At 58.3% G+C, this 461,373-nt stretch carries 381 protein-coding genes, 4 tRNA genes and 15 pseudogenes (2 of these 400 only partly in view); 185 read left to right on the forward strand and 215 right to left on the reverse strand.

Annotated elements, in window-relative coordinates; translation table 11 throughout:
• From cobN to B723_RS19265, 4 genes are all read left to right on the forward strand, one after another.
• Positions 1–3,837, forward strand: partial view of a cobaltochelatase subunit CobN gene (cobN, locus tag B723_RS19250; protein WP_017339163.1) — the 3' portion only. 57 nt of this gene lie to the left of the window's left edge; 3,837 of the gene's 3,894 nt are visible here — the last part of the coding sequence; its start codon lies beyond the left edge, outside the window; the stop codon is at positions 3,835–3,837.
• 180 nt (positions 3,838–4,017) lie between these two features.
• Positions 4,018–5,019: an ATP-binding protein gene (locus B723_RS19255; RefSeq protein WP_017339162.1), complete on the forward strand. Its 1,002-nt coding sequence runs from the start codon at positions 4,018–4,020 to the stop codon at positions 5,017–5,019.
• Positions 4,944–5,684: a vWA domain-containing protein gene (locus tag B723_RS19260; protein ID WP_017339161.1), complete on the forward strand. Its 741-nt coding sequence runs from the start codon at positions 4,944–4,946 to the stop codon at positions 5,682–5,684. Before B723_RS19255 ends, B723_RS19260 begins: the two co-directional genes overlap by 76 nt.
• Positions 5,685–5,836: 152 nt before the next feature.
• Entirely contained in the window at positions 5,837–7,483 is a 1,647-nt protein-coding gene (locus B723_RS19265) for a phospholipase D-like domain-containing protein (RefSeq protein WP_017339160.1), read from the forward strand.
• 81 nt (positions 7,484–7,564) lie between these two features.
• Here B723_RS19265 and B723_RS19270 read toward each other — a convergent pair whose 3' ends face one another.
• Positions 7,565–8,788 (reverse strand): NADH:flavin oxidoreductase/NADH oxidase family protein, encoded by a 1,224-nt coding sequence (locus tag B723_RS19270; protein WP_017339159.1) that lies wholly within the window; start codon positions 8,786–8,788, stop codon positions 7,565–7,567.
• Between the two features lie 77 nt (positions 8,789–8,865).
• On the opposite strand from B723_RS19270, the gene B723_RS19275 reads away from it, so the two are divergent.
• Positions 8,866–9,276, forward strand: coding sequence for a MerR family transcriptional regulator (locus B723_RS19275; protein WP_017339158.1), 411 nt, complete (start codon positions 8,866–8,868; stop codon positions 9,274–9,276).
• Here the strand turns inward: B723_RS19275 and B723_RS19280 are convergent.
• The gene (locus B723_RS19280) at positions 9,260–10,801 is read right to left on the reverse strand and encodes an MFS transporter (protein ID WP_017339157.1); all 1,542 of its coding nucleotides are present in this window, start codon (positions 10,799–10,801) and stop codon (positions 9,260–9,262) included. The two genes, B723_RS19275 and B723_RS19280, sit on opposite strands and share 17 nt — an antisense overlap.
• A gap of 165 nt (positions 10,802–10,966) precedes the next feature.
• On the opposite strand from B723_RS19280, the gene B723_RS19285 reads away from it, so the two are divergent.
• The 10 genes from B723_RS19285 to B723_RS19330 all read left to right on the forward strand — a co-directional run bounded on the left by B723_RS19285 (position 10,967) and on the right by B723_RS19330 (position 20,842).
• A complete protein-coding gene (locus B723_RS19285) occupies positions 10,967–11,833 on the forward strand; it encodes a LysR family transcriptional regulator (protein ID WP_017339156.1) in 867 nt (288 codons plus the stop codon).
• Positions 11,834–12,148: 315 nt separating this feature from the next.
• Positions 12,149–13,708 carry a TerC family protein gene (locus tag B723_RS19290; protein ID WP_017339155.1) on the forward strand — a complete coding sequence of 520 codons (1,560 nt, stop codon included), beginning with the start codon at positions 12,149–12,151 and terminating at the stop codon, positions 13,706–13,708.
• Between the two features lie 433 nt (positions 13,709–14,141).
• Positions 14,142–14,990, forward strand: coding sequence for a transporter substrate-binding domain-containing protein (locus B723_RS19295; protein WP_017339154.1), 849 nt, complete (start codon positions 14,142–14,144; stop codon positions 14,988–14,990).
• A 52-nt stretch (positions 14,991–15,042) separates the two neighbouring features.
• Positions 15,043–15,705: an amino acid ABC transporter permease gene (locus B723_RS19300; protein WP_017339153.1), complete on the forward strand. Its 663-nt coding sequence runs from the start codon at positions 15,043–15,045 to the stop codon at positions 15,703–15,705.
• 8 nt (positions 15,706–15,713) lie between these two features.
• Positions 15,714–16,376: an amino acid ABC transporter permease gene (locus B723_RS19305; protein ID WP_017339152.1), complete on the forward strand. Its 663-nt coding sequence runs from the start codon at positions 15,714–15,716 to the stop codon at positions 16,374–16,376.
• On the forward strand, positions 16,373–17,170 hold the full coding sequence (locus B723_RS19310) for an amino acid ABC transporter ATP-binding protein (protein WP_017339151.1): 798 nt from the start codon (positions 16,373–16,375) through the stop codon (positions 17,168–17,170). The genes B723_RS19305 and B723_RS19310 overlap by 4 nt, the downstream gene beginning before the upstream one ends.
• A gap of 26 nt (positions 17,171–17,196) precedes the next feature.
• Entirely contained in the window at positions 17,197–17,586 is a 390-nt protein-coding gene (locus tag B723_RS19315; RefSeq protein WP_017339150.1) for a RidA family protein, read from the forward strand.
• Between the two features lie 170 nt (positions 17,587–17,756).
• On the forward strand, positions 17,757–18,521 hold the full coding sequence (locus B723_RS19320) for an IclR family transcriptional regulator (protein WP_017339149.1): 765 nt from the start codon (positions 17,757–17,759) through the stop codon (positions 18,519–18,521).
• Positions 18,522–18,560: 39 nt separating this feature from the next.
• Positions 18,561–19,778 carry an amino acid deaminase gene (locus tag B723_RS19325; RefSeq protein WP_017339148.1) on the forward strand — a complete coding sequence of 406 codons (1,218 nt, stop codon included), beginning with the start codon at positions 18,561–18,563 and terminating at the stop codon, positions 19,776–19,778.
• 128 nt (positions 19,779–19,906) lie between these two features.
• Positions 19,907–20,842: a sugar kinase gene (locus tag B723_RS19330; RefSeq protein ID WP_017339147.1), complete on the forward strand. Its 936-nt coding sequence runs from the start codon at positions 19,907–19,909 to the stop codon at positions 20,840–20,842.
• Positions 20,843–21,005: 163 nt separating this feature from the next.
• Here the strand turns inward: B723_RS19330 and B723_RS19335 are convergent, their stop codons facing one another.
• Together B723_RS19335 and B723_RS19340 are read right to left on the reverse strand one after the other, a co-directional pair.
• Positions 21,006–21,281 (reverse strand): peptidylprolyl isomerase, encoded by a 276-nt coding sequence (locus B723_RS19335; RefSeq protein ID WP_007898282.1) that lies wholly within the window; start codon positions 21,279–21,281, stop codon positions 21,006–21,008.
• Positions 21,282–21,381: 100 nt separating this feature from the next.
• The gene (locus B723_RS19340) at positions 21,382–23,916 is read right to left on the reverse strand and encodes a PAS domain-containing hybrid sensor histidine kinase/response regulator (protein ID WP_017339146.1); all 2,535 of its coding nucleotides are present in this window, start codon (positions 23,914–23,916) and stop codon (positions 21,382–21,384) included.
• A 118-nt stretch (positions 23,917–24,034) separates the two neighbouring features.
• Here B723_RS19340 and B723_RS19345 point away from each other — a divergent pair, with 118 nt between their 5' ends.
• Positions 24,035–25,144, forward strand: coding sequence for a PilT/PilU family type 4a pilus ATPase (locus B723_RS19345; protein ID WP_031318970.1), 1,110 nt, complete (start codon positions 24,035–24,037; stop codon positions 25,142–25,144).
• Positions 25,145–25,172: 28 nt separating this feature from the next.
• Here the strand turns inward: B723_RS19345 and B723_RS19350 are convergent, their stop codons facing one another.
• From B723_RS19350 to B723_RS19400, 11 genes are all read right to left on the reverse strand, one after another.
• The gene (locus B723_RS19350; RefSeq protein ID WP_017339144.1) at positions 25,173–27,128 is read right to left on the reverse strand and encodes an acetoacetate--CoA ligase; all 1,956 of its coding nucleotides are present in this window, start codon (positions 27,126–27,128) and stop codon (positions 25,173–25,175) included.
• Positions 27,129–27,289: 161 nt separating this feature from the next.
• Positions 27,290–28,063 carry a 3-hydroxybutyrate dehydrogenase gene (gene hbdH, locus B723_RS19355; protein ID WP_017339143.1) on the reverse strand — a complete coding sequence of 258 codons (774 nt, stop codon included), beginning with the start codon at positions 28,061–28,063 and terminating at the stop codon, positions 27,290–27,292.
• Between the two features lie 7 nt (positions 28,064–28,070).
• Positions 28,071–29,462 carry a GntP family permease gene (locus B723_RS19360; RefSeq protein ID WP_017339142.1) on the reverse strand — a complete coding sequence of 464 codons (1,392 nt, stop codon included), beginning with the start codon at positions 29,460–29,462 and terminating at the stop codon, positions 28,071–28,073.
• 285 nt (positions 29,463–29,747) lie between these two features.
• Positions 29,748–31,163, reverse strand: a complete 1,416-nt coding sequence (locus B723_RS19365) for a sigma-54 interaction domain-containing protein (RefSeq protein WP_017339141.1) — start codon at positions 31,161–31,163, stop codon at positions 29,748–29,750.
• 45 nt (positions 31,164–31,208) lie between these two features.
• Positions 31,209–32,780 (reverse strand): ABC transporter ATP-binding protein, encoded by a 1,572-nt coding sequence (locus B723_RS19370; protein ID WP_017339140.1) that lies wholly within the window; start codon positions 32,778–32,780, stop codon positions 31,209–31,211.
• A gap of 16 nt (positions 32,781–32,796) precedes the next feature.
• The gene (locus B723_RS19375; protein ID WP_017339139.1) at positions 32,797–33,819 is read right to left on the reverse strand and encodes an ABC transporter permease; all 1,023 of its coding nucleotides are present in this window, start codon (positions 33,817–33,819) and stop codon (positions 32,797–32,799) included.
• Positions 33,819–34,880 carry a microcin C ABC transporter permease YejB gene (locus B723_RS19380; protein ID WP_017339138.1) on the reverse strand — a complete coding sequence of 354 codons (1,062 nt, stop codon included), beginning with the start codon at positions 34,878–34,880 and terminating at the stop codon, positions 33,819–33,821. Before B723_RS19380 ends, B723_RS19375 begins: the two co-directional genes overlap by 1 nt.
• Entirely contained in the window at positions 34,880–36,748 is a 1,869-nt protein-coding gene (locus B723_RS19385; RefSeq protein WP_017339137.1) for an extracellular solute-binding protein, read from the reverse strand. The genes B723_RS19380 and B723_RS19385 overlap by 1 nt, the downstream gene beginning before the upstream one ends.
• A 137-nt stretch (positions 36,749–36,885) precedes the next feature.
• Positions 36,886–37,167, reverse strand: coding sequence for a peptidylprolyl isomerase (locus tag B723_RS19390; RefSeq protein WP_017339136.1), 282 nt, complete (start codon positions 37,165–37,167; stop codon positions 36,886–36,888).
• 84 nt (positions 37,168–37,251) lie between these two features.
• Positions 37,252–38,133 (reverse strand): esterase/lipase family protein, encoded by an 882-nt coding sequence (locus tag B723_RS19395; protein WP_017339135.1) that lies wholly within the window; start codon positions 38,131–38,133, stop codon positions 37,252–37,254.
• Positions 38,134–38,360: 227 nt separating this feature from the next.
• Complete coding sequence (locus tag B723_RS19400) at positions 38,361–39,428, reverse strand: 3-deoxy-7-phosphoheptulonate synthase (RefSeq protein ID WP_017339134.1); 1,068 nt, start codon at positions 39,426–39,428, stop codon at positions 38,361–38,363.
• 627 nt (positions 39,429–40,055) lie between these two features.
• On the opposite strand from B723_RS19400, the gene B723_RS19405 reads away from it, so the two are divergent.
• From B723_RS19405 to B723_RS33995, 7 genes are all read left to right on the forward strand, one after another.
• Complete coding sequence (locus B723_RS19405) at positions 40,056–40,814, forward strand: carbon-nitrogen hydrolase family protein (protein WP_017339133.1); 759 nt, start codon at positions 40,056–40,058, stop codon at positions 40,812–40,814.
• Complete coding sequence (locus tag B723_RS19410; RefSeq protein WP_017339132.1) at positions 40,814–41,257, forward strand: GNAT family N-acetyltransferase; 444 nt, start codon at positions 40,814–40,816, stop codon at positions 41,255–41,257. The genes B723_RS19405 and B723_RS19410 overlap by 1 nt, the downstream gene beginning before the upstream one ends.
• A 126-nt stretch (positions 41,258–41,383) precedes the next feature.
• A complete protein-coding gene (gene gacA, locus B723_RS19415) occupies positions 41,384–42,025 on the forward strand; it encodes a response regulator transcription factor GacA (RefSeq protein ID WP_008015884.1) in 642 nt (213 codons plus the stop codon).
• Between the two features lie 2 nt (positions 42,026–42,027).
• Entirely contained in the window at positions 42,028–43,851 is a 1,824-nt protein-coding gene (gene uvrC, locus B723_RS19420) for an excinuclease ABC subunit UvrC (RefSeq protein WP_017339131.1), read from the forward strand.
• Positions 43,852–43,883: 32 nt separating this feature from the next.
• Positions 43,884–44,444 (forward strand): CDP-diacylglycerol--glycerol-3-phosphate 3-phosphatidyltransferase, encoded by a 561-nt coding sequence (pgsA, locus tag B723_RS19425; RefSeq protein ID WP_017339130.1) that lies wholly within the window; start codon positions 43,884–43,886, stop codon positions 44,442–44,444.
• Positions 44,445–44,506: 62 nt separating this feature from the next.
• A tRNA-Gly gene (locus tag B723_RS19430) sits at positions 44,507–44,582 on the forward strand.
• Positions 44,583–44,877: 295 nt separating this feature from the next.
• Positions 44,878–45,123: an Arm DNA-binding domain-containing protein gene (locus B723_RS33995; protein WP_338012304.1), complete on the forward strand. Its 246-nt coding sequence runs from the start codon at positions 44,878–44,880 to the stop codon at positions 45,121–45,123.
• 131 nt (positions 45,124–45,254) lie between these two features.
• Here B723_RS33995 and pstB read toward each other — a convergent pair whose 3' ends face one another.
• From pstB to B723_RS19475, 10 genes and pseudogenes are all read right to left on the reverse strand, one after another.
• Positions 45,255–46,034 (reverse strand): phosphate ABC transporter ATP-binding protein PstB, encoded by a 780-nt coding sequence (gene pstB / locus B723_RS19435; RefSeq protein WP_017339129.1) that lies wholly within the window; start codon positions 46,032–46,034, stop codon positions 45,255–45,257.
• Positions 46,034–46,906, reverse strand: coding sequence for a phosphate ABC transporter permease PstA (gene pstA / locus B723_RS19440; protein ID WP_017339128.1), 873 nt, complete (start codon positions 46,904–46,906; stop codon positions 46,034–46,036). The genes pstB and pstA overlap by 1 nt, the downstream gene beginning before the upstream one ends.
• A complete protein-coding gene (gene pstC, locus B723_RS19445; RefSeq protein WP_414883952.1) occupies positions 46,903–47,871 on the reverse strand; it encodes a phosphate ABC transporter permease subunit PstC in 969 nt (322 codons plus the stop codon). Before pstC ends, pstA begins: the two co-directional genes overlap by 4 nt.
• A 103-nt stretch (positions 47,872–47,974) precedes the next feature.
• On the reverse strand, positions 47,975–48,991 hold the full coding sequence (gene pstS / locus B723_RS19450; protein WP_017339126.1) for a phosphate ABC transporter substrate-binding protein PstS: 1,017 nt from the start codon (positions 48,989–48,991) through the stop codon (positions 47,975–47,977).
• A gap of 269 nt (positions 48,992–49,260) precedes the next feature.
• Positions 49,261–49,887 (reverse strand): annotated as a pseudogene (locus B723_RS34160) (DUF202 domain-containing protein); the annotation flags it as partial.
• A 23-nt stretch (positions 49,888–49,910) separates the two neighbouring features.
• Positions 49,911–50,012, reverse strand: a pseudogene (locus tag B723_RS32385) (YgaP family membrane protein); the annotation flags it as partial.
• Positions 49,999–50,118 (reverse strand): annotated as a pseudogene (locus B723_RS33700) (YeeE/YedE family protein); the annotation flags it as partial. The pseudogenes B723_RS33700 and B723_RS32385, both read right to left, overlap by 14 nt.
• 113 nt (positions 50,119–50,231) lie before the next feature.
• The gene (locus tag B723_RS19465; protein ID WP_017339124.1) at positions 50,232–51,032 is read right to left on the reverse strand and encodes a sulfite exporter TauE/SafE family protein; all 801 of its coding nucleotides are present in this window, start codon (positions 51,030–51,032) and stop codon (positions 50,232–50,234) included.
• A 28-nt stretch (positions 51,033–51,060) separates the two neighbouring features.
• Positions 51,061–52,731, reverse strand: a complete 1,671-nt coding sequence (locus B723_RS19470) for a bifunctional protein tyrosine phosphatase family protein/NAD(P)/FAD-dependent oxidoreductase (protein WP_017339123.1) — start codon at positions 52,729–52,731, stop codon at positions 51,061–51,063.
• 54 nt (positions 52,732–52,785) lie between these two features.
• Positions 52,786–53,664: an MBL fold metallo-hydrolase gene (locus B723_RS19475; RefSeq protein ID WP_017339122.1), complete on the reverse strand. Its 879-nt coding sequence runs from the start codon at positions 53,662–53,664 to the stop codon at positions 52,786–52,788.
• Between the two features lie 237 nt (positions 53,665–53,901).
• Here B723_RS19475 and B723_RS19480 point away from each other — a divergent pair, with 237 nt between their 5' ends.
• The 6 genes from B723_RS19480 (at position 53,902) to B723_RS33705 (ending at position 58,701) form a co-directional block, all read left to right on the forward strand.
• Positions 53,902–55,227: a sigma-54 interaction domain-containing protein gene (locus B723_RS19480; protein ID WP_017339121.1), complete on the forward strand. Its 1,326-nt coding sequence runs from the start codon at positions 53,902–53,904 to the stop codon at positions 55,225–55,227.
• 171 nt (positions 55,228–55,398) lie between these two features.
• Positions 55,399–55,575 carry a cytochrome oxidase putative small subunit CydP gene (gene cydP / locus B723_RS34000; protein ID WP_338012305.1) on the forward strand — a complete coding sequence of 59 codons (177 nt, stop codon included), beginning with the start codon at positions 55,399–55,401 and terminating at the stop codon, positions 55,573–55,575.
• A complete protein-coding gene (locus B723_RS19485; protein ID WP_017339120.1) occupies positions 55,572–57,143 on the forward strand; it encodes a cytochrome ubiquinol oxidase subunit I in 1,572 nt (523 codons plus the stop codon). Before cydP ends, B723_RS19485 begins: the two co-directional genes overlap by 4 nt.
• The gene (cydB, locus tag B723_RS19490; RefSeq protein ID WP_017339119.1) at positions 57,136–58,272 is read left to right on the forward strand and encodes a cytochrome d ubiquinol oxidase subunit II; all 1,137 of its coding nucleotides are present in this window, start codon (positions 57,136–57,138) and stop codon (positions 58,270–58,272) included. The genes B723_RS19485 and cydB overlap by 8 nt, the downstream gene beginning before the upstream one ends.
• 22 nt (positions 58,273–58,294) lie before the next feature.
• The gene (gene cydX, locus B723_RS32390; RefSeq protein ID WP_017339118.1) at positions 58,295–58,417 is read left to right on the forward strand and encodes a cytochrome bd-I oxidase subunit CydX; all 123 of its coding nucleotides are present in this window, start codon (positions 58,295–58,297) and stop codon (positions 58,415–58,417) included.
• On the forward strand, positions 58,414–58,701 hold the full coding sequence (locus B723_RS33705) for a cyd operon YbgE family protein (RefSeq protein WP_017339117.1): 288 nt from the start codon (positions 58,414–58,416) through the stop codon (positions 58,699–58,701). Before cydX ends, B723_RS33705 begins: the two co-directional genes overlap by 4 nt.
• Positions 58,702–58,792: 91 nt before the next feature.
• On the opposite strand, the gene B723_RS19500 is transcribed toward B723_RS33705, so the two are convergent.
• From B723_RS19500 to B723_RS19520, 4 genes are all read right to left on the reverse strand, one after another.
• Positions 58,793–59,710, reverse strand: a complete 918-nt coding sequence (locus B723_RS19500) for a c-type cytochrome (RefSeq protein WP_017339116.1) — start codon at positions 59,708–59,710, stop codon at positions 58,793–58,795.
• A 9-nt stretch (positions 59,711–59,719) separates the two neighbouring features.
• Positions 59,720–60,355, reverse strand: coding sequence for a c-type cytochrome (locus B723_RS19505; protein WP_017339115.1), 636 nt, complete (start codon positions 60,353–60,355; stop codon positions 59,720–59,722).
• Positions 60,356–60,756: 401 nt separating this feature from the next.
• Complete coding sequence (locus B723_RS19515; protein ID WP_144425252.1) at positions 60,757–62,064, reverse strand: SGNH/GDSL hydrolase family protein; 1,308 nt, start codon at positions 62,062–62,064, stop codon at positions 60,757–60,759.
• A gap of 425 nt (positions 62,065–62,489) precedes the next feature.
• Complete coding sequence (locus tag B723_RS19520; protein WP_017339112.1) at positions 62,490–63,428, reverse strand: LysR family transcriptional regulator; 939 nt, start codon at positions 63,426–63,428, stop codon at positions 62,490–62,492.
• 135 nt (positions 63,429–63,563) lie between these two features.
• On the opposite strand from B723_RS19520, the gene B723_RS19525 reads away from it, so the two are divergent.
• The 3 genes from B723_RS19525 to B723_RS19535 all read left to right on the forward strand — a co-directional run bounded on the left by B723_RS19525 (position 63,564) and on the right by B723_RS19535 (position 66,232).
• Positions 63,564–64,877 carry an MFS transporter gene (locus B723_RS19525; protein ID WP_017339111.1) on the forward strand — a complete coding sequence of 438 codons (1,314 nt, stop codon included), beginning with the start codon at positions 63,564–63,566 and terminating at the stop codon, positions 64,875–64,877.
• 62 nt (positions 64,878–64,939) lie between these two features.
• Entirely contained in the window at positions 64,940–65,689 is a 750-nt protein-coding gene (locus tag B723_RS19530) for a creatininase family protein (protein ID WP_017339110.1), read from the forward strand.
• Positions 65,690–65,767: 78 nt separating this feature from the next.
• Positions 65,768–66,232 (forward strand): RidA family protein, encoded by a 465-nt coding sequence (locus B723_RS19535; protein WP_017339109.1) that lies wholly within the window; start codon positions 65,768–65,770, stop codon positions 66,230–66,232.
• Between the two features lie 68 nt (positions 66,233–66,300).
• Here B723_RS19535 and B723_RS19540 read toward each other — a convergent pair whose 3' ends face one another.
• A complete protein-coding gene (locus tag B723_RS19540) occupies positions 66,301–67,557 on the reverse strand; it encodes an OprD family porin (protein WP_017339108.1) in 1,257 nt (418 codons plus the stop codon).
• A 282-nt stretch (positions 67,558–67,839) separates the two neighbouring features.
• A complete protein-coding gene (locus B723_RS19545; protein ID WP_017339107.1) occupies positions 67,840–69,579 on the reverse strand; it encodes a dipeptidase in 1,740 nt (579 codons plus the stop codon).
• Positions 69,580–69,873: 294 nt separating this feature from the next.
• Between B723_RS19545 and B723_RS19550 the strand changes: the two genes are divergently transcribed.
• From B723_RS19550 to B723_RS19570, 5 genes are all read left to right on the forward strand, one after another.
• Positions 69,874–71,043, forward strand: coding sequence for a DUF1624 domain-containing protein (locus B723_RS19550; protein ID WP_031318967.1), 1,170 nt, complete (start codon positions 69,874–69,876; stop codon positions 71,041–71,043).
• A 351-nt stretch (positions 71,044–71,394) separates the two neighbouring features.
• Positions 71,395–73,956, forward strand: a complete 2,562-nt coding sequence (gene nirB / locus B723_RS19555; protein WP_017339104.1) for a nitrite reductase large subunit NirB — start codon at positions 71,395–71,397, stop codon at positions 73,954–73,956.
• Complete coding sequence (gene nirD, locus B723_RS19560; RefSeq protein WP_017339103.1) at positions 73,956–74,333, forward strand: nitrite reductase small subunit NirD; 378 nt, start codon at positions 73,956–73,958, stop codon at positions 74,331–74,333. Before nirB ends, nirD begins: the two co-directional genes overlap by 1 nt.
• 40 nt (positions 74,334–74,373) lie before the next feature.
• Complete coding sequence (locus B723_RS19565; protein ID WP_017339102.1) at positions 74,374–74,814, forward strand: CBS domain-containing protein; 441 nt, start codon at positions 74,374–74,376, stop codon at positions 74,812–74,814.
• A 243-nt stretch (positions 74,815–75,057) separates the two neighbouring features.
• Positions 75,058–75,131: transfer RNA gene (locus B723_RS19570), tRNA-Cys, on the forward strand.
• A 349-nt stretch (positions 75,132–75,480) separates the two neighbouring features.
• Here B723_RS19570 and B723_RS19575 read toward each other — a convergent pair.
• The 4 genes from B723_RS19575 to B723_RS19590 form a co-directional block, all read right to left on the reverse strand.
• Positions 75,481–76,260, reverse strand: a complete 780-nt coding sequence (locus B723_RS19575) for an Abi-alpha family protein (RefSeq protein WP_017339101.1) — start codon at positions 76,258–76,260, stop codon at positions 75,481–75,483.
• Positions 76,261–76,314: 54 nt separating this feature from the next.
• Positions 76,315–77,301: a DUF3644 domain-containing protein gene (locus B723_RS19580; RefSeq protein ID WP_031318966.1), complete on the reverse strand. Its 987-nt coding sequence runs from the start codon at positions 77,299–77,301 to the stop codon at positions 76,315–76,317.
• 292 nt (positions 77,302–77,593) lie between these two features.
• Positions 77,594–78,661 carry a tyrosine-type recombinase/integrase gene (locus B723_RS19585; RefSeq protein ID WP_017339099.1) on the reverse strand — a complete coding sequence of 356 codons (1,068 nt, stop codon included), beginning with the start codon at positions 78,659–78,661 and terminating at the stop codon, positions 77,594–77,596.
• 2 nt (positions 78,662–78,663) lie between these two features.
• On the reverse strand, positions 78,664–78,918 hold the full coding sequence (locus B723_RS19590; RefSeq protein ID WP_017339098.1) for a DUF4224 domain-containing protein: 255 nt from the start codon (positions 78,916–78,918) through the stop codon (positions 78,664–78,666).
• 237 nt (positions 78,919–79,155) lie between these two features.
• Here B723_RS19590 and B723_RS33050 point away from each other — a divergent pair, with 237 nt between their 5' ends.
• From B723_RS33050 to B723_RS19610, 5 genes and pseudogenes are all read left to right on the forward strand, one after another.
• Complete coding sequence (locus B723_RS33050) at positions 79,156–79,335, forward strand: hypothetical protein (protein WP_144425254.1); 180 nt, start codon at positions 79,156–79,158, stop codon at positions 79,333–79,335.
• Between the two features lie 35 nt (positions 79,336–79,370).
• Positions 79,371–79,811 (forward strand): annotated as a pseudogene (locus B723_RS19595) (phage late control D family protein); the annotation flags it as partial.
• 55 nt (positions 79,812–79,866) lie between these two features.
• Entirely contained in the window at positions 79,867–80,430 is a 564-nt protein-coding gene (locus tag B723_RS19600; protein WP_017339096.1) for a glycoside hydrolase family 19 protein, read from the forward strand.
• A gap of 482 nt (positions 80,431–80,912) precedes the next feature.
• Positions 80,913–82,004 carry a S8 family peptidase gene (locus tag B723_RS19605; RefSeq protein ID WP_080995136.1) on the forward strand — a complete coding sequence of 364 codons (1,092 nt, stop codon included), beginning with the start codon at positions 80,913–80,915 and terminating at the stop codon, positions 82,002–82,004.
• A 296-nt stretch (positions 82,005–82,300) separates the two neighbouring features.
• Positions 82,301–83,272 (forward strand): hypothetical protein, encoded by a 972-nt coding sequence (locus B723_RS19610; protein ID WP_017339093.1) that lies wholly within the window; start codon positions 82,301–82,303, stop codon positions 83,270–83,272.
• A gap of 280 nt (positions 83,273–83,552) precedes the next feature.
• On the opposite strand, the gene B723_RS19615 is transcribed toward B723_RS19610, so the two are convergent.
• The 6 genes and pseudogenes from B723_RS19615 to B723_RS33710 form a co-directional block, all read right to left on the reverse strand.
• Positions 83,553–83,747 (reverse strand): hypothetical protein, encoded by a 195-nt coding sequence (locus B723_RS19615; RefSeq protein WP_017339092.1) that lies wholly within the window; start codon positions 83,745–83,747, stop codon positions 83,553–83,555.
• Positions 83,748–84,133: 386 nt separating this feature from the next.
• The gene (locus B723_RS19620) at positions 84,134–84,943 is read right to left on the reverse strand and encodes a hypothetical protein (RefSeq protein WP_017339091.1); all 810 of its coding nucleotides are present in this window, start codon (positions 84,941–84,943) and stop codon (positions 84,134–84,136) included.
• A gap of 361 nt (positions 84,944–85,304) precedes the next feature.
• The gene (locus B723_RS32395; RefSeq protein WP_158488435.1) at positions 85,305–85,898 is read right to left on the reverse strand and encodes a flavin reductase family protein; all 594 of its coding nucleotides are present in this window, start codon (positions 85,896–85,898) and stop codon (positions 85,305–85,307) included.
• Positions 85,876–86,841, reverse strand: coding sequence for a dCTP deaminase domain-containing protein (locus B723_RS32400; protein ID WP_080995138.1), 966 nt, complete (start codon positions 86,839–86,841; stop codon positions 85,876–85,878). Before B723_RS32400 ends, B723_RS32395 begins: the two co-directional genes overlap by 23 nt.
• A 240-nt stretch (positions 86,842–87,081) precedes the next feature.
• Positions 87,082–87,289 (reverse strand): annotated as a pseudogene (locus tag B723_RS19625) (hypothetical protein).
• 317 nt (positions 87,290–87,606) lie between these two features.
• Positions 87,607–87,816, reverse strand: a pseudogene (locus tag B723_RS33710) (hypothetical protein).
• Positions 87,817–88,312: 496 nt separating this feature from the next.
• On the opposite strand from B723_RS33710, the gene B723_RS19635 reads away from it, so the two are divergent.
• Positions 88,313–88,399, forward strand: a tRNA-Leu gene (locus tag B723_RS19635).
• 304 nt (positions 88,400–88,703) lie between these two features.
• Here the strand turns inward: B723_RS19635 and B723_RS19640 are convergent.
• The 11 genes and pseudogenes from B723_RS19640 to B723_RS34165 all read right to left on the reverse strand — a co-directional run.
• Entirely contained in the window at positions 88,704–89,876 is a 1,173-nt protein-coding gene (locus B723_RS19640; protein WP_338012321.1) for a DUF2252 domain-containing protein, read from the reverse strand.
• Between the two features lie 348 nt (positions 89,877–90,224).
• Positions 90,225–91,130: an amino acid ABC transporter substrate-binding protein gene (locus tag B723_RS19645; RefSeq protein ID WP_017339088.1), complete on the reverse strand. Its 906-nt coding sequence runs from the start codon at positions 91,128–91,130 to the stop codon at positions 90,225–90,227.
• Positions 91,131–91,178: 48 nt separating this feature from the next.
• Positions 91,179–92,519 carry a putrescine-ornithine antiporter gene (gene potE, locus B723_RS19650; protein WP_017339087.1) on the reverse strand — a complete coding sequence of 447 codons (1,341 nt, stop codon included), beginning with the start codon at positions 92,517–92,519 and terminating at the stop codon, positions 91,179–91,181.
• Positions 92,520–92,583: 64 nt separating this feature from the next.
• Positions 92,584–94,899: an Orn/Lys/Arg decarboxylase N-terminal domain-containing protein gene (locus B723_RS19655; protein ID WP_052909698.1), complete on the reverse strand. Its 2,316-nt coding sequence runs from the start codon at positions 94,897–94,899 to the stop codon at positions 92,584–92,586.
• A 347-nt stretch (positions 94,900–95,246) separates the two neighbouring features.
• Positions 95,247–95,495: a hypothetical protein gene (locus B723_RS32410; protein WP_017338500.1), complete on the reverse strand. Its 249-nt coding sequence runs from the start codon at positions 95,493–95,495 to the stop codon at positions 95,247–95,249.
• Between the two features lie 246 nt (positions 95,496–95,741).
• The gene (locus B723_RS19660) at positions 95,742–97,175 is read right to left on the reverse strand and encodes an efflux transporter outer membrane subunit (RefSeq protein WP_017338501.1); all 1,434 of its coding nucleotides are present in this window, start codon (positions 97,173–97,175) and stop codon (positions 95,742–95,744) included.
• Position 97,176: 1 nt separating this feature from the next.
• The gene (locus tag B723_RS19665) at positions 97,177–100,386 is read right to left on the reverse strand and encodes an efflux RND transporter permease subunit (RefSeq protein WP_017338502.1); all 3,210 of its coding nucleotides are present in this window, start codon (positions 100,384–100,386) and stop codon (positions 97,177–97,179) included.
• Positions 100,383–101,471, reverse strand: coding sequence for an efflux RND transporter periplasmic adaptor subunit (locus tag B723_RS19670; protein ID WP_425311824.1), 1,089 nt, complete (start codon positions 101,469–101,471; stop codon positions 100,383–100,385). Before B723_RS19670 ends, B723_RS19665 begins: the two co-directional genes overlap by 4 nt.
• Before the next feature lie 224 nt (positions 101,472–101,695).
• Positions 101,696–102,886 (reverse strand): cation:proton antiporter, encoded by a 1,191-nt coding sequence (locus tag B723_RS19675; RefSeq protein ID WP_017338504.1) that lies wholly within the window; start codon positions 102,884–102,886, stop codon positions 101,696–101,698.
• Positions 102,887–103,422: 536 nt separating this feature from the next.
• Entirely contained in the window at positions 103,423–104,514 is a 1,092-nt protein-coding gene (locus B723_RS19680) for a methyl-accepting chemotaxis protein (RefSeq protein ID WP_425311825.1), read from the reverse strand.
• 207 nt (positions 104,515–104,721) lie between these two features.
• Positions 104,722–104,988, reverse strand: a pseudogene (locus B723_RS34165) (PAS domain-containing protein); the annotation flags it as partial.
• Between the two features lie 255 nt (positions 104,989–105,243).
• On the opposite strand from B723_RS34165, the gene B723_RS19685 reads away from it, so the two are divergent.
• From B723_RS19685 to B723_RS19715, 7 genes are all read left to right on the forward strand, one after another.
• Positions 105,244–107,454, forward strand: a complete 2,211-nt coding sequence (locus B723_RS19685) for a putative bifunctional diguanylate cyclase/phosphodiesterase (protein WP_017338506.1) — start codon at positions 105,244–105,246, stop codon at positions 107,452–107,454.
• A gap of 163 nt (positions 107,455–107,617) precedes the next feature.
• Complete coding sequence (locus B723_RS19690; RefSeq protein ID WP_017338507.1) at positions 107,618–110,617, forward strand: xanthine dehydrogenase family protein molybdopterin-binding subunit; 3,000 nt, start codon at positions 107,618–107,620, stop codon at positions 110,615–110,617.
• The gene (locus tag B723_RS19695; RefSeq protein ID WP_017338508.1) at positions 110,614–111,420 is read left to right on the forward strand and encodes an FAD binding domain-containing protein; all 807 of its coding nucleotides are present in this window, start codon (positions 110,614–110,616) and stop codon (positions 111,418–111,420) included. The genes B723_RS19690 and B723_RS19695 overlap by 4 nt, the downstream gene beginning before the upstream one ends.
• A 2-nt stretch (positions 111,421–111,422) precedes the next feature.
• Positions 111,423–111,923: a (2Fe-2S)-binding protein gene (locus B723_RS19700; protein WP_017338509.1), complete on the forward strand. Its 501-nt coding sequence runs from the start codon at positions 111,423–111,425 to the stop codon at positions 111,921–111,923.
• Positions 111,924–111,928: 5 nt separating this feature from the next.
• A complete protein-coding gene (locus tag B723_RS19705; protein ID WP_017338510.1) occupies positions 111,929–113,467 on the forward strand; it encodes an AMP-binding protein in 1,539 nt (512 codons plus the stop codon).
• A gap of 19 nt (positions 113,468–113,486) precedes the next feature.
• On the forward strand, positions 113,487–114,290 hold the full coding sequence (locus B723_RS19710) for an enoyl-CoA hydratase/isomerase family protein (RefSeq protein WP_017338511.1): 804 nt from the start codon (positions 113,487–113,489) through the stop codon (positions 114,288–114,290).
• Positions 114,291–114,471: 181 nt separating this feature from the next.
• A complete protein-coding gene (locus B723_RS19715; RefSeq protein WP_031318852.1) occupies positions 114,472–115,824 on the forward strand; it encodes an MFS transporter in 1,353 nt (450 codons plus the stop codon).
• Here B723_RS19715 and B723_RS19720 read toward each other — a convergent pair.
• Entirely contained in the window at positions 115,817–116,602 is a 786-nt protein-coding gene (locus B723_RS19720) for an alpha/beta fold hydrolase (protein WP_017338513.1), read from the reverse strand. The genes B723_RS19715 and B723_RS19720 overlap by 8 nt on opposite strands.
• A gap of 90 nt (positions 116,603–116,692) precedes the next feature.
• Between B723_RS19720 and B723_RS19725 the strand changes: the two genes are divergently transcribed.
• A complete protein-coding gene (locus tag B723_RS19725; protein ID WP_017338514.1) occupies positions 116,693–117,664 on the forward strand; it encodes an XdhC family protein in 972 nt (323 codons plus the stop codon).
• Positions 117,665–117,852: 188 nt separating this feature from the next.
• Entirely contained in the window at positions 117,853–118,707 is an 855-nt protein-coding gene (locus tag B723_RS19730; RefSeq protein ID WP_017338515.1) for a helix-turn-helix transcriptional regulator, read from the forward strand.
• Positions 118,708–118,810: 103 nt separating this feature from the next.
• On the opposite strand, the gene B723_RS19735 is transcribed toward B723_RS19730, so the two are convergent.
• Both B723_RS19735 and B723_RS19740 read right to left on the reverse strand, forming a co-directional pair.
• Complete coding sequence (locus B723_RS19735) at positions 118,811–119,101, reverse strand: DUF6388 family protein (RefSeq protein ID WP_017338516.1); 291 nt, start codon at positions 119,099–119,101, stop codon at positions 118,811–118,813.
• Between the two features lie 70 nt (positions 119,102–119,171).
• Complete coding sequence (locus B723_RS19740; RefSeq protein WP_017338517.1) at positions 119,172–119,915, reverse strand: SPOR domain-containing protein; 744 nt, start codon at positions 119,913–119,915, stop codon at positions 119,172–119,174.
• Between the two features lie 587 nt (positions 119,916–120,502).
• Here B723_RS19740 and B723_RS34005 point away from each other — a divergent pair.
• A pseudogene (locus tag B723_RS34005) lies at positions 120,503–120,724 on the forward strand (cation:proton antiporter); the annotation flags it as partial.
• A gap of 45 nt (positions 120,725–120,769) precedes the next feature.
• Positions 120,770–121,039, forward strand: coding sequence for a zinc-binding dehydrogenase (locus B723_RS34170; RefSeq protein ID WP_425311826.1), 270 nt, complete (start codon positions 120,770–120,772; stop codon positions 121,037–121,039).
• A 109-nt stretch (positions 121,040–121,148) separates the two neighbouring features.
• Here B723_RS34170 and B723_RS19750 read toward each other — a convergent pair whose 3' ends face one another.
• Positions 121,149–122,132 carry an LLM class oxidoreductase gene (locus B723_RS19750; protein WP_017338519.1) on the reverse strand — a complete coding sequence of 328 codons (984 nt, stop codon included), beginning with the start codon at positions 122,130–122,132 and terminating at the stop codon, positions 121,149–121,151.
• A 400-nt stretch (positions 122,133–122,532) separates the two neighbouring features.
• Between B723_RS19750 and B723_RS34175 the strand changes: the two are divergent.
• The 3 genes and pseudogenes from B723_RS34175 to B723_RS19765 form a co-directional block, all read left to right on the forward strand.
• Positions 122,533–122,728: pseudogene (locus tag B723_RS34175) on the forward strand (hypothetical protein); the annotation flags it as partial.
• Between the two features lie 346 nt (positions 122,729–123,074).
• Positions 123,075–124,382, forward strand: coding sequence for an OprD family porin (locus B723_RS19755; RefSeq protein WP_017338520.1), 1,308 nt, complete (start codon positions 123,075–123,077; stop codon positions 124,380–124,382).
• A gap of 319 nt (positions 124,383–124,701) precedes the next feature.
• Complete coding sequence (locus B723_RS19765; RefSeq protein ID WP_017338522.1) at positions 124,702–125,517, forward strand: CmcJ/NvfI family oxidoreductase; 816 nt, start codon at positions 124,702–124,704, stop codon at positions 125,515–125,517.
• A gap of 231 nt (positions 125,518–125,748) precedes the next feature.
• Here B723_RS19765 and B723_RS19770 read toward each other — a convergent pair whose 3' ends face one another.
• The 4 genes and pseudogenes from B723_RS19770 to B723_RS32415 form a co-directional block, all read right to left on the reverse strand.
• A complete protein-coding gene (locus tag B723_RS19770; protein WP_017338523.1) occupies positions 125,749–126,849 on the reverse strand; it encodes a low temperature requirement protein A in 1,101 nt (366 codons plus the stop codon).
• A gap of 519 nt (positions 126,850–127,368) precedes the next feature.
• Positions 127,369–127,896, reverse strand: coding sequence for a DsbA family protein (locus B723_RS19780; protein ID WP_017338524.1), 528 nt, complete (start codon positions 127,894–127,896; stop codon positions 127,369–127,371).
• Between the two features lie 17 nt (positions 127,897–127,913).
• Positions 127,914–128,450, reverse strand: a complete 537-nt coding sequence (locus B723_RS19785) for a redoxin domain-containing protein (protein ID WP_017338525.1) — start codon at positions 128,448–128,450, stop codon at positions 127,914–127,916.
• A gap of 36 nt (positions 128,451–128,486) precedes the next feature.
• Positions 128,487–128,792, reverse strand: a pseudogene (locus B723_RS32415) (TolC family protein); the annotation flags it as partial.
• 428 nt (positions 128,793–129,220) lie between these two features.
• Between B723_RS32415 and B723_RS19790 the strand changes: the two are divergent.
• From B723_RS19790 to B723_RS19800, 3 genes are all read left to right on the forward strand, one after another.
• Complete coding sequence (locus B723_RS19790) at positions 129,221–131,986, forward strand: AAA family ATPase (protein WP_425311827.1); 2,766 nt, start codon at positions 129,221–129,223, stop codon at positions 131,984–131,986.
• 192 nt (positions 131,987–132,178) lie between these two features.
• On the forward strand, positions 132,179–132,613 hold the full coding sequence (locus B723_RS19795) for a phosphate-starvation-inducible PsiE family protein (RefSeq protein WP_050558275.1): 435 nt from the start codon (positions 132,179–132,181) through the stop codon (positions 132,611–132,613).
• Positions 132,614–132,754: 141 nt separating this feature from the next.
• Positions 132,755–134,539 carry a monovalent cation:proton antiporter-2 (CPA2) family protein gene (locus B723_RS19800; protein WP_017338528.1) on the forward strand — a complete coding sequence of 595 codons (1,785 nt, stop codon included), beginning with the start codon at positions 132,755–132,757 and terminating at the stop codon, positions 134,537–134,539.
• 22 nt (positions 134,540–134,561) lie between these two features.
• Here B723_RS19800 and B723_RS19805 read toward each other — a convergent pair whose 3' ends face one another.
• Positions 134,562–135,452, reverse strand: a complete 891-nt coding sequence (locus B723_RS19805; RefSeq protein WP_017338529.1) for a LysR family transcriptional regulator — start codon at positions 135,450–135,452, stop codon at positions 134,562–134,564.
• Positions 135,453–135,562: 110 nt separating this feature from the next.
• Here B723_RS19805 and B723_RS19810 point away from each other — a divergent pair, with 110 nt between their 5' ends.
• Positions 135,563–136,570 (forward strand): zinc-binding alcohol dehydrogenase family protein, encoded by a 1,008-nt coding sequence (locus tag B723_RS19810; RefSeq protein ID WP_017338530.1) that lies wholly within the window; start codon positions 135,563–135,565, stop codon positions 136,568–136,570.
• Positions 136,571–136,743: 173 nt separating this feature from the next.
• Here the strand turns inward: B723_RS19810 and B723_RS19815 are convergent, their stop codons facing one another.
• The 3 genes and pseudogenes from B723_RS19815 to B723_RS19820 form a co-directional block, all read right to left on the reverse strand.
• Complete coding sequence (locus B723_RS19815; RefSeq protein ID WP_052909699.1) at positions 136,744–137,727, reverse strand: LLM class oxidoreductase; 984 nt, start codon at positions 137,725–137,727, stop codon at positions 136,744–136,746.
• 65 nt (positions 137,728–137,792) lie between these two features.
• Positions 137,793–137,956, reverse strand: a pseudogene (locus B723_RS33735) (alkene reductase); the annotation flags it as partial.
• A 172-nt stretch (positions 137,957–138,128) separates the two neighbouring features.
• Positions 138,129–139,808, reverse strand: coding sequence for an HAD-IIB family hydrolase (locus B723_RS19820; RefSeq protein WP_017338533.1), 1,680 nt, complete (start codon positions 139,806–139,808; stop codon positions 138,129–138,131).
• 199 nt (positions 139,809–140,007) lie between these two features.
• On the opposite strand from B723_RS19820, the gene mgtA reads away from it, so the two are divergent.
• On the forward strand, positions 140,008–143,598 hold the full coding sequence (gene mgtA, locus B723_RS19825) for a magnesium-translocating P-type ATPase (RefSeq protein WP_017338534.1): 3,591 nt from the start codon (positions 140,008–140,010) through the stop codon (positions 143,596–143,598).
• Between the two features lie 74 nt (positions 143,599–143,672).
• Here mgtA and B723_RS19830 read toward each other — a convergent pair whose 3' ends face one another.
• Entirely contained in the window at positions 143,673–144,170 is a 498-nt protein-coding gene (locus tag B723_RS19830; protein ID WP_031318860.1) for a BCAM0308 family protein, read from the reverse strand.
• Positions 144,171–144,471: 301 nt separating this feature from the next.
• Between B723_RS19830 and groL the strand changes: the two genes are divergently transcribed.
• Positions 144,472–146,088 (forward strand): chaperonin GroEL, encoded by a 1,617-nt coding sequence (gene groL / locus B723_RS19835; RefSeq protein WP_017338536.1) that lies wholly within the window; start codon positions 144,472–144,474, stop codon positions 146,086–146,088.
• 21 nt (positions 146,089–146,109) lie between these two features.
• On the opposite strand, the gene B723_RS19840 is transcribed toward groL, so the two are convergent.
• Positions 146,110–147,162 (reverse strand): phosphotransferase, encoded by a 1,053-nt coding sequence (locus B723_RS19840; protein ID WP_017338537.1) that lies wholly within the window; start codon positions 147,160–147,162, stop codon positions 146,110–146,112.
• Positions 147,163–147,423: 261 nt separating this feature from the next.
• Here B723_RS19840 and B723_RS19845 point away from each other — a divergent pair, with 261 nt between their 5' ends.
• The 8 genes from B723_RS19845 (at position 147,424) to B723_RS19880 (ending at position 154,971) form a co-directional block, all read left to right on the forward strand.
• Entirely contained in the window at positions 147,424–148,311 is an 888-nt protein-coding gene (locus B723_RS19845) for a universal stress protein (protein WP_017338538.1), read from the forward strand.
• 31 nt (positions 148,312–148,342) lie between these two features.
• Positions 148,343–150,106 (forward strand): acetate--CoA ligase, encoded by a 1,764-nt coding sequence (acsA, locus tag B723_RS19850; RefSeq protein WP_017338539.1) that lies wholly within the window; start codon positions 148,343–148,345, stop codon positions 150,104–150,106.
• Positions 150,103–151,086 carry a pyruvate dehydrogenase (acetyl-transferring) E1 component subunit alpha gene (pdhA, locus tag B723_RS19855; protein WP_017338540.1) on the forward strand — a complete coding sequence of 328 codons (984 nt, stop codon included), beginning with the start codon at positions 150,103–150,105 and terminating at the stop codon, positions 151,084–151,086. Before acsA ends, pdhA begins: the two co-directional genes overlap by 4 nt.
• Complete coding sequence (locus B723_RS19860) at positions 151,083–152,069, forward strand: alpha-ketoacid dehydrogenase subunit beta (RefSeq protein WP_017338541.1); 987 nt, start codon at positions 151,083–151,085, stop codon at positions 152,067–152,069. The genes pdhA and B723_RS19860 overlap by 4 nt, the downstream gene beginning before the upstream one ends.
• 46 nt (positions 152,070–152,115) lie before the next feature.
• Positions 152,116–153,234: a dihydrolipoamide acetyltransferase family protein gene (locus tag B723_RS19865; protein ID WP_017338542.1), complete on the forward strand. Its 1,119-nt coding sequence runs from the start codon at positions 152,116–152,118 to the stop codon at positions 153,232–153,234.
• 11 nt (positions 153,235–153,245) lie between these two features.
• The gene (locus B723_RS19870) at positions 153,246–153,488 is read left to right on the forward strand and encodes an acyl carrier protein (RefSeq protein ID WP_017338543.1); all 243 of its coding nucleotides are present in this window, start codon (positions 153,246–153,248) and stop codon (positions 153,486–153,488) included.
• Positions 153,489–153,628: 140 nt separating this feature from the next.
• Positions 153,629–154,189, forward strand: a complete 561-nt coding sequence (locus B723_RS19875) for a nitroreductase family protein (RefSeq protein WP_017338544.1) — start codon at positions 153,629–153,631, stop codon at positions 154,187–154,189.
• A 176-nt stretch (positions 154,190–154,365) separates the two neighbouring features.
• Positions 154,366–154,971 (forward strand): Spy/CpxP family protein refolding chaperone, encoded by a 606-nt coding sequence (locus B723_RS19880; protein ID WP_017338545.1) that lies wholly within the window; start codon positions 154,366–154,368, stop codon positions 154,969–154,971.
• Positions 154,972–155,173: 202 nt separating this feature from the next.
• Here B723_RS19880 and B723_RS19885 read toward each other — a convergent pair whose 3' ends face one another.
• Positions 155,174–156,385: an acetate/propionate family kinase gene (locus B723_RS19885; RefSeq protein WP_017338546.1), complete on the reverse strand. Its 1,212-nt coding sequence runs from the start codon at positions 156,383–156,385 to the stop codon at positions 155,174–155,176.
• Positions 156,386–156,736: 351 nt separating this feature from the next.
• Between B723_RS19885 and ppsA the strand changes: the two genes are divergently transcribed.
• Entirely contained in the window at positions 156,737–159,163 is a 2,427-nt protein-coding gene (ppsA, locus tag B723_RS19895) for a phosphoenolpyruvate synthase (RefSeq protein ID WP_017338548.1), read from the forward strand.
• Between the two features lie 65 nt (positions 159,164–159,228).
• On the forward strand, positions 159,229–161,730 hold the full coding sequence (glgP, locus tag B723_RS19900) for an alpha-glucan family phosphorylase (RefSeq protein WP_017338549.1): 2,502 nt from the start codon (positions 159,229–159,231) through the stop codon (positions 161,728–161,730).
• Between the two features lie 15 nt (positions 161,731–161,745).
• Here glgP and B723_RS19905 read toward each other — a convergent pair whose 3' ends face one another.
• The 3 genes from B723_RS19905 to B723_RS19915 all read right to left on the reverse strand — a co-directional run bounded on the left by B723_RS19905 (position 161,746) and on the right by B723_RS19915 (position 163,946).
• Positions 161,746–162,279 carry a flavin reductase family protein gene (locus B723_RS19905; protein WP_017338550.1) on the reverse strand — a complete coding sequence of 178 codons (534 nt, stop codon included), beginning with the start codon at positions 162,277–162,279 and terminating at the stop codon, positions 161,746–161,748.
• Between the two features lie 51 nt (positions 162,280–162,330).
• On the reverse strand, positions 162,331–163,296 hold the full coding sequence (locus B723_RS19910; protein ID WP_017338551.1) for a ribose-phosphate diphosphokinase: 966 nt from the start codon (positions 163,294–163,296) through the stop codon (positions 162,331–162,333).
• An 83-nt stretch (positions 163,297–163,379) separates the two neighbouring features.
• Positions 163,380–163,946 (reverse strand): phosphoribosyltransferase family protein, encoded by a 567-nt coding sequence (locus tag B723_RS19915; RefSeq protein WP_031318863.1) that lies wholly within the window; start codon positions 163,944–163,946, stop codon positions 163,380–163,382.
• 255 nt (positions 163,947–164,201) lie between these two features.
• Between B723_RS19915 and B723_RS19920 the strand changes: the two genes are divergently transcribed.
• The 3 genes from B723_RS19920 to B723_RS19930 are packed head-to-tail and all read left to right on the forward strand — an operon-like array spanning position 164,202 to position 166,500.
• A complete protein-coding gene (locus B723_RS19920; protein ID WP_017338553.1) occupies positions 164,202–165,086 on the forward strand; it encodes a universal stress protein in 885 nt (294 codons plus the stop codon).
• 57 nt (positions 165,087–165,143) lie between these two features.
• Positions 165,144–165,851, forward strand: a complete 708-nt coding sequence (locus tag B723_RS19925; protein WP_017338554.1) for a phosphoribosyltransferase — start codon at positions 165,144–165,146, stop codon at positions 165,849–165,851.
• Entirely contained in the window at positions 165,844–166,500 is a 657-nt protein-coding gene (locus B723_RS19930) for a dienelactone hydrolase family protein (RefSeq protein WP_017338555.1), read from the forward strand. The genes B723_RS19925 and B723_RS19930 overlap by 8 nt, the downstream gene beginning before the upstream one ends.
• A 16-nt stretch (positions 166,501–166,516) precedes the next feature.
• On the opposite strand, the gene B723_RS19935 is transcribed toward B723_RS19930, so the two are convergent.
• Positions 166,517–167,884, reverse strand: coding sequence for an erythromycin esterase family protein (locus tag B723_RS19935; protein ID WP_017338556.1), 1,368 nt, complete (start codon positions 167,882–167,884; stop codon positions 166,517–166,519).
• A 409-nt stretch (positions 167,885–168,293) separates the two neighbouring features.
• On the opposite strand from B723_RS19935, the gene B723_RS19940 reads away from it, so the two are divergent.
• Positions 168,294–168,950 carry a c-type cytochrome gene (locus B723_RS19940; RefSeq protein WP_017338557.1) on the forward strand — a complete coding sequence of 219 codons (657 nt, stop codon included), beginning with the start codon at positions 168,294–168,296 and terminating at the stop codon, positions 168,948–168,950.
• A gap of 30 nt (positions 168,951–168,980) precedes the next feature.
• Here B723_RS19940 and B723_RS19945 read toward each other — a convergent pair whose 3' ends face one another.
• Positions 168,981–169,511, reverse strand: coding sequence for a GNAT family N-acetyltransferase (locus tag B723_RS19945; RefSeq protein WP_017338558.1), 531 nt, complete (start codon positions 169,509–169,511; stop codon positions 168,981–168,983).
• A 224-nt stretch (positions 169,512–169,735) separates the two neighbouring features.
• Here B723_RS19945 and B723_RS19950 point away from each other — a divergent pair, with 224 nt between their 5' ends.
• Positions 169,736–170,662: a universal stress protein gene (locus B723_RS19950; RefSeq protein WP_017338559.1), complete on the forward strand. Its 927-nt coding sequence runs from the start codon at positions 169,736–169,738 to the stop codon at positions 170,660–170,662.
• A gap of 91 nt (positions 170,663–170,753) precedes the next feature.
• Here B723_RS19950 and B723_RS19955 read toward each other — a convergent pair whose 3' ends face one another.
• Together B723_RS19955 and arcD are read right to left on the reverse strand one after the other, a co-directional pair.
• Positions 170,754–171,296, reverse strand: a complete 543-nt coding sequence (locus B723_RS19955; protein ID WP_017338560.1) for an Hsp20/alpha crystallin family protein — start codon at positions 171,294–171,296, stop codon at positions 170,754–170,756.
• 86 nt (positions 171,297–171,382) lie between these two features.
• Positions 171,383–172,876 carry an arginine-ornithine antiporter gene (gene arcD, locus B723_RS19960; RefSeq protein ID WP_017338561.1) on the reverse strand — a complete coding sequence of 498 codons (1,494 nt, stop codon included), beginning with the start codon at positions 172,874–172,876 and terminating at the stop codon, positions 171,383–171,385.
• 275 nt (positions 172,877–173,151) lie between these two features.
• Here arcD and B723_RS19965 point away from each other — a divergent pair, with 275 nt between their 5' ends.
• Positions 173,152–175,434 carry a heavy metal translocating P-type ATPase gene (locus B723_RS19965; protein WP_017338562.1) on the forward strand — a complete coding sequence of 761 codons (2,283 nt, stop codon included), beginning with the start codon at positions 173,152–173,154 and terminating at the stop codon, positions 175,432–175,434.
• Positions 175,435–175,497: 63 nt separating this feature from the next.
• On the opposite strand, the gene B723_RS19970 is transcribed toward B723_RS19965, so the two are convergent.
• On the reverse strand, positions 175,498–176,427 hold the full coding sequence (locus B723_RS19970; protein WP_017338563.1) for a universal stress protein: 930 nt from the start codon (positions 176,425–176,427) through the stop codon (positions 175,498–175,500).
• Between the two features lie 270 nt (positions 176,428–176,697).
• Between B723_RS19970 and B723_RS19975 the strand changes: the two genes are divergently transcribed.
• The 3 genes from B723_RS19975 (at position 176,698) to B723_RS19985 (ending at position 180,085) form a co-directional block, all read left to right on the forward strand.
• Positions 176,698–177,771 carry an NAD(P)-dependent alcohol dehydrogenase gene (locus B723_RS19975; RefSeq protein WP_017338564.1) on the forward strand — a complete coding sequence of 358 codons (1,074 nt, stop codon included), beginning with the start codon at positions 176,698–176,700 and terminating at the stop codon, positions 177,769–177,771.
• 49 nt (positions 177,772–177,820) lie between these two features.
• Positions 177,821–179,059 (forward strand): MgtC/SapB family protein, encoded by a 1,239-nt coding sequence (locus tag B723_RS19980; RefSeq protein ID WP_017338565.1) that lies wholly within the window; start codon positions 177,821–177,823, stop codon positions 179,057–179,059.
• Positions 179,060–179,161: 102 nt separating this feature from the next.
• The gene (locus B723_RS19985; protein WP_017338566.1) at positions 179,162–180,085 is read left to right on the forward strand and encodes a universal stress protein; all 924 of its coding nucleotides are present in this window, start codon (positions 179,162–179,164) and stop codon (positions 180,083–180,085) included.
• A gap of 52 nt (positions 180,086–180,137) precedes the next feature.
• Here B723_RS19985 and B723_RS19990 read toward each other — a convergent pair whose 3' ends face one another.
• Positions 180,138–180,701 (reverse strand): GNAT family N-acetyltransferase, encoded by a 564-nt coding sequence (locus B723_RS19990; RefSeq protein ID WP_031318866.1) that lies wholly within the window; start codon positions 180,699–180,701, stop codon positions 180,138–180,140.
• A 226-nt stretch (positions 180,702–180,927) separates the two neighbouring features.
• On the opposite strand from B723_RS19990, the gene B723_RS19995 reads away from it, so the two are divergent.
• Positions 180,928–181,839: a universal stress protein gene (locus B723_RS19995; RefSeq protein WP_017338568.1), complete on the forward strand. Its 912-nt coding sequence runs from the start codon at positions 180,928–180,930 to the stop codon at positions 181,837–181,839.
• On the opposite strand, the gene B723_RS20000 is transcribed toward B723_RS19995, so the two are convergent.
• Positions 181,829–182,812: a zinc-dependent alcohol dehydrogenase family protein gene (locus tag B723_RS20000; RefSeq protein WP_017338569.1), complete on the reverse strand. Its 984-nt coding sequence runs from the start codon at positions 182,810–182,812 to the stop codon at positions 181,829–181,831. The genes B723_RS19995 and B723_RS20000 overlap by 11 nt on opposite strands.
• A gap of 24 nt (positions 182,813–182,836) precedes the next feature.
• On the reverse strand, positions 182,837–183,580 hold the full coding sequence (fnr, locus tag B723_RS20005) for a fumarate/nitrate reduction transcriptional regulator Fnr (RefSeq protein WP_017338570.1): 744 nt from the start codon (positions 183,578–183,580) through the stop codon (positions 182,837–182,839).
• Between the two features lie 254 nt (positions 183,581–183,834).
• Here fnr and B723_RS20010 point away from each other — a divergent pair, with 254 nt between their 5' ends.
• The gene (locus tag B723_RS20010; RefSeq protein WP_017338571.1) at positions 183,835–186,210 is read left to right on the forward strand and encodes a phosphoketolase family protein; all 2,376 of its coding nucleotides are present in this window, start codon (positions 183,835–183,837) and stop codon (positions 186,208–186,210) included.
• Positions 186,211–186,266: 56 nt separating this feature from the next.
• Entirely contained in the window at positions 186,267–187,151 is an 885-nt protein-coding gene (locus tag B723_RS20015) for a universal stress protein (protein ID WP_017338572.1), read from the forward strand.
• Positions 187,152–187,180: 29 nt separating this feature from the next.
• Here the strand turns inward: B723_RS20015 and B723_RS20020 are convergent, their stop codons facing one another.
• The 3 genes from B723_RS20020 to B723_RS20030 all read right to left on the reverse strand — a co-directional run bounded on the left by B723_RS20020 (position 187,181) and on the right by B723_RS20030 (position 190,219).
• The gene (locus B723_RS20020; RefSeq protein ID WP_017338573.1) at positions 187,181–187,606 is read right to left on the reverse strand and encodes a potassium channel family protein; all 426 of its coding nucleotides are present in this window, start codon (positions 187,604–187,606) and stop codon (positions 187,181–187,183) included.
• Between the two features lie 66 nt (positions 187,607–187,672).
• Complete coding sequence (gene ftsH / locus B723_RS20025; protein ID WP_017338574.1) at positions 187,673–189,514, reverse strand: ATP-dependent zinc metalloprotease FtsH; 1,842 nt, start codon at positions 189,512–189,514, stop codon at positions 187,673–187,675.
• A 57-nt stretch (positions 189,515–189,571) separates the two neighbouring features.
• Entirely contained in the window at positions 189,572–190,219 is a 648-nt protein-coding gene (locus tag B723_RS20030; protein WP_017338575.1) for a BON domain-containing protein, read from the reverse strand.
• Positions 190,220–190,447: 228 nt separating this feature from the next.
• Here B723_RS20030 and B723_RS20035 point away from each other — a divergent pair, with 228 nt between their 5' ends.
• The 3 genes from B723_RS20035 to B723_RS20045 all read left to right on the forward strand — a co-directional run bounded on the left by B723_RS20035 (position 190,448) and on the right by B723_RS20045 (position 193,117).
• On the forward strand, positions 190,448–190,702 hold the full coding sequence (locus tag B723_RS20035) for an Lpp/OprI family alanine-zipper lipoprotein (RefSeq protein ID WP_017338576.1): 255 nt from the start codon (positions 190,448–190,450) through the stop codon (positions 190,700–190,702).
• Positions 190,703–190,736: 34 nt separating this feature from the next.
• On the forward strand, positions 190,737–191,672 hold the full coding sequence (locus B723_RS20040; RefSeq protein WP_017338577.1) for a universal stress protein: 936 nt from the start codon (positions 190,737–190,739) through the stop codon (positions 191,670–191,672).
• 83 nt (positions 191,673–191,755) lie between these two features.
• Entirely contained in the window at positions 191,756–193,117 is a 1,362-nt protein-coding gene (locus B723_RS20045) for an MBL fold metallo-hydrolase RNA specificity domain-containing protein (protein ID WP_017338578.1), read from the forward strand.
• A gap of 108 nt (positions 193,118–193,225) precedes the next feature.
• On the opposite strand, the gene B723_RS20050 is transcribed toward B723_RS20045, so the two are convergent.
• The gene (locus B723_RS20050) at positions 193,226–193,777 is read right to left on the reverse strand and encodes a cytochrome b (protein WP_017338579.1); all 552 of its coding nucleotides are present in this window, start codon (positions 193,775–193,777) and stop codon (positions 193,226–193,228) included.
• Between the two features lie 209 nt (positions 193,778–193,986).
• On the opposite strand from B723_RS20050, the gene B723_RS20055 reads away from it, so the two are divergent.
• The 7 genes from B723_RS20055 to B723_RS20085 are packed head-to-tail and all read left to right on the forward strand — an operon-like array spanning position 193,987 to position 200,281.
• Entirely contained in the window at positions 193,987–194,664 is a 678-nt protein-coding gene (locus tag B723_RS20055; protein ID WP_017338580.1) for a thermostable hemolysin, read from the forward strand.
• Positions 194,654–196,135 (forward strand): AMP-binding protein, encoded by a 1,482-nt coding sequence (locus B723_RS20060; protein ID WP_017338581.1) that lies wholly within the window; start codon positions 194,654–194,656, stop codon positions 196,133–196,135. The genes B723_RS20055 and B723_RS20060 overlap by 11 nt, the downstream gene beginning before the upstream one ends.
• A complete protein-coding gene (locus B723_RS20065; protein WP_017338582.1) occupies positions 196,132–196,806 on the forward strand; it encodes a TenA family transcriptional regulator in 675 nt (224 codons plus the stop codon). Before B723_RS20060 ends, B723_RS20065 begins: the two co-directional genes overlap by 4 nt.
• A complete protein-coding gene (locus B723_RS20070) occupies positions 196,793–197,602 on the forward strand; it encodes an SDR family oxidoreductase (RefSeq protein ID WP_017338583.1) in 810 nt (269 codons plus the stop codon). Before B723_RS20065 ends, B723_RS20070 begins: the two co-directional genes overlap by 14 nt.
• Positions 197,599–198,243 (forward strand): tetratricopeptide repeat protein, encoded by a 645-nt coding sequence (locus B723_RS20075; RefSeq protein ID WP_017338584.1) that lies wholly within the window; start codon positions 197,599–197,601, stop codon positions 198,241–198,243. The genes B723_RS20070 and B723_RS20075 overlap by 4 nt, the downstream gene beginning before the upstream one ends.
• 11 nt (positions 198,244–198,254) lie before the next feature.
• Positions 198,255–198,917, forward strand: coding sequence for a response regulator (locus B723_RS20080; protein ID WP_017338585.1), 663 nt, complete (start codon positions 198,255–198,257; stop codon positions 198,915–198,917).
• Positions 198,914–200,281: a sensor histidine kinase gene (locus tag B723_RS20085; protein WP_017338586.1), complete on the forward strand. Its 1,368-nt coding sequence runs from the start codon at positions 198,914–198,916 to the stop codon at positions 200,279–200,281. Before B723_RS20080 ends, B723_RS20085 begins: the two co-directional genes overlap by 4 nt.
• A 59-nt stretch (positions 200,282–200,340) precedes the next feature.
• Here B723_RS20085 and B723_RS20090 read toward each other — a convergent pair whose 3' ends face one another.
• Together B723_RS20090 and B723_RS20095 are read right to left on the reverse strand one after the other, a co-directional pair.
• Entirely contained in the window at positions 200,341–200,544 is a 204-nt protein-coding gene (locus B723_RS20090; protein WP_017338587.1) for a hypothetical protein, read from the reverse strand.
• A gap of 370 nt (positions 200,545–200,914) precedes the next feature.
• Positions 200,915–201,751, reverse strand: coding sequence for an NAD(P)H-binding protein (locus tag B723_RS20095; protein ID WP_017338588.1), 837 nt, complete (start codon positions 201,749–201,751; stop codon positions 200,915–200,917).
• 153 nt (positions 201,752–201,904) lie between these two features.
• On the opposite strand from B723_RS20095, the gene B723_RS20100 reads away from it, so the two are divergent.
• Entirely contained in the window at positions 201,905–202,588 is a 684-nt protein-coding gene (locus B723_RS20100) for a TetR/AcrR family transcriptional regulator (RefSeq protein ID WP_033037582.1), read from the forward strand.
• Here the strand turns inward: B723_RS20100 and B723_RS20105 are convergent.
• The 8 genes from B723_RS20105 to B723_RS20140 form a co-directional block, all read right to left on the reverse strand.
• Positions 202,585–202,869, reverse strand: a complete 285-nt coding sequence (locus B723_RS20105; RefSeq protein WP_017338590.1) for a hypothetical protein — start codon at positions 202,867–202,869, stop codon at positions 202,585–202,587. The two genes, B723_RS20100 and B723_RS20105, sit on opposite strands and share 4 nt — an antisense overlap.
• A 293-nt stretch (positions 202,870–203,162) precedes the next feature.
• Positions 203,163–203,393, reverse strand: a complete 231-nt coding sequence (locus tag B723_RS20110; RefSeq protein ID WP_017338591.1) for a hypothetical protein — start codon at positions 203,391–203,393, stop codon at positions 203,163–203,165.
• Between the two features lie 114 nt (positions 203,394–203,507).
• Positions 203,508–203,729 (reverse strand): hypothetical protein, encoded by a 222-nt coding sequence (locus B723_RS20115; RefSeq protein WP_017338592.1) that lies wholly within the window; start codon positions 203,727–203,729, stop codon positions 203,508–203,510.
• Between the two features lie 71 nt (positions 203,730–203,800).
• Positions 203,801–204,841: a DNA topoisomerase IB gene (locus tag B723_RS20120; RefSeq protein ID WP_017338593.1), complete on the reverse strand. Its 1,041-nt coding sequence runs from the start codon at positions 204,839–204,841 to the stop codon at positions 203,801–203,803.
• Positions 204,842–204,916: 75 nt separating this feature from the next.
• Positions 204,917–205,996: a molybdenum ABC transporter ATP-binding protein gene (modC, locus tag B723_RS20125; RefSeq protein WP_017338594.1), complete on the reverse strand. Its 1,080-nt coding sequence runs from the start codon at positions 205,994–205,996 to the stop codon at positions 204,917–204,919.
• A 3-nt stretch (positions 205,997–205,999) separates the two neighbouring features.
• Positions 206,000–206,680, reverse strand: a complete 681-nt coding sequence (modB, locus tag B723_RS20130; RefSeq protein ID WP_017338595.1) for a molybdate ABC transporter permease subunit — start codon at positions 206,678–206,680, stop codon at positions 206,000–206,002.
• A complete protein-coding gene (gene modA, locus B723_RS20135) occupies positions 206,681–207,448 on the reverse strand; it encodes a molybdate ABC transporter substrate-binding protein (RefSeq protein ID WP_017338596.1) in 768 nt (255 codons plus the stop codon).
• Positions 207,449–207,713: 265 nt separating this feature from the next.
• On the reverse strand, positions 207,714–208,778 hold the full coding sequence (locus B723_RS20140) for an NAD(P)H-dependent flavin oxidoreductase (RefSeq protein WP_017338597.1): 1,065 nt from the start codon (positions 208,776–208,778) through the stop codon (positions 207,714–207,716).
• Positions 208,779–208,975: 197 nt separating this feature from the next.
• Here B723_RS20140 and B723_RS20145 point away from each other — a divergent pair, with 197 nt between their 5' ends.
• Entirely contained in the window at positions 208,976–209,959 is a 984-nt protein-coding gene (locus tag B723_RS20145) for an MDR family oxidoreductase (protein ID WP_017338598.1), read from the forward strand.
• Between the two features lie 13 nt (positions 209,960–209,972).
• On the opposite strand, the gene ada is transcribed toward B723_RS20145, so the two are convergent.
• From ada to B723_RS20170, 6 genes are all read right to left on the reverse strand, one after another.
• Positions 209,973–211,016 (reverse strand): bifunctional DNA-binding transcriptional regulator/O6-methylguanine-DNA methyltransferase Ada, encoded by a 1,044-nt coding sequence (gene ada / locus B723_RS20150; protein ID WP_017338599.1) that lies wholly within the window; start codon positions 211,014–211,016, stop codon positions 209,973–209,975.
• Positions 211,017–211,102: 86 nt separating this feature from the next.
• On the reverse strand, positions 211,103–211,768 hold the full coding sequence (gene alkB / locus B723_RS20155; RefSeq protein ID WP_017338600.1) for a DNA oxidative demethylase AlkB: 666 nt from the start codon (positions 211,766–211,768) through the stop codon (positions 211,103–211,105).
• A 4-nt stretch (positions 211,769–211,772) separates the two neighbouring features.
• Positions 211,773–212,477, reverse strand: coding sequence for a 2OG-Fe(II) oxygenase (locus B723_RS20160; RefSeq protein WP_017338601.1), 705 nt, complete (start codon positions 212,475–212,477; stop codon positions 211,773–211,775).
• Positions 212,474–212,974, reverse strand: a complete 501-nt coding sequence (locus B723_RS20165; RefSeq protein WP_017338602.1) for a methylated-DNA--[protein]-cysteine S-methyltransferase — start codon at positions 212,972–212,974, stop codon at positions 212,474–212,476. Before B723_RS20165 ends, B723_RS20160 begins: the two co-directional genes overlap by 4 nt.
• Positions 212,975–213,099: 125 nt before the next feature.
• Complete coding sequence (locus tag B723_RS33390; RefSeq protein ID WP_162491062.1) at positions 213,100–213,270, reverse strand: hypothetical protein; 171 nt, start codon at positions 213,268–213,270, stop codon at positions 213,100–213,102.
• 35 nt (positions 213,271–213,305) lie between these two features.
• The gene (locus tag B723_RS20170) at positions 213,306–213,608 is read right to left on the reverse strand and encodes a DUF1883 domain-containing protein (RefSeq protein ID WP_017338604.1); all 303 of its coding nucleotides are present in this window, start codon (positions 213,606–213,608) and stop codon (positions 213,306–213,308) included.
• A gap of 212 nt (positions 213,609–213,820) precedes the next feature.
• Between B723_RS20170 and B723_RS20175 the strand changes: the two genes are divergently transcribed.
• Both B723_RS20175 and B723_RS20180 read left to right on the forward strand, forming a co-directional pair.
• Positions 213,821–214,180 carry a hypothetical protein gene (locus B723_RS20175; protein ID WP_017338606.1) on the forward strand — a complete coding sequence of 120 codons (360 nt, stop codon included), beginning with the start codon at positions 213,821–213,823 and terminating at the stop codon, positions 214,178–214,180.
• Between the two features lie 71 nt (positions 214,181–214,251).
• Entirely contained in the window at positions 214,252–214,482 is a 231-nt protein-coding gene (locus B723_RS20180) for a hypothetical protein (RefSeq protein ID WP_017338607.1), read from the forward strand.
• Between the two features lie 12 nt (positions 214,483–214,494).
• On the opposite strand, the gene B723_RS20185 is transcribed toward B723_RS20180, so the two are convergent.
• Positions 214,495–214,776, reverse strand: a complete 282-nt coding sequence (locus tag B723_RS20185; protein ID WP_017338608.1) for a hypothetical protein — start codon at positions 214,774–214,776, stop codon at positions 214,495–214,497.
• A gap of 140 nt (positions 214,777–214,916) precedes the next feature.
• A complete protein-coding gene (locus B723_RS20190; RefSeq protein WP_017338609.1) occupies positions 214,917–215,105 on the reverse strand; it encodes a hypothetical protein in 189 nt (62 codons plus the stop codon).
• A 280-nt stretch (positions 215,106–215,385) separates the two neighbouring features.
• Between B723_RS20190 and galU the strand changes: the two genes are divergently transcribed.
• Both galU and gorA read left to right on the forward strand, forming a co-directional pair.
• Complete coding sequence (galU, locus tag B723_RS20195) at positions 215,386–216,225, forward strand: UTP--glucose-1-phosphate uridylyltransferase GalU (protein ID WP_017338610.1); 840 nt, start codon at positions 215,386–215,388, stop codon at positions 216,223–216,225.
• Positions 216,226–216,355: 130 nt separating this feature from the next.
• Entirely contained in the window at positions 216,356–217,714 is a 1,359-nt protein-coding gene (gene gorA, locus B723_RS20200; RefSeq protein WP_017338611.1) for a glutathione-disulfide reductase, read from the forward strand.
• On the opposite strand, the gene B723_RS20205 is transcribed toward gorA, so the two are convergent.
• Positions 217,711–218,721, reverse strand: a complete 1,011-nt coding sequence (locus B723_RS20205; protein WP_017338612.1) for a DNA-binding protein — start codon at positions 218,719–218,721, stop codon at positions 217,711–217,713. The two genes, gorA and B723_RS20205, sit on opposite strands and share 4 nt — an antisense overlap.
• A 177-nt stretch (positions 218,722–218,898) precedes the next feature.
• Between B723_RS20205 and B723_RS20210 the strand changes: the two genes are divergently transcribed.
• The 3 genes from B723_RS20210 to ahpF all read left to right on the forward strand — a co-directional run bounded on the left by B723_RS20210 (position 218,899) and on the right by ahpF (position 222,228).
• Positions 218,899–219,837 carry a site-specific integrase gene (locus tag B723_RS20210; protein ID WP_017338613.1) on the forward strand — a complete coding sequence of 313 codons (939 nt, stop codon included), beginning with the start codon at positions 218,899–218,901 and terminating at the stop codon, positions 219,835–219,837.
• 138 nt (positions 219,838–219,975) lie between these two features.
• The gene (gene ahpC / locus B723_RS20215) at positions 219,976–220,539 is read left to right on the forward strand and encodes an alkyl hydroperoxide reductase subunit C (protein ID WP_017338614.1); all 564 of its coding nucleotides are present in this window, start codon (positions 219,976–219,978) and stop codon (positions 220,537–220,539) included.
• Positions 220,540–220,662: 123 nt separating this feature from the next.
• Entirely contained in the window at positions 220,663–222,228 is a 1,566-nt protein-coding gene (ahpF, locus tag B723_RS20220; RefSeq protein WP_017338615.1) for an alkyl hydroperoxide reductase subunit F, read from the forward strand.
• Positions 222,229–222,377: 149 nt separating this feature from the next.
• On the opposite strand, the gene gloA is transcribed toward ahpF, so the two are convergent.
• The gene (gloA, locus tag B723_RS20225) at positions 222,378–222,899 is read right to left on the reverse strand and encodes a lactoylglutathione lyase (protein WP_017338616.1); all 522 of its coding nucleotides are present in this window, start codon (positions 222,897–222,899) and stop codon (positions 222,378–222,380) included.
• 144 nt (positions 222,900–223,043) lie between these two features.
• On the opposite strand from gloA, the gene B723_RS20230 reads away from it, so the two are divergent.
• Positions 223,044–223,568 carry a DUF4946 domain-containing protein gene (locus tag B723_RS20230; protein WP_017338617.1) on the forward strand — a complete coding sequence of 175 codons (525 nt, stop codon included), beginning with the start codon at positions 223,044–223,046 and terminating at the stop codon, positions 223,566–223,568.
• A gap of 165 nt (positions 223,569–223,733) precedes the next feature.
• Here B723_RS20230 and B723_RS20235 read toward each other — a convergent pair whose 3' ends face one another.
• The 3 genes from B723_RS20235 to B723_RS20245 all read right to left on the reverse strand — a co-directional run bounded on the left by B723_RS20235 (position 223,734) and on the right by B723_RS20245 (position 226,857).
• Positions 223,734–224,099, reverse strand: coding sequence for a histone-like nucleoid-structuring protein, MvaT/MvaU family (locus B723_RS20235; protein ID WP_008075430.1), 366 nt, complete (start codon positions 224,097–224,099; stop codon positions 223,734–223,736).
• A gap of 234 nt (positions 224,100–224,333) precedes the next feature.
• Positions 224,334–225,869, reverse strand: coding sequence for an EAL domain-containing protein (locus B723_RS20240; RefSeq protein WP_017338618.1), 1,536 nt, complete (start codon positions 225,867–225,869; stop codon positions 224,334–224,336).
• A gap of 115 nt (positions 225,870–225,984) precedes the next feature.
• Positions 225,985–226,857, reverse strand: a complete 873-nt coding sequence (locus B723_RS20245; protein ID WP_017338619.1) for a LysR family transcriptional regulator — start codon at positions 226,855–226,857, stop codon at positions 225,985–225,987.
• 78 nt (positions 226,858–226,935) lie between these two features.
• On the opposite strand from B723_RS20245, the gene B723_RS20250 reads away from it, so the two are divergent.
• Complete coding sequence (locus B723_RS20250; RefSeq protein WP_017338620.1) at positions 226,936–227,880, forward strand: DMT family transporter; 945 nt, start codon at positions 226,936–226,938, stop codon at positions 227,878–227,880.
• Positions 227,881–228,129: 249 nt separating this feature from the next.
• A complete protein-coding gene (gene hppD, locus B723_RS20255; RefSeq protein ID WP_017338621.1) occupies positions 228,130–229,206 on the forward strand; it encodes a 4-hydroxyphenylpyruvate dioxygenase in 1,077 nt (358 codons plus the stop codon).
• A 125-nt stretch (positions 229,207–229,331) separates the two neighbouring features.
• Here hppD and rarD read toward each other — a convergent pair whose 3' ends face one another.
• The 3 genes from rarD to B723_RS20270 all read right to left on the reverse strand — a co-directional run bounded on the left by rarD (position 229,332) and on the right by B723_RS20270 (position 232,929).
• Positions 229,332–230,213, reverse strand: coding sequence for an EamA family transporter RarD (gene rarD / locus B723_RS20260; RefSeq protein WP_017338622.1), 882 nt, complete (start codon positions 230,211–230,213; stop codon positions 229,332–229,334).
• A gap of 194 nt (positions 230,214–230,407) precedes the next feature.
• A complete protein-coding gene (locus tag B723_RS20265) occupies positions 230,408–231,421 on the reverse strand; it encodes an aldo/keto reductase (RefSeq protein WP_017338623.1) in 1,014 nt (337 codons plus the stop codon).
• A 197-nt stretch (positions 231,422–231,618) separates the two neighbouring features.
• Entirely contained in the window at positions 231,619–232,929 is a 1,311-nt protein-coding gene (locus tag B723_RS20270) for an MFS transporter (RefSeq protein WP_017338624.1), read from the reverse strand.
• Positions 232,930–233,100: 171 nt separating this feature from the next.
• On the opposite strand from B723_RS20270, the gene B723_RS20275 reads away from it, so the two are divergent.
• From B723_RS20275 to B723_RS20290, 4 genes are all read left to right on the forward strand, one after another.
• Positions 233,101–234,228, forward strand: a complete 1,128-nt coding sequence (locus B723_RS20275; RefSeq protein ID WP_017338625.1) for a sugar diacid recognition domain-containing protein — start codon at positions 233,101–233,103, stop codon at positions 234,226–234,228.
• Positions 234,229–234,399: 171 nt separating this feature from the next.
• The gene (locus B723_RS20280; protein ID WP_017338626.1) at positions 234,400–235,542 is read left to right on the forward strand and encodes a glycerate kinase; all 1,143 of its coding nucleotides are present in this window, start codon (positions 234,400–234,402) and stop codon (positions 235,540–235,542) included.
• A 339-nt stretch (positions 235,543–235,881) separates the two neighbouring features.
• Positions 235,882–237,507 carry a methyl-accepting chemotaxis protein gene (locus tag B723_RS20285; protein ID WP_017338627.1) on the forward strand — a complete coding sequence of 542 codons (1,626 nt, stop codon included), beginning with the start codon at positions 235,882–235,884 and terminating at the stop codon, positions 237,505–237,507.
• Between the two features lie 41 nt (positions 237,508–237,548).
• Entirely contained in the window at positions 237,549–238,736 is a 1,188-nt protein-coding gene (locus B723_RS20290; protein WP_017338628.1) for a pyridoxal phosphate-dependent aminotransferase, read from the forward strand.
• A 121-nt stretch (positions 238,737–238,857) separates the two neighbouring features.
• Here the strand turns inward: B723_RS20290 and B723_RS20295 are convergent, their stop codons facing one another.
• The 10 genes from B723_RS20295 to B723_RS20340 form a co-directional block, all read right to left on the reverse strand.
• Complete coding sequence (locus B723_RS20295; RefSeq protein WP_031318873.1) at positions 238,858–239,835, reverse strand: 2-hydroxyacid dehydrogenase; 978 nt, start codon at positions 239,833–239,835, stop codon at positions 238,858–238,860.
• A gap of 21 nt (positions 239,836–239,856) precedes the next feature.
• Positions 239,857–241,155 carry an MFS transporter gene (locus tag B723_RS20300; RefSeq protein ID WP_017338630.1) on the reverse strand — a complete coding sequence of 433 codons (1,299 nt, stop codon included), beginning with the start codon at positions 241,153–241,155 and terminating at the stop codon, positions 239,857–239,859.
• An 86-nt stretch (positions 241,156–241,241) separates the two neighbouring features.
• Positions 241,242–242,246 carry a sugar kinase gene (locus B723_RS20305; protein ID WP_017338631.1) on the reverse strand — a complete coding sequence of 335 codons (1,005 nt, stop codon included), beginning with the start codon at positions 242,244–242,246 and terminating at the stop codon, positions 241,242–241,244.
• The gene (locus B723_RS20310) at positions 242,239–243,021 is read right to left on the reverse strand and encodes a sugar phosphate isomerase/epimerase family protein (RefSeq protein WP_017338632.1); all 783 of its coding nucleotides are present in this window, start codon (positions 243,019–243,021) and stop codon (positions 242,239–242,241) included. Before B723_RS20310 ends, B723_RS20305 begins: the two co-directional genes overlap by 8 nt.
• A gap of 160 nt (positions 243,022–243,181) precedes the next feature.
• Positions 243,182–244,207, reverse strand: a complete 1,026-nt coding sequence (locus tag B723_RS20315; RefSeq protein WP_017338633.1) for a LacI family DNA-binding transcriptional regulator — start codon at positions 244,205–244,207, stop codon at positions 243,182–243,184.
• 138 nt (positions 244,208–244,345) lie between these two features.
• Entirely contained in the window at positions 244,346–244,954 is a 609-nt protein-coding gene (locus B723_RS20320) for a LysE family translocator (RefSeq protein WP_031318875.1), read from the reverse strand.
• A gap of 52 nt (positions 244,955–245,006) precedes the next feature.
• Positions 245,007–245,846: an AraC family transcriptional regulator gene (locus tag B723_RS20325; protein ID WP_017338635.1), complete on the reverse strand. Its 840-nt coding sequence runs from the start codon at positions 245,844–245,846 to the stop codon at positions 245,007–245,009.
• Between the two features lie 76 nt (positions 245,847–245,922).
• Positions 245,923–246,564, reverse strand: coding sequence for a DUF1345 domain-containing protein (locus B723_RS20330; protein ID WP_017338636.1), 642 nt, complete (start codon positions 246,562–246,564; stop codon positions 245,923–245,925).
• A 162-nt stretch (positions 246,565–246,726) separates the two neighbouring features.
• The gene (locus tag B723_RS20335) at positions 246,727–249,825 is read right to left on the reverse strand and encodes an efflux RND transporter permease subunit (protein WP_017338637.1); all 3,099 of its coding nucleotides are present in this window, start codon (positions 249,823–249,825) and stop codon (positions 246,727–246,729) included.
• Positions 249,826–249,840: 15 nt separating this feature from the next.
• Entirely contained in the window at positions 249,841–250,998 is a 1,158-nt protein-coding gene (locus tag B723_RS20340; protein WP_017338638.1) for an efflux RND transporter periplasmic adaptor subunit, read from the reverse strand.
• Positions 250,999–251,289: 291 nt separating this feature from the next.
• On the opposite strand from B723_RS20340, the gene B723_RS20345 reads away from it, so the two are divergent.
• Both B723_RS20345 and B723_RS20350 read left to right on the forward strand, forming a co-directional pair.
• On the forward strand, positions 251,290–251,991 hold the full coding sequence (locus B723_RS20345) for a response regulator transcription factor (protein ID WP_017338639.1): 702 nt from the start codon (positions 251,290–251,292) through the stop codon (positions 251,989–251,991).
• 4 nt (positions 251,992–251,995) lie between these two features.
• Positions 251,996–253,297, forward strand: a complete 1,302-nt coding sequence (locus tag B723_RS20350; RefSeq protein ID WP_017338640.1) for an ATP-binding protein — start codon at positions 251,996–251,998, stop codon at positions 253,295–253,297.
• A gap of 38 nt (positions 253,298–253,335) precedes the next feature.
• Here the strand turns inward: B723_RS20350 and B723_RS20355 are convergent, their stop codons facing one another.
• From B723_RS20355 to B723_RS20370, 4 genes are read right to left on the reverse strand one after another with little or no spacing between them, the layout of a single operon-like run.
• Positions 253,336–254,103 carry an anti-sigma factor family protein gene (locus tag B723_RS20355; RefSeq protein WP_017338641.1) on the reverse strand — a complete coding sequence of 256 codons (768 nt, stop codon included), beginning with the start codon at positions 254,101–254,103 and terminating at the stop codon, positions 253,336–253,338.
• On the reverse strand, positions 254,100–254,597 hold the full coding sequence (locus tag B723_RS20360) for an RNA polymerase sigma factor (protein WP_202967131.1): 498 nt from the start codon (positions 254,595–254,597) through the stop codon (positions 254,100–254,102). Before B723_RS20360 ends, B723_RS20355 begins: the two co-directional genes overlap by 4 nt.
• Positions 254,598–254,643: 46 nt before the next feature.
• Entirely contained in the window at positions 254,644–255,174 is a 531-nt protein-coding gene (locus B723_RS20365) for a tetratricopeptide repeat protein (RefSeq protein WP_017338643.1), read from the reverse strand.
• A 25-nt stretch (positions 255,175–255,199) separates the two neighbouring features.
• Positions 255,200–255,760, reverse strand: coding sequence for a cytochrome b (locus B723_RS20370; protein WP_017338644.1), 561 nt, complete (start codon positions 255,758–255,760; stop codon positions 255,200–255,202).
• A gap of 137 nt (positions 255,761–255,897) precedes the next feature.
• Between B723_RS20370 and B723_RS20375 the strand changes: the two genes are divergently transcribed.
• Positions 255,898–256,668: a class I SAM-dependent methyltransferase gene (locus B723_RS20375; RefSeq protein WP_017338645.1), complete on the forward strand. Its 771-nt coding sequence runs from the start codon at positions 255,898–255,900 to the stop codon at positions 256,666–256,668.
• Between the two features lie 103 nt (positions 256,669–256,771).
• On the opposite strand, the gene B723_RS20380 is transcribed toward B723_RS20375, so the two are convergent.
• The 6 genes from B723_RS20380 to B723_RS20405 form a co-directional block, all read right to left on the reverse strand.
• Positions 256,772–257,725 carry a D-2-hydroxyacid dehydrogenase family protein gene (locus tag B723_RS20380; RefSeq protein ID WP_017338646.1) on the reverse strand — a complete coding sequence of 318 codons (954 nt, stop codon included), beginning with the start codon at positions 257,723–257,725 and terminating at the stop codon, positions 256,772–256,774.
• 13 nt (positions 257,726–257,738) lie between these two features.
• Entirely contained in the window at positions 257,739–258,761 is a 1,023-nt protein-coding gene (locus B723_RS20385; RefSeq protein WP_017338647.1) for an alpha/beta fold hydrolase, read from the reverse strand.
• An 85-nt stretch (positions 258,762–258,846) separates the two neighbouring features.
• The gene (locus tag B723_RS20390) at positions 258,847–259,281 is read right to left on the reverse strand and encodes a YqaA family protein (protein ID WP_017338648.1); all 435 of its coding nucleotides are present in this window, start codon (positions 259,279–259,281) and stop codon (positions 258,847–258,849) included.
• On the reverse strand, positions 259,281–259,727 hold the full coding sequence (locus B723_RS20395) for a DUF411 domain-containing protein (RefSeq protein WP_017338649.1): 447 nt from the start codon (positions 259,725–259,727) through the stop codon (positions 259,281–259,283). The genes B723_RS20390 and B723_RS20395 overlap by 1 nt, the downstream gene beginning before the upstream one ends.
• A 257-nt stretch (positions 259,728–259,984) precedes the next feature.
• The gene (locus tag B723_RS20400; RefSeq protein WP_017338650.1) at positions 259,985–261,976 is read right to left on the reverse strand and encodes a methyl-accepting chemotaxis protein; all 1,992 of its coding nucleotides are present in this window, start codon (positions 261,974–261,976) and stop codon (positions 259,985–259,987) included.
• Positions 261,977–262,142: 166 nt separating this feature from the next.
• Positions 262,143–263,138 (reverse strand): aldo/keto reductase, encoded by a 996-nt coding sequence (locus B723_RS20405; RefSeq protein WP_017338651.1) that lies wholly within the window; start codon positions 263,136–263,138, stop codon positions 262,143–262,145.
• A gap of 117 nt (positions 263,139–263,255) precedes the next feature.
• Between B723_RS20405 and B723_RS20410 the strand changes: the two genes are divergently transcribed.
• A complete protein-coding gene (locus B723_RS20410) occupies positions 263,256–264,179 on the forward strand; it encodes a LysR family transcriptional regulator (protein ID WP_017338652.1) in 924 nt (307 codons plus the stop codon).
• 6 nt (positions 264,180–264,185) lie between these two features.
• Here the strand turns inward: B723_RS20410 and B723_RS33070 are convergent, their stop codons facing one another.
• Positions 264,186–264,473, reverse strand: coding sequence for a hypothetical protein (locus tag B723_RS33070; protein WP_144425255.1), 288 nt, complete (start codon positions 264,471–264,473; stop codon positions 264,186–264,188).
• 42 nt (positions 264,474–264,515) lie between these two features.
• On the opposite strand from B723_RS33070, the gene B723_RS20420 reads away from it, so the two are divergent.
• Complete coding sequence (locus B723_RS20420) at positions 264,516–264,704, forward strand: hypothetical protein (protein ID WP_008024801.1); 189 nt, start codon at positions 264,516–264,518, stop codon at positions 264,702–264,704.
• A 19-nt stretch (positions 264,705–264,723) separates the two neighbouring features.
• On the opposite strand, the gene B723_RS20425 is transcribed toward B723_RS20420, so the two are convergent.
• The gene (locus B723_RS20425) at positions 264,724–265,095 is read right to left on the reverse strand and encodes a fe2+ zn2+ uptake regulation protein (RefSeq protein WP_017338654.1); all 372 of its coding nucleotides are present in this window, start codon (positions 265,093–265,095) and stop codon (positions 264,724–264,726) included.
• A gap of 251 nt (positions 265,096–265,346) precedes the next feature.
• Between B723_RS20425 and B723_RS20430 the strand changes: the two genes are divergently transcribed.
• The gene (locus tag B723_RS20430; RefSeq protein ID WP_031318881.1) at positions 265,347–267,692 is read left to right on the forward strand and encodes an acylase; all 2,346 of its coding nucleotides are present in this window, start codon (positions 265,347–265,349) and stop codon (positions 267,690–267,692) included.
• A gap of 53 nt (positions 267,693–267,745) precedes the next feature.
• Here B723_RS20430 and B723_RS20435 read toward each other — a convergent pair whose 3' ends face one another.
• Positions 267,746–268,747, reverse strand: coding sequence for a FecR family protein (locus B723_RS20435; RefSeq protein ID WP_017338656.1), 1,002 nt, complete (start codon positions 268,745–268,747; stop codon positions 267,746–267,748).
• A 97-nt stretch (positions 268,748–268,844) separates the two neighbouring features.
• Positions 268,845–273,701 (reverse strand): dermonecrotic toxin domain-containing protein, encoded by a 4,857-nt coding sequence (locus B723_RS20440; protein ID WP_017338657.1) that lies wholly within the window; start codon positions 273,699–273,701, stop codon positions 268,845–268,847.
• Positions 273,702–273,884: 183 nt separating this feature from the next.
• On the opposite strand from B723_RS20440, the gene B723_RS20445 reads away from it, so the two are divergent.
• Positions 273,885–274,925 carry an Ldh family oxidoreductase gene (locus tag B723_RS20445; RefSeq protein WP_017338658.1) on the forward strand — a complete coding sequence of 347 codons (1,041 nt, stop codon included), beginning with the start codon at positions 273,885–273,887 and terminating at the stop codon, positions 274,923–274,925.
• 82 nt (positions 274,926–275,007) lie between these two features.
• Here B723_RS20445 and B723_RS20450 read toward each other — a convergent pair whose 3' ends face one another.
• Complete coding sequence (locus tag B723_RS20450; RefSeq protein ID WP_017338659.1) at positions 275,008–275,325, reverse strand: DUF883 family protein; 318 nt, start codon at positions 275,323–275,325, stop codon at positions 275,008–275,010.
• A 165-nt stretch (positions 275,326–275,490) separates the two neighbouring features.
• Here B723_RS20450 and B723_RS20455 point away from each other — a divergent pair, with 165 nt between their 5' ends.
• Positions 275,491–275,742 carry a hypothetical protein gene (locus B723_RS20455; protein WP_017338660.1) on the forward strand — a complete coding sequence of 84 codons (252 nt, stop codon included), beginning with the start codon at positions 275,491–275,493 and terminating at the stop codon, positions 275,740–275,742.
• A 45-nt stretch (positions 275,743–275,787) separates the two neighbouring features.
• Here B723_RS20455 and B723_RS20460 read toward each other — a convergent pair whose 3' ends face one another.
• On the reverse strand, positions 275,788–276,702 hold the full coding sequence (locus B723_RS20460; RefSeq protein ID WP_017338661.1) for a LysR substrate-binding domain-containing protein: 915 nt from the start codon (positions 276,700–276,702) through the stop codon (positions 275,788–275,790).
• An 84-nt stretch (positions 276,703–276,786) separates the two neighbouring features.
• On the opposite strand from B723_RS20460, the gene B723_RS20465 reads away from it, so the two are divergent.
• Positions 276,787–277,710, forward strand: a complete 924-nt coding sequence (locus tag B723_RS20465) for a carbon-nitrogen hydrolase family protein (protein WP_017338662.1) — start codon at positions 276,787–276,789, stop codon at positions 277,708–277,710.
• Between the two features lie 155 nt (positions 277,711–277,865).
• Here B723_RS20465 and B723_RS20470 read toward each other — a convergent pair whose 3' ends face one another.
• The 3 genes from B723_RS20470 to B723_RS20480 all read right to left on the reverse strand — a co-directional run bounded on the left by B723_RS20470 (position 277,866) and on the right by B723_RS20480 (position 280,865).
• The gene (locus B723_RS20470; protein WP_017338663.1) at positions 277,866–278,339 is read right to left on the reverse strand and encodes an LEA type 2 family protein; all 474 of its coding nucleotides are present in this window, start codon (positions 278,337–278,339) and stop codon (positions 277,866–277,868) included.
• Between the two features lie 56 nt (positions 278,340–278,395).
• Positions 278,396–279,868 (reverse strand): nucleobase:cation symporter-2 family protein, encoded by a 1,473-nt coding sequence (locus B723_RS20475; protein ID WP_017338664.1) that lies wholly within the window; start codon positions 279,866–279,868, stop codon positions 278,396–278,398.
• 103 nt (positions 279,869–279,971) lie between these two features.
• Positions 279,972–280,865, reverse strand: a complete 894-nt coding sequence (locus tag B723_RS20480) for a LysR family transcriptional regulator (RefSeq protein WP_017338665.1) — start codon at positions 280,863–280,865, stop codon at positions 279,972–279,974.
• Between the two features lie 101 nt (positions 280,866–280,966).
• On the opposite strand from B723_RS20480, the gene B723_RS20485 reads away from it, so the two are divergent.
• Complete coding sequence (locus tag B723_RS20485) at positions 280,967–282,058, forward strand: polyamine ABC transporter substrate-binding protein (protein ID WP_017338666.1); 1,092 nt, start codon at positions 280,967–280,969, stop codon at positions 282,056–282,058.
• 19 nt (positions 282,059–282,077) lie between these two features.
• A complete protein-coding gene (gene speB, locus B723_RS20490; RefSeq protein ID WP_017338667.1) occupies positions 282,078–283,037 on the forward strand; it encodes an agmatinase in 960 nt (319 codons plus the stop codon).
• A gap of 152 nt (positions 283,038–283,189) precedes the next feature.
• On the opposite strand, the gene B723_RS20495 is transcribed toward speB, so the two are convergent.
• Positions 283,190–284,242 (reverse strand): aldo/keto reductase, encoded by a 1,053-nt coding sequence (locus B723_RS20495; RefSeq protein WP_017338668.1) that lies wholly within the window; start codon positions 284,240–284,242, stop codon positions 283,190–283,192.
• 203 nt (positions 284,243–284,445) lie between these two features.
• Here B723_RS20495 and B723_RS20500 point away from each other — a divergent pair, with 203 nt between their 5' ends.
• From B723_RS20500 to B723_RS20520, 5 genes and pseudogenes are all read left to right on the forward strand, one after another.
• The gene (locus B723_RS20500; RefSeq protein WP_017338669.1) at positions 284,446–285,162 is read left to right on the forward strand and encodes a helix-turn-helix transcriptional regulator; all 717 of its coding nucleotides are present in this window, start codon (positions 284,446–284,448) and stop codon (positions 285,160–285,162) included.
• A 52-nt stretch (positions 285,163–285,214) separates the two neighbouring features.
• Positions 285,215–285,556, forward strand: a pseudogene (locus B723_RS20505) (nuclear transport factor 2 family protein).
• Between the two features lie 30 nt (positions 285,557–285,586).
• Positions 285,587–286,705: a cell division protein ZapE gene (gene zapE, locus B723_RS20510; RefSeq protein WP_017338671.1), complete on the forward strand. Its 1,119-nt coding sequence runs from the start codon at positions 285,587–285,589 to the stop codon at positions 286,703–286,705.
• A gap of 18 nt (positions 286,706–286,723) precedes the next feature.
• On the forward strand, positions 286,724–287,311 hold the full coding sequence (locus tag B723_RS20515; protein WP_017338672.1) for a DinB family protein: 588 nt from the start codon (positions 286,724–286,726) through the stop codon (positions 287,309–287,311).
• A 93-nt stretch (positions 287,312–287,404) separates the two neighbouring features.
• A complete protein-coding gene (locus B723_RS20520; protein ID WP_017338673.1) occupies positions 287,405–287,896 on the forward strand; it encodes a GNAT family N-acetyltransferase in 492 nt (163 codons plus the stop codon).
• A 107-nt stretch (positions 287,897–288,003) separates the two neighbouring features.
• On the opposite strand, the gene B723_RS20525 is transcribed toward B723_RS20520, so the two are convergent.
• From B723_RS20525 to B723_RS20535, 3 genes are all read right to left on the reverse strand, one after another.
• On the reverse strand, positions 288,004–288,204 hold the full coding sequence (locus tag B723_RS20525) for a hypothetical protein (protein ID WP_017338674.1): 201 nt from the start codon (positions 288,202–288,204) through the stop codon (positions 288,004–288,006).
• 163 nt (positions 288,205–288,367) lie between these two features.
• Entirely contained in the window at positions 288,368–290,116 is a 1,749-nt protein-coding gene (locus tag B723_RS20530) for a phosphoethanolamine transferase CptA (protein ID WP_017338675.1), read from the reverse strand.
• Between the two features lie 198 nt (positions 290,117–290,314).
• The gene (locus B723_RS20535; RefSeq protein WP_017338676.1) at positions 290,315–290,497 is read right to left on the reverse strand and encodes a DUF6026 family protein; all 183 of its coding nucleotides are present in this window, start codon (positions 290,495–290,497) and stop codon (positions 290,315–290,317) included.
• Positions 290,498–290,768: 271 nt separating this feature from the next.
• Here B723_RS20535 and gnd point away from each other — a divergent pair, with 271 nt between their 5' ends.
• The 3 genes from gnd to B723_RS20550 are packed head-to-tail and all read left to right on the forward strand — an operon-like array spanning position 290,769 to position 294,087.
• A complete protein-coding gene (gene gnd / locus B723_RS20540; RefSeq protein ID WP_017338677.1) occupies positions 290,769–291,749 on the forward strand; it encodes a phosphogluconate dehydrogenase (NAD(+)-dependent, decarboxylating) in 981 nt (326 codons plus the stop codon).
• On the forward strand, positions 291,746–293,269 hold the full coding sequence (gene zwf / locus B723_RS20545; RefSeq protein ID WP_052909700.1) for a glucose-6-phosphate dehydrogenase: 1,524 nt from the start codon (positions 291,746–291,748) through the stop codon (positions 293,267–293,269). The genes gnd and zwf overlap by 4 nt, the downstream gene beginning before the upstream one ends.
• Positions 293,266–294,087, forward strand: coding sequence for a Cof-type HAD-IIB family hydrolase (locus tag B723_RS20550; RefSeq protein ID WP_017338679.1), 822 nt, complete (start codon positions 293,266–293,268; stop codon positions 294,085–294,087). The genes zwf and B723_RS20550 overlap by 4 nt, the downstream gene beginning before the upstream one ends.
• A 58-nt stretch (positions 294,088–294,145) precedes the next feature.
• On the opposite strand, the gene nhaB is transcribed toward B723_RS20550, so the two are convergent.
• The 3 genes from nhaB to B723_RS20565 all read right to left on the reverse strand — a co-directional run bounded on the left by nhaB (position 294,146) and on the right by B723_RS20565 (position 297,563).
• Positions 294,146–295,648 carry a sodium/proton antiporter NhaB gene (nhaB, locus tag B723_RS20555; RefSeq protein ID WP_017338680.1) on the reverse strand — a complete coding sequence of 501 codons (1,503 nt, stop codon included), beginning with the start codon at positions 295,646–295,648 and terminating at the stop codon, positions 294,146–294,148.
• A gap of 78 nt (positions 295,649–295,726) precedes the next feature.
• Positions 295,727–297,016: a delta-60 repeat domain-containing protein gene (locus B723_RS20560; RefSeq protein ID WP_017338681.1), complete on the reverse strand. Its 1,290-nt coding sequence runs from the start codon at positions 297,014–297,016 to the stop codon at positions 295,727–295,729.
• Positions 297,017–297,296: 280 nt separating this feature from the next.
• Positions 297,297–297,563 (reverse strand): hypothetical protein, encoded by a 267-nt coding sequence (locus B723_RS20565; protein WP_017338682.1) that lies wholly within the window; start codon positions 297,561–297,563, stop codon positions 297,297–297,299.
• 343 nt (positions 297,564–297,906) lie between these two features.
• Between B723_RS20565 and B723_RS20570 the strand changes: the two genes are divergently transcribed.
• Complete coding sequence (locus B723_RS20570) at positions 297,907–299,232, forward strand: sigma-54 dependent transcriptional regulator (RefSeq protein WP_017338683.1); 1,326 nt, start codon at positions 297,907–297,909, stop codon at positions 299,230–299,232.
• A 68-nt stretch (positions 299,233–299,300) separates the two neighbouring features.
• Here the strand turns inward: B723_RS20570 and B723_RS20575 are convergent, their stop codons facing one another.
• The 9 genes from B723_RS20575 to B723_RS20615 form a co-directional block, all read right to left on the reverse strand.
• Positions 299,301–300,581 (reverse strand): hypothetical protein, encoded by a 1,281-nt coding sequence (locus B723_RS20575; RefSeq protein ID WP_017338684.1) that lies wholly within the window; start codon positions 300,579–300,581, stop codon positions 299,301–299,303.
• A gap of 45 nt (positions 300,582–300,626) precedes the next feature.
• Positions 300,627–301,367 carry a hypothetical protein gene (locus B723_RS20580; RefSeq protein WP_017338685.1) on the reverse strand — a complete coding sequence of 247 codons (741 nt, stop codon included), beginning with the start codon at positions 301,365–301,367 and terminating at the stop codon, positions 300,627–300,629.
• A gap of 33 nt (positions 301,368–301,400) precedes the next feature.
• Entirely contained in the window at positions 301,401–302,081 is a 681-nt protein-coding gene (locus B723_RS20585) for a C39 family peptidase (RefSeq protein WP_017338686.1), read from the reverse strand.
• A 63-nt stretch (positions 302,082–302,144) separates the two neighbouring features.
• Positions 302,145–303,449 carry a hypothetical protein gene (locus B723_RS20590; RefSeq protein ID WP_017338687.1) on the reverse strand — a complete coding sequence of 435 codons (1,305 nt, stop codon included), beginning with the start codon at positions 303,447–303,449 and terminating at the stop codon, positions 302,145–302,147.
• 52 nt (positions 303,450–303,501) lie between these two features.
• A complete protein-coding gene (locus B723_RS20595) occupies positions 303,502–304,074 on the reverse strand; it encodes a hypothetical protein (RefSeq protein WP_017338688.1) in 573 nt (190 codons plus the stop codon).
• Between the two features lies 1 nt (position 304,075).
• Positions 304,076–304,501: a hypothetical protein gene (locus B723_RS20600; RefSeq protein WP_017338689.1), complete on the reverse strand. Its 426-nt coding sequence runs from the start codon at positions 304,499–304,501 to the stop codon at positions 304,076–304,078.
• A 318-nt stretch (positions 304,502–304,819) separates the two neighbouring features.
• Positions 304,820–305,344, reverse strand: coding sequence for an AAA family ATPase (locus B723_RS20605; protein WP_017338690.1), 525 nt, complete (start codon positions 305,342–305,344; stop codon positions 304,820–304,822).
• On the reverse strand, positions 305,341–305,904 hold the full coding sequence (gene pnuC, locus B723_RS20610) for a nicotinamide riboside transporter PnuC (RefSeq protein WP_017338691.1): 564 nt from the start codon (positions 305,902–305,904) through the stop codon (positions 305,341–305,343). Before pnuC ends, B723_RS20605 begins: the two co-directional genes overlap by 4 nt.
• A gap of 192 nt (positions 305,905–306,096) precedes the next feature.
• Entirely contained in the window at positions 306,097–307,731 is a 1,635-nt protein-coding gene (locus B723_RS20615) for a methyl-accepting chemotaxis protein (RefSeq protein ID WP_017338692.1), read from the reverse strand.
• A 287-nt stretch (positions 307,732–308,018) separates the two neighbouring features.
• Between B723_RS20615 and B723_RS20620 the strand changes: the two genes are divergently transcribed.
• Together B723_RS20620 and B723_RS20625 are read left to right on the forward strand one after the other, a co-directional pair.
• Positions 308,019–308,849, forward strand: coding sequence for an undecaprenyl-diphosphate phosphatase (locus B723_RS20620; protein ID WP_017338693.1), 831 nt, complete (start codon positions 308,019–308,021; stop codon positions 308,847–308,849).
• Positions 308,846–309,274, forward strand: coding sequence for a DUF1294 domain-containing protein (locus B723_RS20625; protein WP_017338694.1), 429 nt, complete (start codon positions 308,846–308,848; stop codon positions 309,272–309,274). Before B723_RS20620 ends, B723_RS20625 begins: the two co-directional genes overlap by 4 nt.
• Here the strand turns inward: B723_RS20625 and B723_RS20630 are convergent.
• Positions 309,271–309,630 carry an MmcQ/YjbR family DNA-binding protein gene (locus B723_RS20630; RefSeq protein WP_017338695.1) on the reverse strand — a complete coding sequence of 120 codons (360 nt, stop codon included), beginning with the start codon at positions 309,628–309,630 and terminating at the stop codon, positions 309,271–309,273. The two genes, B723_RS20625 and B723_RS20630, sit on opposite strands and share 4 nt — an antisense overlap.
• On the reverse strand, positions 309,627–310,535 hold the full coding sequence (locus tag B723_RS20635) for a LysR substrate-binding domain-containing protein (RefSeq protein WP_017338696.1): 909 nt from the start codon (positions 310,533–310,535) through the stop codon (positions 309,627–309,629). Before B723_RS20635 ends, B723_RS20630 begins: the two co-directional genes overlap by 4 nt.
• A gap of 129 nt (positions 310,536–310,664) precedes the next feature.
• On the opposite strand from B723_RS20635, the gene B723_RS20640 reads away from it, so the two are divergent.
• Positions 310,665–311,276 carry an FMN-dependent NADH-azoreductase gene (locus tag B723_RS20640; protein ID WP_017338697.1) on the forward strand — a complete coding sequence of 204 codons (612 nt, stop codon included), beginning with the start codon at positions 310,665–310,667 and terminating at the stop codon, positions 311,274–311,276.
• Between the two features lie 282 nt (positions 311,277–311,558).
• A complete protein-coding gene (locus B723_RS20645) occupies positions 311,559–312,596 on the forward strand; it encodes an alpha/beta hydrolase family protein (protein ID WP_017338698.1) in 1,038 nt (345 codons plus the stop codon).
• A gap of 145 nt (positions 312,597–312,741) precedes the next feature.
• Here B723_RS20645 and B723_RS20650 read toward each other — a convergent pair whose 3' ends face one another.
• Positions 312,742–313,929 carry an MFS transporter gene (locus B723_RS20650; RefSeq protein WP_017338699.1) on the reverse strand — a complete coding sequence of 396 codons (1,188 nt, stop codon included), beginning with the start codon at positions 313,927–313,929 and terminating at the stop codon, positions 312,742–312,744.
• Positions 313,930–314,146: 217 nt separating this feature from the next.
• Positions 314,147–315,736 (reverse strand): ABC-F family ATPase, encoded by a 1,590-nt coding sequence (locus tag B723_RS20655; RefSeq protein WP_007949368.1) that lies wholly within the window; start codon positions 315,734–315,736, stop codon positions 314,147–314,149.
• A gap of 414 nt (positions 315,737–316,150) precedes the next feature.
• Between B723_RS20655 and lpxO the strand changes: the two genes are divergently transcribed.
• Positions 316,151–317,050: a lipid A hydroxylase LpxO gene (gene lpxO, locus B723_RS20665; protein WP_031318886.1), complete on the forward strand. Its 900-nt coding sequence runs from the start codon at positions 316,151–316,153 to the stop codon at positions 317,048–317,050.
• 136 nt (positions 317,051–317,186) lie between these two features.
• On the opposite strand, the gene B723_RS20670 is transcribed toward lpxO, so the two are convergent.
• Positions 317,187–318,059: a Ku protein gene (locus B723_RS20670; RefSeq protein WP_017338703.1), complete on the reverse strand. Its 873-nt coding sequence runs from the start codon at positions 318,057–318,059 to the stop codon at positions 317,187–317,189.
• A 186-nt stretch (positions 318,060–318,245) separates the two neighbouring features.
• Here B723_RS20670 and B723_RS20675 point away from each other — a divergent pair, with 186 nt between their 5' ends.
• Both B723_RS20675 and B723_RS20680 read left to right on the forward strand, forming a co-directional pair.
• Positions 318,246–318,602: a hypothetical protein gene (locus B723_RS20675; RefSeq protein WP_017338704.1), complete on the forward strand. Its 357-nt coding sequence runs from the start codon at positions 318,246–318,248 to the stop codon at positions 318,600–318,602.
• A 51-nt stretch (positions 318,603–318,653) separates the two neighbouring features.
• Positions 318,654–319,805, forward strand: a complete 1,152-nt coding sequence (locus B723_RS20680) for a PQQ-dependent sugar dehydrogenase (protein WP_017338705.1) — start codon at positions 318,654–318,656, stop codon at positions 319,803–319,805.
• A gap of 113 nt (positions 319,806–319,918) precedes the next feature.
• Here the strand turns inward: B723_RS20680 and rimI are convergent, their stop codons facing one another.
• A complete protein-coding gene (rimI, locus tag B723_RS20685) occupies positions 319,919–321,016 on the reverse strand; it encodes a ribosomal protein S18-alanine N-acetyltransferase (protein WP_017338706.1) in 1,098 nt (365 codons plus the stop codon).
• Between the two features lie 92 nt (positions 321,017–321,108).
• Here rimI and B723_RS20690 point away from each other — a divergent pair, with 92 nt between their 5' ends.
• The gene (locus tag B723_RS20690) at positions 321,109–322,683 is read left to right on the forward strand and encodes a RimK family protein (RefSeq protein ID WP_017338707.1); all 1,575 of its coding nucleotides are present in this window, start codon (positions 321,109–321,111) and stop codon (positions 322,681–322,683) included.
• Between the two features lie 7 nt (positions 322,684–322,690).
• A complete protein-coding gene (locus tag B723_RS20695; RefSeq protein ID WP_017338708.1) occupies positions 322,691–323,614 on the forward strand; it encodes a magnesium transporter CorA family protein in 924 nt (307 codons plus the stop codon).
• Between the two features lie 129 nt (positions 323,615–323,743).
• On the opposite strand, the gene B723_RS20700 is transcribed toward B723_RS20695, so the two are convergent.
• Entirely contained in the window at positions 323,744–324,079 is a 336-nt protein-coding gene (locus B723_RS20700; protein ID WP_017338709.1) for a DUF2834 domain-containing protein, read from the reverse strand.
• Between the two features lie 273 nt (positions 324,080–324,352).
• Between B723_RS20700 and ilvA the strand changes: the two are divergent.
• Positions 324,353–325,348, forward strand: a pseudogene (gene ilvA, locus B723_RS20705) (threonine ammonia-lyase, biosynthetic); the annotation flags it as partial.
• A 74-nt stretch (positions 325,349–325,422) separates the two neighbouring features.
• On the opposite strand, the gene eco reads toward ilvA, so the two are convergent.
• Positions 325,423–325,905, reverse strand: coding sequence for a serine protease inhibitor ecotin (gene eco / locus B723_RS20710; protein ID WP_017338711.1), 483 nt, complete (start codon positions 325,903–325,905; stop codon positions 325,423–325,425).
• A 309-nt stretch (positions 325,906–326,214) separates the two neighbouring features.
• Here eco and B723_RS20715 point away from each other — a divergent pair, with 309 nt between their 5' ends.
• Positions 326,215–326,484 (forward strand): DUF1652 domain-containing protein, encoded by a 270-nt coding sequence (locus B723_RS20715; protein ID WP_017338712.1) that lies wholly within the window; start codon positions 326,215–326,217, stop codon positions 326,482–326,484.
• A gap of 60 nt (positions 326,485–326,544) precedes the next feature.
• On the opposite strand, the gene B723_RS20720 is transcribed toward B723_RS20715, so the two are convergent.
• The gene (locus tag B723_RS20720; RefSeq protein WP_017338713.1) at positions 326,545–326,811 is read right to left on the reverse strand and encodes a DUF2790 domain-containing protein; all 267 of its coding nucleotides are present in this window, start codon (positions 326,809–326,811) and stop codon (positions 326,545–326,547) included.
• A gap of 718 nt (positions 326,812–327,529) precedes the next feature.
• On the opposite strand from B723_RS20720, the gene B723_RS20725 reads away from it, so the two are divergent.
• On the forward strand, positions 327,530–327,826 hold the full coding sequence (locus B723_RS20725) for a hypothetical protein (RefSeq protein ID WP_017338714.1): 297 nt from the start codon (positions 327,530–327,532) through the stop codon (positions 327,824–327,826).
• A gap of 47 nt (positions 327,827–327,873) precedes the next feature.
• Here B723_RS20725 and B723_RS20730 read toward each other — a convergent pair whose 3' ends face one another.
• The 24 genes and pseudogenes from B723_RS20730 to B723_RS20840 form a co-directional block, all read right to left on the reverse strand.
• Entirely contained in the window at positions 327,874–328,665 is a 792-nt protein-coding gene (locus tag B723_RS20730; protein WP_050558277.1) for a PoNe immunity protein domain-containing protein, read from the reverse strand.
• Positions 328,666–328,781: 116 nt separating this feature from the next.
• Positions 328,782–329,663 (reverse strand): PoNe immunity protein domain-containing protein, encoded by an 882-nt coding sequence (locus B723_RS20735; protein WP_338012306.1) that lies wholly within the window; start codon positions 329,661–329,663, stop codon positions 328,782–328,784.
• Between the two features lie 73 nt (positions 329,664–329,736).
• A complete protein-coding gene (locus B723_RS20740; protein ID WP_017338717.1) occupies positions 329,737–330,942 on the reverse strand; it encodes a hypothetical protein in 1,206 nt (401 codons plus the stop codon).
• 264 nt (positions 330,943–331,206) lie between these two features.
• Positions 331,207–332,148, reverse strand: coding sequence for a PoNe immunity protein domain-containing protein (locus tag B723_RS20745; RefSeq protein WP_017338718.1), 942 nt, complete (start codon positions 332,146–332,148; stop codon positions 331,207–331,209).
• A gap of 128 nt (positions 332,149–332,276) precedes the next feature.
• Positions 332,277–332,930: a DUF2931 family protein gene (locus B723_RS20750; protein ID WP_017338719.1), complete on the reverse strand. Its 654-nt coding sequence runs from the start codon at positions 332,928–332,930 to the stop codon at positions 332,277–332,279.
• The gene (tssI, locus tag B723_RS20755; protein ID WP_017338720.1) at positions 332,923–335,517 is read right to left on the reverse strand and encodes a type VI secretion system tip protein TssI/VgrG; all 2,595 of its coding nucleotides are present in this window, start codon (positions 335,515–335,517) and stop codon (positions 332,923–332,925) included. The genes B723_RS20750 and tssI overlap by 8 nt, the downstream gene beginning before the upstream one ends.
• A 169-nt stretch (positions 335,518–335,686) precedes the next feature.
• Positions 335,687–335,764 (reverse strand): annotated as a pseudogene (locus B723_RS33740) (DUF2790 domain-containing protein); the annotation flags it as partial.
• An 89-nt stretch (positions 335,765–335,853) separates the two neighbouring features.
• Complete coding sequence (locus tag B723_RS20760; RefSeq protein WP_010460484.1) at positions 335,854–336,831, reverse strand: tetratricopeptide repeat protein; 978 nt, start codon at positions 336,829–336,831, stop codon at positions 335,854–335,856.
• Positions 336,832–336,846: 15 nt separating this feature from the next.
• Positions 336,847–340,404, reverse strand: coding sequence for a LysM peptidoglycan-binding domain-containing protein (locus B723_RS20765; protein ID WP_010460481.1), 3,558 nt, complete (start codon positions 340,402–340,404; stop codon positions 336,847–336,849).
• Between the two features lie 29 nt (positions 340,405–340,433).
• Positions 340,434–341,300 (reverse strand): DUF4123 domain-containing protein, encoded by an 867-nt coding sequence (locus tag B723_RS20770; RefSeq protein WP_010460479.1) that lies wholly within the window; start codon positions 341,298–341,300, stop codon positions 340,434–340,436.
• On the reverse strand, positions 341,291–343,339 hold the full coding sequence (locus tag B723_RS20775) for a type VI secretion system tip protein VgrG (protein ID WP_017338721.1): 2,049 nt from the start codon (positions 343,337–343,339) through the stop codon (positions 341,291–341,293). Before B723_RS20775 ends, B723_RS20770 begins: the two co-directional genes overlap by 10 nt.
• Before the next feature lie 326 nt (positions 343,340–343,665).
• Positions 343,666–344,610 carry a carbohydrate kinase family protein gene (locus B723_RS20780; protein WP_017338723.1) on the reverse strand — a complete coding sequence of 315 codons (945 nt, stop codon included), beginning with the start codon at positions 344,608–344,610 and terminating at the stop codon, positions 343,666–343,668.
• 13 nt (positions 344,611–344,623) lie between these two features.
• A complete protein-coding gene (gene xylB / locus B723_RS20785) occupies positions 344,624–346,120 on the reverse strand; it encodes a xylulokinase (RefSeq protein ID WP_017338724.1) in 1,497 nt (498 codons plus the stop codon).
• 88 nt (positions 346,121–346,208) lie between these two features.
• Positions 346,209–347,681, reverse strand: a complete 1,473-nt coding sequence (locus tag B723_RS20790) for a mannitol dehydrogenase family protein (protein WP_017338725.1) — start codon at positions 347,679–347,681, stop codon at positions 346,209–346,211.
• A 16-nt stretch (positions 347,682–347,697) separates the two neighbouring features.
• On the reverse strand, positions 347,698–348,801 hold the full coding sequence (locus B723_RS20795) for an ABC transporter ATP-binding protein (protein WP_017338726.1): 1,104 nt from the start codon (positions 348,799–348,801) through the stop codon (positions 347,698–347,700).
• 131 nt (positions 348,802–348,932) lie between these two features.
• Positions 348,933–349,763 carry a carbohydrate ABC transporter permease gene (locus B723_RS20800; protein WP_007936731.1) on the reverse strand — a complete coding sequence of 277 codons (831 nt, stop codon included), beginning with the start codon at positions 349,761–349,763 and terminating at the stop codon, positions 348,933–348,935.
• A gap of 10 nt (positions 349,764–349,773) precedes the next feature.
• On the reverse strand, positions 349,774–350,700 hold the full coding sequence (locus B723_RS20805) for a carbohydrate ABC transporter permease (protein ID WP_017338727.1): 927 nt from the start codon (positions 350,698–350,700) through the stop codon (positions 349,774–349,776).
• Between the two features lie 143 nt (positions 350,701–350,843).
• Positions 350,844–352,154, reverse strand: coding sequence for an ABC transporter substrate-binding protein (locus tag B723_RS20810; protein WP_017338728.1), 1,311 nt, complete (start codon positions 352,152–352,154; stop codon positions 350,844–350,846).
• 252 nt (positions 352,155–352,406) lie between these two features.
• On the reverse strand, positions 352,407–353,312 hold the full coding sequence (locus tag B723_RS20815; protein WP_017338729.1) for an AraC family transcriptional regulator: 906 nt from the start codon (positions 353,310–353,312) through the stop codon (positions 352,407–352,409).
• A gap of 83 nt (positions 353,313–353,395) precedes the next feature.
• On the reverse strand, positions 353,396–354,283 hold the full coding sequence (locus B723_RS20820; protein WP_017338730.1) for a phospholipase: 888 nt from the start codon (positions 354,281–354,283) through the stop codon (positions 353,396–353,398).
• A 110-nt stretch (positions 354,284–354,393) separates the two neighbouring features.
• Positions 354,394–355,296, reverse strand: coding sequence for a phospholipase (locus B723_RS20825; protein WP_017338731.1), 903 nt, complete (start codon positions 355,294–355,296; stop codon positions 354,394–354,396).
• Between the two features lie 50 nt (positions 355,297–355,346).
• The gene (locus B723_RS20830) at positions 355,347–356,648 is read right to left on the reverse strand and encodes a glycosyltransferase (protein ID WP_017338732.1); all 1,302 of its coding nucleotides are present in this window, start codon (positions 356,646–356,648) and stop codon (positions 355,347–355,349) included.
• Positions 356,649–356,815: 167 nt separating this feature from the next.
• A complete protein-coding gene (locus B723_RS20835) occupies positions 356,816–363,994 on the reverse strand; it encodes a hypothetical protein (RefSeq protein WP_144425257.1) in 7,179 nt (2,392 codons plus the stop codon).
• 185 nt (positions 363,995–364,179) lie between these two features.
• Positions 364,180–364,542 carry a response regulator gene (locus B723_RS20840; protein WP_017338734.1) on the reverse strand — a complete coding sequence of 121 codons (363 nt, stop codon included), beginning with the start codon at positions 364,540–364,542 and terminating at the stop codon, positions 364,180–364,182.
• Between the two features lie 261 nt (positions 364,543–364,803).
• On the opposite strand from B723_RS20840, the gene B723_RS20845 reads away from it, so the two are divergent.
• From B723_RS20845 to B723_RS20870, 6 genes are all read left to right on the forward strand, one after another.
• Entirely contained in the window at positions 364,804–368,295 is a 3,492-nt protein-coding gene (locus tag B723_RS20845) for a response regulator (protein ID WP_017338735.1), read from the forward strand.
• Positions 368,295–369,128 carry a CheR family methyltransferase gene (locus tag B723_RS20850; protein WP_017338736.1) on the forward strand — a complete coding sequence of 278 codons (834 nt, stop codon included), beginning with the start codon at positions 368,295–368,297 and terminating at the stop codon, positions 369,126–369,128. The genes B723_RS20845 and B723_RS20850 overlap by 1 nt, the downstream gene beginning before the upstream one ends.
• Positions 369,125–369,718, forward strand: coding sequence for a chemotaxis protein CheB (locus B723_RS20855; protein ID WP_017338737.1), 594 nt, complete (start codon positions 369,125–369,127; stop codon positions 369,716–369,718). The genes B723_RS20850 and B723_RS20855 overlap by 4 nt, the downstream gene beginning before the upstream one ends.
• Positions 369,712–370,893: a hybrid sensor histidine kinase/response regulator gene (locus B723_RS20860; RefSeq protein ID WP_017338738.1), complete on the forward strand. Its 1,182-nt coding sequence runs from the start codon at positions 369,712–369,714 to the stop codon at positions 370,891–370,893. The genes B723_RS20855 and B723_RS20860 overlap by 7 nt, the downstream gene beginning before the upstream one ends.
• A 77-nt stretch (positions 370,894–370,970) precedes the next feature.
• Positions 370,971–371,348, forward strand: coding sequence for a response regulator (locus B723_RS20865; RefSeq protein WP_017338739.1), 378 nt, complete (start codon positions 370,971–370,973; stop codon positions 371,346–371,348).
• Positions 371,349–371,465: 117 nt separating this feature from the next.
• A complete protein-coding gene (locus B723_RS20870) occupies positions 371,466–374,378 on the forward strand; it encodes an RHS repeat-associated core domain-containing protein (RefSeq protein ID WP_031318900.1) in 2,913 nt (970 codons plus the stop codon).
• Positions 374,379–374,411: 33 nt separating this feature from the next.
• On the opposite strand, the gene B723_RS20875 is transcribed toward B723_RS20870, so the two are convergent.
• The 3 genes from B723_RS20875 to B723_RS20885 form a co-directional block, all read right to left on the reverse strand.
• Complete coding sequence (locus B723_RS20875; protein ID WP_017338742.1) at positions 374,412–376,088, reverse strand: response regulator; 1,677 nt, start codon at positions 376,086–376,088, stop codon at positions 374,412–374,414.
• Positions 376,088–377,590: an ATPase domain-containing protein gene (locus B723_RS20880; RefSeq protein WP_031318901.1), complete on the reverse strand. Its 1,503-nt coding sequence runs from the start codon at positions 377,588–377,590 to the stop codon at positions 376,088–376,090. Before B723_RS20880 ends, B723_RS20875 begins: the two co-directional genes overlap by 1 nt.
• Positions 377,591–377,767: 177 nt before the next feature.
• Positions 377,768–378,823, reverse strand: a complete 1,056-nt coding sequence (locus tag B723_RS20885; RefSeq protein WP_017338744.1) for a HEAT repeat domain-containing protein — start codon at positions 378,821–378,823, stop codon at positions 377,768–377,770.
• 191 nt (positions 378,824–379,014) lie between these two features.
• Between B723_RS20885 and B723_RS20890 the strand changes: the two genes are divergently transcribed.
• From B723_RS20890 to B723_RS20905, 4 genes are all read left to right on the forward strand, one after another.
• Positions 379,015–383,355, forward strand: coding sequence for a hypothetical protein (locus B723_RS20890; RefSeq protein ID WP_144425258.1), 4,341 nt, complete (start codon positions 379,015–379,017; stop codon positions 383,353–383,355).
• A gap of 96 nt (positions 383,356–383,451) precedes the next feature.
• Positions 383,452–385,602, forward strand: coding sequence for an FUSC family protein (locus B723_RS20895; protein ID WP_017338746.1), 2,151 nt, complete (start codon positions 383,452–383,454; stop codon positions 385,600–385,602).
• The gene (locus B723_RS20900) at positions 385,592–385,792 is read left to right on the forward strand and encodes a DUF1656 domain-containing protein (RefSeq protein WP_031318903.1); all 201 of its coding nucleotides are present in this window, start codon (positions 385,592–385,594) and stop codon (positions 385,790–385,792) included. The genes B723_RS20895 and B723_RS20900 overlap by 11 nt, the downstream gene beginning before the upstream one ends.
• A 4-nt stretch (positions 385,793–385,796) precedes the next feature.
• The gene (locus tag B723_RS20905; protein ID WP_017338748.1) at positions 385,797–386,762 is read left to right on the forward strand and encodes a biotin/lipoyl-binding protein; all 966 of its coding nucleotides are present in this window, start codon (positions 385,797–385,799) and stop codon (positions 386,760–386,762) included.
• Positions 386,763–386,902: 140 nt separating this feature from the next.
• On the opposite strand, the gene B723_RS20910 is transcribed toward B723_RS20905, so the two are convergent.
• The 4 genes from B723_RS20910 to B723_RS20925 form a co-directional block, all read right to left on the reverse strand.
• Positions 386,903–388,324 (reverse strand): efflux transporter outer membrane subunit, encoded by a 1,422-nt coding sequence (locus B723_RS20910; RefSeq protein ID WP_017338749.1) that lies wholly within the window; start codon positions 388,322–388,324, stop codon positions 386,903–386,905.
• A complete protein-coding gene (locus B723_RS20915) occupies positions 388,321–391,503 on the reverse strand; it encodes an efflux RND transporter permease subunit (protein WP_017338750.1) in 3,183 nt (1,060 codons plus the stop codon). The genes B723_RS20910 and B723_RS20915 overlap by 4 nt, the downstream gene beginning before the upstream one ends.
• 15 nt (positions 391,504–391,518) lie before the next feature.
• On the reverse strand, positions 391,519–392,772 hold the full coding sequence (mexE, locus tag B723_RS20920) for a multidrug efflux RND transporter periplasmic adaptor subunit MexE (RefSeq protein WP_017338751.1): 1,254 nt from the start codon (positions 392,770–392,772) through the stop codon (positions 391,519–391,521).
• A gap of 311 nt (positions 392,773–393,083) precedes the next feature.
• Entirely contained in the window at positions 393,084–394,001 is a 918-nt protein-coding gene (locus B723_RS20925) for a LysR family transcriptional regulator (protein WP_017338753.1), read from the reverse strand.
• Positions 394,002–394,270: 269 nt separating this feature from the next.
• On the opposite strand from B723_RS20925, the gene B723_RS20930 reads away from it, so the two are divergent.
• The 4 genes from B723_RS20930 (at position 394,271) to pgm (ending at position 400,494) form a co-directional block, all read left to right on the forward strand.
• Positions 394,271–395,293 carry a zinc-dependent alcohol dehydrogenase family protein gene (locus B723_RS20930; RefSeq protein ID WP_017338754.1) on the forward strand — a complete coding sequence of 341 codons (1,023 nt, stop codon included), beginning with the start codon at positions 394,271–394,273 and terminating at the stop codon, positions 395,291–395,293.
• Positions 395,294–395,849: 556 nt separating this feature from the next.
• Positions 395,850–397,340, forward strand: a complete 1,491-nt coding sequence (locus tag B723_RS20935; RefSeq protein WP_017338755.1) for a hypothetical protein — start codon at positions 395,850–395,852, stop codon at positions 397,338–397,340.
• Positions 397,337–398,737, forward strand: a complete 1,401-nt coding sequence (locus B723_RS20940; protein WP_031318904.1) for a PLP-dependent aminotransferase family protein — start codon at positions 397,337–397,339, stop codon at positions 398,735–398,737. The genes B723_RS20935 and B723_RS20940 overlap by 4 nt, the downstream gene beginning before the upstream one ends.
• Positions 398,738–398,847: 110 nt before the next feature.
• On the forward strand, positions 398,848–400,494 hold the full coding sequence (pgm, locus tag B723_RS20945; protein ID WP_017338757.1) for a phosphoglucomutase (alpha-D-glucose-1,6-bisphosphate-dependent): 1,647 nt from the start codon (positions 398,848–398,850) through the stop codon (positions 400,492–400,494).
• 104 nt (positions 400,495–400,598) lie between these two features.
• Here the strand turns inward: pgm and B723_RS20950 are convergent, their stop codons facing one another.
• Positions 400,599–401,294, reverse strand: a complete 696-nt coding sequence (locus B723_RS20950) for a pirin family protein (RefSeq protein WP_031318906.1) — start codon at positions 401,292–401,294, stop codon at positions 400,599–400,601.
• A gap of 238 nt (positions 401,295–401,532) precedes the next feature.
• On the opposite strand from B723_RS20950, the gene B723_RS20955 reads away from it, so the two are divergent.
• Positions 401,533–404,004, forward strand: coding sequence for a UvrD-helicase domain-containing protein (locus B723_RS20955; protein ID WP_017338759.1), 2,472 nt, complete (start codon positions 401,533–401,535; stop codon positions 404,002–404,004).
• Between the two features lie 56 nt (positions 404,005–404,060).
• On the opposite strand, the gene B723_RS20960 is transcribed toward B723_RS20955, so the two are convergent.
• Positions 404,061–404,333 (reverse strand): DUF1652 domain-containing protein, encoded by a 273-nt coding sequence (locus tag B723_RS20960; RefSeq protein WP_031318908.1) that lies wholly within the window; start codon positions 404,331–404,333, stop codon positions 404,061–404,063.
• Positions 404,334–404,595: 262 nt separating this feature from the next.
• Here B723_RS20960 and B723_RS20965 point away from each other — a divergent pair, with 262 nt between their 5' ends.
• The 4 genes from B723_RS20965 to B723_RS20980 are packed head-to-tail and all read left to right on the forward strand — an operon-like array spanning position 404,596 to position 408,371.
• Entirely contained in the window at positions 404,596–405,411 is an 816-nt protein-coding gene (locus B723_RS20965) for an AraC family transcriptional regulator (RefSeq protein WP_017338761.1), read from the forward strand.
• Positions 405,412–405,461: 50 nt separating this feature from the next.
• Complete coding sequence (locus B723_RS20970; RefSeq protein ID WP_017338762.1) at positions 405,462–406,868, forward strand: NAD(P)/FAD-dependent oxidoreductase; 1,407 nt, start codon at positions 405,462–405,464, stop codon at positions 406,866–406,868.
• A 28-nt stretch (positions 406,869–406,896) separates the two neighbouring features.
• Positions 406,897–407,238, forward strand: a complete 342-nt coding sequence (locus tag B723_RS20975) for a cupin domain-containing protein (RefSeq protein WP_017338763.1) — start codon at positions 406,897–406,899, stop codon at positions 407,236–407,238.
• Positions 407,239–407,285: 47 nt separating this feature from the next.
• Entirely contained in the window at positions 407,286–408,371 is a 1,086-nt protein-coding gene (locus tag B723_RS20980) for a polyamine ABC transporter substrate-binding protein (protein WP_017338764.1), read from the forward strand.
• 44 nt (positions 408,372–408,415) lie between these two features.
• Here B723_RS20980 and B723_RS20985 read toward each other — a convergent pair whose 3' ends face one another.
• The gene (locus B723_RS20985) at positions 408,416–409,072 is read right to left on the reverse strand and encodes an MliC family protein (RefSeq protein ID WP_017338765.1); all 657 of its coding nucleotides are present in this window, start codon (positions 409,070–409,072) and stop codon (positions 408,416–408,418) included.
• A 413-nt stretch (positions 409,073–409,485) separates the two neighbouring features.
• On the opposite strand from B723_RS20985, the gene B723_RS20990 reads away from it, so the two are divergent.
• From B723_RS20990 to B723_RS21015, 6 genes are all read left to right on the forward strand, one after another.
• Positions 409,486–410,943, forward strand: coding sequence for a serralysin family metalloprotease (locus tag B723_RS20990; RefSeq protein ID WP_017338766.1), 1,458 nt, complete (start codon positions 409,486–409,488; stop codon positions 410,941–410,943).
• 75 nt (positions 410,944–411,018) lie between these two features.
• Entirely contained in the window at positions 411,019–411,405 is a 387-nt protein-coding gene (locus B723_RS20995) for an AprI/Inh family metalloprotease inhibitor (RefSeq protein WP_017338767.1), read from the forward strand.
• Between the two features lie 80 nt (positions 411,406–411,485).
• Entirely contained in the window at positions 411,486–413,252 is a 1,767-nt protein-coding gene (locus B723_RS21000) for a type I secretion system permease/ATPase (RefSeq protein ID WP_017338768.1), read from the forward strand.
• Complete coding sequence (locus tag B723_RS21005; protein ID WP_017338769.1) at positions 413,249–414,583, forward strand: HlyD family type I secretion periplasmic adaptor subunit; 1,335 nt, start codon at positions 413,249–413,251, stop codon at positions 414,581–414,583. The genes B723_RS21000 and B723_RS21005 overlap by 4 nt, the downstream gene beginning before the upstream one ends.
• 2 nt (positions 414,584–414,585) lie before the next feature.
• Entirely contained in the window at positions 414,586–415,962 is a 1,377-nt protein-coding gene (locus B723_RS21010; protein ID WP_031318911.1) for a TolC family outer membrane protein, read from the forward strand.
• An 81-nt stretch (positions 415,963–416,043) separates the two neighbouring features.
• On the forward strand, positions 416,044–417,891 hold the full coding sequence (locus B723_RS21015) for a polyurethane esterase (RefSeq protein ID WP_017338771.1): 1,848 nt from the start codon (positions 416,044–416,046) through the stop codon (positions 417,889–417,891).
• A 64-nt stretch (positions 417,892–417,955) separates the two neighbouring features.
• On the opposite strand, the gene B723_RS21020 is transcribed toward B723_RS21015, so the two are convergent.
• Complete coding sequence (locus B723_RS21020; protein WP_017338772.1) at positions 417,956–418,180, reverse strand: YgdI/YgdR family lipoprotein; 225 nt, start codon at positions 418,178–418,180, stop codon at positions 417,956–417,958.
• Between the two features lie 221 nt (positions 418,181–418,401).
• On the opposite strand from B723_RS21020, the gene B723_RS21025 reads away from it, so the two are divergent.
• The 4 genes from B723_RS21025 (at position 418,402) to B723_RS21040 (ending at position 425,374) form a co-directional block, all read left to right on the forward strand.
• Positions 418,402–420,054: a VRR-NUC domain-containing protein gene (locus tag B723_RS21025; protein WP_017338773.1), complete on the forward strand. Its 1,653-nt coding sequence runs from the start codon at positions 418,402–418,404 to the stop codon at positions 420,052–420,054.
• Complete coding sequence (locus B723_RS21030; protein WP_031318913.1) at positions 420,051–422,330, forward strand: ATP-dependent DNA helicase; 2,280 nt, start codon at positions 420,051–420,053, stop codon at positions 422,328–422,330. The genes B723_RS21025 and B723_RS21030 overlap by 4 nt, the downstream gene beginning before the upstream one ends.
• Positions 422,331–422,458: 128 nt before the next feature.
• Positions 422,459–423,367 (forward strand): zeta toxin family protein, encoded by a 909-nt coding sequence (locus B723_RS21035; protein WP_017338775.1) that lies wholly within the window; start codon positions 422,459–422,461, stop codon positions 423,365–423,367.
• Between the two features lie 87 nt (positions 423,368–423,454).
• Entirely contained in the window at positions 423,455–425,374 is a 1,920-nt protein-coding gene (locus B723_RS21040; RefSeq protein ID WP_017338776.1) for a hybrid sensor histidine kinase/response regulator, read from the forward strand.
• Position 425,375: 1 nt separating this feature from the next.
• Here the strand turns inward: B723_RS21040 and B723_RS21045 are convergent, their stop codons facing one another.
• Positions 425,376–425,621: a hypothetical protein gene (locus tag B723_RS21045; RefSeq protein WP_017338777.1), complete on the reverse strand. Its 246-nt coding sequence runs from the start codon at positions 425,619–425,621 to the stop codon at positions 425,376–425,378.
• Positions 425,622–425,704: 83 nt separating this feature from the next.
• Between B723_RS21045 and B723_RS21050 the strand changes: the two genes are divergently transcribed.
• Positions 425,705–426,241, forward strand: a complete 537-nt coding sequence (locus B723_RS21050) for a hypothetical protein (protein ID WP_017338778.1) — start codon at positions 425,705–425,707, stop codon at positions 426,239–426,241.
• A 57-nt stretch (positions 426,242–426,298) separates the two neighbouring features.
• On the opposite strand, the gene B723_RS21055 is transcribed toward B723_RS21050, so the two are convergent.
• The gene (locus B723_RS21055) at positions 426,299–426,775 is read right to left on the reverse strand and encodes a hemerythrin domain-containing protein (RefSeq protein WP_017338779.1); all 477 of its coding nucleotides are present in this window, start codon (positions 426,773–426,775) and stop codon (positions 426,299–426,301) included.
• A gap of 351 nt (positions 426,776–427,126) precedes the next feature.
• Between B723_RS21055 and B723_RS34180 the strand changes: the two are divergent.
• Positions 427,127–427,201, forward strand: a pseudogene (locus B723_RS34180) (hypothetical protein); the annotation flags it as partial.
• A gap of 148 nt (positions 427,202–427,349) precedes the next feature.
• Here the strand turns inward: B723_RS34180 and B723_RS21060 are convergent.
• Positions 427,350–428,693 carry a cation:proton antiporter gene (locus B723_RS21060; RefSeq protein ID WP_017338781.1) on the reverse strand — a complete coding sequence of 448 codons (1,344 nt, stop codon included), beginning with the start codon at positions 428,691–428,693 and terminating at the stop codon, positions 427,350–427,352.
• A gap of 46 nt (positions 428,694–428,739) precedes the next feature.
• Positions 428,740–429,351: a Yip1 family protein gene (locus B723_RS21065; RefSeq protein WP_017338782.1), complete on the reverse strand. Its 612-nt coding sequence runs from the start codon at positions 429,349–429,351 to the stop codon at positions 428,740–428,742.
• A gap of 170 nt (positions 429,352–429,521) precedes the next feature.
• Between B723_RS21065 and B723_RS21070 the strand changes: the two genes are divergently transcribed.
• Positions 429,522–430,043 (forward strand): CinA family protein, encoded by a 522-nt coding sequence (locus B723_RS21070; RefSeq protein ID WP_017338783.1) that lies wholly within the window; start codon positions 429,522–429,524, stop codon positions 430,041–430,043.
• A gap of 194 nt (positions 430,044–430,237) precedes the next feature.
• Here the strand turns inward: B723_RS21070 and B723_RS21075 are convergent, their stop codons facing one another.
• Both B723_RS21075 and B723_RS21080 read right to left on the reverse strand, forming a co-directional pair.
• Positions 430,238–431,095, reverse strand: a complete 858-nt coding sequence (locus tag B723_RS21075; protein WP_017338784.1) for an SDR family oxidoreductase — start codon at positions 431,093–431,095, stop codon at positions 430,238–430,240.
• A gap of 231 nt (positions 431,096–431,326) precedes the next feature.
• Positions 431,327–432,481 (reverse strand): MalY/PatB family protein, encoded by a 1,155-nt coding sequence (locus B723_RS21080; protein WP_017338785.1) that lies wholly within the window; start codon positions 432,479–432,481, stop codon positions 431,327–431,329.
• Positions 432,482–432,865: 384 nt separating this feature from the next.
• On the opposite strand from B723_RS21080, the gene fdnG reads away from it, so the two are divergent.
• From fdnG to B723_RS21120, 7 genes are all read left to right on the forward strand, one after another.
• Positions 432,866–435,931 carry a formate dehydrogenase-N subunit alpha gene (fdnG, locus tag B723_RS21090; RefSeq protein WP_144425259.1) on the forward strand — a complete coding sequence of 1,022 codons (3,066 nt, stop codon included), beginning with the start codon at positions 432,866–432,868 and terminating at the stop codon, positions 435,929–435,931.
• A complete protein-coding gene (gene fdxH, locus B723_RS21095) occupies positions 435,932–436,867 on the forward strand; it encodes a formate dehydrogenase subunit beta (RefSeq protein WP_017338788.1) in 936 nt (311 codons plus the stop codon). It abuts the gene before it with no gap.
• Positions 436,864–437,517, forward strand: coding sequence for a formate dehydrogenase subunit gamma (locus B723_RS21100; protein ID WP_017338789.1), 654 nt, complete (start codon positions 436,864–436,866; stop codon positions 437,515–437,517). The genes fdxH and B723_RS21100 overlap by 4 nt, the downstream gene beginning before the upstream one ends.
• Before the next feature lie 5 nt (positions 437,518–437,522).
• Entirely contained in the window at positions 437,523–438,449 is a 927-nt protein-coding gene (gene fdhE / locus B723_RS21105; RefSeq protein WP_017338790.1) for a formate dehydrogenase accessory protein FdhE, read from the forward strand.
• A gap of 502 nt (positions 438,450–438,951) precedes the next feature.
• Positions 438,952–440,373, forward strand: coding sequence for an L-seryl-tRNA(Sec) selenium transferase (selA, locus tag B723_RS21110; protein ID WP_017338791.1), 1,422 nt, complete (start codon positions 438,952–438,954; stop codon positions 440,371–440,373).
• A complete protein-coding gene (gene selB, locus B723_RS21115) occupies positions 440,370–442,277 on the forward strand; it encodes a selenocysteine-specific translation elongation factor (RefSeq protein ID WP_017338792.1) in 1,908 nt (635 codons plus the stop codon). The genes selA and selB overlap by 4 nt, the downstream gene beginning before the upstream one ends.
• Positions 442,278–442,283: 6 nt before the next feature.
• Positions 442,284–442,379, forward strand: a tRNA-Sec gene (locus B723_RS21120).
• An 8-nt stretch (positions 442,380–442,387) separates the two neighbouring features.
• Here B723_RS21120 and B723_RS21125 read toward each other — a convergent pair.
• From B723_RS21125 to phbB, 5 genes are all read right to left on the reverse strand, one after another.
• Complete coding sequence (locus tag B723_RS21125) at positions 442,388–443,710, reverse strand: OprD family porin (protein WP_017338793.1); 1,323 nt, start codon at positions 443,708–443,710, stop codon at positions 442,388–442,390.
• Between the two features lie 65 nt (positions 443,711–443,775).
• Positions 443,776–444,429: a hydrolase gene (locus B723_RS21130; RefSeq protein WP_017338794.1), complete on the reverse strand. Its 654-nt coding sequence runs from the start codon at positions 444,427–444,429 to the stop codon at positions 443,776–443,778.
• A 147-nt stretch (positions 444,430–444,576) separates the two neighbouring features.
• Positions 444,577–446,280, reverse strand: coding sequence for a class I poly(R)-hydroxyalkanoic acid synthase (gene phaC, locus B723_RS21135; protein ID WP_017338795.1), 1,704 nt, complete (start codon positions 446,278–446,280; stop codon positions 444,577–444,579).
• 99 nt (positions 446,281–446,379) lie between these two features.
• Positions 446,380–447,558: an acetyl-CoA C-acetyltransferase gene (locus tag B723_RS21140; RefSeq protein WP_017338796.1), complete on the reverse strand. Its 1,179-nt coding sequence runs from the start codon at positions 447,556–447,558 to the stop codon at positions 446,380–446,382.
• A 57-nt stretch (positions 447,559–447,615) separates the two neighbouring features.
• Complete coding sequence (phbB, locus tag B723_RS21145; protein WP_017338797.1) at positions 447,616–448,362, reverse strand: acetoacetyl-CoA reductase; 747 nt, start codon at positions 448,360–448,362, stop codon at positions 447,616–447,618.
• 281 nt (positions 448,363–448,643) lie between these two features.
• On the opposite strand from phbB, the gene B723_RS21150 reads away from it, so the two are divergent.
• Positions 448,644–449,681 carry an AraC family transcriptional regulator gene (locus B723_RS21150; RefSeq protein WP_017338798.1) on the forward strand — a complete coding sequence of 346 codons (1,038 nt, stop codon included), beginning with the start codon at positions 448,644–448,646 and terminating at the stop codon, positions 449,679–449,681.
• A gap of 145 nt (positions 449,682–449,826) precedes the next feature.
• On the opposite strand, the gene B723_RS21155 is transcribed toward B723_RS21150, so the two are convergent.
• Positions 449,827–452,211 carry a DUF3141 domain-containing protein gene (locus tag B723_RS21155; protein WP_017338799.1) on the reverse strand — a complete coding sequence of 795 codons (2,385 nt, stop codon included), beginning with the start codon at positions 452,209–452,211 and terminating at the stop codon, positions 449,827–449,829.
• 242 nt (positions 452,212–452,453) lie between these two features.
• Here B723_RS21155 and phaP point away from each other — a divergent pair, with 242 nt between their 5' ends.
• Complete coding sequence (gene phaP / locus B723_RS21160) at positions 452,454–453,023, forward strand: TIGR01841 family phasin (RefSeq protein WP_017338800.1); 570 nt, start codon at positions 452,454–452,456, stop codon at positions 453,021–453,023.
• A 38-nt stretch (positions 453,024–453,061) separates the two neighbouring features.
• Here the strand turns inward: phaP and phaR are convergent, their stop codons facing one another.
• The 6 genes from phaR to B723_RS21190 all read right to left on the reverse strand — a co-directional run bounded on the left by phaR (position 453,062) and on the right by B723_RS21190 (position 460,824).
• The gene (gene phaR, locus B723_RS21165) at positions 453,062–453,583 is read right to left on the reverse strand and encodes a polyhydroxyalkanoate synthesis repressor PhaR (protein ID WP_017338801.1); all 522 of its coding nucleotides are present in this window, start codon (positions 453,581–453,583) and stop codon (positions 453,062–453,064) included.
• 275 nt (positions 453,584–453,858) lie between these two features.
• Positions 453,859–455,127, reverse strand: a complete 1,269-nt coding sequence (locus B723_RS21170; protein ID WP_017338802.1) for an OprD family porin — start codon at positions 455,125–455,127, stop codon at positions 453,859–453,861.
• A gap of 127 nt (positions 455,128–455,254) precedes the next feature.
• A complete protein-coding gene (locus B723_RS21175; protein ID WP_017338803.1) occupies positions 455,255–457,027 on the reverse strand; it encodes an acyl-CoA dehydrogenase C-terminal domain-containing protein in 1,773 nt (590 codons plus the stop codon).
• 60 nt (positions 457,028–457,087) lie between these two features.
• Complete coding sequence (locus B723_RS21180; RefSeq protein WP_017338804.1) at positions 457,088–458,749, reverse strand: cation acetate symporter; 1,662 nt, start codon at positions 458,747–458,749, stop codon at positions 457,088–457,090.
• The gene (locus B723_RS21185) at positions 458,749–459,075 is read right to left on the reverse strand and encodes a DUF485 domain-containing protein (protein ID WP_031318916.1); all 327 of its coding nucleotides are present in this window, start codon (positions 459,073–459,075) and stop codon (positions 458,749–458,751) included. Before B723_RS21185 ends, B723_RS21180 begins: the two co-directional genes overlap by 1 nt.
• Positions 459,076–459,201: 126 nt before the next feature.
• Entirely contained in the window at positions 459,202–460,824 is a 1,623-nt protein-coding gene (locus B723_RS21190) for an acyl-CoA synthetase (RefSeq protein WP_017338806.1), read from the reverse strand.
• Between the two features lie 230 nt (positions 460,825–461,054).
• On the opposite strand from B723_RS21190, the gene B723_RS21195 reads away from it, so the two are divergent.
• Positions 461,055–461,373 carry the 5' portion of a PAS domain-containing sensor histidine kinase gene (locus tag B723_RS21195; RefSeq protein ID WP_017338807.1) on the forward strand. It continues 1,958 nt past the right edge of the window, so the window shows 319 of its 2,277 coding nt (coding positions 1–319); it begins with the start codon at positions 461,055–461,057; its stop codon lies off the right edge, out of view.

A 461,373-nucleotide genomic window follows, 5' to 3' on the forward strand; every position in this document is an offset into this window, starting at 1 on the left:
CTTGGACAAACCCCCGCCGAGCTGGTGATCCTGTGCAGCGGCGATTCCAGCCTGGCGTTGCTCGCCGAAGCGGCGCAGCAGTTACCGGACGATTACCCGAGTGTGCGTCTGGCCAACCCGATGCAGGTGCAGAACCACGCCTCGGTCGACTTGTATGTCGATGAAGTACTGCGCCACGCCAAGGTGATTCTGATTTCGTTGCACGGCGGCATTGCCTATTGGCGTTACGGCGTCGAGCGTCTGGTCGAGCTTTCGCAGCGCGGCGTGCAGCTGATTCTGGTGCCCGGCGATGATCGCCCGGACCCGGAACTCAGCGACCTGAGCACGGTGAAACCTGAGGACCGTGATCGACTCTGGCATTACCTGCGCCAGGGCGGCATGGCCAACGCCCTCGATCTGTTTCGCTGCCTGGCCAATCGCTGGCTGGACCGCGACTATGCGTGGGCCGAGCCACAAACCCTGCCGCGTACGGCGATCTACCACCCGCAAAAAAGCCCCGCCACATTGAGTGATTGGCAGACTGACTGGCAAACCGGTCAGCCGGTGGCAGCGGTGCTGTTTTACCGCTCGCATTTGCAGGCGGCGAACACTGCGTTCATTGATATTTTCTGCCAGCGTTTGCAAGCGGCGGGGTTAAACCCCTTGCCGATTGCCGTGGCCAGTTTGAAGGAGTCCGGCTGCCTGACGGTGGTCGAGGACTGGCTGGATGAAGTCGAAGCAGGGGTGATTCTCAACACCACCGGTTTCGCCCAGTCCAGCCCCGAAGCCCCGCACTTGCGACCGTTTCGCCGCAACATCCCGGTGATCCAGGCGATCTGCGCCCAGGACAACGAACCCGGTTGGCGGGCCAGCGAACAGGGCCTCGGCCCGCGGGATCTGGCGATGCACATCGCGCTGCCGGAACTGGACGGACGGATCATCAGCCGCCCGATCAGCTTCAAGGACCTGGCGTGGCGCAGCGAGCGCAGTCAGTCCGATGTGGTGTGCTACCGGCCACAACCGGAGCGCATGGATTTTGTCGCCGAACTGGCGCGGCGCTGGATCGATCTGGCGCGGGTGCCGAACAGCGAAAAACGCATCGCCCTGATCCTCGCCAATTACCCGACCCGTGACGGGCGCATTGGCAATGGCGTCGGCCTCGATACACCTGCTGCCGCATTGAATATCCTCCGTGCGTTGCACGCACAAGGTTATCCGCTGCCTGTTGAATTGCCGGACAGCGGCACCGCGTTGATCCAGCAATTGCTCGGCGGTGTCAGCAACGATCTCGATACCCTCGACCAGCGTCCGTGTCATCAAAGCCTGGCGCTGGACGACTACAACTCGATGTTCGACGCCTTGCCCGAGGCCAATCGCCAGGCCGTGCTGGAACGCTGGGGCACGCCCGAAAGCGATCCGATGTTCCGCGGCGGACGGATGATGATCGCCGGGCTGCGTTTAGGCCTGACCTTCATCGGCATTCAACCGGCGCGCGGTTATCAGGTCGATCCGAGCGCGGTCTATCACGACCCGGACCTGGTGCCGCCCCACGGCTACCTGGCGTTCTATTTCTGGTTGCGCAACACCTATGGCGCTCACGGCGTGATCCACGTCGGCAAGCACGGCAACCTCGAATGGCTGCCGGGCAAAGGCGTGGGGCTGTCGGAGAACTGCTGGCCGGACGCGTTGCTCGGGCCGCTGCCGAACATCTACCCGTTTATCGTCAACGATCCGGGCGAGGGCGCCCAGGCCAAGCGTCGCACACAAGCGGTGATCATCGATCACCTGATGCCACCGCTGACCCGTGCCGAGACCTACGGCCCGCTGCGCAACCTTGAGTTGCTGGCCGACGAATATTACGAAGCGCAATTGCTGGATCCGCGTCGCGCCCGCGAATTGCAGCGCGACATCCTGCAACTGGTGCGCGACACGCACATCGACCGCGAGCTGCAGCTGGACGAGAAGCTCGACAGCGATGCTGACGCGGCAATCTGGTTGCCGCGCCTCGACACCTACCTGTGCGATTTGAAGGAGTCGCAGATCCGTGACGGCCTGCACATCTTTGGCGAATCGCCTTCCGGGCGTTTGCGCATTGATACGTTGTTGGCGTTGTTGCGCATTCCTCGTGGCGATGGTCGTGGGGCGCAATCAAGTCTGTTGCGGGCGTTGGCCAAGGCTTTCGAGTTGGGTTTCGATCCGCTGGATTGTGCATTGGCAGAGCCGTGGGCCGGGCCTCGGCCGGATGCCTTGTCAGCGATCAGCGATGAACTTTGGCGTACGGCAGGCGATACCCGCGAACGCCTGGAACTGTTCGCCGCGCAACTGATCGAGCACACCCTGAATACCGACCCCGAACCCCGCGAGAACGAGCCTCTGTGGCGAGGGAGCTTGCTCCCGTTGGTTCGCGAAGCGGACCCAAAAAATGAGACTGCTGCGCAGTCCAGCGGGAGCAAGCTTCCTCGCCACACAAGCCCGTTCACCAAGAAGGCGGGTTGGGATGAGGTCAACGCCATCCTCGACAACCTGCACGAAGTGGTCGCACCTCGACTCGACGCCTGCGGCCCGGCTGAAATGCGCGGTCTGCTCGACGCCCTCGGCGGTCGTTTTGTTCCGGCCGGCCCTAGCGGTGCGCCGAGTCGCGGTCGCCTGGATGTGCTGCCGACCGGGCGCAATTTCTATTCAGTGGACGTGCGCAACCTGCCGACCACCACGGCGTGGCGCATCGGTTTCCAGTCGGCGAACCTGATTCTTGAGCGGCACTTGCAGGATCACGGTGATCACCTGCGTCAGCTCGGCCTGTCGGTCTGGGGCACTGCGACCATGCGCACCGGCGGCGATGACATCGCCCAAGCCATGGCGCTGATGGGCGTGCGCCCGGTCTGGGCGACGGGCAGTCAGCGCGTCGATGATTTCGAGATTCTGCCGCTGAGCTTGCTGGACCGTCCGCGGGTCGACGTGACCTTGCGTGTGTCCGGTTTCTTCCGTGATGCGTTTGCCAATCTGATCCGTCTGTTCGACGCCGCTGTGCAAGCGGTCGCCGCGCTGAATGAGCCGGAGGATCTTAATCCATTGGCTGCCAAGGTCCGCGCCGAGCGTGAAACGCTGCTGCAATCAGGGCTCGATGAGGAGGCGGCCAGGCGTCAGGCCAGTTGGCGCATCTTCGGCGCGAAACCCGGTGCCTACGGCGCGGGTGTGCAAGGCGCCATCGACGGTCGGTTGTGGCAAAGCCGCGATGACCTGGCCGAGGTGTACCTGAACTGGGGCGGTTATGCTTACGGCGGTTCCGACGAAGGCACTGCCGCCCGCGACCAGTTCGCTCAACGCCTGAGCCAGGTTCAGGCCGTGCTGCAAAACCAGGACAACCGTGAGCATGACTTGCTCGATTCCAACGACTATTACCAGTTCCAGGGCGGCATGCTCGCCGCCGTGGAAAGCCTGAGCGGCGAAGCGGCGGCCAGTTACCATGGCGATCACAGCCAGCCGGACTTGCCGAAGATTCGCACGTTGAAGGAAGAACTGAATCGGGTGATCCGCTCGCGGGCGGCCAACCCGAAGTGGATCGACGGCGTGAAGCGTCACGGCTACAAAGGCGCGTTTGAATTGGCGGCGACGGTCGATAACCTGTTTGCCTTCGACGCGACGACGCAGCTGATTGACGATCACCAGTACGCGTTGCTGGCCGATGCTTATTTGCTGGACCCGGCGACGCGGGATTTTGTCCGTGAGCATAATCCGCATGCCTTGCGTGACATGACCGAACGCATGCTGGAAGCACAGCAGCGCGGGATGTGGAAAGAGCCGGGCACATACCGCGAGGCGCTGGAGAATGTGTTGCTGGACATAGAAGAAGACACTTGATGCAAACCGTGAACCCTGTGGCGAGGGAGCTTGCTCCCGGCGGGCTGCGCAGCAGTCCCAACACCTGAAAGCACAGTCTGTCAGGCACAGCGCATTCTCAGGTTTTACGACTGCTTTGCAGCCGAGCGGGAGCAAGCGCCCTCGCCACAAAACATAGCCGACCATGACCGAGTATTGAAGATGACCGACACCCCGCATTTCCCGCTCTCCGCCGTGGTCGGCGCCGACGACTTGAAACTTGCCCTGTACCTCACCGCCATCGACCCGAAAATCGGCGGCGTGCTGATCGAAGGTCCGCGTGGCATGGCTAAATCCACCCTGGCCCGCGGTCTCGCGGACCTGCTCGCCAGCGGCCAATTCGTCACCTTGCCGCTCGGTGCCACGGAAGAACGCCTGGTCGGCACCCTCGACCTCGACGCAGCCCTGAGCGAAGGTCGCGCACAGTTCTCTCCCGGCGTGTTGGCCAAGGCTGACGGCGGAGTGCTGTACGTCGATGAAGTCAATCTGCTGCCCGATCACCTTGTGGACCTGCTGCTTGACGTCGCCGCCAGCGGCACCAACCTGATCGAGCGCGATGGCATTTCCCATCGGCATTCAGCGAAGTTCGTGCTGATTGGCACGATGAACCCGGAAGAGGGTGAGCTGCGGCCGCAATTGCTCGACCGCTTTGGCTTGAACGTGGCGCTCGGTGGCCATACCGCACCGGCCCAACGGGGCCAGATCATCCGCCGGCGTCTGGATTTCGACAGCGATCCGCAACGGTTCTGCGCCGAATGGGAGAGCCAGCAGCAGTCGCTGCGTGAACGTTGTGAGCGCGCGCGCCGCACGCTGGCGAGCATCCCCCTCGACGATGAAGCGCTGGCACAGATTACCGAGCGTTGTTTCGCCGCCGGTGTCGATGGCCTGCGCGCCGATCTGGTCTGGCTGCGCGCCGCCCGCGCCCATTCGGCGTGGCGGGGGGCGAGCGCCATTGCCGAAGACGATATCGACGCGGTGGCCGAATTTGCCTTGCGTCACCGTCGTCGCGAACAATCGCAGCCACCAGCGCCGCAGCAGGCCCAGCAACCCTCACCACAACATTCCAGCCCGAGTGAAGGCCAGGGCCAGTGGGGCGAAATGCCTGCCCAGGCGCTGCCGATCGGTGCCCGACGCGACGTGCCGAGCTGGCCAAAAAAGCCCTAGGCATTCGCCCTCGATCTGATGCGGGGGCGAATGCCAGACCCCGCGCCGGACCGCTGGCCAACGGCAAACAGGGCAAGCGTCAGGCTGCGCACAGCGGCTCGATCAACTGGCCCGGCACCTTGCTCAATGGCCGCCCTCGACAACGCCAGGATGTGCTGTTTCATGTGCGCACCCGTTCGCCCCACGAGTTGTGGCTGGTGATCGTCGACGCCTCGGCCTCGACACGCCGCCACCAGGCATTGAGCGATGCCAAGGGTTTGCTGGCACAACTGTTCGACGACGCTTACCGCCAGCGCGCGCGACTGGCGTTGTTGACGGCCAGCGGTCATGCACCCACGTGGCAAGTGCAGGGGTTAAGAGCTTCCAGCGGTTTACACGGTTGGCTCGATGGCCTCGGCGCGGGCGGTGGCACGCCGTTGCTGGCGGCGCTCGGCGAGGCGGGGCGATGGCTCGCGGCACGGCAAAAACGCTTTCCGGCGGAACAGCAGCGGTGGTTGCTGGTGACGGATGGGCGGTTGAAGGATTGGTCGGGGTTGCCGGCGCTAGAGTGCCCAGGGCTTTTGATCGACATTGAGCGCGGGCCGATTCGGTTGGGGCGGGCGCAGCAGTTGGCGGCAGAGTTGCAGGCAGATTATCGGCATATCGACGATTTGCTTTCAGGCTGAGTATTGTGTTGCCGCCACAGGGGATCGGTGAACACCGCAGATCTCTGGGGGAGCGAGCCTGCTCGCGATAGGGTCGCCTCGGTATCGGATAATCCCGACCAATGCGCAGCGCTGTCCTATGCTCTGAACGCCGCCATTCACAGGAGTGAAGCATGCGTGTTCTCGCCACAAACAGTCAGGACGATTTTCGCGTCAAGGCCTACGCCGGCACCAACGGCGTGCTGCTGGCCATGGACCTGGCCGAATCCCGTCGCACAGGCTTGCTGGGTTTTGCCATCGAAAAACAGCAGGGCAGCAAGCCCTGGTTGTTCCTGTTCAACAGCCTGACGTTTCCCGGCAAGACTCATACGTTCCCGCAGTTTCACGCCACCCCGAGCGATCTCGCGCCGTTGCAGAAATTTCGCTGGGCCGATTACGCGGTCAATCCGGGCATGACGATCCATTACCGGATTCACCTGGCGTACGGCAGCGCTGACGCACCGCAGCTGGGCGAGTTCCTGGAAGTGACCGTCACGTCCGACAATGGCCTGCCGCAGCATCAAAGTGTCATCTTCAACCGCGCGGTGGCCGCCAGTCAGGCGTTCCAGCGCAAGTTTCCCGACCTTGACGCACTGATCAGTGCCAACAAAAACCTGCCCATCGAGGCCTGGCCCGACGCCCCTCGGCAATGGCTGGAAAATGGTCTGCTCGGGCGCTTGCTGGGATTCATCGAGCGGGCGGTGGATGATCGGTGGGCGCTGGACATCGCCATTTACGAGTACGAGTTGCAGGTGATCGTCGATGCCGTCAACGCGGCGTTCGAGCGAGGCGTGCGGGTTCGTGTTCTGTATCACGCGCAACCCGACGATGACGACACCGCCATCAACGAAGCCAGCCTGGAAAAAATCCCGGCGGCCAACAAGCGCGGGCGAATCACCCACAACATCTTCCACAACAAATTCATGGTGCTGAGCCGGGTCGATGCAGCCGGGCAGCTTCAGCCCGAAGCGGTGCTCTGTGGCAGCACCAATTTCACACCCAATGGCGTTTATCGCCAGGCGAACGTGGTGCATGTGCTGGACGATGCCAGCGTCAGCGCCAGTTATCTGCGGACCTTCGAGCAGGTCTGGGCGACACCGGCCGACGTCGGCGCCACCCGGCAATGGATCACGCAACACAACCCGATGGGCCCACAGCAGCCGTTGTTCGCCGGCTTCTCCCCACGCTCGGGTCAAGGCGATTTGCGTGAGTTCGTCGAGATCATCACCGCCGCGAAAAAGGACGTGTTGTTCGTCACTGCGTTCGCGTTGCCCGACGACATCCTCAACGCCTTGCTCGGCCAGCCCCACGACGACATTTTGCGTTACGGCCTGCAAAACACCGCCAGCCGCATTACCGGTTTCCACGCCGACCGCAGCGCCGAGTTCGCCGCTACCGCGCTGCTCAACACCGGGCTGGAAGGCTGGCTTCGCGAGAACATGAAAGGCCAGAAGGGTAACCTGCTGGTGCACACCAAAGCCGTGGTCACCGACTTCACCAGCGACGCGCCGACGATCATCAGCGGCAGCCACAACCTCAGTGCTGCGGCCAGCAATGGCAACGACGAAAACTACCTGATCGTTCGTGGCGATACCGACCTGGCTGATCGTTACGGTTTGGAGTTGCTGCGGTTCTACGAGCATTACCGCTTTCGCTATTTCGCCAGGAAGCTTGCGCTGAAGCAGGTCCATCCGCTGACGGCGGATGACAGCTGGACCCATGACTATTACGTCGCGGGGGATTTGCGGCAGCTCTCGCGACTGCGTTTCTCCGGCCGATAGGGTCGGCGCGATCTCCCAGCGTCAGCGAGACCAGGCAGTCCCTATCAACTCGATCACTTCATCCTTTGAACCCACCTTCGATTATTTGCCCATCGCCTGCCGGTACTGCCGCGTACGGCGGCTGATGTACAAGCGGTCGAGGATCAGCGCCCAGACCGCCGACACTGCAGGTCGCGGCGTGCGTCCGCGGCTCAATCGATGGAGCTGGAATTTCACCACTGCCATGCTCGCCAGCGCCGCTAACGGCTTGCGTTTCCAGCGGATCGGCGGCAGTTGCGGATGGCTGTCCTGGCCTTCGCGCCAGTGTTTGACCAACTGCGGTTCGAGGGCCAGCGCCGTGCCGATGCCGGCCATGGCGATGCCGCTGTCGAGCACCTGTTCGACGATCGCCAGGCGTCGAATGCCGCCCGTCACCATCACTGGCATGCGCGCCACGCTGGCCAGTTCGCCGGCCATCTCCAGAAAGTACGCTTCCCGCGCCAGGGTCCGGCCATCGCGCGCCTCGCCTTGCATGGCCGGGGCTTCGTAGCTGCCGCCCGACAACTCCAACAAATCGATCTGCAAATCGTTGAGCCACTGAATCACTTGTCGGGCGTCTTCGGCATCGAATCCGCCGCGCTGGAAGTCGGCGGAGTTGAGCTTCACCGCGACACAAAACTGCGGCGACACGGATTGGCGAACGGCGCGGACAACGTCCAGCAGCAGACGCGCGCGATTTTTCAGGGCGCCGCCCCAACAGTCAGTTCGACGGTTAGTCAGCGGCGACAGGAACTGACTGAGCAGGTAACCGTGTGCCGCATGAATCTGCACGCCGGTGAACCCGGCTTTTTCAGCAAGTGCAGCGCTGGTGGCGAAGCGTGTGATCACCTCGGCGATATCGTCTTCGGACATCGGTTTGGGTTCGGCAAACATCCTGGAAAATGAACCAAGATCCAGCGCTACCGCCGAGGGCGCCCACGCTTGCTGGCCGAGGTTGGCCATGGTCTGGCGCCCCGGATGGTTGAGCTGCATCCAGAAGTGCGCACCACCGAAACGGCCAATCGTTGCCCATTGGCGAAAGCGTTCCATGTCGCGACCATCTTCCAGCACCACGCCACCGGGGCCGGTCATCGCACGACGATCGATCATCACGTTACCGGTCAGCAACAATCCGGCTTCGCCCCCGGCCCAGGCCTGATACAACCGAAACAGCGCATCGGACGGCGCCTGTCCGGTATCGGCAAGGTTCTCTTCCATTGCCGCTTTGGCAATGCGATTGCCGATGGTCTGGCCGTTGGGCAAATTCAACGCTTGGAAGGGCGACATGCTTGACTCCTCATCAGTGAAGAGCAGAGGCTAAGCTTAAAGTTAACTTTAATGTCAAGCAGGCAAATGAGGCTGAGATGAAGATTGGTGAATTGGCGCAGTTAAGCGGGTTTAACCCGTCGCGCATTCGGTTTTACGAAGCCCAGGGCCTGATCCAGAAAGTGGAACGCCGGGCGAACGGCTACCGGCATTATCCCGAGCAGGTCTTGCAAACGCTGTATCTCATCCAGTGCGCGCAGCAGGCCGGGTTCAGTCTGGAAGAGTTGAAACAGTTGATGCCAGACACCGCGACCGGGGAATTCAAGCACGACGAACTGATGGCGGGTCTCCAGCGCAAAGTCGAGCAGATTGAAGAAATGCAGCGGCACCTGGCGCAGAGCAAGTCAAAGCTGTTGGCGGTGATCGACGATATTCAGGCGAAACCCGACGGCATGGGCTGCGACGCCAATGCCGTACGGGTGCTGGCTTCATTCAAGCATTCGCGTTAATGGCGGCGGCCGATGGCGCGAGGATCGGATTGCGCATCAGCGTGCCCACCACCAGCGCTCCCAGCAATGCCAGTAAGCCGGCGATCAACAGCAAGAGACTGAAGCCGCCGACGAACGCCTGCCGGGCCAGCGGTTCGACGAGGCTGCGCGCGGTTTCCGGCAGCAGGCCCAGCGCCGCCGTCATGTCGCCGGCCACCACCCGCGAGGCGATGCCCTGGGTCTGGTCTTGCCATTGCGTCCCCTGTGCCGACAGACTGGCGCGCAGCAATTGCTCGGTATGACTGGACAGCAACGCTCCGTACACGCCGATAGCCAGCACGATTGCGCTGAAGCGCATGGTGGTGCTCATGCCCGACGCCATGCCGGTGCGCTCCCGCGGCACGCAGGCCATGATGTTTTTCTGTGTATCGCCATTGAGCAGCCCGGCACCGGCGCCCGTCACGGCAATGGCCAGGGCGAAGGGCAGGTATCCGCCGCTGCTGACCGCCCAGGCGCTCAGCAGGTTGCCACTGCCGACCAGGGTCAAACCGGTGGCCATCAACGTCGCCGGGGCAAAACGGCTGGCCAGGCGCACGCCGATACGCGGGCAAACCAGCATGGTCAGTGCAAACGGCAACATCCCCAGCCCTGAAGCGATGGCCGAGAAACCCAGGCCGTTCTGCAGATAAAACGGCAGCAACGTCATCATCACCTGGGCGCAGCCGGCATAGGCAAACATGCCCAGCAGCGCACCGATGAAGCGTGGGTGCTTGAACAATTGCAGGTCAACCATCGGCCGCTGCTGCATCCGCTCGATCACGACAAACAATCCCAACAACAGCGCGCCGCCGATCATTCGGGTGTAGGTGGTCGGGTTGTTCCAACCGATCCGGTTGGCCTCGATCAGGCCCCAGATCAGGCACAGCAGACTGGCACTGAACGCCAGGCTGCCCCAGGGATCGAGGCGTGCGGATTGGGGATCGCGAGATTCCGGCACCGCGCGCCAGACCATCAGCATCAGGAACAGGCCCACTGGCAAATTGAGGTAGAAAATCCAGCGCCAGCCGATGTATTCGGTAATCAGCCCGCCAATGGTCGGCGCAGCGGTCATTGCCACGCCCATGCACGCGCCCCAGAACGCCCAGGCTTTCGCCCGCTCAACCTCATCGTGAAAGGTGTGGCCGATGGAGGCGAGCGCCGAGGTCAGCAACAACGCCGCACCGACGCCTTTGATTGCCCGGGCGATGTCGAGGAACAACGCCGTGGGTGCCGCGCCGCAACCGATGGACGCGAGAATGAACAAGCCCAGGCCACAGAGCAGGGTTTTCTGCCGACCGAAGCGGTCGGCGATGCTGCCTGCCGGTAACAGCAGGGCGGCGAAAGCGAGCATGTAGGCGCTGACCACCCATTCGATATCGGCAAAGTTCGCACCCAGGTCCCGGGCAATGGTGGGCAGGGTGACGGCGACGATGTTGGTGTCGAGGACGATCAGCGAGCAGACGCCGGAAGCCGTCAACAACGTCAGACGCGGACTGACGCGGCTCATGATGTGATTGCCTTTTGAGCAAGGCCATTGATCGCGGAAGTGCTAAGGGGTTTGACGTACATGGCATGGGCTCTCTACTGTGATTGCACCACGAGCTTATCGCGACCGTTTGCTGTCATTGTTAGCCGGAAAACGGGACTTCATTACCTTTGAGCTAATGCACCGATGGATATACGGCATTTCCGCTATTTTCTGGCCGTTGCCCGGCAAGGTAACTTCACGCGCGCCGCCGAACAGCTCGGTATCGCACCGCCGACCCTGACTCGGCAGATCCAGGACATGGAGAACGAACTCGGCACGCGCCTGTTCGTGCGCCAGACACGGGAAGTCAGCCTGACCGAAGCCGGCGCTGCGCTGGTGATCGAAGCTGAAGCGACGGTGCGGCAATTCGAATACGCCCAGCAAAATGCCCAGCGCGCCGGACGCGGGGATATAGGCCATATCGAACTGGGTTACGTGGCCTCGGCGGTGTACTCGGGATTGCTGCAAAAGCAGGTGCAGGCTTTCAGTCGCGAGTGTCCGGACGTCAGCCTGAATGTGCGCGAAAGCCCCATGGTGTCGTTGCCGACGATGGTGCTCGAAGGGCGATTCGACATCGGTTATGTCCGCTCACCCATGACCTTGCCCGAGGGCCTGGACGCCATCCGCCTCGACGCGGAAGGCTTTGTGCTGGCGCTGTCGAGCGAATCCTGGTTGTGCCGTTTGACCGAGATCGGCCCGGAGCATCTGCAGGCCGAGACGTTCATCCTGCCGGAACAGATCAGCGGCACCTTGCAAGTCGCTGCCGAGGGCGGGTTTGCACCGAAACTGGGCGCGCAACCCGGCGGGCTGGTGGCAGTGCTGGCGCTGGTGTCGCTGGGGCAGGGCGTGGCGGTGGTGCCGGAGTCGGTGGTCGGGCATGTCGGTTTGCCTGGCGTGCTGTACCGGTCGATCAAAGGGTGTGAGGCGAGCTCGTGGTTGTCGTTGATTCATCGACGGTTCGAGAAATCAGCGGCGGTGGTGCGGTACATCGAGCGGGTGAAAAACCGCTGAAAGCAACAGCTTCGCGAGCAATCTGTCGGACATTGGAAATCCAGAGGTGTACAGATTTTGTAATGATTTCCGGCTGTAGGAAAAGTCGCTTTCACATGTACGCTCGAATGCCTTTTTCCTTTCAGGATTTGCATGAACACCCTTTTGGAGCCTCCCGGTTATCCTTCTTCTTCGCGCCACCGTGCGCGTTTGACACGCGTGAAACACCCGGTCTTTCGATTTCAGAACACCCTTGCCATTGCAACTCCACGGCCTCTGCGCCGCGCTTTGCCGTGTCCGGCATTCTGAATTCACTGAAGAGATCGAGACGTTTTTATGGAATGGATAGCTGATCCCACCGCGTGGCTGGGCCTGCTGACGTTGATCGTGCTGGAGCTGGTGCTCGGCATCGACAACCTGGTGTTTATCGCGATCCTCGCGGACAAACTGCCCCCCGAGCAACGCGACCGTGCGCGAATCATCGGTTTGTCACTGGCGCTGCTGATGCGCCTGGGCCTGCTGGCAAGTATTTCCTGGCTGGTGACCCTGACCCAGCCGCTGTTCGAAGTGTTCGACAAGAGCTTCTCCGGTCGTGACCTGATCATGTTGTTCGGTGGTGTGTTCCTGTTGTTCAAAGCGACCATGGAATTGCACGAGCGACTCGAAGGTCATGTTGGCGAACGCTCATCCAGTACGGCTTACGCGCAGTTCTGGCCGATCGTCGCGCAGATCGTGGTGCTCGACGCGGTGTTCTCCCTCGACGCGGTGATTACCGCGGTGGGCATGGTCGATGAACTGGCGGTAATGATGATCGCGGTGATCATCTCCATCGGCCTGATGATCGTCGCCAGCAAGCCGCTGACGCGTTTCGTCAACGCACACCCGACGGTCATCATGCTGTGTCTGGGCTTCCTGATGATGATCGGTTTCGCGCTGACCGCTGAAGGCCTGGGCTTCCACATTCCGAAGGGCTACTTGTACGCGGCCATTGGTTTCTCGATCCTGATCGAAATTTTCAACCAGATCGCCCGGGCCCGGCGCAAGAAGTCCATGCAGGGCCTGCGACCCATGCGTGAGCGTACGGCCCACGCTGTGCTGCGTTTGTTGGGCGGTCGCAAGTTGGCGGCGGAAGAGGTGGGCGAGGAGATCTCCGATCTGCTGGACAACGGCGAAGCACCGAGCGAGGAGCTGTTCGATCGCCGCGAGCGCGTGATGATCAGCGGTGTCTTGCAACTGGCCGAGCGTCCGATCCGCACGCTGATGACCGTGCGCGCCGATGTCGATCACATCGACCTGTCCGACGACGCGGAAGCCATCCGTGCACGGCTGATGCATTCGTCCTACTCGCGCCTGCCGCTGATTCGCGATGGTGCGGTGGATGAGCCGCTGGGCTTCGTGCACAAGAAGGAATTGCTCAAGGAATACCTGTCCGGCAACGAGCCAAACCTCGAGCACCTGGCGCGCAAGACCCTCAATTTGCTCGACAGTTATTCGATCCTCAACGCTCTGGAACAGATGCGCAAAGCCTCGACTCACATTGCCTTTGTGGTCAATGAATTCGGTGACTTCGTCGGCGTGCTGACCATGACCGACATTCTCGAATCGATTGCCGGTGAGTTGCCCGATGCCAGCGAAATCGAAGGTCCGGATGTGGTCGAGGAGAAAGGCGGATTCGTGGTCAGCGGCGCGCTGAACCTGGCGCGGGTGCGTCAGCGGACCGGGTTTGCTGCCGAACCTACCGACGACTATCAGACCCTCGCCGGACTGGTGGTGAGTCTGTTGGATCGGCTGCCGATGATTGGCGACAGCCATGAGTGGGAAGGCTGGCATTTGACAGTGGTGGCGGTTGAAGAGCGGCGGGTGACACGGGTTCGGCTGTTGCGGATCGGCCAGTAGTTTTTCTTTGGGTTTAAGGGCCTCATCGTCGGAACGCCGCCCGGAACAGACTCGCTCCCACAGGTATTGTATTACCCCTGTGGGAGGGGGCTTGGTCCGGGCGGCGTTCTGACGATGACAGTCTGATACCCGACCTGAAGTTCGCGGATATACAGATTCTGACAAAGCCTGCTCAATGAGCTTTGCTTTATTTTGATTCGCTGAACGTCAACTGTGGTGCAAATACCCGTCTTCTGTAGCCAACGGTAGCGCTACGCCATCGTCTCGATTCGTAACGCATTTTCCCCGAAAAATCCCATCCCACTGATTCAAAACACTTTTCAATCTCCCCTACATTCCTGTCACAACCTGTGGCACACTTTCTGCTGTCTATTCCGTTGTTACATACCTAGTTCCGGTATAGCGGAATAAACATCATCCTGGAGTGCTTGCCATGCATCGCCGACCTTCCTTGTTTAAAGCGTGTGTTTTTCTCTTTGCGGCTTCGGCTGCTGCCGTGGGCGTTGCCCAGGCGGCGGACAGCAAGCTCGACAGTGTGCTGGCCCGCGGGAAACTGATCGTGGGTACGGGCAGTACCAACGCGCCGTGGCATTTCCAGGGAGCGGATGGCAAGTTGCAGGGTTTTGATATCGATATCGGGCGGATGGTCGCCAAAGGGTTGTTCAACGACCCGAGCAAGGTCGAGTTTGTGGTGCAGTCATCCGATGCGCGGATTCCCAACCTGTTGACCGACAAGGTCGACATGAGCTGCCAGTTCATCACCGTGACCGCCAGCCGTGCGCAACAGGTCGCCTTCACGTTGCCGTACTACCGCGAAGGTGTCGGCCTGCTGTTGCCGGCGAACAGCAAGTACAAGGAAATCGAAGACCTCAAGGCGGCCAATGACAGCGTGACCGTAGCAGTGCTGCAGAACGTGTACGCCGAAGAGCTGGTGCATCAGGCGCTGCCCAAAGCCAAGGTCGATCAGTACGACAGCGTGGACCTGATGTATCAGGCGGTGAACTCCGGCCGTGCCGACGCCGCCGCCACCGATCAGTCGTCGGTGAAATACCTGATGGTGCAGAACCCCGGCCGCTATCGCAGCCCGTCCTACGCCTGGAGCCCGCAAACCTACGCCTGTGCCGTAAAGCGTGGCGATCAGGACTGGCTGAACTTCGTCAACACCACCCTGCATGAAGCCATGACCGGCGTTGAGTTCCCGACTTACGCGGCGTCCTTCAAACAGTGGTTCGGTGTCGATCTGCCTACTCCAGCCATCGGTTTCCCTGTCGAATTCAAATGATCCCGTGAGAGCGGGGCGGTGATGAATCGCCCCGTTCAAGGTACTGCTGACCATGAACTATCAGTTGAACTTTGCCGCCGTGTGGCGCGATTTCGACACCTTGCTGGCGGGGCTCGGTCTGGGCCTTGAGCTGGCGCTGGTGTCGATCGCCATCGGCTGCGTGATCGGCCTGCTGATGGCGTTTGCCTTGCTGTCAAAGCATCGCGCGTTGCGGGTGCTGGCATCGGTGTATGTGACGGTGATCCGCAATACGCCGATTCTGGTGTTGATTCTGTTGATTTACTTCGCCTTGCCGAGTCTCGGCATTCGTCTGGACAAGATCCCGTCGTTCATCATCACCCTGTCGCTGTACGCCGGGGCTTACCTGACCGAAGTGTTCCGTGGCGGCTTGTTGAGCATTCCCAAGGGGCAGCGCGAAGCCGGGTTGGCGATCGGTCTGGGCGAGTGGCAGGTCAAGGCCTACGTCACCGTCCCGGTGATGCTGCGCAATGTGTTGCCGGCGCTGTCGAACAACTTCATTTCGCTGTTCAAGGACACCTCGCTGGCGGCGGCGATTGCCGTGCCGGAGCTGACCTATTACGCGCGCAAGATCAATGTCGAGAGCTACCGGGTGATTGAAACCTGGATGGTCACTACAGCGCTCTATGTTGCGGCCTGTTACCTCATTGCCATGATGCTGCGTTACCTCGAGCAGCGTCTGGCGATCCGCCGATAGGAGGCCCCATGTACGAATCACCCAGTTGGTTGCATGAATTGTGGGTTGCCCGCGAAGTGTTGTGGCAAGGCTTTCTCACCAGTGTGCAGGTGTCGGCCCTGGCGATTTTGCTGGGCACGATGGTCGGCATTGTCACGGGGCTGGTGCTGACCTACGGCAAGTTCTGGATGCGCGCACCGTTCCGTTTCTACGTGGACATCATTCGCGGCACGCCGGTGTTTGTGCTGGTGCTGGCCTGCTTCTACATGGCGCCGGCGCTGGGCTGGCAGATCAGCGCGTTTCAGGCCGGTGCCTTGGGGTTGACGCTGTTCTGCGGTTCCCACGTCGCCGAGATTGTGCGCGGTGCGCTGCAAGCGTTGCCGAGCGGACAGATGGAAGCGAGCAAGGCGATTGGCCTGACGTTTTTCCAATCCCTCGGCTATGTGCTGTTGCCCCAGGCGTTGCGGCAGATCCTGCCGACCTGGGTCAACTCGTCCACCGAGATCGTCAAGGCCTCGACGCTGTTGTCGGTGATCGGCGTCGCCGAGTTGCTGCTCAGCACCCAGCAGATTATCGCCCGGACGTTCATGACCCTCGAGTTTTACCTGTTCGCCGGATTTCTGTTTTTCGTCATCAACTACGCCATCGAATTACTCGGCCGGCACATTGAAAAGCGGGTGGCCTTGCCATGACTCAACCTCAAGTTTCGAACGCTCAAAACGGGCAGCCCCTGCTGGACATTCGCGGGCTGCACAAAAAGTATGGCCAGCTGGAAGTGCTCAAGGGCGTAGACCTGACCCTGCAGCGCGGCAACGTGGTCACGCTGATCGGTTCCAGCGGTTCGGGCAAGACCACGCTGCTGCGCTGCGTGAACATGCTCGAAGAGTTTCAGGGTGGGCAGATCGTGCTCGATGGCGAGTCCATCGGTTATGACGAGGTCAACGGCAAGCGCGTACGGCACCCGGAAAAAGTCATTGCCCGGCATCGCGCCATGACCGGCATGGCGTTCCAGCAATTCAATCTGTTCCCGCACCTGACAGCCTTGCAGAACGTCACCCTCGGTCTGCTCAAGGTCAAGAAACTGCACAAGGACGAGGCCGTGGCCCTGGCGGAAAAGTGGCTGGAGCGGGTCGGCCTGCTGGAGCGACGTGATCATTATCCCGGTCAGTTGTCTGGCGGTCAGCAACAGCGTGTGGCGATTGCCCGGGCGATCGCGATGAACCCGAGCCTGATGCTGTTCGACGAAGTCACCTCGGCCCTCGACCCGGAGCTGGTGGGCGAAGTGTTGAGCGTGATCAAGGGGCTCGCCGAAGACGGCATGACCATGCTGTTGGTAACCCACGAAATGCGTTTCGCCTTCGAGGTCTCGGACAAGATCGTTTTCATGAATCAGGGGCGGATCGAAGAGCAGGGGCCACCCAAGGAGCTGTTCGAACGCCCGCAATCGCCGCGTCTTGCCGAGTTTCTGAAAAACACTCGGTTCTAAACCCCTTTCAATCAGGAGAAACACACATGAGCATTACTCGTTACGGCACCGGCAGCACCGCCGCTGGCGGCCAGCCTCGCCCTTTCGCCCGTGCCGTTGAAGCCGATGGTTGGCTGCACGTGTCCGGGCAAGTGCCGGCGCTGGATGGCGAGATCATTGTGGGCGGCATCGTCGAGCAGACTCACCAGGCCATGAAGAACCTGATCGCGATTCTGGAAGAGGCCGGTTATGGCCTGGAAGATGTGGTGCGTGCGGGCGTGTGGCTGGAGGATCCGCGGGATTTCACCAGTTTCAACAAGGTCTTCTCCGAGTACTTCAAACCCGAACACGCTCCGGCCCGTGCCTGTGTGCAGGCGAACATGATGGTGGATTGCAAAGTCGAGATCGACTGCATCGCGTACAAGAAAAAGGCCTGAACCGAGTCGCGCCCATCGCTGGCAGGCCAGCTCCCACAGGATTCTATGGGCTGCCACAGATTGCAGACACACTCTCCATCCCTGTGGGAGCTGGCCTGCCAGCGATGGCGTCCTAACAGTCGCCACCGCACTCTGGTTAAACTCCCGGCACTTTAATGGGGACTACTGAAATGACCGAAGACACCATCAAGCGCCGGGCTCGCGGTCTGGACCGGGCGTTCGATATCCTCGATTTCCTCAAGGAAATCGGCCAGCCCCTGCGTCCGAATGAAATCGCCAGCGGCATCGGCAGCCCGAAATCCACGGTCTACGAACTGGTGGCCTCGCTGCTGGAACGGCGGATTCTCGAGCCTGTGGGCAAGGACGGTCACGTCTACCTCGGCCGTCAGCTGTATTTTCTCGGCCAGGCGCATTTGCGCCACTTCGACCTGACCCGCGAGGCCGACCACGCCTTGCAGGAGATCGTCAGCCAGACCCATGAGACCGCGCAGATGTGCCTGCTCAACGGGCGCAAGTACACGGTGGCATTGATGAAAGAGGGCGAGCGGCATTTCCGCATTTCCTCGGACATCGGCGAGAACGCCCCAATCCCGTGGACCGCATCCGGACGCCTGTTGCTGGCGCACCTGAGCGACGAGGAAATCATCGACCTGATCGATCACGACGACTTCATCCTGCCCAACGGCGAGCGCCTGCCGCTGGAGCAGTTTCTCGGTGAAATCCGTCAGGCCGGTATCGACGGGTTTTTCTCGTTCGACAGCGTCGCCGACACCTTTACCCATTGCTTCGCCGCCCCGGTCAAAGACCCGAACGGCGTGGCCATTGCTACCTTGTGCATCGTCGCCCCGCGGGCCGATGCCAAGACACATTACAACGACTATCGCCGGGTGTTGATCGACAACGCCAACCGCCTGGCCCGTCGCATTAACGAATAACAGCGGCTGCCTGCGGCCGCGAATGTGAGGAGTTCGACCATGTCTACTGCCCAAAATACTGCCGCCGTGGAAAAGGGTTTCGCCCAGACCGGTGCCCACCTGGTGCGCGACGTCAGCCTGCCAGCGCTGGTGCTGCATCGCGAGGCGCTGGAACACAACATTCGCTGGATGCAGGCGTTCGTCAGCAATAGCGGCGCCGAACTCGCGCCCCACGGCAAGACCAGCATGACCCCGGCACTGTTTCGCCGCCAACTGGACGCCGGCGCCTGGGGCATCACCCTGGCCAGCGCCACGCAAACCCGTGCGGCGTATGCCCATGGCGTCCGTCGGGTGCTGATGGCGAACCAACTGGTCGGTACGCCGAACATGGCGCTGATCGCTGATTTGCTGGCGGACCCGACGTTCGATTTCCATTGCATGGTCGATCACCCGGACAACGTCGCGGACCTCGGCGCGTATTTCGCTTCGCGCGGCGTACGCCTCAACGTGATGATCGAGTACGGCGTGGTCGGCGGTCGTTGTGGCTGCCGTACGGAAGAGGAAGTGCTCGCGCTGGCCAAAGCCATCAACGCCCAACCGGCATTGGCGTTGACCGGCATTGAAGGCTATGAAGGCGTGATCCATGGTGATCATGCCGTCACCGGCATCCGTGAGTTTGCGGCGTCGTTGGTGCGTCTGGCGGTGCAGTTGCAGGACAGTGGCGCGTTCGCCATTGCCAAGCCGATCATCACCGCGTCGGGTTCAGCCTGGTACGACCTGATTGCCGAATCCTTCGAAGCGCAAAACGCCGCCGGCCGTTTCCTCAGCGTATTGCGCCCCGGCAGCTACGTGGCGCACGACCATGGCATCTATAAAGAAGCGCAATGCTGCGTGCTCGACCGCCGCAGCGATTTGCACGAAGGCCTGCGTCCGGCGCTGGAAGTCTGGGCTCACGTGCAGTCGTTGCCGGAGCCGGGTTTTGCGGTGATCGCTCTGGGCAAGCGCGATGTGGCCTACGACGCCGGTCTGCCGGTGCCGTTGCTGCGTTACAAGGCCGGTGCGGTGCCGGCGAAGGGCGACGATGTCAGCGCCTGCAAGGTGACGGCGGTAATGGACCAGCATGCGTTCATGACGGTGGCGCCAGGTGTTGAGTTGCGGGTGGGCGATATCATTTCGTTCGGGACTTCGCACCCGTGCCTGACGTTCGACAAGTGGCGGACCGGGTGTCTGGTGGATGAGCAGTTGAATGTCATCGAAACCATGGAAACCTGTTTCTAAGGTTCGGAACCGAGGAGCGGCTATCGCGAGCAGGCGCTCCCACAATGGAATGCGTTCCCCCTGTGGGAGCGAGCCTGCTCGCGATAGGGCCATCCCAGACAACATAGAAACACCAGAGATTCGAAAACATGAACACCATCAACACCCTCGGCCCCAACGCCCCGCGTATCGCCCTGATCGGCGAATGCATGATCGAGCTGCAGCAACGTGCCGACGGCAGTCTGCAACAGAGCTTCGGCGGCGATACCTTGAACACCGCGGTCTACCTGTCCCGCGAACTGGGCGATGGTGGTGCGGTGGATTACGTCACTGCCCTGGGCGATGACAGTTTCAGCGACGCCATGTGCCAGAGCTGGGCCGACGAAAACATCGGTCTGGGCAGGGTCCAGCGCTTGCCCGGCCGCTTGCCCGGGCTGTATTGCATCCAGACCGACGCCGCCGGCGAGCGCCGTTTTCTCTATTGGCGCAACGAAGCCGCGGTCCGTGACTGCTTCACCACCCCGGCGGCGGCCCCCATTCTCGCGGCGTTGCCGGACTACGACGTGCTGTATTTCAGCGGCATCACCCTGGCGGTGCTTGGCGTGCAAGGTCGGGCGAAACTGCTGGAAACCCTGATCGAAGCCCGGCAGCGCGATGCGCGCATTGTGTTCGATAACAATTACCGGCCACGTTTGTGGGCGTCGATCGAGGAGGCTCGGGCGGCTTATCGCAGCGTGTTGCCGTATGTCGACCTCGCGTTGCTGACGGTGGATGACGAGCAGGCGCTGTTCCATTTTTCCGGTTGCGAGGCGGTGTTTGCCGCTTACGCGCAAATGGGCACGCCGGAAGTGGTGCTCAAGCGCGGCGCCGAGGCGTGTCTGATTCGTTGTGACGGCGAGTCGTTCGAGGTGCCGGCGCACAAGGTTGAACGCGTGGTCGATACCACGGCGGCGGGGGATTCGTTCAGTGCGGCGTACCTTGCCAGTCGGCTCAAGGGCGGCAGCCCGGTAGAAGCGGCCGAGGCCGGGCATCGGTTGGCGAGTCGAGTGATTCAGGTGCCGGGGGCGTTGATCCCCAAAGACTGAGACGAATGATTTGTGGTGAGGGCGCTTGCTCCCGTTGGGCTGCGAAGCAGCCCCAATACCTGAAAGCACCTACTGTCAGGCACACCGCATTCTCAGGTTTTACGACTGCTTCGCAGCCGAGCGGGAGCAAGCTCCCTCGTCGCAGGAGGTCTCGGCCAACCGATCAATCCCGGTAAAACACCTGTACCAGGTGATACCCGAACTTGCTCTTGATCGGTCCGTGCACCACCCGCAGCGGTTTCTTGAAGATCACCGCGTCAATCACACCCACCATCTGCCCCGGCCGCACTTCACCCAGATCACCGCCGCGCTTGCCGGACGGGCAGGTGGAGTATTTCTTGGCCAGCACATCGAAGGCTTCGCCCTTGGCGATGCGTTGTTTGAGCTGCTCGGCTTCTTCCGAGGTTTTCACCAGAATATGGCGGGCTTGAGCTTTCATTGGGGCAGATACCTTGAAACGGTGGTGGCTATGCTGGTGCCAGCGTGGGGCGCGCGATTATGCCCTAACTCGCTGAAAAGATCGCAGCCTGCGGCAGCTCCTACGGTTGGCCGATCATCGCGCGAATCTTGTTGGCCAGCAGATCAATGGAAAACGGTTTGGCCACCATGTCCATGCCTTCCTCGAGGAAACCCTGGCGTTCGGCGGCTTTCTCCGCGTAGCCGGTCATGAACAGCACCTTGAGTTCCGGCCGGTGCTGGCGCGCGATTTCTGCCAGTTGCCGACCGTTCATGCCCGGCAGCCCGACATCGGTCACGAGTAGATCCACGCGCACGTCGGACTCCAGCAAGGGCAGGGCAGACTTCGCGTCTTCGGCTTCATGGGCGTGATAACCCAGCTCATTCAGCAAGTCGAGGACCAGCATGCGCACGGCTGGATCATCCTCCACCAACATCACGGTTTCACCGGCAATCGCCGCTGGCGCCTCGCCGCTGAAGGGCATTAGCGTGTTCTCCGGTTCCGGGAAATACAGCCGCGGCAGGTAAAGGCGAACGCAGGTGCCCTGGCCTGGAACGCTGTGGAGTTTGACGTGGCCGCCAGACTGCTGGGCAAAACCATAAATCATCGACAAACCAAGCCCTGTGCCCTGGCCGATGGGTTTGGTGGTGAAGAAAGGATCGAACGCCTTGGCCAGCACCGACGGGGTCATGCCGGTGCCGTTGTCGCTGACGGCAATCATCACGTAATCCCCGGGCTTGACTGTTTCCAGGGTGGTGATATCGCTGCTGTCGAGGTAAACATTGGCCGTTTCAATCAGCAACTCGCCGCCATCGGGCATGGCGTCGCGGGCGTTGATCACCAGGTTGAGCAACGCGTTTTCCAGTTGGCTGACGTCAGTGCTGACCGGCCAGGCTTCATCGGCGAGTCGCAGCTTCAGTGCGATGTGATCGCCTTTGGTGCGGCTGAGCAGGTCTTCCAGGGAATGAATCAGCGCGTTGGCATTCAGCGTCTTGCGATCCAGCGACTGGCGTCTGGAGAATGCCAGCAGGCGATGGGTCAGGGCGGCCGCGCGGTTGGCTGACGACACGGCCGCCTCGGTGAAACGGCCGATCTCGGCGGCGCGACCGTCAGCGATGTAGCGCTGCATCAGGTCGAGGCTGCCGATAATCCCGGTGAGCATGTTGTTGAAGTCATGGGCAATGCCGCCAGTGAGCTGACCGACCGCTTCCATTTTCTGAGCATGGCGCAAGGCGTCTTCAGCACGTTCGCGCTCGAACATCTCGTTTTGCAGGCGCTGGTTCGCTTCGGCCAATTGCTGGGTGCGGGCGGCAACGCGTTCTTCAAGGGTTTCGTTGAGATTGCGCAAGGCTTCTTCGGTCTGTTTGCGTTCGGTTTCATCGATCACGAAAATGTAGAAACCGTTCACCGCGCCATCCGGCCCGTGGCGGGGCAGGTAGTTCATCAAGGCCTGACGGGTGCTGCCATCACGATGCGGCGTGCTGATGCTGAAGCAACAGGTTCTGCCTGCCAGTGCTTCGGCGATGTATTCGGCGCGCAAGGCGTAGGCTTCGTCACCCAGCACCTCACGAATGGTCCGACCGTAGAGTTCCTGGGGCGTCAGGCCGTACCAATCCAGATACGCGGCGTTGTTCAGGCGAAAGCGTTCCTCGCTGTCGACGTAACTGATCAGGATCGGTATGGCGTGGATGATCAGTTGCAGCTCGGTCTGGCTCTGGCGCAACGCCTGTTCGGTGTGTTTGCGTTCGGTCAGGTCCAGGGCAGCGCCGAGGAAACGGATGGGCCGGCCATGGTGATCCTTGTAGCAGCGGCCCCGGGCAAACACCCAGCGCAGCTGACCGTCGGGTTGCAGCAGGCGATACTCCTCGGCGTATTCGGTGCCGTGGGTGATGCAATGCTTGATGCTGCGGGTGACCATCGCACGGTCTTCCGGATGCACTGCTCCCAGGTAGTCGCTGATTGGCAATTGGCTGGCGAGTAGCGGATCGATACCGTGCAACTGGGCAAAGTGGGCATCGGCAATGAAGCGGTCTTCGCTGATGTCCCAGTCCCAGGTGCCGACGGCGTCGGTGGCGGCCAGCGCCAATTGCAGGCGTTCCTCGGTTTCGCGCTGAGCCTTCAGGCTGGCGGCCGAGCGTTGTTCAAGTTCGAGGGCAATGCGTCGGCGTTCGTTGGTTTCGATGGCAGTGACCAGAATCCCGGCGACCTCGGCGCTTTCATCGCGGATCGGACTGTAGGTCAAATCCAGCCAGAAGTCGGACTCGTCATTGTCACGTTGCAGGGTAAAGCGCTGTTCGCTGTAGGTTCGCACCTGGCCCTGTAGGACGGCGCTGTAAATCGGGTCGGTAAAGTCTTTGAGTTCTGGCCAGATCTGGTGTGTCGGTTGTCCGAAAGCGAGCGGATGCTTGCTGCCGGCCAACAGGGCGAAGCCGTCGTTGTAGATCTGCGTGAGTTCCGGCCCCCACAGCAACAGCATCGGCATCGGTGAGTGAATCACGATGTCCACCGCCGTACGCAGGCTCTGCGGCCAGGCACTGGCGCTGCCGAGCGGGGTGCGCGACCAGTCCAGTCTGGCAATCAGGGCCTGGGCATCGCTGCCGGTGGGTGTTGCGTTCATCAAAGTGTTCCTGCACGTCAGTCAGTTTGGCGGCGTACTATCCTAGAGCGTTAGTCGCGGTATGACCCGTTTTTGGGGTCATTTCTGTTCATTCAATGCTTCGCGGGTGTTTTTTGCCATGGAAATCGATGGGCTTTTGAAGATTCTGGCCAGCCAGGAGGGTTCCGATCTGTACCTGTCCACCGGCGCGCCACCCTGCGCACGGTTTGATGGTGTGCTTAAACCCGTGACCGACCAGCCATTCAAACCGGGGGAAATCACGGCGATTGCCATGTCCATCATGGACGCCGAGCAGCGGCTGGAGTTCGATCGGGAACTGGAGATGAACCTGGCGATCTCTTTGCCGGGTGTCGGGCGTTTTCGGGTCAACATTTTCAAGCAGCGCAACGACATGTCGATTGTGGTGCGTAATGTCAAACTCGACATTCCACGTTTCGAAGACCTCCGGTTGCCAGCGGTCCTGCTGGAAACGGTCATGCTCAAACAGGGGCTGATGCTGTTCGTCGGCGCCACCGACTCAGGCAAGTCTACCTCACTGGCGGCGTTGATCGATTATCGCAACCGCCACAGCAGCGGCCATATCATCACCATCGAAGACCCGGTCGAATACATTCATCGGCACAAGAAGTCGATCATCAATCAGCGCGAGGTCGGCGTGGATACCCGCAGTTTTCATGCGGCGTTGAAGAATACCCTGCGCCAGGCACCGGATGTGGTGCTGATCGGCGAGATCCGCGACCGCGAAACCATGGAGCATGCGTTGGCGTTTGCCGACACCGGGCACCTGGTGATTTCCACCTTGCATGCCCACAACGCCCATCAGGCGCTGGACCGTATCATCAACTTCTTCCCGGAGGAGCGGCGGACGCAACTGCTGCATGACCTGGGCAACAATCTCAAAGCGTTCGTTTCCCAACGGCTTGTGCGTACCCGTGATGGGCAACGGAGGGCAGCGGTGGAAGTGATGCTCGGTTCGCCGACCATTGGTGACTTGATCCGCCGTAACGAATTCGATGAGCTCAAGGGGATCATGGAGAAGTCCGTCGAGCAGGGCATGCAGACGTTCGATAGCGCGCTGTTCGCGTTGGTTGAAGAGGGTGCGATCGATGAGGAGGAGGCGCTGAAGCACGCGGACTCGGTGAACAATTTGCGCCTGCGACTGAAGCTGCATGCGGAAACATCACCGGGCCCCCATGCACCACCCGGCGAATGGGGACTGATGGACTGACACCGGCAGCTCCCGCCAGAGAAGTTGTTCAGTCCTTGAGCTCGGGGCGGTCGCGGAACTGTTCCAGGGCCTCTGGATTGGCCAGCGCATCGGTGTTTTTCACCGGCTGGCCATGCACCACATTCCGCACCGCCAGCTCGACCACTTTACCGCTGATGGTGCGTGGAATGTCCGTTACCGCGACGATTTTCGCCGGCACATGCCGTGGCGTGGTGTTGGCGCGAATGACCTGGCGAATCTGCTGTTGCAGGGGCTCGTCGAGTTCGACGCCATCGCGCAAACGCACGAACAGCACCACCCGCACGTCATCCTGCCACTGCTGACCGATGGCCACGCTGTCGATCACCTGCGGGACTTTCTCAACCTGACGGTAGATTTCCGCTGTGCCGATGCGCACGCCGCCGGGGTTGAGTACGGCGTCCGAGCGGCCGTGAATCATCATTGCGCCGTGAGTCAATTGTTCGGCGTAATCGCCCTGGGCCCAGACGCCCGGAAACTGGCTGAAGTAGGACGCGCGGAGCTTTTCGCCGGTCGGGTCGTTCCACAGGCCGATGGGCATCGCCGGAAAGTGCCGGGTGCAGACCAGCTCACCTTTTTCACCCATTACGGGAGCGCCGGCGTCATTCCAGACCTCGACGGCCATGCCCAGGCTCTTGCCCTGGATTTCACCGCGACGCACCGGCAGCCACGGATTGCCGTTCACGAAGCACGAAACGATGTCGGTGCCGCCGGACATCGACGCCAGGCACAGGTCAGCCTTGAAGTCGCGGTAAACATAGTCGTAACTCTGCGGCGATAGCGCAGAGCCGGTGCACAGCAGGGTTTTCAGGCTACCAAGATCATGGCTTTGCCGAGGCTTCACCCCCGTGCTTTCCAGTGTCGCGAGGTATTTGGGGCTGGTGCCGAACACACTGATTCGCTCGTCGTCGATCAGGTCGATCAAACGCTCGGGGCCGGGATGAAACGGTGAGCCGTCGTACAGCACCACGGCGCTGTCCACGGCCAGGGCCGAGACCAGCCAGTTCCACATCATCCAGCCGCACGTCGTGTAGTAAAACAAACGGTCGCCGGGGCCGAGATCGCAATGCAGGCCGTGTTCCTTGACGTGTTGCAGCAGTACGCCGCCGGTGCTGTGAATGATGCATTTGGGCACGCCGGTGGTGCCGCTGGAATAGAGGATGTACAGCGGGTGTGCGAATGGCACGGCGACAAAATCCGGCTCGCCACCGGGTTCGTAGAATTCATCCCAGAGTGCCACGTCGGCGTGGGTGCAGAAGTCTGCGGTACGTGCCTGTGGTCGAGCGTAAGGCACGACGATCAATTGTTGCAGCGACGGCAGGCGTTCGAGGATTTCGTTGACCTTGGTGCGCTGGTCGATGTCTTTGCCGGCATAACGGTAACCGGCGCAGGTGATCAGCACCTTCGGTTCGATCTGGCCGAAGCGGTCGATCACGCCTTGGGTGCCGAAGTCCGGTGAGGAACAGGACCAGATCGCCCCGAGGCTCGTGGTCGCGAGCATGGCCACCAGGGTTTGCCAGGTATTGGGCATGCACGCGGCGACGCGATCGCCGAGGCCGACACCGGCGGCGATCAGACTGTTTTGAAAGCCGGCGACATGCTCGGCCAGTTCGGCCCAAGTCAGCTGTTCACGCTGGCCGTTTTCGGCGATGGCGATAACGGCCACGGCATCGTCGCGACGGCGCAGCAGGTGTTCGGCGAAATTCAGGGTGGCGCCTGGGAACCATTGGGCGCTGGGCATATGATCGCCTTCGATCAACACCGCGTCGGGTTGATCGTGGAAGCGGATATCAAAGAAATCGACGATGGCTTGCCAGAAGTCGACCCGCTGCTCGATGGACCATTGATGCAGATCGGCGTAGTCGGCGATGTCGAGGTGGTGACGTTGATTGATGAAGCGCCGGAAGGCCTCCATGCGGGTTTTGGCGACGCGCTTGGCGTCGGGTTGCCAGAGAATGTCGGACATGGTTTGCCTCTTCTTCTATGTGTGCACACAGTCTTCTGTGGCGAGGGAGCTTGCTCCCGCTGGGTGGCGAAGCCGCCGCAAAAATGGTCGGATCAGCCAATTTGCGACTGCTGCGCAGCCGAGCGGGAGCAGGCTCCCTCGCCACAGGGGTTAGCGGTCCATCACTGCGCCAACCACCCACCATCAATATTCCACGCCGCGCCCCGCACCTGGCTACCGGCCTCGCTGCACAGGAACAACACCAGCTCACCCAGTTGCGGCGGCGTGACGAACTCCAGCGAAGGCTGTTTCTCGGCCAGCAAATCATGCTGCGCCTGCTGCGGATCAATCCCGGTCGCGATGCGGTCATCGATCTGCTTCTGCACCAGCGGCGTCAACACCCAGCCTGGGCAAATCGCGTTGCAGGTGACATTGGTCGTGGCGGTTTCCAGGCCGACCACCTTGGTCAAGCCGATTACCCCGTGCTTGGCCGCGACGTAAGCGGCCTTGCCCACCGACCCGACCTGGCCATGCACCGAGGCGATGTTGATGACCCGGCCCCAGCCTTTCTGGCGCATGCCCGGCAGGCTCAAACGGGTGCTGTGGAACACCGACGACAGGTTGATCGCAATGATCGAATCCCAGCGCTCCACGGGAAAGTCTTCCACTGGTGCCACATGCTGGATGCCGGCATTGTTCACCAGAATGTCCACGCCACCGAACTCGCGCTCGGCGTAGGCGATCATGTCGGCAATCTGCGCCGGGTCGCTGACATCGGCGGGGTGATGGCCGACCTTGCCACCGAACTGTCCAACCTCGGCAATCACCTTGGAGGCATCGCCGAAACCGTTGAGGATCAGGTTGGCGCCAGCCTTGGCCAGGCTGAGGGCGATGCCCAGGCCGATGCCGCTGGTGGAGCCGGTGACCAGTGCAGTCTTGCCCGTAAGAGTCGTCATGAATACCTCACACAATGCCAGTGGCGTAGAAAGTACCGATCACCACAAAGACCGCCAGGGTCTTGATCAGCGTAATACAGAAAATGTCTTTGTAGGCTTCGCGGTGGGTCAGGCCCGTCACCGCCAGCAAGGTGATCACCGCGCCGTTGTGCGGCAGGGTGTCCATGCCGCCGCTCGCCATCGCGGCAACCCGGTGCATCACTTCCAGCGGAATGTTGGCCGCATGGGCGGCGGCGATGAAGTCATTGGCCATGGCTGCCAGCGCAATGCTCATGCCGCCCGACGCCGAACCGGTGATGCCGGCCAGCAGGGTTACGGTAACCGCTTCGTTGACCAGCGGGTTGGGAATGCTCTTGAGCCAGTCGGCCAGTACCAGGAAGCCTGGCAAGGAAGCGATCACCGCACCGAAGCCGTATTCCGAGGCAGTGTTCATCGCCGCCAGCAACGAACCCCCGACCGCACTTCGACTGCCTTCGGCCAACTTGCCGCGAATCGCCTGGAAGCCGAACACCAGCACCATGATGATGCCGACCAGCAACGCGGCCTGAACCGCCCAGATCGCCGTGAGCTTGGCGATTTCAGTGGTCACCGGCGCCGCCATGCCCGGCAGTGCGAGGCTGTGGGTCTTGCCGTACCACTGGGGAATCCACTGGGTGAACAACAGGTTCATGATGCCGACGGCCAGCAACGGCGACAGTGCGATCCACGGATTGGGCAGTTTGATGTCGGCAGCGGTTTCCGGCTCGTTACGCAGTTCAGTGCCATAGCCCTCACCGGCGGCCTGAGCCTTGTTGCGCTGGCGCTGCAGAAACAGCATGCCGGCGCAGACCACGAAGATCGAGCCGATCAAACCCAGCCACGGCGCGGCCCAGGCGGTGGTGTTGAAGAAGGTGCTGGGAATGATGTTCTGGATCTGCGGGGTGCCGGGCAGGGCGTCCATGGTGAACGAAAACGCGCCGAGGGCGATGGTCGCCGGAATCAGGCGTTTAGGGATATTGCTCTGGCGGAACATTTCGGCCGCGAACGGGTAGACCGCAAAGACCACCACGAACAGCGACACGCCACCGTAAGTCAGCAGGGCGCAGACCAGGACGATCACCAGCATCGCCTGGCGGGTGCCGAGCAGACGAATCGCCGCCGCGACAATGGAACGCGAGAAACCCGACAACTCAATCAGCTTGCCGAACACCGCGCCGAGCAGGAACACCGGGAAATACAGTTTGATGAAGCCGACCATTTTTTCCATGAACACCCCGGTGAAGGCGGGGGCGACGGCGGAAGGGTCGGTGAGCAGAACGGCGCCGAGGGCGGCAAGCGGGGCAAAAAGGATAACGCTGTAGCCACGGTAGGCCGCGAGCATCAGCAGCGCGAGGGCTGCCAAGGCAATGATCACACTCATGGTGTGTCTCCTGGATTGTTATTTTTGTGTGGTGAAGCTGTGTGCGGGAGGGGCTATAGCGAGTTTCGTGCCACAGGAGCAACGTATTGAAATATAAGGATATTTTATCTGTGGAAGAGCGAAATTCAGTTTTTTGTCTCTGATTTGAGACTTTTTTGATGCTGCAGGCCTGATCGCTGGCAAGCCCGCTGCCACAGGTTGAGCAGGTTTTTCTCGAAGGATGCGATCCCTGGGGGATCGGGCTTATCCGCGATGGTCTGTCTACTAATGGAGATTTACGTCTCGTTATAGAGACTCGGCAATCCCCAGCGCCACCATCTTCTTGTACAACGTCGACCGCCCAAGCCCTAACCGAGCCGCCGCCTCAATCACCTTCCCCCCGCATTGCGCCAGGGTAGATTCAATCAATTGCCGGTCAAACCGCTCCCGAGCCTCGCTGAAGGTCTCATGGGCAACCGATTCAATCATTAAGGGCGCGGTGCGTTCGACTGGCGTAAACGTACCAATCGCTGCACGAATATCCTGCACATTCAGCAACAGGTCGTCACTGAGCAACGCCGCCCGTTCCAGTACGTTGCGCAGTTCGCGAATATTCCCCGGCCAGGCGTGTTGTCCCAGTAGCTCCAGCGCTTCGCGGTTCAGTTCATGCTGACTGCGCAGCTCCTCGAGAATCGCTTCACTCAGGGCCGGTAAATCATCGAGACGATCTCGCAACGGTGGCACCTGGATCGGCAGCACGTTGAGGCGGTAATACAGATCGGCACGAAACTCGCCGCGTTTGATCGCCGCTTCAAGGTCGGTCGAGGTCGCCGCGATCACCCGCACATCGCTCTGAATCACTTCGTTGGAGCCCACCGGTTCGAATTCTTTTTCCTGCAACACCCGCAGCAGTTTGCTTTGCAGGGGCAGCGGCATGTCGCCGATCTCATCGAGGAACAGCGTCCCGCCCTGGGCAATCTGCAGCTTGCCGGCACGGCCCTTGCGGTCTGCACCGGTGAACGCGCCGGGGGCGGTGCCGAAGAATTCGGCTTCCAGCAACGACTCGGGAATCGCTGCGCTGTTGATGCTGACGAAGGCTTTATGGGAACGTGGCGACGCCCCGTGAATAGCCTGCGCCAACAGCTCTTTGCCGGTGCCGGTTTCGCCGAGCAGCAGCACCGGCGAATCGGCGCTGGCACTGCGCCGGGCGCGGCGTTTGACTTCGAGGCTGGCCGCGCTGGTACCGATGAAATGGGCGAAGTTGTACTTGGTCTGCCGTGCCCGCAGCAGCGAACGGGTGGAGGCCAGTTCTTCCTGCATGCTCATGTAGCGCTTGAGCATTGGCGAGAGGCTGCGCAACTCGTCGAACAGCGCAAAACCAATCGCACCGATCACCACGCCGGCATCGTCGTGAATCGGCAGGCGCATGACCACCAGCGGTTCCTTGGAGGTGTCCTGCATGTCGAGCAGAATCGGCCGACCAGTGCGCACTACCTCGCGCAGCAGGCTGCCGGGGATCACGCTTTCGCAAGCCTTGCCGATGGCCACTTCAGCCGACGCCAGACCGAAGCGCCTGGCATAGCGTTCGTTCATCCAGACGATGTTGGCGTCGCGATCGACGATCACCGTGCCTTCACTCGACTGCTCGATGATCTCGAACAACGAACGGATCGCCAACAGGCGAACGCGCTGGTAGTCCTTCAGGCTTTCGGTGGTGTTCATGTGGGCTGATCCTGATTGTGTACAAAGCCAGGCACTGGATTATGCCTACCGCGGATGCGCCGCCGCCAACAGCTCTTTGGTGTACGGATGCTGCGGTGATTCGAACACGTCGTGGCTGGCGCCGCTTTCCACCACCTTGCCGTCCTTGATCACGATCATGTCATGGGCGAGGGCGCGGACGACCGCCAGGTCATGGCTGATGAACAGATAGGTCAGCCCGTGTTTTTCCTGAAGCTGGCGAAGCAGGGCAACCACCTGTTTTTGCACCGTGCGGTCCAGCGCCGAGGTCGGTTCGTCGAGCAGGATCAGCGCCGGCTTCAGCACCAGCGCCCGGGCAATGGCGATGCGCTGGCGCTGGCCGCCGGAAAATTCGTGAGGGTAGCGATGGCGACTTTGCGGGTCGAGGCCCACTTCCTGCAGTGCACGAATCACCTCGGCCTTGCATTCGTCCGCCGTCAACTGGCTGTGAACCTCAAGGCCTTCGCTGATGATCTGCGCCACGGACATCCGTGGGCTGAGGCTGCCGAAAGGGTCCTGGAACACCACCTGCATTTTCTTGCGCCACGGCCGCAGCTGCTTTTGCGTCAGACCATCCAGCGCTTCACCCTGAAAGCGAATGCTGCCTTCGGAGTCGAGCAGGCGCAGGATCGCCTGCCCCAGGGTGGACTTGCCGGAACCGGATTCACCGACAATGCCCAGTGTCTTGCCACGCTGTACATTCAGGCTGATGCCATCCACCGCATGCAAATACGTTTTGCGCTGGAACAGTCCGCCACTGAGGGCGAAGCGCACGGAAAGATTGTCCACTTCCAGTACGTTCTCGCGAGTGTCCCTGGCCAGCGCTTCACCTTCCGGTTCGGCATTCAGCAAGACGCAGCTGTACGGATGCTTCGGCTCGGTGAACAGCGTCTCGCACGGCGCCTGCTCGACGATTTCCCCAGCCTTCATCACGCACACGCGCTGGGCGATGCTACGCACCAGATTGAGGTCGTGGCTGATCAGCAGCAGCGACATGCCGAGTCGCTGTTGCAGGGATTTGAGCAGCAGCAGGATCTTGCGCTGCACCGTTACGTCCAGCGCCGTGGTGGGCTCGTCGGCGATCAGCAACTCCGGTTCGCAGGCCAGGGCCATGGCAATCATCACCCGTTGCCGCTGGCCGCCGGACAGTTGATGCGGGTACGCCTTGAGACGTTCCTTGGGTTTCTGGATGCCCACCAGGTGCAGCAACTCAAGAATCCGTGCCTGCGCGGGTTTGCCAGTCATGCCTTTGTGCAACAGCAACGTTTCGCCGATCTGCTTCTCAATGCTGTGCAGCGGGTTGAGCGAGGTCATCGGCTCCTGGAAAATCATCGCGATGCGGTTGCCGCGCAACTCCCGCAGCACTTTGGAGGAGGCGCCGAGCAATTCCTTGCCGCGATAGCGGATGCTGCCGCTGGATTCGGTGCCGGTCTCGGGCAGCAATTGCAGGATCGAGTGCGCGGTCACCGATTTGCCGGACCCCGACTCACCGACCAGTGCCAGGCATTCGCCGGGGCGGATGTCCAGGCACAGATTGCGCACCACGGTCTGGCCGCTGAAGGCCACGCTGAGGTTGCGGATTTCGATCAGGTTACTCATATCAACATCCGCTTGTTCAAGACCGAGGATCAAAGGCGTCTCGCAACGCCTCGCCGATAAACACCAGTAACGAAAGAATCAACGCCAGGGTGAAAAACGCCGTCAACCCCAGCCACGGCGCTTGCAGATTCTGTTTGCCCTGACCGATCAGTTCGCCCAGCGATGCACTGCCGGCCGGCATGCCGAAACCGAGGAAATCCAGCGCGGTGAGCGTCGAAATCGCTCCGGTCAGAATGAACGGCAGGTAACTCAGGGTTGCGTTCATCGCATTGGGCAGAATGTGCCGCACGATGACTTTGCGGTCGGTCAGGCCCAGTGCGCGGGCGGCTTTGACATATTCCAGGTTGCGCCCGCGCAGGAACTCGGCGCGCACCACGTCCACCAGCGCCAGCCAGGAAAACAGCGCCATGATCCCCAGCAGCCAGCAGAAATTCGGCTCGACGAACCCTGACAAGATGATCAGCAGGTACAGCACCGGCAACCCCGACCAGACTTCCTGCAAGCGCTGACCGATCAGGTCGACCCAGCCGCCGTAATAACCCTGCCACGCGCCGGCGGCGATGCCGATCAGCGCGCTGACAAACGTCAGCATCAACGCAAACAGAATCGACACCCGCGCGCCGAAAATCACTCGGGCCAGCACGTCGCGCGCCTGGTCGTCGGTGCCCAGCCAATTGACGCTCGAGGGCGGGCTCGGCGCCGGTTTGTTCAAGTCATAGTTGGGTGTGTCGTCGCTGAACGGGATCGGCGGAAACAACAGCCAGCCGCCATCCTTTTTGATCAGCTTCTGCACATAGTCGCTGCGATAGTCCGCCTGGAACGGCAGTTGCCCGCCGAATTCCTGCTCGGTGTAGCGCTTGAAAACCGGGAAGTACAACGAACCCTGATAACTGACCACCAGTGGTTTGTCATTGGCGATCAGCTCGCCGCCCAGGCTCAAGAGGAACAGGCCGATGAACAGCCACAACGACCACCAGCCACGACGGTTTTTCTTGAAACGTTCGAAACGGCGACGCGCCAGCGGCGAAAGCTTGAACATCAGGCATTCCTCGCGGCGAAGTCGATACGCGGGTCGACCAGGGTGTAGCAGAGGTCACCGACCAGTTTTATCAGCAGGCCGAACAGTGTGAAGATGAACAGCGAACCGAATACCACCGGATAATCCCGGGACACCGCGGCTTCGTAACTCATGCGGCCCAGGCCATCGAGGGAAAAGATCACTTCGATCAGCAGCGAACCGGCGAAGAACACACTGATGAACGCCTGGGGAATGCCCGACACCACCAACAGCATCGCGTTGCGGAACACATGGCCATACAGCACGCGCCGTTCGCTCATGCCTTTGGCGCGGGCGGTAACGACGTATTGGCGGGTGATTTCATTGAGGAAGGAGTTTTTGGTCAGTATCGTCAGCGTGGCGAACCCGCCGATCACGAGCGCCGTCACCGGCAACACCAGGTGCCAGAAATAGTCGGCGATCTTGCCCACCGTGGACAGCGATTCGAAGTTGTCCGAGACCAGGCCGCGCACCGGAAACCAGTTCAGCGACGTGCCGCCGGCGAACACCACGATCAAGAACATCGCAAACAGGAACGCCGGCATCGCATAGCCGATGATGATCGCGGTGCTGCTCCAGATATCGAAGTGGCTGCCGTGATGCACGGCTTTGCGGATGCCCAGCGGAATCGACACCAGGTAAGTGATCAGCGTGGCCCACAGCCCGAGGGAAATGGTCACCGGCATTTTTTCCAGGATCAGGTCGGTGACCGTGGCGCCGCGGAAGAAGCTTTTGCCGAAATCCAGTTGCGCATAGCTTTTGAGCATCAGCCACAGGCGTTCCGGGGCCGGTTTGTCGAAGCCGTACTGTTTTTCTATTTCCTTGATCAGTTGCGGATCCAGGCCGCGGCTGGCCCGCGAACTGCCGCTCATGACTTCGCTGGAACCACCGCCGACACTGGCGCCGCCGATGCCTTGCAGGTGTGCGATCGCCTGTTCCACCGGACCGCCCGGCGCAGCCTGAACGATGACGAAGTTGACCAGCAGGATGATCACCAGCGTCGGAATGATCAGCAGCAAACGCCGCAGAATGTAAGCCCACATCAGTGCGGCCCTCCGGGTTTGCCGCGCTTGATCAGCTCGGCGGTCATCTGTTGGTTGGTCAGCGGCGTGGTGCTCACTTCCCACCAACTCTCGATGGCTTCGTCATTGGCGGCCTGCACGCTGGGAATCCCGAAGCGGTTCCACCACACGGTCGAACTGCCCGGCGGATAGTAGTTGGGAATCCAGTAGTAGTTCCATTGCAGCACCCGGTCGAGTGCATGGGCGTAGCGCAACATGTCGGCCTGGGTGGTGGCACGAACCAGGCCGTTGACCAGCGTATCGACCGCCGGGTTTTTCAACACCATGTAATTGTTGGAGCCCGGATCATTGGCCGCCGCGGAGCCAAAATAGTTGTTCAGTTCGTTGCCCGGCGAGGTGGTGACCGGATAGCCGGTGACGATCATGTCGTAGTCCCGGGACATCAGCCGATTGACGTACTGGGACGAGTCGATGCGGCGGATGTTCAGGTCGATACCGATCTGCTTCAGCGTGCGCTTGTACGGCAGCAGCAAACGGTCCAAGCCGTTCTGGCTGACCAGGAAAGTAAAGCTCAGCGGTTTGCCTTCGGCATTCACCAGTTGGTCGCCATCGGGTTTCCACCCGGCCTGCTCCAGCAAGTCCAGCGCTTGCAGTTGTTTGTCGCGGATCACGCCGCTGCCGTCGGTTTTCGGTGCTTCGAAGACTTTGGTGAACACTTCGTCGGGAATCTGTCCGCGCAAGGGTTCAAGAATCGCCAGCTCCGCGGCATCCGGCAGGCTGCGGGCGGCGAGTTCGGTATTGGAGAAAAAGCTCTGCTGGCGGATATAGAGGTCGCGCATCATCTGCCGGTTGCTCCATTCAAAATCCCAGAGCATCGCCAGTGCCTGACGTACACGGCGATCCTGAAACAGCGGATTTTGCAGGTTGAACACGAAGCCTTGCGCCGATTGCGGTGCGTTTTGCGCCAGATGCGCCTTTTGCAGGCGCCCGTCACTGAGCGCCGGGCTGTCGTAGCCGATGGAGTAACCGGTGGCGGAGAATTCACGGTTGTAGTCATAGGCGCCGCCGCGCAACACTTGGCGCGCCACGTCGGTATCGCCGAAGTACTCGATGCTGAAACGGTCGAAATTGTAGAGGCCGCGGCTGACCGGCAGGTCCTTGCCCCACCAGTCGGGATTGCGCTCGAAGGTGATACTGCGCCCGGAGTCGACCTTGCTCACCTTGTACGGACCGCTGCCCAGTGGTGGCTCGTAACCACCGCCGCTGGCGAAATCACGGGTTTTCCACCAATGCTCGGGAAACACCGGCAAGGTCGCGATGTCGAGGGGCAGGGTGCGGTTCTCGTTGCTCTTGAAGTCGAACCGAACGGTGCTCGGCGATTCCACTTCGACGCCTTTGACGTCGGCGAATTGCGTGCGATACCGCAGGCTGCCCTGGGTCATCAGCAGGTCGAAGGTGTAGCGCACGTCCTCGGCGGTGATTGACTTGCCATCGGCGAAGCGGGCCTTGGGGTTGAGGTAGAAGCGCAGGGACAACCCGTCATCCGAACGCTCCATCTTCTGCGCCACCAGGCCATAAACGGTGTAAGGCTCGTCCAGCGAGCGCTGGGCCAGAGGCGAATAGATCAAGCCGTCGATCTGCGTCACGCCGATGCCTTTGTCTATATAAGGCAGGACATGATCGAAATGCCCGATCTCGATCGCCGAGCGCCGCATCGTCCCCCCCTTGGGGGCCTGCGGGTTGGTGTAGGCAAAATGACTGAAGCCGGCAGGGTACTTCGCCGGTTCGCCGTAGACGGTCAGCGCATGTTGGGGGGCGGCGTTCACACCGGCGGCGCCCAACAGCAGGGCCACGGCAGTGAACAGCAAAGTAGGGAAAGCCAGTCGCATTGTCAGCCTTAGAGCCGGGTGGTCGATAACCGCAATTTGTACGCTAGCGGCGCGTCCCTCGCCAGCCGTATCACGCATACGAAACACGACGGCCCACCAAAAAGGCGGGCCGTTGTGCGTAGAACTTGGCGATTGGATCAGTCCTGGCGGCTGGTCACTTCCAGCAAGTGGTAACCAAACTGAGTCTTGACCGGACCTTGCACCACGTTGATCGGTGCACTGAAGACCACGGTGTCGAATTCCTTGACCATCTGGCCTGGACCGAACGAGCCCAGGTCACCGCCTTGGCGGCTGGACGGGCAGGTGGAATTGGCTTTGGCAATTTCGGCGAAATCGGCACCCGCTTCGATTTGGGCTTTGAGTTCGTTGCACTTGTCTTCGCTGGAAACCAGGATGTGACGGGCAGTGGCTTTAGCCATGGGAAATACTCCTTTCAATGTTCAATAAACTGCGGAGCCTACCGGATTCAGTGGCCCATTTCTTCTCAAAGTTCCTTCCAATGCCTAAAGGCCAGCCTTTCGCAGGCGTTCGGCGTGCTGCACATACAAATCAATGGGGTTGATGCCCTTGCGTACCCGACCGGCTGTCTGGTTGATGCTGTCCAGATGGTCGAGCGGGTAGTCGGAACGGATCACTTTGCCCAAATGAGAGCTGAAGCGTCCGACCATGCCGTCGTTCTGGTCGGCTTCGGTGGTGAAATAGCGAGAAAACGCCCTTGCGAACCCGTTCAGCGGATCGAGTGCATCGAGCCCTTCATCAAGAGCGGTCCCTTGCAACGTGCCGCTCCAGGAATAGTAGCGAACCCCGTTGACCTGTTCCCGACCCTTGCCGCCCCAGTTTTTGGGCAAACCTTGGGGGTATTTTTCATTAAATTCGTAGACACCTTCAGTGGTCAGCGCATTCAACGCGGCGATAGCGTTCTGCGGCAGCTGCGGGTTGCCACTCAGCAACGACAGGAAATCGGCGAACAAGGTGGCGACCGCTTCGGCAGCGCGTTCCGGGAGGCGTCCGGGCGTCAGTGCCTTGCGCAGGAAGTCCGCCAGTTCCGAGCCGTGGTTCGGTCCGCTGACCGACGTCACCGACGCTACGATTTGCGGCGCTATCGCTGCGGCATAACGTGCGGCCAGTGCCCCCTGGCTGTGCCCGATCAGGTTGACCTTTTCTGCACCGGTACCCTCCAGCACGCGTTCGATCTGTGCCAAAAGCTGTTCACCGCGTGCTTCGTTGGTATGGGTAGCCGACAGGTGAGGTATGAACACCCTGGCGCCGTCGCTGCGCAGTGCTTGCTTGATGTCCTGGAAGAGTTCGAACGGGCCGATCCGGTCGAAACCGAACAGGCCGTGAACCAGCAGGATGGGATAGAGAGTGCTTGCATTCCGTTGCATGTTCGTACCTTTTCGCGGGAGTTCGAGGAAGTGTTCGGGCCTCACTCTAAAGCACTCGGGCGTTCGCGCGATGTCTGAAAATGCCGCGGTGAAGGGGTGAAAAACGGAATAGGTAAGGTAGGAATACTCGAATCAGCAGGAGGCTTTTTTCGGAATGCCCGGACGTCCTTTAACCGGAGGTAGCGCAGAGTTCTGCAATGCCCTACCTCCGACATGTCATTTGCCTGTCATACCGCTCGCAACCGTTCCGCCGCCGACCGCAACAACGCTTCCGTCCCGTCCCATCCCAGACAACCATCCGTTACCGAAACGCCATACCGCAGCGTCGGGCTCAACGGCTGGCACCCCTCGAACAAGTGACTCTCGATCATCATCCCGATCAGCGAGCGATCACCTTGCAGACGCTGCTCAAGCACATCGTTGAACACCGCCGGTTGACGCAGCGGGTCTTTGCCGCTGTTGGCGTGGCTGCAGTCGACCATGATCCGTGCCGGGATCTTCAGTTTGGCCAAGTCGCTGTTCACTTGGGCGACGCTGTCGCGGTCGTAGTTCGGGCCGCGATGGCCGCCGCGCAGTACCAGGTGCGTATCAGGATTGCCCGGGGTCTGAATGATCGCCGGATGCCCCTGACTGTCGACACCGAAATGCCGATGCGGATGGGCTGCCGAGCGCATGGCGTCGCTGGCAACGCCGACGCCGCCATCGGTGCCGTTCTTGAAGCCGACCGGCATGCTCAGGCCACTGGCCATTTCCCGGTGGATCTGCGACTCGGTGGTGCGAGCGCCAATGGCCACCCAGCTGAGCAGGTCGTCGAAGTAACCGGCGGCCATCGGCTGCAACAGTTCGGTGGCGACCGGTAAACCCAGCTGGAGTATTTCGCGCATCAGCTCGCGGGACAGGGTCAGGCCACCGGCCATGTCATCGCTGCCATCCAGGTGCGGGTCGTAGGCCAGGCCTTTCCAGCCAACCGTGGTTCGGGGTTTTTCGACGTAGGCGCGCATCACCAGCAGCATCTCGTCGCTGACTTCGGTGGCGAGGCGGGCGAGGTTGCTCGCGTATTCGAGGGCGGAGCGGGGATCGTGAATCGAGCAAGGGCCGACGATGACCAGCAAACGGGAATCTTCACCGTTGAGGATCGCGCGGACCGCGTCGCGGTGGGCGGCGACTTGGCGAGTCAGGGCGTTGCTGAGGGGCAGTTGCTGTTTGAGTTGCAATGAGCTTGGCAGACGCAGGGTCAGCGCTTCATTGGCAGGGCTCAGGGTAGACAGCGGCAGAGCAGAGACGGACGAGTTCATATTCAGGCTTCCTGGGCGGGCGGCGGGTTTGTTCCCGCACGCTCGGCCCTACTGGGGTGTTCGACAATTGGCCGGATTGGCTGCGTGTGTGTGCTTGCCACCTGTGGGTGACCGATCGGAGGCGGCAGGCTGTCCCGAGCGGAGGCTGCTAAATCGCCAGGCGGTAAAACTGTCGTAACGGTAATAAGTGGCGTAGTTCATGTCGTGAATCCTCGAGTTGTCTGGTTATTGCTGAAAAGTGTCTGGGGCTGAAAAAACAAAACCCCCGGTCGGGAGGCCGACCGGGGGTTGAGAATTCTCTGGTGGCGACCCGTTTAAAATGGGCGCCGTGTGGGTATCAGGCGCGCCAGTGGCTAAACCAATACCCAAAATAAAAGCTGACCGGAGCGCAAACGACGTTCACCCGGGCAGCCGCAACCGAGCGCGGGGCGCTGGCGGAACGAAGCTGTGAGAGGGTGTTGAACATGGTCTGTCTCCGATGGATGCGCCGAGCTTACTAGAGGCCGGTACACGGATTCAATCACAAATTGCTATCGATCAGTCGCGGCGTTTTCTATTGCTTGAGTGCGTCGGGGGTTGTGACACACTCGCCGTTTAAACAAATGCACCACGCCGTAAGGACGAACCATGACGACGCTGACCATCGCCGCCGCTCAATCGATCTCTATCGCGGGAAATCTGGCCGCCAATATCGCCCGGCATCAACGTTTCATGCAGGTGGCGGCGGAGCAGGGTGTGCAGTTGCTGGTGTTTCCGGAACTGTCGCTGACCGGGTACGAGCGCGGGCTGGCCGCTGAGCTGGCCATTGCGCCGGAGGACGCTGTGCTGCAACCGCTGCGGGATTTTGCGCTGGAAACTGGCGTAACGACCGTGGTCGGGATGCCTATTCGTCTGTCGGAGAATTCGCCAGTGTTGATCGGCGCGCTGATCTTCGGCGCCGATGGCTCGCTCGGGGTCTACAGCAAGCAGCATCTGCATCCCGGCGAGGAAGTAGCGTTTGCACCGGGCTACGGCGGTTCGACCCTGACCATCGGTGACGCCACGGTCGCCCTGGCGGTGTGCGCCGATTTTTCCCACGCCAGCCATGCGGCCGCAGCGGCGCAACAGGGCGCCAGCCTGTATGCCGCGGGCGTGCTGATTACCGAAAACGGTTACGCCCCCGATACTGCGTTGCTGCAGGGTTATGCCGTCACGCACTCGATGGTAGTGCTGATGGCCAACCATGGCGGTGCGACGGGGGGCTGGGAGTCTGCAGGACGCAGCGCCATCTGGGCGTCGGACGGTTCGCTGATTGCCGCCGCACCTGGCACCGGCGATCTGCTGGTCGTTGCTCAACGCAAGGCTGACGGCTGGGCGGGGCGCGTCGTCGCCGTCGCGGAGGCCTGATGGGGTTCGATTTACGTCCGGCGACGGCGCAGGATCTCGACTTTGCTCGTGAGCTGACCTGTACAACCATGCTCCGCTACTACATTCAGCACGATCTGCTGTGGCAGGACGAGGCCTTTGATGTGGCCTGGGCGGGACGGGAAAACTGGCTGATCGTGCGCGATGATGTGCGGCTGGGGTATGTGAGCCTGAGCCGAGACGCAAGGGCCTTGTACATCCGCGAATTGCACGTGCTCGAAGGCTACCGGGGGCAGGGTGCCGGTTCCTGGGCGATCGATCAGGTATTGGCAATGGCGTGCAAGGAGCGGCGACCGGCATTGCGCTTGACGGTTTTTGAAAATAATCCGGCAAAAGTGTTGTACGAGCGAAAGGGCCTGACAGTGGTCGGTAAAGACGAGTGTTTCCTGAGAATGCAGCGCGATGTCGATGCCTCGTATCGCTGAAACACGCATAAGACAAGCCTTTCAAGATGAATTGAAACTTTTTATATGACGCTTGCCGCTAGGTCTGCCAGTCGCTTTTTGCTAAGGTGTCGGCAACTCAATAAGACCATATCGCGAGGTGTCTGCTTGATTAGGGTGCTAGTAGTCGATGACCATGATCTCGTTCGTACAGGCATTACACGAATGCTGGCTGACATCGATGGCCTGCAAGTGGTCGGCCAGGCCGAGTCAGGCGAAGAATCCCTGCTCAAGGCGCGTGAGTTGAAACCCGATGTGGTGCTGATGGACGTCAAGATGCCCGGTATCGGCGGTCTTGAGGCCACCCGCAAATTGTTGCGCAGTCATCCGGATATCAAGGTGGTTGCGGTCACCGTGTGTGAGGAAGATCCGTTTCCTACACGGTTGTTGCAGGCGGGAGCCGCAGGTTACCTGACCAAAGGTGCCGGGTTGCCGGAAATGGTCCAGGCCATCCGCCTGGTGTTTGCGGGGCAACGCTACATCAGCCCGCAAATTGCCCAGCAACTGGCGATCAAATCCTTTCAGCCGACCAACGATTCGCCGTTCGACGCCTTGTCGGAACGGGAAATCCAGATCGCACTGATGATTGTCGGCTGCCAGAAGGTGCAGATCATTTCCGACAAGTTGTGCCTGTCGCCCAAAACCGTGAACACCTACCGTTACCGAATTTTCGAAAAGCTTTCGATCAGCAGCGATGTCGAGTTGACGCTGTTGGCGGTTCGTCACGGCATGGTTGATGCCAGCCTCTGATAATGACTGACACCTTTGATCCAAGTGCTTTCCTGTCGACGGTCAGTGGACGCCCCGGCGTCTACCGCATGTTCGACAGCGACGCGCGCCTGCTCTATGTCGGCAAGGCCAAGAACCTCAAGAGTCGCCTGTCGAGTTACTTCCGCAAGTCCGGGCTCGCTCCGAAGACCGCTGCACTCGTGGCACGTATTGCCCAGGTCGAAACGACGATCACGGCCAACGAAACCGAAGCCTTGCTGCTCGAGCAGACGCTGATCAAGGAATGGCGCCCGCCCTACAACATCCTGCTGCGCGATGACAAATCCTACCCGTACGTGTTTCTCTCTGATGGCCAGTTTCCACGCCTGAGTATTCATCGCGGTGCGAAGAAGGCCAAGGGCAAGTATTTCGGTCCCTATCCCAGCGCCGGTGCGATTCGCGAAAGCCTGAGCCTGCTGCAAAAGACCTTTTTCGTGCGCCAGTGCGAAGACAGCTATTACAAGAACCGCACGCGGCCGTGCCTGCAATATCAGATCAAACGCTGCAAGGCGCCCTGTGTCGGCCTGGTGGAGCCCGAGGTGTATGCCGAAGATGTGCGGCACTCGGTGATGTTCCTCGAGGGGCGCAGCAACGCGCTGACCGACGAGTTATCCGCCGGCATGGAAGAGGCAGCGATCAACCTCGAGTTCGAGCGTGCCGCCGAATTGCGCGACCAGATCTCGTTACTGCGCCGGGTCCAGGATCAACAGAGCATGGAAGGCGGGACGGGTGACGTCGACGTGATCGCCGCATTCGTCAACCCGGGCGGTGCCTGTGTTCATCTGATCAGCGTGCGCGGTGGCCGGGTGCTGGGGAGCAAGAACTTTTTCCCGCAGGTGGGTATTGAAGAAGACGTTTCCGAAGTCATGGCCGCGTTTCTCGGTCAGTACTTCGTCAGCAGCCCTGAACGGGATTTGCCGAGCGAGCTGATCGTCAACGTGGTTCACGAAGATTTTCCTACGCTGATCGCGGCCATTGAGGAGTTGCGTGGTCGCGAACTGACCATCAGCCACAGGGTTCGCGGGACGCGGGCCCGCTGGCAGCAATTGGCCGTGACCAACGCCGAGCAGGCACTGGGCGCGCGCCTGGCCAACCGCCAACACGTCGCCGCGCGTTTCGATGCCCTCGCCGACGTGCTGAAACTGGATGAGCCACCGCAGCGCCTGGAGTGTTATGACATCAGTCACTCCAGCGGCGAAGCGACCGTGGCGTCCTGTGTGGTGTTCGGTCCCGAAGGCCCGATCAAGTCCGACTACCGGCGCTACAACATCGAAGGCGTCACGCCGGGCGATGACTATGCCGCGATGCACCAGGCCCTGACCCGACGTTTCAGCAAGCTGAAGGACGGGGAGGGCAAGCTGCCGGACATCCTGCTGGTGGACGGCGGCAAGGGGCAGTTGTCCATGGCGCGCGATGTGCTCAATGAGCTGGCGGTGCCCGACCTGATTTTGCTGGGCGTGGCCAAGGGCGCGACGCGCAAGGCCGGTTTCGAAACCCTGTACCTTAACGACGCCGCCCACGAATTTACCTTGCGTGGTGATTCCCCGGCGTTGCATTTGATCCAGCAGATCCGTGACGAAGCCCACCGATTCGCAATCACCGGGCACCGTGCCCGTCGTGGCAAAACGCGTCGCACGTCTACACTGGAGGGCGTTGCAGGCGTTGGACCAACACGCCGGCGCGATTTGTTGAAACATTTTGGTGGATTGCAGGAGCTGTCTCGTGCCAGCATCGACGAGATCGCCAAAGCCCCCGGGATCAGTAAAAAGCTCGCAGAGTTGATTTATGCAAATCTGCACAGCGAGTAGAATGCCACCTCACCTCGTAGCCAGTTGTGCCGATGAATATCCCTAATCTGATTACCGTTCTACGCGTCCTGCTTATCCCGATCTTCATTTTACTGTTTTACCTGCCTTACCAATGGAGCTACCTGGCGTCCGCTTCGGTCTTTGCGTTTGCCGCCGCCACGGACTGGCTGGACGGTTATCTGGCTCGACGTCTGGAGCAAAGCACGCCGTTCGGGGCTTTCCTCGATCCGGTGGCCGACAAACTGATGGTCGCCGTGGCGCTGGTGTTGCTGGTGCAGGAACACGGTAACCTGTGGCTTACGCTGCCGGCCGCCGTGATCATCGGTCGAGAAATTGTCGTCTCGGCGCTGCGGGAGTGGATGGCCGAGCTCGGTGCTCGTGCTCACGTCGCGGTGTCGAACCTGGGCAAATGGAAAACCGCTGCGCAAATGCTGGCGCTGGTGATCCTGTTGGCCAATCCGTCGGATTTCACGTTCTGGGTTCTGGTGGGTTACGCCTTGCTGCTGATCTCTGCGGGCCTGACGCTGTGGTCCATGGTTCAATATTTGCGGGCTGCCTGGCCGCATCTGAAGACCGACGTGGAAAAGAAATAAACTTTTTTGAATCAAAGGGTTGACGGGGCATCTGGATTCTATAGAATGCGCCTCACCAAGACGCGGGAATAGCTCAGTTGGTAGAGCACGACCTTGCCAAGGTCGGGGTCGCGAGTTCGAGTCTCGTTTCCCGCTCCAGATGTTGTTTTGCAGAGCTCCATTGGGCGCTGCAAAGCTAGAAAAATAGAGGCTTCGGCCTCTTTTTTCGTTCCTGCGATTTCTATCGAAATCTACCAGCAGCCACGGATTTTAAGTACATCAATAAGTACCTCGAAATCCGGGTTTTGCTCGTAGCAGTTTCCAGATAGATGATGCATCGCCGGACCCGTACAACTCTCCTCAATCGAACGAGACGAGGGGATGTACCCATGCCGTTGACCGATACGGCAGTTCGTAACGCCAAACACTACGGAAAAACTACACCCTCAAGGATATGGATGGGGTGTACCTGTTCATCGGCGCCAAAGGCGGAAAAAGCTGGCATTTCCGTTTCTATTGGCCAGGCCGGCAGGTTCGTATCTCACCAGGCAGTTATCCGGACATCAGCCTCAAGAGTGCGCGAGGCACGAGACCAGGCCCCACCTTGGTGGCACAGGGAGTTGTTTTCCGTGCAAGCAGGAAGGAGGAGCATCTGGCAGCTTGTGCTGCGGGCCCCCTTCATCTCGTGGAATCGGGATGAGTTATGAATTTTGGTGGCTATGGTGTCTGGAGAGTCCGGGGCGATTCACACTAATGTTCTCACCAAGCTACCGAACTCCTCGCAGCTCCAGGAGCTGAGCGCTTACGAATGTAATGAATGAAGTAGGGGAGTTATCCAAAGCGACCGGTAATGTAGTCTTCTGTCTGCTTCACTTTTGGTGAGGTGAAGATCTTATCGGTCACATCATGCTCAATCAATTCGCCCATGAACATAAAGGCGGTGTAGTCCGACACGCGTGCGGCTTGCTGCATGTTATGGGTCACGATGATAACGGTGTATTGCTCTTTCAACTCAGTAATCAACTGCTCTATACGCCCGGTGGAAATCGGGTCAAGAGCAGAGGTCGGTTCATCTAGAAGCAATACTTGGGGGCGCAAAGCGATGGTGCGCGCTATACACAGGCGCTGTTGCTGGCCACCCGACAGGCTCTGTGCGCTTTGTTTGAGCTTGTCCTTTACCTCGTTCCAAAGCGCTGCACCGTGGAGTGCTTGCTCTACGCGTGCATCCATTTCATGACGGGAGAGCTGTTCGTGGTGGCGCACGGCATAGGCAATGTTGTCGTAAATGGACATCGGAAACGGCACCGGTTTCTGAAATACCATGCCGATATGGCTACGTAGCCGGTTCATCGAGTAATCAGGGGCGAGAATATTCTCACCGTTAAGCAGCACCTCGCCGCGCGCCTCCTGCTTCGGGTACATGGCGTAGATGCGGTTGAATACCCGCAATAATGTCGACTTCCCGCAACCTGAAGGGCCAATGATCGCAGTGATGCGTTTCTCTGGAATATCCATATCGATGGATTTCAGAGAGCGCTGGCTGTTGTAAAAAAAATCCAGGCCGCGAACGCGAATTTTGGTTTTTTCGTTAGCAGGATCATGGCTCTTCATCAGGTCGACCTATTGCGTAAAAGGATCAAGCGGGACAGTAAGCTGAGTATCAGTACAAACAAGGTCAGTACCAATGCGCCAGCCCAGGCTAAGGAGTGCCAGTCATCGAACGGGCTCATGGCGTACTGGAAAACCACCACGGGCACGCTGGCAATCGGTTTCAGAAGATTGCTGCTCCAGAACTGGTTGCCGAACGCTGTAAACAGCAGCGGTGCTGTTTCACCGGTAATTCTGGCCAGTGCGAGAAGCACACCGGTCACCACACCCGCTTTTGCAGCCCGCAATACGATTTGCAGAGTCAGTTTCCATTGTGGGACGCCTAATGCCAGCGCGGCTTCCCGCATGGTTGAGGGTTGTAACTGAAGCATCTCGTCAGTGGTTCTCACGACCACTGGAATCACCAATAGCGCCAATGCCAGGGCGCCGGCGATAGCGGAGAAACCGACTTGGTGGTTAGTCAGTATGTTCAACGGCAGGATAACGCCGGTGTAAATGAATAGGCCCAGCACAATGGACGGTGCCGACAGCAGAATGTCGTTAATGAATCGGACTGTGGTGCCCAGGCGCGAGTGGCGTGCGAATTCCGCTAGCCAGATTCCCGCCATCAAGCCAATCGGCGTACCGATCAGCAAGGCGATAGCGGACATCAAGGCACTGCCATAGAAGGCGTTTGCCAGACCACCTTCGGTACCAGGTGGCGGTGTCATCTGTGTGAAGAGACGAAGATTGAGCGCCTGAAATCCGTTGATTACCGTAGTCAACAGAATCCAGACCAACCAAATGAGGCCGAATGCCGTGGCGCCACAACTGAGCACCATTGCAAGCCGGTTCTTGACGGCGCGGATTTGGTAGAGACGTTCGTTACCAGTCATAGACCCTCCTTGCGTGAAAGCCGCATAAGCAGGAGTCGTGCTAACGCCAGCACAATAAAGGTGACGACAAACAGCAGGAAACCCAGCGCGATGAGTGCCGAGCGATGCAGGTCGGTATAGGCCTCGCTGAACTCGTTGGCGATTACTGACGCGATGGAGCTGCTTGGCATCAGCAATGAGGCGGAGAACTGTTGGGCATTACCCAGCACGAAAGTCACCGCCATGGTCTCGCCCAATGCCCGTCCGAGGCCCAGAAAAACTCCCCCGACAACCGCAGATCGGGTGTAAGGCAGAACAATGTCCCAGACCACTTCCCAAGTAGTGCTACCAAGTGCGTATGCAGACTCCTTGAGGGTTGTGGGAACACTACGGAACACCTCATGCATGACAGAGGTGATGAAGGGCATGATCATGATTGCCAGCACAATGCCCGCTGTCAGCATGCCAATTCCTAATGGCGGCCCCTGAAACAGCGAACCGACCAAAGGAAGTTCACCCAGATAGTCATTGATCCAGGGCGACAGGTTTTCTGCCATGAACGGGCCGAAAACGAACAGCCCCCACATTCCATAGATAATCGATGGAATCCCCGCAAGCAATTCAACCGCCGAGGCGACGGGCATCCGCAGCCAAGGCGGTGCTACTTCAGTAAGAAAAATCGCAATGCCAAAGCTGACCGGAACGGCAATCAGTAACGCCAGAAAAGAGGTCACTAAGGTGCCGTAAATTGGCACCAGCGCACCGAAGTGGTTATTGACGGCATCCCATTCAGTGCTTGTAAGAAAGTCGAGACCAAAGGTCTTGAGCGCAAGACTACCGCCCCAAAGTGTCGAGGCTGCGATGCTCGCCAGTAGCAACAGCACCAGCATTGCGGCGCCCAGCATTGAACGCTTGAACCAGAGATCATGACGCTGATCGCGAGCCGCACGCCTATCACTCGTTACGTCGCCAGTGTGAAGGGGCATGGTCAAAGGTTGGACTGTGTCGTTCATCATACGTCTGCTCACAAACAAACCCCTTCGCCAGGCAAAACGGGCTTGAGGAAGGGGGCTTTTGAATGTTGCTGGATCAATGGGCGAAGTCAGACTTCCAGTAACCTTCAATCCGCTTTACCAGGGAGTCAGGCAACGCGACATAGTCCAGCGCCGAGGCCTGTTGCTGACCGTTCTCCAACGACCATTTGAAGAAGTTGAAGGCGGCTTGGCTTTGCTCGGCATTCTTTGGCTGTTTGTACATGATGATCCAAGTGGTCGCCGTGATCGGCCATGCGCTATCACCAGGCGCGTTGGTCATGATCAGGTTGAAATCCTTGGCGTTAGCCCAGTCCGCAGTGTCGGCAGCCGCTTGGAACGCTTTGGAGTTGGGCTGAATGAATTTCCCGGCGGCGTTTTTCAACTGCGCGTGCGTCATCTTGTTTTGCAGGGCGTAGGCGTACTCAACATAACCGATTGAGTTTTTGATCTGTTTTACGTAGGCGGAAACACCTTCGTTACCTTTGCCACCTACACCGACGGGCCAAGGCACCGCGGTGCCAAAACCGATTTTCGATTTCCAGCCATCACTCACTTTGGAGAGGTAGTTGGTGAAGTTATACGAGGTACCGGAGCCGTCAGAGCGGTGAACGACGGTGATTGTGCTGCCGGGCAATTTCATGCCCGGGTTCAATGCGACGATAGCCGGGTCGTTCCAGACGGTAATTTCACCAAGGAAGATTTTCGCCAGGGTCTCACCGTCGAGCTTCAACTGGCCCGGCGCGACCCCTTCAATGTTCATCACCGGCACGATGCCGCCAATGACACTGGGAAACTGGCCCAAGCCACCAGCCTTGAGATCATCGGCAGACAACGGTGCGTCAGACGCACCAAAATCCACTGTTGCAGCCTTGATCTGAGCGATACCGCCACCCGACCCGATCGACTGGTAATTGATACGGTTGCTGGAGCTTTTGCTGTAGTCCTGCGACCACTTGGACAAAACCGGATAGACAAAACTGGAGCCCGCGCCAGTAACATCGGTTGCATGAGCAAGGCTGCTCATGCAGAGGGAAGCCAACAAGACAGACAGGCTTTTTTTAGTCAGCAACATCACGACAACACCTCAATGGAAGGGGTCAAGTGGAGGTACCCACCTAGTCAGAGAAGTGACGATTTAATTCTTTATTTATTTCTGTCTGATGACCGTTTCGGCGCTTTCAGTAATATTTTGAAATAATTGTGAGCCGATCTTATTTTGCGCGTTTGCACGTCGAAAAATGCTCGACTGCACCAGCCCCCAGCCCATGGGGCTGCCGTTTTTTTCCTCGTATGCGGTATCGATGGCGGGAAGCCGAGTGAGTTCAGGCCGGCCAGCCTTGCTCACATAATGGACAAATAGGCCATGAGCAAAACGCCCAGGATTGCAGTAATGACATTAATGCCAGGGCCTGCATTGACGCTGTAGCCAAGGGGGATCTCAACGGGCTTGAGGGTCTTGATCACCTTTTTGTATTGCCAGGATGACCAGCAGGCAACCCATGAGCCCAGCATGAGAAAAGCCAGTCCGATCCAGAACGAAAAATGTTTTCCAGGCGGCCCCCAAACGCCCGGCTTTAGCATCTGTAGCAGTAGCCCGGATCGTTCAATCAAAAAGCCAAAGGCCATCAGCGAAAGACTGGTTCGGTTCCACGCCAGCAAGGTTCTCTCAGCAGCAAAGAACACGCGTGGATCGTTCAGGTCGGACATTAAAATCTCCTTGTGCAAACAAGTTTTGAAACTGCTCCGCTCAGGGTAGCCATCTCGACCCGGGGCCTTGTAGTCGTGGCACATAAATAAACGGGTATCGTCGGGCCACTCGAACAACTTTTGAATGGACTGGAAGAGTTTTCGCGCATCGCCACCGGGAAAATCGCATCGGGCAGTGCCGTAATCAGGCATGAACAGCGCATCGCCGACAAAACCGGCATCACCGATTAGATCGGTCATGCAGGACGGTGTATGTCCTGCGGCCAGTGTGCAACGGCTGTCGTTCAGCGACGGTTACAGGTTTTGATGCCCAGCAAGGTGTAGAGAGGGCAGAAACGGAAAATGCCAGTGGCCAGGGGCAACAAACCGATCCAGCCCGCTGATCCCTGCGATACGCCGGTTGGCGACGACGAATAGACTGGCCCCCAGCTCAATCAATGCGCCACCGGCAAGGGATGACCAGGGAGTGAAGTTGAGCCAGTCGACATTAATGAAATTTCTCCGGCGCAAAAAATGTTGATACAGGGGTTGGATGACTGCCAATGCTGCGGGACTGCTGATGGGATAGGACACCTGCTTTCCGTGACTGCAGCGTATGCACATGACTAGATCGCTTTCACCAGCAAGGCCACCGCAACTACCATGGAAACTGCGGCGAAGCCTTTTTGTAAGTGTGGACCCGCTAGCCGTGCCGCGATCAGACGCCCGCCGACCATTCCGACCAATGCTCCAGTGGAAAACGGAATGGCGACTGCCCACTGCAAGTGCCCGGCTGCCGAGCTTGCAGCAACGCCGGAAATTGAAACCAGCGCGATAACGGCCAGTGACGTTGCGAGCACTGATTGCGCGGTCAAATTGGTGTATCGCTGGAGCGCCGGCACCATCACAAAGCCACCGCCCACGCCGAGCAAGCCAGAGAGCCCTCCCGCGACAATGCCAGAGACGGTGAGTGCCCACGCACACGGACCAGTCCAGTTAAGCTTTCCTCGGTTGACGTCCAATAGACAAGGTGGTGGTTTGGATGTGACGGGGGGCTTCGACTCCGTGGAGGGCGCGAGCGATCGTTGATAGACCCGAAACGCAACGTACATCAGCACGAAGGCAAACAGGATCGTCAACGGGCGATTGGGTGTGCGCTGCGCCAGCCAAAGACCAAGGGGAGAACAGACGATCCCCGCGCCTGCAATTAGAAGCGCCGCTTTATAGCGGACGGTGCCGTTTTTGAGTCCCATTACGGCACCCAGGGTCGCGGCTAAACCGACAGCCAGTAAACCAATTGGCCCTGCCTCGGCCATGCTCAAGCCGACTCCGAACACCAGTAATGGAACAGCCAGTATTCCTCCGCCGGCGCCGGTCAGCGCCAGAATGACTCCTACAGTAAGACCGAGCAGTAAGACCACGATCATCCCAGTCTCCTTGCCTTCAGGTCTGATTTCATACGTCAGCCATCTCGGGTTTCGCCATCCACTCATGGCCCTTGAGCATTCCCTTCCAATACAGCGGTGGAAGAATCCGCTCTTTGAGCAGCCATGCCAGCCTCGATGGCCGGGTACCGTCAATCAGCCAGGATGGAAAACTGGGGGCAACCTTGCCGCCATAGGTGAATTCAGCCAGTACGATCTTGCCGCGCTCAACCGTCAGCGGGCAGGAGCCGTAACCGTCGTAATGGGCGCTGCCTTTGGCTTTACCCATTGCGGCCAACACATTATGGGCAACGACGGGCGCCTGCTTGCGTGCTGCAGCTGCGGTCTTGGCGTTGCTGGTGTTGGTGGCGTCTCCCAGTGCGTGAATATTTGCCCAGGTTTTATGGCGCAGAGTGGCAGGGTCTACATCAATCCAGCCAGCCGCGTCAGCGAGAGGGCTGACCCGAACGAAATCCGGCGCAATTTGCGGCGGCACCACATGAAGTAGATCGAAGTCGCGCGTAACAATATGGGAGCTGCCATCCGGATTGACGCAGTTGAACGTTGCAGTCCGTGCGGGTCCATTCACGCTGGTGAGTGTGTTGCCGAAGTTCAGGTCGATACCATAGGCCGTGACGTATTTCATCAGCGCTGGCACATAATCGGGAACTCCGAACAGCACCGCGCCGGCGCTGCAAAACTCGATCTCGACTTTGTCCAATACACCGGTACGTTTCCAATGATCGGCAGATAGGTACATTGCTTTTTGCGGCGCCCCGGCACATTTGATTGGCATGGGCGGTTGCGTGAAAATGGCCCGGCCACCACGCAGTTGCTGCACCAGTTCCCACGTATAAGGCGCAAGGTGATACAGGTAGTTTGAAGTCACGCCGTTGCGCCCCAGGGTGTCCGACAACCCCTCGATTGCATGCCAATTGAGCTTCAGGCCGGGGCACACGATCAGTTGCTCGTATTTGACGACTCTGCATCCATCAAGAATGACGGCATTTCTCTCGGGTTCGAAAGCGGCGACCGCCGACTTGATCCAATGCACACCGCGGGGGATGGTCGAACCCATCGTGCGGGCAGTTTGGGGTGCATCGAAAACTCCACAGCCGACAAGTGTCCAGCCAGGCTGATAGTAGTGCACATCTGCCGGGTCGATGATGGCAACGTCGAGTCCAGGGTCTCGTGCCAGCAAGCTGGATGCCGTCGCGATACCTGCCGCACCGCCCCCGATGATGACCACTGTATGTTGCGCCTCAGCCACTTCGACCGGCGTGCGCCCTTGATTCACAATCCGGCGAATGACGCCTTTCATATCGAACCCGGCTTTTTTGGCGGACTCGACGATGTGTGGCAGGGATTGTTGGCCCGCTTGTGACAGCGCCCACATCGTTGTCGAGCGCATACCGGAACGGCAATAGGCCAACACCGGTTTTGGCAGTGTTTCAAGGAGCTTGCCGAAGGCAATACCTTGCTCGTCGGTGACTTTGCCTGATTCCGCGGGAAGGTAGTGCGCCTCGATGCCGAGCGCTTGGGCGGCTCGTTTGATTTCGGCAAACAAGGGTTGATCGCCGCCTTCACCATCGGGACGGTTACACACAATGGCGCGAAAACCGGCGTCTTTCAGTTCTGCCAATTGATTGGGAAAAATCTGTTCTGATACCGACAGTCCAGGCGCAAGGCAACGAATGTCCATAAGGGTCTCCGTTAAGGGTATTTTTCTTCTGAGTTTTTTGGGGGGAGGGCAACGTCAGGCGACGTTGAGCGGGATTTTCAGGTAGCGGGTCCCGTTCGCTTCAGGCTCAGGCAAGTGCCCGGCGCGCATGTTGACCTGAACGGATGGCAGGATCAGCGTCGGCATGTCCATCGATGCATCACGCTTGGTGCGCATCGCCACGAACTCCTCCTCACTGATGCCATTACGCACATGAACGTTGTGCGCGCGCTGGTCGGCAACGGTACTGACGTACTGCACCTCGCGGCCACCAGGCTGGTAGTCGTGGCACATGTACAGCAGGGTATTGGCCGGCAGACCCAACACCTTGTTGATTGACTGGAACAACGTCCGCGCATTGCCGCCGGGAAAGTCACAGCGTGCAGTACCGTAGTCCGGCATAAACAAGGTATCGCCGACGAATGCAGCCGTTTCGGTCCCATCGCTGATCACATAAGTCATACAGGCCGGTGTGTGGCCCGGTGTATGAAGTGCGTGGCATTGCAGCGTGCCAATGGCAAACGGCTCGTCATTAACGAACAGGTGATCGAACTGGCTTCCGTCGCGGGGCATCTCGCCACCAGTATTGAACAGCGTGCCAAACACCTCTTGCACCGTCGAAATCTGACTACCGATCCCTATTTTTCCACCGAGTTTTTCCTTCAGGTATGGCGCGGCCGTCAGGTGGTCCGCGTGGACGTGGGTCTCAAGAATCCAGTCGACCGTAGCATTGAGTTCGTTCACCCTCGCAATCAATTTGTCGGCAGACGTTGTGGCGGTGTGGCCGGATTTAGGGTCGTAATCAAGTACGCTGTCGATTAAAGCGCAGTGGTGGGTGGCTTCATCCAACACAAGATAGCTGACGGTATTGGTGGCAGAATCGAAGAATCCTTCGACGTGAAGTTTTACGCTCATGACCTGTCTCCTTAGGGGGCTTTTACCAAGCCGCTCACACTAAGGACTGACATAGCAATAAGTCTGCCAGACTCGGTCTGCACAAAAATATGCTGTTATCTATTTGATTTTATTCAGTTTAATTTTCTAAATGTGGTTTGAGCTTTTCTGCATCTGCCTCGATTCACTGCCATTGGCAGTGCTTGTTGACAGGGGTGGCAGTGCCACGACAGGATGGATGGATTCTTAGGAGCCGAGATGAAGACTATCCTGCCTACCCCAACCCATTCACTCCCGCACCCGGATCAAGTGCAGTCACTGGTTTCGTTTCTTGAGCACGAACCCCAGCCGATGATCGTGCTTGATCCGGACTACAACATCCTGGCAGCCAACACTGCCTATCAGCGGCAGTTTGGCAGCACTGACAAACCCTTTATCGGACATAAGTGTTATCAAATCTCACACCATTACGATGTGCCTTGTGATCAGGCGGGTGAGAATTGTCCGATGAAAAAGGCGCAGGAAATGCGCGGACCGGATCGTGTTTTGCACATTCACCACACGCCTCGCGGTCCAGAGCATGTCGACGTCGAATTGCGCCCGATTCTAGACGAACACGGTGTTATTACTGCCTACGTGGAGCGTCTCACCCTGGTCCGCAGTGCATCAGCACGACCCAGCAACGAAGGGTTGGTCGGCCGTTCACCAGCCTTTAATCGGGCGCTGTCAGAGCTGCAGCGGGTGGCACCATCAATGCTGCCAGTGCTGCTGCTAGGCGAGTCCGGTACGGGCAAAGAGCTGTTCGCCCGTGCCGTACATGAGACCAGCGAGCGGGCCACTGGACCCTTTGTCGTCGTTGATTGCTCTGGATTGACCGAAACGTTATTTGAGAGCGAACTGTTCGGCCATGAAAAAGGAGCATTCACCGGTGCCACCACGCGTAAGCCTGGCTTGGTTGAAACAGCCCAAGGTGGCACGTTGTTTCTCGATGAAATTGGCGATGTTCCACTGGCAATGCAAGTGAAGTTGTTGCGCCTGATCGAATCGGGCACTTATCGCCGTGTCGGGAGTGTCGAGACCCTTCACGCTAACTTCAGGTTAATTGCTGCGACCCACAAACCACTGGAAAAAATGATGGAGAAAGGCGAGTTCAGGCAGGACCTGTACTACCGCATCAGCGCCTTCCCCATTCAGTTACCGCCCTTGCGCAATCGGGTTGAGGACATTGGTTTGCTTGTGAATTCATTTCTGCAACGTGCCGGTACAGGCAAACGCCGACTGACGATAGATGCAGATGCTCTGATGCAATTGCAGCGGTTTTCCTGGCCCGGCAATATCCGTGAATTACGCAATGTTCTGGAAAGAGCCAGTCTGTTCGCTGACGATGGGGTGATCCGCTCCATACATTTGCCCCAGGTATCCGTGGTGGCGTCTGCTCAGGCCTCTACTTCAACTGCTTTCGACGGCAGCTCGCTGGCACAGGAACTGGCGACTTTCAAAGGTACCCGCAGTGAGCTAGCCAGGCACCTGGGTATTAGCGAACGGACTTTGTATCGACGATTGAAAGAACAAGGTCTGGCCTAGTAGTAGTGCTCAAGTCACAAGACTGCCAATGACTGCCAGCCCTGGCAGATTGGCAGCGCACTGGCCTGTCGACGCCTCTCGCGCATCACCGGCTTGCTGATTAAGTGACTGTTTTAAAACGATAAAATAAAACTTCTTGCCCTTGGCATGCCATGTGCTAACTGCATAGCCATGACCATTTCCGACAAACGACTTCGACGCCATCTGCTCACGGCAGTAGTGATCAAACTACTGGTGCTGACAGTGTTGTGGTGGCTGTTCATCCGGGATTCGCGCGTTAGCGTCGACTCGAACACCATCGGCGACAGGTTCGGTGTACCCACCTCGACTCAAGGGGCAAGCAAGTGATTTCAGAACACCTGGTGGATTTGTCTCGGCTGCAGTTTGCAGCCACTGCGCTTTACCACTTTCTATTTGTACCGCTCACGGTTGGCATGGTTTGGCTGCTGGTCATCATGGAAAGTGTCTATGTGATGACCGGTCATGTCATTTGGAAAGACATGACGCGTTTCTGGGGCAAGCTGTTCGGCATCAACTTCGCCTTGGGGGTGACTACGGGCATCACCCTGGAGTTTCAGTTCGGTACCAACTGGGCGTATTACTCGCACTACGTCGGCGATATCTTCGGAGCCCCACTGGCAATCGAAGGCATGATGGCGTTCTTTCTTGAATCGACCATGATCGGACTGTTCTTCTTTGGTTGGGATCGTCTGAAGAAAGAGCACCATTTGCTGGTCACGCTGCTGATGGCGATTGGTACAAACCTTTCGGCGTTGTGGATTTTGATCGCCAATGGATGGATGCAGAACCCGGTGGGTTCAGAGTTCAGTTACATCACCATGCGTATGGAGATGGTTGATTTTTGGGCGGTGGTTTTCAATCCAGTGGCGCAGGCCAAGTTTGTCCACACCGTCTCAGCCGGTTACGTCACCGGCTCGATGTTTGTGCTGTCGATTTCCAGTTGGTATTTGCTCAAGAATCGTGATGTCGAGTTTGCCAAACGTAGCTTCCGGGTGGCGGCAGCCTTTGGCCTGGCATCGGTGCTGAGTGTGATCGTATTGGGTGATGAGTCTGGTTACACGGTGGGTGAGGCACAGCAAACCAAAATGGCAGCCATGGAGGCCATGTGGGAAACGAAGCCTGCACCGGCAGGCCTGACGTTGGTGGCCAGTATTAATGAAGCCGAGTCCAAGAATAACTGGGAGGTTGAAGTGCCTTGGCTGATGGGCTTGATTGGCACACGATCTGTCAGCAAGCAAATTCCAGGCATTCATGAGATTAAAGAAAAGAACCGCGCTCGAATTCTCCGAGGCATTACCGCCGTCAATGCTCTTGAAGCCGTCAGGGCCAATCGCACCGATTCAGCAGCGCTCAAGACATTCGAAGAATACAAAGCCGATCTGGGCTTTGGCTTGCTGCTCAAGAAGTATGTCGAGGACGTCAACCAGGCAACGCCGGCCATTATCGAAATGGCTGTAAACGATACTGTCCCGCGGGTGACGCCTATGTTCTGGGCGTTCCGGATCATGGTAGGTCTTGGTTTTGCCATGCTAATGCTCTTCGGCCTTGCCTTCTGGAGCACCCTGAAGTCGACCTGCACGCGCCGCCGCTGGTTACTGCGTTGGGCGCTCTGCATGCTGCCTGCGCCATGGATTGCCTGTGAGCTGGGCTGGTTCGTCGCTGAGTACGGCCGCCAGCCCTGGACCATATACGGCGTGCTGCCGACCCACATGAGCGTATCCACGCTTAGCGTCAACAACCTCTATGGCTCGCTGGCAGGATTCATCGTTTTCTACACCGTGCTGCTGGTGGTTGAAATGTTCCTGATGATCAAGTTTGCCCGTCAAGGTCCAGGCAGCCTCGGTACCGGCCGTTATGTTCACGATGCCCATTTGAAGGAACTCCTCCATGCTTGATTACTTCACCCTGAAAATTATCTGGTGGGCGCTGGTCGGTGTACTGCTGATCGGCTTCGCCATCATGGACGGCCACGATATGGGGGTTGGCACGCTGCTGCCTTTTGTTGGCCGCAATGACATGGAGCGTCGCGTCGTTATCAATACCGTCGGTCCGCATTGGGATGGAAATCAGGTCTGGTTCATCACTGCGGGCGGCGCGTTGTTCGCGGCATGGCCAGTGGTGTATGCCACGGCATTCAGCGGGTTCTATTGGGCGATGATTCTGGTCCTCTGGGCGTTGTTCTTCCGCCCCGTGGGTTTTGACTATCGCAGCAAGATCCACAACTCCACCTGGCGCAGCACCTGGGACTGGGGACTCTTTGTGGGTGGGGCAGTGCCGCCCCTGGTGTTCGGGATCGCGTTTGGCAACCTGCTGCAAGGTGTACCGTTCCACTTCAACGACCTTCTGGTATCGACTTATACCGGCAGCTTCTGGCAACTGCTGAATCCCTTTGCACTTCTGACCGGCGTTGTGAGTAGTGCAATGATCACCTTACAGGGCGGTGCTTATCTGGCGCATCGCACGGAAGGTGTTATCCAGGCGAGGGCAATCAAAGGCGCTGTTGGCGCGGCGATTGTGCTGGTGTGCTCATTCACCTTTGCCGGTATCTGGTTGCAATCCATCGATGGTTATCGCATCACGTCAATCGTTGATACCGCCGGACTACCCGATATTCTCAACAAGTCCGTAGTGCGCGAAGCGGGCGCGTGGATGGCCAACTATGGTCACTTTCCTTTGTTGTGGCTGTTGCCCGTACTGGGATTGGTAGGCGCTGCAGGTGCCGCCATGTTGCTGATGATGCGTCGCACACTTTCGGCGTTTGTTGCCTCATCGCTTGCGGTGATCGCTGTCATCAGCACGGCGGGCGTGTCGATGTTTCCATTCATCATGCCGTCATCAACAGTGCCTGCGGCAAGCCTTACTGTGTGGGACAGCGTCTCCAGTCATTTAAGTCTGGCCATCATGTTCTGGGCCACGTTGATCTTCATGCCACTGATCGTGATTTACACCTCGTGGGCGTATCGCGTTATGCGGGGCAAGGTCACCGTCGCACAGATCAAAGCCAACGAACATTCAGCCTACTAGTGCCGGCAAAGGAGTAATAAACATGTGGTATTTCGCCTGGATGCTGGGAGTCGGTTTTGCATTGCTACTGGCTATATTGAATGCGATGTGGGGCGAGAACGAAGCTGGCCGAGCCTTGAACGACAACGACGAGAGACTGTCATGATGCCGCGTGTCGCTAACGCTCAGCCAACCTCACACATTCATGTACTGAGTTTGGTTATCGCTTTAGCGATCATGCTCGCTTGTACGCTCTATCCCCCCATGATGGCCGCCCCCGATGGGAAAGCTGACCATGGTCTGGCTACTGCATTATTCGCAGCTATGAGTGTGGCCTTTGTGAGAGGTGTGGGTTTTGTCCCGAGGATGCTCGTCTGGCGGTGGCTTTTCTCCGGCTGGACCTGCTTTGCGTTACTTGCAGTGGCTGGTTGGGTAAAGTTTCTACATTGAGAACTGGCGACAAGAAATGACGCAGCATTACCAAGCTATGACGTGACGGCATTCGCGCAGTCAGTGATAGCTTGGTTTCGTCTGAACTGACTCATTCAGTACCTTGGCCGATTGTCACTCCGTTCACCTTTTGCCCATAGAGATTGACCCCATCATTTGCGTGAAATTTTAATCGGGTCTGCTCGACAGAGCCGGCAATCATCCTTGGGTCTTTTGGTCGTTCGTGGCTGTTCATATAGGCTGCAACGTGCCACGCCTCATCGGAAGAGAGCGTTCCCCCCTGACCTAACGGCATATTCGATTTTATGAAGCCGGCAGCGGTATTGATTCGATGCATTCCCGCACCCCAGTTGAATGAGTCTTTACCCCAAAGTGGTGGAAACACATAGTCGCTTCCTGCTTTCTGACCTTCGCCTTCAGCTCCGTGGCATACAGAACACTGCTTGGCGTAGATAGCCTTTCCCTTGGCGAGATCAAAACCTCCGGCAGGTTCAGGAATCTCGGGATAAGAACGTCCGGGCAGTTCCTGTCCTGTAGGTGCACCCGTTGCGAGCCAGTATGAGTATGCGGTTAGAGCAGCGATGACTTGACTGTCCGCTGGAGGCGGTTTTCCGTTCATGCTGAACTGAAAACATCCTTGTAGACGCTCAGCGTAGGTGTTGACCTTGTCGTTCTTTTTTCGATAAGCGGGGTACATTGTGTAAGCTCCCCAAAGAGGAGCAGAGTCAGCTTTTCTTCCCTGTTCCAAATGGCAGTTGGTGCAATTTAATCCGTTTCCTACGAACTCGGATGCATTGGCTTTCGTATCTACAAAGATCGCGTGGCCTTGCTGGACTAATCGACCAAAAGCATTGTCGGGTAGCGTCTCCTCTGCGGGAGGGAGAAATGTGGGAGGCTTCTTCTGAGTTGGATTCGTGCTTTTGGGTGATGCGGTTGATTCTGCAATTTCAGTAGCACAAGCCATCGATATAATATTGAAAGTGATAAGTGCAGCGATGATGGATTTCATGGCTAGCCTCTATTTACTGAGCTCAGCAAAATATTGGGAAACAGCCTCGACCTCGGTATCAGTGAGCGAGCGTGCAATATGTCCCATGAGATCGTCTGGATCATTTTTTCGAGTTTTCTGCCGCCAAGCATTCAGTTGTGATGCGAGGTATTGAGCCGACTGGCCTGAGATCGGGGGAAAGGAGGCGCCGACTCCGATACCACTTGGACCATGGCACGCCACGCACTCGGGAATGTTCCGATCCCATGCGCCTCTCAAGGCCAGGATTTCCCCTGGTCCTTTCGCCACGTGCGCGCGGCTCACTGGTTTTACTGCCGGACTTGGCATCTTGGCGAGCATCACTGCGAGGGCATTCGACTCGTCTTCACTCAATGCCTGAGCGATTGGTTGCATTATTGGATTAGCTCTAGAGCCAGAGCGAAAATCAGTGATCTGTTTCGTCAGATATTCAGCAGGTAGGCCTGCAAGCCTTGGAAAACCAGCCGCAGTCATACCCAGGCCGTCTGCACCATGACAGGTTGAGCAGGCTATGACCCCTGGATTAGAGCCTCCTTGGGTGAATATTTTTTGTGCGTCCGCTGCAAAAGAGGGTGTCGTAAATGCACCGGATAAAATAAAAACTAATACCCATCGTGAGATTTCCATCGGGTAGCCTCATTGTTATTTTTTTATAACACGGGTTTCGATTAATTAGGTTAGTCGTAATGTAGGCGGATGTTATGACTTCTTTTTTGGCCGTGACGCGTTGACGCCAACACCGCATTAATCACTTGCTGATACACGACCGATCCACCGCTGCAGGGCTTCTTGACTCGTGTAATCAGGTGCAGAAGCGAATGGTAAAAATTGACCACTTTGCAATCTTGAAAAAAAGCGTACATCACCCCGTACATGTTTCCTGCTCCAAATTAAAAAAAAGCGCCACTCAATGAGTGGCGCTTTTTTTTGCGCGTGTTTTATGGAATCGGAAAACGCGATGCCGCTGTCTGGCGTTTTCTTGCGGCGCTGGTCTGCGCGATTTGACGTAAATGGTGATACACGCAACATCACTCAATAAGCGGCGGCCGATAAGCCCGCAACTCCAAAATCGCGGGAGCATCAGAAGTGACGGTTAGCTCAACGACATGATGTGTATTGGGAAGGCCGGTTGCCAGTACATGACGCTGCTGCACCGAGCCATTTGGCAAGACAGTTTCCAGTTCGTCTCCGCAGGCGAATCGACGCTCCCATTGAAAGCTTTGTTCCTCCGCGAGACCTTTACCCGATACCGTCTTGGCATGGGAAAGATTCCAGGCATCCGGCTGTATGGTTACGTTTCCCGAGAGCGAGTTGAAAACATCCTTGCTCGAGCCGCTTCCGTCTGCTCCTGTACGAGCGCTCTCGATTTCAAAGTCGAAGACATCTTGCGAGATGTCGAGATGGCGTACCCGAAGCGTCCAGACATCCGCTTCGTGGTAAGTGGGACGTACATTGACTTTTTTCAGGGCCGGCCAATCCGGAACGTTAGGCAAACGTGTCACTCGGCTGGTCTGCCAACAGCCGTCGAGTTCGCCAGGGTCCTTTCCGTCGATTTTGATATTTACTTTTCCGTCCAGGGGGCCCGCGGCAATGAGTTCGGCGCGATTGCCGTCAAATTCATATCGAGTCTTTTCGCCCGGCACCGGCGGAGTAAAACTCCGAACCTGGCCGGCAGTGTTCGGCCCATTATTTTGAGGAAGATCCGCAAGCTCCTCCAGCCATGAGGTAAACAGGTGAGCCATAACGGTCCACCCCTTGGCGTTAGGATGCGGTGGATCGGCGAGAAGATCAGTTGATTGAAGATTATTTTCCTGCAAATAGGTATTCCAGCGCTGGCGGCGCGGTTCCAGTGCAAGGTCATATTTCGCCGCCATGGCAGGCTCCCAGACGCCGGACATGAACTCTTCCCAGTTTTTTTGCTTGAACCAGAAATGGCCCTCACAGCCCTCGAGCGGCGCCCATCGAAGGTGAAGGCCTGGGTCACACAGGGGTTCAAGCGGAATGACGACGTGGTCGCTTTGAATGATGATGTCGGAAGCCGTTTTTGAACGAAGGATCCGTATAATTCGTTCGTAGGCACGGTGATCGCCATAAACGTGAAAAACAATCAGGTCGGGATAGGTTTCCTCCACGTCGCGGGCGACCGCCTGTTCCAACAGAACGGCGTTCCACCCGCCCAAAGCGAGGTTGCGGTATTCGAACGCCACGTTTGGATATTTGGCTCGCAGCGCCGCAATAGCCAGGTCGGTCCATTTCGGCGAACTGATTGACTGTCCATAGAAAAGAATTTTCAGGACCTGCGGCTTCTCTGCAGTTGCTGAACGAATAATTGACAATGAACGGCCGATCGCCTGACCGGGATCGGGAGGAGCGGGCTCTGCGGATACCTGCAGACAGCAACATGTAAGCATTAGGCTGAAGATGAGGACACGATTGACTTTCCGCCACATCAAAACACCACATGTTAGAAAGTTAATCGGTCACATCACCTGCGAGAGTGCTGCAAGACATCCCGTCACAGGAGTGTATCGGACAGCACTGCTAGCGCCAGGAGGCGTTGGAACGTGGGATCTCTGCCGGGCTCGGTGGAATCCGGGCACCGCCCAGCAGGGCGGCATCGAGTTCGGACAGGGGCGCGGAACTCACGGAAATCCCCTCGGGAGAATCGGGATCAATCGCAAGAGCTTAGCCGCTGTCGATGCGTTGCGGCAGGTCACGATTGAGTGGACCGCATCGAGCACATCAGAAAGCAACGCTGAGGTCACCGTGAAGCCAATGTAGTTTTGTCTTCAGGCATAAACATCGGCAAGCGCTGCAACATCCAGTTCAGCAACTCCTGAGCCGGCGCGGCCAGAGGTCGGCCGGACTTCACCAGCAGTTTCGCCTCAACCCCCAGAAACAGCGGATGGTCGATCGATACCGCCGCCAGGCTGCCCTTGGCGATTTCCCGATAGGCCGCGAATTCGCCGAGCAATGAAGCGAAGTCTCCGGAGGCCACCATGCGCTTGAGCGCAGCGAGAGAGTTGCTGACCAGTGCCGGTCGGATGTCGATCTTTTCGGCGTACTCGAGCATTTTTATCGCGTGACCGATTCCGAATGAGGTGGGCGTCAACACCAGTTGGCAGGTGAGTATCTCCTCGATGGATACCGGTCCGCCTCTCAATGCCAACGGATGATCGGGTCGGACCAGCAGCATCACCGGCTGCGATGACGTCGCGCGATAATCGATGTGCGAATGCAGAGGGGGGTTGTAGGCAAGGCCGATATGCGCACGGTTTTCGGCGACTTCATTCAGCACGTCGTCCACGGGCAGGATGTCCAGCCTGACATCAAGCTTGGGGTACTGTTTGCAAAACGGTGCGAGCACGTTGTCCACCAGTGCATCGACATACCCCTCGCTGATCACCACTCGAACATGGCCCTGCTGTAGGCCTTTGATCGCCTGGAGCTGGTCTTCGAGCTTCTCCTGATGTGAGCGATAACCTCGCCAGAACTCCAGCAAGTGCGCCGCGGCCTCGGTGGGCTGGACACCACGGGCCTGACGCTCGAACAGCTTCGCCCCCAATTCCTCTTCCAGCAGCTTGATCTGGCGCGTGATCACCGAGGGCGACGTATTGATGCTGTCCGCTGCACCGCGAATCGAGCCGTGGACCAGCACCTCGTGAAAATACCGCAACCGTTGTTGGTTGATCTCGCGCATGCAGGGCTCCGTAAATGGGTGTGTGTTGCCTGTAGAGCAACGATACACGAACTTAGTTGCTCTTGCTGGGGCTGAGGTGTCGGTGCAACATTCTTTGGCAAGAACGCAGACCCACAAGAATAATCGGAGAGTCGCATGTCAACCTTTTCAGCACCGGCAGGCAGTGATGCCACTTCCGCCCTTTACCGCAAGCTCAATTGGCGGCTGCTGCCGCTCCTGTTCATTTGCTACGTCTTTGCGTATCTGGATCGGATCAACGTCGGCTTTGCCAAGCTGCAGATGCAACATGATCTCGGACTTTCCGATGCGGCCTACGGTGCGGGCGCAGGGATTTTCTTTCTGGGGTATGTGCTGTTCGAGTTGCCGAGCAACTTGATGTTGCCGAAGGTGGGCGCGCGAAAAACCTTCAGCCGCATTCTGGTGTGTTGGGGCATCACTTCGGCTTGCATGCTGTTCGTGCGTAACGTGCCGATGTTTTATGCGATGCGTTTTCTGCTGGGGGTATTCGAAGCCGGTTTCGCGCCGGGCATGATCTATTACCTGTCCTGCTGGTATGGCCCGAAGCGTATGGCGCGGGCCATTGCGATCGTGTTCATCGCCGGCCCCGTTGGCGGGATTGTGGGCGGTCCACTGTCAGCCTGGTTGATCACCACGTTTGAGGGCGTTGGCGGCATGGCCGGGTGGCAGTGGATGTTCTTGATTGAAGGCCTGCCTTGCGTGTTTCTTGGCATCCTGACCTATTTCATTCTGTCGAATCGGCCCTCGGAAGCCCGTTGGCTGAGTGGCGAAGAAAGAAAACTGCTGGAGAGTGAACTCGGTGCATCGACGGGACACGTCCATTCATTCCGGGCGGTGTTGCGCGACCCGAAAATCTACGTCCTGGCGTCAGCCTATTTCTGCATCATCTTTTCGATCTACGCGATGAGTTTCTGGCTGCCAGCCATCCTCAAGGCCCAGGGCGTCAACGACACCATGCAGCTGGGTTGGTATGCCGCGATTCCCTACGTCGCAGCGGCATGCGGCATGTACTGGATAGGGCGCCGGTCCGACCGGGTCGGTGAAAGACGCTATCACTGCGCAATCCCTGCGGGCATTGGCGCAATCCTGCTGCTCATGTACCCCTTTGCCGACGGTCACCTGATGGCGTCGCTGGTCCTGCTGACCCTGGCAACCGCCATGATGTTCATGGCCTACACCGTGCTATGGGCAATGCCGTCCGAGCACATCAAGGGCGATGCGGCGGCGGGCGGTATCGCCTTGATTAACACCATCGGTCTGTCCGGCGGCTTCTGGGGACCGGCGGTGATTGGCTGGGCAAAAACGGCAACCGGCAGTGCCAATCTCGGCATCGTCATTGTGGGCTGCGTGTTCCTGTGCGCAGCATTCGTGATTCTTTCCACCAAACCGCGCCCTCGTGATAGCTCGGTTTCTGAATTCAGTGCGGGTTGATCAACCGCCTTCCCCTTGATCAATCGAGTTCCGAAAGGAACCCTTTTAAAGAGAGAACCCACATGCTTTTACACCTATCGACCTGGGCCGAGATCGGGCAATTCCTTGAACGCAGCCGCACCATCGTGATCCCGATCGGCTCCAACGAACAACACGGTCCGACCGGTCTTCTTGGGACCGACTGGATGTGTCCCGAAATCATTGCACGCGAAGCGCAGAATTCAGCAGACATCCTGATCGCTCCGACCTTCAACATCGGCATGGCGCAACACCATCTTGGTTTCCCCGGGACCATTTCACTTCGCCCGTCGACGTTCATCGCGGCGATTGGCGACTGGGTACGTTCGCTGGCCGCTCACGGGTTCGAGAAAATCCTTTTCCTCAATGGCCACGGCGGCAACGTTGCCTCCATTGAAGCGGCGTTCTCGGAGCTCTACGCCGAAGCCAGCTTCGCACGACGCCCTGCAGGGTTCGCGCTGAAGTTGTGCAACTGGTGGGATCTGGAAGGGGTAGGTGATCTGGCGCGAGATCAATTCCCTACGGGCCACGGCATTCATGCCACACCTTCGGAAATTGCCGTCACCCAATGGGCTTACCCGGACGCCATCAAGTCCGCCCAGTACTCGCCGCAGATCGCGCCGTGGGGGCCTATCCGCGAAGCGCTCGATTTCCGCGCACGTCATCCGGATGGCCGCATGGGGTCGGATCCGTCCCTGGCCAGTCCGGATAAAGGCCGCGAACTGGTGATGCTGGCAGCACAGAGCCTGGTGCAGGAACTCGATGCCTTCAGCCGCGAATCGATTCCCGGTTAACCCATCGGATTCAGACTTTTCAACTTGACCAGCGCCCGGAAGTTCCGGGCGTTGGCACATCCTGTTCGAGGAAATCCCATGATTGAACGCGACGTTTATACCCGCCTGAAAGACCTCGGTATCGAGTTACCTACCACCGGCGCTCCCGCCGCTGCCTATGTGATGAGTGCGCAGAGTGGCAATGTCGTTTACCTGTCCGGCCATATTGCGAAAAAGGAAGGCAACGTCTGGGCTGGAAAACTGGGCGAAACGCTGACGACAGAGGAGGGCTATGCGGCCGCGCGTTCGACGGCCATCGACTTGCTGGCGACGCTGCAGGCTCACGTTGGTGATCTGAATCGGGTCGTGCGGATTGTCAAAGTGCTGAGTCTGGTGAATTCAACTTCCCGTTTCACCGAGCAGCACCTGGTCACTAACGGCGCCTCGGAGCTGTTTGCCGAGGTGTTCGGCGATCAGGGAAAACACGCACGCTCGGCATTCGGTGTGGCTCAGATTCCGTTGGGGGCTTGTGTCGAAATAGAGATGACCGTCGAAGTCCGTTGAAGATCGGCTAACGGTGAAAGGTGATGCGTGGGGGCGAGGCCATTCGCCCCCACAGTCCGTAATAGAGCTTAGAACAGCGTCCAGGTGTAACTGATGATCAACCGGTTCTCGTTGATATCCGTGCGGTAGTTGGAGCGCGCCATCGCGTTGCGCACTCGCACGCCAAGGCCTTTCAGCGGGGCGGACTGAAAGGTGTAGCTGAGGTCCAGGTCACGCTCCCAATCTTTGCCCTCATAACCCATCCCGGTCTTCACATTGTCGCCGGTGACATAGCGCGTGCTCGCTAGCAGCCCAGGCACACCGAGGGCCGCGAAGTCATAGTCGTAACGCAGTTGAAAGGAGCGCTCATGGGTGGAGACGAACTCGTAGGTCGGCAGTTCGTTGCCAAGTGCACTGACATTGAGAAACACGCGAGGAAAGGGGCTGTCGCCGTACATCCCTTGGTAACCGGCATAGAACGTGTGACCACCAAGTTTGGCCGATAGCAGCGAGAAGAAGGCCTGGTTGTCGACCTTGCCCACCCGTTTGCGACCTGTTTCCTTGGCGTCGTAATAACCCAGATTGGCCCCCAGCACCCAACTTCCCACCGGCACACTGTGTTTTAAACCAAAGAAGTCCTGCTCATAGATATCCTCCAGTCGGGAGTGCCAGGCACTCACGGTGGTGCGATTACTGTTGAACGCGTAGTCGCCGCCCACGTAGTTGAAGGCATCGCTCGACACCTGGCGTTGCGGCTTGTTACCCAGCAAGGCCTGCAGTTTGCTCTCGCCGGCCTCGTTGCGCAGGGTCGTAGAAGTCAGGTGCCCGGCTTGCAGTGTCAGGCCGGGGATTTCACTGCTGGTAATGCTCGCGCCTTGATAGGCAGGGGGGAGCAGGCGGATATCGCTGAAAACCAGCGAAGGAATATTGGGTTGCAGTTCACCGACCTTCAGTTCCGTTTTGGAAACGCGCATCTTGGCCGCCAACCCGAGGCGGCCATAGTTGTCAGCGGCACGGCCGTCGTCCTTCACCGGTAATAACCCCGAGTTGACCCGGTCCGGACTGCTGTCGAGCTTGATGCCGAACTTGGCGGTGGCATCCAGGCCAAATCCCACGAGCCCGGGCGTGTAACCGGACTTGAAGTTGAGGATGAAGCCTTGCGCCCACTCCTGGGCCATCGATTTTTCCGAACCTCGGATGTCGGAGAAGTCTCTGCTGAAAAAATAGTTTCGGGTTGTCAGCGTTGCAGTGGACTGCTCAACGAACCCGCTGTCGGCGGCGTGGGCGAGGTTGGCGCCAGCTCCTGTGAAGAACAGCACACACAGTTTGCCTCGATCTTTTGTCATATTTTGACTCTTGTTTTTATTAGACATGACTCCGCCGTAGACGCTCTTTCGAGGGCCTTGCGAGTAGGACGGGGGAGGTAGGGACAGCCGTCAGCTGTGCGGTATTTGACGTTGCTGCGGTGTCGAGAGCGATGCTCGCTCCATTGGCCAATGGCAGCAAGAGCAACTTTATTCAGACATCGTTGCTCTGGAGGCAACGATGGTGCGAAGGCATGAAAAGGCTGCTTTCAGAAAAGGCGGGACAAAAGATGGACCCGCCAGAACGGCGGGTCCGACAGTGGATCAGAGTTTCGGCAATTGCCCGATGCGCCCCATCATTTCGGTCACGATCTGCAGGTCCAGCAGGAACTGGTCGACGGTCTTGAACTCGTTGTCGGTGTGGCCGGTGTATTTGACCTCGGGCCGGGCCAGGCCGAACTGCACGCCATTGGGCAATTCATGAACCGAGGTGGCGCCGGCGGAGGTGCCGTACTCGTGTTTCATGCCAAGGTTTTCGCTGGCCACGGCCAGTAGGGCCTTTACCCATTCACCCTCAGGGTTGCGGTACATCGGCTCGGCAATCGAATAATCGAAAGTCGCTGCAACGCGGGACTTCTTGCTCCAGGCGCCAATTTTGTCGGCGATTTCGGCCTTGAGCGCTTCCGGGGACTTGCCCTTTGGCACGCGCAGGTTGACCGCAAGCTTGAAGGCTTTTTCATCCATCCCGACAAACGTCAGGGACGTGGTCAGCGGGCCCATGAAGGCATCGGAGAAACCGACTCCCAGTTTGCCTCCGAGGTAATCCAGGCCCCAGTTGTCAGCGGCGTAGCGGGCGGCGTCGGTGATGTGGTTGTGCTTGAGCGCGACCTTGCCGTCGAGGCCATTGATAAAGACCAGCATCCTGGAAACCGGGTTGACGCCTGACTCCGGCTCGGAGGAGTGGGCGGAAACGCCGGTGACCGTCAGCTTGACGTCCTTGCCGTCAACCTTGGCGTTCACGCTGAAATTGCCGCCATTGCGCTTGGCAAACTCAGCACCGGCCTTCTGCAGGCTTTTGGCCAATTCGGCAGGCTTGTCACTCAGCAGCGTGACGACCGAAGCCGACGGGATCTGGTTAGTGGCCAGGCCGCCAGTCATCGAGACGATTTCAGCGCCTTTGCCGTCCGCCTTGCGCTTGGGGAAATTGGCCATGACGGTGCCGTAGCCTTTTTCGGCAATCACCACCGGGTAGCCGCCATCGAGCGCCAGGTTGTAGTTGGGTGTCGGGTTGTGTTCGAAGTAGTACGGGATGGCGTCGCCGGAGGTTTCCTCGGTGGTGTCGACCAACAGCTTGAAATTCCTCGCCAGCGGCAGCTTCTCTTCCTTGATCACTTTCATGGCGTAGAGCGCTACCACGATGCCGTTCTTGTCATCCTCGGTGCCCCGGCCATACATGCGGTCGCCGATCAGGGTGACCTTGAACGGATCGAGTTTGGTCCCGTCTTCCAGAACCCAGTTCTCCGGTGTCACGGGCACCACGTCGGCGTGGGCGTGAATGCCGACCACTTCATCGCCGGTGCCATCGAGGGAGATCTCATAGACGCGGTTGTCGATGTTGCGGAAGTTAAGGTTGAAGGCCTGGGCAAGGCTCTTGATCTTGTCGGCGATCTTGATGAATTCAGGGTTGTCGTGCTGGGCAACGCCGTCGACGTTGAAGGTCGGGATGGCCACCAGCTCACGCAGCGTCTCGGTGGCGGCGCTGCCGTACTTCACCCGCGCATAGAGCCCCAGCAGGCGATGAATTTCGTTCTGCTGGTCGGCAGAAAGGGACTTGTTGTCCAGGAAGGCGCTGATTGCTGCGCCCAGGCCATCGGTTTTGGCCAGGTCGGTCTTGGCCAGGCCTGTCAGGAACTGCCTGAAATCGGTGGCCGATGCGTCACTGAACGTCTTGAGGATGGTCGCGCTCTGTTCCGGGGTGATGTTGGCGTGCGCGGCCGTGGTGAACGATGAAAGGCTGGCCAACATCAGGGTTGTTGCGGCCAGGTGCTTGAGTGAGAAGTCCATTGCTATGGGCATTCCTTTGCAGGGAGTGAGTTAGAAGTGTCTGATTAATGAAACAAAACGTTTCCAACCTACCACCACGGCGGCGCAACAGGGGAGCCCTGAAGCGGGATCTGTCGCACAGCCATGCAAAAGCGGCGCAGATATGAAAAAGAAACTCGGGGCCGTTTTCGTGACGAGTTTTACAAGATGTGTGCAAATTAAAAATTGGTTTGAGATGTTATAGGGTAACAATATAAGGTGCGCGGCAATCTGTTCTGCGGGACATGTTTATCCAACCCTTGTTGCGAAACCTCCATGACCATTGCGCCTCCTCGTTCTACCGGCACGGCCGTCGGCCGGCTCCTTTCCATTGATGCATTGAGAGGCATGGTGATTCTGTTCATGCTGCTCGACCACGTCCGCGAAACCTTTTTCCTGCATCGACAGGTGTCCGATCCCATGGACATTGCCTCGACCGAACCCTCGCTGTTTTTCAGCCGCACACTCGCCCATCTGTGTGCGCCGGTCTTCGTGCTGCTCACCGGTCTGTCGGCCTGGCTCTACGGTGAGAAATACGCCGGCAAGGCTGACGTTTGCAGTTTTCTGTTCACGCGCGGTCTGTTTCTGGTGGTGCTTGAGTTCACTCTGGTGAACTTTGCCTGGACGTTCCAGTTTCCGCCGACGGTGATCTACCTGCAGGTGATTTGGGCCATTGGCCTGAGCATGATTGCGCTGTCGTTATTGGTCTGGCTACCGCGTCCGGTGTTGCTGTTCCTGAGCCTGGCGATCATCGCCGGCCACAACCTGCTGGACGCTCTGCACTTTCCTGTCGAGTCGGCAATGCACGTGCCTTGGGCGATTCTCCATGATCGCGGCTGGATCGAACTGGCCGAAGGATTTCGGTTGCGCACGTCCTATCCGGTGCTGCCGTGGATTGGCGTGATCGGCCTGGGATATGCCATGGGACCGTGGTTCGGGCGTACGGCGGACGCCAGGGTGCGTCAACGCCTGCTGCTGGTCGGTGGTGTCACCGGGCTGGCGGGATTCGTTGCGTTGCGGCTATTCAACGGTTATGGCGAAAAGGCCTGGAGCGTGGGCGAGACGTCCCTGCAAACGCTGATGAGTTTTTTCAACATCACCAAATACCCACCGTCGCTGCTGTTTGTTGCACTGACTGTCAGCGCTGGGTGTTTGCTGCTTCTATGGTTTGAGCGTGTGCAGAAGCGCCAGTGGCTGCGTCCGTTGACGGTGTTCGGGTCGGCACCGATGTTCTTCTATCTGTTGCACCTGTACGCGCTGAAGGTTTTGTATGTCATCGCTGTCGCGCTGTTCGGCTTGAACCAGGGGGCGTGGTTTGGTTTCACGTCGATAGGTGCGGTCTGGCTGGTGGCGATGTTGCTGGCGATTGCGCTTTATCGCCCGGTCAGTTGGTTCTCGTTATTGAAGGCTCGACGTCGAGACATCGCCTGGCTCAAGTATCTCTGATGACGGCATTTGTGCACTTTTATAAAGCCGTGCTGCATCTCGCTGCACTATGCGAAGGCAAGAGCGGCCTGTTTTTCCGGTGAATTCAATACCAAAACGTCAGAGAGACCGCCCCCAAGCGCGACTTTTGCGATCTGGCACAAACACTGCAACACACCGAACAGGCCCACCCTGAAAGCAGTCGAGTGGGCAGCCCCCTCGGTCAACGACGATCGATTCGTGGGCAACATCGGTGGATCAGGCATAGACGTCTGGTGCTAACACCGCAAAAGAACAGGCAAAGACGCCTGGAACCGCAAGGTTTCAGGCGTTTTTTTTTGCTTTTTGAACCGTTTTAGCCGGGTGCTTCTTATGAATTCCAATGTTGCCGCGTTGAACAAAGTGCAAACGCTGATCGTGATCGGCAATGGCATGGTCGGACATCATTGCGTCGAGCAGTTGATCGAGCGGGGCGCTCTTGACCAGTATCGGCTGCACGTCTTCAGCGAGGAGCCGATGCGTGCCTACGACCGTGTGCATCTGTCCGAGTACTTCTCGGGGCGCGACGCCGAATCGTTGGCGCTGTCCGATGCATCGCTTTACCAGACGCCGGGCGTCACCCTGCATTTGGGTGTGCCGGTGATGGAAATCGACCGCGCTCGGCGCCAGGTGATTACCGCGCAAGGCTGCATCCCTTACGACAAATTGGTGTTGGCCACCGGTTCCTATCCGTTTGTGCCGCCCGTCGAAGGTGCCGAAGGCGATTCGCGTCTGGTGTATCGAACCCTTGAAGACCTCGACGCCATCCGTGCCGCCGCTGCCAACGCCCGCCGCGGTGTGGTGGTCGGCGGTGGCCTGCTGGGCCTTGAAGCCGCCAATGCGCTGAAAAGTCTCGGTCTGGAAGCGCATGTCGTGGAGTTCGCCCCGCGCCTGATGCCGGTGCAGCTGGACGAAATGGGGGGGCTTGCGCTCAAGTCGCAGATCGAAAGACTGGGCGTCGGTGTGCATCTGTCGCGCGCCACTCAATCAATCAGTGCGGGCGAGGAGTATCGCTACCGCATGAATTTCGCCAACGGCGAGTTTCTTGAAACCGACCTGATCGTGTTCTCGGCCGGCATCCGCGCACAAGATGCGCTGGCCCGCCACTGTGCCTTGGAGATCGGCCCGCGCGGCGGCGTGGTGATCAACGACGAATGCCTGACCAGCGACCCGGACATTTACGCCATTGGCGAGTGTGCCTCGTGGAATGGCGGCCTGTTCGGCCTGGTCGCGCCGGGCTACCAGATGGCGCGCGGTGTGGCGGCAAGACTGTGCAACGACGTGGCCGAACCGTTTCTGGGTGCCGACATGTCGACCAAACTCAAGCTGCTGGGCGTCGACGTCGGCTCCATCGGCGACGCGCATGGCCACACGCCGGGTGCGCGCAGTTATCAGTTCATCGACGAAACCACGGCCAGCTATCGGCGGCTGGTGGTGGATGCCTCCGGCAAGCACGTCATCGGCGCGGTGCTGGTCGGCGACAACAGCTATTACGACACGCTGCTGCAGTACATGCAGAACGCCATAGCCTTGCCGTCGGAACCGGCCAGCCTGATTCTGCCGTCCTCCGAAGGCGCACCGACCCTGGGCCCGGGTGCATTGCCCGAGTCGGCCACGGTCTGCTCGTGCCACAACGTCACCAAGGGTTCCATCTGCTCGGCCATCGACGGTGGCTGCACCGACCTCGGTCTGCTCAAGGCGCAGACCAAGGCCTGCACCGGCTGCGGTGGTTGTGCCGGTTTGCTCAAGCAAGTCTTCGAGCATGAACTGATTGCCCGGGGTGTGAGTGTCGACAAAAGCCTCTGCGAACACTTCGCCTACACCCGTCAGGAGCTCTATGCGCTGGTGCGAGTAGAAGGGGTGATCACCTTTGAAGAACTGCTGGCCAAACATGGCCGTGGCCACACCGGTTGCGATGTCTGCAAACCAGCGGTGGGTTCGATCCTGGCCTCGTGCTGGAACCAGCCGATCATGGACGCCTCGCTGGTGCCGTTGCAGGACACCAACGACACCTTCATGGCCAATATGCAGAAAAACGGCACTTATTCGGTGGTGCCGCGCATTCCCGGCGGCGAAATCACCGCCGACAAACTGATCGCGATCGGTGTGGTGGCGAAGAAATACGACCTCTACACCAAAATCACCGGCGGCCAGCGAATCGATCTGTTCGGCGCACAGCTGCATGAATTGCCGGACATCTGGGCCGAGTTGATTGAAGCCGGTTTTGAAACCGGGCATGCCTACGGCAAATCGACCCGGACGGTGAAGTCTTGCGTCGGCAGCACCTGGTGCCGTTACGGCGTGCAGGACAGCGTACAAATGGCCCTGACCATCGAGGATCGCTACAAGGGGTTGCGCTCACCGCACAAGCTCAAATTCGCGGTGTCCGGATGCACCCGCGAATGCGCGGAAGCCCAAAGCAAAGACGTCGGCGTGATCGCCACCGAGAAAGGCTGGAACCTTTACATCGCCGGTAATGGCGGCATGCGCCCGCGCCACGCCGAACTGTTCGCCACCGACCTCGACGACGCCACCCTGATCCGCTACATCGACCGCTTCCTGATGTTCTACATCCGCACCGCCGACAAACTGCAGCGCACTTCGGTGTGGCGAGAAAGCCTGGAGGGCGGCCTGGATTACCTCAAGGACGTCATCATCCACGACAGCCTCGGGCTCGGCGCCGAGCTCGAATCGCAGATGCAGTTGGTGGTCGACCGCTATGAATGCGAATGGGCCAACGCGCTCAAGGATCCGGAAAAACTCAAGCGCTTCCGCACCTTCGTCAACGATAAACGCCCGGACCCGGACATCCACTTTGTCCAGGAACGTGGTCAGCGGCGCCCGATCATGGCAGCCGAACTCAACCTTATCCCTGTCACCGAGGAGATTGCCTGATGAGCCAGTTCAATACCCAACGCATCAATGCCCTGGCCAACACTGAGGTGTGGCAATCGGTGTGCGCGCAACAGGATCTGGTCAGCAACTCCGGCGTTGTCGTCTGGCTCGATGGCGCCCAAGTGGCGCTGTTCTACCTGCCGGGCGCCGAGGGTCGGAGCCTCTATGCCATCGACAACCATGATCCGCAATCCGGGGCGAACGTCATTGGTCGTGGATTGGTGGGCAGCATCAAGGGTGATCTCGTTGTCGCTTCACCAATCTACAAACAGCATTTCCGGCTGGAGGACGGCAGTTGCCTGGAGTATCCGCAACAGCGTCTGCGGGTCTGGCCGGTACGGCTGAACGGCGGCGTAGTGGAAGTCGGCGTGGCTTGAGTTCAAGCATCGGCAATGAGCAACGATAGCGGGGGCATCCATGAAAACAGCCGCACAGCTGCTGAAACTGAAAGTCGTGCAAAACCAGCACGTGCATAGCATTGCGCCGGACCAGATGGTGCTTGAAGCGCTGAAAATGATGGCCGAGAAGAATGTGGGCGCGCTGCCGGTCATCGAAGCGGGGCAGGTGGTCGGCGTCATCAGCGAGCGCGACTATGCGCGCAAGGTCGTTCTGCAGGGACGCTCCTCGGTCGGCACACCCGTGCGCGACATCATGAGCGCGCCGGTGGTGACAGCCGACAGCCAGCAGAGCATTGAACGTTGTATGGCGGTCATGACCGACAGCCACCTGCGCCATTTGCCGGTCGTCGATAGCGGCGAGTTGATCGGTTTGTTGTCGATTGGCGATCTGGTCAAAGAAGCGATTGTCGAGCAGGCCGATTTGATTCGGCAGTTGGAGTACTACATTCGTGGGCACTAAGCGGGCCGGCGGTCCGTTGTGGCGCGCGTAAGAGATCGTTGGGCCTTTGTCGAAACCTGCAAAGCGCCCGACAAATTTTTTTTGAAATCAAGGGGTTGCCAGCCTTCGGAAATCAGTACATAATTCACGCCATCGAAAGCACTGACGGCTGAAAAAGCTCAATGTTTTCAAGGGGTTAGATCTAGTGTCTAATTCCAAGTTTGTACGCGTCGGGTGTTGTGCTACATGACATCAGATGTTTGAGGCCGAGTAGCAAAATGGTTATGCAGTGGATTGCAAATCCACCTACGCCGGTTCGATTCCGACCTCGGCCTCCACTCTTAAAAACCCCGTAGATCAGTGATTTACGGGGTTTTTTATTGCCTTCAGAAAAGTGAAGTGTTCCGCAATTTTTAGGCGGCGTTCCGCAACTGCGGACGATAGGTCTATCAGTGATAAAAATTGGGCTCTGATCATCCACGCTCTTCATTAACTGTAAAATGGAGCGCCCGCCAACGCTCCCAAAAAGTTACCCAGCTATTCGGCATTGAAAAGATGTGCTACGAGACCGTATGAGATCCGGTTTCAGGACGCTTATCACTTGGAGCAAAGGCTGACTGTCTGACTCACCCCAGACCGTTGATTTGTTTTTACGTTTTTTATTCGCATTACAGATCTGTTCTTAAATTAATCATATGCACTACCGAAGCTAGGGTCTTCCATGCATGCGGTGTGAAATAATATTCCGAACTTCGACAATCTGACTACGAAACTATCAATTTGCATTCCAAGCCGTGACACGCCAGCTGAAACATATACTTTGTCTTCGTTTGTGTATTGAACAATACCTAACGCGACCAGATGCTCAACGTACGTTAAAAAGAGGTCGGGAGACGCTAGCCTCTCTGGTTTGGCCATATGTGGCTCGACGCGCGCCTCGATCGACTCATCGTAAATCATATTCGCGTATAGCGTCTGGCGCTCTTTCTCAAGAGGAGCGTAGTGGTATCCGCTCTGGTCAGCGCAACGAATGTAAATTTTTCCTTCATTGCCGGACAGTTGCTCTAGAAGTAGGGCTTCGTCCGGTGCCATTTGGGAAATTATATTGATAAAGCCCGGGTGAGCGTAAGAAACACGCTCTCGATCCATGGTGCAACTTAATAGGTTGATGTAGAGATCTGCCAAGATACCGTCTTCATGAAACTTTAGCTGCTCAAGTATCGGTAACGCCAAGGATCGTACAGGCGGGATCAAATTTTCTTCTGACACTTTTCGTAGAGATTTCTTAAGGTGCACCTTAAGTGTGTCTTGCAGAAAAGCGGTGTACTGGATGGGGGCAAATATAAGTCGGAAGGTCTTCACGACATCAGTCAGAAGACCTCCTACCTCTTTGGCAGCCTCGCTTCCAACGTCTTCGTAAACTTTGTCTGCCGAAGGCAGTAACTTTGCAATCAGTTCTTCATCCATGGTTCATTTCCAATGATGTAAAAGGTCGACAGCGTATTGAGTTTTAATGTCGTACTAAAACTTCTCATAGTGTGCATCGAATTCTTTTAGGATATTCGGATTGTAAAACACCTTTGGAATTCCGGTAGTGCTTCCTGGCGTAAGGTAGCGCTTATGTGCAAATTTCTCGTCTGTCTCTAATGCTTTGCGAATAGTGTGGTAACTATTATTTTGTTTGAAATCTTTGAATCGACGACTCAGGCGAGTAGTAAGGTTTTGATAGTCCCATGGATATTTTTCAGATATGTCTAGTTCTGTGATGATTATTTTTGTTGCGTTGCTATCTGTAGAGTATTGGATCGGTAAAGCGGCGTCACTTTTTACTTTCTGGAATTTTATGTCAACTCTTAATGTCAGATTGTAAGAGCTGATATCATCGTCATCATAAGTTTTTTCGATTTGATTGATATAGTCTAGTACTTTCTTTTCTTTTGGGTTAAGCATGATTCCTGGTGCTTCGTCGAATCCTCTAAAAAATGAAATGGGCATCAAGTAAAAGTTGTATTTTGAAAGAATGTCGCCGTGCCAGCTTTTAACAATATTTGCGTAGTTTTGCAGTGATGCGCTGCCAAGTTCTTGTATTTTTAAACTTAGCAGAAGGTCGTCATTAATAAAGTGAATTGAGTTATCTCTGATTTCGCTCAGTGCGGTTATGTTGTCAATAACAGCTTTCTCTATCTTGCTCCCAAACTCTTCTGTTATTATTCGAAATGCTTCAAACATGCTAATAGACATTGGGTTGCCAGATCGATTGGTTCTCGGTCTAGGAAGCTTAGATTTATCGCCATTTTTAAGTGTTCGATATTCCATTGAGTAAAGCGAGGCCGTTTTGTTGCTCGAAAGGCTGAGTATTTTTGCTTTGAATAGTAATTCCCAAGCATTGATACATAGTACTGAGAAACTTTCTTCCCGGTATTTAAAGTCCGGCTTATTGTAAATTTCCATAGCTGAGAGCATTGCAGATATAGATTTGTCTAACATGCTTCGCGAACGTGATTTCATGCTCGTACTTCCTTGACAGAGTGCATCGAAAGCGTGCTGGCGCCAGTTTCTGTTAGGCGTTCAATAAATTCAAGGCGAGTCATGTCACCCCACTAATTATTGCAAAAATACAGCCCTTTTCGTCCTTTTGAATGAGCGAATGAATGAAGGCTCAGTAGTCACCGCTGTGTAAATTTTGCCGTATTTGAGAGAAAGATCGCCGAAAATAAATGAGAATCGCAACATGTCACAGTCATTCATAGGCGGAATCTGCCTTTCAGGGACGCTGGTAGCGACACGTTACGTCCCATAGTTATTTTGTGGGTCCGACGATCTCACCAACACGGCGATAAACTTTTTTCGTCATTTCCTGCGACGAGTGGCCAAGCAGCCGGCTAGCATGATCAATGTCATCAATTTCGCTGGCAGCCTTTGGGCGAATGTCGCGGAATTGGAACTGGCGTATAGCAGCCGCAAGCGTTGCATCACCTTTGGTCGCCGCTTTCGCTGCTGCATTTTCTCGGGCTTCATCCCACCGATTTCTCAGCATGGCGTAACTCATTCTCAGGCCTGCTTGGTTGGTGATTAGGCTCGAGCTTCTGATGCCGGCGATTGCTTTTCGCTCAAGCAAAGCATCAAGGAAGGTGCTTAGATTTGATGCGACATTCCCGTCGTGTAGGCGTATGCGTAAGCGTTTCTGAGTCTTGCCCTGGCTTACCATCAGGAATCCGTTGTTGAGGTCGGCTTTAGAGGTTTTGAGCACGTCGGCTGGGCGCTGGCCGGTCAGATAGGCCAGGTCCATCGCGTCCTTGAGTTCGGGCGGAGCCTCGGCGTAAACCGCATCCCAAACAACTTGGCCAGCGTAGAAGTCGCGGGGTGTCTCTTTGTTTCTGCGAAGGCGGGCGCAGGGGTTTGCCTTTTCCGTAAGTCCCCATTCGCGGGCGAAGGTGAAGATAGTCGAGAGGAGGGCGATCTCGCGGTTAGCACGTACCTTCGCTGTCCTGGCGTCACGATACTGGGCAATCACTTGTGGAGTGACAGCGTCGATAGGGGCTGAGTCGAACGCGTTGCGTAGTTGCTTGAGACCTTTCAAGTAGTCCTTTTGGGTGCCGAGCTTCAGCCTAGGGATGACCCTTTTTTCGTAATCATCGAATAACCTGCCCATTAGATGAGCAGGTTTGGGTGTGGCTTTGCGATCCAGACGTGCCCATTCGACTTTAGCTTCATCGAGATCGCTGCCGAGCGGGATCTCCACTCTATTACCGTCGGCGTTCCGGCCGTTGTAGTAGTAGCCCACCCAGATGCTACCGTTCTTTCGCGCGCGGGTTCGTCGGATCATCCGAGGCGGCAGATCTCGGTTTGCTGTTTTCTTCTGGCGCATCGTTAACTCACACGGGATAGATCAAGAGACCACGTTTCAGCCACAGCATTGGTTTCTGATGGCGTTACCCCGGCTAGCTTCAGGCGGGCGTACACGCGTCCTACGACGGGGCGTTGTGCGGCGGTGAGCACGTGGTTCCAAGCATTGCGTTGCAGCCACTGACGCTGGCAGGACGGAGCCTTGTAGCCCGTAATGACGGTCAGCTCATCTTCTGTCAGCGTCTCGCTTGAGAGCTGGAATTTGTTTGCTGTATTCATGCTGCCTCCTTGTCAGCTAGCGGAGAGCAATTCGAATGCTCTCGCAGCCACGACTGGAACCTGTCCGTTGCCAAGGGCCTTAAGTCGGTCCACCCGATAGGCCATCCCATTAGCCACTCGACCCATTCCGGGTTCAGATGACCACCATCCAATGCCATCACCGCGTGATCGAGTCGATCCTTCGACCGGTCGGCTCCCGATTTGCGAGTCAGCGCGGCAGGGGACGATCCCTTTGCCATGCTGGCCACGGGAGTTGGCCACCGACTGGCGGGTATCTTCTGCGATGAGCCAGATCCGGTTTCGCTGGTGGGGCGCTCCAAAGTCAGCCGCTCCGATAACACCCCATCGCGCGTCATTCCCCATTTCGGCAAGGTCACCGAGCACCACGGCAAGTCCTCTTCCCACAAGCAATGGTGAGTTCGGTGTAGCGCACAACTTTTTCACCGCGTGCGATGGGCGATCGCAACACGCACGGAAAGGTCGCCACCAAACACCAAGACAAGAAAAGCGGAAAGCTCGCCGTGGTGTCCCTGGACAATGACGATATTCCGGACGGTCTCCCCTCGGTGCACACCGACCGGCACATTCACCCGAACAAGACCGCCGCTGAGTCTGCTGCGAAGGCGCGCTTGGCGGCGTTCAACCGCTCCGGCGCAGGGGTGCGTTTCGAAATGCCGGGCCGCACGGATCTGTTTGCCGAGCGGCCGATCAATGCCCTGGGGTTCAAGGTCGGGCTTGATGGCGAATATCTGGCGGATTCCGTTGAGCAGGTTTACACCCAAGCCGGCTGGTCGACCACAGTCGAGTGCAACGGCGGCAACAAGGGTAAAGCCAAAGCCGAAGGCAAGAAAAAGAAGGAGGTGAAGCCGGTCAAAGTTGTCAGTCTCGCATAGCTTCACAGCGCTTCCACAATCCGCCGCGTGCGGTTTTTTTATGCCTGGAGTTTGTATGTCCATTACCGAACAACAGCTACAACGCATCATGCCCAACGCCCGCCGCCAAGCGGGCGTTTTTGTTTCCGCTCTAAATGCCGCCATGGCCCACCGGCAAATCAACACGCCGAAACGCCAGGCCGTGTTCCTCGCCCAGGTGGGGCACGAATCCGGTCAGCTGCAGTACGTCCGCGAGTTGGGAGGCGATCAATACCTGAGCAAATACGACACCGGCACCCTGGCCGCGCGCTTAGGTAATACCCCTGAAGCCGACGGCGATGGCCAGCGTTATCGCGGTCGTGGCCTGATCCAGATAACTGGCCATAGCAACTACCTACGCTGCAGTTTGGCGCTATTCGGTGATGAGCGTTTGCTTCGTACGCCTGAGCTGCTCGAGCTGCCGCAATGGGCTGCCGAGTCGGCCGCGTGGTTCTGGTGCGTACGGGAGCTGAATGCTCTGGCAGATCGGGATGAGTTCGAGGCGATCACCCGCAAGATCAACGGCGGTCTCAATGGTTTGGCGGATCGGTTGCAGCTGTGGGAGCGTGCGAGGGCAGTGTTATGCATCTCGTCGATCTGATCCCTACACCGTATCGGTTGAGCGGAGGGTGAAAGTTGGCGGCTTTGGGCGGATTGTTGCATCGCTTGCCCAGAGAGCGCTAAGACGTGGTTTCGTGCGGTTTGGCGTATTGACCATGACTTCGACTCTGTCAGAGCTACAAAAAGAGAAGTGGAGGTAATTTTGCGGTGTTCGTCGGCGGCGTAACCCTCTAAGGCTTAATAGAATTGCAGAAATAAAAATAATTTGGCGCTCAGTTGCATTTCTAGAAGACTCAGCTAGCTTTTCATGAGAGGAAAAATAATAAATTAGGAAGAGGCGTAGTGTAAGGTTTGAGTGATGTTTTAGTTCAAAGCTTATTGATGATTTGTTTTGTTAGTCTATATGGTTTTGTCAGAAGATATTTTTTCTATTGGAAACTTATTTTCTGGGTCGGAATAAAGGGACCTGTTGCTAAGCAAGGTAAGGATTTATCATAATTCAAATGATGTTAGGAGCACCAGATGAATTTTTTTATTCCCGCGCCAGCAATTCCTCGTACAGTCAAACCATCTCTTTTTACACCGTTCGATATTGGGATTGATGCATTGTTAGGCGTGCCCCTAGCACGAAAAAGTTTTCAGGTTGACGGAAGTGGTTTGGCCGTGGCTGTCTTGGATACAGGCCTTCGAGTGACACATGAGTGCTTTGCTGGTCGTGTTGTCGAGGGGCGTAATTTTACTGGGGATGATGATTCTGATCCGTCGAAGGTTACAGATTACAATGGGCATGGAACCAATGTCACTGGGCTTATCGCAGCAGGTACAAACGATGAACGTCGAGGCATTGCCCCTATGGTCTCGATAATACCCCTCAAGGTTTTTCCGGCGATGACAATTGATCCACTCTTGGATGCCTTTAAATGGATTGATGATAACGCTGAGCGACTTAGTATATCTGTTGTCAACTTATCGTTAGGTGTCCCTGGTATCAACCTTGAGAGCGATGAGGCAGCAAGAATCCAATTTCCTGAACTACATAAATTGCTAAAGTCCCTTCATGCCAAACGTATCGCGGTTGTCTTCGCAGCAGGTAACAGCTTCAAAGAGTTTGAAAGTGAGGGTATGAGCATTCCAGCTATTTTTCGAGAGGCAATATCGGTTGGAGCTGTATATGACTCGTCGGTTGGCGAGCGATCTTATGAGGGCGGTGCTGTCGCTTTTACGACTCATGCTGATCAAATTACTCCATATACCCAGAGGCTATCTAAAGAAACGAGCCCTGAGTGCTATACCGACGTTTTTTCCGCGGGGGGGGCAGCTACATCGGCTGGCGCCGAAGATGATCACGCCACTTCCATTCAAGACGGCACCAGCCAGGCCGCTCCAACTGTGGCTGGGATCATCCTCTTGCTGCAGCAACACTACCAAAGGCTGGTTGGTGAACTCCCACCTGTAACTCTGCTACAGGAAGTATTGCGATCCACCTCGACATGGATAGTTGATGGCGACGATGAGGCCGATAATGTGAAGCATACGCAGCGTAAGTATCCACGGGTCAATGCATTCGAGTCGCTTGTTGCTCTAGATCGATATGTGAAACTTGGGGCGGCATAAGTCTGTAGTGAAGTTGTTGCTGTTGATAGGGCGTTGTCTCATTGGGGCGGTTGAGTTTGCTTTCATGCCTTGTTTAGGTGTAAAGAATTGTAGAAGTAGTTAGGTCGTTTAGAGGCTATTTGATGTTTTTAGTGCTTTGGCAATATTTGATAGGGATGTGCACTGGATAGTGCGCTTTCCGCTTTGCGATTCCTAGGCGGAGCGCGGAAGTTTACAGCAGTACATCTCATTGGTTGCGAGCGACTGCTTTAACTAGTGTTAAAGTATTGAATGGAAAACAATCAGAGAGGTATGCAATGAAAAATGGAATAGCTGTGATTATATTTATACCACTACTTCTCCAGCTTTCGTGCTCTAGTATTAAGTCAATAAAGCATCCAGAAGAAAAAGATACGGATGGCTTGATATATTATATGCCTGAAAAGAAAATTTTGGTGGTGGTTAATATAGCTGAGAAAGGTGAGGGCAAAGTTAGAGAGGTCGATAGAATAGATATTTCGGAAACTGCCGCATATCCGGACCTGTCAGAAAAATTTGTACTTAAGCATCAAAATAACTTGCTTGGGAAAAATGAGTTGAATGTTGGAGTTGGGTTGAACGGATTGCTTCAGTCTACTAAGTCCACAACAACAAGTGGTGTGAATCAGGCTTTTATTAATTTAGCGGAAACATTGGGCTACCTTGCACCTCTGGGAGCTGCTCCGCAATGCAGTATTGGTGAGCATAGTTTTATCATTCATCCTGGTGGTGCAAACCCTCCAGATGCCTGCGGAGTGTCTTTTAAAATAACGCCTTTGAGTAAGACCGACGGCCTTGGGACTGTTAAGAAAGGGGGTGAAAAAGTTTCTGGTATCTTTTACAGACAAAATATCCCATATCAGGTTACGGTAACTGGTAGCGCTATAAGTAAATCGACGATTGTGTTTTCTCCCTCCGGTTCTCCGACATATTTTATGCCGGTATCGGGAACGTTTTTTTCGGATAATAAGGCGGATTTCGGATTTGTCGACGGAGTTCCAAATAAATATGATCAAACCACAGATGGAGAATTGGTGGCGCTCTTTAAACTTCCAGCTGATATTATTGGGGCGTACTTCGGAGCTGTTGGGAGGATTTTCGAAAGCTTTAAAACTGCTGATGAGAACAAGGCGGAAGCGCTAACTCAAGAGGTACAATTAGCGCTCCGGGAGCAAAAGGTGAAAAATTGTATGGTCGCCATTAAAACGGGGAACCAATCAGATATCGACTCCCTAGGTTGCGAAGAGTAACAAGGAATAGAGGGCGGATTTATTTTTCTACGTAATACGTACAAAAATAAATCTGTTCCCGCTGTCTTCATTTTTTTCTTGATGCGGTGGTATGCCATAAGTGGTCGATGCGCGACGTATAACGCTCCCACTCGTCCTGTAAGCCCTTTTTCCTAGTTTAGAAGCAGCGGTGGAAAACGCGACATTGCTCAGGAAGGATCGTAATATGGGTGACGGCAGGCCTTAACGCCTTCTGGATTCGAAAGCTGCATCGTCCGGTTGAATTCACAGCCGATAGCAGTCACTCCGGCGTCATCAGCACCGCGAACGTCATCTTGATGAACTCCTCGTTGCGAGCAATCGCGACCAGGGCGCCTCGGATGTTCTCCGCGACCTCGGCTGCACCGCGTTGTTCGACCCAATTAGTGAGCTCCATGATGGCGGCTTCCAAGGCGAGTTGGTTTTCGTTGATCTTGAAAAGCAGGGAAGGGAGCAAGTCTCAGTTCGACATTGTGTTTCCTCTGTGGAGAGGAAAGCGTAGCAGCTCGTTTGTCGACACCGGTTGAATCTACACGCGGAAGAAACCTAACGAAGAATTTTATATTGGCAATCATAGGGTTGCCTAGCGCGATCGTGCATTCGAAGGATAGATGGAGGCATTGGTCATTGGAGGATGGGGCAAAGGATGGGGCAAACCGTACGCCTAATCATGCCATCCAATGCCAAGTACGCATTTATACAAACTATTGTGAATCACCTTTAAAGCCAATGCCCAGGGGCATTTCGGGCCGAAATCCCAACATGCCCCAGCACAATTGGCGTTTGATATAGTCAGACCACAAGATTGGAATCGAAAAAGGCAGAGACCTTCTTAAATGTGCTTCAAAAAATTGTCTTTATGACCTTGTCTACGCCGTTTATGAGGTCGGTTACCTCTTCCGCTGTAGGATCACTGGAGCTCTTATGACCGCATTTGTTACGTATATCCCCTAGGAACTGGATCTGGCGATGCTGGGGCAGTTCAATAATATTGGCTGCCTTCAGCGCATCAATGATGGGGGTAATCGTGTTCAGCTTTTTTGGTAGATCGTGCTTGTCTCTAACTTCTTTGAGATGGCCTTCCAGTACCACGCCTGCAATCGCACCAGCAGCGCGAGCGAAGCCAGACTTCAGTAGCCCGCGCGCGGTATCGAGCTCTGAATCGTAGAGGTCGGCCTGTACCAACTGCTTAATTTCGAAAAGTGAGCTTTCGAATCGGCGCTTAATTGACTCTACAATGGCGATCTGTTGATCAAGTAGGGGAATAGCTGTTCTGATGCTTGCTTGCACTTCGCCGTACCTGCTTGTCTGCAGGCCCTGACAAGCGTCTTCGATACGATAGGTTTCAGCGTCAAGAGTCTTTCGCGTTTTGGGGCGCTCGTATAGCCGAATGAAGTCATTGAGGCGGTCTGGCAAGAGCTGTTTCACCAGTGTGACGGCTTCGGAGTACCAGTGATGGTAGGCCTTTTTGAATGATGGTAAGCCATTCAAGTATTTATCGGCTTTCTCCTGATCACCTTTGGACGAGCTAAGGACGGCTTTCCGGATTTGGTCAGGGGAAGCCTCGTATAGCAAACACAACGATAGGTTGTCGGCTTCCTTCAAAAGAGCATCTAAATCTTTCCGATATTTCTCTAGATTTGATATGTCCATATTATCTAGCCTGGCAAAAGGCTTGCTCCGCTTTTAGATGATCGATCATCGAGAATAATTGCATTTTGCCTTACATGCCAAGCGATGCGCTTTGAGGCTCGCTTGACTCTGCTGCTTAGGGCATATTTAGGGCATGGCATGGGCCGCAGTAGGCCGCCAAAGGCTGCTAAGGTTCGCTCGTTTTCCCAATATTTCTGGCCTATACCGGTATGCGCGAAAACGAGAAGGGGTTCGAATCCCTGTCCATGTCTTGCCCATTAGAACTGTCCATCGACTACATTCTTTCCACTCCAACCATGGGTTGGTGTGACAGTCTATCAAGAAGTAGTTATAAGGATAAGTAAAATGGAAATCTGTTTAACTATGAAAGTATTCGATCTAGCTTAAAGCCGTCTATGAAATCATCACTATGGCCTTGGATTACCGCGATACGATGAAGTCCCTTGCGTACTAATAGTTTATAACCTCGAATATTGGGGCCGATAGCTAATAAGTTTTTCTCTACGTTTTTGGGGTTTACATGGTAGCCGACAACTCGACCTATTACAGTTAGATGGTCTCCCGTGATGAGTCGAGACTCTACAGATAACTCTATATTAGCTATTGCCTCAGATATTCCAGGCACGTTAGTGTGGGGGAGTTGTTGCTTGGTAAAGCTACACTCATGAAATTTATTTGCCGTCCTTCCGCTGAGTAAGCCACACTTCATGGCCTGCTCGGCCAGTGACTCTCCTGGAACCGCTAATACAAAATTTGAAGCGGATTTCATTAATTCGTATGAAAAATTTTTCTTTTCGAATGATACGGCAATCATGGGTGGCTTATAAGAGCAAGTCATGGTGAAGCATAGCGCTATTATATTGAATTCACTTGGAGAATCCGTGGGTATAATTCCAAGAAGTAATTTGCTGGGTTGGTACAGCGCTCTAAATTTATTTCTTTTTAGTTCTTGCATTTTGGTAGCGCCCCAGAAGAAAGGAGAATATTGGCGTGGCCGCCACTGAGCAAGTAATGTTGACGACGACATTGAGCCAGTAGGTTGGTTTTGTGTTATCGCTACCTATGGTTGTAATGGATTGCACAACCCACTGGGTAAATCCTAATTTATCTAGCCAAAGAGCTACGGCAGTAGCGAGTGCGAAGGCAGCAAGGCGCTGACTGCGTTTTAATAATTTATCTTGAAGGTTGAATGTTTCATCATGAACACGAATTTGCTCGCGACTTGTGCCAACTTCCTCGGCAAGCTTTATATAAGCTCGAGTTAATGCAATATCCGTTCGTATCGATTTTTTCTGAATGGCTTCAACGCTGATTGATGTTTCAATTTGTTTTAATAAAACAAGCAGGTCTAATGCCTTGTAAGTATCTGCTGAGCTTGAATCAATCGAAGGAACTACCTTGGACTCACGCACACCTTTTCGACCCGAATGAGTTCTCTCTGGTTTTTTAGATAGCTTGATAAATTCAACTCTAGCTAAGGGCGCCCCCTGCTCCATCGAAAGTACGCGACTTGAGTTATTTATAAGTGTAATTGAAATTTGGCCCTGAAAGCCAGGATCAACGTAGGTATTTTCAGCCGAAAATCCAGCTAAAAAAATCTGACCAACTGTATTCACTCGAGCATATACATTATGTGGTAATGAAAAATACTCCTTTGAAAAAACAAGCACTGTTTCACCCGGGGCCACTGCAATGATACCATTTTCAGGGGATCGATCTAGTCTTTCAACTTCTCCTGCGTTTGAATATTGTATTACTTGAAATCCTTTGTCTAGGACGATTTCATAAGTTGAATATTTAGCGCGTACTGCATCGGCGTGTTCGGAAAATAAAACATGCAGTGCTTTCTTGATATCTGTGTCAGTTAACATGCCAACTGGGTATGATTCGTCGAGCATATATAGATTCTTTATGGTTGTGTGTGTTTATGGGGCCTGTGCGCAAGTTTGGCATAAATTTGTTAATTTGCGGGGTTCAGGGAGAATTTAGAGCAGATTCAGAGCAGCCACTACCACAGCAAACCATGCATTGTTATTACAGGCCTGTGTTCATCGCCTGGAGCGGCCATCACGCGTATGTACAGCCTTGTGTATTTTCTCCACGGCCACGATCCCAATTGAATCCAACGTCGATAGCGGTCACTCCGGCGTCATCAGAACCGCGAGCGTCATCTTGATGAACTCCTCGTTACGATCAATCGCGGCCAGGGCGCCTTTGACGTTCTCCGCAACCTCGGCCGCCCCGAGTTGATCAACCCAATTCGTGATCTCCAATGGCAGCTTCCAGAGCGAGTTGATTTTGGTTTAGCTTGAAAAGTAGGGAAGGGAGCAGGTCTGTATTGGGCATTAATTTTTCCTCCATGAAAAGGCAAGCGTAGCAGCTTGAATTGGAGATCGGGAGGCAAGTTGTTACGCATCTGACAGCATCGACAGTGATCGTGATTGGAGCCGAAAACGGCTGCTTAAAATTTGCTACAGCGGACATGAGTGGAGGAGGTATTTGATGGTCCGCAGATTTTGCTGGTACGAAAATGGTACGGGGATTTTAGAGCAGGCCTATTGGCCCGTATTTTCAAGGGAGGGGTGATTAATCGGTCCAATCCATCATCGGCCTGCTTCTTCGGGTTGAAGCCGCTGCTTCAGGCCGTTAGCTACCGGCACTATTTATTCTGGCGACTTGAGAACGGCTAGAGTCAGCTTGATGAACTCCTCATTCTTGTCGATCGTATCCAGAGCCCCACGCACGTTATCTGCTACGTCGCCTGCTCCTCGTTGTTCAGCCTAGTTAGAGATTTCCATGATGGCGGCCTCAAGAGCGAGTTGGTTTTCATTGATCTTGAACAGCAGGGAAGGGAGTAGGTCTGAGTTCGGCATCGCGATTTCTCCAAAAAATTTAGCGTAGCAGGTGGGAAAACAGTAGCGATGCTTAGGGAGGAGCAGATTGAACAGCTAAGGCCAAGCCTCGGACGCATCCACGACGTGGCGCTCTGGAGCGGTAGAGCAGGGGAGAAATTCCGTTCCGCAACCCAAAACGGACTCCTTGAAAGCTGTGGGATGCAGACCGTTAAAAATCAGTAGCTTGCGGAACGGTAAAGCTGCTAACCTATTGAAATAGCTTGTATTGTGGATGGATTGCAAATCCACCTACGCCGGTTCGATTCCGACCTCGGCCTCCACTTTAAACAAGCTCCGTAGATCAATGATTTACGGAGCTTTTTTATTTGCAGTGTCTTGCAAGATTTAGTCTTGAAATGGGCATTTGCTAACTTGCTTCACCGGGACGGGATGTATATATTTCGTCCTCTGCTGCACAGGCGTCAGAACTGACAGATCTTCATTTGCCAGGCTTCAGACGGCTTACCGCGCTACCGCCCGAATGGCGAAACTGGTAGACGCATGGGACTTAAAATCCCCCGCTCGTAAGGGCGTGCCGGTTCGATTCCGGCTTCGGGCACCATGAATATCAAGGGCTTGCATGAGGTTTCTCATGCAAGCCCTTAGTTTTTTTCCGCAATCAAAAAATTATTTCCGCAATTCGCGACCGTCAGTCACGTCGTCGGGGTTCGGATGTACTGCTTCGTCATCCCGACGATTGTATGACCTGACTGGTGCCGAGCTTCGCGGATGCTCCCTGTTGACGCCTCTTTGTCCGAAGCCGCTTTTGCACTTGAGTCGCGTATCTGAAATTCTGCTTTTGCAATGCCCGCTGCCTCCCAGCCGAACGCGCACATATCCTCGATACCGATAATCTATATAGCGGGCTAGTCATCCTCTCTCAGCGCTTTGACCTTCCCTGACTTTTCTGCAGCCACCAGCGCCGCATGGTCTTTCTCATTTTGATCTGCATAGCTCAATGCAAATTTGCCGATGGCCTGATCGAAGGTGTCCGATTGTCCCAAATAGCCACTGATGAGTGCAGCGTCTCCGGATTTGGCGTGGGCGCGGGCCAGTGTGAGTCCGCACAACTCGGCGTACATCTTCATTTGCGCAGCCGATGCGCCTTCAATCGGTGCTGACATTTTCATGTCCCGCAACTGGCGTACAAAGAAATGGCGACCTTTTTTGCCTTGCGTCCAGCCCAAGAAAATGTCGCTGGACGACTGCATCAACCGTTGTCCGGTGACCACGCGTTGACCTTGATTTTCATAGATGCTTTTGCCGGCATAAGGCGCCAGCACGGAAGGGCCGGCTTCCTTGAACTGCAGGAGCAATGGGTGATTTTCCGCAGAGAAAAACAGACCGACGAAACAATACGTACCGACGCTGCCGATGCCCACGGCTTTCACGGCGAAGTCTTCCAGGCGATAGCGATCAAAGAGCACGCGCCGCTCATCAGGTAGCGTCTCTCGGTAAGCCTGTAATGCCAGCTGAACTCGGTGCTCGAAGTCCTTTTCGTAAATGTGGAAAAGTACCGGCGGTTGATCGATCAGGCGCCGTCGCCCCGCGACCTCGCTGCTGATCGTGGGATAAAGGTAGTCACCGATACGAATCCTTGCCTTCGCGATGACTTGCTCACGGTTTTTTTTGACCTTGGCATTGGGGGCCATGTCGACAATTGTTTGAGCATCAAGACGGTCATACCAGACGTCCAGAGGACTTTGTTTGGATAGTTGGCGCAATCGCTCACGATAAGCACGAACACATTCGACGGTGATTGCCAGGGCCTGCTTATCGCTGAGTCCGTTGTCGCGCGCGGCCACGGTAAAGCTGACCGCCAGACGTTTAACGTCCCATTCCCACGGAGCCGGAAGCGTTTCGTCGAAATCATTGATGTCAAAAATCAGATTGCGCTCGGGAGTCGCAAACAGTCCGAAATTCAACAGATGGCAGTCCCCGCAAGCCTGTACCTGAATGCCGGTGTTCGGGGTAGTCGCCAAGTCGTGGGCCATCAACCCTGCAGAGCCGCGCAAAAAGGTGAAAGGGCTGCGTAACATGCGACCGTAGCGCACCGGGATCAGATTGGGCAGTCGATACCGGTTCGACTCTTCAAGGAGGTCGATCGGGTCTCGGTGTTTACGCGGTGGTTTCCATACAGCGTGAGACGAATGTGGCACGCTTTCGCGTAATTGCTCACCTTCAGTCAAACGTTCTTTGCGGGAACGAAAGATGGGTTCGTCCACGATGACTTTCGCCGTTTTTGACGAACCTTCGGCACGCGGTTTTTTGTTGGGCGACATCTTCACTCCTTTGCTCGACAGAGCTGAATCGCCATTGCGAACAAGCCTTGCAAGAGCATCAATGTCCGTCGACAAAGACTACTCACGGTATGTCCGGTTTTTTACCTAAGGTATCGCATAGACCTTGAACAGCTTTTTGGCCGTGGCGCTGGCTCCACCCAGGTATTTGTCGAATGCCTGCTCGATCTCCCCGGAGCGGTACATTTCACTCAGCGTGGTGTCGACCAGCAAACGGAAGTTTTCATCGTCTCGATCCACCGCCATTGCAGTCGGTGCGTACTCAAAAATTCGGTCCAGCAGAACCAGATTTCCTGCGGAGTAATCGGTACTGATGAGGTTCTGGAGCATCATGCGTTCAGCGAAGAAAGCATCGGCTTTGCCTTCGGAGACCAGCTTGAGGCCTGCCGCGGTGTTTTCCACGGTGACCAGTGTGGCCACCACTCCGAGTAATCGCATCTGCTGACGGATCCATGCCTCGGTGATTCCGCCAGCGGTCGCGGCATAGGTCTGGTTCGACAGCCCGCTGTTGACCGTCGCTCGCCAGGTTGGCCCGGTACGCGCCACCTTGCCATTAAGCACGTTGAGCAACGCCTCTGATGCATCCTTGCGCACCACGGCCGAGAGGCCTGCCGTGTAGATCGGCACCGAGTAGCTCACAGCCTTGCGCCGCTCCAGTGTGGGAGAGGTCGGTGTACAAAGAATGTCGATCTTCCCCAATCTCACGGCGCTCATCTCGTCGGTGGCTGTGACGGGCAGGTAACGTATTTGCAACCCGGGCAAACCCAACTCGGTCTTGACCTTGTCGGCGATTTTCAGACAGAGGTCGATGGCATAACCGCTGGCTTTATCGTCTGCCTGGACGCTAAAAGGTGCGAAGTCCGGCAGGTAGCCGAGGGTAAAGGTATTGCTCGCCCGCACACGTTCAAGCGTATTGGCATCAGCCAGTACGGGTACCAGCGCGAGCAGGCAAACGAGCAGCAGGTTGTTGGCTTTGGTCAGTTTCACGTTCATATCCTGGTTCCCCGAATTCAGAGGTTAGTGCAGTCCTGAAAACAATGGTCAAGGGTTGTCGGCCCGGGCCTGAGCGGTTGGAGATGGGTCGACAAAACGTTTGGCGAGGAAACCGTAGAGCAGGTAGCCGACCACCAGGACGAGGGTGCCGCCGAACACGGCGTCTTTGCCGCAGGCATACAGGGCGTACAAGGAATAGGAGACGGCAACCAGTAACAATATGGTGTTGCGGGTGTATACGCCGGCACTGACTTTCGCTTTGTACATCATGACCAGCAGGCCGGTGGCCGCCGTCACATAGGGAATCAGGTTGGTCACTGCTGCCAGGCTGACGAGTTTTCCGAATTGGGCACTGGCGTTGGGCGAAATGGTCGATAGCGCCAACAAGGTCTGCAACACACCACAGACCAGCATTCCGACTATAGGGGCATCCCTTGAGCTGACCTTGGCGAACAGTTTCAGGAACATGCCTTGGTCAGCCGTCATCTTGGCGGTTTGCGCCAGGGTGAACTGCCAGCCCAGCAGCGAACCGACACAGGCCATCACTGCCAGCGCCATGATGATGTTGCCGACCATGGGATTGAACATGTGTGCATAGACGAGCGCGAAAGGGGCCGATGAGTTGGCCAGTTCGGCATTGGGAATGATCCCCTGAATAACCGTGGTCGACAGCACATAAACCACTGCCGCACCCAGCGTGCCAAACAGACAGGCCAGCGGTACGGTGCGCTTGGGATCTTCCACGGCATCGGAGGCCTGGGCCGCCGACTCCATGCCGAGGAAGGCCCACAGGGTCAGGGGAATCGCCTTGCCGATGGCTTCGGAGATTGGCAGGTTGTTCGGGTTCCAGGCGGCAGCCAGCACATCGGGCTTGAACCAGAACCAGCCGATGATGCTCAAGCCGGCCACCGGGATGATCACACCCCATACCGTTATCGCACCGATCTTGCCAGTGATGCCGGGGCCGCCAAAGTTGGCCACGGTGGTCAGCCAGAGCAAGCCGACCGTTCCGATGAACAGCGGAATGGCGCCACTGCCCAGCCAGGGCACGAACGATGTCATGTACCCCACTGCGGAGATGGCGACCGCTACGTTGGCAATGGCCAGCGAAAGGAAGTACAGATACGAGCACAGGAAGAACCCTGATTTGGCGTGCGCCTCTTCGGTGTAGGCGGACAGCCCGCCTGAGCGCGGACAGTAGATGCCACACTGGGAAAAGCAGTAAGCGATGGCCATGGAACCGACGGCAGTGACGATCCATGACAACAATGAAACGGCCCCGAGTTGGGCCATGCTCGTCGGCAACATGATGATGCCTGAGCCCATCATGTTCACCGTCACCAGTGTGGTAAGCCCCATGAGGCTCATTTTCTTGCTTGAGTCGGCCATCGGAAACTCCTTGATCTGCTCAACGCATTGACCCTGAATCCGGCGCTTGACCACTTGTCGTCGGCTAAGGGGCTAAACCCTGGTTTTTGACCACATAGACCTTGTAGGTTGGCCGACCCTGGCTATCACGCTCGATTTCCACGCCATGATTGTCATGCTCGAAACCCGGGAAGTGGCCATCGAACAGTTCCATCGCCAACAGGTAGTCGACGATGGCCTTTTTATCGGCGCCGGCTTTTTCTCCGGGCATCATCAATGGAATGCCCGGCGGATAAGGAACGATCTGCACGGCCACGGTGCGGTCGATCATGTCTCGCACGGCGATTTGCTCTATGTCGCCTTTCACCAGCCTGGCGTAGGTGGCCCGAGGCGAAGCGACCGGGTCCGGCAGCAAGGTGTAGGCCGCATCCATGTTGCGTAGCATCTGCGAGCTGATCATGTCCTGGTGCATGGCTTCGGCGAGGTCCTTGAGCCCCATGCCGCTATAGCGCTCGGCATGGTTGTCGACCAGATCGGGCAGGACTTGCTCCAGCGGTGAATTGCACTCGTAATGTTTCTTGAATTCCATCAGGCCGGCGATCAGAGAGCCCCATTTGCCTTTGGTCACGCCGAGGCTGAACAGCACGAGAATGGAATACGGCTCAGTCTTCTCAACCACGATGCCGCGACTGGAGAGGAAGGACGACACCAGCGGCGCGGGGATGCCACTGTCCTCCATTTGACCGTCGAGCCTCTGGCCAGGCGTCAGCACCGTGACCTTGATCGGGTCCAGCATGCAGTAGTCGGCGCCCAGGTCACCGAAGCCATGCCAGCTGGCCGCCGGTTTGAGCACCCAGGCATCGCCATGGCGTAAAACTTCAGGGTCGAGTTCGGCAAAAGGTACCCCGTTGACTTCATCGGGTTGCCAGACCCCAAACCACCAATCCTTGCCATCGCGCGCACGAATTTCATTGCTCAGGCGAGCCATGGCCTGGCGAAAGGCAATGGCCTCGTCGATGGACTCATCAGTAAGGTAGCCCCCCGCGTCATCCATCATTTTCGACGAAACATCGATCGAGGCGATGATGCTGTACTGCGGTGACGTGGAGGTGTGCATCATGAAGGCTTCGTTGAACAGAGCCGGCTTGACCTCAACCTTGCCCGAGCGGACATGGATCATCGAGGCTTGTGAAAGCGCAGCCAGTAACTTGTGGGTGGAGTGGGTAACGGTGACGGTGGCGTCGTCGGGATGGCGTTCGCCACGGTGCATGCCATAGCGGCCTTCGTAGAGCGGGTTGAAGCGCGCATAGGCATACCAGGCTTCGTCATAGTGGATGCGGTCGACGCTCTGGCTCAGCTCGCGGGTGGTGGTCTGCACGTTGTAGCAAAGGCCATCGTAGGTCGAGTTCGTCAGCACCGCGAGTACCGGGCGGGCCTGCTTATTGGCCGCCAACGGGCTGTCAGCGAGTTTGCCGGCAACGGCAGCCGGCGTCAGTTCCGAAAGGGGCACCGGCCCGATCAGGCCCCGCGCGTTGCGCCTTGGGCGTAAGTACAACGGCACCGCACCCGACATATTCAACGCATAGTTCAACGACTTGTGGCAGTTGCGATCGACCAACACGGCATCGCCGTCGGTCACCGCTGAATGCAGGACGATCTGATTGCTCGCCGAACTGCCGCCGACCGAAAAAAAGGTGAAGTCGGCACCGAACACCCGAGCCGCGAATTTTTCCGCGTCATTCACCGGGCCCGAGTGGTCATTCAACGAACCCAATTCGCCGACGGAAACACTGAGGTCGGAGCGCAGCATCTGCTCGCCATAGAAATCGAGGAACGTACGCCCGACAGCGGTCTTCATAAATGCCGTGCCGCCGGTATGGCCAGGGGTGTGCCAGGAATACTCGTATGTGTCGGCAAAGTTGACCAGTGCACCGAAGAACGGCGGCAGGATGGTATCCAGATAGCGGCGGGCGGCTGCTTCTATGCGCCCGGCAATGAATTCGGCGCTGTCTTCGGGCTGCCAGATAAACCCGTCAATGCGCTCGACGAATGCCAATGGGACTCGGCTCTGATGAGCATGGCTCATGCCGAGCATGATCGGTAGCTGGGCCGTTCGCCGGCGCATCAGCCGGATAAGTTGCAGGGCCTGATCAGGCGCTTCCTCACACAGGCCCCATCCAATGAGCGCGCAGCAGTAGGTCGAGTTGGCTTTGATGGCGATTTCGGCATCATCAAGGGACCGCACCCATTTAACTTCCACGTCATGCTCATGCAGCGCGCTGGCGATGGACTGGACACTGCGCACCAGGATGTTGTCGTCGCTTTCCGGGGCATTGGCCACGATCAACACGGGATAGCGCTGCGCCAGATCGGGGGGTAACTGCGTTTGTGAGCGACTCATGGGAGTTTCCTTTAGCGCGTGGCGGGAGATACCTCAGTTTTTGAGGCGTCATTGACCTTCAACAAAGCGCCTCGCAGTTGCTGCGCAGGCCAGCAACTCGTCAATGGAAAACACGGCACCAGCAACCTCTGGAAGTGCTAAAGCAATCACGAACCGAGTTGCTCACGGCAATCTTTAAGTCGTTCACAACATCACCTCCCGGGTGACGCACAGGCACCTGATTTTTAGGGCGGTAAACAGGCCGGTCACTTAAAAAAAACGGAATTCAAATAACTGGCAATGTTGGGTATAGACCCTCTGGATCAGTCGGTATTTTTTTTCTCCGGTGCCCTGATAACCCTTGTGTATCAAGCGTGAGAAAGAGTCTTTACCGAGTCAGATACCGCCTGCTGATCGAGCGGCTGACTATTGGAAGCCGTTGTTGGCGACAGAGAATTATTCCCAATCGCTCCCAGGGAATGAGGTGCGTTAATTCTCGAACTCAATCGCTCAACAAATGATTCAGCTTCAGCAAGGCTATGGAAATTAGCCGCCCACTGATTCATGCGAACCCACCAGAGATTCTGTACAGGATCTTTTTCGATATAAATGTTCATTTACGGCGCTCGGCGATACAGGGTTTCAATCATCCTGACCTGTGCAGAGTCATCCTTTGTACTCTAAGCAAGATGACCGTAGTCATTCATGCTGTTGATCTTGCTGACTGTTAGCCTGTACTCGAATAGCCGGCAAACTGTTGATAAAGATCAATCCTTGCAACCTGTTTCCCAATCGCCCAATGCCGCGTGTCGGATTCCTGCGCTTATATCGCGTCAATTGCAGAGTGGCGCGCGGCAATCTGATCAGGGTTTTTTTTCGCTGACGGTTGCCGTCAACTTGTCCGCTTCGGTCACCCAACCGCCACCTGTTGCCTTGTATACATCGACCATGGCGGTGAACACCGAAGCCCGGGTGCGGGTGTAATTCAACTCGGCATCGAACAAGCTGCGTTCGGCATCCAGAACTTCAATGTAGCTGGTGTACCCATTGTCATAGCGCAGTCGCGCAAACCTGGTGTAAGTACGCAACGCCTCGACCTGACTGGCCTGGGAAGCCATTTGCTCCCGGGATTTGCTCGCCGCGACCAACGCGTTTTCAACATCCCGGAAGGCAGATTGGATCGACTGTTGGTACACCAGCAAGGTTTGTTGTTGAAAGGCCTCGGTCTGTTTGACCTGACCGGCGATGCCGCCAGCGGTGAAAATGGGCATGCTCGCGGCGACGCCATAGGACCAGGTGGCGGCCGGCCCGGTGAACAAATTCGAGAGTTGATTACTGACTGAGCCCAACAGCCCGGTGAGGGATATCGTCGGGAAGTACAACGCCTTGGCGGCACCGATTTGGGCATTGGCGGAGATCAGGTTCAGTTCGGCCTGACGTAGATCGGGGCGCCGCTCCAGCAGGTCCGAAGGCAACCCGGCGGGGACCGATGGCAGCGTCAGTTGCGTCAGATCGCGGCCTCTGATGATCGGTCCTGGATTGCGCCCAAGCAGCACCGCCAAATTGTTTTCCTGTTGCGCCACCTGGGACTCGAATTGCGATACAGAAGCTTGGGTGCGCTGGAACTCGGAGAGGTTTTGCGCCAGTTCCATTTCGGAAATGGTGCCGGCGCCAAAGCGCAGCTTGAAAATGTCGTAGGAGTCGCCACGGGCCTTGGCGGTGGTGCGGGCGATTTCCAGTTGCCGGTCAAGATCGCGTAGCGCGATGTAGCTGGATGCCACCGACGATACCAGGCTCAGAATGACCGTGCGCCGGCCTTCCTCTGAGGCCAGCAAGTCAGCACGCGCCGACTCATTGAGCCGCCGTAAACGACCCCAGACGTCCAATTCCCAGCTCACATTGAGGATGGCCTGGTAGTTTTTGTAAATCGGATCGACACTGGATTCCAATGGTACCGGACCGTTGTCGCGCGGCGCTCTGGAGCGACTGCCTTGCGCCCCGGCGCCGATTTGCGGATACATCTGCGAGCGCACCACGCCGTAACGCCCCTGGAACTCCTCGACCCGGGCGGCGGCAATCTTGATGTCCTTATTCTCGGCCAGCGCGCTGCGGATCAAGTCGTTCAGCACCGGATCCTTGAACTGTTCCCACCACAGGCTGTTGGACAGATTGTTGGCCTCCTTGTCCGCATACCGATAGGCCGCCGGGGCGTCGGTGCCAGGGCGCTGGTAATCCGGGCCGAGCATACAGCCCGTCAGGGCCAGACAGATCAACAATGGGAGATGGCGTGTGTGCATCTCAATCCCCCTCATATTTGTGCAGGGGGGCGCCGCCGGGAATCTCACCGGGCGACGATAGCGCAGGCGGCGGGGATGTCTGTTTGACCGCACCTTTCTTCTCAGTCATGCGTTCAACGAGGTAGTAGAACAGGGGGATAAAGAAGATGGCGATGACGGTCGCCGCCAGCATCCCGCCGATCACACCGGTACCGATGGAGTGTCGGCTGTTCTCGGATGCCCCGACGGCAATGGCCAGCGGAACGCAACCCAAAATGAACGCCAGGGACGTCATCACGATTGGCCGCAAACGCTCCCGGGCGGCCGTCATTGCCGCATCATAGGCAGACATGCCGTTTTCCCGGTTCAGTACCGCAAACTCGAAAATGAGGATGGCGTTCTTGGCGGCCAGGGCTACCAGCATGGTCAAGCCGATCTGGAAGTAGACGTCATTGCTTAACCCGCGGATCAGAACGGCAAGCAGTGCACCGAACAATGCAAAGGGCACCGCCAGCAACACACCGACGGGCAGGGACCATTTCTCGTACTGAGCCGCCAGGATCAGGAACACCATGATCAGGCCGAAGATGAATACTTGAGAGGAGGCACCGCCGCTTTTTTTCTCCTCGAAGGCTTCGCCACTCAAGGCCAGGGCGTAGTCGTTGGTCATGATCTCAGCGCTGATTTCTTCCAGGGCCTTGAGCGCTTGGCCGGAACTGTAGCCCGGTGCCGCGTTGGCGGTGAGTTTGACCGCCGGGAAGTTATTGAAACGGGTCAGCAGATCGGGACCGGTGACGTAGCGGGTGGTCAGCAGGGCTTTGAGCGGCACCATCCCGAGGGTTTTGCTGCGCACATAAATTTGCTGCAAGTCTTCGGCCTTGAGTCGATAGCTCGGTTCGGCCTGCAGAATCACCTGCCACAGGCGGCTGAATTTGTTGAATTGAGACACATAGAGAGAGCCGAACATGGTTTGCATGGTGCTGTAGACGTCTTCCACCGGCACCCCCAGCGTCTCTGCCTTTTCCCGGTCTACGTCGACCAGCAATTGCCGGGAAAACACGTTGAAGGTGGAGGTAATGGCGCCGAGTTCCGGGCGCTGCCTGGCTTTTGCGACAAGGTTGCCGACCATTTCAGCCAGTTGCTCGACGCTGGCATCGCCCTTGCTCTGCACCCATACCTCCATGCCGCCTGTGGTGCCCAGGCCGGGAATCGACGGCGGATTGACCGGAAGAATGATCCCGCCCTGTACCGTGGAAAAAGCGCGAGCGGCTTTCTGAATCACCGCCGGGGCACTTTGCTCCTTGATCGTTTCCGAGTCCTTGTAGCGCTCCTCGAAATCCTTGAAACCGACGAAGAAGGCGCCGGCATTGTTCTTGTTCTGGCCGTCGAGCAGGCTGTAGCCGTTAACGATGGCGACGCCCTCGACGGCCTCATCGTTCATGAAGAAGTCACTGGCGATTTTGCCCACCTCGCCAGTGCGATCCAGGCTGGCGGCGTCGGGCATGATCACGGCCCCCAGCAGATAACCCTGGTCTTCCGGTGGCAGGAAGGCACTGGGAATGCGCTGCGCCATCAGCAGAATCAGAACGATCATGCCGGCAAAGAGTAACAACGCCAGGACAAAGCGCTTGATCATAAACGCCACCGAGCGCGAGTAGCCCTCGGTCATGCGTTCGAAGCTGCGCTCGAACCAGCGGAAAAAAGCGTTCTTTTCGCCGTGTTGGGGCTTGAGCAGCAGAGCCGCCAGGGCTGGCGAAAGTGTCAAGGCCACGAGGCCGGAGATCACCACGGAAATGGCGATGGTGATCGCGAACTGTTTGTAGAGTTGGCCAGTGATACCTCCCATGAATGCCACCGGGACGAACACCGCGCACAGCACCAGCACGATAGCGACCACGGGGCCGGCCACTTCATCCATGGCGCGTTTCGCCGCGTCCTTGGGGTTCATCTTGTGCACGTGCATATTGCGTTCGACGTTTTCAATCACCACGATGGCGTCGTCCACCACGATGCCGATGGCCAGCACCATGCCAAACAGCGTCAGCATGTTCACCGAAAACCCGAGGGCCGACATGCCGATAAAGGTGCCCACAATGGACACCGGCACGGCGAGCACCGGGATCAGCGTGGCGCGCAAGCTCTGCAGAAAGATGAAAACCACCACGACCACCAACACCAGCGCTTCGAAAAAGGTGTTTATCACTTCGGAAATCGACGCGCGGGTAAACGCAGTGGTGTCCATCACGATTTTGTATTCGATCCCTTCGGGAAAGGTCGTCTTCATTTGCGCCAGGGTTGACGTCACGGCTGCCGAGACGTCGAGTGCGTTTGCCCCCGGTTGTTGATACACCGCAATCAATGTGGCGGGACGCCCCTGATAGGTGCTGCGCAAGGAGTAGTCTTTTTGCCCCAGCTCGGCTCGACCGATGTCCTTCAGACGAACAATGGCCGCTCCGTCGTTGCTGGCGCGCAAGATGATGTTCTCGAACTCCGCAGGTTCAGTCAGGCGGCCCTTGGTGGTCACGGCAAAGGACTGTTCCACGGCCTGGCCCGTCGGGGATTGACCAACGCGGCCTACGGCGAATTGCTGGTTCTGGTTGGTGACCGCTTTCTGTACGTCGGCGGCAGTAATTCCCAACTGAGCCATTCGGTCGGGTTTGAGCCAGATCCGCATGGCGTAGTCCGGCGTGCCAAAGATACTGGCCTGGTTGGCGCCCGGAATACGCTTGATCGCATCCAGAATGTAGAGGTTGGCGTAGTTGGCGACATAGGTGCTGTCATAGCGGTCGCCGGCAGAATACACGGCAAGAACCATCATGAACGCCGAGGATTTCTTCTGCACCTGGATACCCTGGCTCTGAACCGCCGAAGGCAATTGCGGCAGGGCCAGGTTGACCCGGTTTTGCACGTCGACTTGGGCAAGAGAAGGGTCGGTGCCAATCTCGAAGAAGACGTTGAGGGTCATGTTGCCCGTCGCGGAGCTCGACGAGTTCATGTAGATCATGTTGTCGGCGCCATTGACCTGCTGCTCGATGGGCGCTGCCACATTATTGGCCACGACCTGTGCATCGGCGCCCGGGTAGGTCGCTGAAACCGTAATTTGCGGTGGCGTAATATCCGGATACTGGGCGACCGGCAAATTTACCATCGCCACTGCGCCAGCCAAGGTGATGATGATCGAGATCACTGAAGCGAAGATGGGGCGATCAATGCAGTAGTGTGAAATGCTCATGGGCTACGCCCACTGTCTTTCGCCGATTTGGCCTCTGTCGGTTTCGCTGTTGTCTCGCCTGCCTGCGTGGTGGGAGGAGGGGAGATGATATTCAGCGGCCCTCCGGGCGTCACTCGGATCGCACCGTCGACCACTATGCGTTCACCCGCTTGCAAGCCTTGAGTGATGAACCAGTCATCGCCATGCCAGTCACCCACTTCGACAACGCGTTGCTCTGGCTTGCCCTCAGCATTGATCACCCAGACGAAGTGGCTCTTGGCCCCCTCCAGAACTGCCTTCTGCGGCACCACAATGGCGTTCGGCCTGGAAGCTCCGATTGCCCGCGCCCTTACGAATTGGCCGGGACGCAGTTGACCGTTCGGGTTGGCCACCACGGCGCGGACCAGAAAGGTGCCCGTGTCCTGGCTATAAGAGGGCGCGGCAAAATTCAGGCGACCACGGTCAGGTACCACTGAGCCGTCGGCCAGCACCACTTCTACGATAAAATCACTGCGCAGCGGGAATAGGAGGTGGCCGTTAGCAATCTCGTCGCGGAACTTGAGTGTCTCGTTTTCCGAAAGACTGAAGTTGACGTAGATTGGGTCCATCTGTGAGACGGTGGTCAGCAGCCCGGACTCACCTGGTGTGACGTAACTGCCTTCCTGCTTTTTGGCAAAGCTTGAAAGACCGGTGAGGGGAGAGGCGATGGTGGTGTAACTGAGGTTCAATTGCTCGGTTCGAACCGTACCCTCGGCGGCAAGCACGGCGGCCCGGGTCTGACGTTCATCGCCGACGGCATTGTCCAGATCCATCTTGCTGACCGCATTCTGTGCCGCCAGGGGACGGACACGGGCCAATGTGGCCTTGGCCACTTCCCAGCGTGCCTGTTGTTGAGCCAATTGACCCTGCGCCGACAGCAACGAGGCTTCAAAAGGTTTACGGTCCATCTGGAACAGCGTTTGCCCGCTTTTCACCAAATCGCCTTCGGTGTACAGCCGCTTTTCCAGGAAGCCGGCAACCCGGGCGCGGATCTCTACCTCGCGGGAACTCTGTGTTTGGGCAACGAATTCGAACGTCACCGGGGTGTCGCGCGTGGTAACCGTCATGACCGTGACATCGGGTGCCTGGCGGGCCAGGGTAGCGGGCTCTTTGCCGCAACCGGCAACCAGGCTCAAGACCCCTGCCATAATGGCGATGGGCAAGCCAACAAGCCGTCTGACAGCCTTCATGTTCTCGCCCATACCCTGCTCCGTGTGATGGCTACTTGAACAGAAGCGTAGCCAATCATCCCAACGCTAGCACCCGTAGAAGGTGGCATTTCTGACAAAAATCAATGATCGCGATTCGCCAACCGTGAGACCCATGGATTGGCACTCAAGCCATGTAGTAGAACACTGAGTAAAACGGTACAGGCCGCAACGGCCACCAAGGTACGGCTGGCTTGCAGAGGGTAGTCCAGGATCATTATGGCGAAGACGATACTTGCCAAGCCTCGCGGGCCGAACCATCCGATGAACAGGCGGGTTTCGAAATCGAAGCCGGTGCCTGCCAGGCTGATGAGCACAGGCAGTATGCGAATCACGGTGAGACTGAGCACTGCATACAGCCAGATGTTCCAGGTGAAACTGCTCCAGGCCCAAGGGATCACCAGTGCGCCGAATACGACCCAGGTTATGACTGACAGCAGACTGGCGAACTCTTCGCTGGCCTTGAGCAACTGATGCTTCTGCTCTGTAAATAAATAGCTGGCGAGCAACCCTCCGACGAACGAAGCGATAAACCCGCTGCCGCCTGATGCTTGCGCTGTGGCAAAGCAAAGAATGGCTAACCCGGGCAGGGTCAATTGTGACCACATGGGTGTTTGCCAACGGTGTTTTCCAGAGTAACGCTGCAACAGCCACGCGCCAAACGTAAGGGCGACACCCGTGATTGCACCGATGCCCAGTTCCTCGATAACCAACTCCAACGCCAGCGAGAGGGGAGATTGAGTCTGCTCTTCGACCAACAGGGCCAGGAACATCAGTAGCACCGGAACGCAGATGCCATCATTCAACCCGCTCTCCACGTTTAAACCTTCACGCACAGACGCAGGGACCTTGGGGTTGCTCACAACAGCCTTGCCCAGCGCAGCATCGGTTGGCGCCAGAAGAGTTGCCAGTATTGCCAGTTCAACCAGGGGGATCTGCGGGAACAGCCAGATACCGACCAGCCAACCGCTTAGCATGGTCAGTGGCAGTCCTATCATTAACAAGCGCAGCGGCAATCCTTCATGCGCTCTTAGAACTTTGAGGTCGGCGTTGGCTGCATCGCTGAAGAGAACAATCGCCAATGTCAGTTCCGCCAGGATTTTGAGGCCGTCCTTGTTAATCCGGGGCTCGAGAATACCCAGATACGCCGGACCGAGAATCAGGCCGGCGAGCATGAACATGAGAGGTCCATTGAGCAGGCGTGACTCGAAACGCCCAGCAAATATGCTGTAGATCAGAAGGAAAGCGGCGAGCAGGGCTAAGTTCTGATACATGGTGACTTGCCTGTCCAGGTTGATGCGGCAGCAATGGCAGCATGGCGATGCTGACGCGGTGTCTAAAGCGCAGAAAGACAGATCATTTCAGATGTTCGGGTTTGACCGAGTCTCCCGATGTCATTCCTGGCTGGACCCTGACATCTTCGAAAATCACCGGTCATTGAACCGACTCCAATGCAACCCGTGCACCTGGCCGTAGTTTTCCGGGAGCTTCAGACATGAGTGACTCGAATGCAGGAGAAGACGTAAAGCAGGTTGAGTTCACTGGTTGTTGTGTCATCTGATTTAAATCAATCTATGACCAGATTCCATTCCTGAACTATTACCAACATCGTGTCTGCCTGGATCTTTAGGCGATACCCGTCGCCATTACCCAGGAACTCCTGACAAAGAATCAGGCCTGCAGGATGATTGAACGGGTCATGAAACAGGCTTAACTCGAAAGCCCTGAAAGGGGGCGGCTCGTCACACCGCCCAAGAAAGTCTGGCGACAGAGCACATTGATCTATGCGCTTGAGTGCCCGACGCGATGGTTATCGGTTAAATCGCTCGACCAACGAGTACTGAGTGTTAGCGGTCTGGGTTAATTCCTTGCTCAGCTCTGCCGAATGCCTGGCTTGTTCCGATGTCTGATCCGCCAAATTGGCAATGGTCGTGATATTGCGGCTGATTTCCTCGGCCACGGCGGTTTGTTCCTCGGTCGCAGCGGCGATCTGGGTGGTCATATCCGTGATGTTCGCGACGGCCTCACTGATACCGACTAATGCCTTATCGGCCTCAAGCACCCACGCCACGCCTTCTTCGGCCTGGCGTTGACCGCTTTCCATGGTTTTCACCGCGTTGTTGGACGAGACCTGCAGCTTGGAAATCAGCCCATGGATTTGCGTCGTGGACTCCGTCGTGCGCTGCGCCAACTGGCGCACTTCATCGGCGACCACCGCAAAGCCTCGGCCCATGTCGCCGGCTCGCGCGGCTTCGATGGCGGCGTTCAGCGCCAGCAGGTTGGTCTGGTCGGCAATGCCCTTGATGACATCGACCACTGTGCCGATGTCATTGCTGTCCTTGGCCAGTTGCGCGACTGTCAGCCCGGTTTCACCCACCACCACCGAGAGGCGCTGAATGGCTTCGCGGGTGTCCCGGGCCACGTCGCGTCCGCGTCCGGTCAACACATTGGCTTCCTGGGTAGCGTCGGCGGTGCGCTGGACGTGGCTGGCGACTTCCTGTGTGGTGGCCGCCATCTGATTGACCGCTGCCGACACCTGCTCGGTCTCGACCCGTTGGCGGTCAAGCCCACGGGAACTGTCGGCGGCGAGGCCGTCGGATCGGCCGGCCAGGCCGGTCAGTTGCTCTGCCGTATCCTGCAGCCGGGTGAGGCACGTCTTGAGCCGGGAGGCCTGACTGACAAACGCCGTTTCAAGGCGTGCCTGGGGGCCACGTTCGTCGCTGTACATTTTGGCCAGCAACGCGTCGCAGGTGGAGGCTTCAGCCATTTCCAGCAGTTGCAGCGCGCCGCGGTTTTGGCGACTCGACACCCACAGCCCGAGCGGCACCGATACGCCGACAGCCAGGATGATCGCCTCTGACATGCCGAGGAACACGCCGCCCAATGCACCCACCAGGCCCATGGTCAACACCGGCAGCCAGGCGAACAGGGCGGGTTGCCATTGATCACTGGCCGGGACGGCCGACTTGCCCAGGCTGATGCGTTTATAGAGGGTTTCGGCGCGACGGATCTGCTCGGCCGTCGGCTTGACCCTGACCGATTCATAGCCCACAACCTCACGCCCCTCGAAAATCGGCGTGACGTAGGCGTTCACCCAGTAGTGGTCGCCGTTTTTCGAGCGGTTCTTGACGATGCCCATCCACGGCTTGCCAAGCTTGAGCGCGCCCCACATATGGGCAAAGACGGCCGAAGGAACGTCGGGGTGACGAACGATGTTTTGAGGCGCGCCGATCAGGTCGGCCTTGTTGAAACCGCTGATTTCGACGAAGGCGTCATTGCAGTACGTGATGACGCCCCGCGCATCCGTTGCCGAGATGAGTTTTTGTTGAGGCCCAAGGGTGACCTCGCGCTGTGTAACTGGTTGGTTGTTTCTCATCTGTATTGCTCCTATGCCCTAACGTAGGGGCATCGGCTGCAATATGAGAAAGGTTAATGAGTCATTCCAAAAGGGGCGGTCATTCGTCCGAACGCCTGCAATCTGATACTGTTTTTTTTGTTGGATCTGAGCCTTTTTTTAGTGAGTCGGTGCTCTATAGAGTGCGCGTCCGACGCACTAGAGGACAGTGATCGGCCGCCCACTATTTCTGGCTCTCTGAAGACCGGACGACCTCGAGAGTCTTCAGGAGCCACCATGAATACTCGTCCGAGCTTGCACAGCAAGACATTCCCAGAGTCGCAACGTGACATTCTCGGCATGATCGCGACCGATCATCATCTCAGCGACATACTCTGCGCTATCTGCCAGATGCTCGACGCACAGGCCCCCGAAACCGTCTGCTCGATCCTGCTCACTGATGCCGAGGGCAGACACTTGCTGAGCGGCGCGGCGCCCGGACTGCCAGCCGAGTACAACGAGGCGATTCATGGAATGGCCATTGGTCCACAGGAAGGAACCTGCGGCACCGCAGCGTTCCGGCGCGAGCTTGTGGTCACCGAAGACATCGCCCGGGACCCGAACTGGGAGCGTTTCCGCAGCCTGGCGCTGGGGCATAACCTGCGTTCCTGCTGGTCGGTGCCGTTGCTCTCCCATCAAGGAAACGTGTTGGGTACATTTGCCCTGTACCAGAACCGCGCCCATGCGCCGGACGAGGCGCAGATTCAACGATTGGCCTTTGCAGCCCAACTGGCAGTCATTGCGATCCGCCGCGAACGTGACGGCCAACGTCTGGAGGAAAGCGAACAACGTTTTCGATCATTGTTCACCTACAACCCCAACCCGGTGTTCGCCCTCGATCTGGCCGGCAACATCCAGAGTGTGAATCCGGCAGGCCTGAAGCTGAAACCGCACACCGCAACCGATTTCCTCGGTCATCACTTTTCCCGCCTGTTGCTCGAAGAAGACCTGGAACGGGTCAGTCAGCATTTTTCCGCAGCCCGCGCTGGAGAGCCTCAACGCTTCGAGGCACGGCTTCTCGACGAGAGTGATAAATTGCTGACCATGGACATTTCCAACCTGCCGATCATGGTCAACGGAGAGATCGTCGGGGTATTTGGCATAGCCCGAGACATCAGCGAGCAGAAGCATTTCGAGCGCCAATTGAGCTTCAACGCCAGCCATGACCGCCTGACCGGTTTGCTTAACCGTGTTTCGCTTGAAGACCGGCTTATGCTGGATTGTCACATCAGTCGTCGGCGCAAGCGTCGTCTGGCGGTGATGTGCATTGATCTGGATGGATTCAAATCCATCAACGATTCGATCGGGCATTACTTCGGCGATCAGGTGCTGATTGAGGTGGCGCAGCGTATGACCCAGCAGGTTCGCCCCGGCGATACCATCGTGCGCATGGGCGGTGATGAATTTATCGTTCTATTGCCGGACCTGCTTCGTGATGAGGATGTTGTACCGGTGGCTGAGCGATTGATGGCCAGCATTGCCAGACCCTACTGCGTTCAGGGCATGGACCTGCACGTGAGTGCAAGTGTCGGTATCACACTGAGCGATGGCTACCTCGAACAGCCGATGCAGCTGATCCAGCAGGCTGACATGGCCATGTACAAAGCCAAGCAGCAGGGACGCAACAACTTTCAATGGTACACCAGCGATCTTAATCAGCGCGTTTGCGAGCACGCGAGCCTGCGTAATGACCTGCAAAAGGCTATCGAAACACAGTCGTTGAAGTTGCATTATCAACCGCAGATAGAAGCGCGCACGGGTCGGGTGGTCGGGATCGAAGCGTTGCTGCGCTGGGAGCATTCGGAAAAAGGGTTTATCTCCCCAGCGGTGTTTGTGCCGGTGGCCGAGGAAAGTGGTCAGATCATCCCGCTGAGCCTTTGGGTACTCGATACGGCTTGCGCGCAGTTGCGTCAGTTGGGCGAGCAGGGCATCAAGGGCATCTCGATGGCCGTGAATATTTCGCCGATGCATTTTCAGCGTGGCGATTTCGTCCAGTGTGTCCAAGCCATCCTGGAAAAACAGGGTCTCAGTGGTGAACAGTTGGAACTGGAGATCACCGAGTCGCTTCTGTTACATAACGCTGAACAGGCGGTCGACGCGTTGCACCGGCTCAAGGCCCTGGGTGTACGCATCGCGCTCGATGATTTCGGCACCGGTTTTTCCAGCCTCAGCTACCTCAAGCGTTTGCCCATCGACAAGATCAAGATTGACCGCTCGTTCATCCAGGAAATCGCCACCGACCATCACGATGCTGCGATCACCCAAGGCATAATTTCCATGGCCCATCACCTCAGCCTGACGGTGGTCGCCGAAGGTGTGGAAACGGCGTCTCAGGTGGATTTCCTGAAGGGCAGTCGCTGCGATGTTTTCCAGGGGTATTACTTTGCCAAACCGATGCCCTATGCAGAAATCGAAGCGTTCCTGAGCCATCCCGCGTCCCATACCTGACCGCCAATCCTGTCGGGTCCCAGACCTGAAAATCAGACGCTAAGGCAAATTTTCAGACTCCAGCGCAGAACTCCCTCTCCCCAGGCAAGGCGCTCCCTGCGCCTTTCTCACACACTCGGCTCTAACGCTATCGCGCTGCACAACAACAAGAGCCGCGAAAAATATGACCAGTTTCCAGCCTGCTACAAAAAGCCAGACCGGCCACATCGGCGCCCGTCAGACCCGTGTCGAGGACGCCGCATTGTTGCGCGGTCTCGGCTGCTATGCCGATGACGCTGCGATCCCTCCGGGAACGCTGCACGCGGCGATCATCCGTTCACCCCACGCTCATGCGCGGATCACCTCGGTGGACTTTTCCAAAGCGCTGCTGATGAAAGGCGTGCACGGCGTGCTGGTCGGCGAAGACGTCAAACGCTGGGCGCTGCCGTTTCCGGTGGGTGTGCGTCAGCCGATGGAGCACTGGTGCGTCGCCGTGGACAAGGTGCGCTATGTCGGAGAGCCGGTGGCCGTGGTGATCGCCGAGAGCCGCTATCTGGCCGAGGACGCCATCGAAGGTGTGCGCGTTGAATACGAGCCGCTGCCCCCAATCATCGACCCGGAACTGGCCACCGCCGAACAGGCGCCGATCCTGCACGAAGCAGTCGGCAGCAACGTGGTCAACGAACGGCACTTTCGTTATGGCGAGCCCGAGCAAGCGTTCGAGCAGGCGCCGCACAAAGTCTCGCTCAAAGTGAAGTTTCCGCGCAGTTCCTGCACACCCATTGAATGTTATGTGGTGCTGGCTCAGTACGAGCGCGCCACCGGCATTTATGACGTGCTGGCCAATTTTCAGGGCCCTTATGCGTTGCACACGGTCATGGCCAGGGCACTGAATGTGCCCGGTAACCGCTTGCGTTTACGCACACCGAAAGATTCCGGCGGCAGCTTTGGCATCAAGCAAGGGGTTTTCCCTTACGTGGTGATGATGGGCCTGGCGTCACGCAAGGTCGGTGCACCGGTGAAGTGGGTCGAGGACCGTCTGGAACATCTTCAGGGGGCTTCTTCGGCGACCAATCGGGTGACCGAAATTGAAGCGGCGGTAGAAGCCGATGGCCGCATCACCGCATTGCGTTATGACCAGATCGACGATTGTGGCGCCTACCTCCGAGCGCCCGAACCGGCGACGTTCTACCGCATGCACGGCAACCTGACGGGCGCCTACGCGATCCGCCATTTACAAGTGCGCAACCGAGTGGTGCTGACCAATAAAACCCCTTCCGGCCTGAACCGCGGTTTCGGTGGCCCGCAGGTATATTTCGCGCTGGAGCGGCTGCTGCAACACATCGCCGTGCAGCTGAAGCTTGATCCGTTGGACGTGATCCGCCGCAACCTGGTGCCGGCCGATGCCTTCCCTTATCGCGCGGCCGCCGGTGCGTTGCTCGATTCCGGCAATTACCAGGCAGGCATTGCCTTGGCGGCGGCTGACGGTGGACTCGACGAGTTGCTCGAACGTCGTGATCAGGCGCGTGCCGAAGGCCGGATCTACGGCATCGGTTATGCCGCCGTCATCGAGCCTTCGATTTCCAACATGGGATACATCACCACCGCGATGACACCCGAAGAGCGGCGCAAGGCCGGTCCGAAAAACGGCGCTGTCGCCACCGCCACCATCAACGTCGGCCCATTGGGTGACGTCAGTGTGCACGTGTCCTCGGCACCGCAAGGGCAGGGCCATCAAACCACCGTGGCGCAGGTCGTCGCCGAAGTGCTTGGGGTTGCGCTAGAATCCATCGTGGTCAACGTCGAGCTGGACACTCAGAAGGACGCTTGGTCGATTGCCTCTGGCAACTATTCCAGCCGTTTCGCCGGAGCGGTGGCCGGTGCCGTCTACAAGGCAGCGCTGAAGATACGTGATCGCCTCGCCGCGATTGCCGCCGAGCAATTGCAGGCCAGTCCCGAAGATATTCGTTTCGCGGGCGGCAAGATTTTTGTGGTCAATGGTGGGGCGGTAGCGCCATTCCATCGGATTGCCGGTGCGACCCATTGGTCGCCGGGCCTGCTGCCGGAAGGTGAAAGCGGCGGTCTGCGCGAAACCGCGTTCTGGAGCCCTCCGCAATTGGAGGCACCGGACGATCAGGATCAGGTCAATAGCTCGCTGTGCTACGGCTTTGTCTTCGACATCTGTGGTCTGGAAATCGACCGCATGACCGGCGAGATCCACATCGATCGCTACGTCACCTGCCATGACGCCGGCCGCCTGCTCAACCCGGCGCTGGTCGATGGCCAGATTCGGGGTGGCTTCACCCAGGGCCTCGGCGCGGCGCTGATGGAAGAATTCGCCTATGGCGAGGACGGAAGCTTCCTCTCCGGGACCTTCGCCGATTATCTGGTGCCGACCGCACCGGAAGTGATCGAACCGATGATCCTGCACATGGAAACGCCATCGCCATTCACCCCGCTGGGCGCCAAGGGTGTGGGCGAGGGTAACAATATGAGCACGCCGGTATGCATCGCCAACGCGGTGGCCGACGCCCTCGGTCGCTCGGACATCCGTCTGCCACTGACGCCATCGAAAGTACGTACGCTCATCGGCATCGACGAGCCGCCACGGCCCGCCGGTATGGAGGCCGATGACAACCTCGACGCAGCACCTGCCGGTGGACCGGCATTGCGGGCCAACGACTCGGTGGTGATTCCTGCTTCGCCGCAACAGGTCTTCGATACCTTGCTCGACCCGCAGACGCTGGCGGCGATCATTCCCGGTTGTCACGACCTCGTGCTTGAAGGCGAAAACCGTTACCGCGCAGACGTCACCGTCGGCGTCGGCATGATCCGTGCGCGCTTCGAGGCCAAGGTCGCCCTGAGTGATCTGGACCCACCGCATTCATTGCGTCTGTCCGGTTCCGGCAGCAGCTCGATGGGGTCGGCCCAGGGTCAGGCCAAGGTGCGTTTCGTCGAACTGGAAAATGGCCACACACGTCTGGAATACCAATACCAGGTGGCGGTCAGCGGCAAAGTCGCCGCGGTCGGCGGCCGAATGTTGCAAGGGGCCTCGAAAGTGATCATCGGACAAATCTTTACTCGACTGTCGCAACGGGTCAGCGGCCAAGCCATCTCCACCGGCTGGTGGGCGCGACTGCGGGCCTCGCTTGGCGCGCTGTTTGGCAAGGGAGGTGCGCAATGAAACCGGCTGCTTTCGATTACGTTCGGGCTGACACCCGTCGTCAGGTGGTTGAGTTGCTCGCCGAGTACGGCCAGGAAGCTCGCATCATCGCCGGCGGTCAATCGCTGATGGCGGTGCTGAACATGCGCCTGGCTCAACCCAAGTTGCTGATCGACATCAATCATGTGACTGAGCTGGCCTATATCGAACTGCGCAAGGATTGTCTGGCGGTAGGCGCCGGGGTACGACAGGCGCAACTGCTGGCGCGTTCGACCCTGATGGACGAGGTGCCTTTATTGGCACTGGCGATGCCCTGGATCGGTCACTTCCAGACGCGTAATCGCGGCACAGTCTGCGGTTCGGTGGCTCATGCCGACCCGAGCGCCGAGTTGCCGCTGTGCCTGGTGACGCTGGGCGGCGAGATCGTTCTCGAGTCGAAAAAAGGCAAGCGCATCGTCAAGGCTGCCGATTTCTTCCAAGGCATTCTCACCACCGACAAGCGTGCGGATGAACTGGTCGTCGAGGTGCGTTTTCCGCTCAAGCGCGAAGGCATCACCTATCGCTTCCGCGAAATCGCCATGCGCCACGGCGACTTCGCGATTGTCTCCCTGGCCGCGGCCATCGGCGCGGATCAGGTCGAGCTTGGCATCGGCGGGGTCGCCGACCGTCCACAACGTCGCAGCCTGCCTCGTGGTGCCGCGCTGCCGGACGCGCTCAATCAAACCGCCTGGTCGCTCGATGCACAAGACGACGTGCAGGCCAGCGCTGCCTATCGCCGCCAACTTATTCGCGAGCTGGGCCATCAGCTGATTGAAGGAGTCTGAACATGCGTGTAACTGCCGACCAAACCTTTCCGATTCGCCTGGAACTCAATGGCCGCTCCCGCGAAGCCCTGGCTGAACCGCGGACCCAACTTTGCGACTTTCTGCGCCACGACCTCGGTGCCACCGGTGTCCATGTCGGATGCGAACACGGTGTCTGCGGTGCCTGCACGGTGCTGGTGGACGGAGTCGCCATGCGTTCCTGCCTGATGCTCGCGGTACAGGGGCACGAGCGACGTATCGAGACCGTCGAGTCCCTGGCCGACGACGACACACTAAGCGACCTGCAACAAGCCTTTCGCCGTCATCACGCCTTGCAGTGCGGCTTTTGCACTGCGGGCATTCTCATGTCCTGCGTGGATTTCCTCGAACGGGTACCCAGCCCGGACGAGACCCAGGTACGCGACATGCTTTCGGGGCATCTATGTCGCTGCACGGGTTACACCGGCATCGTTCAGGCCGTGCTCGAAGTCGCTGCCCAGCGCCAAACGAACAAAGGGGTATAACAAAAATGTTCGATCTCGGACGCAGTTTCCTCGCTGCCGTTGAACGCCGCCCGCACGCCGTGGCGGTCAGTGACGGTGCGTTGAAGAAAACCTATGAAGAATGGTTCGTCGATATCCAGAGTGCCGCCTGGGGCTTGCAATGCCTTGGGCTGCAACGCGGTGATCGACTGCTGGTAGTGATGCAAAACCGCTGGCAGATGGCAACCCTGCATTGGGCGTGTCAGTTTGCGGGCATCGTCATGACCCCGTTGAACTGGCGTTCGACTGCCGAGGAACTGGGCTACTGCATCGAAGACGCGCAAATCCGTGCAGTGGCTTACGACGACGCGACCGTGACCGCCGTGGCCGGTTGCAGCGCCGCCACAAGGCTGCCACGGATCGCCACCGGTCTGCGTGCTGCCAACACCGACCTGAGTTTCGAGGAACTGTGTTCGCAGACCCCCTCCGGCATCATTTTGCAGGCCGACGCCGAAGATTTTTCACTGTTGCTGTACACCTCCGGAACCACCAGCAAGCCCAAAGGCGTACCGCGTCGGCACCGTAGTGAACGCGCCGCGGCGGTTGCCCACGTAGCGCAAAACCTCTACCGCCAGGGCGAGTGCACGCTGGGTGTCATGCCGCTTTACCACACCATGGGCGTGCGTTCGTTGCTGTCCATGGCGCTGATCGACGGACATTTTGTCTGTGTGCCGAAGTTCGATGTGGAGGCCACGCTGCAGGCCATCGAGCGGGAAAAGGTCAGCAACTTGTACCTGGTGCCGACGCTCTACCACATGCTCATCGAACACCCGGCCTTTGCCCGCGAGCGAGTCGCCAGTGTGGAGAAAATCGGCTTTGCCGGTGCACCGATGAGCGACGGTTTGATGCGTCGCGTCGAGCAGGCGTTCCAGCCGCAATTGTTCGTCAATCATTACGGCAGCTCGGAGATCTACACCTTCACCATCGACCAGCAAGCCAGCCGCAAACCCGGTTCGTCAGGGCGCAGTGCAATGAACCAGCGCGTGCGCGTGGTGCCGATCGATGCTGAAACGGTGGATGTGCAGGTCAACCCAATGGAGGAGGGCCAGATCATCGCCGACCTGGCGAGTGACGAGGCGTTCGAAGGCTACCTCAATCGCCCCGAAGCGAACGCCAAGGCATTGCGTGACGGGTGGTATTTCACCGGGGACATCGGCTACTTCGATCTGGAAGGCGATCTGTTCGTCACGGGTCGTGTCGATGACTTGATCATCACCGGCGGCGAAAACGTCAGCCCGGCGGAAATTGAAAACATGCTGTCGCTGCACCCGGCAGTGGAAGAAGTGGTGGTGGTCGGTCTGCCCGACGAGCAGTGGGGCAAGATCATTGCCGCGTTTATCAAGCTGCGCGCCGAAGTCTCGGAATGCGACCTCGATGCCCATTGCATCGCTTCGGGCCTGGCGAAATTCAAGCGGCCACGGCGTTACCACTTCATCGATCAGATTCCCAAATCTCCAGTGGGCAAGGTGCTGCGGCGCGTGCTGCTGGCCGAATTTCAGGAACAGGCCTTGAAGGCCATCAGCTAATCATCCAGAGGACACTCCCATGCAACAACAAGCGATCCAGCAATTTCTCGACACGCAGTTCGATGGCTTCCAGGTTGAAGTCGATGCGTCCCGCGAGCGCGCTGACATCATCCTCAACCGGGCGCCGTTGAACGTTATTTCCATGGGCCAGCGCGATCAACTGCGCCTGGTCTTCGAAGCCCTCGATGCACACAAAGACGTGCGCGTCATCGTGCTGCGCTCGGTGGGTGAACACTTCTCCAGCGGCGGTGACATCAAGGGCTTCCTCGAAGCGTCGCCGGAGCACGTTTCGAAGCTGGCCTGGAACGTTGCGGCACCGGCACGTTGCGAAAAACCGGTGATCGTTGCCAACCGTGGTTACACCTTCGGCGTCGGTTTCGAGCTGTCCCTGGCCTGCGATTTCCGCATTGCTTCGCAAACCACTCGCTACGCCTTGCCTGAGCAGAACCTCGGTCAGATCCCGGGCTCGGGTGGCTCTGCGCGCCTGCAGAAAATCATCGGCATCACCCGCACCAAACACATGGTAATGCGCGCCAAACGCATCACCGGCGACCAGGCCTACGCCTGGGGTATCGCAACCGAGGTCGTGCCGGATACCGAACTGGAAAGCACCGTCGACGCGTTGGTCGATGAACTGCGGCGCTTCTCGCCGTTGGCTCAGCGCACGGCGAAAAAACTGATCAACGACAACGAAGATGCGCCGCTGACCGTCGCGATCGAAATGGAAGGTCACTGCTATAGCCGTTTGCGTAGCTCCAAGGACTTCAAGGAAGGCGTTGAAGCGTTTCACAGCAAGCGTACGGCCGTGTTTATCGGCGAGTAAATCGTACTGGCGAGCGGGCCCGGGAGTATGTTGGTAACAGCGTACGCCTTACGGAGCAGGGCCTGCCGCCCCTTCAATGCAACTGAAAGGGCACATCAAGGTTTCACCGCTGACCTGCTGATTACTCGCAACCCGTGCACCGGGATGCAGAACGTTCGATCACCGTTTGTGTGAGGCAACCATGACTACGACAACAACAATAACTGCATCACCCTCCAGCGCCGCTAGCGATACACCACAGATTCCACCGGGCAAGGCCTTGCTCGCGGCATTTGCCTCGACATTCGGCTGGGCGCTGGATTTGTTTGACCTGTTCATTCTGCTCTATGTGGCGCCGATCATCGGCCGCCTGTTCTTCCCCTCGGACACCCCGACACTGTCGTTGGCCGCCGTCTATGCGTCGTTCGCCGTGGCCTTGCTGGTGCGTCCGCTGGGCTCGGCGATCTTCGGTGCGTATGCCGACAAACACGGTCGCAAGCGTGCGTTGATGGTGTCGATGGTCGGCGTCGGTATTTCAACGGCACTGTTTGGCGCGTTGCCGACCATTCATCAGGTCGGCATATTGGCCCCGATACTGTTTTTGGTCTTGCGGGTGATTCAGGGCATTTTCGTGGGCGGCATCGTTGCCTCCACTCACACCATCGGCACCGAATCCATCTCGCCGCGCTATCGCGGCTTGATGTCCGGGTTGATCGGTGGTGCCGGCGCCGGCATGGGCGCGCTGTTGGCGTCATTCACTTATCTGGTGTTGTCGGAGATCTTTCCCGGGGAAGAATTTGACGTCTGGGGCTGGCGCTTCATGTTCTTCTGCGGCCTGCTCAGCACGGTTTTCGGCCTGGTGATGTTCCGTTACCTGGAAGAAACCCCGGTCTGGCAGCAACTGCAACAAGCCCGCAAAACCAAGGGGCCGGCGGTGGTGGTCGTGTCGCCACTCAAGCGTCTGTTCGGTCGTGAGTACCGCGCCGTGATGCTGGTCAATCTGCTGATTACGTTTGGCGGCGGTGCCACGTATTACCTGGCCTGCGGTTATCTGCCGACATTGCTCAACGTGGTCGCCAAAGTGCCCCATACGCAGACTTCGCAGATGCTCATGTACGGGTCGGTGGCGACCATTGTCGGAGCACTGGCCTTCGGTTACCTGAGTGACCTGATCGGTCGCAAGAAGACCTTCATGCTGCTGGGTGTGATCAACCTGGTGGGCCTGCCCATGATGTTCCTTGGGGTCGCCGAGCCGGGTTCGCTGACCCGCACTGCGCTGTATTGCATGGGCATAGGCTTCATGGGCGGGGCGATCATCGCGCCTATTCTGATCTTCCTCAACGAACGCTTTGCCACCGAGCTGCGAGCCAGCGGCACCGGATTGTCCTGGAACATCGGTTTCGCCCTCGGCGGAACCATGCCGACCTTTGTGTCTCTGGTCAGCAGCAGCCCCGCGCAGATCCCCATGGTACTGGCGTTTTTCGCCGTCGGTCTGTCTGTGATCTACCTGATTGGCAGTGTGGTGATTCCAGAAACCCAAGGCAATTTCAAATAAAGGCGGGGAGGTGCTCCAGGAATTCGCAGATCAGCTGCAAGGTCTGCTCGGGCGCTTCGGTCTGGGGAAAGTGCCGACAGTTATCCAGCAACACACAGCGGCACGGCCCAGGCACCTGCCGCTGGATGACCACCAGTTGTTCGGGCGTGGCGTAGTGGTCTTCGCGACCCTGAATGACCAGCAGCGGCTTTTCGATATAGGCCAACTGCGCTTCAAGATCGTCCAGGGAAAAATCCGGGTGCAACCAGCTGTCGCTCCAGCCGTGAAAAGCGCCGTCGACATTGACCCCATGGTGGCGTGCCAGGCGTTCGCGCAATTCGCCCTGATGCCAAACATCAGTGGTATGGCGAATGCCATCGAGGCTCTCGGTCTCGACAATCACGTGAGGCGCCAATGCAATGCTGCCCAACACGCGCGGATCGTTGGCGGCGGCATAGGCGAGGACGATGGATGCGCCGTCACTGTGACCGAGCAAGACCACTTGCGGCAGTTGCAAGGCATCGAGCAGCTGCCGCAGTTCACGAGGGCCGTCGCTGCTCAGGTAGTTCAGCGGACGCGGCAGGGTTACCGGGCTCGATTGCCCATAACCCTGACGGCTGTAAGTGACTACACCGTAACCGCTAGCCTGGGCCAGGCGCTGGGGGAAGTCTTTCCATTGATCGGCGCTGCCGAGGCCTTCGTGCAACAGCACAAGCGTCGGTCGCGATGGGTCAGCCGCAGGAATTTGGCGATATTCCAGGCGCAGCGGCCCAAGTTGCAGAAATTGTTGTGGCGACATGTTGAATCAACGATTGAACAAGGTTGCTCGCAGGTTACCGTAAACGTAACCCTGCATGCAGCACCACGCTTTGCTTGAGGTACAGAAAACATGCGTCATCTCGATGTTCAGGTGATCGACCAGGCACTGCAATGGGCTCGCGAAGGGCAGGCCCAGTGGCTGTGCACGGTGCTCTCCACCTATGGCTCGGCGCCGCGTGCGCCGGGTGCGATGCTGGTTACCAATGGCACGGGCGAACACGTCGGCTCGCTGTCGGGTGGCTGCGTCGAAGAGGAGTTTCTCGAAAGCCTGGCGCGCGGTGAGTTACGCGACCCGGCGCAGATCGTCAGTTATGGCGACAGCATCGAGCAGCGCCACCGTCTACGATTGCCCTGTGGCGGCGTGCTGATCGTGCTGGTCGAGCATCGCGCCGCCAGCCTCGAATGGATCGCACACTTGGAGAGTCTGCAAGCAGCGTTGTTGGGGCAGCGCCGTCTGCAGCGTCATGTCGAGCTGAGCAGCGGTGCGTTGCGTCTGGACCCAGACACTGGACACGGCAGCGAGCGGGTGCAAGTCGACGGCGAAAGAGTGCGCATCAGCGTTGGCCCGGCGTTACGCCTGATTCTGGCAGGACTCTCGCCTGTGGCTGAAGTCTGTGCCAGTTTTGCCCGCGCCATCGGCTGCGAAGTCATCGCCTGCGACCCTCGGGAAGAGATGATGCATGTACATCTCGAGGGCGTGGAGATGCAGCGTGTGCTGCCCTCAATGTTCATTGCCGCCGGAGGTTGCCACGCGGCGACGGCGGTGGTGGCGCTGACTCACGATCCGCGAATCGATGACCTGGCGCTGATGGAAGCGGTGCACACTCCGGCGTTTTACATCGGCGCCATGGGATCTCAGGCAACGTCGGCCAAGCGCGCCGAGCGGCTGAAACGCATCGGTGGTCTGACGGATGAACAGATCGCCCGTTTACACATGCCCATCGGCCTCGATCTGGGCAGCAAGGCCCCGGCGGAGATCGCTCTGGCGGTGGTGGCCGATATCCTGCGCGTTTATCACGGGAAAGAGCGCCATGCCTTGTAAGGCGGTTTTTCCGACGAGTGTGGGGGCTGCGAAAGTCGAGGTAGACGCTCGGTCATTCGCGCGCGATAGTGGCCAGCCAAGTGTTGCTGAACCATGGACCGATCGGCGGGCTTGTGAAATAGATAAGCGCCCCGATGATATGCATTGAGGCCGATAACAATATCGCTTCAAGCGAGCGGAGGAATCTGATGTCGATTGCCCAACGGGTTTTCCACGGCAGGTTTGGACGGGTCGCCTTGCTGAATATGGATCGTTCGCTGGTCACCCACACCCATTCCGAATGCCACGTGCTGGTCAAAGTGTCTGGCGAAGACACTTACTTCAATGTCAACGGTCGGCGGGTTCCGCTCAGCGATCGCACGGCGGTGCTGGTCAATGCCTGGGAGCCGCATTTCTACGATCCGCAGCCGGGTGCCGGTGCCACCCTGATCCTGGCGCTCTACATCGAGCCCGCCTGGCTGGCCACGGCCCAGCAGTCGCTGGCGCTCAGCGGTCGCCCGGACTTTTTCGCCCGGTCGTGCATCGAGCTGTCGAGTCGTAATCGCACCCTGGCCGACATCCTGGTCGCCGAAGCGCATGGTTGCGGGATCGTGCCGAAAGAGCGCATGGAATTCATGCTGTTCGACTTCCTGATCGAACTGATCGAGGACTTTTCCAGCTGGCGGCATTTGTCGCTACTGGGAGCGCCGAACTCAAATGAGTTCCGGGACGCGCGTGTGCGCCGTGGCACCGCCTGGTTGCTTGAGCACCTCGATGATCCGAACCCGATCGACAACGCCGCGCGGGCTTGTGGTCTATCGCGCGCACACTTCTTTGCGCTGTTCAAGAAAGATACCGGCATGACGCCGACCCTGCTGCTGAACGACGCGCGCATGCGCCGGGCTTTTGCCTGGCTTGAGCGTGAGCGCAGTGGAACGTTGGGCCTGTTGTCGGAGAACCTAGGGTTCTCCGAGCAAGGTCATTTCACACGGTTCTTCCGTCAGCATATCGGCGCTTCCCCCAGCCAGTATCGGCGTGTGGTTGATAGTTATACGGCGGTTTGAACCGAGAGGAGGGCGGGAGTATTGGGTAATGCTCCCGCCGATGAAGTTAGTCTTTCATCTTGAAACTCTGAGCTTTTAAAGGTTACGAAATTTGTAGCGTCTATTAATTGTCCATAAAGTCATAAATCTCTTTCATGCGTTCTTCGCGCATCAATTCAAGCTCTTCCATGGTTTCAGCTACCCACTGCAGGATAAAGTCCCAGTAATCGCAGTCGTGAGCGTCCGCTTCTGCTTCAAATGCTTCTTTCAGAAACTTAAAGCGATATTCTTCTGGCGAGAGCCCGCAGTTTTCAGCGAGACTGTAGTTCAGTTCGCTGAGCTCAAGTTGGATCCATAAGTTGGCGTCCAGGAATTTCTTCAGGGCGAGTTCGGCTCTAAGTTCTTTTGCGATCATGAATACTCTCTAGTGCCATGAAATAGGTAGATACTTGGTGGAGATGAGTGCAGCGCCAAACAGGATTTAGTCAATTCCCAGCCATCACCCATCCTCTAACACCATGAATTTCACTCAACTGTTTCACGACCCGGGCCGCGTCCTGCTTTTGTTGATACGGGCCGATGACGACAAAGTTGTTTTCTTTACGCGCTACCGGTAACTCCAGCTGCTTAATGGCTTTTACTGCGCGATGGCGGCTGGGTGTGTTCAATGCAATTTCGACCACCCATAGGCCGGATGAAGGCGTCGTTGAAGCTACTTTTTTAGCGTGTAAAATATAGCCGCCGCACGTCAGGCACGGGCGTTCCAGCGTGATTAGCGAACCTGGTTCGGTGCGAAAGGCATGCCATTGCGGCTCAATGGTTTTTTTGCGGGCGAAGAGTGCCAAGAGCAGGCCGGTAAAAGCAATCAGACCGCTGAGAATAATTGTCCATTTGTGTACCTGTGTGGGCAATGAAGACAGCGTAAGTACCGGTGTTTCGTCTGTCTTTTCGATCAAGAACTGTACGGCGTCAGCCTCCATTGAATCGGGTAAAGGGGGCTCGTTTTCTGCAAGGTGCGTGAGCCCGTCGGAATCTTTTGCACTGAGCTCTGTCGCAACTTTATTAGCGGTGTCATCAAGTAGTTTTTCAAATGTTGTCACTTTTTGCTGGATGTATGAATTGTCGACGTTATTTTGACAAGTTGGTCCTGTGGACGTGTAGGTCCATAGTAGTGCTGAAAGTTGCCCAAAAACGCCAGTTACCAGGAAACCCAAGCCAAGCTTTCGCACGGCACCCTCTCCAAATCAAATGAAAAGTTATTTGTCCCATTTTTTTCTGATAAAAAATGGGTCTATTGTTGATCCTGGGATGGTCTACGTTCTTGAGCGCGTCAGTGTGCCCAAGAGCCAAAACTAGTTGGCTGCTTTTTGTTGTTTTAAAGAACATCGGCCATGCACTTTATAGACTGTAGGTTGACGAAAAAGGCTCAGGTAATCGAAAAAAAACCGTATCAGATGGATTTGATGAGGGCCAATTAAAACACTTGTATTTAAGGTTAATATCGTGGCCAAAGTACCTGGCCAAAGATTCAAGCCAAGCCTGCGCGCTCGGTATAAATGAAAGGATTGTTAGCCGGCCCTTTACGGTACGGAAGGGGAGAAGCAACTGAATTTTTTGTCACCCTTTCAAACGATGCCGATGTGCTGCACTACACTTCAGGTGCCATTCCTACCGCAGAGAGTTCTTGGAGAACGCTCCAGATACTGTGCTTAGTCCTGAAGAGTTCGCGGAAATGAGCGCTCAGATTGAAAGCTCTGCTCAACACGCCTGGCCGTGGACGCATTACCGGTCCTGATGTGGGATGAGGGTCAATGCTATGGCCGCTGAAGGCAACGTCGGACAATTATTTGCTGTCGTCACTTTGCTTGCCGCCGCCGTGGTGGCAGTGCCGCTGCTCAAACGCATCGGGCTCGGCTCAGTGGTCGGTTATCTGGCGGCAGGGCTGATAATTGGCCCCTTCGGACTGCAACTGATCAATAACCCCCACACCATCATTGAGGTGGCCGAGCTGGGTGTGGCGATGTTTCTTTTTGTGATTGGACTGGAGATGGTGGTCTGTGCTGTTCTGCTCACTTTTGTCGGCATGGCTTTTGGATTCCCTTGGCAGGTGTCATTTGTCTGCGCAGCGAGTTTTGTACTCACCTCCACGGCCCTGGTTATGCAAGTTCTCTCGGAACGCGGTGACATTACCGAGCCGAGAGGGCAGCACGTCAGCGCTCTGATTGACCAAGGTGTTCTGCAGACCACTGTGGGCGAGCACTTCGGTGCGATTAATGCGGCCAACATGCGTCGTGCCCATGCGCTGGTCGAGAGCGGCAAGGCCCGGGGCAAGATCGTTCTAGAAGGTTTCTGACTTCACTCCTCGGGCGGGCTCGCTTGCGGGCCTCTGAACCGCCTGCGGCATCACTGCCATTTTTTATGTCGCAGAGTGGACGATGAATCCGTCCAGTAACGTATTGGTTTCAGTTCGCTTCAGAACGAGGCTGTACTCCGAATTGCGCAACGATGTGAGTCCCCAGCTCCTCAATGACTTGCGCAGCAGGGCGCTTTCCGTATTTGAGATTCAGGATAACGTGGTCCACTCCGATTTCCTCAAGCGACTCCAGCAAAAAACGGAGATGGTAGTGTCCAAGTTTGAACCCCAAATGAATGCGAGTGGGCGGCGTGGACGGGTTCTCATCGAGGTCGATGTAAAGCGACTGAGTGAAGGGCTTATAGACGGAACCACATTGCTTCATGACCTCCAGCCGCCAATCTTCCACGATCAGTCGCTGCATGTTCGGTGGGCGTGGATAGTTGATCCATCCGACGCTTTCGCGCGCGATCCAATCCAGTGACTGGCGGCTATTGCCGGTCACGAACATTGGAATGACTTGGGTTGTGGGTTTCGGAATGAGGTCTGCACCCTGCATCTCACCACCGCTCCAGCGAATGGGCTCAAAGCTGGTGCTGTGGGCTTGGCGAATCACCTCGTAGTGCTCTCGAAAGATGTCTCCGCGCCTTTCGGGATCGACGCCAAAAGCCGAAAACTCCACTGGGCGATCGCCGGAAGCTACACCCAGAATCAAGCGACCTGCGCTCAACTGATCGACGCTGGCTGATGCCTTGGCCGTGTGCAGAGGATGGTGTAACGGGATGGCAATGGATGCGGTACCAAGCGCTATCTCCGACGTATGAGCGGCCATATAGCCCAGGTAAACCCAGGGGTCGAAGACTTGGCCGACATCACCGAAATTAGGGTCCCGAAGAGGCACATCGCGAAACCAGAGCGCGCAGAAGCCCAGCGCCTCTGCTCGTTTGGCCAATGCGACCTGGTTGAGCATGTTCGGCGTGTCCCCATCGAAGGCCTCCAAAGGAAAGAACAATCCCAGGCTCAAATGACCCGGAGTGAAGGTTCGGCTGAACCCTCGATGCTCCTGATAAGGAATCGTGCTCGGCCGATACATACTCATCTTCCTCAATGGGAGAACGTGAACAGCGCCCCTGTTTCCAGAGGCGCTGCGGCATCGGTCGCTTGGGAACGACAGGTGGGGTAGTGGGTGCAATCTTTGCCCGTAGCGCCGTACATGCTGGTCGGGTCGACCGGAGTGAGGGGCCAGTTGCAGGCAGTACTCGCGGGCAGTTCCGGATTGGCGATGAGCGGACGGTCAAAATAAATCAGGTCTCTTCAGCCCGATACATCGCCTGAGCAAAAGCAGGGGATCATCCAACAAGCGTAGGCGGCTTTGCGCGGAACCGCCATGTCCGTCGTCCGTCTCGGTACCAGTCGCAGATGGTTACACCGCAGTCTGGGCCTTGGGCGTCGTGATCGGCGCGCCTCGGGTTGCTATTTTTGCTGCATGCTGGAGCGATGGTCACATCGAGCAGCCGTTGCAACTGATCCAGCAGGCTGAGTGGCTATGTACAAAGCTAAGCAGCAAGGGCGCAACATCTTTTCAGTGTGCGCTGGGAGCATCCGGATAAAGGATTATCTCACCCGGTATTTGTACCCGCGGCAGAGGACAGTCGTCAGGTCAGCCCGCTGAGCCTTTGGGTACTCGACCGGCAATTGTGTCCGGCCCCAGTCCTGAAATTCAGACGATAAGATAAATTTTCAGACCCCAACGCAGAACTCCATCTCCCCAGGCAAGGCACTCTCTGCGCCTTTCTCACACACTCGGCACTAATGCTATCGCGCTGCATAACAACAAGAGCCGCGAAAAAATGAGTAGCGCTGAGACTCCGCTTCGAGGCATGACTTCAATGCAATAACTAACCGCTCAGGCCGCTAGCTTATTTATCTAAATATACCTGAACACTATCTACCGTTCCTTCGTGTGCATTGCGTTGGCCTGGAAGATTTTGCGTTGCTTCTATTACTTCAAAATAACAAATGGAGCGCCATATAAATGAGTGGAAAAACAATAACTGCAAGTTCGGTGTTTCTTAGTATCACCCTGAGTGTCCAGGCGCATGCTGACTTCCTGAGTGATAGCAAAGCCACCTTGGGAATGAGAAACTTCTACTTCAATAACGACAACCGCGATGGCGTTGCCGCCCCTACCAAAACCGAAGAATGGGCGCAGGGTTTCATGCTGGACTTCAAATCGGGCTATACCGACGGCATGGTTGGCTTTGGTGTCGATGGCCTGGGGTTGCTGGGGGTTAACCTGGACAGCGGCAAAGGACGGCATGTCGGCAGCAGCATGATGCCTTCTGACAGTGACAACCGTGCCGTCGACGAGTGGAGCAGGCTGGGGCTGACCGGAAAAGTCAAAATGTCGAAAACTGAACTTCGCTACGGCACCTTGATTCCGAAACTCCCAATTCTGGTCGCCAACGATGGGCGCGTGCTTCCGCAAACCTTCGAGGGCGTTCAAATCACCTCGAGCGAGCTCAATAGCCTGACCTTGACTGGAGGTCGGATCGAACATGCAATAGGACGTGGTTCGAGCGATCAGACGGGGCTGGCCGTTACTGGTGGTACGCGCGAAAGCAATCAGTTTGACTTCGCCGGGGGCGATTGGAAAGTCACCAAGGATCTGACAGCTCAGTACTACTACGCCGGCCTCGATAACTACTATACGCAGCATTTTTTGGGATTGATTCACACCCTTGCCATCTCGGACAATCAGTCCCTAAAAACCGACCTGCGCTACTTCAAAACTGACTCGTCAGGTGCAAATAGCTCCGGTACGTCAGGCTACAGAGTTAGTGGCTACACCAAAAACGGTGATGGAGAAATCGACAACCGTACCTGGAGTGCCGCGTTGATTTATACACTGGGTGGCCACGCGATTACTGCGGGGTACCAAAGTGTGTCGGATGGCAGCAACTTCACTCAACTCAGTCAGGGTAGCCTGACAGACAAGGGCGCCGGTGGAGCAAGCCTGTACCTGTATACAGACCGCCTGATCCAAACTTTCACCCGCGCAGGCGAGCGCACAGCTTTCGGTCAGTATGCTTACGACTTCGCCGCTCTGGGTGTCCCTGGCCTGAAAGGCTCGGTCATGTACCTCTCCGGTGATAATATTAAAACTACGTTCGGCAACAACCAAAAGGAATGGGAAAGAGACATTAGTCTGGACTACGTCTTTCAATCCGGAGCGCTCAAAGGCGTCGGGTTCGGCTGGCGTAACGGCAAGTCCAACAGCGAAGCATCTCGAAACGTAGATCAGAATCGAGTTTTTGTGAGTTATAGCATTCCGCTTCTCTAGACCGTGGTGCGGGAAGTTTGATTCAACCAACGTCCGAACCCGTTATGGCAGACAAACGATTGTAAAGGGCGGGCCGGGATATCGGATGCTCATGATCGGCGCAGACCCGGAGTGCGACACGCCAGTCATGGTCAAGCTGGTCGTCGATGCCGAGGTAAGAGTGGTCCTTTTCTACCGGTCGGGTGCCATGCACCTCGGGCTACATTTGATAGTGTCCATTCGAAGGCATACGATTGAGCGGGAAGGTGTCTACGTACAAGTTACAGATCCGCCACGGTGACACCACGCCGGAAGCGGTCAGCAGACCGGGAGGTGTTACTTGAAGCACACAACTGATACGCCCGCTAGCGTCATCACGACACTTACCTACCTGGTCAAGCACGATGCGAAGCCCTATGTGCATACCGAGGCTCTGACCGGTGACAGTGAACCGCACTACTTTGCCGAACAGGAGGAGCGCGAGGTCACGATACACAACGGTCGTCCGTTGGCAGGCAGCCTGTCTCTGGACAAGCAGGGGTTTGAACTCCATCGGCGGGATACGGTGGTCGACGACCTCTACGACGATGCCTTGGTGGAAAGCATCTACTATGACGAGGTCAAGGCCTTGATCAAGGAGTTGACGGGCGCGAGCCGGGTCGTCATCTTCGACCACACCAGGCGCAGCGACGCCGAACGGCGGGATATTCGCGGTCCAGCCAGCCGTGTGCATAATGACTACACCGACCGCTCGGGGCCTGAGCGTATTCGCGACGTGCTGGGTCAGGATCAAGCCGCCGCACTGGTGTCGGTGGCCCAGATTAACCTCTGGCGCCCGATGAGCGGGCCCGTCAAGCGCTCACCGCTGGCCGTGTTGGACGCCTCGACGCTCAACTCCAATGACCTGCTGGCCACCGACTTGGTCTATCCGGATCGTATCGGTGAGATCTACCACCTGGCCTACAATCCGCAACAGCGCTGGTACTATTTTCCGGACATGCGCCGTGACGAAGTCTTGCTGATCAAGGGGTATGACTCACGTCACGACGGCCGTGCCCGCTTCACGCCCCATACCGCCTTCAAAGACCCCAATACGCCGCCGGGAGCCCCGCCGCGCGAGAGTATCGAAGTTCGCACCCTGGCCTTCTTTGATTAGGTTTTTGCCGCTTGGCGCGGGCCTCCCGCCGCGCGGTGTTCCCCCCCCCGTGCTTTACCAGGCGACCACCCGCTTCTCGTTGGTAGGGATGTATAGCGACTGGGTGAAGGGCTTGAACAGCTAACCACATTCGGCACGATCCGCAGTGCGCCAGTCCTCGACAATCAGCTGCTGAGTCTTTGGTGCGCGCGGATAGCTGATCCACCCGTGATATGGCTTAATTATAAAGATTCAACGATACCTGAAATTTAGGAAAACATAGCAGATCATGGTTGCTGTCAGGCCGACCAATATGTACTCGACGCGGGGTAGGAATATAACCAACCCACCTAGAGAAAACACGATCAAGGTGTTTTGTAGTATGTATTTCCTTATTTTAGGTACCGCTATGAAGTAGCCATATTGCTTGCCTAAGAAAAATAAGGCCATGCCGATGATTGACGTAATCTGGAAATCGCGCATCGCAATGTCATTCAGGATCGCATGCCTGATCAAATTTGCGAGAAGTGCTAGCCCCATAAATAGAAAAAGGTGCGAGTAGATTAAGGAGTGTCCACTCATACTACTTTCATTTTTGCTCAGTAGGTAAAAGCTATCAAAATAGATCCACCAGATACTGCAAATCATGATAAATCCGGTGATAGCTGCCATCACATTATAACGATCCCATTGAATGTCAGATAACCCTCCAGAAAGGCTAATTACCGACTCGCCCAATAAGATGAGGGTGAGTAAACCTAGTCGTTCAACCAAGTGTTCTGTATGTGCAGGCAATGGCTTTAGCTTACCCCAAGAAAACAAAGGGAGCAGAATGTCAAGTAAAATCCCAATGTAAGCGACAAGGTAACGCATAGGTGGGTCAAAAAGAATGGATGAAAGACTAACAACTGCGCTAACTAACAGGGCGAAGCCAAGCCTGGAGGAGAATTCGCTACGGTGATCGAATTTATTTATGGACGAAATGTACATAATACTGATGATGGCACGTATACCAAAATAGCAGGCAATAACAAGCGCATAGTTTACTTCCAATTCTTCCCCAATCCGTGCAGACAGCACAATGAGCAGCAACATTAAAAATAATGTTGCCAAGCGGTGAAGGTTACTGTCTGTATCAAACCTGTTTGAGTAAATCGTGTGGCTGGACCAGATCCACCATAATGGAACAAAAAGCAGTAAAAATGTCCATAATTGCTCCTGTTCAAAGTGGCCATGATGAAGATGTCCAAGAGTATGCGTAACCTTGCCAATTGCAACAACAAAAATCAGGTCAAAAAACAACTCTAACCATGTGGCGTGTCGATTTTTTTCATAATACTTCAAAGATTTCATTCGCTGCTGGCTCCGTGTGAACCTCTTTAATGTAGAAGGAAACTAACGGATAAGCGAACGGGTGGACGGGTATAGGCGTCAACCTTGGGGGCGATCGCAAAAACTGAGTGCAACACCTGACCTAGTCCACCACCACGTCTGTTAGTACGGTCAATACAGAATCCAGCGTGCCATCGGGCCGATAGCAACATTGCGCACGGGCGGACCTTAGCGGGCAACTGGGCTGCTGTTCCGCCAACCATTCATTCAGCGCCTCGACCAGGACACGGGCCTCGACTATGGAATCTTCCGAACTGTCAAAAATTAACATCGCCATTTTTTATGTCCTCGGTTCGCTGGGCTGATATTTTCGTGCCGCTGCTTTATGAGCGATGCTTATCGTTGGCAGCACCGTGGATTCTTCAATCTCCCGTATTGAAATATTATCGAACGCACACCTGGTGCGCTGCGCAATGGGGCACGTTCACCCTCGGCTACGGTGTGGGTGATGCCAAGCGATTTCACTATCTAGCGATTTCGTCAACTCACTAACGAAAGCTCAATCATCTGACTCATCTCGGTGAACTCCGGAGCCCCGTCATAGCGAAGCCCGTCAATGTAAAACGCTGGGGTGCCATTCACGCCGCTGCGTACGCCGCCATTAAAATCGGATTTTATTTTGGGTACGTAGGTACCGTCTTGCATGGCAAGATAGAGTTCTTCGTCGGAGAGGCCATGTTTTAAAGCGATGGCCCGAAACAGCGGCAGGCCCAATCGATCCTGATTTTCATACAATTCGTCGTGAGCCTCCCAGAAGAGTCCTCGACTCCCGGCATACTCAGCGGTGACGGCTGCACCCATCGCATGCGGGTGAGCAGTGGTCAGTGGAAAGTTACGGAACACAAACTGCAGATCATCGCGAAAATGCTGCTGTAGCTTTTTGACGACCCAATACGCTAAACCGCAGTAGGGACATTCATAGTCGCCAAATTCCACCAGTGTGACCTTAGCATGCGCACTTCCCTGGCGATGGTCGCTGGCACTTACCGGGACTTTGAGAGTGGCCATGGGATCACCTGTTAATTTTAGGTTGGCGTGCTTTGTGATGAATTCGCCAGAGCATCCAGCGCATCCAGAATGCCGTCCGCCCCCGGATTGATTGCCATTGGTGAGATGTAGCTCCAGGCGATCACTCCCTCCTTGTCAATCACGAACAACGCCCGCTTACAAACTCCCAGGTGGGAGTCGTACGCTCCATACTGTCGCGCCACAGCCCCTTTGGGCTCGAAATCGGCGAGCAGGCTGAAGTGAAAATTCCGATCTTTGGAAAAGGCCTGATGACACCAAGCGCTGTCAACCGAGATACCCAGTAGCGTCGCACCGTATTCTCTGAATGTGGGTAGCAACTGGTTGTACAAGGTCAGTTGGTCGCCACAAACCGAAGTCCAGTCTGCGGGATAAAACGCCAGTATCACGGGATTTCCCTTTAGCTCGCGTAGCGACAACTGCTGATCAGGGGTTGCGTACAGAGTGAAGTCGGGCGCGACAGTGCCGGCCGGCAGCGGCCCCTGAACCAGGTCGCCATTCGTTTCTTTCGCATCATCCAATTCTGAAGTGTGCATGGCTTGAGCCCTTATAGATGGGCGGTTGGGGTCTGCTCAGCGGGATACGACTTGCCCGGGGGGATAACTCCATCCACCGCCAAGTGATTTATAAATGGCGACGATGCCTCGATACACCTCGTTCGAGGCCTGAGCCTGAGTGTCTTCGGTTGCGAGACGTTCACGATCCGCATCAAGAAGCACGAGGAGATCCGCCGTGCCTTCGCGGTATTGGATTGAGGCCAGGTTGGTAGCGGAAAGGCTGGATTCGCTCTGACGCACCACTGACTATAGTCGTTGTTGGCGCTTGCCGTAATCGCTGAACGCGTTCTCCGTTTCCTCCAATGCCGGCAAGACCTCGCGCGCTCGTTCTTTTGCTGTCATTTTCGACGGCTTTTTTATCCGATGGTTTTGGTGCGAACCGCAATCATGTCCTTGCTGATCGATTCGCCCCTGCGAATTCCGACATCGAAGCGTTGCTCGATCACGCTGGTGATTCCATAGCCTCATTTGCTGATGAGTTGGTGCTTTACGACTGGCGGTATTTTTGAGCACAAATTTATCAGACGTCGTTCGTCGGTATCCTGGATCGCCCATAGCGTGTTTTGATGAGATCCGACTATCGTTATTGGATGGCGTCGTCTGCCGAGACTGCCATTCCCTCCAACGTAATCGTCTTCCTGAGCAATCTCAGCGTATTGCGGATCTCATGCCCCTATGTCTTGAGCATCGTTTACGGGGACGTAGATCCATCCGAATGAGTCCGTGTTATCCATCTTTGGAGACAACTCATCATGGCTACTCTCTGTGAAATATGTAATGCGAGACCCGCTGTAGCGCGAGTGACCGTATCGCAAAATGGCCAAGCCAGGACAATGTCCATTTGCGACCACGATTACCGTCAACTCTTACGCCATCAAAGCATGTTGAATCCATTCGACTCTCTACTGGGCGGGGGTGTGTCCCGCTTTTTCGACAGCATGGGCGGAGCAAAGGATCAAGCGGGTGATGACTTCAGGCTCTCTGCGCAAGTGCCTCGAGAATCTGTCGATGCAACCGATGCATTCAGTTCCCAGACGCTGGAAATCCTGCAACGCGCGGGTGAGAAAGCCCATGAGTTTAACCGCAGCGAGCTCGATACTGAGCATTTGTTGTATGTGCTTGCGGATACCGATGTTGGTACGGCGTTGCTTAAGGAGCTGAAGCTTTCTCCGGACGAGATCAAAGGCTACGTTGATCAACATGCTCAGAGGGGCACAGCGGAGGCCCAGGCCCCGGTGGATCAGATGAGCATTTCGCCACGTTTAAAGAAAGTTTTCAATTTTGCATTCCAGGCATCTCGTGATTTAGGACATTCGTACGTTGGCCCAGAGCATTTGTTGATCGGGCTTGCCTCTGTACCAGAAAGTATTGCCGGGACATTGTTAAAAAAATACGGCGTAACGCCTGAAGCCTTGCGGCAGAAGGTGGTCAAGGTGGTAGGTAAGGGGGCTGAGGACGGGCGAGTCGACACCCCGACGGGAACACCGACACTCGACAAGTTCGGTCGCGACCTGACGTCACTGGCTCGTGAGGGCAAACTCGATCCCGTACTGGGGCGCGCGCAGGAAATCGAAAATACCATCGAGGTGCTGGCGCGGCGCAGAAAGAACAATCCGGTTCTTATCGGCGAACCTGGCGTTGGTAAGACAGCCATCGTTGAAGGGCTTGCACAACGAATAGTAAAGGGCGATGTGCCCGAGATCCTGCGCGGCAGACGGCTTGTTGAAGTCAATCTGAACTCAATGGTTGCGGGCTCTAAATATCGTGGTGAATTTGAGGAGCGAGCCAAGCAACTGCTTGATGAAGTCGCCGCAAAAAGCTCGGAGCTTATTCTGTTCATCGACGAGTTACATACGATCGTTGGCGCGGGGCAGGGTGGTGAGGAGGGCGGCCTCGATATTGCCAACGTACTCAAACCCGCATTGGCACGCGGAGAGCTTAGCTTGATCGGTGCGACGACACTCAATGAGTATCAAAAGCACATCGAAAAAGACGCAGCGCTTGAACGACGTTTTCAGCCTGTGCTGATATCCGAACCCACCGTAGAACAGACCATCATTATCCTGCGTGGGCTGCGCGACAAGCTTGAGGCTCACCATCAAGTCACATTCGCCGATGAAGCATTTGTGGCGGCAGCAGAGCTGTCGGATCGTTACATCACCTCGCGCTATTTGCCGGATAAAGCCATAGACCTAATCGATCAGGCCGCGGCCCGCGTTCGAATCAGTTCCTCGTCAAGGCCGGCCAGCATCCAGGAGCTGGAAGCCGAAATCACGCAACTTAAACGTGAACAGGATTATGCATCCTCTCGTAAACGTTTTGATGAATCCAAAGGCTTCGAAGAACGCATTGGTCAAAAACAAGCGCAACTGGGAGAGGAAACAGAAGCCTGGCAGCGCAAGACAGGTTCCGAAACCCTTGAGGTGACCCTGGAATCAATTGCCGAGGTGCTGTCCCGTCTCACCGGTATTCCTGTGACCGAGCTTACGCAGGAAGAGCGTCAAAAACTGTTGAATATGGAAGACACGTTGCGTGAGCGGCTGGTTGGACAGGAAGACGCTGTTCTCGCGGTCAGCGATGCCGTTCGTTTGTCTCGAGCCGGCCTTGGTCAGGCGAACAGACCTATTGCCACGTTTCTCTTTCTTGGCCCTACGGGCGTCGGCAAAACTGAACTTGCCAAAGCGTTGGCGGAAACGGTGTTTGGTGACGAGCAATCGATCATTCGTATTGATATGTCGGAGTACATGGAGCGTCATGCAGTTGCTCGGTTGATCGGTGCGCCACCCGGTTATGTGGGATACGACGAGGGCGGTCAGTTGACAGAGCGTGTCCGCCGCAAGCCCTACAGTGTGATTCTGCTCGACGAGATCGAGAAGGCGCATCCCGATGTGAGCAACGTATTGCTGCAGGTATTCGACGATGGGCGTCTCACGGACGGCAAGGGACGTGTTGTGGACTTCAGCAATACGATCATCATTGCCACCAGTAACCTGGGCTCTCCCATCATCATGGAGAATCTCGAGCGCCCTGAAGATGAACGCCTTACGGAAAAAGCGTTACGTAATGAATTGATGGGAGTCTTGAAAGGGCATTTTCGTCCCGAATTCCTGAACCGTATTGATGACATCATCGTGTTTCATGCCCTTACCCGTGACAACATCCGATCGATTGTGAACATTCAGCTTGATCGGGTCATTCGAACCGCAGCTGCACAGAACATCACAGTGAAAGTTGATGGCTCACTCATTGATCATCTGGCGGACGTTGGTTATCAGCCAGAGTTTGGCGCGCGCGAGTTGAAACGTCAGATTCGCCAGACCGTCGAAACGCGGCTTGCGAAGGAAATGCTCGCTGGCAAGCTGCAAGCCGGCGACAGTGTTGAGTTGGGTTACGACACGGAACGTAGGGAAGTGGTCTTCAATAAGGTGGAGGTGGATGCGCCAAAGACCTCCGGAAAGAGTAGTCCGCCAGACCAGCCAGATGATCTAGCACCTACTGCGGAGACTGGGACTTAGCCCCAGCACACTCACGGAACCTGGGAGCAGGCCTGTTGATCACGACGTGCAGTGGTGTACTGGATCCTCAAATGCCTGGACGAGCCCGGCAGACTGAAGACGCAAGTGTGGAGGGTTATCGTGTCAAAGCCTGATTCTGAAAGGCGTGAGCGCAACTCGACGCTGAAAAATTTCAGACTTCAGTGGGCGCTGATGAATGCTTACGAACGTTTCGAACAATTGGTTGTTATAGCGCTCAGTCTCATCATCGCGTCTGTGATTTTGATGGCGCTACTGCAGCTCTGTCGCAGGGTTGTGCCGTTGGTGATCGGTGGTGCGATTGACCCTCTGGATCACGATGTTTTCCAGGCCCTCTTTGGCTCAATCTTCACCGTGCTGATAGCCCTGGAGTTCAAGCATTCGATTGTGCGCCCCGCCTTAAGACGCAACAGCATCGTTCAGGTTCGCACAGTGCTGTTGATCGCCTTGCTGGCGCTCAGCCGGAAGTTCGTTATTCTCGATTCTGCCGCTACTCCTGCGCTCACCATTGCCGCACTAGGATTTGCCACCCTGGTACTCGGCATCGTCTGCTGGCTCTTACGAGAGCGTGATAAGGATGACTTACGAGAAAGTGATAAGGATGAATAGCTACAATTCTTGGTGAACGCTCCGGATCTGGTGCTTAGTCCTGAAGAATTTGCGGAAATGAGCGCTCAGATTGAAAGCTCTGCTCAACACGCCTGGCCGTGGACGCATTACCGGTCCTGATGTGGGATGAGGGTCAATGCCATGACCGCTGAAGGCAATGCAGGACAATTGTTATTTACTGTCGTCACTTTGCTTGCCGCCGCCGTGGTTGCAGTGCCGCTGCTCAAACGCCTCGGGCTCGGCTCAGTGGTCGGTTACCTGGCGGCGGGGCTGATAATTGGCCCCTTCGGACTGCAACTGATCAATGACCCCCACACCATCATTGATGTGGCCGAGTTGGGTGTGGTGATGTTTCTTTTTGTGATTGGGCTGGAGATGGAGCCCTCGCACCTATGGGATCTGCGTAGGCAGATCTTTGGGCTGGGCAGCCTGCAGGTGGTGGTCTGTGCTTTTTTGCTCACTTTTGTCGGCATGGCCTTTGGTTTCCCTTGGCAGGTGTCATTTGTGAGCGCGGCGGGTTTTGTCCTCACATCCACGGCCATCGTTATGCAAGCCCTCTCGGAACGCGGTGACATCACCGAGCCGAGGGGGCAGCACATAGTGTCCATTTTGCTGTTTGAAGACCTGTTGATAGCGCCTTTACTGGCGGTGGTGGCATTTCTGGCGCCCACTGAATGGGTCCATGAACCCACGTCACCCCTTTGGCAACGCCTGGGTACCGCAGCCCTGTCCTTGGGCGCGTTGGTGGCCATAGGATTGTGGCTGCTCAACCCCCTGTTTCGGGTATTGGCCCAAGCCAAGGCGCGCGAGGTCATGACTGCCGCTGCGCTGCTGGTTGTGTTGGGAGCAGCACTGCTGATGGAACTCGGCGGCCTTTCAATGGCGATGGGGGCTTTCGTTGCCGGTGTGCTGCTGTCGCAATCCTCATTCCGCCACCAGTTGGAGGCCGAAGTAGAGCCGTTTCGCGGCCTGCTGCTGGGGCTGTTTTTCCTTGGCGTCGGCATGTCGTTGGATCTGCAGGTGGTGGCCGGGAACTGGATGCTCATCACCTCTGGTGTGCTGGCGCTGATGGTGGTCAAGGCGCTCTGTATTTACGGGGTCGCGCGTCTCGCAAAAAGCAGCCATGACGACGCGCTGGATCGCGCCGTGCTTTTGGCGCAGGGTGGCGAATTCGCTTTTGTGCTGTTTGCCGAAGCGCTCAAACTCAGGGTCATCAGTCCTGAAGTCAACGCCAATATGACGGCTATCGTGGTGCTCTCCATGGCCATTACGCCGGTGACTTTATTGCTGTACAAACGGTTTGCTCGCGTGCAGCCCGTTTCCATGGACGGTGTGGAACCCGCACACAATCTGCGAGGCAATGTCCTCATCATCGGATTTGGCCGTGTAGGGCAGATTGCCTGCCAGGCGCCGCTCGCTCAGGGCGCGAAACTTTCCATAATTGATATAGATCCCGAGGTCATTCGCGCCGCGTCGCCCTATGGTTTCAAGGTCTATTACGGCGATGGCGCCCGCCATGAAATATTGCACGCAGCTGGCGCCCATCACGCCCGCGCCATCATTATTTGTGTGGATGATAAAAAAGCCGCGACACGCATTGTCGAAAGTACGCGGCGCTACTGCCCGCAGGTGAAAGTGGTGGTGCGCGCCTTTGACCGCGAACATGCGCTGGAATTGGTCAAACACGACGCCGACTACATCGTGCGGGAAACCTTTGAGGCGGCCCTGCTGCTCGGCCGTCAGGCCGTGCTGACGCTGGGTGCGTCGGAGCACGAAGCCGACGCGGTGATCGACGAAGTGCGCAAACGCGATGCCGAACGTTTTGCCTTGGAAACATCGGGCGGCCTGTTTGCCGGGCGAGCGTTGGTACTGGGGAATATTGAGCGCATTGATCCGCCGAACCATGAAGCGCGGGATGCTCAGTGAGCATCAATCGCAGTCATTCGGTTCAACGGGGCTCCAGAGCAGAAAATTGGCCCCTCAACCACGTGTAAAGCTGAGAAACCGCAGGGCTGATCTGCTTACGATGTGGGCACACCAGGCTCAACGGTGAAGCTTCGCCAGGATAATCCGGCAGCAGCACAAGCAGACGCTCTGCAGCGATATCGGCACTGACATCCAGCCAGGATTTGTAGGCGATACCTTCACCCTCCAATGACCAGCGCCGCACGACATCGGCGTCATCGCTGAACAACGGCCCCGAAACCTGCACGGTTTGCCCGCCCAGGTTCCACTTGTCATAGACCCGGCCATTTTGCAGATAGAGCAGGCAGGAATGCTTGCTCAAGTCATCCGGCGTTTGGGGAGAACCGCAGCGTTGCACATACTCCGGCGAGGCCACCAGCACTCGCTGGTTCCACGGTGCAAGCGGCAGTGCCACATAGTTGGCGTCTTCATTCGGGCCGTATCGAATCGCCACGTCCACCGGGTCGCGAAACAGATTGGCCATCTGGTCCGACAGGAAAAAACGCAACGTCAATTGCGGATGCTGACGGCGGAACTGCGTCAACCACGGCAGCAGAATGTTGCGCCCCAGATCGGACGGCGCTGTCACTTGCAGTACGCCCCGCAGCGTGGCGTTTTCACCACGCAGGTTTTCCTTGCCTTGCTTCAGGGTCTCAAGCACTGAGTGGGCGGTGGGCAGATATTGCTCGCCCTCTGCAGTCAATCGCAGGCTGCGAGTGGTGCGGGCGAACAGGCGCACGTCGAGCTCGCGCTCCAGACGTTTGATAGCGGCGGCGACCTGACCAGGCAGTAGATCCGCCTCCAGCGCCGCTGCGGTAAAACTGCCCAACGCGGCGCTGCGGATGAATAAAGCAAGATCATCGATGCGGATCATTTTCACTCCAGCAGTGAAAGTGTTGGCGCATTCTGCTTGTTTTTCTCTGTACATGGGAAGTCGAAGATGGTGGCAAGTGAGTGCATCAACCCTTCAGACAGCGAGTGTCCATGAAAGCCATCACCTTTACCGAACACGCCTTGCCCATCGACAATCCACAAGCATTGATTGACATCAGTCTCCCGGCGCCCACACCTGGCCCACGGGATCTGCTGGTCGAAGTTCGCGCGGTATCCGTGAATCCGGTCGATACCAAGGTGCGCGCCGGAACTTTCACAAAAGAGCCGAAAATCCTTGGCTGGGATGCCACAGGCATTGTCCGCGAGGTCGGCTCTGAAGTGACGCTGTTTCAGCCGGGCGATGAAGTGTTTTATGCCGGCTCGATTGCCCGCACCGGCAGCTACAGCGAATTCCATTTGGTCGATGAGCGGATCGTCGGGCACAAGCCTCGCTCATTGAGTGCAGCCGATGCGGCAGCGTTGCCGTTGACCTCGATCACGGCCTGGGAATTGTTGTTTGACCGGCTTGGTGTCATCGAGGGGTCGGGGGAGGGCCAGTGCCTGTTGATCACTGGAGCGGCTGGCGGCGTCGGTTCGATGCTGGTGCAACTGGCCCGACAGTTGACTCGCCTTACCGTCATCGGTACCGCCTCACGTCAGGAAACCGTTGATTGGGTGCGACAGTTGGGCGCGCATCACGTGATTGATCACCGCCAGCCACTGCTCGCGCAGTTGCAAGCGCTCGGCGTGCCGGAGATCGACTATGTCGCCAGCCTGACCCACACCGAACAGCATTTTGCACAACTGATCGACGTGCTCAAGCCACAGGGGCGTCTGGGGGTGATTGACGATCCCGAAAGCCTCGACGTGATGCCGCTCAAGCACAAGTCGCTGTCGTTGCATTGGGAGCTGATGTTCACCCGCTCGCTGTACGAAACCCCGGACATGATCAAACAGCATCACCTGCTCAATCGGATCAGCGATCTGATTGATCAAGGTGTCTTGAAAACCACTGTGGGGGAACACTTCGGTGCGATCAATGCGGCCAACATGCGTCGTGCCCATGCGCTGGTCGAAAGCGGCAAGGCCCGGGGCAAGATCGTTCTCGAAGGTTTCTGATTTCACTCATTGGGCGGGTGCGCTTGCGGCCCGCTGCACCGCTTGCGGCATCACTAGCCATGTTTTCACTGCTGGAGCGTTGACGATGAATCCGTCCGGTAACGTGTGAGTATCGATTGCCTTGCTTAAGGCCAGGGCAGGCAAAGAAGCCGGGCGTGAAAGCGGCCGGCGTATCAATTCGCTCCGGGACTCGGCTGTACTCCGAATTGCGGAACGATGTGAGTACCCAACTCCTCAATGACTTCCGCAGCAGGGCGCTTTCCGTATTTGAGATTGAGGATAACGTGGTCCACTCCGATTTCCTCAAGCGACTCCAGCAAGTACCGGAGATGGTAGCGTCCAAGTCTGAACCCCAAATGAATGCGAGTAGGCTGCGTGGAGGGGTTTTCATCGAGGTCGATATACAGCGACTGAGTGAAGGGCTTGTAGACGGAACCACATTGCTTCATGACCTCCAGCCGCCAATCTTCCACGACCAGTCGCTGCATGTTCGGTATGCGTGGGTAGTTGATCCATCCGATGCTTTCGCGCGCGATCCAGTCCAGTGACTGGCGACTGTTCCCGGTCACGAGCATTGGAATGACTTGGGTTGTGGGCTTCGGAATGAGGTCTGCACCCTGCATCTCACCACCGCTCCAGTGGATGGGTTCAAAGCTGGTGCTGTGGGCTCGACGAATCACCTCGTAGTGCTCTCGAAAGATTTCTCCGCGCCTTTCGGGGTCGACGCCAAAAGCCGAAAACTCCACTGGGCGATCGCCGGAGGCTACCCCAAGAATCAAGCGACCTGCGCTCAACTGATCGACGCTGGCTGATGCCTTGGCCGTGTGCAGAGGATGATGTAAAGGGATGGCGATGGATGCGGTGCCAAGCGCTATTTCTGACGTATGAGCGGCCATATAGCCCAGGTAAACCCAAGGGTCGAAGACTTGGCCGACATCGCCGAAACCAGGGTCCCGAAGAGGCACGTCGCGAAACCAGAGCGCGCAGAAGCCTAGCGCCTCTGCTCGTTTGGCCAGTTCGACCTGGTTGAGCATGCTCGGAGTGTCCCCAGCGAAGGCCTCCAAAGGAAAGAACAATCCGAGGCTCAAATGATCCGGCGTGAAGGTCCGCCTGAATCCCCGATGTTCCTGATAAGCAAGCGTGCTTGGCCGATACATACTCATCTTCCTCAGTGGGAGAACGTGAAGAGTGCCCCCATTTCTGGAGGTGCGGCATCGGTCGTTCAGGAACGACAGGTGGGGTAGTCCGTGTAGCCTTTATCGGTTACGCCTTACAGGCTGGTCGGTCGACCGGATTGAGGGGCCAGTTGCTGGCGATACGCGCGTGCAGGTCCGGGTTGGCAATGAATGGGCGATCAAAGGCAATCAGATCGCTCCAGCCCGATACTGGTACCTCGGCAACGGCCTGGGGATTCATACAAGAAGCGTAGGCGGTTTGGCAGTGAACTGCCATGTTCGTCGTCAGGACGATCGGCGGCAACCGCCTGACTGGCGCTGACTACGATGCCGGCGATTCATTCAGCTTGAGCTTGAACTCCGGGCAGTTCAGCCGTGATTTCCTAGAGGTGATAGCGCGATTGCACAAGTCGCGTGATCTGTTCCAGCGCATTCTTGGGGGCCAGGGTCCTGTCTGTTTCAATAAGGTGTGTCTTGTTGGCAAGCACATCGTCCCGGATCACCTTGCGGAACCAATTGGAAAAATCCCCGGCATCCATGTGTTCGCGAAGGGTGAGGTCCGCAAGTTGCGATGACGAGGACAAAAACTCCGTCAGGTTCGAGGCACTTTGGCCAAGCGTAGGAAAGTGGAATGAATGCCATGCGCCGACATCCCCGGCGACGTACTTGCCGCTGTGCCGATGGTGCTTTTGATTGGGCTGCACCTGATCGAGCAGGAACACCTCATCGCCTTCGCGAAGTTTCCAGATACAGGCATGTTCGAGGCCTGGCAAACGTTCTGGAAACTCGGGGCTGCTGCGCTGCATGCGTTTGGCGAACTGTTCGGCCAGTTCCCTGGCCGTACTGCCGAGTGTCACCAGCACGTCTACCCCCTCAAGCAGGGCCGGGCAGACTTGATCGAAGTCGGGGGCGACGATGATTGCACCGATGTTTCCGAGAAAACCGGGCGGCCAATCGGCACAGTGGGGGAGCATGTAATGAGCTTCGTCCACGATCAACCAGTAGGGCCGACCCGAAGCACTGCGAAGATGCTGGATAAAGGGCAGTAGCTCGCCGAACAGTTGCACACGTGCTGCCGGATCCAGAGCAAGGGCGCTCACCACCACATTGAGCTGCGCCTGTAAAAGGTGATGGACCGACTCCTCTGTCGTCGGTGGGACGGTCAGGCCACCCACCGTTACCGCATCGTCCAGGGTCAGATAATCCCCCTCGGGATCAATGATGCAAAATCCCTGGTGAGCCTCGACCATCCGTTCTGTCAGCCAGGTGATGTAGCTGGATTTGCCAGAACCCGAATTTCCAACGACCAGCATCACCGATTCTGGAGGAAGCCATACCTCCCGCGCATTGGTGGTCCGGCCCAGCTGGATCCCGGTGCGCTCGACGGGAACCAGCCTGGCGTCTTTTTCCAGCAGCAAGCCCACCAATTCACAGACCCCTCGACCATGATCTTGGCTGAGGCACAGGTCAGCGCTGGACTTTATAGACTCGATGGCATTGCTCACAGCGGCGGCGCAGCCACAGATCGATAGAAAGGAATGGTCGTTTTCTGCATCGCCTACGCCCACCACGTTCAGCTCGCAAATGCCGAGTCTTCGCAAGGCGGCACTCAGGCCCGATGCCTTGTTCACACACGAGGGCAAGACCATGATCGCATCCTTGTTGAAGGTCATCTGCAGTTCAAGGCCGAGCTCGCGAATGCTGTTGCTCACCGTGTTCTCGAACGGGTGCCATGTGGCGATGACCGACCGGCCGATCGACAACGGCGCGACGCCATGGTCGCGCAGGCGGCTAACCAACTCCGTCGAAGCAGGATCTGCGATGAGCTCCTCGGTGTCTGTGAGCGGGTCGTACAAGAGCGCGCCGTTTTCTGCGACCACCATGTCAAACAGTTCCAGGTGTGGAAAGTGATGCTTGAGCGCTTGCAATTCCCGGCCTGTAATCAGCAATAACTTGCGACCGCTGTTTTTAAGGGTTGCGAGCGAGGCACAGACCTCTGGTGGAACGCTACCGTTTTCGGCAATGGTTCCGTCAAAGTCCACCGCTAGGGCTAAGAAGTGCATGCTCGCTCCTATACAGGCCTGGTTGGGTCGGTCCTCGTCCAGCCTGAATTTGATGAGGGCAACGTGGCAGGCAGAGGAGGGTCAAAGCGGTTTTCATCATCGTGCTCGTGGGAAAGCGGGTGTGCTTGACTTGAATCAAACAAAACCACCACTGCCGGACCAGAATCCAGTTATCTGCTGAACAGCTCAGGGGTATGGCATGCCCGTTAAACCGCCCATCCCGGATTTCACTCCCCCGCCAGTTGTTGAAGGCCAGTATTACAATCGCACTGCACTGTGGGGGGCGTGGCTGCTGGGTGCGGCGATCTGTGCGATGGTCGTTGGCGTCGCGCTGCATTTCACTGATCTCGAATCGTTCACGCAATTGCTGATGGAGGCAGAGCCGCTGTGGCTCGTGGGAGCCCTTGGGCTGCAAGCGCTCACATATCTGGCACAGGGACAGGTTTTTCGCGTGGTGCTCAAAGCAAGAGCGCAACACCTTTCGCTTTGGGACGCGGGCAAACTCAGCGTGATGAAGCTGTTTGTCGATCAAGCACTGCCGTCCTCCGGCATCAGTGGGGCCTTCGCGGTCGTCGCATCCTTCGCAAGACTCGGGTTCGAAAAGCCGGTTGTCCTGGCGTGTCTGGTGCTGGATTTGTCCGGGTACTTCCTGGCCTATGGATTGTCAGTCGGCGTGGCGTTGCCGGTGGTGATGTTTCAGGGACATGCAACTGCCGCCGTCATGACCCTGTGTTCAGTATTTGTGGCGGCAAGCCTGATGTTGGCGGTCATCACGCCAAAACTGGCGGGCAATACGAACCTGGCGTCCCATGTGCCGGGACAGCGTTTTTCGATTGTCGCCAAAGGCGTTTCGTTTCTCACCGGGGCTGATCGGCAGTTAGTACGCAGCCGCGCTTTGCTCTGGCGCATCACGCTGCTGGAGTTGGCGATTATCATCCTGGATAGCGCGACATTGTGGGTGCTGGTCCGCGCACTGGGTGTTTCGGCGCCGCCATTGGGGCTGTTTGCCGGTTTCATGCTCGCCAGCGTATTGCGCAGTATCGGCATTGTGCCGGGAGGCCTGGGGGCTTTTGAAGCCGCGGCCGTCGTGACGTTGCACTGGGTCGGGGTGAACATTGCGGTGGCGCTGTCCGCCACGTTGCTGTTTCGCGGCCTGACGTTCTGGTTACCGATGTTGCCAGGCCTTTGGCTGGCGCATCGCGAATGGCATCCGCCGGCAAAAAAAAACGCGGAGTATGCTGATGCCGATTATTGGAGCCTTGCGGTCAGCCAGTTGCTCGGCACGTTGCACAGCGCCGAAACAGGGTTAAGCAGTGCACAAGCCAAATCCCGAATGCGCAGTGCACGAACGCAGGCCAAGGATCGGCCTCAGGGATTGGCCAGGTTGGTGCTTGAGCAAATGCGCACGCCGCTGGTTCTGATTCTGGTTGCGGGCGCATTGGTCGCTTTGGCGGTAGGAGACTGGCTAGATGCAGCGATCGTCTGGTGCATTGTCCTGATCAGCGCGGTACTCAGTGCCTGGTATGAAAATCGCGCCAGCACGGCAGTGGAACAGTTACGCAATAAAATCGCTTTGCGGGCTACGGTACGCCGGGACGGCCGGATCGTTGAGGTGGCGGCCGCTGAAGTGGTGCCCGGTGACGTCATGCTGCTCAGCGCGGGCAGCCTCATCGCCGCTGACGGCCGCTTGCTGCAGGCCCTCGATTGCTTTGTCAGTGAAAGCCTCCTGACCGGTGAAACCTTTCCGGTGGAGAAACTGCCCGGGGAATGCGCAGCCGACGCTGCCCTGGGACAGCGCCATAACTGCGTGTTCATGGGCACCTCGGTGCGCAGCGGCACGGCCGAAGTGCTCGTCACGCGCTATGCCGATGAAAGCGAAATCGGCCACATCGCCAGGACCTTGTCGCTACGGCCTCCCGAAACCGAATTTGAGCGCGGTTTGCGGCATTTCGGTGGCTTGCTGCTGCGGGTGATGCTGGTGATCACGATCGTGGTGTTCGGCATCAATATTCTGCTGCACCGTCCGACCCTCGATACCCTGTTGTTCGCCATTGCATTGTCCATCGGGATGTCACCCGAATTACTGCCCGCGATCCTCAGTATCACGCTGGCAAAAGGTGCTCAGCGCATGGCGGCCAAAGGGGTCATCGTTCGGCACCTCAACGCCATCGAGAACCTGGGCGCGATGGACATTCTGTGCACTGACAAGACGGGCACGCTGACCCGGGGTGTCGTGGTGCTGGACGGTGCAATGGACGTCGATGGCACCGCCGACTCGCAGATACTGCAGTTGGCGGTGCTCAATGCGAGCTTGCAGACCGGTATGCGCAACGCGATGGACGACGCCATTACCCTGGCGGGCAAAAGCCTGAGCCCTTGTCCGCAGGTCATCAAGCGCGATGAAGTCCCGTATGACTTTGTGCGCAAGCGCCTGAGCGTGGTGGTGGGCAATGCGCCTGAGGCCGACACGCTGATGGTCACCAAAGGGGCGCTGGATAATGTGCTGGAGGTCTGCACTCAACTGCGACGAGGCGACCAGGTATTCGCACTCAATGACACGGAGCGAGCGGCAATTGTCCAGCGTTTCGCAGACTGGAGCGAGCAGGGGTTTCGAGTCCTGGGCCTTGCCAGTCGCGTGCTGCCGGATCAACCGCACTATGGCTGCAGTGAAGAAAGGGACATGATCTTTCGTGGTTTTCTGTTGTTCTTCGATCCACCGGAACCCGGGGTCAAGGACACTATCGCCACTCTCGACAAGCTCGGGGTGCAAGTGAAAATCATCAGCGGCGACAGCCATCTGGTCGCGCGCCATGTAGGCCAGGCGGTGGGCCTGCCTGTGGAGCGAATCATCACCGGCGCCGAACTCTCGGCGATGAAAGACGAAGCGCTGATGCACCTGGCCCCACTGACGACCCTGTTCGCCGAGGTCGACCCCAACCAGAAAGAGCGCATCATCCGGGCGTTGCAGAAGACCGGGCATGTGGTCGGGTACATGGGGGATGGCATCAACGATGCCCCGGCCCTGCAAGTGGCCGATATCGGGATCTCGGTAGACAACGCCGCCGACGTGGCAAAGCAGGCGGCAGACTTCGTGTTGCTGGAGCACAATTTGGACGTCTTGCGCGAAGGCATCGAAGAGGGCCGGCATACCTTTGCCAATACCCTCAAATACATTTCAATCGTGTCCAGTGCCAACTTCGGCAATATGATCAGCATGGCCCTGGCTTCTCTGGCGTTACCCTTCCTGCCACTGCTGGCCAAGCAAATATTGCTCAACAATCTATTGTCTGACATTCCTTCCATGGGGATTGCCAACGACAACGTTGATCGCGAATGGGAAAGCACCCCTCATCGCTGGAATATCACCGAAATCCGCAACTTCATGGTGGTTTTCGGGCTGGTGAGCTCGCTGTTCGACATGCTGACGTTCGTAGCCCTTTACCTGCTCGCAGAGAGGGTTCCCGAAGTGTTCCGCAGCGGTTGGTTCGTTGAGTCACTGTTGACTCAACTGCTGACGATCTTCATCGTGCGGACGTACAGACCGTTTTACCAAAGCCGACCGGCGAAACTGCTGATGATCAGTGCGCTGTGCATCGGCCTGCTCGCAATCGGGCTACCGTACAGTCCGGTAGCCCCTTGGTTCGGCTTGGTGCCTTTGCCATTCCACATCATCGCTGTGGTGTTGGCAATCAGCGTGGTGTACCTGGTTTCAGCTGAATGTGTGAAGCGCATTTTCTACCGTCGTCAGCGCTCCAAACGCCATCACACATCCCATCGTCGTCATGCTTGAGCCAGGTGCTTGCCGACCTTTTCGTCACGATGGGGAAGGCATGGGCCCACGGGCTCGTTCCACTGCGCCCGGCTCTATTCGTCACGTCTCCACTTGACGCTCAGGCCATACTCATCATCGCCATACTGGTAATCAGCGTTCCCTTTGTACGCGGCTTCCAGAGCATGGCCCAGGCGATTCGCGAGATGGATGCCGGTCGTGGTCACGATCAGGTCATCCCCAGAATCGGCCAGGTTGATGATGCGCTCAAGGGCATGATCGACCTTTTCCTTTTTTTCAGTGTTTTCGATCAGGTGGATGATTTCATTTCGATGCTTGAGCAAGAAGCTGCCCGATAGCGTAACCGTACCCGCTGGCATGTTGTCATCGATGCGTCGGCACGCCGGGCAGGTCACTGCTTGCGCCCCAGGAATGATCGTGTTTTCGGGGTGTTTCCAGGTCCAGTTACCGGCTTGATAGACCGCGTCGCATTGCGTGCAGATGGCTGAACCTTCAACCCGCGGCAACTTGTAGGGATCGTGGGTGGATGTTTTGAACAGCTTGCTTTTCTGACTTTGCTGAAACTTGTCCATGGTTTCCTCCTCGCACATGAGATGGAAAAACTCCATCTATAACCGTGACTGAAAAACCGTTCCTTCCTCTTCAGCCCGCTGAACACACCTTGGTTCTCACACCTCCATTTGGTCCCGGTTTCTTGCTGCGCGAATTGATCTTTGTCAATTCAGGGGCGGCAGCTGACAGCCGGTCACCTTTGAAACACAGGGAGGGTTCGATGGCGTTGGGATTTTGTTGATAAAAGTCAACGTCACACGAGCCAGTTCATAGACGCTGCAAAAACGCACTTGTTGTAAAACCGGCCGGGAGAGCATCCTGATGGCTCACACTAAAATCATGTTTCGTGCTGCAGCTCGCGAGAAAATCCTGAGTGGCGCCACACAGTTGGCGGACGCCGTACGGGTGACGCTGGGCCCGAAATCAAAATCGGTACTGATCCAGAATAAATGGGGCAATCCCACGGTCTGCAATGATGGCGTGACGATCGCCAAACGCATTGATCTGCTCGACCCCGAGGAAAACCTGGGCGCGCAAATGCTGCGTCAGGCGGCCGAACGCACAGGCGATGCGGTCGGGGACGGGACCAGTACGTCAACGGTGCTCGCCCATGCAATCCTGGCCGATGGCATCCGCAACGTCGTCGCGGGTGCCAGTGCGATCGACCTCAAGCGTGGCCTGGATCGCGGACTGTTGTTGGTCGTCGAATCCCTCGCCGCTCAATCGCGACCGGTCAGCACGCTCAAGGAAAAGGCCCAGGTCGCCACGCTGTCGGCGCATAACGATGCCGTCATCGGTCAGTTGGTGGCAGACGCCCTGGAAAAGGTCGGCGTTGAAGGCGTTGTCAGTGTCGAGGAGTCCAAGACCACCGAAACCGTGGTCGAGGTCATGGAAGGAATGCGGTTTGACCGAGGCTTTGTTTCACCCTATTTCGTCACTGATGCCGAGAAGATGCAGGTCGAACTCGATGACGCCTGCCTGCTGCTCTGTGACCATAAGATCGGTGCACTCAAAGACTTGCTGCCCTTGCTTGAACTCGTGGCCAAAAGCGGGCAACCACTGGTTTTGATCGCGGACGATATCGAGGGTGAGGCGTTGACCACGCTGGTCGTCAACCAGATACGGGGCGTTCTTCGAGCGGTGGCGATCAAAGCTCCTGGCTTTGGTGATCGGCGCAAGGAAATGCTGCAGGACATGGCCGTTCTGACGGGGGCAACGGTGGTTTCCAACGAACTGGGTGTCACCCTGGAACAGGTGGAACTGAACCAGTTGGGACGTGCACATCGAGTCGTGGTGCAAAAAGACAGCACGGCGCTGATAGGGGGCGCCGGCACACGCGAGGCCATCGAGGCACGTTTGCAGCAGATTCGAACGCAAATAGACAGTACCACCAGCGATTACGACCGTGAAAAGCTTCAGGAACGACTGGCGAGGCTGTCTGGCGGTGTTGCGGTGATCCGGGTCGGGGCGCCTTCCGAAGCCGAAATGAAGGCGCGCAAGGATGCGCTGGATGATGCCATCTCAGCGACCCGGGCAGCGATCGCCGAAGGCATTGTGCCGGGGGGTGGTCTTGCGTTGCTCAAGGCCGTCCCGATTCTCGCGGCCGAAGAGGCCCGTTATGAAGGCGATGCCAGGACCGGCTTGCAGATTCTTCGCCGGGCGCTGGAAGCTCCGGCCAGACTCATCGCTGAGAATTCGGCAGTGGATGCCGGCGTCGTGATTGCGCGCATGCTCGCCGAACCTGGGAACATTGGCTTCGATGCGTCCGCCAATTGCTATGTCGACATGTACGAAGCCGGCATCATCGACCCGACCAAGGTGGTGCGTATTGCCCTCGAAAATGCCGTTTCAGTCGCCAGTATCTTGCTGCTGACCGAGGCGACCATGACTGATATTCCGGAAAAGGAATCACCTGCCCAGCCGTCTTTCCCTGAATGAAAATCCCGTAGCGGACAAAGCTCATGTGTAGGAGGCTGCCTCGGTCATCGTCAGGTGATTGAGGATCGGGTTTTCGCCGTGCAAATAACTCAGTGCCTGGTGCATCAATTGGACAGCTTGTTGTTTTTTTTCGTATCGCTTGGCCGGATCGGCATGACGTAGCGCTGCCCCCGCGAGGGAGAAGGAGCGCGTGGCAGCCCGCAAAGAAAGGAAAAACGCCAAGGGTTTGCAGTCTTCCTGCGCATCGCTGTGGTTGAGGTAGCTGGACAACAGCCGTGCTCCCAGCCTGTTCAGGCCATGGTGTTGCAGGTCCATCAGCACAAAAGCCAGGTCGTAGAGCACATCGATGCAGGCAAGCCGCTCACTGAACTCGATACCATCGAAGAGTGTGGGCTGGCCGTCGAGCAGGCAGATATTGGCCAAGCGCATATCACCATGGCAGCGTCGAACGCGGCCCTCACGGCGGCGACCTTCGAGGCAGCCGGTCAACGACTCCAGCTGGGTCCGGGAGGTGTGAGCAATCGCGGTGACTGTCGCGAAATCGAGGAGAGGCGAGTAGCGAGACATTTCCCGATGATTTTTCTCGATTTCTTCATACAGGTCCAAAATGCGACCGAAAGAAGGGGTGATTTGTGCACTGGCATGAAAGCGGGCGATCTCCGCCCCCAACTGTTCCAGCATCGGTTCAGTCAGGCGTCCTTCAACGGCCATGCGGTCAAACAGCCGATCCTGAGCGAAACGACGCATCACCACGAGCCAGTCAACCACGGGTCCGCAACCATTGAGTGCCAGCTGGCCATTCGTCTGGCGATTGATCGGACACAGGCTCAAATACAGCGTCGGCGCTGTCCGTCGATTCAACAGTAGCTCTGCCTCACAGGCGTTTTTGCGGCTTTCCAGGCTTAAGAAATCCAGCTCGGCAAACGCCACGGCGCGTTTGAGTTTGTAGGCGCGGTCGGCGTGCAGAAAAATCACCGAACCATGGGTCTCGATACGCTCCACTGGCTGGTTTGACGTGCCGTAGCTGGACGGCCTGGAGAGAAAGGCAATGACCTCGTCTTGCAGGGTGTTCATTCTCGCCACCACGCCGTCTGCGGACTTTTCGGCAGTGTGAAGAAGCGAAGGCCCGCTCCGATTGATATTGATCAAGTACGGTGGAATGAAAGGCTGCGTGTCTCACGGGCCTCACGCCGGTATTTGATATTTATCAACGTCAGGCACATTGCAGCGGAGCAACCTGAATCAACGTTGGGTGCTTGGTCCTGCGTGGACGCAACGGCTGAGCCCTACGAGGATCAGCGGCAAGCGTTGAAGCGCTCTGCCTGGAGTCAGCTCATGAGCCAGTATCAACATTTGTTACTCATCATCCACCTGGCCCTGCGCCATTCTCCGGCAATCGACCATGCCGCAGCGCTCGCCGGGGCCAGCGGTGCACGTTTGCATATTGCGGCGTTGATCCCGGCGTTGAAACTGTTGTCGCTGCTCGAAGAAGGCGACCGGGAAAAGGCGCGGGAACGCTACCTGCAGGACCATCGTGATTGGCTGAGCGATCAGGCCAGACATCTGCGTGGCAGCGGGGTCGTGGTGACCACCGAGGTGGCGTGGGCTGATGACATGGAGCAAGACATCCTGGATCACGTCAAGGAATTGCAGCCCGACCTTTTGATCAAGGAAATCCAGCAAGAATCAGCGCTCAAGCGCACGTTTTTCACCCCGCTGGACTGGCACTTGCTGCGCCACTGTCCGGTACCGGTTTATCTGGTAGGCGGGACTCACCATGCCCTGCCGCGCAAGATCGTGGCGGCGGTTGATGCGGCGGCGGGTGGGCCTGAGAACAGCGAACTCAATGACCGCATTATCCAACAGGCCTCCAGCCTCGCCATACAGTGTGATGCCGAGTTGCACCTGCTGTTTGCCTGTGACATTAGGGAAGATTGCCTGGAGGAATTGGGCGGGAGCTTAAAACTGTCGGAGCTGACCCAGGGGCTGCGTAAAGAGCTGGAAAAATCGTTCCTGAAATTCGCCGGTCGGTACGGTGTGCCTGCTAACCGGCGGCATTTCATTCTGGGACATCCTGTCTCGGCGCTGAGCGAGTTTGCCAACAAGCACGACGTGGATGTGATTGTGTTGGGCAGAGTCCAGTACCACGGGATGGAGAAACTACTGGGCAGCACGACAGAACATATTCTGTATCAGGTGCCCTGCAGCGTCCTGGCGGTCTAGGGACGGACCGACGACTCAAGGGGGGGCAATCATGCATCCAGCGATCATTAAGAAAACCCTGGCCAACTTGCCGCTAGCGCCAAATTGGCTCGATAGTGTGAAAGCTCGCGAGGCCTTTTCCTGGCAGGTGGAAGCCAGTGCTCTGGCCGGTTTGCCGGGCGGCGGTTTGAACCTTGCGTATGAGGCCGTGGATCGGCATGCGCAGGGTGCGCATCGACGGCATACGGCACTGCGCATTCTTGACCGCAATGGAGGTAGTCGCGACATCAGCTACGCCCAACTGAGCCTCCTGACCAACCGATTTGCCAATGTATTGAAAAAACTGGGCGTGATGCCCGGCGAACGATTATTTGTACTCTGTGGCCGGGGGCTGGAACTTTATCTGGGCATGCTCGGTGGCCTGAAACTCGGTTGCGTGGTGTCTCCCTTGTTCTGTGCGTTCGGTCCCGAACCCATCGAAACCCGTATGCGTCTTGGCGAAGCCAGTGTGTTGCTGACCAGCGAAACCCTCTACCGGCGCAAGGTCGCGGCCATACGCGAGCGTTTGCCGGCACTCAAACAGGTGCTGCTGTATGACGAAAACGGCGGCGATACGGCGCAGATCGAGGGGACGCTCAATCTGCATCAACTGCTGGCGCAGGCAGATGAAGCCTTCGCCGTTGCCAATACGACCGCCGACAGCCCGGCACTTTTACACTTCACCAGCGGCACGACGGGCACCCCAAAAGGCGTGTTGCATGTCCATGGCGCGGCGCTGACCCACCGCGTCACCGGAAAATACGCCTTGGACTTGCACCCCGATGATGTCTATTGGTGCAGCGCCGATCCGGGTTGGGTGACCGGCACTTCCTATGGGATCTTTGCCCCGTTGTTGCTGGGCGTCACCAGTGTGGTCGAGGGCAATGAATTCGATGCCGAGCGTTGGTACCGGATACTTGAGAAGCAACAGGTGACAGTCTGGTATACCGCCCCGACGGCCATTCGCCTGTTGATGAAAGCAGGCGAAGCCTTGGCGCGCGGCCATCATTTTCCGAGTCTGCGGTTTATTGCCAGTGTCGGTGAGCCGCTCAATCCCGAGGCGGTCTGGTGGGGCAAAGAGGTGCTTGGGCTGCCGATCCACGACAATTGGTGGCAGACCGAAACCGGCGGCATCATGATTGCCAACACGCTCGCCATGCCCATCAAGCCAGGCTCCATGGGTAAGCCTTTGCCGGGTGTCGAGGCGGCCATCGTCGTTCGAGGAGAAGAGGGCGGTCTGGTGTTTCTGGGTGACAACGAGGTCGGTGACCTTGCCTTGAAACAGCCATGGCCTGCCATGTTCCGTGCCTACCTGGGGCAGGAGGAGCGTTACCGTCACTGCTTTGTCGGTGAGTGGTACCTGAGCGGCGATCTCGTGCGTCGCGATGCCGACGGTTACTACTGGTTCATTGGTCGCAGTGACGATGTCATCAAGTCGGCGGGTCACCTGATCGGTCCGTTCGAGGTTGAAAGCTCTCTCATGGAACACCCGGCCGTGGCCGAGGCCGCAGTGATTGGCAAGCCCGATCCGCTGTTGGGCGAAACCGTGAAGGCCTTTGTTTCACTCAAGCGTGGTTTCACTGCCAGCCAGGCCTTGCACGACGAGTTGCTCGGTCACGGACGCAAGCGCCTCGGGGCGGTCGTTGCGCCCAAGGAACTGGAATTTGTGGAAGTGCTTCCGCACACCCGTAGCGGAAAACTCATGCGGCGTCTGCTCAAGGCCCGGGAACTGGGTTTGCCTGAAGGCGATACGTCCAGCATGGAGAGCCCGTCATGAGCCTCCCATCGCGGTCCCAGGACATTGCTCTCGACCTGCTGCGGGACATGGTGCGCATCCGTCGTCTTGAGGAGCGGGCTGGCGAGTTGTACGGAGAGGGCAAGATTCGTGGCTTCCTGCACCTGTACATCGGCGAAGAAGCGGTAGCTGTCGGCGTTTTGCATGCACTGGCAGCCAACGATGCCGTGGTTGCGACGTATCGCGAACATGGCCACGCCCTGATCAAGGGCGTCCCCATGAAGGCGATCATGGCCGAGATGTATGGGCGCCAGGAAGGATGCTCGCGAGGGCGCGGCGGCTCAATGCACCTGTTTGATGCCACGGCACGATTCTTCGGCGGCAATGCCATCGTGGCGGGAGGCTTGCCCCTGACGGTCGGCCTGGCGCTCGCTGAACGCATGCAAGGTGGATCGCGTCTCTCAGCCTGTTTCTTTGGTGAAGGCGCGATGGCGGAAGGGGCCTTCCATGAGTCCATCAACCTGGCCGCATTGTGGCAGCTGCCGATGCTGTTTTGCTGCGAAAACAACCTCTATGCGATGGGGACTGCCCTGGACCGTTCGCAGTCGCAAACGGACCTGTGTGCGAAAGCCTCGGCCTACAAAGTCGATAGCCGGTCCGTCGATGGCATGGACGTGATCGCGGTCTACGAAGCCGCTCGTGATGCGGTTGAACACATCCGTGCGGGGCGTGGGCCTTTTTTTCTGGAGTTCCGCACCTATCGGTTTCGTGCCCACTCGATGTTCGACCCACAGCTGTATCGTGACAAGGACGAGGTGGAGCAATGGAAGACCCATGGGCCGATCCATACGTTCAGTGCACAGCTCAAGGCCGAGGGCCTATTAGACGAGCCCGGATTTCTGGCGATCCTGGCCCAGGTGGACGCTGAAGTAGAAGCCGCCGTTACCTATGCCGAAAGCGGTAGCCTGGAGCCGCTCGAGGATCTGTCCCGCGATGTCTACACCCCAAGGGCGGCGCCATGAGCATTCGTATGAGCTATCGCGAAGCGCTGCGCGAGGCAATACGTGAGGCGCTGCAGCGGGACCCGCGGGTATTTCTGATGGGCGAAGACGTCGGTCGCTACGGTGGCAGTTATGCCGTGTCCCTGGGGTTGCTTGAGGCGTTCGGCCCCGAGCGCATTCGAGACGCGCCATTGTCCGAGCTGGGTTTCGTGGGAGCCGGTATAGGGGCGGCTTTGGGGGGCATGCGACCGATTGTCGAAATCATGACCGTGAACTTCAGTCTGCTCGCCCTCGATCCGTTGATGAATACGGCTGCTGCCTTGAGGCACATGTCCGGTGGACAGTTCTCCGTGCCCTTGGTTGTGCGCATGGCGACAGGCGCCGGACGCCAGCTTGCAGCGCAACACTCGCACAGCCTGGAAGGCTGGTACGCCCATATTCCCGGGCTGAAAATCCTGGCGCCGGCGACCATCGAAGATGCGCGCGGCATGCTCTGGCCAGCGCTGCTGGATCCGGACCCGGTGCTGATATTCGAACACGCCCAGCTCTACAACCTGGAGGGTGATGCGGGCGAGTGGGAGACGGTGGACATCAGCTCCGCCAAGGTACGCCGAACCGGCAATGACCTGACCCTGATCACTTATGGCGGCACACTCGGCAAGGCCCTGGAGGCTGCGCAAGTATTGGCCGGGGAGGGCATTGATTGCGAAGTCATCGACCTGCGGGTCCTGCGCCCTCTGGATGACAAGACTTTGATGGCTTCTGTCTGCAAGACCCGTCGGGCCCTGGTGGTTGATGAGGGGTGGCGCAGCGGCAGTCTATCCGCCGAGATCATTACGCGGATCATAGAACAAGGCTTTTTCGAGCTGGATGCACCGCCGGCACGGGTGTGCAGCGCCGAAGTGCCGATACCTTATCCCCGGCATCTGGAAGAGGCGGCCCTGCCACAAGTGTCGACGATCATCGCGGCTGCTCATGAGCTGTGCCAGGGGACATCAGGGTGAGTGCAATGACGTGGCCTATTCGAGTATCGAGCCACGAGGGTAAACAATGATCGAATTCAAATTGCCCTCTCTGGGGGCTGATATGGATGAAGGCACGTTGCTGGAATGGAAAGTCCATCCGGGCGATGTGGTCAAGCCGGGCCAGGTGATTGCCGTCGTCGATACCGCCAAGGCCGCCATCGATGTCGAGTGCTGGCATGAGGGCACAGTGTCGCAACTGCTGATCGATATCGGCGCCAAAGTCCCGGTCGGTACCACCATCGCCTGGTTGTTGGAACCGGGCGAAGATCCGCACAGTGCGCGACGAACAACGACCGCGGCGCCGCTGCTGATCGAAGAGCAGGCATCGTCCGGCAGACGCCCGCGGATATCTCCCGCGGCGCGCAAGCGTGCTGCCGAGCTAGGCGTCAGCACCGCTGATATGAAAGGCCATGGTCCACATGGAGTCGTTACCCTGGAGGACATCGAGGCTGCCGCTCATGTGGCGCATCCGCCGGACCCCGACCAGGCCATGCGGCACGCCATTGCGGCGGCCATGACTCGTTCAAAACGCGAGATTCCCCATTACTACCTCAGCGAAACCATCGCCCTGGATAACGCCATGGCCTGGCTGCAGGCACACAATGCGCAAAGCACAATTCAAGAGCGCCTGCTGCCCGGTGTCTTGCTGCTCAAAGCGGTGGCGCTGGCCTTGCACGACTATCCGCAGCTCAATGGTTTCTGGCTGGATAACGCCTTCAAACCCGCACTCGATACCGACCTTGGTGTGGCAATCACCCTGCGCCAGGGTGGCCTGGTCGCCCCGGTGCTGCATCATGTGGCAGACGCCTCCCTGACTCATTTAATGAGTGAACTGGCCAGCCTGGTCGAGCGCGCCCGAAGCGGTTCCCTGCGCAGCTCCGAGCTGGGAGGCGCCGGGATGACGGTCACGCAACTCGGCGACCAGGGTGTAGACAGCGTATTCGGGGTGATCTACCCACCCCAGGTGGCCTTGGTCGGTTTCGGTCGTATCAGTGAGCGACCCTGGGTTAAAGAGGGCCAGTTGTGTGTCATGCCGACCGTCATTTGCAGTTTGTCCGCCGATCATCGAGTCAGCGACGGTCATTACGGCGCACGTTTTCTCGGCGAAGTCCGTCGCTTGCTGCAGACGCCAGAGTCGCTTTGAGGAGAGGACATATGAACCCGCAAATGATCCGCGAAGAAGTATTGAAAGCCTTGAAAGGCATTGCCCCGGAACTTGAAATCGAGCAGTTGCGATCTGATCGGTCGCTGCGCGAAGAGGTTGATCTGGATTCCATGGATTGGCTTCGTTTCATTGAGGCTCTGAATCGGAGTCTGGGAATTGCAATTCCTGAAAGCGATTACCAAACCGTGGACACCCTGGACAAACTCATCACCTACCTGGGGCAAAAGGGATGAGGGTGCCGAGCAGTGGCTGCGGGGCGTTGAATGCTTGCGCTGCCTCCGGTGTAGCGGTTCCGCCTTGATTTGATCTAAATCAACAGCAGGTCGTTGCGGGTGGATGACCTAATCAGTGGCCCTTTATCAGGTATGCACTCATGAACATCGACAAGGCAATCTCCGGCCGGCGCTCTGCGCGTGAATACACGACGCAAGCCGTTGATGAGAACGTCCTGCGGCGCTTGATCAGTGCAGCTGCCCAGGCGCCCAGCGCAATGAACCAACAACCGTGGGCCTTCACGGTGATTCGCGACCAGGCACTGCTGGATCGGATCTCCCGTGAAGCGAAAGCGTACATGCTCAAGACGATGCCGGCAGGCTTCCATTCCGAGCACCTCCATACGTTGCTCAATGATGAAAACTTTCAGATCTTCTATCACGCGCCTGCACTCATCCTGATTTCGGGAAATGCGCCGAGTCCCTGGATCGTCGAAGACTGTGCACTGGCTGCCGAGAACCTGATGCTCGCCGCCTATGCAGAAGGCCTTGCCACCTGCTGGATCGGTTTTGCGCAGAGCTATCTCAATACGCCGGATGGCAAGCATGCCCTGGGCCTGCCGGCCGAGTGGACGCCAGTGGCACCCATTATCGTTGGCCACCCGAAATCTGCGCCTGGACCCATCTTGCACAGGACGGCGGAGATTCGCTGGATTGGCTGATCGCAAAACACTCTATCGCCATGTCGGCGGCGTCGTCATTGTGCACGGCGGCTGCCACTATCGACCGTCTAGCCGCAGCCTCGTTTGTCTGGCTGTTTTCTGATGTGGATCAGATTGTCCACCTGTCCGGCTCCTAATCTCGAACCATTCCCACCATGGTGTTGAGAAGAACTGAAATGAACAAATCAAGCTTGATCGGCCAATACATGTTGATAGCAGCGAGCGTTTTCCTGTTGCCATCCACCGGCGTCTTCGCCAACCCACCCATGTCGCCGCAAGGTGGTATGTCCCATCATTCCCAGGACGTCGATTGGGTCAAACATACGCAGCAGACCCTGGATGATCTGAAAGCCAAGCTCAATCTCAAGCCAGAGCAAATGCCTGCCTGGGAGACATGGGCTAACGGGGTCATCACGGATGCCAATCAGCAACTGGAAATGCACAAGACCCGACACGACGAGATGGCGAAATCGAAGCAAGCGCTGATTGATGCAACGACGCCGGAAAGAATGGCAAAAAGGATAGAGCGGCTGCGCGCACACACCAACTGGATGCAGGCGAAATTGGTGCGTCTGGATGCTGCTCAGGCGCGGACCAAAACGTTTTATGACACTCTGGAAACTGAACAGAAAACCATATTCGACCTGTTCTGGGCAGTGATGCATCGCAGGCATGCTGGCTATGGCGGCGCGCAGATGCCAATGCAAATGCCGATGCACATGCCAATGCACATGCCAAAACCGCAAATGGACGGCGACCAGGACCCAACAGACCCGCAGTAGGCGCTGACTGACTGTTCGATTGGGTGAACATCATGAAAATCGACACGGTAAAACGTTGCGCGTAGACAGGGCTAGTCCTATCCCCGGACAAAAAAACCTTCCCGGTTTCCCGGCCAGGGGCAGGGCAGTCAGGGGATTCACTCGCCTTGGATTGGCCCGACCGTTTGCATGGCTTCAGGCTTTTCGGCAGCGAGATGCTCGGTTACCGTTGCCGGTTGACTGGCTCGGTCAGGCGGAGGGCGTCGAGCGCCGTGACCCATTCTTCGTTGGTGGGCTCGACCACCACCTTGACTCGGCTGGCCGGGGTCGAGATCACTGGGGCATTGGCCTGGTTAGCCGTTTCGTCCAGTTCGACGCCCAGATACTGCAGGCCAGCGCACATACGAGAGCGAATCGCCGCGTTGTGTTCGCCAATACCAGCCGTGAACACCAGCATGTCCAGACCACCCAGTGCCGCGACCAAGGCACCGGCTTCGTGGATGAAGCGGCGCAGGTACAGCGCAAGGGCCATGGCCGCGCGAGGCTCAGTGGCTTCGACTTTGAGCAATTCGCGAGGGTCGCTGGAAATCCCGGAAACGCCCAGAAGGCCAGACTCGTGATACAGAATATGGCTGACACGTTCGAGGCTCAGCTTCCAGGTTTCCATCAGGAAAATCACGGCGCCAGGGTCCAGCGCCCCGCAGCGCGAGCCCATCATCAAACCGTCCAGCGCTGAGAAACCCATGGTGGTGGCGACGCTTTTCAAGTCCCGCATGCCACACAGGCTGGCACCGCTGCCCAGGTGCGCGACCAGTGTCCGGCCACGCGCCTGATCGCCGTAGCGCTCGGCCAGCGCAATGGATTGGTAGCGATAGGAAAGCCCGTGAAACCCGTAACGACGCAAGCCGCTTTCCCAGGCCGACCAAGGCAGCGGCAGGATTTTCTCCACGTCTGGCAGGGTCTGGTGGAAGGCGGTATCGAAACACACCACGTGTGGCAGGTCGGGGCGGGTTTGTAGCAGTGTTTCGATGGCCTCCAGCGCAAAGGGCTGATGCAGAGGGGCTAGCGGGATGTAGCTTTTAAGGTCGGCCAGTACCTGCGTGTCGATCAATACCGGCTTGGAGTATTTAATCCCTCCATGCACGACGCGGTGGGCGATGGCCCTGATCGAACGGCCTACCAGTCGAGTGTGCAGCCGCTCACGAATATACCCAAGGGCATCGTGATAAGGATGCTTTTCATCAAGGGGCAGTGGCTGATCGTCGCCGTCGTTTTCGCTGACCACCGAGTTTGGCCCCGTGATGCCGTCGACCTTTGCGCGCCACAGTGGTGTGCGAGCCAAAGGGCTGCAGGTCGCGTCGAACAGGGCAAACTTGATGCTCGACGACCCCGCATTGAGGACCAGGATCACTTCACCGGTATCTGTGTCGTTCATGGCAGGTTTACCCGTGTTACAGGCCTTCGCGGGCGGCGAGGCCTTTGTGCTGGCGATACTGCTTGTCGATCCAACGCCTCGCGGCGTGGAGCAAGTCGACGGCGGTCCTGGGGTTGGTAACGGCAAGGAAACTGTAGCGCGTTTCCCTTTGAGGGGGATGGTCGGACGTGGCGATCCGGACGGGTGTTGCTGCTCAAAGGGCGCTCATTGATCTAGATCAACACCCGCAGACAGCATCAAGCCATAAAGCCTGTATCAAGTTCTATTTGGCGTTGTTGAGCGCTGGCGCGGGGGAAGCGCAGCCCTCAAACGAAAGAGGGCCGCCCCCCAATCAAATGGAGAAACATCGTGATGTATTCACATATCCGCTGGTTCAAAGAGCTGGGTATCAACGATGTATCGCTGGTCGGGGGCAAGAACGCCTCGCTGGGCGAGATGTACCAGAACCTCACGACTGAGGGGGTACGCGTCCCCAACGGTTTTGCCATCACTGTTGAGGCGTATCGTTATGTGCTTGATCACAATAGCGCCTGGCAGCCTCTGCATGCGGCACTGGACGGACTCGACCCCGACAACATCAAGGATTTGCAGGCGCGTGGTGAAAAGGCGAGGGCGATCGTATATGGCTGTTCATTGCCGGAAGATCTGAAGACGGCGATTTTGCAAAGTTTTGCCCAACTCAAACAGGAATACGGCGAAAACATTTCATTGGCGGTCCGTTCCTCGGCGACCGCTGAGGATTCGCCACAAGCCTCATTTGCCGGGCAGAACGACACCTATCTCAATATCGCCCGTGACGATGATCTGCTCGATGCCTACAAACGTTGCCTGGCGTCCAACTTTACCGACCGCTCCATCCATTACAAATACGACAATGGCTTTGATTACTACAAGGTCTATCTCGCCGTCGTGGTCATGAAGATGGTGCGTAGCGATATCGGGGCCAGTGGCGTGATGTTTTCGCTGGACACGGAAACAGGCTTCAGGGATGTCGTCTTCATCAATGCCGCGCTGGGGCTCGGCGAGAATGTCGTGCAGGGCACGATAGACCCGGACAGCTTCTATGTGCACAAACCCAGCTTTCTCCAGGGTTATCGTGCTGTCTTGAAGCGCAGCCTGGGTAGCAAAGCAAAGAAGATGATTTTTGCCGGCGAGCTCAATACCGGCAATATCGCGGTGGAATACACCAAGAATATTGACACGCCCCTCGAAGAACGAACCCGCTTCTGCATCTCCGATGCGGATGTGATGGTGCTGGCCGACTATGCCATCAAGGTTGAAAACCACTATTCGGGCAAAGCCGGTTTTTACAAGCCCATGGATATGGAATGGGCCAAAGACGGGATCGATGGCCGCTTATACATGGTGCAGGCGCGACCGGAAACGGTGGAGTCGCAAAAGAACGGTAGCGTGCTTGAGATTTACCATCTCAAGCAAAGATCGACAGTGCTGCTCAAGGGCCGGGCGGTCGGTACCCGAATTGGCGCCGGCAAGGCGCGTGTCATCAACGATGCCAAGCATCTGAGTGAGTTTCAACCGGGCGAGGTGCTGGTCTCAGAGAACACGGCACCCGACTGGGAACCTGTCATGAAGACCGCCGCGGCTATCGTGACGAGCAGGGGTGGCCGTACTTGTCACGCCGCCATCGTGTCGCGTGAACTGGGCATTCCCGCCATCGTGGGAACCGCAAACGCGGCAGAGAAAATAGAAACCGGCACACCGATCACCATTAGCTGCGCCGAAGGCGAAACCGGACATGTCTATGAAGGCATTCTGGATTTTGACATTCAGCACACCGATCTCAGCCAGCTGGGACATCCAGAAACGAAGATTATGATGAACCTGGGCAATCCTGATCAGGCCTTTAGTCTTGCCTCGCTACCGGTGGATGGCATTGGTCTGGCGCGTATGGAATTCATTATCAATGAATACATCAAGGTGCATCCGATGGCGCTTGTGCACCCTGAAAAAGTGGATGAAGCAACACGTGAAAAGATCGCTGCCCTGAGTGTTGCTTACAATGATCCTGCGGATTTTTTCGTCAAGACCTTGGCCGAAGGCGTCGCCACTATAGCTGCGGCGGTGTATCCAAAACCCTGCGTAGTGCGCATGAGCGACTTCAAAAGCAATGAATACGCGACCCTGCTGGGCGGAAAGTATTTCGAGCCGGAAGAAGACAACCCGATGATCGGTTTTCGTGGCGCGTCCCGTTATACCCATAGTGCCTATGCCGAAGGTTTTGCGCTGGAATGCGCGGCAATGAAGCGGGTTCGCGACGAGATTGGCCTGACTAACGTCAAATTGATGATTCCTTTTTGCCGCAGAGTGGAGGAGGGCGAAAAGGTGTTGGCAGCGATGGCCAGCCATGGCCTCAAGCGCGGAGAAAACGGACTGGAGGTCTACGTCATGTGCGAGATCCCCAACAACGTCATCCTGATTGACGCCTTCGCCAAACTGTTCGACGGATTCTCCATCGGCTCCAATGACCTGACCCAGTTGACCCTCGGCGTGGATCGCGATTCGGAAATCGTCGCCTTCGATTTCGATGAACGCGATCCGGGAGTGAAACAGATGATTCGCCTGGCGGTGGAGGGAGCAAAACGTAACGGCCGCCACTCCGGTATTTGCGGACAGGCGCCGTCTGACTATCCGGAGATGGCTGAGTTTCTGGTGGAAATCGGCATTGACTCGATAAGCCTCAATCCGGATGCCGTGCTCGCCACGACTCGGCATGTTCTGGCGGTGGAAAAGCGCCTGTCACTCAATCGCAAACCGTAAAACCGTTGCCTCATGGCTCGCATGATCAAGATCCGCAAAACTGCCGATTACAACGAGGTGTCGACGTGTATGCCTTCTTGCCACGTGAGTTGCCGGAGCAACTCTCCCCACTGACCGAGCTCGCACTTAACCTGCGCTGGACCTGGAACCATGCACTTGACGACCTGTGGAAGTCGATTGACCCAGAACTTTGGGAGCGTACCCATAATCCGTGGATGATTCTGCAGAATGCTTCGCAGCAGCGTCTTGACGAACTCTGCCGAGATGCCCATTTCTCGCAGAAACTGGCGCACGCCATCGCAGAGCATCGGCGTTATCTCGACGACTCAGGCTGGTATGCACAGCGGCAAGCGGCAAGCGATTCGGCGCGGATCGCTTATTTCAGCATGGAATATGGTCTGAGTGAGGCCTTTCCGCTCTACGCCGGCGGACTCGGTGTGCTTGCAGGAGATTACCTCAAGACGGCGAGCGACATGGGCGCTCCGATACTTGGGGTGGGTTTGCTCTATCAGGAAGGCTATTTTCGGCAATACATCGACGCGCAAGGCAGGCAGCATGAGGCCTATCCTTACAACGACGCCACCAGCCTGCCGATTCAGCCAACTATCGGCAATGAAGGCGCATGGCTGAAAATCGTGCTGCAACTTCCCGGTCGCACTTTGTATGTGCGTATATGGCAGGCCATTGTCGGACGTACGCGCCTGTATCTGCTGGACAGTAACGATCTGCGCAATGGTGCCGCCGATCGCGGTATCACCTCTAAGTTGTACGGCGGCGGCTCGGAAATGCGTTTGCTCCAGGAAGTGGTGCTCGGCATCGGTGGCTGGGCGGTACTGGACGCACTGGGTATCGACGTTGACGTGTGCCACCTTAACGAAGGTCATGCCGCACTGCTTGTGCTGGAACGTGCCCGTCGCTTTATGCACAAGACGGGAACATCGTTCTGGGAGGCATGGTGGGCAACGCGTGCAGGTAATGTATTCACAACGCATACGCCAGTGGCTGCGGGTTTCGACTCATTTCCGCCCGCACTCGTTTACAAGTATGCGCGTGAGTATCTCGAGGACTGTCGCATTTCATTGCGCGAACTTCTGGCGTTGGGCCGGCGTGATCCGGCGGACGACGATGAGCCGTTCAACATGGCTTTCCTGGCATTGCGTGGGTGCGCTCAGTGCAATGCAGTGAGTCGTTTGCATGGTGAGGTCAGCCGTCGATTGTTCAGTGATCTTTATCCACGCTGGCCGCTTCATGAGATACCTGTAGGGCATATTACCAACGGCGTCCATGTGCCATCCTGGGATTCAGTGTGGTCCGATCACCTGTGGACTAGCACCTGTGGCAAGGAGCGTTGGCTCGGCACGGTGGAGTCTCTCTCCGGGACGGTCTCCAACAGTGATGATATGGCCTTGTGGACGATGGCCGCCGAGCAACGCCGCGATCTGGTGCATTACACGCGTAACCGTTTGGCATGGCATCTTGGACAGCGTGGCGAGTCACCGCAGCAGGTCGAAGACGCCGCGCAGGTGCTCGATCCCAACTGCCTTACGCTCGGCTTCGCGCGGCGATTCACCGACTATAAGCGACCGAATCTGTTGCTACATGACCCGGAGCGCCTGAGTCGCCTGCTAACCGATGAGCATCGACCGGTCCAGCTGATCATCGCCGGCAAAGCCCATCCCGGTGACGAGCAGGGCAAGCAACTGATCCAGGCATGGATGGAGTTTGTTCATCGTCCAAATCTGCGAAGGCATGTCGTGTTCCTGGAGGATTACGACATTGAACTGGCCCAGCATTTGGTGCAAGGCGTCGATGTCTGGATCAATACACCGCGCCGACCATGGGAAGCCTGCGGCACCAGTGGTATGAAGGTTCTGGTGAATGGCGGACTGAACCTGTCCCAACTGGACGGCTGGTGGGCGGAGGCTTACCAGTCCAGCTGCGGTTGGGCGATAGGCGATGATGCCCCAAGCGACGATGTAGCCGACGCCGAGTGCTTGTACCGCCTGCTCGAAGAAGAAGTAGTACCCAGCTTTTACACGCGCGACACGCAGGGAATTCCACGAGGATGGGTGCAGCGTATGCGCGCCAGCATGTCGCAATTGGGGCCGCAATTCAGCAGCAATCGCATGCTGCTCCAATACCTGGATGGTTGTTACCAGCCGGCAATCCAGGCTTTCCGATGCCGTAGCAAGGATAAGGCCGGGCTCGCACGTGCGCTTCATGCCTGGCAGAAGGCGGTTGCCTTGGGATGGGACAAAATACATTTCGGCACGCTCGATGCGAAACACGACGGCGAGCGGCTGTACATCAGCGTGCCGGTCTATCTGGGGGAGATCGCCCCGGAGTGGGTAAGGGTCGAACTCTATGCCGCCTTGTGCGATGAACACCCGGCAGAATGCCTGCCGATGAACGCCGTCGGGCCCATTTTCGGCGCTATCCAGGGCTATATCTTTTCCATCTCGCTCGCTGCAACGCGGCCCGTGGATTGCTACACCCCACGGGTGCGCGCCTGGCACTCAGAAGCCTTTCTGCCGGCGGAAAATGCTCTTATTGCGTGGCAACGATGACGCCGACCTGCACTCCTAGACACCCTCTGGAAGCTTCGATTGCATCATTTCTCTTCTATCCAGTTTGCGTCCGTCCACGACGAAGGAACCATCCCCCACCGAATGAAGGGTTCGTGTCTCTTTGCGTGCGTCGTCGAGGTAGGCGGCGAGGCCTTCGAGGATAACGATATTGTGTTTCTCGATGATATCGACAACCTTGCATTCGATATTGGCCAGGCATTCCTTAATCAAGGGTGCCCTGACATGTTTGCCTTTCACGGGCGTGAATCCGAATGTTGCGAACTTGTCAGTGTCGGCACCGGAACAGGTTCCCACGGCGATAACGCGATCGAGCAGATCGACGGTCGGGATTGAAATGACACACGCCTTGGTGTTCAGAAGCGCAGCGTATGAATAGTTCCAGGGGCCGGTGGTCATGGCGAAAATCGGTGTGAAACCCATCACCATGGTCCAGGAGATGGTCATGATGTTGTTCTTCTCGCCATCATTTGTGGTGACGAAGACAACCGGGCCTGGTTCCATCAGTGTGAATGCTTTGTTGATGTTCATCTTTTTCAACGGCCGGCACTCCCCATTGTCTTTGATCGGCGCTTCATCTGCTCAGACGGAACCCAATGCGCCATTTTCGGCCAGCAAGCTGGCTATCAGGGCGCTGGTGTCGAGTACGTGCAAGCGCTGCGTCACGCACTCGGGGGGCAAACGAAAGGGAGGTACGGAGTCAGAGATCGCAACGTGCTCGAATAGCGGCGGGTCGAACAGGTTGCTGCCCGCAGTGAACAAGCCATGGGTCGCCGCTGCGAACAGCCGGGTGGCTCCAGCCTTTTGACAGGCAAGGCCGGCATGCCTCAGCGTTTCGCCGGTACTGATCAGGTCGTCGAAAACAATGGCGGCCTTACCCGAGACTTCGCCAACCAGGAGAGTGCCTGTCAGAGTCGTGTGAGCACGGTGCTTTTCCATCAGCGCACTGCCCACTGAACGTCCCAGTTGTCGTTCGAGGGCCTGACGAAATTGCTCGGCACGCTTGGCACCACCGGAATCCGGAGACACCGCCACCACCTCGGCGTCGCCGACGAACCTGGCGAAATGCTCGGCGAATAATTCTGTGCACTGCACGTTCCACGCAGGAATGCGAAAGGCATTGTCGAACGCCGCCGGATTATGCACTTCCAGGGCAACCAGGCGATCCACGTGGCAGGCTTCAATCATGGTCGCCAGGTAGCGAGTGATCGTCGGGTCTTGAGGCTGGCTGCGGCGATCTTTGCGTCCGTAGCAGAGGTAGGGCGTTACCGCCTGCACATGGCGAGCGCCGGCATCCTTGAGGGCTGCGCAAAAGAACAACAGGCGACACAACTTATCGTTAGCGCTCTGTCGATCATCTCCATACAACGAATGGAACACCACGACCTCGCGACCGTTAACCGGCTCCAGCGGTCGGCATTTATGTTCGCCATCTTCATAATTGCGCTCTTCATGAAGGGCCAGTTGGCAGCCAAGCCGCTGCGCGACGAAGGCTGCATAGTGCTCACTGCCTTGCAGGGCAAAAAGAAGCGGGCGATCTGAGAGCATGCATCGGCTCCTTTGAGGCTTATCGAACAGGCCTCAACTGGATGGCTAACGTGGACATCAAGTACCTGGCAATCCTTGTGCCTTCATCGGGCAGCACCATGACGTAACACCTCAATGCAGAACTCCATTTCGTAGGGCGGAACGTTGCATTCGACGATGTCATGGGCGGCAACTTGCAGGTGCACGCCGATAATGTCGGCATGGATCGGCTGCTGGCAGACATGCCGGTCAACCAGTACCGCAGTGTAGACCCGACGAGCGCCCAGTTGCGCCAGATAGGCACACGTGCGCAGGAGTGAATGGCCCTCAAACAGCACATCATCGACAACGAGCAGGGTAGTGTTGGCAAGGTCCAGTTCACCCAGAAGTGGGTTCTCGGTCAATTCTGTGTGTGCATGCAGCACCTTGAGGTCATCGGCATAACGCTTGACCTTCAGGGGGTAAAGCGGCAGCTCTGGCTGGCCGGTCTGACGTGAAAGATGCTGCTGTAATCGCTGTGCCAGCGGCTCGCCACGGCGCTGGATGCCAATCAGTGCCGCTTGAACGGGCGGTAACAATATCGACGCTTGGCGCGCCATGCCCTGCAGTACACCATCGAGTTCATCGCTGTCGTACAAGCGCAACCGCTGACTCGCCAGTAGGGTTGACATAGCCGTCTCCAGTCGAAAACCGATGGACAGCAAAAAATGCTGTCCCATTGCCAACGTAATCCCGCCCGGTTCGGCCCTATTGATATTGATCAAGTCGGGTGAAATGAAATCCCATTCCATGAGCGTTCGTCCAGTGATCGGTCTTGCGCAGGGACTTGATATAAATCAACGCCAGGGCGACATCAACGGAGGACTCTGAATCAAACGCTGGTGCTTGATCCGGCGCGTCGAGTCCCACCTGTCTGGAGTCAGATCATGAGCCAATATCAACGCTTGTTACTCATCGTCAACCCGGTCCTGCGCCATTCCCCTGCGATAAACCATGCGGCCGCCCTCGCCAAGGCCAGCGGCGCGAGCTTGCATATCGCTGCGTTTGTAATGCCCTTGGAGGTTCTGTCTCTGCTTGAAGAAGGCGTGCAGGAAAAGGCTCGGGAGAGCTATCTTCAGGACCATCGCGACTGGTTGACGAACCAGGCCACCAAACTCCGCGCGCTCGGGCTCGAAATAACGACGGAGGTGACGTGGGCCGATGACTTGGAACAAGACATTCTTGATCACGTCACGGAAATGCAGCCCGACCTGCTGATCAAGGAAGTGCAGCACGAATCAGCGCTCAAACGCGCGTTCTTCACCCCGCTGGACTGGCATTTGTTGCGCGACAGCCCGATACCGGTCTATCTGGTGGGCGGCAGTGGCCATGCCTTGCCGCGCAAGGTCGTGGCGGCGGTTGACGCTTCAGATGCCGAGTCTCGAAACACCGAGCTGAACGAGCGGATCATTCAGCAAGCCACCAACCTTGCGTTGCAGTGCGATGCCGAGTTGCACCTGCTGTATGCCTGTGATCTTTCGGGGATCTATCTGTCGGACATGGGAGGGCTGGCGCTTCCAGACATCACCAAAGAGTTGCGCACAACCGAGGAACAATCGTTCATCAAATTGGCCAATCGGTACGGCGTACCCTCTGATCGCCGGCATTTTATTCTCGGTCACCCGGTCTCGGCGCTGAGCGATTTTGCCAGCGAGCACCAGGTGGATGTGATCGTGATGGGCAGAGTCCAGTACCACGGCCTGGAGAAGCTGCTGGGCAGCACTACCGAACATATTCTGTACCAGGTGCCCTGCAGCGTTCTGGCGGTCTAGATCGGGCAAGGCCAGTTGTAACGAAACGACAGGCGTCATCGCCTGAGGAGGTTTTTCATGAGTCAAAGCCCCTCATTGCAAACCACGTTGAAGGACCGGGTAGAAGCCGGCCAGCGTCTGGTGGAACCGTTGCTCAAATATGCACATCGACCCGATGTCATCATCCTCGCCTTGCCCCGTGGCGGCGTTCCCGTCGCTTATGAAGTGGCCAAGGCCCTGGACGTGCGCCTGGACCTGATGCTGGTCCGCAAGCTGGGCGTTCCATCCCACCCGGAGTTCGCCATGGGCGCCATTGCCAGTGGCGGTATCCAAATCATCAATAACGACGCATTGCAGGCAAACCCGATTACTCCGGCCGCGTTCGATGCCGTGCTCGCGCGCGAAACACAGGAACTGTTGCGTCGTGAGCAGGTGTACCGCGGAACCCGCCCACCCGTGCGATTGAAGGATCAGGTGGTGATCCTGATCGACGACGGCCTGGCAACCGGGGCCTCGATGATGGCGGCAATCCACGCGGCGCGAAAGCAAGCACCGGCTCGCATCGTCGTCGCCGTGCCGGTGGCGCCGCTGGAAACCGTGGAGGCGCTGCGCAGTGAAGTCAATGAAGTCATCTGCCCACTCATTCCCGAATGGATGATGTCGATCGGATATTGGTACCTGAGCTTCCCCCAGACTTCAGACGAAGAGGTTATTGATTTGTTGACGCGGTCCTGGCGGCGGGAGTCTGCTGCCAGTGCCTCGGCTCAGGAGAGCGTCGATGATTGAGGTGCACTATCGGCAGCTGGACCTGAAGGACGTTGAGTTATCAGCCGATTTGCGCCTGCCGGTCAACGCCAGCGCGTTGGTGGTCTTCGTCCATGGCAGCGGCAGCGGTCGTACAAGTCCGCGTAATCAATATGTCGCAGAGTCGCTGGCCAGACGGGGGCTGGCGTCGCTGCTGTTCGACCTGCTCACGGAACCGGAGCAACGCCTGGACAACCTCACCGGTGAACTTCGTTTCGATATCGCCTTGCTTGCCAGGCGGCTGGTGGAGGTCATCGACTGGGTCAGTCGGGACGCGGAATTGCACGCGCTACGAATCGGTCTGTTTGGCGCGAGCACCGGTGCTGCGGCGGCCTTGTTGGCCGCGGCCTTGCGGCCGGAGGTGGTGCATGCGGTGGTCAGCCGGGGCGGGCGCACCGACCTGGCGGGTGCGGCATTGACCCAGGTGAGGGCACCCACTTTGCAGATCGTTGGCGCCCGGGACCCGATGGTGCTTGAGCTGAATGAGCAAAGCAGTCGTGCCTTGCGGTGTGAACAACAGCTGGAAATCGTGGCGGGCGCTACCCATCTTTTCGAGGAGCCCGGGGCCCTTGAGGACGTCGCCAGACTTGCTGGCGACTGGTTCGAGCACCATCTGCACGGCCCCGACTGACAACTCTGGATCGGTGTCACACGCCAAACGGATAGGTTTCATCTTCCGGTTCGAGTTCCTGGCTTTTTGGCAGTGCCAGTGCTGTCACGGGTTGGGTCTGTTCAATCCAGATCATGGCGTCGAACTGTTCGGCCAACATCGCTTCGAAGTAATGACTGCCACGCTCGGTTTCGGGGCGGTAAATCACCCCGATGGCCCGTTCCAGCAACGGTTTGGACAACACCCGGCGCAGCTCTTTGCGCGTTGGGTCTCGCCAGTCGGTCAATGACGCCGGCACACCCGCCTTGAGGAACTGATGCTCCCAACTGTCCGGGCGAGAGGGCAGGACGTCCTTGATGAGCATGTCGCCGTCCCAGTCATCGGCCGCGGTCACCTTGCCACGGTCGGTGCTCATACCGATCAGCACGGCATCGCGCCCATAGGCACTGCGGCACAGCTGACCGATGTTGAACTGACCCTTCCAGCCCATCTCCGTCGCGGCCGCGTTGCCGATATGAGAATTGTGCGCCCAGACCACGGCTTTGGCTTGCGGGCCCCGGTGCTCAAGCAGTGCACGAAGTGTGTCGAACATGTGCCGGTCACGCAGGTTCCACGAGGCGGTCGACCCTCGATAAATCGCACGGTAATACTGTTCCGCTGCCTGCACCACCCGAGCGTTCTGCGCCGCATTGAAGAACGCCTCGTCGTTCTGGATGAGCCCGGCCAGTTGTTCGGCCAGCATGGCATTGAGCTGGTCGACCACCGGCTGCTCACAGGGCATCAAGCCGCCACGTTCGACGAAGTGGCCATACAACGCGGGATCATCCTGCCATGGGGTCAGACAGCCATAGCGCCGCCGGGCTTCGTGGGCCAGCTTTGGGTCGACCCGGTCCAGATAACTCAGCACTTCATGAATGGAGTTGCGCAGGCTGTAAACGTCCAGCCCGCGGAACTCGACACGATGTTCAGAGGCGAGGGTGTGGTTGTATTGATGCAGCCAGTGGGCGAATGCTCTCACGTCGGTGTTGCGCCACATCCAGGTCGGGAATCGGCTGAAGATGTGACGTTTCCACGCCGAAGGCGCCAATCCCCGGACATACTGGTCGACATGACCCGCGTCCGGCCAGTCCGCTTCAACGGCCACGATGTTGAACCCATGCTGCTCAATCAGCCTTTGGGTGATCGCTGCCCGGGTTCGATAAAAATCGCTGGTGCCATGACTGGCTTCGCCGATCATCACCACCCGCGCATCCGCATAGCGATCGAACATTTCACCAAAGGCGGAGGAATCCAGTGCCGGCAGAGGCTCGGCGTATTGGCGCAGAAGAGGTGCGATGGCGGCCTGGTCAATGCGCCGATGTGAGCCATACAGGTTATCCAGCATGTCTTGGGAGGGTGTGTTCATGACTGTCGTTCCCGCAAAGGTGGGTTACTGCCAGCGGTATTGCGCTTGCGCTCAACCGCCCGAAATCAGTCCGCAGGTCCTCGACACATTGTGTTTAAACGCAAGCTTTTGTGTCGCTTCATCACCTGTTTGATTATTCCTACACCTTGATCCAGATGAACAATTGAGTTTCGTCAATAAAGGCTGCAAAGCCTTGAGAGAAGCTGTCTGCATCAAGTATTCGTTGGCTGCCGACTATGATCTGACGCGATGGGTGTTATTCCGAAAGCAGGAATGGAAGGCTCATTTCCCTCTGACCTTGTAAATGGTCGGCGTCTGGCTAGGCTCCAGCCTAGGGCTGTCTTCGGGAGAGGGAATTGAACGGTAGGTGAAGGATGGTATTCATCCGCTAAAAGCAGGGGCGTAGATCATGGAAGCATTGGGTACGAAGAGTATTTTCAACCGCTCACATCTGACGCTTGCCCTCTGCGTAGGTGCGCTCATGGGCTGCACCAGCACGAGTGAAGAGACATCGCAAACCACGTCGGCCATGTCCGGTATCGCCATGGCGGACCAGGTTTGCGCCCAATGCCATGGACTGACGGGAGAGTCCTTCTCGCCAACATTCCCCAAGCTGGCCGGGCAGCAAAAAGAGTACCTGAAGTTGCAGCTGGCTGACTTCAAGGACCATGCACGCAGTGATAAAGCCGGGACTCAGTACATGTGGGGCTTTAACCATCTGACGCAGACCCAGATAGCCGAACTGGCCGACTATTTTTCGAGTCAGAGCCCCATGAAGGCGGATGCAGACACGCCCGATGCCCGCGGTGAATTGATCTTTCGCCAGGGCTTGCCTGAGGCGGGCGTCGCGCAGTGCAGTTCGTGCCACGGTGCCGGCGGTCAGGGAGGTGGCCAGATTCCCCGCGTGGCGGGTCAACATGCCGCTTATGTGAGTCGCCAGATCAAGGTGCTTCAACAGACCGAACTGCGGCCCCGGGACGCCCTGATGAAGAAAAATCACTCACTGTCTGAGGCGGATGCCGAATCTGTCGCCCATTACATGGCAACGCTGGGGGCAAAAAAATAATGGCTTTTCGCCGACAGCGCTCAAGTCGTTTTACAGGTACAGGCAGTGAATCACTTGGCGGGTATCGAAGGGATCGTCGCGCGTTTCGAAGCCAAGGGATCTGGCCAGGTCGCGCATCGGCGCATTGCTGGAGGCGTCGACCGCATATATCTGGTGAAAACCGTTCTTGCGCGCGGCCGTGATCAAATGTTCCATCAGTAACGTGCCCAGCCCCAGATGCTTCCATTGATCGGCAACTGTCACCATACACTCACACTTATATTCGCCCGCGGTGGCATAACGGCTGACGCCGATCTCGATCAATTGGCCATTTTCGTGGACCAGCGCGATGTATGCCAGGCACTGCTTGTTGCCGGGTTCGTTGACCTGCGCGAGAAAGCGCATGTGCCGGGACTCAGGGCATAGGTGTTTGATGAAGCTGTACTCACGCTCGCGGTCTTTTTCCGTCAGTTGCCGGATCAACACGTGACGACCATCCTTGAGCGCTTCGATCCAGTATTTTCCGGTGACTTTGGCATAGGCTTCGGAAGATCGATCATTATGGTCTTTGACAGTGAGCATGATGCGATCCCTCCCGCCGTCTTCAAAGGTCGGCGCGCAGTGACAAACCACGCGATTCACTTCTTTCTACACCCCTGGCTGCGCCTGAATATGATCTGGATCAGACTCTTATGACAGTGCGCTCAATTGCCTGGATTTGATGTAAATCAAACAGGCAGAGGGCGCAACGAGCGCAGTCTCTGAACATGGCCACGCAATGGGCCGGTGTATAGACGAGGTGTGTCATGGCCCACTATCAACGATTGCTGCTGATCGCCAACCCGAACCTGAAAGAGGCCCCGGCCTTGCTGCGTGCCATCGCCCTGGTCAGGGCCAGTGGAGCCAGGCTGGATGTGCGAGCCTTTATCGAACCGGCGCCCATGGAGCATCCGTGGGAAGAGAACAGAGACGAGGAGGGTGATCAGCGATATCAGCGTCATTATCTCCACTGGAAGGACCAAACACTTCAGCGCCTCAATGCCCAGGGATTGGAGGTGAACGTGCAAGTTGTCTTCACCTGCGATCCACTGCTCGACATCTTGAAATGTGTCGAGGCGCTCAAGCCCGACCTGGTCATCAAGGATGTCACACTGGACCCGGTACTTGGACGGGCGTTCGTCACACCTCTGGATTACCATTTGCTGCGCGGATGTCCCGTTGCGTTACACCTGGTCAACCAGGTCCGTCATGAGTTGCCTCGTCGGATCGTCGCCGCTGTGGACCCGTTCGATACGGTCACACAAATCCATGATGTGAACGATGCCATTATTCAGGCGGCTCATACGCTGGCCGCGCAATGCCACGCATCGCTGCACCTGCTTTACGCCTATGACTTATCGCCTGCATTCAATGGCGATACGCCGCTGATCAGCGGCTGTTGGAACATGGCCTTCATGGATGAGTTGCGAGAGTCCCTTCATCAGGCGTTCAACACCCTGGCTGAGCGCTATGGAATTGCTCCAGAGCACCGGCATTTTTTCATGGGTCTGCCGACGCCGGTGATCAGTGCATTTGTCGATGAATACCAGGCAGACGTCGTGGTGATGGGCACCGTGCATCGTGTGGGCACTCATCGATTCATCGGCAGCACTATGGAGCGCGCGCTGTATTCGTTGCAGGGCAGCATTCTGGCGGTCAGACAATCAGACTCGCACGTCGAAGAGAACAGGTGATCGCGGCGTTGACCCGCGCCTTGCTTCAGCCTTTTTAAATGAACAAAAAAAACCCCGCCGGTTTCCCGGCAGGGGCTGGGCAGCCAGGGATTCACTCGCCTTTGATTGGCACGACTTTATCCGCTTTCATGGCTTCGGGCTTTTTCGGCAGCGAGATGCTCAGCACGCCTTTGCTGAAACTCGCGTCGATCTTCTCGGCATCGACACCTTTGGGCAAGTTGAACACCCGCTCGAAGGAGCCATAGTGACGCTCGCTGAGGTGATAGCCCTTCCTTTTTTCTTCCTTGTCCTCTTTCTTTTCGCCTTTGATGATCAGGCTGCCGTTGGACAGTTTGATCTCAATGTTTTTCTGATCCATACCGGGAAGCTCAGCTGTGATTTCGTAGCTTTTGTCTTTCTCGGAGATGTCCACGGCAGGCAGACCGTGACCGATCAGTTCGCGCCGCCAGAGCGGCTCGACATCGAATAACCCGCGACCGAATGGCGACAGCCCCGAGCCGCGATTGAAGTCTTCGAACAGGTGATCAACCTGCTGCCGGAGCTTTTCCAGAGGGCGCCAGAGGTCTGTTGTCACGGGATGCTGACTGGCTTTGTCGTCGCTATGAACCGGCACTTTTTTTTCACTGTTGCTCATTTTGAATTCCTCCTCTTGGGTAATAGAGATGGATCGCAAACCGTTTGGCGGTCCACCACGACAGAACAAGCACGCAACACCGGGCCCTACAAGGTCAGTGTCCCGGACCACAGCATCCAGCCGGCAAAGGCTGCCGCCGTCCAGATAATGATTAACAGCCCCGTCTCGGGACCGCTGAGCGGTTGTCCCTGGCGAGCCTTCATGGTGGCCAGGTAAATCAACGAACCGGGGGCGTAGAGCAAAGCGCTGAGCAACATGTATTTAGGCCCGGCGGCATACAGCAGCCACACGCAATACAGCGTCGCGACCAAGGCAATGGCCATGTCGCGCAGTTGCTGGCCTCGGTGGCCGGCGTAGGTCTCGCCCTGCCAGGTCAGTTTCAGCGCGTACAGACCGCTGAACAGGTACGGCAGCAGAATCATCGAGGTGGCCAGGGAAATCAGCGCGAGGTAACTGGCGCTCGAGTACAGCGTCAGCAACAGGAACAGTTGAATGCAGCCGTTGGTGATCCACAGCGCATTGGCTGGCACACCCTGGGTGTTTTCCACGGCGAATGGCCCCGGCATGACCTTTTCCTTGGCCGGTGTGAACACCGATTCCGCTGCCAGCAATGTCCAGGCGAGCAGGGCGCCACCCACCGAAATGATCAAGCCGATGCTGATCAGCACCGCGCCCCACGGTCCGGCGACCGCCTGAAGCACGCCCGCCATCGAGGGGTTTTTCAAGGCGGCCAGTTCCGGTTGTTTGAGAATGCCCAGCGACAGCAGTGACACCGCAATCAGCAGCAACAGGGTGATGACAAAACCGATGACCGTGGCGCGACCGACATTGGCCCGTTCTGCCGCACGGGCGGAGAACACGTTGGCGCCTTCGATCCCGATGAACACCCAGACGGTCACCAGCATGGTGCTTTTGACTTGATCGAGGGTGCTGCCCAGTGCGGGCGAACCCCAGAAATCGACGTTGAAGGTTTCACGCTGGAAAGCGGCGATCACCAGGCCGATAAACAGCAGCAACGGAACGATCTTGGCTACCGTGGTCAACGCGTTGGCCCGGGCCGCGGTGCGCATCCCTCTGAGGATCATCCAGTGCAACGACCACAGCACCACGGACGCGCCGGCAATCGCCGCTTTGTTGTTGCCTTCACCGAACAGCGGGAAGAAGTAACTCAGCGCCGCGAACAAAATCACCAGGTAGCTGACGTTGCCGATCCAGGCGCTGATCCAGTAGCCCCAGGCGGAGTTGAAGCCAAGGAACTCGCCGCCTAATGCGCGGGCGTAGGCGAATACACCGTTGTCCAGGGCAGGTTGGCGGTTGGACAGGGTTTGGTAGACCAAAGCGAGCGACAGCATGCCGACGCCCGTGATCAGCCAGCCAATCAGGATCGCCCCGGCCCCCGCACTGGCCGCCATGTTCTGCGGCAGGCTGAAAATGCCGCTGCCAATCATCGAACCGACCACCAGGGCAATCAGCAGGCTCAAAGACAGGCGCTTGGGTTCCACCTTTCGCAAACTGCCTGCAAGGGGTTGTGTGGCAGTCGGCGGAATGACCGGTTGGGTGCCTTGCAGATGCGTAGCCATGGGAGCCTCCACGAAACGAAAGTTTCTGCACACATCGAATGCGATGGTGCGAATGCTGACTCTAATTTCTACGTGTCCGTCCAAGGCGTGTTTGATTTAGATCAGTAAGACGGCATACGCCTGGTTTGTGCGGGCACAACCAGCACTTAGGGTGTGTCCGCCGCCGAAATTCAGGCGCCCCGGGGACACGAAAGACATTCGCGTCCTAAGCTCTACCTCGATGCCAGATATTTTTACAGCGAGGCCTGCAAATCGCTTTCGAGGAACTCACTTCGATGCTCAGTAAGTGGCTGGACCCCGTTCTGTTGCTGCTCACCGCACTGACGCTGCTGGCCGGCGGCATTGCGTATGTTGCGCAAGAACCTGATTGGGCATCGAGGTGCTGGGCCGCAGGAAGCCTGGTGATGGCTGCGGTACTGCTCGTTGAAATCGCCAGGCGCCTGGCCCGGCGCGAGGCCGGTGTCGACCTGATCGCGCTGCTGTCGATCACTGCCGCCCTGGTCTTTGAGCAGACACTGGTGGCGGCGGTGATTGCCTTGATGCTGGCGACCGGACGGACCCTGGAGTTTTTCACCAGGCAACGCGCTGACCGTGAGCTGCGTGCGCTCATCGACCGGGCGCCACGCTTTGCCTGGCTGCAGGAGGAGGGCGGCTTGCGTGAGGTCCCCGTTGAGCAGGTCCAGCCGCATCAAACATTGCTGGTGCGGCTGGGGGAGGTGATACCGGTCGACGGTCGGCTGCTAAGTCCTGCGGCGATTCTGGACGAATCGGCGCTCAGTGGTGAGTCGCTGCCCGTCACCCGTCGAGAAGGTGAGCAACTGCCCAGCGGCGTTTCCAATGTCGGTGCGCCCATCCTGCTGATCGCCACCCGAACAGCCGCACAGAGTACCTACGCCGGCATCGTGCGGCTGGCCGAGGAGGCACGTCGTTCGCGCGCACCTTTCGTGCGACTGGCCGACCGCTATGCCTTGTTCTTCATCCCGCTGACATTGCTGATTGCCGGATTGGCCTGGCAATTGAGCGGCGATCCTTTGCGAGCGTTGGCGGTTCTGGTGGTGGCCACGCCTTGCCCTTTGATTCTGGCGGTGCCGATTGCCTTCATGTCAGGTATTTCGAGGGCGGCGCGGCGCGGGATCCTGATCAAGGACGGCGCGACCCTGGAAGCGCTGGCCGGGGTCAAGCAGGTGTTTCTCGACAAGACCGGCACGCTGACCAGCGGCCATGCCCGCCTGCAGTCGATAGAGGTCAACGGGTTGGGCGATCCGCAACGCCTGCTCGGCCTGGCCGCTTCGCTGGCGCAAGCCTCGACGCATCCTGTTTGCCAGGCAATTGTTGAAGCGGCGCATCAGCGTCAATTGTCGCTCAGTGTCCCGCAGGCGGTAGAAGAAAGCCCAGGCTCCGGGCTTTGTGGGCGCGTCGATGGCGTGCAGGTGCGTTTCGGCACCTTGCCTTTTGCTCACAAAGACGCCGCTGCAACCGACTGGGTCGCCGCGATGCTGCGCCACATGGATTACCTGGCATGCAGCGGAAGCTTCATCGACGTGGACGGGGAACTCGCGGGCCTGCTGGTTTTCTCGGACAAGGTTCGGCGCGAAACGCCGCAGACGCTGCGTCGACTGCGCAATAGAGGCATCGAAAAGATCGTCATGCTCACCGGGGATCGCCTGGAAACTGCGGAGATGATTGCGCTGTCTGCCGGGATTGACGAGTTGCGTGCCGGGTTGACCCCTGAGGAAAAAGTGCGAGCTGTACAGCAAGGTTGCCTGCACACCAGCACACTGATGGTCGGCGATGGCATCAACGATGCTCCCGCGCTGGCGGCGGCCAACGTCGGCGTGGCCATGGGGGCGGGCGGTGCCACGGCTTCTGCGCAAGCCGCTGGCGTTGTGCTGTTGGTGGATCGCCTGGATCGCTTGGTCGAGGCGTTGGACATTGCCCGACGAACCCTCTATATCGCACGCCAAGGCGTGCTGGTCGGTATGGGGATGTCATTGCTGGCCATGGCAGCGGCAGCCCTCGGCTATCTGCCGCCGCTGATTGGCGCCGTGGTGCAGGAGGGCATTGACGTGGTGATCATCATTAACGCCTTGCGGGCATTGGGGCCGTCGTGGGAGCTGAGGAAACGAAAGCTTGCCGCAGAGCATATCGATCGCCTGCAAGATGAACACCAGCAACTCGCCGCCGTACTGAGCGATCTGCACCAACTGGCCAATGACTTTGCCCAGCGCCCACTTGCGCAAGCACAGACCGACCTGATGCAACTGGTCGACAAGTTGCAAACATCACTGGCGGAGCATGAACGCGAAGATGAAAACACACTGTACCCGCTGTTGACGCGAAGCATGCCGGGCGAGGATCCGATGTCGGCGATGAGCCACGCACACCGGGAGATTTTTCGCCTTATCCACTTACTGGCGCGCATGAGCAGCGACTTCAGTTCCGCCCCCGCAACGGCATCAGCTGATGAGATTCAGCATCAGCTGATTCGCCTGGATACCCTCGTGCGACTGCACTTTGATCAGGAGGAGGAACTGTTTCGTTATCTGGACTGGCGCTAGACAGGCGAGTCAGGCACAAAACACCCGACTCGTCCCCTGACGTTTCGAACGTCCAGATCGGGTTTATTCCTCAATCAATTCCTGTGGCGAAACCACCCAGACGCTACACGGCATCTTGTACAGCAGATGTTCCACTGTACTGCCGACCAACCTGTCCATGACACGACGCCCGGCCCGGCCCATGACAATCATGTCGATGTCATAAGCGGTTGCGTAGCTGCCAAGCACCTTGGCCGGGTTGCCCATGATCATGTGCTGGCGCTCCGGCGGGATGCCGTTGCGCTCCGACAGTTCGCGGAAGGCATCAGCCTGTGCATCGAACAGGGTTTTGGCTTTGCTGGAAGAGAAAAACGTCGAGCCATCGCGGAAACCGAATTCATCCGCACTCATGGATGAAAGATCATGGGCATAGATGACGTCGAGTTCTGCATGACAGGTGCTCGCCAGTTTTGCGGCATCTTGCAGAATCCTGTCATTGAAACCCTCGTACTGCCCATCGCGATGGAAAGGGTCGACGGCTGCGACGATCTTGCGCGGCAAGGCGTGGCGCATATTGCTGACAAAATGCAAAGGCACCGGGCATTCGCGCAGCAGATGAATATCCAGCGGAGTAAACATCAGGCGTGACAGGAGCGATTCGTGTTCCAGCCCCTTGATCAGCGCCGCCATGGGCTGTTCTTTGAGATGGATGAGGATTTCCTGCAAGGGTCTTTCCACCCAGACCACTTCAGTGGTGACGTGTACGCCGATTTTGCGCAACGGACGAGCCTGGTCCTCCAGCCATTGGCGATGGCGTTCAACGTAGCCCAGTCGCATCTGTTCCAGCGCTTGTTCATTGACCATTCCGGCGGTCGCCAGCCCTTCGAGATAGTCGAACGCCACGATGTGCAATGACGCGTCCGACGCTTTGGCCAGCGCGGCGGCCCGGTCGAAAGCGGGGCTGTTTTCCATCAAGGGCGAGGCGACCAACATGAAACGCGTTTGATCAGGCATGACCATTCTCCCGTGGATAATCGTGCAAGTGCTTGCCAATGCAGCGATGCAATTGGGAAGTGAAGCTTTGCGATGATCATGCGGCCGGTCGGGGAAGGGGGATTGATCTTTGTCAAACGCGAGGGGCAATGACCCTGTCGCCCGACGTACGGTTATCCGCTGCGTTCAGAGACCAAATTGTTGACCATTGTCAACCTGTCGTCTGGCATCCCGGCGCAGTCTTGGCGGCGTGCTGAACGCTTGCGCACGCAGAACGAAAGAGGGATCACCATGGCGACCATGAAAGCGGCAGTTTTCGTTGAAAAAAACCGGATCGTGCTGCAGGACAAGCCCGTCCCCGAGGTCGGGCCGCTGGATGCACTGGTCCGTATCACCACCACGACCCTTTGCGGTACCGACGTGCACATCTTGCGCGGCGAATACCCGGTGGCCAAAGGGCTGACCGTGGGTCATGAGCCGGTGGGTGTCATCGAACGGCTGGGCTCCCAGGTGCGCGGCTTCGTCGAGGGGCAGCGAGTCATTGCCGGCGCCATCACGCCCAGCGGGCAGAGTTACGCGTGCCTGTGCGGCTGTGCCTCGCAGGATGGCCCTGACACCCGTCATGGCTTTCGCGCCACGGGTGGCTGGAAATTCGGCAACATCATTGATGGCTGCCAGGCCGAGTACGTGCTGGTGCCGGACGCAATTGCCAATTTATGCCCGATTCCCGACGGCCTCAGCGATGAGCAGGTGCTGATGTGCCCGGACATCATGTCCACCGGTTTTTCCGGGGCGGAGCGCGGCGAGGTGAGCATCGGCGATACCGTTGCCGTTTTTGCCCTCGGGCCGATTGGCCTCTGCGCAGTGGCCGGCGCGCGTCTGAAGGGCGCGACGACCATCATTGGCGTCGATGCCGTGGCCGAGCGCATGAGCGTTGCGCGGCAGTTGGGCGCGACCCATGTGGTCAATTTCAAGGACGGCAACGTCGTCGAGCAAATCATGGCCCTGACCGATGGCCGTGGCGTCGATGTGTCCATTGAGGCGCTGGGCACCCAAGGGACGTTCGAGTCTGCACTGCGGGTGTTGCGTCCGGGTGGCCGGCTGTCGAGCCTCGGGGTTTATTCCACTGACCTGCGCATTCCGCTCGATGCCTTCGCCGCAGGACTGGGGGACTTGAGCATCGTCACCACCCTGTGTCCCGGCGGCAAAGAACGCATGCGTCGCTTGATGGCGGTGGTGAACAGCGGCGGTGTCGACCTGTCTCCCCTGGTGACTCACCGTTTCAAACTCGACGACATTGAAGCGGCTTATGAGTTGTTCGCTCACCAGCGGGACGGTGTGATGAAGGTGGCGATTACGCCGTGAGGAAGGTGATTCCGGCCAGGAAGGCAACGCCTGCGCAGATGACCAACCCATGAATGAAACCCTCGGCATGACGGGAGCAGCGGCGGCGCTGGGAATCGGCATGCTCGTTGGTCTTGAGCGCGAGCGGCACAAAGGACAAGGAGAGAGCCGTGCCTGTGCCGGGTTGCGCACCTTCGCGATTACCGCGCTGTTGGGCTATGTGGCGATGCAGGTCGGCGGCGGTCTGCTGGTAGGCATCGTGGCGGTCACGCTGGGCTTGCTGGTCACCGTGGCGTACTGGCGCAGCCTGAGCGATGACCCGGGCGTGACCAGCGAAGTCGCATTGCTCACCGTGTTGGTCCTGGGGGCACTGTGTAGCACCAGGCTCGAACTGGCCATTGCCATTGCCGTGGTGGTGACGGGGTTGTTGACGTATCGACAGAAGCTGCACCACTTTGCCCGTAGCCAGTTGACTGATGCGGAGATGCGCGACGGTCTGGTCCTGCTGACTGCCGCACTGGTGGTGCTGCCACTGGTGCCTGATCGCTTCATTGGCCCCTATGCCGCCATCAATCTGCGCACCATTTGCACCCTGACGGTGTTGCTCATGGTGGTGGGCGCGGTGGGGCATGTTGCTGTTCGTACGTTGGGTACCCGTTATGGCTATGCGATCAGCGCCATTGCCTCCGGATTTGCCTCGAGCACCGTGACCATCGCCGCTATGGGCCACATTGCCGCCAAGGAGCCGGACAACATCAAGGTCTTGAGCGCAGCGGCGATATTCTCCAACCTCGCGACCTTCATCCAGGTCGGCCTGATCCTGGGCACGGTCGACACCGATCTGTTACGTCATATCTGGGCCCCGTTAATGTGCGGTGCTGCCGCCACGGCGCTGTATGGCCTGTGCTTGATGTTTCCCCGGCCTGCGACCGGCGTGAGCCAACCGATCAAGGTCGGCGGTGCGTTTAATCTCAAGCTGGCCCTGCTCGTCACATTGACCATGACCGGCATCGCTTTCCTGTCGTCGGTGATGCTCAGCCTCTACGGCGAAGTGGGCGTGATGCTGACGGCGACCTTGACCGGCTTTGCCGATGCCCACTCCTCGACAGCGTCGATTGCCACATTAGCCAAGTCGGGCCAGATGCCGTTCGACGCCATTGCCGTCCCGACGTTAATCGCCGTCAGCAGTAACTCCCTGAGCAAATGCCTGGTGGCGTGGGTCAGTGGCGGTCGACCGTTCGCCGCTTATCTCATCCCGGGGCAGGTATTGCTGACGCTGGCGATGTGGGCCGGAATCTTGCTGCTCTGAAGGTACATCTCGCGTTGGGCTGATAAAGATCAAGTTGACTGAATCGGGACCGCTCAATCTGTATGCCTACGCAATCCAGAAGGCCGTATGCCGAGGTGTCCAATGTCGCAGACTCAGCGTTTATTGTTAATAGCTCCCTCAGCCATGACCCGTACACCGGCGTTCGACCGGGCCGCGGCGTTGGCGCGGGCGATGCAAATGCCGTTGCACATCGTGGCATTTGACTACTCGCAGGCACTGGCGGTGGCTGGCCTGTTTGCGCCCGAACAAATGAACCGTGCACGTGACGGCTATCTGCAGACCCACCGGCAGTGGCTCACGGAACAGGCCGGGTTGATGAGCAGGCACGGTGTGGAAGTCACCAGCGAAGTGGTGTGGGTGCAGCACCCGTATGAGGAAATCATGCAATTCGTCAACGAGATGCCGTTGGCACTGATCATCAAGGATGCGCAGGAAGAGTCGGCGCTCAAGCGTGTGTTTTTCACGCCGCTGGATTGGCAACTGTTGCGCGATTGCCCGGTACCTGTGCATCTGGTGACCAACGCCCTCAATCCGCGCCCGCACAGCGTATTGGCCATCGTCGATGTGCTGCGCAGCGAAGACCAGGACCTGGTGTTCAACGACCAGATCATTGATGCCGCCACCAAACTGGCCGAGGTGTGTGATGCCCGCCTGGAGCTGTTGCACGCCTACGACTGGACCGCCGTGTATGCCCAGGACATTGGTTTTGGGGCGCTGCCATTGGCCGTCGGCATCTATGAAACCCTGGGCTCGGCGCAGCACGAAGCGTTTGCGGCATTGGCCGAACGCCATGGCGTACCACCGGAATGTCGGCACTTCATCGAGGGAATCCCGGTGAACAGTATTTGTGAGTTCGCCGCCGACCATCACACCGATGTCATCGTGATGGGGACGGTGCAACACAAGGGACTTAACAAACTATTGGGAACCACGGCCGAGCAACTGTTACAGCGGGCGCCGTGCAGTGTGTTGGCGATCAAGCCGGGCCGGATGCTGCAGTCCTGAGAATGGATCGCCCCGCGATGAAACGTTGGCCGTAACATCGCGGGGCGAGGGTTTACAGGGAAAGACGATGAATGACCTGGCGGCTGTCATCGGGGTCATTGTGTGTTTCGAAGCCCAGGGCTTTGGCCAGGTCGCGCATCGGCGTATTGCTGGAGGCGTCCACTGAATACATCTGGCGAAAACCGTTCTGGCGCGCGGCTTTGATCAAATGCTCCATCAGGAGTGTACCCAGGCCCAGGTGCATCCATTCATCTGCGACCGTCACGGCGCATTCACATTCAAGTCCGCCGGTGGCGGCATACCGGCTGACGCCGATCTCGACCAGTTTGCCGTTGTCATGGACCAGGGCGATAAAGGCCAGGCGTTTGTCGTTGTCGGTATCCATCAACTGATCGAGCAAAGCGCCGGTGGGCTCGTTGATCTGCGCCAGAAAACGCATGTGGCGAGACTCGGGAGAGAGCCGTTTGATAAAGTCGTATTCGCGCTCGCGGTCTTTTTCCGCCAGCGGCCGGATCAATACGTGGCGGCCATCCTTGAGTTCTTCGATCCAGTACCTTCCGGTGACTGCAGCATAGGCAGCCGCCGCCCGGTCATTGTGGTCTTTGACGGTGAGCATGGGGTCGTCCTCCAACGGGTTTGAAAAGGGGCGCGCGGTGATGAACCGCACCGTTCGTTCCTTTCTACGCCGCTGTCGGCGCTTGAATCTGATCTGGATCAGAGACTCGTGATCAAGCGCATTCATTTGTACCTGGTTGACGTAAATCAACCTGGGGCAGGGGGCAGCGGGTGCAGTCTGGGATACCTGCCGGCCCTTGCGAGCCGGTGTCGAATCGAGGTGTGTGATGGGTCAATATCAACGATTGTTGCTGATCGCCGACCAAACCTTGCATCAATCCCCGGCGCTGTTACGTGCTGTCGCCCTGGCCAAGGAAAGCGGGGCGGCCTTGGCCGTGCGAGCCTATGTCGAACCGGCGCCGGTGGTGCATTTGTGGGAAGAGAAAGTCGATGACGCGAGGTATCAGGGCTATTTGCGCCGCTATCGTCGCTGGGCGGCCGACGAGATGGACCGGCTCAATGACGCGGGGCTGGAGGTGACCGTCGAAGTGGTGTTCACCACCCATCCGCTGCTGGACATCCTCAAGACCGTCGAAGACCTCAAACCCGACTTGCTGATCAAGGACGTGACCCTTGAACCGCTGCTCAAGCGGGTGTTCATTACCCCGCTCGATTGCCACTTGCTGCGCGAATGCCCGGTTCCGGTTCATCTGGTCAACCAGGCACGCTACAGCTTGCCGCACCGCATCGTGGCGGCGGTGGACCCGTTCGATCCCTCAACCCAGATCAGCGGCCTCAATGACAGCATCATCCAGGCCGCCAACGCGTTAGCCCTGCAATGTGACGCGCCGCTGCACCTGCTTTACGCCTATGACTTGTCGTCAGCCTTCAATGGCGACACGCCGCTGGCGGGCGGTGGCTGGGGCGTGGACTATATCGAAGAGCTGCGTGAGTCGTTGCACCGGGCCTTTGTCACCCTGGCGGATCGCTACGGTGTGCCACCCGAGCGTCGGCATTTCGTCATGGGGTTGCCGGTGCCGGTGATCAGCGAATTCGTCGAGCAATTCCTGGTGGATGTGGTGGTGATGGGGACTGTGCACCGGGTGGGCATCGACCGAATGATCGGCAGTAACACCGAGCGGGCGCTGTACTCGGTGCCAGGGAGCATTCTGGCCGTGGGGCAGGGCGTCAAGGCGTGAGGACGATGGCACCGTTGAACTGACCCGCTCTTAAACAGGCCAGGGCCTCATTGGCGTCGTCGAGGGCGAACCGGGTGACGTCGCATTGCACGGGCGTGTGTTGCAGCTCCGCGAAAAACGCGGTGCCGTCTTCTCGCGTCAGGTTGGCCACCGAGCGGACGTTGCGCTCGCCCCACAGCAGCCGATAGGGAAACGCCGGAATGTCACTCATGTGAATACCGGCGCATACCACACAGCCGCCCTTGGCAGTCACCGCCAGCGCCGCCGGTACCAGCGCGCCGACGGGGGCGAAAATCAGGCTGGCGTCGAGCAGATGCGGCGGCGATTGATCCGAAGGACCGGCCCATGTGGCGCCCAGTGTGCGTGCATAGGTCTGGCTTGCCAGGTCGTCCGGTCGGGTGAAGGCGTACACCTGCTGGCCCCGGCCCTGCGCCACCTGAATGGCCAAATGAGCGGCAGCGCCGAAACCATAGAGCCCGAGGTGGCGTGCATCCTTGACCATTTGCAAGGCCCTGAAGCCGATCAGCCCGGCACACAACAGCGGCGCCGCTTGTAGGTCCGACAGTGCCGGCGGAATGTGAAAACAGAAACGTGGGTCGGCTACGGTGTATTCCGCATAGCCACCGTCCAGGTGACAACCGGTGAACTGCGCCTGATCGCAAAGATTCTCCCGGCCCGAGCGGCAAAACCCGCATTCACCGCACGTCCAGCCCAGCCAGGGAACGCCCACTCGCTGGCCAATCCAGGCGGGGTCGACGTCAGCGCCTACCGCCGTGACTTCGCCGACGATTTCATGCCCCGGCACTCGCGGCAGCACCGCTTGTGGCAACTCGCCGTCCACCAGGTGCAGGTCGGTGCGGCATACGCCACAAGCCAGGACTTCGATTAATAGTTGGTGTGCGCCAGGTGTCGGGACAGGGCGCTCTTCCCGTTGCAGCGGCTGGCCGGGAACATGCAGAACCATGGCACGCATGACGATTCTCCAGACGTGCAGGTGTTAGCGAGGGGAACGATGACAGCCTGCGACCAGCTGCTTGAGCCCTTCCATGTTCTGGATTTTGACGTCGCGGCCTGATATTTCTACCAGCCCCTGATCCCGCAGGTGCGCAATGCCCCGGCAGATGGTTTCCAGCCGCAGCCCCAGGTAGGAGCCGATTTCTTCGCGTCGCATTTTCAGCACGAAGTCCCTGGAGGAATAGCCACGGATACTGAAACGTTGCGACAGGTTCAGCAGAAAAGCCGCCAGCCGCTCATCCGAGTTCATATTGCCCATCAGCATCAACATGCTGTGATCACGCACGATTTCACGGCTCAGGAGCCGGTTGAGGTTGTGCTGCAGCGACGGCAGGTTGTGGGCGAGCTTCTCCAGTTGCGCGAAGTGGATGGGGCAGACTTCGCTGTCCTCGAGGGCAAACGCATTGCAGGCGTGCTCATCGGCGCTGATGGCGTCCAGACCGAGCATCTCGCCGGGTATGTGAAACCCCGTGACCTGTTCACGACCATCGACGGATAACACGCTGGTCTTGAACGAGCCGATACGAACTGCGTAAAGCGAACGCAGTGGATCACCCGTGCGGTACAACGCGGCACCCTTTTTAACCTTGAAGCGCTGCACGATCAGCGTATCCAGTCGCTCGACTTCCGCGCCGCTCAAGCCAATCGGCAGGCACAACTCCAATACGCTGCAGTTGGAACAGGCGGCTTTTAGGTAATGAACTTGAAGTGGGCGAGTTTCAGGCATGAGGGGAGACGCCATCTAGGAGTTTTCTAAGCATAGATGGTGAGTCTTCGAGCGCGAACCTCATTGGGGTGATCGCCGAGGTAATCGACGAACGGGGAGGAATCCACGTCCTGCGTGCCAATGTTCAGAGCGTTCCCACGCCATTGAGCTTGATCGTCGGCGATGAGAATTGATGTAAATCAAGTCTTGGGCGTTTCAGGCACCCAGAATTCATGAATGGCGATGGGTAGGCCGGGCCGTTGGCGGAGGACTTCATGAGCGATTTTCTGAGTGACGAGCAACTGGAAGGGCTGGATGCCTATTGGCGGGCCTCCAATTATCTGGCTGTCGGGCAGATCTACCTCAAAGACAACCCTTTGCTGAAGGTGCCCCTGACCCTGGCACATGTCAAACCCCGGCTGCTGGGCCATTGGGGCACGACGCCGGGGCTGAACCTGATCTACACCCACCTCAATCGGTTGATCAAGCAGTACGACCTGAACATGCTCTTCGTTGCCGGCCCCGGTCATGGTGGGCCAGCGGTTGTGGCACAGACTTATCTGGAAGGGACGTATACCGAGTTTTATCCTTCGGTGGAGTGCAATGCCAACGGTCTGGTTCGCTTGTTTCGGCAGTTTTCATGGCCTTACGGCATATCCAGCCATGTCTCGGCGCAGATTCCGGGGTCGATCCATGAAGGCGGCGAACTGGGCTATAGCCTGGCCCATGCCTATGGTGCCGCGTTTGATAACCCTGACTTGATCGTCGCTTGCGTGATTGGTGATGGTGAGGCCGAAACCGGTACGCTGGCGGCCAGTTGGCACTCCAACAAGTTCCTCAACCCCGCGCGTGACGGGGCGGTGTTGCCGATCCTGCACCTCAACGGCTACAAAATTGCCAATCCCACGGTGCTGGCCAGAATCAGTGAGGATGAGCTGTCGGCCTTGATGTATGGCTATGGCTACGATCCGTATTTCGTTGAAGGCGATGATCCGGCGCACGTGCATCAGGCCCTGGCCCGGACACTGGATACGATCGTGCTGAAAATCCGCGAGATTCAGCGCGAAGCGCGTCAGCCTCGGCAGACCGAAGCGTCGGAACGGCCGCTGTGGCCCATGCTGGTGTTGCGCACACCCAAAGGCTGGACCGGCCCGAAATTCGTCGATGGCCACCGCGTTGAAGGCACCTGGCGCGCGCATCAGGTGCCCCTGGCCGATTTTCAGCAGGCGATTCATCTGCGCCAACTGGAGGAGTGGCTCAACAGTTATCGTCCCGATGAGCTGTTTGATGCCAATGGTGCCTTGCTGCCCGAAATCGCTGCACTGGCACCGACCGGGCACCGGCGCATGAGTGCCAATCCCCATGCCAACGGTGGCGAGCTGTTGCGGGCGCTGGACCTGCCCCCGTTCATCGACTATGCGGTGAAACTCGAGGTTCCTGGCAGCCTGCGCGCAGAGGCCACGCGGGTGCTGGGCACGTTTTTGCGCGATGTAATGAAAAACAGTCTGCTATCGAAAAACTTCCGTCTGTTCGGCCCCGATGAAACGGCGTCGAATCGACTGGATGCGGTCTACGAGGTCAGCGCCAAAGCATGGATGGAGCCGCTGGAGCCAGACGATGTGAACCTGGCGGCCGACGGTCGGGTCATGGAAATCCTCAGTGAACAGGTGTGCGAAGGCTGGCTGGAAGGCTATTTGCTGACCGGACGCCATGGTTTGCTGTCCTGTTATGAGGCGTTCATCCATATCGTCGACTCCATGGTCAATCAACACGCCAAATGGCTGAAAACCGCTGCCGAGGTACCGTGGCGTAAACCCGTTGCTTCGCTCAATTACTTGCTGACATCCCACGTCTGGCGCCAGGACCACAACGGTTTCTCCCACCAGGACCCGGGGTTCATCGACTTGGTGGCCAACAAAAAGTCGGACGTGGTGCGGATTTATCTACCCCCCGATGCCAATTGCCTGCTGTCGGTGGCCGACCACTGCCTGAGAAGCCGCGATTACATCAACGTCATCGTCGCCGGCAAGCAACCGGAATGGCAGTGGCTGGATATCGATGCAGCCATCCGGCATTGCCAGGCGGGTATCAGTCGATGGGACTGGGCGTGTTGCGAGGAGGGTGATCCGGATGTGGTGATGGCCTGCGCCGGTGACGTGCCAACCCTGGAAACCCTGGCGGCGGTGACTTTGTTACGCGAGTACGTACCGGATGTGCGGGTGAGGGTGATCAACGTCGTGGATTTGATGGTATTGCAGCCGTCGTATCAGCACCCCCACGGTTTATCGGACAGCGCGTTCGATGAGTTGTTTACCGTGGACAAACCGGTGATTTTTGCCTTTCACGGCTACCCGGCGCTCATCCACCGGCTGCTGTACAAGCGCACCAGTCATGAGAATTTCCACGTGCGCGGTTTCAAGGAGGAGGGCGCGACCACGACACCGTTCGACATGGCGGTGATCAACAATCTGGATCGTTATCGGTTGGCGCTGGACGTCATCGAGCGGGTGCCCCGGCTGCACGATCACGTGCAAATCGCGCAATCGCGCTACTGGTCCACCATGGAAAAACACAAGCTCTATCTCATCGAGCACGGGCTGGACATGCCCGAGGTGCTGAACTGGCAATGGACGCCCATGGCAGGTCACTGAATCCGGCGCCCCAGGCAGCCGCTGCAACCGAACACTCACCTGAGTAGAGGTAGATCATGAGCCAGTATCAAAAGTTATTACTCATCATCAACCCGGCCTTGCGCCAGTCCCCCGCGATCAATCATGCGGCTGCGCTGGCCAAGGCCAGCGGCGCAAGTTTGCATATCGCGGCGCTCCTGAAATCGCTGGATCGCCTGTCGTTTCTTGAACAGGGAAATCGGGAACAGGCGCGGGAGAGCTACCTGCAGGAACACCGCGACTGGCTCAAGGCTCAGGCAAGCAATCTGCGTGGCCGTGGGCTCGAAGTCACCACCGAAGTGGCCTGGGCCGATGACATGGAGCAGGACATCCTCGCTCATGTCATGGAAATGCAGCCCGACCTGCTGATCAAGGAAGTCCAGCATGAATCAGTGCTTAAACGTGCCTTTTTCACCCCGCTTGACTGGTACCTGCTGCGGCACTGCCCGATACCGGTATATCTCGTGGGCGGCAGTGGCTTCGGCTTGCCGCGCAAGATTGTGGCGGCGGTCGAAGTGTCGGAGACCGAGTCTCCCGACAACGAACTCAACGAGCGGATTATTCAGCAAGCGACGGGTCTGGCCATGCAGTGTGGAGCTGAATTGCATTTGCTGTACGCCTGCGATATCTCGGCCGGTTTTCTGGCGGACATGGACGGCCTGACCTTGGCTGACCTCACCAAGGCCTTACGCAAAGACCTGGAAAAAAACTTCCTCAAGCTGGCGAGCCGGTATGGCGTATCCGCCGATCATCGACATTTCATTATGGGACACCCCGTTTCGGCCCTGAGCGAGTTCGCCAATGAGCAGAATGTCGATGTCATCGTGATGGGAAAAGTCCAGTCACGCGGAGTGAACAAGCTGTTGGGCAGTACGACTGAACACATTCTGTATCAGGTACCTTGCTGCATTCTGGCGGTATAGCGGGCTGCGAGCAGTGGTAAAGGAAGGGCTCATTTACGCTTCCAGTATTTCTGCATTTCCAGAAACAGAAAGGACGCGGTCCAGGTAATGAGTACCAGGCCGGTCAGTGCCTGCAGGCCGGTCAGGTACTTGAGATTGCCCACCGGTGAAATGTCGCCGAAGCCGATGGTCGTGTAGGTGGTAAAGGAAAAGTACACACAGTCCATCAGCGAACCATCGAAATTACCGGTCAGGCTGCCCCAATCGCCGGAGCGCACCATCAGGTAATAGACCAGTGCGAAGCACCAGACTTCAAGCGCATGGGCTACCAGCGCTCCGAATACCCCGACGACAATCCTGAAACGGCTCCACAGCTTCAGCCGCGGCAGCCAATCGTTCAGGCGCAGCAGGCATTCGTAGTGGATCACCACGACGACGATGACCACCAGTGTATTGATCAACGTGACGGCCAGCATGGTGAACCTCCGGCGATAGCGGATGCATGGCGGTCCGCAATAAGCGGTGTCGACAAGACCGGGGCCTCAGGGTGATGTCACGTTCAGACGGGCGAGTTGCGGGGCGGGTTTGACCGGCATCAGCGCTGGAAACTCTTCGGGCGTCAGTGTCTCCTTTTCCAGCAGCAGATGCGCGCCGGCGTCCAGATCGGCTCGACGACTGTTGAGCAAGGCTTTGGCCCGCCCATAGGCTTCATCCAGCAGGGCACGAATGCCCAGGTCGATTTCCCTGGCCGTTTGTTCCGAATAGTCTTTCTCGCCAACACCTCGCAACTGTTCACCCAGGTAGGTCGCGTTTTGTCGCTCCAGTACCGATTGGCCGAGCTCGCTACTCATGCCAAAGCGTGTGATCAATTGTCGGGCGATATCCGTGGCGCGGGCCAGGTCATCGGCGGCCCCGGTGGAAATTTGGCCATAGGCGAGGTATTCGGCAGCGCGCCCGGCCATCAGCACGACAATCCGGTCCTTGAGCATCTGGCAACTGATGAGGAAGTGATCTTCGGTCGGTCGCTGCAGCGTATAGCCCAGCGAGCCAATGGCGCGGGGCACAATCGAGACTTTGTGGACGGGGTCCATGGCAGGCAGGCTGCTGGCGGCCAGGGCATGCCCCATCTCGTGATAGGCCACCACCTGACGCTCGTCAGGGCGCAGCAGGCTGCTCTTGCGTTCAACCCCCGCAACGATGCGCTCCACGGCGGCCGTGAAATCGTTGAGGCTGACGGCTTCGGCACCACGACGAGTGGCCACGATGGCGGCTTCGTTGACCAGGTTGGCCAGGTCTGCACCGGTGAAGCCGGTGGTGATGTCGGCGATACGCTCGCCATCGAGGTCGGGCTCAATTTTGATTTTCTGGAGATGGACCTTGAGGATCGCCTGCCGGCCTTTGCGGTCGGGACGATCGACCAGAATCTGCCGGTCGATTCGCCCGGCTCTCAGTAGCGCCGGGTCGAGCACCTCCGGACGGTTGGTTGCGGCCAGCAATACCACGCCTTCACGGGGATCGAATCCGTCCAGTTCTGCCAATAACTGGTTGAGGGTCTGTTCTTTTTCATCATTGCCGCCAAACGCGCCGACGCCGCGCATTTTGCCCAGTGCATCCAGTTCATCGATGAAGATGATGCAGGGCGCCGCCTGCCGCGCTTGCTCGAACAAATCGTGCACGCGGGCGGCACCGACCCCGACGAACATTTCGACAAATTCCGACCCCGAGATCGAGAAAAACGGCACACCGGCTTCACCGGCGATGGCCTTGGCTACCAGGGTCTTGCCTGTGCCCGGCGGGCCGACCAGCAATGTTCCCTTGGGAATGTGCGCGCCCAGACGCCCGTATTTGGCTTTGTCCTTGAGGAACGAAACGATTTCCACCAGTTCGGCTTTGGCTTCATCGATGCCCGCCACATCGGCAAAGGTCACCCCGGTATCGCGCTGGACGAATACCTTGGCCCGGGATTTACCGATACTCATCAGCCCACCGATGCCTTGTTTTTCCGCCATGCTGCGAAACAGGAAATGCCAGATCACCATGATCAGGACAAAGGGCAGCAACCAGCCCAGCAGACCGCTCAGGAAGGTGTTTTCATTGACCCCGGTAAACCCGACTCCTGAGTGAGCAAGGTCGGTTGCCAATGCCGGATCCACGCGCACCGTCGTAAACAGGTTGTGCCCGTCGATAGGATCCTGCAGTTTGCCGCTGATCTGATCCTTCTCGATCCGCAAATCGCTGACTTTTTGCTCGTTCAGCAATTGCAGGAATTGACTGTATGGAATGCTCTGCACAATACGACGTTCGACAAACAGAAATTGCACGAGGGTGAGCACGACAAACGCAATCGCGAAGTAAGACAAGTTCCATTGGTGGTTCTTTTTCATGGCCTTCGCTCAGAAAGGAGGCAAACGGGCAGATCGCAGGTTCCCGGGGTGACCGGCTCAGGCAAGACGCAAATGATCGTTCACCTCCCTCACGCCTGGCACGGACCAGGCCGCCCGTTCGGCTATTCGACGCTGGCGCCACAAATGAACGTTGCCTTCCAGACTCACAACATCCCCATCGACCTTGACGTGAATCTCCTTGGCGTCGACTTCGGCGTTGCGCTTGAGCGCTTCTTCAATGCGGTGCTGGATATCGACCACATCCACCCGGGGGACGAGGGTGAGACGATTGTCCACGCCAACCACGCCGGACAACTTGCGCACGGCTCGCTCGACGATTTCTTTCTGGTACTGCCAGTCCACTTCACCCTCAAGGGTGATCCAGCCATTCTGCACGATGACTTTAATGTCACCGTCGGGTAGGTCGGCACTCCAGCTGATGATGTTCAAGGCACGGTTCGCGATGGTGTCGTCCGCTGTACCGGCGCCTTTGTCCAGCCTGACCTGGATTTCTTCGGCAACAGCGCGTACCCCTTTGATGCCTTTTACCGCACGTTCTGCACTGACTTTCTGAGCATAGCTGTTGACGTGACCGGAGAGCGTGACGATGCCATTGTCCACGGCAACGCCAATGCTCGCGGCGTCTATTTCCGGCTTGAATTCAAGTTCTTCCAAAATGGTTTTACGCAGGCTCAGGTCGTTCATGACGGTGTCCTCTGTTGATGAGGTTTGACGGGGCGCACGTGCCCGGTTGGTTTTTTTTACGCCTGAGCGGTGCAAAGACATTGAGCTAAATCAACAAGGCTTCAGTGAGTGCCTCACTCATCGCCAGCGAGCCATTAGTTGACAAAAATCAGAGTGCGCAGGCGATGGCGTCTGATACTTGGGGCAGTTATCTGAAGGTTTCCAGTCGCGATAAACCGAGGCAAAGTCATGAACAAGCGCGTGTCTTTTGTATTGCTGAGCATTCTGTTGGCAACGGCGGCCGGTTGTAGTAGTCAGCACACCCAGGAAATCGACGCACGATTGGAGTCCGCGGAAAATAACGCCGCGACTGCACGGCTGCGGGCCGATGAGGCGTACCTGAAGGCACAGTTGGCTATCGAGATAGCCAGTCAGGCGCAACGCACGGCCGATGAGGCGAATGTGCGTGCCAGCCGGATGGCCGGCAAGGTGCCACGCCAGTGAGTAGCGATGACACGACGCGCCGACGAGGTATGTGATGTTGAAGCTCAAACGTATCCTGTTGATTGCCCCCGCCGAAATGACCCGCACCCCGGCGTTTGAGCGGGCGCAGGCACTGGCCTGCGCAACCGGTGCGTTGTTGCACATCGTTGCGTTCGACTATGTCCAGGCGCTGGCGGTAGCCGGGCTGTTTGACCATGATGCGATGGCCCAGGCACGGGAGGGCTATTTGCAGGTGCATCGACACTGGCTGGAGCAGCAAGCCAGGTTTCAACGGTGCGGGGGGATGCAGGTGACCACGGAGGTGGTCTGGGCGAAATCGAGCCCGGCGCACCTGCTTGAGTACGTAAATGACTTCCATGCGGACCTGGTGATCAAGGACACCCATTATGTGCCAGCACTCGACCGGGCTTTTCACCAACCCCTCGACTGGCGGTTGCTGCGTGATTGTCCGGCTCACTTGCATCTGGTGACTGAGGCCAGGAATCCCAAACCGCTCAAAATACTTTGCACAGTCGATCTGTCTCATCTGGAGGATATGACTCAAGGGCTGAACGACCGGGTGCTCGATCTGGGCTCGACGCTGGCAGCATCCTGCGGTGCCGCCTTGTCTCTGCTGAGCGTTAACAGTTGGTCCGTGGTGGGCGATTCAGCGATAAGCGTGCCGACCGTGACGCTGGCTCACAGTTTGAGAGACGCGGTCAACGATGCGCAGCAGGAGGCTTTTGAGGCGCTTGCCGATCGTTACGGTATTCAAACAACACACCGACATCTCCTGACGGGTATCCCGCACACAGTCATTACACAGTTCGCCCGGCAGAATGCCTTTGACATGGTGGTGCTTGGCGCGGTCTATCAACACGGCATCGACAGGTTCGTCGGCAGTACCGCCGAGAGCGTGCTGAACCGGGCGCCCTGCAGTTTGACCATCGTCAAACCCTTGCCCAGGCTCGACGGATTCAGCGACCGGTAACGCTCGCCGTTGATAAAAATCAACTGCACCTGACCCCTGAAGAGCGATCAATGGTGCTCCCCTGAATGTTCATGGAGACGGCCATGCGAATGACATTTCTCGGTGCGGCAGGCACGGTCACCGGCAGCAAATACCTGCTGGAACATCGCGACCAACATGTACTGATCGATTGCGGCCTGTTCCAGGGCTATAAACAGCTTCGGTTGCATAACTGGGACCCATTCCAGCTCCCGGTTGGCGACCTCGGCGCCATCGTGCTGACCCATGCCCACCTGGATCACAGCGGCTACCTGCCCGTATTGGTGCGCAATGGTTATCGCGGGCCGGTGTATGCCACACCCGCCACCTGTGAACTGGTGAGAATCCTGCTATTGGACAGTGGCCGCCTGCAGGAAGAGGCCGCCGAGTTCGCCAATCGGCATGGTTTCTCCCGGCACAACCCGGCATTGCCGCTGTATACCGAGCAAGATGCCGAGCGGGCACTGAAACTGTTACACCCCGTGGAGTTACATCACCGGGTCAACATTGTCCCGGGCATGAGCATTCAGTTTCGTTGTGCCGGGCATATATTGGGCGCGGCAACGGTGGAGGTGATCGCCGACGGCATCACGCTGGTGTGCTCAGGCGATCTGGGGCGGCCAGATGATCCATTGATGTTCGCGCCTGAAACGGTCGAGCAGGCTGATTACTTGCTGGTGGAGTCGACCTACGGCGATCGCAAGCATCCGGTCGAGCCGCCGGAGGCGCAATTGGCCGAAGTCATCACCCGCACCGCGCTGCGCCATGGCATCACCTTGGTACCATCGTTCGCCGTGGGCCGCGCCCAGTTGCTGATGTACCACCTGTATCGGCTGAAACAGCGACATGCGATTCCCGATGTGCCGATCTATCTAAACAGCCCGATGGCCACGGACGTCACCAGTTTGTACCAGCGTTTTCGCAGCGAGCACCGGTTATCCCTCGAGGAATGCGAAGGCATGTGTCATATCGCCAAGTTCGTACGCACCACCAAGGACTCGATCGAGCTGGATCGCCAGCGCACGCCGGCGGTGATTATCGCTGCCAGTGGCATGGCCACGGGGGGACGGGTGATCCACCACCTCAAGGCGCTGGCCCCCAACCCGATCAACACGCTGCTGATGCCGGGTTTCCAGGCCGGCGGTACCCGTGGCGCGCAAATTGTCGCGGGCGCTCCTTCGGTGCGCATCCATGGCAAGGATGTGCCGATCAGGGCCGAGGTGGTGCCGATACAAACCCTGTCCGCGCATGCTGACGCCGATGAAATCATGCAGTGGCTGCGCGGGTTCAAGCGACCGCCCAGACACACCTATGTCGTGCACGGAGAACCCAATGCCTCGGATGTACTGCGCCGACGTATCAGCCTGGAACTGGGGTGGTCGGTTTCGGTGCCGGAATATCGCGACAGTGTTGAACTGGCTCCCTGAGCCGGCTCGGGTAAAGGGTGTGACGAAAATAGAAAAACCCCGGCCGCTTTCACGGCCGGGGTGTTGTAAAACGATGCCTTGCGAAGGTCAATTGACCAGGCATTGGCGCTAGGGCAGGAAGCGTTTGGGCAGCATGCGTGTAAGGGTGTTGTCACGCACCCAGTAGTGATGGAAAACGCCTGCGCAAGCATGCAAGCCAATCAGCCAGTACCCGGCGGTACCTACCCACTCATGCCAGTGTTTCAACTGCTTCGCCATATCGGGGTCGACTGCGATGGGCGAGGGCAGTGTGAAATCAAAATACGGTATCGGTTTTCCGGCAGCACTGAGCATCAGCCAGCCGAGCAGGGGTGTCGCGATCATCAGTGCATAAAGCGCAAGATGGGTCAGGTGCGCCATCGCGGTCTGCCAGGCCGGAGGGCGGGGCGAGATGGGCGGGCGTTTTTGCAAACGAGCGAGTAACCGGACCCATACCAAGGAGAAGATTGCCAGTCCAAACAATGCATGGGTGCCCAGCAATGGGCTCCTCAATGGATGCTGGCGGGGGAGCAAGCCTTTGAGCTCGATACAGGCATAGACGCCGACAAACAGCCCGAGCATCAGCCAGTGCAAGGTGATTGAAAGTGCTGCATACCGCTGTGGTTCTGAGTGTCTTGTCATATAGGGCCTCTTGCGGGTTTGTCCTGGCTGCCGAGTCATTCACGCAGCCAGCAACGGGTTTGGCTGCTGAATCGAGTGGCGAGAACTCTGCCTGCCCAGTCTTAAGGCAATCTGAAGACAGCTTTTGCACTGACATGAGTCCACCTTCAGATTCCGTTAAGAAATGCCTTGGATACTTCTCCCACACTTAACCCGGGAGGCGTCTTCCAATGCCCGATTTTGAATGGAATATTCCTCTACCCCTGCGCTTCGGCCACGCCGAAACGCCGACGATGAGTCTGGCCAGAGCGTTGCCTGACACCCTCGAGCGCCCAGTCTTCGAAGCCTTCATTCAGCAACGCTTTCGTAAGGCACACGGCGCCGATATACGTCACTTCATGCCCGAGCTGTTCGGCATGAGCGATGCAACAGGCACGCTCTGCGCGGTTGCCGGTGTGCGCCGGGCCAACGACGAATCGTTGTTTCTGGAACGTTATCTGGACGAGTCGATCGAGCCGCTGATCAGTGCCACTGCCGACCGCCCTGTGGATCGCAGCGGCATCGTCGAGGTCGGCAACCTGGCTGCCAGCGACACCGGCAGTGCGCGAATGAGCATCATCGCCATCACGTACCTGCTGGCTTTGGGCGGCCTGGAATGGGTGGCGTTCACCGGCAATATCGGCCTGGTGAACAGCTTTCATCGCCTGGGCCTGAAGCCCGTAACCCTCTGCGCTGCCGATCCCTCGCGGCTGGGCGATGACCGCCACAGCTGGGGCAGTTACTACGAGAGCAAACCCTGGGTGCACGTCGGCAACATACGCGCCGGCTTCATCCATTTGCGCAACATTGGCATGTTCAATCGCCTGGGGTTGCCATTGTCCATCGAGGAATCCAGCCATGTCGCCTGAACTGCAGCGGTTCAAGCAAACCCTGCGCAGCCATGCCGAGCGCAAGTCCAACGCCATCGCCTTGTGGGGCGATCACCTGAAAGTGGATTACGCCACGTTGTATGCCGAAGTGGTGTACCGCCAGCAGCGCTTGCGCGATGAAAACTTCAAGGTGGTTGCCCTGGCGCTGGACAATGGCGTCGACGCCATGCTCTGGGACCTGGCCGCGCTGTTCGAAGGCCTGACCTGCCTGACGTTGCCCCCTTTTTTCAGCCCGGCTCAACGCATCCATTGCCTGGAACAGAGTCAGGCCGGGCTGGTGATTGCCGAGCCGGAACTGGCGGACGAACTGCAAAGCGCCGGGTACGAAAAAAACGGCGAGTTCTGGCGCCGCACCTTCAACGGCCCGAACCGGATGCCGGAAGGGACCGCCAAACTGACGTTCACCTCCGGTACCACCGGTACACCCAAAGGCGTGTGCCTCAGCGCCGAGAGCCTGTTAACGGTCGCACGCGAACTGGATCAAGCGAGCAAACCCGCTGACCCGCAACATCACCTGGCCCTGTTGCCCTTGGCGATCCTGCTGGAAAACCTCGGCTGCTATGCCGCGCTGTATGCCGGCGCCACCTTGAGCGTGCCGAGCCAGAAAACCCTGGGCATTCAGGGCGCCAGCGGTGTGGATGTGCCACGCCTGCTCGGTTGCCTGGCCACACGTGCCCCCGAAAGCCTGATCCTGGTGCCGCAACTGCTGTTGATGCTGGTCAGCGCCGCCGAACAAAAAGCCTTCAATCCTTATCCATTGCGTTTTGCCGCGGTGGGTGGGGCACGGGTCAGCGAAGAATTACTGCACCGTGCGCAACGGATCGGTCTGCCGGTGTACGAAGGCTACGGGCTGTCGGAGTGTGCCTCGGTGGTCTGCCTCAATCGGCCCGAGGCCCGACGTCCCGGCAGTGTCGGCCAGCCACTTCCCCACGTAGAGATTCGCCTGGCACAGGATGGCGAAGTGCTGGTCAAGGGCGCGACGCTGCTCGGTTACCTGGGTGAGGCGCCGCACACCGATGAGTGGTGGCCGACCGGGGATCTTGGTGAATTCGACCCTGACGGTTTTCTCTACCTGAAAGGGCGCAAGAAACATCAATTCGTCACCAGTTTCGGACGCAACGTCAATCCGGAATGGGTTGAGGCCGAATTGACCCAGCGCCGCCATATCGCCCAGGCCTTCGTGTACGGCGAAGCCATGCCGCGAAACCATGCGTTGCTCTGGCCCCATCGACCGGATTGCACGGACGAAGAACTGGCCGCTGCCGTCGCACAGGCCAACGAAGCCTTGCCCGATTACGCCCAGGTCCATCACTGGACCCGTCTTGATCAACCCTTCACTCCCGCCAATGGCCTGCTCACCGCCAATGGCCGCCCACGCCGTGACGCCATCGTCGAGCGTTACCGGGCGCAACTGACTGAATCAGCACTTTCCGAGGTATCCGCATCATGAGTTTTTTCGACACGCTGCAAGAAGCCACGCAACAAGAACGCCATACATTGTTCAATCTGCCGATCATCCGCGACGCGCTTGAGGGCAAGGTCAGCCTGGAAAGCTATCGCGCGTTCCTGGCGCAAGCCTATTACCACGTGCGCCACACCGTGCCGTTGATGATGGCCTGCGGCGCCCGTCTGCCGACACGCCTGGAATGGTTGCGTAAAGCGGTGTGCGAGTACATCGAGGACGAATACGGTCACGAACAATGGATATTGGACGATATCGAAGCCTGCGGCGGCGACAGGAACGCGGTGCGCGACGGTCGTCCATCCATGCCGATTGAGTTGATGGTCAGCTTTCTCTACGACCTGATTGCTCGCGACAACCCGGTCGGCCTGTTCGGCATGGTCAACGTGCTGGAAGGCACCAGCATCGCCCTGGCCACCCACGCTGCCGGCAGCATTCGCGAGCGACTGGGCTTGCCGGAGAGCGCCTTCAGCTACCTCAGCTCCCATGGCTCCCTGGACATCGAACACATGCAGACCTATCGCCGGCTGATGAACACCCTCGACGATCCGGCGGATCAGGCGGCCGTGATCCACGCCTCCAAAGTGGTGTACACGCTCTACACCGATATGTTCCGTGGTTTGCCGCGCGACGGGGAGAACCTGCATGCGCCTGTCTGAAGCTCGCGTGGTGCTGACCGGCGCCAGCGGTGGCATTGGCCTGGCGATCGCGTCTGCCTTGTGTGCCAGCGGTGCACACGTATTGGCGGTGACCCGGCATCGCGAATCCCTGGAACCGTTGCTGGCTCGCTATCCGCAGCACTTGTGCTGGATCGGCGCGGACCTGACCGTTCTGTCCGACCGGCGCAAGGTGTTGACCGCGGCGGAGTCTATTGGCGGAATCAATCTGCTGATCAACGCCGCCGGGGTCAACCACTTCGCCATGCTTGAGCAACTGGAGGACAGCGACATCCACGCCATGCTGGCGGTGAACATCAGCGCGCCGATCTGCCTGACCAAGTTGCTGTTGCCGCTGCTCAAGAAAGCCGAGAGCGCGATGGTGGTGAACGTCGGTTCGACCTATGGATCGATCGGTTACCCCGGCTACGCCAGCTATTGCGCCACCAAGTTCGCCTTGCGCGGCTTTTCCGAAGCCCTGCGCCGTGAACTGGCGGACACCCGGGTCGGCGTTCTCTACGTCGCGCCACGCGCCACCCGCACGAGCATGAACAGCCCGGCGGCGCAGGCCTTGAATGACGCTCTGAAATCCAATGTCGATGCTCCCCAGACAGTCGCCTCGGCGGTGATCCACGCGATTGCCGGCGACCGTCGCGATTTGTACCTGGGCTGGCCGGAGCGCTTTTTCGTGCGCCTGAACAGCCTGCTGCCCAATTTGGTGGACCGAGGCTTGCGCAAGCAATTGCCGCTGATCCGTCGCCTGAGTCAGAAGCCCGATAACGAGAACCTCAAACCATGAAAAAATTCACCGTTTGCCTGCTGCTCACCGCCCTGAGCCAAAGCGTCTGGGCGCTGGACACCGCTGACCAGCAACGCCTGACCGGCATCCAGCAAAGTTGGGCGCACATTCAATACGAAATGCCGGCCGACCAACGCACCGCAGCGTTTGAAAAGCTCGCGGGCCAGGCGGCTGCGTTTACCCGGGAGCGCCAATCGGTGGCCGAAGCCTGGATCTGGTCCGGTATAGTCAGCAGCAGTTGGGCCGGAGCCCAAGGCGGATTGGGTGCGTTGAGCAAGGTCAAGGACGCGAAGGTCGATCTGGAGAAAGCGCTGGCGCTGGACCCCAAAGCGCTGCAAGGCTCGGCCTATACCAGCCTTGGCGCCCTGTATGACCGCGTTCCTGGCTGGCCCATCGGTTTTGGTGATTCGGACAAGGCCGAGCAGCTACTCAAACAGGCCTTGCAACTTAACCCGAACGGCATCGATAGTCTGTACTTCTGGGGGGATCACCTCTACCGTCAAAAACGCTACGGCGAAGCCAGAAGCGCGCTGCAAAAAGCCCTGCAAGCGGAGCCAAGGCCGGGCCGGGAAACCGCCGATGCCGGACGCCGCAAGGAAATCGAAGCGTTGCTGGTGGACGTGAACAAGAAACTCGACTGACAGGAGTTCGTGTGCGCTTATTACTGATCGAGGATGACGTAGCGTTGGGCGAAGGCATCCATCAGGCTCTGGGGCGAGAAGGTTACACCGTTGACTGGGTGCAGGACGGCAGCAGTGCCTTGCACTCGCTGCTCAGTGAAACCTTCGATCTTGCGGTGCTCGACCTTGGCTTGCCGCGTATGGACGGCCTTGAGGTACTGCGGCGTTTGCGTGACAGCGGCTCGAATTTGCCGGTGCTGATCCTTACCGCGCGCGATGCCACCGAAGACCGTATCGCCGGACTGGATGCCGGCGCTGACGATTACCTGATCAAACCCTTCGACCTGGCCGAGCTGAAGGCGCGCCTGCGAGCGTTGCTGCGGCGCAGCGCCGGTCGCGCCCAGGTGTTGATCGAACACGCCGGCATCAGCCTTAATCCTGGCACCCAGCAAGTCAGCTACCAGGGAGAACCGGTGGCACTGACGCCAAAGGAATATCAACTGCTCCACGAATTGCTCTCGCCACCGGGCCGAGTCATGACCCGCGATCATCTGATGCAGCTACTGTATGGCTGGAACGAAGAAGCCGAGAGCAACACCCTGGAAGTGCATATCCATCACTTGCGAAAGAAATTCTCAACCGACCTGATTCGCACCATCCGCGGTGTCGGATATCTGGTGGAGGAGCGCCGATGACCTCGATCAGGCGTCGCACCCTGACGCTGATCATCGGTCTGTTGCTCGCAGGTATTACGATGATGAGCGTGCTCAACCTGCACGACAGCAATCACGAAATCGCCGAAGTCTATGATGCTCAGCTGGCTCAGAATGCGCGACTGCTGCAAGGGGTCATGCGTATGCCCATGGCCAGCAGGGAACACTCCGATCTGTATCAGGCCTTCAACAAGGCCTTGAGTGAAGCGGAACCGAGAGTCGACGGTCATCCCTATGAAACCAAGATTGCCTTCCAGGTCTGGAATCCCAAGGGCGAAGTGCTGGTGCATACCGCCAGCGCGCCGTCTTTCGGCACACCCCCGGGGACGCCAGGATTCAGTGATGTGGTGGATCTGAACCACCGTCACTGGCGTGCGTTCATGCTCGAAGACAAACAGAACGGCCTGCGCATCTGGGTTGGCGAGCGAGACGATGTGCGTTCGGACCTGGTGGACCGGATCGTACGCCATACGCTGGGGCCCAATATCCTGGGCAGTTTGCTGTTGGCGTCGATGATCTGGCTGGCGATCGGCTGGGGTTTGAAACCGTTGGTCGATATGGCCGCGACATTGCGTGCGCGGCATCCAGGCTCACTGGAACCCTTGCAACTGATGCCGTTACCTACCGAGCTTGAGCCCATGCAGGCGGCCCTCAACCGCATGCTCGCGCAGATTCAGGAAGTCATGGGGCGGGAGCGGCGCTTTATCGCTGACGCCGCCCATGAAATGCGCACGCCATTAGCGGTGCTCAGGGTCCATGCACAGAACCTGATGGAGGCGGGCAGTGAGGAGGAACGTTGCGAGTCCCTCGAACATTTGATCGCCGGCGTCGACCGTGCCAGCCGACTGGTCAACCAATTACTGACCATGGCTCGACTTGAACCGCAATCAGCGATTCGTATACCCCCCACCATTGATCTGGTCGCCACCGTGCGCGCTAGCCTGGTTCAGATGACCCCCTGGTTGTTGAACAAGGGGCTCGAGCTGGCTTTCGATGTCAGCGACGAAATCGGCCCGGTCAGAGTTGATTCCGCAGCCATCGATATCGCCTTGAACAATTTGGTGACCAACGCTGCAAACTTTTCCCCGGAGCACGGCTTGATCACGGTAAGGCTGAATAAAAAGGCAGATCACTATGAACTGTCTGTCGAGGACGAGGGACCGGGGATTAACGAGGAAGATCGTGATCGGCTTTTCGAGCGTTTCTACAGCCGTGGCAATGATCAGGGGGCGGGCTTGGGTTTGAATATCGTTCAGGCGATCGCCGATCGCCTGGGAGGACAGATTCGGTTAGAAAATCGCGCCTCGAAAGGGTTGTGCGCCACGTTGGAATTCCACTGTTTTTGACGCCGCTGCTTTAGCGCGCGTCTGCGAGTCAGCCCTTGGGACTGGAGCGTCAGAGCCTGTCACTCAGGACCTTCGATGTCCTGTTTCCCGCGCCGCTCGATGCCGGTAGGGCTTCCGGAGTCAACGAGCCTTCTCTCCAGCAGAATATTCTGCAGTGCCTGGCGATCTGCCGGCTCCAGCTGATGCGCTCTTTCCTTAAGCTCCAGCAAGATCGGGCTGGAATAGGTGCGGTAGGTTTTCTCCGCCGTACGAATCGGTGTCATTTAATCCCTCCTTGATCACCTGCACACTCAGGTTGGCGCGTTGCGATGCGTTAGAAATCCTAGTTGAGGAAACGGATTATCGCCAAAAAAGGATCGCACCAAAAAGGGGGGGATTCTGGCAAACCTTGAGCCCTGGCTGAGCGGTGGTCGTTAAAATCGCGGATTACCCGGAAGCAAAGGGGATTTGGAAGGTGGCTGGAGACGTGATCTGCGTGACGTATAAAAAGTTTGGGAAAGAATGAAACACCGTACGCAGCGACGGTGTTTCAGTTTGGTTGATCGATGAACAAAAGGACCACTGATAATAAATCCAGTGTGCATTAACCGATGCACACCGATTCACCTCATGGTCGCGCGGAGCGCTTCAATATCACTCTTCGCTTGCCCAGACACCTGTGGCGGCAGTGCGTCGAACATAGTCGCTGAAGTCCCGTGCCGGGCGACCCAGCGCACGCTGTACGCCATCGGTCACAGGTGTATTGCGGCCATCGAGTATGGTCGTGAAGAGATAAAGCACCAGATCGATCAGTTCGGCGGGTACCTGCGCCTGTTCCAACGCCTGCCGATAGGCGTCCGGCGGTACCGCAACGTACGCAATGCCCCGTTCCGTCTCACGGGCAATTTCAGCGACAGCCTCCGTGAAGGTCAATGCTCGCGGACCCGTCAGTTCATACAGTTGGCCTGCGTGTCCCGGCTTGGTCAGTGCTACGACCGCGATCTCGGCGATGTCTTCCACGTCGACAAAGGGCTCGGCGATGTTGCCGACGGGGAGGGCCAGTTCTCCTTGCAAAATCGGCTCGAGAAAATGGGCTTCGCTGAAGTTCTGAAAAAACCAGCTGGCCCGCAGGATGGTCCAGTCGGCCCCGCTGTTTTGAACGACGCGTTCGGCTTGTTCCGCTTCAATTTCGCCACGCCCCGACAGCAGCACCAGTTTACGCACGCCGCTCTTGACCGCTTGATCGGTGAATGCCTGCACCGTCTCAACGGCACCGGGGACTGCGAGGTCCGGTTGGAACGAGAGGTAGACGGCGCGAACGCCATCGATCGCGGCGGCCCACGTGCTTCGATCCTCCCAGTCGAAAGCGGGACTGGCCCTTCGGGAGCCCAAGCGGACAGACACTCCCTGCGCTTGCAATCGCTGAACAATTCGCCGCCCTGTCTTGCCCGTAGCACCGGTAATCAGGATGGTTTCCTGGGAGGTTTTCATCGCGCTCATCTCCATTGATTTAATGTGAGTGTTACTCATGTTTTAAAGATGATAAACCCTCACGTTTTATCGTCAACCGGCAGAATCGCTGAAACCGACGTACGGGCAGTGCTAAGGTGAGGCTATGTCATGTTATTGATCGGGAGCGCACCAGTGCCCAAGAAAGCCACCGAAATCGTCGAACAGCCTGCCTCCGAGCCGGCCCGGCGTAATCCCACGCAACAACGCAGTCGCGAGCGCCAGGAGCGAATCCTCGCGGCGGCGACACAATTGACTGCGAGCAAGGGCAGCGATCAACTCAAAATGAGTGAGATAGCTGAATGCTGCGGGATTTCCATCGGCTCGCTTTATCAGTACTTTCCGGACAAAAGTTCGGTCATACAGACCCTGGCAGAGCGCTACAACGCCGAAAGCCGTCGCTGTATCGAAGCGGCGCTGGCGGCGGTTGAAGATGCGCAAGGGCTGAGCGCAGCCTTTTCAGCGCTGCTCGACGAGTATTACGAGATCGTCCTGGCAACACCGGCGATGCGCGACATCTGGTCGGGCATGCAGGCAGACAAACACCTCATGGCGCTGGAGTTGCAGGAAAGCCGGATTGCCGGTGGGCTGTTGGCTGAGGTGATGATGCGGGTGTATCCAGGCAGTGACGCGGGGCAGGTCCAGGCCTCGGCATTTCTGATCTGGCACCTGGGCGAAGCGACCATGCGTCTGGCCATCTCATGTGCGCCCGAAGAGGGGCGCGGACTGGTCGAGGCGTTCAAGCGAATGGCTTTGCGTGAGATCATCGGGTTGACGGCTGGGACGAAGGGCGTCGCAACCGCCAGACCTGCCTGTTAAACGAAAGGTTGACCAGTAAAGCCCCGAGGCAATCGTTGCCGCCCGTCCATCGCGGTAAGCCGCTCGACCCATTCCACGCGCCAGTCATTGGCGGTGTGAGTGACTTTGGCTTTGCGTGCGGCGCGGCGAGCAGCGTTACGCTGGTCTTTGCGCGCATCCTTGAACGCATCGGTGCTTCGGCAGCTTCTGCATTTCACCCGGGTCAGTTCAGTCGTTGAGGTGAGTTTGCTTCCTTTGTGACCGCAGGCCAGATGCCCGCCAACTTTGAAGTGAGTAACCATCAGACGCCTCCTTGGTGACGTGTAACTGTTGGACCTCCAGCAAGTAATGTCGTTCGGCACGCAAAAAAATGGCCCGCATGCGGGCGGGCCAAGGGGTTCATCAGAAGGAGTAGGTTCACTGTACGGCTTGTTTTGTGAACACTTTGTGAAATGGCCGGGCAAAAAAAATCCCGGCGCCAGGCCGGGTGGGTTCAGCAGTAATGATCAGCCAAGCGCGAGCACGGTGACGAAAATGTCGCCGTTCATGGGCTCTGAATCAGGTCGTGTACGCGTTGTCCGGTGTCCAGATCGAATCATCTGAACCTTGGCAGCGGCGGTTCGACAGGCTTGAGCGAGGACAACGTGCTGCGGATCAGTGGCGCATCCTTCTCGATGTCGTTCAGGCGATCACGAATTCTGAGGGCGGTCGGGTGCCCGCCTTGATTATCGACCCAGTCGGCGATTTCCTTGCACGCCGCGGCCAGGCGAGCCTGGCGGGAATCAAGCAGGGTGAGCAGGGTGGTGATGGACTCTTTTTCGGACATGGCAAACACCTCCGTTCAAGAAACCTGGCAATTGGCAACAAAAAGCCCGCTGGGAGCGAGCTTTCTGCCGATGGGGTCGCTGGTCCCTCAGCCATTTCAGTATAGACCCGGACTTCAGCCTTGTCGGGCCGTCACCTGCGATCGGGCGTTGTATAGACGGCAGGCGCGACGGGCATCTTCTTCAGTATCAAAGCCGTCGCCAATGAAGCCACGGGTGCGGGTATCAATGATGCGATACCAGACTTTAGCGTCGGGTGGTGGATGACCGACTTCCCCGGCGCGGCGACCATGAATGATGATCTTGTTGCAGCGCTGCACAACGAAAATGTCTTCCATGGCGTCACCGGAGCTAATTTCTGTCACATCTACTATAGAAGCCATTCGCGATCGTGCAAAAAATGGACAGGTCAGTTCGTCGGTTGAGACGCCTCGATCATCCGTTCCAGGTACATCGCCAGCCCGACTTCTTCGGCCCTGAGGCCTTTACGGGTTCTGGGTCGCGGTAACTCGGCCAATGCCCCCAGCAGAAAGCCGTCGAGCACCGCCGGGTGGATATAGCACTTGCGACAGACCGCCGGGGTGTTGCCGAGTTGCCTGGCGACGTTCTTGACCATTTCCACTACATGGCGCTTGGCATCAGACTCCGGCTCCCACTGCAACTCGCGCAGCACGGCCAATGCCAGGGCGCTGCCGGCCCAGGTGCGGTAATCCTTGGCGGTGAAGTCAGCGCCGGTCAGCGTTTGCAGATAGGCATTTACGTCGGAGGAACTGACGGTGTGCCGTTCACCGTTTTCATCCAGATACTGAAACAGGTTTTGCCCGGGAATTTCCTGGCAGCGTTTGATGATTCGCGCCAGACGCCGGTCTTTCACGGTGATCTGGTGTTCGACACCGCTCTTGCCACGGAACTGGAACCGGATCGCACTGCCGTTGACCTCGACGTGACGGTTGCGCAGGGTGGTCAACCCATAGGAGCGATTGTCCCGCGCGTACTGCGTATTGCCGACCCGGATCAGGGTCGCATCCAGCAAGGTAATGACCGTGGCCATGACTTTGTCGCGGCTGAAACCCGGCGCCTCCAACAGTGTTTCAAGCTGTTTGCGCAGCTTCGGCAGGGCCAGCCCGAAGTCCCGCAACCGCGAGTATTTATCGGCATCGCGTACTTCCCGCCAGCGCGGGTGGTAACGGTATTGTTTGCGCCCCCGGGCATCGCGGCCGGTGGCTTGCAGGTGCCCGCGCGGGTCGGCGCAAATCCATACGTCGGTGTAGGCCGGAGGGACGGCGAGGGCGTTGATGCGCTTGATCTCGTCCGGATCAGTGATGCGCTGACCCGTGGGTTCGAAGTAGCAAAACTTGCCGCGCAGTTTCTTGCGAGTGATGCCGGGCTGGGTGTCGTCGACGTAGTGCAGGTCGGGCGGCAGCACGTCGGGCAATGCGGAATCGGGCATGGCGGTAATCCTTGGCAACGAATCAGGGGCCGTTACAGCCATTGACCGCACGCCTTTACAGACGTGCCAGCGGATTTACGCCAGCACCGCCACCGCCTTGATCTGCGCCCAGAGTTGCTGGCCGGGGTGCACGTTCAATTGATCCCGGGAGTAGCGGGTGATCCGTGCCAGCAGCGGCGTGCCGGCCGCGTCCAGCCGAATCAGCACGTGGGCGGCGTTGTCCGCGCCCATTTCACTGACCACCGTCACCGGCAGACGATTGAGAATGCTGCTGTGCTCGACGCTTTGCAGGCTGAGACTGACATCGCGCGCCTGAACCTTGCAGCGAAGTGCCTGGCCGGCGTCCATCGGTGTGTGTGTCACGCGAATGTTCAGCGCGGCGCCCGGTAATTGCAGGGTCAGCAATTGATAGTCCGCGTCATACGTACTGACATGGCCCTCGATCACGACGCCAGCGTCATCGCCCAACGCCAATGGCAGGTCGAGACGGGCCAGGGTTTCACCGATAGGGCCGCTGGCCAGTGCCTTGCCGTGGCTGAGCAGGACGATGTGGTCAGCCAGCCGAGCCACCTCATCCTGGGAATGACTGACGTACAGCACCGGGATGTCCAGTTCATCGTGCAACCGTTGCAGGTACGGCAGGATTTCGCTTTTGCGTTGCGAATCCAGTGCCGCCAGCGGTTCGTCCATCAGCAACAGCTTCGGGCTGGTCAGCAGGGCGCGGGCGATGCCAATGCGCTGCCGTTCACCGCCGGAGAGGTTTTGTGGGTGACGATCCAGCAGATGGCCGATGCCCAGCAGTTCAGTCGCGTGAGCCATGTCGACCCGGCGCAGTTGTTGCGGGATTCGCCTGAGACCGAATTGCAGGTTCGCCAGCACCGACAGATGCGGAAACAGGCTGGCTTCCTGAAAGACATAACCGAGCGCGCGCTTGTGCGGCGCGACGAAAATCTTCCTGTCGCTGTCCTGCCAGACTTCATCGTTGACCTGGATAAAACCCTGTTCTGCCCGTTCAAGGCCTGCAATGCAGCGCAGGCAGGTGGTTTTGCCTGAGCCGGAGTGACCGTACAGCGCGGTGACGCCACGGCCCGGCAGGTGCAAATCCACATCCAGGGCGAACCCCGAGTAGTTCAGTTTCAGACGCGTTTTGATCATCAATCAGCTCCAGCCTGCTCTGGTTTTGCGACTGGAGTAGAGCGCCAGCAACACTGCGAAAGAGAACACTAACATCGCCCCGGCCAACCAGTGGGCCTGGGCATATTCCATGGCCTCGACGTGATCGTAGATTTGCACCGAGACCACTCGGGTCTTGTCGGGAATGTTGCCGCCGATCATCAGCACCACACCAAATTCGCCAACGGTATGGGCGAAACCGAGAATCGCCGCCGTGATGAAACCCGGTCGGGCCAGCGGCAGGATCACACTGAAAAAGGTGTCCCAGGGATTGGCGCGCAAGGTCGCGGCCACTTCCAGCGGACGGCTGCCGATGGCAGAGAAAGCATTCTGCAGCGGCTGCACCACGAACGGCATCGAGTAGAGCACCGAACCGATCACCAACCCGGCAAAACTGAAGGTCAGGGTGCCGAGCCCCAGTGACTGGGTGAAGTGGCCGACAAAACCGTTAGGACCCAACGCCAGCAAAAGATAAAAGCCAATCACCGTGGGTGGCAACACCAGGGGCAGGGCGACGATCGCCCCGATCGGGCCGCGCAACCAGGACTGGGTGCGCGACAGCCACAACGCAATCGGAGTGCCGATGATCAGCAGGATAACCGTCGTCAGGGAGGCGAGCTTCAGGGTCAGCCAGATCGCGGAAAAGTCGGCGCTCGATAGAGTCATTTAGAGTTGGTAACCGTAGGACTTGATGACAGCGGCGGCTTTCGGCCCCTTGAGGTAGTCAACCAGTGCCTTGGCAGCCGGGTTGCCCTTGCCTTTGTTGAGGATCACCGCATCTTGTTTGATCGGTTCGTGCAGGCTGGCTGGAACGATCCACGCCGAACCGCTGGTCACTTTGCCGTCTTTGTAGATCTGCGACAAGGCGACGAAGCCCAGTTCTGCGTTGCCGGTGGAAACGAACTGGTAAGCCTGGGTGATGTTCTGGCCTTCAACGATTTTGTCTTTGACCTTGTCGGTCAGGCCCAGCCTGGCCAGTACCTGGGTGGCGGCGAGGCCGTAAGGCGCGGTTTTCGGGTTGGCGATCGACAGATGCTGGTATTGATTGTCGCTCAACGTTTTGCCCTTGGCATCGACGTAACCTTCCTTGGCCGACCAAAGCGCGAGGGTGCCGACGGCGTAGGTGAAGCGCGACCCCTTGACCGTCTCACCTTCGGCTTCGAGTTTTAGCGCGGTGGTGTCGTCCGCTGAGAGGAACACTTCGAACGGCGCGCCATTCTTGATCTGGGTGTAGAACTGGCCGGTTGCACCAAAGGAGGTGACCAGTTTATGCCCGGTGTCTTTTTCGAAGTCGGCAGCGATGGCCTGGATCGGCGCGGTGAAGTTGGCCGCGACAGCGACCTGGACTTCATCGGCCTGGGCAGCGCCGATGGCGAACACTGCGAGCAGGCTCGCCAGGCAGATGGGGGCAAAACGTGAGGCACGAATGGTCATGAAACGGCTCCGTGGCAGGCAAGTACGGCGAGGAGGTACAGCGCTATATAGCTAAATATATAGCGAATTGCCTGCAAACGGAATGTGCTGGAACTGGATTACATGGGTGACGAATAAATCTCTGTGGCGAGGGAGCTTGTCTGTGGTGAGGGGATTCATCCCCGTTGGGTCGCGCAGCGGCCCCGCTTTTGCGGCCGACATCCAAATATTTTGCGTCTGCTGCGCAGCCGAACGGGGATGAATCCCCTCGCCACAGGTTTTGTGTCTACACGCGCAGCAGTTTCGCCAACCCTTCCTCTGCCAAGCGCCGCGTCAGCTCCGCCGTCGTCATCTCTACCCCCAACGTAAATGCCTGCCCGGCCCAAAGGTTGCTGAAATCCGCTTCCCCCTTCGCCCGCAATGGCATCAACGCTCCACCCGCCAATGGAAAGGCCGGTGCCTTGTCGCTCATCGGCCCGAGTTCACGCATGACCCGGTTCAGAATTCCCCGCGCCGGGCGGCCGGTGAAAATATTAGTGACAGCAGTCTCGCTTTCCTTTGCCGTGCGCAATGCCTTGTGATGGGAGGCGCTGACTTTGGCTTCCGGTGTGAACAGATACGCCGTACCCACCTGCACCGCTGAAGCGCCCAACATAAATGCCGCCGCGACGCCTCGTGCATCGGCAATACCGCCGGCAGCAATCACCGGCACTTTCACCGCGTCGACGATTTGCGGCACCAGCGCGAAGACACCCACCTGGCTGCTCAGATCCTCGCTGAGGAACATGCCCCGATGGCCTCCGGCTTCATAACCCATGGCGATGATTGCGTCACAACCGTTTTGCTCAAGCCAGATCGCTTCTTCGACGGTCGTTGCTGACGACAGCACCTTTGCGCCGGTGGCCTTGACGCGATCCAGCAGGGATTTTTCGGGCAGGCCGAAGTGAAAGCTCACCACGTCGGGGCGACATTCTTCGATCACTTCGCAAGTCGCGTGATCGAAGGGGGCGCGATTGGACACCGGCGTCGGCGCGTCGAAGTCCACCCCCAGTTCCCGGTAATAAGGTTCCAGCAGATTCTTCCAGTCTCGAGCGCGTTGCTCGTCGGCTGCCGGTGGTTGGTGACAGAAGAAATTGACATTGAAAGGGCGTTGAGTGTGTTGGCGGATCGTCTTCAATTCTTCGCGCAACTGCTCGGTGCTGAGCATCGCCGCAGGCATCGAGCCCAGGCCACCGGCGTTGCTCGCCGCGATCACCATGGCCGACCCGGTGGCGCCAGCCATCGGCGCCTGGATGATGGGCAGTTCGATCCCCAGCAGATCAAGAATTCGGGTGTCTGGCCATTGGCTCATTTGCAAGGTTCTCCGGTGTCACAACAGGAACGGGTTTTGTACCAGCAATGCCGGGCTCACGACCAATCGATTTTTGCATGGGGGTCAATCGCACGGTGATGGGAACACTCGGATTGGCATAAAGTCGGGTACGACAAAATGGTGCAGTGTGATATTTCAACTGCACCACAATGGTGTGATTCGATTAGGAGACGACAATGTTCCAAGGCATTTTGATCGACAAAGACGACAGCGGTTACCGGGCCACACTGCAAGAGATCAATGACGATCAACTGCCCGAGGGCGATGTGACCGTGCGAGTGGCGTACAGCACGCTGAATTTCAAGGACGGTCTGGCGATCACCGGCAGCAGCCCGGTGGTGCGAAAATTCCCGATGGTGCCGGGCATCGATCTGGCGGGGACTGTCGAAGTCAGTGGGCATCCGGACTACAAGGTCGGTGATCAGGTCGTACTCAATGGCTGGGGTGTAGGCGAAGGGCATTGGGGCGGATTGGCGCAGAAGGCGCGCTTGAATGGCGACTGGCTGATTCCATTGCCCCCGGAATTCACCCCTGCCCAGGCAATGGCCATCGGCACGGCCGGCTACACGGCGATGCTGAGCATTCTGGCGCTGGAGCATAACGGCGTGACGCCGGAGCAGGGCGATGTCCTGGTCACGGGCGCCAACGGCGGTGTAGGCAGTTTCGCCATCGCGTTGCTGAGCAAGCTCGGTTACCGGGTGGTTGCGTCCACTGGTCGTACCTCCGAGCACGACTACCTCAAGCAGTTGGGGGCCAGCGAAATCATCGACCGCGCTACGCTGTCGGAACCGGGCAAGCCGCTGGCCAAGGAGCGTTGGGCGGCCGTGATCGACTCGGTCGGCAGTCACACCCTGGCCAACGCCTGTGCCAGCACGAAGGCCAACGGCACTGTCGCTGCATGTGGCCTGGCGCAAGGCATGGATTTTCCAGCCTCCGTTGCCCCGTTTATTTTGCGTGGCGTGACACTGGCCGGGATCAACAGCGTGACCCAGCCCAAAGCCAAACGAGTGCTCGCCTGGAATCGCCTGGCCAAGGATCTGGACTTCGCTTTGCTGCCGCTGATCAGTCACGAAATCGGTTTGAGTGAAGCAATAGAAGCCGCGCCACGATTACTTGCGGGTCAGCTGCGCGGTCGAGTGGTGGTGGATGTGAATCGCTAAAAGATTTGATCTTTCAGCTTTCGCGTTCCAGCAACTGCCGCTTGCGCTCCACCCCCCAGCGATAGCCCGACAGGTTGCCATCGCTGCGCACCACGCGGTGGCACGGGATCGCCACCGCCAGACTGTTCGCGCCGCAGGCCTGGGCCACGGCGCGCACCGCTTTCGGTGCACCGATGCGCTGGGCAATATCCGCGTAACTGGCAGTGCTGCCTGCAGGAATCTCCCGCAACGCCTGCCAGACGCGCTCCTGAAATGCCGTGCCTTGAACGTCCAGCGGTAAATCCAGGCCAATGGCCGGGGCTTCGATAAAACCGACGACCTTGGCGATCAGTTGCTCGAACTCATGATCGGCGCCAATCAGGTTGGCTCGCCGAAACTTGTCTTGCAGGTCGCACACCAGTTGGTGCGGGTCATCACCCAGTAGAATCGCGCAAACACCGCGTACGCTCTGCGCCACCAGAATCGCCCCCAGTGAACACTGGCCAACGGCGAATCGAATGTCATTGTTCTGGCCTTCCGCGCGGTAGTCACCGGGTTTCATGCCCAGCAGCTGATCCGCCGCCTCATAAAAACGGCTGTTGGAGTTGAAACCGGCGTCATACAAAGCCTCGGTCACCGAACCTCCACCGCTTAGCCGTTGACGAACCTTGCGTGAACGGTGGGCTGTGGCGTAGCCCTTGGGTGTCAGTCCGGTAACGGCTTTAAACACACGGTGAAAGTGAAAACTGCTCAGGCCCGCGACGTCGGCCAGTTCACTCAGCGCCGGCAGATGCTCGGCTGTTTCGATCTGACGACAAGCAGCGGCGACGGTCGCGGCATGTTGCGCGGCGACATCACTTTGATCCTTCGCCGCTCGTTTGCTTGGGCGGTAACCCGCTGCCTGGGCCTGTTCGGCCGTGTCAAAGAACTCGACATTCTGCGGCTTCGGCAAACGCGCCAGGCTGCTGGGGCGGCAGTAGATGCCGGTGGTTTTCACCGCGTACACAAACTGCCCGTCAGCGCGGGGATCCCGGGCGACGACGGCGGCCCAGCGGGGATCGTTCTCGGTGGTTGTCATGGCTTCATGTCCGTTGACCCGTTTGATTCAGAGTAATCAGCCGGCAGGGTCGTTGCACTCCGGGTCTTGCGGTCAAATTCGCGGGCTCACTGTGCGGTACGAAACGTAAAGTTGATCCGTTGCTCGCCCATGCGCCGATGCTGGCCCTCCTTGATCGGCAAGACCCCGTGATAACGCAGGCGATCGACGCCACCCCAGACCACGATATCGCCATGGAACACCGGTACCCGCTGACTTTTGTCGCTGCGTTCAAAACCACCGAACAGGAACATCGCCGGCAGGCCCAGCGACACCGAAACGATCGGCGCTGCGTAGGACGCTTCGTCCTTGTCCTGGTGCAATGACATCTTCGCGCCAGGGATATAGCGGTTGATCAGGCAAGAATCCGGCATGAAATCGGCAAAACCGGCTTCGAGCGCCGCGGCCTGTGCGAGCTCAAGAAAGACCGGCGGCATTTCCGGCCAGGGGGCGTCGGTCCGTGGATCATGACGGGAATAGCGATAACCGCTGCGGTCGGTGGTCCACCCCCATGTGCCGCAACTGCTCATGGCCGCTGACATGGTAAAGCCGCCGGGCGTGATCATGTGCCGGAACGGCGATGCTGCCAGAACCGTCTCGAGCGCAGACAGTAATTGCTCCAGCCAAGGCAGGGCAAAGCCTCTCAAGACGTAGGACTTTTCGCCAATTTGCTCGCGCCGAGGTTGCTGTTCGGGCTCTGGGTCGGCAAACAGATCGAGAGTGATCGGGTTCATAAGGTCATAACGCGTCGTGAAAGATGATGCCAAGGGTATGCCGTTTTCCACTGTGCAGGCGACTCACTCCGTGGCGCAGGGTGACCCGGTAATAGCCGCGAACGCCTTTGACCGGTCGCTGGTTGACGGCAAAGATCACCGCGTCACCTTTTTTCAATCCAATGACCTGGGGGCGCGACTGCATCCGTGGGCGTTGTTCGGTCAGGACAAACTCGCCGCCGGTGAAATCTTCGCCCGGCTCTGACAGAAGAATCGCCACTTGCAGCGGAAAAACGTGTTCGCCGTACAGATCCTGATGCAGGCAGTTGTAGTCCTGTGGCCCATATTGCAGCAACAGCGGCGTTGGACGCACCTGATCGGCGGCGTGGCAGCGTTCAAGGAACGCCGCCTGCGTATCAGGGAAACGGACCGGCAAGTCCATTTGCTCGTACCAGCGGTTGGCGATCGGCACCAGCCGAGGGTAGAGCGATTTGCGCAATGTGGCGATGATCTCTGGCAACGGATAGCGGAAGTATTTGTACTCGCCACGGCCGAAGCCGTGACGAGCCATCATGACGTGCGAGCGGAACGGTTCGGATCGGGCGTACAGCGCACTGATGTCATCGCACGTCTCGCTGCTGATCAGCGAGCGGATGATCGCGCAACCATCCTGATCCAGTTGTTGCTCCAGTGTTGCCCAATCGAGTGCATCCAGAAAGTGCTCGATCATTGCTGCGCCTCGCGTTCCAACAGTTGCCGCTTGCGCTCCAGGCCCCAGCGGTAACCGCCGAGGCTGCCATCCTGGCGCAGTACCCGATGGCAGGGCACGATGATTGCCAGCGGGTTCGCGCCGCAGGCATTGGCCACGGCCCGGAACGCTTTGGGTTGTCCCAGTTGACGGGCGATCCGCTGGTAACTGACGGTTTGGCCGAGCGGGATTTGGCGCAAAGCTTCCCAGACGCGCTGCTGGAAAACGCTACCCGACAGGTCCAGTGGCAAATCGAGCACTGTCAGAGGGTTGTCGAGATAGCGGAGGGTGTGTTCCAACGCCGGCATCAAGCCTTCATCACGTTGGGGCTGGCCGGGAAATCGCCGTGCTAGGTCGCGTTCCAGCGTCTCCAGGTCATCGCCGAGCAGCAACGCGCACAATCCCTGCGCGCTGGCGGCCAGCAGCAGGATGCCAAGGCTTGAAGTGCCGCTGATGAAACGAATCGGGGAGGTAGACATGTTCTGACTCCTTAACCAAAGGTCGAGGTGGCCAGTCTAGGGAGCGCTGCCGGGGTGAACACTCCGGGGCTTGCGGTCGAATTCAACGGATGGAGCAGACGTCCACATTGTCGCTCCGAATCCCGTTACAGCGCTTTGCTGACGCTGATCTCGCTGATGACGTCTTCGCTCTGGCCATGAATCGCGTCCAGCGCGGCCCTGGCTTCGGCTTCGGTGCCGTTTTCCAGTTGGGCGAATTCGAAACGGCGTTCGCCGTTGAGTTTGTATTTGATGACGTACTTGGTCGTTTGGGCCACGGTCATACCTGCTTGATAGTCGTGTCGGGCGTCGCTCAGCTCAGTTTTGAGGTGGAGCGGCGGATGATCTTGATCGAGTGAGTCAGGGTCGGTTTGCGGGTTACGCTGATCGGCCGACGGTTGACGGTGTCGATGGTGATGTTCCAGAAACCGGTACTCGGTGCAGTAATGCGGGCCGGGAAGGTGTCGAAAGCACCGCCATGGTAAGTGTGACGGCCGCCATTCTTGAAGCTGCGGAAATTGGCGTCGTTCATCAAGCGGATGTTGCACATTTGGGAGCACTGGATGACGACGATGTCGTCTTCATTGAGGTGCTCGCGCTGGTGGATAAATTTCATGAGGCGCCTCCAGAAGGGCTTTTTCTACAAAATCAAAACGATAGCATGGTCGATTGGCGCAGTTTATCAGCCCGAACAGGTTATTATCCGGTCGTCGGGGTGTGCTTTGACAATTAAAAACAGTTATTCGGAATTCCATGAGCGATAAAAGCAGTGAGCCTCGGAGAAAACCAGCATTTGTGCTGTCGGAGGGTCTTTATCGGAGGTTTTGTATGAAGTGGGGTGCATGGGTCTTGCCGTTTGCATTGGCGATGAGTGGTTGTGCAAGTGTCTCGGAAATCAACGAGTCGCTGCCCACCATGAATGTGATTTCCGGCAAGAAGCCCAATGAATACGCGCAGTGCCTGACCGAAAAACTGGCCAGCAGTCGCGGGGCCCTGCAAGTCGAGCCGCAGGAGAAAGAAGGCGTGCGGGTCATCGTGCCGCAGAAGTTCTCCTCGGGCCCGGCGGCCGTATTCGATATTGAAGAGCGTTCCAGCGGCAGCAGCATCAAGCTGCACGAACGCATTTCCAATGTGCCATTACGCCCGATGGATGTGCGCAATGCTGCCACCGCGTGTATCTCCGGCTGATAAACTAGCGACAGTCAGCACCGATGCCGCCAAAGCAGCGCTTGGCGGCATTGTCATTTCTGGAGTCGAGCATGAAGCGAGAGCAGGTACGGGAGCGGCATGCAGAGGGTCAAATCTCTGCTACCCATGTGATTCAGAATCCGGCGGACCCGGGGGAATGGATCGTGTTTTTCAAGAAAAGCGCCGGGCGCAGTTATTTTCTGGTGGATGACAACGATGAAGTCGAATCCTTCGGTCGCCTTGACGACCTGATCGAGACCGTACGCGGTCTCGGGATCAAATTCGCTGAAATTCACATGTAGGGCACAAGCGCCTTACTTGCAGACCACCACCACGCTGCGGTTTTTGTAATTGCCGACATCGACGCCCAGGGTCTTGTCACTTTCCTTGGTTGAAGGTGTGCCGTCAGTGCCAACGATTCGATAGCCGGTGCCGGCGCATGAAGCATCGGCTTTTTCATAGCAGGTGGCCCAGGAGTTGGCTTCTCCCGAGCAATCGATGGTCAGGCCTTGCTGGCCGTTGTTCAAGTAGGTGGTTTCGGAAGTTGCGCAGCCGCTCAGGGCCAATACGGCAAACAGGGGCAAGAATTTAGTCATGTTGTGGTCGTCGTCAGGATAATGGGGCTAAGCCTGTGACAGCGCCGGAATCAAAAGGTTATAGCGAAAGGCCACTTCTTTGCAGGCAAACGCAAAAAAAGCCCTGCGTGAGGCAGGGCTTGGGTTAAGTCAGGTGCTTCTCAGGACTTGTCTTTACCGCGACGCTTAGGGGCCGGGTGTTCGAGCTCCAATACGGACGCCACTTCAAACGCCAACGCTTCGGTCGGGAATGGCCCGGCGATATTCTCGCCGCTGGCGCTGTCTACCCACCACTGGCCGTCTTTCGCCTGATTGATCAGGAACCCGTTGATACTTTTTGCTACCGACATCTATCTGCCTCGTTGGCTGGTTCAATTGCGCAATGATAGCGCCAATTGGACGCAACGGGTGCTGATGGGCGTATGGTGGCGAGAATCTGCGCGCGGCAAATTCGTCGGCGCCGGTCGGAATCTCTGCTATCTATAAAGGGCACTGGAGCGATCTGCGGAACTATCCGCGAGAATATTTCTCTATGATGGCATCGGTTAGCCAGCGCGAGGCATTGTAAGGTGCTCGCGGCCTGATTAGACTGCGCCGAAACTCGAACACACAGCCCTTTCAAGGACTTATATGATCAAGAAATGCTTGTTCCCAGCAGCCGGTTACGGTACTCGCTTCCTGCCAGCGACTAAAGCCATGCCCAAGGAAATGCTGCCGGTGGTAAACAAGCCACTGATCCAGTACGGCGTCGAAGAAGCTCTGGACGCCGGTTTGACCGAAATCTCCATCGTCACCGGTCGCGGCAAACGCGCCCTGGAAGACCACTTCGACATTAGCTACGAGCTGGAAAACCAGATCAAGGGCACCGACAAGGAAAAATACCTGGTTGGCATCCGCAAGCTGCTGGACGAGTGCTCGTTCTCCTACACCCGTCAAACCGAAATGAAAGGCCTTGGCCACGCGATCCTGACCGGCCGCCCGCTGATCGGTGACGAGCCGTTCGCCGTGGTGCTGGCGGACGACCTGTGCGTCAACCTGGAAGGCGACGGCGTGCTGACCCAGATGGTCAAGCTGTACGAGCAGTATCGCTGCACCATCGTCGCGATCCAGGAAGTGGATCCGCTGGAAACCAACAAGTACGGCGTGATCGCTGGCGAGTTGATCGCTGACGACCTGTACCGCGTTCGTAACATGGTCGAAAAACCGGCCCCGGAAGACGCTCCGTCGAACCTGGCGATCATCGGTCGTTACATCCTGACTCCGGACATTTTCGAACTGATCAAGCAAACCGAGCCAGGCAAAGGTGGCGAGATCCAGATCACCGACGCCCTGATGAAACAGGCGAAGAACGGTTGCGTGATTGCCTACAAGTTCAAGGGCAAGCGTTTCGACTGCGGTGGCGCTGAAGGCTACATCGAAGCGACCAACTTCTGCTTCGAGAACTTCTACAAGACGGGCAAGGCTTACTGATAGCGTTTGACCTGCCTGTATTGAAAAGCCACCTTCGGGTGGCTTTTTCATTTTCCGACCCCATATCGTTTGCAGCGCTTGCCCAACGGACGTCTGCGGGTATGCTGTTTGCCTGCCGAGGAGATTGAAAATGGCCTACGATTTTGACCTTTATGTGATTGGCGCCGGTTCCGGCGGTGTGCGGGCTGCGCGTTTTGCGGCCGGGTTTGGCGCGAAAGTGGCCGTGGCCGAGAGCCGCTACCTGGGTGGCACCTGTGTGAACGTCGGTTGCGTGCCGAAGAAATTGCTGGTCTACGGCGCGCACTTCGCCGAAGACTTCGAGCAATCTTCGGGTTTTGGCTGGACGCCGGGGGAGGCGAAGTTCGATTGGGCAACGCTGATCGCCAACAAGGATCGCGAGATCAATCGCCTGAACGGTATCTATCGCAACCTGCTGGTGAACAGTGGTGTGACCCTGCATGAAGGCCACGCCAAAATCGTCGACCCCCATACCGTCGAGATCAATGGCGAACGTTTCACCGCCAAGAACATCCTGATCGCTACTGGCGGCTGGCCGCAAATCCCGGAGATTCCGGGGCACGAGCATGCGATCAGCTCCAACCAGGCGTTTTTCCTCAAAGAGTTGCCAAAACGCGTGCTGGTCGTGGGGGGTGGTTACATCGCCGTCGAGTTTGCCGGGATCTTCCACGGCCTGGGCGCCCAGACCACGTTGTTGTATCGCGGTGACCTGTTCCTGCGCGGCTTTGACGGCGCGGTGCGCAAGCACTTGCAGGAAGAGCTGACCAAGCGTGGCATGGACCTGCAATTCAATGCCGACATCGAGCGCATTGAAAAACTGACCGGAGGCAGTCTGAAAGTGACGCTCAAGGACGGTCGCCAGCTGGAAGCCGATTGCGTGTTCTACGCCACCGGCCGCCGCCCGATGCTGGACAACCTTGGGCTGGAAAACACTGGCGTCAAACTCGACAAGAAAGGTTTCGTCGAGGTCGATGAGCGATACCAGACCGCCGAGCCGTCGATCCTTGCCCTTGGCGATGTGATTGGTCGGGTCCAGCTCACGCCGGTTGCACTGGCCGAAGGCATGGCCGTGGCGCGACGCTTGTTCAAGCCTGAGCAATATCGTCCGGTGGATTACAAGATGATCCCGACCGCGGTGTTCAGCTTGCCGAACATCGGCACCGTTGGCCTGACCGAAGAAGAGGCTCGCGAAGCCGGCCACGACGTGGTGACCTTCGAAAGCCGTTTCCGCCCGATGAAGCTGACCCTGACTGAGTGCCAGGAGCGCACGCTGATGAAGCTCGTGGTGGACGGCAAGACCGACAAGGTGCTTGGCTGTCACATGGTCGGGCCGGATGCCGGCGAAATCGTCCAAGGGCTGGCAATCGCCCTGAAGGCGGGCGCCACCAAGCGCGACTTCGACGAAACCATCGGCGTACACCCGACGGCCGCCGAAGAGTTCGTTACGATGCGTACGCCGGTCGCAGGTTAATCGGCCTTGGCTGCGTCTGGCGCTGTCGCAACGACAGCCGCCAGGCGCACGCTTTCATCGAGGCTCGCCTGAGTCTTGAGCAGTTCAACTTCCAGCGCTTTGTTTACCTGCGACTGCTCCTCGACGCTCTGTTTCAGCGACTGGCTTTCCAGCAGGGCTGCGCGCAGGCGTTCCTGGAGGAGGGTGCGTTCGCTGTCGATGCGGTTGACCTGTTCCAGCAATTGATCCTGACGGGTGTGGATTTGCTTGAGCTGTTCCTGCAGCAGGCTCAGTTCCCGTAGCGTGCCACGGTTTTCAGTCAACAAGCGCTCGTTGTCACGGTGCAGTTGGGTGATTTCATCCTGGCGTACGAGGGCGCTTTGCTGGGCCTGGCGCAATTCCATCTGGATCTGCTGCACCTGGCCTTCGTGGCGTCGTTGCTCCTGTTCGCGCTGCTCTTTGACGGCATTGCGATAGTGCTCAAGCGCATCGCGGGCGTGCAGGTGCTTTTCCTCAAGAGAGCGGATCTGCTCGTCCTTGTCCTGCAAGCGCAACTCGAAGTCCGCCAGCGCCTGGTTCAGCCCGGCGTTGCGGGTTTGCTCGGTCTGCAGCATGGACAGGGTGTTTTGCAGGGTGTCGGATTCCTGTGTCAGCGCCAGGGTTTGAAGCTCGTACTGCTGCTGTAATTCGCTGTTGGCTTCTTGCGCGTCAGTCAGCTGGATTTCCAGCGCTTTTCGTTGTTGCTCGAACTTCTCGCGAGCCTGATCGATGGGCGCCTGCGCCTGTTCCTTGAGGCGTTGCGCGAGGCGCGAGACCAGCCCTGTCAGTTCGTCATCGATGGGTTCAGAGGAGGGTGCGGCGGGCTCGACGCCATCGTCCAGTTCCTTCAAATACCGGTGAATGGTGGTTTTTGAGCCCGTGTTACCCATCTCGATACGTACAGCGTCGATGCTCGGGTGTTCTCCGCGGGCGAGGATAGCCAGACGCGCCGTTTGAACCACTGCTTTGTTTATACCGCCACGAGCCATGTGTTCTCCTACGATTTCGTACTGTGGTACATACCACTAAAACGACAGTGTACCATGCATGGTAATAACTCAATAAATGTAAATTATTGATACGGGATATACTGGTATTACCCAATGTGATGCGCTTTGGAACGGCTTTAGCGCCGCAAAAGCCGTACGACTTCGAGACGTGAGCCCATGACCGATCTGGATCGCTACCTGCAAGCCGCCACGCGTGACAACACCCGCCGTAGCTATCGAGCGGCCATCGAGCATTTCGAAGTGAGTTGGGGCGGTTTCCTGCCGGCCACTGCTGACAGCGTCGCGCGCTATCTGGTGGCGTACGCCGGGGAGCTGTCGATCAACACGTTGAAGCTGCGCCTGTCGGCGCTCGCTCAGTGGCACAACAGTCAGGGCTTTGCCGATCCCACCAAGGCGCCGTTTGTGCGCCAGGTCTTCAAAGGCATTCGCGCACTGCACCCGGCCCAGGAGAAACAGGCCGAGCCATTGCAGCTTCAGCATCTGGAGCAAGTGGTTGCCTGGCTGGAGCAGGAAGCACAAACCGCGAAATCACAACATGATCAACCGGCCCTGTTGAGAGCCCGGCGCGATAGCGCGCTGATCCTGTTGGGCTTTTGGCGCGGTTTTCGCAGCGATGAGTTGTGCCGCGTGCAAATCGAACACGTGCAGGCCAGCGCGGGCTCCGGCATCACCCTCTATTTGCCGCGGAGCAAGAGCGACCGCGATAACCTCGGCAAGACCTACCAGACGCCGGCATTGCAGCGTCTGTGTCCGGTGCAGGCATACATCGCCTGGATCAGCGAAGCGGCGCTGGTGCGCGGGCCGGTATTCCGTGGCATCGATCGTTGGGGGCATTTGAGCGAGGAGGGGTTGCACGCCAACAGCGTCATTCCGTTATTGCGCCAGGCGCTGGAACGCGCCGGTATCCCGGCCGAGCAGTACACCAGTCACTCCCTGCGACGCGGCTTCGCCACCTGGGCGCACCAAAGTGGCTGGGACTTGAAATCGCTGATGAGCTACGTGGGCTGGAAGGACATGAAGTCGGCGATGCGTTACGTGGAAGCCAATCCGTTTCTGGGGATGGCGCGGATTTCTGAAAAGCCCTCGGCGGCCTAGATATCGTTTTCTTCTATTAATACTGCTGGCTAATAGCGAAAACCCATCAGCAGCATCAAGTTTGCCAATGAGCCATCCGTGCGTCGAGTGGGTAGAGTTCACTCCATCAACTTCTTAACCCATGACGGAGAGTCACCGATGCCTATCATCAACAGCCAAGTTAAACCGTTCAAAGCTGACGCCTTCAAAAATGGCGACTTCGTAAAAGTCTCGGACGCTGACCTGAAAGGCAAGTGGTCTGTGGTTTTCTTCTACCCAGCCGACTTCACCTTCGTTTGCCCGACCGAACTGGAAGACCTGGCTGACAACTACGACGAGTTCCAGAAACTGGGCGTCGAAATCTACAGCGTTTCCACTGACACCCACTTTGCTCACGCTGCCTGGCACAACACTTCGCCAGCCATCGGCAAAATCCAGTACACCATGATCGGCGACCCGACCCACGCTATCTCCCGCAACTTCGACGTGCTGATCGAAGAAGCCGGTCTGGCTGACCGTGGCACCTTCGTGATCAACCCGGAAGGCCAGATCAAAATCGTTGAACTGAACGATGGCGGCGTTGGCCGTGACGCTTCCGAGCTGCTGCGCAAAATCAAGGCTGCCCAGTACGTCGCTGCTCACCCAGGCCAGGTTTGCCCAGCCAAGTGGAAAGAAGGCGAGGCCACTCTGGCTCCGTCCCTGGACCTGGTCGGCAAGATCTAAGTCTGTGAAAGCATCATCAGGGCGGGTTTCCGCACCTAAGTAAGCTGCAACCGCCCAATAAAAACGCCCGGGCGAGATTCGCTCGGGCGTTTTTTTTCGACACGAATAAAGGAAATCGCCCGTATGTTGGACGCCAATCTTAAAGCCCAGTTGAAATCGTACCTGGAACGGGTCACCCAGCCGATCGAGATCGTTGCATCCCTCGACGACGGTGCGAAATCCCAGGAAATGCTCGAACTGCTGAAAGACGTTGCCAGTCTTTCCACCCAGATTACCCTGCTCGACAACGGTGACGACGCACGCAAGCCATCGTTCTCGATCAACCGTCCCGGTGCCGATATCAGCCTGAGTTTCGCCGGCATTCCGATGGGCCACGAATTCACCTCGTTGGTGCTGGCCTTGCTGCAAGTCGGCGGCCACCCGTCAAAAGCCAGCGCGGAAGTGATCGAACAGATCCGCTCGCTCAAAGGCGAGTTCAGCTTCGAGACTTACTTCTCGCTGTCCTGCCAGAACTGCCCGGACGTGGTCCAGGCGCTGAACCTGATGGCGGTACTGAACCCGAACATTCGCCACGTCGCTATCGATGGCGCGCTGTTCCAGGCCGAAGTCGATGATCGCAAGATCATGGCCGTGCCAAGCATTTACCTGAACGGGGAGATTTTCGGCCAGGGTCGTATGGGCCTGGAAGAAATCCTCGCCAAGATCGACACCAGTGGTGCCGAACGCCAAGCCGAGAAGATCAACGCCAAGGAAGCCTTTGACGTACTGGTGGTCGGCGGTGGCCCGGCCGGTGCATCGGCGGCGATCTACGCCGCCCGTAAAGGCATTCGCACTGGCGTGGCGGCTGAGCGTTTTGGTGGGCAGGTGCTCGACACCATGGCCATCGAGAACTTCATTTCCGTACAGGAAACCGAAGGGCCGAAGCTGGCCAGCGCGCTCGAAGAACACGTCAAGCAGTACGACGTCGACATCATGAACCTGCAACGGGCGACCGCGCTGATCCCGGCGAAAAACCCTGGCGAGTTGCATGAAGTCCGCTTCGAAAGCGGTGCCAGCCTGAAAACCAAAGCGCTGATCCTTGCCACAGGCGCGCGCTGGCGTGAAATGGGCGTGCCGGGGGAGCAGGAATACAAAGCCAAAGGCGTGTGTTTCTGCCCGCACTGTGACGGCCCGCTGTTCAAAGGCAAGCGCGTCGCGGTGATCGGCGGCGGGAACTCCGGTGTTGAAGCCGCGATCGATCTGGCTGGTATTGTCAGCCACGTCACGCTGCTGGAGTTTGACAGCAAGCTGCGCGCCGATGCCGTGCTGCAACGCAAGTTGTTCAGCCTCCCGAACGTCAATGTGATCACCAGCGCACTGACCAGTGAAGTGAAGGGCGACGGCCAGAAAGTGACCGGCCTGGTCTACAAGGATCGCGATTCGGGTGAGTTCAACACGGTCAACCTCGAAGGCATCTTCGTGCAGATCGGTTTGCTGCCGAACACCGACTGGCTCAAAGGCACCGTCGAGCTGTCGCCGCGTGGCGAGATCATCGTCGATGCGCGTGGCGAGACATCGCTGCCAGGTGTGTTTGCTGCCGGTGACGTGACGACCGTGCCGTACAAGCAGATCGTGATTGCCGTGGGCGAGGGCGCCAAGGCTTCTCTGAGCGCCTTCGATCACCTGATCAGGACTTCCGCGCCGGCATAAACCGGATGCCGAAAACACAAAACCCCATGAGTGATCATGGGGTTTTTTGTGTCTGTCGAAAAGATCGCAGCCTGCGGCAGCTCCTGCAAGAGCCAAGTCGTGCGTGATTCTGTAGGAGCTGGCGAAGCCTGCGATCTTTTGACTTTGCTTTACATCGGCGCGGGCTGGATGATCTCGACCCAGTAGGCATCCGGGTCCTTGATGAACGCCAGGCTCTTCATGCGGCCATCGTTCAGGCGCTTCTGGAAATCGCAGCCCAACGCTTCGAAACGCTCGCACGCAGCGACGATGTCCGGCACCGAGATGCAGATGTGGCCGAAGCCGCGTGGGTCGGTGTTGCCGTTATGGTAGGCAAAATCCGCGTCGTTTTCGGTGCCGTGGTTGTGGGTCAGCTCGAGAATGCCGGGAATCGACTTCATCCACTCGGTACGGGCGGCGGCATCGGCCGGGATCTGGTCTTTATCGACCAGCGCCAGGAAATAGAGGCTGAACTCGGCTTCCGGAAAGTCGCGTTTTTCCACCAGCGAGAAACCGAGGATGCGCGTGTAGAAATCCAGGGACTTGGTGATGTCCTTGACCCGCAGCATGGTGTGGTTGAAGACGAACTTCTGGGTGGCGGTATCAGGTTGGGCGGTCACACCCGGGAAAGTGTTCAATTCGTGCAGGCTCATGGGCCCTCCGGACAATAAGTGGGGCTAACGATGGCGATAATGATACGCAAGGGCGCAGGCATCACCAAACCCAAACCGTCGGCTATTGCCTGACAGCCGGGCGAGGCTCAGACTTTGCGGCTCAATCCGTGAGTATTCCTTGCAATGATCCGATTCTGTAAATCGCTGTTCGTTCTGATTGGCCTGCTGTCAGGCATGGCTTGCGCTCATGCAGAGGCGCCGATCGTGACGTGGCCAGATGGCTGGGAAGTTGAAGCGATCCCGCAGGATGATGCCAAGCCTCAGGTCTCCCGCCAGCGCGCGGTGAAGAATGATCAGGGTGGCACGCCGGTGATGGTGATGGAGTTGACCATGACGACAGTGGAAAGCGGTCATCAGGTGAATCTGGAAGGCGTGTTGCTGGAGATGCGCAAGTCGGTGCAGAAGGATTTTCTCCAGGGCGGCTATCAAAGCGTCTGCAACAAAATCCATGCGGCAACCTTGAGTCGGCTATCGGCACTGGAAACTACCTGTACGATCACCCAAAACGGTCGACATGTGCTGTCGCAAACATTGGTCGCCGCAGTGGATGCCGATAAGGCCTATGTTCTTTCGTACGCGGGGCAGGCCGAGGCTTATAAGGCAAGCCTGGATGAAATAGAGGTTGCTCGTAACAGCTTGAAACTTTAGTTAAAGGTTTGCGCGGTCGTGCATTTCGCAATCTTTAGATACCCGAAGGGATTAAACCCAAAGTTAATCGGCAAGTAGCGAGTTTATCGATTCCAATCGTTGCATCTGGAAGGCGTCCATGAAAAAAGCCCTGCGCAAGGCAGGGCTTTTTTTCACCGCGAGTGCTTAGCCGCGCAGCCAGGAATCAACGGTGGCAGCACCGTATTGTTCCTTCCAGGCTTTCAGGCCGCGGTGGTTGCCGCCCTTGGTTTCAATCAGTTCACCGGTGTGCGGGTTCTGATAAACCTTGACCACGCGGGCGCGGCGGGTTTTAGGCGCAGCGGCCTGTTGCAGGCCGGATTTTGCCGGGTTCGGATCGAGAATGGCGATGATGTCGCGCAGGCTCTTGCCATAGGTTTTCATCAGCCCCTGGAGCTTTTCTTCGAATTCGATTTCTTTCTTGAGCCCGGCATCGTTCTTCAGGGATTCCAGCTGCTTGAGCTGTTCTTGAAGGGCCTTTTCAGCTGCACGAAATTCAGCGAGTCTGGACAATATCTTTACTCCAATAGTGTGTTTGGCTGATACCAACCGCAAACAAAGCTATAAGCCAAGAGCCTTGAAGCGACTCGGTGATAAATGGCTCGCCTGCCAATCTAGCGCAGGTACGAAAAATTGTAGTAGTTAATGGGCAAAGAGTAAATCCTGACTTTTTCTTCATGTAACAACAGTAGTTTTTTGATTCAAATCGGTGCGCGACCTCGTTTTCTTGACGCATAACGACGCTAGTTAATGGTGACTTAATGCATCAATGAAGTCGGCGCCGGGCATCGGCCGTCCGAACAGATAACCTTGCAAGAAGTTCACACCATGAGCCGTGAGGTAAGCACTTTGCTCTTCGGTTTCCACGCCTTCGGCAACGATGCCCAGATCGAGCTTGGCCGAGAGTTCGATGATGCTGTCCAGAATGTGCCGGGAAAGGGCGTCAGCGCCGATCATGGCGACAAAGCTCTGGTCGATTTTCAGGAAGTCGACGTTGAACTGGCGCAAGTAATCCAGGCTTGAGTGACCGGTGCCAAAGTCGTCGATGGCGATCATCACACCCAGCGCGTGAAGCTGCTCGAACAACTGCAACGTGATAGCGGTGGGCTCGATCAGTTCGCGCTCGGTCAGTTCCAGCACCAGGTGGACGGAGCCCGGCGTAAAGGCACCGAGAAACTCCGTGCAATCCTTGACCAGTTCCAGGTCCTTGCAGTGGCTGGCCGTAATGTTGATGCCGATGTGAAACGGCTCCTCGAACGTGGAAGAGACAGGCCCCAGCCATTGCGCCGTTTGCTGCATCAGTGAGCGAGTCATCGGTACGATCAGGCCGGAGTGCTCGGCAAACGGGATGAACAGGTCAGGGCGCACCAGGCCTTCCTTCGGATGATTCCAGCGCATCAACACTTCGGTGCCGGACCACTTCTTGTTCGTGCCATGCACCACCGGCTGAAAATACGGAACGAACTCCGCCGCCTCCAGTGCACGCTGCAGTTCATGACTGGGTGAAGTCGAACGCTTTTGCACAACATGCCCAATCAGGCCGGACACGACGCCAAAAAAGATCAGCAAGCTGAACAGCGGCGGATACTCGCTGCTCATGTAGCGCCAGGTCTCGCCCTCAGGGAAACCCGCCGCGACAGTGAAGGCGTAACGCGAGGACATCATTTTGCTTTCAGCGACGGGCAGGGCGGGCGGGGCGTCTTCGTGAACCTTGCCGTCAGCCGACAACCAGCTTGGACCGACTTGCAGCATCAGCAATGTCTTACGACCAATCAGGCGCAAGACGTTACTCAAGTGATAACCGTCCAGCGTGCTCAGCGCTCCCTGTTTTCCTTCGCTGAGCCGGTACACCAGCAACGCGGTATTGGGCGTGACGGGGTTGCCGTTCATGAGCCATAACCTGCCTTGGGCGTAGTCCCCGGCGTTGACCTTTTCCTGATAGTCACCAAACAACGAACTGCAATAGAGGTTGTCGTCCCAGACCAGATTCGTCGAGCGCACGAACGGACGGCGGGTGACCTGTTCGCGCAAGGCCAGTTTGACGTCGTTGCAGGATTGGCCGGCCAGCGGCAATAACTCGCGAGCGGCCTGGGCGGTGTTGTCGAGCATCAGCTCGAATTGGCGGATGGCTTCTTCGGCGGTCAGTTGGGCGTTTTGCGAAAGTGCACGTTCAGCCTGCCAGTAAAGAATGGCGACCCCCAGCAGTATCGGGAGCAAACCGCTCAATACCGTCACGACAATCCGGGTGCCACGTTTGCGGCGAGTTTTGACAGTCAGAGGCATTCGCGAAACCTGTAACGATGAAATAGGGCTCTCAAATGCTGGCAGGACAACGGCATGCCTCCCATGAAGAGTTCGGTCAGAGGCCATGATAGTTGGCCTTCAAGGCTTGTGCCGTTCAACGCAAGTCCAGACTTGTAGCCAGTTTGATAAAGGCCAGCGCTGCCGGTGAAGACTGGCGCCGGTCGAGCACCGCCAGACCCACCTGGCGAGCGACCGCTGGCAACAGCGGTTTTTTGACGTAGCGATCATCGTGGTGATCGGGCAGTGAGCCTTCAGCGACCACCGTCAAGGCATCCCCTCGAGCCACAGTGTCCAGCGTGCTCAGCAGTTGCGAGCAGCGAAAGCGAATGTTAGGTGTCAGTCGCGCGGCACTGAATAACCGCGATACCAGTTCCGAAGAACCGGCTTCGGTCAGCACGAAGGGGTCGTGGCACAAATCGTCCAGGCTCACGCTTTCGCGATCCGCCAGCGGATGATCGGCGGGCAGTAACGCGACCATTTGGTCTTCGATCAGTGCGAAGGTGTCGAAGCGCTCCTGGGGCAACACCACAAAGCCGATGTCGATGCGTCGTTCTTCCAGCCACTGGATCACCTGGCGGTCGGGACCTTCATCAATGTGGACCTCGATGCCAGGGTGAGCGGCGCGGTAGTGCTGCAGGATCTTTGGCAACAACTTGATCGACGAGGTCGGACCGAACGAGCCGATGCGCAGCGTGCCGCGTTTCATGCCGCGGGCATCGGCCGCTTCCTGCCGCAAGGTGTTGGCCAGCCCGAGCATCGTCCGAGCGCGCAGCAACAGCTGTTGGCCGATGTCGCTGAGTTCGACCCGGGATTGATGCCGCCGCAGCAGTTCGACGCCCAACTCCTGCTCCAGAGACTTGAGGGCGTGAGACACGGCAGATTGCGAAATTCCCAGACGATGGGCTGCCGCCGTGAAGCCGTGAAGTTCGGCCACCAGCGAGAAGATCTCCAGTTGGGTGAGGGTCATGAGTGTTTACTCATTTTACGATGATCAAGTATTAGATAAATGATACGTCATCTGTTCGACTTCTCAATCCGGGGACTTATGACTGCGTATGAACACAGGGTGCCGGAGCACTCCGAGGTGGCGGTGTATTTCAAACTCGCTGCCGTCACCATGATCTGGGGCGGCACCTTCGTCGCCGGGCGTTTTCTGGCGGACAGCCTTAGCCCGTTGTTCGCCGCCAGCCTGCGATTCCTGCTGGCGAGCGGGGCGCTGCTGCTGTTTTTGCTGGTGGCCCGCGTGCCGCTGGCGCGCCCCAGCCCCAGGCAGTGGCTGCAACTGTCGCTGCTGGGGTTATTTGGCATCTTCTTCTACAACCTGTGCTTCTTTTATGGGCTGCATTACATCAATGCCTCCCGGGCGTCGTTGATCGTGGCGCTGAACCCGGCGGTCATCGGATTGGCCTCGTGGCTGCTGTTCAAGGAGCGCTTGAGTCGGGTAAAGGTCGCCGGAATCGCGATCTGCATCGTCGGTGCGAGCCTGGTGATCATCAGTCGCAACCCGCAATTGCTGGCCGGCCATGCCGATGCGTGGATCGGTGATCTGCTGATTTTTGGCTGCGTACTGAGCTGGGGAGTTTATTCGCTGTGCGCCAAAGGCCTGAATCAGACCTTGGGGCCGATGCAAACCGTGACGTATTCGATCCTGCTCGGCACGGTGATGCTCTGGGTCGTCAGTGCCGTCAGGGGCGAGGTGAGCATCGCGGCGTTGCTCAGCCTGGGGGCGCAGCAATGGTTGAGCCTGATGTACCTGGGTGTTTTGGGCTCGGCACTGGCGTACATCGGCTATTACGATGGCATCCGAAAAATCGGCGCGACCCGTGCCGGCGTGTTCATTGCGTTGAACCCGCTGACCGCAGTCATCCTCGGTGCATTGCTGTTGGGTGAGCAACTGACCCTGGTGATGTGTCTGGGCGGCGGCTTGATCCTGGCGGGGATTTTCCTGTGCAACAAACCCCTTGCGCGAGCAGGGAGAAAGGGGATTTGATACAGAAGACGGACAAATCTGTTTACGCTGTGTAGAATCCGGTTACGCATATAAGAATAATCGTCTTCTGGCAGCAGAAGCCTCGCCCGTATCAGCCTTGGGTCGACAATGAAAAGTTTCGGGTTTCAATTGATCTACGGTGATTTCCTCGCCCGCAGCGTGCGGGGCATCTCCTGTGCGCCACCCGCCGGCTTCAGCATTTCTTGAAACTAACGTTACGTTAATTCTAAAAAATGATGAGGCGCCAAAATGGCAGATTTATACGAAAACCCAATGGGCCTGATGGGCTTTGAATTCATCGAATTCGCATCGCCAACCCCGAACACGCTGGAGCCGATCTTCGAGATCATGGGCTTCACCAAAGTGGCGACCCACCGCTCCAAGGACGTGCACCTGTATCGCCAGGGCGCGATCAACCTGATCCTCAATAACGAACCCCACAGCGTCGCTTCTTACTTCGCAGCCGAGCACGGCCCGTCGGTGTGCGGCATGGCGTTCCGCGTCAAGGATTCGCAACTGGCCTACAAACGCGCGCTGGAAATCGGCGCCCAGCCGATCCACATCGAAACCGGCCCGATGGAACTGAACCTCCCAGCGATCAAAGGCATCGGCGGCGCGCCGCTGTACCTGATCGACCGTTTTGGTGAAGGCAGCTCGATCTACGACATCGACTTCGTGTTTATCGAAGGCGTTGATCGCAACCCGGTTGGCGCCGGCCTGAAAATCATCGACCACCTGACCCACAACGTATATCGCGGTCGCATGGCGTACTGGGCGAACTTCTACGAGAAGCTGTTCAACTTCCGTGAAATCCGCTACTTCGACATCAAGGGTGAATACACCGGCCTGACCTCCAAGGCGATGACCGCGCCGGATGGCATGATCCGCATTCCGTTGAACGAAGAGTCGTCCAAGGGTGCCGGGCAGATCGAAGAGTTCCTGATGCAGTTCAATGGCGAGGGCATCCAGCACGTTGCCTTCCTCAGCGATGACCTGATCAAGACCTGGGATCATCTGAAAAGCATCGGCATGCGCTTCATGACCGCGCCACCGGCAACCTATTACGAAATGCTCGAAGGGCGTTTGCCGAACCACGGCGAGCCGGTTGATCAACTGCAAGCGCGGGGCATTCTGCTGGACGGTTCGTCCGAGTCGGGCGACAAGCGTCTGCTGTTGCAGATCTTCTCTGAAACCCTGATGGGCCCGGTGTTCTTCGAGTTCATCCAGCGTAAAGGCGACGATGGCTTCGGCGAAGGCAACTTCAAGGCGTTGTTCGAATCGATCGAGCGAGATCAGGTTCGTCGTGGTGTATTGTCCACCGACTAAGTTGATTCACTGATAAAACTGTGGGAGCGAGCTTGCTCGCGATAGCGCCAGATCAGTCAACAGAGATGTTGAATGTCAGGCCCTCATCGCGAGCAGGCCCGCTCCCACATTTGTTTTGTATGTACTTAAGGCCTGCGCTGTCGCATCAGGTGTTTGAACCCTTCAAACACCAACACCAGCACTGCCAACCAGATCGGTATATAGGTCAGCCATTCCCCGGCCTTGATGCTTTCCCCGAGCAGCAACGCAACGCCCAGCAACAGCACCGGCTCGACATAGCTCAACAGTCCGAACAGGCTGAACGGCAGCAGTCGGCTGGCGATGATGTAGATCACCAGTGCCGAGGCACTGATCACACCGAGAATCGGGATCAGCAGTGACAGCCACGGGTGCTGGTCAAACACACTGAAACCTTGCTCACCGGTCTGTACGAACCAGAAGGCCACGGGCAGCGTGAGTGCCATGTCCAACCATAAGCCGCCCAGGTTGTCCGCCGCCAGACGCTTGCGCAGGATGAAGTAGGTCGGATAGCCGACGCACACCAGCAAGGTCGCCCAGGAAAAACCACCGACCTGGTACACCTCGTTGATCACCCCGAGGCAGGCGAAAAATACCGCAATCTTTTGCAGATAGGACAGTCGCTCCCCGTAGACCAGTCGGCCGGTCAGGACCATGGTCAATGGCAGCAGGAAATAGCCCAGCGAAACATCGAGGCTGTAGCCGTTGAGCGGTGCCCACATGAACAGCCAGAGCTGCACGCCGAGCAGGGCAGAGGAGGCGATCAGGCCTGCGATCAGTTTCGGCTGGGCGGCGGCTCGCTGGACAATCTCGACCACGCGCTTCCATTCCCCGGACACCACCATGAACACGGTCATGCACGGCACCGTCAGCAACATTCGCCAACCGAAAATTTCCACACCGCTCAATGGGGTGAGCAGAGAGGTGTAGTAGTACATGACGGCAAACAGCACCGAGGCCGAAACCGATAGAGCGATACCTTTAGACAAACTGTCCTCGCGAAGTCGAAGGTGAAACGGGGGGCGGAGGATACGTGGTTTTGCGGTCGAATATTGTCCGATCGATCAACACCGATCCATTGTGTGCGAGCCTGCTCGCGATGAGTGCCTGACATTCAACATCCCGGTTGATTGATCTGGCGCTATCGCGAGGAGGCTCGCTCCCACATTAGGTCTGTGTTGCTTCAGGTATTGCAGGGCTTACGGCCGGATACGAAATGACTCACATCATTGAACCCCGGCGTCGACGCATGCCCCGGCGTCACCAGCGAGTCGATAAACGCTTCGTCCTCCGCCGTGATCTTCACCGCCTGCGCCTTAGTGTAGGCGTCCCATTGTTCTTCGGTGCGCGGCCCGACAATGGCGGAGGTGACGGCGCTGTTGTTCAGCACCCAGGCAATCGCGAACTCGACGATGCCCACGCCACGACCTTGCGTGTATTGCTGGATCTGCTGGGCGATGCGCAGGGATTCCACGCGCCATTCCGTTTCCAGAATACGTTTGTCGGCGCGTCCGGCGCGGCTGTTGGCATCCGGTGTCACATCCGGCGCGTATTTGCCGCTGAGCACGCCGCGCGCCAGCGGGCTGTAGGGCACAACGCCCAGGCCATAGGTTTGCGCGGCGGTGATCTGTTCGGTTTCGGCCTGGCGGTTGACGATGTTGTACAACGGCTGGCTGATGACGGGGCGGTCAACACCCAGCTTGTCGGCAATGCGGATCACCTCGGCGATGCGCCAGCCTCGGTAGTTCGACAAGCCCCAATAGCGGATTTTGCCCTGGCGAATCAGATCGCCGATGGCCGACACCGTGACGTCCAGCGGCGTGTTGTGGTCTTCGCGGTGCAGGTAATAGATGTCGAGGTAGTCGGTGCCGAGGCGCGTCAGGCTGGCATCGATGCCGTTGAAGATGTGCTTGCGGCTCAGGCCGCTGCGGTTTGGCACGCCGTCCACCGGGCCGAAACCGACCTTGGTGGCGAGCACCCATTCATGGCGGTTGCCGGCAATCGCTTCGCCGACGATTTCCTCGGAACGGCCGCCGGTGTAGACGTCGGCAGTGTCGATGAAATTGATGCCCTGGTCCCAGGCCTTGTCGATGATCCGCAGGGAATCTTCGGTGCTGGTCTGTTCGCCGAACATCATGGTGCCCAGGGTCAGGGTGGACACCTGCAAACCCGAATGACCCAGCGTGCGATAGCTCATGACGAAATCCTTTTACCGGTGGGAAAGGCTCAATCAAATACCAGAACAACCGCGAGGATCAAAGTGAATTATCGAACATTCCCGAATCAAAAATGTGGGAGCGGGTTTGCTCGCGAAAGCGGTGTGTCAGTCAATATTGAGTTGCCTGATACGACGCCTTCGCGAGCAAGCCCGCTCCCACACTGGATCTGCGTCTATCAGACGCGCAAGGTGCGTGTCATGCGCAATGCCAGCAAACTACCGCAGACAATCACGCCTGCCAGCAGGTACAGCGCGGCGTCGGTCGAGCCGGTGCTGTCCTTGACCCAGCCCACGAGGTACGGGCTAAGGAAACCCGCCATCTGGCCCATGGAATTGATCAATGCCAACCCACCCGCCGCAGCGCCGGCGCTCAGCAGTGCGGTCGGCACCGGCCAGAACATCGGCAGGCCGGTGAGGGCGCCCATGGTGGCGATGGTCAGGCCGAGAATCGCAATGGCTGGCGTGGTGGCGAAGTTCACCGCGATCAGCAGGCCGACAGCGCCCATCAGCATCGGCACCACCAAATGCCAGCGACGTTCTTTGCGCAAGTCCGCCGAGCGGCCGACCATCAGCATGAACAGCGCCGCCAGCAGATACGGAATGGCACTCAACCAGCCAATCACCAGGTTATCGCTGAAACCCAGGTTCTTGATGATCGACGGCAGCCAGAAGTTGATCGCGTACACGCCGCTCTGGATGCAGAAGTAGATCAAGCCAAAGGCCCAGATCGCCGGGTTCTTGAACACCGCCAGCAGCGAGTCGGTGGTGGTTTTCGGTTTGTTGGCCAGGTCTTCGGCGTGGTCGGCTTCCAGCACCGAGCGCTCGAACGGCGTGAGCCACTTGGCGTTGGCGTAACTGTCGCTGAGCAGGAAGTAGGCGAGGGCGCCGAGGATCACGGTCGGAATGCCTTGCAGCAGGAACATCCACTGCCAGCCGGCCAAACCACCCTGGCCTGCGGCGAAGTGGTTGAGGATCCAGCCGGAAAACGGGCTGCCGAGCAGGCCGGAGACCGGGATTGCCGACATGAACAGCGCCATGATGCGGCCACGACGGAAGGTCGGGAACCACTGCGAGAGGTACAACACCACGCCCGGAAAGAACCCGGCTTCGGCCGCGCCGGTGAACAGGCGCAAGGTGTAGAACTCGGTCGGGGTGGTGACGAACAGCAGGCAGGTCGACAGCGTGCCCCAGACGATCATCATCAGCGCGATCCAGCGGCGCGGGCCGAATCTGGTCAACGCCAGATTGCTTGGCACGCCGCACAGCACGTAGCCGATAAAGAAGATGCCGGCCCCGAGGCCATACACGGTTTCGCTGAATTTCAGTGCGTCGAGCATCTGCAGCTTGGCAAATCCAACGTTCACCCGGTCGAGGTAGTTGAACAGGTAGCAGATGAAAATGAAGGGGATCAAACGCAGGGTAATGCGTTTGTAGACGGCATTTTTTTCGTCAACGATGGCCTGGGTAGCGGCGGCGCTCTGTGACATGGCGGGCTCTCTCTTTATTATGATTTTTTGCGATGCAAAGGGTAACGTTGATCGCCCTGAGAGTCTCGGCCACCCTTATGGTTGCTGTCTTTGTGCCTGAGCACAGGGTTTGTCATCCAGCCCTGTGCGGGTGAACAACCCTGATCCATTACGCCTCCAAGGATTACGCCTATGTTCGAACTCGATCACGACCTGGCCCAGGACATCGTCGACCGGGCGATGGCCATCCTGCCGTACAACGTCAACGTCATGGACAGCCAGGGGTTGATACTCGGCAGCGGTGAGCCCGAGCGGGTCAACACCCGGCACGAAGGCGCGCAACTGGTGCTGGCCAACGGGCGCGTGGTGGAAATCGATGCGCAAACGGCGATCCATCTCAAAGGTGTGCAACCGGGGATCAACCTGCCGCTATTGCTCGACCAACGCTTGATCGGCGTGTTGGGCATCACCGGTGAGCCTGAGCAATTGCGCACCTATGCCGAACTGGTGCGCATGACCGCCGAGATGCTGGTAGGCCAGCGCAACCAGCAAGCCGAGCAACAATGGCGGCGCCAGCGTTGCGACGACCTGCTGGCGCTGCTGCTGAGCGAGGCGGGGGAGTCGCCGCGGCTGATCGATGAAGCGCAGCAGCTTGGGCTCAAACCGCAGATGACACGGGTTCCGTATCTGTTCGAGCTGGGGACGGAACACGGACCGGGGCAAACCGTCGAGGCACTCAGCGCCTGGCTGACCTCGCGTTACCCGGACAGTTGGTGCGTGAGTTCGGCCAAGTCTTCGTTGCTGTGGTGCCGACCGGCGAGCCAGGCAATCGAAAACGACCGGCTGCTGGAAAAGCTCGACGGCCTTGGCTGGAATATCTTGCGCATCGCCGTGGGCGGGCAGGCGGATGGTTTGTCGGGCTTGCGCCGTTGCTATCGGCGGGTCGGTGACTTGCTGGCCTACGGGCGTGATGTCCTGCCACATTCGCGCTTGCTGACACTGACCCGTTATCGCCTGCCGGTGATGCTCTGGCGGCACCGCAACGACGATGCGCTGGACGAACTGCTCAAACCTCTGCGCAAAGTCATCGCCAAGGACGGTAATGGTCAACTGCTGGCGACCCTGCGCAGCTGGTGCGATCACGACGGCCAGAGCCAGGCCTGTGCCGATGCGTTGGGGATTCATCGCAACAGTTTGCGTTATCGCATGGAGCGGATTGCCGAGCTTAGTGGCGTGGATCCGTTGAGACTCGATGGCATGCTCGCCCTTTACCTCGGCGTACAACTGCTCCCACAAACGGACGCGCCGCACGTGACGTAGGCGCAAGCGTCGATGGCGATCTCAAGAACACCTTCGCCTCCAGCATCAATGCTGACTGGATCACAGGTTTTGTAGAAATGAACAATAATCCTCCCTGGCGCTTGTGCAGCGGACCGGCGTTATTGTTCTGGCCTGCTGGCAGCATGAGGGCCTTGGAACTGGAGAACTCGCATGAAGATCGTCATCGCCCCCGATTCGTTCAAGGACAGCCTGAGTGCCCAGGGTGTGGCCGATGCCATTGCCCTCGGGTTGGGGCAAGTATGGCCCGATGCGCAGTTGGTCAAATGCCCGATGGCCGACGGCGGGGAAGGGACGGTCGAGTCGGTTCTGGCGGCCTGTGATGGCCAACTGCGTCGTACCAACGTCCGAGGCCCGTTGGGCACAACGGTCGACGCTGCGTGGGGCTGGCTGCCACAGAGCCTGACCGCAATCATCGAAATGGCCAAGGCCAGTGGTTTGCAACTCGTTCCACCCGCGCAGCGTGATGCGTGCATCAGCAGCACGTTCGGCACCGGCGAGCTGATTCGCGCCGCGCTCGATGCCGGCGCGCAACGAGTGATCCTCGCGATTGGTGGTAGCGCCACCAACGACGGCGGTTCCGGGGCGATGCAAGCCCTGGGCGTGAAGTGGCTGGATGCCCAGGGCGAACCCCTGGCGCCGGGCGGTCTGGCGCTGGCGCAACTGGCCCGCATCGATCTGAGTGACATTGATCCGCGTCTGGCCCGAGTGCGCTTCGATATCGCCGCCGACGTCAACAATCCGCTGTGCGGCCCTCACGGCGCCTCTGCGATTTTCGGCCCACAAAAAGGCGCAACGCCGGAGCAGGTCGAACAACTGGATCGTGCACTCGGACACTTTGCCGAGCTGTGCGCCCAAGTCCTCAACAAAGACGTACGCGACGAACCCGGTAGCGGCGCAGCGGGCGGTCTGGGGTTTGGCGCCAAGGCGTTTCTCGGCGCGCAGTTCAAGGCCGGCGTTGAAGTGGTCGCCGAACTGGTTGGCCTGGCTGAGGCGGTGAAGGACGCCGAGCTGGTGATCACCGGCGAAGGCCGTTTCGATGCGCAAACCTTGCGCGGCAAGACACCGTTTGGTGTGGCGCGAATCGCTCGGCAACACGGTGTGCCGGTGATCGTCATCGCCGGCACGTTGGGTGAGGGCTATCAGGCCTTGTACGAGCATGGCATCGATGCCGCGTTTGCCTTGGCGAGCGGGCCGATGACGCTGGAACAAGCGTGCACCGAGGCTCCCCGGTTGTTGTGTGAACGGGCGAGCGATATTGCGCGCGTCTGGCAAATTGCTGCACGCAAAACCTGACCCTGTCATCCAGCCTGACACCTCTTTGTGGCGAGGGAGCTTGCTCCCGCTCGGGTGCGCAGCAGCCGCCGTTTTTGGGGCCGCTGCGCAGCCCAGCGGGAGCAAGCTCCCTCGCCACAATGTTCTGATCGCCATGTGTTTCATCGGTGAAACACTTGTGCCCCCTTGAAAAATATTTCGCAAATCCGCGCAAAAATCCTCAACCCCAGCCGATACAGCTATCAGGCGCACACAAACCTATTACAACAGTGGCGCCAGCCTGAACGGTGCGCTTCTATGCCCGCCCGCCAGTGATCACGGCAAGGATGCTCGAAGCCTCTATCCCCCGAGTATCGTCCTATGTCCTTGCGTAATCTGAATATCGCGCCTCGAGCTTTCCTGGGTTTCGCCTTCATTGCCTTGCTGGTGATTGTGCTGGGTGTGTTTGCGGTCAACCGCATGTCGATCATCCGCCAGTCCTCGATCGACATGGGTAGCACCCAACTGCCCAGCGTCGGCTTCCTGGGCAATGTCACCGAAAATATCCTGCGCATGCGCATTCTGTCGTTCCGCATTCTGGTCAACCGCGAGCCGGCCAGTTTGCAGGAAGCTGAAACCCGTATCGGCGTGTTGACCGACAAGGCACTCAAGGCTCAGGCCAGCTACGCCGCATTGCCGATGGGCCCGGACGAAGCGGCGCTGTATAAGGAGTTCAGCGCAACCCTGGATAAATACATGCAAGCCCAGCGCGAAATGTTGGACCTGTCGCGCCAGAACAGACTTGACGAGATGCGCACCCTGATCAATACACGGATCAAGGACGGCACGGACAAAATGGGCGAACAGCTCAATCGATTGGTGACTTACAACACCGAGGGCGCCAAAGCAGCAGGGCTCGTCGCCGAAGACAACTACGACACCGCCGTGAACGGAATCATCGGGGTGTCCGTGGTGGCGGCGCTCATGACAGTGCTGTTGGCCTGGCTGCTGACCCGCAGCATCGTCACGCCGTTGAACCGTGCGGTGCAGGCAGCGGAAACCATCGCCGGCGGTAACCTGACCAAAGCCATTGAAATCGATGGCAAGGACGAGCCGGCCCGGTTGCTCGGCGCCTTGTCCACCATGCAAGGCAACCTGCGCAAAACCATCGAGCAGATCGCCGGCTCCGCCACGCAACTGGGCGCTGCCGCCGAAGAACTCAGCGCCGTGACCGAAGAAGCGTCCCGCGGCCTGCAACAGCAAAACAACGAAATCGAACAGGCCGCTACCGCCGTCAACGAAATGACTGCGGCCGTGGAAGAAGTGGCGCGCAACGCCGTATCGACCTCGGAAGCCTCGAACCAGTCGACCCAGGCCGCCCGCGAAGGTCGCGACCGCGTGGTGGAAACCGTCGACGCCATCCAGACCATGACCCACGACGTGCAAAACACCTCGCTGATGATCGAAGGCCTGGCGACGCAAGGCCGGGATATCGGCAAGGTGCTGGACGTGATCCGTGCCATCGCCGAACAGACCAACCTGCTGGCCCTGAACGCGGCGATCGAAGCGGCCCGCGCCGGTGAAGCCGGGCGTGGTTTTGCGGTGGTGGCGGACGAGGTCCGGGCGTTGGCGCATCGCACTGCGCAATCGACTCAGGAAATCGAGAAGATGGTCGCCGGCATTCAGAACGGCACCGGCGAGGCGGTGTCGTCGATGCAGCAAAGCAATCAGCGCACCCAAAGCACCCTGGAAATGGCCCGTGCCGCCGGTATTGCGCTGGAGCAGATCACCCAGTCGATCCACTTGATCAACGAACGCAACCTGGTCATTGCCAGCGCGTCCGAAGAGCAGGCGCAGGTGTCCCGTGAAGTCGATCGCAACCTGGTGAACATCCGCGACCTCGCCACCCAGTCCGCTGCCGGGGCCAATCAGACCAGTGCCGCTACCCACGAACTGTCGCGCCTGGCCGTTGATTTGAATGCAATGGTGGCGCGTTTCGTGATTTGAGATAGGGTTGAGGCTAGGAACACGCGCGACTGGAGAAATACATGCGCTACTCAGCCTTGACCCAACGAATCGCCGGCGACGGCGCTGCGGCCTGGCAAATTCATTACCGAGCATTGGAGTTACGAGAGCAAGGCGTCGATGTGTTGCTGCTGTCGGTGGGTGATCCGGACTTCGATACGCCGCGACCCATCGTTCAGGCGTGCATCGACAGCCTGTTGGCCGGCGATACCCATTACGCAGAAGTACGCGGCAGTCGTGGGCTGCGCGACAGCATCGTCAGCCGTCATCGGCGGCGCAGTGGGCAGACGGTGGATGTCGATGAAGTGATCGTGATGCCCGGCGCGCAATGCGGGGTGTATTCGGTCGTGCAATGCCTGCTCGATCCTGGCGACGAAGTGATCGTCGCCGAACCCATGTACGTGACCTATGAAGGCGTGTTCGGCGCATGCGGCGCCCGGGTGGTGCCGGTGCCGGTGCGTCCGGAGAACGGCTTTCGGGTTGATCCGGCGGATGTCGCGGCGCTGATTACGCCGAAAACCCGTGCCATGTTGCTCAACAGTCCCAACAACCCTTCCGGCGCCAGCTTGCCGCTGATGCTCTGGCAGGAACTGGCGTCGCTCTGTGTTCGGCACAACCTGTGGCTGATCAGTGACGAGGTCTACAGCGATCTGTTGTACGAAGGCGAGCACATCAGCCCGGCCAGTCTGCCGGGCATGGCCGAGCGGACCGCGACGATCGACAGCCTGTCCAAATCCCACGCCATGAGCGGCTGGCGAGTGGGCTGGGTGATCGGGCCGAAAACCTTGATCGACCATCTGGAACACCTGTCGTTGTGCATGCTGTTTGGCATCCCGGATTTTGTGCAGAACGCGGCGCAAGTCGCGCTGGACGGGAATCTGCCGGAAGTGGCAATGATGCGGGAGGAATACCGTCAGCGTCGCGACCTGGTGTGCGCGAGCCTGAACGCGTGCCCGGGTTTGCGGGCGGTACGGCCGGATGGCGGGATGTTCGTGATGGTCGATGTGCGCCAGACCGGGCTGACTGCCCAGCATTTCGCCGAGCGGCTGCTGGAGGGCTATGGTGTGTCAGTTCTGGCCGGCGAAGCGTTCGGGCCGAGCGCGGCGGGGCATATCCGGATCGGGCTGGTGGTCGATCGGCAGAAACTGGCGGATGCGTGTCGGCGGATTGCGTTGTGTGCGGCGGATCTTCTTGAGGCGCGGCGGGCCTGAGACATTTGCCTTGTCTGTGCGGGCCTCATCGCGGGCAAGCCCGCTCCCACAAGGTTTTGTGAACGCCACAGATCCAATATGGGAGCAGCTAGCGATAGCTATCTGACAAACTCCAAGCCCCTCAGCCCTGCCACGCCCGCTCATTCACCAGATTCTTCGGCCGCCCACCCGCCAGCGCCGTCAACAGGTTGTCTACCGCACACGTGGCCATCGCTTCCCGCGTTTCATGGGTCGCCGAGCCAATGTGCGGCGTCGCCACCACGTTGTTCAACTGCAACAGCGCCGAGTCTGGATTCAACGGTTCACGCTCGAACACATCCAGCCCCGCCGCGCGAATCTGCCCCGAACGCAATGCCTCGATCAGCGCTGCTTCGTCCACGACTTTGCCCCGTGAAATATTGATGAAGATGGTTTCCGGACGCATCAGCGCAAATTGCTCGGCGCCGATCAATCCTTCGGTTTCAGCGGTCAGTGGCAAGGTCAGGCAAACGAAATCGGCCTGTTGCAACAGCTCCGGAAGGCTGCGGTACTGCGCCTTGAAGCGCTGCTCAATCGCCGGTTTCGGCGAGTGGCTGTGATAGATCACCGGCATGCCGAAACCGAAATGCCCGCGCTGGGCCAGCGCTTCGCCAATCCGCCCCATGCCGATGATGCCCAGGGTTTTACCGTGCACATCAGTGCCGAACTGTGCAGGGCCGATGTTGCGTTTCCACTGGCCGGCGCGAACCATGTTCGCCAGTTCCACCACGCGCCGGGCCGTCGCCAGGATCAGCGCGAAACCGGTGTCGGCGGTGGTTTCGGTGAGCACATCCGGGGTGTTGCTCAGCAGGATGCGCCGCTCGGTCAGGTAGTCGATGTCGTAGTTGTCGACACCCACCGAGACGCTGGCGATGGCTTGCAGATCTGGCGCAAGGTCGAGCAACCCAGCGTCCAGTTTCAGGCTGGCACCGAGCAAGCCTTCGGCGCGGGGCAGGGCCTCACGCAGTTGCGCGAGCCCGTCGGCGTCGAGATTGTCGATCAGCGTCACCTCCGTCTGCTCACGCAGCCGAGCCATCAGCAGCGGCGAAAGTTTCTTGTACAACACAACCTGCTTTTTCATCGTATTCATCTCTGCATCAATTCAAGGATGGGCGGCGGTTGGGCGCGTTACCGCAACCGAGGGACGCTCCCGGTCACTTGCACCGGGCTTGAGGAAAATCGTCAGCACCACCGAAAGCATCAGTGCGCCGCTCATCAGCAGGTATGACGCGCCGGGTGAACCGGTGGAGCTGTTCAGGTAACCGACCAGATAGGAACCGCCAAAAGAACCCAACGCGCCCATGCTGTTGATCAACGCCATCGCACCGCCTGCCACGTTGGCCGGGAGGATTTCCGGAATGATCGCGAAGAACGGTCCGTACGGTGCGTACATGCAGGCGCCGGCAATCACCAGCAGGGTGTACGACCACCAGAAGTGTTCGGCGCCCAGCGCGTACGATCCGTAGAAGGCAATCGAGGCGATCAGCAGCGGCGGCCAGACAAAGCGTTTACGCTTTTGCAGTTTGTCCGAACCCCAGGACACCAGCAGCATGCCGATGACCGCCGCCAGGTACGGCAGCGCGGAGAGCCAGCCGGCTTCGACCATGTCCATTTGCGCGCCGGCCTTGAGGATCGACGGCAGCCACAGCACGAAACCGTAGACGCCGATGCTCCAGCAGAAAAACTGCAAGGCCAGGATGATCACTTTCGGTGAGCGGAAGGCTTCGGCGTAGTTCTTCACGGCTTTGATGCCGACCTGTTCGGCGGCGAGGGCGCTTTCCAGATCCTGCTTTTCCTGGTCGCTGAGCCACTTGGCCTCGGCCGGACGATCATCGGCCAGACGCCACCAGATAAATGCCCAGAGCACGGCCGGCAAGCCTTCAATGATGAACATCCAGCGCCAGCTGAAATGCTGCACCAGATAACCCGACACCACCGACATCCAGAGCATGGTTACCGGGTTGCCGAGAATCAGGAAGGTGTTGGCCCGGGAGCGTTCGGCGCGGGTGAACCAGTGGCACAGGTAAATCAGCATCGCCGGCATCACGGCGGCTTCGACCACCCCGAGCATGAAGCGAATGACGATCAGCCAGTAGGCGTTGGAGACGATCCCGGTCAAGGTGGCCAGGCTGCCCCAGAGGATCAGGCTGACGAAGATCAGCTTCTTCACGCTGTGCTTTTGCGCGTAGATCGCCCCCGGCACCTGGAAGAAAAAGTAACCGAGGAAGAACAGTGCGCCGAGCATCGACGACAGGCCGGGCGTGATCATCAGATCGGCGGCCATCCCGGAGGCGGCCGCGAAGCCGTAGTTGGCGCGGTCCAGGTACGCCAGGCTGTAGGTGATGAAGACGATGGGCATGATGTACCACCAGCGGCGGGCGGCAAGCGTTGCGGTTTTCATGATGGTGCTCCTGAGCTTGTTGTTTTTGTCGCAGCAGGTAACGGGTTCAAATCTTCGGTGATTGAGCAGGCCTCATCGCTAGCAGGCTAGCTCCCACACTGGATCTGTAGGCGACACAAATCCCCTGTGGGAGCCAGCCTGCTGGCGAGAGCGGTTTCGAATTCGGCGGACATTTCGGAACGGGTCGGCAACCCCTCCATATCCCCCCGACTTTGCACTGCCCGGCTGCCGATCCAGTTGGCGCGCTTCACGGCGTCGGCAAAGCTGTGGTTTTCCAGCAGCGCGCTGATCATGCCGACGGCAAAACCATCACCGGCACCGACGGTGTCGACCACGGTTTCCACGGGCACGCCCGCCACGAAACCTTCATCCAGATGCGTGCGGTAATAAGCGCCGTGGGGGCCGAGCTTGATCGCTACGGCTTCGGCGCCCCGGTCGAGGTAAAACGCCGCGATGTCGGCAGGGTCTTCGAAGCCGGTCAGCAATCGGCCTTCGCTCAAACCCGGCAGCACCCAGTCGGCGAGGGCGGCGAGGCGGTTGGTCTCGGTAATCATCTGTTGCGTGCTGGCCCACAGGCTCGGACGCAGGTTTGGATCGAAGGACACACTGCGCCCGGCCTCGCGCATGCGCGTCATCAGTTCGAACGACATCTGCCGCGCCGTTTCCGATAGCGCTGCAGGAATGCCGGTGGCGTGCAAGTGCCGCGCCTTGAGCAACTCGGGGAGGATGGACTGCGGCGACAAGTGACTCGCCGCCGATCCGCGCCGGAAATACTCGACCATCGGGTCGTCGCCATCGTCGGTGCGCGACTTGAGCTGAAACCCGGTCGGGTGTTCAGCATCGATCGCAACGTTACTGCAATCGATGCCTTCCTTTCTCAGCGTGTCGATCACGAACCGACCCAGCGAATCGTCGCCGACCCGGCTCAGCCATGCCACGTTGAATCCCAGTCGCGACAAGCCGATGGCGACGTTGCTGTCGGCCCCGGCAATGCGCTTGTGGAAGTGGTCGACGTTCGCCAGGTCGCCGTTGTGATCCGCGACGAACATGGCCATGGTTTCGCCGAACGACAGGATATCGATCTCAGGCATGAGCGCTCTCCACGCAAGGTTGGCCGAGGCGGGCGAGGGCGGCGACATGCTCGGTGGTGAGCTGCACCAGGTCGTCGCCTTGCAGTGGATATTCCGCGGCCCGCATTACGCCTTGGGCCATGTGCCGCAACAGTTGTTCCCACAGATGCAGGTCGCTGGCGGCAGGCGGTATGGCAACCAGTTTGCCGTCGGCCCGACGCGAGACGGCTTTGCAGTGCACGTAGCCGACATGCCGACCGAGCAGGCGCGCGGCGCTGCTGGCGGACTGGTCCTGCCAGTGCCAGTTGCCGATGTCGAAGGTCATGTTGATCGGCAGATGGTGTTGTTCGACCGCCGCGAAAAAGCGCTGGAAGGGTTCGATGCGTCCACCGTGCAAGGTCTGATCGTTTTCCACCAGCAACTGCACGGCGCTTTTGCCGAGGATCTGTGCGAGGGTCCTGAGGTCGCAGGTATCCGTGAAGTAACCAAGGGACACCTTCAGCCATTTGGCACCGAAAGCCTGGGCGCGTTGCAGGGCGGTGGTCAATTGGGGATTGGGTTTCGACTGCCCGGCCAGCCACAGTTCCATCGGCGAGGAATACACGCTTTCGAGGCCCTTGGCCTGTGCGGCATCGGCCAGTTGTGCGGGGTCTTCGATCGTCAGCAACTCTTCGCGCCATTCGATGCAGTGGGCACCGGCGGCGTACAGGATATCGACGAAACTGCCTTGGCCGCGTTGGCGAACCAGATCTGCGCCGTAGCTGGAGAGGCTGATGGAAACAGGTGGTTTATGCATTGTTCTAGACCTCTGAAACCGGTTTCATTTTTGTTCAAAAAAAAGGATGAAGGTGGTGTGGTGATCTTTCGGGCCTCATCGCTGGCAGCTAGCTCCCACAGTGGATCTGCGAACACGGGCCACTGTGGGAGCTAGCCTGCTAGCGATGTGGCCGGTCCATTCACCGACAGTTTCCAAGGGTCGACCCCCGTTCAATCAACCGCGCCGAAAAATCCAGGGTCCGCACCGGCCCGTCATCCCCACGCAAACGCTTGAGCAAGCACTCAAACGCGCTCGCGCCAATCTCGGCCGTCGGTTGGGCGAGGGCGGTGATGCCGCTGCCCACCAGCGGATACCAATCCAGGTCGTCGAGGGCAATCAGACCGATCTCTTCAAACAGGTTGCACTTCAACTCGCGCAACGCATGGGTGGCGGCCAGCGCCGCAATCCCGTTCGCGCAGAACAGCGCCTTCGGGCCGGGGCCGGGTGTATCGAGAAAGGTTTTGAGGTGTGCCGTGAGCTCACTGCCGGTTTCGATCAGCGTCCCGCGCAGCGCCGAACGCTGGGCGATCTGCGCCTTGAAGCTGACGCTGCGTTCGATCCGAGAACTGGTGCCGTCATACGGTTCGCTCACCATCAGTACATCGCGATAACCGCGATCTTCAAGGTGGGCCATGGCGATCTCGACCGCTTGCGGGTTGTCCAGCCCGACCATGTCGCTTTCAAGGTGCTCGACCTTGCGGTCCACCAGCACCAGGGGCATTTCCCGATGCAGTTCCTGCAAGGCGTCGCGGTGGTGGCCGAGGGTGTTCACGATCAGCCCTTCGATGTTGTAGGAGCGCAGCAGGGCCAGGTGCTGGCATTCCTGCTCGTCATCGCGGTCGGTGTTGCACACCACCAGGCTGTAGCCGTGCTGACGGCAGGCGGTTTCCACCCCGTGCATCACGGCAATCGAATAGGGGTTGCGAATGTCGGCGACCAGCATGCCGATCAGGCGGGTCCGCCCGCGTTTCAGGCCGCGAGCCATCTGGTTCGGCTGATAGCCCAATTCGGCAATCGCCTGTTCGATGCGCAAGGCCGTCGCATCGGACAGCAAGGCGCGATCATCGCCGATGAACCGCGACACGCTGGCCTTGGAGACTTTGGCGTGCTCGGCAACATCAAGCATGGTGACGCGGCTGCGTTGGGCGGCGGAGAAATCGTTCACGGGCTGAAACCTTCTTATTGGAGTTATAAGGTTCGTGCGATCGGGATGGCACTGAAACCGGTTTCAGAAGACAGCAAAACCCAATTCACTGTCAAGTCCTGCATCGTCGATTGTCCGACAATGGCCGACGAATGGGATTCAGGCCCAAAGACTCAACCAGGCCGAACCCAACAGCAACAGAGCCATGCAGCGATTGAAACGCTGCATCGCCCGGGGCGAGCGCAACCACTGCGCAGACCCCGCGCCTAGCAATGCCCAGACCCCAAGGCACGGCAGGGATATCAGGAAAAACGCGAGGGACAAATACATCACGTGAACCAGGCGCTGTTCACCGCCCCCGGCAAAGACACTGACCACGGCCAGCGCCATCATCCAGGTTTTCGGGTTGATCAATTGCAGGCCGGCGGCGCCCACCCACCCGAGTCGGGCATCGGTGTCCCGCGCGGTCACGGCTTCGGCCGGGGCGCTGAAGATCTGCCAGGACAGGTAACTCAGCCAGGCCACGCCGATCCACTGCATCGCGGTTTGCACCGAGGGCAACGCGGTCAGCGAGGAGCCGGTGCCGCTACCGACCAACAACACAATGGTCGCAGCACTGGCGCAGGCGCCAAAAATGATCGGCACGGCGGCGGCCAGCCCGTAGCGGGCGCTGTTGCTCAACACCAGAATGTTGGTCGGACCGGGCGTGATCGACGCCACGAACGCAAAAAACAGGAAGGGCAGTAACGTCGGGAAAGTGGACAACATCGCAGGCAAACTCCGCTGAAGATCGTTGAAGCCGATCTTCACAACCCCGCGATCAACTGTCTGGAAGATTTGAGCAGCGCTTGCGATACAACGCTGGCGTCAGGCCATAAGCCCGTACAAACCAGCGCCCCAGATGGCTCTGATCGGCAAATCCCAGTGCCATCGCCACCGCCGCCGGTTGTTCGCCACGGGCCAGCATTCGCCTCGCCGTGGCCAGGCGCAATTGCACCAGATACGCGTGGGGTGGCATGCCGTAGGCAGCCTTGAAAGCGCGGGTCAGGCGGAAACGGTCGACGCCTGTTGCGGCGGCGAGTTGATCGAGACCGATGTCCTCGTGAGCATGTGCGTGCAGATACTCCCGAGCCTTGTGCGCCACCAATGGTAAACGCGGGTCCTCGCCGTAACGGGCGCGCCAGTGCAAATGAGTGGTGAGGCGTTCGAGCAAACCGTCGAGGGCGGTCTGGCGGACGATTTTCAGTTCACCCTGATGCAGCGCCTGAAATGCTTGGCTGGTGGCATTGGCCAGACGTATGTCGGTGGCCAGTGTCTTGGCGAAGCTCAACTGACTGGTGTCGGGCGCGTTGTCGAAAACAGCGCTGAGTTCGCGCTGCAACCACTGCGGGTTGAGGTACAGCATGCGGTAGGTGAAACCGTCGACCGTCGGCGCTTCGCCGTCATGAATATCACCCGGCTCAAGCAAGAACACCTTGCCCGGCGTGCTCTGGTGTCTGGCCCGCCGACAGTTGAACTGCTGAACCCCTTGTTCGGTGACCCCCACCAGATAGCTGTCATGCCAGTGCGGATCGTAGGCGTGGCCCTCGAAATGCGCGCGCAGCGTCTCGATACCGGTGTCGGCGTCCTGGGCCAGGTCGATCCAGTTGTGAGTGGTCATGCTGCACCTGTGAGACGGATTGCCGACTTATTTAACGCCCGTGGCGAGGGCGATGCCTAGAACGTTTGTGCACGAATCAGTTGAACAGGCCTGCGGCGATGTTGATCGAAAAGCCGAGGATCGCCGTGTTGAACAGAAAACCGATCAGCGATTGCGCCAGCACAATCTTGCGCAGATCCCGGGTTGCCACGCCGACATCGGAAGTCTGCACCGCCGCGCTGATGGTAAACGAGAAATACAGGAAGTCCCAGTAATTGGGGGTGGTCAGGCCTTCGGCGAAACGCAGTGCCGGGTCTTTTCCATCCCAGGTGTAGAACAGACGGGCGTAATGCACGCTGAAAATCACCCCGATCAGCAGCCATGAACCGATCACGGTCAGCGCGGTGAAACCGTAGTGCAGCAGCTTGCGGGTGGTTTCCAGTTCCCGGCTGCCGGCGAGTTCGAAACCAATGGTCGCCAGGCTCGCAATCGCAGCGATGCACACCACGAACAGCACCATTCCAGCGTTTTCATCTTCGACCTCGGCGATGCGCTTCACGTCCGGCGCTTTGGAGCGTGCAGTGAGCCAGAGCATCAGCAGGAGGTAGGTCCAGACACCGGCGTTCCAGCCGAAGAGAATTTTGCTGATGATCGAGTCGGCCGGAGCCAGAATGCCCACCGCGACGCCGAGCGTGACGGCAGCGGACAGGCGAGGGTGGGTGCGGGGGAGGAGGGGCATTGGAGTTCACAGAGGCAGAAGTCTGCCCACCATAGCCCAGGTAAACACGTTTTTGTAGGCGCTGCCGAAGGCTGCGATCTTTTGAGGTTGCAGAAGACTGCCGAAAGGCAAGATCAAGGATCGCAGCCTTCAGCAGCTCCTGCAGGGGATGAGCCATGTCGGTTAGCGATCTTTATGCCGCTTGCGCACCAGTTTCATCACCACCACAAAAAACACCGGCACAAACACCACCGCCAGTGTCGCGGTGATCATCCCGCCAATCACCCCGGTGCCGATGGCCTGCTGGCTCGCCGAGCTGGCACCGGTGGCGATCGCCAGCGGCACTACGCCGAGGATGAACGCCAGGGACGTCATGACGATCGGCCGCAGGCGCAGGCGCGCGGCTTGCAGCGTGGCGTCGATCAGGTCGTGACCTTCGTCGTACAGGCTCTTGGCGAATTCGATGATCAGGATCGCGTTCTTCGCCGACAGGCCGATGATGGTGATCAGCCCGACCTTGAAGAACACGTCGTTGGGCATTCCGCGCAAGGTCACTGCCAGCACCGCACCGAGTACGCCGAGCGGCACCACCAGCAGCACCGAGGTCGGAATCGACCAGCTTTCATACAACGCCGCCAGGCACAGGAACACGATCAGCAACGACAAGCCGAGCAGAATCGGTGCCTGACTGCCGGACAGCCGTTCCTGCAACGACAACCCGGTCCATTCCTGACCCAACCCTGCAGGCCCTTGCGCGACCAGCCGTTCGATTTCCGCCATGGCTTCACCGGTGCTGTGACCCGGTTTCGGTTCGCCGGAAATACTGATCGCCGGGTAGCCGTTGTAACGGGTCAATTGCGCCGGTCCCTGGGTCCATTTGGCCTGGACGAAGGCCGAGAGCGGTACCATTTTCCCGCTGCTGTTGCGCACATGGATCTTCAGCAGATCGGCGACCTGACTGCGCTGATCGCCTTCAGCCTGAACCACCACCCGTTGCATCCGCCCCTGATTGGGGAAGTCGTTGATGTAGGCCGAACCGACAGCAGTGGACAGCACGCTGCCGACGTCGGCGAACGAAACCCCCAACGCATTCGCCTGTTTGCGGTCCACGATCAGTTGCACCTGCGGCGCTTCGGCCAGCGCGCTTTCGCGCACGTTCATCAGGATCGGGCTTTTCTCGGCAGCCGCCAGCAACTGGGTGCGCGCCTGCATCAGCGTGGCATGGCCGAGGCCGCCACGGTCCTGCAAGCGGAACTCGAAACCGCTGGAGGTGCCGAGGCCGTCCACCGGTGGCGGCAGGACCGAGAACGCCATAGCGTCCTTGATCTGGCTGAACGCGATGTTGGCGCGGTCGGCAATCGAACTCGCCGAGTCGTCGTTGCCGCGATCCGACCAGTCTTTCAACGTGGTAAAAGCCAGCGCCGCGTTCTGCCCGCTGCCGGAGAAGCTGAAGCCGAGGATCACCGTGCTGTCGCCAACGCCGGGTTCCTTGGCGTTGTGGGCTTCGATCTGCTCGACCACCTGCACCGTGCGATTCTTGCTCGCGCCGGGCGGCAATTGAATGTCGGTGATGGTGTAACCCTGATCCTCCACCGGCAGGAACGAAGAGGGCAGGCGACTGAAACACAAGCCCAGGCCGATCAGCAATACGCCATAGATCATCAGGTAGCGGCCGCTGCGTTTCAGCGCATAGGCGACCCAGCCCTGATAACGCTCGGTCAGTTGCTCGAAGCGCTTGTTGAACCAGCCGAAGAAACCGCCCTTGGCGTGATGGTCGCCCTTGGCAATCGGCTTGAGCAGCGTTGCGCAGAGCGCCGGGGTCAAGGTCAGGGCGAGGAACGCCGAGAACAGAATCGAGGTGGCCATCGACAACGAGAACTGCCGGTAAATCACCCCGACCGAACCCTGCATGAACGCCATCGGAATGAACACCGCCACCAGCACCAGGGTAATGCCGATGATCGCGCCGGTGATCTGCTTCATCGCCTTGCGGGTCGCCTCTTTCGGCGACAGGCCTTCGGTGACCATGATCCGCTCGACGTTCTCCACCACGACGATGGCGTCGTCCACCAGAATGCCAATGGCCAGCACCATGCCGAACATGGTCAGCACGTTGATCGAGAACCCCAGCGCGAGCATGGTCGCAAAAGTGCCCATCAGCGCCACCGGCACCACCAGGGTCGGGATCAGCGTGTAGCGGATGTTTTGCAGAAACAGGAACATCACCGCGAACACCAGCACCATCGCCTCGACCAGGGTGTAAACCACTTTGGTGATCGAGACTTTGACGAAGGGCGACGTGTCGTAGGGGATCTTGTATTCGACGTTGGCCGGGAAGTAGCGCGCCAGTTCATCCATCTTCGCCCGCACCAGCGTTGCGGTGCTCAGGGCATTGGCGCCAGGCGACAACTGCACGCCGACGGCGGTGGACGGCTTGCCGTTCAGGCGCGTGCCGAACTGATATTCCTGGCTGCCGATCTCGACCCGCGCCACATCGCCGATGCGCACCGTCGAACCGTCAGCATTGGCCTTGAGCACGATGTCGGAAAATTCTTCCGGGGTCGACAGCTGGCCTTTCACCAGAATGGTCGCGGTGATTTCCTGTGTGGTGCGGGTCGGCAGATCGCCGATGCTGCCAGCCGAGACCTGCGCGTTCTGCGCGACGATGGCCGCGTTGACGTCGGCCGGTGTCAGGTTGAAACCAATCAGCTTCTGCGGGTCGATCCAGATCCGCATCGCCCGTTCGGCACCGTACAGCTGAGCCTTGCCGACACCGTCCAGACGCTTGATCTCGTTCATCACGTTGCGCGCCAGGTAATCGCTGAGCGCCACGTCGTCGAGCTTGCCATCAGTGGAGGTCAGGGTGATCAGCAGGAGGAAGCCGGCGGAGACTTTCTCCACTTGCAAGCCTTGCTGATTGACCGCTTGCGGCAGGCGTGACTCCACGACTTTCAGGCGGTTCTGCACATCCACCTGGGCCATTTCCGGGTTGGTGCCCGGCTGGAAAGTCGCCTTGATCGTGGCGCTGCCGAGACTGCTTTGGGACTCGAAATACAACAGATGATCGGCGCCGTTGAGCTCTTCCTCGATCAGGCTGACCACGCTTTCGTCCACGGTTTGCGCCGAGGCGCCGGGGTACACGGCATTGATTTCGATCTGCGGCGGCGCGACATCGGGGTACTGCGCCACCGGCAACTGTGGAATGGCCAAGGCGCCAGCCAGCAGGATGAACAGGGCAACCACCCAGGCGAACACCGGGCGATCGATAAAGAACTGCGGCATAAAAAAGCGTCCTGCTTACTGACCAGTGGCCTGGGCAAGTGGAAGAGGGGAATCGTCGATCTGCACTTTCTCGCCGGGCTTGGCGTGTTGCAGGCCTTCGATGACGATGCGGTCGCCGGGCTTGAGGCCTGCGGTGACGATCCAGCGATCGTTTTGCACGGCGCCCAGCTCGACCGGTTGCTGGCCGACCCGTTGATCCGCGTCGAGCAACAGCACCTGAGCAATACCGGCGCTGTCACGCTGGATTGCCCGTTGCGGCACGCTGATGCCTTGCTGATTCACCGCTTGCTCCAGCCGCACCCGCACAAAGCTGCCGGGCAGCAAGTCGAGGTCCGGGTTGGGGAACTCGCTGCGCAGGATGATCTGGCCGGTGCCCGGGTCGACAGTGATGTCGGTGAACAGCAGCTTGCCCGGCAACGGATAAAGGCTGCCGTCGTCCTGGATCAGCGTGGCTTTGGCCTGGCCCTGACCCACTTCCTGCAACTGACCGGAACGGAAGGCACGACGCAGGTCGTTGAGTTCACGGGTCGATTGAGTCAGGTCGGCATGAATCGGGTTCAGCTGCTGAATCAATGCCAGTGGCGTGGTTTCGTTCTGCCCGACCAACGCACCTTCGGTGACCAGTGCACGGCCGATGCGCCCGGAAATCGGCGCGGTGACGGTGGCGTAGCCGAGGTTGAGTTTCGCCCGCTCCACGGCGGCCTTGTTGGCGGCGACCTCGGCGGCGGTTTGCCGCACGGCGGAACGCGCGTTGTCGTAGTCCTGGCCGCTGATGGCATTGCCTTCGATCAACTGGGCATAACGCTGCTCTTGCAGGCGCGCCTGAAAGGCATTGGCCTCGGCTTTTCGCAGTTCCGCTTCGGCACTGTCCAGGTCAGCCTTGAAAGGGGCAGGGTCGATGCGAAACAGCACGTCGCCTTTCTTCACATCGCTGCCTTCGTGGAAGACCCGTTGCAAAACGACGCCGGCGACACGGGCGCGAACTTCGGCGATCCGGGGCGCGGCAATCCGCCCGCTCAGTTCGCTGGTGATCGACAGAGGCCGGGCGTCGAGGGTTTCGACGCGCACGGTGGCCAATGGCGCCTGTTCTTCGGCGTTGGAGGACTTGTCACAAGCGCTCAGCGTCATCGCCAGTGCCAGCAGGCTGAGCTTGGCAAGCAGGTTCTTTGACATGTAAATACCCCAATAATGAACTCCCGCATCCTACGGGGAGGCGACGAGGGTAGCGGTGAAGCTTTGTTGGTGCTGTGTGAAATTGTGTAAGGGTTTTACTCAGGCAGGGGTGAGGGCGTATATCCTTTGTGGCTTGATTCTTTCAGCGCTTGTCATGCTGCCATCGCTAGCAGGCTATCTCCCACAGGGGTTGGTGAGCACAGATTTTGTGAACATCCCCTATCAACTGTGGGAGCTAGCCTGCTAGCGATGCCGGCACAACAGGCGCCACTGCACTTTCTGGAAACACCCATGCCCAACATCCTCCTGGTCGAAGACGACACCGCGCTCTCCGAACTGATTGCCAGCTACCTGGAACGCAACGGTTATTCCGTCAGTGTGATCAGCCGAGGCGATCACGTGCGCGAGCGCGCGCGGATCAATCCGCCGGACCTGGTGATCCTCGACCTGATGTTGCCGGGCCTCGACGGCCTGCAAGTCTGCCGCTTGCTGCGCGCGGACTCGGCCACGCTGCCGATCCTGATGCTGACCGCCCGGGACGACAGCCACGATCAGGTGCTGGGCCTGGAAATGGGCGCCGATGACTACGTCACCAAACCTTGCGAACCCCGTGTGTTGCTGGCCCGCGTCCGTACGCTGTTGCGCCGCAGCAGCCTTAGCGAGCCGCAGACCGCCAACGACCGCATTCTCATGGGCAATCTGTGCATCGACCTGTCCGAGCGCACCGTGACCTGGCGCGAACAACTGGTCGAACTGTCCAGCGGCGAATACAACCTGCTGGTGGTGCTGGCCCGACATGCCGGTGAAGTGCTGAGTCGCGACCAGATCCTGCAACGCCTGCGCGGTATCGAATTCAACGGTACCGACCGTTCGGTGGACGTGGCGATCTCCAAGTTGCGGCGCAAATTCGACGATAACGCTGGCGAAGCGCGCAAGATCAAGACCGTGTGGGGCAAGGGTTATCTGTTCAGCCGCTCCGAATGGGAATGCTGAGGCGATGTTCAGAATCCTGTTTCGCCTGTATCTGGTGACGATCGTCTCCTACAGCGCGGCGATTTATCTGGTGCCGGACGTGGTGATCAAGGTCTTCCAGGAGCGCTTCGTCACCTACAACCTCGATTATTCCCGCGGGCTGCAAACCCTCATCGTCAAGCAGTTCCACGCCGTGCCCGAGGCACAATGGCCGGCGTTGGCGAGCGAAATGGACAAGGAATTCAACCCGCTGCGCATCGTGCTGACCGGCAGTGACGATCCTGGCTTGACCCCGGCAGAGCAGCAGCGTCTGCAGCGTGGCGAAAGCGTGGTGCGCATTGGCGACTGGGGCTGGCGCACCTTGGCGGTGACCCCGTTGAACCCACAAACGGTGGTGCAAATGGTCGTGCCGCCGGACCCGCTGGACGTCAATCTGTTGTACTGGAGCATCAACGTGCTGATCGGTGCGACGATGCTGGCGTGTCTGCTGGCCTGGCTGCGCCCGCACTGGCGCGATCTGGAACGCCTCAAAGGCACCGCCGAGCGCTTCGGTAAGGGGCACTTGAGTGAGCGCACGAAGATTTCCGCCAGCTCCAACATCGGTAGCCTGGCCCACGTGTTCGACACCATGGCGGGCGACATTGAAAACCTGCTCAACCAGCAGCGGGATTTACTCGACGCGGTCTCCCACGAGCTGCGCACGCCGCTGACACGGCTGGACTTTGGCCTGGCCCTGGCGCTGTCCGACGACTTGCCGGCCGCCAGCCGCGAGCGTTTGCAAGGCCTGGTTGCGCACATCCGCGAACTCGACGAACTGGTGCTGGAGCTGCTCTCCTACAGCCGCCTGCAAAACCCGGCGCGTTTGCCGGAACAGGTCGAAGTGTCGCTGGACGAATTCATCGACAGCATTCTGGGCAGTGTCGACGAAGAACTGGATTCTCCGGAAATCGTGATTGACGTGCTGCTTCACGGCCAGCTCGAACGCTTCAGTCTCGACCCGCGCCTCACCGCTCGCGCCATTCAGAACCTGCTGCGCAACGCGATGCGCTATTGCGAGAAGCGCATTCAGATTGGTGTGAAGGTCTGCGCAAAGGGGTGCGAAATCTGGGTCGATGACGACGGGATCGGCATTCCCGATGACGAACGTGAGCGGATTTTTGAGCCGTTCTACCGCCTGGACCGCAGTCGGGACAGAGCGACGGGCGGGTTTGGATTGGGGCTGGCGATCAGCCGAAGGGCGCTGGAGGCGCAGGGCGGTACACTCACGGTCGAGCCTTCACCGCTGGGGGGCGCGCGGTTTCGGTCGTGGCTTCCCACCCCTGCATGAATCAGCGCAATTCCTGAGGCGAGGCGCGACCTGTTTGATCAAGCGCTCAACCGGCCGCGCAGCACCTTCGCCATCTCTTCCAGTTCCGACGCCGGGTTATGTCCGATCAGCATCCACGCATGCTCCATATCGGCCCAATACACCACGTTCATCCCGTGCCGACGCTCGTGTGCGAAGTGTCGGCTGCCGCTGTTGGAGCGGGTGACGCACAGCGCCATGGGGCCATGCGCCGGGTCCAGATAAGTAATCTGGGCGATGGGCATGCCGTCGTACTCGAGGATTTGCGCGCGCTTGAGTTCGGCGCGTGGCAGGGCCAGTGCCCCTGGTAAAAGGCTCAGCCCCAGGCGAGCGTCGATGGTGCGCAGTTGCGCACGTTGCGTGGCTTCGTCGTTGGGCAGGTGTTCCAGGGTTTGTGGCACATAAAGCACCATGTAGTCCGCCACCAGACCACGCCAGTTGTTCTTCTGCTGACTCGCCTGCCAGCCCAGGAACAACCGGTCCGCCAGCACACCGCTCACCACCAGGCCGGCCGCGGCGGCAAGAAACCAGCGTCGACTCATCGCCGGCGGGGCTGGCGAGGGCAAGGTGTCGAGCATGGCGTGCAAGCGGTCCAACGGTGCCTGTTGTGTCACTTTCTCGTAGGCCTCCCGGAATGGCAGGCTGCTGCGGGCCAGCCATTGCAGGCGCAGGTTGAGCGTCGAATCTTCGGCGATGGCCGCGTCGATACGGCTGCGCTGGTCGCTATCGAGCTGGTCGTCAAGGTAGGCCACCAGTTGCTCATCCGACGGTTTCGCGTGATCGTTCATCGACGTTCTCCGGTGGTGGGGTTCGGCACGGCGTGCAACGGCGGATACTCGGCCAGTTTCGCCCGTGCAGCGGCCAGTCGGCTCATGACCGTGCCGATGGGCACGTCCAGCACTTCAGCGACTTCGCGATAGGACAAGCCTTCGACGTAGGCCAGAAAAACGGTTTCGCGCTGGGCTTCGGGCAGTGCATCGACGCGCCGGATCACCTGCGTCGCGAGCACGTGGGTTTGCGCGACATGCTCACCGTCGAACGACAAGGCGTTGTCGGCATCCACCAGCCCCTGGCCCTGACGCACCCGCCGCGAGCGCACTTCGTTGAGCCAGATCGAATGCAGGATGCTCAGCAGCCAGCGGTCCATGCGGGTGCCGGGGACAAATTGCCCGGCTCGTTCAAGCGCCCGCACGCAGGTGGCCTGCACCAGGTCTTCGGCGACATGCCGTTGCCGGGACAGCAGCAGGCCGTAGCGCCATAAACGCGCCAGGTGCTGGCCCAGCTCTGCCCGTATTGCCTGATCGCTGGCGATGGCGACCTCCGTCCCGTCAGGTTTTCGATGATTCGTGGATGGCTTCGGCCAGGTCCTGGTATTCCTCACAGGTGTTGCCGCAAATCGATTTGATCTGCTGCAACTGCTCTTGTGCAAGGTCCAGGCGGCCTTTGATCACATAAGCTTCGCCGAGGTACTCGCGGACTTGCGCGTACTGTGGATCGAGTTCGACCGATTTCAGGTAATAACCAATGCCCTCGTCGGTGCGCCCCAGTTTACGCGTGGCATAGCCGCGGTAGTTAAGTGCCTTGGCGGTGTTCGGGTTTTTCAGCGTATCGAGCAAGGCCAGGGCTTCTTCATAACGCCCGTCCTTGGCCAGGCGGTAGGCGTAGTCGGTGCGATCGGCGTCCGGTACGAGGCTACTGGTCTGCATCACGCATTTCTGCGATTTGCTGTCCCAGACCTGGCCTTTGGGGCAATTGGGTTTGGCGGGTTCTTCGTCATCGCCATTGGCCAATGCCAGGGAGCTGGACAATGCAACGGCGAGCAGCAGTGGGGCACTAAAAACAGCAAAACGGCTATTCATGGCGAAGCTCCAGAGATTATTCGTATCAGTCCAAACCACGGCCCGGCAACATGCGGCGCAACGTGTTATCACGCAAGCCGTAATGGTGAACCAGAGCCATGAGCGCATGCAGCCCGGCCAGTATCACAATGGCCCACGCCACCTGTTCATGCAGACCGCCGAACACCGATTTCATGCTTTTATCGAAGGTGATCAAGGTTGGGACATCGAACAGGCCAAAAAAGTTGAACGGTTCTGCCTGGGCCCAGCGAAACAGGAAACCCAGCACGATTTGACTCAGCAACAACGCATAGAGCGCCAGGTGCGCGGTCTTCGCCAGACTATTCATGACGCCCCGATTGGCGGGCGGCAAGCGCCGGCCCCGGGACAGGCGCCAGAGGAGTCGGCTGAGTACGATCACAGCGAGCAGGAGGCCGCAGGAAATGTGCAATGCCTGCAGTTCTTTGCGCAGTGGCGTGCCCTTGGCCAGTTGTTCCCAGACCTGGGCACTGGCGAACAGGCCAATCACCAGCACGGCGGTCAGCCAGTGCAGCATCATGGTCAGGCGGTCGTAACGTATCGGCGAATCCGGGTTCAGGTTGTTCACGGGCGATCCTCATGGGTGATGCCAAGTGAACACCGCGGGGTGAACAATTATTCATTTCTTTCTGGCGGTCTTTTCAAGGAAAGCGCAAATCGAGGCGCTATGCTCGACAGCGTTCGAAGTCGTAGTGGAGCGTTGTCATGAAACAGGTCCATCACTCAGCGGCCGCCGGTTACAAAACGGCTGCCGACACCTACGTTCGCGGTCGTCCGGATTATCCGCCGCAAGTGGCCGATTGGCTGACAGACACGCTGGGTTTGAATGCGGATAAATCCGTGGTCGATCTGGGCGCCGGGACTGGCAAGTTCACCGGTCGGCTGGTGGCGACCGGGGCGCTGGTGATTGCCGTGGAGCCGGTGCCGCAGATGCTCGAAAAACTGTCTGAAGCCTGGCCTGATGTTTTGGCGGTAAGCGGCACGGCCACGGACCTGCCGCTGCCGGACGCATCGGTGGATGTGGTGATCTGCGCCCAGGCCTTTCACTGGTTTGCCAGCGGCGAAGCCCTGACTGAAATTGCCCGGGTGCTCAAACCCGGCGGCAAGCTGGGGCTGGTGTGGAACCTGCGCGACACGCGCGTGAGCTGGGTGCCCAAACTGGATGCGATCGTCAATGCGCTGGAGGGCGATACCCCGCGTTTCTACACCGGAGCCTGGCGTCGGGCTTTTCCGCATGCCGCGTTCGGACCGCTGCAAGAGCAGCAATTCAGCCATGGGCATACGGGCGCGCCGGAAGATGTGATTTTCAACCGAGTGCGCTCCACCAGTTTCGTCTCGGCATTGCCGGCAGCGGAGCGGGCGAAAGTGGATGAGCAGATGCGGGTGTTGGTGGATGCCGAGCCTGAACTGCGGGGCAAGGACGTGGTGACGGTGCCGTATGTGACGGCGGCGTTTGTGGCGGTGAAAGTCAGTTAGATCGGTGGTGCGGCCATCGCTAGCAGGCTAGCTCCCACACTGGATCTGCGTGCACAGGACCTCTGTGGGAGCCAGCCTGCTAGCGATGAACGATGACGCGGTATCAGCTTAGAAGGCGGATCGGCGTTCCAGCAGACCAGGCCTGAATATCCTCGATCATCTGCGAAAAGAACTGATGGTAATTCTGCTGGCTGACATACCCGACATGCGGCGTCGCCAGCACATTCTCCAATGTCCTGAACGGGTGATGAGCCGGTAAGGGCTCCAGCTCGAACACATCCAGCGCTGCCCCGGCCAGGCGCTGTTTCTGCAACGCCTTGATCAGCGCTGCTTCATCGACAATCGGCCCGCGTGCGGTGTTGACCAGCAGCGCCGTAGGTTTCATCCAGTCCAGCGCCTGTGCGTCGACCAATCCACGGCTGCGGTCGCTGAGCACCAGATGCACGGAGAGCACGTCGGCCTGTTCGAACAGTTCCTGTTTGCTCACATAGGTCACGCCCACTTCGGCGGCGCGTTCGGCGGTCAGGTTTTCGCTCCAGGCGATCACTCGCATACCGAACACCTGGCCGAACTGCGCGACCCGCTGGCCGATGCTGCCCAGGCCGAGAATCGCCAGGGTCTTGCCGTACAGGTCGCCCCCCAGGCCTTGTTGCCATTTTCCGGCGCGCAGGGCATTGGCTTCCACGACAAGGTTGCGGGTCGCGGCCATGATCAGCGCCCAGGTCAGTTCCGGCGCGGCGTGTTTGTAGCTGTCGGTGCCACTGACCTGAATGCCGAGAGCGGTTGCAGCTTTGAGGTCGAGCGCAGCGTTGCGCATGCCGCCGGTAACCAGCAGTTTGAGTTTCGGCAGACGCCGCAGCAGATCCTCGTCGAACCGGGTGCGCTCGCGCATCACGCAGATGACTTCAAACTCACCCAGGCGTGCTGCCAGCGTCTCGTTGTCGGCCGGGTAATCATGGATAAAATCAACCTGGCCGATGGCGTCCAGCGCCGACCAGTCCACGACAGTGCGCGCCACATCCTGCCAGTCATCGATCACCGCAATCTGCACAGCCATCAGCCTTACCTCATCAACGAACGGGGTTGGTTTTGTTCAGCCAGGCGAGCAAGGCCTGGTGGAATTTCTGCGGTTCTTCCATCTGCGGCGCGTGGCCCATGCCGGGGAATTCCACCAGCGTTGACTGGGGAACCAGCTTCGCGACTTGTTTGCCGAGCACGTCGTAGTGACCGAGTTTTGCCTTGACCTCGGGCGGCGCGATGTCGCTGCCGATGGCCGTGGTGTCGGACGTACCGATCAGCAACAGCGTCGGCATCTTCAGGTCCTTGAACTCGTAGTACACCGGCTGGGTGAAGATCATGTCGTAGATCAGCGCCGAATTCCACGCCACTTGTTTATGCCCCGGCCCTTTATTCAAGCCGGCGAGCATGTCCACCCAGCGATCGAATTCGGGTTTCCAGCGGCCGCCGTAATAAGTGTTGCGTTCATAGGTGCGGATGCCATCGGCGGTCAGTTTCAGCTCACGTTCGTACCATTGATCCACCGTGCGATAGGGCACGCCGAGGGCTTTCCAGTCTTCCAGGCCGATAGGGTTGACGAGGGCGAGTTGTTCAACCTGCTCGGGATATTGCAGTGCGTAACGGGTAGCGAGCATGCCGCCGGTGGAATGCCCGAGCAGGGTCGCTTTCTGGATGCCGAGGGCTTTGAGCAGTTGCTGGGTGTTGGTTGCCAGTTGCTGGAAGCTGTACTGGTAGTTGTCCGGTTTGCTGGAGGTGCAGAAGCCGATCTGGTCCGGTGCGATGACGCGGTAGCCGGCGTCACTCAAGGCCTTGATCGAAGTGTCCCAGGTGGCGCCGCAAAAATTCTTGCCGTGCATGAGCACGATGCTGCGTCCGTTGGCCTTGCCATGGGCGGCAACGTCCATGTAGCCCATTTGCAGGGATTTGCCCTGGGACTCAAAGGCGAAATGCTTGATCGTGTAGGGATACTCGAAGCCTTGCAGCTCCGGCCCGTACTCCGGACCTTCGGCAGCGATGACGGGCAGTGCGGCGGTCAGCAGCAGGCTGGGTAGCCAACGGAAGCGGGCGAGGGGCATGGGTAAACTCCACAGGAAATCGGCCGATGCTGGATCGGCATGATTAGGGCGACATTAAACACAGGCAATCGCGGCGAATGATCGTTCAACTCATCCAGCCCAGGGTCGCCAGGGCCAGTACGCCATAGCGGGCGCCTTTGGCAATCGTCACAATCACAAGGAAGCGCCCGAGCGGCTCGCGCATCACCCCGGCGACCAGGGTCAGCGGATCACCAATAACGGGTACCCAACTCAGCAACAGTGACCAATGGCCGTAGCGCTGATAATGAATCCGGGCCTTTTCCAGATGCAGCGGGCTGACCGGAAACCAGCGCCGGTCGCGAAACCGCTCGATACCGCGCCCCAGCCACCAGTTGAACAGCGAGCCGAGGACATTGCCCAGGGTCGCGACCGCCAGCAGCGACCAGAGCCAATACTGCTTGCTGAGCAACAACCCCACCAGCAGTGCTTCGGACTGCAACGGCAACAGGGTCGCCGCACCGAATGCGGCGAGGAACAGGCCGATGTACGCACCGAACATCAATGGGCAGCGTAGTCCGCCACCACCACATCAGTGCCGTCCTTTTTCAGGCCGATGACCTGATAAGCATCGCTCATGCCGTCCATTTCCATGCCCGGCGAACCCATCGGCATGCCCGGGGCCGCCACACCCAACAGGTCATCGCGCTTGCCCAGGGCCAGCACCTGATCGGCCGGGACATGCCCTTCGACGAATTTGCCATTGATCAAAGCGGTGTGGCAGGACGCCAGGCGCGGTGGCACGCCGTGCTGTTGCTTGAATTCGCTCATGTTGGCTTCAACGTGATCCTCGACCTTGAAGCCGTTGGCCTCCAGATGGCTGATCCATTTTTTGCAGCAGCCGCAGTTGGCGTCGCGATGGACTTCGATCGGGATCAGGTCGGCGGCCTGGGCCAGGGAGGAAATGAACAGGGCGCTCAGGGCGACCAGACGAAGGTGGGTTCGCATGGGCAATATCTCGACTCGGAGGATGGTCAAAAAAGAGGCATTTTGACTGCTTTAGCCCGTAACGAGGCAAGAGATTGTTTCGAAGTGATACCGCCAGGCGGGCTTTTGTGGCGAGGGAGCTTGCTCCCGCTCGCCTGCGCAGCAGGCGCAAACCAGGTTGCGCGATTTAACTGCTAGCACCGCGTTGAATGCCAAGGCGGCCGCTTCGCAGCCCAGCGGGAGCAAGCTCCCTCGCCACAGGGAGCTGCGTTCACCCATCAGCGGACTTTGAACCGCCCCATAATCGCACTCACGCGACTATTGGCCTCCAGCAACTGCCGGGTATTGAGCTCACTCGCCTGACCGCTTTTCACCAATTCATCCACCATGTGGCGGATTTGCACCATGCTGCGGTTGATCTCTTCGGTCACGGCACTCTGCTGTTCTGCGGCGGTGGCGATCTGGGTGCTGAGGCTGTTGATGTGGCTGACAGAACCGGCCATTTCATCCAGCCCGGTGTTGACGCGAGCCGTCGCATCGGCCGCCGACTGGCAGCTGGCCTGAGTGTTTTCCATGGCGCTGACCGACGAGCTCACGCCTTGGGTCAGGCGGGTGAGCATCTCGTTGATTTCCGACGTGCTGGCCTGGGTGCGAGCGGCGAGGGCGCGAACTTCATCGGCCACCACCGCAAAACCGCGTCCCTGCTCACCGGCGCGAGCGGCTTCGATGGCGGCGTTGAGGGCCAGCAGGTTGGTTTGCCCGGCGATGGCGCCGATCACCCCGAGAATCTCGGTGATGCGCTGGGCGTCCTGTTGCATGCTTTCGACTTTATGCGTGGCGCTGGCCACTTCGTCGATCAGCGCGATCACACTGCTGGAGGCTTCGCCCACGACCACCCGTGAACGGTCGGCGTTTTCGTTGGCGCGTTGGGTGAACGCAGCGGTTTCAGCCGCATTCTGCGCCACGCTTTCGGCAGTGGAACTCATCTCGGTGATGGCGGTGACAGTCTGGTCGGTTTCCGACGCGTGGCGCACCAGGATCTGGCTGGTGTGCGCGGACGTGCGTTGCAGGTTATCGAGGCTGGACGCCATGGCGCCGGTGGCCTGGGTGACTTCGCCGATCATGTTTTGCAGGTACGCGATGAAGGCATTGACCGAGTGGCCGATGGCGCCCAGTTCATCTTCGGCGCGGATGGTGATGCGTTTGGTCAGGTCGGCGTCACCGGCCGACAGCGCGTCGATATTGGCCTTCAGCGCTTTCATGCGCTGGATCAACTGGCGGATCGCGTAGATTTGCAGCAACACCAGCAGGATCACCATCGGGATTTGTAGCAGGCTTAGCGTGCTGAGCACGTCGTCGCGCTGGGCCGTGATCAGTTTGGTCGGCAGGGCGGTGGCAAGGAACCACGGCGTGCCTTCGATCGGGCGCATGAAGAAGGTGCTGGCTTCGCCGTTGTTGTCGAACTCGACGCGCTGCGATCGATCACGGTTTTGCAGGCCGGCCTTCACTTGGCTGGCGAAGGGCGAGTTACCGGCCAGTTCGCTGATGTTCTTCAGCACGATTTGCCCGCTGATGCGCGAGCTGTTGCTGATGATCTTGCCGTCGGACTCGACGATCAGCATTTCCGCGCCCAGGTCTTTTTCCTTGCGTGCCACCAGGTCATTGAAGAAACCCAGGGTCACGTCAATGGTTGATACGCCATACGCCGCGCCGTTTTTCTGAATGGCCATGGCGCAGTTGGTGCGCGGCTCGGCGCTGGCATCATCCTTATAGGCCGCGGCCCAGGCGCATTGTCCGCGCGGGGTCTGCATGCCGCCCTTGTACCAGGTCTGGTCGTAATAGTTGGGCGCCGCGTCACTGTTCCAGAAGGTGTTCACCGCCAGCTTGCCCGAGGCATCGCGGTGCCAGAAGGTGCTGAATTTGTTGCGCCCGGCTTCACGCTGGCCGGGCAGGGGCCAGATGCCGCCGCCGAAGACTTTCAGCTCCCCGTATTGATCGACCAGGCCCGGCAGAACGGTGTCGATGGCGGCGCTGTCGAGCAGAGGAATGGTCTGGGTAATGCTGCGCTGCTGCGCCTGAACCTTGTTCAGTTCGCCCTGGATTTGCTCGGCGACTTCAGCGATGCGATTGAGGGCCACTTGTTCTTCGGTGTGGCGAAGTTTCGGCGCTACCAATTGGCTGATGCCGACTACGGTGAGAATAGACAGCAGCAGAATGAACAGGACCAGAAACAGTGTGTAGCGAGCCTGAATGGTGCGGAATGCGGGCATGGAGCCGGGTCCTTTTTAGCAGCGTTCTTATTGGGAAATTTCGGCGCTTCAAAGGGCTATCGGCCTGCATATGCGGAGCTTTAGGTACGATCGTGCAAGCTAGGGGCGAGGTGACGGGCGGTGGAGTGACCGGCCCGTTCAGGCAACCGAACGGGCCAGGTGCAGATCAACGGTCCAGCAACTTCATGACTTCTTCGGGGTAACGCAAACCGGCCGTGGCATTCGCCGGGAAGATGGCTTCCAGCGCGTGCAACTCTTCGCGGCTCAGTTTGACCTCCAGCGCCGCCACGTTCTCCTCCAGGTACTTACGTTGTTTGGTCCCCGGAATCGGGATCAGGTAATCCCCCTGAGCCAGCACCCACGCCAACGCGAGTTGACCCGCCGTTACGCCTTTTTCCGCCGCCAGGTCCTGAACCTGCTGCACCAGCAATAGATTTTTCGCAAAGTTGTCGCCCTGGAACCGTGGACTGAAACGACGGTAGTCGTCTGCCGCGAAATCATCCGGGCTTTTCAGTGCGCCAGTCAGAAAACCGCGGCCCAACGGGCTGTACGGGACAAAGGCGATGCCCAGCCGCTGACACGTGGCCAGACAACCGTTTTCTTCCTGGTCGCGGCTCCACAACGAGTACTCGCTTTGCAGCGCACTGATCGGATGGACCTTGTTCGCCCGTTCCAGTGTCGCCGCCGAGGCCTCGCTCAATCCCAGGTAACGCACCTTGCCGGCCTTTACCAGTTCGGCCATGGCACCGACCGTTTCCTCGATAGCCACTTGCGGGTCGATACGGTGCTGGTAATACAAGTCCAGGGTCTCGACACCGAGGCGCTTGAGGGTGCCGTCGATTGAGGCGCGAATGTAGTCCGGACGGCCGTTGACCCCGCGGGCGCTCGGATTCGCCGGGTCGCGCACGATGCCGAACTTGCTCGCCAGGAACACGTGATCGCGCTTGCCGACGATGGCTTTGCCGATCAGTTCCTCATTGGTATGCGGGCCGTACATGTCGGCGGTGTCGAGCAGATTGATGCCCAGTTCCAGCGCCCGGTGCAGGGTTGCCGTGGCCTCGCGGGTGTCGACGCCGGTCGTGTAGAAATCGGTCATGCCCATGCAGCCCAGGCCGATGGCACTGACCTGTGGACCGTTCTTGCCCAGTTGACGTGTTTGCATGAAATCAGCTCCCTGTGAATGTGACGTCCATTGTCGACCTCGACAGAAACGAGATAAACCGGCTAAAACTGCTATCACTATTCATGATTTCTAAATAATAAGTCGGTGCAAACAACAATGGATCGTTTCAACGCCATGCGCGTGTTCACCCGAATCGTCGAACTGGGGGGCTTTGCCAAAGCAGCGGACAGCCTGCAAATTCCCCGTGCCTCGGTGACCGTTCTGATCAAGCAACTGGAAAGCCATCTGGGGGTGCAACTGCTGCAACGCACTACGCGGCAGATCAGCCTGACGCTCGACGGTGCCGCCTATTACCCGCGTTGCGTGCGGTTGCTGGCAGATCTTGAGGAAACCGAAGCGGTGTTCTCCGCCGCACGGCACAACCCCAAAGGTCTGTTGCGCGTGGACATGCCCGGGGGCATCGGGCGGTTGGTGGTGATCCCGGCATTGCCGCAGTTCACCGCCCGCTATCCCTTGATCGAACTGGAGATCGGTTTGAATGACCGGCCTGTCGACCTGATTCGCGAAGGTGTCGATTGCGTATTGCGCGGCGGCGCGTCGCTCGATGATTCACTGGTGGCGCGGCCGCTGGTCATGCTGGATCAGGTCACTTGCGCCAGCCCCGATTACTTGCAGCGTCATGGCACGCCACAGGGTTTGGCCGATCTGGCGGGGCATCAGATGGCGGAGTACGTCGCCAGCAACGGCAAACGCTATGGGCTGGAATTTGTCGTCGATGGGCAGGTACAACCGGTCAGTCTGCCCAGGCAAGTCTCGGTCAACAGTGCCGATGGTTACCTGGCGGCGTGCGAGGCCGGATATGGGCTGGTGCAGGCGCCGTACTATCACGTGGCCCGGCGTATCAAGGAGGGTGGTTTGATCGAGGTGCTGAGAGAAGTGCCGCCACCGGGGATGCCGCTGACGGCGCTTTATCCTCCCCACCGTCAGTTGTCGCGGCGGGTAAGGGTGTTCGTTGACTGGATGATCGAGCTTTGCGCGCAGCCGGGAAATGACTTTTTCAGCCATCCGTCAGCTCGCTGAAAATCCTCAGCGATGCTGGTAGTACCCCGGTCCGCCACGGCCGTCGTAATGGTGGCCGCCGTGCCAGCCGCCGTGGGGGAAAATAATGCAGCCGCTCAGGGAAAGCAGGGCAAGCAGGGGAATCAGCAGTGTGATTCGACGGAACATTTCGAAATCCTCATGGTTATCGCCGCTATGAAGCCAAAAGGCTTCATCGGCTGTAACATGAGACCCCGTTTGCAGCGCCGCATCCCCGAAAAACGGTAGGGGCTTGGCATGCATCCGGATACAAACCGGATACATTTTCAGGTTCACGTTCAGGCTTATGTTTAAGCTTTTTGTTAAAGGAAAAGGGCAATGACCCAGTCGCAACGTTTGAAATACTCGATTCTGATCTCCCTGGTGGTGCTGGGGATCATGTTTGGCCTTTCGTATTTGCAGAATGCCGGCGTCATCAGCGAAAAGCTGTTTCAGTACATCGCCATTGGCGTGGCGGTGATCGTGGTGGTGATCAATGGCGTGATGCGCCGCAAGGTCAAACCCTGAGCGACGCCCGCCGACACGATTATTCGCCGTGCAGAGCGGCGGCAGCCTGTGGATGCAGGCTGTAGCTCTTGTCCGCGTTCAGCGTAATCACGCCTTCGCTGCACAAGCGCTTCAACACTTCGCGGACACTGAGAAAGGACAGGGGAATATCCAGCTCCAGCAAGTGGCTGTGTACACCGCGCACCCCCAGGCTGCGGTCGCTGTCGGCGGCGGACAGCAAGGCATCGATGACTTTCAGGCGGATCAGGCTGGTGCGCAGGCCAAAGCTCTTGAGCAGAACCCGGATCCGTTCGTTGCCGTGACGTTCGGTACGCTGAGTGAACAGGCTCGAGCCTATGGAAGTGCCCATTGGTGCAGTGCTACCGTCCGTTGGCAGTTGCGAGTTGTACATGCAAAAACTCCTTTTCAGAGCCTGAACCGGAAAGATGTGTTGGGTGCTCTTACTCAATAAGACGTACGAGCTACGCAAATCATGAAGGCTCGAATGTAGAAATTTTGTCGCCATCACGTCAGAAGCCTGTAAAGCCCTGCAGAAACACCCTCCAGCGCTCTAAATTTTTGTCCTGAATTTCGTTCCTGTAAACAGGCCTATCGCGTGTGACACGCTGGGTGTGACCTTCGTTTATTCGATCAGGAGCGAGCGTGATTATTACCAGGCAATTAACCCGATTGAGCCTTGCCGGTGTGTTGGTGGGCTTGAGTCTTGCGGCAAACGCACGCAGCCAGCCGGACCAGGCGACGGCCGAAATCCGCCGGACGAGCTTCGGCGTGCCGCACATTCGCGCTGAAAACGAACGTGGCCTGGGCTACGGCATCGGCTATGCCTACGCTCAGGATAATCTGTGCCTGTTGGCCAATGAGATCACCACGGTGAACGGCGAGCGTTCACGGTATTTCGGGCCGGAGCAGTTCACGGTCGAAGAGCGCGAAAACCAGGTCAGCGATGTCTTTTTCAACTGGCTGAATACGCCGCAGGCCGTCTCCGCGTTCTGGCAGGCACAAACGCCGGAAGTCCGCGACCTCATGGAAGGGTACGTGGCGGGCTACAACCGCTCGCTGGCGGAGCGTCGCGCGCAAGGTTTGCCGCAGCAATGCCAGGGTGAGTGGGTGCGGGACATTACCGCGCAAGACCTGGTCAAGTTGACCCGTCGCCTGCTGGTCGAAGGGGGCGTCGGGCAATTTGCCGAAGCACTGGCCGGCGCCATGCCTCCCAAAGCCGTCGCTCGAAACGCAAACGCACCCGCGTCGTTCCAGATCGCCGATGTACGCCGGCAGCGCTTCGCCCTCGATCGCGGCAGCAACGCCGTCGCGGTGGGCAGCGATCGCTCGTTCAATGGCCGCGGCATGTTGCTGGCCAACCCGCATTTTCCTTGGGTCGGCGGGATGCGTTTCTATCAAATGCATCTCACCATTCCCGGCAAACTGGACGTGATGGGCGCCGCGTTGCCCGGCCTGCCGATGATCAACATTGGCTTCAACCAACACCTGGCCTGGACCCACACCGTGGATTCATCCAAGCATTTCACCCTGTATCGCCTGCAACTCGATCCGAAGGATCCGACCCGCTACCTGCTCGACGGCAAATCGTTGCCGATGAAGCAGCAGACCGTGACTGTGAACGTGAAACAACCTGACGGGCAGACCCGTTCGGTTTCGCACGTGGTCTACAGCTCCCGGTTCGGCCCGATTGTGCAATGGCCTGGAAAACTGGATTGGGACAATCAGTTTGCCTACAGCCTGCGCGACGCCAACCTCGATAACGACCGCGTGCTGCAGCAGTGGTACGCGATGAACCGCGCGGTCAGCCTCGAGGAATTGCAGGCGTCGGTCCACAAGATCCAGGGCATCCCGTGGGTCAACACCCTGGCGGCGGACGATCAGGGCCAGACGCTGTACATGAACCTGTCGGTGGTGCCGAACGTCAATGCCGACAAACTGGCCAAGTGCAGTGATCCGCGAGCCGGACTGGAACTGATCGTGCTCGACGGTTCCAACAGTGCCTGTGCCTGGGACATCGACCCGACGGCGGCACAAAAAGGCATCTATGCGTCGGACAAGTTGCCGCAACTGTTGCGCAAGGACTTCGTGCAGCACTCCAACGATTCGGCATGGATGGCCAACCCGGCGCAGCCTCTGACCGGTTTCTCGCCGTTGATCAGCCAGGACGGTCAGCCGTTGGGCCTGCGTTCACGCTTTGCCCTGGATCGCCTCGGCACGTTGAACAAGGCCGGCCCGATTGCGGCAGCGGATCTGCAACGGATGGTGATGGACGATCAGGTGTATCAGGCGGCGCAAGTCATGCCGGACCTGTTGCAATTCTGCGCGCAGGACCTTGGCGCCGATGCGCCGCTGCTGACTCCGCTGTGTGCGAGCCTGAAGGCCTGGGATCGCAGTGCGAATCTGGACAGCGGTCTTGGTTTTGTCCATTTCCAGAACGTCATGGAATCGGTGCAGGACACGCCGGATGTCTGGCGCGTCGCGTTCGATCCGAAAGATCCGCAACACACCCCGCGCGGCCTGGCGGTTGATCGCCCGGAGGTTGCGAAGGCCTTGCGCGAAGCGATGCTGGCTTCGGTGGAAGTGGTCAGCAGGTCGGGGCTCAGGACCGACACCCATTGGGGCGATATCCAGGTGGTGAGCAGCGGCGGCCAGCAGACGCCGATTCATGGCGGTCCAGGCACACTGGGCGTTTACAACGCCATTCAGAGCGTGCCGAGAACCGATGGCAAACGTGAAGTGGTCAGCGGCACCAGCTATTTGCAGGTCGTGACTTTCGATGACAAGGGGCCTCAGGCCAAAGGGCTGCTGGCGTTTTCGCTGTCCAGCGACCCGGCGTCGAAACATGCCAATGACCAGACCGTGGCGTTCTCGAAGAAACAGTTGAGTGTGTTGCCGTTCACCGAACAGCAGATCACTTCGGACCCGCAGTATCAGGCGCAGACGATCCGTGAACAGGATGAAAAAGCCGGGAAGGTGGCCAAAAAGTAAAACGCTGCTTGAGCGATGAAAGAAGGCCGCACCCCCGCAAGGGTGGCGGCCTTTCAGCTTTTCGGGGGTTGTTGCGGAATGGAGTTGAGGACCGGATTGCCTTCCTTGTTTCGAGTCAGGTAGACCGGCAACACCCTGGGCAGCGTCGCCACCAGGTTGTGGAGTTCCTTGATGTTGTAGATGCCGCCGAGGCGGATCGCGCCGGTGCTGTTGTCAGCCACCATCACGGGGTTTTCCAGATAGCGATTGATCAGGGGCAGGGCTTCGGATAACGCCAGGTCATCGAGCACCAGTTTGCCGTGGCGCCAGGCCAGTGACGTGTCATTGGCGTAGGTCTGGCTGATTTGCGGCGTGAAGTCGCCGTGTTTATAGCGCGCCTGCATGGATGGCTCCAGACGCAAACCATCGCCCGGCAGGTCATCGTTGCTGCTGACCAGTACCGAACCTTCGATCAGATTCACGCGCACCTGATCCTCATACATCCAGACGTTGAATTTGGTCCCGGTGACCCGAATCCTGCCGTCCGCCGCCTTGACGACAAAGGGGTGGCTGGCGTCATGGCTGACACTGAAAAACGCTTCGCCCTTATCCAGCGAGACCCGGCGCTGGTCCTTGTAATTGCTGAAGGTCAGTTCAGTGCCCAGGTTCAACTCGACTTGGCTGCCATCGCTCAGGGTGACCTGGCGGATCGCATTGCTGGCTTCGAAATGCTGGTACGAATTGGGCAGCAAGCCCAGGTTCCAGCCACTGTACGCTGCCAGTGGCAACGCCAGGGCACAAACGGCCGCGGCAATGCCGACGGTGCGCCAGGGCGTTGCACGCTTGGCCCGAGTGATGGGCACGACAGTCTCAAGGCGCGGCAAATCTTCCGCGACTTCCCAAATCTCCAGCATCGCCTCGTATTCGAACGCATGCAGCGGATGAGCATCGCGCCACTGCTCGAAGGCTTGACGCTCCTCGGCCGTGCAGTCGCTGGCGTGCAGACGCATGCACCAATGCGCAGCGGCATCGGTGACAACGTCATAGTCGGCTTGTGAGAAAGGGCTGTCGGTCATTGACTCATCCTGATTTCCTGCATTCTAACCTTGAGGGCAGTCTGCGAGAACAGGCGTCATGGCATTTACCCATCAAACGTCTGTTTATTTTCCGCCATCAAGGTGTATTGACGTGTAACTGGCGGCCGAGATGACTGATTAACCAAGCCACGCTGTCGGCATTGCCGAGTTGCACCGCCAGGCGAGTCAGGGAATCTTTTTTAAAGGTTTCGCGAGCACCGCTCAGGTTTTCTGCGCCGGTCAACGTCAAAATATGCGCTTTCACCCGATCCGTATTTTCATAAGTGGAATTTCCCGGATCTTCCCACACCCCGGTGTCTGGATCCCGGGTCATGAACAGTTGTGTGTAAGGGGTCTTGATCGACAGTGCGGTGTCCTGGATGTGGGTCAATGCATTTTTGAGATCGGTGGCTGTCACGCTGGTTGTGCCAATCAGGTCGGCAAAGGGCCTGCCAGGGTCCAGGTAGGAAATGTCCTCGGTTTTACAGACAAGGTGCGAAAGCTCATGCAAAAGGGTCACCGCCCGGGCATGCGTGTTGATCGGAAATGCTGTATCGGAAAGATGTTGGCGGTATAAGTCGAAACCCGGATTGAAGAACCTTTCCGCCAGATAAATCTTCCGCTTGGCGTCATTCGGGACGATAAAGGCGAATGTGCTGTAGGCATCCTCGATTACCCGGCCGACGACAAAACGATTGGACTTGGTCTTTCTGAGTGTAGGGTCCAATAACGCGGTAAACAGGTCGCCCACGACTTTTTCCAGTTTCTCGACATGCGCGGGCAGCACTTGCGGCACATCGATGAAGCGTTTGATGAGTCGATGCACGGGGGTTTCCGCGTCATCGGATGCCTTCAGCAACTGCAGGTTTCGAAAGCTGTTCCAGGCATAGGTCGTTGCCTGGTCCAGCGCTTCGTCGATCTGACGAGCCTTCTGTGGGAAACACCGGCGTATCTGCGGCATTCCATGGGCGTCGATGTTCATGCCACCCCAGGCCGCTGCCGCCGCATCCAGCCGATCCATGAGGCCGAATTGCGGAGGCGGTGCATTCCGGTCGATTACCCATTGATTCGATGCGTTTTGTCGCAGATAAGGGCCGAGGGTCTGTGTATCTGCGATGCGCCAGCGGCTGCCGCGTTTTGTCACCGGAAAAACTTTGCCTTCAACCGGCCCGTAAAGCTGTTTCGTCGTGGGGTGCGCGTAGAGCCCGGGCGTCGAGTCGGGCTTCAGCGCGTTCAGGTGGACATGGCGGCTTTCATGACGCTTCAAGGCTGTGCGCTCGGGGGCGGTGACCTTGATGTCCTGCCATTTGCAGGCGGCATCGGAGTTTGCTGGTGCCGGTGCGACTGGCGTAGCCGTCGGTGGCGCGTGAGTGTCCAACGACTGGCGCAGCGAAGCGAGCTGTGCGATCCCGCTGATGAATGCCCTGATGGCCGCGCCCCATTTGTGCGTCTGCAGGTCTTCGGCGGATTGCTTGATGTCACGGTAACTGTTCCACACCGTGACGGGGTAAGCGAGTTTACCCATGAAAAACGAGTACGCCTCGTGCAGGTCTTCACCCAGTACGTGCTTGATGGTTGCCCACTCACTCTGCTTCTTGTCATCGGACTGACAACCGAGCAATCGGCTGAGCAACGCGGCATTGTCGTTGAACAAGTGCCCGAACAGGTGGCCCTTGATGGGATTCGACGCCAGGGTAACTTCCTCCTCGGGGGCGCCAGGAGTCTCCGGCGTGGCTCTCGCGACCCGGCTCGGGGGCGTCGCCATTCGGGTCTCCAGCAGGATCCGTTCAGGGTTCTCCAGGTTCATGAGGACCCAGTCGAGCAGTCCGCCCTGGGTCTTCAGTTCTGCCAGCAACTGTGTTTCGCTTTCGTATTCTTTTATCCCGTGCCTGGGGCTGTGCGGTGCGAGCAGCACCTGCGGTGCCGTGCTATCGGCCGATGAGCCGATCAGATAGACGCCAGGCACTTTGACGGTTTGCCCGCTCCTGATACCGAGGAACTCCAGGGGGCGGATGATGCCATGGGCACCGTCGACTGCCGCACGGGCGATGGCGTCGGGCATGTCCATGATCTGGCGGATCAGATCAAACCCGGTTTCGCTGAGGCGTTCCTGCAGTTTTTCTGCGTGGGCGTGGTGCATCAGTTGCCAGGGCAACTGTGTGTAAAAAAGCTTCCTGCGTTCCGCGTTCGCCGAGGTGTCTGCCAGGGCGTCGCTCACTATTTGCTGTTGATGCACACCCGGTTTCAGGTCGCGTATCAGGTCTTTGATATAGCGTTCGTCCATGCCTTCTGGAATGGCTGTGTTATCCAGGGACGTCAGTTTGAGGAAGACGGCGTCCAGGTCCTTGAGGTGAGTCAAGGCAAAGTCGGTCAGGGTTTGGGTGCTGGACGCAGACCTCGGGCTCGCGCTGATCTCGACCCGGACCTTGTCCGGATCAATGTTGAAGTCGTCTGCCTTGAGTTGTTTTTCCAGCTCATGGTGCGCGGTGCGCTGCAACGAGCGGATGCCGGTGAGGTAATCCTGGTCGTCTTTGACGTTATGAAGGTATTGCTGAAGCAGTTCGCCATGCAGGATCAGGTCTTTGATTGGCGCCTTGGCCAGCCAGGCCGGCAGTTTTTGCTGGGTGGTCAGGGATTCGGCAATATCGGTTGCACGGCGCAGCCCGGTCATCGGTTCGCGCAGGGCCACCAGATTCAGCAGGCTGGCCAGCGGTGCGGGAGAGAGCGGGGTGGTCAACGCTTGGGTGACGCAGGTCTGGTCGAGATCGACAAAGGGCTTTTGCAGATAATCGAGGAAGTGCCCATGGACCCGTTGCAGTGGCGCCAGGGTGTAAGCCTTGCCTGGCAACCGCTCGCTGCGGCCGAGGTTTTCCAAGAGCATTGATCGATGATTCTCGTCCTTGAGGCGTCGCTCGAGTTGCTCCAGTAGCGGCGTCAGTGCGTTGAAGGCTTCAAATCCCAGTGCCGGCGTCCACAAAATGGCTTTGCCCGAGTGCACCGGATCCAGGCCTCCCCGTTCAGTGAGGACAAAGCAACTGGCCAGTTTCAACGGGGTCGCGGTGGCGCCGGTCTTCAATGCCAGGGAAAAGACCTCCGGAAAAAAACCGTTCAATGCCGCCCGTTGCAGGTGTATCGGGGTATCGAGCACGGTTTTGATGATTGCCTGTTCCGTTGCACCCAGGGTGCGCGAGACGGCGCGAAGCTTCAATTCACTGCGCAGTGCCGTTGACAGGGTATGGGTAAAACTCGATTGCAAATTCGCCAGGGATATACTGACGAGGCTGTGCGCATCAGTGAATGTGCGGGTTTTGATGGGAATGACCGGGTGTTTTTCAAGGAGTTGATCGAGCGCCTGTTCGACCGAGTTCAGCAGCGACAGCTCCTGTCTGGCCGACTCGGCACGTACGGTGGCCGGTCTCGCGCTGACGCGGCGGTCCGGGCGCGTGCTCCAGCGTCCTGCGGCCTCAGCCAGGAGCAGGCGGTTATCGATCAATCCCCGGACGTCCAGGGCATTGTCGAGCAAGGCGTGAGGGTCCAGCGTACCTTCGCTTTCACGGTAGCGGCTCAAGGCATGGCTGAGGTTTTGCCGTTGTTTCTCCACGATGTCGACCATCATCCGTTCAAACGCCGGGCCGATGACCGGCTCTCCCACAACGACTCGATCGTCCGGTTCCAGCCCAAGAAAAGTGCCGCGTTCGTCCAGCGACATGAAATTGAGCAGTGTGTCTTCATGCCCCTCGCTTTTGAGCATGTGCAGCACGATTTTTTTCACCGCGGGCAGGTTGCTTGTGGCCTCGATGCCTCGGGTCGGGTTGTACAGAAAACTCAGGGTGCTGGTGCCCCCGATCATCAAGGTCGAGGCAAGCTCCGCAAAATGTTTGAGCGGGGCGGTGACCCGCACTTTTTCGATGCAAAGGGGATTGTTTGGGGCAGGCGCGAGGCTGACATTCATCAGTTGCAGATATTCCTGCGTCGTTAAAGTGCCCTGCTGGCGTTGATGTAAAAGCCGCGTGTGAAACGTGTCGCGCATGCAGTCGCTGAAAAAACTCAGGCGCGACAGGCCATTGCTCATGGGCGTGTTCCAGAACGTCTCAAGCAGGCTTTGCAGGTGAGGCGTAAAACTCTGCGCGATCTCCTTTATGGCGCTTTCCCATGCCTGGTTGTCGATATCGCTGCTGACGCTGTGCTCGGGATGGGTAAACACCCTGGAATCGCCTGTCGGCCACTGGTTCGTCAGGTAAAAATGCAGGAGGGCCTCGCTCAGTGACATCGAGGAAATCGTGTGCGCCTTATCACGGTTATCGAACGCGGAGCCTGTACTGACAAAACTCTTCAGCCGAGTCAGGCGCTGGTCCAGTGTGGGAAATGGCTTGAGCAGCGCATGCTTGAGGGTATCGTCGAGCATCGATTGCAAGGTGGGTATCTTGACCAGCTCACCCGCCATCGCCTGGATGTTTTCTTCTTGCTGTTGCTGAAGGACGAGTTCCTGGTCTTCGAACACCGCACCTTCGATGTCGCTGGTGGCAATGTCGAGTGCAGGGGCGGCGGCCAGGGGCAAGCGTTGTTCGATGGAGACGAAACGCAACAGTTCACGTTTTCCGCTGGCGTGCGCCAACCACTCTTTGAGCTTGCTTTTGAGGTCGTCCATGTCCGCGAATTTGATCAAGCCCTTCCACGGCGTGTAGAGCGTGACCTCGCCATCGTTGGGCCGACTCATGGCAAAAGCGCCGGCCAACGGGATGCCGGTCTCGCCCGGCAAGGACAACAGGAGCCGGTAGGCGTGCATCGGTTTTACATGCGTTTTACGGGCTGACTGGGTGGGTCGATAAACCGTCTTCAGCCAGTTCAGATCGTCCAGGCTAAAGCTCAGCGCGTTTTCCCGTTCGCCGGGTTGCCTGGCGGCGGATGCGCGTTCTGCTTCGTCAAAAAAATACGGCAGTGCAGGCGTCGTCATGATGTTTCCTCGATGGGCTGCGACGGTGTTCAGTGCAGGTCGTTGGGTCGAGGGGCAACAATAGAGGCCGGAAAAAGGCGGGGTGCGGTACATATTGCTTGCGCGAGAGACTTGACAGGACGCCGGTAAGAAAGCGCTTAATCGACCTGTCGCCCGTCTCTAAAAATAACACTGGAGCTTCAGATGACCGCTTCGCCTGAAATGGCAGTCAGTTCGGCCAACTCAACCCTGGATTTTGATTCTCTCGTCCTGTTGCTCGAACGCATTTTCGTTCGCCATGGCACCTCCGCCGAGGTCGCCAGGACACTGGCTCTCAACTGCGCGGGCGCCGAACGCGATGGCGCCCACAGTCACGGCGTATTTCGCATTCCCGGTTACGTCTCGACGCTGAAGAGCGGCTGGGTCAATGGCCAGGCCGTGCCGGTGGTAGAAGACGTGGCGTCGGGTTTTGTCCGGGTCGACGCCGGCAACGGTTTCGCTCAACCGGCGCTCGCCGCTGCCCGCGCCTTGCTGGTGGAAAAGGCCCGCAGTGCCGGTATCGCGGTGCTGGCGATTCGCAATTCCCATCACTTCGCGGCGTTGTGGCCGGACGTCGAACCGTTCGCCTATGAAGGATTGGTGGCGTTGAGCGTGGTCAACAGCATGACCTGCGTGGTGCCGCATGGCGCCGATCGCCCGCTGTTCGGTACCAACCCGATTGCTTTCGCCGCCCCGCGCGCGGACGGTGATCCGATAGTCTTTGACCTGGCCACCAGTGCTATCGCCCATGGCGATGTGCAGATCGCTGCACGCAAGGGTGAGCGTTTGCCGGCGGGCATGGGCGTGGATAGCCTCGGTCAGCCCACCCAGGACCCGAAAGCGATTCTTGAAGGCGGGGCGTTGCTGCCGTTTGGCGGGCATAAAGGTTCGGCGCTGTCGATGATGGTGGAGCTGTTGGCGGCGGCGTTGACCGGCGGCAACTTCTCGTTCGAGTTCGACTGGAAGAACCACCCCGGTGCCAAAACACCATGGACCGGACAGTTGTTGATCGTGATCGATCCGAGCAAGGCCGCCGGACAGAATTTTGCCGAGCGCAGCCAGGAACTGGTGCGGCAGATGCACGGTGTGGGGCTTAAGCGGTTGCCGGGTGATCGACGTCACCATCAGCGGGCCAAATCCAGCGTGGGTGGCATTCAGCTGGATGCGGACACGCTGGCGAATTTGCGGGAGTTGGCCGGCGCCTAGAAATTGGAACGCAGACCTGTGGGAGCGAGCAAGCTCGCCCCACAGGGATTTCATTTCACTAATGAATTATTGATAGGCGGGTTTAACGGCGGCCCAGCAACAACCCGACAACCAAACCAAAACCGGCGGAAATGGCCACGGTTTGCCATGGATGCCCGCCAATGTAGGTTTCAGTGGCTTCGACCGCCGGGAGGGTGCGGTCGCGAACGCTGGTGACCGAGTCCCGTGCCTGCTGGAGTTTCTGGGCGATCTGTCCGCGAAGCGTGTCTGCTTCTTCACCGACCAGCGACGCGCTGCTTTTCAGCAGTTTTTCCGACTCTTCGATCAGCGCCTGTAGATCGCTGAAAGCCTGGTCCTTGATTTGGTCTTCAGCGACTTGTGCGGCAGTTTTCCGGGCCATTGAGGTACTCCTTGCAAGTGAATAGGCAGTGAACAATGGAGTCTGCCACGACGGAAAAAGTTGCAGTGATTTTGCGCGGCACCGTCATCCTGTGGAAAAATCCAGCGCAGGACATTTCTTCCTACAGTGTAAGATGTCGCCTATTTACGCAGCAGGTAACTCCCCATGAGCTTCAATCTGGCCGACAAACCCCTTGCCGAGCGCGCGGCGCTTGAAGACGAGAAATCCCGTCTGTTCGAACTCTGGCAAAACAACCTGGGCAAAGCCAAGGGCGAAGCCGCACGGTTGTTCGGCGAGCGCGCCAAGCGCAAAGGCAAATGGGCCGAATGGGTCCGTTCCGAACTCGACGGCATTTCGCCTCCGGAGTTCGCGAACATGGTGCGCAGTGAAGTCAATCGCTTGATGGCGGCCAAGTAAACCCCTGCCTGACACTACCCGAGTAGGCGCAGCCTGCGGCAGCTCCTACGGGCTTGCAAAAATCGCGACAATTGCCTCACGCACTTTCAACACCACCGGATCGAGCTGAGTGCTGGTGCGCCAGCCCAGTTCGATCGGGTAACGCGACAACGCCAAAGGGCAGGGCAGCAGCGCCAGCCCGGTGAGCGCTGCAAGGCTTCGAGCGGCATGCGCCGGAATGGTCGCCACCGCCTGACTGCCCTTGAGCAAATGCGGCAGCGCCGCGAAATGTGTGGTCGAAGCGCATACTCGCCGGCTCAGGCCCAACGCGGCCAATCCTTCGTCGGTGATCCCGATAAAGCCACCCGATGACACCAGAATATGTTCACGGGTGACGAATTCCTCAAGGTCGATGGCCTGCTGTCCCGCGACCAGGCTGATCGGGTCTACCAGACACAAATAATCACCTTCGCCCAGCACCTGACGACTCAGCAATCGCTCGGCGAACCCGCCGGCCGTGATCGCCAGATCGATGCTGCGCTCCATCAACGCCTGCGCGACGATCTGACTGTGAGTCTGGCGGAATATCAGCCGCAGCTTCGGCGCGCAGCGGGCGATTTCCTCGATCAAGCGACGGCCGTAGGCGATTTCGAAATCATCTGACAAACCGACCGTGACCGAGCGGCCATCGTAGTGATTGGCGGTCGGATCGACCATCGCCAGGCTTTGGCGGCATTTGTTCAATGCGTCGCTGACCACCGGTTTCAACTGATTGGCCTTGAGCGTGGGTGCGAGGCCTCGTCCCGTGCGTACGAACAATTGATCGCCGTAGACCTCGCGCAGCCGGCGCAATGCCGCGCTGACCGCCGACTGCGTGACGCCCAGGCGCAACGCCGCACGGCTGGCGCTGGACTCTTCATGCAAGGCTTCGAACACTTTGAGCAGGTTGAGATCGACGGTGGCGATATTCATTTGGTTCATATCATTCAGCAGTGGATGGGGCTTTATTGATGATCCCGTGACGCCTGAGAATGAGCAACACCTGATGTGAACGGAGTGACCGCGATGCCCAAGTCAATCGTAGCTGCACTGCAAATCGGCGCCTTGCCCGGCGGCAAGGCCGAGACCCTGGAACAGATTCTCTCGTTCGAAAGCGCCATCCTTGAAGCCCGTGCGGCGCTGGTGGTCATGCCCGAAGCGCTGCTGGGCGGATACCCCAAAGGTGAAGGTTTTGGCACCCAACTGGGTTATCGCCTGCCGGAAGGTCGTGAAGCCTTTGCCCGTTATTTCGCCAATGCCATCGATGTGCCTGGGGCGGAAACCGAAGCGCTGGCCGGGCTGTCGGCGCGTACGGGGGCGAACCTGGTGATCGGTGTGATTGAGCGCGCTGGCAGCACGCTGTATTGCACCGCGCTGTATTTCGATCCGCAGGCCGGGCTGGTGGCGAAGCACCGCAAGCTGATGCCGACCGGCACCGAACGGCTGATCTGGGGCAAGGGCGATGGCTCGACGCTGCCGGTGATCGACAGCCAGGTCGGGCGGATCGGCGCGGTAGTGTGCTGGGAAAACATGATGCCGCTGCTGCGCACCGCGATGTACGCCAAAGGCGTGGAGGTGTGGTGCGCGCCAACGGTGGATGAACGGGAGATGTGGCAGGTCAGCATGCGCCATATCGCCCATGAAGGCCGCTGCTTTGTGGTCAGTGCCTGTCAGGTTCAGGATTCGCCGCAAGCCTTGGGCGTTGAAATCGCCAACTGGCCGGCGGACCGGCCGTTGATTGCGGGGGGCAGTGTGATCGTAGGGCCGATGGGCGACGTACTGGCGGGGCCGCTGCGGGGAGGGCGCGGTTTGCTCAGCGCTGAAATCGACACTGACGACCTGATCCGCGCGCGTTACGACTACGACGTCGTCGGCCACTATGCGCGCCCGGATGTGTTCGAGTTGAGCGTGGATGAACGCGCCAAACCGGGCGTGCGGTTCAACACATAAGCAAAACTGTGTGTGAGTTTTAGTGGCGAGGGAGCTTGCTCCCGCTCGGCTGCGAAGCAGTCGTAAAGCTTTTGGGGCCGCTTCGCGCCCCGGCGGGAGCAAGCGCCCTCGCCACAAAAGCTCGCTCTCACATTGGATTATCAGCGTTAGTGCATTTACCAGGTGCCGACTGTCGATCCCGGCAAACTGAGCTTGCCGCTGTCTGTAAATCGCATCGTGCCGAACAAACCGCCCGCCAGTTTGCCGCGCAAGACATAAGGCAGGTTGTTCAACGTTTGGGTCTGGCTCAGGCCCAAAGTCTGGCGCAGCACCGAGAACGCCGAAACGCTCACCGGCACGCTCAGCACTGTCTCGGAAAAGCGCCCGATCGAGCCCGACTGATCACTGACGCCGGAGGCGAGGGGCTGGCCGTTGACTGACAGGTCCAGCGCCACGCCGTTGTAGTCGATCGCGGTTTCATTGGGATTCTGTACGCGGATTTTCACTGCGAAACGCACTTCCATGTCCTGGCTTTGCAACGGCTCGAAACCGACCACATTGATGTTCAGCGGGTCGCGATTGGGAAACAGGGCGCAGGCGCTCAGGGACAATAAAAGGAGGGAAAGGACAACGGCGTGGACACTGCGCATGGACATGCTCTCTTGAAGAAAAGGCCGAACCGCCCTTGGCTCGGCCTTGAGCGTGCCTAGCGGTTCAACTGTGCGACAACCGCAGGCGAGGCGGGTTCACCTTTGGCCGGCACATCCGGGTTTTCCATGACCTGGAGTATCGAGGCTTCCGGATCGAAATCGTCTTCTTCCAGCTCGATGAATTCTTCGGGCAGGAAGATATTCAGCACGATAGCGCACAACGCGCCGACGGTGATCGGCGATTCAAAGATGTTGTGCAGCGCTTTCGGCAACTCGCGCAGCACCTCCGGCACAGCCGCCACACCAAGACCCATGCCGAGGGAAATCGCCACGATCAGCATGTTGCGCCGGTGCAGGCCGGCTTCGGCGAGGATCTTGATGCCGGCCACCGCCACGGTGCCGAACATCACCAGTTCAGCGCCACCGAGTACCGGTTTGGGCATCAGTTGCAGCACGGCGCCGATCATCGGGAACAACCCCAGCACCACCAGTAGACCGGCAATGAAAAAAGCCACGTAACGGCTGGCCACGCCGGTCAGTTGAATCACGCCGTTGTTCTGCGCGAAGGTTACCATCGGCATGCTGTTGAACACGGCTGCCATGGCTGAGTTGAGACCGTCGGCGAGCAGGCCGGACTTGATCCGGCGGAGGTAGATCGGGCCTTTGACCGGCTGCCGGGAAATCATCGAGTTGGCGGTGAGATCGCCTGCGGCCTCCAGCGGCGACACCAGGAAAATCACTGCCACCGGCACGAACGCCACCCAGTCGAAGTTGAACCCGTACTTGAACGGCACCGGCACGCTCATCAGCGGCACGTCGGGCATGTTGCTGAAATCCACGTGGCCCATGAACCAGGCGACGACATAACCGAAGGTCAGGCCGATCACGATCGCCCCGAGACGCAGGAACGGCACATCCACCCGGTTCAACACCACGATGGTGCCGAGCACCAGCGCTGCCAATCCCAGATGGCTGGCGGCACCGAGGTCGGTCGCGCCGAAGCCGCCGGCGATGTCGGTCATGGCGACTTTGATCAGCGACAGGCCCATCAGCGTGATGATCGTCCCGGTCACTACCGGCGTGATCAGCATCCGCAGTTTGCCGATGAACTGGCTCAACACCACCTCAATGAACGCGGCGAAAAAACACACGCCAAAGATCGTCGAAAGAATTTCATCGGTGCCGCCGCCGCGCGCCTTGACCATGAAACCGGCGCTGAGGATCACGCTGATGAACGAAAAACTGGTGCCTTGCAGGCACAGCAAACCGGAACCGATCGGGCCGAATCGGCGTGCCTGGACAAAGGTACCCAGGCCTGAGACAAACAGCGCCATGCTGATCAGATAGGGAATTTCGCTTTGCAGGCCGAGGGCGCTGCCCATGATCAGGGTCGGGGTAATGATGCCGACGAAACTGGCGAGTACGTGTTGCAGGGCGGCGAAGACCGTGGCGGTCAAATGCGGGCGGTCGTCGAGGCCGTAGATCAGGTCGCTGTGGCGCGGGGCAGGGGCTTTTTCAGAGGCGGTCATGGTGGTTTGCGTGCCGAAAGGCGGGCCTGGGCAGAAAATGGAGGCGCAGGATGCCAGAAAGACAGGTATGTCGAAACATTAACTCGGGTTTACACCGGGGGATTCAGGCAAACGCTGCCAGTAGATCCTCTTCAAACGCTTTCTGTGCATCCCCCGGCACCTGCGCCCGATGGCGGGCAAGATGGAAGGCCACGTCGAAACTCATATCGCTTTGGCGCACGGCCTTGAGCAACCCTTTGTCTTCCCAGCTGCGGGCGAAATGACTGGGCAGATAGCCGACATGCTTGCCGGACAGAATGAAAGCGAGGGTGCCCTCGACCTGTTCCGAGCGCGCCGAGCACCGCTTGCCCTGGAAGGGCTCATCGCTGCGTAGAAAGCGGTAAGGGTGATCCACCCGGTCGCAGGCCTGCAACGCCTGATCGTCTGGCGCATCGTCAGTGAACAGCGGATGGCCGGGGGCGCAATACAAATGCTGGGTTTCGCTGAACAGTTCGCGGTAGTCAAACGCACTCTGCACCTGTGAGAAATAACCGATCGCCAGGTCCAGCCGTTGTTGCAGCAGCAAGCGCTCCATCTCGCCGGGCATGGCGCTGATCAACTCGATGCGCACCGACTCATCGCGCTCGCGAAAGCGGCGGATCGCCTCGGCCACCCGCTGTAGCACCGATTGATCCACGGCTTCGGACAGCCCCAGACGCACCTCGCCGATCAGGCGGCCGGCCACGCCATTGGATTGATGACGGAACGCTTCGATCGACTCGAACAGCCCCCGCGTCGCGATCAGCAGTTGTTCGCCTTTGGGGGTGACCCTGAATCCACCCTTGCCGCGACTGCACAGCCGATAACCGAGCCGGGTTTCGAGCCTGGCCATTTGCTGGCTGATGCTCGATTGACTCAGGCCCAGTTCTCCCTGGGCCGCACTGAAACCGCCACATTCCACCACGCTGACAAACAGACGCAGCAATTGCAGATCCACATCGTGAAGCTGGCCGAGCATCAAACATTACTCCGCAATAAAGTCAGGATAATTGACTTGGTATTTTTTCAATGTATCCGACGACGCATGCTGCAGCCACTTCCTCTGGTCAGGTGTTCGTCATGGGTCCTTCATTCAAGCTGTGTTTACCCGCGCTGTTCCTTTCCATGGCGGTTTCGGCTCAGGCCGAGGAAAACGTCGTCAATCTCTACAGCTGGGCCGATTACGTCGCGCCGGACACCTTGCAGCGCTTCGAGCAGGAAACCGGCATTCATGTGCGCTACGACACCTTCGACTCCTCGGAAGTGCTGGAAACCAAGCTGCTCACCGGCGGCAGTGGTTATGACGTGGTGGTGCCGTCGTCCAGCGTGCTGGCGCGCGGGTTGGCGGCCGGCGCGTTGAAGGCGATTCCCCACGAAGGCCTCAAGGGCTACGCCAACCTCGATCCGGACTTGCTGGAAAAACTCGCCGCGGTCGATCCCGGCAACCGCTACGGCGTGCCCTATACCTGGGGCACTTTGGGGCTTGGGATGAATGTCGAAGCGGTGAAAAAGCGTTTGCCTAATGTGCCGCACAACAGCCTCGATCTGTTATTCAAACCCGAATATGCCAGCCAGTTGAAAGACTGTGGCATTGCCATTCTCGATTCGCCACAAGAGGTGATCGGCCTGGCGCTGCACTATCTGGGTAAAGATCCCTACAGCACCGACAAGTCTGATCTGTCAGCCGCCGAGGCCTTGTTGCATCAGCTTCAGCCGAATGTGCTGTACGTCGCCACCGGGCGGCAGATCAGCGATCTGGCCAATGGCAGCGTTTGTCTGGCGTTGACCTACAACGGTGACGCCAGCATGGCTGCCGATCAGGCGCGCAAAGCCGGCAAGCCCTACGAAGTGGCGTACCGGATTCCCAGGGAGGGCACGCTGGTCTGGCAGGACAACCTGGCGATTCCCAAGGATGCACCGCACCCCGAAGCTGCCCGCGCCTTCATCGAGTTCATGTTGCGCCCCGAATCCGTCGCGGCGCTGACCAACACGCTGTTCTTCGCCACGGCCAACCAGGCCGCCACGCCGCTGGTGGATGAAGCGGTGCGCACCGATCCGGACATTTACCCGCACGCCGATGTGCGCGAACGGCTGTACGCCGACCGCAGCATGAGCCTCAAGGACATGCGTCAGCGCACCCGTTTGTGGACCACTTTCCGTAGCCGCCAATAACTAAAACAAGGAGAAACCGATGGACGTCCCAGTGCAAAACGATCAGGCCATGACCCGCGACAGCCTTTACGGGACTGCCGCCGAAAGTACCTACGCCGGCATCACCAGTTTCATGCGTCGTCGCTACAGCCGTGACTTGCGCGGTGTTGACGTTGCCGTCAGCGGCGTGCCGTTCGATACCGCCACCAGCAACCGTCCCGGCGCGCGTTTCGGACCCCGTGGCATTCGCGCTGCATCCACCGCGATTGCCTGGGAACGCCACTGGCCGTGGGCGTTCGATCCGTTCGATCACCTCGCCGTGATCGACTACGGTGATTGCGACTTCGATTACGGCTCGCCTCATACGGTACCGGAAAGCATTGAAGCCCACGCCGAACGCATTCTGAATGCCGGTTGCGCGATGCTGACCTTCGGCGGCGATCACTTCATCAGTTACCCGCTGCTCAAGGCCCACGCCCGTAAACATGGGGCGCTTTCGCTGATCCATTTTGACGCGCACAGCGACACCTGGCCGGACGAAGAGGGCAAGCGCGTCGATCACGGCACGATGTTCTGGCATGCGGCCAAGGAAGGTCTGGTGGACCCGTCGCGCTCGGTACAGATCGGCTTGCGCACCACCAATGACGATCATCAGGGCTTTCAGGTACTGGATGCGCGGCAAGTACATCGCCGTGGAGTGGAGGCGATTGCCGAAGCCATTCGGGCACGGGTCGGCGACAACCCGGTGTACCTGACATTCGACATCGATTGCCTCGACCCCGCCTTCGCCCCCGGCACCGGAACGCCGGTGTGCGGCGGTTTGAGTACGGTGCAGGCGCTGGAAATCCTCGGCGGGTTGCGCGGGATCAATCTGGTGGGTATGGATGTGGTAGAGGTGGCGCCGGCCTACGACAGTGCGGACATTACCTCACTGGCGGCGGCGACGTTGGCGATGGAGATGCTGTGTTTGTATGCGGCTAAACATAAGGTGGATCGATAGTCCGTGATCAAAATGCGGGAGCAAACCTCCGTGGCGAGGGAGCTTGCTCCCGCTGGGGCGCGAAGCGGCCCCAAAAGCCTTGCGACTGCTTCGCAGCCGAGCGGGAGCAAGCTCCCTCGCCACGGAGGTTCTTTCCCGCAATCTGGTGGGTGTCAGGCGACCGGAATTATCGGCAGATCCAGGGTTTCACTCCCGCCAAACCGTGCAACAGAACCGGCAATGGACTCATGTGGCACACCCATCGCCACGGCGCTGACCCCATCCAGCCGCGCCAACTGTTCCGCGCTCACCTGCACATTCAACGCGCCCAACGTCGCATCCAGCTGCTCACGCGTACGCGAACCCAGAATCGGAATCAGCGCGGTCGTCGAGCGCTTGGCTTTTTCCCGCAGCCAGGCAATGGCCACGTGCGTCGGGCTGGCGCCCAGTTCTGCCGCGACGGCGAGCAAGGTGTCGAGCAGGGCGGTTTCGCGGGCGCTTTTCTCGGCGTGCACCAGCATGCCCAGTTTAGCGGCGCGGTTGTTCTCGTCGCTGGAACGGTATTTGCCAGTCAGGAACCCGCCACCCAAGGGCGACCATAAGGTCGCGGCCAGCCCCAACGCTTCGGCCATCGGCAGTTGTTCACGTTCGGCCGTGCGTTCGGCGAGGCTGTACTCGACCTGAATGGCGGCAATCGGCGCAAAACCGCGGACTTCGGCCAGCAGGTCGGCCCGGGCGATGCGCCACGCCGGGAAGTTCGACAGGCCGGCGTAGTGAATCTTGCCGGCGCGCACCAGATCATCGAAACCCCGCAGGATCTCTTCCATGGGCGTGACACCGTCACTCATGTGCGCCCAGAAGAGGTCGATGTGGTCGGTCTTGAGCCGTGCCAGGCTTTCTTCCACGGCGCGAACCATGTTCTTGCGGTTGTTGCCGGTGTGGGAAATGCCCGCCGCCGGCGTAGTTCCCAAGGTGTATTTGGTGGCGATGACCAGGCGATCACGCTCCGGGGCGATGAACTCGCTGAGCATGGCTTCCGACTGGCCACCCTGATAACCGTTGGCGGTGTCGATGAAATTGCCGCCGGCCTCCAGGTAGCCATCAAATATGCGTTGGGCTTCATCGCGTTCGGCGCCATGGCCCCAACCCGTACCAAAGTTACCCGCGCCCAACGCCAGTTCCGAAACACGCAAGCCGGTTTTTCGGCCGAACACTTTGTAATGCATGGGATGACTCCTGGAGGGAATAGTCGGTGACTGATTATAAATGTCGTATGACATGTATAAAAGATGATAGCTGTCATGTATTTCGTCAAGGAGCTTTTTCAATCGCGGCAATAAGGCCGGCCACCGAGCGTTTCGCTACTGCCACTTTCTGACAGGATCCTCTGCTAAGCTCCGACCACTTTTCCGGAAAGAGCTCGCCAATCGTGTCTCGCACCACGCGTTTACTGACCCTGTTGCAAGTGCTGCGCGGCAAGAGTCGCCCGGTCACGGCAGCGACCCTTGCCGGTGAACTGGAGATTTCCGAGCGCACGCTATACCGCGATATCGCTGAACTGACCGCGCTGGGTGCGCCGATCTACGGCGAGGCGGGCATCGGTTACGTGCTGCGCAGCGGTTTGTTTCTGCCGCCTTTGATGCTCAACGCCGACGAAACCGAAGCCATCGTGCTGGGACTGCGCTACGTGGATCAGCGCGGTGATGAGGTGTTGAGCAAGGCGGCAGCCGATGCGCTGGCCAAGATTGCTGCGGTGCTGGCGCCCGAGGCGCTGGACGCCTTACGCAACCCGACGGTACTGCCGGGCCCGCCCGGTTATGGCTTCGCACCCAATGCCGTGGCGTTGAATGTGTTTCGCCAGGCGATCCGCAATCAGGCCAAGTTGCACATCGACTATGCGGACGCCCAACAGGTGCCGAGCCAGCGGTTGATCTGGCCTTTGGCGCTGGGGTTTCTCAACGAAGTGCGAATCATCGTCGCCTGGTGTGAACTCCGCGGCGCCTATCGGACGTTTCGCACCGACCGGATTTCGGCGGCAGACGAGCAGGGCGAGCGTTATCCGGGGCGCCGTGGTGACCTGTTGCGCACCTGGCGCAAGCAGATGCAACTGGATGAGGCGGGGCGTTTCACTCCTGACAAGAACTGACACAGGCATGTTTTAGCATGGCTCCAGAATCAACCAACAAGGAGTTATAAACATGTCCAGTTCCGCCTCTTCGCTGGCGCCCGCCATCGCCGCTTACCTGGCTGCCGCCAATGCCCGCGACACCTAGAGGGTCGCCAGTTTCTTCGCTGAGGATGCCAATGTGTTCGACGAAGGCCGGCATCAGATCGGCGCCCAGGCCATCGCCCAGTGGATGCAGGACACTGCCCGGCGTTATCAGCCAAAAGTCGAAGTGCTCGACGTGCAACTGCGCACGGGCAAGGTACTGGTGCATAACCGGGTGTCCGGCACGTTTCCCGGCAGCCCGCTGGAATTGCGCTACATGTTCCGTCTGAACGAGCAGGGCAAGATCGCTCGACTGGACATTTCACTGTAGCGGCCGCGCCGCGATGGCATACTGCCGCGCATGAATGTCGACTCCCCGTTAAGCGCCTGGCAACACGCCATCGAACAGAAGGGCTTCGTCCAGGACGAAGCCCAGGAGCATGCTGTCTGGGCGTTGCAAAAATGCTACGAAGCGCTGCATGAAGGTCGCGCGCAGGTGATGGGCGTTTACCTCTGGGGCCCGGTCGGGCGGGGCAAGACCTGGTTGATGGACCAGTTCTACCAAAGCTTGCAGGTCCCGGCCCGACGCCAGCACTTTCATCACTTCATGGGCTGGGTGCATCAGCGCTCGTTTCAGCTGACCGGCACTGCCGACCCGCTGAAAGCGCTGGCCCGGGAATTGAGCGAAGAAGTGCGCGTGCTGTGTTTCGATGAGCTGTTCGTCAATGACATCGGCGACGCGATCATTCTCGGGCGCTTGTTTCAAGTGATGTTCGACCAGGGCGTGGTGGTGGTCTGCACCTCTAATCAGCCGCCGGACCTGCTGTACGCCGATGGCTTCAACCGTGACCGCTTCGTGCCGGCAATCGAGGCGATCAAGCGCCATATGCAGGTGATTGCAGTGGATGGCGGCGAAGACCATCGCTTGCATCCCGGCGCAGGTTTGCAACGCTATTGGGTCGCCGCGCCCGGTCAGTCTGGCGCGCTGGGCGATGTGTTCAAGGCGTTGACCGCCGGCCAGTCGGTTTTCGTCGAGCCGGTCAAGGTCGGCTACCGTTCGCTGAAGGTGGTGCAGGCCAGTGAAACCGTGCTCTGGTGCCGTTACGCCGACCTCTGCGAACAACCCTTTGCCGCCATGGATTTCATGGCCCTGTGCGACACCTACAAGGCTATTCTGTTGAGTGAAGTGCCCAACCTCAGCGCGCAAAAGCGCGAAGGGCGCATCGCCCGTGGTACCGAAGACGGTGTCGAGCGGGTGATGGCGGGCGATCGCGAATTGCCGCAATTGTCGGTACACGACGATGGTGTGCGGCGTTTCATCGCGTTGGTGGACGAATGCTACGACCGCAAAGTGCCGCTGTACCTTGAGGCGCAGGTGCCGATGGAATCGCTCTACACCGAAGGCTATCTGGAATTCCCGTTCCGTCGCACCCTGAGCCGCTTACAGGAAATGCAGCTGCAACGTTTCGCCGACGCTTGAACCCAAGGAGCCGCGAACATGAATCAGCCCTTGTCCCATCATTTGCTGACCATGGCCTATCAGAACGCCTGGGCCAATCATCGACTGGCCAAGGCCTGGGGGCAGTTGAGTCCGCAGGACCTGGTGGCGCCGCGAGTCAGTTTCTTCCCCAGCCTGCGGGCGACCCTCAATCACATCCTGACCTGCGACTGGTTTTATGTGGATGCGCTGGAACGTGAGTTGCGCGGGGATGCGCCACACCCGGATTGCTACGTGTTTTTTACTGACGACGAGCCGTTCACCGCCGCTGCGGACCTCAAGCGCGAACAGGCCCAGGTGGATCGTCGGTTGATCGCTTACTGCGAACAGATGCGCGACGCGGACCTGGGCAAGATCGTGACCATCGCCCGGGACACGCCGCAACACGAGAGTCGGCTGCGCATGCTGTCGCACCTGTTCGAGCACCAGATTCATCACCGTGGGCAGATTCACGCGATGCTCAGTGGAACGTCGATCGCACCACCGCAGCTGGACGAGTTTTTCTGTGTCGGTGAGTCGGGCCTTCGGGCCGCGGACTTCGCCGAACTGGGCTGGACCGAAGCGCTGATCTGGGGCACTTCCGGTTAAAGATTGCAGGATGAGCAGAACTCGCGATAGGGTCGCTGGACCTTGCGGTGCGGTCTGCGCGCCGGGGCTTTTTATGTGTGATCGAGGATGGAAATGGAATCCGCAGAAATTCTTGTGCTTCAGGCCAGCTACACCAACCCGGTGCATGCCGAGGCTGTACGCCTTGTGTTGAATCATTACGCCGAAGATCCGATGGGTGGCGGTCATTCATTGCCCGCCGAGGTGCTGGAGCACCTGCCGGAAGAACTGGCCAAGCGTCCCCATGCGTTCAGCGTGCTGGCTTTTGTCGGTGGAGAACCGGCCGGGCTGGTCAATTGCTTTGAAGGCTTTTCGACGTTCGCCTGTCGTCCGTTGGTCAACGTGCACGACGTCGTCGTGATGAAGGCGTTTCGTGGATTGGGCCTGAGCCAGAAGATGCTGCAGAAGGTCGAGGAAATCGCCCGTCAGCGTGGCTGCTGCAAAATCACCCTGGAAGTGCTGGAAGGTAATGCCGTGGCCCAGTCGTCCTACGCCAAATTCGGCTTCAGCGCCGGCATGTTCGATCCGGCGCACGGCCGGATGCTGTTCTGGACCAAGGCTCTGTAGCATCGCGCTCTGCTTTTTGCGGGAGCCGGCTTGCTGGCGGTGGCGATCTCCAAAACGCCGTCGTCAGCAAGCCGGCACCTACGCCTCCGAGTCTTGCCTCGCTCGGTTCATTGTTTGTAATGCTCCGTCACCTGCGCCGTCTGATCGTCCGGAACCCGGACTTGAGCGGTTTGCTGGCTCTGATTCTCCTGCTGGCTCAGCCGCAGGCTCTCGTAGTAATAGCGCATGCGTTCCGCGCCGCCTTCTGCAAATGCGCTGGCCGAAACGAACGTCATCAGGCCGGCAACGATCAAGGGTGTACGTTTCATGGTTCGCCTCCCACATCGGATATCGGGTGCCTTTCTTCCATGAAGCAATGTCGCGCGACCATTATCTGCCGATTTCGTTAATTGGGAATTAACTGCACATGGGCTTCCCCGTCCCGGTTTGGGACGGGCAAGAAAAAGGGGCCGGAAACGGCCCCTGAAAGGTTTACTGCAAAACGACGTTCGCGGGGTTTGGTTTCGCCTTTGGTTTGATCAGGCTGAAGTCGATCAATGCCTTCTGCTCGCGCTCATAGGGATTGCCGATCATCAGTGGGCGTGGTTTGAAACTGTCGCTGACCAGGCTCTTGCTGCGATCGAGCTCATCGAAATTCAACCCCGCCAGATCGGCCCAGGTATGGATCAGGTGCGAGCTGCTGTACGGCCGCCCGAGGTCTTCGGCGAAGCGCCAGTCATGGCTTTCGCGCCACTTCGGCGAAGCCCAGGCCATGAACGGAATGGTGTACATCGGCGCCGTCGGCTTGGCCTCGTTGCGACCCAGTGTGCTGTGGCCGGGCGAGTCGAAAACGTCTTCACCGTGGTCGGAGAGGTACAGCAGGAAACCGTTCGGATCGGACTTGGCATAGTCCTTGATCAGGCTCGAGACCACGAAGTCGTTGTACAGCACCGCGTTGTCATAGCTGTTGTAGGTCGGCAGTTGATCGTCACGCACGCCGGCGGGCACGCCATTGCGGTCCTTGAACTTGTCGAATGTCGACGGATAGCGGTACTGGTAGCTCATGTGGGTGCCGAGCAGATGCACGACGATCAACTTGCGTGGCGCCGCATCAGCCAGGGCCTTGTTGAACGGTTCGATCACATCGCCGTCGTACTGGGCGGCGTTCTGGTTACGGTTGTTGTTCAGGTACACCTGCTCGTCGGCCTGCTCGGAGAAGGTCGTGAGCATGGTGTTGCGTTTGGTCATGGTCTGCTGGTTGGTGATCCAGAACGTTTTGTAGCCGGCCTGTTTCATCATGCTGACCAATGACGGGGTCGACAGGTACAGGTCCGGGTTTTCTTCGTCGGCGAAGGTCAGCACCTGCTGCAGCGCCTCGATGGTGTAGGGGCGTGGGGTGATGACGTTATCGAAGACCGCCAGCTGATCCTTGAGCTTGTCCAGTTCCGGCGTGGTTTCACGCGGATAGCCATAGAGGCTCATGCGCTGACGGTTGGTGGATTCACCGATCACCAGCACCAGCGTGGCCGGCTGGTTGGCCGTGGCATCCTTGAGGTTGTGCAGCGGAGGAATCTTGCTCGCACTGGCGAGCATGTCCTGCATGCCGGCGAGGGTGTCGAGGTAACGGTGATAAGCCACTGCCATCTGCCATGGCACTGCCGGTTCGATACGGGTTTCGAATTTTTCGAAACCGCCGGCGAGGCTGCCGGTGCGGGCGGTCTGTTTGATCATCGGATAGCCGACCACAGCCACCAGAATGGCCGTCGCCGCCACCAGCGCGCGACCGCGGGGCATGTATACCGGGCGCAACCGTGTCCACAGGAAATACGCAAAAAGGGTGTGGGCGAGGAACGCTACAATCATCCACCAGGCGAAATACTGGGTCATGTACTCGCCAGCTTCAGAGATGTTCGACTCGAACATGATGAAGATGACGCTCTGGGAAAATTCCTGCTGATAGATGAAGAAATAACCCAGGCTGGCCATGGAACAGGCCCATAGCACCACGCCTATCAGTGCGGCCAACACACGGGTTTGCCGGGGAAACATCAGCATCGGCGCCAGCCAGATGGCGCTCATCACAAAGGCCTGGCGGAATCCGCTGAATCCGGAAGTGCCCGTCAACTGGATCAGCAGCTGGGTGATGCCGGAAAAATACCAGAAGAACACAAACAGCCACAGAATCCCTGCCCAATCGAATCCTTTCGCAGACAAACTGCTGCTGCGTTGAAACAAAGCCATTGCGCGCTCCAGCCAGAATCACTTTTCACCGCCGGGACTAAAAAGTCGCCGACGAACGGGGGCCGCGCGGACACCGAGCGGCCATATTGGGGCCGGAGTATCAACAAGGGGGTGTGAAAGTTTTGTGAGCTGGGAACGCTGGCGAATCGAAAAGACATATCGGAAACAGCGCAGGGCTGCTTCCGAATCAGGCGAGGGTCAGGCGTGGGGAGCTCGCAACGTGACAGGCTTCGGCTGAGCCTGGATGCCTTGAGTCAGCAGGCGCAATTGCTCGACTTCCTGCTTCAGTTGGTCGCGCTCGTCTTTCAACTGGCGCAATTCATCGCGACGGATCGTGACGTAAAGGGTTTGTGCTGGCCGTGCTGCTTGTACTGTGCCCATTGCTCACCTCGCAAATGGCTGTCTCAACTGTAAATCCGCCCCGACATCGGTGCTTATTTACTATCGGCACCGATTTTGATTTCTTTTGCCCCGCAAGGGAACTTTTTTATTTTTCATGGTCGTTGTGTCTTTGGCACGATTCCAGACGTTATCAGTCTGGATCGGGCACAATGCCCGGAAACTTCACGCCAACGCTCTGGACTAACCCTCATTAGTCGCGTTGGGCTATAACCTTTGACACACATTTATTTGTAGTAGGGAGCATCAGCACATGCAACTCGGGATTATTGGACTGGGCCGCATGGGCGGCAATATTGCGCGGCGCCTGATGCTCAACGGGCACACCACCGTTGTTTACGACCGCAATACCGCCTTCGTCGACACCCTGGCTGCCGAAGGCGCCAAAGGCGTCATCGACCTGCCGGCCCTGGTCGCTGGCCTGGCCAAGCCACGAGCGGTCTGGGTCATGCTGCCGGCCGGCGCACCGACCGAAGACACCATCGACACCCTGAGCACCTTGCTCGAACCCGGCGACACCATCATCGACGGCGGCAACACCTTCTATAAGGATGACATCCGCCGGGCGAAAACCCTGTCGGAAAAAGGCCTGCACTACGTCGACGTCGGCACCTCCGGCGGCGTCTGGGGCCTGGACCGCGGTTACTGCATGATGATCGGCGGCGAAGCCGAAGTGGTGAAACGCCTTGATCCGCTGTTCGACAGCCTGGCGCCGGGCATGGGTGATATCCCGCGCACCAAGGATCGCAAGTCGGACGACGATCGTGCCGAACGCGGTTACATCCACGCCGGTCCCGCAGGCTCTGGCCATTTCGTGAAGATGATCCACAACGGCATCGAATACGGAATGATGCAGGCCTTCGCCGAGGGCTTCGACATTCTCAAGACCAAGGCCAGCACCAACCTGCCGGAAGATCAGCGTTTTGATCTCAATGTCGCCGACATCGCCGAAGTCTGGCGCCGTGGCAGCGTCGTGTCGTCCTGGCTGCTCGACCTGACGGCTGACGCCCTCGCCAGCGATCCGAAACTCGACGGTTACTCAGGCTCGGTGGCTGACAGCGGTGAAGGTCGCTGGACCATCGAAGCCGCCATGGAGCAATCGGTGCCCGTGCCGGTGCTGTCGAACTCGCTGTTCTCCCGCTACCGTTCCCGCGGGCAAGGCACCTTTGGCGACAAGATTCTCTCTGCCCAGCGCTTCGGCTTCGGCGGCCACGTGGAGACTGCGAAAAAATGACCCGCTTGATCCGCAATAAATCCAAGGCAGAACCCGCACCACCGACCACGCTGTTCCTGTTCGGTGCCCACGGAGACCTGGTCAAGCGCTTGCTGATGCCGGCGCTGTACAACCTGAGTCGCGACGGTCTGCTTGGCGATGGACTGCGGATCATTGGCGTTGACCACAACGCCATCACCGATGAGGCCTTTGCGCAGAAGCTTGAAGATTTCATTCGCGCTGAAGTGGCGAGCAAGGTCGGCAAGGGCGATCAAGCCCTTGATCCGCAGCTGTGGGCCAAACTCGCCAAAGGCATCAGCTACGTCCAGGGCGATTTCCTGGACGACAACACCTATCAGGCGCTGGCGGCGAAAATTGCCGCCAGCGGCACCGGCAACGCGGTGTTCTATCTGGCCACCGCGCCACGTTTCTTCAGCGAAGTGGTGCGTCGCCTCGGCGCCGCCGGTTTGCTGCAAGAGACACCGGAAGCCTTCAGGAGGGTGGTGATCGAAAAACCGTTCGGTTCCGATCTGCACACTGCCGAAGCCTTGAACGCGTGTTTGCTAAGGGTCATGACGGAGAACCAGATCTACCGGATCGATCACTATCTGGGCAAGGAAACCGTGCAGAACATTCTGATCAGCCGGTTCTCCAACAGCCTGTTTGAAGCCTTCTGGAACAACCATTACATCGACCACGTACAAATCACCGCCGCGGAAACCGTCGGTGTGGAAACCCGTGGCAGTTTTTACGAGCACACCGGCGCTCTGCGGGACATGGTGCCCAATCACCTGTTCCAGCTATTGGCGATGGTGGCCATGGAACCGCCGGCCGCCTTTGGCGCCGATGCGGTTCGCGGCGAGAAAGCCAAAGTAGTGGGAGCGATCCGTCCCTGGTCCACCGAAGAGGCGCGAGCCAATTCGGTACGCGGCCAATACACCGCCAGCGAAATCGACGGCAAGCCACTGCCTGGTTATCGCCAGGAAAACAACGTAGCGCCCGACAGCACCACCGAAACCTATGTCGCGCTCAAAGTCATGATCGACAACTGGCGTTGGGTCGGCGTGCCGTTCTACCTGCGCACCGGCAAGCGCATGAGCGTGCGCGACACCGAGATCGTCATCTGTTTCAAACCGGCGCCTTATGCTCAGTTCCGTGATACCGAGGTCGATGAGCTGCAACCGACCTACCTGCGGATCCAGATTCAGCCCAATGAAGGCATGTGGTTCGATCTTCTGGCCAAGCGGCCTGGCCCGGCGCTGAAAATGGCCAATATCGAACTGGGTTTTGCCTACAAGGATTTCTTTGAGATGCAGCCGTCCACCGGCTACGAAACCTTGATCTACGATTGCTTGACCGGCGATCAGACGCTGTTCCAGCGCGCTGACAATATCGAAAACGGCTGGCGCGCCGTGCAACCTTTTCTCGACGCCTGGCAGCAGGACCCGAGCCTACAGACCTACGCGGCTGGTGAAGACGGCCCGGCGACGGCAGAAGACCTGCTGGCTCGCGACGGCCGCGTCTGGCATAGCCTCGGATGAGTGGTGAAACGCAACAACTCATTCGCTTTTTGCTCAGTGACATGGACGGCACGTTGTTGCTGCCGGACCACAGCCTAAGCCAGCGCACCATAGAAGCCGTTCGTTCGTTGCGCGACGCGGGTGTTCTGTTCAGCCTGGCCACTGGCCGGCCGCCGAAAGCCATGTTGCAGCAGATCGAAGCGCTGGGCGTGGACTTGCCGACGGCGGCCTTCAATGGCGGCACGATCGTCCATCCCGATGGCAGTTTGCTGGTCGCGCATTATTTGCCGGCCACGGCCGCACTGACCACGCTGACGCTGTTTGCCGATCTGCCGGACATTGAGGTGTGGGTATTCAGTGGCGGCGACTGGCTGGTGAAAGACCCGACCGGGCCGATGGTGCCCCGGGAACAGCATGGCCTGGGGTATCCGCCAGTGGTGGTGGAAAGTTTTGAACCGTATCTGGAACACATCGACAAGATCGTCGCGGCGAGCAATAACGCGCAGCTGTTGATTGAGCTGGAGGCGCAATTGCTGCCCATGGTCGAGGGTCAGGCCCAGGTCTCGCGATCGCAACCGGTTTATCTGGATGTGACCGCGATGCAGGCGAACAAGGGCTCAGCGCTGGCGACACTGGCGGAGTTCCTGGGTGTGCCGATCGAGCAGACGGCGGCCATGGGCGATGGCGGCAATGACCCCGCCATGTTTCACCGCGCAGGCCTGTCGATCGCCATGGGGCAGTCGGAAGAAGCGGTGAAGCGTCAGGCTGACGTGGTGACCGGGGCCAATACCGAAGACGGTGCGGCGCAGGCGATCGAGCGGTATATCCTCCCTCGCTAGCGACACAAAACCAATGTGGGAGCGAGACCGGCTTGCTCCCACATTGTTTATCGGGTGTTTATAGCCAGTAACTCACCGCGTACCACCCGAGACCACCCATCACCACCGTATAAGGCACCGCCATCCACACCATCCGCCCATACGACAGGCGAATCAGTGGTGCAATCGCCGACGTCAGCAGAAACAGAAACGCCGCCTGACCATTGGGCGTCGCCACACTCGGCAGGTTGGTGCCGGTGTTGATCGCAATCGCCAGTGTCTCGAAATGTTCACGGCTCATTTGCCCGGAGATGAAGGCCTGTTTCACTTCGGTGATGTAGATGGTCGCGACAAACACGTTGTCGCTGATGGCCGACAGCAAGCCGTTGGCAATAAACAGCATGCCCGGTTGTTGATCCGCTGGCAGCGCCAGCACCCAATGGATCAACGGGGTGAATAACTGCTGATCGTGAATCACCGCCACCACCGCAAAAAACACCACCAGCAGCGCTGTGAACGGCATGGCGTCCTTGAACGCACTGCCGAGGCGATGCTCGTCAGTAATGCCAGTGAACGCGGTGATCAGTACGATCACCATCAAGCCGATCAGGCCCACTTCAGCCACATGAAAGGCCAGGCAGCCAATCAGAATCAGCGCCGCCAGCCCCTGAACGATCAGCGCCGCGCGTTGGCGCGAGGTGCGTTCGGCGTTGTCTTCGGCAGCATAGTTGGCCAGCACGGCGCGCACGTTGTCCGGCAGGAGTGTGCCGTAACCGAACCAGCGCAACTTCTCCAGCAGCACGCACGTCACCAGGCCTGCCACCAGCACCGGCAGCGAAACCGGCGCGACTTTCAGGAAGAACTCAGCAAAGTGCCAACCCATTTCGTGGCCGATCAGCAGGTTCTGTGGCTCGCCAACCAGAGTACAGACGCCTCCCAATGCGGTGCCCACGGCGCCGTGCATCAGCAGGCTGCGCAGGAAGGCGCGGAACTGTTCGAGATCTGCGTGATGCAGCTTTGGAAGGTGCTGGTCATCGCCATACTCACTGTCCTGACGCGGATCATTGCCCGAGGCCACGCGGTGATACACCGAGTAGAACCCCACGGCTGCGCTGATGATCACGGCCGTCACGGTCAAGGCATCGAGAAAGGCCGAGAGAAACGCCGACAGGAAGCAGAACATCAACGCCAGCAAGGCCTTGGAGCGAACACCGAGCAGCAGGCGCGAGAACATAAACAGCAGCAGTTCTTTCATGAAGTAGATACCCGCCACCATGAACATCAGCAGCAGGATGACCGGGAAGTTGTGCACCAGTTCGTCATACAGCGCCTGGGGCGTGGTCATCTTCAACAGCAACGCTTCGATCAGCAGCAAGCCACCGGGCATCAGCGGATAGCACTTGAGCGCCATGGCCAGGGTAAAGATGAACTCCAGCACCAGCAGCCAACCGGCGGCCACCGGACCCACGGTCCACAACACCAGGGCGTTGAGAATCAGGAACCCGAGAATGCTGGCCTTGTACCAGCGAGGTGAGTGCCCGAGAAAATTATGCGCGAACGCTTGAGCCATTGAGCCAGACATCGGCTGCTCCTTGTATTAAGAAGCGCGCAAGTTGCCGTAAGCCGAAGGGAAGATCAAGCGTCGGATAGGTCGGAGCGCCTAACCCAGATACCGTGCGACGACTGCCCGGTAGTTACCATCCAGCGAATGGCCGCCTACAACGATGTTGCCATTGGACTGCACGGCCAGTGAGGTCGCGGTATCCGGGCCGCGGCTCAAACGGGTGCGGACCCAACCGCTGCCATTGCCAAAGCGGCCATCGAGCTGTCCGCCGGGCAGGTGCCGGGCCAGAATGAAATCAGCTTCGATGCCCCCGGCTGTAGCGCCGACGGTCAGCACGCTGCCGTCCGCCAGAACCTGGGCGGCGGTCCACTGGCAGCCGTTGTGGCCAATTTCCAGTAATTGCGGTTGGCCGCCGTTGCAGTGAATGTCCGGGCGACCATTACTATGGACTTTCAGGACCATGCACTGCATAGGGTCGCGGCTGCTGCCAACACATTGCAGGTCGCCACTGTGTTGCTGGACGATCTGGCTGACCTGAGCATGACGTCCCTGTGCCATGAAACCCATGAAACCATCCACGGCGAAACTTTCGTCGAGGCTGCCGTTGCTGTGATAACGCGCCAGCAGGCCTTCTTCAGGAAAGTTGATCGAGCCGCCGACCAGAATCCGTCCGTCAGGTTGCACCAGCAGGCTACTCAGCCAAGTGTTCATCAGCAGATGCCTGACCAGCACGAAGCCGCGTCCGTTGAAGGTATCGTCCAGTGAGCCGTCGGGGTGAAGCCGTACCAGTACGCCGACATGATCGGCCAGTTCGAAATGGTGATTGGCCAGCAAAAGGATTCGCCCGTTGTCCTGCACGCAGACATCACACGCTTCGGCGCCCGGCACGCCAGGCGGCAACCAGGCATCGCGCACGCCTTGGGAAAGATTGCCCGGCAGGCGCACGATACAGCGTCCGTTGTCGCCGAATGACTGGACCGGTTTACCCTGCTGATTGAAAAGCGCGAAGGCGGGCAGGGTTCGGTGCGCATTCTCATAGTGCAGGCCGGCCAACAGGATGCGCCCATCGGCCAGTAGCAGGACTTTGCCGCCCATGGCTTCAAAGCCGGGTTTGAACTGGCTGATGACACTGCCTTGTTGGCCGAAGGCCAGGTCCGCCGAGCCGTCCTCGAGCAGACGTGCCAGGCCAAAGCGGCTGCCGCCCGGGGTGCCGACTTTTGCGGCTATCAGCAGCCTGCCCGCGGAATCAATCGCGACGCCATTGGCCATGCTGGAGGTGCTGCCAGCGAAATACACTTGGGTTTTGCCGGAGCCGGCAAAGGACTCATCAAGTTTCCCTGCATCGTTCAGCGCTGCGGGTAAGGCTAAAGCGCTCTGGATTGACATGCACGCGTCTCCTTGCGAGTCGTCGTGATCCAGGAATAGGCGGTGGCGACTGGGGAAACATTCAACGCCTGAATGACCGGTTCCACAACTGAGAGAACTAACAAGCGGAGGGTCGCTTTGTGCCAGAACAGTGTCTTTTCGAACCACTGAAAAGCCAGCCAATGAATTGGCCTTGGGAACTTCGAATAAACGGACGTCGAAAGTGTGTTTGGCGCAGAAGGCCAGCAAACTAACGATTGAGGGGGAGGGGCGGATTACCGGAAGTAATCCGCAAAACGCTTTAGTGCGGCATCGACCACGATTGCAGCGCGTAACCTTCCTGGCTCAGCTCTTTACGGGCTTCTTCCAGAAACTGTTCAAGTTGTGCCGGATCGGTATAGGCACTGCTTGGAATCTGTTTGCGGCCAATACGGGTATTGGTGCGGTCGATGACGGTCAGGCTGAGTTCGCCGTTGCCGTCTTGTGGGGCCCAGGCCACGCATTGAAATGGCTGGAATGCGCGGTCGGCAATCAAAAGAGCTTCGTTGATACGGAGCGGGGCGTTCATGGGATCTTCTCTCTGTATGCCCAATCAAGTGATGTGCCGTCGGTTGGGCTTACCGTTCGGCTGGTTACTTGTACTGATGCCCGCAACCGGGGGGTGGGTCACATACAATTAAAAGAAATTTCAACTTTCTTTCTTCGGTTCAAGGTGCTTGCAGGCTTTGAAAGGTAAATGAAAGGTTCGACTCGTTAGGTAACTAACAAAGTTACTTCTTATAACTGCTTCCGCGACAGTCCTATAGTCAATCGGTACAAGCAAATGTCAAATTATTGCTAATGTTACAGTCAGGTCTGCCAAATGACTGTTTTTAATAATATTTCCTACAATTTGGCGCCAAGGAACAGTCATGATCGAAGCGCCCGCTTTACGACGCCTGTTAGTGGTGGACCCGTGTGACGACTGCCATCGTCTGCTGCCGGGGTTGCGCGCTGTAGGTTGGGACGTTGATAGCTGCACACTGGAAAATGCCGCCGACCGAACCTGCGACGTTGGCCTGTTGCGTCTGCAGCCGTTCCATCTGGAACGCCCAGAGGCCGTCAAGGAGCTGATCAGCCGCAGCGGCACCGAGTGGATCGCCGTGCTCAACCAGGAAGTCCTGCGGCTGCAAAATGTCGGGGACTTTGTCTGCGAATGGTTTTTCGATTTTCACACCTTGCCGTTCGATGTGTCCCGGGTTCAGGTGACACTCGGCCGGGCGTTCGGCATGGCGCGCTTGCGTGGCCAGGGCACGGTTCACATCGATCAGCCGGAACACGAGTTGCTCGGCGACAGCAAGCCGATTCGCGAGCTGCGCAAACTGCTGAGCAAGCTGGCGCCCACTGAGTCTCCGGTGTTGATTCGCGGTGAGAGCGGAACCGGCAAGGAACTGGTCGCCCGGACCCTCCATCGACAATCCCAGCGGCACAGCAAACCCTTTGTCGCAATCAATTGCGGCGCGATTCCGGAACACCTGATCCAGTCCGAACTGTTTGGTCACGAGAAGGGGGCCTTCACCGGCGCCCATCAACGCAAGATCGGACGGATCGAAGCTGCGAACGGCGGAACCCTGTTTCTCGACGAAATCGGTGACCTGCCTCTGGAGCTTCAAGCCAACCTGCTGCGCTTCCTCCAGGAAAAACACATCGAGCGCGTGGGCGGCAGCCAGCCGATTCCTGTGGATGTACGGGTATTGGCGGCGACACACATTGACCTGGAAGCCGCCATCGAGAAGAAGCGCTTCCGCGAAGATTTGTACTACCGCCTCAATGTGCTGCAAGTGGTCACTGCGCCGCTGCGTGAACGCCATGGCGATCTGTCGATGCTGGCCAACCACTTCTCCCATTTCTACAGCCATGAAACCGGCCGTCGTCCGCGCAGTTTCAGTGAAGACGCGCTGATTGCCATGGGCAAGCATGACTGGCCGGGCAACGTGCGTGAACTGGCCAACCGGGTGCGCCGCGGGTTGGTCCTGGCCGAGGGGCGGCAGATCGAGGCCCGCGACCTGGGGCTGATCAGCCAGCAGACCATCGCCGCACCGATGGGCACCCTCGAGGACTACAAGACACGCGCCGAACGCCAGGCATTGTGCGATGTATTGAACCGCCACAGTGACAACCTGAGTGTCGCCGCCCGGGTGCTGGGCGTGTCGCGGCCAACCTTTTACCGACTGCTGCACAAGCACCAGATCCGCTAGGGCGGGGCGAAACGAAAAGGCCCGCTGCGATGAACTCGCAGCGGGCCTTTTCCATTCAGGTGAAGCGGTTAGAAGTAGTACGGGAATTTCAGGCTGAAGGAAAAGTCTGGCGCGTCGTCGGTTATGCCGATGGCCAGGTTGGGAACGATCGTCAGGTTATCGGAGGCTGCCAGCGTCATGCCGATGTTGAAGTTGGCCGCGTTGTAATCGCTGTTGGAAATCGATTGCCAATCGCCGCCGTCCGGTTTGATCTTGCTCTTGCGGGCGAACTGATCGGTGAACGAGAACGACATACTCATCTTCTCGTTCAAGGCGAATGCAATGCCTGCGCCGACTTGCCAGGAATCGCCCAGTTTCACGTCCCCTTTCACCTTGGAGCCGACCTGAGGGCTGATGTCGCTGAAAGAATCCTCCATGTTGTAGGTGTAGGCCAGGGAGCCGAACAGCACGGCCGGGTCGAAAGTCTTGACCAGCGAGATACCCGGGGTGATCGACCAGACACCGTTGCCGGTCGGCAAGTCCTCGGGGACCGCGAGGTTATCGTTGTTCGGGTCCTCGATCAGCTTGATGCCGTAAGGATCCTTGCCGGTCGGTGCCTTGATGCGCAAGGTAGCCACCGCGTCGGGCAGGCTGGCCGACTCATCCAGAAACTTGTAAGCCACGCCCACGTTCACATCGCCGATGGTCGGGTCGCGGGTCACGGTTGCGTCCGACGTCACCGGGCCTGCACCACCCGCGCCGCCTGAGGAATACGTTGATTCGCGATAAACCACGGGAACGTTAACGTCGAACTGCCAGCGTTGCGCCACGTTGTAGCGGGCGGTCAGGTCCAGCGTCCAGTTGTCAGCCTTGATTCGGTCGAGGTTGATGTTGCCAAGGAAAATCGAGTCCAGTGCCAGAAAGCCATTGAGCGTCAGCGCACGCGTATCGAAGTGGGTGTAGGTCAGGCCGGTTTCGACACTGAATTTGCCGCCACCGAAGAAACCGCTGGCTTCGTCATACAGGTTTGAAACGCTTTGCGCAGGTTCGGAATCATCCTTGAGCGATTGGCCGTATGAACTGCCGGTGGTTCCCGGCGCACCGGCCGCCACCGCCTGGCCACCCCTGGACGGTTCGGCAGGGGATTTGGTCAGGCGCTTGGGCGCCGGTGTCGCCGGTGTTTCTTCGACCTGGCGAACGCGCTGCTCGAGTACCATCAGCGCGTTCTGTTGTGCTTCGTAACGCTGTTTCAACTCCATGAGTTCTTGTTTTAGTGCTTCAACCTGGGGATCCGGAGCTGCGTACAGCATTGTTCCCGGTGCCAGGCTACTCAAACAAACGATAGCCCTGAGCGTCAACGATCGGTGCATGGTTAGCCGTCCCTTCTGAGTGCATCTGATGAGACTGAGCGTAGATCAGAATCCGAGAGCGCGAAGACCTTTAAGTTGATCCAGGTTGCCATTCAGCGAACTGGTCGACGGCAGGTTATCGCGCAGTACAACGTTGATCGTCATCGCGTTGTTGACCTGGTTGCCACCGCCAAGCAATGTCGCGTTTTGCATAAGCCCACCTTGGGCGAGGCGCTGCGCGATGCTCCCCTGGTTGTTACTGGCCACGATGTTGAGCTGCACGCCCGAGCCGGAAGATGAAATGCTCAGCGCCCCGGCACCATTGGAATGGGTCAGGGTTGAACCCGCGGCCAACACTTGCCCTTGGTTGTCCATTTGTGGCGCCTGGCCACCTTTTTGGACGTTGAGATTAACGTTGTTGTAAGCGCTGTTGTTGTCGCCGGCGGCGCGCACCACTTGAGTGACGCCCTGGGTCGTGCTCAAACCGTTACCGCCGCTGACGGTACCGGTGCCCTGGGAAACCGCCGAGCCATTACCTGTCTGGTCGATCATCGACACATAGAACTGTGGCTTGATGGTTGTTTGCTGAATTTGCATCGAGGACGTTGCCCCGATCACTTGGCCGTTGGCATTTTGCCAAGTGCTGGTCATGACAATCCCGAAACTGACGATCCGTCCAGGCATGACATAGCGGCCTCGCAGGCTCGCCAACTCCTGATCATTCAGTTCGATGGGTTTCAATATCTGTGCCTGGGTTGGCAGGCTGGCGGCCAGGCAGACTACGGCCAGCCAGATTGGAGTCTTCATTGGATGCTCCCGGAGCGTCGTGCTCCATTGTTATTAGAAGAAGTCGCTTCGGATAAATCCGAAGTCCAACAACTCTGCGTCTTGCACCGGGCTGAAGGTGTTGATGCGGTTCTTGGCGGTCAGTGGCAGGGGTGGGTCGAGCAGCGCATTGGCTTTGTCATAGCCCTGGCCAATGACGGCAAAGATGATGCCGTTCCAGCCTTTGACAAAGTCGTCGACTTTGAAACGTTTGTGACCCAGTACCGGATCTCCGATATAGACCCAGCCGTTATGGACTTTTTGCAGCACTACAAAATGTTTGTAGCCACGGATATCCAGGAGTACCACGACCGGAATTTTGATATCGCTCAACGTTTCCGCCGCTACCCGGTAGCCACGGGCCCGCATGCCGATACTTTCCACGTAACGCTTCATGTCGAGCATGGAGAAGCCCTGGACGCGGACAATGTCTTGATCGGCGTGGGCCAGCATGCCTTCGATGATCTGATCTTCATTCACGTCCAGCCAATAGGCCTGGCGCAAGATGGTCGCCAGCGCAGCTGCGCCGCAACTGAAGTCGGTTTTCTGTTGTACCAGGTCGGCAAATTTACGCTCGCGTACGCTCTGGATCGGCTTGTAAATCACCGCGCCGCCCGGCAGGACGGAAAGCGGCAGTTGTGCAGCCTCGATCACACTGGCCACGCAAAGCAAAACTGCCAAGGCGATAATGCGCATGGTGGGACGCCCTCTGGTTGTGTTGAAAAAAGGCCCCCGTGAGGGGGCCTCCAGAGTCAGCCATCAGAACGATTGGTTGGAAATGGCCAGCGAGTTGCTTTGTTGGTTGCCCACACCGGCAGCCACGTTCACGCCGAGGTTGCCACTGCCGCCATTCACCGAACCACTCAGGGTTGCAGTGTTGGTCACAGGGTTTGCCCAGCCATTTGGGGTCAGGATTTGATAGGAGACGGTGTTGCTCAAATCCCATGTATTGCTTTCGCTGTAGCCCTTAACTTCGTGCTTGGTAGAAGCGGACGATTGCTCGCCTGATTTGTCGTACGAAGAGTCAAACGATTTTGTAAACGAAGAATCGAACGCTTTTTCGAACGAAGAGTCGGTCGAATTGGAGTGCTCTGTATCGACAGATGCATCGAGCGAAGCGTTAAGCGATGCGTCGAAAGAAGCGCTGTGAGTGCGATCTCCATGGCCATAATTAACGGTAACGGATTTGGAACCATCCGCCGCTGCTTCCAGGGAAGCGACTATAGAAGCATGGCTGGTAGCGCTGCTATCGGTGCCTTTTGAACCGCTTGCATCGAAGTGACTGGCACCGCTGGCGTCATAACTGCTGGCACCGCTCTTGGCCCAGTTGCTGGAAGCGCTCTTATCAATGTTCAGCTCGGAGTTATGGCTGAAAGAGGCACTGCCGCTTTTGGTTGTGGTCAGCGTCACCGTAGTCAGCGCGACGTTCTGATCCGCCCTGTTGTTCACGACCAGACCAGGACCGTTTTGTTCAGCAGAGGCGGTGGCTGTTGCATTGCCAAGCGGAGCATTGGAGTTGGCAATTGCCATGGTGTTTTTCTGTTGGTTGAGGTCGCCACCAGCAATGTTGATCCCCATGTTGCCGTTGCCGCCATTGCCCGACTGGCTCATCACCGCAGAGGCTGTGGTGTTGTAGTTGTCGACCTTGTTGTTGTTGCTGTACTGCTTGACGGTGGCAGTGGCAGTGGCAACGCCGAACACGAAGGAGTTATCGAGAGCGGAGGTGGCGCCAGCGTTCGCGATGGCAGCAGCGTTGTCCTGTTGGTTACCGTCGCCTGCCGCGACGTTGATGCCGACGTTGCCGCTGGCGCCTGTGGCAGAGCCGCTCATCTCGGCGTTGTTCACAGTCCCTTGGTTAAGGATGCGGTTGCCGGTACTGCTCTGTTTGTCGTTGGCATTGGCAGTCGCGTAGACAGGGATTTTGGTAGGAGGAGGGGTGTGGTGACCGTTGTTATTATGGCCATGGTGGTCATCGTTACGACGATCGTTGCCAGCTTGTACAGCAACAGCCATGAGCGCAGCAATTGCGAAAACCAGAGGCTTGAGTGCCATCGAAGGTTTCATGGTGATTCTCCGTACTTATTTTAGGTTAAGTGTTGTAACTACCTTTTTTGGGTCAGTCCGCGACCCGTACGCTCAGGGTATTGGCCATTCGGTTTCCTACCCCGGCGCTCTGATTCAACTGGATCACCCCACGGCTACCGGTGAAAGCCTGGTCACTGGTAGTGACCTGGCGGAGGCCTGGTGCAGAGGCAGTTGGATCGGAGTTGTTGAGCAGCGCCACGTTCTGTTGCATGAGGACGCTGTCGTCGATACTTTGCGGTTGTTTACTGATGCTGATCCGCAGGGCATTGGCTTGCTGGTTGCTGGCACCCGCGCTCTGGTTTACGCCCAGAACACCGTTGCCATGGCTGAAGGAGTCGCCTTGAATGCTGGCTCGAGCATCCATCCTGGGGTCGACCTGCGTATTCAGCCGTTGGCGAATCTGAGTGGTCGCGCTGGCCGCATCGCCAATGGCGATGGCCCGGGCGTTGGCCTGTTGCTGCTGATCGCCCGCGGCCTGGTTGACCGCGAAGTTGCCTTGGTACTGACTACCGGACCCGTTGATGTCGGCGTTATTGATGATGGGTGGTTGAGCAAAGCTCGACGCACTGCAAAGCATGGCGACAATCAGCAGTTTGCGATTCATCTCATTGGCCTCCCGTGATGATTTTCAGACCGCCCAGGCCTCGCTGAACGCTTGAATTGACCAGGTTGGAGATGCCGTTGCCCGAACTTCCCCGTCCGGCGGGGAGGTTGGAAATCTGATTCTGGGTGGTGATATTGCCGCCCAGATTGGTGTTGTTTAAATTGACCAGGCGTGTGATACCCGCACCACTGGCGACGTTGGCAAAATCGCCGTCGTTCAGTTCGCTCGTCTGATTGAGAATTAGCTTGGAGGGGTTGGCATTGGCGGTCGTGGGGTTAGGGTCGGGAGCTACCGGCGCTTGCACTGCGTTTCGCGTCTGGACATCACGTTTGATAATAATGATGCCGTTGTCCGCCTGAACGGGGCAGACGCTTGAGCCGAGTGCGATCAGCAGGAAGCTATAGATGTTGTTATGAAATTTCCCCACGGCGGCAATTCCTTCTGTAAGAACGCTGGCCCTTGTCAGGGTTGCGAGGAAGAGAGCAGAAGGTGTGCCGGTTCTTGTTTTTCTTTAAAAAACAATTACTTGTATTTAATTGTCGAGGCGGTCAAAAAAATTTTGTAACGCTGCTGAGACACACCCACGCAAAATCACCGTCCATTGCTGGCGCAATTGCTCGTTACGGGGTGTTGTAGGCAATTTGTATCAGTGGCGTAACATTTTCTTGGAGGCGGGCACGGGCAGCTTTAGCCCGCGGGTTTTCGCAGGGGAGAGTGTTTCAGGAATGGACATATATGACGCCTGTCAGGGACTGAGCAAGCGTGTCACAGCCTCGAATACCGCATCCTTGCGTTGATTCCAGTCACCTTGCACAACCTGGTAAGGCTGACGATGCAGCTCAAGCCATTGGTGGCTGGCCTGGAAAAACGCCTTGCGTTCTGCCAGCTGCGGTTGGCAACGCTGGCCATCGTCATGCCAGGGCACCGATTCGGGGCTGAGCAACAAATGCAGGTCGTAATGCCTGGCCAGCAATGCTTGCTCGACCCACATCGGGCAAGCGTTAAACAAGGTGCGGCTCCAAAGGATATTGCTCAACAGATGCGTATCGAGAATCAGCAGTCGCGGTTGTTTGGCTCGTGCTTCATCTTCCCAAGTCAGCTGGCCAAGTGCTATTGGCGTAATATCGTCGTAGCAAGTTACACGGGCTTCAGTATCGATGAAATGCCGAACATACTCGCCGACCAAAATGCCGCCAAAGTTGGCGCGAATCTCACTCGAAAGCCAGCTCTTGCCGCTGGATTCGGGCCCGGTCAGTACCAGGACTTTCATGTGCGTAGCGCCGGGTCGGCGCGCCATTCACGCCAGCCTTGCACGGCAATCACGGCGAACAACCCATAGAGCCCGGCGGTCAGGTACATGCCCTTATAGATGAAGAGCCCGACGAAAATCACATCGAGGGTGATCCACAGTGGCCAGCATTGAACGCGCTTTTGCGCCATCCACACCTGCGCCACCAGGCTGAAGCCAGTCAACGCCGCATCGAGCCAGGGTTGGGCGGCATCGGTCCAGTGCGCCATGGCCGCGCCGAGCATCAGACTGCCGACGGCACCAATGGCCAGGCCTGACACGACCGATTCTCCCTTGAGCTGGCTAACCCGCCGCCCCTGTCGCGCAGCACCCGCGCGCGTCCATTGCCACCAGCCATAGAGTTGCAACGCGGCGTAGATCACCTGCAACAGCATGTCCGAATACAGCTTCACTTCAAAAAACACCCAGCTGTAAAGCGACACCATGACCAGGCCAATCGGCCAGCACCAGGGGTTCTGTTTGACCGTCAACCAGACGGCAATCACACCGAGGGAGGCGGCAAACAGTTCAAGCCCGGACATGGAGGTTCCTTGGGGAAATCGTAGAGGGGGGCGGATTGTACCGGGATTGTGGCGAGGAGGCTTCTGTGGCGAGCGAGCTTTTGTGGCGAGGGGACTTGTCCCCGTTGGACCGCGGAGCGGTCCCAAAAGATCGACGACTGCTTCGCAGCCGAACGGGGATAAATCCCCTCGCCACAGAGACTGGTGTCTGGATTACACGCGGAACTGCTTGAGCAAACCGTTCAACTGCTCGCTCAGATCCTTGAGCCGCACGCTCGCCATACTCGACTGTTCCGCCGCCAGCGCCGTGCTGTGGGACAAACCGGCGGCCTGGGTGACGTTCTGGTTGATGTCCTCGACCACGTGGGCCTGTTGCAGGGTGGCGCTGGCGATGGAGGCGTTCAGGCCGTTGAGGTTGCGCAGTGCCTGGCCAATGGCATTCAGGCTCGCACCGGCCAGGCCGGCTTGTTCGATGGTCAGCTGCGATGCGCGACTGCTGTCGCCAATGACCTTGACCGCCGCTTCGGAGTGGCCTTGCAGGCGTTCGATCATCGACTGGATCTCGGCGGTGGACTTCTGCGTGCGCTGGGCCAGCAGACGCACCTCATCCGCCACGACGGCAAACCCGCGACCTTGCTCGCCGGCCCGGGCGGCCTCGATGGCGGCGTTGAGGGCGAGCAGGTTGGTTTGCTCGGCGATAGAGCGGATCACTTCCAGCACGCTGCCGATCTGAGTGCTTTCGGTGGCGAGCGTACGGATGACTTCCACAGCCTGATCAATGGTGCCGGACAACGTGTCGATCTGTTGCAAGCTGCTGTCGATGTTGACCTGGCCCTGCTGCGCCTGGGATTCGGCATCGCGCATTTCGCTGGCCGCTTGCTCGGCATTCTTGGCGACATCCTGCACGCCGTACGTCACTTCATTGATGGCCGTGGCCACCAGCTCCATCTGCTGGGATTGCTGCTGACTGCGTTGCTGGGCCTGCGCGGCGTCGTTGCCCAGCTCGCTGGACGACTGGCCCAAAGCGCTGGCGGACACCTGCAATTGACCGATCACCAACCGCAGTTTGGCGGTAAAGGCATTGAAGTGGCGGGCCAATTGCGTCACTTCATCCTGGCCATGGGTATCGAGGCTGCGGGTCAGGTCACTTTCACCGCTGGCAATGTTGGCCATGGCGTTCACAGTTTCCTGGAGCGGGCGCACGATGCTGCGGGCAATCAGGATCACCAGCAGGGCCATGATGGCGGCAATCACCAGCCCGACGACGGTCGCTTTCCAGACCTGGGCCATGAACTCGGCTTGCATGTCATCGATGTACACGCCCGAGCCGATCACCCAGCCCCATGGCTCGAACAGTTTGACATAGGACGTTTTTGCCACCGGCTCGCTGGCGCCCGGTTTCGGCCAGCGATAGTCGATTGCGCCGGCGCCCTTGGCTTTGGCGAGGGCGACCATTTCGTTGAACAGCGCAAACCCGTCCGGGTCGCGAATCGCCGAGAGGTTCTGGCCATCGAGTTTCGGGTTGGCCGGGTGCATGATCATCACCGGCGTCAGGTCGTTGATCCAGAAGTAGTCGTTCTGGTCATACCGCAGGCCGCGAACGGCGGTCATCGCCTGTTTCTGCGCGGCCTCGCGTGTGAGCGTGCCGGCAGTTTCCAGGTCATGGTAATAGGTCAGAATGCCGCTGGCGGTCTGCACCACGTGCTGGGTTTTCTGCGCCTTGGCGTGATAAAGGTCTTCGTGGATCTGCTTGAGCATCAACACGCCCAACGTCAAAAGCATCATGACGGCCACGATCAAAATGAGCCACAAGCGGCGGCTGATCGACATATTTCGCAAGCTGTTCATAACGCTGTCACCCCGGTTTCTTTTTCTTGTAATAAATGATCGCCGGCATCCAACCACACTTTGCCGATCGGGCATATCCGACCCAAGTCCAATAACGTGGCAGCGTTATTCAGCCTTGTCTGATAGGATTTCGGCCCCGCACGGAAAAACCTGAATCCAAGTCGATGTTTCACGGAATTTTTACGGTTCCGTCCGGATTCTGTGCGCGCGGGTCTTTTGGCTACGCTGACTGTTCTTGAAAAAATATTAACGGGGCATGCCGTTGCGCATCGCCTTTTGGGGGATTGATGGATCTTTGGACCGCCTTGCAGGCATTGATACTTGGCGTTGTAGAAGGGCTGACGGAGTTTTTGCCGATTTCCAGTACCGGACACCAGATTATTGTGGCCGACTTGCTCAATTTCGGTGGTGAGCGGGCCATGGCGTTCAACATCATTATTCAGCTCGGCGCGATTCTCGCCGTGGTCTGGGAATTCCGGCGCAAGATTTTTGATGTCGTCATTGGTTTGCCGACGCAGCCAAACGCCCGGCGCTTTACTGCCAACCTGCTGATTGCCTTCCTGCCGGCGGTGGTATTGGGGGTGATCTTTGCCGACCTGATCCACCATTACCTGTTCAACCCGATCACCGTGGCCACGGCATTGGTCGTGGGCGGCATCGTGATGTTGTGGGCCGAGCAGCGTCAGCACGAAGTACACGCCGAAACCGTCGATGAGATCACCTGGAAAGATGCCTTGAAAGTTGGCTTCGCTCAGTGCCTGGCGATGATTCCGGGCACCTCGCGTTCAGGCTCGACGATCATTGGTGGTTTGCTGTTCGGGCTGTCGCGCAAGACCGCCACCGAGTTTTCGTTTTTCCTCGCGATGCCGACCATGGTCGGCGCGGCGGTCTACTCGGGCTACAAGTATCGCGACCTGTTCGTGCCGGCTGATTTTCCGGTGTTCGCCATCGGTTTCATCACCGCGTTCATCTTCGCGATGATTGCCGTCAGAGGCTTGCTCAAGTTCATCGCCGGCCACAGCTACGCGGCGTTCGCCTGGTATCGCATTGCGTTTGGTCTGGTGATCCTGGCCACCTGGCAGTTCGGCTGGGTCGACTGGACTGCGGTCAAGCCATGAATGATGCCGGCAGGAGCAGCAGCCCCGGACGCAATTCCGGAGGGCAGATCCAGAACCCCAGGCTGAAACTGCTGGTGTTCGCGGCCGTGTGCGCGCTGCCGTTGGTGGGCTCGTTGTCGTTCTGGCTGCGCGGGATTTCGCTGATACCCCTGGCGGCCTACGGCATCGTCAGCGTGTTGGCGTTCTTCCTTTATTGGAGCGACAAGCGCAAGGCCCGCACCGACACCTGGCGTACGCCGGAGAACGTGCTGCATGCAGTTGAACTCGCCGGCGGCTGGCCGGGCGCCTTGGTCGCCCAGCAGGTGTTCCGGCACAAGACGCGCAAAGTGTCGTTTCAACTGCTGTTCTGGATGATCGTGTTGCTGCATCAAGTGTTCTGGATTGATCAGCTGTTCCTGGGGGCAAACCTGTTGGCGCTGTTCTAAAGCAGCAGTCCGACCTGCGTGCGTTTGGGCAGCTTGCTTACCACCAGTTGATGGGAGCGTTGTAACAGGCTTTGCAATTCTTCGGCGCCCAGCGGGTAGGGCGTTTGCATGATGATCCACTGGGCCCGCGCCAGGTACGGCGCCGGGTGAACGCCCGGGCGGTCGCAATGCCCCAGAAACAGGTCCTTGTCGACCTTGAAGGCGAGGGATTCGCCCCGCAGGTTCTGCAGGGCGAACATCTTGTTTCCGGCAATCGAAAACACCCGCACGCCACCCCACTTGTAGTCTTCCCGCGCCCCCGGCAGCGCCAGGCAGAACTGCGCGACATCCTCTTCGCTCATGCGTCCAGCCTTCATATCAATCGGTCCCCACAGGCATTGAATGATTCGATCAAATGGTCGAGCCAGGCGCGCACCGCCGGCATGACCCCGCGCCGGTGAGGGTAGACCGCTTGCAGCCAGCCGCCAGGCAACGACCAGTCAGGGAGCAATTGCACCAGCGCGCCGCTTTCCAGTTCCTGCTCGCAATACATCATCGGCAGCATGGTAAAGCCCTGGCCGGCGAGTGTGCAGGCCTTGCGCACGATGAAGTCGTCGATGCCCAGTCGGGCTTCGAGCGCAAGTTCATGGCTTTTACCCTGTTGATCGAGCATGCGGATATGCACCATGCGGTCGGCTTCAAGGGCGCCAAGCACCGGCAAGCCCTTGAGGTCCTCGGGATGATTGATCGCTCGCCCATGGAGAAAGTCCGGACTGGCCACCATCAGCATCTGCGCCTGACGCAGGCGTCGGGTGACCAGCAACGGGTCTTCATCTCCCAATTCACGCACCCGTAGCGCGACGTCGACGCCCTCGGTCACCAGGTCGACCCGGCGGTTGAGCAGCATCACTTCCAGTTGAACCTGCGGGAATTTTTCGAGAAACCGACTGATCACCGTCGGCAGCATTTCGTGAGCCAACCCGACGGGGCAGGACACCCGCAAGCGTCCGCGGGGTTCGCTGGACATGCTGGCCACGGCTTCATCGGCCATCTCGGCTTCCAGCAGCATGGCCTGGCAGTGCCGCAAATAACGTTCGCCCACGGCGGTCAACTTCAGTTGCCGGGTGGTGCGTTGCAACAGGCGCGCGCCAAGGCGCTCTTCCAGCTCGGCGATCCGCCGCGACAAGCGAGACTTGGGAATCCCCAGCACACGCCCGGCTGCAGCGAAACCGCCGGCTTCGACCACCTTGGCGAAGTAGTAGAGGTCATTGAGGTCTTGCATGGTATTAACCCGATTGTTCTATCAGTGAGACGAACTATCGCATTGTTGCAGTCTAATCAGCTATTGGTTTCGTGTGTAGGATTGTCTCCATCAGATCGCCCCGTGGCGATCCTCACCTGGAGATCCCACATGAAACTGCTGCATATCGATTCGAGCATTCTTGGTGACAACTCGGCTTCCCGTCAGCTGAGCAGTGAAGTCGTCAAAGCCTGGCAAGCCGCCGAGCCGAGCGCCGTGGTGACTTACCGCGACCTGGCCAGCGATGCCATCAGCCATTTCTCCGCCACGACCCTGGTCGCCGCCGGCACCGCCGCCGAACTGCGCAATGCCGCCCAGCAGCACGAAGCCGAACTGAGCGCCTCGACGCTGGCCGAATTCCTCGCCGCCGATGCCGTAGTCATTGCCGCGCCGATGTACAACTTCACCATCCCGACCCAACTCAAGGCCTGGATCGACCGCATCGCCGTTGCCGGTCAGACCTTCCGCTACACCGAAGCCGGCCCTGAAGGCCTGTGCGGTGGCAAGAAAGTCGTGATCGTGTCGACTTCCGGCGGCTTGCATGCCGGTCAGGCGACTGGCGTGGCTCACGAAGAGTATTTGAAAGTGCTGTTCGGCTTCATCGGCATCACCGACATCGAATTCGTCCGTGCTCACGGCCTGGCTTACGGTGACGAAGTGCGCACCAAAGCCATGAACGACGCTCACACGCAAATCAGCGAGCAACTGTTCGCTGCCGCGTAAGGCTTGCGTAAAGGTGTAAATCAGCTCGAGCCACACCCCAAAAAACTCTGTATTCTGAACACGCAAGTGTCAGATGCGGAGTTTTTTGTTTCTGACTATTTCTACTGGCTTTTTCTAGTTGTGTCTTCAATCGTTCAAGTTGTGGCCCAGGTTATGCAGTCGAGGGTTGATGTCCCCGTTCTGTCACGACCAGGGTGGCCGCCATTGCTGGTACAAGGCCGCTTCCTCGGTAGTCGATGGAGAACGGGCTTTCCGGTCAAGTAACCAAAGGTGGGGCATCCCATGGTGCGTCTTTGTGCAACGTTACTGATTTGCCTGCTCAGCAGCCTGAATTCAGTGCACGCCGCGCCTGCGCCACATCCTCACTGGAGCGTCGGCTTCCATGAGATGAGTTTTCTCGACCCGCTGGACCTGCAACCGATGCGCGCCATCGCGTTCTACCCCTCCAGCGACCGGGAACACACCAGCCAACTCGAGGGCTACACGGTCGAAGCGGGCGAAGACACCCGCGTCGCCATCGGCCGTTTCCCGATGCTGATGCTGTCCCACGGCAACACCGGCACGCCGCTGGCCCTGCATGACCTCGCCACGTCGCTGGCGCGCAAGGGTTTCGTGGTGGTGGCGGTGATTCATCCCGGCGACAACTCCAAAGACCACAGCCGCCTCGGCACCTTGAGCAACCTGTACGGTCGGCCGATCCAGATTTCCGAAGCCATAACCGCCACCCTGGGCGACCGCATGCTCGCGCCGTTCGTCAATGCCGACCAGGTCGGGGTGATCGGTTACTCGGCGGGCGGGGAGACGGCGCTGATTCTGTCCGGAGCGACGCCTGATCTGGACCGGTTACGGCGCTACTGCCAGGAACGCCCGGACGACCGCGATGCCTGCAACACCCAAGGCGAGTTGATCGTCGACCGCGATGACCTGCAACCGGTGGCGGACCCTCGGGTTCACGCGCTGCTGCTGATGGCGCCGCTGAGCCTGAAGTTCGGCCGTCACACCCTGGCCGACGTGCATGTGCCGGTGCTGCTTTACAGCGGCGACGGCGACAAACTGGTGGCCTTCGACAAAAACGCCGCGGCGCTGGCGCGCAAACTGCCGATCGCGCCTGACTTCAAGTTATTGGCCGGGGCAGGGCACTTCGTGTTCATGGCGCCGTGCAACGAAGAACAGATTGCCGCCATGCCGGCGCTGTGCACCGATGCCGACGGCGTTGACCGCGAAGACATTCACCGAAACATGATTTCCGAAGCGGGACGGTTCTTCTCCCATGCGCTGGGCGTGCCGACCCGTGCGGGGATGCAAACCGCTGATCAATGATCTACCCAGTGGGAACCAGCCCCTGTAGCGAGGGAGCTTGCTCCCGCTGGGTCGCGAAGCGGCCCCAAAAGCTTTGCGACTGCTTCGCAGCCGAGCGGGAGCAAGCTCCCTCGCCACAGGGGCTGTTCCACACTGATTACGGGCGTCAGGCCATTGCCCGACGTTTCAGCAACAGGGTCAAACCCAGGCCAGTGATCGACAGCAACGCCGCACTGAAGAAAATCCACGAATACCCCAGATTCAACGCCACCGCGCCCATCACCGGTCCGGCAATCGCCAACGCCAGGTCGAAAAACACCGCGTAAGCACTCAACCCCGCACCGCGACTGGAATTGGGCACCTGTTTGATCGCCTCTACCCCGAGCGCCGGATACACCAGCGACAAACCGAACCCGGCCAGGCCGGCACCGACCAGGGCAAAACCGGTCGAAGGCGCGAGCCACAGCAGTACCAGGCCCGCCGTTTCAATGCTCATGCAGGCAATCGCCGAGGTGAATCCACCGAAGCGGCTGATGGCCGAAATAAACAGCAACCGCGCCAGGATGAAGCAGATCCCGAACACCGTCAGACAGTAGGCGGCGCCGGTCCAGCCACGGCTGAGGTAGTACAGGGTAATGAAGGTGGTCAAGGTGCCGTAACCGATAGACGCCAGGCTCAGGCTCGCGCCGAAGGGCGCAATGCGCCCGAACACCGCCCAGAACGGCAGGCGTTCACCGCGTACCACCGGCACCGACGGTTTGTTGCGGATGAGCACCAGCGCCAACGCTGCCAGCAAGGACAACGCGATCCCCAGGCTGGCAAAACCATATTCCGTGACCATCACCACGCCCAGCGGCGCGCCAATGGCGATGGCGCCGTAGGACGCGATGCCGTTCCAGGAAATCGAGCGTGCGGTGTGTTCAGCGCCCACTTGGCCCATGCACCAACTGATGGTGCCGACGCCGATCAAGCCCTGTGCGATACCCAACAACAAGCGGCCTGCGATCAGGATCAACAGACTCGTCAGCGGAAAGCTTTGCAACAGCGTCGACACCAACGTCAACACGCCGCTCAACACAATCCCCGACAACCCGTAAACAATCGCTCGCTTGGTGCCGATGTTGTCCGACATGCGCCCGGCCATCGGGCGGCTGAGCAGGGTGGCGAGGTATTGGGAGCCGATGGTCAGCCCGGCCACGACCGCACTGAAACCGAGCTGCTCATGGACATAACCCGGCAACACCGCAATCGGCAGGCCGATGCAGAGGAAGGCAATAAAGGTATAGAAAACGATGGAGACGATCTGCAGGGTGATCGCCATGGAGCTTTGCGGTGGCAGTGGCTGCGCAGACATGAGGGCTCGTTCGCGGGCGGCGGTGGGAGTACAGCATCATGGCGCGGGCTGCGAATAAAAGGAAGCAGGCTAACGATAACATCAAAAGATCGCAGCCTTCGGCAGCTCCTGCATTGGAATACGTCCCCTGCAGGAGCTGCCGAAGGCTGCGATGTTTGATCTTCAGGCAATAAAAAGCCCCGTCACCAGGACAGGGCTTTCCATTGTCAGCCAGTGTTTAGAACACTACACCTTGGCTGCGCAGGTAATCATCATAAGTACCGCTGAAGTCGATCACGCCGCTGGCGCTCAACTCGATGATGCGGGTCGCCAGCGACGACACGAACTCACGGTCGTGGCTGACGAAGATCAATGTGCCCGGATAGTTTTCCAGCGCCAGGTTCAGCGCCTCGATGGATTCCATGTCCAGGTGGTTGGTCGGTTCGTCCATGATCAGCACGTTCGGCTTTTGCAGGATCAGCTTGCCGAACAGCATGCGACCTTGCTCACCACCGGAGATGACCTTGACCGACTTGAGGATCTCGTCGTTGGAGAACAGCATCCGGCCGAGGGTGCCGCGAACGATTTGCTCGCCGCCCTGAGTCCATTGGCCCATCCAGTCGAACAGGTTGCAGTCGTCTTCGAAGTCGTGCGCATGGTCCTGGGCGTAGTAGCCCAGTTCCGCGGCGTCGGTCCACTTCACGGTGCCGGCGTCCGGGGTCAGTTCGTTGACCAGGGTGCGCAGCAGGGTGGTTTTACCGATACCGTTCGGGCCGATGATCGCCACGCGTTCGCCCGCTTCAACCTGGAAGCTGAAGTCCTTGAACAGTGTCTTGCCGTCGAAGCCTTTGGCCATGCGCTCGACGATGACCGCCTGGCGGTGCAGCTTCTTGGTCTGTTCGAAACGGATGAACGGGCTCACGCGGCTGGAAGGCTTGACCTCGGCCAGCTGGATCTTGTCGATCGCCTTGGCGCGGGAAGTGGCCTGCTTGGCTTTCGAGGCGTTGGCCGAGAAGCGGCTGACGAACGATTGCAGTTCCGAAATCTGTGCCTTCTTCTTGGCGTTGTCCGACAGCAGTTGCTCGCGGGACTGGGTCGCCACGGTCATGTATTCGTCGTAGTTGCCCGGGAACAGGCGCAGCTCGCCGTAATCCAGGTCAGCCATGTGGGTGCACACGCTGTTCAGGAAGTGACGGTCGTGGGAGATGATGATCATCAGGCTGGAGCGCTGGGTCAGAATGTTTTCCAGCCAGCGGATGGTGTTGATGTCCAGGTGGTTGGTCGGTTCGTCGAGCAACAGCACTTCAGGATCGGAGAACAGTGCCTGAGCCAGCAAGACCCGCAGCTTCCAGCCTGGGGAAACCTCGCTCATCGGGCCAAAGTGTTGCTCGATGCCGATACCCAGGCCCAGCAGCAGCTCGCCAGCGCGGGATTCGGCGGTGTAGCCGTCCATTTCGGCGAACTCGGTTTCCAGCTCGGCCACGGCCATGCCGTCTTCTTCGGTCATTTCCGGCAGCGAGTAGATACGGTCGCGCTCGGCCTTGACCTTCCACAGCTCTTCGTGACCCATGATCACGGTATCGATCACGGTGAATTCTTCGTAGGCGAACTGGTCCTGGCGCAATTTACCCAGGCGCACGTTCGGCTCGAGCATGACCTGGCCGCCGGACGGCTCGAGGTCGCCACCGAGGATTTTCATGAAGGTCGATTTGCCGCAGCCGTTGGCGCCGATCAGGCCATAGCGGTTGCCCGCACCGAATTTGACCGAAACGTTTTCGAATAGCGGCTTGGCGCCGAACTGCATCGTGATGTTAGCTGTAGAGATCAAAGGTTTTTCCTGCGAAGCATTCAGAGTAGCTAGGGTTGCGGCAGTACCGATTCAGTACCCGTTTCCGGTTTTCGAACCACAGGAAATGCATCCCGGTCAGAAGCGGAAGGTCCATCTGGCAATAAGTGGACAGCAGCATGTGGAGCGCTTGGCCCGAGTCGAAGTGCGCTGAGACGGGGTTCATTCCCGTCATCAACCAAGGGGGGCGCGTAATGTTTGGCGGCGATTGTACTGGTCTGGCTCTTTAAACGATAGGGCATTGAGGCCGCACGGGTGCTTTGGCGGTACCAGCGGACAGATTTTCACATCTGAACGTTAACTATTGGTTACAAATCGTGGCTAAAATGCCATCTTTCGAACTGATGCCGACAGGCACGGACGCAGTTTGTTCACTTCTGACGTGTGACGATTTCCGTGAAACTCATCATTGCCGCTGTTTATGCTGTATCGATTGCGTACGTGCACCTGCGCGGTCGGGTGCGCCACAAGTTGGGCCGCCAACTGAGCGATCACTCGACGTTTCTGGCGCCGATCAATTGCTTCCTTTATCTGTTCTCGAAAATTCCCAACAAGCCTTACCTCGATCCAGCCGACTTCCCTGACCTGAGCCCATTGCAGACGCATTGGGAAGAAATCCGCGCCGAAGGCCAGAACCTGCTCCGGGCGGGTGAAATCAAGCGTTCGAACCAGTACGACGACGTCGGCTTCAACTCGTTCTTCAAGACCGGCTGGAAACGCTTTTACCTCAAATGGTATGGCGACAGTCATCCTTCGGCGATGAAACTCTGCCCGCGCACCACAGAGCTGGTGCAGAGCATCGGCTCGATCAAGGCCGCGATGTTCGCCGAGTTGCCACCGGGTTCGAAACTGGTGCGTCACCGCGATCCGTATGCCGGTTCCTACCGTTATCACCTGGGCCTGGAAACGCCGAACGACGCGGGCTGCTACATCAACGTCGATGGCGAGAATTATCACTGGCGCGATGGTGAAGCGGTGATATTCGATGAAACCTTCATCCATTACGCTGAAAACACCACGCAGCAGAACCGCATCATTCTGTTCTGCGACATCGAGCGACCGATGAAGTACCGCTGGGCGGCGGCGTTCAACGGCTGGTTCAGCCGTCACGTGATGTCGGCGGCGGGCGCACCGAACGATGTGGGTGACAAGACCGGCGGGATCAATCGCCTGTTCGCCAGAATCTACAAGATTCGCCTGCGCGGCAAAGCGTTGAAGAAGCGTAACCGCAAGCTGTATTACCTGGAGAAGTGGGCGATTTTTGCCGGGTTGCTGGCGGTTTTTGTCTGGATTTGAATTCAGCGTTGCCGCTCATTACGCCATCGCGAGCAGGCTGGCTCCCACAATGAAATGCGTTTCAACTGTGGGAGCCAGCCTGCTGGCGATGAGGCCGGTAGATTCTCCGAAAAACGCTCAGTCACCCTGTCATCGATCAACCACTTGACCGTTTCGTAGCTTTTTTCGCCGCCGCCGGTTTTTCCGCTGACTTCGATTTGGCAGCCGCTTTTCCACCAGCCTTGCCCCCCAAACTGCGCTTGAGCAATTCGGTCAAATCGATAACATCCGCCGTCTTGCGCTCTTCCTCGCCGGTCGCTGTCTCGACATCCTCGATCTTTCCTTCATTCGCCTTCTTCTCGACCAGCGCCATGATCTTGTCTTCGAAACTGTCGCGATAATCGTCCGGGCTCCAGTCGCCGCTCATGTCCTGCACCAACCGTTTGGCCATGTCCAGCTCACCCTTGGCCAATTCCGGTTTGGTCACCTCACTGCCCAGTTCAAGCGTATCGAGGCTGCGTACTTCCGCTGGCCAGCGCAGCATCACCAACACCATCGCCGAGTCCAGCGGCATCAGCGCGGCCAGGTGCTGACGGGTATGCAGAACGACATGGGCGAGGGCGACCTTGTTGGTTTTGCTCAGGGTTTCGCGCAGCAACGCATAGACTTTGCCACCGCGTTTGTCCGGCGCAAGGTAGTAGGGCGTGTCGATGTTTTGCAGGGGAATCTGGTCGGCGTCGACAAAGGAAAAGATATCAATGGTTTGCGTGGATAGCGGATGCGCCGACTTGATCTCTTCCTCACTGAGCACTACATAGCGACCCTTTTCGTACTGCACACCCTTTACGATGTTTTCCTTGGTCACTTCCTTGCCGGTGACCTTGTTCACGCGTTTGTAGCCCACCGGCTCCATGCTGCGGCTGTCGAGCCAGTCGAAATCCACCCCTTGCGAAGACGTCGCCGAGACCAGCGCTACAGGGATATGCACCAGCCCGAAACTGATTGCGCCTTTCCAGATTGCACGTGCCATGGTCGTCTACTCGCGAGTGATGATCAGGTGACCCGTGGCTCGGCGCAAAAGTTTCAGCGGCGAGTGGCCCAGCCCCGCCGGGGAATCAACTTCGTGTTACATCTTGTCGGGGAGGTTTTGGTTAACAAATCCGAACCCTGGGCGTAGCGTGCTATCGAAAGCGCTATCCACGTAGAGAGGCTGCCCATGAACCGATTAGTGCCTGGCATCATCGCGATGGCTTTGAGTGCCGTACTGAGCAACGTGGCCCTGGCTGAGGGTCCGTCGCCTGCATTCCCTTTGCTGTTGGCCCAGAGCCCGACGGGCGCCGCCAGCAATCCTTACAACAGCCCGATCCGCCGGGCCAACCCCAACAGCATGCAAGGCACGCAACCCAGCGCTCCGGTCATTCGCGGGCCCAACACCGTGCCGGTTCCGCGGCCGCCGACTTTGGACAACGGTGGCATCGGCAACCGCTATCCCCAGGATCGCTCGGCGCCTGTCAGCCCACCGAAGTTCATCCCCAATCCGCCGCACCGAGACGCAGACACCAGCAACCGTTGAGCGGCAGGACGTTAATCCTGCCAGCCATCCAGACGACAAAAGGAATCGTGCATGTTGCGAACATCCCTCCTGGCCACAGTCTGTGCCAGCGCATTGATCACCGTCGCGGCGCCTGTTTTTGCCGCGTCCGTACAGGAGCTGAAAAGCGAGCAGGGCACCCTTGAGGTGACGACGATCGTCAAGGGGCTGGACCATCCGTGGGCCTTGGCTTTTCTGCCTGACAGACAAGGGATGCTGGTCACCGAACGGCCCGGCAACCTGCGCGTGGTCAGTGCCGATGGCAAACTCTCCGGGCCGCTCAGCGGCGTACCGACCGTCTGGGCCAAGGGCCAGGGCGGTCTGCTGGATGTGGTGCTGTCGCCGGACTTCAAGCAGGACCGCACCGTTTACCTGTCCTATGCCGAAGGCGGGGGTGAGGGCGGCAAGGCCGGTACGGCGGTCGGTCGCGGGCAATTGTCGGAAGACCTGACCGCCCTGAGGAATTTCAAAGTGATCTTCCGTCAGGAGCCGAAACTTTCGGTCGGCAATCACTTCGGCTCGCGCCTGGTGTTCGACCGCGATGGCTATCTGTTCATCACCCTCGGCGAGAACAACGACCGGCCTACGGCCCAGGATCTGGACAAGCTGCAGGGCAAGGTGGTGCGGATCTACCCGGACGGCAAGGTACCCGACGACAACCCCTTTGTCGGGCAATCCGGCGTACGCCCGGAAATCTGGTCCTACGGCCAGCGCAATCCGCAAGGTGCGGCGCTCAATCCCTGGACCGGCGTGCTCTGGGAAAACGAGCACGGGCCGCGAGGGGGCGACGAGGTGAATGTCATCGAGCGCGGCAAGAACTATGGCTGGCCGCTGGCGACCCATGGCATCAACTACTCCGGCCAACCGATTCCGGAAGCCGAGGGCAAGACTGCCGAAGGCACTGTCGCGCCACGGCACGTCTGGGAAAAATCCCCTGGCCTGAGCGGTATGGCGTTTTATGACGCTGACCGCTTCAAACCCTGGCAGCACAACGTGTTTATCGGTGCACTGGTGACACAGGAGCTGATTCGCCTGCAGTTCGACGGCGACACAGTGGTTCACGAAGAGCGCTTGATGGGCGAGCTCAACAAACGCATTCGTGATGTGCGGCAGGGGCCGGACGGGTATTTGTACGTGCTCACCGATGAGGACGACGGCGTGTTGTACAAAGTCGGATTGAAATAACACACACAACCCCTGTGGCGAGGGAGCTTGCTCCCGCTCGGCTGCGCAGCAGACGCCTGCAAAAGAAAGGGGCGCTTCGCACCCCGGCGGGAGCAAGCTCCCTCACCACAAGGTTACTCACGGCAATATAGAATCACCGCCGCCCGAAGTTTTCCCCGCCCGAAACTGCTCATCTTCTCGAACTCCCCATGGCTGACCGGCAGATGCTGGCAGTCCATTGGCTGACGATGCTGGCTATGGTCGACATCCGGGTCATGCAGGTAGACAAACTCTTCATCACAATCGGTGACGACCACCCAGTGTGGCGATTTGGAGCGGGTCAGCCGATAACTGCTGATCAGCACTAGCGGCTGCCCGCCATCGGCCAATAATCGCGGCAGGTCCAGCGTCCCGCCGAGCACCTGTTCGACGTCAGTGGCGTCCAACTGTGCCGCGAACTCATCGTGCACCAGGCGCATGACGTCTTTTTTATGCTCATCGCGCACGCCATCGAGAAACAGCGGCCCCGCCATACTCACTTGCAAACGCACGCGAAACCCGCGCCGCGCTGCCGCCAGTGCCAGACCTTGAGGGCTGCAACCGCCGTGGCCCGAGGTCATGAACACGGTGGTCGCCTCGCGCCAGATCTGCAGTTCTTCACGGCGCTCCAGCCCGCGATCGGCGTGCAGGGCGCCCATGGCCATCAGCAGGCACGCCGGGCCGCAGGTGAAGTCGGTGGTCTGCGCATACCACGGCACCTTGATGCTGCGGGCATCGCGATGCTGAAGAATGCGTTTCTCCAGGCGCAACGCATCGGCGTGGTCCTGATAATAGTCGTGGATCAGTGCGAAACGTCGATAACCGTTGCGCTCATACAGGGCAATCGCCGAGGGGTTGTCGATCCGCACTTCCAGTCGCAAGTAAGCGCAATCATGCTCAAGGGCGCACGCCTCGATGCGCTCAAGCAATTGCTTGCCCAGCCCGTTACCGCGAGCCTGTTCAGCAATGGCAATCGAGTAGAGCCGCGCCAGTGACGTGCCTCGGTGAAACAGCACCACCGCGTAACCCAACAGTTGCCCGTCGCGTTCAGCTACCAGCAGCTGTCCGTGAGCCCGCGTGATCATCCACTGAAAACTGCGGCTGGTGAGCCGGTCCGTGGTGAAGCATTGCTGTTCGAGTGCCAGCAATGCAGGTAAGTCTTCAACTACCGCCAAGCGAAAGACAGGGTTCATATGACCGCCGTAAAAGTTGCGTAACGAAACGGGACTTTCGAAAAAGTTCGTGCTTAATAGGAAAGGTCTTGTTCTCCAACGGATCAATCACTATGTCAGCGGTACAGGGTCATTGGCGCGAAGTATCCGAGCAAACTTTGCCGGCGGCAACTTATTTAAATGACACGGTTAGAACTTCCAGCCAGTTGATTATCATTGTCGAACGCAAGGAAGACTGGGCGTCCTACTTTCCCAGCGAAGACATCGTCACGGCTCAGGAATACCTCGAACAGACCCGCGACAGCGAGCAGGGAAAACGGGTCCAGGTGATCAACCTGTGCCGCAGCTACAAGTACCTGGGGCACGGCTATTACTGCTCGCTGCTGGCCGAGGCGCGGGGGCACAAGGTCATTCCTTCGGTGCGGACCATCAGCGAACTGACCAAGAAATCCCTCTACGGCCTGGCCCTCGATGATTTGGACAAACCGCTGGAAAAAGCCCTGAGCAATCATCTTTACAGCGATACCGAAGGCTTCACGCTGACACTTTACTTTGGCCGAACCAATATCGAACCGTTACAGGATCTGGCGCGGCAGTTATTTGAAGTATTTCCGTGCCCAATATTATTGGTGGAGTTCCGTCGAACTAATGGCTGGCACATTGAAGGCGTCAAATCAGGTGCACTGCACAAGTTGCGCGAAGATCAGGAAGATCAGTTTGCCAACTCGCTGGACAGTTTCAGTCGCAAGATCTGGCGCATGCCCCGTTCGCGACGCTTGGCCCGCTATGACCTGGCAATTTTGCACGATCCGCAGGAAGCTCTGCCGCCGTCCAACCCCAAGGCGCTGGACAATTTCGTACGCGTCGGCAAGACATTGGGCATCGACGTGGAGCTGATCGAGCGCAAGGACTACGCGCGCATTGCCGAATACGACGGCCTGCTGATCCGCGAGACGACCAGCGTCGACAACCACACCTACCGCTTCGCCAAGAAAGCCGAGAGCGAAGGGCTGGTGGTCATGGATGATCCCGCGTCGATCCTGCGCTGCACCAACAAGGTCTACCTGACTGACCTGCTAAAAAGCCATCAGCTGGGCATGCCCGCCACCGAAATCCTCTACAAGGAGCGACCGGAAGACTTCGAACGGGTCGGTGAGCGGCTGGGGTTTCCGCTGGTGTTGAAGATTCCCGACGGTTGTTTCTCTCGCGGCGTGATCAAGGTTGAAAGCCAGCAAGCCTTGCTCGAGGCGACAGCCGAGCTGTTCGAACATTCGGTGTTGTTGCTGGCTCAGGAATTTTTCTACACCGAGTACGACTGGCGCATCGGCGTACTCAACCGCAAACCGATCTTTGCCTGCCAGTACTTCATGTCCAAGGGGCATTGGCAGATTTACAACCACAAGGCCAAGGGGCAGGACATCAACGGCGAATGCCGCACCCTGGCAGTCCATGAAGCGCCGCGCGCCGTCGTGGAGCTGGCGGTGAAAACCGCCAACCTCATCGGCGATGGCCTCTACGGCGTCGACCTCAAGCAGTCCGGCGACAAGGTGGTGGTGATCGAGGTCAACGACAACCCGAACATGGACGCCGGCATCGAAGACGCCTACTTGCAGGACGATTTGTACTCGCTGGTACTGGAAGAGTTCGTCCGACGCCTGGAACTGAAACGTCGCGGTCAGGCCTGGTGACCGGCCGATGATCAAGAGCTTTCAACTGACCCACGGTGCGCTGCAGGCGGTCGAACGGCTGGACGCCGAAGTGATGCTGTTCAGCAACCCCGACGCGGCCGAGCGCGACTTGCTGCACAGCCATTTCAAGCTCGATGAACACGCGCTGGCCTCGGCGCTGGACCCGGACGAGGTGTCGCGGATCGAGTTTCACCCCGACAATTTGTTCCTGATCTGGAAGCGTCCGGAAAACTATTCCGGCGCAGGCAGCCTGGCGTTCGAAGTGTCGTCCTGCGGTTTGCTGTTTTGTGACCAGCGTTTGCTGGTGATCGCCACCGACGATTCGCCGCTGCACGGGCTCGGCACCCGGCAGAAGTTGAACACGCCACTGGATGTATTGCTCGACCTGCTGTTCAACAACATCCATCACTACCTGGGCCACCTCAAGGTGATCAAACTGGTCGCGCGGGAGTTGCAGCAGAAATTCAACGCGTCGATGCAAAACCAGCACCTGATCCAGATGTTCAACCTCAGCGAAAGCCTGATCTATTACATCAACGCGATTCACAGCAACGGCGCGGTCCTGACCCGGCTACGCAACCACGCGGAAAAACAGCGTTTCAGCGCCGAAGCCATCGGCTTGATCGACGACCTGATCATCGAAAACAACCAGTGCTACAAACAGGCGGAAATCTACTCCACGGTGTTCTCCGGGCTGATCGATGCCCGGGGCAACCTGATGAACAACAGCATGAACAACCTGCTGCGCAAACTGACGCTGATCAACGTGGTGTTCCTGCCGCTGAACCTGATTGCGAGCATCGGCGGCATGTCCGAGTTCAGCATGATGACGGCGGGCACGCCGTGGTGGGTGTCGTATCCGTTGTTTCTGACGGCGATGATGCTGGGGGCGGGGGTGATGGTGTTGGGGCTCCGGCGGTTGGCGAAATGAATTTGGCGTCAGGGATGCCGCCTTCGCCGGCAAGCCGGTCTCCCACAGTCGTCGGGGTGATAAACACAGATCCCCTGTGGGAGCGAGCCTGCTCGCGATAGCTATGTCATTAACCCCACGAATCCCGAATCAGGCCACTTGTTCGGCGTCGACAGACTTTTTTCTGTCCTGCAACCCACGAACCACGAGGTACAACAACGGCCCAACCGACACAAAAACCGCAGTAAGCAAAAGATAGGGAATGACGGACAATGCCGACCGCCCGCGTTTACGCGCATCCGTGTACATCCACACCCCGGCCAGCGTCGCCAGCAGGTACAGATCAACCACCACCTGCGCCGTATCAGGCCGCGACATCAGGCTGATGCCAAACTCGATCAACGACTGTTCGGCCTGGAGCATCACCGAAACGGTGTAGCCGGCGAAAGCGAGCAGGGCAATCAGGGGCAGGGCGACAGCCTTCATGGTTTCCTTCCTTGGACAATGAGCAGAATCACGAGCCTACAGAAGCCGCAGGAAATTGACCATTGACTTGCCCTCGGCGCCCGGCTAATTTCCAGACATGACTTCCACCGTATTGCGCTGCCAGCCAAGCATTATTACCGCCATTCCTCATTTGGCGGGCTAGCTCACGACTGCAGCACCCAACCCGCCCTAGAGGCGGGTTTTTACTTTCTGTCTCCAGGGTTTTAAACCAACACACGGCGTGGGAGCTGCCGTGTACAACAGGAGACGACCATGGATAGCACACCCGCCCAGCAAACGCTGCTGGAGCACTACGTCAAAAAGATCCTTGCTGCGCCCGTGTACGAACTGGCGGTGCGCACGCCATTGCAAGCGGCGCCGGCATTGTCGGAAGCCTTGGGCAACCAGATCCTGTTGAAACGCGAGGATCTGCAGCCAACCTTTTCCTTCAAGATCCGTGGCGCCTACAACAAACTGGTGCAACTGAGCGACGCGCAAAAGGCCCGTGGCGTGATCACCGCGTCTGCCGGCAATCATGCACAAGGCGTGGCGCTGGCAGCGCGTGAGTTAGGGATTGCCGCGACCATCGTCATGCCCGCCACAACGCCGGAATTGAAGGTGGTCGGGGTCCGCAGCCGGGGCGCCGATGCCGTGCTGCACGGGGAGAGTTTTCCGTTTGCCTTGGCTTACGCCTTGAACCTGGCAGAGCAGACGGGCCGCACCTTCGTCTCGCCCTTCGACGACCCGGACGTGATCGCCGGGCAGGGCACCGTCGCCATGGAAATCCTGCGCCAGCACCAAGGGCCGCTTGACGCGATCTTCGTGCCGGTGGGCGGTGGCGGTCTGATCGCGGGCATCGCCGCGTACGTCAAATACCTGCGCCCTGAAGTCCGCATCATCGGCGTCGAGTCGGAACATTCCGCGTGTCTGTTGGCGGCCCTAAAGGCCGGCGAGCGTATCGTCCTGCCGAACGTAGGCACATTCGCCGATGGCGTCGCCGTGGCGCAGATCGGCGCTCATGGTTTCGAAGTCTGCCGGTTTTGCGTCGACGAGGTGCTGACCGTCAGCAACGACGAACTCTGTACCGCGATCAAGAACATCTACGACGATACCCGCTCGATCACCGAACCTTCCGGCGCGTTGGCCGTGGCGGGCATTAAAAAGTACGTGGCGCAGACGGGCGTGCGTGGTCAAACGTTGGTGGCCATTGATTCCGGCGCCAACATCAACTTCGACAGCTTGCGCCATGTCGCCGAACGCGCCGCATTGAGCGGCGCCCCGGCGTGAGCGGGCGCAGGAGGCAAAGCAATCACCCAATCTCCCACAGGTTTTGCATTTGATGGTTATTCCTGAACAGCCTTTTCGACCTTGCTGGACGCCGACCAGACCCGATAACGAACCTCAACGTCCTTGGGCACATAAAGCACGATCGGCAGCTTACTGTTGTAGCGCAACATGAAGCCGTCGCCGACCACCGGGACGAAGTCCTGTTTGCTTTTGCCATCGGGACAGGCCATCAGCGTACTCATCGGGCCGATCACTTTTTCCAGGCGGTAGAACGGGTAGCCCCATCCCTCGAGGTTTTTCTCATCGAGCATGCCGCCCAGGCGCTGACGATTGCAGTCCACGGTCAAGGTCTTGCCGGCAAGAATCTCGACCTGGTAGTTGCCTTCCTGCTCCTGTGGCGCCAGGTGAATGACTTGCCGTGTAAAGCCGCTTTCGGGCTTGGGGAAGGGGGCAACGTCTTCAAGTTTCGCCGCGTGAGCGACGGTCGATAGTCCGGCAACTATCAGCCCAACGGTAGTGATGCAGGTCAATGAACCCATGATGCCTCCTTGCGTGTGAGTAGGGTCAGCGGATACTGGATAAAACGGCCGCATTTTTACTGTCGTGCGTCGTCAATGCAAACCGGTCCTCGCCAAAATTGCAATTTGCATCGCCCGAAACCGGCTTTCTTGCATATTGCATGAGGCTGTTTGCAGGCGAGTTGGCTAAACCATTGATTTGCCGATGAGCTGCAGGGCGAAATACCAGGCATGTTTTATGCTGTAGCTGTTCCTTAAAGCTGACCGGTTTTTTTACAGAGTCAGTGTTCGCTGTTTGATGGGCTGTCTCACACTCAGGAGAGGGTCGCCATGTTTCTTTCTGCCTTGGAACTCCGCAACATCGTAGAAAGCAGTTTTCTGCCGAAACGTTGTCAATGCACGCTCTCGCCGGACCTGAAAATGACCGTCAAGGTGTATTCGGACGGTGAAACCGATCAATTGGAACTACTGAAAACAGGCATCGATGCCAATTCGCTCAATGGATGTCGGGAAATAAAAGACCTGATCAATGAATTGCGCTCCGACATGGAGCATCAGGCCAACACCCAGACGCTGCACCCCGACAGGCAAGCGCTTTAACTCGCCGTCGTCACATTCCGGGTCTGGCAGTAACGCCAGACCCGCGCTCGTTGTTTCCGATCAATTCTGATAACTGCACGCATCGGACAGTTTGCGATACGTGATCTCTGCGGGTTTGCCTGCCGCATCGATGTACTTCATGTCCGCCGTGATGACTTTGCATTCCAGGGTAGAAGGTTCGGTCAGCGCAACCACCTTGGTGATGTGCAGCGGCATGCCGTATTCATAGGGCACCGCTTGCGAAGAAGCGGTGGTGTTGGCCTGGGCCAGCCCGGCAAACCCGGTGCAGGCGAGGGCGGCGGTAACCAGCAAAGTGCGCATGTTCATGAGCGATCTCCAGTGCAGACGGAAAGTCAGCTCGACGTAACGGGCGTCGAGCCTGCCGCACTGGGCGTCAGAAGAACCTGAGGGCGTGCGGTCCAGTAAAGTTTTGGACCGCAGCGTTAAGCGATGGTTAACCGGGCTGAAGGCCGTCTGTCGCGTGTAATGCTGTTCACTTAAGAAAATCTTCAGGCAGGCAAGAAACCTGTGGCGAGGGAATTTAGCGAAACGTCGCACCGCCCCGTTGGGTCGCGAAGCGGCCCCAGCATTCCGGCCAAAAGGTTTGGCGACTGCTTCGCAGCCGAACGGGGATGAATCCCCTCGCCACAAATGTGGGTGCCCGCGCTTGAGTGAACAACTTTACCCGTCCTGTAGGGATACCCTGTCAGGCGATTCGTTGGGGTAAGAATCGTTGATAGCTTCGGCTTCGTCCTACAAGGATGGATGCTTTGTCGACTTTCGGCTGATGGGGCGTTGCGATTACTGTTTGGGCTCGCTGCAAAATCAGCGAACAGGTTTGGTCACCTGATAACACTTGTGCATAGATGTGCGATCATTCGCGCCGCGGACTTTTGAGTCTTGCAGTGCGTTGCAATGGTGGCTGTGTGCAGGACGCCTTCGGGCGAGCCGTTTGAGTGTTACCGGTTGACCAAGCCTGTACACAGCCGCCTCCATCGTTTGGTCACGGTGCTGGCGATTACTAACTAATACTCGAGTAATTACCATGCCAACGATAAATCCTTTCCCCGATCGCTACCGTCCAATCAAAAGCAACGTCACCGTTTCATCCCCCTTGGTCATCGACACAGAAGCCAACCCCCAAGACATCCTCGAAGCCGCCCTCCAGCGCATCCGCGCCTCCAGTGATTTACTGGAAACGCTCCATATCCAATGTTTCAAGGATGGCGACGTGCAGGACATTCCGCACATCACCCACGCGCTTTATCTGCTGACGCAGGATGGTTGCGATTTGCTGAAGGTTGCGCAGCAACGAATGCTGAGTTGGAAGGCGCCTGCCTGACGTCGCACCTGCAAAATGAGCCTGCCTCCTGTGGGCAGGCTTTGAATCTAGATGTCCGACAGCGGCGTAGTCGAAGCAGTGAAGCTCCTGGCGTACTCAACCAGATCCTTGGGATAAACCATGTGATCAATTTTGCTGTCGTCTATGCCGTATAAAAAGGCAATGGCACCGGCCTCGATAGCCCAATATCCAACGTAGTTACCGTCCTCTCCTTGGAGATGGGTGTCGTGCCAAGGTGCTTGCTCGAAGGCTGAGTACCACTGTTCGCAATACTGCTGAAGCAGATTTGATGCCTTTTCTTTATCTTCGATGTAGATCGCCTGAACGAGAGGCGAATATACATCGTGATACCACTGGTCTACATCGTGTCTGTTAGGCAGTATTTTGCAAAGTAAATCTTCATATAACGTGTCGTCGCCCACATAGCCTGCATTGTCGATTAACCTTACGAATCGCTTAAGCAGATCAGCGCGATGTAATAGGGCGCAAAAGCCAATGACTTGTATGCACTCTTCATATTCGTGTGGCCAATCGTCTATGGAGAGTGGCGATATGTCAGGAGATTGTTCAGACTTTGCTAGTTTTGCCTGTCTGATTTCATACTTATCAACTAGGTCCTCAAGCAGAAAGGCTAGAGATGGTATTTCTTCTCCTGCGGTGTATGCCGCCAAAAGCTTGCGAAGAGCTAATCGTTGAAAAAATCTTGAGCGAAGTGTGGCCTCTCCCTCGGGGGAGTCGGATTTAAAAGTTTTAGTCGTGAAAAACTCAGTCGCCTCGTCATGTTCTTTTAAAAAGATTTCGTAACGGTTTTCACTAAAATATCGTTGTCTGGTTTTCATCGTTTCAAGCGTTGATCCATATAAATTGTGTTTCTCTCCTGCCGCAGCGGAGACCATCTGCGCGATGGGCGGCTTTCCGCCCATCTGTCTTAGCTCTACACAAGCGATCGCGAAAATTATTCTTCAGCCGACCAATACCAAATAGTGTCGCCCCAATGGGAGTCACTGAACCCCGGCATTACCTCGCCTTGATTGAAGTAACGGCGAGAATCAGATTTTGCTGGAGTAAACCAATAGCCTGTTTTACTGCACGGTTTTCCCGCTTCGATACGACCAATTTGCGTTGTAGCGGACTGTGAGTTAACCCGGGCATACTCCACCAGATCCTTCGGGTAGACCAAATGATCCAACTTGCTGTCATCAATGCCGTACAAAAAAGTAGCTGCTGCGGCCTCAAAGGCCCAATAGCCGACGTAACTTCCATCGTCGTCTTCAATATCTAAATGACTGTCGTGCCAGCTGGTTTGCAGTTTTGCAAAGGCGGGATACCACTCCTTGCAATATTGCTTTAGTAAGTCGCTGGCCTCTTCTGGGTCGGTTGCGTAGATCGCTCTAATAAGCAGTGTGTAGTGATCGTGATACCACTCGTCTAAATCTGCGCGTCCAGGGAGATGCTTGCGCAGCAGGTCTTCGTAAAGGGTATCTTCCTTGGCATACCCTGCACGGTCTAACAATGCGACAAAGCGAGTCAACAGGTCCGTACGATGCAACAGAATGCAAAGGCTTATTACTTGAACGCACTCTTCATACTGTCCAGGCCAGTCGTCGATGGCCAATGGTGAAATATCCGGTTCACCTTCCTCGTCAGCAAGTGCTTGCTGATAAATTTCGTAGTGTTTTATAAGTTTTTCTAGTCGAGGTATAAGGCTCTCAATGGGTTCTCCAGCGGTATAACTGATCTGTAAAGCGTTAAAGGCTGCATCTTTGAAGTATCCAGTACGTAAGGATTTCTCTTGGGCTGGAGAGTCTGCCTGCATTGTTTTACCAATCCAATCCAACGCAACTCAGTCGTATCGTAAAGATTTATAGATTTTTGATAGTAAGAATCAAAAATAAATTTTTGTCGTCTGTTCATGCTGTTCGTTTGGCCTCTTCCTTAAGAATATCCAATTCACCAAATTTCTTTCTGAGCGAAGCCAGCCGCTTGTTGACGGCCACACGTACTTCCTCTTCGTCGTAGTGAAAGCCGGTATGTTCACGGTGTGTTGCTTCTGCTGCACTTGCTAATTGTGCTTGTGCTTGTGCATGTGCATGTGCATGTGCATGTGCATGTGCTTTCGAACTTAAACTAGAATGATAAAGTGGTGTGAAAAAAAGATGTCGATTGTACGACATCATAATTTCTTCTTTTAAAACAATATCCTTAATTGCAAGCGGCAATTTGTCATTGATCCACACACGACTCATCTGCACAAAATACTTTTTCTTTTTGCCGCTTTTTTTAGCGCCATTCGCGGCTGGTTCTGGTTTAGGGTGGGGCTGGGTAGATTTGCCACCCGCTTTTCCTCCCATTTTGCCCCCTGCCTTCTTTTTTGCTGGTTCTGTCTTGGTGCCTTCTGCATCAATGATAGGTTCGAGTAACTCGGAAGGGTCAACTACACCTGAAAGGCCCAGTTTTGATGCGATTTTTGGTTTGGTACCTTCAATCTGCAAAAATTTTGGAGCATCTTCTCGCTTGCTAGCCTTGGCTTCGACGATGGCAAACTTCTTGTTACCGTTAGTCGCTGGGTCTGCTCGCCAAATTGAATCAATACCGGTGTCGTTAGCACCATCGGTCAGTTTGTAAAGGACATGTCTTGCTTTCGGAAGACCACCTTTTGACAGTTTGCCAAAAGTGTTGCTGTTTGGATTTCCACTCAACCATTTGCCGTCCGCACCTTTATCGTGCCCATCCCATTGTTTTCCCCAACCAAAGGTCTCTGCACAAATATAGTCTGCTATATGCTCACCACATACTCCCAGCCCTTCGTTAAGAATGTCAGCGGTCTGTATGCCTAGTTTGGAATTTGCGGGCTTGTTCGAGTGTCCTGCGCTTGGATCATCTTTACCATGTGTTGCAACTGTCGCATCTTTACTTGCGGGCTTATCTGCTTTCTTAGGGTGGGTGGAACCGGAAGATGCCGCAGAACTATTACGCTGCATCCCTTTCCATTTAACCAACCGCTTCTCAACAATCCCCACCATGGCCGGCATGTTGTCGCGGGAGGCGGCGAGGACAGTGACGACGGATATTTTCGCCCAGTTAGGAAGGCTCTGGAATGTAGAGGAGCCTTTCACGCCGGTAATGATCTCGTCGAGTTCAGCACGCAGTTTTCCTGCATCGAATATCTGTTTCTCCAGCCAATCGGGACTGGGTAAGTGCGGGGGTTATGGTGAAATGAAGTTCCATGAGTTGAGTTCGACGTCCGTTTCTGAAAAAGGCACTGGCTTAAATATTTGTGATTTTATGGATGACCGTTTCCGACGGGCCATAGTCGCAATCTGCCGCAACGCTTCTTCGCTCAGGGTCACGAATGAACACTGAGCGGAGTTATACAGGGTCTATTCTTCGCCCGACCAATACCAAAGTGTATCTCCCCACTTCGAGTCACTGATGCTCGGCATAGTTTCACCTTGCTGGAAGTGGCGTCTTGAGTTTGCTTGAACCGGTGTGAACCAATAGCCCGTTTTACTGCAGGGGTCACCGGCAACAACTCGATTAGTCTGTGAGCCCAATGCACCCTTATAGTTTCTAGCATATTCGACCAAAGCTTTCGGATAAACCATATGGTCTATTTTGCTGTCGTCTATGCCGTACAGAAATGCAATAGCTCCCGCCTCTATTGCCCAGTATCCGACGTAATTTCCATTTTCTCCTTGTAGATGCAAGTCGTGCCATTGTGCTTGTTTAAATGCGGGATACCATTGGCTGCAATATTTTTTAAGAAACTTGGCTGCCTCCTCTTTGCTGCCTGCATAGATTGCCTGAACTAAAGGCGAGTAGAGATCGTGAAACCACTGATCAACATCGTGCCTGTTGGGCAGCAACTTGGTAAGTAGATCTTCATATAGGGTGTCATCACCAGCATATCCCGCGTTGTCTATTAACGTTACAAAGCGTTTAAGTAGGTCGGTGCGGTGTAGTAATATACAAAAACCTATGACCTGCACGCATTCTTCATATTGGTAAGGCCAGTCGTCAATTGCTAGTGGGGATATATCAGGAAGGTTTTCGTGCTCCTGTAACTTGGTCTGTCTTATTTCGTATTTTTCAATAAGATCGTCAAGCAGAGGTATTAAATAAACTATTTCTTCCCCTGCCGTGTAAGCAGCCAAAAGTCTGTCCAGTGCAAGCCTTTGCAAATGCCTTGAACGAAGTGCTGCTTCTTCCTCGGGAGAGTCGGATTCAAAAGTGTTTGTCTTCAAAAATTCGAGTACTTCATCATGCTCTTTTTGGAAGTTTTTGTAGTGGGTTTCACTAAAAAATTTTTGTCGTTTTTTCATTTTCGGTCACGCCTCAATTTTCAGAGAACCTAATACGCCGTATTTTTTGGCTAAGGATTTTTTCCGCTTTTTTCATCGGACGAGGTTCCCCCCTTCGCATCCAAGGTAATTAAAGGGCCAGCTCTGACCTACTTCCAAGAGTCGTACGGCACACCAAACTTCTCGACATAGGCTTTGGAAGCCGCTGAAAGGGGCCGGTGGTGACCACCAGACTTACCTTCATACGGGCCACGCGGATCAATCACGGCTTTTACCGTAGTTACCTCGATCGGTGTCATGCAAGGGCCGCCTACCCAGACTCTGGCGATACCTCCGGGGACCAGCCTTATGCCGATTGAATCACGATAACCTGTGATCCATTTCCCATCGGCCGCGCAGAACACTTTCTCCCCCTTGCGCATGATCTCTCGAGTGGCTTCGGGGATTTTTATCACCATCAGGTAGGTTTGCGGTTCGACCAGCGATTGCCAGCGGACATAGATCTGTTGGGGCAAGTCCGCCCCTGTCACACGTTTTCCGCCTCCGGCAGGCCCTCTTTTCGGCCAACCACGTGGATTGCCGGCGTTGTTGGGAGGTGCTTGCATTGACGCGATGCCACTCGCCGCACGTTGAAACACATGGTCCTGAATGTCGACGACATCGGCTGTTTCGATCCAGACCTCCATGTAATCAGGAGCCGAGAACCCCAGAGTCCATGCTTTGTAAGGCATTGAGCTACTGCTAGCAAATGTGCAGCCACTGAGCAGAAAAACGACAAGAGCGATACGGATAGAATTACTCATTAGGATGCACCGTGCGCACAGAGTTTTCGTCTGGTCGATTAATGAAGACGATATTCAGATCGCTATTATTTCGACTTTTAGCGGCGTTCCAGTTATCGGAGATATGAACGTAGCGTTGGAACAGCAGTTCCTCCTCCTGCGGAGTCAGCCCTGTTGTTTTGCTTTTCCCCTGAGCGTAGTCCATCATTTTTTTGGAGATGGGAACAAGTTCCGCAGGCAGCGCTAGTCGCGGTTCGCCTTCGTCAATCTCGCCAAAGGGTACTCCGTTTTCCACAGCCAGTTCGCGCATGATCCGAAAGTAAATCAAGGACAAATCACTGCGGACTTCGCGTTGGCTGCTGACTGCGGCATAAACGTGTTTCATGTTTTTGCGATTGTCTTTGTCGGTGCTACGAAACGGCACCTCCCACGTCCGGATCTCCAACGAAAGATTATATTGGGCCAGTTGATCTTGAAGCCGACTCAAGTCTTGCTGGGCACGTTTGTAACTGTTGGCTTCAGCGAAAGACGTCCTTTCTTCGACCGCGCTTTGACGCGGTTTACTGAGCAGGATGCGCTCCATCGCTTTGGGTAAATAGCCGCCACCCAGGTCCGAATGCACACCAGGCAGGACAATATCGGCCGACCCAAGACTGTTGAGGGCAAAGTTGTAACGGCGTTCATTTCGAGCGACCAATTGAACGACTTTCTTAGCCGCATCTGGCGCCAGATGGATATTGATCCCTGGGTTATAAGCGTTATTACCAGTCCAGTCCCCCACCAGCGGATTGGCAATAGCCGCAACCGTGTCGTAAACGCCAATGAAATTTATGGACACATCAGAATGCGGCGTCCAGGAAAAGCTGTCCGACAATATCGGAGTACCCATCGGCAACACTTTTGCGAGGATACTTTGGTTCCCCTTTAATACCTCATTGGCAAAATCCCTTGCCGCTGCGGAGCCACGGCTGAAGCCGAAAATATTGAATTCGATTTTCGCCACGCGCTTATCGGGATTGTTGTCCTGAAATGTTTGGATAGCCTTGAGAATAAGCGGCGGTGTTTCTTCCACTCGCGCCCGGACGCCCTGCACACCTATACCTGTGCCTTGCGAAAAAGTGGAATCTTCTGCGGTACTGCTGGTACCGATGCCATCCACATAAACTCGCAGGCTGGCCGTCTTGGCATCGATTGGCCTCGCTATGTTCGAGTGGTCTTCATAAAGTTCATAGAGCCGGGCCACGTTGCTGACATCATTGCCATAGCTGTTGTCCGGTGAACTCCCCTTGCCGTCATAACCGTGAGCCGCACAGAACTGACGAATATCTTCAGCTGCTTCCTCCAGGTTCACGTCCGGCGCAAAGCAGCCAAACACACGCTCGCTGTTGTTGCGGTTGTTGCCCGTCCCATCGAAGAACATCCCAACCCGTAAGGTGATGTCTTCCAGCTCGACCTCTTCTTCCTCTTCCTCAAGCTCCTCTTCCACCGCAGGTGGCGCCGAATCAGGGGCGGCGTTAAATTTTCCAACCGGTGGGCTGCTCAATAGTTGCCCCGCAATGGCGGCTGCAGCTGCACCTGGAATAAGCGGAGCAAGGATTCCAATCCCTGTTCCCACACCCGGCGCACCCCCCGAGTTGGCTTTCACCTCAGCACCACTAATGGTCACGCCACCCGCATCGACCTTGACGAAACTCCCGCCAGCCTTGGCCGTCAGTTCCATCCCGCCTTCAACCACGACCTTGTTGCCGGCGTTATAGTGAATCTCCTCACCAACTTCAACAAACAGCGCTGTGCCGACTTTGACGTGCTGAGTCACGCCCACAGTAAGGTGATCGTCCGCCCGCGCTTCAGTCTTGCGATCCAGATGCGTGATCCGGTGCTCTTCAACCTTGAACTCACTGAAAACCTTGGCCTCAACCGTGTCATGCCGCTCGTTGCCGATGCGGATTTTCTGGTCGTGTTCGATGTTTTCATCCCAGTCGCGCTGGGCGTGCAGGTAGATCTGTTCCGCGCCTTTCTTGTCTTCGATGCGGAACTCGTTGTAACCCTTGCCGCCCGGTGAACTGAGGGTCTTGAAGGTGCTGCGGGTCTTGTTCGCCGGTAGGTCGTAGGGGACGACGTTTTCCTTGTGGAACAGGCAGCCGGTGATCAGCGGTTGGTCGGGGTCGCCTTCGAGGAAGGTGACGAGGACTTCCATGCCGACGCGCGGGATGGCGATGCCGCCGTAGGCACTGCCGGCCCAGCCGGTGGCGACGCGTTGCCAGCAGCTGGTGGTGTCGTTGGCCTGGCCGTCGCGGTCCCAGTGGAATTGCACTTTGACGCGGCCGTATTCGTCGCAGTGGATTTCTTCGCCGGACGGGCCGGTGACAATGGCGGTCTGGCTGCCGAGGACTTTCGGTTTCGGGTGTTCGAGGGCAGGGCGGAAGTGCGCGTCCCACGGGGTGGCAAGGAAGGTGTTGCGGTAGCCCTGATGGAAATCGTCTTTGTTGTGGGTGACGTCGCTGGTGACGTTTTTGCCGAGCACTTGCGGCTGCTTGCCTTCGTGCACGACTTCGAGCAACAGCCAGAGGTCGTTCCACTCGGCACGCGGGTGTTCGCTCAGGGCCACGGCATCAAACCCCAGACCAGGGCCAGTAAAAACAGAGGAGGGAAGTGAAGGCCGACACGATACGAAACGATAACTGCATGGCGGATCCTTGCGGCAGTGAGGGAGGCGCCAAAGCATAGCGCCTGATCCCTCACAGGAGTACCGCAAAGTGCAAAATCAGGCCTTTCAGTCAGTTCTGATAACTGCAAGCGTCAGAAAGCTTCCGATAGCTGATTTCTTCAGGCTTGCCTGACGTATCGATGTACTTCGGTCCGAAGTAGATTGTGCGCTAACCTCTGAGGACAAACCGATCGCGAAGAGGGCTACGAAAAAATACGCTTTCATAGTGTTAATAGTTCATAGCTTGTCAGGGAAGAAGGATAGTGGTGGGCGGGTTGCTTTCCATTCCGTCAGGGTTTTTTTTGATTTTTCGATCTGTTCCCCAGTCATTTTTGCCGCGATTTCCGGGAGTTCATCTTGTGCAAATTCTCGCATGCCGCCCCCACCGTCTAGTTCAAGCACCCAGGAAATGGATGCATAGGCTGTTACTAGATCCTCCTTAAAGCCGTATTCCGGCGATTGTCCTGCTAAGTAAGAGCCATAACCATATACAGCGCTGACATATCCAGTCATTGCTGCTTTTTCATTCCACGACCTGAATTGCTCCCAGTCCTTTTTTCGACCCTGAATCGCGGCATACGCCAACATACCTTGAGGGTTGCCACCCTCCGCAGATGCCTTCATCCAGCGTTCGACCATCTCCGCGCGTTTTGAAGGTGTCAGGAAGAAACCTTTACCTTCACGGTAATCCGCCGCTAGATAGTACTGCGCTAGCGCAAAACCTCCGTCTGCGGATTTTTCAAACCATTTGTCGTCTCCGGTTATCCGGTACATCAAATACATAGCCTCGGCGTCACCTTTTTCAGCTTCTTTCGTAGCAGCCTCTAAGGCACTTTTGGACCACTCGTTTGGCGATTTTTTTTCACCTGAGCAGTTGTTCATCTCAACGCAGAGATCGTTATTGCGCTGAGACAATCTTATCATTGCATATATATCACCTTGGCGAGCAGAGGCTTCATACGCGCTCTGAGCTTCTGGAGTTATATATTTGTTATTTTTGCGTAACGCTTCGCCCAAGTAGTACTGTGCTTCACGATCGCCACCTTCCGCTGCTGCCTTCAGATAGGGGACTGCAGATATGGCTTTGAATTGATTGTAAAGCTCAATACCCTTTTCCTTTGCTTTCACTTGCTGTGTCGATACTTCTGCCTGCGCCACAAAGCTAAAGAATAGGGTTGATAAGGCAATGCAAACGGCATTTTTCATTTTTAACATGTTTAGTTGACTCGATTATAAAGGGCCGGAATATTTCATGGTGGTCATCGGGATATAGCTATTTTCCCGAAAGTCCAGCTTGCAGAACGCGTCTATACGCTGACCCATTTTCTTCACATTTGATTTATAGCGGGCCCGAGCTTTAACGCCTTCCGCACGTTCCATGCTAAGTACAGGAACTGCCATAAAATTATCTAGTCTGTATCTATTCTCACAATACGCTTGCCCGGACTCTTTAGGTGCGACGCCTAGTTTGTTCATGCATTTACAAGCGTCCTCAAATAGCTGTTGAGCTTTGGTTAACGCTTCTGCGCCATCCGCCGTTGATCCTACCCAATAAATCACTCTGTCGAGAGCTCGTTGTTGGAGCAAACGTGCTTCCTGTTTTACGTACTTACGATCGGTACTTTTACTTTCACTTGTGTCTTGGTTCGTTGAAATTACTGAAAACTCTTCCGGCTCAGAACTGAGCGTCATAAGGAGGGGGCCCAAGGCCGCGGGAGTTGCTTCCATAAACCATTTTTGCAATTCGGCTTGATTTTCATATTCAATAATAGTGTCTGCAATGGGCCCTCCCTTTCCACTACTGGTCATCGCGTCATATAGATTCATAATAACGTCGATGCCCATCATATAGATCATTGCCACATCCAACCCGACCGCACCGAGCATGTTTAGTGCAGAAGCCTGTTCAGCAGCCTCTGGAGTAATCCAGCTAATAGAAGCGCCTTTAGCTTTATACAGCTCACGTCGATAAATATTGATAAGCTCTACAACAGCCTCGTAACCTACCTCAAATTTGAAACTACCACTTGCACCCGGCCCAAGAACAACCGTTGCTTTAAGATTGAGAATGAATTTACCCTTATCCAGAGAAACTCCAGCATTGCCCTGCAAGCCCGCGCCATAGGCAGCACCTAAAGATCCGCTGAGGTTGGCAAGCGTTAGCCATTGGCTAGCGCTCGTAGCCTCCTTGCTGTTATTGATTCCGGTGGAGGGTCCTGCCCGCAATACAGCCAATGCTTTAGGCGGAGCCCAATTCAAAGCCCCTGTCAGTTGGATACCTGCTTGCACGCCGGCGAACAGATTGAAATTGGCCTTTATGCCATTTTCAATTTGTACGTTGGCGGCCTTGCCGGACATGACTTGGCCACTTGATTTGGTATCGACAGCCGTGAGCGCCTTGGACTTGTATTCAAGGTCTGGGGTAGGGCTGGTATCACCATTGTCGGCTTTGGTTTTGATCGTTTCTTCGTGGGTCTTCCGTTCGGCCTTTGCTTCGGTATCTTCGCGCTGTGCCGGTTTGACAGGGCTGAGTGTCGCGCCATATTTGGTATTGCCGCCTATAGGGACCAGCTCAATACTACCGGCGAGCATGAGCGACGCACCGGCGTATCCCCACGCACGGGCACCGAAATGGAAGGACATACGGCCGAGGTTCAAGGTCTGAAGTTGAGGATTACCTTCGAGATAGTAATCGACCGTCACATCCTTGGCTTTTTCGCGAGTCGGCATGTCGATTTTAAGCAGTTCCACTTCACCTCGAGCCAAGTCAAAGCTCAGTGACGCACTGGCCGACGTCTTGAAGCCTTCAGCGGCAGAGAAGGAGGGACCTTCCAGTTTCACTTCGCCATGCAGTTTTTTTTGCGGCGGCGCAAGGCAGCGGACAAACTGCGCCTGCTGGCTCTTGTCGAAAAGCCTCACTTCACCACGAACACTCTTTTTGAATACGACCTGCTTTAGATGCTCGCCCCATTCTTTTCGCGCACCGGCATCCTCAAGCTGAGTCACTTTATAGCCGTTGGTTTGCAAGAAGCTGTAAAACTTGTCGATATTGAACCAACCATTGGTATCAAACCAATCGCCGGCTTGATCTCCAATTTTTAGCGCGCCCTGGCTTGCCAGCCACTGGCCAAATACCTTCTGCGCGCTGTTTTTATTTGCACCACCGTCACCATTTTTTGGGATGCCTTCAAGAATTTTTTTTGCGCTCTTGCCGGCTTTTTTCAAGTCTTCCTCAAGAAGGTTTGGCGCCCCCTTGAGGTTGAGCAAACTGAACCACTTCAACGGCGTGCCGCTTGTAGCCAGTGTGCTGACCTCTCTTAGCGGAAAGCCATCTTTGACAAGCCGATCAACCGGCTGAGGCTCAAACTGTTCAGGCTCCCATAATAAGTGACGTCGAATAGGGTCAGCAGCGACTTTTTGTTGAGCCTTTTCGTGTAAGCCCTGTTTTACAACTTGCAAACGGTCCCATTCGGCACGTTCGGCTTCGACCAGACCGGCAGGTGCCTGGGCATTTTGACCCGTCGCTTCGATCCAGTTTTTGTATTTTTCACGCAAGCGGTTATTGATTTCCGATTGCTGTTTTTCCGTATCGAGAAACAACTTGAACTGCTCGATACCTGTAGTGATGTCATCGCCACTGATCAATGCGTACTCAGGTAAGGCGATCCCGTATTCCGCTACTTTGATAATCGCGTCGGTGTATTCGTGATAGGCAAACGACTTGGCTTCGCCATGCTTCCACGCCAGGTAGGCGTATGTATCGCCTTCGCAGGTGTATAAACACTTCTGCAGTTCATCACGCTTTTTCTTGTCAGTTTCAAGGAGCTTGGCGATATCTTCCTGAGCCTGTGGCTTGATGCCACCTTCACTGATCAGCGCCTTGCGTTTCTCCAGGTAATTTTGGACGCGAGCGCGAGCCTCGATTGCCCCGGCAGCGAACAACGTACCGTTCTCGTACGTATGACCCTTCTTTTCGGCGGCGGCAATAGCTGTTTTTTTTAGCGCCAACCACTCGCTGCGTAACTTGCGTAGCTCGCTGTAATCATCCCGGATACGGTTCTGAGTATCGATATCCGACTGAAGCTGATCTATACGTGAGCGCTGAGTATCGGTTTTCGGCGTTTCGGCCTTTGGTGCGTCCTTTTCTTTTGCGCGTTTTACTTCTTGGCGGCTGCGAAGGACCATTCCTGGGTCCATTTCGATATTCGGTTCCTGAGCTTCAATCTCCTCCATTCGCTGGCGCTGTTCGCCCTCGAGAAAATTACTCAGTTTTGGCTCAAGGAAGTAATTCAGTAATCCGCTGTCATCTAATCCCTTGAGGCGCTCATCGCGGGATTTACTCGGGGCAATTTGATTCTCCAGAGCGTGCATCGCCTCCTTCATCGAGGAGGCGGCGCGCTCGGGCAGTAACCAAAACTCTTCTTCGTCAGTTGCATAAATTGCGGTGCCGTACGTGTTGGAACAAGGCTTGGGCTGATCCTTGAAGCTGGGGGCGCACGTTTCTGTAAAGTCTTTTTTCGGCCCCAAGTCAATGGGCTTAGGGCCAGGCGCACTTGCACTTTCGGCCGTTGGAGCAGGTTGGGAAGCTGCCGTTGAAGGGGCCGCTGGTTTTGCAACCGCTTCAGCCTGAGCACTCTTGGGAACACTAAGATTCCAACCCGGTTTAATCGCACTCGGGTTGGTAATGAATGGATTCATCTGGCGCAGTTGCGCAACATTGGTGTTGTAGCGAGTAGCAATCTGGCTGAGCGTTTCACCAGGATTGACTGAATGATTGGTAATTTCCATGGTGCTTCCGTTCTGTTGTTGCGTCGGGTTCATTGGGGATTGGCGGATGCTGTTTGCATCAGCTGTTCAACCTTGATGAATGACTCTTCCCTGGATTGCAGGATGGCCATTGCTTCTGGCCGTGTTTCAAGCCGCGGTCCGTCGACGACGGAGGCGAGCTTGAGCAAGTGATCACCTTCGTAGATGTTGTTTTTGAGCAAAAGGTCCAGGTTCTCGGTAATTTCATTGATCCGGTCATCACCGGGCTTACCGAACGCTGCATATTGCTCATCGACCCAGTACAACCACCCCAGCCGCGCTTGAATCTTTGCTGCGTTGTCGGGAAGGTTGAACGCCGGGCCATCGCCACGCCACTTCAGTTCCGACTTCGCCGTCCAGGACAGCCACGCGCCGCGCTCTTTGCCGAAGTGTCTCGGGGCAGGGCTATACACTGCTTGCCAAGGACCGAACAATTGAATGGACGTGTCGCCTGCGGTGTAGGCCAGCGCAGCCCACAGGCTAGGTTTATGATAACTCAACAGGCTTTGGCCGCCGGAACCGTCGTTGGCTCGTAGCAACCAGCGCGCGTGTGCGAGTGCCTGAGTGGCGTCTTCTGCGACCAGGGCAATGCCCGAGTGATTTTCTTCGCACAATCGCGTGGCTTCGACTGCCAATCGGCTGCCCCAAGGTGCTGTGAGCCAGAGCGGACCGTCATTGGCGATTTCCGCAAAGTCAGTGCTGCTGTACAAGGCTTGAGCATTCATCGGTTCGCCGATGCGATACAGACGCGACATCGCCTCGGGTTGGCGTGCGCGATCGATGATGAAACACAGGACCTGACTGGACTGTTCCCTGGGCAGCGACTCGAATCCGTAACGAGGTGCGGCCAGCAGGGTGTTCATGGCGGTTACATGCATGTGCAATCCTTACGGCTGCAGGCGCCGTTGCTTTGTTTGCCGCACAACGGCGTAATACCCGATTCGTTGAGGCGGCTGGGGAGAGGCGCTTTGCCCGCGACATCCGCATCCGCCGCTTTCATCGGCCCCGGCAACAACGGCGCGGCAGGCGTACCCACCCCAGGCGAGCCCCCGGTATTAACCTTCACCTCAGCCCCACTGATCGTCACACCCCCCGCATCAACCTTGACGAAGCTCCCGCCAGCCTTGGCCGTCAGTTCCATTCCGCCTTCAACCACCACCTTCTCGCCAGCGTGGTAATGAATCTCCTGACCGGCCTCGACAAACTGCGCCGTCCCGACCTTCACATGCTGGGTCACCGCCACCGTCAGGTGATCATCCGCCCGCGCCTCAGACTTGCGGTCCAGATGGGTAATCCGGTGTTCTTCAACCTTGAACTCGCTGAAAACATTGGCCTCGACCGTGTCATGGCGTTCATTGCCGATACGGATTTTCTGGTCGTGCTCGATGTTTTCATCCCAGTCGCGCTGGGCGTGCAGGTAGATCTGTTCCGCGCCTTTTTTGTCTTCGATGCGAAATTCGTTGTAGCCCTTGCCGCCCGGGGAGCTGAGGGTCTTGAAGGTGCTGCGGGTTTTGTTCGCCGGCAGATCGTAGGGGACGACGTTTTCCTTGTGGTACAGGCAGCCGGTGATCAGCGGTTGGTCGGGGTCGCCTTCGAGGAAGGTGACGAGCACTTCCATGCCTACTCGGGGGATGGCAATGCCGCCGTAGGCGCTGCCGGCCCAGCCGGTGGCGACGCGCAGCCAGCAGCTGGTCTTGTCGTTGGCCTGGCCGTCGCGGTCCCAGTGGAATTGCACTTTGACGCGGCCGTACTCGTCGCAGTGGATTTCTTCGCCGGGCGTGCCGGTAACGATGGCGGTCTGGCTGCCGAGGACTTGCGGTTTCGGGTGTTCGAGGGCAGGGCGGTAGTGCGCGTCCCACGGCGTGGCGAGGAAGCGGTTGCGGTAGCCCTGATGGAAATCGTCTTTGTTCTGGGTGACGTCGCTGGTGACGTTTTCGCCCAGCACTTGCGGTTGTTTGCCTTCGTGGACCACTTCCAGCAGCAGCCAGAGGTCGTTCCATTCGGCGCGCGGGTGTTCGCTCAGGGCCATGAAGTGGCCGCTGACCAGTGTCGGTTGATCGCCTTTGCCTTCCGCGAGTTTGTAGTCGCTACGGTGGCGCTCAAGGGCGCGGGTTGCCAATTGCTTGCCGCGGGCACGGTCGGTGAAACGGCCGGGGTAGTCGTAGTCTTCCAGGTCCGGGGAGAATGCGCTGGAAGCTGCGCCTTCCGGGAGGATGCGGGGTTTTTCGAAATCGTAATCACGACGGCTGACGCGGGTGGTGCGGGTTTCCAGGCGCAGGTTGAAGCGCTTGATCACCGGTTTCTCGGCGGCCATGCCCGAGTCTTGCTGATAGGCCACGGGCGCCAGTTTGCGGAATACCGTCTGGTCGTCGCCGAACACCAGTTTGTGGCCGCTGTTGCTGTGCTGGAAATGGAAGTGGATGCCTTCTTCTTCGCACAGGCGCTGGATGAAATGCAGGTCGGATTCGTCGTACTGCACGCAGTAGACGCGCTCCGGGTAGATCGCGCCGAGCTGGAAGCTGTAGGCGTCGGCGAGGATGCCACGGGCTTCGAGCACCTGGGCGATGATCTTCGGCACCGTCAAGTGCTGGAAGATCTGCTGGTCATGGTTATGCCGCAGGTACGCCAGTTGCGGCACCAGGCTGATGCTGTAGCGGGTCAGGCTTTTGCCGGAGTCGCCTTGCTCGATGCGATAGACCAGCCCGTGAATGATGCCTTTGCCGGTGGCGCCGAAGGTCAGGCAGCCGCGCTTGTGCAGCAACTCTTCGAGCTTCAGGTCGGGGCGTGCGCTGACCAGTTCGATGTCAAAACAGAAGGGCTGATTGAGGGCTTCGCGACCGACGAAACTGAGTACCTGAAGGTCAACGGAAACGCCTTCCAGCGTGAGGGAAATATGGGTTGCGTTTGCGTCCAGCATGCCTTGAATTCCGTCCTTTGGATAAGCAGATGCGGATGGTGCAGGATTAAACCTGCTGGTTCAAGGCGCAAATGCCGTAGGCGGTGAGGCAGGGCTGCATCGGGGAAACCCTTAATGGCGCAGTTCAGGCCAATGGAAACGGGCGTTTTCGTTGGCCGGGCGGGCGAACGCTTCTTTGCCGGTGCACGCATTCGTTTTCAGCGCCTGACAGAAAGCCATCGCTAGCAGGCTAGCTCCCACAGTAGATCTTCGGTGAACACAGATTTTGTGTTCGGCATCGATTCAATGTGGGAGTAGCTAACCTGCTAGCGATGAGGCCCTCACATTCAGCGCAAATTCAACTGCTGCCGATATGGCAAATCCGGCCCGGTCTTGCTGCACGTCAGCGCCGCCGCCTGTACCGCAAACCTCAACATCCCGTCGATCTGCTCGCGCGCAAGCGATTGCACACCTTCCACCGAATCCAGATGCTGCTCGGTCAACCACGTAATCAACGCCGCCTGGAACGTATCGCCAGCCCCCACGGTGTCGGCAATCTTCACCGAACAGGCCGGCACCGACCACGAGCCATGGTGGCGGCTGAACACCGTCGCACCCTCGCCACCACGGGTCAGGAATACCAACTGACAGCGATGCTGCAACCAGCCTTCAATCACTCGCTGCGGATCCTGCTCGGGATATAACAGGCTCAAGTCCTCATCGCTGACTTTGATCAGGTCGGCCAGCACGACCAGCGTGGCCACTCGCGTACGCCAGAGATCGATGTTCGGTTCAGGATTGAGTCGCACGTTGGGATCGAGACTGATCAGACGCTTGCCACTCTCGCGCTGGACCAAGGCCAGCAACGTGTCGGCAATCGGCTGCACCACCAGCGAGAACGAGCCGATGTGCAAGCCGCGCACTTCCGCGCCCAGTTGCGGCAGATGTTCCGGTTTCAACTGTCGGTCCGCGCAGCCTTCGCCACGAAAACTGTAATGCGGCGAGCCATTGGCGCCGACCGCGACCATCGCAAGGGTGGTCGGTGCCGCGAAATCCACCAGGTAATCCGCACGCACACCTTCATTTCGCAGCACTTGCTGCAAACGCCGGCCAAGGTAGTCGGTCGATAACCCGGCAAACAGCGCCGCATCCACACCGAGCCGGCGCAAACCGACCGCGACGTTGAACGGCGAGCCACCGGCAATCGCCTTGAAATTCACTGTTGAAGCCAGGCCGCTGGCGTCGTCTTCACTGAAGAAATCGAACAGCGCTTCGCCACACACCAGGTACATAGTTGTTCACTCTCTAAAGGGTTGCGACATGCTGTTGATAGCGTTCATAGGCCTGCTGACAGGCTGCCACGTTTGCTGCGATCGGCAAGGTTTCGCTGGCGAGGTCGAGCTTCACGCAACGCTCGCACAGGTCCGCCAGGCTGTCTTCGTGGCCGTTTGCCCAGGACTTGCACCACGCGGCCTGAATCGCCGCGCCGAGGGCGGCGGCTTCGCTTTGTTCGGTGCAGATCACTGGGGTGTTCATGATGTCGGCGACGATCTGCCGCCATACCGGACTTTTCGAGCCGCCGCCGATCAGGCAGATGCGCAGGCTTTGTAAGCCATTCTGGCGCAGCAGGTCCAGCCCGTAACGCAAACCGAACGTCGTGCCTTCGACCACGGCGCGACACAGGTTGGCTTGCGTCAGGTTCGTCATGGTCAAACCGAGCAAACTGCCGGTGGCATGGGGCAGGGCGGGGACGCGTTCGCCGTTGAGAAACGGCAGCATGCACACGCCTTCGGCGCCGATCGGCGCTTGCGCAACGAGGTGGTTGAATTGCTCGATATCCAGCGCGAACAAATCTCGAATCATCCCGGTGGCGTTGGTCAGGTTCATGGTGCAGATCAGCGGCAACCAGCCACCGCTGGAGGCACAGAACGTCGCGACCGAGGCGTCCGGGCTGACTTTGGGTTGATCAGCATAGGCATACACCGTGCCTGAGGAACCGAGGCTCATGGTGATCGCGCCGGGTCGGATGTTGCCGGTGCCGATAGCGCCCATCATGTTGTCGCCACCGCCGCTGGACACCAGCGCCTCGGGGTTGATGCCCAAGTGTTCGGCGATGTCCGGCAGGATCGTGCCGACCGCTTGATGGGCGTCGATCAGCTCCGGCAGCGCGGCTTGCAAACGCCCGCTGGGGTCGATGTCGCGCAACAGTTGCAAGTCCCACTGGCGAGTGCGCACGTTGAAATAACCGGTGCCCGAGGCGTCGCCGTACTCGCTGCAACTGCGGCCCGTGAGCCAGTGGTTGAGGTAGTCGTGGGGTAACAGGATGCGGGCGATCCGGGAAAAAACCTCCGGGTACTGTTCTTTGGTCCAAAGCAGTTTTGACACCGTGTAACCTGGTGCGATGACCACGCCGAGGCGTTCCAGCGAGCCTTTTTCGCCGCCGAGATGAGCGAGCAGGCGCTCGTTTTCCGCGGTAGTTTCTGTGTCGCACCAGAGTTTGGCGGGGCGTAGCACCTGGCCTTGATCGTCGAGCAGGACCAGACCGTGTTGCTGGCCGGAGACGCCAATGCCGAGGATCTGCTGGCCGTCGACGTTGGCAGCAAGCAAGGCTCGGCGAGTCGCTGAAGTGAACGCTTCAAGCCATTGCGATGTGTCCTGCTCGCGGCGGCCATTGGTGCCGCTGATCAACGTATGCGCGGCGGCGCCCTGGCCGAGGACCCGACCGCTGACCGCATCGAGGACGATGGCCTTGGTGCCTTGGGTGCCGCAGTCGATGCCGAGGAATAATTGTTGGTTTGCCATGGGCGGTCCTTGCTGTGTCAGTTCGATATCAGCGTATTCAACATGTCGGGAGGCTGTCAGGCAGCCATCGAGGGCAGTAGTTTCACCATTAAGCCAGCACCCGCTCCAGCGTCCGCGTCACACCCACCTCTCGCAAGCTATTGCAGCACCATTCAAACGCCGCCACAAACTCGGCTGAATGCGGAATCGCCGAGCCAAAAATTTCCTCCACCGCCAGTAACCGCTGGGTAATCAACGCATCATCCGCCACCAGCGCCTGGCAAAACGCGGCGCGCGGATCGGGAATCGAGTAGGTATCACCATTCTCATCCACCCCCTTCAAATACAACGCCCAGGCCGCCACGACCAACGCCGCACGTTTGGTCTCCCGGCCATCGGCAATCAGTCGGTTGATCGTCGGAATGGTGAACTTCGGAAACTTCGACGAACCGTCCGAACACACTCGCTCCAGCTGATCGGCAATCGCCTGATTGGAGAAACGCTCGACCAGTGTGTTCTTGTACTCGGTCAGGTCGATCCCGGGAACGGACGACAGCTGCGGTGTCACGTCCAGGTCCATGTAGGCGCGCATGTAGCGCACAAACAGGGGGTCGTTCATGGTCTCGTGAACAAAGCGATATCCCTTCAGGAACCCGAGATACGTCAGTGCCAGGTGACTGCCGTTGAGCAGTTTGATTTTCATCTCTTCGTACGGCGTCACATCATCGGTGAATTGCACGCCGACCTTCTCCCAGGCCGGACGCCCGTTGACGAACTTGTCTTCCAGCACCCACTGCACAAACGGCTCGCAGACCACCGGCCAGGCATCGTCGACGGCATGCTTGTCGTGCAATTGCAGCTTGTGTTCGGTGCTGGTCATTGGCGTGATGCGGTCCACCATGGCATTCGGAAAGCTCACGTGCCCGGCGATCCAGTCGCGCAAGTCCGTATCGCGTAAAGCGGCGAAGGCCAGCAGGGCTTTGCGAGTGACCGCGCCGTTGTGCGGCAGGTTATCGCAGGACATCAAGGTGAACGCCGGGATGCTGGCTGCGCGGCGTTTGGCCAACGCGGCACAGAGGAAACCGAACACCGTTTTCGGCGAGTCCGGGTGCGCCAGATCGTGCTGGATCTGCGGCAGGTGGGCCATGAATTCGCCGTTGCTGTCGTCGATGCAGTAACCGCCTTCGGTGATGGTCAGCGAGACGATACGGATCTCGGGGCTGGCGAGTTTGTCGATCAGCGCTTGCGCGCCGTCCTCGGCCAGCAGCATGTCGCGGATCGCGCCGATGACCCGGACTTCGGTGTCGTCGGTGTCACCGAGTTCAAACAGGGTGAACAGGTAATCCTGCTCCTTCAGATCATCCCGGGCGCGGCGATCTTCAGCGCGCAGGCCGACGCCGCAAATCGCCCAGTCCAGGCCTTCGCCCGTGTTCATCAAGGCGTCGGTGTAATACGCCTGATGGGCGCGGTGAAAACCGCCGACGCCGATGTGCGCGATGCCTTGGCGGGTGTCGCTCAGGGCGTAGGCGGGCAGGACCACTTCGGGTGCGAGGTGCTGCAGGTTCTGTTTATTGAGTTTCATCACAGGCTCTCTGAAGTCAGGCCGCAGCGCGCAACGGACGGGTCAACGCCACGCCGTCGGCATCGAATAAATGGCAGTGCTCGGCGTCCAGGTGCAGGCTCAGGGTTTCGCCGTAGCGGCTGGCGAGGTCGCCGCGAACGCGCATGGTCAGCGCTTCACCGGACGCGGTCAGCACGTGGCAGAAGGTGTCGCTGCCCAGGCGCTCGCTGACGTCGGCGGTGACTTGCAAGGTACAGTCGCCGGTTTGCGCCAGTTCCAGATGCTCCGGGCGAATGCCCAGGGTCACCGCGCCGCCGACGCTCAGGTTGGCGCCGCTCAATGGCAAGGTGATGCGGGTGCCGGCATCGAGCGCCACTTCGCAGCTTTGGCTGTCGACACGGGTGACTTTGCCCTTGAGGAAGCCCATTTTCGGCGTGCCGAGAAAGCCTGCGACAAACAGGTTGGCCGGCTGGTGATACAGATCCAGCGGCGAACCGACCTGTTCGATCTTGCCGCCATTCAACACCACCACTTTGTCGGCCATGGTCATGGCTTCCACCTGGTCGTGGGTCACGTAGATCATCGTGGCTTGCAGCTCCTTGTGCAGGCGCAGCAGTTCCAGTCGCATCTGCACGCGCAGGGCAGCATCAAGGTTGGACAGCGGTTCGTCGAACAGGAAGATTTTCGGGTTGCGCACGATGGCGCGGCCGATGGCCACGCGTTGACGCTGGCCGCCCGACAGCTGTTTCGGTTTGCGCTCCAGCATCGGCCCGAGCTCGAGGATACGCGCCGCTTCGCCGACTTTTTTCTCGACTTCGGCTTTGGGTACGCCCGCCAGATCGAGGGCGAACGACATGTTTTTGCGCACGCTCATGTGCGGGTACAGGGCGTAGGTCTGGAACACCATCGCCAGGTCTCGCTTGGCCGGGCTGACTTCGGTGATGTCGCGGCCATCGAGTTCGATGGTGCCGCCGCTGACTTCTTCCAGGCCGGCGATCAACCGCAGCAGCGTGGATTTACCGCAGCCTGACGGGCCGACGAAGACCACGAATTCCTTGTCGTTCACTTCCAGGTCGATGCCTTTGATGATGGAAAAGCCTTCGAAGCCTTTTTGCAGATTCTTGATTTTCAGGTTGGCCATGGTGGTGGGCCTCCGCTTGTTATTTTTAAGATCAAAAGATCGCAGCCTGCGGCAGCTCCTACAGGAGATTTATGCCGATACGACGTCCCGCGCAGGAGCTGCCGAAGGCTGCGATCTTTTGCTTTCAATGTTCATTTCACTGCACCAAACGACAGGCCGCGGACCAGTTGTTTCTGGCTGATCCAGCCGAAGATCAGGATCGGCGCGCAGGCCAGCGTGGACACCGCCGACAACTTGGCCCAGAACAGGCCTTCGGGACTTGAGTACGAAGCGATCAGCGCGGTCAGTGGCGCGGCTTTCGACGAGGTCAGGTTCAACGACCAGAACGCCTCGTTCCAGCACAGGATCAACGACAGCAGCACTGTGGAAGCCAGACCGCCCTTGGCGATCGGCAACAGCACCCGGACCATTTCCTGCCACAGCGTGGCGCCGTCGAGGCGTGCGGCTTCGAGGATGTCTTTGGGGATGTCCTTGAAGTAGGTGTAAATCATCCAGACCACGATCGGCAGGTTGATCAGCGTGTAGATCACGATCAGCGCGATCCGCGTGTCGAGCAGGCCAAAGCTCTTGGCCAGCAAGTAGATCGGCATCAGCACGCCCACCGGCGGCAGCATCTTGGTGGAGAGCATCCACAGCAGTGTGCCTTTGGTGCGCTGGGTTTCGTAGAACGCCATCGAGTAGGCCGCAGGCACCGCGATCAGCAGGCACAGGGCCGTGGCGCTGAAGGAGATCACCACCGAGTTCCAGGCAAAACTGAAGTAATCGCTGCGCTCGTTGATGTGCAGGTAGTTCTCCAGCGTCGGCGTGAAGATGAACTGCGGCGGCGTGGCGAACGCGTCGATCTCGGTTTTGAAGCTGGTCAGCACCATCCAGAAAATCGGGAAGAAGATCAGGATCGCGATGGCCCAGGCCAGGGTGCCAAGCAGCAGGCTTTGCAGGCGACGGGATTGTTGAAGGGTCATGGCGCAGGCCTCAGGCTTTGTCTGTCAGGTTTTTGCCGATCATCCGCACCAGCACGATGGCCGCGATGTTGGCGATCACCACCGCAATCAAACCGCCGGCGGACGCCATGCCGACGTCGAACTGCACCAGCGCCTGGTTGTAGATCAGGTAGGCGAGGTTGGTCGAGGCATAGCCGGGGCCTCCGTTGGTGGTGGTGAAGATTTCGGCGAACACCGAGAGCAGGAAGATGGTTTCGATCATCACCACCACGGCGATGGGACGCGCCAGGTGTGGCAGGGTCAAGTGCCAGAAGATCGCGATGGGCCCGGCGCCATCGAGGCGCGCGGCTTCTTTCTGTTCCTGGTCGAGAGACTGCATGGCGGTCATCAGAATCAGGATCGCGAAGGGCAGCCATTGCCACGAGACAATGATGATGATCGACAGCAGCGGGTAATGCGCCAGCCAGTCCACCGGTTGTGCACCGAAGAGTTTCCAGACGTAGGCGAGAATCCCCGACACCGGGTGGAAAATCAGGTTTTTCCAGATCAGCGCACCGACGGTGGGCATGATGAAGAACGGCGAGATCAACATCACCCGCACGATGCCGCGACCGAGAAACTCACTGGCCTCCAGCAACGCGCTGATCAATACCCCGAACACCACGCTGATCAACAGCACGCTACCTACCAGCAACAAGGTGTTGGTGGCACCGGGCATAAAACCGGAGTCCGTCAGGAAGTAGGTGAAGTTCTCAAGTCCCACGAACTCGTTTTCACCAGGATTGAGCAGGTTGTAGCGGATCATCGAAAAATACAGCGTCATGCCCAACGGCACGATCATCCACAGCAGCAACAACGCCACCGAGGGGCTGACCAGAAACCAGCCGGGATTGGCCAACCGGCTTTTACGCACCGGCTGGGGAATGTCCATGTGAGCTTTGGCAGTTGAAGTATTCATGGCGTTAAAACCGATTGGGAACAGACGATGAAGATCAACTGTGGGAGCGAGCCTGCTCGCGATAGCGATTTATCAGCCAACACTGATGTTGAATGTCATGGCCTCATCGCGAGCAGGCTCGCTCCCACATTGAAATGGTGGGGTTACTTGGGATAACCCGCGCGCTTCATCTCACGTTCGGTGGTTTGCTGGGCGGCGGTCAGGGCCTGATCGACCGTGGTCTGGCCGATCAGCGCGGCCGAGAACGACTTGCCAACCTGGGTGCCAATGCCCTGGAACTCAGGAATGGTCACCAGTTGAATGCCGATGTACGGCACGGGCTTGAGCGTCGGTTTGCTCGGGTCCGCCGCTTTCAGCGATTCCAGGGTTACCTTGGCGAACGGTGCGGCGCTCATGTAGGCGTCGCTGTAGGTCGAGGCCCGAGTGCCTGGTGGCACGTTGGCGATGCCGTCCTTTGCTGCAACCAGTGCGCCGTATTCCTTGGAAGTCGCCCAGGCGCTGAAGGTTTTTGCCGCGTCCTTGGCCTTGGAGCTGGTCGGAATTGCCAGCGCCCAGGAATAGAGCCAGGCCGAGCCTTTATCGGTGGTCTGGTGCGGCGCGTAGGTGAATCCCACGTGTTCGCTGACTTTGCTCTGGGTCTTGTCGGTGACGAACGAGCCGGCCACGCTGGCATCGACCCAGATCGCGCACTTGCCACTGTTGAACAGCGCCAGGTTTTCGTTGAAGCCGTTGCTCGACGCGCCCGGCGGACCGGAATTCTTCATGGTGTCGACGTAGAAGTTCAGCGCGTTTTTCCACTCGGGGCCGGTGAATTCAGGCTGCCATTTCTCATCGAACCAGCGTGCGCCATAGGCGTTGGCGATAGTGGTGATCAGCGCCATGTTCTCGCCCCAGCCGGCCTTGCCGCGCAGGCAGATGCCGTACTGCTCTTTGTCTTTATGGGTGAGTTTGCCGGCGAATTCGCCGATCTGTTCCCAGGTCGGACGCTCGGGCATGGTCAGCCCGGCCTCCTTGAACAGGTCGGTGCGGTAATAAGTGATGGAGCTTTCGGCGTAGAACGGCAGGGCATACAGCGAACCCTTGACCGACAAACCTTCACGTACCGAAGGGAAAACGTCGTCGAGATCGTAAGTGGCGGGCAAATCCTTCATCGGTTCCAGCCAACCCTTGGCGCCCCAGAGTGCCGCTTCGTACATGCCGATGGTCAGCACATCGAACTGCCCGCCCTGAGTGGCGATGTCGGTAGTCAGGCGTTGGCGCAGGACGTTTTCTTCGAGCACCACCCAATTGAGCTTGATGTCCGGGTGCTCGGCTTCGAAGGTCTTCGAGAGCTTTTGCATGCGGATCATGTCGCTGTTGTTGACGGTGGCGATGGTCAGGGTTTGCGCGCCGAGGCTGACGCTGCTGAGGGTCATGCAGGTGAGGGCTAGCAGAGCTTTTACCGAAGGTTGCATCGTGCACTCCTTTTCTGCACCCGGTGGGGACAGAAGGACAGTTATTGTTTTTGTGTCTTCCGAGGCAGGAAGAATGTGCGCTGATTACAGCCTTCAATTGAGGATGAGACAAATCATTCATCGCACTTGAATCGATACTTTTTTGCACTGGCGTTTGCAGAAGCAAACGAAGGGAAGGGCTTTTCAGCGCTCTGGCGCTATCGAATACGTACAGGTTCTGGCTTCAACGCCGCACCCACAGGGTTGCATGTGCTAGCCCAGATTCTGCTCGGTCAACCGCTGCACCGCCAACCGCCGATAGTGCGAGGGCGTCATGCCTTTCAATTGCTGAAAGCGTCGGTTGAAATTGGAAATGTTGTTGAAGCCCGACTCGAAACACACATCGGTCACCGGTTTATCGCCATCGGCCAGCAGCTCGCAGGACTTGCTGATGCGCAGGCGGTTGACGAACTCGATGAAGCAGCGCCCGGTGGCCTGTTTGAACACGCGGCTGAAGTACGTCGGCTTCATGCCCAGGTGCTCGGCGACTTCCTCCAGCGGCAGTTCACGGGCGTAGTGGGCAAAGATGTAATCCACCGCCCGGTTAGTGCGGTCGATGTTGTGTTCGTCCGCCAGTTGCGGGGTTGTCGCACCGGACAGCAGTTGGTAATCGTCGGAAGCGGCGAGCAACTCCAGCAAAATGAAAAAGTGCCCGAGCCGGGTGACGCCCTGGGTGTCGGCAATGCGCTGCATCAAGGTCATGGCCTGGCGGATGGTGCGTTTGCAGCGAAACTCGATGCCGTATTGGGCACGCTCCAGCAAGGGCGCAAGCGACTTGAGCTCGGTAAACACCTGATGGCCACTCTCGAACAACTCGTCGGTGAAATTGACCAGCATGTCGCGCTTGGGCACCACTTCGTCCTCGGCCACCTGGCTGATCCAGTTGTGGGGCAGGTTGGGGCCAGTGAGAAAGAGTGTTTCCGGGTAGAAATTGCCAATGTAGTCGCCAATGAACACCTTGCCGGAACTGGCGACGATCAGGTGCAGTTCGTATTCCTTGTGAAAATGCCAGCGCACCAAGGGGCAGGGGAAGCCGTGCTGGCGATAGATGATCGACAACCCGTTGTGGTCGTCCATCAGTTCGTAGGAAGGATCGGTGACTCTGGCAGTCCGGGTCATATCAGGGCGCTTTTTTTGTTATTGCGCCCTGATCATGCCTCTTTAGGGGCCGACATTACCAGCTTGCGGCATGTTGACCCGTGTCATGCCCCCACGGGCTCATGCAAGGCGCTGCCATAAACCGCCTTCATGCTGGTGGCGCTCCAGCAATAACGCACGATATCTGACTCGTCGAAAAAGTCGGTGCTGATGAGGCTGCAACGCGTCACCCAGTCCCGGGTCGGGTTGAACCAGTCATTGATGTGGTTCTTGATGTCCTGAGGCCCGCCCAGAAAACCGTAACTGGTGGCCGACAACGACCAAAGAAAGGTCTCGAAAGGCGCGTCATGCAGGGTGCTGGAAATGTGGCGTTGCAGTTCCGTTGTGTCAGTGAAGCGATCGCCGCTCCATTTGTGCGGAATGCGCGGCCAGAAGTAATCATCGTCCAGCCCCGTCACTACGTGCGCTGCCAGTACCAGTCTGCGGCGGGTACTGATGTGTTTGAGTTCTCCCACCGTTTTCCTGGCGTCGGAGGGCGGTATGACTCGCTGATGGAGCCGATTCACCAACAGATCATTCAGTTTCCTATGGTCAAAGCGCTTTGTGCCGTCGCCCATTTGGTGAAAGTCGAAGACGATGAACTCATCCGGATTTTGATCAAGGAACGTCAATGTCGCGTCGATCAGCTCATCGAGAACGCGATGGGACTGATAGCCATTGTGATGAAAGTAGAAGATCGATTGATCGTGCCCTTCGGTGTAACCGAGACGGATATCAAATGCCCGTGCCCCGTTGGCCAGCTGCCATGCAAATGAATCGTTTTGACACGTGGTCCAGTTGCCAATCAGAACATCATAGTTGGGGGCTTTTTTGTCCATGCCGCTGTTATGAGTACAGGGCCAGATCAAGTCGGTCAACTTCAGACGGTCAATGTCGAGAACGTTGCTCATCCATTTCTTTTTGTCGAGAATGCCTTGTAAAACTTGGGTCATTGTCTTTCCTGATAGTAACTTCAGCCCGTCCGTGGGATGAAGTGGATATATGTAATTTCAAGCATAGAAGTGCGGTCCGACATTGCCAGTGACGGAAACATTTGCACAAGTTAATGGCTGTAGGCGTTTGCCTTGATCAGGTTGGCCGTCCGGCAATGGCCTACCAGATTCGACGTTTCAAAAAAATCCGCATTGATAATACTGCTCTTCAGAACCCAATCCCTCGCCGCAGGGTCGAACCATTGATCAAGCTGCTCGCGGATGTTCACCGGACCGCCCGCTGCATGGTAACTGGTCGCGGAGAGTGACCACGGCAGATTGCCGGATGGCGGGTATTTCATCACCCGAGTGATATGCGCGTTGAGCTCACTGATGCTGGTCGTCCCGATCCCGCTCCATTCGTGCTGGATGGACCGACTGAACAAGGTTGCATCGAATGCCGGGTGATATTCGGCCGCAACCAGCACACGCTGGGCATGACTGGCCCGTTTCAATTGACCGAGGGTCAGGCTCGCATTTCTGTAAGGAATTATCCGATCACCCAGATGTGTCATCAGCAGGCGGTTGAACTCCTGATAGCCAAGGCGCTGGTCGCCTGTATTCAGCTGATGAAAATCGAGAACGATGAATTCTTCGGGATTTTCCTGCAGAAACCGGATCACGCTCGTGATCAGGTTTTCCAGAGAGCGGGAAGAGCGAAAACCGTTGTGCTGAAACCAGAATGTTCCGACACCATTGCTGCCGATTTCATACTCAAGCCGCAAGTCGAGCGCACGTGCGCCGTGGGTCAATTGATAATAAAACGAATGGGTCTGACAAGCGGCCCAGTGACTGATGCCCGGCGCCGCATAGGAAGCCTTTTTATCCACGCCGGCATTATGGGCGCCGGGCAAAACCAGTTCCGCAAGCGAAAGTGCATCAATAACGGGAAGTTGGGTCATCCAGTTGTGGGCTGTGAAATATTGAGTGTCATAGGGAAAGGCGGGCAGAAGTCGATTCATATCGTTATTCATAGTGCGTCCTTGCACAGTGGGTTAATCGTCAGATGAGACGATTCTAACGATCAAGTGTCTTCTTTAGTTCGATTTTTCGCTTCAATCCATTGCGCCATGTATTGAGTGCTTTTGTGTTGATGGTGACGCAACATGCTGCCGGTAAAGTTGTCCCGTCTAAGTTGCGCCAAATGCTGTTGGCAATACTCGAGTCGTGCAATCAACGCCGGACCGTGAGTGTGTACCTGGTAACGGTCGGCGAGCAGTTCCAGGCCAACAGTCTGGGCGTTCGACCATTGCGCCTGGTCTTTATAGAGTTGCACCGCACAATCCGCGAACTCGCGCGCCGTACGGGTCACCGCGCCCGGCCAAGGGCCGTTGCCATGCATGGCTTCGGCGCCGATCGGTGTGGTGACATTTGGCGTACCGCAGATCATTGCATCGACGATCTTGCCTTTGATACCCGCACCGAAACGCAAAGGTGCCAGGCATACCCGCGCCGCCGACATCACTTGCAACGCATCTTCCGCCCAGTTCATGACATGGAAACCCTGGGCCGCATTATGCAGGGCCGTCGCTTTGGGCGGCGTATAGGCCCCGTAGATGTGCAATTGCGCAGTGGGCAACTGCTCGCGAATCAGCGGCCAGATCGTGGTTTTCAGCCAGAGCACCGCATCCCAGTTGGGCGCATGGCGAAAGTTGCCGATATGGATAAAGTGCCCGCGATCTTCGAACGGTGCGGGCGGGCTGTCGGGTACATCGACCATCAGCGGGCACCAGTGCAACAGGTTGCGTGGCACGTTGAACTGCTCGACCAACAGCTCGATTTCCATTTCGGAAATCATCAGGTTCAGGTCGCAGCGATACAGCGCCGCAATCTCCCGTTTGGCCAGGTCGGTATCGGCCATCAGCTCGAATTCTTCACGCAAGGCCGGCGCGAACAGTTCACTGAAGTCAGTGTCATTGTCACTGGCTTTCAACCGGTCCTTGAGTCGTTGATGCCGCGCATGGCGCAGGCTCTGCAAATCCTGCGTGCCGAGCACACGCAAGGCATCAGGGCAGTGCTTCTCGACACGCCAGCCGAACTGTTCCTCCATCATGAATTGTTCGAACAGCACGATATCCGGTGCCAGTTCGCGGACAAATGTGTCGAAACTGCTGTTGTTCAGTTCGATAGGCACTTCACGAATGCCCAGCGCCGTCAGATCCTCCTGATGCTCGCCAGCACCGGCCGGGCTGCTGAATGTCACGTCCCAGCCTTGTTGCAGGAAAACTCCGAGCAGTTGCATCACATACCCGCCGGCGGCTGAAGAGCGAGGCTCGGGCCAGACGTAGCCGATAACCAGGACTTTGGTGGCGCGGGGGGGAGTCATGAGGGGTGTTCCTTGAGGCAGGTAGAGAGCAAGGTGTACGAGGGGCAGTAATTAAACCATAGGCCATGTGGTTTCGGTGTTTGAAGCGTACTGAATGGGTGGACGCTCCCGAGCAGGAGCGTCGTGCTGGACAATATTGGCAGGACGTTAATTAGCCGTCTTTACGATTACGCGGTTTTCAGCCCGTTGATGGCAGCAGTCCATAGTGGACCCGTTGGGTCCGCCCATCCTGTGTTGGGGGGCGTCACACTGTTGTCGGTAGTGATGATCATCTTACCTTCGTTTGCCCAGGTCGCCATTTGGGCTTTGAGTTGCGTTGTGTAATCACGTGCACGACAACTGATTCCTGCCCATGAATCGGTGATATACGCGTTGTCGAACTCAGGCTCGGTAAAGTGGCGCGTTACAGGAGTAGGCCCCGACGGTCCGCCTACCATTGTGAAGGCATGGCCGTTCATGTGCCAAACTCTGGCGGCCCCGCCATTCCTCTGAATGATCTCCATGGACACTTTGGCCATATGGTCACAGTTTCCGGCACCGGTTTTGAGTAACACCTCAACAGTATCGGGTTTACCCCACCTGGAGTACTCCCATAAAACGACCGGCTGGGTGAGCTCCACCCGCTGTACATCAATGGGATCGCCGGAGTTGCGCTGATTAAACGGTCCAAGCCCGGTCGCCTCAACTTGTTTGAGCACCTGCTCTTTTGCGTAATCCGCGTATAAACGGTTTTTACTGGCTTGCGCTAACATGTTAAAGGCAGGAGGCTTGGGCATCGTTTCGATTTTTATCGCTGGAATGACAATCTCGACATTGAAGTTTCCGATATTATTTTTCAAGGCCGTCACGACAAGGTCACGCTTTTGTTCATCTGTTAATCGTAACATTTTTCTTTTGAAATCTGCCAGATCTGCAGGGCTTAGTTTGTTGGTTGCCTCCAGGTCGCGATACAATGAATCTATAGTTGGCAATAGGATGAAATCGTTTTTAGGCAGGAGTTGGCCATTAGGCAGGAGCTTGGCTGCGGCCTCAATAAAAGGGTCCTTGAGTTGGTGATAGTCCGTAATAAGGGCCTTTCCAAGGCCCGTATCTGAGTGGCTGATACGTGTAAATACGACGTTGTTGGTTGTCCTTCCGTCATATTTGCAAAAGTAAAATAGCCCAGTGTCTACTTCTGCCACTAAGTAGGTGTTCTGGCCACGTACAACAAACGCTCTTACTTCACGAGCATCAGAAAGTCCATGAATAATATCGTTAATTTTGACGACGCGGGTCGCAGCGTTAACGTCGTTATCGATATATGTGCCTGCAAATCCGAAGTGGTCATTTTTAATGATGCTGCCTGTAGTGGTCGCTTTGAATTGTAGAGGCACTGTCAATTCTTCTGGTCTGCAGTTCGTGTAATCGTAATTACACTTGTATATACGTCGCTCATGAACTACCCGGGGATCGACGCCTTGTTCTGCCGGTCGCGGATACAGACGCTTATGTTCAAGCGCTTGTGCTCTTTTTCCCGCGACGGAGCGGACGCTGGAAATCATTTTTGAGAAACAGTTACTTGTTGCTCGCTTGGATCTACCCCCACTGCAAATCGCCTCGAATCCCTCAAGGTCCTTGAAATAAGCCGGTGATGCTATGTCGTTCAGGGCTTCGGGATGTTTCGGGTCAAACCGATAAACCTTATCGCCCACCACAACATCAACCCCCGTTGTACGCTGTATGACGTGCGATTCGGTGTCGAAAAGTCTTGAAGGTGTGAGAGGGTTTGTCCCGTCGCTGAATGTTGTACGTTGCAAAGGGATGGAGCTGTCGGGCATGAAGTTTTCCAGCGGTGGACCGTAGGGCCGGCTGCGGGTCGTATCAAACGCGTACCATTTGCCGTCTTTAAATAGCGCCGTGATGGGGGCGGCCTGACTTCCGGATGCTGCGGCTTTGAAGGTTCCGCTGGTAATGTCCGCGCGTTTTGACAGGTCAGCCGAGTTTATGGCCTTTGAAATGCCGAAGAGTTTTCTGCTCTGACCTATTCCTATTCTGGCTGCGCGATAAGCGTCCACACCCAATTGACACACCGAGTTTATTGCGGTTCTTGCGAGTTTCCCTAGACCATCGAACGGATTCGCCGAGGAGACCAGGGTGCTGCTGGCAATCCAGGTGGTCTTCAGGGCTTTAGGAATGAAATTTGCGCCGGACTTTACAACTTTAGCGATTTTTCCAGTGGCGCCAACGCCTGGAATAACGAAGCCTAATACGTCTAGCTCGCAGTCCAGGACTGCGCCTCTAACGTTACCTTGCATTGCATTCTCGATGCATGATTTGAACGGTACCAAGCCCAAAAGGAACTCGTTGATCACGCGGTCCGTTTCAGCAATTTGCTCTGTGTCGGTGATGCCTCTGGCAAGTGAATACAGCTCTTCGCGCCCGGGCATGAAGTGTTCTTCAACCAATGTAGAAGCCATAAAGCGCACGTTAGTGTCAGAAGCATGCATGTTCGCTACGGTAGTCACGTCAAAGCTGCCCGGTTTGAACCACACGCGCTTTTCCTTGGGAATGAGTTCCTCTATTATGACGGCTGAGCTGACCCCACTCTGTGGGGGGGTGCCGTCTTTATAAGCGCTCCAGTCGAAATTTTGCGATGTTGCAACTTGCGCTTTTACAATTCTGGGGTTATTGGTGGCGTGTACGTTCTGTATCTTTCCATCCAGAGGCAAGTTATTAGGAAGGTCTGTTCGTTTACGGATCTGCCCCGCGGAGGGGAAAATTTCATAGTAACAGATTTTTTGTCCGAGTTTGGCCTGAACCAATATTCCCTTGTGGGCTACCAGGGGTTTTATTATCTCTTCTGTTTGTTGGTTTAAAGGTACCGTCGCTGCGCTCCTCAACGTAAAGTAACGCTGTTTACCATATTGTAGGATCTTCCGGTCTTCCGACGGCAAATTGGAAAATAACTCCATAATTGCCGTTTTTGAGCCAGTGCGAGCATTGGTAAAGTAGTCAGTAAATTGTTTTTCAAATATTGGCCCAACCGGCTTCAGCAGGCTCAGCCTGGACCGGAATTGAGCGAACGGTAAATCGTCACTGGTGGAGTAATACTCAAAGGACGTCAGTTTTTCATTGATGTAAAGGTCCAGCATTGAATAATAAATTTCTGTTTCGGATCCCGGCCGGTCGGCTTTTAAAAGCACTTTTTCTTCGAACGGATAGTCCTTGCCGAAAACCCGAATCAGTTCTGCCCGTGCGATCTCTGTTCTTGAGGGCATGGGCGCTGTCAGGTATTCCTGAGCCTTGGCGAGTTGATCTGTATTTTTCTGAAATTTTTCACGAGCAATCTCAAGTTGCTCTTTTGAATAGATATCAGTCGGGCTTTGCTGGATAACTCCTTGGGATATCGCCCAATCAATAAGCGGATCCACAGACGACATTTGCGCTGCGATTTCCTCACCTACGTTAATCGGCTCGGTTGCGCCATACGCCATGACTTGTGCAAAGGTCATTTCGGGCACAGTGCCGGGGCTGATCTGTTCAATTCTGGCTGCCGCCATCCGCAGCGTTGCCCAGGTGTGGGACCCGCAGACCAGGTTGTCAGGCATGCTCCTGACAAGAAATTCTGGTGCGTTGGCCAATAACAAGTGGTGCGCGGCGACGGGGGCCATTCTCGAGGTGACTTTGCCGCTGGCTGCAAGATGATTTGCAAGGCGGGTGACAACTGTCGACGGCTTTGTGCCCCAGTTGGCCTCCTGAGTCAGGTTGTATCCACCCACATGGTTACGCGGCTCGCCTGGCGTGGCATCCAGTTCAAGTAACAACGCTGTCATCACCCATTCTTTTTCGCTGGAGGGTGTCGTAATTGCCCCAAGTTTCGCCCCCAGCGCACGGCCCCACCTATCGGCGCTCTCGCTGTTCAGTAGCTGGTTCAATACGTGTGCAGGGTCGTTGACTGGCAGGCCTAGCCATAGATGGTCATACAAGCTGCCGACCAAGCCTGGCTTGAGCTGACTGGCCGTTTCGCTGATGAGTTGTCGTTGTGCAGGCGATGGAGGGACAGGGTTGTTCAGCGCGCCGCGGAAGTTACCATTCTCTGGGCCGGCAGGGAGGTTGAAGGTCACCACTTCAATCAGGTTGCGGACCTCCGCCACGGTTGTAGGCAGTTTCCATGGTATGTCGCTGATGAACCGGCGCACGCTGATCGCGCGTCGGGCTTCTGCCGGGTATTCATTGGCGAATGATGAATCTGGATGCACGGACATGGAACAATCGTTGAGGTCAAGGATTGTCCAATCAGTTTTGTCTTTAATAAGGGCAGCCAAGCTCCCCACCAGATAACTATGGGTGTACAGATCACCCAATTGTTGCTTCATGCGTTTAGATGATACTTCCGATCTGGGGTCGTCAGCGTTTACGGGCGAAAACGCCTGGGCGGCATTCAGTTCACTGATGCGCAGTCGTGCGTCAGTGACGGTCGGAGGCTGAGTTTCGCCATGAAAATCTCTGATAAGCGACAAGGGTGCTTGTGAAGATAATGGACTAAACATCCGTTCATTTTTTGGGTTAACGACTTTGATCGCCCTGAGTATTGGCCCGGCAACATCAGCCCATCCGGAGTGGTCAGTCAGCGAACACCCGTAAGCCGTGCCTTTTGCGACACCGGTCAGGGTACCGTCCATGGGGTTTACTCTGACTGTACTAACGTCCAGACCGACCTGAGTGATCCACTCTAAAAAAAACGGGTTTTGGAAAGCCCCGACAACATTCGACCAACACCGACCAAAGCTTGAATGACTCGGCACCGAAACGTGTGGGGCGAGAGTCGGCTCCTCAACAGAACGCAGCAACGCCTCGGTGTAGCGGGGAATCAGCTCCCTGTCGCCCGCGGCCCGCGAAGAGTCCATCCAGGTCACATTGCGTTTTCTGCGCAGCAAACCGATCACTTGCGTTGCAGCGTCAATCGGCGAATCCGCCGGACTGTTATCGACGGCTTCGTACGCATCGATATCCGGGTTTTTTGGTTCTTCCATCTTTTGAAGGTATTCAGTCAGACGCGCGACTTGAGTCGAATCGTTTTCTTCGAGGTCAAGAGTCGGTTCAACGTCATCGCCTTGAAGGTCGGCTGACACGAGCACCGTTTCTGCGTCGCGCTTGACTCTTTTAGAGCCCGACGGGGAATCTGCTTGAACAGGCGCCTCGTGATCATGGGTGGCTATCTGCGCGTCATGAATCAACTCGAAATAGGTTTTCTCGGGCGCCTGCGAGCTTGGCTGTTGTAACAACAGCGCAACCTGATTGATCAGTTGATCGTCATTGAGCAGGTTCTGCTCCGGGGATTCGTACATCAGCTCGAGGATGGCGTCTGACAGGGAGGGCTGCCCGTTGGCGACGGGGGCTTCCAGAATCCTTTCTACTTCATCCTCCAGCAACTCCTGATGCAAGGCTGGACTTTCAATATCGAGGGTGATTTCGCCAGGAGAATGGTCGGGGAACAGCTGACAGTACTGGTTATAAACAGCCGAGGCGGCCATAAAGGCGGCAGTGACGCTTGTCCCCGGATTATCCCTGGCAAGTTGAGTGGCTGCCGCTCCAGCCCCGAGGGCATGAGTGGCAAATTGAGTTGCTGCAGCACCAGCCAATGGCGCATTACTGGTAATGAACTCAGAGACTCTTGAGAGTGCTTCGTAGAGGTATGGGCCGAGTTTTTCCCACAAGGAGGGGACAGACTCAACGGTTCGTCCATAGACGGCTTGTTGTCCCAAACTGGACAGCATCGCGCTCTGTTCTTCGGATAAGGTAATGACCGAATCTGCGGCCGCGGCTGACGGAAACACGAGGGGGTCTTTGATTGTCGCCAAGAGATCGCGAACCGTTTGAGTCAACTGCTCCAGCGTGCCCATCTCTGGCGCTGCGGAGGGCGCCGCCGGGGATGCATCAGGCGTGGGCGATGACGCAGAATCCGTCTCGACAGGGTTGCGGTCGTCTGAGCGGGAGGCGGTTTGGAGGTTCGAGGATGCGAAAAAGTCATTCACCTCAGTTGCGGCTTTTTCTGAGGTGGCAGGCAAGGGGGGGATGGATACAGGCTGAACGTCTGTCGGGATGATATCGCTGGGGGCGGTCGGCATTACCGGATCCGCGACCCGATTGAGCGCATAAGACAAACCTGCTCGAAGGGCTGTGTCTCCCCCAAGTCCATTAACTGCATTTAATGTATACACGAGTGCTTGCGCGAGACTTCCGTCATGTCTCAGCGGTGTGGTGCCTACGTCGTGATGAAAACGAGACTTCGTTTCGACTTCCTGCATGTCCAGGAGTAGCCGGGATTGCCGTGGCGCTACTTCGGAGCCTGGCTCAGACTCAACACCAAAGAGCATGTCACGAGCGGCCAGTAACCCGGAATTTGCGATGTTTACACCGAGTTTTCCGAGCTCGACAGTATTCTCAAGCCAACTCCGCTGAGGCTGGTTGTCGATAATTTCAATCGCCATTAACTGCTTGTGCAGCTTGTGTACTGCGCCCGGAAAGCTTTCCGACCAAACATGGCGCATGCCCGGGGTGGGTTCCTCTATTTCTTTGACAAACTCGGAAACGAATTTAGCCATCAACATTTTGACTTGCTGTGTCGAGGGGCGAGCCTCATTGAACTCCTCGAATGCCTCGCTCAGGACCTTCAACTTCCCCTCATGAAGGGACGAGACCGCTTCTTTCGTGAACGTTCGCAATGCCTTCCAAGTGTCATTGTCGAGCAATTCGCCGTCGGCGATTTTCTGATTTCGCTGCGACCGGGTTAATTCCAGTTGCGTCTGGATAAATCCATGAACACTTTTGCCTTTGGTGTCATGGGGAAAATTGAAGTTTTCTCCGAGCGAACCGGCCCATTTTTCAGGGGGCAGGCAGCAGATGGTTTCTGCGAAGTCTTCTCGAGAGAGCCCGGCCGCCGGGATGATCCAATCCATGACGGCCGGTACGAGCAATGGCACCAGCGATTTACCCGTGTCAGTTTGCAGAATGCCGGATCGGAGTATTTGTATAAATTCTTTCTCAGAGACAGGTTGGTTTCGCAATTGACTCTGGATCGATGACCATTTCCTTTCAAGAGAAGACTGGTCAAATATTGAGCATTGTTTCAAACCCTCTGCGGTGCTGTTGGTGCCTGAGTACACCGGAGGTGGGATCGGAGCGTCCGGATCAATGGGGGGAGTACTCCCTGACCTGACTTGATCAAACGGTACTTCGAATGCTTTTACTGTCGGGCTGGACCGCGTTTTCGCTTCGGAGAATCTGTTGCGGGGCAGGGGAGGTGCTGTTTCAAACGGGGTCGCAGAAGTGGAGCGAGCTGTAGCGGTTGCATTGGCCGTGTGCATGAGGACTCTATCTATACGCGGAATGAGAAAAACCTGGACTGCCCTCGGTAACAGGCAGTCAAGGCATCGGGCCGCGAAAGATAGGCGATCTGTCTATTTGAAAAATGATGAGACTATTTGTGAATCATCGGGTTTTATCCATACGTGTTCTTCGCAATGAACACCCCAACGCATGGCTCAGCTCTTCATTTGCCGAGAATGCCTTTGACCTTGTCCCGCAACTGGTCAATGGAAAACGGCTTGCCGATCACATGCATCCCTTGAGGTACTTCTATGCTTTCGGCATAACCGCTGGCAAACAGGATCGGCAACTCGGGGCGAACCATGCGTGCCTGTGTGGCCAGTTCACGACCATCCATCACCGGCAACCCGACGTCGGTCATCATCAGGTCGATGTGCTGATCTTCATCGTTGAGAAACTCCAGCGCCTGTTCGCACCCGTCAGCCTCGAGCACCTTGAATTCCAGTTCATCGAGGACATCGACTATCAGCATGCGCACGATGGCGTCGTCTTCGACGACCAGGATTATGGATTTATCGGCGGACATAAGGGGGCTCTCAACAGTTGAATTCGCGGTGGCCGGTCGATCAAAAACACCGGGCTCTAGCATGAGTAAGTGAAGGAACCCGACAAGTTCCCGGCCACGCCATAAAAAGAATAGCCGCATACGGGCCGGCAAGGATAACCGCTCCCATGTGCTGGAGCAGCTGAATGTAGGATTTTGCGCGAAAACACGTCAGAAAAATGGATCAAACCGGCGGATTTGGGGCAAACTCCTTGGTTTTCAACAGTTCGACAAGGCCTCCCCATGACCACCGCGTCCTCGGTTGACGAGCAACGATTCCGTAAACTCCTGAGCCGCAACGTCAGCCTGCCATTGGGCGTCGGCGTACTCAGTGCGGTGTTCTTTGTTTCGCTGATCACTTATTTGCTGTCGGTGATCCAATGGGTCGAGCACACCGACCGGGTGATCAATAACGCCAATGAAGCGGTGAAGCTGACCGTTGATCTTGAAACCGGCATGCGTGGCTTCCTCCTCACGGGCGACGAGAAGTTCCTCGAACCCTACGAAACCGCCCGGCCGAGAGTCGCGGTGGCGGTCAAGACCTTGCTTGAACTCACTGCGGACAACTCGGTACAAACGGATCGGCTGCAAAGGCTCCAGGCCTTGCAGAATGAGTGGGCTACGTATGCGCAAAACATGATCGACCTGCAGCGCGCCGGCGGTGATTACCGCAGCGCCGTTCAGGCCGGGCGCGGCAAACGCCTGACCGACGAGATCCGCAAGCAATTCGAAGATGTGATCGACATGGAGCAGCAGTTGCGCACCGCGCGCAACGAAGAAGTGCGCCGCACCACGATCTGGAGCATTAGCCTATACCTAGTGTTCATCCTTGGTATCAGCGCGTTGCTGGCTTATATCGGCCGACGGGATTTGCTCAACCTGTCGCAAAGTTACAGCGCCACACTGGCCGCGCAACAAGCCAGTGCTCAGCGCCTGGAACAGCAGGCATGGCTGCGTAACGGTCAGACCGAGCTGGCCGAGCAGGTGCTGGGGCAATTGTCCCTGAATATGCTGGGTCGCAATATTCTGCAGTTTTGTGCGCAATACCTGGGCACGGCCGTCGCGGCTATTTATGTGCGTGAAGAACACGGCGGCCTCAAGCGGGTGGCGTCCTACGGCTTTTCCCGGGAGCAGGAAGAACGCAATCAGCAGATTTACAGCGATGAAGGGATTGTTGGCCAGGTGGCGCAACAGGCGCGCCTGATCCGGCTTGACCACGTTCCGAGCGACTATTTCAAAGTCACCTCCGGTCTCGGTGAAGGCCTGCCGCACAGCGTGCTGGTCGTGCCTACCAGCGATGACGATCGGGTCAACGGTGTCATTGAACTGGGCTTTTTGCGTCCGTTGAACGACCGCGACGTCGAACTCCTCGAGCTGATCGCCGGCAATATCGGCACTTCGATCGAGGCAGCACGCTATCGCCAGCGCCTGCAGGAGGTGCTGGCCGAAACCCAGCAGCTCAATGAAGAGCTGCAAGTCCAGCAGGAAGAGCTCAAGACGGCCAACGAAGAGCTGGAAGAGCAATCACGGATTCTCAAGGAATCCCAGGCGCATCTGGAAACCCAGCAGGTCGAGCTGGAACAGACCAACGAACAGCTCGCCGACCAGGCGCAGATCCTCGCCGAGCAGCGCGATGCCATGGACCTGAAAAACACCGAGCTCAATCAGGCCCAGACTCAGCTTGAAGAACGCGCCGAAGAGTTGCAGCGCTCGAGCAAATACAAATCCGAGTTCCTTGCCAACATGTCCCACGAACTGCGCACACCGCTGAACAGTTCGTTGATCCTGGCCAAGCTGCTGGCGGAAAACCCTCAGGAAAACCTCACCACCGAGCAGGTCAAGTTCGCCGAGTCGATCTATTCGGCCGGTAACGATCTGCTGAACCTGATCAACGACATCCTCGACATTTCCAAGGTCGAGGCCGGCAAGCTTGAGGTGCGTCCGGAGAACACCAGCGTCGCCCGTCTGGTCGACGGTTTGCGCGGAATGTTCCAGCCGATGGCCACGGACAAGAAGCTGGATTTCCAGGTTGATCTGCAACCCGGCGCGCCGACGATGATCTTCACTGACCGTCAGCGTCTGGAGCAGGTGATCAAGAATTTGCTATCCAACGCGGTGAAGTTCACCGAGCAAGGTTCGGTCAGCCTGACGGTGGCCAGTCAGCCAAACGAAGGCGTGGCGTTTATCGTCCGCGACTCGGGGATTGGCATTGCCGCGGATCAGCAGGAAAGTATCTTCGAAGCGTTCCGCCAGGCCGATGGCACCACCAATCGTCGTTATGGCGGCACGGGGCTGGGCCTGTCGATTTCTCGTGACCTGGCGGCCTTGCTTGGCGGTTCCATCAGCGTCACCAGCGAACCGGGGCAGGGCAGTGTGTTTACCCTGGTCTTGCCGCAGCAGTATGTTGAACCGGGCGACACGCCGATCGAGCCGATGAAGGCTTCACCGGTGGTCATGACGCCGAAAATCGCACCCGCTGCGCTGGCGCCGCTGATTGCCGAAGTCGACATCCCGCGCTTCAACGATGACCGCACGAATGCGCCGTTCACGACGCGCTGCATTCTGGTGGTCGAGGACGAGCCGAACTTCGCGCGCATTCTCTACGACCTGGCGCACGAACTGGGTTACCAGTGCCTGGTGGCCCATGGCGCCGACGAAGGCTACGACTTGGCCAGGGAATACATTCCCGACGCGATCCTGCTGGACATGCGCCTGCCGGATCACTCAGGTTTGACCGTGCTGCAACGTCTCAAGGAACACGCCGATACCCGACACATCCCGGTGCACGTGATCTCGGTCGAAGATCGCGTCGAAGCCGCCATGCACATGGGCGCGATCGGTTACGCGGTCAAGCCGACCACCCGCGAGGAGCTCAAGGACGTGTTCGCCCGCCTCGAAGCCAAGCTGACCCAGAAGGTCAAGCGCGTGCTGCTGGTGGAAGACGACGATTTGCAGCGCGACAGCATTGCCCGGTTGATCGGCGACGAGGACATCGAAATCACCGCCGTCGGCCTGGCGCAGGATGCGCTGGACCTGCTGCGCACGACGATTTTCGACTGCATGATCATCGACCTGAAACTGCCGGACATGCTCGGCAACGATCTGCTCAAGCGCATGTCGACCGAGGATATCTGTTCGTTCCCGCCGGTGATCGTCTACACCGGGCGCAACCTGACCCGCGACGAAGAGGCCGAGCTGCGCAAGTATTCGCGCTCGATCATCATCAAGGGTGCGCGCTCGCCGGAGCGTTTGCTGGATGAAGTCACACTCTTTCTGCACAAAGTCGAATCCCGGTTGTCCCATGAACGGCAGACGATGCTCAAGACCGCGCGCAGTCGTGACAAGGTCTTCGAGGGTCGCAAAGTGCTGCTGGTGGACGACGATGTTCGCAACATCTTCGCCCTCACCAGCGCGCTGGAGCATAAGGGTGCAATCGTGGTCATTGGCCGGAATGGCCGGGAAGCGATTGAGAAATTGAATGAAGTAGAGGACATCGATCTGGTGTTGATGGACGTGATGATGCCGGAGATGGACGGTTTTGAGGCGACGACCTTGATTCGTCAGGACCCACGCTGGCGCAAGCTGCCGATCATTGCGGTGACGGCCAAGGCCATGAAGGACGATCAGGAGCGCTGCCTGCAGGCCGGTTCCAACGATTACCTGGCCAAGCCTATCGACCTGGATCGCCTGTTCTCGCTGATTCGCGTGTGGCTACCGAAGATGGAACGCATTTAGTGGAACGCATTAGTTCAGTGGAGCGAAACAGCGAAATCGAATTGCGGTTGTTGATCGAGGCGATCTACCTCAAATACAGCTATGACTTTCGCGATTATTCTGGCGCATCGATCAAGCGTCGCGTCCACCACGCGTTGAGCCAGTTCGAGTGCGCCACCATTTCGGCGCTGCAAGAGAAAGTGCTGCACGATCCAATGGCATTCATGCAGCTGCTGCAATTGCTGACGATCCCGGTCAGCGAGATGTTCCGCGATCCTTCGCATTTCCTCGCCATTCGCAGGGAAGTGGTGCCGCTGCTCAAGACTTATCCCTCGATCAAGATCTGGATCGCCGGTTGCAGCACCGGTGAAGAGGTCTATTCGATGGCGATCCTGCTGCGCGAAGAAGGCTTGCTCGATCGCACCATTATCTACGCCACCGACATCAATCCGCGTTCGCTGGACAAGGCCAAGCAGGGGATTTTCTCCATGGAGAATGTCCGCGCCTACACTCACAACTACCAGCAGGCAGGTGGCCAGCGTTCGTTCGCCGACTACTACACGGCGGCGTACGGCTACGCGATTTTCGACAAGAGCCTGTGTGAGAACGTGACCTTCGCTGACCACAGCCTGGCGACCGACAGTGTTTTTTCAGAAACTCAGTTAATTTCGTGTCGTAACGTATTGATTTACTTTAATAAAAAGCTTCAGGATAGGGCGTTCGGGTTGTTCCACGAATCCCTTTGTCATCGTGGTTTTCTGGTGCTGGGCAGCAAGGAAACCCCGGAGTTTTCGGCCTTCGGCAACCAGTTCGAGCCTTTGGTCAAACAAGAACGGATCTACCGTAAATCATGAACAACGCAGCGCAGTTGTCTTCTGTGGAGGCTATCGTGATCGGTGCATCAGCCGGCGGCGTCGAGGCGTTGCTGAGTATCCTCAGCCCGCTGCGTGAAGGCTTCGTGCTGCCGATCATTGTGGTGCTGCACCTGCCCGACGAGCGTCGCAGTCACCTGGCCGACGTGTTTGCCCGACGCGTGGCCATGCGTGTTCAGGAAGCCCGTGACAAAACGTCGATCGAAGCCGGGACGCTGTATTTCGCCATGCCCGGCTATCACTTGTCGGTGGAGCAGGACCGCACCTTTTCCCTGAGCCTGGAAGACCGCGTGCATTATTCGCGGCCTGCGATCGATTACCTGTTCGAGTCAGCTGCCGATGCCTACGGCCCGGCGCTGGCCGCCGTCCTGTTGACCGGCGCCAACCGCGATGGCGCAAGCGGCATGGCCAGGGTCAAGCGTCGTGGCGGCCTGACCATCGTGCAGGACCCGGATGAAGCCCAAGTCGCGACCATGCCCTTGGCGGCGCTGGATACCCATCAGCCAGACCATGTTCTCCCCTTACGCGGCATTGGCCGTCTGCTTGTCGAGCTGGAACGAATAGCATGCTAAGTAACATCCAAGCCAAACTGCTGATCGTCGACGATCTGCCGGAGAACCTTTTGGCGCTCGAAGCGCTGATCAAGCGTGAAGACCGCATGGTCTACAAGGCCTTGTCCGCCGACGAAGCCTTGTCGCTGCTGCTGCAGCACGAATTCGCGATGGCTATTCTCGACGTGCAGATGCCTGGCATGAACGGCTTCGAACTCGCCGAATTGATGCGCGGCACGGAAAAAACCAAGAACATTCCGATTGTGTTCGTCAGTGCCGCCGGCCGTGAACTGAACTATGCGTTCAAAGGTTATGAAAGCGGTGCCGTCGACTTCCTGCACAAGCCGCTGGATATCCACGCGGTCAAGAGCAAGGTCAACGTGTTCGTCGACCTGTATCGCCAGAGCAAGGCCATGAAGCAACAGGTCGAAGCGCTGGAGCAGAGCCGCCGCGAACAACAAGCGCTGCTTGAACAGTTGCAGAGCACCCAGCAGGAACTGCAGCAGGCCGTCCGCATGCGCGATGATTTCATGTCGATCGTCGCCCATGAAGTGCGCACGCCGCTCAACGGTCTGATCCTCGAAACCCAGTTGCGCAAGATGCACCTGGCCCGGGACAACGCCGCGGCGTTCACCCTGGACAAGATGCACGCGATGGTCGACCGCGACGAACGGCAAATCAAAAGCCTGATCCGCCTGATCGAGGACATGCTGGATGTGTCGCGCATTCGCACCGGCAAGCTGTCGATCCGCCCGACACGCTTCGACCTGTCGGCATTGGTGCGCAACTTGCTGCAAAATTTCGCCCCGCAGATCGATGCCGCCGAATCCTCGGTCACGCTGGACGCCGAGCAACCGGTGCAGGGCAACTGGGATGAATTTCGCATTGAACAGGTGATTTCCAACCTGCTGACCAATGCGTTGCGTTACGGCGCCAAGAGCCCGATCAGCGTGAAGGTGTACAGTGAGAACGATCAGGCGCTGGTGGAAGTGCGCGATCAGGGGATCGGCATCGATCAGGAAAACCAGAAGCGTATTTTCCAGCAGTTCGAGCGCGTGACGGCCAGGCATGCCGTGGCCGGGCTGGGCCTGGGGTTGTTTATTTCAGAACAGATTGTGACCGCCCATGGCGGTTCCATCACCGTCGAGAGCCGGATTGGCGAAGGCGCCTTGTTTCGCGTTTGTCTGCCGCTGTAGGAAAACAGCCGGATAAACGCAACCTCTGATCGACCCCGGGGTCGTATCAGCAGCTATTGACCGAACAAAGGCTTCCCATGAGTGAAGATGCACAAGACGTCGTACTGATCGTCGAAGATGACCCCTCGATTCTGATGGTGCTGTCGGCCTATCTGTCGGGTGAGGGCTACCGGGTGTTGCAGGCGGAAAACGGCGAGCAGGCCTTCGAGATCCTGGCGAGCAAGCCGCACCTGGACATGATGATCACCGACTTTCGCCTGCCGGGCGGGATCTCTGGCGTACAGATCGCCGAACCCGCCGTGAAACTGCGACCGGAACTCAAGGTGATTTTCATCAGCGGCTACCCGCAGGAAATCCGCGAGACCGACAGCCCGATCACACGCAAGGCGCCGATTCTGGCGAAGCCGTTTGATCTGGATGTGTTGCAGGAGATGATGCAGGAGATGCTGTCGTAGTCGTCTGTTGTATGCGTACCTGTAATTTCTGACAGTTGACGATAGCCCTGCAGAGGCGAATAAATGTTTCGGCAAACTATGGCGTGTGTCTGCATGCCAACGCCGGGACGAGCCGTCATGCACCGACAAACGCCGATAGTCACAGTCACTGACCCTCTTCGCGTTGTTGTACGCGATATTGCCTATCATCGACGGTCTGACAAAGACGCCCCTCAGGCACGCATTACCCACCAGATCCACGACACCCTCAACCGGGTTAGCTTCAGCCGCGATCCGCGGCTATTTGCGCTCTTTGAAAGCGGTGCATCCCAATCAGCCAACCAAACCACTGTCTCCAGTCTGACTGGAAGGACATTGCTCTCCATCAACACGGATGCGGGCTGGCGGCTAACCCTGTCAGGTGCTGCCGGCCAAAGACTGGAAGACTGGGACCAGAAACTCAACCATCTGCGTACTGCCTACGATTCATTAATGCGCCCCGAGAGCGGTTTCGTATTGTCGGCGGGTGAAGAGCGGCGCACGGCGTGTTTTGCCTATGCTGACGCTTCTCTCGAATCCGCCCGACACAATCGCTGCGGCCAATTGATCCGCCACGACGACAGTGCTGGAACACGGCGCTTCTGTGAATACAGCCTCCTTGGCGCCCATCTTGAACAGGCCAGAAGTTTTCTTGAACACCTAGGGATGCCCGATTGGCCGGAAGACGAAGCTGAGCGCGACAAATTGCTTGAGCCTCAAAGAGCAACCACCCGAATGAACTACAACAGCGTCGGCGAACTAGTACGCCATGTAGACGCCTTGGGCAATGAGCAATTCCAGCGCCAGACAGTGGCCGGAAACCTGTACGAAACACGTATGACGTTGGCCGGTGCCGATGAAGATATCACTCTGGTCGGTGACATCCGCTACAACGCCTTCGGGCAGATAGAGCAGCAAACAGCCGGCAACGGTGTTGTTACCCGCACCACTTTCCATCCTGAGAATGGATGGCTGAAAACGCTGCGTGCGCAAGTTGCGAATGAGCCGCCGTTCCAGAATCTGGCATATGACTACGACCCGGTAGGCAATCCGGTGCGCATCAGTGACGCTGCACAGCCGGTCCGCTATTTCCGTAATCAACGCGTCGCCGCCATCAATACCTACCAGTACGACACGCTTGGCCAGCTCATTGGAGCCAGTGGTCGGCAGCGGGTCCAGGCGCCGGGAGGTCCTCATTTGCCAGCGTTCATCTCGCCGCCGGACTCGAGACAGCTGGAAAATTATCTTCAGACGTTTGATTACGACGCTGGCGGCAATCTGGAAGTGCTGCACCATCATGCAGAGAGTGGCAACCGGACAGAGCGAACGGCCGTTGCAACCTTGAGCAACCGAAGCCTGCCGTGGGGTGAGGGTAGTGAACGACCAGGAGACGATGAGATCGATGCCGCTTATGACGTCAACGGCAATCTCAAGACTCTTCCGCGAGGGCAGACGCTGCAATGGGATACATGTAACTGCTTGCGTCAGGTTGATCGGGTGATTCGGGAAGAAGAACCCGACGATGTGGAAAGCTATATCTACGATGGAGACGGTCAGCGGGTGCGAAAAGTCCGCATAGCCTACACCGGAACATTGAATCGTACCCACGAAACTCGCTACCTGCCCGGCGTGGAGATTCGTACAACTCCCGATGAAACCCTGCATGTCATCAGTGTTCAGGCTGGCCGATGCACCGTTCAAATCCTGCATTGGGAAAAAGGCCAGGCTCGGGGTATTCCTCAGCATCAGCTGCGCTACTGTCTCGCCGATCATCAAGGCTCCAGCTCGCTGGAACTGGACGAAGATGCCGCACTTATTAGCCAGGAAACGTACTACCCCTACGGAGCCACAGCCTGGTGGGCTGGAAGGGAAAACGTTGAGGCAAGTTACAAGACGATCCGTTATTCCGGGCAGGAGCGAGACGAAACAGGGCTGTATTACCATGGTTTTCGGTATTACATACCGTGGCGACAGCGCTGGTTGAACGCGGATCCGTCCGGGGTGGAGGATGGATTGAATCTGTATCGGATGGTGGGGAGCAACCCTATCCGCTTTGTGGATGCGCAAGGACTGGCGGGTGACGATCTATCGTCGATGGAGCAGGGTGGGTCAGCTGCACATAGAACATCCACTGTCCAATGGGTCGGAGCTCATGTTGCCAATATGGCCCGCGGGGGATTAGCCACTTCCACGGGCGAACTCGCCCGGTCAGGGGTTACAACGCTGTTGGAGGCGACAGCGGGTTCAACAGTACGCGGTGCGAATGCAGTGGTTAGCGCGGTAGCACATGGTTACGCTGGCGGTGGTTTGGCGGAAAGCTACATAAGAGTTCATCGATTCAGGAGTCGGTTTGCGACCATCCCCATAAGATTCGCGGGTTTCGTCGGAGGTGCCGGTGTGGGCGCGACAGTGGGCTATCTCAGCCCAACCCCTTTGGGAGACCTGGCGAACATCGCCAGTCGTACCATCGAGTCGGGGATGTCTCGCATGACTTCCGGGGTGGGGGCATCGATTCAGTACACCACTCCATCCGGGGGCTGGTCGGTGGTGTTTGAGGGGGGGGCGAATCTCGCATCTGGCATTGCTGAAGGCGCCTATCTTCCAAGCCTGTCGGGACTCCACCCTGTTTTAAAAGGGTTTATCAACGGAGCGCTTAAGCAGCTTACGGGCGCCACTATTCGCAGTTTGGGTAACGTAGATGCCAGTTACACTCCGAGCAGCGAATTTAGTCTTCCAGACTGGGATGAAATAGATGTGGGATTAAGAGATTTTGCACACGCTACTTTTATGGATATTACTTACTCGAATTCAATGGAGTGGATAGTCATTGGCATTGAGGGCAATGGCCATGAAAGTTTTGCGCAGTCGTATCCAGTCACGGATAGCATTTTGCATACGATCAATCCGATAGCCGAACTGGATCCCCTGATAGGACAGCGTGTCAGGGGCGGATACAGTCAACAAACCGTTGCCGAAGTGCCACGAAACCGGAAATTCAAGGCAGTGGTCTAGCATTCAGTTTGGATGGTGACCCGCTAAATCAGTTCATGGCAGATCATGGCAAATCATCTCCCGCACCTTCGCCGTCAACAGGTCGAAGGTAAACGGCTTGGTGATCATCTGCATGCCAGGATCGAGGAACCCGCCGCGCACCGCCGCGTGTTCTGCATAGCCGGTGATGAACAATACCTTGAGATCGGGCCGGTACTGCCGACCGATTTCTGCCAGTTGCCGACCGTTCATGCCGGGTAGCCCGACGTCGCTGATCATCAGGTCGATACGCTGTCCGGAATCCAGAATCGGCACCGCGCTGTCGGCATCGCCGGCCTCGACGAAAGCATAACCCAGGTCACTCAGCACTGTACTGACCAGCACCCGCACGGCCGGGTCATCCTCGACGATCAGCACTGTTTCGCCGTTCTGCGCGAACAGCGCGTGCTGCACGTCTGACGGACAATCCTGGGGCAGGTCACCACTGAAACGCGGCAGAAACAGACTCACCGTAGTGCCTTCGCCCACTTCACTGTGAATGGCGACGTGGCCGCGTGATTGTTTGCTGAAACCGTAGATCATCGACAAGCCAAGCCCGGTGCCCTGGCCGATCGGCTTGGTCGTGAAAAACGGATCGAAAGCGCGGTTGATCGTGCTTTGCGGCATTCCGCAGCCGCTGTCTGTCACGCTGAGCACCACGTAATCGCCGGGTTCCAGGTTGCTGTGGGCTTCGGTGAAATCGCTGTCCAGATACCGATTGCCGGTGCTGACCACCAGATTTCCACCGTCGGGCATGGCATCCCGTGCATTGATCACCAGGTTGAGCAGGGCGCTTTCCAGTTGATTGGGGTCGGCCTCTGCCACCCACAATGGCTCGTTGAGCTGCATGTCCAGGTGAATGCTTTCATTGATACTGCGCTGCAGCAACTCGCCCATGGACACCACCAGGGTGTTCATCGCCACGGGTTTGGAGTCCAGCGACTGACGACGGGAGAACGCCAGCAAGCGGTGAGTCAGGCCTGCCGCGCGGTTGGCGGAGGTCACGCCCAGGTCGATCAGGCTGTCCAGATCCTCGGTGCGTCCGCGTGCCAGGCGTCGGCGCAGCAGTTCCAGACTGCCGATGATCCCGGTCAACATGTTGTTGAAGTCGTGGGCTATGCCGCCGGTGAGTTGACCGACCGCTTCCATTTTCTGCGATTGGCGCAGGGCTTCTTCGTTGTGGCGCAACTGTGCGGTGCGCTCCTCGACCTGCTGTTCCAGGGTTTCGAGGGTGGTTTGCAGGCGCAGTTCACTTTGACTCAGATCGATCAGCCGATCCCTGGCTTCATACTGTCGTCGGCGACCGCGCAACGCGGTGGTCACCAGACTGATCAGCGTCACCGGATGAAAAGGGCGTTCAAGGAAGGTGACGTTGCCCAGTTGCGGGCCGAAGCGTGAGGCGGGGTTCTGTTCGGGGCCGCCATGGTAGGTCATCAGAACGATGGGCAGGTCCGACCATGCGGGCTGTTGCTCGATCAATGCGAACAACGGTTCGACATCACTGCCCAGCAACGCCTCGGAGGAGATCAGCAATAATCCGGCGCCATGCTCCAGTTCGGCGCAAAGGCCGACCAGGTCACGGGTGATGACGCCGGCATAACCCGCTTCATTGAGCATCATCAGGGCAATCTGGCTGTCACGTCCCAGTGGCGCGAGGATGATCGCGCGTTCGGACGTCGCTTCCTGGACCATCACGGAATTTCATCCCCGAGCAAAGGATTGCTCGCACCCAGATAAGTCGGGACGCCGCGCAATACACCCTGGAACGCGTCCAGCGGTTCGCCGATGGTCATGCCCTTGGAGCTGATGCGGTATTCGCGAATGGTCGATTCATGGCTGCCGGTGCGTTTCTTGATGATCGAGATCGCCCGGCGGACCTTGCCCAGCGCTTCGAAATAGCGCAACAAAATGACGGTATCGGCGAGGTAGGTAATGTCCACGGGCGCTTGCATGTCACCGACCAGCCCATGTTGGGCTACGGTCATGAAGGTCGCGGCGCCCCGGCGATTGAGGTACAGCAACAACTCGTGCATGTGCAGCACCAGAGCGTTCTCTTCGGGCATTGCGGCCTGATAGCCATTGATGCTGTCGATCACCACGGTTTTGATATCGCGCTCATCGACGCACCGACGAACCCGGTAGGAAAGCTCGCCAGGGGACAGCTCGGCGGCATCGACTTGTTCTATATGCAGGTTGCCGGTGTCTTGCAGGGCCTTGAGGTCAATCCCCATGTTTTTCATGCGCTCGAACAGCAGGCCCAGCTCTTCATCGAAAATGAACAGTGCGGCTTTCTCGCCCCGGGCCACGGCGGCGGCGGCGAAGATCATCGAGATCAGTGATTTGCCGGTGCCGGCGGGGCCAAGGATCAATGTGCTCGAACCGGTTTCTATACCGCCGCCGAGCAGGGCGTCCATCTCCTTGATGCCGCTGGTCAACTGCTGGCGGATATACCCTCCACGGTGTTCGGCGGCCACCAGACGCGGGAACACATGTACGCCGTCGCCCATGATGGTGAAGTCATGGAAGCCGCCGCGGTATTTCTGGCCGCGATACTTCACCACGCGGATGCGCCGGCGCTCGGCGCCATAGTTGGGGGTCAATTCTTCCAGGCGAATCACGCCGTGCGCGACACTGTGCACGGTCTTGTCGAGGGACTCGGTGGTCAGGTCGTCCAGCAACACCACCGTGGCGTCATAGCGCACGAAATAGTGTTTGATCGCGAGGATCTGGCGACGGTAGCGCAGGGAGCTTTGTGCCAGCAGCCGGATTTCAGAAAGGCTGTCGAGCACGACGCGAGTCGGCTTGACCCGCTCGACCACTTCGAAAATCTGCTTGGTGGCTTCACCCAGCTCAAGGTCCGAGGAATACAAAAGGCTCTGCTGATGCTCGGCATTGAGCAGGCTTTCCGGCGGCGTCAGCTCGAAGATGTGGATGTTTTCATCCAGCTCCCAGCCATGGGACAACGCCCCTTGACGCAGTTCGCGTTCGGTTTCGGACAGGGTGATGTACAACGAGCGCTCTCCGGCTCTGGCGCCGGCCAACAGAAAATGCAAAGCGACGGTGGTTTTGCCGGTTCCGGGCTCGCCCTCCAGCAAAAACACGTGACCGCGGGACAATCCACCGGCCAGGATGTCATCCAGACCTTCGATGCCGGTGGCGGCTTTTGCACTGAACAACTCGTTAGATGTAGACAAAAAATGCCCTCTCATGACTAGGGGAAGCGAGGCAGCAGGCCTGAAGTGCCTGAATGGACTGCCTGATCACTTGACCATTGGCCGCGAAGAGCGTTCAACACTTTTTGGGGTGGGGATTGTGCAAAAGCAAAAGATCGCAGCCTGCGGCGGATGCGTTCATCCGCAGGCTGCGATCTTTTAAAGACCTTGTTGAAGTGCCGGGTCGTCGGGGTTGAGTTGTTCAAGTTGGGCCAACAGGATCTGCACGTTTTGCAGCTGCCCGCTTTCTTTCCAGTAGTTGATCAACAAGACCCGGGCCTTGCGGTCGGCGGGGTGGCGCTGGACGATTTCCTGCAATTGTTTCTGCGCCGCTTCAAGCTCTTGCTCGTCATGCAGCGTCGTCGCCAGGTCGTAGCGATAATCCTTGTTGTCCGGCTCGAGTTCCACCGCCTTGGACAAGCCGAGCAGGGCGAACTCACTCTGACCGTGGTGCAGCAACCACATCCCCAGGGCATGTTGCAGGTAGGCGGAATCGGGCTGGGCTTTCAACTGTTTGGCCAATAGCAGCCGGGCGGCTTCGCTTTGTCCTTGCCGGTCCAGCACTTCGATCTGCATCACCAGTGCGGGCAGATTGTCGGGGGCCAGGCGCAAGGTGTTTTCAAGCGCCTGTTGCGCCGCTTTGAATTCAGCATTGTGCAGGTGCAACCGGGCCAGCTGATACTGGTTGTCGGCGCTTTCAGGCGCTTGGGTGAGCGCCTGTTCCCACGCATCGATGGCTTGCTGCAACGGTCCGAAATACAAACCGAGGTCGTCCGGCGACAACCCCAGCAGCGCGTTCACCGCAGCAAACCGGACACGTGGTTCGCTGTCATCGAGCAACGGGCCCAACAGCAGGCTGCGCTGACCGTTGGGGACCAGCCCGCTGATGCTTCTGATGGCGGCGATGCGCACATCGGCCGAGGGATGCTGCAGGTCAGCGTCCGCCAGTTTCAGGGCCACGGAACTGGGGTAGTTGGGCAGCTCGGCATGCAGCCATACGCGGCGTTTGGGGGAAATGTCAGGACGCCCCAGTTGCTGATAAAGCACGCGCGCGGCGCCCGGTTGACCAGCCCTGGCTTGCGTCAGTGCTTCGCTGTAACCACGCCTGATCGCTTCAGGCACCACAGGGGTCGTACTGCGCAGGAAGCCCCACGCAAGGCCGATGGCAATCAGTACGCAGAGGCTGATAAACAAATAACGGCGGGACTTGGGCATGGAAATCCGAGGCTGAGGCACTAGCAAATGAGTGTCAGCTTTGATCAGTCTGGGACGGGAGTCAAACCTTGGTCGGTTAAACGACTTAACAAATGTTCTGACCTCGCACACATACGGGCTTTTTTTACAAGATGTTTTCGGGGCGGCTATACATGCTTTGCGTCTGATCCAGTCGAGACGGAAAATCGTTCATGCCTCACCTGCGCAATGCAACACAAGTCAGTTCTGCGTCGCCGAAATTTCCATCTGCCAATGACGCAACGGTGAAAACACCAATCTCCACCGCGCTTCTGCTAGCCGGGAATAGTTCTCGGGTCATGGACAACCTCAATTTCTCTTCCGCAGCGCCCACTGCATCGAACGCAGACATTCCGCCACCGGTACTCGCGCGCGGTACATTCAGTTCATCTGCGGGGGCTTTTCTTGATCAGATCGATCTTGAGTGCCAGTGGTCCTTACTCAAAAACCAGCTGATGACGAAAACGCTTTCCGAGCAGGAAGCATTGGCGGTCCTGAGCAGCGGGATCTTGCAAACAGAAACTGGCAAAGCCATTGCCGGACTGTTTGCTGACGCGATGTTGCGTTCGGTCCGGCCACTTGGTTCGCTGGATGACGTGCGACTGAAAGAAATTATCGACGTGCTGTGCCACTTGCCACCCGACAAATGGCAGGCCGCTTTGGGCGAAAACGTAAGGTTTCCGAGTGGACAGAAAACCGAAGGAGAGACGGGATTCATCCAGTCACAGCTGGATCGCTCGAGTGAACTGCGGGACGAGCGGATTGCGAACGAAGAGATGCTTGCGGATGTTCACTGGGAAACCCTGAAAAATCTCACGGCACAGGGCCGGCAGTACATTCGCTCAAGCGATGGCGCACTCGACAGTGCGCTGATGATGCTGGAAGACGCGTCAGACCTGCGGCCTCCTCCATGGGATGTACATGCTCAGCTGGAAGCGTTTATCCGCCATCTCGAAAAGGGGGATGTAAAGCGAATACGTTGGACGGAGCACTATGTGACAGAGGTCAAAGCCCTGCGCGATCAAGTCAAACCCGGCGATGATGCAGAGCTGACCTGGCTGGAGTGGCTGGTCGGCCCCAGTTGGTTGGAAGGTGTGTTCGGACGCCCGATTTCGTTTTCAGCGTTGATGAACTCAACACACACGTCGGTAACGCCTCCCTTGTCTAATGACGGCTCGGATGGGTTGCTGAAGAGCCTGCAGAGCTTTGAGCGCAGCGCAGACTTCTACTCCAGCGTCACCGGAAACGGCCCGCGTGTTCCCGACAGCTTGGTCGGCAAACTTTTATATGTCTGCAATGCGCTGGACATCTTTAACGCTTTAAGACTGGACAGTAGCCATATTTCAACCAGCCGGCCCACCTTTGACGCCGTGAAGTTGGGCAGTACCCCTGTAACAGATCGGCCCGCTGCGAAGCCAGACAGTGGTGCCTGGAAAAATGGCGCGTCCGACTTTTCCAGATCGCCGCTCGAGCCAGGTCCGGAACGACCGCCGGCCATCGCGCAGCTCGGACGGCTAGCGGCACAAGTGGACGAAATTCTGGATCAGTTCGCCCGAAAAGCAATGCCTTGGGGCAGTGCTTATGCCGATGAACAGATCGAGATGGAAGCCATGCTTGAACCTCTCCGGGTTTACCAGCCTACAACCGAAACCTTGAATGATCAGCCCGCGGGTTCGCCCGGCCCCTTCCTGTCCGAAATGCAAGTTGTCGGGGGGCAAATGGCGAGCTGGCTCGGCCGAATGAGCAGCAGTTTAATCAGCACGGGAGTTGCGGTTCTCGGTCAAACGGGTGACTTGATAGAGCGAAATCCAGGTCGGGCTACGGGCGTGTTTGCTGCATACGTGGCGATCAGTAACTTCTACGCAAGTTGGTCACTACCTGAACCAGAACAGGCGATTGATCCTTTACAGGGGGTTGAACTCGATCCGGGTGCTGTGCCGAATGAAGAAGCGGTGTTTGATGAATATGTTGTCGAAGGTGTAGAGGATCTATTTGGGGATCTGCCGGAATTCGCAAATGAAGTAAAAAAATGGATCAGCGAGTCCGACTACCCTGATCCCGCCGACGATCCACAACTGGTCGAGAACCTTGAGGCACTTTTGCAGCGGCCTGTACCTGGCAACCAAAATGTGACCTATCAGGATTACCTCAATGAAGTCACTGTGTTGGCGGCATTAGATGCAAATGTTGAGTTTGAGGCCGATCCGGATAATGGATCAACGACCGAGGCCGCCGTTACTGCTGATGCCGCTCCATTAATGGGCGATATGCCGATAAATGTTCGTAAGAGACGCAGTTTGGGGATGAGTTCCGAAATGCAGACCTCAGAAAGCGGCGTAACTGCGCATGCGTCTGCACACTGGCTCATTCAGGCGGGACAGCGCGCATTAGACGCCGAGATTGCCATAAAGCCGGGTGAGGAAATCGCACCCGGTGTCACGATCAGTCAGGCGGCAGATTTATTTATCAAGGATTATGTCGAACTGCAGTTAGTATTGGACCCGTCTTTGTTTATTTTGTCATCTGTACAGCAGGTCGTCGTCGACTCGGATTTGCCTCCTGATTTGAAATCGAAAGTAAATCAACAAACAAAGTTCAGAGTTGACTACGACACGCCACGTCCGCTGGCGAGCAAGGGTAACTATTATCAAAAAGTAGCCCGCAGATATAAGATGTTCAGCTTGGCCGAATTGATGATGGGGCGACACGAGAAAGAAGCGCAATCACGCGAAGAGATGAAAATTAATTGGCCTTCTGGATTTACAGAAGGTTTCAAAAATGCCGTGAGGAAAAGTAACCTCTGGGAAGACTATAAAAGCCGTTCGGAAAAAGTTTTGTCTCAGCCAAAGTCTTTCGAGTTATGGAAGGCGAATCTTAAATACAAGTTGCAGCAGGTCGTCAGCGACTGTCTCGAAGGTGCGCACATCTCAGTGCAAGGTAAAGAAGTCGCCAATCAGTATGTGCGCGGAGAAATCCCGATAAGGCCCATCGCTATAAAGCACGGTAAATACAGCGATATGCTTCCTGTTTCGAACGCTGTTTTTTTGTCCAAGGGGAGAGGCCCAGAGGGATTGTTTGTTTTCCTGAGTGGGAATGAAACGGTGATCGAGAGTCCTGCTGAACTGTTTGAAAAGGACGGAAAATCAATAGAGGAATTTCCGGAGTTAAGAAGTGAACTGTCAAAACGAATCCCCCTGAAAAACTTGTTGTCCCGTGATGATGATGATTTTCAGCACAGTCAAGGGCGATTTGTCTGGGGGTGGAATCCCTTGAATATGTACAGCGATTATAAATGGCCTTATACGCCAATTATATTTGGCCGAAAGGACGGCGCCACCCGTTATGAGGACGAACACGATGCCTTTAAAGAATTGTTCAAGGAAGTGGTTGATAAAGCCAAATCTGATATGGATACGATGACTTCAACATTGGAAGAGCGGACAGTCGATAAATTGCTGGGTATTTTGGCGGATGCATTGGCTGGTTTTACCATCATATTGGCGATGCCAGGAGCTCCGGTCGCAGGTATTGCCTTTATGATGGGTGCTAGCGCCTCTGGGGCTCAATACGTGCGGGGGGCGGTAAATGATGACCCTCTGGAAGCAAGTCGACATAAAGCCAATGCAATAAAGGGAATGATTGGCCAAGTCGCTGGACCGTATATCGGTAAAGTACTGGGGAAAATATTCTCCAGGGTGGTGGACTCCCGTATTGCTGGGAAAATTGGTGAGCGCTTGAAGTTTGACAAGGTTTTCCCTAAAGAGCTTTCCAGGCACTTTCCAAAATATGGGCACCCGTCTTCACCGCTCTCGGCCAATGCTAAAAAAATAGAAAAATGGATTGCTCCCAGAGTCAGGAATCCGTGGATTATTCAGGACAAGGTAAATCGAAAGTTAACCAGTAATGTGGTTGTAGGTCGATTGAAGTCGTTGGGCAAAGGACCTGAGGTTGCACAAAGACTGATGGACCGTTCGCGTGTCTTGTATTTTGCCGGCCCTAAAGAAGGCTATGTGTATAGAGGATTTACCATGCGCGGAGACATGCGGTCGCCCCACGAGGTATTTGCCAAAGGCTTCAAGAGTGGAAACAATTCAGGGGTGAAAACATCAGGTTATTACGACAGCAATGGTATGGGTGCCTATCACCAGGGAGGAAAGCAAGGGGGGTATACCTATCTGATTGATGGCAGAACCAAGAGTGGGAGTGATGTTGTAAGAAATGATAATTGGAAAGCTGGCTCTCAATCACGGTTGGGTTCAAATCCGTATCAAGTCACTTATGAGAATAATATTCCGGGATCGAAGATACTAGGTGCCTACGATCGTGCTGGAAAATTCATACCCAATCCGAGCGCGCTGGATCGCGCCATCTTAAAAAGCATACCCAATCCCTTTGCGGAGTCGGTTCCTTTTCCGATAAAAAAACCTGTTCAAGATAACAACTCCAAACCTGCACAGATCAACTCCCCACACATGGAAAAAGAAGTTAAACAAAACAGTACAGCTCAAAGCTGACCGGGTGCTGCGCATTCTCACTGTTGATTGGATTGTGCAGCGCGCAAACTCATCCGGCCCGCCCATCCAGTGACTACGCTTGCAGGAGATGACTCGATGAGCACTCCCATGCAACCGCTGCTTCAATACTTCAAGGCAATACTCAACCCTGGTCCGGGGGTAGTGCTGTTTGCCTTGAGAACCATCGCGGCCGGGCTGTTGACGCTGTACCTGGCGTTTCTGTTCGACCTCGACCAGCCCAAGTGGTCGATCATGGCCGTGGTCATCGTCAGCCAGCCATTGGCCGGGATGGCGTTGGCCCGCAGCTTCGGCCAGGTCATCGGCACGACCCTGGGCGCGATGGTGGCCGTGGTGATCATGGGGATCTTCCCCCAGGCGCCGCTGCCTTTTCTCATTACGCTGTCCCTGTGGCTGGCGCTGTGTACCGCCGGTGGCACCTTGTTGCGCTACACCAGTTCCCAGGCCTTTGTACTCAGCGGTTATACCGCGGTGGTGGTGGGACTCCTGGCGGTCCCTGATCAGGACGGCACCTTCCTGCTCGCCGTGACCCGCGTGACCGAAACGTTGCTCGCGGTGGCCTGCGTGTGTGTCGTCAGCCTTCTGACTGCGCGCCCGGAGGCCGTGGCCAAGGATTACTTTGCCAGGATCGATCAGGTGATCAAACTGCTGGCGACCCATGCCAGTGCTGCCATTCGTACCGAGGAAAGCGAGGCCGATTTCCATCTTCGGCAAATGCAGCTGCTCGGTCAGATCAGCGCACTGGAAGGGGTACGGCGGCATCTGTATTACGATGCGCCGCGTTTGCGCAGTGCCGATGACCTGGTGCAATTGCTCGGCAACCAATTGGTGCTGCTGACCGCTCGGCTCACCGCGTTGCGCCATCAGAGGCAGTTATTGCTCGAGCGTCTGGAAGGCGAGATTCCCCAGGAGGTTCAGCGTTTGCTCGCCGAAGAAGTGTTGTTCCTCGATCAACTGGCGCAGTTGGGGCGCGCGATGCCTAATGAGCAACGGCGCCAATTCGCAGCGTTGCAGAAGCGCTTCGATGATCTGGCCTACCGTTCGGAGCAACTCATCGAGCCGTTTTCGGCGACCTTGCGTTCGCTGTCGTGGTCATTGCGCTGGGAACAGGCGCGTCTGTTGCAGCAGTTTGAAACGATTCTGGAACTGAGCGATGCGATCCAGAGCGGGCGCAAAGCCAGCAGCCTCTATCGCGGGCAGAAGAACCCGCTGCACATGGACTACACGCTGGCGGCGACGAACGCGATCCGCGCCTTTTGCGCACTGATGGTGGCCGGTCTGATCTGGATCGAAACCGGTTGGGACGGCGCACGGGGCGGCATGATCGTTGCCGGGATTCTCTGCTCGCTGATGGCCACGTTTCCGCGTCCTCTGCTGGCCGCCCAGAGTTTTGCCCGGGGCCTGGGACTGGCGCTGGTGGTGTCGGCATTTCTGCAATTTTCGCTGGTGCCGATGATCAGCAGTTTCGAGCTGTTGGCGCTGTTACTGGCGCCCTTGCTGTATGCCGTCGCAGTGGGATTGTCCAGCCCGCCCACCACGGGGACGGGGATTGGGCTCGGGTTGTCGACCTTTCTGTTACTGGGCCCGCAGAACACGGGGCTGGGGCAAAACACCGCGACCCAGTGGTTCGAATTTGCCGGCTCGTATGTCTGCGCCGCCGCGTTGGCGTTGAGTGTGTATGCCTTGATCTTTCCGTTCAGGCCTGTACTGCGCATTCGCCGGCTGCACCAGGAGAATTGCGAGCAGGTCTACGCCTTGCTGAAAATTCCGCCCACGGATCAAAACCAGTTTGCCTTCGAGAGTCGCATGGTCGACCGCCTGACCATGATGCTGGGGCTGTTGCCGTCCATCCAGGACAAGCCAGCGCGTGACTTGTTCGATGTCAGCCTCGGTTGCATGGCGCTGGGCATTGCGTTGAACCAGCTCAGGCAACAGGGGCAGGACAACGCGTTACTGAGCCCGGAAGTGCAAAACCGCCTGTTCGCTACGGTTAGGGAAACCGGGCGACTGGTCGCCGGCCGGGCCGACGTTGAAGTGGATCGCGTGCTCGATAGCCTGCATGCCCTGGGCGATGAACTGGATGCGCTGCATTCCGGCGTCCATGAGCATTTGTGGTCGGTGTTTCGCATGCGCGTGGCGTTATTGATCGTGGTGTCGTTCCTGGAGCGTCACCGTGGCCACTTTGAACCCGCAACGCCCACAGCAGGAGTACCTGTCCTTGCCGATTGATATGGAAATAGGCGGTGTCTACCTGCCGCCGATTGCTCAGGCGCTGCTGCTGGGCTTGCCGATTTATCTGTTGCTGGACTGGATTTTGCGGCGCCTCGGCGTGTTGCAGTTCGTGTGGCATGAAGCCTTGTTCGAGGGCGCGCTGTACGCCTGCGTGTGTGCCACGTTGATTCTGCTGATGGGAGCCTGATGCAGTGAAGAAAATCCTCGCCCGACTCACGACAGTGGCCGTGGTCGTGCTGGCCTTTGTGCTTGGCTGGTTCGCCTGGGAACATTACACCCGTGCCCCCTGGACCCGGGATGCCCGGGTGCGTGCCGATGTGGTGACCTTGTCCGCCGATGTCGCGGGGCGCATCGTCAACCTTGGCGTGCAGGATAACCAGCATGTGGAGAAGGGCCAGTTGCTGCTGGAAATCGATCCCTCGCGCTACATCCTGGCCGTGGAGCATGCGAAGCGGTCGGTGGAAGTGGCGAAGGCCGCGCTGGGGCAATCCGAAGCGACCATCGTGGCCAGCCAGGCGCTGCTCAAGCAGCGTCAGAGTGAGGAACGCCGTCGCCGTACACTCAAGGAGCGCGCGGCGATTTCCGGTGAAGAGTGGGAAAAATCCAGCACCGATGTCTCGGTGGCCCAGGCCGATTTGATGCGCAACCAGGCTAACCTGGGTTTTGCCCAGGCCAATGTGCATCTGGCCATCGCCGCATTGGCCGAGGCTGAGCACGACCTGGAGCGCACGCGGGTCGAATCGCCGGTCAGTGGCTACGTCACCAATCTGCTGACCCGACAGGGCGACTATGCGACCGCGGGTGGTCCGTTGGTGGCGCTGGTGGACAGCGATTCCTTTTACATCAGCGGCTATTTTGAAGAAACCAAACTGCCGCGAATCGGGGAGGGCGACCGGGTCGACATTGAATTGATGAGTGGCGAACGTTTTGGCGGCACCGTGCAAAGCATCGCTTTCGCCATTGCCGACCGGGAAAACCTGCCCGGCGGCCGTTTGCTGGCCAACATCAATCCCAGTTACACCTGGGTCAAACTGGCACAGCGGGTGCCGGTGCGGATCAAGATCGACGCCGACTATGCCGGCAAGGACAAACTGCGGGCGGGGACGACGGCGACAGTGACCATCCAGGAAAGCCACAATGCTCAAGATCACCGTTAATCCCCTGTGGGAGCGAGACTGGCTTGCCGGCCTCGCTCCCACAGGGGAATGCAACATAACTGCAGACAAAAAAAAGCCCCGCGACCGAATGAGGCGCGGGGCAAAAAAAGGGTTGGTTGCGGCCAACCAAAAGAGCTCTGTTACTGGCTGGCGACCGTCTCCGGTTGCCAGCCGCCGCCAAGGGCCTTGTAGATCGCGACAATGCCGCGATACAGATCGACTTCAGCCTGGGCCTGGGTATCTTCCGCCGCCAGACGTTCGCGTTGGGCATCAAGCAGGACGAGGAAGTCCGACGACCCTTCGCGGTAGCGAATTTCTGCCAGGTCGGCGGCTGCGCGGCTGGATTCACTCTGACGAATCAGAGAAATCAGGCGTTGCTGGCGTTTGCCGTAATCGCTGAAGGCGTTTTCCGATTCTTCCAGCGCCAGCAGCACTTGTTGCTCGTAGGTCGCCAGAGCGCCTTCGGCCTCCGCGTCGGCACCGCGCAAGCGAGCTCGAACACTGCCCAGGTCAAACGCTGCCCAGGTGATGCTTGGGCCCAGTGCCCAGGCGTTGGCCGCCGAGGAACCGATCTGCGAACCACGCCCGGCGGTAAAGCCGAGGAAACCACTGAGACTGACCCGCGGGAACAGATCCGCCTTGGCCACACCGATACGGGCCGTGGCCGAAGCCAGTTTGCGTTCGGCGCTGAGAATATCCGGACGACGCTGCAGCAGTTCGCCGGGATCACCGATCGGCAGCGCCTTGGCAATCGCTGGCAATTCTTTCGGACTCAGGTCCACCGTCAGCTTGTCCGGGCGCTCACCCAGCAACGTGGCGATGCGGTTTTTCTGCCGCACCTGTTCAGCCTGCAACTGCGGCACGCTGGCTTCGACGGCCGCCAGGCGAGCATCGGCGCGGACCACATCGAGCTGATCGCCGACGCCGGCATCACGCAGGCTTTCGGTGATCTTGCGCGACTCCTGCTGGTTGTTCAGGTTGGCCAGGGCAATCTTTTCCCGCAGTTGTGCGCCGCGCAGTTGACCGTAAGCATCCACCAATTCGGCAATCATGCTGACTTGCAGTTGGTACAGGTCGGCTTCGGCCGCTTGCTGTTCGGCGTCGCTGGATTCCAGGTTGCGCTGGATGCGACCGAACAGGTCCAGTTCCCAGGCCATGTCCAGACCCAGGTCATAGCGTTCGCTGTTGACCCGTTTGGTGGTCTGGCCCGGAATCTGACCTTTGCCCAGATCACTGCTGACGCGGCTGGTGATGGTCGGCATGGCGTCATTGCTGGCGTCATCGCGAATCGCCCGGGCCGCTTTCCAGCGCGCGAAGGCCACGCGCAAATCACGGTTGCCCTGCAGCGATTGCGTCACCAACTGGTTGAGGGTCGGGTCTTCGAACTGCTGCCACCAGATACCTTCGAAACGCGAGCGGTCGAAGTTCTTCTGGCCGGCAGCGCCATCGGTGGCGGTGGTGATGTTGGCCGGTTCAGTGGCTGGGGTCTTGTAGTCCGGGCCGACGGCACAGGCACTCAGGGCCAGTACCAGCAGGCTCGGCAGGAAGGCTTTCAGGCTCATTGTTGCGCCTCCAGTTTCAGGGCCTTGGCCGCTTTGCGTTTCTCACCGCGCTCCACAAAGTTACGAATCAATACGTAGAACACCGGTGTCAGCAACAGACCGAAGAAGGTCACCCCGAGCATCCCGGAGAACACCGCCACACCCATGGCGTGACGCATTTCAGCACCGGCACCGCTGGAGAACACCAGTGGCACCACACCCATGATGAACGCGAAGGAGGTCATCAGGATCGGCCGCAGACGCAGGCGGCAGGCTTCGAGCACCGCAGCCAGCGGGGTCATGCCTTCGTCCTGCTGTTTATCCTTGGCGAACTCGACGATCAGAATCGCGTTCTTGCACGCAAGTCCCACCAGTACGATCAAGCCGATCTGGGTGAAGATGTTGTTGTCGCCTCCCGAAGCAATCACACCCGTGATGGCCGACAGCAGGGTCATCGGTACGATCAGGATCACTGCCAGTGGCAGGCTCCAGCTTTCGTACTGGGCCGCGAGTACCAGGAACGCCAGCAATACGCAGAGCGGGAACACGAACAGCGCGGTGTTGCCGGACAGAATCTGCTGGTAGGTCAGGTCGGTCCACTCATAGGTCATGCCGTTCGGAAGTTCTTCCTTGAGCAGTTTCTCGATGGCCGCCTGAGCCTGGCCGGAGCTGTAGCCTGGGGCTGCTGCACCGTTGATTTCAGCGGTGATGAAGCCGTTGTAGTGCATCACGCGGTCCGGGCCCGAGGTGTCGCTGACCTTGATAAAGGTCGCCAGCGGGATCATCTCGCCTTTGTTGTTACGCACTTTCAGCTGACCGATCTGGTCCGGCTCGAGGCGGAACTGTTGCTCAGCCTGAACGTTGACCTGATAGGTGCGACCGAAGCGGTTGAAGTCGTTGGCATACAGCGAACCCAGGTAGATCTGCAGGGTGTCGAAGATATCGCTGACAGCCACGCCATGGGTCTTGGCTTTTTCCCGGTCGATAGCGGCATCGACCTGCGGCACGTTCACGGTGTAACTGGTGAACAGCGCGGCCAGTTCCGGCACGTTGTGGCTCTTGGTGATGATGTTCATGGTTTCTTTGTACAGCTCGTCGTAGCCCAGGTTGCCCCGGTCTTCGATCTGCAGGCGGAAACCACCGATGGTGCCAAGGCCTTGTACCGGCGGTGGCGGGAAGATCGCCATGTAGGCTTCCTGAATCCCGGCGAACTGACCGTTCAAGGCACCGGCAATCGCACCGGCGGACATGCTCGGGTCTTTACGCTCGTCGAACGGTTTCAGGGTCACAAACACAATGCCGGCGTTCGGGCTGTTGGTGAAACCGTTGATCGACAGGCCCGGGAACGCTACAGCGCTTTCCACACCAGGCTGTTTCAAGGCCAGGTCGGACATGCGTTTGATCACGTCTTCGGTGCGGTCCAGGCTCGAAGCGTCCGGCAGTTGCGCGAACGCCACCAGGTATTGCTTGTCCTGGCCGGGTACGAAACCGGTCGGGGTGTGAGCGAAACCGAAGAAGGTCAGCACCATCAGGCCTGCGTACAACAGCAGGGCAATACCGCTGCTGCGGATAACCCGGGCTACGGTGCCGACATAGCCATGGCTGGCGCGTTCGAAGAACCGGTTGAACGGACGGAACAGCCAGCCGCCCAAAAGCTTATCAAGCACTTTGGTAAAGCGATCTTTCGGCGCATGGTGGCTCTTGAGCAGCACGGCGGCCAGGGCAGGGGACAGTGTCAGCGAGTTGAACGCCGAGATCACGGTCGAGATGGCAATGGTCAGGGCAAATTGTTTGTAGAACTGGCCGGTGAGTCCGGAAATGAACGCCGCCGGGATAAATACCGCACACAGCACCAGCGCCGTCGCGATGATCGGTCCGGTCACCTCTCGCATGGCTTTCTTGGTGGCTTCTACGGGCGTTTCTCCCAGCTCGATGTGCCTTTCCACGTTCTCCACCACCACGATGGCGTCGTCCACCACGATACCGATGGCCAATACCAATCCGAACAATGACAAGGCGTTCAGCGAGAAGCCGAACAGGTGCATGACCGCAAACGTACCGATCAGCGAAACCGGCACCGCCACCAACGGAATGATCGAGGCACGCCAGGTTTGCAGGAACAGGATCACCACCAGAACCACGAGGATCAGTGCTTCGAAGAGGGTGTGAACCACCGCTTCGATGGAACCGCGCACGAAGATCGTAGGGTCATAGACGATGCTGAAGTCCATGCCTTCCGGGAAGCTCTTCTTCAGCTCCGCCATCTTGTCGCGCACTTCGTTGGAGATTTCGATCGCGTTGGAACCCGGACGCTGGAAGATCGGGATCGCCACCGCCGGTTGGTTGTTCAGCAAGGAGCGCAGGGCGTATTGGCTGGAACCCAGCTCAACGCGTGCGATGTCTTTCAGACGTGTGATTTCACCGTCGTCGCCGGAGCGAATGATGATGTTCTCGAACTCTTCTTCAGAAACCAGGCGACCTTGGGTGTTGACCGACAACTGGAACGCAGTGGCATTCGGTGCAGGCGGGGCGCCCAAGGCACCGGCAGCCACTTGACGGTTCTGCTCACGAATCGCGGTGACCACATCGGTGGCGGTCAGGTTGCGCGAAGCGGTCTTGTTCGGGTCGAGCCACACTCGCAGGGAGTAGTCGCCCATACCGAACAGTTGCACATCACCAACACCGCCCAGGCGCGCCAGCTCATCCTTGATATTGAGCAAGGCGTAGTTGGACAGGTAGAGCATATCGTAGCGTTTGTCCGGCGAGGTCAAGTGCACAACCATGGTCAGGTCGGGCGAAGCCTTGTCCACGGTGATACCGATACGCGTCACTTCTTCTGGAAGCTTCGGTTCGGTCCGGGTCACGCGGTTCTGCACCTGCACCTGTGCGTTGTCCAGGTCAGTGCCCAGCGCAAAGGTGATGGTCAGGGTGATCTTGCCGTCAGCGGTGGACTGCGAGGACATGTACAGCATGTTCTCGACGCCGGTGATGGCTTGCTCCAGTGGAGCGGCCACGGTTTCACCGATGACTTTTGGGTTGGCGCCCGGGAAGTTGGCACGGACCACAACGGTCGGCGGCACGACTTCCGGGTATTCGCTGATCGGCAACTGGAACAGCGAGATGGCGCCGGCGATCAGGATCAGCAGCGACAGAACCGCTGCAAAGATCGGCCGTGAAATGAAGAATTGGGAAAAATTCATCGGAGTTGTTGTCCCTTAACCGCGTGGAGTCGCAGCAGCCAGTTTCACAACCGAACCCGGCGCGGCCTTGGCAGGCGCGACTTGGGGCAGGTTGCTGGCTTCCAGCGCTTGTCGTTGTTGTGCGAGTGCCGCGAGGGTTTGTTCGCTGGCCATCGGGATCACTTCAGGGGTGACTGGCGAACCGGGACGTACCCGTTGCAGGCCCTTGACGATGATCGTGTCGTCCTTGTTCAGGCCATTGCGCACGATGCGCAGACCTTCGATTTTCGGACCCAGCTCGACCGCGCGGTAGGCGGTTTTGTTGTCGGCATCCATCACCAACACGAACTTTTTACCCAGGTCGGTGCCGACGGCTTCATCGTTGATCAACACGGCGGAGTAGGTGCCGCTGCCAACCAGTTTCAGACGGGCGTACAGGCCAGGGGTGTAAATGCCGCCGGTGTTGTCGAACACTGCGCGACCGCGGATGGTGCCGGTTTTCGGGTTGACCTGGTTGTCGACGAAGTTCATCACGCCCTGGTGCGGGTTGCCGTCCTCATTGGAAAGGCCCAGGTACACCGGGGTGGTGGCGCCGCGTTTGCCCTGGCGAGCGAGCTGGGTGTATTTGAGGAACACACGCTCGTCGGCGTCGAAGTAGGCGTAAACCTTGTCGGTGGACACAACGCTGGTCAGCGCGGTGGTATCGGCGGTGACCAGGTTACCGGCGGTGATTTCCGCGCGGCTGACGCGGCCGCTGATTGGCGCGGTGACGCGGGTGAAGCTCAGGTTAAGTTTCGCCAGATCCAGTTGCGCTTGAAGGGCACCCACTGCGGCGCGGGCTTCTTGTGCCGCACTTGTGCGCGAATCGGCCAATTCGGCGGAAATCGCGTTGCTGGTGCGCAGACGTTCACCGCGCTGGGCTTCATTTTCACTGCGGGTGGCATTGGCGCGGGATTGGGCAACCAGCGCTTCGAGGCGGCGGACCTCAGCCTGGAACGGGCGTGGGTCGATCTGGAACAGCAAGTCACCTTTCTTGACCAGTGCGCCTTCGGTAAAGGCCACATCATCGATCTGGCCGGAGACCCTTGGGCGAATCTCTACCGTTTCCGGCGCTTCAAGGCGCCCGGTGAATTCGTCCCACTCGTTGACCGGTTGTTCCAGCACCTTGGCGACACTGACTTTCGCCGCAGGCATGGTCGCGGCAGACTCCGGAGCCTTGCCGCAAGCGCTCATCACCAGCACGGCCAACATGGCCAAGGGGAAGCGCAAATGTTTGAGTGACTGTTCCATGGATGCATCCGCCAATGTATTGAGATGGGCGGATGATGCTCGGCGAGGTGGTATGGCACGAATCGAATGAAGCGAAGGTAACTATCATTCGGAATGATATAAGGTCGAAGCAAGCCCTCTAGCATGCGCCTGCCGTACGAGGGCGATCAATGTGCTTGACGGCAATTCTGTGTTGCCGGGAATGCAAGTAATCGGCGTAAGACCGAGTCGCTTCACTCGCGGGCAAGCCGCGCGCCTACAGTCAATTGCATACTCCTGTAGGCGCGAGGATTGCCGGCGAAGGGGACGTATACCCCAACAAAATGCCAGGCTCAGGACAGGCTGTCCGGATCCCCGAAAAACATCTGAATCCGCGACCTCAGCCAGCGTTCTCCTGGATCATTGTCCTGCGACCCACGCCATGCCATGTGCAATTCAAAGCTGCGCACCGGCAACGGCGGATCTTCCGCCCGCACACCGCCGGCTGCCGTCAATGCTTCCGCCGTGTAATCCGGCACGGTGGCGACAATGTCAGTGCCGCTGATCAGCGTGCTCAACCCGTTGAACTGGGGCACCGCGAGCACGACATGCCGTTTGCGTCCGAGTTTTTCCAGTTCTTCATCGATAAAGCCGCTGAGGTCGCCAGCGAAAGACACCAGCGCGTGGGGGCGTTCGCAGAAGTCGTCCAGGCTCAACGGCCCCGGCACCGTATCGGCACGCAACAGCTTGGGCAGGCTGCGACGCAGCACTTTGCGCTTGGCGTTGGCCGGCAAGTCGGCGGTGTAGCTGACGCCGATTGAAATCTCGCCCGAAGCCAGCAGGCTCGGCATCAGAATGTAGTTGGCACGACGCACCACCAGCACAATCCCCGGTGATTCGGCGCGCAGGCGTTTGAGCAGCATCGGCAGCAACGCGAATTCGACATCGTCCGACAGGCCGATGCGGAACACCGCAGTGCTGGTCGCCGGGTCGAATTCCGCCGCACGGCTGACGGCGGTGGAAATCGAGTCCAGGGCCGGCGAAAGCAGGGCGAAGATCTCCACCGCCCGGGCGGACGGTTCCATGCTGCGGCCGGTGCGCACGAACAACGGGTCATCGAACAGCCCGCGCAGGCGCGAGAGCGCCGCACTGATGGCGGGCTGGCCGAGGAACAATTTCTCCGCAGCGCGGGTCACACTGCGTTCGTGCATCAATGTTTCGAATACGATCAACAGGTTCAGGTCGACACGACGCAGGTCATTACGATTCATCTGGAGTCCTGGCAGAGTCATCAAGCTTGACGAGAGCGGCCATATGAGAACAATGGCCGGCATGAATATTACGGGGAAAGGCTGCTACTCTGCACCGAGTAATTCAGTTTTCCTACAAAGGCTGCTTCGGTTTCTTACGACATTTGAAGATGTCGCCGTCGCTGCGGAATCAATGACAGGCATGTCGACTATTAATAGCCACTGATAGTCTTGGGTAGAAAGCCCAGATAGAGTTCAGGGCATTAGAGGTTTCTTTGACGAGGTTTGCGATGTCCCGCACGATCCGTTTTCACAAGTTTGGTCCAGCCGAGGTGCTCAAATGCGAAGAGCATGCGGCCGCTCTCCCTGCGCCGGGCGAAGTGCAGGTGCGCGTCGAGGCGATTGGCATCAGCTGGTACGACATTCTCTGGCGCCAGAACCTGGCCTCGTCCCACGCTCGTTTGCCTTCAGGCCTCGGCCATGAAATGTCCGGCGTCGTGACGGCGGTCGGCGAGGGCGTCGATGACCTGGCGGTCGGTGACAAGGTCGCCAGTTTCCCGGCTGAAAGCCCGAACGACTACCCGGTCTATGGCGAGCAGATCGTTTTGCCACGCTCGGCGCTGACCCGCTATCCGGACGTGCTCAACCCGATCGAAGCGGCGGTGCATTACACGCCTCTGTTGATTGCCTACTTCGCTTATGTCGATCTGGCACGGGTCAAGCCAGGGCAGTTCGCCCTGGTCACCGACGCCAGTCACTGTGCCGGACCTTCTTTCGTCCAATTGGGTAAAGCCCTGGGCGTACGGGTGATTGCCGCCACGAAGACGGCCGAAGAGCGTGAATACTTGCTGTCGCTGGGTGCCGAGAAGGTCATCGTCACCGAGGAAGAAGATCTGCTCATGCGGATCAACAAGATTACCGATAACCGCGGTGTCGATGTGGTGTTCGATGGTTTGGGTGGCCCTCAGATGTCTCTGCTCGGCGATGTGCTCGCACCTCGCGGCAGCCTGGTGTTGTACGGCCTGCAAGGGGGCAACCAGACGCCATTCCCGGCCTGCGCAGCGTTCCAGAAGAACATTCAGTTCTTTGTGCACTGCATCGGCAACTTCACCGGCAAGCCGGAACTGGGCATCATTCAGGATCAGGCCGCACTGCAACGTGCCTTGCGCGACATCAACCAGATGACCGCCGATCGCGTTCTACTGCCACTCAAGACCCGGGTCTTCCCGTTTTCCGAGTTTGTCGAAGCACACCGCTACATGGACGAATGCCCATGCCGCGAACGGGTCGCCCTGCAAGTCGAACCTGCGTAACACCCCCTCTGAAAAGTCCGTGCCCCGCACGGACTTTTTTTATGCGTACGGGAAAATGAAACGTCCCTGTCGATCAGGTCGGTTCAGCAACTGAACTGGTTTTTGCTCTTGATCTGTATCTTCTAATCGTCATCTAAGCCCTGATAATTGAATGATTACTTTCATCTCAAGGAAAGAGTCATGTCTGGGTATCGGTCTGATACTTTTAAATGCACATCGTTAATATATTTCCGACAAACCGTTGATCGTTGTGCAGTTGCCAAACAATCATCTGCGACTTCTTTCTTTATTTCTTGTGCTAAATGTCTGTGGGATGTTGTCGGACATTTCCTAGGATCTCCCTTCCAGCCCAGGAGCGCCGGTATTGCGGGGCTTTGCGGCGGCCTGTCTGTTGCCGGGACAACCGCACTGAGCAGGCATTTCAAATAATTACAGAAGCTTAAGTGTTAGCATTTGGGAACAACGTCCAGCACTTCAATCGTGGCAGCTAATCGATTTGCGCCGTGCATATCGTTGTTTGCTCACGGTTGAACTTATGAGTATCAGGTAGATAAAGATGACCCTTATCCATGACCAGGCGATGAGTTATGTCTATCAGCAAGTGCTGCAACGCTTGCTGAGTTTCTTTTCCCGGGCCGAACGCACAGCGTTGCAGTTGATGATTCAGCGATTAGTGGTCACCGCCGGCGGCATGGATCGCATTGGTGATTACAAGGTGCTGGCCATCCAGTCCGGGTCCCGGGACAGTTGCTACACCCTGGCACTGCTACGCGCCGCGCAGCTCAGTATTGCCGGCAGGGCACCTTCTACCTTCCAGCTGCGTGTGGCTTCATTGCGCATGAACGGCATCAGTTCGACGGTTCAAGACAACATCCATCGCAGCTGCAGCGCCTTGTTCCTCTACGATGATCCCAGGGTCGAAGTATTGATGGCCGATAATCGGGAGGTTTTGCCGTTCAGGCACCTGTCTCCAATTTCGGACGCGGGGCGCGAAGGCAATCGACTCAATCTGCTGATGGTGGGACATCGTCGGTCCCTCGACGGACCGGTCGATCTATGGGACGACGGGTATCTGGCCACTGGCGAATTCGTTGGGCAAATTGCCCGGTGGAACAACGGCGTCGATGCATTGATCAGCAGCGACTCACCGCGTCAGCAGAAACTGTTTATCGAGGGCTTGAAGCGGGCGGCGGCGAAGGCCGGGCTCACGACGTCCAGTCATTCTGGAACCGGTTTTGACACGCTGTTTGCAGTGCTCGACGAACTCGGCAGCGATTGTTACCGCACGTTTTATGACGGAGAGGGCCAGGCGCAATGGCGTCCGGCCGAACAGTTTGAAGCCTGCCGTCGCACCACGTTCATCGACATTCACGACCTGCTGGTCGGCAACCGGGAAGACCGATGGCCGCTGCTCACCGAATTTCTGGGTTTTCAGTCTGACGAACTCACGGCGCAGCTCAGTGACAACGACTACGTCAGTCCCTCTATCTCTGCCCATGTCCGGGGTTTGCAGGCGTGTTTCATGCACGGTGACAGCTATGAATCCGGCGTCGCCGACTACTTGCAGCGAGCCTTGGTGATGATGCGTCGCAAGCGGTTGCCGGAGCGTCTGTGCGAGCAAGCCGTGGAGACCTTTGGCAACCCGGCGAGGCTGTCCGATCAGCGTGCACTGGCTGCGGCCGAGGCGCAGAAAAGCCTTGGGTTGAACGAGGCGCAGCTGGTGTGCCTGCTCTTCGCGCCTTTTGTCGAAAACGGTGCCGGGCTTGAGCGTTTCCTGCGTCAGTGCCACCCTGGCATGCTGGTGGCAATGCCTGACTTGCACCGGGCGATGCAGGGCAACCCGGTGCCGGAACAGATTGTGCACTGGATGGTCGACGTCAGCGGGCTGCCTGTCAGCCTGATCGGCAAGCTGTACCGCATGGGGCCGACGCCTGACGTCGAGGGCAGGGTGACCGACGGGGAGCCGGCCGACGCGCACGGGCAATCCGAAGCCGCCAGTCATGACCATGATGCTGCGGTGGCGGGTGAATGGTCAGCGGGACATTGAAAGCACCTCGCGAGACTGACTTTGCCTATCAGGCGGTGTACCGATACTTGACCCACCTGATCAACGAGCCGGTCAGCGACACGAATGTTCGCTTGCCGTCGTTACGCCAGTTGGCGAATCGACTGGGCGTGTCGATCTCGACTATCCAGTACGCTTATTCGCTGCTGGAAAAAGAAGGGCGTGTCTATTCGGTGGCCAAGTCCGGCTACTACGCGTTGCCGGTGTCCTCGATCAATATGCCGGGCAGTGGCAACGACCTCCTCGAAACCGTCTATGTCAGCGCCAGACGCCCGGGTATGCTGGTCTTCAGTGCCGATGAGCCGGCGCTGCTGCAGCCTCTCGACAGTCCGTTGTTGCTGCTGGAACGCGAACTGCTGCGCCAATACCCGCGTCTGCCACAACCACCTTCACAACCTTGCGGCGAGCTCGAACTGCGCACCGCTCTTGCGGCGCGTTACACCACGTCGCCAGTGCGTTGCTGGCATGCCGATGACGTTTATGTTGGCGCAGACTTGCGCGGAGTCCTGGAAATATTGATCGCTGTGCTGGGTCTCAAGGACGCCGCGGTGGTCGTCGAGTCGCCGTGTGACTGGACGATCCTGCGCTTGCTTCAGGCCGCGGATGTTCAAGTGATCGAATGGCCAGTGCAAGCCAATGGCAGCCTGGACGTCGAGCGACTCAAGGAACTGCTGGAAACCCGGCCGGTGCAGCTGGTGATGCTGTCGTCGGGGTTGAGTGCGCCGCGGGGCAGTCTGCCGCCCGACGACAATCGACTGGCCATTGCGCAGTTGCTGGAACAGCATGGCAGTTGGGTGCTGGAAAACGACTGTTACGGCGACCTCGAATTCGAGCCAGGCGGCTTGCGATTCCGCGACCTGCTCGACCCCGGCCGGCTGATCGTGTTCTCCACGTTCGAGAAAATCATCGGTTCGGAAGCGCCGTACGGCTATCTGCTGTCGCGACATTTCAGCGAGCAATTGCAGCGGCACTTCCTGCTGCGCTCATTTCGCCTGTCGCCGATTCGCCAGAAAGCCATTGCCCGTTTGTACGGCAATGGCCGGATCGATCAGCACCTTCAGGTGCTGCGCAGGTTGCTCAAGGATCGCAAGGTGCACATGACGCAGCTATTGCAGGAGCGTCTGGGCGACGCCCTGCATGTCGTCGATCCTCAGGGCGGGGCGACGATCTGGGCACGCTCACTGCGTCAGGTCGATATGCGTCGCGTGTTCCAGCGCTTGCTCAAGCATCATGTGGTGATTGCGCCGGGCGAACTCTTCAGTCTGCAGGGGCTGCATACGCAGCATTTGCGCTTGAGTCATGCGTTCGGCGGAGATCATGACATCGGTGCTGCATTGAGCCTGCTGGGAGATGCCTTGCGACTGGAGTCGGTGGACTGAACACGGCCGTAAACATCGTTTGTGCCCATGGATCGATCCCATCGCGTTGCGGTCAAACTGCCAGTAAACTGCTGTCCTATTCCTGAACCACTCTATTCCAGAGGTTTTGCATGACACTCAGTCCTTTTGCGGGCAAACCGGCACCGGCAGAATCGTTGGTCGACATCCCGCGACTGGTCACGGCCTATTACACTGGCCAGCCCGATGCCGCCATCTCCACCCAACGCGTCGCCTTCGGCACGTCCGGGCACCGGGGCAGCTCGTTTGACCTGAGTTTCAATGAATGGCACGTCCTGGCAATCAGTCAGGCGATCTGCCTGTACCGCGAAGCCCAGGGCATCGACGGGCCACTGTTCGTCGGCATCGATACCCACGCGCTGTCCACCCCGGCCGGCGCCAGCGCCCTCGAAGTATTGGCGGCCAATGGCGTGACCGTGATGATTGCCGAGGGTGACGAATACACCCCGACACCGGCGATTTCCCACGCGATCCTCTGCTACAACCGCGGCCGCACCTCGGGGCTCGCGGACGGCATCGTCATCACGCCGTCCCATAACCCGCCGCAAAGCGGTGGCTACAAATACAACCCTACCAACGGTGGCCCGGCCGACACCCACATCACCAAATGGATCGAAGCCAAGGCCAACGAGCTGCTGGGCAACAAGCTCGCCGGTGTCAAACGCATCAGCTACGAACAGGCGCTGAAGGCCAGCACCACCCATCGTCATGATTACCTCAACACCTATGTGGCCGACCTGATCAACGTGATCGACTTCGATGCCATTCGCGGTGCCAAGCTGCATCTGGGCGTTGATCCGCTGGGCGGAGCAGGGGTTCGCTACTGGTCGGCGATTGCCGAACATTACAAGCTGGACCTGGACGTGGTGAACAAGCAGGTCGATCCGACATTCCGTTTCATGACGGTCGACTGGGATGGCCAGATCCGCATGGACCCGTCATCCAGCCACGCGATGCAAGGCCTGATCGGCTTGAAAGAACGCTTCGACGTGGCGTTCGCCTGCGATCCGGATCACGACCGCCACGGCATCGTGACCCCGTCGGGTGGTTTGCTGGCGCCGAACAGTTACCTGGCGGTATCGATCGACTACCTGTTCCAGAACCGTCCGCAATGGCGCGCTGATGCGGCCGTGGGCAAAACCGTGGTCAGCAGCGGTCTGATCGATCGCGTGGCCAAGCGTCTGGGCCGTCGCCTGTACGAAGTACCGGTCGGTTTCAAATGGTTTGCGGACGGGCTGTTCGACGGCTCGCTGGGGTTTGGCGGAGAGGAAAGTGCCGGCGCGTCGTTCCTGCGCAAGGACGGCGGTGTCTGGAGTACAGACAAGGACGGTTTGATCCCGGCGCTGTTGGCGGCAGAAATGACCGCTCGTACCGGTCGTGACCCAAGCCAGGCTTATCGCGCGTTGACTGACGAACTGGGCGAACCGTTCTCGGTGCGAGTCGACGCCAAGGCCAATCCGGAGCAGAAAGCCCTGCTGAGCAAGTTGTCGCCGGAACAGGTCACCTCGACCCAGTTGGCGGGCGAAGCGATCCAGAGCATCCTCAGTCATGCGCCGGGCAACGACCAGGCCATCGGCGGTCTGAAAGTCATGACCGAAAACGGGTGGTTCGCGGCGCGTCCATCGGGTACGGAGGACATCTACAAGATCTACGCCGAAAGTTTCGTCAGTGACGAACACCTGAAGCAGTTGGTGGCTGAAGCGCAAACATTGGTGGATGGCGCTATTTCCGCGAAGTGATCGAGTGCCCTGTGGTGGGGAAGCAAGCTTCCTGGCCACAATGGCTTATAAAAAATGGGCGGCCATTTCTGGTCGCCCATTTTTTTTGCCCTGCATTTACCCCATCAAGCCAGGTCCACCAACACAATCTCACTGTCCTCAATGGCCGTTACCCGCAACACCTGCTCATCGGCCACTGCAACACCGTCTCGAGCTTGTGCGCGCAACCCATTGACTTCAATCACTCCCGTGGCTGGCACGAGGTAAGCACGACGGCCGCTGTCCAGCCGATACTCGGCAGACTCGCCAGCCTTCAGGTTCGCGGCCACCAGCCGCGCATCCGCACGAATCCGCAGGCTTTGGTCGTCGCCGCTCTTGCCGCTGGCCAGCGTCACGAAACCTTCGCGCTGGCCTTTCGGGAACGGCTTGGCGCCCCAAGACGGTGCCAGGCCGGTTTCGTTCGGGATGATCCAGATCTGGAAGATTCTGGTTTCGGTGGCTTCCAGGTTGTACTCGCTGTGTGCGATCCCGGTGCCGGCACTCATGACCTGAACGTCGCCCGCTTCGGTGCGGCCTTTGTTGCCGAGGTTGTCTTCGTGGGTAATCGCGCCTTCACGAACGTAAGTGATGATTTCCATGTCCCGGTGGGGGTGTTTCGGGAAGCCGGTGCCGGAGGCGATCACGTCATCGTTCCACACTCGCAGGTTGCCCCAGTTCATACGTTTTGGGTCGTGGTACTCGGCGAACGAAAAGTGATGATGAGCATCCAGCCAGCCGTGGTGGGCGCCGCCCAGGGAGTTGAAAGGTCTGAGTTCGAGCATGATCGTCTCCTGAAATGGGTTTTTGATGGCGAGCATCATCCATCAGGGACTGATCGATAAAAAGCGTAAAAAATACCTCGGTATCATCGAATAAATTGATGTGAAATAGCCTCGAAACATTCTCACCCAGCCTTCACTTCATCGCATAAGCCAATGACCTGTAAGCATTTCACTAGAACTCAACGGCAAATGCAGACACCATAGTCATCAACAGCCTCACACCCTGGAGTCAGCCCGCGTGCCGCAACACACCCCCGATCTTCCTCCTGAACTTCGTCCCTTGGCCGAGATGCCGCTGCTCAAGCGTCTTGCGGCCCGGTTCTTCGGCCATGGCCTGACCCGGCTGCGCGCGCAACACCGCGCGTCATGGTTGCATGGCCAGGCGGATGGCTTCCGCAGTGGCCACATCGCGGGGGTGGATTATGGCTATAAGGAAGGCAAGCTCGAAGGGTTGGAGGAAGGTCGACAGGTGTTGCTGATCCGAGATTCGCGCTCGACCGAACACCGCCCACCCAGCGTCGACGACAACCTGTTCGATGATTGGCGCCTACCGCTGAGTGCTGACTTGAAAAAGCGCATGAAGGCTGACGTCGCCCGGTTTCTGCCAGCCCATGCCCAGCCCAGCGCTGCACAGTGGAAGATGATTTTCAGCGACACGCCATCAACATCGGTGATCGCCGGCGCGGGGGCGGGCAAGTCCACCACGCTGGTGCTGCGTATCTTGCTGCTGACTCACTACCTGGGTTTCGAACTCGACTCGATGACCGTGGTGACGTTTACGCGTGAGTCGCGCAAGGACTTCATCAATAAGCTGATCGAGCTGTTTGCGCTCTGGGGCCGGGAACTGAGCTTCAAACAAGCACGGGATCTGGTGCGGACCTTCCATTCGCGAATCCTGCCGATGGTGCGCAGTCTGCCGGGCTTCGAACGGCTACAAGCCTTCGAAAACCTCAGCCACCGCTCTCAAAATAGCGATGAGGAGGCCGACAGCAATCCGTTCGACCTTCGCATCAATGACGCCCAGCGTCAGCAGCTCAACGCCTGTTATCACAACCTGCACACCCGCGATGAACGTTTTCGCAATCTGATCACGCCGTTATCCCGCCATGCCTTGCAGCTCAAGGAATTGGAGCGCGATCACCCGGACGTGCAAAAGCGCATGGCCGTGACCGAACTGGCCGCGAAGCGTGATGAAGAGTTGTGCGATTTCATCGAGGACTTGTGGTTCCGCGCCGGTGCCTGGCCGATCAAGGGCATCGAGCCCAATCGTCAGTCGTTCGATATCAACGGCTCGACGTTTCACTGCCATGGCTACATTCCAAGCCTGGACGCCTGGGTGGTGCTGGGGTTCGATCCGCGGGAAAACCCACAGGTCAGCCGCCCGAATGCCAAGCTCAGCGTTCGTGCAGAGTGGGCTGTAAAGCGAACACTGTTTCAAGCTTTCTGTCGTAAGCCTTTGATATGGCTGGATAGTTACGAATCTTCAAAACGTGTTTTAGCCTCGCTCGCAGGGGATGCCAGCGCCGGGCCGGGGTTCGATTACAAGGTCAAGGGCGAACTCGGTTCCGCGCCGTTGCTCGACTGTTTTGTCGCAGCGGCTGGATTTATCGAGAACCTGGGCCTGGATGTTCCGGGCGCGGTTGGCCAGATGAGTTTCGCCAAGGACGACCCGGACCGTTTTTTCTTCGAAGCCTTGAGTCTTTACTGGCGTGCGCTGGAAGATCATCTGCTGGATCAAAAACCACCGGTGATGACCTACAACCGCATGTTTGCCTTGTTCAGCGAGCACTCCCCGGAAAATCAGAAGCTGCTGAGTGACGAATTGCTGCGACCGCTGTCGCACCTGATGATCGACGAATTTCAGGATGTATCGCCGCAGATCGTTTCCTGGATTCGTGCCAGTCTGGCGGAAATTCGCAGTCGTGGCCCGGCCATGCACGTCGGTCGCGGCGCCCAGCATTCGTCGCTGCTCTGCGTGGGTGATGACTGGCAGTCCATTTATGGATGGCGCGGCAGTTCACCCACGTACTTTATGGAGTTCAACAAGGAATTCCCGTCGCCGAGCACCACCAAGGTCATGCTCAGTGACAATTATCGTAGCCATCAGCACATCATCGATGCCGCCGAACATATCGTGCGCGCCGCGCCCGCCATTGCCGGGAAAAAGGCCAGGGCCAGTGGCGAGGCCAGGTCGTTGCTTCCAGTGAATGTGCTGGATCGCGACGATAAGGGCATGGCCATGCGGCTGATGGAGCACTACAGAAAGGGTGACTCAATCTTGATGCTTTATCGAAAAAGTAGCGATAAGTCATTGATAGAAGAGCATATTCAGTCTGTAGTTAATGTAGATTCTAGCTTGCCGTACGAGTCGCGTCGATTGAAGCAATTGACCTATCACAGCGCCAAGGGCCTTCAGGCCGATGCGGTGTTTCTGCTGGGAGATTGTCAGCACCTGACCAGTTCGCCTTACAAGAATCAGGTCTACCGCATGGCAGGTCTGGGCAAGGCTGGCGACAGAGAAGCTTACGATAACGCACAAAAAGACGAGATTCTGCGACTGGCCTATGTCGGCATCACGCGTGCGGTGAGCCATTGCTACTGGTACGTCGATGGTCAGGACACTCCGGCGGCGAACATGCCGAAGGCTTCCGATAAGATCGGCAAGGGCAAACCATTCTTTGCCGATCACCGCGCGGGCAAGGCTGTTTAATCAGCGGACAATAAAAAGCCCACCTGACGTGGGCTTTTTTACGGCTGACTCAGCCTTCAGGCATAACTCCTGAGGGCCGCAGGTGGAATGAAAGACTCAAGTTCATCCTCCACCGCTTCGATTATGCGTTCCACATCCGCGGCATTCATGACTGTTGCGCAGGGTATACCAGCGATGGCGATCATGGTCTCGCCACTGGCGCGGTCAAACAGACGGGCGATCATGCTGCCCGGTGCATCCATGCTCGCCTCAAAACCCATGGGATGAAAATGCCAGCGCATCAGCTGGCAGGCGTTTGGAAAGGTGACTTTACTGAACCCTTTATTCATATGTTGCCCGCCTTCTTCATCGAGCGCTTCCGTTAGCTCATGGTAGGAGGGAAGAGCCTTCATTGGCTCAACCGGTGACTGCATTTAAAAGTAGCATCCGGATGTGAAAATAATGTGGATTTTTCAGGCCGTTTAGCGATTGGTTCAGTTTTTTTTGATTCAGATCACAGCGCCACAATGATAGGCAAAAAGCCATTATCGAATCGACGTTGAAGCCGGGGCTGAATTTCGGCAAGCTTGCTTTTTTCTCATCGAGACCTTTATGCCCGCCGATGATGATGGTCCGCTGCAAACCCAGGCCACGAGCGAGACGGTCATGCGCTATCACTTGCGCTGGAAACACCGGGACCTGGACGGGGTCATGGCGCTTTATCACCCGGATGTTCAGTACAACGACTTTTTCCAGAACCGTGTGATGGGTCTCGACGAGTTGCGCGAGTATGTGCGCAGCAGCATGCCACGCGATCCCGATGAAGCGCTGGAGCACTCGGACCGCATTCGACTGGACGGCAACACGGCATTCATTCAGTACCGCATTACCCTGCGCGGTGGCGAAGGGTTGGTGTCCTTTCGTGCCAGTGAGGCGATTACCGTGCGCGACGGGCTGATCTGGCGGGTCAATGAGTACGCCTCGCTGATGCATGAGCGCCCCGTCAGCAAAACCGCCAACAATCAGCGTCCGGCCGCCAGTCGGCTCGGGTTGTCGCCGCGTCAGCTGAGTTTCATGGCGCAAGACCTGCAACAGTATTTCCAGCGTCAGCAGCCCTATCTGGACCCCGAGCTCGACCTGCAACGGGTGGCGAAGGAGTGCGGCTACAGTCGCAATCAGATTTCCTATCTGCTGAATCAGGTGCTGGGCCAGAGTTTCTATCGCTACGTTAACCAGGCCCGGTTACAGCATCTGCTCGCCACACTGGACACCGCCACGCCGCCGCTGCGGATCGATGAACTGGCGTTTGCCGCCGGCTTCAATTCGCTGTCGGCGTTCTATAGCTGTTTCCGTCAGCACACCGGCCTGTCGCCGAAGGCCTACGCTAAACAAATTTCTTTGCGTGCACGCGCGCAAGACAGCCTCTGAGCCCACGCACTAGGATCAACGCCATCGAAACTTGAGTGGCGGAGTCTTGCATGCCGGCGTGGCGCACTATCAGTTTGTGGATGGACCAGCTCGACGAGCCATTGTTGGCGCGTCCGGCGCTGGAACAGGATCTGGACGTCGACGTCGCCATCATTGGCGCGGGCTACACCGGCCTCTGGACCGCCTACTACCTCAAACGTCTGGCGCCAGGCCTGGACATCGCCATCATTGAAGCGCAGACCGCCGGTTTTGGTGCCTCGGGCCGCAACGGCGGCTGGCTGATGGGCAATATCCTTGGCGAAGACCGCTTGCTGGCCGATCTATCGGCCGAACAGCGCCGCGCCTCTTATGATCTGCTGCACAGCATTCCGGATGAAGTGGAGATTGTCCTCGAACGTGAAGGCATCGACTGCGATTTTCGCAAAGGCGGGGCGCTGTATTGCGCCGCGCGCTATCCGGAACAGCAAGCCAGCCTGCGGCACTATCTCGACAAGCTCTACCAACAAGGCCTGAGCGAAAGTGATTACCGCTGGCTCAGCCCGGAGCAGTTGGCGCAGCAAATCAGAATTGCCAAGCCATATGGCGGCATCTATGCACCGCACGTCGCAACCCTTCACCCGGCAAAACTGGTACGAGGACTGGCTCGGACGGTGGAGCGCATGGGCGTCAGGATTTACGAAAACAGCCCGGTCACCCATTGGCAATCGGGCAGCCTGCGCACGGCAAAAGCGACCGTGCGCAGTCGCTGGATCGTTCCGGCGGTAGAAGGTTACGCGGCTACCTTGCCACCGCTGGGCCGTTACCAGTTGCCGGTGCAAAGCTTGATTGTGGCAACTGAGCCGCTGTCCGCTGCCACCTGGGACGAAATCGGCCTGAGTCGCGGCCAGGCGTTTGGCGAAAGCAGCCGCCAGGTCACTTACGGTCAGCGTACGGCGGATAACCGTCTGGTGTTCGGTGCGAGGGGCGGCTATCAGTTTGCCGGCAAACTGCGTCATGACTTCGACCTGACTACCAGCGAAGTAGAACTGCGCCGTTACCTGTTCGGCGAGCTATTCCCGCAACTCAAGCACGTACGCATCACTCACGGCTGGGGCGGCAACCTGGGCATGTCCCGGCGGTTCAAGCCCCACATGTTGTGCGATCAAGCGAGCGGCATTGCGATTTCTGGCGGTTATGGCGGGGAGGGCGTCGGCGCCAGCAACCTGGGCGGGCGAACCCTGGCCGATCTGATCCTGCAGCGCGATACCGACCTGGTCCATCAGCCGTGGGTCATCCCTCAAGGCGGTCTCGATGCGCTCAAAGCCTGGGAACCGGAACCCTGCCGCTGGCTCGGCTACAACGCGATCATCCGCAGCTTCGTCCATGAAGACCAGACCCTGGCCAACCCGGCTACCGCGCCCTGGCGGCGCAAACTGGCCAGTGGGGTTGCCGGGTTCATGGAAGGTTTCATGCAGTAAAGCGCTCTCTACATCGAAAGGTATTCCCATGAGCATCACGCAATTCAAAAACACCGCCACCCTGAAGCTGGAGGAATCAAACCCGGTCGCCGTGCCGCTGGGCACCCCCGTGGCGGTGGCGTCCACCACCAGCGTCGAACGCGACGATGGCGTCGAAACCGGCGTCTGGGAATGCACCCCCGGTCGCTGGCGCCGGCAGATCGTGGCCCAGGAATTCTGTCATTTCATCCAGGGACGCTGCACTTTCACCCCGGACGACGGTGAAACCCTCTCCATAGAAGCCGGCGATGCACTGATGTTGCCAGCCAACAGCCTCGGTATCTGGGACATCCAGGAAACCGTGCGCAAGACCTACGTTTTGATTTTTTGATCCTCTGATTGCCTGCCAACAAAAAAAACCTACACAGGAATCCACTCATGATCCGAAAGACCCTGGCACTGGCCCCACTGGCGCTCGTCGTGTCCCTCAGCCACGCAGCCGAGACCGTCAAGATCTACAACTGGTCGGACTACATCGCACCGGACACCACGAAAAACTTCCAGACAGCGACCGGCATCGGCTTCAGCTACGACGTTTATGACAGCAACGAAACCCTCGACGGCAAGTTGATGACCGGTAAATCCGGCTACGACGTGGTGTTCCCCTCCAACCACTTCATGGCCCGGCAGATTCAGGGCGGGGCGCTGAAGAAGCTCGACAAGAGCCAGTTGCCGAACTGGAAGAACCTGAATCCGGTCTTGCTCACGGCCTTGCAGACCAACGACCCGGGCAACGAGCACGGCTTTCCATATCTATGGGGCAGCACCGGCATCGGCTACAACATCGCCAAGGTCAAAGCGGTGTTGGGCGATAACGCCCCCGTGGATTCCTGGGACCTGATCTTCAAGCCCGAAAACATGGCGAAGTTGCAGAAGTGTGGCGTGGCGATCCTCGACAATGGTCCGGAATTGCTCCCGGCGGCCCTGAACTACCTGGGCCTGCCGCATCACAGCAAGAACCCGGAAGACTACAAAAAGGCTGAAGCGCTGCTGATGAAAGTCCGGCCTTACGTCAGCTATTTCCACTCGTCCAAGTACACCAGCGACCTCGCCAACGGTGACATCTGCGTGGCCGTCGGTTTCTCCGGTGACATCCTGCAAGCCGAAAACCGTGCGAAGGAAGCCAGGAACGGTGTGGACATCGGCTATGCGATTCCCAAGGAAGGCGCCGCCATCTGGTTCGACATGGTCGCCATGCCCGTCGATGCCCCGGACGAAAAAGCCGGTTACGCCTTCATGAACTACCTGCTGCGCCCGGACGTCATGGCCAGCATCAGCAACTACGTGCATTACGCCAATGGCAACGAACAGGCTGACAGTCTGATCGACCCGGCGATCAAGAACGACACCAAGGTCTACCCGAGCCCGGAAATGATGGGGAAATTGATTGCACTGGAAGCGATGCCGCTGAATATTGACCGGATCCGCACGCGGGTATGGAACAAGATTCGCACCGGAAGCTGACAGGCTGGATCGAGACCATCGGGACAGGACGTCCCGTTGCACGATCAGCCAGTGGGCTCGACCGTGCAACTCATTCGTCCCGAGCCCGGCATCTGGAAAAAAGCATCGTTGCCGTCTTGCCAGAAGCTGTAGTTCCCCCGATTGTCCTTGGCGTTGTATCGGGTCGCGGCATCATCCGGCACCTGGATAAGCGTGACCGAGGTATTTGCCCATTTCAGGTAAACGACACGCGGCTCGACATTGAAGAAAGTGGCGCCAATCAACGCGCTGAGCCCTGCGCAACGCAAGGCTATGGGGCCATCGGTGAGTCTGCTCGGATCCCTGGTTCGCGCAATCGCCGAGCCCTGGCGAAGCTGATGCGCACGTTCGGCATAACGTCGGATCGTGCAGGCCTTGGGCTCTGCCCCGGCGCCACACTGATTGCGGGCGTCAGCCCAGAACCGCTGTTCGATCTCGACTTTTTCAGGACTCGGCACCGAATGAACGTCCGTGAGCGCCAGGCGATAAAGGCGCGTCAGTTCAATATCCATCTGCTTCAGTTGGGGGTCGCGACAGATAAGCTTCTCCACGGCGGCGGTGGCCCTGGCGCAATCGAAGCTGGTCGCCAGGACCGTAGAAGTCCCGGCCATGGCACAAAGGTTCGTCGCCGCGCACGCGCTGGCGGCGAGGAGGGCGGCCAAAAAGGGCGTGAGCATTTTCATGCAGGCTTCACCCGGATCATTTCGTGAGCCTCGTGAAGAACGATAACTCGGTATTTCAGTGTGGTCACATTCCTCGAAAAGTCTAATTTTTCACTGATCGAAGTGTACGAAACACAAGATGAATAGTCGGACGATTGCGCCCTGAACAACTTACCCTTATTTAATAATTAAATTATCGATTGTCCGACAATAACGCCGGCTCATTATTTTACATTCAATGTTTGATCAGCATGCCTATTGTTTCCGGGCACTTTCCCGATCACTCAAACTTGACGTCAAAAAAGGAGTGGACGTTTGATTTCCAATTGTGTCAGTTTTCTTTCGCCTTCATTGGGCGAGTGATAGGACGATCTCGCCAGAGATTGTCGCTATCTGACTAAAACTGTTCCATGGCAATACAAGGAAGTGTGTTTATGTCGAAAGTAAAAAGTAACGCTATCGAGAGTGCCGGGCTGGCCTTTCAGCCCTTGCAAGTATTGGCTGCCTCTAGTTCCGCGTTCAATCAGATCAATGGTTTCAGCCATCAGTACGACCGTGGCGGCAACCTTACGGTCAACGGCAAACCGTCGTTCTCCGTCGACCAGGCTGCCACCCAGTTACTGCGCGACGGTGCGGCCTACCAGGACAAGGACGGCAGCGGCAAAATCGAACTGACCTACACGTTCCTGACCTCGGCCTCGTCGAGCACCATGAACAAACACGGGATTACCGGGTTCAGCCAATTCAGCGCTCAACAGAAAGCCCAGGCCGTGCTCGCCATGCAATCCTGGGCCGACGTGGCCAAGGTGACGTTCACGGACAAGGCCACCGGCGGCGACGGTCACATGACCTTTGGCAACTACAGCGGCGGTCAGGACGGCGCGGCGGCATTCGCCTACTTGCCCGGTACGGGCGCAGGTTACGACGGGACCTCCTGGTACCTGACCAACAGCAGCTACACGCCCAACAAGACCCCGGAGCTGAACAACTACGGCCGGCAAACCCTGACCCACGAAATCGGTCATACCCTGGGCCTGGCCCATCCCGGCGACTACAACGCCGGTGAAGGCGCACCGACCTACAACGACGCGTCCTACGGGCAAGACACCCGCGGCTACAGCGTCATGAGCTACTGGAGTGAAAGCAACACCAGCCAGAACTTCAGCAAGGGCGGTGTCGAAGCCTATTCGTCGGGCCCGCTGATGGACGATATCGCAGCCATCCAGAAGCTCTACGGCGCCAATACGACCACCCGGACCGGCGATACCACCTACGGTTTCAACTCCAACGCCGGTCGCGATTTCCTGAGCGCGTCTTCGTCGTCGGACAAGGTCGTGTTTTCGGTGTGGGATGCGGGCGGCAAGGACACCCTGGATTTTTCCGGGTTTACCCAAAACCAGAAGATCAACCTCAATGAAGCCTCGTTCTCCGACGTTGGCGGCCTGGTGGGCAATGTGTCCATTGCCAAGGGCGTTACCGTCGAAAACGCCATCGGCGGTTCGGGCAATGATTTGCTGATCGGTAACGGTGTATCCAACGAGCTGAAGGGCGGTGCCGGCAACGACATCCTTTACGGCGCGGGCGGTGCAGACACGTTGTGGGGCGGCGCCGGTTCGGACACCTTCGTGTTCGCGGCCAGCAGCGACTCCAAGCCGGGTGCGGTCGATCAGATCCTCGATTTTGTCAGCGGTCTCGACAAGATCGACCTGAGCGGTATCACCAACGGCGCAGGCCTGCATTTTGTGAGCGCCTTCACGGGGGCGGCGGGCGATGCAGTGCTGACCACCTCCGGTGGCAACAGCCTGTTGTCGGTGGACTTCTCCGGGCATGGCGTGGCTGACTTCCTGGTCAGTACCGTTGGCCAGGCAGCATTCTCGGACATCGTGGCCTGATTCAAGGCAAAAGGAGGGCGGCGCCGAAAGCGCCGCTCTTTGTCCCTTGAGCCGCAACCCTGAGTAAAACGCCTTATGATCCCAGACGCTTTGACCTGCAAAGCAACCGCGTGGCTTTTCGCGACGCTCATGATGTTTTTTGGAGATGTAGCCATGGCAAGCAGCCTGAAGTTGGCAGACCCGTCGGAACTGGCGGGAAAATGGCGGGTGACGCAGCAGGGCAACCCATCGAACGTTTGCCCCCTGGAATTCAAAGCTAACCAGACCTTGGGCGACGGCACCGAGTGCCTCGCTGGATGGCTGGGAGAGCAGCCGATCGGTTGGTTTCCCGAGCCCGACGGCATCGCGCTCACCGGTAAGGAAGGGTCGAAGCTTGTGTTTTTCAGTCGTCAGCGTGACGGACTGTATCGAGGCACTTCGAAGACCGGACTGGTCATTGAACTTGAGCACCCGCTGCATTAATCGAAACCCTCCAAGTTGTTATTAAAGTGTAAGTAACAACCTCGCCAGGCAGGCGAGGGATAACACCTCAGGAAGAGCGCATGAAGATGGCTAAGAATTCGGTCACCGCACCGTTAATTATGGCGCTGGGCGACTACAAGAGCATTCTGATCAGCGTCGGCTGTTTTACGGCGCTGATCAACATTCTGATGTTAGTACCCTCTATCTACATGCTTCAGGTTTATGACCGGGTATTGTCTTCACACAATGAAACCACGCTGGCCATGTTGTCGCTCATGGTCGTCGGGTTCTTTGTGTTTATCGGTTTGCTGGAGATTATCCGCAGTTTCATCGTGATTCGTATCGGCAGCCAACTGGAGCGACGCTTCAACCTGCGGGTGTATCAGGCGGCTTTCGAGCGCAACCTGTTCAGGGGCGAGGGCAACGCCGGGCAGTCGCTGGGGGATCTGACGCATATTCGCCAGTTCGTTACCGGCCCGGCGCTGTTTGCCTTCTTCGATGCGCCTTGGTTTCCGGTGTACCTGTTCGTGATTTACCTGTTCAACGTCTGGCTCGGCGTGTTTGCCACGGCGGGCGCGGTGTTGCTGATCGGGCTGGCGTGTCTCAACGAGGCGATGACCAAGAAGCCGCTCGGTGAGGCGGCGGTTTTTTCCCAGAAGTCCAGCCTGATGGCCACCAGTCACTTGCACAACGCGGAAACCATTCAAGCGATGGGCATGCTCGGCGCCTTGCGCCATCGCTGGTTCCAGGTGCACTCGCGGTTCCTCGGCCTGCAGAATCAGGCCAGTGATACCGGCGCGGTCATCAGCTCCCTGAGCAAAACCTTGCGCCTGTGCCTGCAATCCCTCGTGCTGGGACTTGGCGCATTGCTGGTGATCAAGGGCGACATGACGGCCGGGATGATGATCGCCGGCTCGATCCTGATGGGACGGGTGCTGAGCCCCATCGACCAGTTGATCGCCGTATGGAAACAATGGAGCGGCGCGAAACTCGCCTATCGGCGTCTCGACGCGCTGCTTCAAGCCTTTCCACCAAGCGACGACGCCATGGCGTTGCCGGCGCCGAAAGGGCAGATCACCTTCGAACAGGTCAGTGCCGGTCCTCCCGGACAACGGGGCGCGACGTTGCACCTGGTCAGTTTCCAGCTCGGCAGCGGTGAAGTGCTGGGCGTGCTGGGTGCCTCCGGATCCGGCAAGTCGACGCTGGCCCGAGTGTTGGTCGGCGTGTGGCCGACCCTCGGTGGCACCGTGCGGCTCGACGGCGCCGACATCCATCGCTGGAATCGCGACGAACTCGGCCCCTACATCGGTTACTTGCCGCAGGACATCGAATTGTTCAGCGGCAGCATCGCGCAAAACATCGCCCGGTTCCGTGAGGCCGATCCGCAAAAAGTCGTGGAAGCGGCCCATCAGGCGGGCGTCCATGACTTGATCCTGCGCCTGCCTCAAGGCTACGACACGGTGCTTGGCGAGGATGGCTGCGGGTTGTCCGGCGGTCAAAAACAGCGCGTGGCGCTCGCGCGAGCCCTGTACGGAAAACCGAGCCTGGTGGTGCTGGATGAACCGAACTCCAACCTCGACACCGTCGGCGAAGCCGCATTGGCCGGCGCGATTGCGCAAATGAAAGCCCAGGGCACCAGCGTGATTCTGGTGACTCACCGTTCTTCGGCGCTGGCCCAGGCGGACAAATTGCTGGTCCTCAATGATGGACGTTTGCAGGCGTTCGGCCCGAGCCAGGACGTGCTCAAGGCGCTAGCCGGCGCTCAGGAACAAAAGCCCGCGCAGACACCCGCCGGGCTGAGCATGAGCCGGCAGTATCCGTCCTCGACAAGGAATTCGGGCGTATGAGCAACAACAGCGAAGCCACCCTGGAACACGATTACATCGCCGAGCGCCCTGAACGCGATGCGCGCTATTTCGCCCGCGTGGGCTGGATACTGGCGATTGTCGGTGCCGGCAGTTTCTTTACGTGGGCCAGCCTCGCGCCGCTCGACCAAGGCATTCCCGTGCAAGGCACGGTCGTGGTCTCCGGTAAACGCAAAGCCGTGCAATCGATGAGCAGCGGCGTGGTCAGCCAGATTCTGGTGCGCGAAGGCGAGGCGGTGAAGCAGGGCCAGCCGTTATTCCAGCTCGACCGCACGCAAGTCGTCGCCGACGTGCAATCCCTGCGCGCGCAATACCGCATGGCCTGGGCCAGCCTGGCGCGCTGGCAAAGTGAGCGGGACAACCTCAAGCAGGTGAGTTTTCCCGTAGCGCTGAGCAGCGATCCTGACCCGCGCCTGGCATTGGTGCTGGAAGGCCAACGGCAGCTGTTCAGCAGTCGCCGCGAAGCGTTTTCCCGCGAACAGGCCGCCTTGCGCGCCAGCATCGAGGGCGCCGGGGCGCAACTGGCCGGCATGCGCCGCGCCCGTTCGGACCTGTCGGCCCAGGCCAGCTCGCTGCAACAACAACTGGGCAATCTGCAGCCGCTGGCGGACAACGGCTACATCCCGCGCAACCGGCTGATGGAGTACCAGCGCCAGTTGTCGCAAGTTCAACAACAATTGGCAGAAAACATCGGTGAAAGCGGTCGCGTAGAGCAGGGAATCCTCGAATCACGCCTGAAGCTGCAACAACATATCGAGGAATACCAAAAAGAAGTCCGCACTCAACTGGCCGATGCGCAGCTCAAAAGCGTGACCCTCGAAGAGCAACTGACCTCTGCCGGATTCGACCTGCAACACAGCGAGATCATTGCCACAGCGGACGGCATTGCGGTCAACCTCGGGGTGCACACCGAAGGCGCCGTAGTGCGTCAGGGCGAAACCCTGCTGGAGATCGTCCCGCAAGGCACCCACCTGGAAGTCGAAGGACACCTGCCGATCAACCTGATCGATAAGGTCGGCACGCACCTGCCGGTGGACATTCTGTTCACCGCGTTCAACCAGAGCCGCACACCGCGCGTACCCGGCGAAGTCAGCCTGATTTCCGCCGACCAGATGGTCGATGAGAAAACCGGTGTGCCGTATTACGTGCTGCGCAGCAGTGTCAGCGATCAGGCCATGGAAAAACTCAACGGGCTGGTGATCAAACCCGGCATGCCTGCGGAAATGTTCGTGCGCACCGGCGAGCGTTCACTCCTCAACTATCTGTTCAAACCGCTGCTCGACCGCGCAGGTTCCGCGTTAACCGAGGAATAAGGATGTTCCGCTGTATGAATAAGCTTTCCTTCTTCGCCGCGAGTCTCGCGTTACTGACCTGCAACGCTTCAATGGCCATGGGCCCGTTCGACATCTACGAACAAGCGTTGCGCAATGATCCGGTGTTTCTCGGCGCCATCAAGGAACGCGATGCCGGCCTGGAAAACCGCGCCATCGGCCGCGCCGGGCTGTTGCCACACCTGGGTTACACCTACAACAAGGGCCGCAACACTTCCAAGGTCACCTACATCAACGAGCGCGGACAAAATCAGCGCGATGATCGCAACTACAGCAGTTATGGCTCGACCTTGACGCTGCAACAGCCGTTGATCGATTACGAAGCCTATGCGGCGTACCGAAAAGGCGTAGCGCAATCGCTGTTCGCCGATGAAGCCTTTCGCGGCAAGAGCCAGGAATTGTTGGTACGCGTGCTGGAAAACTATACCCAGGCGCTGTTCGCCCAAGACCAGATCGACATTGCACTGGCGAAAAAGAAAGCCTTCGAACAACAGTTCCAGCAGAACGAACACATGTTCCGCCAGGGTGAGGGCACGCGCACCGATATTCTCGAGGCCGAATCCCGTTACGAACTGGCGACCGCCGAGGAAATCGAGGCGCACAACGAGCAGGATGCGTCCTTGCGAGAACTCGGTGCGCTGATCGGTGCGCCGGCCATCGACATCGCCGATCTGGCGCCGCTTGATCACGACTTTCAGACCTTCACCCTGCAACCCGCCCGATACAACACCTGGCACGAGATGGCCGTGGCGAATAACCCGAACCTGGCGTCGCAGCGCCAGGCCGTGGAAGTGGCGCGCTACGAAGTCGAACGCAATCGCGCCGGGCACCTGCCGAAAGTCAGTGCCTACGCCTCGGTGCGGCAGAACGAATCGGAAAGCGGCAACACTTACAACCAGCGCTACGACACCAACACCATCGGCATCGAGGTCAACGTGCCGCTGTATGCCGGCGGTGGGGTTTCCGCCTCGACACGCCAGGCCAGCCGCGCCATGGAGCAGGCGCAGTTCCAGCTTGATGGTCAGACCCGGCAGACGCTGATCGAGCTGCGCCGGCAGTTCAGCGCGTGCCAGTCGGGGGTGAGCAAGTTGCGGGCCTACCAGAAAGCCCTGGCGTCCGCTGAAGCACTGGTGCTCTCGACGAAGCAGAGCATCCTTGGCGGTGAACGGGTCAACCTCGATGCGCTCAATGCCGAACAGCAGCTCTACACCACACGCCGCGACCTGGCCCAAACGCGGTACGACTATTTGATGGCCTGGATCAAGTTGCATTACTACGCCGGAACCCTGAGCGAGCAAGACCTGGCCAAAGTTGACGAGGCGTTTGGGCAAGGCCCGCCGTCACGCCGCAAGGATATCTAGAGCAATGCAGAGTCTTGAGTCAGGGAAACCTGTGGCGAGGGCACAGCGGTACAGCATTCCAACAACAAGAGAGGCTTTACCATGGGTGTGTACGACTACAAAAACTTCGGCACGGCAGATTCAAAGGCGTTGTTCACCGACGCCATGGCGATCACGCTTTACTCCTATCACAACCTCGATAACGGCTTTGCCACCGGTTACCAACACCACGGCTTTGGCCCCGGTTTGCCGGCAACGCTGGTCACCGCGCTGATTGGCGGCACCGACTCCCAAGGCGTAATCCCCGGCGTGCCGTGGAATCCGGATTCGGAAAAAGCCGCGCTCGACGCGGTGCAGAAGGCTGGCTGGACGCCCATTACCGCGACTCAATTGGGTTATGACGGCAAGGTCGATGCCCGCGGAACCTTCTTCGGCGAGAAGGCCGGGTTCACCAGCGCCCAGGTCGAAATCCTCGGCAAGTACGACGCTCTGGGCCATCTCAGCGAAATTGGCATCGCCTTTCGCGGCACCAGTGGTCCTCGGGAAAGCCTGATCAGTGACTCGGTCGCCGACGTGATCAACGATCTGCTCGCCGCATTGGGGCCGAAGGATTACGCGAAGAACTACGTGGGCGAAGCGTTTGGCGACTTGCTGGGCGATGTCGCGGCATTGGCCCGTGCCAATGGCTTGTCGGGCAAGGATGTGCTGGTCAGCGGCCACAGCCTCGGCGGTCTGGCGGTCAACAGCCTGGCGGACCTGAGCAACGACAAATGGGCCGGGTTCTACAAGGACTCCAACTACATTGCCTACGCCTCACCGACCCAAAGCAGCACCGATAAAGTGCTCAACGTCGGTTATGAGAACGACCCGGTATTCCGCGCGCTCGACGGCTCATCCTTCAATCTGTCTTCAGTGGGCGTGCACGATGCTCATCAGGACTCGGCGACCAACAACATCGTCAGCTTCAACGATCATTACGCCTCGACGGCGTGGAATGTGCTGCCGTTTTCCATCCTCAATATCCCGACCTGGATTTCTCACCTGCCCACGGGTTACGGCGATGGCATGTCCCGGCTGATCGAGTCGAAGTTCTATGAACTGACCAGCAAGGACTCGACCATTATTGTCGCCAACCTGTCTGATCCGGCGCGCAGCAACACCTGGGTCCAGGACCTCGATCGCAACGCAGAGACCCATAAGGGCAGCACCTTCATCATCGGCAGCGACGGCAACGACCTGATCCAGGGCGGCAAGGGCAACGACTTCCTGGAAGGCCGCGATGGCAATGACACCTTCCGCGACGGTGGTGGCTACAACATTGTGCTGGGTGGCAAGGGCAACAATGTGCTGGACTTGCAGCAGTCGGTGAAAAACTTCGATTTCGCCAATGACGGCGCCGGCAACCTGTATATCCGCGATGGGCAGGGCGGTATCAATATCACCCGCGACATTGGCAGCATTACCACCAGGGAGCCGGGGTTTCTCTGGGGACTGTTCAAGGATGACGTGAGCCACAGCGTTACGGCCAACGGTTTGGCGGTGGGAAACAACCTGACTCAATACGCCTCGACGCTGAAGGGCGGAGCGGGCGCCGATACGCTAAAGGCTCACGCGAGTGGTGATTGGTTGTTTGGCCTGGACGGCAACGACCATTTGATCGGTGGTCAAGGCAACGACGTGTTTGTCGGCGGCGCGGGGAATGACCTGATGGAATCGGGCGGCGGGAGCGACACGTTCCTGTTCAGTGGCGCGTTTGGCCATGACCGGGTGTTGGGTTATCAGGCGAATGACAAACTGGTGTTTCTCGGGGTTCAGGGGGTGGCGCCGGATGATGATTACCGGGCTCATGCCACGGTGGTCGGGAACGATACGGTGCTGACGTTTGGCAATGATTCAGTGACGCTGGTCGGGGTCGGGCTGGATAGCCTGGGCGGTGTTGTTATTGCCTGAAGCTGATGTGACGTCTGCAAGGGACACATCGCGGGCTTGCCCGCGATGAACGATAACGCGGTCTTCAGTCTTCCTTGCGAACCGTAGCCACTTCATCAACCTTGACCTTCACTTTCGTCCCGGAAATATCTTCAAATTCGTAAAAACCTTCCGTGTTATTGGCTTTCGGCATGTCCTTGGTCAAATACTGGGTGCCGTTCTGCAGTGTCACTACCGTTGGCGTCGAGCAACCAGCAAGGGCCAGCAGCGCCGCCATAGCCAGGGGCAAACCCAGAGTCTTGATATTCATAACCACCTCTCATCCTCCAAAAAACAGCGCGACTGCTGCGAATCCTTCAATCGTCACTGTACCTCTAACGCGGTTGGTACGATGGATCGCGGGAAAGTTCGACAGGCAGTCGAAATAATCCCGATCACGCCGCCGCTTATCCTTTTCCGTTTGCACCGGACAGGGCGTTGCTGGTATCTGTACGCATAACCAGTATTCGCTCCCCATGGCCCTGTTTTCCTGTGACCCAGAATCCGCTCGACGATCCGTTCTATTACTTGAACAACTTCACGCAAGTGCTTGATTGGCTTGAGCACCGCTATGCCGATGTGCTGACGGTCGAGGAGCAAACCTTCATCCGTGAATTCAACCGGTTGCCCCGCGAGTCCAGGGCGCTGCTGGTACGGATGGTGATGCGCAAGGGGATTCATTTTCGGGCCGGCAAACTGCATTACCTCGAGATTGGCGACATCGCCAGCGCCGCCGGGCCATTACTGGAACTGGGCTGGATCGATGAGCAGGCGCCGCTGTCACTCGAAACGCTATTCGACGTATTGCTCAAGGCGGAAATCGTGCAGTGCTTCGGCACCGTCATTGATCAGCCCAAAGGCAAAAAGACCGAGTGGCTCCCGCCCCTGAGCGAGCGATTTCCCGAAGCACTCAGTTTTAGCCAATGGTGCGCCCCCCTGGAAGACCGGTTGTTCAGCCTGACCATCATGGGTCTGTGTGATCGTCTGCGCCTGATGTTCTTCGGCAATCTTTACCAGGACTGGTCGGAGTTCGTACTGGCCGACCTCGGCATCTTTACCTACGAAAAAGTCGAGTTCTGCGCGGAATCCCGAGGCTTGCGCAGTCGCGAGGACGTGGATGCCTGTTTCTTCCTTCACGAATGCCAGCAGCGATTGGAAGCGGGCGAGGCGGTGGCGGGGATTGTCGAGCAGATCAACGGGCTGACACTCACCAATCCCTGGTTGCAGAAACGGCGCGGCAAGCTGTTGTTCCAGATCGGTCAGCACTGCGAGCGCGTGGCGGATTTTGCCAATGCGCTGGGGATTTACCGCAACTGCACGTGGCCCGGTGCGAGGGCGCGGTTGATTCGTGTGCTGGAGCGCTGTGGCGAGTATCAACTGGCCATGGAACTGGCCACAGTGGCTGGCCAATCGCCGGAAAGCGCTGCCGAACAACAGCAACTGCTGCGCGTATTGCCCCGGCTGCGGCGCAAGCTTGGCGGGCCGCCAGCAAAACGTTCGTCCCCAAGGGAAATGCTGCGCCTGGAGCTGCAACTGCCCAGAGTCGATCCCGCGCTATCGGTGGAGTTCTACGTACAGGCGCATCTGGCGGAGGATTCGGCACCGGTGCACTACGTCGAAAACAGCCTGATCAACTCGCTGTTCGGGTTGCTGTGCTGGCCGGCGATCTTCGCGCCCTTGCCCGGGGCGTTTTTCCACCCGTTCCAGCGTGGGCCGGTGGATCTGCTTAATGAAGACTTCCATGCACGACGCGCCGATCTGTTCAAGGCCTGCCTCGCCGAGCTCGATGACGGGCGTTACCTCCAGACGATCCGGGAACGGTATGCCGCCAAGTGGGGCGTGCAATCGCCGTTTGTGTTCTGGGGCGCGTTAACCGAAAACCTGCTCGACCAGGCGCTTGATTGTCTGCCGGCCGAGCACCTCAAACACTGGTTCAACCGTTTACTGCTGGACATAAAGGCCAACCGCGCCGGCATGCCGGACCTGATTCAGTTCTGGCCGCAGCACAAGACCTATCGCATGATCGAAGTCAAAGGCCCTGGCGATCGCCTGCAAGACAACCAGTTGCGCTGGCTCGAGTTCTGCCATGAACACCAGATGCCGATTGCCGTCTGCTACGTGCAATGGGCGGAGCAGAGCGCTTGAGCTACAGCATCGCAGTGCGGGCGTTGTGTGAGTTCACCGCCAAGGTCGGCGACCTCGACCTGCGCTTCACACCCTCGCCGACTGCGCTGGAAGGCATCGTCGGCCACCGGACGGTGGCGTCCCGGCGCAGCGACGGATATCAGGGTGAAGTCGCGCTTGAAGGCCAGTATCAAACGTTGAAGGTCAAGGGCAGGGCGGACGGCTACGATCCGGTGCAAAACTGCCTGGAAGAAGTGAAAACCTACCGCGGTGACCTGAGCAAACAACCGACCAACCACCGTCAGCTGCACTGGGCGCAGGCCAAGGTCTACGGCTGGTTGATGTGTCAGAAACTGGATCTGGCGCAGATCAACCTGGCGCTGGTGTACTTCGACATCGTCAGCGAAAAGGAAACCTGTCTGGTCGAAGCGTTCAGCGCTGAAGAACTGAAGGGGTTTTTCGAGCATCATTGCCAGCTGTTCCTGCGCTGGGCTGAACAGGAGATGGCCCATCGCGAAGCACGCAACGGCGCGGCTCAGCAACTGGCATTTCCCCATGCCGATTTTCGTCCGGGGCAACGGCATCTGGCGGAGTCCGTGTTCAAGGCCGTCAGCACCGGCCGTTGCCTGATGGCCCAGGCGCCGACAGGTATCGGCAAGACCGTCGGCACGCTGTTTCCAATGCTCAAGGCCCTGGCGCCGCAGCAGCTGGACAAGGTGTTTTTCCTCACGGCGAAAACCCCCGGGCGCAAACTGGCGCTCGATGCGACGCAGGTCATTCTCGACAGCGCGACTGCGCCACCGTTGCGTGTTCTGGAAATGATTGCCCGGGACAAGGCCTGCGAGCATCCGGACAAGGCCTGCCATGGCGAATCCTGCCCGTTGGCCCAGGGTTTCTATGATCGGTTGCCGGCTGCGCGCCAGGCCGCCAGCGAGCTGTCACTGTTGAATCAGAACGCCTTGCGCGACGTCGCCCTGAAACACAGTGTCTGTCCTTACTACCTGAGCCAGGAAATGGCCCGTTGGGCCGACGTGGTGGTCGCTGACTACAACTACTATTTCGATTTCAGCGCGCTGCTGTTCGGGCTGGCCCAGGCCAACAACTGGAAAGTCGCGGTACTGGTGGACGAAGCCCACAATCTGGTGGAGCGCGGGCGGCAGATGTACAGCGCCAGCCTTGACCAGTCGACGCTCAACGGTGTGCGCAAAACCGCTCCCGAGCCATTGAAGAAAGCCTTGCAACGGGTCAATCGTGAATGGAACGCCCTGCATAACCTGCAACTCGCGCCATACCAGGCCTACGACAAACCCCCGGAAAAACTGCTACAGGCATTGTCGTCATGCAGCGCGAGCATCGGCGACTATCTCAATGATCATCCCCAGGGCCTGGACAGCGCCTTGCAGAATTTCTATTTCGACATGCTGCAGTTCTGTCGCGTCGCCGAGCTTTTCGATGAACAGTTCCTGTTCGACATCAGCAAACGCGACCTTGACCGCAAACGCAACCTGTCGCAATTGTGCCTGCGCAACGTGGTTCCCGCCGGTTTCATCCGACCCCGCCTGACGGCGGCACGCAGTACCGTGCTGTTTTCCGCGACGTTGAGCCCTCGTCATTACTATGCCGATTTGCTCGGGACGCCCGCGAGCACAGTCTGGATCGACGTCGAGTCACCGTTTCACGCTGACCAGTTGAAGGTCCATATCGTCAGCCAGATTTCCACGCGGTTTGTCCATCGACAGTCTTCTCTGGCGCCGATCGTCGAACTGATCGCCAGGCAGTTCACCCAATGCCCCGGAAACTACCTGGCGTTTTTCAGCAGCTTCGATTACTTGCAGCAAGTGGCGCAGTTGCTGGCCGAGACACATCCACACATCAATCTCTGGTCGCAATCCCGAGGCATGGGGGAAGGGCAGCGTCAAGACTTCCTCGATCAGTTCACCGCGCACAGCCAGGGCATCGGCTTCGCGGTGCTGGGCGGGGCGTTTGGTGAAGGCATCGACTTGCCCGGTGCCCGGTTGATCGGCGCCTTTATCGCCACCCTCGGACTGGCGCAACTCAACCCGGTCAATGAACAGCTGAAACATCGTATGGCGGCGATTTTCGGAGCCGGTTATGACTACACCTACCTGTTTCCCGGCGTGCAGAAAGTCGTTCAGGCAGCAGGACGCGTCATCCGTACCCAACAGGATCAAGGGGTGGTGATGTTGATCGATGATCGCTTTGGCGACAGCAAGGTCAAACAGCTGCTGCCGCGCTGGTGGTCGGTTGCCCCGTCGATTTTGCTCTCTGTCGAGTAGGAACTTTTACCCAAAAAAACATCGACATACCTTGAAAGCTCTCACCGTTTGAACAATGGGTGAGTCCACGCTTTATTGATTCGGCAAGCCATCACTTTCAAGCCCGACTTTGATAAGGAAATCAAGGCATGTCAGAAGCAAAAATGTATGAGTACACCCCCGACCAGATCACGCAGGCATTCGATGAAATCATCGCGACGATTTTCAGCGGTATCACCGTCGAAGCTGTACCCAAAATGCTGGTCGTGGCTGGGATCGAGGCGTCAGGCAAAACGTACTTGCTGGAAAAGAGCCTGTTGCCTACTGGCCGCTATAAAAACTACGTGCGCCTGTACCTGACCGAGTACAGGAAAAAGCACCCTCAGTACGCGCAGATAATCAAAAAGGGCGTTTTGCATGCTTACGAGCACACTGAGGAGTTTGTTCGGGAAGTCTGCGCAAAGATCTTTGCGCAGGCGTTCGACAGTAAATACAACATCATCATGGAAAGCGCCTTCGACAGCCTGGATTTCGCTGCCTTTCCGCCGTTGGCGACCGCTGCCGGGTATCAGTTCGAGACTCACATTGTTGGCTGCACTCAAGAATTCGCTCATGTATCGAGCATTAAACGAGGGCTAAAGAGCCTGGAAGTGCAGGACCTGGAAAGATTTCTCACGGCGGAGAAGCTGGATATCAGCACAGGCCTTTCGCAAGCGATCATTCTGGCCTTCGAAACGGCGGCAAAAGCGGTCAGCGGTTCGCAAATGTTTGTCTATGAGCGTGGATTCGGAGCGTTGAACGAACGTATCCTTCGTGCACATAGCGCCTATATCAAAAACAATGATGGTTCCGTCACCACAACGACTACCGGGATGAATTTTACCTATAGCATCTACTCCAACATTATTCAGAACCTCGTCTTCGCAAGAAACGATCGCAACGAAATAATTAAAGAATGCCATTTGGCATTGCTCAAAGCCTCTACCCATGCCGCGGACGTCCCACAATTTGTCTATAACGACTTGTACGCCTACCTCGTCAGGTACGTGTATCGATAGCTTCGGGGAGGCAAGCGTCTTATTGCCGGCTTCGTACCATCCTGATTTGTCCCATACTCCAAAAAACATTCCTGACGTGAGGGCTCAATGAGCGAAGATCGAACCAAGGCCAGCACCATCGAGGACGGGCGTTTTCGCCTGTTGATCGACGCGGTGATTGACTACGCGATCTACATGATTGATCCCGACGGCATCATTACCAGCTGGAATGCTGGCGCCAAGCGCTTCAAGGGGTATGAGGAAGCCGAGATTCTCGGCCAGCATTTCTCGCGTTTCTACACCGAAGAGGATCGCCTCAAAGGAATGCCCCAACGGGCGCTGGACACGGCGATCCGCGAGGGGCGGTTCGAGGGAGAAGGCTGGCGGGTTCGCAAGGACGGTACGCATTTCTGGTGCCATGTAGTGATCGATCCGATTTTCGATGCGGCGGGCACCTTGTTGGGATTTGCCAAGATCACCCGGGACCTGACCGACCGCAAGATGGCCGAAGAAGTCCTCAAACAAAGCGAGCAGCAGTTCCGGCTACTGGTTCAAAGCGTCACGGACTACGCCATCTACATGCTCGACGCCGATGGACGCCTGACCAACTGGAACCCTGGTGCCCAGCGCATCAAGGGGTACCTGCCCGAAGAAGTCATCGGCCAGCATTTTTCGATGTTCTACACCCCGGAAGATCGCGAAGCCGGCGAACCGAAACGCACGCTGGACATTGCGGTACGTGAGGGGCGATTCGAAAACAAGGGCTGGCGGCTGCGCAAGGACGGCACACGGTTCCTGGCGCATGTCGTGGTCGATCCGATCTGGGGCGAAACCGGCACGTTGCTCGGTTTCGCCAAGATCACCCGTGATATCACCGAAGCGACCCACGCCCAGCAGGCCCTGGAACAAACCCGCGAGGCGCTTTTTCAGGCGCAAAAGATGCAAGCCATCGGGCAACTCAGCGGAGGCATTGCCCATGACTTCAATAACCTGCTGACAGTGATCCTCGGCAATCTGGAAATCGTCCGCAAGCGCGTGGGGGACGATCCGAAAATCACCCGGTTGCTGGACAACGCCACTCAGGGTGCCCAGCGCGGAGTTTCGCTGACCCAACGCATGCTGGCCTTTGCCAGGCGCCAGGAACTGAAGACCGAGCCTGTCGACATACCGATGTTGGTGGAGGGCATTACCGGACTGTTGCGCAGTTCCCTCGGGCCTTCCGTGGTGCTCGAAACCCGCTTTTCGCAAGCGCTCGAACCTGTGCTGGCCGACGTCAACCAGCTCGAACTGGCGGTCCTGAACCTGGTGACCAACGCCCGGGATGCAATGCCCCACGGCGGGAAAATCCTGATCAGCGCCAAGTCTGAAGAGGCCGGGGATCACTCTTCGCTCGCGCCAAAGTCAGGCCGCTATGTCTGCCTGAGCGTCGTTGATACGGGGGAGGGCATGGATGACGCCACTCTTTCCACGGCGATGGACCCGTTCTTCACCACCAAGGGGGTGGGCAAAGGCACGGGGCTGGGATTGTCGATGGTGCATGGCTTCATCGAACAATTGGGCGGGCGATTCATTCTGAAAAGCCAAGAGGACAAGGGAACCACGGCCGAACTGTGGATACCCGTCGCCACAAACGGTTTGGCTGCCAAGCCTGCCCAGGAGGACGCCGCGCTGCCGGTGCCGCGCCTGTGCGTGCTGGTGGTGGACGACGACAATCTGGTGCTGACCAGTACTTGCCTGTTGCTCGAAGATTTGGGGCATCGGGTGATCAGTGCAGTCTCCGGGGCTCAAGCGCTGAAGGTGTTCGACAGCGAGCAGACCATCGATCTGGTCATTACCGACATGGCCATGCCACAAATGGATGGCGCGCAACTGGCGCAGGCAATCCGAAGCATCAAACCGGACCTGCCGATCATCCTCGCCACGGGTTACGCGGAGCGGCTGGAAGGCTTTGCGACCAGACTCCCGCGCCTGTCGAAACCATTTACTCAGCTGAATCTGGTGGAGGTCATTGCCTCGACGATGAAATGACTCATTGTCCGGTCGCGGAGCCTACGTTCTTTTTGAACCCGCGCAAGTTCATGGCACACAGGCAAAATTGCAACACGATCAACGCGTAGGCCTGTGTGTGATAGCCCCAGATCACCCATAAAATGTTGCTGAGGATAAAACAGATGAACCCCCAGACCCGGCGCCTGGGGTTTCGTGAACCGATCAGCCAGGCCGCCAGCACCGTGACCAGCATTGCTGGCCATTGCACCCAATCAAGATCGTCCATTGCAGACCCCTTGCAGTTTCAATCCAGCTGAACTTGTCAGTAGGCGTTTCTTCTAAAGGTTTTCCATTCTGTGTGTGACTCCCTTGCCAAGAATACTGACTGAAACCCCAGCCGAAGAAGCCTTGACCGAACACAACGCCAAGATGTTCGGCTCGCCCAAGGAACGTCTGGATTTCTACCGCCGGGAAATCCAGTACGAAACCAGCATTCTGGCCAATCGCACCGATGCCTACCTCGCGGCGCAATCGTTTCTGGTGATTGCCTTCGCATCGTGCATGTCCAACCTTAATCCCGAGTGGGGCAAACTCTTCACCCTGGTGGTGCCGCCGTTTCTGGCGCTGCTGGGGCTGCTCAGTTCACTCAACGCCTGGCCGGGCATTCGCGCGGCGTATGACATCATCGATCACTGGCACTTCAAGCAGAGTGAACTGCTGCGCAGCGAACCCCTGATGGGACTCGCTTACGACGAGTCGCCGTTGTTCAGCGAAATGGAGTCCTCCCACAAGGGCTATCGCAAGTCGCTGTTGTTCTCGGTGCGCACACCCTGGATTTTTGCCACGTTCTGGGTATTGCTGGGCAGTTACGCGGTTTTTATCCAAGTGACCAATCCGGGCGCATAAGACGCAAAAGTAAAAAGGCCCGGCAAGCGCCGGGCCTTTTTTTGCCTGTCACTTTGATCAGGCTGCCAGATTGGCTGCACTCATTTCTTTCTTGTACTGAGCCTTAAGACTCTCCATTTGCGCCCCCAATTCTTCGAGGGTGGCTTTGCCCAGCAGTTTTTTGGCCTGAGGAAACATTTCCGTTTCTTCCTCTTCGATGTGGTGTTCCAACAGCTCCTTGACCACTTTCACGCGGCCGGCGAACTCCACAGAGGACGGATCGGTGACTTTCAAGTCAGGCAGCACCAGCGAGTCAACGGTGCGGTGTTCTTCCTTGGCTTCGTAATACATGACGTCCTGTTCCTTGCCGCCCGCTTTTTTATACGCGGGGTACAAGACTTCCTCTTCGAGACGGGTATGGATAGTGATCTCCATTTCAAGCTTGGCCAGCAGCTCGGTGCGTTTCTTTATACCGCGTTCAGTGGTTTCGCTCAGTTGGGTCAGGATGCCCTTTACGCGTTCATGGTCGGCTTGCAAAAGGTCAATGGCGTTCATGGTCGATTCTCTCGAATAGTCACGGGGATGAGCGCAAACGGTCTCAAGGCCGAAGGTCGCTCATAGTCCTGGAGCATTTGTCGTGCCGACTGGCCATTGAAACAAGTGCCTTTAAAATCAATAGCTTGAAGTCGCTGATGGCGAACTGTAGTCATGCAGGCTGCATGAGTCCGGATTTTGACTCATGCAGTTCGCGGCTTTCTTTTTACAGCCCAATCCACCCGGTTTTTTCAGTGCGACCACTGATCAGATTCGCCACTCACGCAACTGAACTCGCCGTGAACCCTCGCTCCCTTAATACAGACACCGATGCCTTTCTTTATCGAACAGCGAGGATGCAGCCCGGGTTGAAGCATTGCGATCTATGGCGCCGGACCGGTGGGTTTGTTGAGTGCGGCCTGCGCAAAAATGCTCGGTGCCGAGCAACCCGGTTCCAGTGATGTACCGCTGACCGAGAACCTGGAAACCACCCCGATACCGGCACTCTAGATTCGCCCCGTTGTGAACGCGGGTTTATGTGGCGAGGGAGCAAGCTCCCTCGCCACACCGGTTTGCTCCGACTGCTCGCTTTAGCTCAAGTCTTTTGTTTTTTGCGATGCTCGTACCACGCCAGCATCGGTTGCGTGCTGATGCCATGGATGAGGATGCTCAGCGCAACCACCGACAACGTGAGGTCAGTGCAAATAGCTGCGATTGAAGGCGCGAGCCCATGGTTAAGGGCATAGAAAAGGTAATACAGGCTACCGATGCCGCGAATGCCGAACCAGCCGATCAACAGGCGCTGGCGCCCGTCCAGCAATCCACGCCAGGGCAGGGCGGCGACGCTCAGCGGTCGGATCAGACAAAACAACACGCCGCCGATCAGCAGCGCTCGCCAGTCCCAGTGCCCAATCAGCACGACCCCAAGCAGCGTCACCAGAAACACTTCCATGGCGCGTTCGACCAGACCGCCGAAGGCGAGCATGTCGCCCATCATGATACCGGCGGCGACCTGCGTGTCTTCAAGACCTTCGGTGTCGCCATGAACGGCCTGGTGCGGTTCGACATTCTGATGGCCGACCACCGGCTGAACTCGATGCTCGGCGGGCAGTTCGTCGTCGCCGGTGGATTGGACTTCCACATGGCGAAGCCCCAGGCCCGCGGCGAACACGGACAAAAAGCCGTAGCCATGAATCGATTCGGCAGCGACGTACGCCAGGGCGATCAGCGCGAGGGCCAGGTAGTCGTTGGGGGAAAGAGTGCTGTCGTCATTTTTGATCCGCAGTACCAACGTCAGGCGACCAATGCCGCGCCCCATCGCATACCCCGTGAGCAAGCCGGCAGGGACGGCCCAGAGCAGGCTGCGCAAAGCCCAGTCGCCCAGCCAGCCGGGGTTGCCGTCGTGTTGCAACAACAGCAACCCTAGGATCACGAACGGAAAGGCAATTCCGTCGTTGAGCCCCGCTTCACCGGAGAGGCCGAATCGCACACTGTCGTCATCCCGGGCGTCGTTGACTTGCACCAGCGCGGCGAGAACCGGGTCGGTGGGTGCCAGTATCGACCCAATCAACACGGCCGCGCCCCAGGACAATTCGAAACCGTAGTGCAGCAGCAGCGACACGCCGGTAATGGTCAACACCATCACCGGGCCAGCCAGTCCCACGGCGATGCGCCAGTTTTTGTCCTTGAAGGGCGAGCGCAATTTCAGGCCGCACACAAACAACGAAAAGAGCACCGCGACTTCCGTCAGGTGCTCCATCCAGGTCGAGGCGTCGTTCATGTCCAGCTTCAACAGGCCGAGTGCTGCCGGCCCGATAGCGACTCCCAGCATCAGGCACACCGCCGAGGTGGTCACCGGCATCCAGCGCAGGTACGACGACGTCAACGCCAGTGTCAGCAGCACCGCACCCAACACCGCCACCCAGAGAATGAAGCTCATGCGCTGTACTCGCCGGACAGGTGTTGCGATGTTGGGCCGTGGGCGATCAACCGACAGTCGCGCGCAGGTATTCAGGTGTCAGGACGTTGAACCACACCAGGATCATTTCCACCAGGACAGTGACCAGCACCAACAACCCGACACCCCACACGCAGGCGGCATTCAGCAAGCCCTGTTCCTTGCGTTCGTGCATGAAGGTCGGCATGCCGACAAACAGCAAAAACGTCGAGTAGATCGAGGCCGCCCCGAGCACGGCGATCGCCAGCCAACGACTCGGGTACAGACCGGCAAAGCCTGCAAGGAAAAACGGGGTGACGGTATACGCGGCAAAACCGATGCACTGGTTGACCGTCGGCCGGGCATCGAACGTACGGGACATCCAGCGTATGAACAGCCCCATCAGCGCCACGCCGGCGACAATGGTCACGTAAAGCAGCACGCATAATTGCAGCGCGCTACTGCTGCTGAGCTTCACCGTTTCGTTTTCGGCCAGGCTCCATCCGACGTAGGTGGTCCCGATAAACAGGCACACGGCAGGGATCAAGGCGAGCAGCAACAAATGAGCGAGGTAGTGGCGCGGGTGGGCTTCCTCTTCCTTGCGGATATCCGTCCACGCGAAATTCGGTTGGGTAAACAGTTTGACGATAGGTGCGGACATGACGACCTCCTGATCGGGGGCGGCCCCGTGACAGGGGCCCCTAAACGTATTGAGGGGCGCGCATTGTCAGGGGTTCACTTTTTCTGGCCGCCGCCGTGGAGTGTGCCGATAGAGGGAATGTTTGCTCGCGGGGAAGGTCAACCGAGCAGCTCTCTGTCGGGAGAATTGCCATGAGCGTCAGCCAGTCCGTGGTCGAGTATTTGCGGCAAAACGATTTGCTGCTGACTACTGCGGAGTCCTGCACCGCCGGAAAAATCGTCACGCTTCTGGCGGAGGTGCCGCACAGCGGTGAGTTGATCGAGAGCGGCTACGTGGTCTATTCCCCCGAAGCGAAACAACGTTTGCTCAACGTCAGCCCTTCGACGATCGAAACGTTCAACCTGACCAGTTGTGAAGTCGCCCGGGAAATGGCAGAAGGGGCACTGCGCGACAGCACCGCCAATGTTGCCGTGGCGACCACCGGCATCCTTGGTCCGGAAGACGTCGATGGCATACCGGCCGGCACCATTTGTTTTGCCTGGGCCTATCAGACCCGTCATGGGCGCAGTGTCTTCAGTCAGCAGGAGCGGTTTTTCGGCACTCGGACTCAGGTGCAACTGATGGCCGCAGAACATGCCCTGAAGCTGCTGCCGGACTTCCATCGGCGTGCGTTGGCCGGTGAGCGAGGGGCAGGAGAAAGTCATGGGCGATGAGTGTTCCCTGACCAATTCGATGCCGGTCATCGTCACGTTGATTGCGATTAATGCCGAGCTGTCGAGCCCTGAGCCGCTTCTGTGGCGAGGGAGCTTGCTCCCGCCGGGCTGCGAAGCAGCCCCCAAATCCGACATCCAATGCCATTTTTGTAAGCGCAGCGCACTCAAGCGCGAGCAAGCACCATGTTGTTCCTTCAAAGCATCGGTTTGCCACCGGTAATCCCATAGCGCTGACCGGTGATGTAGCTGGCCTCATCCGACGCCAGCAGCACATAAATCGGCGCCACTTCGACCGGTTGTCCCGGCCGTCCCAGGGGTGTCTGCCCACCAAAATTCTGCACTTCCTCATCCGGCATGGTCGAGACGATCAACGGTGTCCAGATGGGCCCCGGCGCTACGCAGTTCACCCGGATGTTTTTCGGCCCCAGCATTTGCGCCAGGCCCGCTGTGAAATTGGCAATCGCGCCCTTGGTCGTGGCGTAGGGGAGGAGCGTCGGCTTGGGCATGTCCGAATTGACCGAGCTGGTGTTGATGATCGAACTGCCGGGTTTCATGTGCTTCAGCGCCGCCTGGCAGATCCGGAAGATGGCGGTGATGTTGACGTCGAAGGTCATCACCCATTCTTCGTCCGGGATGTCCTCGAAGTTTTCGTGGGTCATCTGGAACGCGGCGTTGTTGACCAGAATGTCGATACGGCCAAAACGCTCGACGGTTTTATCGACCAGCGCCTGGCATTGCGCTTTGTGCGCGATGTCGCCGGGCAGCAACACGCACTGACGCCCGGCCTGTTCGACCCAGCGCGCGGTTTCCTGCGCATCTTCATGTTCGTTGAGGTAGGCCACGGCGACGTCCGCGCCTTCACGGGCGAAGGCGATCGCGACTGCGCGGCCGATCCCGCTGTCGGCGCCGGTGATCAGGGCAATTTTGCCGTCCAGGCGGCCGGAGCCTTTGTAGCTCTGCTCGCCACAATCCGGATACGGGTCCATTTTCTTCTGGGAGCCGGGGACCGGCTGGCCCTGTTTCTTGAAAGGTGGTTTTGGATAGTCAGTCATCGGAAATCTCCGTTCTCAAGGCAGAAGAGTCAAAGGGTGGACCCCGCTCTTTTGTCTTGAGTTCGGTTGGATTTCGGACGGTTGCTGAAACCTTCAAATCAACCCGACCTCCTGTGGGAGCTAGCCTGCTAGCGATGGCGTCGGATCAGTCAGCGTCTATGTCGACTGACACTCCGCCATCGCTAGCAGGCTAGCTCCCACGGGGGGGATTGTCTTTACCTTCAGATGGAATCAGGCCTTGAGATTGATCAGGCTGCGCTCCATCCGCGCAATCCCTTCTTCCAGCATCGCGCGCGGACAACCGAAATTCAGGCGGACGAACTGTTTGCAGTCATCGCCAAAATCCAGGCCTGGGCTGAGCCCGACCTTCGCCTGTTCAAGGAAGAACTGCTGCGGATTATCCAGACCCAGCGCCGAGCAATCGAGCCACGCCAGATAAGTGCTCTGCGGTACGTTCATGGTGACGCCCGGCAGCCGGGTGCGAACGGCATCGACCAGGTAATCGCGGTTGGCTTGCAGGTAACCCACCAGCTCGGTCAGCCACGGCCCGGCTTCGGTATAAGCCACGCGTGTCGCTTCCATACCCAGCGGGTTGACGCTGTCGACCATGCCGCAACGGGCGTGGTTGACTCGCTCACGCAAAGCCCGGTCCTGAATGATCATGAACGAGGTCTTCAGGCCGGCGATGTTGTAGGCCTTGCTCGCCGACATCAGCGTAATGGTGCGCCGGGCGATTTCAGGACTCAACGACGCGGTGGGAACATGTTTGCGCCCGTCGAAGCACAGTTCGGCGTGGATTTCGTCGGAGATGATCCAGGCGTCCTGTTCGCGGCAGATGTCTGCCACCGCTTGCAGTTCGTTCCGTGGGAACGCCTTGCCCAGCGGGTTGTGCGGATTGCTCAGCAGCAACGCGCCGCCACCGGCCAGCGACTGGCGCAAGGTATCGAGCGGCGTCATGTAGGTGCCGTCAGCCTGTGTGTCGAAATTCAGTTCAACCTTGTTCAGGCCCCAATGGCCGGGGGCATGCCGCAGCGGCGGGTAGTTCGGAACCTGGACCACGACGTTCTGTTGCGGTTGCACCAGTGCGTTCAAGGCCATGTTGAAACCCGACTCCACACCCGGCAGGAAAATCAGTTCCTGCGGCTCGACGCGCCAGGTGTATTTGTTCCAGAGGTCGGCAACGATGGCGTCGCGCAAGTCGTCCTGCGCCACGCTGTAGCCGAGCAATGGATGCTCCAGACGTTTTTGCAGGGCCTGGATAATCACCGGCGGCGCGGCGAAGTCCATGTCGGCGACCCACATCGGCAGAACCTCGGCCGGGTAGCGGCTCCACTTGGTGCTGCCGGTGTTGTGGCGGTCGAACACCTGATCAAAATCGAAAGTCATGCTCATCTCATAAAGGCCGGGATTAATTCGGCAGACATGATAAGGCCAAGCCCCTGTGGGAGCGAGCCGAGTGGAGAGGGGATTTGTGGTGAGGTTTTTTGTGGCGAGGGGATTTATCCCCGTTCGGCGGCGAAGCCGTCGTAGATCCTGTCAACCCGGTATGACCGAAAGAATGCAGGGGGCTGCTTCGCAGCCCAACGGGGATAAACTCCTCGCCACAAAGGCTCTCCCACGGCGGAAAAACCTGGGCCGGCGGTCGGTTTTCACACAGTCTTCGACTGCATTGTCTAGAGTTTGAAGTGTCGGTAGCTACGCTGCCGCCGCCGTGATTGCCCCGAAAAACCCGGCACAAGTACCGGGTCTTCACCTGATCAGGAGTGCACGATGGATCTCAACCGTCGTCAGTTCTTCAAGGTCGCCGGTATCGGCCTTGCAGGCTCGAGCCTGGGCGCGCTGGGCATGGCCCCGGCGCCGGCCTTCGCCGAGCAGGTGCGCCACTTCAAGCTCGCCCACACCCATGAAACCCGCAACACCTGCCCGTACTGCTCGGTAGGCTGCGGCTTGATCATGTACAGCCAGGGCGATGCCGCCAAGAATGTCGCGCAAAACATCATCCACATCGAAGGCGATGCCGACCATCCGGTCAATCGCGGCACGCTGTGCCCGAAAGGCGCGGGCCTGCTGGATTTCATTCACAGCCCCGGCCGCCTGCAGTATCCGCAGGTGCGCAAGCCGGGCAGCACGGAGTGGACGCGCATTTCCTGGGATGAAGCGCTGGATCGCGTCGCCGACCTGATGAAGGCCGACCGCGACGCCAACTTCATCGAGAAAAACGCCCAGGGTCAAACGGTGAACCGCTGGCTGACCACTGGTTTTCTTGCGGCTTCGGCGGCGTCCAACGAAGCGGGTTACATCACCCACAAGGTCATTCGCAGTCTCGGCATGCTGGGGTTTGATAACCAGGCGCGTGTCTGACACGGCCCGACGGTGGCAAGTCTTGCCCCGACGTACGGCCGTGGTGCCATGACCAATACCTGGACCGATATCGCCAACGCGAATCTGATCCTGGTGATGGGCGGCAACGCAGCAGAAGCGCACCCATGCGGTTTCAAATGGGTGACCGAAGCCAAGGCGCACAATGCCGCGCGGCTGATCGTGGTCGACCCGCGATTCACCCGCACTGCGTCCGTGGCCGACTATTACGCGCCGATTCGCACCGGCACCGACATCGCCTTCATGGGCGGGCTGATCAATTACCTGCTGACCGAGGACAAGATCCAGCACGAGTACGTGCGCAACTACACCGACGTGTCATTCATCGTCAAAGCCGGGTATGGCTTCGAGGACGGAATTTTCAGCGGGTACGACGTGACCAAACGCGCGTACACCGACAAGTCCGGCTGGGGTTATGAACTCGGTGAAGACGGCTTCGTCAAGGTCGACCCGACCCTGCAAGACCCGCACTGCGTCTATCAATTGATGAAGCAGCATTACAGTCGCTACAACATCGAGCTGGCCAGTCAGATTTGCGGCATGCCCGTGGACGCCATGCAAAAGATCTGGGAAGAGATCGCCACCTGCTCGCAACCGGGCAAGACCATGACGATCCTCTATGCCTTGGGCTGGACGCAGCACTCGATCGGTTCGCAAATCATTCGCAGCGCCGCCATGGTGCAGTTGCTGCTGGGCAACGTCGGCATGCCGGGCGGGGGCGTCAATGCCTTGCGCGGGCACTCCAATATCCAGGGGTTGACGGACCTCGGGCTGCTGTCCAATGCGCTGCCGGGCTATCTGACGTTGCCGCAGGACGCGGAGCAGGACTACAACGCCTACATCACCAAACGCACGCAAAAACCATTGCGGCCGGGGCAGCTGTCCTACTGGCAGAACTACAGCAAATTCCACGTCAGCCTGATGAAAGCCTGGTACGCCGGCAACGCTACGGCCGAGAACAATTGGGCGTACGACTATTTGCCGAAACTCGACATCCCCAACTACGACATCCTCAAAGTGTTCGACCTGATGGGGCAGGGCAAGGTCAACGGTTACATGTGCCAGGGCTTCAACCCGATTGCCGCGTTGCCCGACAAAAATCGGGTGATGGCGGCGCTGGCCAGGTTGAAATGGCTGGTGGTGATGGACCCGCTGTCCACCGAGACCTCGGAATTCTGGCGCAACGTCGGGCCGTATAACGATGTGGAAACCGCCGGCATCCAGACCGAAGTGATTCGCCTGCCTACCACCTGTTTCGCCGAGGAAGACGGCTCTCTGGTCAACAGCAGTCGCTGGCTGCAATGGCACTGGAAAGGCGCCGACGGCCCTGGCGAAGCGCGCACCGACGTGCAGATCATGAGCGAGCTGTTCCTGCGCCTGCGTCAACGCTATCAAGCCCATGGCGGCACTTATCCCGACCCGATCCTCAAACTGTCGTGGCCCTACAGGATTGCCGACGAACCGGCGCCGGAAGAGCTGGCCAGGGAGATCAACGGCTACGCCACCACCGACTTCACCGATGCGACGGGTGTGGCGATCAAGGGCAAGGCGCAACTGGCCGGCTTTGGTCAACTCAAGGACGACGGCAGCACCGCGTCAGGCTGCTGGATCTTTTGCGGCAGCTGGACCGAGGCCGGTAACCAGATGGCCCGGCGCGACAACAGCGATCCGTATGGCATGAAACAGCACCAGGGCTGGGCCTGGGCCTGGCCGGCGAACCGGCGGATTCTCTACAACCGCGCCTCCTCCGACCCGCTAGGCAAACCGTGGGACGAGAAAAAACGCCTGGTGTGGTGGAACGGTAAAGTCTGGGGCGGCACCGACGTGCCGGACTTCAAGGCCGACTCGCCACCGGAAGCCGGGATGAATCCGTTCATCATGAACCCTGAAGGCGTGGCGCGGTTCTTTGCCGTCGACAAGATGAACGAAGGCCCGTTCCCGGAACACTACGAGCCGTTCGAGACGCCCATCGGCATCAACCCGCTGCACCCGGAAAACAAGAAAGCCACCAGTAACCCGGCGGCGCGGATCTTCGATTCGGTATGGGATTCCCTCGGCGTGGCCAAGGATTACCCGTACGCCGCCACCAGCTACCGGCTGACCGAGCATTTCCACTTCTGGAGCAAGCATTGCAAGCTCAACGCCATTTCCCAGCCGGAGCAGTTCGTCGAGATCGGCGAGGTGCTGGCCAAGGAAAAAGGCATCGTTGCCGGTGACCGGGTGCGGGTCAGCAGCAAACGCGGGCATATCGAAGCGGTGGCGGTGGTGACCAAGCGGATACGCCCGCTGCAGGTCAACAATCAGGTGGTGCACCAGATCGGCATCCCGTTGCACTGGGGATTCACCGGGCTCACGCGTCACGGTTACCTGACCAATACCCTGGTGCCGTTCCTCGGCGATGGCAACACCCAGACCCCGGAATCCAAGTCATTCCTGGTCAACGTGGAGAAAGTCTGAATGGCCAGCCAAGACATCATTGCCCGCTCGGCCACCACGACGGTTTCGCCGTCAGTGCGCAATCAGGAGGAAGTGGCCAAGCTGATCGACACCACCAAGTGCATCGGCTGCAAGGCCTGCCAGGTCGCCTGTTCGGAATGGAACGAGCTGCGCGACGACGTCGGTCACAACCTCGGCACCTACGACAATCCCCAGGACCTTAGCGCGGAAACCTGGACCCTGATGCGTTTCACCGAGCACGAAACCGACGCCGGCAACCTCGAATGGCTGATCCGCAAGGACGGCTGCATGCATTGCGCCGAGCCGGGCTGCCTGGCGGCGTGCCCGAGTCCGGGGGCGATTATCAAGCACGCCAACGGTATCGTCGATTTCGATCAGGACCACTGCATCGGCTGCGGTTATTGCATCACCGGCTGCCCGTTCAACATCCCGCGGATCTCGCAAAAGGATCACAAGGCCTACAAGTGCACGTTGTGCTCGGACCGGGTCGCTGTAGGCCTGGAACCGGCCTGCGTGAAAACCTGTCCGACCGGGGCGATTGTGTTCGGCACCAAGGACGACATGAAGGAACACGCCGCCGAACGCATCGTCGATCTCAAGAGCCGCGGCTTCGCCAACGCCGGGCTGTACGATCCCGAGGGCGTGGGCGGCACGCACGTCATGTATGTGTTGCATCACGCCGACACGCCGGTGCTCTATGCCGGTCTGCCGAATAGCCCGACGATCAGTCCGCTGGTGGAATTGTGGAAAGGCGTGAGCAAACCGTTGGGCTTGCTGGCCATGGGGCTGGCGGTGTTGGCCGGGTTCTTCCACTACGTGCGCGTTGGCCCGCAGATCGTCGAGGAAGACGAACTTCCGGTCCTCAAAGACCCTGCGGTGCATGAAGTCGATCCGGCGGTGCACACCTTCGATCCGCGCGGGGAGGACAGACCATGATCCGCAGACAGATCCTGCGCTACACCTCGAACCAGCGCACCAATCACTGGCTGGTGGCGATCTTTTTCTTCATGGCGGCGTTGTCGGGGCTGGCGTTGTTTCATCCAGCGTTGTTCTGGCTCAGTCACCTGTTCGGCGGCGGGCCATGGACGCGCATCCTGCATCCGTTCATGGGTGTGGTGATGTTCGTGCTGTTCCTGGGGCTGGTGATTCAGTTCTTTCGGGCGAACTTCTTTATCAGCAATGACCGCTTGTGGCTGCGCCGCGTCGGGCGAGTGATCCAGAACGAGGAGGAGGGCGTGCCGCCGATCGGCAAGTACAACCCGGGGCAGAAGCTGCTGTTCTGGACCTTGCTGCTGTGCATGCTCGTGCTGCTGTTCAGCGGGCTGGTGATCTGGCGGGCATATTTCAGCGAGTATTTCGGCATCACCTCGATTCGCTGGGCGATGTTGCTGCATGCCTTGGCGGGATTTGTATTGGTGTTGAGCATCATCGTGCACATCTACGCCGGTATCTGGATCAAGGGCTCGGTCAGCGCCATGGTGCATGGCTGGGTCAGCCGTGCCTGGGCAAGGAAACACCATGAGCTCTGGTACCGGGAAGTCACGCGCGATGAACACCCCGAACGGCCGGTCAGCAAAAAAGGATAAGCCCCTTGGCGACAATTCTTCAGCCTGGCGAGATTGAAGCGGCGGCGAGTTCTCCGCCGTTTCTGCACTTGCCGCCGAACAACCTGTTCGCGTTGCGAGCACAGCGACTGGAACGGTTGGCTGAGGGGCATCCTTTGGCCAATTACCTGCTTCTGGTGGCAGGCCTGTGTGGTGTTCAGCAGCAGTTGATGGACGATCCCCCCGTCGCTACGTTGCCGGACCCCGAACGTCTGCGGGTTTGCCAGCAGCATGGCTTGCCGCCGTTTGCTGCCGACGGTCTGGTGCGCGAGGACGATTGGTTGCCTTGGCTGCATGCGCTGTTGCAGCGTTATCGGCCACCGTCGCAAATGGAAGTCGAGAGCGCGATAACCTGTTTGCGAAATGCCAGCGTCGGCCAACTCAAAGCCTGGGCAATTGCTTTGGTCAGCGGCCAGTTTGCGTTGCTGCCGGCGGAGTTGGTGCCATTTCTGGGCGCCGCGTTGCAGGCCGCCTGGAGCCATTGGTTGCTCAGCACGCCTGATCTGGCCTTGAAACCCGGCGACAGTCTCAGCCAGTGTCCGGCCTGCGGTTCTCCGGCGATGGCCGGGGTGATTCGGCATCGCGGCAAGCACAACGGCTTGCGCTATCTGGTGTGTTCGCTGTGTGCCTGTGAATGGCATGTGGTGCGGGTCAAATGCGTGTATTGCGAGCAGAGCAAGGGTCTGGAATATGTCAGTCTTGATGATGATCGCCATGCTGCCAATCAGGCGCCGTTGCGCGCCGAGGTTTGTCCCGGTTGTCGCAGTTACCTGAAATTGTTGTATCTGGAAAATGATGCTGAAGCTGAAGCGCTGTCGGGGGATTTGACCAGTCTGATGCTGGACATGCGCCTTGAGCAGGAAGGGTATCAGCGGGTGGCGCCGAATCTTTTGTTTGCGCCTGGGGGGGATTGAAGCTTTCTTGCAGGGGCCTCTCGGGGACATCTCCATTTCTTCGGTAACGGCCGCCGATGGTTCCGCTCTTACAGCGGGTTACTTGGAAAAGCGCCAACTAACCAAGCGTTTTTGCCCCGTTCGTTCGGAACCCGATCTCCCGTGGGAGCTAGCCTGCGTGCGATGATCGTTAACGATAACGCGGGCGATCTGAATCAACGCGGTGGGTTTACACAGCTAGCTCCCACAGGGGATTGTTGGCGGGCATGACACGGGTGTTTCCCACCAATGATCCTGACAAACTTCACGCCGGCTATCAGGCTGCCTCGCTTTTGCTTTTGATCTTGATCTGCCCCGTCGGAAGGCCGAGCGCAGGTTCTGCGCTCAGTCCAAAAAAAAGGTCGGCTATCAGGCCGCCATCGTACGAGCGCCAGGCATACGCAAATTCATTGCGGGAGCGAGCCCGCTCGCAAAGAGTCCCAGCGACTACACTCAGGCGGTCAGCCGTTTACGGGAGCCCCTGATGCCCTCCAGATCCGCCAACCCGGCCTTGCGATTGCCTTCCATCGACAGTTTGCTGCGCCATCCGGCATGCCAGCCACTGTCCGAGCGCTATGGGCGCGAAGCGCTGCTGGGCAGTTTACGGCAACTGCTGGATGACCTGCGTGAACCGGTCATTTCAGGGCAACTCGACGCCATCGAAATCACCCCCGACACGTTGGCGGGCAGGGCTGGCGAACGCCTTGCCCGGCAGCATCGCAGCCATGTCCGTCGCGTATTCAATCTCACCGGCACCGTGTTGCACACCAACCTCGGTCGCGCGTTACTGCCGCAGGAAGCGATTGACGCGGTGCAGATGGCCGCCCGCTATCCGCTCAACCTGGAATTCGACCTGCACAGCGGCAAGCGCGGCGACCGCGACGACCTGATCGAAGGCCTGATCCGCGAACTGACCGGTGCCGAAGCGGTCACCGTGGTCAACAATAACGCCGCCGCCGTGCTGCTGACGCTCAACAGCCTGGGCGCGCGCAAGGAAGGGATCATTTCCCGGGGCGAACTGATCGAAATCGGCGGTGCGTTCCGCATTCCCGACATCATGGCCCGGGCCGGGGTGAAGCTGCATGAAGTCGGCACCACCAATCGCACCCACGCCAAGGATTACGAAGCCGCCATCGGCCCGCGCAGTGGATTGGTGATGCGCGTGCATGCCAGCAACTACAGCATTCAAGGCTTCACCACGAGCGTGCCAACTGCCGAATTGGCGGAGCTGGCGCACAAACACGGTTTGCCGCTGCTCGAAGACCTCGGCAGCGGCAGCCTGCTGGACTTGACTCGCTGGGGCTTGCCCGCCGAACCGACGGTGCGCCAGGCACTGCTCGACGGTGCAGACATTGTCACCTTCAGCGGCGACAAACTGCTCGGTGGCCCGCAGGCCGGGCTGATCGTGGGTCGCAAAGACCTGATCGCGAAGATCAAGAAGAACCCCCTGAAAAGGGCGTTGCGCGTCGACAAACTGACCCTGGCCGCCCTCGAAGCCGTGCTGGGGCTTTACCGCGATCCGGATCGCCTGGCGGAACGCCTGCCGAGTTTGCGTCTACTCATCCGCCCGCAGACAGACATCTTCGCCCAGGCCGAGCGCCTGCAACCATCGCTGGCCAGGGTGTTGGGCGAGGGCTGGCGCGTCAGCGCAGTGCCATCGCTGGGCATGATCGGCAGTGGCAGCCAACCCGTGGCGCGCCTGCCGAGCGCGGCACTGTGCCTGCGACCGGAGGTCAGCAAGCGCCTGCGCGGTCGGCGGTTGCTTGAGCTGGAGGCTGCCTTCAGAAAGCTGGCCATCCCCGTGCTCGGTCGCCTCGATGATGACGCGCTGTGGCTGGATCTGCGGCAACTGGACGACGAGCCGGCATGGCTGGCGCAGCTCGATCAACTGCAGGTGACCGGGTGATCGTCGGCACCGCAGGGCACATCGATCACGGCAAGACGTCCTTGCTGCAGGCCTTGACCGGTCAGGCGGGCGACCGTCGCCGGGAAGAGCGTGACCGAGGCATGACCATCGACCTCGGTTATCTGTATTCGGCGCTCGAACCCGGCGCGGCCCTGACCGGTTTTATCGACGTGCCCGGTCATGAACGCTTCACCCACAACATGCTGGCTGGAGCGCAAGGCATTGATCTGGCGCTGCTGGTGGTGGCCGCTGATGACGGCGTCATGCCCCAGACCCGGGAACACCTGGCCATCGTCGAACTGTTGGGCATTCCCCGGGCGCTGATTGCGATCACCAAATGCGACCGGGTCGATACTTTTAGAGTGCAGGCCGTGCGCGAACAGATCGCCGCTTTGCTCGCGCCCGGTCCTTATGCCGGCGCGCCACAGATTGCGCTGTCGAACACGACCGGCGAGGGTATCGAAACGCTGCGCCAGGCCTTGCTGGATGAGCAAAAAGAAGTGCTCCAGCGCCATACCCTCGGCGGATTTCGCCTGGCAATTGATCGGGCTTTCAGCGTCGCTGGTGCGGGAATTGTGGTGACCGGCACGGCGTTGTCCGGGCAGGTGGCGGTCGGCGACACACTATCGCTCGGTCCACAGGGCAAACCGGTGCGGGTGCGTGGCCTGCATGCGCAGAATCAGGCAGCCGACAGCGCCACGGCGGGCCAGCGAGTGGCGTTGAACCTGAGTGCCGAGCGCCTGTCACTGGAGCAGATTCACCGAGGGCACTGGCTGCTGGCCGAGTGGCTGTATGCGCCGACCCAGCGGCTGGACATCGACCTGCATCTGTTGATCAGCGAAGCCAGGACGTTCGAACATTTTCAGCCTGTGCACGTGCACCTCGGGACTCAGGACGTAACGGGGCGAGTGGCGTTACTGGAGGGTTCCAGCCTGGCGCCGGGTGAGCGCATGTTCGCGCAACTCCTGCTCAATGCCCCCGTGCAGGCGGTGCACGACGACCCTTTGATCCTGCGTGACCAAAGCGCTCAGCGCACCCTCGGCGGTGGCCGGGTGCTGGACCCGTTCGCGCCATCGCGACAGCGCCGAAGCCCAGAGCGACTGGCGCAATTGCAGGCGCTGGCCTCGACGACACATCTGGAAGAGGTCTTGCCGGCGTTGCTGGCCAACAGCGACACCGGGCTAGACCCGCAGCGTCTGGAACGTCAGTTCAACCGCCCGCGCAGCACCTGGCATTTACCCGAGGATGTCCGCCTGATCGATACGCGCCAGGGACAACTGTTGTTCAGCTCACTGCGCTGGGAAACGCAAAAAGCACTGCTGCTGGAACATCTGGCGCGCTTTCATCAACTGGAACCGGATCAAATGGGCCCGGACCGGGATCGCCTGCGCCGGTTCGCCGGCACGGCGCTGGACCGTGCGACGTTCGTCAGCCTGATCGACGAACTGCTGGCCGCTGGCACTCTCGCTGCCAGCGGACCGTGGCTGCACTTGGCCGGTCATCAAGTACGCTTGAGCGCGGAGGACGAAGCCCTGTGGCAACACTTGCAACCGTTGTTCGAACAGGCCGGATTCGATCCCCCGTGGGTGCGTGACCTGGGTTTCGATGAGGTGACGGTGCGCTTGCTGCTGCGCAAGATGGCGCGCCTGAGCCTGGTGCATCAAGTGGTCCGCGACCTGTTTTATACAGACGCAATGCTGCGTCGTATGGCGGCTATGCTCTTGCAACTGGCGGCGCAAAACGAGGTGATTCAAGTCACGGCGTTTCGCGATGCGGTGGGCCTGGGGCGCAAGCGCAGTATCCAGATTCTCGAATACTTCGACCGGCTGGGCCTGACCCGACGCTTTGGCGACAAACGTCATATCCGCCTCGACAATGCCCTGGCGCAACGGGCAGAAAACTGACTTCAAGGAAGGCAATCGCGCCCGGTGGCGCGGCCGGGCTTCAAACCCGGTTGGGGACGGCATCCGTTCCCGGGCAGGTTCGACTCCGGCTGCCTTCCGCCAATTTCCCTTCACAGATGCCCGAAGTTCAGCGGGTACTGGATGACCACGTACACCCGGTCGATGTCATCGCCTGCCTGGGCGGTGTTGGCTCGATGGGACACATGGGACAATTGCAGGGACAATCCTTTGGCCGTGCCGGACTGCACGACGTAGCGCAGGTCTATGTCGCGCTCCCAATGCCGGCCGCCATCGCCTTGTTGCGGCATGTAGTCACCGACGGACTCATCAAAAGGGTTGTAGGCGCCGCCCTTGGGCGCATGGGTGCCGTCGATCTGGCTGCCCATGACGTAACGCGTCATGAAATTCAGGCCGGGAATCCCTAAGGTGCCCAAATCGAGGTCGTAACGTGCCTGCCATGAGCGTTCATTGGCGCCGTTGAAGTCGGCGTACTTGATCGAGTTGGCCAGGTAGATCGAATCGCCGCCGACAAAATCGAATGGCGTGTCGCCCGTTATTTTTTGATACGCCAGCGTGAAGGCATGTGCAGCGACGGTGTACTTGCCCGAGAGACTGAACGCGGTGTTATCGATGTCGCCGGCCAGCGCTTTGCCGGTGTCCTGCGTATGGTAGAGATTGGCGTCGAGGAATACCCCGGGCTGCTTCAGGTGCAGGTTGGCGTAATACTGACGCCAGGTGTCGCTGAGTTCGGAGGCGTAGAGCGCACCGCCGACGGGGCGTTGGGTGAACAGGTCGGTGCCGAGAAATGTAATGCCGCCAGCCTCTGTGTTGGCGCCATAGCCATAGAAGTCGCCTTTGCCCGACGAACTGTCCTGGTTCTTGAACGCCGTGAAATGACCGGCCACCAGATTCAGGTCGTCGACTTCGCGGCTGTTCAGCAGCAAGCCTGTGGCGTACTCCGGTTGCAGGCGTTTGTCCGCGGTGTCGAATACCGGGGTTTCGACCATCATTTCACCGAAGGCCAAGGTGGTTCGGGAGGCTCTGATTTTCAGCGCGCCACCGCCACTGGAGTAGTTGCCTTCGCTACGACCGTCATCATTTACGGGCAGCAATCCAGTCCCGGAATGCCCCTTGCCGCCATCCAGTTTCAATCCCAAAAAGGCATGAGCATCCAGGCCAAACCCAAGCGTACCGGGTGTGAAACCGGATTCAAAAGCGCCGATAAAGCCTTGAGCCCATTCCGCTTTATAGCTTTTGCCTGTCGGCGAAGGGGATCGGTAATCGCTATTGAGGTAAAAGTTGCGGCTGAGCACGTCAAGCGTCGCGCCGTCCAGAAACCCTTGTGCGGGTTCATCAGCCAGGGCTGTTCCGGCGAACAGCATCGATAACCAGAAGGGCAACCCGGCGCGAAGATCTTGCTTGCGAAACTTCATCGTCAATGACCACGCACCAGCGACTGCGGAATGTCCACAGTCGCTTGCTATTAAAAGGAAACCGCTTAGTGGCCTTCCGAGGCCCCGAACATGGTCTTGGCGTAAATCAGCCCCAGACCGTAGGAACCACCGTTGGCAATCGAGGTTTTCACGGTTTCGTCATAGGTCTCGGTACGTGCCCAGTCGCGCTGCAGTTCAAGCAGGTATTGCAGCGAGGTCATCGGCCGCGCGCCGATCTGGATCATGCGCTGCATGGCCATTTCATGAGCTTCGGTGCTGACGTCGCCACAGGCATCGGCAATCACATAAACCTCGAAACCCTGGTCGATGGCCGACAGCGCCGGGCCGACGATGCACACGGAGGTCCACAGGCCGGCGAGGACGATTTTCTGTTTACCGATTTTGTTGACTTCGACGGCGATGCGTTCGTCTTCCCAGGTGTTCATGCTGGTACGGTCGATGACGTTGTGTTCCGGGAATACCGATTTGATTTCGTCGAAGATCGGGCCTGAGAAGCTCTTCTCGGCAACCGTGGTGAGGATGGTCGAGACCTTGAAGCCACGTGCAGCCTTGGCCACCAGCGCGGCGTTGTTGCGCAGGGTCACGGCGTCGATCGACTTGGTCGCAAAGGACATCTGCGACTGGTGGTCGATCATGATCAGTGTGTGGTCGGTCGGGGTCAGCAGGGTTTTGCCGGGAACTGCTTTTGCGATAGCCATGGCGAGGTCCTTACGGGTGAGTGAGGAGGCCATGGTTGCGTAAATTCATTCGGGGATATTGAACCGGTGTGCTGTGTTTTGACTTTCTTGCGGGGCGGGATCACCGCGCCGCCCCGCGCAATAAAAGCTATCGCACGGGACAGTCCATCATTGCATCACGTACCGACCGGGGGCCGATTCAAGTGCAGGATACTGCGCATTGCCGCTGTGCGGCGCCGAAGGCTGGCGTTCGCCGCCGTGTTCGGCGAGCCAGGCGAACCAGTCGTTCCACCAGCTGCCGGGATGTTGCTCGGCATTCTTGAACCAGGTATCGGGGTTTTTCGTGACCCGGTTATTGGTCCAGTAATGGCGCTTCTCCTTGGCGGGCGGGTTGATGACCCCGGCGATATGCCCCGAAGCGCCCAGTACGAAGCGTTTGGTGCCGGACAGCAGTTCGGTGCTGGCATAGGCGCTTCGCCAAGGCACGATGTGATCGTCATGGGTAGCGAGGATGTACGCCGGCGCGTCGATGGCGCGCAGATCGAGCCTGGCGCCGCAGCAGTCCAGCTCGCCGGATTTCAGATCGTTCTGCAAATAGGTGTGGCGCAAATACCAGCAATACATCGGGCCGGGAAGGTTGGTGCTGTCGTTGTTCCAGAACAGCAAATCGAGAGGGATCGGCTTCTGGCCCTTGAGGTACTTGTCGACGTTGTAGTTCCACCACAAATCATTGGGGCGCAACAGCGAGAAGGTGTTGCCCATGTCCTCGCCCTTGAACAGGCCGATGGGGCCGTCAACGCCACCGATGGTGCGCTCGCGGTAAGCCACCAGTTGCTCGTCGACGAAGATGTCGATAGGGCCGGTGTCGAGGTAGTCCAGGAACGTGGTCAACAGGCTCACGCTGCCGATTTCGCGATCACCGCGGGCCGCCAGCACCGCCAGCGCGGTGCTCAGCAGCGTGCCGCCGATGCAGAAACCGACGCAATTGGGCCGTTGCTCGCCGCTGATTTCACGGGTCACTTGCAGGCCTTTGATGATGCCGGTTTCGATCAGGTCGTCCCACGTGGTGCCTGCATGTGCCTGATCGAAGTTGCGCCACGACATCAGAAACACTGGATGACCTTGTTGCAACAGGTGGCGAACCATCGAGTTGTCCGGGCGCAGGTCAAGGATGTAGTACTTGTTGATCGACGGCGGGACGATGAACACCGGTCGCCGGTATTGGGTGTCGCTTTGCGGGTAGTACTGAATCAACTGGAAGAGGTCGTTCTCGAATACCACTTCGCCGGGCGTGCTGGCCAGGTCGACGCCAACCTTGAAGGCGCCGCTGTCGCACTGGCGCATCTTGCCTTCCTGCAGGTCGCTGGCCAGGTGCAACAGGCCCGTGAGCAGGCTGGCGCCTTGAGTGTCCGCGGCCCGCTGCAGGGCATCAGGATTGCTCACCAGAAAATTGCTCGGCGCGCCTGCGGCGATGGCTTGCTCTACGAGGTACAGCAGGCGCTGGCGGGGTTTCTTGTCTTTGATCGGCAGTTTGTCGAGCAGTTTGAGCAGGAACCCGGCGTTCAGCAGGTAAAACGCGGCGAGGGAGCCGAACAGCGGCTCGCGCCAGTTGCCACTGGCAAAACGTCGATCCTCAAAGGTGAAGGGCTGGCCGCTCATCAGCCGGTGCCCGAGGTCCGCCCATTGCAGCTGATAGTCCGACTGGAGGCTGTCCAGGGTGTCGCGCGGCAAGTCGAACCACTCGTTGTATTCCTGCCCGGTAAACCACGGATTGGTGCTGACCCATAAACGTAATTGTTGCACTGCAAAGGAGGCAATGAACGGAACCTGGCCGGACCAGAAGGTATTGAAGGTGTGCGCGTTATTGTCCATGGAACTCCTTGCCCACATCAGTAAACCGGGCAGAAAAAAACCGCGGTGCCGGAATTCGGCACCGTGTCAGCAGTCAAGCAAGCAGTCCTGTGTTTCTTCTTATCGTTCGATGACCAGACTGACGCCTTGGCCGCCGCCAATGCACAACGTGGCCAGGCCCTTTTTGCCGTCACGGCGAATCAGTTCGTGCACCAGCGACACCAGAATCCGCGCGCCCGACGCGCCGATCGGATGGCCCAGCGCAATCGCGCCACCGTTGACGTTGACCTTGCGGGTGTCCCAGCCCAGTTCCTTGCCAACTGCCAGTGATTGCGCGGCGAACGCTTCGTTGGCTTCGATCAGGTCGAGGTCGTCCAGGCGCCAGCCTGCTTTCTCCAGCACCAGACGGGTGGCCGGAACCGGGCCGATGCCCATGATCGACGGGTCGACGCCTGCGCTGGCGTAAGCCTTGATGCGTGCCAGCACCGGCAAGCCGAGGGCCTGGGCCGTGGTGGCGCTGGTCAGCAGCAACACGGCGGCGCCATCGTTGAGGGTCGACGAGTTGCCGGCGGTCACGCTGCCGTCTTTCTGGAACGCCGGTTTCAGATTGCTCAAGGCTTGCAGCGTGCTGCCCGGGCGCGGTTGTTCATCCGTATCGAACACCAGCGGATCGCCCTTGCGCTGAGGGATCAGGATCGGCGTGATTTCACGCTTGAAGTAGCCTGCTTCGATGGCGGCAGCCGCTTTCTGTTGCGAGGCGGCGGCGAAGGCGTCCTGGTCTTCGCGGGTGAGGCTGTACCGCGTGGCCAGATTTTCAGCGGTGATGCCCATGTGGTAGTCGTTGAAAACGTCCCACAAACCGTCCTGAATCACGCTGTCTTGCAATTGCGCATGACCCAGACGCAGCCCGGTGCGTGCCTTGGGCAGCACATAGGGCGCCAGGCTCATGTTTTCCTGGCCGCCGGCAATCACCAGTTCGGCGTCGCCGCAACGGATCGCTTGAACAGCCAGTTGCACGGCCTTGAGGCCCGAGCCGCAGACCTTGTTCAGGGTCAGGGCCGGGGTAGTAAAGGGCAGGCCGGCCTTGATCGCCGTCTGGCGTGCCGGGTTTTGTCCCGAGCCTGCGGTGAGGACCTGGCCGAGGATCACTTCATCGATCTGCGCGCCGTCCAGACCGGTTTCTTCCAGCAGACGGCGAATCACTGTGGCGCCCAGCTCGGTGGCTGGAATCGCGGACAAGGCACCCTGAAAACTGCCAATGGCGGTACGAGTAGCGGCAACGATTACGACTTCGTTCATGCATGACCTCATTAAAATTTTGTCCAGCGGGAGCAGGGCGTCCGTGCCCTGATCGATCTACTGCATGTTCATGCCGCCGTTCACCGAGAAGTCGGCGCCGGTGCTGTAGCCCGATTCATCGGAAGCCAGCCAGGCCACGATCGAAGCGATTTCTTCGGGTTGGCCGAGGCGCCCGACCGGGGTGGCCGCAATCATGGTGTCGAGGATGTCCGGGCGGATGGCGGCGGTCATGCTGGTCTGGATGTAACCCGGCGAGACGGTGTTGACGGTGACGCCCTTGCCGGACACTTCCCGCGCCAGTGCCATGGTGAAACCGTGGATGCCGGCTTTGGCCGCGCTGTAATTGGTCTGGCCGAACTGGCCGCGTTGACCGTTGATCGAAGAAATGTTGATGACCCGTCCCCAGCCCTTGGCCAGCATGCCTTCGATCACCTGTTTGGTGGTGTTGAACAGGCCGCTGAGGTTGGTGCCGATCACCGCGTTCCAGTCTTCGGGGGTCAGTTTGCGAAAGGACGCATCACGGGTAATGCCGGCGTTGTTGACCAGCACGTCCACCGCTCCGAATTGTTCGTGGGCCGTCTCGAAAGCCTTGCGCGTCGACTCCCAGTCGGTGATGTCGCCGTAGATGCACTCGAACTGGTAACCCGCTGCCAGCTGGGTGGCAATCCAGTCGTTCTTGCGGGCGGAATCGGCGCTGCAACCGACGATGACCTTGAATCCTTCTTTGTACAGGCGCTGGCTTATGGCCGTGCCAATCCCACCCATACCACCCGTGACCAACGCAATACGACCAAGCGACTTCATAAGCTCCAATCCTTTTTTGTTTTTGCGCTGCAAGATGGGCGATTGTTCGGTATTGGCAAGGGATGCGGAAGTGTTGGGAGGTGACGGTGTGGTGTCCAACGGTGCCATGCGCGGTTTGGCGACTCCGATGCGACGAATGGCCTGAAACAGTGGCTAAAGGTGAGGACTACCTATACTGGGATCAATATTGGCAACGACATCACCCGTTAGAATTTTGATTCATCGCAGATCAGTCATGGCTCCGGACAGGATGTCCGGCTCCACAGGTCATTGAGGACGCCATGTATAAAATGAGTTCAGGCTATGCCAGCGTGCTGGTAAATACGCTCTCGGCTCAAGGACTGGATGTTGCCAGTCTGTGTCGGGAGGCTGGACTAGACATTGATCTCGCCAATAAACCCGGAGCGTTTTGCGAGCGAAAGGCCATCTATCGACTCTGGGAACTGGCCGCTGAGGCCTCGGGCGATCCGGACATTGGCCTACGGGCCTATGGCAGTTTCCACCCCGGCAGCTTTCAGATCGTGGGCTACACCATGATGTCCAGCCTGAATCTGAAAAAAGCCCTTGAACGCCTGGTCCGTTTCAGTCCGTTGATTGGCACCGGGTTCAGCCTTTTCTTTACTTCGGAACAGCAACATTACCGTCTGTCCGGGCTCGACCATCAACAGCAGGGGTCGGTCAAGCCGCGGCAATACACCGATGCCGGGCTGGCATCATTGCTGGGTTTCTGTCGCAAGCTGTCGGGCGGCAACGCACCGCAACCCTTGAGCGTTGAGTTCACTTATCCCGAGCCCGAAGACATCTCCGAGCATCAGCGGCTGTTTGGCTGCAATCTGCAGTTCGACGCGGCTTACGACAGCATTTTGTTTGACCGGGAGGAGCTGATGCGGCCTTTGAGTATGGCCAACGAAGCGTTGGCGGTGCTGCATGACAGCTTCGCCGAGGCGCAGCTGGACCTGCTGTTCGGTTTTTGCATTGTCGGCCGGATTCGCGCGCTGATTACCGAGCGCTTGAGTCAGGGGCAGGGGCAGTGCGACATGGAATCGATCGCGGCGGCGTTGAACATCAGCAAACGAACACTGCAACGTGCGCTGGAAAAGGAAGGGACACAATTCAGGGACGTGCTGAACGCGGTGCGTCGACAACTGGCGGATTTCTACCTGCGTCATTCTCACTTCAACATGAAGCATGTCGCGTATCTCCTTGGTTTTCATGATCACAGCAGCTTCAACAAAGCCTGCAGCCGCTGGTTTGGCATGACGCCGGGGCAGTACCGGTCCGATGAATCGTTTGAGATCGAGGAAGCCGCGCCGGTGTGACTTTCCCTGCGGGGGCGGGGTTGTGTGGCGAGGGAGCTTGCTCCCGCTCGGCTGCGAAGCAGTCGCAAGGATTTTGGGGCCGCTTCGCGACCCAGCGGGAGCAAGCTCCCTCGCCACACACAGGCCCGCTCCCACAGGTTGCTCATCAGGGTGCGGGAGGTTTCTTCGCGCCTTTTTTGCCCTTTGCGGGTTTGTGCGTTTTTGCCGGCGTTACTGGCGCGATCGGTTCAGGGCTAACCACTGGAACCGGATCGGCTTCGTCGGGTGAGCGGGTCAGGCTGAACCCCGGCAGCGGCACATCGAGCAGCGTGTGCAGCTCGCACCAGAACGGGTTGTCCGCACCGTTGGTCTGCAGTTCCGGCAGCAAATTGGCGACAGCCGCCAGCACTTGTTGGCGTTCTTCGACCGCACCCAGCATCAGGGGCAGGCTGTCCAGGCTTTCCTGAGGGTGGGTGGCAACCAGCAGTTTTTGCAGACGAAGGGTTTCACGGAGGTCCAGCGGCTCGGCGCTGTAGTCCTGCAGCAGCACTTGCAGTTGCAGGATCAGTTTCTCGACGCTTTGCTTGCCCGGTTCATCGCCGTCGCGGCCCAACAGGAACAGGATCCGGATCAAGGCTTCCATCAAACCACCAAGGGGCAGGGCGTCCTGAAGGCGTTCGGTCAGGGCTTTATCATGCTGCCTGGCATGCGCCTGGAGATCTCGCCCCGGAGTATTGCCGGCGAGGCTATTGAGGACGCCATACACGCCATAAAAACTCATCTCCTGAGCGGCATCACGCAGGTCCCGATAGCCGTTCAAGGCGTCCTGTATCTGGTTGGAAAACAGTTCCTGCCAGGCCAGCAACGGATTGGACGGGCTGGCGGGATGTCGCTCCTTGTTCACTTGAGCGGCACTGCCCGCCAGCCACCAGAGCGCCGGGTTCATACTGTTCCACATCACCTGTTGCTGGTGAAACGGGTGGGCCTTGCGCATCAGTTCGGCGGTCGGCTCGTTGATCAACTGACGCAACCACGGCCGTACAAATCCGTCATAAAGCGTGTTGTTGAAATCAGAGGCACGTTCGACCAGTGCGAACTCGCGATCGTCGTCACGGGGCGGCTGCACTTTACCGTGGATGTCGGCGATACGCCTTCGCTCGAAACGCACGGCGTACGGCGTATCCGAGTTTTCCGGCAGGTCATCGATGAGCATTTCATAGAGTCCGCCCGGCAACTCATTGATCGCGTCGACCGCGCCCAGCAACTCACGGTGTTCACGCCGCGCCACTTCACCCGACACGAAGATGCCCAGGTGACCGATGCTCGCGTGCCGCAGGTAAACGATTGTGCGACCGGCATTTTGCAGGGCGAGATCGCTGGGATAGACGTCGGTGATCCAGTCCAGCGCCTGTTGTGGCGAGGTGATGTTGTCGCCATAGGAGCAGAACACTACCACCGGCACTTCGATGCGTTTAAGGTCGAGCCCGCTGCTCTTGCGCCCGAGGCCGCCGGACAGCTGATTGCCGATGAACAGGTCGTCGACAATCATTTCGATCTCTTCGCCATTGAGCAGGGTCGGGCTGCCCCACCAGCGTTCGAAGTCCAGAAAGCGCGGGGCTTCGCTGTCGACTTCGCTGAACAGGTGGTAGTACTTGCCCCACCAGGTGTTGGCCGGGTCGAGGCTTTCGAAATTGCTCACCAGCCAGGTGCCGTCGAAACGGTCATTGCCCAGGTCGCTGCCCAGGCGCGCCATCCAGCCGCCACCCAGCAAACCGCCGGTGTAGCGCATCGGATTGCGCCCGTTGACGCCGGCCCAGTACGACAAAGGTGCACCATTGACGATGATCAGTCCTGGCAGTTCCGGGCGGGTCGCCGCCAGGCCCATCAATGCCCAGCCGGCCTGGCAGTTGCCGATCACCACGGGTTTTGCGCTGGCGGGATGTCGCGCGCTGACTTCTTCGAGGAACCGCGCCTGGGCTTCAACGATGTCCGCCAGGGTCTGCCCGGGGCATGGCGAATGGCTGAACGAGATGAAGTAGGTCGGATGGCCGGCGCGCAGGCTTTCGCCGATGACTGAATCCTGCTTGAAACCGCCAATCCCCGAGCCGTGACCGCCGCGTGGGTCAATGATGATCACCGGCTGTTTTTTGCTGTCGAGCCGTTGCCCTGGCCCTGCGAGGATCTGCAGCAACGAGTAGTTGACCGGGCGAAGCAGGTCTTCGCCGGCGATCAGGGTTTCATGATTGAACTTGAGCAGCAGCGGATACCCGGCGCGTTCGTGGGCCAGGGTGTTGTCGCCACGCTGACGCAAGGTGTCCCAGAACAGCACGCTGCGTTGGCCCAGGTCGGTGAGGTATTCCTGCCAGTCAGCGGCGTTCGGCTGGGTGAGTAGCCCAAGGCTGGAAGGCGCGTAGGTTTTGGCCTGGCGCTGTTGCACGGCGTCGAGAACGTTGAGGGTGTTGAGGCGCTGGAGATGGTTCAGGTGCTCGAACAACCCGGACGGGGCTGAAAGCCCTTCATCTTGCAGCGCAATATTTTCTTCCTGACCCATCGTGAACTCCTGACGCCATGCGTGGGAATGTTGCCCTGACTAATAGAAGCCAAGCCGGCCATTCGATTTTCACGAGTGTATAGGGAATATCAGTCGAGGAAGCGAACTTTATTGTGCGCTGCACAAAATAGCCATTGCCAAATGGTTTTGTGCACTGCAATATCAATTCGGCGCGATGACTGGCAGGATCGCTATCGCGTCCTCAGGCCCATCCGGGCCTTCCCGTACCAGGAGATCCAAGCATGTCTTTTTTCAACCCGGAAAATCTGCAAACCGCTCAGAAAGCCAACCTCGACCTGCTGCAGCAAATCAGCGGCAAAGTGTTCGCCAGCGTTGAACAGCTGAGCCAGCTGCAGTTCAAGGCACTGCGCGACTCCACCGAAGAACATTTCGAAGGCGTTCGCAAATTGCTCGCCGTGCGCGATGCCCAAGGCTTTGCTGACTTGCAGGCATCGTTCACCCAGCCGAGCGCGCAAAGCGAACGCCTGGCCGAGTTCAATCGTCAGGTTCAGGCGCTGATCGTGGGTACGCAGTCGGACATCGCCAAACTGACGTCGAGTCAGGTCGAGGCTGGCACCCAGCAGGTGAATGAGTTTGTTGAGTCGATCAGCAAACATGCACCGGCCGGCTCCGAGCCTGTAGTGGCTGCATTCAAGTCGGGCCTGGCGAATGCCGGTACGGTGTTTGAAAGCGCACAGAAAGCCGTGAAACAGGCTTCCGATGTGGCTCAGAGCAATTTTGACGCCGCCACTGCCGCTGCCGCCAAAGCGGCGCCAGAAGCCAGCGCCAAGACCACCAGCGGTAACAAGTAAGTCAAATCAGGCCGGCGGCACAAGAAATGGCGATGGGTTTATTCCCCATCGCCATTTTTTTTCGGCCCGCTATCGGTGCCGGGCTTGGCGCCAAACATGCCGAACAGGTTCTGGGTATTGAGGTACAAGGCCTTGGACTGGTCGACATACTGGCGCATCAGGTCCTGCATGACCGGCGCCTGTTGGTGCATGAAGTCGCTCCACGCTTCGGACGATTGCGCACCGGTCTGGGACTGGATGTCGATGACGGTCTGGATACTTTTGTCCAGGTAGCTGCCCAGTACACCCTGATACGGACCGTAGAACTGGATAATCCCCATCAGCATGTCGCTGGTGAATATCGGCTCACCGCCGCTTTCGGCTTCCAGAATCACTTGCAGCAGGATGCTGCGCGTCAGATCCTCGCCAGACTTGGCATCGACCACCTGAAACGCAATCTTGTCGACGACCAACTGGCGTATGTCCGCCAGGGTCAGGTGACTGCTGGTGTGGGTGTCATACAGTCGGCGATTGGGATACTTCTTGATCAGGCGGGGGGTGTTCCGACTGTTATCTGGCATGCGGGGCGTCTCGTGGCGAGCCTGGTTTTCAGGCATCTTAACCTACAATGGCTGCGGCCGCGGGATGGTGTCGGGGGAGGGATACCAGGTTCAACATCTTCAGTGCTTCTGTAGCCGTCTTCGCGAGCAAGCCCGCTCCCACAGGGGACTTGCGAACACTGAAGATCCAATGTGTGTGCGGGCTTGCTCGCGAAGAGGCCCGCAATCACAGCGAAAATCCGAAAAAAAAGAGGACTGCGCCGCAAAGCGAGTCCCCTTTGTGAAACCTGAATCGGTTACCAGATCGGCAACGTGTAGCTGACAATCAAACGGTTTTCATCAAGATCGCTGCCAAAATTGGTCGACCGAACGGTCGCATTACGCCATTTCACCCCGACGTTCTTCAACGGCCCGCTTTGCACGACATACCCGATATCGGTATCACGCTCCCATTCCTTGCCTTCCGGGCGGTTGCCGCCCAGGTCGATATTGTCACCGGTGATATAGCGGGTCATGAACGTCAGGCCGGGCACTCCGAGGGCGGCAAAGTTGTAGTCGTAACGGGCCTGCCAGGATTTTTCGTCCTTGCTGGCGAAGTCGCCGATCTGCACGAAGTTCACCAGGAACGCATCGGTGCCATTGACGTAGGCATACCCGGTGTCGCCACTCATGCCCTGATAACCCAGGCCGAACGCATGCCCGCCGAGGCTGTAAGTGAACATCGCACCGATGGCGTTGTTATCGACATTGCTGCCGCCATCATCGGTGGAGCGGGCGAAGCGCAGGTCGGTCTTCAACGACTGGCCGGTGGTGACCGGCAACACATAGGTCAGGTTGACCAGGTGCTGGCTGTAGAAATTGTCGAGGTGACCGTAGCTGTAGCCGGTGGCGAGGTTACTGGTCCATTTGTAGTTAAGGCTGGCGAAATCGAAGCTGTCGCTATCCAGATGGCGGCTGGTGATGCCCTTGGCGCCGGTACGGGTGATGCCCATGTCCTCGTAGTCCGAGGAGTCGCGCTGGTTGACCTGCGTCAGTCGACCGGCATCCACGCTCAGGCCTTCGATTTCCAGAGAGGTCAACTGACCGCCCTTGAAGGTTTGTGGCAACAACCGTGAATCGTTAGCCAGCACCGTCGGCAGCTTGGGCAGCAGCGTGCCGAGTTTCAGCGTGCTTTTCGAGGCGCGCACTTTGGCGGTCAGGCCCAGTTCACCGTACTCGTCCTGAGCGCCTTTGCGCGTATCGCGATGACGCTGGAGCACACCGGAACCGGCGCGATCCGGGCTGGAGTCGAGTTTGACGCCCAGCAGGCCGATCGTATCGAAACCAAACCCGATCATCCCCTCGGTAAAGCCGGATTCGTAGCGCAGCAGGAAACCCTGCGCCCATTCCTCCTGTTTCGATTGCGCCGCGTTGGCCTGACGGTAATCACGGTTGAAGTAGAAGTTACGCAGCTCGAGGCTGGCCTTGCTGTCCTTGATAAAGTCAGCAGCGGCGGGGGCCGAGAGGCTGATGACGCCACCGGCCAGCAACAGTCGGGTAGCGAGAATGCAGGTGTTGCGATCCATGTGAAGCCCCTTTGTTTTTATTATGGAATGACGGCTTGTGCGACCCTCGCCAACCGGGCGAGGGCTTATCAATAAAAAACGCGGACACCGAAAAGAGAGGAGCGTGGCGCCGCGTGCGGTTCAATCGTTAGAACTGCTCGGCACTCAGACCGAACAACGAGGCGCTGCCGGCGCGAATCGACTGCTCGAGGCTCAAAATGCGTGGCAGCAAGCGGTGGATGTAGAAGTCGGCGGTGGCGATCTTCGCCCCGTAGAACCCTTCGTCTTCGCCGCGTTTTTGCTGGGCCACCTGTGCCATGCGCGCCCAAAGCCAGGCGTAAGCGACATAACCGAACAGGTGCAGATATTCCACAGAAGCGGCGCCAACTTCGTTGCGGTTGGTCGCCGCCCGGTCCTGTAACCAGTCGCTGAGGTCTTCCAGGCGCTGCACGGCATCGAACAGTTGCGCGGAGTAGGGTGCGTCAGGCTGGTGGGCAAAATGGCGGATCTCTCCGGTGAACTGACGCAGCGCGGCACCGTTGTCAGCCAGCACCTTGCGCCCGAGCAGGTCCAGCGCCTGGATGCCGTTGGTGCCTTCGTAGATCTGGGCGATGCGCACGTCGCGGACCAATTGTTCCTGGCCCCATTCGCGGATGTAGCCATGGCCGCCGAACACTTGCTGGCCGTTGATGCAGCTTTCCAGACCGGTGTCGGTGAAGAAGGCCTTGGCAATCGGTGTCAGCAGGGCGACCAGGGTTTGCGCGGTGTCGCGTTCTTGCGCGTCATCGGAAAATTTCGCCAGATCGAGCTGCTGTCCGACATAACTGGCGAACGCGCGGCCACCTTCGGTCATGGCTTTCATGCTGAGCAGCATGCGGCGCACGTCGGGGTGAACGATGATCGGATCGGCGACTTTGTCCGGGGCCATGGCGCCGGTCGGGGCGCGGCTCTGGATACGTTCACGGGCGTAGGCCACGGCGCTCTGGTAGGACGCTTCGGCGCAGCCAATGCCCTGAATGCCGATGGACAGGCGTTCGTAGTTCATCATGGTGAACATCGCCGCGAGGCCTTTGTTGGCTTCGCCCACCAGCCAGCCGCTGGCACCGTCGAAATTCATCACGCAAGTGGCCGAGGCCTTGATGCCCATCTTGTGTTCGATCGAACCGCAACTCACGGCGTTGGCGTCACCGAGGGAACCGTCGGCATTGACCAGCACTTTGGGCACCACAAACAGCGAGATGCCTTTTGGCCCCGCCGGTGCGTCGGGCAGTTTGGCCAGCACCAGGTGGATGATGTTTTCGGTCAGGTCCTGATCGCCACCGGTGATGAAGATCTTGCTGCCTGTGATGCTGTAACTTCCGTCGGCCCGAGGTTCGGCGCGGGTGCGGATGAGCCCCAGGTCGGTGCCGGCATGGGCTTCGGTCAGGCACATGGAACCGGCCCAGCGACCTTCGTACATCGGCGGCAGGTACAGCTCTTTCAAGCTGTCGCTGGCGTGGGCATCCAGTGCCAGGCAGGCACCGGAGCTCAATGCCGAGTACAACGCGAAGCTTGAATTGGCGCCGTAAAGCATCTCTTCAAACTGCACCGCCAGCATCTTCGGCATGCCCATGCCGCCGTATTCGGCGTTACCGGACAAACCGACCCAGCCACCTTCGATGTAAGTCGCATAAGCCTGTTTGAAGCCGATCGGCGTCGTGACCTGGCCTTCATGCCACTGCGCGCCTTCTTCGTCGCCGCTGCGGTTCAAGGGTGCAATCAGGTGCGCGGTGACTTTCCCCGCTTCCTCAAGGATTGCGTCGGCGATGTCGGCATCGATGTTGTCAGCCAAGGCAGGCAGGCGCGCCCACAGGGCAGGAGCGTCGAACACTTCATGCAGGACGAAGCGCAGGTCGCGCAGAGGGGCTTTGAATTCGGGCATAACGTGAACCTCGACAGGACGGTTGTGCACGGCGCCGCAACCGGGCGCCGTGCCTTTCGATCAATGACTGGAAGCGGCGGCAGCACCAAGACCGGTCTGGGCGCGCACGAACTGGTCGGCGTAGGCATCGCGTTCCTTGTCGGCCCGCACGCTGCGGTCGAGGCGGGACACGACGACGATCACCAGGAACGCCAACGGCATGGAGAACAGCGCCGGGTGGTCGTAAGGGAAAATCGCGTGAGCATGACCGAGCACGGTCACCCACACGGCCGGGGACAGGATCACCAGCACCAGGGCGCAGATCAGGCCGGCGAAACCGCCGATGATCGCGCCTTTGGTGGTCAGGCCTTTCCAGTACATGGCCATGATCAGTACCGGGAAGTTGGTCGAGGCGGCGATGCCAAAGGTCAGGCCCACCAGGAACGCGACGTTCATCTTCTCGAACAGAATGCCCAGCAGAATCGCGATGACGCCCAGGCCCACGGTGGCCATGCGGGTCACGCGCATTTCCTGTTTCTGGGTGGCTTTGCCTTTCTTGAACACGGTGGCGTAAAGATCGTGGGAAATCGCCGAAGCACCGGCCAGGGCCAACCCGGAGACCACTGCAAGAATGGTGGCGAAGGCCACGGCCGAGAGGAACCCGAAGAACAGGTTGCCGCCCACCGCTTTGGCCAGATGCATCGCGACCATGTTGCCGCCGCCGATCAAGGCACCGCCGACTTCGCCGTTGACGTAGTACTGCGGATCGGTACCGATGATCACCATCGCGGCGAAGCCCAGGGTGCACACCACCAGGAAGAAGAAGCCGATGAACCCTGTGGCGTAGAACACCGATTTACGCGCTTCCTTGGCGTTGGGCACAGTGAAGAAACGCATCAGGATGTGCGGCAGGCCGGCGATACCAAACACCAGTCCGAGGGACATCGAAGCGGTGTTGATCGGGTCGGAGAGCATTGAACCGGGGCCCATGATGTTCCAGCCGCTGGCATGCGCCTCGACCGCTTTGGTGGCGAGGGTTTCGTAGCTGAAGCCGAACTGCGACATGGCCATGACCGCGAGGGTCGTGCCGCCGGCCAGCAGCAGCACGGCTTTGATGATCTGTACCCAGGTGGTGGCGATCATCCCGCCGAAAATCACATACACCAGCATCAACGCGCCGACGATCATCACGGCTACCGGGTAGTCGAGACCGAACAGCAATTTGATCAACTGGCCGGCACCGACCATCTGCACGATCAGGTAGCAGCACACCACCGTCAACGAACCGAACGCGGCGAAGATCCGTACTTTGTTCTGGTCCAGACGATAGGAAACGATGTCGGCAAAGGTGTAGCGCCCCAGATTGCGCAAGCGTTCGGCCATCAGGAAGGTGATGATCGGCCAGCCGACAAAGAAGCCGATGGTGTAGATGAAACCGTCGTACCCCTTGGCGAACACCAGGCTGGACAGCCCCAGCAATGTGGCGGCGGACATGTAGTCACCGGCAATCGCCAGGCCGTTTTGAAACCCGGTGATACCACCGCCGGCGGTGTAGAAGTCCGACGTGGATTTGGTCTGGCGTGCAGCCCACCAGGTGATCGCCAGCGTGCCGAGGACGAACAGGAAGAACATGCCGATGGCATGCAGGTTCAGCGGTTGTTTTTCTATGGTGCCCAACGCGGGTGCGGCGAGCACAGCGGAAGCCGGCAACAGGCACGCTGCGGCGAGGATGAGTTTACGCATCACTTACTCTCCTCAAGAATGGCGGCGCCCAGCGCGTCGAAGCGCGTGTTGGCGCTGTAGACATACCAGCCTGTCAACAGCCAGGAAAAAATGATGATCGCCGCGCCAACCGGCATGCCCAGGGTCAACATCCGATGCTCGCCAAGCGGTGCGTGCAGCCACTGCGGGGCAAACGCCACCACGAGCATGAACAGGTAATAAGTGCCCAGCACGGCAGCACTCAACGACCAGGCCAGGCGCGAACGGCTGCTGACCAATTGAAGGAATTTCGGGTTGGTCCGAATACGTTCACAGCGTTGGGTATCGGTTGCATGGATGTCGATCATGGTGCGCTCCACATTGTTGTTGTTATCGGTGTGAGGTGGCCGGCCGTACAGGCCGAATCCGGCGTGCACGAGCCCGAAGCGGCAGGTAAGGCACCTGCCGCCTGATAGGTGAAACGTGGGTGAGGGTTAGAGAGCCTTGGCCCTGTCGCGCAGCACGTACTTCTGGATCTTGCCGGTAGAAGTCTTCGGCAGCAGGGTGAAAATCACCGTGCGCGGGACTTTGAAACCGGCGAGGTGTTCGCGGCAGAAACCGATGATGTCGGCTTCGCGAACGTCCTGGTGATCAGCCTTCAAGGTGATGAAGGCGCAGGGCGTTTCGCCCCATTTTTCATCGGGACGGGCGACTACTGCGGCCTCCATCACACCTGGATGGCGGTAGAGCACGCCTTCGAGTTCGATGGTGGAAATGTTCTCGCCACCGGAAATGATGATGTCTTTGAGGCGATCCTTGATTTCGACATAACCGTCGGGATGACACACCGCCAGGTCGCCGGTATGGAACCAGCCACCCTCGAACGCTTCAGCGGTGGCCGTCGGGTTTTTTAGGTAGCCCTTCATCACGGTGTTACCGCGCATGAACACTTCGCCGATGGTCTGACCGTCGCGCGGGGTCGGCTCCAGCGTCTTCGAGTCGCCGACCATCACGCCTTCGAGCGTCGGGTAGCGCACACCCTGGCGGGATTTGATCTGCGCCCGTTCTTCCAGCGGCAGTTCATCCCATTCGGAATGCCAGGCGCACAGCGTCACCGGGCCATAGGTTTCGGTCAGGCCGTAGACGTGGGTGACCTTGATGCCCATTTCTTCCACGGCGCCAATGACTTTGGCCGGCGGTGCAGCACCGGCGACCATGGCGTTGACCGGATGATCGATGGCGGCCTTCGCCGATTCCGGCATGTTGACCAGCGCATTGAGCACGATTGGCGCGCCGCACAGATGGGTGATCTGGTGTTCACGGATCAGCGTGAGGATTTTCTGTGGATCGACCCGGCGCAGGAACACATGCACACCGGCCAGCGCAGTGATGGTCCACGGGTAGCACCAGCCGTTGCAATGGAACATCGGCAGGGTCCAGAGGTACACCGGGTGATTGCCCATGGCCCAGGTCATCTGGTTGCCCAAGGCATTCAGATAAGCGCCGCGGTGGTGATAGACCACGCCTTTCGGATTGCCGGTGGTGCCGGAGGTGTAGTTCAACGAGATGGCTTGCCACTCGTCCACTGGCCATTGCCAGGCGAATGCCGGATCGCCCTCGGCCAGCAGGGCTTCATAGTCCAGATCGCTGACGGCCTGACCTTCGCCGTACTCCGGGTCGTTGACGTCGATGACCAGCGGCGGGTGATCCAGCATGCCGATGGCGGCATGAATCACATTATGGAACTCGCGGTCGGTGATCAGCACCTTGGCCTCGCCGTGCTGGAGCATGAAGGCAATGGCTTCGGCATCCAGGCGCACGTTGAGCGGGTTGAGCACGGCGCCGATCATCGGTACGCCAAAATGCACTTCGAGCATTTCGGGGATGTTGGGCAGCATCACCGCCACGGTATCGTTCTTGCCGATGCCGCGACCGGCCAGCGCCGAGGCCAGGCGTCGGCAACGGGTGTAGGTCTGCGCCCAGGTACGGCGAATGGAGCCGTGGATGACGGCGGGGTAGTCTGGGTAAACGTTGGCCGTACGCTCAAGAAAACTGAGCGGAGACAGGGCGATGTGATTGACAGCCGAAGGGCTTAGCCCCTGTTCATAGATCGACATGTGCGGGTACTCGGTGGCTGATTGTTAGCTCTATCGGTGGCCCTTCAGCGTAGCCGCTGAGGTCACCTTTTATGTCCGGCCTGCTTTATATAACAATCCACCACAAATATGGAAGTACAACCTATAGCTTATAGTACATGTACTATATTTGATTCTTGCTGATCTAAATGACTGCAGTCATATCGCCAAGGCCGGTATATCCTTGGCTTCCCCCACCAAGCGGACCCGTGATGACCCTGACTCCCGTTCGATTGCACAGCTGGTTGCGCCTGCAGCGCGAGGGCGTTTCTCTGGCAGCCCGGGCCGATGCGTTGTGCCGTGCGTTGCAGGATTGCCCCGAGGTGCGTCGCGCGGTTTACCTGAGCTGGCAACCCCAGGCGCGGATCTACAGCCACGAAGGCGCGGCCCAGCATTTTCCACCGGGCCAGGGCGACCCGTCGCAGGCCAGCGATCAGTTGTTGTTCGATCGGCTGCTGGAAGCGGGGCGCCTTGATCTCGCGCAAGTACGGCGACTGGATTGCTGGTTGGCCGGCCGACTGCGCCGCGCCG

It is taken from the genome of Pseudomonas fluorescens NCIMB 11764 (genome assembly GCF_000293885.2).
GTDB lineage: Bacteria > Pseudomonadota > Gammaproteobacteria > Pseudomonadales > Pseudomonadaceae > Aquipseudomonas > Aquipseudomonas fluorescens_B.

Excerpts from the sequence above, each read along its gene's own strand:
- B723_RS19255 (WP_017339162.1), top strand. The coding sequence starts at position 4,018 with ATGACCGACACCCCGCATTTCCCGCTCTCCGCCGTGGTCGGCGCCGAC.
- B723_RS19265 (WP_017339160.1), top strand. The coding sequence starts at position 5,837 with ATGCGTGTTCTCGCCACAAACAGTCAGGACGATTTTCGCGTCAAGGCC.
- B723_RS19270 (WP_017339159.1), bottom strand. The coding sequence starts at position 8,788 with ATGTCGCCCTTCCAAGCGTTGAATTTGCCCAACGGCCAGACCATCGGC.
- B723_RS19275 (WP_017339158.1), top strand. The coding sequence starts at position 8,866 with ATGAAGATTGGTGAATTGGCGCAGTTAAGCGGGTTTAACCCGTCGCGC.
- B723_RS19280 (WP_017339157.1), bottom strand. The coding sequence starts at position 10,801 with ATGAGCCGCGTCAGTCCGCGTCTGACGTTGTTGACGGCTTCCGGCGTC.
- B723_RS19285 (WP_017339156.1), top strand. The coding sequence starts at position 10,967 with ATGGATATACGGCATTTCCGCTATTTTCTGGCCGTTGCCCGGCAAGGT.
- B723_RS19290 (WP_017339155.1), top strand. The coding sequence starts at position 12,149 with ATGGAATGGATAGCTGATCCCACCGCGTGGCTGGGCCTGCTGACGTTG.
- B723_RS19295 (WP_017339154.1), top strand. The coding sequence starts at position 14,142 with ATGCATCGCCGACCTTCCTTGTTTAAAGCGTGTGTTTTTCTCTTTGCG.
- B723_RS19300 (WP_017339153.1), top strand. The coding sequence starts at position 15,043 with ATGAACTATCAGTTGAACTTTGCCGCCGTGTGGCGCGATTTCGACACC.
- B723_RS19305 (WP_017339152.1), top strand. The coding sequence starts at position 15,714 with ATGTACGAATCACCCAGTTGGTTGCATGAATTGTGGGTTGCCCGCGAA.
- B723_RS19310 (WP_017339151.1), top strand. The coding sequence starts at position 16,373 with ATGACTCAACCTCAAGTTTCGAACGCTCAAAACGGGCAGCCCCTGCTG.
- B723_RS19315 (WP_017339150.1), top strand. The coding sequence starts at position 17,197 with ATGAGCATTACTCGTTACGGCACCGGCAGCACCGCCGCTGGCGGCCAG.
- B723_RS19320 (WP_017339149.1), top strand. The coding sequence starts at position 17,757 with ATGACCGAAGACACCATCAAGCGCCGGGCTCGCGGTCTGGACCGGGCG.
- B723_RS19325 (WP_017339148.1), top strand. The coding sequence starts at position 18,561 with ATGTCTACTGCCCAAAATACTGCCGCCGTGGAAAAGGGTTTCGCCCAG.
- B723_RS19330 (WP_017339147.1), top strand. The coding sequence starts at position 19,907 with ATGAACACCATCAACACCCTCGGCCCCAACGCCCCGCGTATCGCCCTG.
- B723_RS19335 (WP_007898282.1), bottom strand. The coding sequence starts at position 21,281 with ATGAAAGCTCAAGCCCGCCATATTCTGGTGAAAACCTCGGAAGAAGCC.
- B723_RS19340 (WP_017339146.1), bottom strand. The coding sequence starts at position 23,916 with ATGAACGCAACACCCACCGGCAGCGATGCCCAGGCCCTGATTGCCAGA.
- B723_RS19345 (WP_031318970.1), top strand. The coding sequence starts at position 24,035 with ATGGAAATCGATGGGCTTTTGAAGATTCTGGCCAGCCAGGAGGGTTCC.
- B723_RS19350 (WP_017339144.1), bottom strand. The coding sequence starts at position 27,128 with ATGTCCGACATTCTCTGGCAACCCGACGCCAAGCGCGTCGCCAAAACC.
- hbdH (WP_017339143.1), bottom strand. The coding sequence starts at position 28,063 with ATGACGACTCTTACGGGCAAGACTGCACTGGTCACCGGCTCCACCAGC.
- B723_RS19360 (WP_017339142.1), bottom strand. The coding sequence starts at position 29,462 with ATGAGTGTGATCATTGCCTTGGCAGCCCTCGCGCTGCTGATGCTCGCG.
- B723_RS19365 (WP_017339141.1), bottom strand. The coding sequence starts at position 31,163 with ATGAACACCACCGAAAGCCTGAAGGACTACCAGCGCGTTCGCCTGTTG.
- B723_RS19370 (WP_017339140.1), bottom strand. The coding sequence starts at position 32,780 with ATGAGTAACCTGATCGAAATCCGCAACCTCAGCGTGGCCTTCAGCGGC.
- B723_RS19375 (WP_017339139.1), bottom strand. The coding sequence starts at position 33,819 with ATGTTCAAGCTTTCGCCGCTGGCGCGTCGCCGTTTCGAACGTTTCAAG.
- B723_RS19380 (WP_017339138.1), bottom strand. The coding sequence starts at position 34,880 with ATGTGGGCTTACATTCTGCGGCGTTTGCTGCTGATCATTCCGACGCTG.
- B723_RS19385 (WP_017339137.1), bottom strand. The coding sequence starts at position 36,748 with ATGCGACTGGCTTTCCCTACTTTGCTGTTCACTGCCGTGGCCCTGCTG.
- B723_RS19390 (WP_017339136.1), bottom strand. The coding sequence starts at position 37,167 with ATGGCTAAAGCCACTGCCCGTCACATCCTGGTTTCCAGCGAAGACAAG.
- B723_RS19395 (WP_017339135.1), bottom strand. The coding sequence starts at position 38,133 with ATGCAACGGAATGCAAGCACTCTCTATCCCATCCTGCTGGTTCACGGC.
- B723_RS19400 (WP_017339134.1), bottom strand. The coding sequence starts at position 39,428 with ATGAACTCGTCCGTCTCTGCTCTGCCGCTGTCTACCCTGAGCCCTGCC.
- B723_RS19405 (WP_017339133.1), top strand. The coding sequence starts at position 40,056 with ATGACGACGCTGACCATCGCCGCCGCTCAATCGATCTCTATCGCGGGA.
- B723_RS19410 (WP_017339132.1), top strand. The coding sequence starts at position 40,814 with ATGGGGTTCGATTTACGTCCGGCGACGGCGCAGGATCTCGACTTTGCT.
- uvrC (WP_017339131.1), top strand. The coding sequence starts at position 42,028 with ATGACTGACACCTTTGATCCAAGTGCTTTCCTGTCGACGGTCAGTGGA.
- pgsA (WP_017339130.1), top strand. The coding sequence starts at position 43,884 with ATGAATATCCCTAATCTGATTACCGTTCTACGCGTCCTGCTTATCCCG.
- B723_RS33995 (WP_338012304.1), top strand. The coding sequence starts at position 44,878 with ATGGATGGGGTGTACCTGTTCATCGGCGCCAAAGGCGGAAAAAGCTGG.
- pstB (WP_017339129.1), bottom strand. The coding sequence starts at position 46,034 with ATGAAGAGCCATGATCCTGCTAACGAAAAAACCAAAATTCGCGTTCGC.
- pstA (WP_017339128.1), bottom strand. The coding sequence starts at position 46,906 with ATGACTGGTAACGAACGTCTCTACCAAATCCGCGCCGTCAAGAACCGG.
- pstC (WP_414883952.1), bottom strand. The coding sequence starts at position 47,871 with ATGCCCCTTCACACTGGCGACGTAACGAGTGATAGGCGTGCGGCTCGC.
- pstS (WP_017339126.1), bottom strand. The coding sequence starts at position 48,991 with ATGTTGCTGACTAAAAAAAGCCTGTCTGTCTTGTTGGCTTCCCTCTGC.
- B723_RS19465 (WP_017339124.1), bottom strand. The coding sequence starts at position 51,032 with ATGATCGTGGTCTTACTGCTCGGTCTTACTGTAGGAGTCATTCTGGCG.
- B723_RS19470 (WP_017339123.1), bottom strand. The coding sequence starts at position 52,731 with ATGGACATTCGTTGCCTTGCGCCTGGACTGTCGGTATCAGAACAGATT.
- B723_RS19475 (WP_017339122.1), bottom strand. The coding sequence starts at position 53,664 with ATGAGCGTAAAACTTCACGTCGAAGGATTCTTCGATTCTGCCACCAAT.
- B723_RS19480 (WP_017339121.1), top strand. The coding sequence starts at position 53,902 with ATGAAGACTATCCTGCCTACCCCAACCCATTCACTCCCGCACCCGGAT.
- cydP (WP_338012305.1), top strand. The coding sequence starts at position 55,399 with ATGACCATTTCCGACAAACGACTTCGACGCCATCTGCTCACGGCAGTA.
- cydB (WP_017339119.1), top strand. The coding sequence starts at position 57,136 with ATGCTTGATTACTTCACCCTGAAAATTATCTGGTGGGCGCTGGTCGGT.
- cydX (WP_017339118.1), top strand. The coding sequence starts at position 58,295 with ATGTGGTATTTCGCCTGGATGCTGGGAGTCGGTTTTGCATTGCTACTG.
- B723_RS33705 (WP_017339117.1), top strand. The coding sequence starts at position 58,414 with ATGATGCCGCGTGTCGCTAACGCTCAGCCAACCTCACACATTCATGTA.
- B723_RS19500 (WP_017339116.1), bottom strand. The coding sequence starts at position 59,710 with ATGAAATCCATCATCGCTGCACTTATCACTTTCAATATTATATCGATG.
- B723_RS19505 (WP_017339115.1), bottom strand. The coding sequence starts at position 60,355 with ATGGAAATCTCACGATGGGTATTAGTTTTTATTTTATCCGGTGCATTT.
- B723_RS19520 (WP_017339112.1), bottom strand. The coding sequence starts at position 63,428 with ATGCGCGAGATCAACCAACAACGGTTGCGGTATTTTCACGAGGTGCTG.
- B723_RS19525 (WP_017339111.1), top strand. The coding sequence starts at position 63,564 with ATGTCAACCTTTTCAGCACCGGCAGGCAGTGATGCCACTTCCGCCCTT.
- B723_RS19530 (WP_017339110.1), top strand. The coding sequence starts at position 64,940 with ATGCTTTTACACCTATCGACCTGGGCCGAGATCGGGCAATTCCTTGAA.
- B723_RS19535 (WP_017339109.1), top strand. The coding sequence starts at position 65,768 with ATGATTGAACGCGACGTTTATACCCGCCTGAAAGACCTCGGTATCGAG.
- B723_RS19540 (WP_017339108.1), bottom strand. The coding sequence starts at position 67,557 with ATGACAAAAGATCGAGGCAAACTGTGTGTGCTGTTCTTCACAGGAGCT.
- B723_RS19545 (WP_017339107.1), bottom strand. The coding sequence starts at position 69,579 with ATGGACTTCTCACTCAAGCACCTGGCCGCAACAACCCTGATGTTGGCC.
- B723_RS19550 (WP_031318967.1), top strand. The coding sequence starts at position 69,874 with ATGACCATTGCGCCTCCTCGTTCTACCGGCACGGCCGTCGGCCGGCTC.
- nirB (WP_017339104.1), top strand. The coding sequence starts at position 71,395 with ATGAATTCCAATGTTGCCGCGTTGAACAAAGTGCAAACGCTGATCGTG.
- nirD (WP_017339103.1), top strand. The coding sequence starts at position 73,956 with ATGAGCCAGTTCAATACCCAACGCATCAATGCCCTGGCCAACACTGAG.
- B723_RS19565 (WP_017339102.1), top strand. The coding sequence starts at position 74,374 with ATGAAAACAGCCGCACAGCTGCTGAAACTGAAAGTCGTGCAAAACCAG.
- B723_RS19575 (WP_017339101.1), bottom strand. The coding sequence starts at position 76,260 with ATGGATGAAGAACTGATTGCAAAGTTACTGCCTTCGGCAGACAAAGTT.
- B723_RS19580 (WP_031318966.1), bottom strand. The coding sequence starts at position 77,301 with ATGAAATCACGTTCGCGAAGCATGTTAGACAAATCTATATCTGCAATG.
- B723_RS19585 (WP_017339099.1), bottom strand. The coding sequence starts at position 78,661 with ATGCGCCAGAAGAAAACAGCAAACCGAGATCTGCCGCCTCGGATGATC.
- B723_RS19590 (WP_017339098.1), bottom strand. The coding sequence starts at position 78,918 with ATGAATACAGCAAACAAATTCCAGCTCTCAAGCGAGACGCTGACAGAA.
- B723_RS33050 (WP_144425254.1), top strand. The coding sequence starts at position 79,156 with ATGCTGGCCACGGGAGTTGGCCACCGACTGGCGGGTATCTTCTGCGAT.
- B723_RS19600 (WP_017339096.1), top strand. The coding sequence starts at position 79,867 with ATGTCCATTACCGAACAACAGCTACAACGCATCATGCCCAACGCCCGC.
- B723_RS19605 (WP_080995136.1), top strand. The coding sequence starts at position 80,913 with ATGAATTTTTTTATTCCCGCGCCAGCAATTCCTCGTACAGTCAAACCA.
- B723_RS19610 (WP_017339093.1), top strand. The coding sequence starts at position 82,301 with ATGAAAAATGGAATAGCTGTGATTATATTTATACCACTACTTCTCCAG.
- B723_RS19620 (WP_017339091.1), bottom strand. The coding sequence starts at position 84,943 with ATGGACATATCAAATCTAGAGAAATATCGGAAAGATTTAGATGCTCTT.
- B723_RS32395 (WP_158488435.1), bottom strand. The coding sequence starts at position 85,898 with ATGCAAGAACTAAAAAGAAATAAATTTAGAGCGCTGTACCAACCCAGC.
- B723_RS32400 (WP_080995138.1), bottom strand. The coding sequence starts at position 86,841 with ATGCTCGACGAATCATACCCAGTTGGCATGTTAACTGACACAGATATC.
- B723_RS19640 (WP_338012321.1), bottom strand. The coding sequence starts at position 89,876 with ATGTTACGCAGCCCTTTCACCTTTTTGCGCGGCTCTGCAGGGTTGATG.
- B723_RS19645 (WP_017339088.1), bottom strand. The coding sequence starts at position 91,130 with ATGAACGTGAAACTGACCAAAGCCAACAACCTGCTGCTCGTTTGCCTG.
- potE (WP_017339087.1), bottom strand. The coding sequence starts at position 92,519 with ATGGCCGACTCAAGCAAGAAAATGAGCCTCATGGGGCTTACCACACTG.
- B723_RS19655 (WP_052909698.1), bottom strand. The coding sequence starts at position 94,899 with ATGAGTCGCTCACAAACGCAGTTACCCCCCGATCTGGCGCAGCGCTAT.
- B723_RS32410 (WP_017338500.1), bottom strand. The coding sequence starts at position 95,495 with ATGAACATTTATATCGAAAAAGATCCTGTACAGAATCTCTGGTGGGTT.
- B723_RS19660 (WP_017338501.1), bottom strand. The coding sequence starts at position 97,175 with ATGCACACACGCCATCTCCCATTGTTGATCTGTCTGGCCCTGACGGGC.
- B723_RS19665 (WP_017338502.1), bottom strand. The coding sequence starts at position 100,386 with ATGAGCATTTCACACTACTGCATTGATCGCCCCATCTTCGCTTCAGTG.
- B723_RS19670 (WP_425311824.1), bottom strand. The coding sequence starts at position 101,471 with ATGACGGTTACCACGCGCGACACCCCGGTGACGTTCGAATTCGTTGCC.
- B723_RS19675 (WP_017338504.1), bottom strand. The coding sequence starts at position 102,886 with ATGTATCAGAACTTAGCCCTGCTCGCCGCTTTCCTTCTGATCTACAGC.
- B723_RS19680 (WP_425311825.1), bottom strand. The coding sequence starts at position 104,514 with ATGGGCCTGGTGGGTGCATTGGGCGGCGTGTTCCTCGGCATGTCAGAG.
- B723_RS19685 (WP_017338506.1), top strand. The coding sequence starts at position 105,244 with ATGAATACTCGTCCGAGCTTGCACAGCAAGACATTCCCAGAGTCGCAA.
- B723_RS19690 (WP_017338507.1), top strand. The coding sequence starts at position 107,618 with ATGACCAGTTTCCAGCCTGCTACAAAAAGCCAGACCGGCCACATCGGC.
- B723_RS19695 (WP_017338508.1), top strand. The coding sequence starts at position 110,614 with ATGAAACCGGCTGCTTTCGATTACGTTCGGGCTGACACCCGTCGTCAG.
- B723_RS19700 (WP_017338509.1), top strand. The coding sequence starts at position 111,423 with ATGCGTGTAACTGCCGACCAAACCTTTCCGATTCGCCTGGAACTCAAT.
- B723_RS19705 (WP_017338510.1), top strand. The coding sequence starts at position 111,929 with ATGTTCGATCTCGGACGCAGTTTCCTCGCTGCCGTTGAACGCCGCCCG.
- B723_RS19710 (WP_017338511.1), top strand. The coding sequence starts at position 113,487 with ATGCAACAACAAGCGATCCAGCAATTTCTCGACACGCAGTTCGATGGC.
- B723_RS19715 (WP_031318852.1), top strand. The coding sequence starts at position 114,472 with ATGACTACGACAACAACAATAACTGCATCACCCTCCAGCGCCGCTAGC.
- B723_RS19720 (WP_017338513.1), bottom strand. The coding sequence starts at position 116,602 with ATGTCGCCACAACAATTTCTGCAACTTGGGCCGCTGCGCCTGGAATAT.
- B723_RS19725 (WP_017338514.1), top strand. The coding sequence starts at position 116,693 with ATGCGTCATCTCGATGTTCAGGTGATCGACCAGGCACTGCAATGGGCT.
- B723_RS19730 (WP_017338515.1), top strand. The coding sequence starts at position 117,853 with ATGTCGATTGCCCAACGGGTTTTCCACGGCAGGTTTGGACGGGTCGCC.
- B723_RS19735 (WP_017338516.1), bottom strand. The coding sequence starts at position 119,101 with ATGATCGCAAAAGAACTTAGAGCCGAACTCGCCCTGAAGAAATTCCTG.
- B723_RS34170 (WP_425311826.1), top strand. The coding sequence starts at position 120,770 with ATGGCTTTTGGATTCCCTTGGCAGGTGTCATTTGTCTGCGCAGCGAGT.
- B723_RS19750 (WP_017338519.1), bottom strand. The coding sequence starts at position 122,132 with ATGTATCGGCCGAGCACGATTCCTTATCAGGAGCATCGAGGGTTCAGC.
- B723_RS19755 (WP_017338520.1), top strand. The coding sequence starts at position 123,075 with ATGAGTGGAAAAACAATAACTGCAAGTTCGGTGTTTCTTAGTATCACC.
- B723_RS19770 (WP_017338523.1), bottom strand. The coding sequence starts at position 126,849 with ATGAAATCTTTGAAGTATTATGAAAAAAATCGACACGCCACATGGTTA.
- B723_RS19780 (WP_017338524.1), bottom strand. The coding sequence starts at position 127,896 with ATGGCCACTCTCAAAGTCCCGGTAAGTGCCAGCGACCATCGCCAGGGA.
- B723_RS19785 (WP_017338525.1), bottom strand. The coding sequence starts at position 128,450 with ATGCACACTTCAGAATTGGATGATGCGAAAGAAACGAATGGCGACCTG.
- B723_RS19795 (WP_050558275.1), top strand. The coding sequence starts at position 132,179 with ATGAATGCTTACGAACGTTTCGAACAATTGGTTGTTATAGCGCTCAGT.
- B723_RS19800 (WP_017338528.1), top strand. The coding sequence starts at position 132,755 with ATGACCGCTGAAGGCAATGCAGGACAATTGTTATTTACTGTCGTCACT.
- B723_RS19805 (WP_017338529.1), bottom strand. The coding sequence starts at position 135,452 with ATGATCCGCATCGATGATCTTGCTTTATTCATCCGCAGCGCCGCGTTG.
- B723_RS19810 (WP_017338530.1), top strand. The coding sequence starts at position 135,563 with ATGAAAGCCATCACCTTTACCGAACACGCCTTGCCCATCGACAATCCA.
- B723_RS19815 (WP_052909699.1), bottom strand. The coding sequence starts at position 137,727 with ATGTATCGGCCAAGCACGCTTGCTTATCAGGAACATCGGGGATTCAGG.
- B723_RS19820 (WP_017338533.1), bottom strand. The coding sequence starts at position 139,808 with ATGCACTTCTTAGCCCTAGCGGTGGACTTTGACGGAACCATTGCCGAA.
- mgtA (WP_017338534.1), top strand. The coding sequence starts at position 140,008 with ATGCCCGTTAAACCGCCCATCCCGGATTTCACTCCCCCGCCAGTTGTT.
- B723_RS19830 (WP_031318860.1), bottom strand. The coding sequence starts at position 144,170 with ATGGACAAGTTTCAGCAAAGTCAGAAAAGCAAGCTGTTCAAAACATCC.
- groL (WP_017338536.1), top strand. The coding sequence starts at position 144,472 with ATGGCTCACACTAAAATCATGTTTCGTGCTGCAGCTCGCGAGAAAATC.
- B723_RS19840 (WP_017338537.1), bottom strand. The coding sequence starts at position 147,162 with ATGAACACCCTGCAAGACGAGGTCATTGCCTTTCTCTCCAGGCCGTCC.
- B723_RS19845 (WP_017338538.1), top strand. The coding sequence starts at position 147,424 with ATGAGCCAGTATCAACATTTGTTACTCATCATCCACCTGGCCCTGCGC.
- acsA (WP_017338539.1), top strand. The coding sequence starts at position 148,343 with ATGCATCCAGCGATCATTAAGAAAACCCTGGCCAACTTGCCGCTAGCG.
- pdhA (WP_017338540.1), top strand. The coding sequence starts at position 150,103 with ATGAGCCTCCCATCGCGGTCCCAGGACATTGCTCTCGACCTGCTGCGG.
- B723_RS19860 (WP_017338541.1), top strand. The coding sequence starts at position 151,083 with ATGAGCATTCGTATGAGCTATCGCGAAGCGCTGCGCGAGGCAATACGT.
- B723_RS19865 (WP_017338542.1), top strand. The coding sequence starts at position 152,116 with ATGATCGAATTCAAATTGCCCTCTCTGGGGGCTGATATGGATGAAGGC.
- B723_RS19870 (WP_017338543.1), top strand. The coding sequence starts at position 153,246 with ATGAACCCGCAAATGATCCGCGAAGAAGTATTGAAAGCCTTGAAAGGC.
- B723_RS19875 (WP_017338544.1), top strand. The coding sequence starts at position 153,629 with ATGAACATCGACAAGGCAATCTCCGGCCGGCGCTCTGCGCGTGAATAC.
- B723_RS19880 (WP_017338545.1), top strand. The coding sequence starts at position 154,366 with ATGAACAAATCAAGCTTGATCGGCCAATACATGTTGATAGCAGCGAGC.
- B723_RS19885 (WP_017338546.1), bottom strand. The coding sequence starts at position 156,385 with ATGAACGACACAGATACCGGTGAAGTGATCCTGGTCCTCAATGCGGGG.
- ppsA (WP_017338548.1), top strand. The coding sequence starts at position 156,737 with ATGTATTCACATATCCGCTGGTTCAAAGAGCTGGGTATCAACGATGTA.
- B723_RS19905 (WP_017338550.1), bottom strand. The coding sequence starts at position 162,279 with ATGAACATCAACAAAGCATTCACACTGATGGAACCAGGCCCGGTTGTC.
- B723_RS19910 (WP_017338551.1), bottom strand. The coding sequence starts at position 163,296 with ATGCTCTCAGATCGCCCGCTTCTTTTTGCCCTGCAAGGCAGTGAGCAC.
- B723_RS19915 (WP_031318863.1), bottom strand. The coding sequence starts at position 163,946 with ATGTCAACCCTACTGGCGAGTCAGCGGTTGCGCTTGTACGACAGCGAT.
- B723_RS19920 (WP_017338553.1), top strand. The coding sequence starts at position 164,202 with ATGAGCCAATATCAACGCTTGTTACTCATCGTCAACCCGGTCCTGCGC.
- B723_RS19925 (WP_017338554.1), top strand. The coding sequence starts at position 165,144 with ATGAGTCAAAGCCCCTCATTGCAAACCACGTTGAAGGACCGGGTAGAA.
- B723_RS19930 (WP_017338555.1), top strand. The coding sequence starts at position 165,844 with ATGATTGAGGTGCACTATCGGCAGCTGGACCTGAAGGACGTTGAGTTA.
- B723_RS19935 (WP_017338556.1), bottom strand. The coding sequence starts at position 167,884 with ATGAACACACCCTCCCAAGACATGCTGGATAACCTGTATGGCTCACAT.
- B723_RS19940 (WP_017338557.1), top strand. The coding sequence starts at position 168,294 with ATGGAAGCATTGGGTACGAAGAGTATTTTCAACCGCTCACATCTGACG.
- B723_RS19945 (WP_017338558.1), bottom strand. The coding sequence starts at position 169,511 with ATGCTCACTGTCAAAGACCATAATGATCGATCTTCCGAAGCCTATGCC.
- B723_RS19950 (WP_017338559.1), top strand. The coding sequence starts at position 169,736 with ATGGCCCACTATCAACGATTGCTGCTGATCGCCAACCCGAACCTGAAA.
- B723_RS19955 (WP_017338560.1), bottom strand. The coding sequence starts at position 171,296 with ATGAGCAACAGTGAAAAAAAAGTGCCGGTTCATAGCGACGACAAAGCC.
- arcD (WP_017338561.1), bottom strand. The coding sequence starts at position 172,876 with ATGGCTACGCATCTGCAAGGCACCCAACCGGTCATTCCGCCGACTGCC.
- B723_RS19965 (WP_017338562.1), top strand. The coding sequence starts at position 173,152 with ATGCTCAGTAAGTGGCTGGACCCCGTTCTGTTGCTGCTCACCGCACTG.
- B723_RS19970 (WP_017338563.1), bottom strand. The coding sequence starts at position 176,427 with ATGCCTGATCAAACGCGTTTCATGTTGGTCGCCTCGCCCTTGATGGAA.
- B723_RS19975 (WP_017338564.1), top strand. The coding sequence starts at position 176,698 with ATGGCGACCATGAAAGCGGCAGTTTTCGTTGAAAAAAACCGGATCGTG.
- B723_RS19980 (WP_017338565.1), top strand. The coding sequence starts at position 177,821 with ATGAATGAAACCCTCGGCATGACGGGAGCAGCGGCGGCGCTGGGAATC.
- B723_RS19985 (WP_017338566.1), top strand. The coding sequence starts at position 179,162 with ATGTCGCAGACTCAGCGTTTATTGTTAATAGCTCCCTCAGCCATGACC.
- B723_RS19990 (WP_031318866.1), bottom strand. The coding sequence starts at position 180,701 with ATGCTCACCGTCAAAGACCACAATGACCGGGCGGCGGCTGCCTATGCT.
- B723_RS19995 (WP_017338568.1), top strand. The coding sequence starts at position 180,928 with ATGGGTCAATATCAACGATTGTTGCTGATCGCCGACCAAACCTTGCAT.
- B723_RS20000 (WP_017338569.1), bottom strand. The coding sequence starts at position 182,812 with ATGCGTGCCATGGTTCTGCATGTTCCCGGCCAGCCGCTGCAACGGGAA.
- fnr (WP_017338570.1), bottom strand. The coding sequence starts at position 183,580 with ATGCCTGAAACTCGCCCACTTCAAGTTCATTACCTAAAAGCCGCCTGT.
- B723_RS20010 (WP_017338571.1), top strand. The coding sequence starts at position 183,835 with ATGAGCGATTTTCTGAGTGACGAGCAACTGGAAGGGCTGGATGCCTAT.
- B723_RS20015 (WP_017338572.1), top strand. The coding sequence starts at position 186,267 with ATGAGCCAGTATCAAAAGTTATTACTCATCATCAACCCGGCCTTGCGC.
- B723_RS20020 (WP_017338573.1), bottom strand. The coding sequence starts at position 187,606 with ATGCTGGCCGTCACGTTGATCAATACACTGGTGGTCATCGTCGTCGTG.
- ftsH (WP_017338574.1), bottom strand. The coding sequence starts at position 189,514 with ATGAAAAAGAACCACCAATGGAACTTGTCTTACTTCGCGATTGCGTTT.
- B723_RS20030 (WP_017338575.1), bottom strand. The coding sequence starts at position 190,219 with ATGAACGACCTGAGCCTGCGTAAAACCATTTTGGAAGAACTTGAATTC.
- B723_RS20035 (WP_017338576.1), top strand. The coding sequence starts at position 190,448 with ATGAACAAGCGCGTGTCTTTTGTATTGCTGAGCATTCTGTTGGCAACG.
- B723_RS20040 (WP_017338577.1), top strand. The coding sequence starts at position 190,737 with ATGTTGAAGCTCAAACGTATCCTGTTGATTGCCCCCGCCGAAATGACC.
- B723_RS20045 (WP_017338578.1), top strand. The coding sequence starts at position 191,756 with ATGCGAATGACATTTCTCGGTGCGGCAGGCACGGTCACCGGCAGCAAA.
- B723_RS20050 (WP_017338579.1), bottom strand. The coding sequence starts at position 193,777 with ATGACAAGACACTCAGAACCACAGCGGTATGCAGCACTTTCAATCACC.
- B723_RS20055 (WP_017338580.1), top strand. The coding sequence starts at position 193,987 with ATGCCCGATTTTGAATGGAATATTCCTCTACCCCTGCGCTTCGGCCAC.
- B723_RS20060 (WP_017338581.1), top strand. The coding sequence starts at position 194,654 with ATGTCGCCTGAACTGCAGCGGTTCAAGCAAACCCTGCGCAGCCATGCC.
- B723_RS20065 (WP_017338582.1), top strand. The coding sequence starts at position 196,132 with ATGAGTTTTTTCGACACGCTGCAAGAAGCCACGCAACAAGAACGCCAT.
- B723_RS20070 (WP_017338583.1), top strand. The coding sequence starts at position 196,793 with ATGCGCCTGTCTGAAGCTCGCGTGGTGCTGACCGGCGCCAGCGGTGGC.
- B723_RS20075 (WP_017338584.1), top strand. The coding sequence starts at position 197,599 with ATGAAAAAATTCACCGTTTGCCTGCTGCTCACCGCCCTGAGCCAAAGC.
- B723_RS20085 (WP_017338586.1), top strand. The coding sequence starts at position 198,914 with ATGACCTCGATCAGGCGTCGCACCCTGACGCTGATCATCGGTCTGTTG.
- B723_RS20090 (WP_017338587.1), bottom strand. The coding sequence starts at position 200,544 with ATGACACCGATTCGTACGGCGGAGAAAACCTACCGCACCTATTCCAGC.
- B723_RS20095 (WP_017338588.1), bottom strand. The coding sequence starts at position 201,751 with ATGAAAACCTCCCAGGAAACCATCCTGATTACCGGTGCTACGGGCAAG.
- B723_RS20105 (WP_017338590.1), bottom strand. The coding sequence starts at position 202,869 with ATGGTTACTCACTTCAAAGTTGGCGGGCATCTGGCCTGCGGTCACAAA.
- B723_RS20110 (WP_017338591.1), bottom strand. The coding sequence starts at position 203,393 with ATGTCCGAAAAAGAGTCCATCACCACCCTGCTCACCCTGCTTGATTCC.
- B723_RS20115 (WP_017338592.1), bottom strand. The coding sequence starts at position 203,729 with ATGGAAGACATTTTCGTTGTGCAGCGCTGCAACAAGATCATCATTCAT.
- B723_RS20120 (WP_017338593.1), bottom strand. The coding sequence starts at position 204,841 with ATGCCCGATTCCGCATTGCCCGACGTGCTGCCGCCCGACCTGCACTAC.
- modC (WP_017338594.1), bottom strand. The coding sequence starts at position 205,996 with ATGATCAAAACGCGTCTGAAACTGAACTACTCGGGGTTCGCCCTGGAT.
- modB (WP_017338595.1), bottom strand. The coding sequence starts at position 206,680 with ATGACTCTATCGAGCGCCGACTTTTCCGCGATCTGGCTGACCCTGAAG.
- modA (WP_017338596.1), bottom strand. The coding sequence starts at position 207,448 with ATGACCATTCGTGCCTCACGTTTTGCCCCCATCTGCCTGGCGAGCCTG.
- B723_RS20140 (WP_017338597.1), bottom strand. The coding sequence starts at position 208,778 with ATGAGCCAATGGCCAGACACCCGAATTCTTGATCTGCTGGGGATCGAA.
- B723_RS20145 (WP_017338598.1), top strand. The coding sequence starts at position 208,976 with ATGTTCCAAGGCATTTTGATCGACAAAGACGACAGCGGTTACCGGGCC.
- ada (WP_017338599.1), bottom strand. The coding sequence starts at position 211,016 with ATGACAACCACCGAGAACGATCCCCGCTGGGCCGCCGTCGTCGCCCGG.
- alkB (WP_017338600.1), bottom strand. The coding sequence starts at position 211,768 with ATGAACCCGATCACTCTCGATCTGTTTGCCGACCCAGAGCCCGAACAG.
- B723_RS20160 (WP_017338601.1), bottom strand. The coding sequence starts at position 212,477 with ATGATCGAGCACTTTCTGGATGCACTCGATTGGGCAACACTGGAGCAA.
- B723_RS20165 (WP_017338602.1), bottom strand. The coding sequence starts at position 212,974 with ATGTCTACCTCCCCGATTCGTTTCATCAGCGGCACTTCAAGCCTTGGC.
- B723_RS20170 (WP_017338604.1), bottom strand. The coding sequence starts at position 213,608 with ATGAAATTTATCCACCAGCGCGAGCACCTCAATGAAGACGACATCGTC.
- B723_RS20175 (WP_017338606.1), top strand. The coding sequence starts at position 213,821 with ATGAAGTGGGGTGCATGGGTCTTGCCGTTTGCATTGGCGATGAGTGGT.
- B723_RS20180 (WP_017338607.1), top strand. The coding sequence starts at position 214,252 with ATGAAGCGAGAGCAGGTACGGGAGCGGCATGCAGAGGGTCAAATCTCT.
- B723_RS20185 (WP_017338608.1), bottom strand. The coding sequence starts at position 214,776 with ATGACTAAATTCTTGCCCCTGTTTGCCGTATTGGCCCTGAGCGGCTGC.
- B723_RS20190 (WP_017338609.1), bottom strand. The coding sequence starts at position 215,105 with ATGTCGGTAGCAAAAAGTATCAACGGGTTCCTGATCAATCAGGCGAAA.
- galU (WP_017338610.1), top strand. The coding sequence starts at position 215,386 with ATGATCAAGAAATGCTTGTTCCCAGCAGCCGGTTACGGTACTCGCTTC.
- gorA (WP_017338611.1), top strand. The coding sequence starts at position 216,356 with ATGGCCTACGATTTTGACCTTTATGTGATTGGCGCCGGTTCCGGCGGT.
- B723_RS20205 (WP_017338612.1), bottom strand. The coding sequence starts at position 218,721 with ATGGCTCGTGGCGGTATAAACAAAGCAGTGGTTCAAACGGCGCGTCTG.
- B723_RS20210 (WP_017338613.1), top strand. The coding sequence starts at position 218,899 with ATGACCGATCTGGATCGCTACCTGCAAGCCGCCACGCGTGACAACACC.
- ahpC (WP_017338614.1), top strand. The coding sequence starts at position 219,976 with ATGCCTATCATCAACAGCCAAGTTAAACCGTTCAAAGCTGACGCCTTC.
- ahpF (WP_017338615.1), top strand. The coding sequence starts at position 220,663 with ATGTTGGACGCCAATCTTAAAGCCCAGTTGAAATCGTACCTGGAACGG.
- gloA (WP_017338616.1), bottom strand. The coding sequence starts at position 222,899 with ATGAGCCTGCACGAATTGAACACTTTCCCGGGTGTGACCGCCCAACCT.
- B723_RS20230 (WP_017338617.1), top strand. The coding sequence starts at position 223,044 with ATGATCCGATTCTGTAAATCGCTGTTCGTTCTGATTGGCCTGCTGTCA.
- B723_RS20240 (WP_017338618.1), bottom strand. The coding sequence starts at position 225,869 with ATGCCTCTGACTGTCAAAACTCGCCGCAAACGTGGCACCCGGATTGTC.
- B723_RS20245 (WP_017338619.1), bottom strand. The coding sequence starts at position 226,857 with ATGACCCTCACCCAACTGGAGATCTTCTCGCTGGTGGCCGAACTTCAC.
- B723_RS20250 (WP_017338620.1), top strand. The coding sequence starts at position 226,936 with ATGACTGCGTATGAACACAGGGTGCCGGAGCACTCCGAGGTGGCGGTG.
- hppD (WP_017338621.1), top strand. The coding sequence starts at position 228,130 with ATGGCAGATTTATACGAAAACCCAATGGGCCTGATGGGCTTTGAATTC.
- B723_RS20265 (WP_017338623.1), bottom strand. The coding sequence starts at position 231,421 with ATGAGCTATCGCACGCTGGGTCATTCGGGTTTGCAGGTGTCCACCCTG.
- B723_RS20270 (WP_017338624.1), bottom strand. The coding sequence starts at position 232,929 with ATGTCACAGAGCGCCGCCGCTACCCAGGCCATCGTTGACGAAAAAAAT.
- B723_RS20275 (WP_017338625.1), top strand. The coding sequence starts at position 233,101 with ATGTTCGAACTCGATCACGACCTGGCCCAGGACATCGTCGACCGGGCG.
- B723_RS20280 (WP_017338626.1), top strand. The coding sequence starts at position 234,400 with ATGAAGATCGTCATCGCCCCCGATTCGTTCAAGGACAGCCTGAGTGCC.
- B723_RS20285 (WP_017338627.1), top strand. The coding sequence starts at position 235,882 with ATGTCCTTGCGTAATCTGAATATCGCGCCTCGAGCTTTCCTGGGTTTC.
- B723_RS20290 (WP_017338628.1), top strand. The coding sequence starts at position 237,549 with ATGCGCTACTCAGCCTTGACCCAACGAATCGCCGGCGACGGCGCTGCG.
- B723_RS20295 (WP_031318873.1), bottom strand. The coding sequence starts at position 239,835 with ATGAAAAAGCAGGTTGTGTTGTACAAGAAACTTTCGCCGCTGCTGATG.
- B723_RS20300 (WP_017338630.1), bottom strand. The coding sequence starts at position 241,155 with ATGAAAACCGCAACGCTTGCCGCCCGCCGCTGGTGGTACATCATGCCC.
- B723_RS20305 (WP_017338631.1), bottom strand. The coding sequence starts at position 242,246 with ATGCCTGAGATCGATATCCTGTCGTTCGGCGAAACCATGGCCATGTTC.
- B723_RS20310 (WP_017338632.1), bottom strand. The coding sequence starts at position 243,021 with ATGCATAAACCACCTGTTTCCATCAGCCTCTCCAGCTACGGCGCAGAT.
- B723_RS20320 (WP_031318875.1), bottom strand. The coding sequence starts at position 244,954 with ATGTTGTCCACTTTCCCGACGTTACTGCCCTTCCTGTTTTTTGCGTTC.
- B723_RS20325 (WP_017338635.1), bottom strand. The coding sequence starts at position 245,846 with ATGACCACTCACAACTGGATCGACCTGGCCCAGGACGCCGACACCGGT.
- B723_RS20330 (WP_017338636.1), bottom strand. The coding sequence starts at position 246,564 with ATGCCCCTCCTCCCCCGCACCCACCCTCGCCTGTCCGCTGCCGTCACG.
- B723_RS20335 (WP_017338637.1), bottom strand. The coding sequence starts at position 249,825 with ATGCCGCAGTTCTTTATCGATCGCCCGGTGTTCGCCTGGGTGGTTGCC.
- B723_RS20340 (WP_017338638.1), bottom strand. The coding sequence starts at position 250,998 with ATGTCAAAGAACCTGCTTGCCAAGCTCAGCCTGCTGGCACTGGCGATG.
- B723_RS20345 (WP_017338639.1), top strand. The coding sequence starts at position 251,290 with ATGCCCAACATCCTCCTGGTCGAAGACGACACCGCGCTCTCCGAACTG.
- B723_RS20350 (WP_017338640.1), top strand. The coding sequence starts at position 251,996 with ATGTTCAGAATCCTGTTTCGCCTGTATCTGGTGACGATCGTCTCCTAC.
- B723_RS20355 (WP_017338641.1), bottom strand. The coding sequence starts at position 254,103 with ATGAACGATCACGCGAAACCGTCGGATGAGCAACTGGTGGCCTACCTT.
- B723_RS20365 (WP_017338643.1), bottom strand. The coding sequence starts at position 255,174 with ATGAATAGCCGTTTTGCTGTTTTTAGTGCCCCACTGCTGCTCGCCGTT.
- B723_RS20375 (WP_017338645.1), top strand. The coding sequence starts at position 255,898 with ATGAAACAGGTCCATCACTCAGCGGCCGCCGGTTACAAAACGGCTGCC.
- B723_RS20380 (WP_017338646.1), bottom strand. The coding sequence starts at position 257,725 with ATGGCTGTGCAGATTGCGGTGATCGATGACTGGCAGGATGTGGCGCGC.
- B723_RS20385 (WP_017338647.1), bottom strand. The coding sequence starts at position 258,761 with ATGCCCCTCGCCCGCTTCCGTTGGCTACCCAGCCTGCTGCTGACCGCC.
- B723_RS20390 (WP_017338648.1), bottom strand. The coding sequence starts at position 259,281 with ATGTTCGGTGCGTACATCGGCCTGTTCCTCGCCGCATTCGGTGCGGCG.
- B723_RS20395 (WP_017338649.1), bottom strand. The coding sequence starts at position 259,727 with ATGCGAACCCACCTTCGTCTGGTCGCCCTGAGCGCCCTGTTCATTTCC.
- B723_RS20400 (WP_017338650.1), bottom strand. The coding sequence starts at position 261,976 with ATGCCCGCATTCCGCACCATTCAGGCTCGCTACACACTGTTTCTGGTC.
- B723_RS20405 (WP_017338651.1), bottom strand. The coding sequence starts at position 263,138 with ATGCAAACACGTCAACTGGGCAAGAACGGTCCACAGGTCAGTGCCATC.
- B723_RS20410 (WP_017338652.1), top strand. The coding sequence starts at position 263,256 with ATGGATCGTTTCAACGCCATGCGCGTGTTCACCCGAATCGTCGAACTG.
- B723_RS20420 (WP_008024801.1), top strand. The coding sequence starts at position 264,516 with ATGACCCAGTCGCAACGTTTGAAATACTCGATTCTGATCTCCCTGGTG.
- B723_RS20425 (WP_017338654.1), bottom strand. The coding sequence starts at position 265,095 with ATGTACAACTCGCAACTGCCAACGGACGGTAGCACTGCACCAATGGGC.
- B723_RS20435 (WP_017338656.1), bottom strand. The coding sequence starts at position 268,747 with ATGACCGACAGCCCTTTCTCACAAGCCGACTATGACGTTGTCACCGAT.
- B723_RS20440 (WP_017338657.1), bottom strand. The coding sequence starts at position 273,701 with ATGACGACGCCTGCACTGCCGTATTTTTTTGACGAAGCAGAACGCGCA.
- B723_RS20445 (WP_017338658.1), top strand. The coding sequence starts at position 273,885 with ATGACCGCTTCGCCTGAAATGGCAGTCAGTTCGGCCAACTCAACCCTG.
- B723_RS20450 (WP_017338659.1), bottom strand. The coding sequence starts at position 275,325 with ATGGCCCGGAAAACTGCCGCACAAGTCGCTGAAGACCAAATCAAGGAC.
- B723_RS20455 (WP_017338660.1), top strand. The coding sequence starts at position 275,491 with ATGAGCTTCAATCTGGCCGACAAACCCCTTGCCGAGCGCGCGGCGCTT.
- B723_RS20460 (WP_017338661.1), bottom strand. The coding sequence starts at position 276,702 with ATGAACCAAATGAATATCGCCACCGTCGATCTCAACCTGCTCAAAGTG.
- B723_RS20465 (WP_017338662.1), top strand. The coding sequence starts at position 276,787 with ATGCCCAAGTCAATCGTAGCTGCACTGCAAATCGGCGCCTTGCCCGGC.
- B723_RS20470 (WP_017338663.1), bottom strand. The coding sequence starts at position 278,339 with ATGCGCAGTGTCCACGCCGTTGTCCTTTCCCTCCTTTTATTGTCCCTG.
- B723_RS20475 (WP_017338664.1), bottom strand. The coding sequence starts at position 279,868 with ATGACCGCCTCTGAAAAAGCCCCTGCCCCGCGCCACAGCGACCTGATC.
- B723_RS20480 (WP_017338665.1), bottom strand. The coding sequence starts at position 280,865 with ATGCTCGGCCAGCTTCACGATGTGGATCTGCAATTGCTGCGTCTGTTT.
- B723_RS20485 (WP_017338666.1), top strand. The coding sequence starts at position 280,967 with ATGGGTCCTTCATTCAAGCTGTGTTTACCCGCGCTGTTCCTTTCCATG.
- speB (WP_017338667.1), top strand. The coding sequence starts at position 282,078 with ATGGACGTCCCAGTGCAAAACGATCAGGCCATGACCCGCGACAGCCTT.
- B723_RS20495 (WP_017338668.1), bottom strand. The coding sequence starts at position 284,242 with ATGCATTACAAAGTGTTCGGCCGAAAAACCGGCTTGCGTGTTTCGGAA.
- zapE (WP_017338671.1), top strand. The coding sequence starts at position 285,587 with ATGAATGTCGACTCCCCGTTAAGCGCCTGGCAACACGCCATCGAACAG.
- B723_RS20515 (WP_017338672.1), top strand. The coding sequence starts at position 286,724 with ATGAATCAGCCCTTGTCCCATCATTTGCTGACCATGGCCTATCAGAAC.
- B723_RS20520 (WP_017338673.1), top strand. The coding sequence starts at position 287,405 with ATGGAATCCGCAGAAATTCTTGTGCTTCAGGCCAGCTACACCAACCCG.
- B723_RS20525 (WP_017338674.1), bottom strand. The coding sequence starts at position 288,204 with ATGAAACGTACACCCTTGATCGTTGCCGGCCTGATGACGTTCGTTTCG.
- B723_RS20530 (WP_017338675.1), bottom strand. The coding sequence starts at position 290,116 with ATGGCTTTGTTTCAACGCAGCAGCAGTTTGTCTGCGAAAGGATTCGAT.
- B723_RS20535 (WP_017338676.1), bottom strand. The coding sequence starts at position 290,497 with ATGGGCACAGTACAAGCAGCACGGCCAGCACAAACCCTTTACGTCACG.
- gnd (WP_017338677.1), top strand. The coding sequence starts at position 290,769 with ATGCAACTCGGGATTATTGGACTGGGCCGCATGGGCGGCAATATTGCG.
- zwf (WP_052909700.1), top strand. The coding sequence starts at position 291,746 with ATGACCCGCTTGATCCGCAATAAATCCAAGGCAGAACCCGCACCACCG.
- B723_RS20550 (WP_017338679.1), top strand. The coding sequence starts at position 293,266 with ATGAGTGGTGAAACGCAACAACTCATTCGCTTTTTGCTCAGTGACATG.
- nhaB (WP_017338680.1), bottom strand. The coding sequence starts at position 295,648 with ATGTCTGGCTCAATGGCTCAAGCGTTCGCGCATAATTTTCTCGGGCAC.
- B723_RS20560 (WP_017338681.1), bottom strand. The coding sequence starts at position 297,016 with ATGTCAATCCAGAGCGCTTTAGCCTTACCCGCAGCGCTGAACGATGCA.
- B723_RS20565 (WP_017338682.1), bottom strand. The coding sequence starts at position 297,563 with ATGAACGCCCCGCTCCGTATCAACGAAGCTCTTTTGATTGCCGACCGC.
- B723_RS20570 (WP_017338683.1), top strand. The coding sequence starts at position 297,907 with ATGATCGAAGCGCCCGCTTTACGACGCCTGTTAGTGGTGGACCCGTGT.
- B723_RS20575 (WP_017338684.1), bottom strand. The coding sequence starts at position 300,581 with ATGCACCGATCGTTGACGCTCAGGGCTATCGTTTGTTTGAGTAGCCTG.
- B723_RS20580 (WP_017338685.1), bottom strand. The coding sequence starts at position 301,367 with ATGAAGACTCCAATCTGGCTGGCCGTAGTCTGCCTGGCCGCCAGCCTG.
- B723_RS20585 (WP_017338686.1), bottom strand. The coding sequence starts at position 302,081 with ATGCGCATTATCGCCTTGGCAGTTTTGCTTTGCGTGGCCAGTGTGATC.
- B723_RS20590 (WP_017338687.1), bottom strand. The coding sequence starts at position 303,449 with ATGAAACCTTCGATGGCACTCAAGCCTCTGGTTTTCGCAATTGCTGCG.
- B723_RS20595 (WP_017338688.1), bottom strand. The coding sequence starts at position 304,074 with ATGAATCGCAAACTGCTGATTGTCGCCATGCTTTGCAGTGCGTCGAGC.
- B723_RS20605 (WP_017338690.1), bottom strand. The coding sequence starts at position 305,344 with ATGAAAGTCCTGGTACTGACCGGGCCCGAATCCAGCGGCAAGAGCTGG.
- pnuC (WP_017338691.1), bottom strand. The coding sequence starts at position 305,904 with ATGTCCGGGCTTGAACTGTTTGCCGCCTCCCTCGGTGTGATTGCCGTC.
- B723_RS20615 (WP_017338692.1), bottom strand. The coding sequence starts at position 307,731 with ATGAACAGCTTGCGAAATATGTCGATCAGCCGCCGCTTGTGGCTCATT.
- B723_RS20620 (WP_017338693.1), top strand. The coding sequence starts at position 308,019 with ATGGATCTTTGGACCGCCTTGCAGGCATTGATACTTGGCGTTGTAGAA.
- B723_RS20625 (WP_017338694.1), top strand. The coding sequence starts at position 308,846 with ATGAATGATGCCGGCAGGAGCAGCAGCCCCGGACGCAATTCCGGAGGG.
- B723_RS20630 (WP_017338695.1), bottom strand. The coding sequence starts at position 309,630 with ATGAAGGCTGGACGCATGAGCGAAGAGGATGTCGCGCAGTTCTGCCTG.
- B723_RS20635 (WP_017338696.1), bottom strand. The coding sequence starts at position 310,535 with ATGCAAGACCTCAATGACCTCTACTACTTCGCCAAGGTGGTCGAAGCC.
- B723_RS20640 (WP_017338697.1), top strand. The coding sequence starts at position 310,665 with ATGAAACTGCTGCATATCGATTCGAGCATTCTTGGTGACAACTCGGCT.
- B723_RS20645 (WP_017338698.1), top strand. The coding sequence starts at position 311,559 with ATGGTGCGTCTTTGTGCAACGTTACTGATTTGCCTGCTCAGCAGCCTG.
- B723_RS20650 (WP_017338699.1), bottom strand. The coding sequence starts at position 313,929 with ATGTCTGCGCAGCCACTGCCACCGCAAAGCTCCATGGCGATCACCCTG.
- B723_RS20670 (WP_017338703.1), bottom strand. The coding sequence starts at position 318,059 with ATGGCACGTGCAATCTGGAAAGGCGCAATCAGTTTCGGGCTGGTGCAT.
- B723_RS20675 (WP_017338704.1), top strand. The coding sequence starts at position 318,246 with ATGAACCGATTAGTGCCTGGCATCATCGCGATGGCTTTGAGTGCCGTA.
- B723_RS20680 (WP_017338705.1), top strand. The coding sequence starts at position 318,654 with ATGTTGCGAACATCCCTCCTGGCCACAGTCTGTGCCAGCGCATTGATC.
- rimI (WP_017338706.1), bottom strand. The coding sequence starts at position 321,016 with ATGAACCCTGTCTTTCGCTTGGCGGTAGTTGAAGACTTACCTGCATTG.
- B723_RS20690 (WP_017338707.1), top strand. The coding sequence starts at position 321,109 with ATGTCAGCGGTACAGGGTCATTGGCGCGAAGTATCCGAGCAAACTTTG.
- B723_RS20695 (WP_017338708.1), top strand. The coding sequence starts at position 322,691 with ATGATCAAGAGCTTTCAACTGACCCACGGTGCGCTGCAGGCGGTCGAA.
- B723_RS20700 (WP_017338709.1), bottom strand. The coding sequence starts at position 324,079 with ATGAAGGCTGTCGCCCTGCCCCTGATTGCCCTGCTCGCTTTCGCCGGC.
- eco (WP_017338711.1), bottom strand. The coding sequence starts at position 325,905 with ATGGGTTCATTGACCTGCATCACTACCGTTGGGCTGATAGTTGCCGGA.
- B723_RS20715 (WP_017338712.1), top strand. The coding sequence starts at position 326,215 with ATGTTTCTTTCTGCCTTGGAACTCCGCAACATCGTAGAAAGCAGTTTT.
- B723_RS20720 (WP_017338713.1), bottom strand. The coding sequence starts at position 326,811 with ATGAACATGCGCACTTTGCTGGTTACCGCCGCCCTCGCCTGCACCGGG.
- B723_RS20725 (WP_017338714.1), top strand. The coding sequence starts at position 327,530 with ATGCCAACGATAAATCCTTTCCCCGATCGCTACCGTCCAATCAAAAGC.
- B723_RS20730 (WP_050558277.1), bottom strand. The coding sequence starts at position 328,665 with ATGAAAACCAGACAACGATATTTTAGTGAAAACCGTTACGAAATCTTT.
- B723_RS20745 (WP_017338718.1), bottom strand. The coding sequence starts at position 332,148 with ATGAAAAAACGACAAAAATTTTTTAGTGAAACCCACTACAAAAACTTC.
- B723_RS20750 (WP_017338719.1), bottom strand. The coding sequence starts at position 332,930 with ATGAGTAATTCTATCCGTATCGCTCTTGTCGTTTTTCTGCTCAGTGGC.
- B723_RS20760 (WP_010460484.1), bottom strand. The coding sequence starts at position 336,831 with ATGTTAAAAATGAAAAATGCCGTTTGCATTGCCTTATCAACCCTATTC.
- B723_RS20765 (WP_010460481.1), bottom strand. The coding sequence starts at position 340,404 with ATGGAAATTACCAATCATTCAGTCAATCCTGGTGAAACGCTCAGCCAG.
- B723_RS20770 (WP_010460479.1), bottom strand. The coding sequence starts at position 341,300 with ATGCATGTAACCGCCATGAACACCCTGCTGGCCGCACCTCGTTACGGA.
- B723_RS20775 (WP_017338721.1), bottom strand. The coding sequence starts at position 343,339 with ATGCTGGACGCAAACGCAACCCATATTTCCCTCACGCTGGAAGGCGTT.
- B723_RS20780 (WP_017338723.1), bottom strand. The coding sequence starts at position 344,610 with ATGTACCTGGTGTGTGGCGAAGCGCTGTTCGATTTCTTCAGTGAAGAC.
- xylB (WP_017338724.1), bottom strand. The coding sequence starts at position 346,120 with ATGGCAAACCAACAATTATTCCTCGGCATCGACTGCGGCACCCAAGGC.
- B723_RS20790 (WP_017338725.1), bottom strand. The coding sequence starts at position 347,681 with ATGAAACTCAATAAACAGAACCTGCAGCACCTCGCACCCGAAGTGGTC.
- B723_RS20795 (WP_017338726.1), bottom strand. The coding sequence starts at position 348,801 with ATGGCCAACCTGAAAATCAAGAATCTGCAAAAAGGCTTCGAAGGCTTT.
- B723_RS20800 (WP_007936731.1), bottom strand. The coding sequence starts at position 349,763 with ATGACCCTTCAACAATCCCGTCGCCTGCAAAGCCTGCTGCTTGGCACC.
- B723_RS20805 (WP_017338727.1), bottom strand. The coding sequence starts at position 350,700 with ATGAATACTTCAACTGCCAAAGCTCACATGGACATTCCCCAGCCGGTG.
- B723_RS20810 (WP_017338728.1), bottom strand. The coding sequence starts at position 352,154 with ATGCAACCTTCGGTAAAAGCTCTGCTAGCCCTCACCTGCATGACCCTC.
- B723_RS20815 (WP_017338729.1), bottom strand. The coding sequence starts at position 353,312 with ATGACCCGGACTGCCAGAGTCACCGATCCTTCCTACGAACTGATGGAC.
- B723_RS20820 (WP_017338730.1), bottom strand. The coding sequence starts at position 354,283 with ATGACCCAAGTTTTACAAGGCATTCTCGACAAAAAGAAATGGATGAGC.
- B723_RS20825 (WP_017338731.1), bottom strand. The coding sequence starts at position 355,296 with ATGAATAACGATATGAATCGACTTCTGCCCGCCTTTCCCTATGACACT.
- B723_RS20830 (WP_017338732.1), bottom strand. The coding sequence starts at position 356,648 with ATGACTCCCCCCCGCGCCACCAAAGTCCTGGTTATCGGCTACGTCTGG.
- B723_RS20835 (WP_144425257.1), bottom strand. The coding sequence starts at position 363,994 with ATGCACACGGCCAATGCAACCGCTACAGCTCGCTCCACTTCTGCGACC.
- B723_RS20840 (WP_017338734.1), bottom strand. The coding sequence starts at position 364,542 with ATGTCCGCCGATAAATCCATAATCCTGGTCGTCGAAGACGACGCCATC.
- B723_RS20845 (WP_017338735.1), top strand. The coding sequence starts at position 364,804 with ATGACCACCGCGTCCTCGGTTGACGAGCAACGATTCCGTAAACTCCTG.
- B723_RS20855 (WP_017338737.1), top strand. The coding sequence starts at position 369,125 with ATGAACAACGCAGCGCAGTTGTCTTCTGTGGAGGCTATCGTGATCGGT.
- B723_RS20860 (WP_017338738.1), top strand. The coding sequence starts at position 369,712 with ATGCTAAGTAACATCCAAGCCAAACTGCTGATCGTCGACGATCTGCCG.
- B723_RS20865 (WP_017338739.1), top strand. The coding sequence starts at position 370,971 with ATGAGTGAAGATGCACAAGACGTCGTACTGATCGTCGAAGATGACCCC.
- B723_RS20870 (WP_031318900.1), top strand. The coding sequence starts at position 371,466 with ATGCACCGACAAACGCCGATAGTCACAGTCACTGACCCTCTTCGCGTT.
- B723_RS20875 (WP_017338742.1), bottom strand. The coding sequence starts at position 376,088 with ATGGTCCAGGAAGCGACGTCCGAACGCGCGATCATCCTCGCGCCACTG.
- B723_RS20885 (WP_017338744.1), bottom strand. The coding sequence starts at position 378,823 with ATGCCCAAGTCCCGCCGTTATTTGTTTATCAGCCTCTGCGTACTGATT.
- B723_RS20890 (WP_144425258.1), top strand. The coding sequence starts at position 379,015 with ATGCCTCACCTGCGCAATGCAACACAAGTCAGTTCTGCGTCGCCGAAA.
- B723_RS20895 (WP_017338746.1), top strand. The coding sequence starts at position 383,452 with ATGAGCACTCCCATGCAACCGCTGCTTCAATACTTCAAGGCAATACTC.
- B723_RS20910 (WP_017338749.1), bottom strand. The coding sequence starts at position 388,324 with ATGAGCCTGAAAGCCTTCCTGCCGAGCCTGCTGGTACTGGCCCTGAGT.
- B723_RS20915 (WP_017338750.1), bottom strand. The coding sequence starts at position 391,503 with ATGAATTTTTCCCAATTCTTCATTTCACGGCCGATCTTTGCAGCGGTT.
- mexE (WP_017338751.1), bottom strand. The coding sequence starts at position 392,772 with ATGGAACAGTCACTCAAACATTTGCGCTTCCCCTTGGCCATGTTGGCC.
- B723_RS20925 (WP_017338753.1), bottom strand. The coding sequence starts at position 394,001 with ATGAATCGTAATGACCTGCGTCGTGTCGACCTGAACCTGTTGATCGTA.
- B723_RS20930 (WP_017338754.1), top strand. The coding sequence starts at position 394,271 with ATGTCCCGCACGATCCGTTTTCACAAGTTTGGTCCAGCCGAGGTGCTC.
- B723_RS20935 (WP_017338755.1), top strand. The coding sequence starts at position 395,850 with ATGACCCTTATCCATGACCAGGCGATGAGTTATGTCTATCAGCAAGTG.
- pgm (WP_017338757.1), top strand. The coding sequence starts at position 398,848 with ATGACACTCAGTCCTTTTGCGGGCAAACCGGCACCGGCAGAATCGTTG.
- B723_RS20950 (WP_031318906.1), bottom strand. The coding sequence starts at position 401,294 with ATGCTCGAACTCAGACCTTTCAACTCCCTGGGCGGCGCCCACCACGGC.
- B723_RS20960 (WP_031318908.1), bottom strand. The coding sequence starts at position 404,333 with ATGAATAAAGGGTTCAGTAAAGTCACCTTTCCAAACGCCTGCCAGCTG.
- B723_RS20965 (WP_017338761.1), top strand. The coding sequence starts at position 404,596 with ATGCCCGCCGATGATGATGGTCCGCTGCAAACCCAGGCCACGAGCGAG.
- B723_RS20970 (WP_017338762.1), top strand. The coding sequence starts at position 405,462 with ATGCCGGCGTGGCGCACTATCAGTTTGTGGATGGACCAGCTCGACGAG.
- B723_RS20975 (WP_017338763.1), top strand. The coding sequence starts at position 406,897 with ATGAGCATCACGCAATTCAAAAACACCGCCACCCTGAAGCTGGAGGAA.
- B723_RS20980 (WP_017338764.1), top strand. The coding sequence starts at position 407,286 with ATGATCCGAAAGACCCTGGCACTGGCCCCACTGGCGCTCGTCGTGTCC.
- B723_RS20985 (WP_017338765.1), bottom strand. The coding sequence starts at position 409,072 with ATGAAAATGCTCACGCCCTTTTTGGCCGCCCTCCTCGCCGCCAGCGCG.
- B723_RS20990 (WP_017338766.1), top strand. The coding sequence starts at position 409,486 with ATGTCGAAAGTAAAAAGTAACGCTATCGAGAGTGCCGGGCTGGCCTTT.
- B723_RS20995 (WP_017338767.1), top strand. The coding sequence starts at position 411,019 with ATGATCCCAGACGCTTTGACCTGCAAAGCAACCGCGTGGCTTTTCGCG.
- B723_RS21000 (WP_017338768.1), top strand. The coding sequence starts at position 411,486 with ATGAAGATGGCTAAGAATTCGGTCACCGCACCGTTAATTATGGCGCTG.
- B723_RS21005 (WP_017338769.1), top strand. The coding sequence starts at position 413,249 with ATGAGCAACAACAGCGAAGCCACCCTGGAACACGATTACATCGCCGAG.
- B723_RS21010 (WP_031318911.1), top strand. The coding sequence starts at position 414,586 with ATGTTCCGCTGTATGAATAAGCTTTCCTTCTTCGCCGCGAGTCTCGCG.
- B723_RS21015 (WP_017338771.1), top strand. The coding sequence starts at position 416,044 with ATGGGTGTGTACGACTACAAAAACTTCGGCACGGCAGATTCAAAGGCG.
- B723_RS21020 (WP_017338772.1), bottom strand. The coding sequence starts at position 418,180 with ATGAATATCAAGACTCTGGGTTTGCCCCTGGCTATGGCGGCGCTGCTG.
- B723_RS21035 (WP_017338775.1), top strand. The coding sequence starts at position 422,459 with ATGTCAGAAGCAAAAATGTATGAGTACACCCCCGACCAGATCACGCAG.
- B723_RS21040 (WP_017338776.1), top strand. The coding sequence starts at position 423,455 with ATGAGCGAAGATCGAACCAAGGCCAGCACCATCGAGGACGGGCGTTTT.
- B723_RS21045 (WP_017338777.1), bottom strand. The coding sequence starts at position 425,621 with ATGGACGATCTTGATTGGGTGCAATGGCCAGCAATGCTGGTCACGGTG.
- B723_RS21055 (WP_017338779.1), bottom strand. The coding sequence starts at position 426,775 with ATGAACGCCATTGACCTTTTGCAAGCCGACCATGAACGCGTAAAGGGC.
- B723_RS21060 (WP_017338781.1), bottom strand. The coding sequence starts at position 428,693 with ATGAGCTTCATTCTCTGGGTGGCGGTGTTGGGTGCGGTGCTGCTGACA.
- B723_RS21065 (WP_017338782.1), bottom strand. The coding sequence starts at position 429,351 with ATGTCCGCACCTATCGTCAAACTGTTTACCCAACCGAATTTCGCGTGG.
- B723_RS21070 (WP_017338783.1), top strand. The coding sequence starts at position 429,522 with ATGAGCGTCAGCCAGTCCGTGGTCGAGTATTTGCGGCAAAACGATTTG.
- B723_RS21075 (WP_017338784.1), bottom strand. The coding sequence starts at position 431,095 with ATGACTGACTATCCAAAACCACCTTTCAAGAAACAGGGCCAGCCGGTC.
- B723_RS21080 (WP_017338785.1), bottom strand. The coding sequence starts at position 432,481 with ATGACTTTCGATTTTGATCAGGTGTTCGACCGCCACAACACCGGCAGC.
- fdxH (WP_017338788.1), top strand. The coding sequence starts at position 435,932 with ATGGCCAGCCAAGACATCATTGCCCGCTCGGCCACCACGACGGTTTCG.
- B723_RS21100 (WP_017338789.1), top strand. The coding sequence starts at position 436,864 with ATGATCCGCAGACAGATCCTGCGCTACACCTCGAACCAGCGCACCAAT.
- selA (WP_017338791.1), top strand. The coding sequence starts at position 438,952 with ATGCCCTCCAGATCCGCCAACCCGGCCTTGCGATTGCCTTCCATCGAC.
- B723_RS21125 (WP_017338793.1), bottom strand. The coding sequence starts at position 443,710 with ATGAAGTTTCGCAAGCAAGATCTTCGCGCCGGGTTGCCCTTCTGGTTA.
- B723_RS21130 (WP_017338794.1), bottom strand. The coding sequence starts at position 444,429 with ATGGCTATCGCAAAAGCAGTTCCCGGCAAAACCCTGCTGACCCCGACC.
- phaC (WP_017338795.1), bottom strand. The coding sequence starts at position 446,280 with ATGGACAATAACGCGCACACCTTCAATACCTTCTGGTCCGGCCAGGTT.
- B723_RS21140 (WP_017338796.1), bottom strand. The coding sequence starts at position 447,558 with ATGAACGAAGTCGTAATCGTTGCCGCTACTCGTACCGCCATTGGCAGT.
- phbB (WP_017338797.1), bottom strand. The coding sequence starts at position 448,362 with ATGAAGTCGCTTGGTCGTATTGCGTTGGTCACGGGTGGTATGGGTGGG.
- B723_RS21150 (WP_017338798.1), top strand. The coding sequence starts at position 448,644 with ATGTATAAAATGAGTTCAGGCTATGCCAGCGTGCTGGTAAATACGCTC.
- B723_RS21155 (WP_017338799.1), bottom strand. The coding sequence starts at position 452,211 with ATGGGTCAGGAAGAAAATATTGCGCTGCAAGATGAAGGGCTTTCAGCC.
- phaP (WP_017338800.1), top strand. The coding sequence starts at position 452,454 with ATGTCTTTTTTCAACCCGGAAAATCTGCAAACCGCTCAGAAAGCCAAC.
- phaR (WP_017338801.1), bottom strand. The coding sequence starts at position 453,583 with ATGCCAGATAACAGTCGGAACACCCCCCGCCTGATCAAGAAGTATCCC.
- B723_RS21170 (WP_017338802.1), bottom strand. The coding sequence starts at position 455,127 with ATGGATCGCAACACCTGCATTCTCGCTACCCGACTGTTGCTGGCCGGT.
- B723_RS21175 (WP_017338803.1), bottom strand. The coding sequence starts at position 457,027 with ATGCCCGAATTCAAAGCCCCTCTGCGCGACCTGCGCTTCGTCCTGCAT.
- B723_RS21180 (WP_017338804.1), bottom strand. The coding sequence starts at position 458,749 with ATGCGTAAACTCATCCTCGCCGCAGCGTGCCTGTTGCCGGCTTCCGCT.
- B723_RS21185 (WP_031318916.1), bottom strand. The coding sequence starts at position 459,075 with ATGATCGACATCCATGCAACCGATACCCAACGCTGTGAACGTATTCGG.
- B723_RS21190 (WP_017338806.1), bottom strand. The coding sequence starts at position 460,824 with ATGTCGATCTATGAACAGGGGCTAAGCCCTTCGGCTGTCAATCACATC.